Here is a 448,799-nt window from a genome sequence, read left to right as displayed (position 1 = left end):
TGCGCACGGCCGCGCAAAAGGCGCTGGCAGCCGAATTCGAGGCCCGTGCGGAGCGCTTCGGCGCCTGCGCCAATGGCGACCTCGCGCTCGGTTCGGACGGCACGCTGCGCTGGATCGGCGCGCCGATCGGCACGCTGGTTTCGGGCGAGGACGCGCTGAAGCCGCGCCTGGTGCTGCTGGCCGACGAACAGCTGACCGGCCCGGCCCGCGACAAGGTCGCCGCGCGCGCCGAGCGTTTTGTCAATTTCCAGATCGAATCCCTGCTGAAGCCGCTGGTCGACCTGAAAAACGCCGAGCAGATTTCCGGCATCGGCCGCGGCATCGCCTTCCAGCTGGTCGAGAATTTCGGCCTCATCAATCGCCGCGACATCGCCGAGGAGATGAAGTCGCTCGACCAGGAAGGTCGCGCGGCACTTCGCCGGCTCGGCGTGCGCTTCGGTGCCTACCACGTCTTCGTGCCGGCGCTGATCAAGCCGGCACCCGCCGGACTGGTGACCTTGCTGTGGGCGCTGAAGAACGACGGCAAGGACAAGCCGGGCTTCGGCGACGTCGTCCATGCGCTCGCATCGGGCCGCACCTCTGTCGTCATCGATCCGGCCTTCGACAAGGCGTTCTACAAGCTTGCCGGCTACCGCAATCTCGGCCGCCGCGCGGTGCGCATCGACATTCTCGAGCGGCTGGCCGACCTGATCCGCCCGGCGACCAACTGGAAGCCAGGACTCGGCCAGCGACCGGACGGCGCCTATGACGGCCAGTCCTTCATGGTGACGCCGCCGATGATGTCGATCCTCGGCGCCACCGCCGACGACATGGAAGAGATCCTCAAGGGTCTCGGTTATCGCGCCGAGCCGAAACCGGTGGCGGAAGTCAAGGCACGGCTGGAAGCGCAGGACACTGCCGCGCGGGAAGCCGCCGCTGCCAAGCAGGCAGCCGAAGAGGTAGCCCGCGCGGAACAGGCCAAGGCGGCGGAAGAGGCGGCAGTGGAAGCCGCAGTAACGGAAGCCGGCGCTGTAGATGCGGCCGCGGAGGCAACGGTCGAGGGTTCGGCAACGGCAGCCGCCGAGGCCGCCATCGAAGCCCCAGCCGAGGTCATCGCGGAAACGGCAGCAGAGCCTGTCGCACAAGAGCAGTCGGAAGCCACGACTGAGGTTGCGGATGAAGAGGCGCCTTTAGCCGAAGCCGCTGTTGAACCCGCCGAGCCGGCCCCGGTTGAACCGCAGGCCGAACCTGAAGCTGCCGAGGTCGACGCCACGCCCACGGAAGAGAACGCCGCAGCGGCGGAGCCGATCGTCGAAGCCTCCGCGCCGACGGATGCCGCCGAACCGGCTGCAGTGGCGGAAGCCACCAGCGAACCTGCGCCGGAAGCCGAAGCGCCAAAACCGATCCTGTTGTGGCGCCAAGGTCGCTTTGACCAGCGCCCGCGCCATCGCGATGGCCGCAACAACCGCCCGCAAGCCGGACAGGCGCGCGGCCGAAGCAACGCGCCTGCCGATGCCGGCGACGGACCGGCAACAGGCACGCCCGCGGACCGTCCCGCTCATGAAGGGCGCCGCGACGGCGCCGGCAAACCGCGCTTCGACCGCTCGAAGTTCAAGCCAAGGCCGCAAGGCGAAGGCGCCGAGCGCCGCGACGGCCGCCCGCAAGGCGATCGTCCCGACCGCCGCGAAGGTCGGCCTGACTGGAAGGGCGGCAGCCCGGAAGGCAAGGGTGCCGATCGTGGCAAGGGGGGCGGAAAGCCCGCCTTCCAGCCCAAGCCGCGCGAGGAGCGTCCGGTGCGCTTCGACCCGGATTCACCCTTCGCCAAGCTCGCCGCTTTGCGCGACCAATTAAAGAAGTAGGCTCGCGTCGATGGTTGCGGAAGGCCGCCAGCGCATCGACAGATGGCTGTTCTTCACGCGCGCGGTGAAATCGCGCTCACTGGCGGCCAAACTGGTAGTCGCCGGTCGCGTGCGCATCAATCGCGACAAAGCAGCGCAGGCTTCCGATCTGGTCAAGCCAGGCGACGTGCTGACCATCACGCTCGACCGGCGTATCTTCGTCTGGAAGGTGCTCGGCGCTGGTGTGCGGCGCGGCCCTGCCGAGGAAGCTCGCACTCTTTATGAAGACATGTCGCCGCCGCCCGCAGCCAAGGCCGACGCACTTCCCGATGCTATCCCGGCGCTGCGCGAGGCAGGCAGCGGCCGCCCGACCAAGAAAGAGCGCCGCCAGACCGACCGATTGCTCGACGAAGATTGAGCCTTGCCGACCAGACGCGGGGGTGTGTTTTCCCAGGGCAAACGACAAACAAAAAGCAGAACCGGGACCGGCAAACGGGACAGCCTGTGGGCATGTCGGGCCCTCGCGGCACCGCCCACCTGGAATTCCATTCCCAAACCCTGGCGCCACTGGGAATAGCCACCCTTGCAAGCGGCCGACAAAGGCGTTACCTCACAAAAAAGCCAACAAAAACGGGACATCCCGGAGCCGACCGATGACCTATGTCGTGACCGACAACTGCATCAAATGCAAATATATGGACTGCATCGAGGTCTGTCCGGTCGACTGTTTCTACGAAGGCGAGAACATGCTCGTCATCCATCCCGACGAGTGCATCGACTGCGGCGTCTGCGAGCCGGAATGCCCGGCCGACGCGATCAAGCCCGACACCGAGTCCGGCCTCGACAAATGGCTGCAGATCAACACCGAATATGCCGAGAAATGGCCCAACATCACCGCCAAGAAGGAGCCGCCGGCCGACGCCAAGACCTTCGACGGCGAGACCGGCAAGTTCGAGAAATACTTCTCCGCCGAGCCCGGCGAAGGCGATTGACAACACCGCTGTAAAGGCTTGTATGACGCAGCGTAACAGGCACGTCGGATTAACCGCCTTGACAGGCGGCGATCGGTTGTGGCCTTCGCTTACGCAGCAAAACCTTGATTCTTCCGACTTTTTGTGTTACATCAGCGAAACATGCCGGTGACACAACGTCGATTTATGGCGCAGACGCCCCAAATCACTGAAAGGTGAAAATCCCATTCCGGACCAGAGCGATCTGGGCCAGGCGGTCGCAGTTCGTGCGGTTTGCCGGTCCCGGCCTTTCCGGTGGGTTCATCTGTTGTGCGGCTAATGATCGGTGACACCGATCACGTGAGTTCAGCCGGCACCGCCGCCGGCACACAACAAGGAGTTCAGGGCGTAATGGCAACGATAACCCCGCAGAAGAAGTCCACAGCCGCGCGTCACGGTTTCAAGACCGGCGAGTACATCGTCTATCCGGCGCATGGCGTCGGCCAGATCGTCTCGATCGACGAGCAGGAAGTGGCCGGTCACAAGCTGGAACTGTTCGTCATCGACTTCCAGAAGGACAAGATGCGCCTGAAGGTGCCGGTCGCCAAGGCGACCTCGATCGGCATGCGCAAGCTGTCGGAGGAGGATTATGTCGAGCGTGCGCTGAAAGTCGTGCAGGGTCGCGCCCGCGTCAAGCGCACCATGTGGTCGCGTCGTGCCCAGGAATATGATGCCAAGATCAATTCGGGCGACCTGATCTCGATCTCGGAAGTCGTGCGCGACCTCTACCGCGCCGACAACCAGCCGGAGCAGTCCTATTCCGAACGCCAGCTCTACGAGGCGGCGCTCGACCGCATGGCTCGCGAGATCGCGGCCGTAAACCGCATGTCGGAAACCGAAGCCGTGCGCCTGATCGAGGTCAACCTCAACAAGGGTCCCAAGCGTGGCGCCAAGGCCGACAACGAGGAAGCCGAGCAGGAAGAAGCTGCCTGAGCTTTCCACCTTCGAGTTAACGAAAACCCGGCCTCGCGCCGGGTTTTTGTCTTTGGGGAGTGCTGCGGATACCGCGCTTATGCGCCACCGCCCTTCTCCGCCGCCTCCTGCTTCAGCGTGGCGATGAACCGCTTGGTCCGTTCGCGCTCCGGATTGCCGAACAGCGTGGCGGACGGTCCCTGCTCGACGACGACGCCGGCGTCGAGGAACACCGCTTCCTGGGCGATCTTGGAGGCGAGGCGCAAATCATGCGTCGCAATCACCATGGTCGTTCCCTCGCTGGCGAGTTGACCCAGCACATCGACCACCTCCTGTGCCAGTTCCGGGTCGAGCGCCGAAGTCGGCTCGTCGCACAGCAGCACCTTGGGCGACGGCGCCAGCGCCCGGGCGATCGCCACGCGCTGCTGCTGGCCACCCGACAGCGTCGCCGGCCAGGCATCCGCCTTGTGCGCCATGCCGACCTTCTCCAGCAGCGCAGCCGCCCGCTCATGTGCCTGCTGGGGCGACCATTTGAGCACCGTGACCAAGCCTTCCATGACATTCTCGATGGCGGTGCGATGCGGAAACAGCTGAAAATTCTGGAACACCATGCCGGTCTGCAGGCGCAGGCGCCTTATGTCCGCCGCCGGCACCTTGCCACCCGGGCGGAACTCGAGCGTCTCGTCGCCGATCCGCACCGTGCCCGAGGTCGGGATCTCCAGCAGGTTGATGCAGCGCAGCAGCGTGCTTTTTCCCCCGCCCGAAGGACCGACCAGCGCGGTGACGCTGCCCTCGGCGATGGCGACCGTCACCCCCTTCAGCACAAGATTGTCGCCAAAGCGTTTTTCGATGTTGGCGAGGCCGATCATGACCGTGCCTCCAGGAAGCCGCCATAGCGGTTGAGCCGCTCCTCCAGCCGCGTCTGCAAGGCCGACAGCACCGAACTCATCGCCAGATAGAGGATCGCCGCTTCGACATAGAGGATGAGCGGCTCATAGGTGGTGGCGACAATGCGCTGCGCCGCCTGGAACATCTCCGGCACGGTGATGGCGGCGGCCAGCGACGTGTCCTTGACCAGCGAGATGAAGGTGTTGGAGAGCGGCGGCACCGCCACCCGGCCGGCTTGCGGCAGGATGGTGCGCCGCATCGCCTGGCTCCAGGTCATGCCTATCGAATAGGCGGCCTCCCACTGGCCTTTCGGCACCGAGCCTATCGCGGCGCGGATGATTTCCGACGTGTAGGCCCCGATGTTGAGGGTGAAGCCGATCAGCGCCGCGGTGAAGGCGTCGAGCAGGATGCCGACCGACGGCAGGCCGTAGAAGATCAGGAACAGCTGTACCAGGAGCGGCGTGCCGCGGAAGATCCAGACATAGAAGCGCACGAGCGCCACCAGCGGCTTCGGGCCAAACAGCCGGCCGAGCGCCGCGCCCAACCCCACCGTCAGGCCGAGCACGAAGGACAACAGCGTCAGCGGCACTGTGAAGATCAACGCTGCCCACAGCAGCGAGGGCAGCGAATCCAGCATCAGTTGCAGCCAGTGCGGCACGAAATATCCTCCGGAATGGACGGGTGGCGTCATCGAAGCGCGAATGCGTCAGCCATATCACGACAAAAGCGGCGAGCCGTCAAAGACGGCTCGCCGCTGGATGGGCTGCAGGGCGGCTACCCGCCCCGCTTTATGATTACTTCGAGACGTCCTGGCCGAAATAGGTGTCGGCGATCTTCTGGTAGGTGCCGTCGGCCTTGATGTCGGCAAGGGCCTTGTTGATGGCCGCGACCAGCTCCGGATCGCCCTTGCGCACGATGACGCCGGAGTAATCGGCATTCTCTTCCTGGGCGGCGATCTTCACATTGGCGTCGGGCTTGTGCTTCTTGAAGTCGAGGAACGACAGGCTGTCATTGATGGTGGCGTCGGCGCGGCCGGTCAAAAGCAGCTGGATCGACTGGTCGAAGCCATCCGTGCCGACCAGTTCGGCGCCATTCGATTCGGCCAGCTTGCCGAAATTGGAGGTCAGCGACTGCGCCGCCTTCTTGCCCTTGAGATCTGCGAAGGTCTTGATGTCGGTGTTGTCGCCGCGCACGATCAGCACCGCCTTGGAGGCGATGTAGGGATCGGAGAAAGCGTACTTGGCCTTGCGGGCATCGGTGATGCCGACTTCGTTGATGACGGCATCATATCGCTTGACGTCGAGGCCGGCGATCAGGCCGTCCCACTTGCCCTCGAGGAACTCCGCCTTGACGCCGAGCTTTTCGGCGATCGCCTTGGCGATTTCGACGTCGAAGCCGACGAGCGCTCCGGATGCATCATGATAGGTGAAGGGAGCGTAAGTGCCTTCCGTGCCGACCTTGATGACGCCAGCCTGCTTAATCTGGTCGAGATTGGCGCCGGCATGGCCCGATGTGACCGCCAGGGCCTGCAGCGTTCCGGCGATAATGAGCGACTTGAGCCATTTCATTTTTCTGTGATCCCGTCCTTGGCCTGATGTCAGGCATGTTGTGAGGGCTGGAAAATGACAGATGCGGATCGAAAAAATAAGGAACGAAATTTCAAAAAGGCTCAGTTCTGAAAATCAAATACTCCAAAAGAAATTTCTTTGCAGCATCGGAAGTCCGGGCAGCCGTGCCGAAATTGCCCGGACGTCATCGCTCGCTTGCCTGCTCCAGCGGAACCTTTCCCGCGCATGGCAGTTTTGGCTGTTCTAGGGCACGACGCCGTCATTTCAAGCCGGTTCTTGCCAGTTTGTCATTCGCACGCCTGAGCCAAGGAGCGCCTTATGATGGAAGACACGGCAGGTCGGGTCATGGTCCGCGCGGCAATGAGGGCGCCTTACCTTGAGCGCGACGAGGAGCATCGGCTTGCACTGCTCTGGAAACAGGACAACGATCAGAATGCGTTGCACAGCATCACCGTTGCCCATATGCGGCTGGTCATTTCCATGGCCTCGAAATTCCGTCACTACGGCCTGCCTCTCGGCGACCTGATCCAGGAAGGCCATGTCGGTCTGCTCGAGGCCGCCGCTCGCTTCGAGCCCGAGCGCGAGGTGCGGTTTTCGACCTACGCGACGTGGTGGATTCGCGCTTCGATGCAGGACTACATCCTGCGCAACTGGTCGATCGTGCGCGGCGGCACCAGTTCGGCGCAAAAGGCCCTGTTTTTCAATCTGAGGCGGTTGCGCGCCCGTCTCGCGAACGGCGCCGAACCACTCTCCAACACAACCCTCTACCGCGAGGTGTCGGTTGCGCTCGGCGTTTCCGAAGCTGATGTGGCGTTGATGGATTCGCGCCTGTCGGCGCCCGATTCCTCGCTCAACGTGCCGCTTGCCGACGATGCGGGTGCGACCGAGCGGATGGACTTCCTGGTCTCGGACGATCCCTTGCCCGACGAGATTGTCGGCGACAAGATCGATATCGCGCGCCGCGCGCTCTGGCTGAAGGAGGCGCTTCAAGCGCTCAACGCCCGCGAACTCCGCATCATCGAGGAACGCCGGCTTACCGACGAGGGCGCCACGCTCGAGGCACTCGGCGAGACGCTCGGCATTTCCAAGGAACGCGTCCGCCAGATCGAAGCCCGCGCCCTGGAAAAGCTCAAGGTCGCGCTGGTGAAGCAGAACCCGGAATTCATGGCGACTGCCGCCTGATCTCGCGCAACGGCGCTTACTTGTCGGTGACGATCTTGACCTTGTCGCCGGCCGAAACCGCGGCCCCCGGCGACAGCGCGTTGAGCACGCGGAACAGGTCGAGCTTGCGGTCGACGCCCACCATCTGCGCGGCAAGCGAACCCATGGTCTGTCCTGGCTGCACCGTAAGCACACGGATATGCAGTGGCTTCAGGGCCGCTTTTTCGGCGGGGCTGAGGATGTGAAAAGAGCCACTGACCGAGCGCGCCACCGTTTCCAGCGACGCGCTGGCCGAGGGGGCCGCGGTCAGCAGTCGGTAGACCTGGCCGCCGGCACGGATCACCGCGATGTCGAACTGCCAGCCTTCGGCGCCGGCATGCGCGGTCGCGGCCTCATTGCCGTTGATGGTTTCCTGCTTGACGGTGCTGTCGTCGAGGCCGGCCACCCAGCCGCTTCTGATATAGTCGGTCAAGGCGCGGTTCTTGTCGATCGAAACGCCGTCGAAGCGGATCGCTATGTCGCCCGGACCCGTTGCCGTCACCGCTGCCGCCGAATTGTCGATGATGAAACCGTCCGGCACCGTGAACGACACGCCGAGACCCGGATGCAGGAAGGTTTCGCCGCGCACATAGCCCTCTTCCGGCGTGTCGCCATAAAGCAGGCCGTCTATGCCGGCGAGGAAGGAATCGCGATCGCGCGTGCCGAAACCGGGCGCGCCGAATTGGCGGGCGTGGCGCTGTGCCAGATCGATGCGTTGCGGCGTGCTGGGATGCGTGGCCAGGAAGTCGAGGCTGGCGTCCGTGGCACCGCTGATCGAACGGAAATCGGTGTAGGCCGACATCGACTGCAGGAAGCGGCCGGCGGCATAGGGATCGTAGCCGGCTTCGCCGATCGACTTGATGCCAATGGCGTCAGCCTCCAGTTCCTGGTTGCGCGAGAACTGCGCCAGCCTGAGCTTGCCGCGGATCAGTGCTGCCTTGGCGGTCGGGCTGTCGCCGAGCACATCGGAAACGACCTTGGTCGCAAGGCCTTCCTCGGCCTCCAGCTGCTGGCGTTGCAGGCCGTGATTGGCGGTGACGTGTCCCATTTCATGCGCGATGACGGCGGCGAGCTCGGACGAATCATTGGCCAGCGCCAACAGGCCGCGCGTGATGTAGAGATAGCCGCCCGGCAGCGCGAAAGCGTTGACGTTGGGCGAATTGAGGATGGTGATGCGATAGGTCTGGGTCGGGTTAGCCGACACCACGGTCAGATTGCCGACCACCTTGGCGACCATGCGCTCGAGCTTGGGATCGGAATACTCGCCACCATAGGTCGCCAGGATACGCGGATGCTGCGCCTTGGCGAGTTCGGCAAGCTTGTTGTTGGCGGCGACATTGTCCACCGTGATCGGCTTGTCGGATGGCTGGAAGCCGGATTCCTGGACTTCCGGAGGCGTAAACATCTGGCAGCTTGCCAGCGCCACGGCAAAGCCGGCGAGCGCGAGAAAGCGCGCCAGCGGATTCATTCGTAGCCTGTCAGCGCCGATCGCCAGAATGGCTTCCTTTCAGGTCCTTACGCATGGCCAACGGACCGTGTCATGCGCAAAACAAACTGCTACAGCGTCGGTCGCGCGCTCGGGGCGGGCAGCAGATGCTGTAGGCAAATCACGGCCTGTGCCGGACCGGTATCGAGCGGACCTAGCCACACTACTCCAGTCATGGCAAGCAAGCGCCACATCGCCTCGGGCCGGTTTGAGCGTAAATTATGTCCGCTTCCGGGCAATATCTCGTGATAAGGCATCCCCGGCAGCCGCACCGATGTAGCGCCTGAACGCCTCCGGACCAGCCCCTGCAAAGAAATCGTCGGAGGTGCCTGTGGCGGCGACGGCGCCATTGTCCAGAAACACCACCTTCTGGCCGATCCGGCGGGCATCCTGCGGCTGGTGCGTGACGAACAGCACCGTCATGCCACGCTCGGCATGGAGGCTGGCAACCAGGTCGAGCATGTCGTCGCGCAACGCGGGTCCGAGCGAGGCGAAGGGTTCGTCGAGCAGCAGCACCGGGCGGTCACGCACCAGCACGCGAGCCAGGGCGACGCGCTGGCGCTCACCGCCCGAAAGTTCACGCGGCAGCCGCTTCTCCTTGCCGGCAAGGCCGGTGCGCCCAAGCGCCTCCGCGATATCGGCGTGGTCGGCATCGGTCAGTCGCAACGATGGCGAACGGCCGAGCCCGACATTCTGCTCGACGGAAAGATGCGCGAAAAGATTGTTCTCCTGGAACACCATCGACACCGGCCGCACGGCCGGCGGCTCGCCGCCGACATCGGCCCCGCCGATCAGCAGGCGCCCGGATCTCGGCGTCTCGAACCCGGCCACCAGACTGAGCAGCGTCGACTTTCCCGAACCGCTCGGCCCCATGATGGCGGTGATTTGCGCAGCCGTGAACTCGACATCGAAGGCGAACAATGCCTCGCCATAACTGAACGAGACCTTGTCCAGCCGCACCGTAACCCCCTTGCCGTCAGCAGCCCTGTCAAACATCGCGGGCCATCCCCTTTCCCAGCCGGTCCGCTGCCAGCACCAGTGCCAGGCAGACAAGGCCGAGTAGCAGTGCCAGGCCGGCGGCGTCCTGCGTGCGGTAGCTGCCCATGCGAGCCAGGAGAAGGTAGGGCAAGGTCTGCACGGAATCACTGCCGAACAGGGCGATGACGCCGAGATCGCCAAGCGACAGCGCCATGGCGAACGCAAAGGCGGTGGCGAGCGGCCGCCGCAGCGACGGCCAGTCGACCAGCCGCAGTCTTGCCCAGCCGGAAATGCCGAGCTGCGCGCAGAGCCGTTCGTGACGCTCGCTTGCCGCGTCATAGGCGGGACGGATGGCGCGCAACGCGAAAGGCATCGCCATGACGGCGTTGACGGTGACGACCATGAGCGGGGCGATGGCAAAGACATCGCCGACATGGCGCAGCAACAGGAACCAGCCGGCGCCGATGACGATCGGCGGCACGACCAGCACAAAGCCGGCGCCGGTATCGGTGGCATGTTCGAGCAGTGTCCTTGGGCCGGAGCGGCGGTTCAGCGCCAGCGCCCGGCGCGCCATGGTCAGGGCCAGCGAAAGCATCACCGAAAGCAGCGCCGACAGGAAAGCGAGCACGGCACTGGTCAGTGTCGCCTGCCGGACAGTGGCCTCGCCGGCCAGCCGGCCGAGATCGGCGCCCAATCCGGCCGCCACGGTCGCCGCCATCGGCCCGGCAACGAAGAGCGAAGCCAACACGATGAGGATAGCGTTCAGCGAGGCCTCGGTCCTGTTGACCGAGAGATAGCGGCGCGGCGCGACCGGCAGGTTGGTGTCGCCGACGACATTGGCGCCGAGCCGGGTCAGCGCCAGCACCACGATGAAGGTCAAGCCGATCTGCAGCAATGTCAGCGCGACAGCCCGCGCGGGATCGAAATCGAAGCGCAATGCCTGATAGATGCCGACCTCCAGCGTCGTCGCGGCCGGCCCGCCGCCAAGCGTCAGCACGATGGTGAAGGATGTGATGCAGAGCATGAAGACAAGTCCGGCGACGCCGGGCAAGGCGGCGCGCAGCGTCGGCCATTCGATCAGCCGAAATGCCGGCCGCGCTCCCATCCCGAGCTGGCTCGCCAGCCGCCACTGGTCTGAGGGAATGGTCTGCAGCGCCTCGAGGAGCAGGCGGGTGGCCAGCGGCAGGTTGAAGAAGACATGGGCAACGAGAATGCCGGACAGGCCATAGATGCCCGGCCAGTCCCGGCCGCCAACCCAGTTGAACAGACCGGCGAAATAGCCGGCGCGGCCGTAGAGCGCCAGGATGCCGAGCGCCGCGACGACCGCCGGCAGAGCCAGCGGCACGGCGAAGAGCCGCAGGATGAAGGCGCGGCCGGGGAAACGTGGATGCCGCGACAGCGCCCGCGCCACGAACAGGGCGGGCCCGACCGAGAGCAGCGTCGACAGGGCCGCCTGCCAGAGCGTGAAGCGCACGACACGGAAGAGGTAAGGATCGAAGGCGGCCCAGGCGCCGGAAAAATCGTGGGCGCCTTCGATGATAAGGCCGGCAAAAGCGCCGCCGACCAGCAGTGTGGTTGCCGCGAGCGCGGTGATGCCGGCGGTGATGCGGGGATCAGATGCGCGTTGCACTGAGAACCAACGATCGACTTGGGAAACATTGTGTTCCTTGGCGCCCCCCTCGTGGGGGAGATGTCCGGCAGGACAGAGGGGGGCGCCGTAGAGCGGTCATCTCACGAGATTAGCCCACAAAACCTACTTGCTCATCACCGCCAGCCATTCGTCCACCCAGGCCTTGCGGTTGGCGGCGACCTCCTCGGGGCTGAACAGCAAGGTCTTGGTCGGCTTGACCAGTTTGTCGAAGGCGGGGTTGAGCGGCTTGTCGGTCTTGCCGGCCGGGAACATCCAATTGGTCTCCGGGATGGCGTCCTGGAATTTCGGCCCGGTCATGAAAGCCATGAACTTGGCCGCCAACGGGTTCTTGGCCCCCGTGGTGGTGATGCCGGCAACCTCGATCTGCAGGTACTCGCCCTCTTCGAAGGATGCCGCCTGGTAGCGCTCGGTGTTTTCGGCGACCATGTGGTAGGCCGGCGAGGTGGTGTAGGACAGCACCATCGGCGCCTCGCCCTTGGTAAACAGGCCGTAGGCCTCGCTCCAGCCCGGCGTCACGGTCAGCACCTTGGCCTTGAGCTTGGCCCAGGCTTCCGGTGCCTTGTCGCCATAGACCGACTTCACCCACAACAGCAGGCCGAGGCCCGGCGTCGAAGTGCGCGGGTCCTCGATGACGATCTTGTCATTGGCACTGCCCTCGACCAGGTCCTTCAGGCTTTTCGGCGGCGTCTTGAGCTTCTCGGTATCATAGACGACGGCGAAATAGCCGTAGTCGAAGGGGACGAAAGTATCGTCGCTCCAGCCGCCCGGCACATTGACATCGCTCACCGTGCCATGAGGCGCGAACAGGCCCGACGCCTTGGCATCGGCGGTGAGATTGGTGTCGAGGCCAAGCACGATGTCGGCCTTGGTCGCTGCGCCTTCGAGCTTGACACGGTTGAGCAGCGCCACGCCGTCGGCGACCGAGACGAATTCGACATCGCAGCCACATTCGGCCTCGAATTCCTTCTTTACCACCGGGCCTGGACCCCAGTCGGCGGTGAAGCTCTCATAGGTATAAACGGTAAGCTTGTCCTTGGCCAAAGCCGGCCCGGACAGGGTCACTACCACGGCTGCGACGAGAGAATTTAAAAGCGTGCGCATCGGCGCCTCCTTCGTTTGCGTTGAAAGGAATTGAGGCGTCGGATTGTCCGAAACGTCTAATCCCTCCGCCGGTACAAACCGGATCAGGTTCAGCGGGTTGGCGAGACTACCTCTCAGCCGGCCCGCGAAAGTCGCGTCCGGCACCCCGTTAGAGCGTTTCGACACATAGGCCCGGCCGATGGGACACGCAAGTGGGAGTTTGCCGCCTTCCGTTTCCCGTGCCGGGCTGGTAAGGGCGACAGGATATGAGCACATTCACCATCCTGCTTGGCGGCGATCTCATCCGCACGCCCCGGCTCGACCGCCAGGTCAAAGGCTCGCGCGTCATCGCCGCCGACGCCGGCATCGGCCATGCGCGGATGCTGGGCCTTGTCCCGGAACTGTGGGTCGGCGATTTCGATTCCGTGCCGGCCGATCTGCCGGAAGGTCTCGCCGCCGTGCCCCGGCAAACCTTCCCGGCGGAAAAGGACAAGACCGACGGCGAACTGGCGATCGCGGCAGCGCTCGAGCGCGGGGCGACTCGTCTTGTGCTGGCGGGCGCCTTCGGCGGCAAGCGCGCCGATCACGCCTTCCTGCATCTGGCGCTTGGCCTGCGGCTGGCCGAGGCCGGAACAGCTGTGCTTCTGACCAGCGGCGCCCAGGAAGCTGTCCCCTTGCTGCTCGGCAGGGCCGGCTTCGATTATGCCGACGGCACGCTGTTTTCGATACTCGGCTTTTCCGAACTCTCCGGCCTGACCGTAACCGGCGCCAAATGGCCGCTCGACAAGGTCGAGGTGGCTTTCGGTTCGTCGCTGACCATTTCCAACGAGGTCAAGGGCCGCCTCGACATCGCGCTCAGCCATGGCCGCGCACTGCTGCTCGCCCATCCCTATCCATTGCCCGAAAGCTGACATGGCCCCGCCTCTTCTCAATCTCGACGGGATAAGACTGACCTTCGGCGGCACGCCGCTGCTCGACGGCGCCGCCTTGACCGCTTCGGCCGGCGACAAGATCGCGCTGGTCGGCCGCAACGGGTCCGGCAAGTCGACGTTGCTCAAGATCGCCGCCGGCCTGATCGAACCGCAGGATGGCGAGGTGTTCCGCCAGCCTTCTGCGACAGTACGCTATCTGCCGCAAATGCCCGACATGGACGGCTTCGCCAATGTGCGCGCCTATGTCGAGGCCGGACTAGGGCCGGCCGACGATCCCTATCGCGCCAGCTATCTGATGGAGCATCTCGGCCTGTCGGGCGAGGAGCGGCCGGGCGACCTGTCCGGCGGCGAGGCCAGGCGCGCCGCGCTTGCTCGTGTCATGGCGCCCGAGCCCGACATTCTGCTTCTTGATGAACCGACCAACCATCTCGATTTGTCTGTCATCGAATGGCTGGAAGAAGAGCTCGTCCGGACTTCCTCGGCGCTCATCGTGATCTCGCACGACCGCCGCTTCCTCGAACGCGTGTCGCGCGCCACTGTCTGGCTCGACCGTGGCCAGACCCGCAGGCTGGACAAGGGCTTTGGCCATTTCGAGGAATGGCGCGACCTGGTTCTGGAAGAGGAAGAGCGCGAACAGCACAAGCTCGGCCGCCAGATCGTGCGCGAGGAGCATTGGTTGCGCTATGGCGTGACGGCGCGGCGCAAGCGGAACATGCGACGCCTCGGCGAGCTGCAGACCATGCGCCAGCGCTTTCGCGGCCATCGCGGTGCCGAGGGCTCCGCGACCTTGGTGGCAAGCGACGCCGCCGAATCCGGCAAGCTGGTGATCGAAGCCAAGAACATCGAGAAGGGCTTTGGCGACCTCACCGTCGTCAAGGGATTCTCGACCCGTATCCAGCGCGGCGACCGCGTCGGCCTTGTCGGGCCGAACGGCGCCGGCAAGACGACGCTTCTGAAGATGCTGACCGGCGAGTTGGCGCCTGATGCCGGATCGGTACGGCTCGGCACCAATCTGGAAATCGCCACGCTCGACCAGAAGCGCGAGGCAGTCGATCCGCAGGAGACATTGGCACAGTATCTGACTGACGGGCGCGGCGAAAACCTCGTCATCAATGGCGAGCAGCGCCATGTCGTCTCCTACATGAAGGATTTTCTGTTCAAGCCGGAACAGGCCCGCACGCCGGTGCGCGAATTGTCCGGCGGCGAGCGGGCGCGGCTGATCCTGGCGCGCGTGCTGGCGCGGCCGGCGAACCTTTTGGTGCTCGATGAGCCGACCAACGATCTCGATATGGAGACGCTGGAATTGCTGCAGGAACTGGTTGCCGGTTTTGCCGGCACCGTCATCCTGGTCAGCCACGACCGCGATTTCCTTGATCGTACGGTGACCAGCATCATTGCGCCGGATGGCGGCGGCCACTGGGTCGAATATGCCGGCGGCTATTCAGATATGCTGGCGCAGCGCGGCGGCACCAGGCTCGACGACCGCAAGGCGCGCGCCAAGGCAGAAGCCGGCGATGCGCCGGCACCAGGCAAGAGCGAGCCGGCAACGCCAAAAGGGCCGGCTAAGAAACTGTCGTTCAAGCAGAAGTTCGCGTTGGACTCTTTGCCCAAGAAGATCGAGGCGGTGATCGCGTCGATCTCGCGGCTGGAGAACAACATCGCCGATCCCGCCTATTACGAGCGCGATCCGGCATCGTTCCAGAAGACCATTGCCGCCCTCGACAAGGAGCGCGCGACGCTGGCGGCACTCGAGGAAGAATGGCTGGAGCTTGAGATGCTGCGGGAAGAGATGGAAGGGTAGGTCCGCCGCAGTCGAGGCAGCTTGATTTGATTGCCTCCATATCGGAATGCGCATATATTATGCGCATGTTGCGGAGGTCACCATGCGTAAGATTGCCTTGAATGCGGTCCGTCAGCCAGCAAATCTGTCGATCGACTCGAACCTCATGAGGGAAGCCAAGGGGCTTGATGTGAACGTCTCGCGCGCTGCGGAGGCCGGCATCGCGGAAGCGGTGGCGGCCGAGAAAACGAGGCTGTGGAAGCTTGAGAACCGCCCCACGATAGATGCGTGGAACGACTACATCGACAAAAACGGCATCCCGTTGGAAGAGTACCGGCAGTTCTGATGCCGCGCTATGATGTCTTCGCCGGTCGCGTCGAAGGCAACTATTTGCTCGACGTCCAATCCGACCTGCTCGACAATTTCAAGACGCGGGTAGTCATCCCGCTACTGCCGGTCGCAACGGTGCCGCCGCCGATGCGAAAGCTTCATCCGATCTTCGACATCAACGGCCGGAAGCTGGTTATGGCGACACACCTGATTGCTACCGTCCCGGCAAGCGAATTGGGTGAAAGTCGGCTGAACCTGACAAAGCATCACGACGATATCGTCGCCGCACTCGACATGCTTTTTCAGGGTTTCTGAACGAAGGCGACCGTTGCGCCGCCTTCTCAGCCCGCCGTCTTGGCCTGCCAGGCCTTGATCGCCTCGTCGAACACCTTCTCGCCGGGAAGGCCCTTTTCCATGGTCAGCAATGCCCGCCGTCCGGTCTTGTAGACCACCGGCACGTCGATCCAGTCCTGGCCGCGCAGCAGGGTCATGTTGGCGTCTTCGTCGGCCTTGGTGTCGTTGAGCGCGACGAGGAAGAAGCCGTCGGCGATCTTGGCCGGGATGCCGATGAGCGGGCTGCCGGCATCCTGTTCCGAGCTCTTCATGGCAACGCGCAATATGTTGTCGACGCCGCCGCCCTCGAAGCCGTCGGGCGTCAGGAAGATCATCTCGATGATGTGGCTGGCCGGCAGGGTCTTGTCGGTGTTGCGGCGGATGGTCATGCGCAACTGGATGTCCTTGCCGGGAATGGTCGCCTCGGCACGGATCGCCGGCTCTGGCGGCAGGTCGCCGCCGGGCGATTCCTGCACCAGCGACCAGACGATGCTGCCGGGCTCGGCCGAACCCTGGGCAGTGCTGGTGCGCTCCTCATAGAAGATCGCCTTCTGGCCGACCGGAACCGAGGTTTGCGCCGCGGCCGGTGCCGCCGGCGCGGCGCTTGCCGGTGCCGTCGCGGGCGGCGTTGCGCCTGCCGGCGCGGGCGGCGGTGTGGCGGCAGCCGCACTGGCCGGGGCCGGGGCCGCGGTCCCGTTGGCGGGTGGTGTCGCGGACGGTGTGCCCGCCGCGGGCGTGGTCGCGGCTGGCGCAGGCGTACCGGCAGCCGGCGTATTGGCAGCCGGAGCGGGAACCGCCGGCGCTGCCGTGGCCGGCGCATTCGTTGCCGTTGGCGGCGTCGTCAGCGCGGCGACGGACTCGCCCTCGCCTATGCCGCTCTGCCCGCCTGCCGGGCCGGGGTCGGTTTCGCCGCCTTCAGGCGTCAGCCGCTGCGTGAATTTCGGGCCTTCGGCGCCGGTCGCGGGCGCCGGTGGCGTGGCCGCGGCATCGGTCGCCGGCTTGGCCGGCGTCGTTTTCACCGGTTCGGTCTTGGCAACGACCTTGCTGCCGCCAAAGCCCAGCATCTTGCCGAAGGCATCCTTGTTCAGCCAGATGCCGTAACCGCCGCCGGCAACGACCAGCAATGCGACAACGGCGACGATCAACCCGCCATAGCTGCGCTTGCGTTCGGCCGGGCGCAAACGCTCGAAAGTGTCGGCGCCTGCCGGCGCTTCGTCATCGGCAAAGACATCGTCCCGATCCGCATCCATCCCCGGCAAGGTCTTTTCCGAAAACTCCGGAGCGGGCTGCACCGGCGTCGGCCTTTGCCACCCTGGCTCGGCCTTGGCGGTTGGAGCAGGCCGGTAGGGCTCGGGATTCGCCACGGGCTGCGCCGGTTTGTACGGCTCCGGGCTGGCTGCGGCAGGGGCGGGCCGATACGGAGAAGGAGCGGGAACCGATTCCGCCTTGGCCGGCTGCTTGACGTGGCTCGACTGGTTCTTGTTTCGGTCGATGGAGGAAAAGATGTGTTCCAGTTCCGCGAGCGGATCCGTTTCCGGCACACTCTTGGCATAGTCCCGCTCGACGCCGGCAATGGCGTCGTCCAGCGAGCGTTTCTGCTTGTCTATGGCCTCGGGAGCCAGCGGCGGCGAATAGTCCGCAAGCTTCTTCGCCAGCATGGCGCGAACGCTGTTATAGATGCGCGTACGCTTCTCGGGCGTCTCGTCGCCATGCTTCTCGAATGCGTTTTTCAGAACAGCAACGAAATCTGCCATGCTTCAGTCGACCTGTATTTTGCCTCCGCGCCGGCCCCCCGCAAATCAGCCGCGATGCCCGGAAAGGCTTCAGAAACTAGTCTTGAAACGGATCGGTCACAAGTATCGTGTCGTCCCGTTCCGGGCTGGTGGAGAGGAGTGCGACCGGCGCGCCGATCAGCTCCTCGATGTATCGGACATATTTGACGGCCTGGGCCGGGAGATCGTTCCAGCTGCGTGCGCCGGCGGTGGTGCCTTTCCAGCCATCCAGCGTCTCATAGATGGGTTCGACGCGGGCCTGCGCGCCCTGGCTTGCCGGCAAATAGTCGATCGTCTCGCCGTCGAGCCTGTAACCGGTACAGACCTTGATCTCGTCCAGCCCGTCGAGCACGTCGAGCTTGGTCAGCGCGATGCCCTTGATGCCGTTGACGGCGACCGCCTGGCGCACCAGCACCGCGTCGAACCAGCCGCAGCGGCGCTTGCGCCCGGTGACGACACCAAATTCATGGCCGCGTGTGCCGAGGAACTCGCCGATCTCGTTCTTCTGCTCGGTCGGGAACGGACCTTCGCCGACACGCGTGGTGTAGGCCTTTGTGATGCCGAGAACATAGCCGATGGCGCCCGGGCCAACGCCGGAGCCGGCCGCGGCCTGGCCGGCGACCGTGTTGGACGAGGTGACGAACGGATAGGTGCCGTGGTCGATGTCGAGTAGCGTGCCTTGCGCGCCCTCGAACAGGATGCGCTCGCCGGCACGGCGCTTGTCGTCGAGCACCTTCCAGACGCGGTCCATATAGGGCAGGATGTTGTTCGCGACCGAGGTCAATTCCTGCATGATCGCGTCATGCGTGACTTCGGCATGGCCGAGCCCGCGACGCAGCGCATTGTGGTGCGTCAGCAGCCTGTCGACCTTCAGGGGCAAAGTTTCCAAATCCGCCAGATCCATCACCCGAACGGCGCGCCGGCCCACCTTGTCCTCGTAGGCGGGGCCGATACCGCGTCGGGTCGTGCCAATCTTCGTTCCGGAATTCGAAGCGGCATCCTCGCGGAATCCGTCCAGCTCCCGGTGTACGGACAGGATAAGCGCCGTGTTTTCGGCTATTTTCAGGCGATCCGGCGTTACTTCCACGCCTTGGCCTTTCAGTTTCTCCACTTCGGCGACGAAAGCATGCGGATCGAAGACCACGCCATTGCCGATGATGGACAGCTTGCCTTCCCGCACGACACCCGAAGGCAACAGCGACAGCTTGTAGACCTTACCGTCGACGACCAGCGTGTGGCCGGCATTGTGGCCGCCCTGGAAACGCACCACCACATCGGCGCGCTCCGACAGCCAGTCGACGATCTTGCCCTTGCCTTCGTCGCCCCACTGCGAGCCGACGACCACCACATTGGCCATGTTTCTTTTCCCTTGAGACGCCGCCGCGCGGCTTGGATATGGTTCGAAACGACAGGCCTCTATAGCGTCAAGACCTCGCGAGTGCGACCTTTCTTTGCCGCCAAAAATGCCCTGAGGCACAACAATTTCCGGCTTTGACATCATTTACTTGGGCTGACGGGGGCAATAGGCCGGCAAACACCGCGGCCCATTCCCGCGGCCGGAAGCCCGCGATGCATCGAAGCGCCTACATATTCCTGCTGCTCACCACCTTGCTGTGGGGCGGCAATTCGGTGGCCGGCAAGCTGGCGGTCGACCACGTCTCGCCGATGACGCTGGTCTTCCTGCGCTGGATGCTGGCCGTGGCGATCCTGCTGCCGATCGGCTGGCGCACGATCCAGGAGGATTGGCCTGTCGTGCGCAGGCACTGGTTCGTGCTGGCGGCGCTGGGCGCCAGCGGCTTCACTCTGTTCAACACCATCTTCTACACCGCGCTCAACTACACCACGGCGATCAACGTCTCGATCGAACAGGCGGCGATGCCGATCCTGATCATGACAGCCAATTTCGTTTTCTTCCGCCTGCGCGTGAACTGGGCGCAGATCGCCGGCGTGGCGCTGACCATCTTCGGCGTCATCCTGACGGCCAGCCATGGCGATCCGCGCCGGCTGCTGACGCTGGAGCTCAATTTCGGCGACGCCATCATGCTGGTCGCGGTCGTTCTCTACAGCGGCTATTCGGTCGGGCTGCGGCTGAAGCCGGCGATACGCTGGCAGAGCCTGATGCTGGCCATGTCGTTCGCAGCACTTATCACCTCGCTGCCCTTCTTCCTGTGGGAGGCCGCCGCCGGCAAGGTGATCGTGCCCGATGCGCGCGGCTGGGCCGTCATCGTCTATACGGCGATCGGCGCTTCGGTCATCTCGCAGATAACCTATATCAGGGGCAACGAGCTGATCGGCGCCAACCGCGCCGGCCTGTTCATCAATCTGGTGCCGATCTTCGGTACGCTGCTTTCGGTGCTGATTGTCGGTGAGACGTTCCAGCTCTATCAGGCGCTGGCGCTGGTTCTCGTCCTGGGCGGCATCGGGCTCGCCGAACACAGCGGGCGCAAGATGGCTTCCGGCCAGAGCAATTCCAGGAAGCGCGCGTAGCGCTTTCCGGCAGTGGGTCAGTTTGAAATTGGCGATCAGGACGGGTGGCCGAAGACCGTCACAATGAGAAAGGCCGCGCCGAACGCGCAGAGATAGCAGATAACACCATACGCCATGACCCGGCGCGCCGTCCGGAAGCGGGGTGAGAAGAACTCAGCGTACAGTCTTGCATTACGCCGCCCGAGACGTTCGCTCCAAGGGAGGTTTTTCTCATCTATTGGGCCGAACAAATTGGTCCGCACAATTATGCTCAGAAGTGAGATAAACACGGCTGCGAAACTTGGCACCAGCACCACGAAACAGGCTGTAATTGGAAGAACCAAGTGGGGATTGTCAGCCCATTCGTATTTCAATTCTCTCTCCGTTTTTTTACGGACCGCGAACCAGAGGTTTCTCCGCCTCTTTAGCCTCAATCAGCGCGACAATATCGCTGATTTCCCAAAGCTTGTCTGCAACGCCAGCAGCCATAGCCGGCGTGACACGCAGCGTCTTCGGGCGGCTCCAGCGGTCATGGAAACGCCCCGCATGCATGCTGGCAAACGGGGCGTCGTGATGGCATTACTTGTCACCCGTGGAGGTGCGTGGACTAGATCCCGCCCACGTCGAACTGGAGGCGCTTTGCCGAGTCGATCGACTTGTGGCCCCGCACCTGCTCCAGCACCTTTTCCGGGAAGGGCGCATCGAGATAGAGCAGCGCGATGGCGTCGCCGCCCGGCCGGTTGCGGCCGAGCTGGAAGTTGGCGATGTTGACGCCGTTCTCGCCGCACACCGTGCCGAGCAGGCCGATGATGCCGGGCGCGTCCGCATTGGTGGTGTAGAGCATGTGCTGGCCGACCTCGGCGTCGAGGTTGATGCCCTTGATCTGGATGAAGCGGGGCTTGCCGTCGGAAAAGCAGGTGCCGGCGATCGAGCGCGTCCTGTGCTCGGTCTTGACGGTGAGCTTGATATAGCCGTCGAAGACGCCCGACTTGTCCCGCTTGACCTCGGCGACGATGATGCCGCGCTCCTTCACCATGATCGGTGCCGACACCATGTTGACGTCCGACACCTGTGGCCGGATCAGGCCGGCAAGGGCGGCGCTCACCAAGGCGCGCGTGTTCATCGTCGCGGTCGAGCCGTCGAACAGGATCTCGACCTCCTTGATCGGATCCTCGGTGACCTGGCCGACAAAGGCGCCGAGCACCTCGGCGAGCTTGACGAAGGGTTTTAGCCGCGGCGCCTCCTCGGCGGTGATCGAAGGCATGTTGATGGCGTTGGAGACCGCGCCCTTGATCAGATAGTCGCTCATCTGCTCGGCGACATGCAGCGCGACATTCTCCTGCGCCTCGGTGGTCGAGGCACCGAGATGCGGGGTGGCCACGACATTCTCCATGCCGAACAGCGGATTGTTCTCCGCCGGCTCGGCCTCAAACACATCAACTCCGGCGCCCGCCACCTTGCCGCTTTTCAGCGCCGCGACCAGGTCGGCCTCGACGACCAGCCCGCCGCGCGCACAATTGATGATGCGCACGCCGTCCTTCATCTTGGCGATCGCCGCCGCATCGATGATGTTGCGCGTCTTGTCGGTCAGCGGCGTATGCAACGTGATGAAGTCGGCACGGGCGAAGAGCTCGTCCAGCTCGACCTTCTGGACGCCGAGCTCCTCGGCGCGGCTGTCCGACAGGAACGGGTCGAAGGCAATCACATGCATCTTCAGCCCGACGCCGCGTGTGGCGACGATCGAACCGATGTTGCCGCAGCCGATGACGCCCAGCGTCTTGCTGGTGATCTCGACACCCATGAAGCGGTTCTTTTCCCACTTGCCGGCATGGGTCGAGGCATTGGCTTCCGGTATCTGTCGCGCCAGCGCGAAGATCATCGCCACCGCATGCTCGGCCGTGGTGATCGAATTGCCGAAGGGCGTGTTCATCACGATGATGCCCTTGCGGCTGGCGGCCGGGATATCGACATTGTCGACGCCGATGCCGGCGCGGCCGACGACCTTGAGATTGGTGGCGGCGTTGATCAGCTTCTCGGTGACCTTGGTCGCCGAGCGGATGGCGAGGCCGTCATACTGGCCGATCACTTCGAGCAGCTTTTCCTTGTCCTTGCCGAGGTCGGGCAGATAGTCGACCTCGACGCCGCGATCCTTGAAGATCTGCACGGCGGTGGGAGAGAGTTTGTCAGAGACGAGAACGCGGGGCGCCATGGCGGCCTCCTTGAAAATGGGATTGATCCGGGAAGGGGCGGCCCTCGGGCCGCCGCGGAATAGCTCAGGCAGCCGCTTTCAGCGACGCCTTCTGGCTGGCGAAGGCCCAGTCGAGCCAGGGCAGCAGCGCTTCGAGATCGGATGTTTCGACGGTTGCGCCGCACCAGATGCGTAATCCCGGCGGGGCATCGCGATAGGAACCGATGTCGTAGGCGACGCCTTCCTTGTCGAGCATCGAGACAAGCCCCTTGGCGAACGCAGCCTGCCCGTCGGCGTCGAGCGCCGCGATATCCGGGTCGCTGAAGGACAGGCAGACCGACGTGTTCGACCGTGTCGCCGGCGCAACGGCGAGATGGCCGAGCCAGGGGGATCTCTCCGCGAACCGGTCGAGCACGGCGGCATTGGCATCCGCCCTGGCAATCAGCGCATCGAGGCCGCCGATCGACTTCGCCCAGTTCAACGCGTCGAGATAGTCCTCGACGCAAAGCATCGACGGCGTGTTGATGGTTTCGCCCTTGAAGATGCCTTCGATCAGCTTGCCGCCCGAGGTCAGGCGGAAGATTTTCGGCAGCGGCCATGAAGGCTTGTAGCTCTCCAGCCGCGCGACGGCACGCGGCGACAGGATCAGCATGCCATGCGCGCCCTCGCCGCCCAGCACCTTCTGCCAGGAAAACGTCACGACATCGAGTTTCTCGAAATCGAGCCTTTGCGCGAAGGCCGCGGAAGTGGCGTCGCAGATGGTCAGGCCCTTGCGATCGGCCGGAATGAAGTCGCCGTTCGGCACCCGCACGCCCGAGGTCGTGCCGTTCCAGGTGAAGACCACATCGCGGTCGAAATCGATCCTGGCGAGGTCCGGCAGCGCGCCATAGCCGGCCTCGATCTTGCGCACATCGGGCAGCTTCAACTGCTTGACCACGTCGGTGACCCAACCGGAGCCGAAGCTTTCCCAGGCGACCATGTCGACGCCGCGCTCGCCGAGCAGCGACCACAGCGCCATCTCGACGGCACCCGTGTCGGAGGCCGGCACGATGCCGATGCGGTAGTCGGCCGGGACGTTGAGAATCTCGCGCGTCAACGCGATCGCCTGCTCGAGCTTGGTCTTGCCGATCTTGGCGCGGTGGGAACGGCCGAGCGCGGCGGATTTCAGCGCCTCGACCGACCAGCCGGGACGTTTTGCGCAGGGACCTGAGGAAAAATTGGGATTTGCCGGACGGAGTCCGGGCTTCGTATGCGTCGTCATCGTGGTCTATCCTTCCAGATAGTGGCCCCTCGTTGGGGAGGGGTGGCCCACGGACGGCGATATGCGTTCAGGCCCCGGGCGTCAAGAGAAAAGTTTTTGTCGCTGCCAGGACACAGGCGGTCCGCGATCAGGATCGCGTGAACTTCAAACGCAAACGGCGGACCACGAGGATCCGCCGTCAAAATCCTGAATTGTCCCAAGCCTACCAGAGGTCGTAGCGCAACCCGAGCTTGACCTGGTGATTGCTGATCCCCTTTTTGACCGGGAAGGAGGTCAGGCTTTCGGCCGTCACATATTCGGCGTCGGGTGCCGAGAAATACTGATAGCCCAGATCGACGGAAACGTTCTTCGACACCTGGTAAGCCAGACCGGCATTCAGTGTGTAAGCCAGGGAGTACTGGTTCTTGTTGTCCTGCTGGGTGAGATTGTTGGCCGAGTCATTGTAATCGATGTAGGTCGCCGAAAGTTTGCGCGTGCTGCGGACGACACCGATGCCGGCGCCGATGTAGGGCGTGATCCCGACATAGGTGCCAAGATCGACATAGCCGTTGAGCATACCCGAGAAGGCATAGTTCTTCAGCGATGCCGATCCCACGTGCGGCAATGTAGGCGACGTTACGACCGCTGAATCATCATAGCTGACGCTGGCGCTGTTGCCGGGCAGATAGCCGAAATTGAGATCGGCGCGGAGGTAATCGTTGAAATGATATCCGAAGCCGACGCTCGCAAAATATGCGTCTTCGCTCTCACCGAAGCTCTCGTTGTTGATCGTTGACGGGAAGGTAAAATCCCCGTTCTTGAAGCTCTTCTCCACCAGGTAGGAGACGTCGCCGCGCAGATACCATCCTGAGCCGACTTCGACCGGCACATAATCCGGCGCCTGGTCGACATAGACCGGCGGATCGTAGTCGGCGGCGAGTGCCGATGTCAGCGGCAGGAGGCCGAATCCGGCAAGCGCCAGCGCAGTACGCGATATGAGTGTCATGGTCCCCGACTCCCGATTTGGCGACACCTGCGATCACGGCGGCAGCCATCGTTTCAAGGAGCATTGTTAACCATAGTGGTTAAGTGCCGGTTAAGGCTAACAGAGCGTTAGCGAATTGATTTCGAAAGGACTCGCCCCGGATCATCTCAAACGAAAACCGCCCGGCTGATACCGGGCGGTCGACGAATTCTTGGAACTTCGCGGCGATTACTTGGTGTAGATCGGCTCGGGTTCCGGCTGGTAGGCCATCACCGGTGCGGCGCAACCGTTGTTGCCGCCGAACTGGTAACGCAGGCCACCCCGCACCTCATGTGTGTTGATGCCACGGTCGAAGCCTGGGCCGGCGCTGCTCGCATCCCATTCGAACATACGGCCGCCCTGGATATGGGAGAAGCGGTAGCCGGCATCGAGGATGATCTTGTCGGTCAGGCAGTAGGAAGCACCGGCCATCAGAGCGTAAGCGAAGCGCCAATTGGATGCTCCGGGGTTGGTCTCGGTGGTGTTCGGATCGTAGACAGTATCCCACTTGACGCGCGCACCGCCGATGCCGGCGCCGACATAGGGCGTGATGCCGTGCCAGGTGCCGATATCGACATAGGCATTGGCGAGCAGCAGCAAGGCGCTCATTTTCGACACTTCGACCGATGTCGTGGGATTGCCAAGCGAGTCCACGCCCGAGGTTCCGCCGTTGAAGTTCGACTTGAACCAGTAGTCGGCGGTCAGGTCGGTGCGGAAGTGGTCGTTGATCTTGTAGCCGACGCCGCCGCCGAGCGAGAAGCCGCCCTTGAGCTTGCCGTAATCGAAGCTTGTGCCGCCAACCAGGATGTTACCGCAGTTGCAGGGATCGAGGCTGTAGGTTGAATAGTCGATGCCGCGCACATCGGACTTGTGATAGTCGATGTCGCCGCGAATATACCAGCCGCCGACATCCACCGGCTGCTCGTAGACCGGCGGTGGCGCTTCTTCGACCTGCGGCTCCGGCAGGTCGGCCGCGAACACCGGCCAGGCCAGTCCCGCGAACAACAGCGCGAACAGGGCCTTTCTTGCTGTATTGAACATGCTTGTCACCCCTAGAAACCCTCGGAACGGCGATCGTGTCCGAATGAGATTGGCTTTCAGGCGTGGATAATGAATTGCAAAAGTTAAAAGGCGTTTAACCCTGTCAATTAACCACGAATCTCTAAAATTCCGCGGATTCGGCGAGGATTTCGACAGAAGGCGACCGGTTCTCCGGCCAGCAAAAAAGCCCGCCGGAGGGGCGGGCTTCGATGCAAACCAAGGCGGCGGCGCGACGCGTTCCGGCGGGCGGAGATCAGGCGGCGCTGCGGGTTTCCGAGATGACCCCGACGATGTCGTTGACGACGGCCTCGACCAGTTGCGGATCGTCGCCCTCGGCCATGACACGGATCAGCGGCTCGGTGCCGGATGGACGGATCACCAGCCGCCCGGCCTTGCCGAGACGGTGGCGGGCGTCTTCGATCGCGGCCTTGACCGGGGCTTCCTCCAGTGGCTTGCCGCCGGCGATGCGAACGTTCTTCAACAGTTGCGGCACCGGCTCGAACTTCTTCGACAGTTCGCTGACCGGGCGGCCCTGCCGCTTGATGCAGGCCAGCACCTGCAGCGCCGAGACCAGACCGTCGCCGGTGGTCGAAAAGTCGGACAGCACGATGTGGCCCGATTGCTCGCCGCCGACATTGAGCCCATGCGCGCGCATATGCTCCACGACATAGCGGTCGCCGACCTTGGTGCGGTGCAATTGCAGCTTCATGTCGCCGAGAAAGCGTTCGAGGCCGAGATTGGACATGACTGTCGAAACGACGCCGCCGCCGGCCAGCCGCCCGCTCTGGTGCCAGGACTCCGCAATCAGCGCCATGATCTGGTCGCCGTCGACGATGGCCCCGTTCTCGTCGACGATGACGACGCGGTCGGCATCGCCATCGAGCGCGATGCCGATGTCGGCGCGCACTTCGTGCACCTTCTTCTGCAGCCCGGCCGGATGGGTCGAACCGCATTCCTTGTTTATGTTGAAGCCGTTGGGTTCGACATTGATGGCCACGACTTCGGCGCCGAGTTCCCACAGCGCCTCGGGCGCCACCTTGTAGGCCGCGCCGTTGGCGCAGTCGACGACGATCCTGAGGCCCGAAAGCGACATCGAGCGCGGCAAGGTGCGCTTGGCGAATTCGATATAGCGGTCATGCACGCCGTCGACGCGCTTGGCGCGGCCAAGCCCGTCGGAATCGGCGAGCGCCAGTTCGATATCCTTGTCGAGCATGCTCTCGATGCGTTCTTCGATCTCGTCGGAGAGCTTGTAGCCGTCGGGGCCGAACAGCTTGATGCCGTTGTCGTAGTAGGGATTGTGCGAGGCCGAGATCATGACGCCGATGTCGGCGCGCAGCGAACGCACCAGCATGGCCACCGCCGGCGTCGGGATCGGGCCGAGCAGGAACACGTCCATGCCGGCGGCGCAAAGGCCGGCCACCATCGCATTCTCGATCATGTAGCCGGAAAGCCTGGTGTCCTTGCCGAGCACGACACGATGGCGGTGGCTGCCGCGCTGGAACGAAAGGCCGGCAGCCATGCCGACCCGCATGGCGATCTCCGCGGTCATCGGAAACTTGTTGGCGCGCCCGCGAATGCCGTCCGTGCCGAAGTAATTCCCTGCCATGCTAGCCAGTATCCCCGATTGTCCTTAGCCGGCACGTCATGCCACAACTGGCCGCCGTGCCATGATCACATTGTGTAATTATATGTTACCAATCCTTAGAAAATCATTGTTGTGCGTCGCACACAACATGGCCGCAGCCATGCATGGCGACACTGTTGCGCCACAATATACCAGTTTTGCGAGCCATTCGGCGCAGATGCACCCCGAGAATTCTTGCCTCGGCGGCCGTAAGGCCAAATGATTTCATCACCTTGTCGTCAGAACGCGATTTCCGACGATATATACGCCGCTTGGCATCTGGCGCAACCGACCGTTGAGCGTTATTGATTCGCTGGGACGTATAATGGGCTGCAGCCACGGAGAAACGCTATGCTCATCCACCGAATTGCTACTCTGACCGGCCTCGCGGTCGCAACGTTGTTCCTGGCCGCGCCAGCCAACGCGTTGACGATGGCCGAGTGCAGCACGAAGTATAACGCCGCCAAGGACGCGGGGACACTTGCCGGAGCGACCTGGAACCAGTTCCGCAAGGCGCAATGCGGTACCGACGCCGCGGCCACCACGGACACCAAGGCGGCCACGACCAAGGCCGCTGAAACCAAGCCGGCCGAAGCCAAGCCGGCCAAGACCACCAAGGCTGCCGCCGCCGCTGCCGACAGCACGGCCAAGGGCCTGACTGCCAAGGAATGCAGCACCAAGTACCAGGTGGCCAAGGCTGCCGGCACGCTGAACGGCATGAAGTGGAACGACTTCCGCAAAACCGAATGCGCCGCTGGCGCATCCGCCGCCACCGACACCACCAAGCCGGCCACCACCAAGGCTGCGACCACGACCGCCCCGGCCGCCGCTTCTGGCAAGGGCCTGAGCATGGCCGAATGCAGCACCAAGTACCAGGCTGCCAAGACGGCGAACACGCTGAAGGGCATGAAGTGGAACGACTTCCGCAAGGCTGAATGCGGCGCCAGCGCGTCCGACGACGACACCGTGCCCGCCCCGAGCGAGGCGAGCTACACCAAGGAGCCGGCAAAGCCGACGACGGTTGCGCCCAAGGGCGTCACCTTCCCGTCCGCGATCTCGGCGAAGTATGCCAGCGAAACTCCCGGAAAGGGCCGCATGCATACCTGCCTCGACCAGTACTATGTCCTCAAGGACGCCAACGCGCTCGGCGGCCTGAAGTGGATCCAGAAGGGCGGCGGCTTCTACAGCCTCTGCAATGCCAAGCTGAAGGGCTGAGCCACGCGTGGCATTCCCCCAGATCGATGGGGCATGAGCCGGTTGAGATCGAATTGAATTAGACGGAAATCTGGCAAGGACAGGCAAAGGCCCGCGATGCATCTGCTTCGCGGGCCTTTTGTTGCGCGCGACGACGCCCGCGGCCTTGCTCGCATCTGCATATCGCGGGAGCTGTCGGCATCATCAATTCGCCCACACTGCCCGCCGCCAGGCTTGTCGGAAGCTCCCAAAGATTCTGATTGAACATACAAGGAACAAACAGTATACAAAAAGGACACATAACTTGTTTATCAACCAGGAGGGATCTCATGCTCAGTTTGAAATCGGCGGTATTGGCTGTGGCGGCATTGGTTGCTTGGAGCGTCGCCCCTGCAAGCGCACTGACGATGAAGGAATGCGGCGAGAATTATCGGACAGCCAAGGAAGGCGGCACTCTGAACGGCATGGACTGGGGCGCTTTCCGCAAAGAGAAATGCGCGACGTCCACCGCGGAGAGTGTCAGCGCGGATACGGTCAAAACCGCGCTGCAGCCGAAAAAGGAAACCAGCGCGGCGGTCGCCCCCACTGTAGCGCCGGCGGGCGTGACATTCCCGACCACCCTCGCCGCCGAGTTCAAGACCGAAAAGCCCGCGAAGGCGCGGATGAAGACCTGCCTGCAGGGTTACCATGACAACAAGGAGGCGGGTACGTTGAACGGCCTTCGCTGGATCCAGAAGGGCGGCGGTTATTACAGCCTGTGCAATGCGCGGCTGAAAGCTGAATCATAAAAATCGAATGCGGCGGATAAAGCGGTTCACCGTTTTTCACGCAGACATTGAGCCGTGATCCTCGGGCTTGTCCCGAGGATCTGCTATCATACGTCCGGCGCCCCCCCGAGGCGATGTCCCCCAAAAGTGGTTCAGTTCTGGGGCAACGACAGGCATAAAACAAAGACTTGAAGCGCGTCGCCTGAATCGGGAATGGCGTTAAACAAAAGAATAGAGCGCTTCTGCGTTCCGTGAAACGGTGAACCGCTCTGGTCTAGCCTTGCGGCTGCGGCTCCATGCCGCCTTCGGGCTCGGGACCTTTCTTGCGGCGGCCACCGGACTTTGGCACGGCCGAGCCACGGCTCGGGGGAGTGTCGTCGCCAAGGTCGCGCGCAGGCTTCTCACCCGCGATCAGTTGCTTGATCTCGTCACCCGACAGCGTCTCGTATTCGAGCAGGCCTTGCGCAAGCGCGATCCATTCTTTCTTCTTCTTGGTCAGCACCGACTTCGCCGTCGAATAGGCCTCATCGATCAGGCGGCGCACTTCGCCGTCGATGATCTGCGCGGTCTCTTCCGAGATGTTCTGCGTGCGCGCCACCGAATGGCCGAGGAACACTTCCTCCTGGTTGTCGCCATAGGCGACATGGCCGAGCTTGTCGGAGAAGCCCCAGCGCGTGACCATGGCGCGCGCCAGCTTTGTCGCCTGCTCGATGTCGGAGGAAGCGCCCGACGTGATGTTCTCCTTGCCGAACTTGAACTCCTCGGCGACGCGGCCGCCCATCATGATGGCGAGGCGCGAGATCATGTATTTGTAGCTCATGGAGTAGCGGTCGCCTTCCGGCAACTGCATGACCATGCCGAGCGCGCGGCCGCGCGGGATGATGGTCGCCTTGTGCAGCGGATCCGCCGACGGCACGTTGAGCGCCAGGATGGCATGGCCGGCCTCATGGTAGGCGGTCAGCTCCTTCTCGGCCTGGGTCATGGCCGACGAACGGCGCTCGGCGCCCATCATGATCTTGTCCTTGGCGTCCTCGAACTCGGCCATGGTGACGAGGCGCTTGTTGCGCCGCGCCGCCATCAGCGCGGATTCGTTGACCAGGTTCATCAGGTCGGCGCCGGAGAAGCCGGGCGTACCACGAGCGACGACCTTGAGGTCGACATTGGGTGCCAGCGGCACGTTGCGCACATGCACCTTGAGGATCTTCTCGCGGCCGACGATGTCGGGGTTCGGCACCACCACCTGGCGGTCGAAACGGCCTGGACGCAGCAGCGCCGGATCGAGCACGTCGGGCCGGTTGGTGGCGGCGATCAGGATGATGCTTTCGTTTGACTCGAAGCCGTCCATCTCGACCAGCAGCTGGTTCAGCGTCTGCTCGCGCTCGTCATTGCCACCGCCGAGGCCCGCACCGCGGTGGCGGCCAACGGCGTCGATTTCGTCGATGAAGATGATACAGGGCGCATTCTTCTTGGCCTGGTCGAACATGTCGCGGACGCGGCTGGCGCCGACGCCGACGAACATCTCGACGAAATCCGAGCCCGAAATGGTGAAGAACGGCACGTTGGCTTCGCCGGCGACCGAGCGGGCAAGCAGCGTCTTACCGGTGCCGGGAGGGCCGACCAGCAGCACGCCGCGCGGAATCTTGCCGCCGAGGCGCTGGAACTTCTGCGGATCGCGCAGGAACTCGACGATCTCTTCGAGATCTTCCTTGGCCTCGTCGACGCCGGCGACGTCCTGGAAGGTGACGCGGCCATGCGCCTCCGTCAGGAGCTTGGCCTTCGACTTGCCGAAGCCCATCGCGCGCCCGGAGCCGGACTGCATCTGGCGCATGAAGAATATCCAGACACCGAGGATGAGGATCATCGGCAGCCACGAGATCAGGTAGCCGAACAGCGAATTGGAGCCGTCGGTCTCGGGCCGTGCATTGATGGTGACGTTCTTGTCCTCCAGACGCGAGACCAGCTGGGGATCGCCGGGTGAATAGGTCTGGAAGCCGCTGGAATTGTCGGTGTAGGTGCCGGTGATGCGGGCGCCCGCGATGGTCACCGTCTTGACCCGGCCGGCCGCGACATCCTGCAGGAACTGCGAATAAGGCACATCGCTCGAAGCCCCGCGCGTCTGCGGCGTCTGGAACAGATTGAATAGGGCGATGAGCAGGACCGCTATGATCGCCCAGAGCGCGAGGTTGCGATAGTTCGGATTCATCAATTGTCCCGTTGGCGTCCGCGAGCGGACGGCATCATGAGAGGAAACTTGGGCCTAACATAGGGAGAGCGTCACCCCTTGCCAAGCAGAACAGCATGTATGGGTTAAGCTTTCACGCAGCATCAACCGGCACTGTGGCCACGCAATGGCAAGGCGGGAAGTGGCGCCGCTCCGATCAACCCGGCGACGGCGCGCGCCGGGGCCAGATCGAAGGACGGCAGGAAACGGGCAAAGGGAGCAACGACCGGCGAGGCCGCGAACCCTTGCGATGCGGGCCGATCAGGCGCCGGACCAGCCTTCTCGACGGCTTGCAGCAGGGCTGGTTCAGCCGACAATGCCGCGCGCATCAGGCTTGGCGGCGTCTCGCCCCGGTCGACAGCCAGCCGCTTCGCCGCCACTGTTCCGAATGGGGCGATCAACAATGCGCCGTTGGCGTCGTTCAATGTGATTTGGCGGCGCCCGTCCCAGATGGCGGCGTCGACCACTGCCGCTGCCGCCGGCAAGCCCCGCATCTCCCGGCGCAGGAAGATGCCCGCGCGCCTGAAGTCGACCACCGTCCGCGACAATGTGGCGCAAAGAAATCCGGCCTTCAGCCGGGCGAACAGCGCCTCGCTGCGAGCCTGGTCCGGCAGGAAGGCAATCCCGCCCGACGTCGCGAGCAGAATGCGCAGCGCGTAGACGGCCGCCCGGTCGTCGCCGGCGCTGAGCAGGGCCGGGTCGAGCCTGATGAGGCCCGATGCCGGCTGGCTGGCAAAGCGCTCGATCAGACAGGCGGCTTCGGCGCCAAGCCGGGTGCGGGCGTCGGCCTCCTGCGCTGCCAAAGCCAGCGCGTCGGTCATGCGCTGTGCGCCGGCCTCCCCCGCAAGCGTTGCGCGTATGCGCGGCCGCTCGAAGGCTTCATCGGCATTGGTCGGGTCCTCGGCCCAGCCGACCTGTTGGCGCCGCAGGAAATCGCGGAGCGCAGAACGCCGGATGCCAAGAAGCGGTCGCACGATCCAGTCGCGCCACTCATGCAAGGTGGCGGGCGCCATGCCGGCAAGACCCCGTCCCGCGTCGCGGGCTGCATCACCGCGATCGCGCCGCATCAGCGCCGTCTCGGCCTGGTCGTCGGATGTATGTCCGGTCACGATCAGGCCGATGCCCTCCGCCCGGGCGGCGCTGGCCAGCAGCCGGTAGCGCGCCTCTCGCGCTGCCGCTGGCAGGCCCGTCGACGGTTTTTCTCCGGACCAGGCCAGGACGCGGTGGGCGATGCCGCGTTCCGCGCAAAGCTTCGCCACGGCCCGTGCCTCATCAGCCGAACCCTGCCGCAAGCCGTGGTCGACCGTCACGGCCAACAGTCTGGCGGACGGTGCGGTTTTATCGAGATGCTGTTTGAGAAGGAGAAGGAGCGCGGTCGAGTCGCTGCCGCCCGATACGGCCGCAACAGCGCCGTTGGAAAAATCGATATGCGAAAAAAGGCTCGTCGAAAAATCAGGCTCGGTGTCGAGCATCAATGCATGTCGCCAAAATGTGGTCCCGGGTTTGGGACCGCGACATCCGAAGGAAAAATCAGCACGCAGCCAAGGCCTTCTCCTGCTTGACCCGTTCCTTCAGTGTGTTGGAAATATCGGGATAGCGCTTGCCGACCTCGCTGAAGGTGGCGCAGGCGACATCATGCTGCTTGAGGCCGACCAGCGACACGCCGAGCTTCAACAGCATGTCGGGTGCCTTCTTGGCCTTGGGATAGTCCTTGCTGGCGGCGAGGAAGACTTCTGCCGCGTCGCGGTATTTTTGCTGGCCAAGCAGCGATTCCCCCAGCCAGTAATGCGCGTCCGCCGTCTTGGCGTCCTTGGGGAAGCGGGAGATATGGTCGCGGAAACCCTGTTCGGCGGTGCCATAGTCGCCCGACAGGATGAACTGGTAGGAGTTGCGATAGAGCTCTTCGGGATTGTTGGTGGCGGGCAGCGCCGCGACCACCGTGCCGCCGGACTTGCCGGCCTTGGCGGGTGCGTCGGTGGCTGGTGCCGTGTCCTGTGCCGGCGCGGTTGCCTGCGTGCTGCCGCCGGCATCGATCACATTGCCATTCTTGTCGACGGTGATGGAACCAAAGGTCTTTTCGGGCGCTCCCTTGCCGGGGATCACCTTGCCAGGGTCGCCATCGGGTGATTCGACGATGACGTCCTCGACCGTCTTGCCGCCCGTGGATTGATCGCTGCCGGGCGCGGCGCCGGCATCAACCGGCGCCTGGGTTGCCGGGGCCGAGGCCACGTTGGTGTTGGTTCCGGTGGTGGCATCTGATTTCTTCTGCGCCGGTTGTCCACCTTGCGGCCCGCCTTCCAGCTGCTGGAAGCGGAACTCGTTGTCTTCTTGCTGTTTGCGGATCTGCTCCTGCATCTGCAGGATCTGGAAATTGAGTTCCTCGACCTTGCCGGTCAGCTGCCGCAATTGGTCCTCGAGCCCGGTTACGCCGGCGCCGCTCGACTGCGCGAGCTGGACCTGATCCTGCTTTCTTTTCTCACCGAAAAGGCTGGGCAACTCAAGTGTCGGCAGATGGAAGGAAAAACCGCTCTCGGTTGATTGCCCGGAACCGCTCGCCAAAGCGGTTACGCCTGATAGGAGCAGCAGCGCAAGCGTGCCACTCAGAACCGATCTCAAATGCATGTGCCTCTCGCCGTCCAATCGTTAGCTTGTTCGCGCCTTCCCAATCGATGTGAGACCAGCCAAGCGCCCTCGGCTCATAGCAGGGCGCGAGACTTCGGCCAAATTTTGTTTCGAGCGTCAGGATGTGAAAAAGGCGGCCCGGAGGCCGCCTTTCGCAGAAGTGTGTTGTATTTTTGCCGATCAGGAACCAGCGCCGCTGAGCGTGGTGACGGCGCGGCGATTCTGCGACCAGCAGGAGATGTCATCGCATACGGCGACCGGACGTTCCTTGCCGTAGGAAATCGTCTTGAGGCGGCTGGCTGAAACGCCCTTGGAGACCAGGAAGTCGCGGGTGGCGGCCGCGCGGCGGGCACCGAGCGCCAGATTGTATTCGCGCGTGCCGCGCTCGTCGGCATGGCCTTCGATGACGATGGCATACTGCTTGTATTGGTTCAGCCACTGCGCCTGACGCGAAAGCGTCGTCTGCGCGTCGGCCCGGATCGAGGTCGAGTCCGTATCGAAGAAGATGCGGTCGCCGATGTTGACGGTGAAGTCCTGCGCCGAGCCGGGTGTCGCAGCACCGGCGCCGTTGAGACCCAGATCGGCCGCGTTGTTCGGCGTCTTCTTCGAGGCGCAACCGGCGACGGCGAGCATCGCCACCAGCGCGATCATGACCGGGTTTCTGGTAAGTGCTGCGATACGGCCCATGCCGCCTCTCCTTCGTATTCGAGTGATTTCGTTGATCACCCAGTAACCACGTTTGGGTTAACCGGCATTCAAGAAACATGGTTAAAATTTGGTTTAGGCCGCCCGTCCGCAGCCGTTTCGTCATAAGCCACAGTTGGCGCGGACCCTAGGCGGAAATACGGCCAAAACGCGACGAAGGCATGAAAAAGGGGCCGTTTCGGCCCCTTTCCAGCGTGTGTGGCAATTCAGCCGAACTTATTCCAGCAACGGCGACCAGGCCGGATCCGAAGCAAAATTCGCGGTCGGGATAGGCTGTTCGTTGCGGCCGGTGAGATCGACGGAAACCAGTTTCGGGCCGCCATTGGAGTCGCGGAAGAACATCAGCACGCGGCCGTTCGGCGCCCAGGTTGGGCCTTCCTGCTGGAAGCCGGAGGACAGGATGCGTTCGCCAGAGCCGTCGGTCTTCATGACGCCGATCTGGAATTCGCCGCCGGTCTGCTTGGTGAAGGCGATGAGGTCGCCGCGCGGCGACCACACCGGCGTCGAATAGACGCCGTCGCCGAAGGAAATACGGGTCTGGCCCGAGCCGTCGGCGCCCATGACGTAGATCTGCGCGCGGCCGCCACGGTCGGAGGTGAACACCACCTTGCTGCCGTCGGGCGAATAGGAGGGCGAGGTGTCGATGGCCGTCGAGTTGGTCAGCCGCGTCGTCGAACGGCTGCGCAGGTCCATGGCGAAGATGTTGGAATTGCCGTCGTCGCGCAGCAGACTCATGATCACCTTCTGGCCGTCTGGCGAGAAGCGCGGCGCAAAGGTCATGCCGGGAAAATTGCCGACCAGTTCGCGCTGCCCGGTCTCGATCTGCAGGAGATAGACCCGCGGCTGGCCGCTTTCATAGGACATGTAGGTGATTTCCTGCCGGTTCGGCGAGAAGCGCGGCGTCAGCACGATCGACCGCCCATCCGAGAGATAGCGGATGTTGGCGCCGTCCTGGTCCATGATGGCGAGGCGCTTCTTGCGCGCGTTCTTGGCGCCCGATTCGTCGATGAAGACGACGCGCGTGTCGAAATAGCCCTTCTCGCCGGTCAGCCGCTCATAGATGGCATCGGCGATGATGTGGGCGACGCGGCGCTGATTGGCGTCGTTGGCGAAGAACTGCTCGCCGGCCATCTGCTGGCCGGCAAAAGTGTCCCACAGCCGGTACTGGGCGCGGATGCGCCCATCTGCTTCCTTGCTGACGCTGCCGGTGACCAGCGCCTGCGCGTTGATCACCTTCCAGTCGTCGAAGCGGGGGGTTGCGTCCGGATTGGCGATCTTCTCGATGAAGGCGCTCTTGTCGATCGGCGCGAACAGGCCGGAGCGCTTGAGATCCGCGGTGACGATCTGGGAAATCTGCGCGCCTAGCGCATCGCCGCCCTGGAAATCCGTGATGGCAATCGGCAGCGGCTCGACATTGCCCTTGTTGACGTTGAGCTCGACGAGCGCCAGCGCCGGCAGCGTGCCGGCAGCGGTCATGCCCATCGCCATCGCGGCAATCATCAGGAGCGGCTTGAGGATTGATTTCATGTCTTCTCGCTTCTCATACTGATTTTCGGATGTCAGGGCCTACAGGCCGAGCATCTCCCTTGGATCGAATGTGACCCGGATGTCGTTCCAGATGTCCTGCTTGCCGGCGGGAACCTGCAAGCCGGCCATGTCGCATTTCTGAACCGCGCGCACCGCACTCTCATCGAACTGCCTGTTGCCGCTCGATGTTTCAACGGACGGACGGCCGTCGAGCTTGCCGGAGTTGTTCAGATTGAAACGAACGACGACGACGAAATTCTCCGAGCCTTCAAGCCCGGCCGGCAAGGTCCAGCAACCGCCGAGCTGGCTTTCCAAGGCGCCCTGCTCCGACTTCGACAGCTTCTGGCCCTGATCCTTGTCGCCGCCGAGCGACGCCTGCTGGGTCGAGCGCTTGGCGCCGCCGCCTGACGGCTTCTGCTTGTCGAGCAGGGCCGAAATTTCGTTGGCGTTGAATTGCTTGTCGTCGGACTTCGGCTTGGACGAGGCTTCCTTGACCGGCTTGTCGGCATTCTTGCGGTCAGGCGCCTTGGCGCTTTCGGCCTGTGCCTGTTGCGGCTTTGGCCGGGCTTCCGGGGCCGGCGCGGAACTCGGCAATTGGGTCTCTTCGGGCGGCGGTTCCTTGGCTATGGCCTCGGCGACGGCATCCGGCTTGACCTCGGGGGTCGGATCGATAGCGGCGGTCTTGTCCTGCGGCGGCGGGGTCGGCGCCGGCTTGGCCGGCGTCGGCTTGGGCTCCGTCTGCTTGACCGGCTCGGGCTTGACCTCTTGCTTGGGCGTCGGCGCTGGCGCCACTTCCGTCGCCGGGATGGGCTTGGGCTTTTCCTGCGGCTTCGGCACGTCCTCGGTCTTCGGGATTTCCTTCGGGGTCGGCGCTGGCGCCGGGGCCGAGGTCGTGTCAACGGGTTTCGGCTTGGCTTCCGGCGTTATCGGCTTGTCGGTGTCGACGCTGTTTTCGCCCACCTTCTGCGCATTTGGCACGATGTCGGGACGCTGCGTCGGCAACGGCGCCGGCTTTTCATGCATCACGGCCTTCTTGTCGCCCTGCAAGGTCTGCGCGATGGCCTCCATCGGCACGATGTCGACCGCGACCGACTCGACGTCCGCGGACGGCAGCGCGGCCGGCGCCGACAGCGTGAACAGGCCGAAGGCCAGCACCGCCGTATGCAAGATCACCGATGTGGTGAGGCCGGTCCTCATCGTGCGTCTATTGATCCTGTTCCTGCAGTGAAACCAGGCCGATGTTCTTGTAGCCGGCGGCCGAGATGCGAGCCATGACCTTCATGGCCGTGCCGTAGTCGGTCGACTTGTCGCCACGAATGAAGATGCGCTCTTCATAACCGGTCTTCGAGATCGCCTGCAGTTTGGCCACCAGTTCTTCGATCGGAATCTCGGTCTCCTGCAGGAAGATCTTGCCGGTCGCGTCGATCGAGACGGTGATCGGCTGGGTGTCGGCATTCATCGCCTTGGCCTGCGTGTCCGGCAGGTCGATCGGCACGCCGACCGTCAGCATCGGCGCCGCGACCATGAAGATGATCAAAAGCACGAGCATCACGTCGACCATCGGGGTGACGTTGATCTCCGACATCAACGCATGGTGACGGCCGCGCCGCCGGTGGCCACGCCCGCCGCGCCCTCCCATGCCTACGGACATACCCATCTCGTTACTCCTCAGGCCTTCGGCGCGACTTTTTCATCGATTTGGCGCGAGAGTATGGCGGAGAACTCGTCGGAGAACCCCTCCATGCGCACCGCGATCTTGCTCGCGTCCGATGACAGCTTGTTATAGGCGATGACCGCCGGAATGGCGGCAAGCAGGCCGATGGCCGTCGCCAGCAGCGCTTCGGCGATGCCGGGCGCGACCACCGCGAGGCTGGTGTTCTTGGAGCCGGCGATGGCCTGGAACGAGGTCATGATGCCGATGACGGTGCCGAACAGGCCGATGAACGGTGCCGCCGAACCGGTCGTGGCGAGAAAGCCGAGACGCCCCTCCAGCTTCTCCATCTCGCGGGTCAGCGCCAGGTCCATGGCCTTGTCGATACGGGTCTGCAGGCCGAGTGGCGACTTGGCGCCTTTCTCGAAACTCTTCTTCCATTCGCGCATGGCGGCGACGAAAATGGCGCCCATGCCTGTCGTCTTGCGGTCGGCGAGCGTGCGGTAGAGCTCCTCCAGCGACTGCCCGGACCAGAAAACCTGCTCGAAGCGGTTCAGAGCCAGCCGCATGCGGCCATAGGCGACCAGCTTGTCGACGATGATCGCCCAGGTCCACACCGAGGCGCAGAGCAGCCCGATCATGACCAGCTTGACCACCCAGCTGGCCTGCATGAACAGGGCCCAAATCGACAATTGCGCGCCCGGTTCGGCGAGTGCGATATTTTCCATCGTTACGTCCTTAAGATTTTCCGGGCGAAGCTGGCGGCTGGCCCATGGCATCCCTTGTGGTCGGTTCGCACGAAGCTACCGGACACCCCAAACCGTGCCGTTAGCGGCCTTTTCGGGGCAAATATTGGTGAAAGGAAGGCGCTGGATAACGCCAATCTTCACCAATCTCTTCATGAACCGTTATGGTTAAGGATGGGTTAGTCCATTAGGCGCGGCGCATTGCCGCGCCCGGGCATCGCAGGCCGGCATCACTTGAATCTCAACGTGCCCTAGGCATGAAGGCCGCGACCCATTCCCTGGGGAAGCGTCTCGGCCGGCCGTTCTCGCCGATGATCGCCGCCTCGACCCTGGCCTCGACCAGCACCTCGTCGCCGCGCTTGAGCTGCTGCGCCATGAAGATGCGCGCGCCTGAGATGGTCTCCGTGCGGGTGTCGACGGTCAGTATGTCGTCGATGCGGGCGGGAATGCGGAAGTCGATCTCCATGCGGCGCACCACCCATACGATCTTCTCGCCATGCTTGCCGTCGGCGAGCTCGGTGTGATGCACGCCGGTGAGCCTGAGATAGTCGGAGCGGCCGCGCTCCAGGAATTCGAGATAGCGCGCGTGATAGACGACGCCTGAGAAATCGGTATCGGCATAATAGACCCGCGCCATCAGCCGGTGGCCGAACTCGGTCAGCGCACCGGAAAGCCCGGCCAGCAATGCCGCCGATTCACCATGATCGCCCATTGCGCTTCCCTTTTGGATGCCGACGCGGCAGGTATTTTTTGGCGCATGAACCCGATGGCACTGTTGACGGCGATGATCAAGACCTTGATGGCACTCGTGCTGGCGCTGGCGGCTTCGACACTTTCGTGTGAGGCGGCGACCTTCTCGATGAAGCGCGGTCTCAATCTCGACCAGTGGGTCACCTGGCCCGGCGAGGATCAGTGGGGTGATGCCAATGCCATCCTGCCCTTCCCGGAATGGCGCAAGTTCCTCGAGGAGGCCGACCTCGAGGCGTTGAAGGATGCCGGCTTCGATTTCCTGCGCATGCCCGTCGATCCGTCGCCTTTTCTCTCGGACAAGACAACAGGCCTTCGTGACCAGCTCTATGCCAGCGTGCTGGACTCGGCGCGCATGATCAATCGCGCCGGGCTGAAGGTGATCGTCGACATGCACCTGATCCCGGCCGGCGGCAGCCGCACGATCGGCATGGGCGAGGTGATGGACGATCCCGCGACCTTCGGGCGCTATGTCGAGATGGTTCGCGGCATGGCCCGCACGCTGGCTGGCGAAGATCCCGAAAAGGTCGCTCTCGAACCGATGAACGAGCCGATCGTCGATTGCGACAGCGACGGCACCAACCTGTGGCCCGACCGCCAGCGCAAGCTGTTTGCGGCGGCGCGCGCCTCGGCGACGAAACTGACGCTGGTCCTGACCGGAGCCTGCTATTCCGCCGCCTCGTCTCTTGAGAAGATCGATCCGAGGGCGATCCCCGACGACAACGTCATCTGGACCTTCCACTCCTACGACCCGTTCCTGCTGACCCACCAGGGCGCGACCTGGGCCGGCGACTTTATCCCTTATGTGACCGGCCTGCCCTATCCGTTGACCGCGGTGCCGAATGCGCAGCTCGATGTGACGCTTGACACCATCCGCGCCCGTATAAAGGCAGAGGCGCCCTGGGCGCGGCAGAGCGGCCTGCTCGCCTATCTCGATGAGCAGGTCGCCAGCATGGACAGTGCCGACAAGCTGCTTGGCCTGATGGATGCGCCGTTCAAGGCCGTCGAAGCCTGGGCGAAGGTCAACGGCATCAAGCCGGAAGACATCACGCTGGGCGAGTTCGGCATGATCCGCCAAGAATATGGCAATGCCCATGTGATGCCGGCGCGGTACCGTGCCGCCTATGTCAGGGACATGATCGCGCGGGCCGAAGCGCACGGCTTCTCATGGTCGCTGTGGAGCTATGGCGGCGCTTTCGGCGTGGTCGATGCGTTCAATGGCGACAAGGCCGAGCCTGATGTGATGGACGCAATCCGACGTCTGCCCTGAAGTGCCGGTCAGCCGAGGTCGATCTGCAGGATCTCCGGACGCATGCCGAAACGGATGGGCAAATTGCTGAAGCCGAGCCCGCCCGAGACGATCAGGTTGCGATCGTCCTCGATGACATGGCCATAGGCGTAGCGATTGCCGAACTGCGACGGCACGATGGGCGAATAGCCGAACAGCCGCACCTGCCCGCCATGGGTGTGTCCCGATAGCGTCAGCGACACACGCCACGGCACATTTGGAAAAATATCCGGTTCGTGCGCCAGCAGGATGACTGGCGCCGCGTCGCTGATCTTGGCCAGCGTGCCGTCGAGATCGTCCAATCCCCTGGCGGGCTCGTGCTTCTTTTTCGGCAACAGCGCCAACTGGTCGGCGAGGCCGGCGATCCATACCCCATGTCCGTCCTTTTCCAGACGCACGGCGTCGTTCTCCAGAACCGGGATACCGACTTTCTCCAGAGCCTTGCGCGCGATCGTCGGGCCGACTTCGGCACGCTGCGCGAAGCCGTCGGCCCACCAGTCGTGATTGCCGAGGATCGACAGCACGCCGAGCGGTGCCTTGAGGCCCGACAGGGCGCCAGCCCATTCCGGCGGCGTCACCCTTTGCGACACCAGGCGCATGCCGGCTATGTAGTCGCCGAGCAGCACGATCAGGTCCGGCTGCAGTGCATTCGCCTCTTCGGCGAGCGAAGCGATCCGCTGCGGCGTCATCCACGGCCGGCAGGCGTGGATGTCGGCAAGGGCGACGACGCGAAGCTTCAGCCCGGCGGGCCAATGCGGTGGCGTGAGCGCATAGCGCTTCACATGCGTCAGCAGCATCGGCTCGATGCCGATGGCGTACGCACTGAACGAGGCGACCGACAGGAACGATCCGCCGATGAAGCGCAGGAACCCGCGTCTGGTTATCATCAAAGTGGCTCCGACACCTCATTTCGGCATGCGCTGATGCCTGTCGCCCAAAAACGATCTGGATTTGGGAGGACGACATTCATGAGGCAGCGAGCCGATACAATCCAGCAATACGCCGGCAAGCCGGCGAAGATGAGGAGAATTTGCGCAGGCCCGTTCACTGATGCTTGATCGGTGGCGTGAAAAGCCGCTTCGGCGGCTACTCTTCCTGGAACAGATTGATCTGCTGCTGCGCCAGATCCTTCGGCGCGTCGAGGCCGAGATGGCGCCAGGCGTTGGCGGTCAGCATGCGGCCGCGCGGCGTGCGCTGGATGAAGCCCTGCTGGATCAGATAGGGTTCGATAATGTCCTCGATGGCGTCGCGCGGCTCGGACAGGCCCGCCGCGATGGTCTCGATGCCGACCGGCCCGCCGCCGAAATTGCGCGCGATCATGCCGAGATAGCGGCGGTCGAGCGCGTCGAGCCCGAGTGCGTCGACTTCGAGCCGGGTCAAGGCCTCGTCGGCGATCAGGCGGTCGACATGGCCGTCACCGGCGACCGAGGCGAAATCGCGCACGCGCCGCAACAGCCGTCCGGCAATGCGCGGCGTGCCGCGCGCGCGCCGCGCGATCTCGAGCGCGCCGTCGTTGCCGAGCGGCATCTGCAGGATGCGCGCGCCGCGCCGCACGATCTGCTCCAACTCCTCGACCGTGTAGAAGTTGAGCCGCACTGGAATGCCGAAGCGGTCACGCAATGGATTGGTGAGCAGGCCGAGCCGCGTGGTGGCTGCCACCAGGGTGAACCGGGCAAGGTCGATCTTGACCGAGCGCGCCGCCGGTCCCTCGCCGATGATCAGGTCGAGCTGGAAATCCTCCATCGCCGGGTAGAGGATTTCCTCCACTGCCGGGTTGAGCCTGTGGATCTCGTCGATGAACAGCACATCGCCTTCTTCGAGATTGGTCAGCAGCGCCGCGAGATCGCCTGCCTTGGCGATGACCGGCCCGGAGGTGGAGCGGAAATTGACGCCGAGCTCACGCGCCATGATCTGCGCCAGCGTCGTCTTGCCCAGCCCCGGCGGCCCGACGAACAGCACATGGTCGAGCGCCTCCTTGCGGCCCTTGGCGGCCTCGATGAACACTTTGAGATTGGCCCGCACCGCCGCCTGGCCGACAAAATCGTCGAGCGTCTGCGGCCGCAAGGTCTGTTCGGCATCCTCGCCGCGCTTTTCCGGTGCAATGAGACGGGGGGAAAGGCTCATGCCAGCAATTCCATGCTTGCAATGGCCCTTGCAGCCCGCAGATCGAAAGTGACTGTGTGGGAACAGCCCGCATTTCGGTTGTGTTCGGCGATGAGCGCATCGGCAAAGTCAACCTGCGGCATGTTGGACCTTTCGAGCGCGATCACGATGGCATCGAAATCCTCGAAAACCAGCGTTCTGATTTTCAGCAGTCTTTGAATTGCCGCCAGGACTTGTTCCCTGGACATCCTGTAGCGAGAAATCAGCGACCAACTGAACTCGACCAGGACGATCAGGCTGACAAAGCCTGGGGTATCCTCACTAAGGCCTTTGCCGAAAGCCAAGGCTTTTGCCCTTTGCTCGGCATCATCGTTCAGCACCATTCGAAGCAGAACGTTCGTATCGATGCCTATCGACGTCACGCGTCGCCCTCATGCCCGCCCTTCGGCGCGTCCCCGACAACATGCCGTCCAACCGCGTCCCGAACCGCTGCATCGATTTCCTCGAGCGAAGCCGGGCCGCCGGGCGGATCTCCCAGGAATCCCGCTAGGTCGACAAAGTCGAGATTGCGTGGCGTCCCGATCAAGTAGCCATCCACTACCGTCCAGGCGATCATGTCACCCGCCTTCAGCGACAGCGCATCCCTGACGTCCTTCGGGATGGTAAGCTGGCCTTTCGATGTCAGGCTTGCGCAAGCACCCATTGTCTTACTTTCTGAGAAATTACTTACAAAGCATATTGTAGTTGGAATTTTGTTTTCAAGCAATCACCGTGCCAATTCCTTCAGTCCGAAGCGAATCAGTTTCGAGGCATCTGCGTCCTCACCCGCCGTCTTCAGCGCCGCCGATATCGCATTGGCGGCGGTGTCGCGCGAATAGCCGAGATTGACCAGGGCCGAGACAGCGTCGGTGATCGGCGCCGGCGCCACGCCTTCACCGAGTTCCTGCTTCAGGCCGATCGTGCCCGAAGCGGCACCGGCATAGGCCGGCGCCTTGTTCTTCAATTCGGTGACGATGCGTTCGGCCACCTTCTTGCCGACGCCAGGGGCGCGGGAAATCATGGCGATGTCGCGCAGTGCAATGGCATTGGCGAGGTCGGCCGGCGCCAGCGTCGACAGGATGGCCAGCGCCACCTTGGCGCCGACACCCGGCACGTTGTTCATCAGCAACCGAAACCATTCGCGCTCGAGCTGCGACTGGAAGCCGTAGAGCCGGATCATGTCCTCGCGCACATAGGTCTCGATGAACAGCACCACCGCCTCGCCGGGCGAAGGCAGCGCGGCGAGCGTGCGCACCGAGCAATAGGCGACGTAGCCTACGCCGTGCACGTCGACGAGGCAGAAATCCTCGTCGACCTCGTCGAGCGTACCCATGAGCTTGCCGATCATCCCCAACAGCCTCTCATGATGCCAATGCCGCCAGCCGATAGGCAGCACTCTGCCGGTGATGCGCGTGGCAGATCGCGATGGCCAGCGCGTCGGCGGCGTGTTCGGTGTCGAAGATCGCCTTCGGCAGCAGCACCTTCACCATCATGTGGATCTGCTTCTTGTCGCCGTGGCCGACGCCGATCACCGCCTTCTTCACCGCATTGGGCGCATATTCGGCGACGACGAGGCCCGCCCGCGCCGGGACCAGCATGGCGATGCCGCGTGCCTGGCCGAGCTTCAGCGTCGCAACGGCGTCCTTGTTGACGAAGGTCTGTTCGACGGCGGCCTCATGCGGCATGGCCTGATGCAGGACTTCGGCGAGCCCGTCATGCAGTTGGCAGAGCCGCGTCGCCAGCGCCGCCTTGTCCTCGGAGCGCACGGTACCCGAAGCGACAAAACGCAACGAATTGCCGAGGCTCTCGACGATGCCCCAGCCGGTGCGCCTGAGCCCCGGATCGATACCGATGATGCGAATCGCGTCCCCCATCCGGTGACTTTACCCCCGGCGGACAGCGATGCCAGCGAAATGTGAACAAACCGGAAACAACCCTTGCAATTTCAAGGGGAGCGATTGCGAAATCGCTTAATTGCGGGCGAACGCCGTGTTGAGCAGGCTGATCTGGTCCGAGACCGGATTGGGTCGGCGAGCGACGGGCTGCACGTCGACCACCGCGCCGGCGCCGTAGATCTCTTCATCCATGCGGCGCACCAATGCCTGCAGGCGCAGCGACCGGTTGACGAGGTCGAGGAAATCATTCGGCAGTTCGGCCCAGCCGGCCGCCTCGTCATGGGCGGAAGCGGTGTCGAGGCGCACCTTGGACTTTTCCGATGCGACCTGGTCGCGGGTCATCTCGCCGGAATTCGCCGCGCGCTGCAAAAGCAGCCACGAGGCGACCTGCATCAGCCTGGTGGTCAGCCGCATCGATTCGGCCGCGTAGAGCGTGGCCGCCAGCCGCGACAGTTTCTTGGCCTCGGCCCGGCCCTTGCCGTCGAGATACTCCGCCGCCTGTTCGACCAGTCCCATGCCTTCCTGGTAAAGCGGTTTGAAGGAGTGCGAAAAAACCCGGCGCTCCGCCAGCTTCACGGTTTTCGCAATGCCCTTCGAAGGCTCGTTCATTGATAACGCCCCTGCACTTGCAATCGGCCGATTCGGCTCTCTGCCGATACACCCGAGACCCTATAAGACTGAAGCTTGAAAATGCGCTTCGTCCGGGGTGAAGGCAAGCACATGTTTAACAGAAGGTTAACAGCGCTCGGCTGTGCGGGATACCGCCGGAATTCGGACAAAAAAAGAGCCGCGGATAAGGCGGCTCTCAGGAGTTTAACAGGGAGGCGTCAAACAAAGTGGCTCCAACCACTCGGTAAGAATCCAGATCACTGGATGGACATAGTAAACGCCTGTAAAGCTTAATGAACCCTTAACACCCCTGATATTTTTTGACCCAATGCCGTGTTTCTGTGCCGTAACAGCACAGCCGCACAGGCCAGGTTTCAGCCTTCACTCAGGCCTTTTTCCACACCACCGGCAAGGCAATGAAGGCGAACAGCAGCATGCCTGCGTAGAAGCCGATCGACGATATCCCGAGCAACGGCTCGATCCCCGGATTTCCGGCAAGCAGTATATAAAGGCCGATCATGAGCCCGATGCCGCTGATTGCCGTCAGCCAGAAATGGACGAGGGCCAGTGTCTTTTGCCCGGCTGCCGGAAACAGGTGGTAAAAGAACGCGAAGACCGCCGACATCAGCCAGCCAGCCACCATCGTGTGGGCGTGGGTCGGCATCTGGCCGTGGTCGTCGCTGATGGCCATGTGGATGCCGAGTGCCATGCCGCACAGCGCATAGATGATCGCCAGCGTGAAGAAATTCCGTGCTGTCCCTTGCATATTAGTCCCCCGAATTGCCTTTTCCCAAGCTGGGAATGAGTTGATCGTCAGGCCAGCGCCGTCGCCGCCGGACTTCCAGCGTCGGCACTAGCATCGGCATTGTTTCCGGACGATGTCGCGTCCCCCGACACTGCCGACATAGCAGAAAACCGGGCGGTGCGTTCATCATATTAGTTGCTCCTTTCGTTATCCGGCAGTCTGAAACACAGCCGGTTTTCCGCGACATCGTACCGAAACAGCCGCGGCGCTAAACGCTGCGACATCTGATCGGCGGGCGGGCAATGGCACGCGCCGCCAGGGGCATCGGGGAGAAAGCCATGGATTGGTATTCCATCGTCAAATTGCTGCACATCCTTTCGGCGACGCTTTGGGTCGGCGGCGGCTTCACGCTGATGGTGCTGGCGACGCTGGCGGATCGTGCCGGCAACATCCAGGGAACGCTGCAGGCGATGCGCGCCACCGGCGAGTTGGGCAACCGCTTCTTCGCGCCGATGTCGATGCTGACATTGGCCTTCGGATTGATCATGTGCTCGTTCTGGGTCGGCTTCTCCGATCTCTGGGTCCTGATCGGCCTTGCCGGCTACGCCACGACCTTCTGCATCGGCATGTTCGTTTTCAAGCCGACCGCCGACCGCATGGCCGCGATGATCGCCAGGGACGGCGTGACGCCCGCAGCCCTTGCCTGTGGCCACCGCATCCTGCGGGCGGCTCGCTTCGATTATGCGGTCATGCTTGTCATCATCACCGACATGGTTCTGAAGCCGACCCTGCACGACTTCGCTGTCCTGGCGGGCATGGTGCTGGTCCTTGCCGCCGGTGCCGCGATGGCGCTCGGCCGGCCAAGACGCATGGTGCCAAGCGCCGCCTGATGCGGGCTGGAATGCGCTACATGAGGCCGGCGATCCCGTCCCACAGGAGCTTCACGGCCACGACCGCCACGGTCGCATAGGTGAAGGGATAAAAGATCTCCGGCCGCATCCGCCGCACCAGCCATGCACCGGCAATGGTCGACAACGGCGCCAGCGGCATCAGCACCGCCGATGCCGTCAGATTGGCGGTGTCGAACTGGCCGAGCGCGAAATAGGGGATGAGCTTCAGCGCGTTGGTGGCGGCAAAGAAGATCGCTGCCGTGCCCGACAGCACCTTGGGGTCGAGCCGGATGGGCAAGGCATAGACCTGGAAGGGCGGGCCACCGACATGGGCGACGAAGCTGGTGAACCCGGCGACAGTGCCCCATAGGGCCGCGGCCACGCGATTGGGTTCGGCCGCATGGTCGGAACCATGACGAAATTGCAGGTAAAGCCAGCGCAGCACGAAGATGATGGCAACGGCGCCGACGATGAGCCGCACCGCTTCCTCGGTGACCAGTGCCGCCGTCAGCCAGCCAAGCCCGATGCCAACGACGGCGCCCGGCATCATGTCGACCAGCATCTTGCGGTCGTACACGCCCCACCACGTCCACACCGAGACGATGTCCATAAGGCACAGGATAGGCAGCAGGATGGCGGCCGCTTGGACCGGCGGCATGGTCAGCGCCATCAGCGGCACGCCGACGAAACCGACGGCGCCGCCGAAGCCGCCCTTGGACAGGCCGACCAGAATGACCGCCGGGACGGCGGCCGCGTAGAACCACGGATCGAGAAGCAGGTCTGACATGGGAGGGACTGGTCTGGAGGGAAGCGCGTCGACGCCTGAATAACCCAGAATCGTCTGCTCGGCGATCGCAAATATGGGCTGGCCGCGACCGGCCCGGCTAACGGGCTTCGAGCACCTATCGGCGCGCCGAAACCAGCAGGAACATCGGCCGCTCGAGCTCTTCCGCAAGGTCCGGCATGGCCGCGATCTGCGCGTCCGTTGGACGGAATTCCTCGACATGCTCGATTGTGAAACCCGTGCGGATCAGCGTGTTGAGCGTGGTGCCGATGGTGCGGTGATGTTTCACCACCCCCTTGGCCAGCCAGTCGGTCTTGCGTGGCCCTTCCACCAGATACCGGTCGACAGGCCAGGTCTTTTTCCCCTCCCCATCGATCGACCAGCCCGGATTGGTCGGCGTCATGTAGATCGGATGCTCCGTCGAGAAGACGAAATGGCCGCCGGGCGACAGGGCCTGGTGCACGGTCCTGAACAGGCGCGCAATATGCTCGACATAGTGCAAGGCGAGCGAGCTGTAAGCGAGATCGAAGCCGCTTTGCGGCAGGCTTAGCTGGTCGAGGTTGGCCCTCTCATAGGTGATGCCGGTGTCCGGGCCGGCGGCCCTCGCCCGGGCCAGCATCTTCTCCGACAGGTCCAGCCCAAGGACGTCGGCCGCGCCTTGATCGTGCGCCCAGCGGCAGAACCAGCCGAAGCCGCAGCCGAGGTCGACGATCCTCAGGCCTGCGACATCAGGCAGCATCGCGCGAAGCGCCGGCCACTCGGCGGCGCCTTCGAGGCCTTCGACCGAGCGGCCAAGCTGGCTGTAGCCCGCGAAGAAATCCGGTTGATCGTAAATGTTCTGCGCCATGTTTTTCTCGCTCTTCAGACAGGCACCTGGCGGAAGACTGACATTTGGTGGACTGGCCGCGCCTTTCCACCACGGCCACGCGGTGTCAAGCCCCTGAGCCCGACGGCAACCCCAGGGGCGGCGGTCGCCGCCGGATCGGCTGTGCCTTGATGATGGCGGTGCTGGTCTCGGCCTTGTCGGCGATACGGTCGAGAATGCCGTCGAGGTCGCCGATCGAGCGCACGTACAGCCGGGCGACGAAACAGTCATCTCCCGTCACCTTGTCGCATTCGCCGAACTCTTCAATCTCCTCGATCAGCTTCTGGACGATGTGCAGCTTGCCCGGCAAAGGTTTGATCCGCACGATCGCCTGAAGCGTATAGCCGAGCGCCAGCGGGTCGATCTCGACGGTGAACGCCCGGATGACGCCCCGTTCCTCGAGCCGCCGCAGACGCTCCGAAACGCTCGGCGACGACAGCCCGACCTGGGCCGCCAGATCCTTCAGTGAGGTTCGCGCATCCCTGACAAGGATTTCCAGCAGATTTCGGTCGAGATCGTCCAGCATTTATCTTTCTCATGGTTCTCGAGGAGTAGCCTAATATAATTAGGCAGCTGCCTCATATCGCCTTTTCCAAAAGATGGAAAGCTCTCACATCGCGTGAGATTATGCCGCATCAACGGGTTCAGAGGCTTATCATGAACGATACTGTACGCGGCACGGTCGAAATGTCGGCGGCAATGGCGATCCTGGGAACGATCGGATGGTTCGTCATCATGTCCGGTCAGCCGATCATGGATGTGGTGTTCTGGCGCTGCGCGTTCGGCGCGCTGACGCTGCTCATCATCTGCGCTTCGCTTGGATTGTTGCGCACCAGGCTGTCGTTGCGCGTCATCGGCCTCGCGGCACTGGGCGGCGCGGCGATCGTCATCAACTGGCTGCTCCTGTTCAGCGCGTTCTCGCGCGCCTCCATCTCGATCGCCACCGCGGTCTACAACACGCAGCCCTTCATGCTGGTCGGCTTCGGCGCGCTGTTGTTCGCCGAGCGGCTGACATTGACCAAGCTGACCTGGCTGGCAATCGCCTTCGCCGGCATGGTGCTGATCGTCGGGGCCGCCCCCGATGCCGGCGATGTCGGTACGAACTATTTCGCCGGCATTCTGATGGCCCTGGCCGCCGCCTTCTTCTGGGCTGTCGCCGCCATCGTCACCAAGAAGCTCAAGGGCACGCCGCCGCATCTGATCGCACTCATCCAGGTCTGCGTCGGCGTAGTCATGCTGGCGCCCTTCGCCAATCTCTCGCATCTTCCGGCCGATCCATGGAGCTGGGCCATGCTGGCGACGCTCGGCATCGTCCACACCGGCCTGATGTACATCCTGATGTACGGCGCCATCCAGAAGCTGCCGACGCATCTGCAGGGATCGCTGTCCTTCATCTATCCGGTCGTTGCCATCCTGGTCGATGTCACCGCTTTCGGCCATCGGCTGCATCTCAGCCAGGTCGTCGGCGCCGCCGCCATCCTGATCGCCGCCGCCGGCATGAATCTCGGCTGGACATTGTGGAAACCGAGACCGTCCGCCGCGAGCCCACAGCCGACCAAGTAAGGCGACACACTGGCTACCCAGGTCAAAGATCCCGATCCTGGCTGCCCGCCTGTTCAAAGCGGGCAGTTTGCTCTATGCCGCAATCCAACCATCTTCGCCCGGCATAGGCGAAACCCGGGATCGAAGAACCATGAATGACGCAACGCCCCCCAACCGCTGCCGCATCGTACTGATCGCGCCGCCCGGCGTGCCGGCCACCCGCATCGCTGCCGCGTTCGACGGCGGCGACGTCGCCTCGCTGATCCTGCCCGAGAACGGCATGGACGAGGCCTCCTTCCAAGCGTTCGCCGAACAGGTCGTGCCAGCCGCGCAGGCCGCGGGCGTGGCCGTCATCATCGCTGGCGACACCCGCATCGCGGGCCGGGTCCAGGCCGATGGCATCCATGTCGAGGTTTCCAAGGCCGAGCTTGCCGAGACGATCGAGCATTTCCAGGTGAAAATGATGGTCGGCGCCGGCGGCGCCAAGACCCGCGACGACGCGCTGGAGCTCGGCGAGGCCAGGCCCGATTACATTTTCTTCGGCCGCTTCGGCTACGACAACAAGCCCGAGCCGCATCCGCGCAATCTGTCATTGGGGCAATGGTGGGCGCAGATGATCCAGATCCCCTGCATCGTCGAGGCCGGTTCCGATCTTGCCTCCGTCGAAACGGTGGCAGCCACACGCGCCGAATTCGTCGCGCTGTCGAGCGCCGTGTTTGCCGATGGCGTCGATCCGAAGGCGGCAATCACCCGGGCCAATGCGCTGCTCGACGAAACAGCGCCGCGCTTCGAGGATTGACGTGTCCCTGGCAAGGCTTTCCCTTCAGGCCCTGCTTGCGGCGGTGATGATCCAGGCCGCCGCCGCCGAAACTATGCCCTTGCCGCAGCCCAAGCCTGACACCGGCGTGCACACCGACAAGCCGATCGAAAACCAGCTGCCGCAGCCCGCCACCACGGCGGAGCCCGCACCGCTGCCCTCGGCCGACAGCGTCAATCCCGATCGTTTCGGCGCCAAGCCGGCCGACGCCGCCTATGGCGCCTTCCAGCGCGGGCTCTACAAGACCGCCTACAATCTGGCGCTGGTCCGTGCGCAGAATGGCGACCCGGCGGCGCAGACGCTGGTGGCCGAGATCCTGTCGCGTGGCTTGGGTGTGCCGTTGAACTCGGCCGAGGCCGCGAAATGGTACGCGCTTGCCGCCGAGCAGGGCGTGCCCGAATCGCAGTTCCAATATGCGCTGATGCTGCTCGACGGCCGCTACGTCAAGAAGGACACGAAGGGGGCCTATGCCTTGATGCAGGCCGCCGCCGAAGCCGGCAACCAGCTGGCGCAATTCAATTTCGCGCAGATGCTGGTCCAGCAGGATCCCGGCGACGCCGGCCTGGCCAAGGCGGTTTCCTATTATGAGCGCGCAGCGGCGACCGGTCTCGCCGATGCGCAATACGCCATGTCGCAGATCTATGCCAACGGCGTCGGCGGCAAGCCGCGCGACGATGCGCAGGCACGGCGGCTGCTGGCGCAGGCCGCCCGTCAGAACTACGACACCGCGCAGATCGATCTCGCCGCCTGGATGATCGAGGGCCGCGGCGGCGCGCGCGACCTGAAATCGGCTTTCGGCTGGACGAAGCAGGCCGCCGAAGGCGGCAATGTCGCGGCCCAGAACCGCCTGGCAAAACTCTATATGCAAGGCATCGGCACCGATCCGGACCTCGTGCTCGCCGGTGCCTGGTACATCGTCGCCCGCCGCGCCGGCCTCATCGATCAGGAGATGGACGATTTCCTGCAAGGGCTGAGCGACGACCAGACCAAGCAGGCCCTGCAGAAGGCGAACCGGTTGCCCTGAGGGCAGCGCGCACGCTCATTGCATATGATGCAGGACGACTTTGCCAAAGGACGGGCCGTGTTCGAGCCTCGACGTGACAGCATTCCGCGCTTCGGCTGATACTTGGCCCGGCACGCTTGCTCAGCGTCAGCTTGCCTCTTCGGGTGTTTTGTGGTCTTGGGAGCCGAAATCGCTTTTTCCAGCGAAAGTCTCATTCCCGGATCCAATCATCATGGCCAAGATCAATGGCAACGAAATCCGTCCCGGCTATGTCATCGAACACGATGGCGGCCTCTGGGTGGCGGTCAGGACCAACACCGTCAAGCCCGGCAAGGGCGGCGCCTACAACCAGGTCGAACTGAAGAACCTCATCAACGGCACCAAGCTCAACGAGCGCTTCCGTTCGGCCGAGACGGTCGAGCAGATCCGGCTCGACCTGAAGGACTTTTCCTTCCTCTACGAGCAGGAAGACGCGCTGGTGTTCATGGACACGCAAAGCTACGAGCAGCTCGAATTGAACAAGGATTTCGTCGGCGACCGCGCCGCGTTCCTGCAGGACGGCATGATGGTGACGGTTCAGCTCTACGAGGAGCGGCCGATCGGCATTTCGCTGCCCGACTATGTGACGCTGACCATCACCGAGGCGGATCCGGTGGTGAAGGGCCAGACGGCGGCGTCCTCCTATAAGCCGGCGGTGCTGGAAAACGGCATTCGCGTGCTGGTGCCGCCCTTCATCGGCGCCGGCGAACGCATCATCGTCGACACCAACGAAATCACTTACGTGCGCCGCGCCGACTGATGCATGTCGCCCGGAAGTGACCCCGGTTGTGGGTCACCGACATGCATCGAGACAGAGTTTAAAGCGCCGCACCAGGAAGAAGCACTATGGCACGCTCCGCCCTCCTCAACGTCATGGTCCAGGCCGCAATGAAGGCCGGCCGCTCGCTGTCGCGCGACTTCGGCGAGGTCCAGAACCTGCAGGTCTCGATGAAGGGTCCCGGCGACTATGTCAGCCAGGCCGACCGCAAGGCCGAGGACATCGTTTTCGCCGAGCTGTCGAAGGCGCGCCCGGGCTACGGCTTCCTGATGGAAGAGCGCGGCGCCATCGCCGGTGATGACAGCCAGCACCGCTGGATCGTCGACCCGCTCGACGGCACCACCAATTTCCTGCACGGCATTCCGCTTTTCGCCGTCTCGATCGCGCTCGAGCGCCAGGGCCAGATCGTTGCCGGCGTCATCTACAATCCGGCCATGGATGAGCTCTATACGACCGAACGCGGCGGCGGCGCCTTCATGAATGATCGCCGCCTGCGCGTCGCCGGCCGCACCAAGCTTGTCGACACGGTGATCGGCTGCGGCGTGCCGCATCTCGGCCGCGGCCACCACGGCAATTTCCTTGTCGAACTGCGCAACGTCATGGCCGAGGTCTCCGGCATACGCCGCATGGGCTCCGCCTCGCTCGATCTTGCCTATGTCGCCGCCGGACGCATGGACGGGTTCTGGGAAGTCGGCCTGTCGGCCTGGGACATCGCCGCCGGCCTGCTCTTGATCCGCGAAGCGGGCGGCTTCGCCTCCGACATGGATGGCGGACAGGACATGCTCGACACCGGCACGGTCGTCGCCGGCAACGAGATCATCCAGCGCGCATTGCTGAAGACGGTGAAAAAGCCGCTCTCGCCGCGCTGAACCGCCGCAGTCGTAAAACCGCAAACAAAGCTTGAAATACTGTCCGTCGGTCGCCCAGATTAGGGTGATGCAGGACGATAGATGACCAACACCCCGCCACAGATCGACATCCCGTTCATCGGACGCTGGCACTATTCGCGCGCCGAGATGATCGCCGACGGGGTCGTCCATGCTGTCGGGATCGTGCTGGCGATCGCGGCCGGTTCGGCGCTGCTGGCGCTCGCCGCCTGCCGGGTCGGGCCCGGCGAATACATCGCAGCCGCCTTCTATGTCGTCTCGCTGCTTACGGTGCTCTCGGTATCGCTGACCTACAATCTGTGGCCGGTGACGTCGCCCGCGAAATGGATCCTGCGACGTTTCGATCATGCCGCGATCTATCTCTTGATCGCCGCCACCTACACACCCTTTCTCGCCCAGTTGGGAAACTCGCCGCTGGCGCGCTGGATGATCGTTCTGGTCTGGGCCGCGGCGGCAACGGGCATTGCCATCAAGGTGTTCTTCCCCGGCCGCTTCGACAGGCTGGCGATCGTCTTCTACCTTGCCATCGGCTGGAGCGGCATCGTCCTCGTCAAACCGCTCGTCGAGACGCTGCCGACCACGTCGATCGTGCTCATCGTCGCCGGTGGCGTCGTCTATTCCTGCGGCGTGATTTTCTTCGCCTGGAAGGCGCTGCGCTTCCACAACGCGCTCTGGCACGGCTTCGTCGTCACCGGCGCCAGCCTGCATCTGGCGGCCATGGTCGATTGCCTGGTCATCAATCGCCTTTGAAGCGTCGGCTCCAAGCCGCCTGTGGCAATATTGCCAAGCACCATTCAATTTGGTCACAATTCCGTTTAGAGTCGCCAGCAACGTGATCGGCGGCAGCGGCATCGGAAACGGGGCACGGATGGCTTTACTCAGATCCTTCGGCATGGGCAGGCGCTCCGACGTGCTCATCTACGATCCGCACAAATTGTCGAGCCCGCAGGTTTTTCTGCTGACCATGGTCATCTTCCTGGCCATCGTCGCCTTCATCGTCGCCATCCTGACCCGCCAGGTCACGACGGCATTCGTCACCAATCCCGGCCTCAACGGCCTGATCGTCGGCGTACTCGTGGTCGGTATCCTGCTGGCCTTCACGCAGGTCGGGCGGCTGTTTCGCGAGGTGCGCTGGGTCAACTCCTTCCGCGCCGGCTCGGAGACCACGGAACCGGTGCTGCTGGCGCCTATGAAGGCGATGATAGGACGCTCGTCGTCCATGGCCTTTTCGACCAGTTCGATGCGTACCATGCTCGATTCCATCGCCACGCGCCTCGACGAGAGCCGCGACACCTCGCGCTACCTGGTAGGCCTGCTGGTGTTCCTCGGCCTGCTTGGCACCTTCTGGGGCCTGTTGAACACGATCGGCTCGATCCGCGAGACCATCCAATCGCTCGATCCCGGCACGGGTGATGCCGCGGCGGTGCTCGATTCGCTGAAGCAGGGCCTGTCGGCGCCGCTGGCCGGCATGGGCACCGCCTTCTCGTCCTCGCTGTTCGGCCTGTCCGGCTCGCTCGTGCTCGGCTTCCTCGACCTGCAGGCCGGCCGCGCCCAGACGCGCTTCTACACCGAACTCGAAAACTGGCTGTCCTCGGTCACCGACCTGTCGTCCGACATCGTCGTTTCCGACCCGGCCAGGACCGAACCCTCCGACGAAATCCGGCTGCTGTCGGAACGGCTGCGCAGCATGCAGGAGAATGGCGGCGGCTCCAACCCGCGCGTCGCCACCGCCATGGCCAATCTCGCCGACGGCATTTCCGGCCTGGTCAAGAACATGCGTTCCGAGCAGCAGATCATGCGCGATTGGGTCGAAGCCCAGTCCGACGAGCAGAAGGCGATGCGCAACACGCTGGAAAAGATCGCCGACGCGCTGAAGAAGCCCGGGGTGCACTAGCATGGCGCTTGCCAGGGGCCGGCGTACCGATCGCCGCATCGACTATTGGCCGGGCTTCGTCGACGCGCTGTCGACGCTGTTGCTCGCCATCATGTTCCTGCTCACCGTTTTCGTGCTGGCGCAGTTCCTGCTCGGCCGCGAAATCTCCGGCAAGGACACGGCACTGTCGCGCCTCAACTCCCAGATCAACGAACTGACCCAGCTTCTGGCGCTGGAGCGCTCGACGACGCAGGACAAGCAGGATTCGCTCGCCAATCTGCAGGCATCGCTGTCGGCGGCGCAGGCGGAGAAGAGCCGGCTCGAACAGTTGCTGGCACAAGGTGCCGGCGCGGGCGACGCCGCCAACCAGCGTGCCGCGCAGTTGGGCGGTGAACTCGACAACCAACGCCAGATCAGCCAGCAGGCGCTGAGCCAGGTCGAGATCCTCAACCAGCAGATCGCGGCCTTGCGCAAGCAGATCGGCGCGCTCGAGGATGCCCTCAACGTCTCCGAAACGCGCGATCGCGATTCCAACACCAAGATCGCGGATCTCGGCCGTCGCCTGAACGTGGCGCTGGCGCAGCGCGTGCAGGAATTGAACCGCTACCGTTCCGATTTCTTCGGGCGCCTGCGCGAAATCCTCGCCGACCGCGAGAACATCCGCATCGTCGGCGACCGCTTCGTGTTCCAGTCGGAAGTGCTGTTCCCGACCGGCTCGGAAGTGATCAACGATGCCGGCAAGGTCGAAATGAAGAAGCTCGCCGACGCCATCATCGAATTGCAGAAAGAGATCCCGCCGGAGATCAACTGGGTGCTGCGCGTCGACGGTCACACCGACAACAAGCCGCTGTCCGGCAATGGCCGTTACCGCGACAATTGGGAACTGTCGACGGCGCGCTCGACCTCGGTGGTCAAGTTCCTGATCGAGAACGGCGTGCCGGCCAACCGGCTGGTCGCCGCCGGCTTCGGCGAGTTCCAGCCGCTCGATCCCGCCGACACCGACGAAGCGCGCAACAAGAACCGCCGCATTGAACTGAAGCTCACCGAACGGTGATCCATCATCACGCGCTCTCACGCGAAATTGTTCGCCGGCTCAACTCTAGGGCGCAGAAAGCGACCAGCAAGGCCTGAAAAGATTATCTTTTTTTAATTACACTTCGCCCGGAAGCGCTCCTAGCTTGTTGCTCAGGGCCGAGAACCGCCGGCGATGTCTCCCCATCGCGACGCGACGGAACCGGACGGCCCACGTCCGGAACACGGAGCGGCAAGGCCGCTTCCTTCCGATCAAAAGGAGGCGCCGTCATGCGCTCTTCAGCCTCTCTCAAGACTGCAACCCTTGCCGCAATTCTGATCGCCGCCCCGCTTGCCGGAGCCTATGCCGCGGGCCACCACAAGGGGGCACTCGATGCGACCGATCCGACTGCCATGACAGGCCCGCGCGTCGCGGCGCTCGTTGAGCAGGTTCAGGGTGTCCATCAGGGCATCGTCGACGCCAGGCGAGCCAACAACATCGTCCCGGCCGTCGCGGAGCGCCTGGAAATGCGAACGGCCCGTATCGGTCAGGCCGCCGAGAAGATAGCCGCGTCGGATCATGGCAGGATACCGGCCGCGCAATACCATGACCTGCTGCGCCGGCTCGACAATGTCGATCAGCGTCTGATGCTCGACACCGGCAGCGGTTTCCTGATTGGCGATGGCTCCGACGGCGGAAAATATCCGAACGGTTGAGGCCATCCTGCCTTGAAAGGTCCAAGAGGAAGGGACCAACTGGCGCCTTCGGGACCCCAATCCCGCGGGCGTCCTTTTTCCTCACCAGTCCACCTTGCCTACCAACCGAGCCAGATCGCGATCAGGGCGACCACCGCCGGCACGGTCTGGATGTAAAGGATCATGCGGCCGACCGTCGCCGCGCCATAGAGACCTGCAATGGCTACGCACGACAGAAAGAAGACCTTGACCTGGAAACCGGCGGCGCCGAGGGTGAGCCCCCAGATCAGACCGGCGGCGAGAAATCCGTTGTAGAGCCCCTGATTGGCGGCGAGCACTTTGGAGGCGCTGGCGAATTCCGGCGTCAGGCGGAATGTCTTGTGCCCGCGCGGCGTATCCCAAAGCACCATCTCGAGATAGACAATGTAGACATGGATCGAGGCCACCAGCCCGACCAGAATGTTGCCGATCATTCTGCTCCCCCTGCACGCGTCGCCGGCAGCATTTCATGCTCGACCTCGCCTGCGCAAGCTGCATCTACCGGATGGTATCGGAGGGTTGCCAACGCTTTTGCCTTGGTGTCTTTTCGCGCCGTCCTCAATCACGGAAGCCGCCATGTCCTTTCACAAACTCGACGACCTCGGTCACAAGCTGGAAGCGCTTGAACATGCGCTGGCCATCCTCGGCGCCGATGAAGCAACGCACATGGCGGTCGGCGGTGGCGAGAAGCGCGCCGAAGCGATGGCCGCCCTGGCCGGCATGTATCACACCAGGGCGACCGCGCCGGAAATATCGGACTGGATCGCGGCCGCCGAAGGCGAGGCACTGGACAATGAGCAACGAGCGGCTCTCGCCGAACTGCGGCGGCAATACACCAACCTGACCTGTCTGCCGGTCGAATTCGTCGAACGCCAGACGACGGCGCGCATGCGTTGCGAGCAGCTATGGCGCGACCTGCGCGCCAAGAACGACTGGGCTGGCTTCCAGCCGGCGCTCGAGGGCGTGGTGGCGCTGGTGCGCGAAGAGGCAGCCCTGCGCTCCGACGTGCTCGGCCTTGCCCCCTATGATGCGCTGATGGAACAATATGACCCCGGCAACCGCACGGAGGACATCACCCCCGTCTTCGCCGACCTGAAGGCCTTCCTTAGAGGCTTCGTGCCGGAGGCGCTGGCGATCCAGGACGCGCGGCTGCGCAAGCATCCGTTGAAGCCGCTTGCGGGCACCTATGCCATCGACCGCCAGCGCGAACTCGGCCTTGCCATGATGGCGGCGGTCGGTTTCGACCTGACGCATGGCTCGCTGTCGGTGTCGCACCATCCGTTCTGCGGCGGCGTGCCGAGCGACGTGCGCATCACCACCCGCTACAAGACATCGGATTTCCTGTCGGCGCTGATGGGCGTGCTGCATGAGACCGGCCATGCGCTCTATGAACAGAACCTGCCCAAGGCATGGTCGCACTGGCCGCTCGGCAAGGCCCGCGGCATGGCCGTGCATGAAAGCCAGAGCTTGTTCGTCGAAAAGCAGATCGGCCGCAATCCCGCCTTCTGGCACTGGGCGCTGCCGGTGGTGGAAAAGCATCTCGGCGAAGCCTGGTCGCTCGATGATCTTCTGCCGCATGTGCATCGCGTCGAGCGCGGCCTGATCCGCGTGGATGCCGACGAGGTGACCTATCCCCTGCATGTTATCCTGCGCTACGAACTGGAGCAGGAACTCGTCTCGGGCAGGCTGGAGGTGGCTGATCTGCCCGAAGCCTGGGATGCCAAGATGCGCGACTATCTCGGTCTCTCCACCATTGACAATCCGGCCGATGGGCCGATGCAGGACGTGCACTGGCCGGGTGCCGCCTTCGGCTATTTTCCCTCCTACACGCTGGGCGCGATGATGGCGGCGCAGCAATGGGCCGCGCTGGTGCGCGAACATCCTTCAGCCGACGACGACCTTGCGAAAGGGAATTTCGCGGCCATCAACGACTGGCGCCGCAAGAAGATATGGTCGCAGGGGTCGCGCTGGTCGACGCCTGACCTGCTCGAACGCGCCACCGGCGAAAGACTCAACGCCACGTATTTCACGGAGCATTTGCGCAAACGATATGGAACCGCGTGAGGCGACAGCTGTAGTCGCCGGCCGAAAAGCGCCCGCTATTCCGCCGCGCCCCTGAAGGCACTGGCGCCGGTCTCGAATTGCAGCTTGGCCAGCCGCGCGTAGATGCCGCCCTTGACGACAAGGCTCTGATGCGTGCCTTCCTCGACGATGCGGCCGCCATCCATGACCAGGATCCTGTCGGCCTTGAGCACCGTCGCCAGCCGGTGGGCGATGACGATGGTGGTGCGGCCCTGCATCAACCGCTCGAGCGCCGTCTGCACCAGCGTCTCGCTTGCGGCGTCAAGCGCCGAGGTCGCCTCGTCGAGCAGCAGGATCGGCGCGTCACGCAGGATGGCGCGGGCGATCGCCACCCGCTGGCGCTGGCCGCCCGACAGCGTCACGCCGCGCTCGCCGACCTGGCTGTCATAGCCTTTCTCGAGCTTGAGGATGAATTCGTCGGCCAGCGCATCCTTCGCCGCCGCCTCGATCTCGGCCTCGCTGGCACCTGGTCGGCCAAAGCCGATATTGTCGCGCGCGCTCGCCGCGAAGATGGTGACGTCCTGCGGCACGATGGCGATGCGCTGCCTGACCGAGACGGGATCGGCCTCGCGCACGTCGACGCCATCGATCAGGATCTGGCCGGTTTCGGGATCATAAAAGCGCAGAATCAGCGAAAAGACGGTGCTCTTGCCGGCACCGGAGGGACCGACGATGGCCACCGTCTCGCCGGGCTTGACCGAAAAACTCAAGCAGTGGACGGCGGCGCGGTCGGGCCTCGCCGGATAGGAGAAGGAGACGTCATCGAAGACGATCGCGCCCTGGTCGGCCGCCGGCATCGGCTTCGGATCGGCCGGAGCCTGGATTGCCGGCGTCTCGGCCAGTATCTCGGTCAGCCGTTCGGCGGCACCGGCTGCTTGCGCGAGTTCGCCCCAGACTTCCGACAGTGCGCCGAGCGCGCCAGCGGCAAACACCGAATAGAGCAGGAACTGGCCCAGTGTGCCGGGTGACAGATTGCCGTCGAGCACGTCGCGCGAGCCGAACCACAGCACCGCAACGACCGACGAGAAGATCGTGAAAATGGCAAAGAAAGTGAGGAAGGAGCGCGCGAAGATCGAGGCGCGTGCGGCTTCGAAGGCGGCTTCCACCGCGCCCGAAAAGCGTCCGGTGACCAGTTTCTCGTTGGTAAAGGCCTGCAGCGTGCGCACCGCGCCTATCTGCTCGCTGGCATAGGCTGTCGCCTCGGCGAGTGTGTCCTGCGCCTGCCTTGACTTGCGCCGCACGGAGCGGCCGAAGGCGACCAGCGGCAGCACGATGATCGGAATGGCCGCTATGACCAGGCCTGACAGTTTCGGGCTGGTGACAACCATCATCCCGAGAGCGCCGAGGCCGAGGATGACGTTGCGCAGAGCGACCGAGGCCGTGGCACCTACCGCCGACTTGACCTGCGTGGTGTCGGCGGCGAGCCGCGACACGATCTCGCCCGACTGGGCGGTGTCGAAGAAGGCCGGCGACAGCGTCGTCACATGAGCGAAAACGTCGCGCCTGATATCGGCGACGACGCGCTCTCCAAGCGTGATGACGAAATAGTAGCGGCCGGCCGAGGCGGCCGCCAGCACGGCGGCCATCGCCACCAGCGCTGCAAAGTATTCGGCGATGAAGGTCGTGTTGGACGACGAGAAGCCGTGATCGATCATGCGTCGTACGGCCAGCGGCAATGTCAATGTCGTTGCCGCCGCGATGACCAGCGAGATGATGGCGCCGACGACCAGCGTACGATAGTGCGCAATATAAGGGAACAGGCGCCTGAGCGGCTTGAGCGAGCGGCGGCGCTCGTCTGCGCTGCTGGATTGCTCCATCTCGGTGTTTCCTCTAGCCGCCTCAGCATATGCGCCTCAATATGCGCTAGCTGCGGCCTTGTGATTCAATTTCGGCTGATGTATAGCCACGCCGACCGTTTTAGAAGCCGTGGCTCCTCAATAGCTGCGGCTTCGAGTTTTAAAAAGGGGCGCATCGACGCAGGCTTATGCCAGTCAGCCGCGCCAGCAAGCCAGGAACCGAGCCATGAAGAGCGCTATTCATCCCGATTACCACACCATCAAGGTCGTCATGACCGACGGCACCGAATACACGACCCGTTCGACCTGGGGCAAGGAAGGCGATACGATGAACCTCGACATCGACCCGACCACCCACCCGGCCTGGACCGGCGGCCAGCAGACCCTGCTCGACCGCGGCGGCCGCCTGTCGAAGTTCAAGAAGCGCTTCGAAGGTTTCGGCCTCTAAGCCAGACTGCCTTCGCAGTTCAAAGACCCGCCCACGTGGCGGGTTTTTTGTTGACCTCAGTCCCCTGCCGTGGAACGCAATTGGTCACGGGAGGCGATATGTCCATTCTCGACGATCACCGATGGTCCAGTCTCAAGGGCGGATACAAGGTTACATATGATCCACGACCGGCCTTGCGAGCGCTGGCCGTCAGCTACGATGACGAGACAATCTGGAACGAACTCCTGAACGAATTGCACCATCAGGGAGACTTAGGAGACGCATCTTACGCCGCGATTCCCGAAATCGTTCGTATCTCCAGAGAACATGTTCCGGCGAATTGGCGAGTCTACGGTCTAGCCGCGATCATCGAAGAAGCGCGATTGCTCGACGACCGGAACCCGCCGATACCGGATTGGATCGAACCCCACTACAAAGCCGCCTGGCAGACGCTTTTCCATTTGGCGTTGAGGGATCTGGAAACCGAGGCATGTGAGACGGTCGTGACCTCCGCATTGGCGGTGGTCGCGCTCCATCGCGGTATGCTCAGTCTTGCCCGGACGATAATGTGTTCCGAGGATGAGCGAGCTGAAATGCTTCTGAATTATCTGGGTCGCTAGCCTTATGCCGCCAGCAGTTCCCTGAGCGCCATGCGCTTGTAGGCCGCGACCAGCCTGTCGCCCTCCTGCCGCTCGACCGAGATCGCCAGCCGCATAGCCGCCTCGCCCATCTGCCAGACGAGAAAGGCCGTCGTCTCCAGGGAGACGGGGTCGGCGCCGGGACGTAGCCGCTTCAGCACCGCACCGAGGAATTCGGCATTGGCCCGGCTGTCGGCAAGCTCGAGCTGGCGCAGCGCCTTGTCGGCCTGTGTGCCCGACCAGATGTCGCGCATCACCGGTTCGGCCAGGAACAGTCGGTAGTAGATATCGACCAGCTCCGAAAACGCTCGGCCCAGCCCCTCTGCATCCGTAACGTCCTTGAGCGCCGCCGAGATGCAGGCCTGACTTTCCACCGTATAGCGTTCGGCCAGCGCCCAGACGATCGCCCGCTTGTCCGGGAAGAACTGGTAGAGCGATCCTATCGACACCCCGGCCCGTTCAGCGACTTCCCCCATACGCATGGCATCGCTGCCTTGCTCGGCGATCAGCGCCGAGGCGGCGGCCAGCATGCGCTCGACCCGCTCGCGGCTGCGCTGCTGGCTTGGTGCCCGGCGCGGCGAAGCGATCTGCTCGTTGGCCGGTGTACCTTCCATGACTGTCTCCAACAAACGCGCTCGGCAAAATCGCCTCGAACGGCTTGACTCGCAAAATACGAGGGTTTATCACGTTTTGCAAATGTGAATATAACTCACATTTCCAAGCAGAGCAAACCGCCGCAACCGGCATCTGGAGCAACCGACATGATCGTCAAACTTCTTCCCACCCTCACCTTCATCGCGGCCCTGGGCGCAGGCGTGGTCGGCGGCGTGTTCTTCGCCTTCTCCAACTTCGTCATGCCGGCGTTCGCTCGCCTGCCGGCGGCGGGCGGCATCGCCGCCATGAATTCGATCAACGTCACCGTCATCACGCCGATGTTCATGACGGCGCTCTTCGGCACCGGGCTGGTCTGCATCGTGCTCATCGCCGGCGCCATCATCGGCTGGAGCCAGCCGGGTTCGTTCTGGCTTCTGGCCGGCGCGCTGATCTATCTCGCCGGCAACCCGATCGTCACCATGGTCTTCAACGTGCCGCTCAACGATGCGCTGGCCGCCGTCGATCCGGCCAGCAGCAATGGCGCCGCGGTATGGACCGACTATCTCAGGAACTGGGTGATGTGGAACCACGTTCGCACCGTCACCGCCATCTTGGCCATGGCATCCTTCTGGTTCGCCTCGCGTTGACATGTTTGCGGGCCGCCCATCCGGGCGTCGTGGCGGCCACATTTTCGGGAGAAGAGCCGTGAACGATCCTTATTCGACCATGGCCATCGGCATTGCAATCGGGGTCGGCCTCGGCGCTGCCCTTGGCGCGGCGATGGATGACCCCGCCGTCGGTGTCGGCATGGGCATGGCGATCGGCGCCGGGATCGGTGCCGTTTTCGGAAAGAAGCGCGGCAAATGATCGTCCTGCTTTCGCGGGAAGATCTCAGCTCTTCTTGCGGTCGGCGTGACCGAGATCACGATCCGGATCGATCACGTCACGGACCAACTGCTTGAGTTTCGCCGCGTCCGGAAAGCCGCCGTCGCGCTTGCGATCCCAGACCAGCACATCGTTGCACGAGATGGTGAAGATGCCGCCGGTGCCCGGCACCAGCGTCACTTCGCCGAGATCGGTGCCGAAGGTGGAGAGCAGCTCCTGCGCCATCCAACCGGCACGCAAGAGCCACTGGCATTGCGTGCAGTAGGTGACGGCGACGCAAGGCTTCCCCGACGCGTTCATTGGTCCGTCTCGAGAACGCGCACGGTCGTGCCGGCGGCCCGGTCATGTATTGGCTCGTTGCCGAATGCGATGGCCAGCGCGATCCAGCATGGCCAGAGAAAAGCTAGGGCAGACGCGGCGAAGGCGATTACGATTTCCAGTCGGGAATAGTTCAGCACGGGTGCCGGAACGGTTTTCCAGGTCTCGAAAGCAAAGAAAGCTCCGACCAGCGTGGCAGGCAGATAGCCCAAGAATTTTACCACCTGCCGACGAACGGCTTTTTGCAAAGCGAGGCCTTCCCTATGCCAATCCAATTCGTCATGGACGAAGAGTGCCAGGATCCCCTTGCCAAGCGAACGGCTGAAAGCCCCCTCCATAACAAGAAGATAGGTCGCCAAGACTAGCACTTGGAGGAAGCCTAGATCCAGTGCCGCAGGTCGAAATTTTCCGTTTGAATCAAGGTCTATCGAAAGCGTTGAGACTGCCTTCGATTGAGGGTCTGTGCTTGTGCCGGCTGCCCATCTGGCCACCGGAAAACCGAAGAAGGATGTTGCACAAACCTGCCAATCGTAGCGGGAAAGTAAAGGATCGACTGTTCCGTTCAGACTGGCGGACTGGCACGTTTTCCAGTTCAGCCAAAAGCTGCCTTTCACACCGCCGTCGGTCAACAGAAACAAGGCCGCAACCAGCGAATAAAGAGCGACGAAGATGACGAGATAGTCGATAAGCGAAGCGAACAGCCGTCGCCAAAAGCCACCGCGCCGAGGCCAAGCAATCGCATTGGCAAGTTGAATCCCTTCGTCAGTCATCTCCCCTCCCGCCGACAACTGACCCATCTATACTTTAGGCAAGGACTCCTTGGCTATATGTCCGCGTACACTTCCGCCCGCGCGGCGCTCTGCAACTCACGCCGCGCTGAGCTTGGCCAAGGTTTCGTCGTCGACTTCGAAGTTGGCGTAGACGCTTTGCACGTCGTCATCGTCCTCGAGCGTCGCAACCAGCTTCATCAGCGACTGCGCCCGCTCTTCGTCGACCGGGACATTGTTCTGCGGCTTCCAGATCGCCTTGACCGATTCGGCCTCGCCGAGCGAGGCTTCAAGTGCCTTGGACACCTCGCCGAGAGTCTCGAAGGCGCAATAGATCGTGTGGCCTTCCTCGTCCGATTCGACATCGTCGGCACCGGCATCGATGGCCGCGTCCATGATCTTGTCGGCACTGCCAGCCGAAGCCGGATAGTAGATTTCGCCGGCGCGGTCCCACATGAACGACACCGATCCGGTTTCGCCGAGCGCCCCGCCGGCCTTGGTGAAGGCGGCACGGACATTGGATGCCGACCTGTTGCGGTTGTCGGTCAGCGCCTCGACGATCACGGCGACGCCACCCGGCCCATAACCTTCGTAGCGCACGGCTTCGTAGTTTTCGGCATCGCCCATCGAGGCCTTGTTGATGGCGCGCTGGATGTTGTCCTTCGGCATCGACACCGCCTTGGCGTTCTGGATCGCCAGGCGCAACCGCGGGTTCATCGATGGATCGGGCGTCCCGCTCTTGGCGGCAACGGTGATTTCGCGCGCCAGCTTGGAAAACATTTTCGACCGCACCGCATCCTGACGGCCCTTGCGGTGCATGATGTTCTTGAACTGTGAATGGCCAGCCATGGCACCCCTGTCGTGTTCGGCTAGAGCGTCCTGCCGCGAGATGCGTCACCTCGCCTTTGCAAAAGGCTCGAATTCAATTTCAGAACGTCCTTGATGCGTCCAGGGGACGTACGGCGCTCTTTGTCGGAATGGCCGGCTTATAGATAAATCGGCTCAATTCGTCCAGCCGCGCCGTGCTGCGGCGATCCCGGCCGTGCCTATGCTTCCAGATCGGACTTCAGCCGGTCGATGATGCTGAGCGCATGGCCGGCATACTGGCTGATCCAGCGATCGTGGATCTGCTTGATCGGCAGCGCATTGAGATGGTTCCAGCGCTCGCGTCCGTCACGGCGCGCGACGATCAGATCTGCCTCCTCCAGCACCTTGAGATGCAGCATGACGGTGCAGCGGTCGATGTCGGGAAAGGCATCGCACAGCATGCCGGTGGTCTTGGGCTCGTCCTTCAACCGATCCAGCATTTCGCGCCGGCGCGGATGCGCCAGCGCCTTGAAAACATTGTCGTCCTGCGATTGGCTTGACATGTTATATTTCTATAACATATTATTGTCGCGATCAAGCAAGGAGCTGTGGATATGTCTCTTGGATTCAGTGTTTCAGGACGCATCGGCAAACCAGTCGCCGAAGTCTTCGACGCGGTCGTCAATCCGAAGAAGCTCAGCGGTTATTTCACCACCATCGGTGGCGCCAGCGCGCCATTGGTTGCCGGTTCGGGTGTCGTCTGGTGGGGCAAGGTGCCGGTCGAGGTCGACGAAGTGGTCAAGGATAGCCGCATCGTGCTGCGCTGGGATGCCACCGACGCCGACGGCAAGCCCGCCTACAAGACCCGCATCGAGATGAATTTCGAGCCGCTCGACGATGGCGGCACCTTCGTCACCATAGCCGAGAGCGGCTGGCAGGAAGGCGCGGTCGGCCTGAAGAAGTCCTATCTGAATTGCGAGGGCTGGTCACAGATGCTGGCCTGCATGAAGGCCTATGTCGAATACGGCATCAATCTGCGCGACGGTTACTATCGCAGCGAGATGAAGGGCGAACCCGCCAGCGAAAACAACATTTGAAAAAACGGAGCCCAGCATGACCGCGAAGATCGCCGGCGGCGTCAACATCGCCATGAAGGTGCCATCGCACCAGTACGAAGCGACGATCGCCTTCTACCGCGACGTCGTCGGCCTCAAGCCGTTCACCGCCAAGCCGCCGGCCATCGGCTTCGAACTTGGCCCTGTCAGGCTGTGGATCGACGAAGCGCCGATGATGAGCCAGGCCGAGATCTGGCTGGAGCTTTTCACGCAGGATTTTCCAGGCACCGCGGATCATCTGGCCAAGGCAGGCGTTGTGCGTTGCGACGCCATCGAGCCATTGGGCGAGGGTTTCCGTGGTGGCTGGATCACCAATCCGGCCAACATCATTCACATGGTGCGCGAACCCGACGCCTGGTGAGCGCGTATTCGAAAAGGAGGTCGCCATGGAAATCCGTGAAGCCCCTACAGCCGAAGCCGCCATGCTGATCCGGCGGCCGGTCGCTGATGTTTTCGAAGCCATCGTCGATCCGGCGATCACGACCAGATTCTGGTTCACCCATGGCAGCGGCCGGCTTGATGGCGGCAAGCCGGTTCAGTGGGAGTGGCGCATGTATGGCGTCTCGACGACCGTCGATGTCAGCGAGATCGTCCGGGACAAGAAGATCGTCATGACGTGGAGCGTTCCGCCGACCACGGTGGTCTGGACCTTCACCGAAATGCCTGGCGAGGCGACATTCCTCGAAGTCCGGAATTTCGGCTTTGCCGGCAATGGCGACGAGCAGGTGAAAGAAGCGGTCGGCTCGACCGGCGGCTTTGCGCTTGTGCTCGCCGGCGCCAAGGCCTGGCTCGAACAGGGCCTGGCGCTGGGCCTGATCGCCGACCGCCATCCGAAGGGCGTGCCCGGGCATTAAACCAATTCCGGCAAAAGTGCGAAGCGGTTCTTGGCTTGCCCCTGGCCGGTCGGTCTCAGTGTCCGTCGCCGGATTTCGCCTTCTTGCGCCGTCGCGCCAGCATGTTGAGCCCCTCGACCAGCGCCGAAAAACCCATCGCGGCGTAGATGTAGCCCTTGGGCACATGGTAGCCCATGCCGTCGGCGATCAGCGTCATGCCGATCATCAGCAGGAAGCCCAGCGCCAACATGACGATGCTTGGGTTCTTAGCGATGAAGTCCGCCAGCGGACCGGCTGCCAGCATCATCGCCGTGACGGCCACGATGACCGCGATGTACATGATGGCGATCTCGTCGGTCATGCCGACGGCGGTGATGATGGAATCGATCGAGAAGACGAGGTCGAGCAGCAGGATCTGGAAGATCGCGCCGGCAAGCGAGATCTTGAGCGTTTCGCCCAGCATCGTGTCCTGATGGTCGTCGGGGTCGACTGTGTGATGGATCTCCTTGGTCGCCTTCCAGACCAGGAACAGGCCGCCGGCGATCAGGATCAGGTCGCGCCAGGAGAAGCCGTGGCCAAACGCCGTGAAGACCGGCGTCGTCAGCTGGACGATGACGGAGATGGTGGCGAGCAGCACCAGGCGCATGATCAGCGCAGCCGAGATGCCGAGGCGGCGCGCACGAGCCCTCTGCTCCACGGGCAGCTTGTTGGTCAGGATGGAGATGAAGATCAGATTGTCGATGCCGAGCACGATCTCGAGCACCACCAGCGTCAGCAATGCGACCCATGCGGTCGGGTCGGAGACGAATTGAAAATGCGGCGCCAGGAATTCGATAAGCTGCATGAAGGTCGTCCCCTACGATCTAGAGCAGTGTCGCCGGCAATTAGGTACTGCGACCCCCCATATCAATGTCACGACCAGAAGGACGGCGCGGTTTCTTCCAGTCGTGGCCCGCGACGAAACGGCGCGATCTTCTCGGTCAGTCCTGTGCGGTCGGAAATGTTCACACCGACGCCGCACAATGTCGCCGGGCCGGTCGCTGCCTCGAAACGTCCTTTCGGCACCTTCGACAGGAACCGATTGAGCGGTTCTTCCTTGTCCATGCCGAGCGAGGAATCATAGTCGCCGCACATGCCGGCGTCGGAGAGATAGCCGGTGCCGCCATTGAGGATCTGGTGATCGGCCGTGGGCTGGTGCGTGTGGGTGCCGACGACGAGGCTGGCGCGGCCGTCGACGAAATGCGCGAAACACATTTTCTCCGAGGTCGCCTCGGCGTGGAAGTCGATCACTACGGCATCAGCCTGCTCACCGAGCGGACAGGCGGCGAGTTCACGTTCGCCGGCCTGGAACGGATCGTCGAGCTCGGGATGCATGAATACCCGGCCCATGATGTTGGCAACCAGCACGCGCGCGCCGTTTTTGGCGATGTAGACGCCGGAGCCGCGCCCGGGCGTGCCTTTGGGAAAATTGGAGGGCCGCAGGAAACGCTGCTCGCGCGGCGCGAAGGCCAGCGCGTCGCGTTGGTCCCAGACATGGTTGCCGGTGGTCACGACATCGCAGCCCGCCGCGATCGTCTCGCGAAAAATCTCTTCGGTGATGCCGAAACCGCCGGCGGCGTTCTCGCCGTTGACGATGACGAAATCGAGTTTGAAGTCGGAGATCAGGCCAGGCAATTGTTCCCACACCGCAGTGCGGCCCGTCTTGCCGACCATGTCCCCGAGGAAGAGAAGTCTCATCTACGCCTGATCCCGAAAAGTTGCATGACTTTTCGGCAAAGATCATGCGTTTCAAAGAACTATCTACAATTTTGGCGCAAAGCGGCGCAACCCGCTCTCGGTGAGTATTTCCGGGATGACCACGTCATGGGACTCGTCGGGAACTTGCGAGACTTCTTGGCAGTCGAAGGCGATGCCGACCAACCGGGGCGCATGCCCCTTGTCGACGAGCTTCGCGATCGCGCGATCGTAATAGCCGGCGCCATAACCGATGCGGTGGCCGCGCGCGTCGAAGGCGGCGAGCGGCACCAGCATGACCGAGGGGTCGAGAACTTCGGCCTCCGCGTGCGGCCCGACCGTGCCAAAGCCCATGTCGACCATCGGCGCGCCACGAACCAGCTCGCGAAAGACGATGGTGGTCTTGTCGAGAATGGCGGGCAGGCAGAGCCGTGCGCCCTGCTCACGCAAGGCGAACATCAGCGGCCTGACATCGACCTCCGAGCGCATCGGCCAGAAACCGGAGACGATCTGGCCAGGCCCGATCTCCAGGTGGTCGCGCGCCGTCTCCGCCATTTCGAGCGCGGCCTCGACCCGCCAGAATTCATCGAGCGCGTCGCGGCGGGCTAGTGCTTCGAGGCGCAGCTGTTTTTTCAGGTCTTTGGGAGAGGTCATGCTGCCAAGGTAGAAAAGGTCAGAGCTGTGTGAGGTCTCAAGAGCGACGTTTTCCAACGCATCATCCACGGAGAGGGATGGACGCCTTGCGACAAGTGACGATCCACACAACCGGTGGAGAGGTCGATCCCGGGTGCCTACAAAGTAGGTGGGCGCCGTGTGAGAAAACCCACGGGTCTTCCCAGGGACAGCTCCCTAAGGATCATTAAGGCCCCGGGGAAAAGTGTCTCCTGCCGGGAAGCGCAGACCGCCTCCGCCAATATAGGCCGATGGTGGCCCAAGCGCCAGAGAGACGGCGCTCTTTCCGAACCGGTTGGCCTGATCGCCGTTGCAGACCCGCCCTTGCGCGGACCAGAGGGCCTCCTTACGGTCCCCGGAATGAACCGAGGAGCAAAAATGCGTTTCGAAGGCACGGCGGCCTATGTCGCCGACAAGGATCTGATGGTGGCGGTCAACGCGGCGATTGCGCTGGAACGGCCGCTGCTGGTCAAGGGCGAGCCCGGCACCGGCAAGACGGAACTTGCCCGCCAGGTGGCGGCGGCACTCGGCCTCGAGCTCATCGAATGGCATGTCAAATCGACGACGCGGGCGCAGCAAGGTCTTTACGAGTACGACGCCGTATCGCGGCTGCGCGACAGCCAACTCGGCGATGTCAGGTTCAACGACATCAAGAACTACATCAAGCGCGGCAAGCTTTGGGAGGCATTCGCGGCCGGCAAAAAGGTCGTGCTCCTGATCGACGAGATCGACAAGGCCGACATCGAGTTCCCCAACGACCTGCTGCAGGAGCTCGACCGGATGGAGTTCTTCGTCTACGAGACCGGCGAGACCATCCGCGCCGCCGTCCGCCCCATCGTCATCATCACCTCCAACAACGAGAAGGAACTGCCGGACGCCTTCCTGCGCCGCTGCTTCTTCCACTACATCCGCTTTCCCGATGTCGATACGCTGCACAGGATCGTCGATGTCCACTATCCCGGCATCAAGCAGAACCTTGTGCGCGCCGCACTGACGCAATTCTACGAAATCCGCGACGTGCCGGGGCTGAAGAAAAAGCCGTCGACGTCGGAGGCGTTGGACTGGATCCGCCTGCTGGTAGCCGACGACATCGCGCCCGAGGATTTGCGCGTCGACGCCAAGGGCGCGCTGCCCAAGCTGCATGGCGCCCTGTTGAAGAACGAACAGGATGTGCATCTGTTCGAGCGGCTGGCCTTCATGGCGAGAAGACAGCAATAGCAAGGCAGCGTTAGCGCTTTCCCGGCTGTGGACCGTTGCCGCCGGCCGAAGACCACGTCAGCTTCGGCCAGAACCCTTCGGAGGAGATAAAATGTCTGAGATCGTTGTCCGCCCGCTCACGCAATCCGACCACGCCGACTGGCGCCGCCTGTGGACCGATTATCTGACCTTCTACGAAACCAAGCTGCCAGAAGAGGTCTACGCCGTCACCTGGAAGCGCCTGTTCACGACAGGCGAATTCGAGCCGAAGGGTTTTATCGCTACCCTCGACGGCAAGGCCGTCGGCCTCACCCACTATCTCTACCACCGCTCGGGCTGGTCGGAGAAAAACAATTGCTACCTGCAGGACCTGTTCGCCGACCCGGATGTGCGCGGCAAGGGCATCGGCGCGGCCCTCATCGAGGCGGTGAAGCAGGAGGCCGGCAAGATCGGGGTAAAAAACGTCTACTGGATGACGCACGAGACCAATGCCACCGCGCGCAAGCTCTATGACCACGTCGCGCGCAGGACAGGCTTTATCGAGTATGATTTGCTCTGACGCTAAGTAATTGAAATAGTCACCATCGCGAACAATCGCCTGGTGTCGCGCGGTCGATCGCCCGGCTCGCCGGATGGATCTGAGGACGGAACGCATGACGCACTATGTGGGGATTCTCGACGGCGCGGACGATGTTTGGGGTGTGCGGATCCCTGATCTTCCCGGTTGCCATGGTGGCGGCGCAAACCCCGAAGAGGCGATTGCCGATGCGACATCGGCTGTGCGCGAATGGGTCGAAGCACGATTGGCGAAGAGCGCTTCCTTACCCAAGGCACGCGCGCTGGCAGATCTGTTGAGAGCGGACGAGATCGATAGCTCTGCTGGCGAATCCGCCGTCATGATTCCGGTGCTGATCGATTCAGGGCGGCCCGTTCGAGCCAATCTGTCGCTCGACGCCGGCCTGCTGGCGGCCATAGATGCCGAGGCCAGCCGTCGCGGACTGACGCGCTCTGCCTTTATCGCAAGCGCCGCACGAGAAAAGATCGAGGGCCACAGGTAACGGCCGGCCATGTTCATCCCCTTCTTCCTCGAACTGAAGGCAGCGCGCGTTCCCGTCTCGCTCAGGGAATACCTTTCTCTGCTGGAAGGGCTGGAAGCCGGACTGGTCGACTATGACGTCGAAGGTTTTTACTATCTTGCCCGCGCCGCCCTGGTGAAGGACGAGCGCCATATCGACCGCTTCGACCAGGTGTTCGCGCATGTCTTCAAGGGCATCGAGGCGCTGGGTGGCCCGGATGCCGTCGATGTCGCCGACATTCCCGAGGAATGGCTGCGCCGGCTCGCCGAAAAGCACCTGACCGAGGAGGAGAAAAAACTGGTCGAGGCGCTTGGCGGCTTCGACAAACTGATGGAGACGCTGAAACAAAGGCTCGAGCAACAAAAGGGCCGCCACCAGGGCGGCTCGAAATGGATCGGCACCGGCGGCACCTCGCCCTTCGGCGCCTATGGCTACAATCCCGAAGGCGTGCGCATCGGCCAGCATGAAAGCCGCAACCGCCGCGCGGTGAAAGTCTGGGACAAGCGCGAGTTCAGGAATTTCGACGATGCCGTCGAACTCGGTACCCGCAACATCAAGATCGCGCTGAAGCGCCTGCGCCGTTGGGTGCGCGAAGGCGCCGAGGAAGAGTTCGACCTGCCCGGCACCATCCACGCCACCGCCGAGCACGGCTATCTCGACGTCAAGACACGGCCCGAGCGTCGCAATGCGGTGAAGCTCCTGATGTTCTTCGATGTCGGCGGCTCGATGGACGACCATATCAAAAGCGTCGAGGAGCTGTTTTCGGCCGCCCGCGCCGAATTCCGCCAGCTCGAATATTTCTATTTCCACAACTGCCTCTACGAAGGCGTGTGGAAGGACAATCGCCGCCGCCATGCCGAGGTGATTCCGACCTTCGACCTCATTCACAAATACGGTCCCGACTATAAGGTCATCGTCGTCGGCGATGCCTCGATGAGCCCTTACGAGATCGCCCATCCTGGCGGCTCGGTGGAACACTGGAACCCCGAGGCAGGAGCCGTCTGGCTCGGCCGGCTCCTGCAGCAATGGCCGAACGCGGTGTGGCTGAATCCCGAGAGCGAAAAGAACTGGGGCTTTACCCATTCGATCGCCATGATCCGTGACATCTTCGACGGCCGCATGTTTCCGCTGACGCTGGCCGGGCTCGAAGGTGCCACGAAGCAGCTTTCAAGAAAACACTGAAGGACCACCGGAGATCGGATGACCTGCTTCCTCTGCTTGCAGTGCGGTGTCCAGTTCGCGGCGACGGAGACGCCACCGCAACATTGCCCGATCTGCGAGGACGAGCGGCAGTATGTGCGCTGGGAAGGCCAGGCCTGGATCACGCCGCAACAACTCGCCGCCGAGGAAGGACGATGCCGGCGTGCTCGCCTTCGGCATCGAGCCGCGCTTCGCCATCGGCCAGCGGGCGCTGCTGGCGCATTCACCACACGGCAATGTGCTGTGGGACTGCGTCTCGATGGTGAGCGACGAGGCGGTGGCGGAGATCAACCATCGGGGCGGGCTGGCGGCTATCGCCATCTCGCACTGCCATTACTATTCGGTGATGGTCGAATGGAGCGAGGCGTTTGGCGGCATACCGATCTATCTCCATGCCGACGACCGGCAGTGGATCATGCGGCCGCATCGCTCGATTGTCAGCTGGCAAGGCGAGACGCTGGCCATCAACCCGTCGCTGACACTCATCCGCTGCGGCGGCCACTTTGCCGGCGGCCAGGTGCTGCACTGGAAACGCGACGGTGCCGATGCGCTGCTGACCGGCGACATCCTGCAGGTGACGTCGACACGCCGCCATGTCAGTTTCATGTACAGCTATCCGAACCAGATCCCGCTCAATGGCGCCGCCATACGCCGCATCGCGGCAGCCCTTGCACCGTTCGCCTTCGACGACATCTACCGCGCGTGGTGGAACCAGAACATCATCGGCGATGCGAAAGCGGCGCTGGCCGCCTCCGTCGCGCGCTATCTCGCGGCGATCGCCTGAGGAATTCCAGGTGGTCCGCTCGAAAATGCGGGCAAATCCCGTAACAAACGCCTATCTTGTTGCGAATATCGGGTTGCAACCAAGAACGAGCCGCCAAGGCTGAGGAGATCAAATGGACACCCACACTTACCCCGTCACCCGCACCGATGCCGAATGGCGCGCCCGGCTGACGCCGGAGCAATACGCGGTCATGCGAAACCATGGCACCGAGCGGCCGGGAAGCTGCGCCCTGCTCTATGAGAAGCGTGCCGGCACTTTTTCCTGCGTTGGCTGCGACCAGCCGCTCTTCCAGTCCACGCTGAAGTTCGAGAGCGGCACCGGCTGGCCGAGCTTCAACGATCCCGTTCCGGGCTCGGTCGAGAACACAGTCGACCGCAGCTACGGCATGGTCCGCACCGAATGCCACTGCTCTCGTTGCGGCAGCCATCTCGGCCATGTCTTCGAGGACGGCCCGCCGCCGACCGGCCTGCGCTACTGCATCAACGGCGTGGCGCTGAAATTCGAGCCGGCGGCCTGAGCAGGCGTTATCATTTCTTGCGAAGGGCGGCTCCGGCCGCCCTTTTTCGTATGGGCAGCCTCGTCAGACTACGATCGTGGCGATCAGCGCTGATCCCAGCATGAAGAGGGAAGCCCTGGCACCGCCGGCCTTCTCAGCCGTGCGCCAGACTGCCAAAGTCAGGAAGATGTTGTAGAGCACCGGTGCAAAATGCACCGCCAGGACAAGGCCGAGCGGCATCTTCAGTCCAAGCAGGATCAGCGCCGCAGCAGACGACGCCATATTGATCACGGTCCCGACAAGCATCATGTCGCGCCGGAACAGCCGGTCGAGCGACACCTGGCCAATCCAACGCGAGCGAAAGAAATCCGCGATCACTTACCGCTGCCCCAGAACCGCGACAACGGCGTGCTCGACACGCGAGCACTCCGTTACCAGCCAGTCGGTCATCGCCGGCCAGTTGTCCTCGGCAAAGCAATTGACCCGCCACATCGAATTGATGCCGAGGCCTTCGCAGCTTTGTTCCGGTCTGAGTTTCAGCCTGTCTTCGATCGCCGGCCGGAACGGCTCCAGCCGCGACCAGCTTTGCGTGGCGCCGAACTTCTCGTTGCGGCCGAAGAAAACGCCGACATGGTTCTGCGCCGGCGCGACATACATGGAAAGGACCAGTGCGAAGTCGGGCAGCCCGCGCTGCCAGAACCAGGGTCCGCGCCGCGCCAGCCGGGCTCTTTCTTCCGGATGCCGTTCGGCAAACAGCGACCAGAAGCCGCGATGGCGGAATTCCAAGGCACGGCGGCCGCCGAAGTCGAATTCGCTCATGGTTCGAACCGTTGAGGGCGCCGAACTGACGCCCTAGACTGTTTCCAGTCTTAGACCATGCCGAGCGCGGCCATGTACAGATCGAGGATGGCATCCTCCTCCTGGCGCTCGGCCTGGTCCTTCTTGCGCAACCGGATGATGGTGCGAATTGCCTTGGTGTCGAAGCCGGTGCCCTTGGCCTCGGCGAAAACTTCCTTGATGTCGTCGGAAATCGTCTTCTTTTCTTCCTCGAGCCGCTCGATGCGCTCGATCAAGGCACGCAGCTGGCCGGCGGCAACAGTCTGGCTGGTCTCGGTGATATCGTCGGCCATGTTTTTCTCCAAAGATCGGTTCCGCGCCGCGACTCGGGGAACGTGCCGCGGCGAATTTCAGCGGTTCGATGCCCGACCCGGGCCGGCGGGTCAAGCCGTTATCGAACAGCTCGCCAGCCCTGCCGCCAGAAGCCGACAGCCTGCCCGCTCCTTGCGAACTCTTAGCTGAACGCGATCAGGAGATCCTTCGCATCGATCTGGTCGCCGGCCTTGACCAGCACCTCGGCGACCATGCCATCACGCTCGGCATGCAGCGCCGTCTCCATCTTCATCGCTTCGATGGAAAGCAGCACGTCGCCTGCCTTGACCGCCTGGCCGGCGGCGACCGCAAGCGCCGAAACCACACCCGGCATCGGCGCCCCGACATGCGCCTCGTTGCCGGGCTCGGCCTTGCGGCGCGCCTTGGCGGCGGAAGCACCATGCGCGCGGTCGGGCACCTTCACACGCCGCGGCTGGCCGTTGAGTTCGAAGAACACGGTGACCATGCCCTTCTCGTCGACATCGCCGAACGCCTGGCAGCGCACGACCAAGGTCTTGCCCCTTTCGATATCGACGAAAATCTCGTCTTCCGATTTCATGCCGTAGAAATAGGTCGGCGTCGGCAGAACGCTGACCGGGCCGTAGGTTTCCTGGGCGACGACGAAGTCGGAAAACACCTTCGGATACATCAGCCACGAGGCGAATTCGTATTCCGTCAGCTTGCGCTCCAACTTGTCCTCGATCTCCTTGCGGCTCTTCTCGAGGTCGGCCGGCTTCAGCAACGAACCGGGCCGCGCCGTGATCGGCTTATCGCCCTTCAATGCCTTCTTCTGCAGCGTCCGCGGCCAGCCGCCCGGGGACTGCCCGAGGTCGCCGCGCAGCATCGAGACGACCGAGTCCGGGAAGGCGATATCCCGGGCCGGGTTTTCGACATCGGCAACGGTCAGGTCCTGGCTCACCATCATCAGCGCCATGTCGCCGACCACCTTGGACGACGGCGTCACCTTGACGATGTCGCCGAACATCAGGTTGACGTCATGATAGGTCTGCGCCACCTCGTGCCAGCGTGTCTCCAGCCCCAGCGAGCGAGCCTGTTCCTTCAAATTGGTGAACTGTCCGCCAGGCATTTCGTGCAGGTAGACTTCCGAAGCCGGCCCTTTCAGGTCGCTCTCGAAGGCGGCGTACTGGTTGCGAACGGCTTCCCAGTAGAACGAGATTTTGCGGATCCATTGCGGGTCGAGGCCGGGATCGCGCTCGGTGCCTCTCAACGCCTCGACGATCGAACCGAGACATGGCTGAGAGGTGTTGCCGGAGAAGGCGTCCATCGCCGCGTCGATGGCGTCGACGCCGCTTTCCACCGCCGCCAGCACGGTTGCCGCCGACAGGCCCGATGTGTCGTGGGTGTGGAAATGGATCGGCAGATCGGTCGCCTCGCGCAGCGCCTTGAACAGCACGCGGGCGGCACTCGGCTTCAACAGGCCGGCCATGTCCTTGACCGCGATGATATGGGCGCCGGCCGCCTGCAATTCCTCGGCCAGCCCGACATAGTATTTCAGGTCGTACTTGGCCCGCGCCGGATCGAGAATGTCGCCGGTATAGCACATCGCCGCTTCGATCAGCTTGCCCTCGGCCCCCACGGCGTCCATGGCGACGCGCATGTTCTCGACCCAGTTCAGGCAGTCGAAGACGCGGAACAAGTCGATGCCGCCGCTTGCCGCCTGCTTGACGAAATGCTGCACGACATTGTCGGGATAATTGGTATAGCCGACGCCGTTCGCGCCACGCAGCAGCATCTGCAGCAACAGGTTGGGGGCTGCTTCCCGCACCAGCGACAGCCGCTCCCACGGATCCTCGGTGAGGAAGCGCATGGCCACGTCGAAAGTGGCGCCGCCCCAGCATTCCAGCGACAGGAGTTGTGGCAAGGCGCGCGCGTAGGTGCCGGCGATGCCGGCAATGTCGTGCGTGCGCACGCGGGTGGCGAGCAGCGACTGGTGGCCGTCGCGCATCGTCGTATCGGTGACCAGCACTTCCTTCTGCTCGCGCATCCAGGCGGCGAACTTTTCCGGCCCGAGCACATCGAGCTTCTGCTTGCTGCCACCAGGCACATTGCCGTTGAGATAGGGCACGACGGGCGGCGCCGCGTCGGCCTTTGGCGTCGGCCGGCCGCGCGTCTCGGGATGGCCGTTGACGCTGACGTCGGCCAGATAGTTGAGCAGCTTGGTGGCGCGATCCTGGCGCTTGACCTGCTGGAACAGCTCCGGCGTCGTGTCGATGAACCTCGTCGTATAGGAATTGTCGGCGAAGCTCGGGTGATTGATGATCGCTTCGAGGAAGGTAAGGTTGGTGGCGACGCCGCGGATGCGGAACTCGCGCAAGGCTCGGTTCATGCGGGCGATCGTCTCGGCCGGCGTCGGCGCCCAGGCCGTGACCTTCTCCAGCAGCGGATCGTAGAAGCGGGTGATGACCGCGCCGGAATAGGCGGTGCCGCCGTCGAGGCGGATGCCGAAGCCGGTGGCGCCGCGATAGGCGGTGATGCGGCCGTAGTCCGGAATGAAATTGTGTTCCGGGTCTTCGGTGGTGATGCGGCATTGCAAGGCATGGCCGTTCAGCCGAATGTCCCTTTGCGCCGGCACGCCCGATTCCGGCGTACCGATGGCGAAGCCGTCGAGGATGTGGATCTGCGCCTTCACGATGTCGATGCCGGTCACCATCTCGGTGACTGTGTGCTCGACCTGGATGCGCGGATTGACCTCGATGAAGTAGAACTTGCCGGTGTCGGCGTCCTGCAGGAATTCGACGGTGCCGGCGCCGATATAGCTGGTCTCGCGCGCGATCTTCAGCGCGTAGCCGCATAGCTCTTGGCGCAGGTCCTCGCTGAGATATGGCGCCGGCGCGCGCTCGACGACCTTCTGGTTGCGGCGCTGGATCGAGCAGTCGCGCTCGAACAGGTGCACGGCATTGCCTTGGCGGTCGCCGAGCACCTGCACCTCGACATGGCGGGCGCGCTCGATTAGTTTTTCGAGATAGACCTCGTCCTTGCCGAAGGCGGCTTTCGCCTCGCGCTTGCCTTCCATGACCTCGCGGGCGAGATCGGCCTCGGAACGGATGGCGCGCATGCCACGGCCACCGCCACCCCACGAAGCCTTCAGCATGACGGGATAACCGACCGTCCTGGCGAGTTCCTTGACCGCCTCCAAATCGTCCGGCAACGGATCGGTGGCCGGCACCACGGGCACGCCGACCTCGATGGCGAGATTGCGCGCGGCGACCTTGTTGCCGAGCCTGCGCATCGTGTCTGGCTTCGGTCCGATGAAGGTGATGCCTGCTTGCGCGCAGGCTTCGGCGAATTCGGGGCTTTCCGACAGCAGCCCGTATCCGGGGTGGATGGCGTCTGCGCCTGAAAGCCTGGCGACCCGGATCACCTCCTCGATCGACAGATAGCTCTCGATCGGCCCCATGTCCTTGTTGAGATGCGGGCCACGCCCGACCTGGTAGCTCTCGTCGGCCTTGAAGCGGTGCAGGGAGTATTTGTCTTCCTCGGCCCAGATCGCCACGGTTTTGAGGCCCAGCTCGTTGGCCGCGCGAAAGACGCGGATGGCGATTTCTGACCGGTTGGCGACGAGGATCTTCGTGATGGCCAAGGACTGGGCTCCAGCAGCGGAAGGGACGGGAAATCGGGGCAATGATTAACGCGAAAATGCTGCAGTGCAAACAAAATCGACGCCGACTTAAACCGATTTAAACCGATTATTCAGTCAACACTCGCACGCATTCGTTCGAACGGACGGAACAACGGCGACAATTTCGATCCTGGATGCGATCTTTCGAGGCCAATGCATGTCGCCCGGAAGTGTCCTCGGTTCCGGGATAACGACATGCATAAGATCAGGGAAAGCTGGCAGGGATGTCACCGCTGCCAGCATGTCAAAGAAAATGCCCGGCGCAAGGCGCCGGGCATCGTTGGTTTCAGATCCGAATGAATTATGACTTCGGGAACCAGGAATACTTCCCGTCGTCCTTCTTCTTCCATTCGTACATGATGTAGCCCGGCAGCTTCGGATCGCCCTTGGCGTCATAGGCGAGATCGCCCAGAACGGTCGGGAACGGGCCGCTTTCATGCATCGCCTTGGCGACGGCCTGCGGATCGTTCGTCTTGGCGGCGGCGGCTGCCTCGGCGACCACCTGCACGGCGGCATAGGCGTAGAGCGTGTAGGCTTCCGGCTCGAAACCCTGCGCGCGGAACTTCTCGACGAGTTCCTTGTTGGCCGGGATCAGCCGCGGGTCGGGGCCGAACGTGTTGAGCGTGCCGGCGACGGCGTCGCCCGCGATGGCGGCGAGTTCGTCCGTCACGATGCCGTCACCCGACATCATCGGCGCCTTGAGGCCCTGGTCCGCGGACTGGCGGATGATCAGGCCGGCTTCGGTGTGCAGGCCACCCCAGTAGATCAGGGTGACGCCAGCTTCCTTCATCTTGGCGATCAGCGCCGAGAAGTCCTTGTCGCCGACATTGACGCCTTCATACATCACTTCCTTGACGCCCGCGGCGTTCATCGCCTTCTTGGTTTCGTCCGCGAGGCCCTGGCCGTAAGGGGTCTTGTCATGGATCACGGCAACCTTGGCATCCTTGAAGTTCGCGGCGATATAGGCGCCGGCGATGCTGCCCTGCTGGTCGTCGCGTCCGCAGGTACGGAACACATTCCACAGGCCACGCTCGGTGAACTTCGGGTTGGTTGCGGCCGGCGTGATTTCGACGATATTGTTTTCGGCGTAGACCTCGGAGGCCGGGATCGACACGCCCGAGTTGAAGTGGCCGATCACGAACTTGACGCCGTCGCCGACGAACTTGTTGGCGACCGAGATGCCCTGCTTCGGATCGGAGACGTCGTCGCCGACTTCGAGCTTGATCTGCTCGCCATTGATACCGCCCTTGGCATTGATATCGGCGACCGCCGCTTCGGCGCCCTTCTGCAGCTGTGCGCCGAAGGCCGCGTTCGGACCGGTGATCGGACCGGCGACGCCGAACATTACATCAGCCCACGCGTTGCCGCCGAACGCGACGAGCGCGGTCAGGGCTACGGCGGACAAAAGTGACTTTTTCATTTAAACGCTCCCATTAACGGAGTGGGCGTGGATGAAGCTTTCATGCGATGCCCACCCTTATCGCAGAAAGCATAGTTTGCCGATTTTCAGGCACTTGTCACGCCGATTCATCCCTGACGCGGCGTTAATGATGAACGTCAACCTTTCGGTTTCCAGCTCAAGATTGAAGCTCTTTCGTAGAGCCAATTATACTGTGTGACCATCTGGTTGGTTCGTGTGTATTGATAGCCGACGAAGCCCAGTATCATCAGCACGATTGTGTCGACGATATAGTAATGCAGCGAGAACATCGTACCGTCGAACAGCGCGTGATGGATGAACCGGATGCCGATGCCGAGGCCGAGCATATAGGCGAACAGCTGGATGAAGCTGCGCCATGTCTGGGCACTGGCCTTGCCGGTCATCCAGGCCGCCCAGCCGCCGAGCAGGCAGGTGACGAAGAAGAACTGCCAGATCGACTGTTCCTCGTAGAGAATGCCTTGCATGGGAAGTCTCCTGAACTCAGTGATGTCCGCCTTCGAGATAGGCGGCGCGCACTTCCGGATTGGCGAGCAGCTCCTTGCCGGTGCCGCTCATCGTCACATTGCCGTTGACCATGACATAACCGCGCGTGGCGAGCTTGAGCGCGCCGAACGCGTTCTGCTCGACCAGGAACACGGTCAGCCCTTGGGTGCGGTTCAATTCGCGGATGGCATCGAAGATCTGCTTGACGATCAGCGGCGCCAGACCCAGTGACGGTTCGTCGAGCAAAAGCAATTTCGGCCGCGCCATCAATGCGCGTCCGATCGACAGCATCTGCTGCTCGCCGCCCGACAACGTACCGCCCCGCTGGGCGATGCGCTCCTTCAGTCTGGGGAACAGCGTGAACACCTTCTCGACGTCCTCGCCATAGTGTTTGAGGTTGTCGAGGCTGGCGCCCATCTGCAGGTTTTCCATCACCGTCATGCGCGGGAAGATGCGCCGGCCCTCGGGTGACTGGGCAATCCGCATGCGTGCGATTTCGTGCGTCGGCAACTGGGTGATATCGGTCCCGGCGAAGGTGATGGTGCCCGTGCGGGCGCGTGGAGCCCCGAAGATGGTCATCATCAGCGTCGACTTGCCGGCGCCGTTGGCACCGATCAGCGCCACGATCTCACCTTGCTTGACGGTGACGTTGACGCCGTTCAGCGCACGGATGTTGCCGTAATAGGTCTCCACGCCCTTGATATCGAGCAGCGTTGTCGTGGCCATCACTTGCCCCCTCCACGCTTGCCCTGAGCGGGCTTGCCTGTGCTCGCGGCCTTGCCGGAAGCATGACTGGTCGCCACCTTGCCCGCATCGACACGGCGCGAGAATTCCGTATCCTTGCCCTGGCCGAGCAGCTTCGCCTGCTTGACCCATTCCTCGCGCGCGATGCGTCCGTCAAAGGCGAGATAAGCCTCGACTGCCTCGACATCGGCCTTCTTCCAGGCGCCGATCTGGTCGAAGTGGAAGATGCCGTGCTCGTTGAGCTTCTTCTCGTTGACCGCACCGATGCCCTTGATGCGGGTCAGATTGTCGGCCTTGCCGCCACGGGGGGCAGTGAGGCGGTTCGAAACGCCTTCGGCCTTCACGGCAGGGGCCTTGGCGGCCGTCTTCCTTGGTGCCGCTTTCTTCGCAGCGGGCTTGGCCGGCGCCGGTGCGACAGGCCTGCTTGCCACGGTCGCGGCGCGGGCATCGACCTGCGCTGCCTTCGAGGCGCCTTTCGACACTGTCACGCGTTCGCCTTCGCTATGGCCGACGGTGTCGCTCACCGGCCCGGCCAGATACGACGAAGATGTTCCCGGGCCATGCGCGGAGTCGGGACCGGTATCGAGCCGTTCGATGACGTCCTCGTCGCCGACTTCGGTCAGCACGGTCTCGACCTCCTCGTCGTCGACGCCGAGATAGGCGGCGATGACGCGCGGGTCGGTGCGCACCGATTGCGGATTGCCGTCGGAGATCTTGCGGCCATATTCCAGCACCACGACATGGTCGGAAATCTGCATGACCACCGACATGTCGTGCTCGATCAAGAGGATCGAGGTGCCTGAGGACTTCTTGATGTCCATCAGCAGCTCGTTGAGCGCCGCCGATTCCTTCGGGTTGAGGCCGGCCGCCGGCTCGTCGAGGCACAGCAGTTCAGGACCGGTGCACATGGCGCGCGCGATCTCGAGGCGCCGTTGCGCGCCATAGGGCAGGTCGCCGGCCGGATCGTCGGCGCGATCGACGAGATCGGCCTTTTCCAGCCAGTGCTTGGCAAGCTCCACCGATTCGGCTGAGGCCTTGCGGTAGCCGCTGAAGCCGAACAGGCCCAGGATCGTATAGCCCGAAGCCTTCATCAGCTTGTTGTGCTGGGCGACGAGCAGGTTCTCCAGCAGCGTCATGCCCGAGAATAGGCGGATGTTCTGGAAGGTGCGCGCCACCTTGGCGCGCGCCGGGATCTCGTGGTTGGGCAGCCGTTCCAGCAGGTAGCTGGAGCCATCGGCCCGGCTGAGCGTGATCATGCCTTCCGACGGCTTGTAGAAGCCGGTGATGCAGTTGAACACTGTGGTTTTGCCGGCGCCGTTGGGGCCGATCAGCGCGGTGATCTCGCCGCGCCTGGCGGTGAAGGACAGGTCGCCGATGGCGACCAGGCCGCCGAACTTCATCGACAGATGCTCGACCTGCAGGATGGCGTCGTTCATTTGCGTGGTCGCGTTCATCAGCCGTGGCCCTCCTTGGTGAAGGAGCCTGAGACAGCCCTTCGCTCCTTGAGGAAGGCGGTCGGTTCACGGCTGCCGACGAAGCCGCGCGGCTTCCACAGCATGACGATGACCATGGCCATGCCGAACAGAAGCATGCGGTAGAGTTCCGGTGTGAAATCGGGCCCGAAGACCTGCTTGAGGAAGTCGAGTTCGCGCAGCGCCTCGGTGCCGCCGATCATCACCATCGCGGCGACGGCGATGCCGACCAGCGACCCCATGCCGCCAAGAACGACGATGGCGAGGATAATGGCCGATTCCAGGAAGACAAAGGATTCGGGGCTGACGAAACCTTGCCGCGCGGCAAAGAACGAACCGGCGAAGCCGCCGAACATGGCGCCGGTGGCAAAGGCCGTCAGCTTGGTGGTGGTGGTGTTGATACCGAGCGAGCGGCAGGCGATCTCGTCCTCACGCAAGGCTTCCCAGGCGCGGCCGACCGGCAGGCGCCGCAGCCGGATGGTGACGAAGGCGGTTAGCAGGCAGAGCCCAAGGATCAGGTAGTAGAGGAAGATCTTGTAGTAGGCGCTGGACGTGGCGAGGTTCAGCACCTTGGCGATGTAATTCGGGTCCGACACGTTGAACGACATCAAGCCGAAGAAGCTGACCTTGGGAATGCCGGAGATGCCGGCCGACCCATTGGTGACTTCGCGCCAGTTGATCAGCACGAGGCGGATGATCTCGCCGAAGGCGAGCGTCACGATCGCCAGATAGTCGCCGCGCAGGCGCAGCACGGGAAAGCCGAGCAGCACCCCCCAGAGCGCGGCCATGGCGCCCGCGGCGGGCAACAATATCCAGAACGACAGGCCGAAATGGGTGGCGAGAAGCGCATAGGCATAGGCGCCAATCGCATAAAAAGCGACGTAGCCGAGATCGAGCAGACCGGCGAGGCCGACGACGATGTTCAGTCCCCAGGCCAGCATCACATAGATCAGGATCTGGATGCCGAAATTATCGACCCATTTCAACGAACCCTGCAACCCTCCGGTGATCGACCAGGCGTTGAGTGACAGCACCGCGACGACGAGGATCGGGTACAGCACCAACGCCGAGATGCCCAATTTGGTGAAGTTGGCATGGATGAAGGCGCGGAAGTAATAGATCACGCAGGCCAGCACATAGATGACCGCCAGGGCACGCAGGAATTGCAGATAGCCGGCCGGTTCTGCCCCAACCCATCCGGCGAGAGAGCTGTTGAACACGAACAGCAGCACCATGGCGACGACCGCTCCGATGAAGGTCGGCAGGGTGAAGGAGCGGGATGCCACACTTGCCGGCATGAGCCCGGTGGCGACATCGGCGATCTTCTGGTTGGCCATGAAGGGCTGGCCGTAGGCGACATAGAGGAAACGCCCGACTGCGGTGGCGATCACCACCGCGGCAAGCAGGCCCCAGCGCTGCACCACGACCAGTTCGTTGGACATGTTCTGGTCGGTCTTGAGGCCGATGAACAGTACGAACAGGCCAAGCGCGATGGCGCCGGCATAGAAGCCCTCGCGCAGCGCGCGCTGCATGGGCTTGGCGACGGTGTCGCTCGCACGAGATACGGTCACGGCCATGATCTCACACCTTTTCGACTTCTGGCCGGCCCAATATGCCGGAAGGCAGGAAGATCAGCACGATGGCCAGGATCGAGAACGCGGCGACGTCCTTGTAGTCGATCGAGAAATAGGCCGACCACATGCTCTCGATGAAGCCGATCAAGAGCCCGCCGAGCACGGCGCCCGGAAGCGAGCCGATGCCGCCAAGCACCGCGGCCGTGAACGCCTTCACGCCCGGCACGAAACCGTCCGAGAAGGCGATGACGCCGTAGTACATCAGGAACAGCGTGCCGGCGACGGCGGCAAGGGCTGCACCCATGATGAAGGTGATCGAGATGGTGCGATCGACGTCGATACCCAGCAATGCCGCCATCTTGCGGTCCTGCTCGCAGGCGCGTTGCGCCCGGCCAAGCGAGGTCTTGTTGACCAGGTACCAGAACACCGCCAGCAGCAAAGCGGTGACGATGACGATGATGATCTGCTTCAGCGACACGCTGACGCCGTTGATGTTGTAGACTTGGCTGACCATCGGCGGGATCGGCTTGTTGCGCGGCCCTTGTGTCACCTGGACGAAGTTCGACAGCGCGATCGACATGCCGATGGCGGTGATCAGCGGTGCCAGCCGGAACGAACCGCGCAGCGGCCGGTAGGCCACTTTCTCGATCGTCCAGTTGTAGAGGCTGGTAAGCAGCATCGCCACGATCATCATGACCAGCAGCGCGATGACCACGGGCACCGAATAAAACAGCGCGCCGAGGATGAGGAAGACGATCAGCGCCGTGAAGGCGCCCACCATGAAGATGTCGCCATGGGCGAAATTGATCATGCCGATGATGCCGTAGACCATCGTGTAGCCGATCGCGATCAGCCCATAGATCGATCCCAGCGTCAGCCCGTTGATAAGCTGCTGGACAAAGTACTGCATGTGTACATGGCTCCCCTGGAATGTCGCCCATGCAGACGCATTCCTTTTCGTATTTCCCCTAGTCGTAAAGTTTCGAGCCCGGATTGCAACGTGATTTTTTCGACCGCTCCGCGTGGTTCCAAGTCACGTCTTCCCGATCGCCCGCTTTTCGCGCCCAGCCCCTGGACTATCGCGGACCCTATCATTGGCACAACGCAATGTCTTTGACGATTGGGCTGCATCATGCGCTCCGTTTCGAAGAAATCGCCGTCAAAATTAGGTGATGAGAAGAATCGTTGCGTTCCTGACATGGTTCGTTTTTTCGTCACACTCCTTTCCGCAAGGTCAGGATTCTCCTACTTGACCACGAAACCATGCGCGAACGGATCGCGGTCGTCGATGAAGATGGTGTTCAGTCCGGTCATGCGTGCCCAGCCGCCGATCGACGGGATGATTGCCGGCTTGCCAGCCACGGTGACCTCCTTTTCGACCTTGCCCTTGAACAGCGAACCGATGATCGATTCATGGACGAAGGCGTCGCCTGCACTAAGCTTGCCCTTGGCGTGAAGCTGCGCCATGCGCGCCGATGTGCCAGTGCCGCAGGGCGAGCGGTCGATCGCCTTGTCGCCGTAGAAGACGGCATTACGGGCATCGGCTCCATCGACCGTCGGCCTGCCGGTCCACAGCATGTGCGACAACCCGGTGATGCCGGGATTCTCCGGATGCACGAAGGAATATTTCTCGTTGAGCCGCTGCCGCACCACCGGGCTCCAGGCGATGAGGTCGCCGGCGGAATAATCGGCCATGTCGCGATAGTTCGCCTGCGGTTCGACGATGGCGTAGAAATTACCGCCATAGGCCACATCGACGGTGATCTCGCCGAGCCCGGGACATTCGACCGTCAGGCCTGCGGCGTGGAGGAAGGACGGCACATTGGTGATGCGCACCTCCTCGACATACTCGCCGACCTGTTTGTATTCGGCGATGACCAGGCCGGCCGGCGTGTCGAGCCGCAGCACACCCGGCGTCTTCGGCTTGATCAGCCCGTGTTCGATGGCCATCGTCACCGTACCGATGGTGCCGTGGCCGCACATGGGCAGGCAACCGGACGTCTCGATGAACAGGATGGCGATGTCGCAATCCTCGCGTGTCGGCGGATAGAGGATCGAGCCGGACATCACGTCATGGCCGCGCGGCTCGAACATCAGGCCGGTGCGGATCCAGTCATATTCGGCGAGGAAATGCGCGCGCCGTTCCATCATCGTCGAGCCCTGCAACAGCGGACCGCCGCCGGCGACCAGCCGCACCGGGTTGCCGCAGGTGTGGCCGTCGATGCAGAAGAAGGATTTCTTGGCCATGTCGCTCCTCAAGATCAAAACCCGAAAAAATCAAAATCGTTGTGGGCCGAAGGGGGCCAGATCGACGGACGAAGTCTGCCCCAGAACGAATTCCCTGATCAACCGCCCGGTTGCAGCAGCCTGGGTCAGGCCGAGATGGCCGTGGCCGAAGGCGTAGATCACCGAGCGGCTTCGCGTCGCCTTGCCGATCACGGGCACCGAATCCGGCAGCGAGGGCCGGAACCCCATCCATTCGCGTCCGCCCGAGGGATCGAGTCCCGGCAGGAATTTCTGCGCCTTCTGCAAGAGCGCTTTCGACCTGTTGAAATTGGGTGGTCGCTCGATGCCGCCGAGTTCCACGGCACCGCCGACGCGCAGGCCCGTTTCGAGCCGAGTGATGACGAAGCCATGGCCCGAAAAGATCAGCTGCCGCCTGACGTCGAAGGCGCTCGTCGGCAGCGTCGTGTTGTAGCCGCGTTCAGTCTCCAGCGGAATGCGATCGCCAAGCTGCCGCGCCAGGAGGTGCGACCACGCGCCCGCCGCGACAACAAGGCGCCTGGCTTGCCTGCTCGTGCCATCGGCCAGCGTCAGCGTGACGCCGTCCTGATCCGCCGCGACGCGATCGACGCGGGCCATCTCGAAGCAGGCGCCCTTGGACTGCGCGTAAGCCCATACTGCCTTGCCGAGCAGTTTCGGATCGGCGACCGTCTTCCATCCCGGCACGAAGGTGCCCTTGACGAAGCGCGGTGACAACCCCGGCTGCAAGCCAGCCAGTTCTTCGCCTTCGACATGACGGAAGCCGATGCCGAAGCGCTCGCGTGCCGCCCAGCCCGACAGCGAGGTATGGAATTCCGCCTCGCTTTCGTAGAGCTCGAGCGAACCGTCCTCGCGAAGCATCAGCCGTGTGCCGGACCGATCGAGCAGATCCATCCATTCGGCTTCGGCAAGTTTCATCATGCCGGCCTGTGCCATCAGGCTCGCCTCGTATTTCGCCGGCGCGCCGGCGCGCCAGAACCGGATCAGCCAGGGCAGCAGTTTCGGCAGATAGGCCGGCGGGATGCTGAGCGGGCCGAGCGGATCGGCGAGCCATTTCGGCAGCTGCGGTATCATGCCCTTGTGCGCCAGCGGCAACACGTCGGAGAAGGCAAAGGCGGCGGCGTTGCCGGAGCTCGTCTCCTCGCAAATGCCCGTGCGGTCGAAAACCGTGACATCCAGCCCGGCCTCGGCAAGGAAGGCAGCCGCGCAGATGCCGATGATGCCGCCGCCGACGATGGCGATGTCTGTCCCTTCTCCCCGTTCACGGCGAGAAGGCGCCCGAAGGGCGGATGAGGAGCGGCGCCCCGCTTCTGTCGACTTGGAACTTCCTGTCACGTGGTCGCTGCCCTTCCCCTGCCGGCATCTTCTCCTTAGAACTGAGGCAGCGTCGGCCGTACCGCGAGCGCATCCTTGACGATCTTCTCGACGGTCTTGCGGCGTTCGCCCGACAGCGGCATGCGCGGCATGCGCACGCGGTCATTGGTGTTGATGGCGAACACTTCGGCAAGCTTGATGTTCTGCACCAGGTAGGTCGAGACATCGAGGTCGAGCAGCGGCCGGAACCAGCGGTAGATGGCGAGCGCCTCTTCGCGGCGGCCATGCTTCATCAGCTGGTAGATGGCGACGGTCTCGCGGGGGAAGGCGGTGACCAGGCCGGCCACCCAGCCGATGGCGCCGACCGACAGCGCCTCGAAGGCGAGATTGTCGACGCCGGTGAACAGGTCGTAGCGGCTGCCCAGGCGGTTGATGATCTCGGTCGAGCGGCGGATGTCGTCGGAGGATTCCTTGATGGCGACGAAGCGCTTGTCCGATGCCAGTTCCTCCATCTGGTCGACGGTGACGTCGACGCGGTAGGCGAGCCGGTTGGAATAGATCATGACCGGCAGGTCGCCGGCCTCGGCGACGGCGCGCAGGGCCGCCACCGTCTCTTCGGCGTTGGTGTGGTAAATCGGGCTCGGCACCACCATCAGGCCGTTGGCGCCTTCCTTGGCGGCGCGCCTGGCAATGCTGGCGGCCTCGCGGGTGCCGGCCTCGTTGACGGTCAGCAGCACCGGCTTCTTGCCTGCGACCTTCTGCGCGGTCTTCAGTACCTCGATCTTCTCGTCAGGCGACAGCATCGGCCCCTCGCCGAGCGAGCCGCAGACGATGATGCCGTCGCAGCCGGCCTCCATCTGCAAGCTGAAGCAACGCTCCATCTCCGCGTGGTCGAGCCGGTCGTCGGCGGTGAATTTGGTCGTGACGGCGGGGAAAACTCCGGTCCACATGGCTATCTCTCCATCTGATATATCAGCCGTATATCTGTTGGGAAAGCCGCTGTCAATGCGGAATCTGTTATGATATATTTTTGATATATCAGGAGACCGCCTTTGATATCCATGGAAGCAAGCACTGTGTCCGAGCCTGCGGCGATCAAGGCTTATCGCATCCTCGAACACATGATCGTCACGCTCGAACTGGCCCCGGCGAGTTTCATCACCGAGGGTTCCTTGATCGAGCGGCTGGCGCTCGGCCGCACGCCCGTGCGCGAGGCGATCCAGCGGCTGGCCTGGGAAGGACTGCTCGACGTCAGGCCCCGTGCCGGCATTGCGATAGCGCCTCTGCATCCCGGCGACTGGCTGCGCGTGCTCGACGCCCGGCGCGGCGTCGAGGTGGTGCTCGCACGATCAGCCGCCCGCTTCGTCACCCGCGAGGCCGCCGACCTGTTTCACGAGGCCGCGCTCGCCATGCAGAAAGCGGTCATTTCGGGCAATGTGCTTGCCTTCATCCAGGCCGACAAGGCACTCGACGAGGCGCTGGCGCTGGCCGCCGACAACCCGTTCGCCGCCCGGCTGGCCGCCCCCCTGCAGACCCACAGCCGCCGCTTCTGGTTCCGCTACAAGGCGGACACCGGACTGGCTGAATCCGCCGAGCACCATGTCGCATTGATCCGCTCGATCCTGGACGGCGACGAAGAAGGCGCCGCCAAGGACGCCAAGAAACTGATGGCGCTGCTGCGCGGCCATGCCGAGGTGGCCGCGACACGCTGAGTCAAGCGCCTGGCAAAGCCGCCTTGATCGTTGGGCTGTCCCAGCCCTCGCCGACCGACAGGATGCAACTCTGGCCCTTCGTGTCGGAAGCCAGAACCGTCCAACTGCCTTGTTCCGAAACGAACACCTCGAGGACCACATTGCGGTTGATTAGGCCGCGGCCGGCTTCGCTTTCGTGGAAGTTCTCACCGAGCGCTTTCACGATATCGGCGCGCGCCGCGCATTGCCCGGCCGCATTTGCCTGAGCAGCGCCCGAGCACATCGCCATCGCCGCAACGAACATTGTCGCCATAAGACGTCGTGTCATCTGACACCTCCTTGCGCCGGACGATGCAATGCCACCGGCCGCCGTGCGGCGCTCTGGTTGTCTGCCGCGCCTCCTCCACGGCAGGATTGCAGCCCTAAGTCCTGCGAGCCTCGCCGGTTCCATCACATTAGCGTTTGCAAAACAAAAGGCCCAAGTCCGGGGACTTAGGCCTCAGGTTCAATCGATCTTCTCATCCGCCCTGCGGCGAGTAAGACCGGACGAAGAAATCGTCCGGCTAGTTCATCGTCGGAATGACGAACTCGGCGCCGTCCTTGACGCCGGACGGCCAGCGCGAGGTCACCGTCTTGGTCTTGGTGTAGAAGCGGAACGCGTCCGGGCCGTGCTGGTTGAGGTCGCCGAAGGAAGATGCCTTCCAGCCGCCGAAGGTGTAGTAGGCGATCGGCACCGGGATCGGCACGTTGATGCCGACCATGCCGACCTGGACACGGCTGGCGAAGTCGCGCGCCGCGTCGCCGTCGCGGGTGAAGATGGCAACGCCATTGCCCATCTCATGGTCGTTGGCGAGCTTGAGGGCATTCTCATAGGTCGGCGCGCGTACCACGGACAGCACCGGCCCAAAGATCTCTTCCTTGTAGATGCGCATGTCGGGCGTGACGTTGTCGAACAGGCAACCGCCCATATAGTAGCCGTCCTCATAGCCCTGCATCCTGAAGCCGCGGCCGTCGACGACGAGCTTGGCGCCTTCCTTGACGCCGGTGTCGACGTAGCCCTTGACGCGCTCCAGCGCCTGGGCGGTGACCAGCGGGCCGAAATCGGCGGCCGAATCCGTCGACGGGCCGACCTTCAGGCTCTCGACGCGAGGGACGAGCTTCTCCATCAGCCGGTTGGCGGTGTCGTTGCCGACCGGCACGGCCACCGAGATCGCCATGCAGCGCTCGCCGGCCGAGCCGTAGCCGGCGCCGATCAGCGCGTCGACGGTCTGGTCCATGTCGGCGTCGGGCATGATGATCATGTGGTTCTTGGCGCCGCCGAAGCACTGCACGCGCTTGCCAGCCGCACAGCCGCGCGCATAGATGTACTGAGCGATCGGCGTCGAGCCGACAAAGCCGACGGCCTTGATGTCCGGATCGTCGAGGATAGCGTCGACCACCTCCTTGTCGCCGTTGACGACGTTGAGGATGCCGGCCGGCAGACCGGCCTCCAGGAACAGTTCGGCAATGCGCATCGGCACGCCCGGATCGCGCTCGGAAGGCTTCAGGATGAAGGCGTTGCCGCAGGCCAGCGCCGGGGCAATCTTCCACAGCGGGATCATCGCCGGGAAGTTGAACGGCGTGATGCCGGCGACGACGCCGAGCGGCTGGCGCATCGAATAGGCGTCGATGCCGGGGCCGGCGCCGTCGGTGAACTCACCCTTCATCATATGCGGCGCGCCGATGCAGACCTCGACCACTTCGAGGCCGCGCTGGATGTCGCCCTTGGCGTCGGCGATGGTCTTGCCATGTTCGCGCGCCAGGATCTCGGCCAGTTCGTCATAGTCGCGGGCAACCAGTTCGAGGAATTTCATCAGCACGCGCACGCGGCGCTGCGGATTGGTCGCGGCCCATTTGGGCTGCGCCGCCTTGGCGTTCTCGACCGCCGCGCGCAGTTCCGCCTGCGAGGCCAGCGCCACCGTGCCGCGCACGGTGCCGTCCATCGGCTGCATGACGTCCTGTTTGCGGCCGCTGGTGCCGGCGACACGCTTGCCGCCGATGAAATGACCGTAGTCGATCATGATTTCTCTCCCTTTGTTTGTGATGGCAGCATTGTCCGCCTTTGCGGCGGCGAAGGCAACGCGAGGGAGAACGCAACCGTTGTGCGTAAAATAGATAACAAGCAAGGCCTGTCCATCAATTGCCGCAAATGGTAGGGATTCTCATCATCGATGGAATGGTTATGTTGAGTTCCGTGGCGCCCCCCTCTGTCCTGCCGGATCATCCCCATGAATTGGGATGACGTCCGCATCTTCCTCGCCGTGGCGCGCGCCGGCCAGATCCTTGGCGCGGCGCGGCGGCTGGAGCTCAACCATGCCACCGTCTCGCGCCGCATCGCGGCCCTCGAGGAAGCCCTGAGGACGAAACTCTTCCGCCGGCTGACCACCGGCAGCGAGCTGACGCCGGCCGGCGAGCGCTTCCTCGACATCGCCGAGCGCATGGAAGGCGACATGATCGCCGCACGCTCGACCATATCAGGCGAAGGCGATGACGTGTCCGGAACCGTGCGCATCGGCGCACCCGACGGCTTCGGCGTTGCCTTCCTGGCCAAGCGGCTGGGCGAACTCACCGCCCTGCACCGCGAACTCACCATCCAGCTCGTGCCGGTGCCGCGCTCCTTCTCGCTGTCGCGGCGCGAGGCCGATATCGCGATTACCGTCGAGCGGCCGACCGAAGGCCGGCTGGTGGCGGGAAAGCTGGTCGACTATTCGCTCGGCCTGTTCGCCTCTCGCGCCTATGTCGACGCGCATGGCCTGCCCAAAACCGCCGCCGAACTCGGCCAGCACACCCTCATTGGCTATGTGCCGGACCTCATCGTCAGCCCTTCGCTCGATTATGCCGCGGAATTCAGCGCGGATTGGCGCACCAGCTTCGCCATCTCCTCGGCGCTCGGCCAGGCTGAAGCCGTGCGCTCCGGCGCCGGGATCGGCATCCTGCACACCTTCGTCGCCCGCTCAATGCCGGAACTGGTGGCCGTCGATGTGGTCGCGCCAATCCGCCGCGCTTACTGGCTGGTCTATCACGAATCGGTCAGGCCGCTGCGTCGCGTGCAGATCGTCGCCAGTTTCATCACCAAGGCGGTTGAACGCGAGCGGGGCCTCTTCCTATAGAAGCGCCGTCATTGGAAAAACACGGTCCAGATCCCCATAGGCCGCCTTTTCCTTGCCACAAAACCAGCCAGTGTGGCATCAGGCATGCGGCCTCGGCCATGAGAGGCGGGGCGCCGGGTGGGAAATCTTTCAGAAAGCTGGCGCGGATAGATATGCGAGCCGTTCTTGCCATCCTGCCGCTGCTGTTCGTCTCCGCATGCGCCAATCCATGGACAAAAATGCCGGAAGCCGAATTGCCCAAACCGATCCGCTACGTCATGGCGCGTCCCTCGCCTTTCGTCATCGGCAATTACTGCGGTCCCGGCACCCGCACCGGCGATCTGTCGGCCCGGCCGGTCGACCGCCTCGACGCCGTTTGTCGAATCCATGACGCCTGCTACATCGCCCGCCGCAACCATTGCGATTGCGATGGCGCCCTTGTCGCCTCGGCCAGGGCAATCCGCGATGACAGGACGGCGCCCCGCAAGATGCGCAGAGAGGCGGACCTACTGATCGCCACCTTCGCCATCCCTGTCTGCAAGGTCTTTCCGCACGGGTTCATGCCGCCGCGTGACCCGGCGCAGTTGAGCGCGATGAAGGCCGGAGCCGCCGGTTGAACCTCCGCACGGCCGTCATCCTCGCCCTGTTCGGGCTCATCGCCCTTGCCGGTTGTGCCGGTACGGGCCGCAATGCCTGCGACCTCCTGGCGGGACAAGAGGCTTGCGCACGGCCCTCGCTGTCGGCCGGCACGCCCGGGCCGCGGATCGCGGCGGCGCAGTTCTTTGGTAATGACGGCGGCAGCGACTATGAAAAACGGTTCCTGGCGCTGCTCGCCAATAACCAGCTCGGCGCCATGGACCGTGCCAACGGCACCGGCCCGTTCGGGCGCAACCGCCGCGATGTCCAGAACCGCGATTTCCAGGCGACATATTCGACGCTGCGGCAACTGGCCGGACCCGTCGCCAACGCACATCTACCGCCGGCCGGCACAGGCAGCGGCGACGGCCATTTCGACGGCCGCTGGCGGGCGTCGCGGCAGACGCTCTACATCGATGCGGCGGCGCGGCCCTCGGCCCCCAAGACTTTCGATTTCTCCGGCCTGCAGGCACGCAGCACCGAGATCGTCGTGCGCCAGGCGGGCGAGCAGCCTGCCGACATCGAAGGCACTTGCGACGGCGCATTGGCGATCCGCGCCGCCGGAGCCTCACGCACCATCTCCGCCGGCTCGGCATTTCGCTTTCGCCTGTCGGGCGGAGACGACACCGTCAGCCTGTTCCCGGGCGACAGCCTGAACCGCTGCACGGCAAGAATCCGCTCCAGCCTTGCCCCGGCCGGCGCGCCACTCATGATCCTGCGCGAAGAGACCGCGGATCCGGGGCTCTCCAGCTTCGACAGCCGCTACCAGCGCTGCCCGGTCCCCAATGGCGTCGGCCTCGACGCGCTTGAACGCGCCTTCTATGCCAGCCGCTGGCTGTCGCAGACCTGCGCCTTGCCGATCGGCGAGCCCAAGCTGCTGCGCAAGTCGAGAGACGGCTTCAACGCCAAGGTCGAGGCGCTGATGGGGGCGCCGCTGTCGGATGCGGCAATAGACAGAGGCGACCCCGAGCTGCCGCTCGATTTCTCCAGGGCGCCAAGGCTGAAGCTGATCTATCTGTCCTCGCTCGAATTCAAGGCCGACTTTTCCGGCTGCATCATGGAACGGCTGATCCGCCACCATGCAGCGCTTGGCACCAAGGTCCGCATCATGGTCACCGACGTGCTGGAGCGCGACAAGGACGACGCCATGCTGCACCGCCTGGCGGCCGAATTCCCCAATGTCGAGCTGCAGGAATATCGCTGGCAGGCAGACCATGGCGCGCCGATCGACGAACAGATTTCACAACTGCACAAAGTCCATCATATCAAGATGCTGGCGACGCTGGCGCGGGACCCCGCGCGTTCGCGCGTCATCATCGGCGGCCGCAACATCCATGACGGTTTCCTGTTCCATCAGCCGATCGACCTGTCGCGCTACCCGGACCTCGAGCAATACGGCAAGACCGACGGCTTTTCGCTGAACTACTATTCGAACTGGAGCGACTTCGACATCGAGTTCGCCGACAAGGCGACGGTCGAGACACTCGCCGCGCATCTGTCGACGATATGGCTGCGCGACGCCGACACCAACCTGGCGCGCCCCTTCTCCATCCCGGTCCACGCCGGCGGCCACCCCCGAGGCAATGCCCGGCATTTCATTTCGATGCCCTATGAGGACGACCATGCGCTGGAGGCCTATTTCGTCGAACTGGTCGACGCCGCCCAGCACCATATCCAGATCGTCAACCCTTACCTCAATCTGACGCCGAGCCTCGCCCGCGCCTTCGACAGGGCGCTCGCCCGTGGCGTCAAGATCGACATTGTCGGTCGCATCGACCTCAAGGGCGATATCGGCGGCAAGTTCCTCACCGCGCTCAACAAGCTGTTCGTCGAGAAATATGGCGACCGCATCGACATCCGCGAGTTCAAGGCACCCGACGTGGTGCTGCATTCCAAGATCATGATGATCGATGAAAGGCTGGTCGCCATCTCCTCGGTCAACCTCAACAACCGCAGCTTCTTCCACGATTCGGAGAACGGCATGATGGTGCTCGACCCCGCCTTCTACGCCAGGATGAAGCCGGTCTATGACGACTACCTCGCCCACTCGAACCCGGTTTCCACCAATGTGATGATCCCGTGGGCCTACCGGCTGCTGTTCGACGAGGCGTGGGTCAGGCAGGCGTTCTGATGCATGTCGCCCAAAGGTGGCCCGGTTTTGGGGCGACGACATGCGTCAAAGCAAAGAACAATGCGAGTCGGCCAGACGCGCGGGCGGCTATTTCAGATAGCGCTCCTGCGCCAGGGCGCGCACGTCGATGTCGGGCACCCGGTTCGAGATGATGTCGGCCAGCACCTTGGCCGAGCCGCAGGCCATGGTCCAGCCGAGCGTTCCATGGCCTGTGTTGAGAAAGAGGTTGGAAAGTTCGGTGCGGCCGATCAGCGGCGGTCCGTCCGGAGTCATCGGCCGCAGCCCGCACCAGAACGTCGCCTCGCGCATGGCGCCGGAGCCGGGAAAGAGATCGCCGACCGAGTGTTCGAGGGTGCGGCGCCGCGATTCGTGCAGCCTGAGATCGAAACCGGAAATCTCGGCCGTGCCGCCGACGCGGATGCGGTCGCCGAGCCGGGTGATCGCGACCTTGTAGGTTTCGTCCATCACCGTCGACACCGGGGCCAAGGCGGCGTCCTTGATCGGCACTGTTATCGAATAGCCCTTGACCGGATAGACCGGGATCGGCCGCTTCATCCGGCGCATGAAGCCCGCCGAATAGCTGCCCAACGCCATGACGTAGGCATCGGCCCCCTTCCAACCCTTGCTGGTGCTCAGGTTGGCGACCCGATTGCGACTGCGGATGACGCGCCAGATCGTCACGTCGTATTCGAACTTGACACCGCGCGCCACGCAGAGCTCGGTCAGCTTGTCGGTGAACATCTTGCAGTCGCCGGTCTCGTCATGCGGCAGCCTGAGACCGCCGACGAACTTCTCGCGCACCCCGGCCAGCGCCGGCTCGGCCGCGACACAGCCGTCCGGATCGAGGACTTCATAGGGCACGCCATATTTCTTCAGCACCTCGACATCGCCTGACGTGCCGTCGAGCTGCTTTTGCGTGCGAAACAGCTGCAGCGTGCCCTGGGTCCGCTCGTCATAAGCAATGCCCGTTGCTTCGCGCAGCGCCTTCAGCATGTCACGGCTGTATTCCGCCAGCGGCACCATGCGCGATTTGTTGATGGCGTAGCGCTCGGCGGTGCAGTTGCGCAGCATCTTGACCAGCCATGTCCACATAGGCGGGTCGAATGCCGGCCGCACCACCAGCGGGCCATGCTTCATCAAGAGCCACTTGATCGCCTTGAGCGGAATGCCGGGGCCGGCCCAAGGCGAGGCATAGCCGGGCGAAATCTCACCGGCATTGGCAAAGCTGGTCTCCAGCGCCGGGCCTTTCTGGCGGTCGATCACCGTCACCTCGTGGCCGGCCTCGGCGAGATAGTAGGCCGTGGTCACCCCGATGACGCCGCTGCCCAGCACCATGATCTTCATCATTCACTCCTTACGCCATGTCCTTCACGCCGATGGACACGGCAGCATCTGCGATTTGCGCACGATCACCGGCGAAAATCGATTCGTCTTCGCGACCATGCGCCGTGGCTTTTCACGCCGCCGACGGACCCGGATCGTCGTCTCTCCCTGTCTGCCGCATTCCTGCCGTCCCGCCAAGAGGCCGGATGGAGGTGTCGGCGCTGTAGACGAGGGTCAGGCCGTGCGGCCGCGGTCCGCCGGCGGCGGCTCTTTCCCGGGCTGCCCGCCGCGCGGCTTCCGGCTGATAGAGCACCGCCTTGATCCGGGTCGATTCGCGCCTGCCGTCGGGATGCTCGAGCGAGGCCGTCTGGCCTTGCGCCATGCCAAGCATGCACAGCCCGCGTCTGGTTGCCAGCGACAGGCTGGAGCCGACCGGTCCGCGCACTTCGTTCTGCACCAGGGTGCGCGTCTCGGTCGCACCGGCATCGACGCAAAACACCACCCGGCTGTTCAGCGTCACGATATCGGGTTCGACCGACTCGATGGGCACGACGCGGGCATTGGAAAGCTTCTCTTCGATCATCCGGACCATCGGATCCGCGAAGGCCCGTCGGCGCTCGAGCATCACCTCCAGGACGGCGAAATCCTTCGTGGTCAGCTGGCAGCTCCCGCTTTTCATCACCGCCTCCACGATCAGTGCTCGCCGCCGCCGGCGGGCGTATCGACGGCCTCCACGGTCACCGACAGTTTGTGGCCGCCACGACCGCTCCAGCACACCACTTGCCCGATGCTGGCGCCGACAAGCGCCGTTCCCATCGGCGTCAGCACCGAGATCCGGTTTTCGGCAATGTCTGCGTCGCCCGGATAGACCAGCGTGATGCGCTTGATGTCACCGACTTCACCGCGAACCGTGACTGTCGAGCCCATTCGCACCACGCCGGCCGGAATTGCCGCCGCTTCGGTGACCACCGCCCGATCCAGTTCCGCCAGCAGCTCTTCGGCCGTCTCGGGCGCGCGGTCGAGCACGGTCCTGGCCAGGCCGGTCAACCTTTCATGCTCGGTGTCGCTGATCAGAACCTGGGCGGATGGACGCAGTCCCGTTGCATGTTGCATGGCAAACCTCATGGATCGGCGCATCGGACGGATGCGCGCTTGCCGCGCTGATGGCGGCCTGATGAAAGCCGGCAGCCGCGGGGAGCGGTGCGGCTTGATGGCGATGGGTGGATGTATGGATGCCCCGGTACGGACGAACGCCGGAAGGCGGCCGCGCCGGGGCTACGATCCCGCGATCGGGCAGACCCTGAACAAGGTTCTGATATAAGCGAGGTTGCTCATGCGCCGAACCTTGCCGACAGACGTCCGCTTGTCAAGCGCGGCCAAACCGCTCAACCACCGACATAGCGCCGGTGGAACCGCCTGCCGAGACTGGCCAGGATTTCGTAACCGATGGTGCCGGCATGGCCGGCGGCTTCGTCGACGCTTTGCGAAGGGCCGAGCAGTTCGACGAGATCCCCTTCGCGAAGCTTGCCGGACGGCAAGGCGGAAATGTCGAGAATGATCGAATCCATCGACACGCGTCCGAGGAAAGGCAGGCGCGCCCCCTCGAACCAGGCGGCCGACGCGGACCGGCGCAGCCAGCCATCCGCATAGCCGAACGAGATCGTCGCCAGACTGAGCGGCCCTTCCGCATGATAGGTATGGCCATAGCCGATGCCTGTGCCTTTTGCGGCGTTGCGCGTCTGCGCCACCTTGGCCTGCAGCCGCACCACCGGCAGCATCGGGTTGGGTTCGGCAGGCGTCGGATTGATGCCGTAGAGCGCGGCGCCGGGGCGGACGAGACCATGATGATAGGACGGCCCGAGAAAGATGCCGGAGGAATTGGCGAGCGAGGCGGGCGCCCCTGGCAGCATGGCGCGCAACCGTTCGAAGGCCAGCCGCTGCTGTTCATTGGCGGGATGGCGCGGCTCGTCGGCGCAGGCCAGGTGGCTCATCACATATCTGACGCCGACGCCGTCGAACGCGCTGCCATCCCGGGCCAGCGCCTCGACTTCGGCTGGTGCCATGCCAAGCCGCGACATGCCGCTGTCGACCTGGATGGCGGCCGGAAGTTTTCGGCCAGCGCGATGTGCCGCCGCACGCCAGGCCTTCAACTGCGCGCTACTGTTGACGACCGCGCAGAGATCGGACGCGACCGCTTCCGGCTCGGAGCCCGGCGGCAGTCCGTTCAGCACGTAGATTTCAGGTCCGGCCCCGATCGCCTTGCGGAGCGCGATGCCTTCGGCCAGCAGCGCGACGAAGAAGGTGTCGCAGCCTTCTTCCGCCAGCGCCGATGCCACTTGGCTCGCGCCGAGACCGTAGCCGTCGGCCTTGACCACGCCGGCGCAGCGTGCACCGCCCAGCCTTGCCTTCAGCCGCCGATAGTTTTCGCGGATCGCACCGAGATCGATGGTGAGAATCGCCCCGGCCGCCGCCTCGCTTACGGCAGCGACATCATCGGGCAGCAATGTTGTGGGGGCGTCGTTCATGGCGACCCTCCTTGTAGCGGATTAGCATCAATAGAACCGACGCGCCGGCGCGGCAACCAAGGTCCTTCAAACCCAGTCGCAACTCGTCCAGCTATGGCACCAAGTGCCGGAACGCCGCCACCACGTCTTCATAGACGCTGCGCTTGAACGGCACGATAAGGTCGGGAAGATCCTGCATCGACCGCCACGACCATTTGTCGAATTCGGCGGTGTGGCCGCCCGGCGGCGGATTGATTTGGATCTCGCTGGTATCGCCATGGAAGCGGAACGCGAACCATTTCTGCGTCTGACCGCGATACCTGCCCTTGAACGCAATGCCGACGAGATGATCCGGTAGGTCATAGTTGATCCAGTCCGGCGCCTCGGCCAGCAGCGAGACGCTGCGCATGCCGGTCTCCTCATAGAGCTCCCGCTCTGCCGCCTGCAGCGGCTCCTCGCCCGTGTCGATGCCGCCTTGCGGCATCTGCCAGAGCTGCGTCGTGCCGGCGAACTCGCTGTCGGGTTCGGCGATGCGATGCCCGACCCAGACCAGCCCCTCGCCATTGAGAATCATCAACCCGACACAGGGGCGATAGGGCAGCGTTTCGCGGTCGACTTTTTTTGCCATAAGTAAAGTTCCAGCCGTTTTGAGAATTCGCTCTGGTGAGGCAGGTGGCGAGTGATTTCGAGAACCGGAGCGGAGCGTACTTAAAGTGCGCGAGGACCGGAAGCGCAGAAAGCGCCGCCAGATGCCCGCCGGAGTAGAATTATCAAGACGGCTGTCAGCCTTTTTGCGGATCGACAGCCACCGCTGAAATCGGCACGATCTCGATGCCTCGTTTCTTGGCCTCGACCACCCATGACGAGACCGTGTCGACCGTCAGGTCGAAAGCCGAGCCGATGCCGACGGCGGTACCCTTGGCACGCGCGGTCGCTTCGAGACTGTCGAGCTTCTTCAGGATGGCGCCGCGATCCTGCACCGCGTCGATCGCCATGTCGCCGGCGACGAAGGGCACGCCGTCCTTCAGCGCCATGTCTGGAGCCAGGCTGCGCGCCGACGAGCCGTCGTCGATATAGGCGAGGCCCCTTTTGCCGAGCTCGGCCATGAACGGCTGCATCGCCGCCGCGTCGGAGGAAAAACGCGCGCCCATATAGTTCATGACACCGGTATAGTTCGTCGTCCGCGACAGCGCCCAGTGCAGATTCCTGAGATTCTCGTCGGGGGTCGCCGCCACCGTCAGCGTGTTGCGGCCGGGGTTGACGTTGGGGTAGTCGAACGGTTCGAGCGGCACCTGCATGACGATCTCGTGGCCGCTCTGCCTCGCGGCCTGCATCCAGCGACCGATACTGTTGCCCTGCGGCGCGAAGGCCAGCGTCACTTCCGCCGGCAGCTTGGCAATCGCCGCCTGGGTACCGGTCTGTGAAACAGCGAGCCCGCCGATGACGATCGCCACACGTGCGCCACGCGCGCCGGACCATGGCCGCGCATAGACGTCGAACGGCCGCCGACCATCGGCGGAACGCATCGGCAAGGGCCCGGTTTCACTGGTTTCGATCAGCGCCCTATCGGGAATATGCGCGATCTTGAGGTTCTGGCCGACGGTCGACGGATCGCGAATGACGATTGCCGCCTTGGGCGGGCCATCGCCTTCTTCCGTCTGTACATGGATGATCTGCGGACCGCCCGTCTTCGCCGGCGTATCCACCTTTGGCGTCGCTGCCGGGGCCAACCCGGGAGGCGACGCGGCGGGCTCGGCAGCCGCTGTCACTTTCGGCATCGAAACGGCGACTTCCTGCGGTTTTCGAAACGGCTTTTCCCTGAGCGCGATCGCGGCCGAGACGCCGACCACGGCCAGCACCACCGCGCTTGCCGCGATCATGCCTACGCTGATCTTGCCGGCGGCACGCGGCGCCCGGACAGTCTGTCCAAGCGGGCGTTCGATGTCCTTGCCGATATCAGCCAAGCCCTGTCCCCGGTGCACGGTCCGAAGGCGACCTCCTTCGGCAACACATGCACGAATTCATCAATCCTGGCGCCCTTTGGCGCCGTATCTGGAGGTCCGGTCCTGCCCCCGAATCAAACTGCCGGAACCTTTCGGCCCCGGCAGCATCGCATTGCTTCGTTCAACCGGCCAGACCGGTTGCCGGCCTTACTGGTTGAGCACGGCCTTTTCCGGATTGGGCGGGAAGGCCGGATCGGTCTTCTGGCCGCGCAGCAGCTGCTCGGCGTAGATGAGCTGCAGGTCGTCCTTCGGATCCGGCGGCACATAGGCTGCAGAGCCGGAGCCGGTCTTGCTCTCGTCGGCGCCCTTGATATGGCCCTTGAGGTCGGACTCGCCGCGCGTCAAATCCCTGCCCTGCAGTTCCGGCGGCAACGGCTGGTCGACCTTGATGTCGGGCGTGATGCCCTTGCCCTGGATCGACTTGCCCGACGGCGTGTAGTAGAGCGCCGTCGTCAGCCTGAGCGCGCCATTCTCGCCGAGCGGAATGATGGTCTGCACCGAGCCCTTGCCGAAGGACTGCGTGCCGACCACCGTGACGCGGCGCAGATCCTGCAGCGCACCGGCGACGATTTCCGACGCACTGGCCGAGCCGCCATTGACAAGCACGATCATCGGCTTGCCGTTGATGTCGTCGGTCTGCTTGGGCTTGGCGTCGAAGCGGGTGACGTCCTTCGGATCGCGGCCGCGTGTCGAGACGATCTCGCCGCGCTTGAGGAAGGCGTCCGAGACGCTCACCGCCTGGTCGAGCAGGCCGCCCGGGTTGAGGCGCAGATCGAGCACATAGCCCTTGAGCTTGTCGTCCGGCACCTGCTTCTTGATGGTGTCGATGGCGTTCTCGAGGTCGTCATAGGTCTTTTCGGTGAAGGAGGTGATCTTCATGTAGCCGATGTCGTTCTCGACCCGGAACTTGACCGCCTTGACCTTGATGATGTCGCGCACGACGGTCAACTCGATCGGCTTGTCGGCGCCCTGGCGCAGGATGGTCAGCTTGATCGGCGTATTGACCAGGCCGCGCATCTTGTCGACCGCGTCGTTGAGCGTCAGGCCGCGAACCTCCTCGCCGTCGATCTTGGCGATATAGTCGCCGGCCAGCACGCCCGCCTTGGCGGCCGGCGTGTCGTCGATCGGCGTGATCACCTTGACCAGGTCGTTCTCCATGGTGACCTCGATACCGAGGCCGCCGAACTCGCCCTTGGTCTGCACGCGCATGTCCTGCGCCTGTTCGGCGTTCATGTACGAGGAATGCGGGTCGAGCGAGGAAAGCATGCCGTTGATGGCGTTCTCGACCAGCGACTTGTCGTCGGGCGGGGTCACATACTGTGCCCGCACCCGCTCGAAGATGTCACCGAAGATCGCCAGTTGCTTGTAGGTCTCCGACCCTGCAGCGTTCGCCGCCGAGCCGGGTGCGCCATAGACAAGGCTCATGGCGGACGCGCCCATCAGCGCACCGGCAAACAGAAGCGACAGTTTCCGCATCATTTCACGTCCTTCCAGAAAAACGGTCCGCCCACCATGGGGCCGGATCGACGGGTTTTCCATCCTTGCGGAACTCGACATAGAGTTCCGGCGTGGCATTTCCATTCTTCGAAACCGAGGTGCTTGCCACCCGGGCTTCTCCCATCGCGCCGACCGGCTCTCCTGCGAGCACTGACTGGCCAGTCGCGACGCTGATTCTGCTCATCCCAGCCAGGACGACATGATAACCGTCGCCGGCATTGAGGATCAAGAGTTGACCATACGAGCGAAACGGCCCCGCATAAAGCACATTCCCATCCGCCGGCGCGGTAACGATGGCTCCCGATTGTGTCGCAACCATGTCCCCAAGCATCAAGGCGCCGTTACCGTCGTCGGCGCCGAACCGGCGTTTGATGCGGCCGGTGACCGGCAAGGCGATCTGTCCCTGCAGTGCCGAGAAAGGCGCCGCCGCGGTCAACCTGTTGCCTTCGGGAACCGGCAGCGATGCCGTCTGGTCGCCACCGGGCTCGGTGCCGCCGGCCTGGCCCGCGGCGGCTGCCTTCGCGGCATCGGCGGCCTTGCGGTTCTTGTCCGCCTGCGCTTCGAGCGAGGCGATCAGATCCTTCAGGCTGCTGGCCCTGGCCGCCAACTGCTCGGAACGCTGCTGTTCGGCCGCCATCTGTGCCTTCGTGTCGGCCTCGAGCTTCTGCTTGGCCTCCAGCAGCATGCCGAGCCGCTTCTTCTCCGCCGCCTGGTCGCCGACCGCAGCCGTCAGCCGCGCCCGTTCGGCCTCGATCGAGGCCGTCACCCGGGTCTGCTCCTTGAGGTCGGCCAGCAGGCTGTCGGTCTGCTGACGCAGTTCCGGCACCACGGCGCCGAGCAGGATGGCGCTGCGCACCGACGAGAGCGCGTCCTCCGGCTTGACCAGGATCGCCGGCGGCGGATTGAGCCCCATGCGCTGCAGGGCGCCCAGCACTTCTGCCAACACGTCGCGCCGCGCCGCCAGTGAGGCGCGGATCTTCTGTTGCTGGCCCTTCAGCCCTTCCAGCTTGGCGCCGATGTCCTCGATGTCCTGGCCAAGCTTCTGTTCGGTCATCGCCGACTGGATGAGTGCCGCGGTGATCGAGGCGTGGTCCTTCTTGACCGCGGCGATATCGGCGGCGAGCTTTGCCAGCCGTTCCGACGACAGCGTTATTTCCTTGGAAACCTGCTCGTATTCGGCGCGGCTCTGGTCCGGATCGGGGGCCATGTCGAGATTGTTTTCGGCCCGCACCGCATGGAGCGACAGAAGCACCGCCGCCGCCGCGATACCGCAGCGTGCGCGCCAGGAGCCCCCGGTCGATGAGCCCGTCGTCGATTTCCAGCCTTCAGCCATTCGCGATCGATTCTATCCGCGGCTTCGTTAACGAATCATCAACCATGTTGGCGCCCGCCACCCCAAACGGTTCGCAATAACGCCCTGCGAACGAAAAGCAGCCTCCCACGGTGAATTTTACGCGGCATTGGGGCTAAATTCGGTGCGACCCAGCGGCTTTCAGGATCTGTGATAGGGATGGCCCGACAGGATCGTCGCCACCCTGTAGAGTTGTTCGCCCAGCATCACGCGCACCAGCTGATGCGGCCAGGTGAGCGCCCCGAACGACATCACCAGCTCGGCCTGGTCACGCAGTGGCGGATCGTGGCCGTCGGCGCCACCAATGGCCAGCACCAGCGCCTTGCGTCCGCCATCGCGCAACTGTCCGATTCGGTCGGCGAAATCCTGCGAGGACAGGCTCTTGCCTCTTTCATCGAGCAGGATCAATGCCGTGCCTGGCTGCAGCTGCGCCTGCAGGCGCGAACCTTCGTCGCGCTGGCGCTCGGCGGCGCTCTGTGCACGGCCCTCGGCGATCTCGATGATGCCGGCGAATTCGAGCCCCACGGCGGGTCCGCTCTTGGCGAAGCGCTCGAAATAGCGGTCGGCCAACTCCCGCTCGGGGCCGGCTTTCATTCGGCCCACGGCATGAACTGAAATCTTCATCCTCGCCTCTATGAGCCGCTAATGCATGTCACCCAAGGGGAAACCGATTTTGGGACAACGACATGCATCGAAACAAAATCGGCTCAGTGGAGGGTCTCTTCCTCGAGATCCGGCGCCTGCCACATCTTTTCGAGATTGTAGAATTCGCGGACTTCGGGGCGGAAGACATGGACGATGATATCGCCAGAATCGATCAGGACCCAGTCGGCGCCGGAGAGCCCCTCGACGCGCGCGGAGCCGAGGCCGGCATCCTTGAGCGCCTTGAGGAGATGATCGGCGACAGCCGCGACATGACGGTGCGATCGACCCGACGCGACGACCATGTAGTCGCCGAGGCTCGATTTCCCCTGAATGTCGATTGAGACAATATTTTCGGCCTTGGAGTCTTCCAGACTGGCAAGGACTGTCTTGATGGCACGGGACACGGCGTCGTCTACGCTGATCCTGGCCGGCGAAGGCATGATATCGGCCTTCTTCCGCAGTGCTGTTCTCAGTGTATTTCCTTTCGCAGCAAGAACAACCAAATCACCCCTGAAAGCAGGTGACACCCCTTAGATAGGCAGAGTTCCGTTGCAGTTTCAAGACGGAGCCCCAACTCATGCGAACTCGCCGACCGGCATATTGTTCCGCGCGAGACGCAAAACATCGGAACCCAGGCGTTCCGCAGCGGTTATCGGCTGACCGACCAACCGGAATCACGTCATGCCGATCGACCCGCAAAACACCCTTCTCACCGTCCAGGCCGGCCTTGCGCAGCTGAGTACGCTGATCGTCTCCTATTCCTTCTCCGCCATCGGCGCCGTCATCCTCCTGGTGGTCGGCTACATCGTTGCCAACCTTGCCGAGCGCTCGATCTCGGCTGGCCTCGGCCATATCCACGGATTCGATGCGACCCTGCGGCATTTCTTTTCCAAGATCGTCCGCTACGCCATCCTGATCCTCGTCGTCATCATGGTGCTCGGCCAGTTCGGCGTGCAGACCGCATCGATCATCGCCGCGATCGGCGCCATCGGCCTGGCCATCGGCCTCGCTTTGCAAGGCACGCTGCAGAACATCGCGGCCGGCATCATGCTGCTCGCGCTGCGGCCGTTCCGCATCGGCGAATCCGTCGAGGTCGGCGCCATTGCCGGTTCGGTCGAGGAAATCGGCCTCTTCGCCACCAAGCTCAGGACCGCCGACGGCGTCTACATACTGGCGCCCAATTCGACGCTGTGGAACCAGCCGGTACGCAATTTCACCCGCAACGGCGTGCGCCGCACCGACATCACGCTCGGCATCGGCTCCCGGAACGACATAGACGGCGCGCAGAAGACATTGCTTGCCATTGCCGGCGCCGAGAAGCGCATCCGCCGCGAACCGGGACCGATCGCCTTCGTGGCCGGGCTCGGCGATACGACCGTTTCGCTCACCTTGCGCTACTGGACCGCGGCTGCGGACTATTTCGCCACCCAGATCGACATGACGAAACGCGCCAAGCAGGCCTTCGACAGCGAGCGCATTTCCATCCCACTGCCACCTCCGGAAGCGCCCGAAGCCCGCAAGCAGTAATCAGTCGCCCCTGTGGCGGCCCTCTTCGTCCGGCGCGAAGGCGAGTTCCACCGGCAACGGCGCTTGCGCCGACATCGGCGCGAAACTGCCCGTTGCGGCCGCCGGAACAGGCCTCGCCGCGATCACTCGCCACAATACGAACAGGCAGAATGCCGAGGCGATGACGATGCCGACATAAATGAATGTTGCCGTGCCGAAGACCACGGAAAGCGCCGTGACGATGCCCGGCACGATGAAGCCGGCGAGCGACCAGGCAAACAGCATCGAGCTCGACAGGGCAAGCAGTTCATCCTTCCTGCCGCGATCGGCGGCATGCGCGCTGGAGAGCGCGTAGATCGATTCCGCCGCTCCGTCCCAGATCAGGTAGATCACCACCAGGACCATCAGCGCACCGCCGTCGAAGGCGATGGCGAGCACGCTGGCGACGACCGCGAGCGCCGCAGCGCCGGCAAGCACATAGCGCCGGTCCGTGCGGTCGGAAAGCCAGCCGAGCGGTATCTGCAGGATCAGGGTGCCGACCGGCATTGCCGACAGCAGCAGCGCGACATCGGCCTGGCTGTAGCCTTTGGCCGTGGCGTGGATGGGCGCGAAGCCGGACACGATCATCGACAGGCCGCCGACCGCCAGCATGCCGGCGACGCCGACCGGCGAAATCCGCCACGCCTGGCGCAACGCCACCGAAGCCGCCCGCGGCGCCGGCGGCTGGGCAAGGCGCGTCATGCCGACAGGCAGGATCGACAGAGCGGTAAAGGCAATGCCGATCAGCGACGCGGCGGCCGTGTGGATGTCGATGACGGCAAGCGTCGCATAGCCGACGCCAAGACCGGCGATGTAGGCGACGTAGAACACGGCCATTACCCGGCCGCGTATGGCGTTCGGCAGCGCGTCGTTGAGCCAGCTCTGCGCGACGATGAACAGGCCGCATATGGCAAAGCCGTAAAGCGCGCGTGCCACGATCCACAGCAGCGGATGCGGCGCGGCGCCGATGGCGGCATTGGACAGCGCGATCAGCGCCGACAGCACCATGAAGGCGCGAGCGTGGCCGACCCTGCGCACCAGCGGCCCGGTCAGTATGCAGCCGGCAAGGCCGCCGGCCGACAGCCCGGTGACGATCAGCCCGGCCCAGGTCGGATCGAAACCCTCAGCGCCGAGCCGCACCGGGATATAGGCGAACATCAGCCCGTTGCCGATCGCAATCAGCGCCATCGACACGATGACGCTGGCAATCGCGATCAGCGGCGTGGGTGCACTGCCTTGTTCCGGATCGACTGCGGATTGGGTCTTGGTTTGAATTGCCATGGCCGGCCAGCATCGCTGATTGGCTGAGAAACCACCGCTGTAAAAACGACATGTCGGGCGTCCGAAACGCTGGCTCTTCCTGCCGCCGAGGGGCCTTATCCCTTCGCCAGCTCGCGGATCGCGGTCGACGACAGCGAGGAGCGCGGACCGTGAATGAAAGTCCAGGCCGGCGCCTTCATCCGCGCAAGCCTTGGCGCATCCCCTTCGTCGATGCGGGCGTAATCGAAGGTCTTGGCGACAACCGACGACAGGAACGACAGCGTGGCGCCCGGACGGTCGATGACCGCGATCGGAAAGGTGAGCACAATCTCGCGCCAGCGCTGCCAGTGATGGAAGTCACGCAGGGAGTCGGCGCCCATGATCCAGACGAAGTCGACGCCGGGATTGCGCGCCTTGACCAGAGCCAGCGTGTCGGCGGTGTAGCGCACATTGTGCGCCGCCTCGAAGGCGGTGACCTTGATCTTCGGGTTCTTGGCGATCCGCTCCGACAGCTGCAGCCGTTCGACCAGCGGCGCCAATTCCCTGGCGCTCTTCAACGGGTTGCCTGGAGTCACCATCCACCACAGCTGGTCGAGCGCCAGGCGCCGCAAAGCGATTTCGGCAACCAATGCGTGGCCGGCATGCGGCGGGTTGAACGAACCCCCGAACAGGCCGACGGTGAGGCCCTTTTCGGCATGCGGCATCTTGAGGTAGCTGGCGGGGGCCGTGGGTGGGGAAGGAGACAGCATCGCGCTAGGCACCCCCCTCTGTCCTGCCGGACATCTCCCCCGCAAGGGGGGAGAACAGCAGTTTCGGCGAAGGCGTAAATCTGGCTGCGTCGAATACTGGCGAAGCCAGAGATATCAGCCAATCTCCCCCCTTGCGGGGGAGATGTCCGGCAGGACAGAGGGGGGTGCCTGGGCGCAAGCTTCAGGCCCTTTGGGCAAGCAACAGCATCAAGGCCTCACCTGCCCTGACCCGCGCACGCGGTATTTGAACGAGGTCAGCTGTTCGACGCCGACCGGCCCGCGCGCGTGCATCTTGCCGGTGGCGATGCCGATCTCGGCGCCCATGCCGAACTCGCCGCCATCGGCGAACTGCGTCGAGGCGTTGTGCAGCAGGATCGCCGAATCGATCTCGTTGAAGAACCGTTCGACGGCCTTCGCGTCCTCGGCGACGATCGCCTCGGTATGGTGCGAGGAAAAGGTCTCGATGTGGTCGATCGCGCCACTGATGCCATCGACCAGCTTCACCGCGATGATGGCGTCGAGATATTCCGTCACCCAGTCGGCCTCGGTCGCCGGCTTGGCGTCGAAGAAGACCTTCATCACCTCGGCATCGGCATGGATTTCACAACCGGCGACGCGCAGCGCTTCGAGGATCGGCACCAAGTGGGTGGTGGCGACGGCGCGGTCGACCAGCAGCGTTTCGGCGGCGCCGCAGACGCCGGTGCGCCGCATCTTGGCGTTGACCGCAATCCGCACCGCCATGTCGAGTTCGGCGGAGCCGTCGATATAGAGATGGCAGATGCCTTCGAGATGGGCGAAGACAGGCACTCGCGCCTCGCTCTGCACCCGCCCAACCAGGCTTTTGCCGCCGCGCGGAATGATGACGTCGAGATTGCCGCCAAGCCCCTTGAGCATTTCGCCGACCGCGGCGCGGTCGGTGGTCGGCACCAGCTGGATGGCATCCTCGGGCAGACGGGCCGCCTTCAGTCCCTCGACCAGGCAGGCGTGGATCGCCGAGGAGGAATTGAGCGAATCCGAGCCGCCGCGCAAGATCACCGGATTGCCGGCCTTGAGGCAGAGTGCGCCGGCATCCGCCGTCACGTTCGGCCGGCTTTCATAGATGACGCCGACGACACCGAGCGGCGTACGCACGCGCTCGATGTGCAGGCCGTTCGGCCGCTCCCATGTGGCGATGATATCACCAACCGGATCCTTGAGCCCGGCAATTTCACGGATGCCGTCCGCCATGGCGCGGATGCGCGCCGGATCGAGTTTCAGCCGGTCCATGAAAGAGCCGGAAAGCCCGGATTCGTGGCCATTCGAGACATCGATGGCATTGGCGTCGAGAATGTCCCGTTCCCGGGTGACGATTGCGTCCGCCATGGCGGCAAGCGCGGCGTTCTTGGCGGCGGTGGTGGCAATGGCCAGCGGTCGGGCGGCAGCGCGGGCGCGGCGGCCGATATCGGCCATCAGCGCCACGGTGTCGTCCCCGGATTTTTCATGCAGCTTCAGCATGGCTCATCCTCCGCTTATGTCGCCTTCGGCCCGTACTTCGTCACTGGCCCGTACTTCGTCGCTGGCCCGTACTTCGTCGCTGGCCCGTACTTGGTCACTAGCCCGTACTTGGTCACCAGAATGACTCACCACAAGATCGTCGCGGTGGATCATCGCCGAACGCGCCTCGTAACCGAGCACCGTCTCGATCTCGGCCGTCTTCAGGCCAGCGATCCTTACGGCATCGGCGGCATCGTAGGCAACCAGCCCGCGCGCGATCTCGCGGCCCTCGGGCGACAGGATCGCCACCGTGTCGCCGCGCGAGAAATTGCCGCTGACCAGTTTGACGCCGGCCGGCAGCAACGACTTTCCCGAAATGAGCGCGCCGATGGCGCCGGCATCGACGGTCAGGCGCCCGGCCGGTTCGAGCTGGCCGGCGATCCAGGTCTTGTAGCCTTTCACCGGATTGGCGCTGGGCTTGAAGAACGTCGCGCGCTCGCCGCGTTCGATCGCCATCAGCGGCGACAGCCGGGTGCCGGAGGTGATGATCATCGCGGTGCCCGCCGCATTGGCGATCTTGCCGGCATCGAGCTTGGTTCGCATGCCGCCGCGCGACAGTTCCGAGGCCGCCGCACCCGCCATCGCCTCGATGTCGGGCGTGATACGGTCGACCACCGGAATGAATTTGGCTTGCGGATCGCGCGCGGGCGGCGCGGTGTAGAGCCCGTCGATGTCGGACAGCAGCACCAGAAGGTCGGCGCCCATCATCGTCGCCACGCGCGCGGCCAGCCGGTCATTGTCGCCATAGCGGATTTCGGAGGTCGCCACCGTGTCGTTCTCGTTGATGACCGGCACTGCCTTCATCTTGAGCAGCGTCGAGATCGTCGCGCGTGCGTTGAGGTAGCGGCGGCGCTCCTCGGTGTCGCCGAGCGTCAAAAGGATCTGGCCCGATTTCAGGCTACCCTTGCCGAGCGCGTCCGACCAGGCGCCGGCGAGCGCGATCTGGCCGACGGCGGCCGCTGCCTGGCTTTCCTCGAGCTTCAAGGCTCTTTTGCCGAGGCCGAGAATGGTGCGGCCAAGCGCGATGGCGCCCGACGACACGACGAGGATCTCGGCACCGCCCTGAGCAAGCACGGCGATATCCTCGGCGAGCGAGGCCAGCCAATCGCGCTTCAGGCCGCTGGCGCGGTCGACGAGCAGCGCCGAGCCGATCTTGACGGTGATACGCCGGTATTTCCTGAGCGACTGCATGGCCCTACTTTTCCCAGCGCGTCTCGACCGGGGCGGCAATTTGCGATCGGGCTTCGGCGATCACCGCCATCAGCGCGCGCTGCACCGCCTCGACGCCCTCGCCGGTGACGGCGGACAGAAGCATCGGCGCACGTCCGGCGGCGCGCTTCAGTGAAGCGACCTTCTTCTTGCGCGCGTCGGCGTCGAGCGTGTCGACCTGGCTCAGCGCCAGGATCTCGACCTTGTCGGTCAGGCCGTGGCCATAGGCTTCGAGTTCGGCGCGCACGGTCTTGTAGGCCTTGCCCGGATTTTCCTCCTGCGCCGAGACCAGGTGCAGCAGCACACGCGTACGCTCGACATGGCCGAGGAAGCGGTCGCCGATGCCGACGCCTTCATGCGCGCCTTCGATCAGACCCGGGATATCGGCGATGACGAACTCGCGCGCATCGATGCGCGCGACGCCGAGGCCCGGATGCAGCGTCGTGAACGGATAGTCGGCGATCTTCGGCTTCGCCGCGGTGACGGCCGCCAGGAACGTCGATTTGCCGGCATTGGGCAGCCCGACCAGTCCGGCATCGGCGATCAGCTTCAGCCTGAGCCAGATGTTGAGCTCTTCACCCGGCAGGCCGGGATTGGCGCGCCGTGGCGCCTGGTTGGTCGAGGTCTTGAAATGCTGGTTGCCGAAGCCGCCATTGCCGCCCTTGGCAAGCAGGAAGCGCTGCCCGACGACGGTCATGTCGCAGATCATCGTTTCATTGTCTTCCTCGAAGACCTGCGTTCCGGCCGGCACTTTCAGCGTGACGTCGGCACCCTTGGCGCCGGTCATGTTGCGGCCCATGCCGTGGACGCCGGTCTTGGCCTTGAAATGCTGCTGGTAGCGATAGTCGATCAGCGTGTTCAGGCCGTTGACCGCTTCCAGCCAGACATCGCCGCCACGGCCGCCATCGCCGCCATCCGGCCCGCCGAACTCGATGAATTTTTCGCGCCGGAACGAGACCGAACCGGCGCCGCCGTCGCCGGAGCGGACATAGACCTTGGCTTGATCGAGAAATTTCATTGGATCGCAGTTTCTTTTATTGGCCTTGCGGCATTGCTCTAAACCTTGGGCCTTGCTCTAAACCAAGGCGCGGCGAAGGGCGAGGCCGTTTTATGACGATGGCCGCGTGGGGTTGGCCGGAGATTGCGGGATGAAGCTTGTAACCTACAACATCCAATACGGCATCGGTCTCGATGGACGCTACGATGTCGGGCGAATTGCTGATGCCGTGCGCGGCGCCGACGTGATCGCGCTGCAGGAGGTCACCCGTAACAACCCCAGGAACGGCAGCCGCGACATGGTCGCCGAGATCGGCGAGGCGCTGCCCGATTATTTCGCCGTCTACGGCAGCAATTTCGAGGCCAATATCGGATCGCGCATCGAGGATAGCCGCGCCATCACCACCACCTTCCAGCTCGGCAACATGGTCTTGTCGAAAACGCCAATTCATCTGTCGCGCAACCTGCTTTTGCCGCGCAGCCGCAGCTTCGAGATGATGAACTTCCAGCGCGGCGCGCTGGAGGCGCTGATCGAGACGCCGCTTGGTTTCATTCGTTTCTATTCCATCCATCTCGATCACCGCAGCCCGGTCGAGCGCGCCAGCCAGATACAGTTCCTGCGCCGGCGCCTGTTGAACTATGCGCTCGAAGGCGGCGCGCTATCTGGCGTCGCCGAGATCGGCCTGCCGGAATTGCCGCACCCGGAGGCCTTTGTCGGCATGGGCGATTTCAACATGCTGGCCGGTTCGCCCGAATATGTCGAACTCGCCGGCCGGCCGGATCATGAATTCGGCATGCCGCTGACCGCCGACTTCGCCGTCGATGCCGCCATGCGCCTCGATGTCGCCGGCGAGGATCTCGTCTCCTGGGTCGACCCGAAGGACCCCGCCAACGCCAGCCGCCACAAGCGCATCGACTACGTCTTCACCAGTGCGTCGCTTGCCCGCTCGCTGAAGCGCCTGTGGGTCGACCGGAAGGCGAGCGGTTCGGACCACCTGCCGGTCTGGGTAGAGCTGGGCTGAGCATAAGCCGCCAGTCCAATCGCGTATGAGAAAGCCCCCTCATCCGGCCGCTGCGCGGCCACCTTCTCCCCGAGGGGAGAAGAGACTGACGCCGGCACCAGCGACCTCCTCTCCCCTCGGGGAGAGGTCGGATTGCCCCGAATTGCCCTTCGCAATTCGGTTGGCAATCCGGGCGAGGGGGCTCTTGCTCGGCCGGCCTTCAGGGCAATCATCAAAAGTGGATCCAGTTCCGCAGGCTGGTCCACGTCTTCCTGTCCAGCCGGTAGCGCTCGACCGGCACCTGGCCGGCGACGATCGAGTTCAACATGCCCTGGCCGGCATACTGGAAGCCGCACTTGTGGATCACCCGGCGCGAGGCCGGGTTGATGACCCGGGTCGAGGCATGCAGCACCTGGATCGATGTCTTCTGGAAGGCGAGGTCGACCAGCGCGTGGGCAGCTTCGGTCGCATAGCCGCGCTTCCAGTGGGGCTCGCCGATCCAGTAGCCGAGTTCCAGCCCGCGATCGGTGGTGTTCAGCCCGGCGCAGCCGACGAAGGTATCGGTGCCGGCCAGCGTCAGCGCATAGGCAATGCCGGCGCGTCGCGCCTTGGTCATGGCGAGGAAAGCGCGAGCCTCTGCCTCGCCATAGGGGTGGGGCATGCGCGCCAGCATCTCGGCGACGTGACGATTGTCGGCAAGCTCGACCAGTTGCGCGATATCCCGCTCATCGGGAGCGCGCATCACCAGCCGCTCTGTGACCAGCACCGGGCAATCTATCGCGTAACTTTCGTCTTCTGAGTCTTCCGCTTCGGCAACCATTTCAACGTCCTCCAGGCAAAGAAAAAGGGGAGATGGAAACCCATCTCCCCTGATCCTTTTCCTGGCTTTGCCAGACACCGGTCCCGAGATGGGCGCCGGTGTTCTAGTGCGGAACCGGCTACTCCGCGGCTTTGGTAATCGGATTGACCGATACGTAGGTTCGGCCGTTGGCTTTTTTGTTGAACGTCACGGCGCCGGTTTCGAGCGCGAAAAGGGTATGGTCCGTGCCCATGCCGACATTGACGCCGGGATGCCAGGTCGTGCCGCGTTGACGAATGATGATGTTGCCCGGGATGACGGCTTCGCCGCCGAACTTCTTCACGCCCAGACGCTTGGAATGCGAGTCGCGACCGTTGCGCGACGAGCCGCCAGCTTTCTTGTGTGCCATCTAACTAACTCCGTTGCGCCGCAAGGCGCCTAAAAGGCCTTATGAACGCGTTCGCGTTCCGTTTCAAGTCCGATCCGGCCGATGTTTCGCCGGAAAAATTACTTCTTCGCCAGTTCCTTGGCCTGTTCGCGCCAGTCCTTGATCTGGTCGGCGCTGAACGGCATGTGCTCGTCGATCTTGGCGACATCCTTGTCGCTGAGCTTGGCGAGCTGCGCGAAGGTGATGATGCCCTGCTCGGCGAGGTCCTTGGCGGCGACCGGGCCGATGCCCTTGATCACTGTCAGGTCGTCCGGCTCGCCCTTCGGCGCCTTGAACAGCGGCGCGGCGACGGCCTCGGCCTTCGCTTCTTCCTTGGGGGCGTCCTTCTTTGCCTTGGCTTCCTTCGGCGCGGCCTCGGCAGCAGCCTCGGCCTTGGCTTCCGCCTTCACGGCGGCCTTCTTGGCCGGCTTGGCGCCACCCAGCAGGATCTCGGAGATCCGCACCGTGGTCAAAAGCTGGCGATGGCCGATCTTGCGGCGCGAATTCTGGCGGCGGCGCTTCTTGAAAGCGATGACCGTGCGGTTCTTGCCCTGCTCGACGACTTCGGCGGTAACCAAGGCGCCATCGACGAACGGCGCGCCGAACGTGACATTCTCGCCCTCGCCATGCGCGAGCACGTGGCCGATTTCGACGATATCGCCGACATTGGCTTCGACTTTTTCGATCTTCAGGAGATCGTTGGCGGCAACGCGATACTGCTTACCGCCCGTTTTAATGACTGCGAACATTTTTTGCCTTTCGCTGTTCGGTCGGCCTCGATGAACCGCCTCTGGCGGTTCGGCCGTCTTTTTGTCAGTCTGCGGGTTCAAAAAACAAGCGGCGCGGAAGAACCCTCCACGCCGATTGCACGCTGTCCCTAACCGAAGGTTGCGTGGGAGTCAAGGCAAACAGCCCGATTCCTTGCCTTGGCGGACCAGCCGACATTGCCTGCCGAGGACGGGCGGCATCGGTCCAGGCAAGGTCCGGGACGGCAAGCTGAATTTCCGGCGGATTTGGCCTTGTAACCTGCCCGATCAGCCGTTATCTAGTGCGCCGCGCCGGCAACGGCCGACCATGACCGCGGAGAGGTGGCAGAGTGGTCGAATGCACCGCACTCGAAATGCGGCATGGGTGCAAGCCCATCGGGGGTTCGAATCCCTCCCTCTCCGCCATCATTTTCAGCTATCCCGTTGGTTTCATTACATTGTTTTTTGACGACTTTTGTAAGCCTGCACCTTTGGCTGCATCTAACAAGGCGCTTGGGCTGTCAAGACTGGCCGACTAGCAAAAGCCTGCCGCAAGGCTAGAACCTTCCGAAAAGAGGGCTCTCTATGCTCCGCATCATCGCGTACCTAGCGTCTGGCTGCTGTCGACAGCCGTCGGTAGATCGGGTCCTTTGCAAGTTCAGGCGCTGCGTATCGGATTTGATCCAACGCCTCGGTAAGCCCGTGAGGAATACACGCTGGCATCGAGAACGCCGTAAACGTCGACTACAAGATCGCGGAAATCTGGCAACCCTACGGGCCTCGAAATGCCTGCACCGCAAATGAAGAGAACCTCACCACGCGCGTGGGCAAGCAGTAAGCGTTCGGGAATCGCCGCCAAACCGTCGCCCAATGAGATCACGCGATCTTGCGCCGAAGCTTCAGTCTTCAAAGCCGCTGCCTGCTGATTAGAATCGGAAGTTACTGACTGCATCAGAAAGCATGGAACCCGGCATCAAACAAACGCCGGCCGGCTGGTTTTTTTCGTCTGTGCTCAACCAATAACACCGAGCCTAGGAATTTTGCGCACTTGCAGGGTCGAGTAGGGGTAAAGTTAGTCCACTAGCACCCTGGTTTGGATGGTACTGCAGCGGAGAACATGGTGAAAAGCCGAACGTCCGCTGGGACCAGGGGCCCCACAAGCACCTCCTACCCCGCCCGCCGACAAATGCCGGCGTGCCGGGTGCCGGGGCTCTTCACAGTTCGTTCCTGGGATATAGCCGCGCGATCTCGGCCGGCGTGAGATCGTCGAGCGGAACGAGCGTCGGGCCGTCACCGCGAAACACCATCAACGACCGCCTGCCGTCGACTATCCCCTTGAAGTCCGCATGGGTGCGCAGACAGACCTCGTCGAGCGCCTCGGGCTTAGCAATCAGGTGCGGTTTATGGCCGGCGGCGCTCAGAGCCTCGAAGCTCGGCTCGTGCGCGGATGGGTATGCCAACCATATCGGCATCATCCTCTGGTGCCCGCGTCACCACCAGCCCGAGGATGTCGGCCGCGATTATCGCATCCTTGTTGAACGCCAGCAGATAATCGCCGCCGCGGCGGGTCACGCCAATGCAGCCTCTTTTTGATCGCTGATCTAAGCTCGTCACCGGCCCGCAGCACAGTTTCAGGACGTCTTTTGATGGAGAACGAGATGCTTCGAGGGCGGTGCCGCTGTGGAGCGGTGACGTATCAAATAGCGTTGGAGGATTTGCCGGCGAGTTACGCCTGCCACTGCGAAGATTGTCAGACGTGGAGTGGAAGTGCCTTCGCGCTGCACGCCATGCTACCTGAGTCACCTATCTGCTTCCAAGGCGCGGCCACGACCTTCGCTTTGAACGGCGCGGAACGGGCCGCCTCAGAGCATATCGGGTGTGAGGCTTGCATGACCCGCCTTGCCAATCGGAACTCGGCCGTTCCCGGAATGCTGATACTTCGTGCGGGGACGCTCGTCCGGAGTAGGAAGATCGAACCCTACGTGCATATCTGGACTTCTCGCAAACAGCCTTGGATCGCTTTGCCGGCTAGCGCTCAGGCGTTTCATCGCACTCCTACACCCGCAGAGTTTCAAGCGGCTGTAGCGACCGCCGCGGAAGGACGGCGGACCTGAGGTGGCAGACGACATCGCGAAGCGCTGCCCTCCCTCCCGAAAAGGATGGTGAAACGGGAAGGATTGTAGGTGCTCTGCGACCGCCCGAGCTTCGGGAGTAGAGATTTGATCTGATGTTTGCGACAAGCCGGCAAGCGCATGAATGTGGCTGACACTCAGCCAACAGTGGAGTTCAACTGCTTTTCCATAACAACAAGTTCCAGGTCGGGGCGCAGCGGATGACCGACCGAAGGGTCGTCGTAGGGGAATGCTAGAGTTTCGCCCGTCAGCTCGTATCCACGCCGGCGATGCCAAGCGATCAATGCCTCACGCTGCCGGATCACCTCCATTCGCATCCGTGGCGCCCCAGCCGCCGCGGCCTGTCGCTCGACCTCCTGCTTGATCAACTTTCCGATGCCCGCGGTCTGCTCGTCCGGAGCCACGGCGAGCATCGACGTATGCCACGCGCCATCGTCGTCTATCGCGATATTGATGCAGCCGGAGATCGCGCCATCCGTCAACCGGCGCAGCAGAAGAATGCGTCCCCGCGCGATGAGCGCACGAACGCCCTCCTCGCCGATGCGCGGTCCATCAAGCAACCCACGCTCGTTGGTCCATCCCTCAACTGCGCCATTGGCCCTGTATGCCCCGTTCACGACTGACACTATTGCAGCGGCATCGCCCGTCACGGCATCAATGAAACGCAATTTTTCTACTCCTATCGAAACGTTCGTCATTGCAGCTGCGATCACCGTTGGGGCGCCCCAGCATCCGGTTTTGGGGTCACGCCGTCTTCGCACCAGCAGGAGCCGGCGACGTGATCGACGCCTACCTCGCTTGTTCGCCCGTCGCAAAGCCTCGGTTACGATGAATTTGGTTCGGAGAGTCTCCACCTTCAGGAGCGCGCTCCCGACACCGTCGCGATAAAGGCGCGCAGGTCGGCCAGCATCAGTTCCGGCTCTTCCAGCGCGGCGAAATGGCCGCCCCGCGGCATGTCGGTCCAATGCACGATGTTGTAGGTCTTCTCCGCGAACGAGCGCGGCGGCGGCAAGAACACCGGATCGGGGAAGGCCGCAACGCCGGTCGGCACCTGGATGCGGGTGCCGGCCGGAAGCATTAGCGACTTCTCAAGCCGGCTGCCGTAGTAGATCCAGGTTGCAGTCACGAACGATGCCGGCGCGATGTAGAGCATGATGTTGGTGAGGAGTTCCTCCTCGGAAAACTTGCTCCAGATGTCGGGGGCGCCATTGGCGGTTGTCGGAAGATCGGCCCACTTGCCGAACTTTTCGAGTATCCAGCCCGCCGCTCCGACCGGGCTGTCGGCCATCGCGATGCCGAGCGTCTGCGGACGGGTTTCCTGCTCGTGAAAGTAGGCGCTCTCCTGATCGGCAATCGCGGCCCGCTTGGCGGCGAAGGACTTCTCCTCGCCGGTCGTCGGAGCGGCGTCCTCCGCACGCACGGTCATCATGTTAATATGGATGCCGAGCAGAGCGTCCGGGCGATCATGCGCTGCCCAGGCCGCGATGCCGTGGCCCCAATCGCCCCCTTGAATGAAATACCGCGCGTCGCCGAACAGTTGAATCATCAGCCCATGCACGAGCGCAGCAGCCCGCCGCGGGCCGATCGGGCGCGTGATCGGGTTGGAGAACGCGAAGCCAGGAAGCGAGGGGACGACAACATCGTGCCCGTCCGCTGCGAGCGGCTCCAACAGCCGCTCGAACTCGAGATACGAGCCCGGCCAGCCGTGGAGAAGCAGGACGGGCGGCTTGGAGCCGTCGCCTTTCACATGAACGAAGTGGAGGTGCTCGCCTTCCACGTCGGCCGTGAAGTTGGGCAGCGCGTTGAGGCGCCGTTCGACCGCACGCCAGTCATAGCTGTCCCGCCAATAAGCGGCGAGTCGCTTGAGGTCATCAACCCCGACCCCCGCCGACCAGCCTCCCGCATCCGGCAGCTGGCTCCAGTCATAAGCCTCGACCTTGGCTCTGATCGTGGCGAGCCGTTCGTCAGGGACGTTTATTGTGTAGGGTGAAATCATGATGTTCTCCGCTTAAGCTGGGATGCGGTTCCAGGAAGAGGGTGTCCACGAATCCGATATTGTCGATCGATGTTCTGAGAGCCGAAGACTACTCGGCATACTGCTCGGTACGTCGCCGAGGTTGAAGTCGAACCTTCTGATCTCCGTTTCCGAAGCGCGGTGCGTGGCGCTGGCGACGCATAGCCTTTGACCGCTGGTCGCCGGAAGCCAGTACGTGCCATTTCGCTATCACCGCAGCTCTCACCGCCGCCTTCCTGTTCTGGCCTACACGGTTGAGATACCAGTGCGAGGGCTTTCCCGATTGGGAAGGCCCAGCGGGACGATGATGCGTCCCGCCAGCATCGCGCCATAGCCGGACGCGAAGCCGCTCAAGAGATCGCCGAGCGCGAACAGCAGCATCAATCCAACCGCTAGCGGCCGGCGCGGCAGATGCCCGACTAACGCCGTGACCGTGGGGCACCGGCCGTCACGGCGAGGGCATAGCCGGAAACGAGCAGACCAGCCGCCCGCCGGGAGCGTTATCCCGAGATCGCGCGCGATCCCGGGAACCAGGCCGATGATCACGAACTCAGTCGTGCCAATGGCAAATGCTCCCACGGCCAGCGCGACCAGCGAAGGCTTCATGATCGTCGTGCCTCACGCGTCAACCGTCTCGACCACCCTTTCGACATGCGCGACGATGCCGGTCTGGCCCGGCGCGACGTCATCCGCCATGGTGTGGCGATCGGGGAAATCGCCTCCGTTCTGCGCACGGAACGGGATTGGCGCGTCCGTGAACAGCCCGGCGAGTCGCGCGCGCCAGCCCGCCTTGATCGCCTCGACCTCTTCGGCGGTGGAGACATGGCCGGCGCTGTAGACAGCGTGCGTGGGCAGCACATCCATGCCCGGATAGAAGAGCGCGCCGTGGGTCAGCGGAAAGAGCAGCTGCTCAATCGGCGCGTTGATCCCGCGCGGGCCATAGTCCACCACAGGTCCACCGGCCTGAACATTTACCAGCGCGCGCTTGCCCTTCAGGATGCCGTTCCCGAAGCGAAACTCGTTGGTGCCGTTCTGGTAGCCATAAGCGAAACCAAAGGCATAGACGCGTTCGATCCAGCCCTTCAGGATCGCGGGCACGCTGTACCACCACAGCGGGAACTGCAGGATGACCGCGTCCGCGGCAAGGAGTTTGGCCTGTTCGGCGACAACATCCGGCGTCTGGTTGCCGGTCGCATAGGCATGGCCGGATTCCATGATGAACGACAGCCGGTCGGGATTGGTGCGGACGGGAAAGTCGTCGGCGTCGAACACTGCTTTCCACTTCATGCCGTAAAGTTCGGATTGCACGATCTCGTGTCCGGCGGCGCCAAGCGTCTCGACAGTAACATCGACCAACTGCCGGGTGAGCGAGGTTGGTTCGGGGTGCGCAGATACAATCAGGATATTCTTCATCATCATGCTTCTCTGTCTCTATCGTGGAGTGGGGGGTGCGCTTCAGCGCTCGATGCTTGCAAGATGGAGGCTTTCCGGCCATATTTGAAATCGATTATATTTTGTTCGGGAATAAAGGTGGTAGATACCAGCCGCATCGATCTCAACCTTCTGGCAACGCTCGAAGTGCTGCTCGCCGAACGGAACGTCACCAAAGCGGCGGCGAAGCTGCATCTCAGCCAGCCGGCAGTCAGTGCGCAACTCGCGCGGCTGCGGGATTTGTTCGACGATCCCTTGCTTCTTCCCGCCCAGCGCGGAATGACCCCGACCGCCAAGGCAACAGAACTTGCCCCGCAATTGCGCGAGGCGTTGGATCGGGTGCGCTCGACACTGCAATCCCACAGGGACTTCGATCCCGAAACGGCGCAACTCGCTGTGTCGATCGCTTGCTCGGATTATGTCCAGGCAGCCGTTGTGATGCCGCTCGTCTTAGCGCTCCGGCGGATAGCACCAGGCGTGCGCGTGGCGGTTTGGCACCTGTCCCCCGCCCTCATGGAACAGCAGTTGGCGAACGGCGATATCGATTTGGTGATCGCCACACCCGATCCCGCGATGCCGCATCTACGTGCATGTCATCTTTACGAGGAAACATATGTCCTCATCGGCAGGCAAAGCCACCCGGATCTGAAGCCTGGTCTGACGATCGAGAACTATGTCAGGCTGGAACATATCATCGTCTCACGGCGAGGCGGCAATTTCGAGACACCAGTTGACGACGCCTTGGGGGTTCTCGGTTATCGGCGCAATGTCGTCATGTCAGCGGGCTCGTTCTTGTTCATTCCCGAAATTGTTTCCAGCAGCGATCTTGTCGCGCTCGTACCCAGGCGGCTGTTTCGTGCCCAATCGGAAAGGCTGACGATCATCGATCTGCCCTGGCTGAGCGAGCGGAGCGTTGTCACGGCCATGCCGGGCAGCGCTGGGTTCGCGAATTGATCGGAAAGCTGATGGTCGAGGGCGAAGACGACGCGCCGCGCGGCTAGGCGTATTCGACGGCGACGCCGACGCGCTGTTCGGCATCATTGCCGACCGCTCCGTCGACGAATTCATCCGCGACGGTGCATTTGGCGCGGTGACCTTTTTGACCTGGAAGGTCGCATCGAGCGCGACCGGACGCGGGATTTCGTGGAGCGGTTCTACAAGGAGAGGTTGGCCGACGACTGGGATTATGCATGGGTCGGCTGGCTGAAGGCGATCGCGATGCTAGCCTTGCGAGACCTCGTTCCGCTTGTCTACAGCGCCTGGGACGAGGGCCGTATACCGGAAGATGTGCTTGAACGCAGCGATTTCGAAAGCGACCTGCGGGAAGCCGAGCAACAACCCGGTGACATTGGCCGGTTCGACCGCGCCAGTCTGAGTTACATCGAGGATGTCCTTGTGGCGCTGGATTGGACCCGCGGCCTTGGCGGCGACGATGGCTTCGAGCTCGACGAGGACGATGACGGGCAGTCCGCATTGGCGGACTCGATATGGTCGAATGTAACGCCGGTCACGAACCCGTGGCGCGACGTTGGACGCAACGATCCGTGTCCTTGTGGCAGCGGCATGAAATTCAAGAAATGCTGCCTCACCAGCTGAGGCGCCGAATTTCAAAGACAGTTCCGATATTGCCGTGTCATTCGGTGGCGTGCGCCGCGATCGCACTGAGAAAGATCTCGCCAAACTCCTTGAGCTTCGCCCCGCCCACGCCGTTCACCTCGGCGAAGGCCTCGAGGTCGCGCGGGCGGCGGTCGGCCATGTCGATCAGCGTGCGGTCGGAAAACACCACATAGGCCGGCACCTGGCGCTCCTTGGCCAGCCGCAGCCGCAGCGCCTTGAGCGCCGCCAGCAGCGAGGCGTCCACGCCATCGGCGCCGGCGGCGGAGCCTTCCCCGGAACGCTTCCTGCCGCGCGCGAGAGGGTCCCGCGTCTCGACGCGATACTGGAATGCCACCTCGCCGCGGCCGAGCGCACGGCCGCTTTCGGAGATGGCGAGGCCGCCATGGCCCTCGGGATCCGGCATAAGGAACCCGCCGGCAACCAGTTGCCGGATCAGCGACAGCCACACCGGCTTCCTGTGCGCGGCGCCGGCGCCAAAACTGCTTAGCGTCTGATGGCCTCTGGCCAGCACCTTCTCGGTCTCGTGGCCAAGCAGGATGTCGATGACATGGGCCGCGCCGAAGCGCTCGCCGCTCTGCGCGACCGCCGCGAGGATGTTCCGCGCCTCGGCACCGCCATCGGCGCGCGGCGCCTGGTCGAGGCAGTTGTCACAATTGCCGCAGGCTTGAGCCTCTTCGCCGAAATAGCCGAGCAGCACCTGGCGCCGGCACTGCGCCGTCTCGCAATAGCCGATCAGCGTGTCGAGCCGGCGATGCGACCGTCTCTTGTGCTCTGGCGAGGCGTCCTCGTCGTCGATGAACAGCCGCCGCATGCGGATGTCGCCAAGACCGTAGAGCATATGCGCCTCGGCCTCGCGTCCGTCGCGGCCGGCACGACCGATCTCCTGATAATAGGCTTCCAGGCTGCCCGGCATATCGGTGTGGAAGACATAGGCGACGTCGGGTTTGTCGATGCCCATGCCGAAGGCGATGGTCGCCACCATGACGACGCCGGACAGTGTCATGAAGGCGTTTTGATTGGCCTCACGCACCTCCTTGCTCATGCCGGCGTGATAGGCAAGCGCTCTGACGCCGTTCTTCTCGAGGAACGCCGCCATCTCTTCGGTCTTCTTGCGCGACAGGCAATAGATGATGCCGCTCTTGCCCGCATGGCGCTCGATGAACCGCAGCAATTGCCGCTTGCTGTCCTGCTTGGGGGTGATCGCCAGCTTGATGTTGGGCCGGTCGAAACCCAGCACCAGCGTTTCGACGCGCTCGGCGAACAGCCGGGCGGCGATGTCGCCGCGCGTGCTCTCGTCGGCCGTCGCCGTCACCGCGATGATCGGCACATTGGCGAAGATGCCACGCAACCGCGACAGGTCCTCATATTCGGGCCGGAATGCCGGGCCCCATTGCGAGATGCAATGCGCCTCGTCGATGGCGATCAGGCTGACGTCGAGCCTGGAGAGCGCGTCGAGCATGCGCTCGGTCATCAGCCGCTCCGGAGCCAGATAGAGCAGCCGCGTCTGGCCCGATGCCACGCGGCGCCAGGCCGCTACATTGGCCTCGCGGTCGAGCGCGGAATTGATCGTATCGGCGGCGACGCCGGCAAGCCGCAGCGCCGCGACCTGATCCTGCATCAACGCCACCAGCGGCGAGACGACGAGGGTCAGCCCACCCAGAACCAGCGCCGGAACCTGATAGCAGAGCGATTTTCCGGCACCCGTCGGCATGACGGCCAGCACATGGCGCCCGTCGAGCAACGCGTCCATGACGTCGGCCTGGCCTGGCCGGAAATCGTCGAAGCCGAACACGTCCTTCAGGACGCGCCGCTTGCGATCCTCGGCCAGAATGCCGGTTGCCTGCGTCATTCAGCCAATTCCGTCGTCAATATGCCGGCCGAATTGTCATAGCCGAACTCCTGGCAGAAGCCGTCCACGCGCTCGAGAAACGACGGCGGCAGGCCGCGCAGATAGGTCCTGAACGCTTCATTGCGCTCCCATTTTCTCAGCGAGGTGGACCTGATGGGATTGTTTGCATCGCGGCTGAAGAGCGTAGCCGGCGCCAGGCCGAAGGATCGGGCAATCCTCGCCTGCGCGATGTCCGGTTCGGCGATCACGTCCTCATAGCGCAAATAGGAGATGACTCTCTCCGGCTGGGCCTGTCGCAGCCGTATCAAACCATCATACTCCGCCTCCCAACGCTCCATGGTCACGTGAAAAGGCCGCAGATCGACGGTCTCCGGATGAGAGCTGGTCAGCACGTCGAAAGGATGCCGTACGCAATAGATCAGGCCGACCGAGGCGGGCAAATCTTCAAGATCCCTGTAGCTCACGAAAGTGCGTTTTATGACCAGGTTGGCTTGGTAGCGATCCAGCTCGACCAGTGTCTGGTACGGCGCTTCGCTGATATGGACATAGATATCCTCAAAACAGCCCATCAGATTGAGGCTGAGCGTGGTGCCGCTGCGCGCGCAGCCGGCGATGAAAATTCTATTTCGGGGTCTCATTGCCGAAGGCAGCATTGGCGCCTTCTGTCGAAGGTGCCAGAAAAGCCGCCTTGCGCGGCGGCGTAACGCCGCGATCGGCTTCCGGGCCGCCGCAGCTTGCACCTCGGAAAAGCCAAGCTCGGCCAGGGCGATTCCGCTTTCTCCGGCGACCGCATAGAGCAGCCAGGTCTGATTATCCTGCTCAAAAATGGCCGGATCGCGTAGCGCGTTTTCGCTGTCCTGGGCTAGGCCGGTCCGACTGGGGCGGATCGGCAAGCCGGCCCCTTCGAACTCCGTCAGCGGCCGCAACACTTCGCTGTCGCCCCGCACGGTCCAGTCCCGCCAATCCTCGGCGAGATCGATTGTGCCGTAAAGGATCCGTTCCGGCGCGTCGCCCCGACGCGTGTAATAGACCCGCAGCCAGCGGCCGAATTTCTGCAGCGCGACATGCCGTGGGGCGAGGTCGTGCCGCATGGCAGGCAGCACGACCGGACCCCGTTGAAAATCCGAAATGCCGTTTCTCGATCGATAGACGGTGATCGCTCCCGTCCCAAGCAAACCGTACCACCAGCCATCGTGACGGAAGATGCGCGCGTAGGACGGCCCGAGCGGCTCGGAAAGCGGAGTGAAACGAAGCCCGTCGACGGATGTCGCGGCGAAGGTCATCTGGTCTTCACCGGATTTTGCCGGGCCGTGAAAATACATCACGAAATGGCGAAGCTTCTGGTCGATGTGAACATCGGGGGAGGCGATATGCCCGACGATGAATGGACATTGATCAAGAGACAGCACACCGCCTGGGTGGATGCGCCAAGGCCCATGCAGCGAATCGGAGTAGGCGAGGCGGATATAGGCCCCCGTGTGGTCCGCGAAGTAGAGATAGTAGGCACCAAGCCGGCCGAGCACCCATTCAGGCATGCTGATCAGCGACGGCCCGTTGATGTTGGCCCCGTCATTGCCGGGCAGCATGTCCGGCGTAATGATGGGTCCGTGTCGCATGGCGGTGACACGAATTTGCGGAATCATGCGCCACGCGCCCTTGTCGGAGATTTCAGCTTGCCGCATTCGATACAACGGCATGGATGCAAACGGAAGGTCAAACAGCCATGTGAGCCTCGCCTCTCCTTGCGGCATGTGCTCCTGGCTGGATTCAGGCTGGCCCTGATGTAAGCTGGGCAGGAGCAAGGAGAGGGCGCGATGCTGCAGGTGAGACAGGATGTCCTCGGCGAACGGTTCCGGCTGCAGCGCGCCGCCTTCGAAACGCAACCCTTTGCCGACCTCGGCCTGCGAAAGGACCGCCTCAGGCGCCTGCTGGCGTTGACCGAGCGGCACGAGACCGAAATCTGCGCCGCGATCGACGCCGACTTCGGCGGTCGCTCGTCGCACGAAACGCGGCTTGCGGAACTGTTCGTCGTGCGCGCCGGCATTCGCCACGCCCTTGCGCATGTCGGCGGCTGGATGCGGGAGCGTCGTGTCGCGACCACCTTGCCCTTCCTGCCGGGCAAAAACCGGCTTCTGCCGCAGCCGCTCGGCGTCGTCGGCATCGTATCGCCCTGGAACTATCCCTTTCAGCTTGCCGTCGCGCCGGTCACGGCTGCGCTCGCAGCCGGCAATCGCGTCCTGGCAAAGCCCTCCGAACTGACGCCTGCTTTCTCAGAGCTGCTGGCCAGACTGGCCGCCGAGCACTTCGCCCCCGATGAGCTCAGCGTCATCACCGGCGATGCCGAGATGGGCAGGGCCTTCGTCTCGATGCCGTTCGATCATCTGCTGTTCACCGGATCGACCGCGGTCGGCCGCCAGGTCGCGATCGCCGCAGCCGCCAACCTGACCCCGGTCACGCTCGAACTCGGCGGCAAGTCGCCGGCGATCCTCGACGCCTCCTGCGACCTCGACGCGGCAACGGCCAGCGTCGCCTATGGCAAGCTGTTGAATGCCGGGCAGACCTGCATCGCGCCGGACTACCTGCTGGTGCCCAAGGGACAGGCAGGCAACGTCGCCGCGAAGCTCGCAATCGCCGTGGCGCGGTTCTACCCCTCGCTGCGCGACAATCCCGACTATACCGCCATCATCAGCGACCGGCATTACCAGCGGCTGCGCGCCATGATCGCGGAAGCCCGCGAGGCCGGCGCCGATGTCACCGAGATCAACCCGGCCGACGAAGACCTCGGCACCGCGGGCCGGAAGCTTTTGCCGACCCTGATCAGCAACGCCGGCCCGGACCTGCGGCTGATGCGCGAGGAGATTTTCGGCCCGGTGCTGCCGATCGTCGAATATGCCACGGTCGACGACGCGATCGACTATGTGAACCGGGCCGACCGGCCGCTGGCGCTCTACTGGTTCGGCACAGACAGCGGCAACCGCCGGCGCATCCTGCGCGAGACCGTCGCCGGCGGCGTCACCATCAACGACTGCATGCTGCATCTGGTGCAGGAGAACCAGCCTTTCGGCGGCGTCGGCGCCAGCGGCATGGGCACCTATCATGGCGAATGGGGGTTCCGCACCTTCAGCAAGCAAAAGCCGGTCTTCCTGCAATCGCGCTTGAGCGCGGGAGCCCTTTTGCGCCCGCCCTATGGCAAGACGTTCGAACGGCTTTTCAGCCTGCTCAGACGCATCACCTGACGCGCATTAAGTCTATCTTCATCATGATCCGGCAGGTTTCCGATCCTGCGGTGATGTTTTGAGTACCGCGGCGTCATTGGCGCCCAGGCAACAAACCCGCGCTTCCCTGGAGGCGCGGGTTTTTCATTGGCCGAGAAATCGTCGGCGGCCCGGTCAGGCGAGAAAATCGGCGCGGTGCGGCGTAAAACTGTCGACCAGACGCCCGGCCTCCAGCGCCCTGACGCCGTGCACCAGGCCGGAGGGCACGATGAAGCTGCCGCCGGTCTCCAGGATTTCGGTCCGACCGTCGACGGTCACCTCGAAACGGCCTTCGGCGACATAGCTCGCCTGGACATGCGGATGCGAATGCAAGGCGCCGACGCCGCCCTTGTCGAAGCCGAATTCGACCATCATCAGCTCGTTGGTGGATAAGAGCACGCGCCGGCGATTGCCGTCCGGGGTCGGCGTCCAGGCGCCCTCGCCGGCTTGCGCGAAAATCTTAGGCTCGGTCATTGTCATCTCCTCACCGCGCCAGCCAGCCGCCGTCCACCGGCACCACCGCGCCATGCATGTAGTTCGAGGCCGGCGCCAGCAGGAAGACGGCGGCATCGCCAATGTCTCCCGGTTCGCCCCAGCGCCCGGCGGGAATACGCCCGAGGATGGCGGCACTGCGGTCGGGATCGGCGCGCAGCGCCTGCGTGTTGTTGGTCTCGATATAGCCCGGCGCTATACCGTTGACATTGATGCCTTTCGCCGCCCACTCGCAGGCGAGCAGCCGGGTGATGCCGAGCACGCCATGCTTGGATGCCGTGTAGGACGCAACGCGGATGCCGCCCTGGAAACTCAGCACCGAGGCGATGTTGACGATCTTGCCCTGGCGTCCCTCGGCAAGGATGCGCCGGGCAAAGGATTGGCACAGCAGGAATGCCGTCTTCAAATTGACGTCGATGACATCGTCCCAATCGGTCACCGTCAGGTCGACGGCATCGGCGCGGCGGATGATGCCGGCATTGTTGACCAACCCGTCGAGCGGCCCGCTTTCGTCCCAGACACGACCGAGCATCGGTCCGGCCGCGCCCGTGTCGGCAAGGTCGGCGGCAACCGCCTCGAATTGGCCGCCCAGAGCCGCGACCTTGCTCGCGGTCTCGGCCATCGACGAGCGGCCGACGCCGATCACCGCGCCCCCGGCGCGCGCGATCGAGACCGCGATGCCTTGGCCGATACCGGTGTTGGCGCCGGTCACCAGGATGCGCTTGCCGGCCAGGCTGAAGGCTGTGAGATCGCTCACCGCAGCGTGTCCATCGCTACCGGGTCGACATCGGTGTAGTCGACATTGTCGCCGGCCATCGCCCAGATGAAGGCGTAGTTGGACGTGCCGGCGCCCGAATGGATCGACCAGCCCGGCGACAGCACCGCCTCCTCGTTGCGCATGACGATGTGGCGTGTCTCGTCCGGCTCGCCCATGAAGTGGAAGACGCGCGCCGCCTCGGGCAGGTCGAAATAGAGATAGGCCTCCATGCGCCGGTCATGCACATGGCACGGCATGGTGTTCCAGATCGACCCCGGCGCCAGCTGCGTCATGCCGACGACGAGCTGGCAGGTTTTTGTTCCCCCGGCATGGATGAACTGGAAGATCGAGCGCTCGTTGCAGGCCTCCTTGCTGCCGAGGTCGAGGCGCTTGGCGTCATCGAGGCGGATCAGCCGGCTGGGATGAGTCTGGTGCGCCGGCGCACTGAGCAGGTAGAACTTGGCCGGCGCGGCCTTGTCGGCCGAAGCGAATGACACATCGCTGGAGCCCATGCCGAGATAGAGCATGTCGCGCGCCTGCAGGTCGAAGTACTGGCCGCTGGCTTCGATCATGCCGCCGCCGCCGATATTGACGGCGATCAATTCGCGCCGGTCGAGAAAACCCCTGGTGCCGGTCGGCTTGATCGCTTCCAACGGCAATGCCGTCGCCACCGGCATGGCACCGCCGACGATCATGCGATCGTAGTGGGTATAGGTCAGGCTGATGCGGCCGGGCTGGAAGAGGTCTTCGATGTGGAAATTATGGCGCAGTTCGTCCGTTCCCATGGCGGCGGCTGCGGCCGGGTCGATGGCAAAGCGCGATGTGTAGTCGGTGTGGTTCTGGCTCATCTCTGTCCTGACTTCTGGTGGATCATTCGCCGGCGGCCGCCTTGACCGAACTGGCGTAATAGGCCTGCCGCGCCTGCAGGCGCTCGCGGTAGCGCTGCTGGCTGGCACCGAGATGGGTGCGCATCGCCTCGCGCGCGGTTTCGGCATCGCCTGAAGTGATCGCGTTCAGGATCACCAGATGCTCGCGCTGCAGCCCGCGCTGGTAGCTGTCGGACTGAACCAGTTCGGTCGACCAGGGCGAAGTCACGTCGCACGGAATGGCGCGGCGGCCGAGCACGTCGAGCATCTCGACATAGAACGGATTGTTAGTGGCGCTGGCGATGGCGCGGTGGAAGGCAAGATCGGCGGGTCCGGTCGGCTGGCTGTCGAGCAGCATCCGCTCGAACTCGAAGAAGGCCTCCTGGATCGCCGCCTCCTGCGCTGCGTTGCGACGGACGGCGGCGAGCCCGGCCGATTCGATCTCGATCGCCAGCCGCACCTCGAGCACGTTGAGCGCGATGGAATCCTTGTTGCCCATGTCGGCTGCCAGCGCGCTGAACATGGTCGAGATGTGCTCGGTGACGAAGACCCCGGCGCCCTGCCGCGGCTCGACAAGGCCGTCGGCGGCAAGCTTGGCCAGCGCCTCGCGGATGACGGTGCGGCTGACGCCGAAGGTCTCGGTCAGTTGGCCCTCGGTCGGCAGCTTGTGGCCCGGCAGGATCTCGCCCGCCTGCAACTGCCTGCGGATCGCCGCCACGACGGTTTCCGACAGCTTGGGCTTTCTCTCGACCCTGAGGTCGTTTGCGGTCTCGGACACGTAGTGACCTCCTAGAGCAATTCCAGGAAAGGCGCGTAGCGGTTTTCCGTCCGGAATTGCGTAAAAACAAAGAGTTAGACCTGTTCAGCGATTCCACCGATCGCTGAACCGCTCTAATGGAACAGGCCCGGAAGCCACAATGAGATTTCCGGTATGTAGGTGACGAGCATCAGCACGGCGAAGGCGGCGCCATAGAATGGCCAGATCGAGCGCATCGCCGTCCAGATCGGAATACGGCCGATGGCGCAGCTGACGAACAGCACCGCGCCGACCGGCGGCGTGCAAAGGCCGATGCCGAGATTGAGGATGAGGATCACGCCGAAATGCACCGGATCGACGCCATAGGCCATGACCACCGGCAGGAAGATCGGCGTCGTGATGATGATCAGCGGCGACATGTCCATGAACGTGCCGAGGATGAGCAGGATGAGATTGAGCAGCAGTAGGATGACAAGCTTGTTGTCGGATACCGATTGCAGGAAGGCGACGAGCGAGGCCGGCACCCTGAGATAGGCGAGCAGCCAGCCGAAGGCGGCCGCGCAGCCGATGATCATCAGCACCATCGCCGTCGTGCGCACCGCTGCCGTCGTGGCGGCGACGAAGTCGCTCCAGCTCATCGAGCGGTAGATGATCAGCGTCACCAGGAAGGCATAGACGATGGCGATGCAAGAGCTCTCAGTCGCGGTGAAGATGCCGGACCTGACGCCGCCGAAAATGATGCCGATCAGGATGAGCCCGGGAATGGCGGCGACAAGCAGCTGCAAGGCCCGGCCGAAGCCGGCGAACGGCTCCGTCGGGTAGCCGCGGCGGCTGGCGACCCAATAGGCCGTTGTCATCAGCGACAACGCCAGCAGCAGACCCGGCAGCACGCCAGCCGTGAACAGGTCGGCGATCGAGATACGGCCGCCGGCCGAAATCGAATAGATGATCATGTTGTGGGACGGTGGAATGAGAAGGGCGATGATGGCGCCGACCGACGTGATGTTGACGGCATAGTCGACGCCGTAGCCGCGCGCCTTCATCTGCGGGATCATCAGTCCGCCGACTGCGGAGGCATCGGCCACCGCCGATCCCGAAATGCCGCCGAACAAGGTCGATGCCGCGATGTTGACCTGCCCCAGACCGCCGCGCAAATGGCCGACCAGGGAGCCCGCCAGAGCGACCAGCCGCGCGGCGATGCCGCCACGCACCATCAGGTCGCCGGCGAAGATGAAGAACGGTATGGCCATCAGCGAAAAGACGCTGACGCCGGAATTCAGCCGCTGGAATACCACGACCGGAGGTAGGCCGAGCGTGAGGATCGTCGCGAAGCTGGCGACGCCGAGGCAGAACGCGATCGGCGTGCCGATGATCAGCAGGAAGACGAAGGTGCCGAAGAGAACGGTGAGCGCCATGGTTCAAAGCTCCTCGCCGGTCGCATGGATGTCGGCGTCGACGGGCAGGCCGGCAAAGCGCCCGGCCAGTCGTTCCAGCGAAAAAAGGCATACCAGCGCGCCACCCAGGATCACTGGCAGGAAGCTGACGCCCCCCGGCAAAGTCAGCGAAGGCATGACCGTGTTCCAAGTCAGCCTGGCCAGTTGTACGCCGTAGACGATCATGCCGGCGCCGAAGGCCAGCACGACAAGATCGGAAATGCTGCGCAGCACCGCCTTGGCCGAGCCAGGCAGGACATAGAGCAGCACGTCGAAGCCGAGATGCGTGCGCTCGCGCACGCCGACGGCGGCACCGAGAAAAATGAACCAGCCCATCAGCAGCACCGAGAAGGATTCGGTCCAGCTCGGCGAACGGTTCAGCACATAGCGCGAGAACACCTGCCAGAAGATGATGATCGTCATCAGCGTCAGCCCGGCGCCGCTGACCCAAAGTGCCAACCGGGCAAGCCCGGAGAGCACCCGTTCCGCGCTCAGCCAGAAGCCTCGCATGGCCGACGCGCCCGAAGGCAGCGCGGGGACCTCCGCGCTGCTCGGTCCGTTGCCCGTGCCGTTCATTTCTCGGCCTGTATACGGGCGGCCAGGTCCTTCAGCTCGGGTGTCGACAGGTACTTGTCGTAGACCGGCTTCATCGCGTCGATCAGCGGCTGCTTGTCGATCTCGCTGACCTTGACGCCCGCGGCCTCGACGATGCCGCGCGACTTCTTCTCCTGCGCGTCCCAGAGTTCGCGCATCTTGACGACGCTGTCCTTGGCCGCCTGGCGCACGATCGCCTGGTCTTCCGGCGACAGCTTGTCCCAGCTTGCCTTCGACATGACCAGCACTTCCGGCACGATCTGGTGTTCGTCCATCGTGTAATGCTTGGCGACTTCGTAGTGCTTGGCGGATTCGAAGCTCGGCCAGTTGTTTTCGGCACCGTCGATGACGCCGGTCTGCAGCGCCGAATAGACTTCGCCATAGGCCATCGGTGTCGCATTGGCGCCAAGCGCGTTGACCATGTCGACGAACACGTCCGATTGGATGACGCGGAACTTCATGCCTTTCATGTCGGCCATCGAGGTGATGTCCTTCTTGGTGTTGTAGAACGACCGCGCGCCGGAATCGTAGAAGGCGAGACCGACGAGATCATGCGCCTCGAACGCCTTCAGGATCTGGTCGCCGATCGGCCCGTCCATGACGTGGCGCATGTGCTCGACGGAGCGGAACATGTAGGGCAGCGACGGCACGGCGGTCTCCGGTACGATGCCGTTGAACGGTCCCATCGAGACACGGTCGAGGTCGATGACGCCGGCCTGGGTCTGCTCGATCGTGTCCTTCTCCTCGCCGAGCTGCGCCGAGTGATAGACCTCGATCGAATAGCGGCCGGCGGTGCGCTGCTTGATCAGGTCGCCCATGTACTTGACCGCCTCGACGGTCGGGTACCCGTCCGGATGGGTATCCGAGGATCGCAGCACGGTTTCGGCATTGGCTATGCCGATCAGCAGCGAGCCGAAGGCAAACGTGGCCGCCGTCAATTTCGAGAAATGCAACATTACTGACTTCCTCCCTTTGAAAATCGAAACGTCCGGCTCAGAGCCGGTACGCATTCTTGGCAAGCGTGTAGGCAAGCTCCTTCGCGAGTTCATGCGCCTCGTCCTCACGCAGCCGGTGCTCGGCGACGAGACGCGCCAGGAACGCGCAATCGACGCGGCGCGCCACGTCGTGACGGGCGGGGATCGACGGAAAGGCGCGGGTGTCGTCGTTGAAGCCGACCGTGTTGTAGAAGCCGGCGGTCTCGGTCGTCATCTCGCGAAAACGGCGCATGCCTTCCGGACTGTCGTGGAACCACCAGGCCGGCCCGAGCCTCAGCGCCGGATAGACGCCGGCCAGCGGCGCCAGTTCGCGCGCATAGCTGGACTCATCCAGCGTGAACAGGATGACGGTGAGATCGCGCTCCAGCCCGACACAGTCGAGCAGCGGCTTCAGCGCCGTCACATAGTCGGTGCGCGTCGGGATATCGAAGCCCTTGTCCCTGCCAAATTTCTGGAAAACGCCAGGCGAATGGTTGCGCCAGGAGCCCGGATGGATCTGCAGCACCAGCCCGTCATCCCGGCTCATCTTGGCCATCTCGGTCAGCATCTGGGCGCGAAACAGCTTTCGTTCGCGCTCGTCCTGCGAGCCGGCGCGGACCCGGTTGAACAACTCCTGCGCAGCGGCATCGGACAGATTGGCGGTCTCGGCCGTCGGATGGCCGTGATCCGTCGAGGTCGCGCCGAAACTCTTGAAGAAGGCGCGCCGCTGGCGATGCGCGTCGAGATAGCCGGCCCAGGTCCCGGTGTCGCAGCCGGTGATCTCGCCGAGCCGGTCCAGATTGGCCGAAAAACCTTCGAAATCGGGATCGACGACGGCGTCCGGCCGATAGGCGGTGACGACGCGGCCCTCCCAGCCGCTGTCGCGGATCATCTGGTGCCATTTGAGATCGTCGAGCGCGCCTTCGGTCGTCGCGATGACCTCGATGTTGAAGCGTTCGAACAGCGCGCGAGGACGGTAATTCTCCCACTGCAACACCGTCGCGATCGTGTCGTAATGGCGATCGGCGGTTGCGGCGCTCAACGGCTCTTCGATAGCGAACAGATCCGCGAGCACATGGTCGAACCATAGCCGGGTCGGCGTGCCACGGAAGAGGTAGTAGTGCTCGGCGAACAGCCGCCAGATCGCCCTGCCGTCGGTTTCGACGGGCGCACCATCGAGGGTCGGTACGCCGAGAGCCTCCAGCCGCACGCCCTGGCTGAACAGCATGCGAAAAATATAGTGGTCCGGCACTATGAGCAGCTGCGCGGGATCGGGGAACGGCTCGTTCAGCGCATACCAGCGCGGGTCGGTGTGGCCGTGCGGGCTGACGATGGGCAGGTCCTTGATGCCGGCATAGAGATCGCGGGCGATCGAGAGCGGACGCGCCTCGGCTGGAAACAGCAAATCCGCATTGATCAGTGCCACGGCCATCCTCCCGGCCCTATCGGTAGGGTTGACCAGAAATAATGTCAACATACAAAAATTGGATTGTTGTATGATGACTTTTGAGCAAAGCTGAGCATTGTCGGCGAAGGCCGCCGGTGTTACGCCGCCAGTGTTCCGCGGCTTGCGATCCGCCTGCGGATCACCGCCGTTCCATGACCAGCCGTTTCACGAGATGAGTGCGCGAACCGATGACAGACCGCCGCCTTTCCAACCGCACGGCGCCCGCATTGCCGGCCAAGGTCGCCGCGCCTCGATACGATCGCGGTGCGGTTGCACCGGGCATCGTGCATCTGGGCGTCGGCGCCTTTCACCGCGCCCACCAGGCCGCCTATGTCGATGAATGCCTGGCGGCCGGCGAAATGGGCTGGGGCATAACAGGCGTGTCGCTGCGCAGCGCCGACACGCGCGACGCGCTGGCGCCGCAGGATGGGCTTTACACACTTGCGATCCGCGGCAGCGGCGGCGAGAAGCTGCATGTTATCGGCTCCATCGGCTCGATGCTGGTGGCGCCGGAAGACCCGACTGCGGTGCTCGCGGTGCTGACCGATCCGCGCACCCGCATCGTGACGCTGACCATCACCGAGAAAGCCTATCTGCGGGCTGCCGGTGGCGGATTGGACGCGGCGCATCCCGACATCGTCCACGACTTGTCCAATCCGCGAACGCCGAAGACGGCGCACGGTTTTGTGACCGAAGCGCTCGCCCGGAGGCTGGCTGCCGGCACCCCGCCCTTTACCGTGCTTTGTTGCGACAACCTGCCGGCCAACGGCGCCACCTTGCACAGGCTGCTGATCGAATTCGCTGAATTGCGCGATGCCGGTCCTGGTTCGGCGGGCGATGCTGGGATCGCCGGCCACATCGCCGGTCACGTCGCATTTCCCTCGAGCATGGTCGACCGCATCGTGCCGGCCACGACCGATGCCGACAGGGCGCGGATATCAGGCGAACTTGGTATCGAGGACGCCTGGCCCGTGATGACGGAACCCTTCAGCCAATGGGTGATCGAAGACAGTTTCCCCACGGGTCGTCCGGCCTGGGAAAAATTCGGCGTCACCATGGTCGGGGATGTCGCTCCCTTCGAGGATATGAAGTTGAGGCTCCTCAACGGCGCGCATTCGGGGATCGCCTATCTCGGCCTGCTCAGCGGCCACGCCACGGTCGATCGCGCCTTCGCCGATCCAGCGATAAGGCGGTTCGTCGATGCGCTGTGGGAGGAGGCCAAATCGACATTGCCGGACGATGCCGGCCTCGACACGTCAGCCTATACGGCCGAGCTTGCCGAGCGTTTTTCGAACACGGCACTTGCCCACCGCACGGCGCAGATCGCCAATGACGGCAGCCAGAAACTGCCCCAGCGCATCATCGCCTCGGCCATCGAGTGTCTCGAAGCCGGCACCGAACTGGTCCACCTTACGCTGGTCGTTGCTGCCTGGATCGCCGCTTGCGCGGCGCGCGGAAAAACCTTGCCGGAGGGCCATTTCACCGATCCGCTCGACGCGCCGCTGACGGCGCTTCTGGACCAGCAGCTGCCGGCCAACGAAACCGTGACGGCGGTGTTCGATCTGGCCGGCTTCGCCAGGGATCACGCCGAGCGCCAGACGCTGATCGAACTCGTCGCCGTCCATCTCGTCCACCTGCGGCGGGACGGCACGACCTTGGCTTTTGCTGCGCTCGGCATAGAGGCCAAAGGGCCGTAAGGCGGAACTGGCACGGATCAGCGGGCCATAGAGGACTTTGATGCCGGCGCCACAGCATCGCGCCATAGCTGAATTCTCGCCGCTCGAACGAAACAAAAAAGCGAGGCAAGTGCCCCGCTTTTCACTTCGCTTCTGAATTGAGGGTCAAGCCGGCAAAATGGCGCCTTCCAGCGTGGTGAGCTGGCCAAGGAATTGTTCCGCCTTGCTGCGCGCCTGGTCGTCCTTGGCGTCGGCGGCGTCTTCCCTGGCTTCCTGGATGCGGCGGGCGAGATCGGCGCGGTCGACATCCTTCACCGCGACCGCCGATTCCGCCAGCAGCGTGCAGCCGGCCGGGACGATGTCGGCGAAGCCGCCGAACACGACATAGCGTTCTTCGCTGCCCGAGGCGTTCTTCACCGTGACGACGCCCGGCTTGATCGTGGTCATGACCGGTGCGTGATGGGCCATGACGGTCATCTCGCCCTCGGCGCCCGGGATGACGACGGATTCGACCACGGCGGAAACCAGCAGGCGCTCCGGGGAAACCAGTTCGAACTTGAAAGCTTCAGCCATGATCAAATTAGCGAGTAGGGAATAGTGAGTAGGAAGTAGGGAGAGAGGACAACCGCCCGATCACCCAGCCGCTATTCACTACTGACTACTGACTACTCCCTATTCCCTTGATTAAGCCGCTTCAGCCGCGAGGCGCTGTGCCTTCTCGACCGCTTCGTCGATGCCGCCGACCATATAGAAGGCGGCTTCCGGCAGATGGTCGTAGTCGCCATTGCAGAGGCCCTTGAAGCCCTTGATGGTGTCGGCGAGGTCGACCAGCTTGCCCGGCGCGCCGGTGAACACTTCGGCGACGAAGAACGGCTGCGACAGGAAGCGCTCGATCTTGCGGGCGCGGGCCACCGTCTGCTTGTCCTCTTCCGAGAGCTCGTCCATGCCAAGGATGGCGATGATGTCCTGCAGCGACTTGTAGCGCTGGAGGATCGACTGCACCTGGCGGGCGACGGCATAGTGTTCATCGCCGACGACCAGCGGGTCGAGCATGCGCGAGGTCGAGTCCAGCGGATCGACGGCCGGATAGATGCCCTTTTCGGCGATCGAACGGTTCAGCGTCGTCGTCGCGTCGAGGTGGGCGAACGAGGTCGCCGGCGCCGGGTCGGTCAAGTCGTCGGCCGGCACGTAGATCGCCTGCACCGAGGTGATCGAGCCCTTGGTGGTGGTGGTGATGCGTTCCTGCAGCGCGCCCATGTCGGTGGCGAGCGTCGGCTGATAGCCCACCGCCGACGGGATACGGCCGAGCAGCGCCGACACTTCCGAGCCCGCCTGCGTGAAGCGGAAGATGTTGTCGACGAAGAACAGCACGTCCTGGCCCTGGTCGCGGAAATATTCGGCGACCGTCAGGCCGGTCAGGCCGACGCGGGCACGCGCGCCCGGCGGCTCGTTCATCTGGCCGTACACCAGCGCCGCCTTCGAGCCTTCGCCGCCGCCCTTCTTGTTGACGCCGGATTCGATGAATTCGTGATAGAGGTCGTTGCCTTCGCGGGTGCGCTCGCCGACGCCGGCGAACACCGAGTAACCACCATGCGCCTTGGCGATGTTGTTGATCAGTTCCTGGATCAGCACGGTCTTGCCGACGCCGGCGCCGCCGAACAGGCCGATCTTGCCGCCCTTGGCGTAGGGTGCGAGCAGGTCGAGCACCTTGATGCCGGTGATCAGGATCTGCGCTTCCGTCGATTGTTCGATGTAGGCCGGAGCCGGCTGGTGGATCGAGCGCAGTTCGACCGCGTCGACCGGGCCCGCTTCGTCGACCGGCTCGCCGATGACGTTGATGATGCGGCCGAGCATGCCCGGGCCGACCGGCACGGCGATCGGGCCGCCGGTGTCGCGTACTTCCTGGCCACGCACCAGACCTTCGGTGGAGTCCATGGCGATACAGCGCACGGTGTTTTCACCCAGATGCTGGGCAACTTCGAGCACCAGTCGGTTGCCGACATTGTTGGTCTCGAGCGCGTTCAGGATCGGCGGCAGATGCTCGCCGAACTGCACGTCGACGACAGCGCCGATGACCTGGCGGACCTTGCCGACAACGCCGGTGGCCTTGGTGGCCACGGCTTGCGTCTTGGCAGCGGCGGCCTTGGCCGGCGCTGCTGCTGGCTTGGCCGGAGCCGCCTTTGCTGCCGCTGCCGGAGCCTTGGCCGCCCTCGCGGGGGCTGCTGTCTTCGGGGTCGCTGCTTTCGCCATCGTCTTTACCCTTTTCGTCCTTTGTTTCTCACGCGGTCCGGTTCGCGGGCCAATGACCTGCGGACCGCGCCTAGAGCGCCTCGGCGCCCGAAATGATTTCGATCAGTTCCTTGGTGATCTGCGCCTGCCGCTGGCGGTTGTAGGTGATCGACAGCTTGTTGATCATCTCGCCGGCGTTGCGCGTCGCATTGTCCATGGCGCTCATCTTGGCGCCCATTTCGCCCGCCGCGTTTTCGAGCAGCGCGCGGAATACCTGCACCGCGATGTTGCGCGGGATGAGGTCGGACAGGATTTCGCCCGGCTCCGGCTCATACTCGTAGACGGCGCTGGCGCCATCCGCCGACTCGGGCTGAGCCGAAGAGGCGGATGCCGCCGGAATGATCTGCTGCGCGGTCGGAACCTGGCTGATCACCGACTTGAACTGCGAGTAGAACAGCGTGCAGACGTCGAAGGCGCCCTCGTTGAACAGGTGGATGACCTTGCGGGCGATCGCATCGGCATTGACGAAGCCGAGCGTCTTGACCTCGCGCAGATCGACGCGTTCGATGATCATCGCGGCATAGTCGCGGCGCAGGATGTCGAAACCTTTCTTGCCGACGCAGATGATCTTGACCTGCTTACCATCGGCCAGAAGCCGGCGGATATGGTCACGGGCATGACGGGCGATCTGCGAATTGAAGCCGCCGCACAGGCCGCGCTCGGCGGTGCAGACGACGAGCAGATGCACGTCGTCCTTGCCGGTTCCGGTCATCAGCGCCGGGGCATCGCCACCGCCACCGACAGCCTGGGTGATGTTGGCCAGGACGGAACCCATGCGCTCCGAATAGGGACGCGCCGCTTCCGCCGCCTCTTGCGCACGGCGCAGCTTCGCCGCGGCGACCATCTGCATCGCCTTGGTGATCTTCTGCGTCGCCTTGACCGAGGCGATACGGTTACGAAGGTCTTTTAATGAAGGCATGCTTCAAACCTGATCCCGTCTTGCACTTCGCTCAGGCGAAGGTCTTGGCGAAGGCGTCGATCTCGGCCTTCAGCTTGGCGCGCAGATCGTCCGAAAGCGCCTTTTCCTTGCGGATGGCGTCGAGGACGTCCTTGCCGGCCGAACGCATGTGGCTGAGCAGGCCGTGCTCGAACTTGCCGACCTGGTTGACCGGCAGCTTGTCGAGATAGCCGTTGACGCCGGCGAAGATCACCGCGACCTGCTCTTCGGTCTTCAGCGGCGAGAACTGCGGCTGCTTCAACAGCTCCGTCAGGCGCGAGCCGCGGTTGAGCAGGCGCTGCGTGGCGGCGTCGAGATCCGAGCCGAACTGCGCGAAAGCAGCCATTTCGCGGTACTGCGCGAGCTCGCCCTTGATCGAGCCCGCAACCTGCTTCATCGCCTTGATCTGCGCCGAGGAACCGACGCGCGACACCGACAGGCCGACGTTGACGGCCGGACGGATGCCCTGGAAGAACAGGTTGGTTTCGAGGAAGATCTGGCCGTCGGTGATCGAGATCACGTTGGTCGGGATGTAGGCCGACACGTCGTTGGCCTGCGTCTCGATGACCGGCAGCGCGGTCAGCGAGCCGCCACCCAGATCGTCGTTGAGCTTGGCGGCGCGCTCGAGCAGGCGCGAGTGCAGGTAGAAGACGTCGCCCGGATAGGCTTCGCGGCCCGGCGGACGGCGCAGCAACAGCGACATCTGGCGATAGGCCACCGCCTGCTTCGACAGATCGTCATAGCTGATCAGCGCATGCATGCCGTTGTCGCGGAAATATTCGCCCATGGTGCAGGCCGTGAACGGCGCCAGGAACTGCATCGGCGCCGGATCGGAAGCGGTGGCGGCGACGATGATCGAATATTCGAGCGCGCCGCGCTCTTCCAGCACCTTGACGAACTGCGCGACGGTCGAGCGCTTCTGGCCGACGGCGACGTAGACGCAGTAGAGCTTTTCCTTCTCGGGGCCGTTGTCGTGCACCGACTTCTGGTTGAGCATCGTATCGAGGATGATGGCGGTCTTGCCTGTCTGGCGATCGCCGATGACCAGCTCGCGCTGGCCGCGGCCGACCGGGATCAGCGCATCGATGGCCTTGAGGCCGGTCGACATCGGCTCATTCACCGACTTGCGTGGGATGATACCGGGCGCCTTGACGTCGACGCGCTTGCGCTCGACTGCCTTGATCGGACCCTTGCCGTCGATCGGATTGCCGAGCGCGTCGACGACGCGGCCGAGCAGGCCGGGACCGACAGGCGCATCGACGATGGCGCCGGTGCGCTTGACGGTGTCGCCTTCCTTGATGTCGCGGTCGGCGCCGAAGATGACGACGCCGACATTATCGGCTTCGAGATTGAGCGCCATGCCGCGGATGCCGCCGGGGAATTCGACCATTTCGCCGGCCTGGACATTGTCGAGGCCGTAGACGCGGGCGATGCCGTCACCGACGGACAGCACCTGTCCGACTTCGGAGACCTCGGCCTCCTTGCCGAAATTCTTGATCTGGTCTTTCAGAATTGCGGAAATTTCCGCGGCGCGGATGTCCATCAGCCGACCTCTTTCAGTGCAAGCTTGAGCGAATTGAGTTTGGTTTTGAGCGACGTATCGATCTGGCGCGAGCCCATCTTGACCACCAGCCCGCCGAGCAGCGACGGGTCGACGGTGACGGAAATGGCCACGTCCTTGCCGGCAACGCTCTTCAGCGCCGCCTTGAGTTCGGTCTGCTGCGCCGCCGTCAGCTCATGAGCCGAAGTGACTTCGGCGGCAGCCTCGCCACGGTGCTCGGCGGCGATCTGGCGGAACGCCTTGATCATGCCGGGCACCGCGAACAGTCGGCGGTTCTTGGCGACGACGCGCAGGAAATTGCCGGTCAGGCCGGTGATGCCGGCCTTGTCGGCGATCGCCGCGATGGCCTTGGCCTGGTCCTCGCTGGAAAACACCGGGCTGTTGATCAGCCGGGTGAGGTCCGCGCTGCCCGCCAGCATCGTCTCGAAACTGTTGAGGTCGGCCTCGACCTTGGCCACGGAATTTGCCTGCGATGCCAGTTCGAACAGCGAACCGGCATAGCGTTCTGCGACACCTGAGATTGGCGATGACGATTGAGCCACGGACCGTCTTTTCTCTTGTCTGACAGGCCGCAGATTGTTGGCGCGAGCAAAAACTCTGGCTAAATCTTTGACCTTACTGCATTTTTTCAAGCACGGAGGCGCGGCTTCCGCTATCCCCGGCCGAAAGTCGATTGCCGTCTAGCACAGGCATTTTAAGACCGCAATGCGTCGTTCCGCATGGTTTTCAGGCACTATTGTCGCATCCGGCGAAAGATCAGTGTCCTGCGCGCCGGAATACCCTTGGATTCAGGGCACAAAGCCGAAGGCAAAGGCGAGCGGCAAGGCCGCGAGCGCCAATTCCACCACGATCGAAACCCAATTGAAAGGTGTATTGGCGCCATCCGACATCATCGACAGCAACCGGCCGAAGGCGGTGAACAGCCAGGAGAAGCCGAGCGCCATGTAGACCAGCGGCTGCGCGAGCAGGATGCAGCACAGGCCGACCCCGAGATAGAAGCCCGACATGCGGCCTCGCCCTTCGGCGATCGCCGCCGCCTTCTCGGGTTTCGCCTGCAGGCGCAGGATGCGGAACGCCAGAGCCGGCGCCAGGAAGAACAGAAGGCCGAGCAGGACGGTGAAGACCGCGCTCGACCAGGCCAGCCATTCGCCCTGGCTCGTCGGCCATGGAAGCGCAAAATCCATCGTGTCCCCTCGAAATGCCTGCTTGAAATTGCGGAGCATTCTAGCGGAGGAAAAATGCCGCGCCAGATGGCTCCAGCCACTTTAGGAGACGCGCATCAACCGAGCGCGAATTCCACCGCCGCCTCGGCATGGATGCGCGTCGTGTCGAAAACCGGAATGTCGAAATCACCCTGGCCGATGAGCATGGTGATCTCGGTGCAGCCCATGATCAGGCTGTCGGCGGCCTCTTCGCCGCGGAGACGTTCGGCCTCGGCGATATAGGCCGCCCTCGAGACCTCGGAGACGATGCCCTGGCAGAGTTCTTCGTAGATGACGCGATGGACCATGTCGCGACCGGCCGCGTCGGGCACCACCGGTGAGAGCCCATATTTGTCGGTGAGCCGGCCCTTGTAGAAATCCTGCTCCATGGTGAAGCGTGTCGCCAGCAATGCCGGTCGCTGCAAGCCGGCTTTTCTTATCGCCATCGCGGTGGCGTCGGCGATGTGGATCAGCGGGATCGACACAGCCGCCTGCACCTGGTCGGCCAGTTTGTGCATGGTGTTGGTGCACAGGAGCAGCCCTTGCGCGCCGCCGGCCTCGAGCTTGCGCGCGGCCTCGGTCAGAAGCGCGCCGGCGCCGTCCCAATCGCCGTGATGCTGCCGCTCAGCGATCTCGGCGAAATCGAACGACCAGAGCAGCAGCTTCGCCGAATGCAGCCCACCCAGCCGCTCGCGCACGATCTCGTTGAGCAGGCGATAATAGATGGCAGTCGATTCCCAGCTCATGCCGCCGAGCAGGCCAAGGGTTTTCATTGATCTTTCCGTTTCTCTCGCCGAGACAACTGTAGCTGAAATTGAGTCCCTACAAAAAACTCTGCGGGTCGATGTCGACCTGCACCCGGATCGAGCCGCGCTGCTTCGGTCCGTTGGCGAGCATGGCCCGGATAAAACCTTGCATGTCGGCGCGCCGTTCGCCCTGGATCAGCAGGCGGAAGCGGTGGCGTCCGCCGAGCAGGGACAGCGGTGCTTCCGCCGGCCCGAGCACGAACAGGTCCGACGCTTCCGGTGCCGCGCGGCGCAGGCCGCGTGCATGGCCCTCCGCCTCCGCCCGCGTCACCGCGCTGACGATGACGCCTGCCAGTCGGCCGAAGGGCGGCAAGGCGGCGCGCTCGCGCTCCGAAATCTCACGCTGGTAGAAAGACTCGGCATCGCCTGAGACGATCGCCCGCATCACCGGATGGTCGGGCTGGAAGGTCTGCAGCAGGCCAAGGCTCTTCTTGCCGGTGCGGCCGGCACGGCCGGTCACCTGGCTGAGCAACTGGAAGGTACGCTCGGCGGCGCGCGGATCGCCATTGGCGAGGCCGAGGTCGGCGTCGACGACGCCGACCAGCGTCATGTTCGGGAAATTGTGACCCTTGGCGACCAGTTGCGTGCCGATGACGATATCGGCCTCGCCATTGGCGATTGCCTCCAGCTCCAGCCGCAACCGCCGTACGCCCCCCATGATGTCCGACGACAGCACGATGGTGCGCGCGTCCGGGAAATGCGTGACGACCTCCTCGGCAATGCGCTCGACCCCCGGCCCGCAAGCAACCAGATGATCGAGCGTGCCGCATTCCGGGCAGGCTTCGGGACGGCGCTCATTGTGACCGCAGTGATGACACACCAACTGGCCGCGAAAGCGGTGTTCGACCAGCCAGGCCGAGCACACCGGGCAGCCGAAACGGTGGCCGCAGACCCGGCACAGCGTCAGCGGCGCATAACCGCGCCGGTTGAGGAACAGCAGCGACTGCTCCTTCTTCTCCAGCGTCCGGCGCATATGGTCGATCAGCACCGGCGACAGGAAGCCGCCACGGGCGGGCGGCGCGCGGCGCATGTCGATCGACTTGAGATCGGGAAGTGCCGCCTCGGCGAAGCGTGCGGAAAGCACAGCCCTTGCATAGCGGCCCTGGCTGGCATTGACCCGGCTCTCGACCGACGGCGTCGCCGATGCCAGGACCACGGGGAAGCCGCCTATATGGCCGCGCACGACAGCCATGTCGCGCGCATTGTAGAAGACGCGGTCTTCCTGCTTGTAGGCGGGGTCGTGCTCCTCGTCGACGACGATCAGGCCAAGCTCCCGGAACGGCAGGAACAGCGCCGAGCGCGCGCCGGCAACGACACGCACGCCGCCCTCCGCCACTTGCCTCCAGACTTTTTCACGCATTCGCGGCGGCAGGTCCGAATGCCATTCGCCCGGCTTGGCGCCGAAACGTTGCTGGAAGCGTTCCAGAAAGGCATGCGTCAAGGCGATTTCCGGCAGCAGGATGAGCACCTGCTTGCCCTGCTCGAGCGCGGCCGCCACAGCCTCGAAATAGACCTCCGTCTTGCCCGAACCGGTGACGCCGTCGAGCAACGCGACGTTGAACTCGCCGGCCGCCACATTGGCGCGCAGCATCGACGCGGCCTCGTTCTGGTCCGGCATCAGTTCGGGAACGGCATAGCTTGGGTCAGGCGCGGCCACCACCGGGCGCGGCGGGATCATCACCGTCTCGAACACGCCTTGCGCCTTCAGCCCCTCGATCACAGTCGACGACACGCCCGCGGCATGGGCAAGCCCGGAGCGCGTCCAGGCAAGGCCGCCTTCGGCCGTTTCCAGAACGCGCGCCCTGGCATCGGTCATCCGGTCAGGTACAAGGAGGGTGCGCTGCAGCCCTTCGATCCAGGGTTCGGGATCAAAGGCCTCCGGCGCCCTGAGCAGCATGCGCGCCACCATGCCCGGCGCCGAGAGCGTGTACTGCGCCACCCAGTCGACGAAGCGGCGCATGGCGCGGTCGATCGGCGGACAGTCGAAAACCTGCTCGATCGGGCGTAATTTCCTGGCATCGACCTGCTCGACCGCGCCGTCCCAGACAATGCCGGCGACCTGGCGCGGCCCGAGCGGCACGCGCACGATCGAACCCGGCACCACGCGCATGCCGACCGGCACGGCATAGGTGTAGGGGCGTTCGGCCGGCATCGGCACCAGCACCGGCGCGGCCGCGACAAAGGGCGAATCTTCGATCATGAGGCGTGACCTTGCCCTGACTTTGGTCTAGATCAAAGAGCAACGCTGAACGTGCCTTCCCAAGCACGACGAAAATCGTCAGGAGACCCGCCATGAAATTTTTTGCCGACACCGCCGATATCAAAGAGATCAAGGAACTGAACGATCTGGGACTGCTCGATGGCGTCACCACCAATCCCTCGCTGATCCTGAAATCGGGCGGCAAGATCATCGAGGTCACCAAGCAGATCTGCGACATCGTCGAAGGCCCTGTCTCGGCCGAGGTCGTGGCGACCGAGTTCAAGGACATGATGGCCGAAGCCAAGGTGCTGGCCAAGATCGCGCCCAATATCGCCATCAAGGTGCCGCTGACGCTGGACGGCCTGAAGGCCTGCAAGACCATCCGCACCGAGATGAACCGCATGGTCAACGTCACGCTGTGCTTCTCGGCCAACCAGGCGCTGCTCGCGGCCAAGGCCGGCGCGTCCTTCATCTCGCCCTTCGTCGGCCGCATCGACGATACCGGCTCGGACGGCATGGAGGTGATCCAGGAGATCCGTCAGATCTACGACAATTACGACTTCCAGACCGAGATCCTGACCGCTTCCGTGCGCACGGTGAACCACGTCAAGCAGGCGGCTCTCATCGGCGCCGACGTCATCACCGCGCCGCCGGCGACGCTGAAGGCGCTGGTCAATCATCCGCTGACAGACAAGGGCCTTGCCGCTTTCCTCGCCGACTGGGCCAAGACCGGCCAGAAGATCAGCTGAGCGATCCGCTACCGGATATGAAAAAAGGCCGGGCAACCGGCCTTTTTTCATGCGCTGTGGATCAAGAGAGAAGCCTGCCCGTCAGTCCGTGCCATCGTCGGGGAGCGCGGTCGGCGACGGGCGCTTGCCCGCCATGATCTCGCGCTTGCCGACATGGTTGGGCGCGCCGACCAGGCCTTCCTTCTCCATGCGCTCGACCAGTGAAGCGGCGCGGTTGTAACCGATGCCGAGGCGGCGCTGGATATAGGACGTCGAACATTTCTTGTCGCGCAACACCACCTTGACCGCCTCGTCATAGCTGGAATCGCCATCCTCGGCGGCAACGGCTCCCTTGTCGAAGACCGCTCCCTGGTCGCCTTCCTCTTCCTCTTCATCCTCGTCGGCCGTCACGGTCTCCAGATATTCGGGGCGGCCCTGCGCCTTCAGATGCGCCACGACATGCTCGACCTCGGCGTCGGAAACAAAGGGGCCGTGCACGCGGGCGATGCGCCCGCCGCCCATCATGTGCAGCATGTCGCCCTGGCCGAGCAGCTGCTCGGCGCCCTGCTCGCCCAGGATGGTGCGGCTGTCGATCTTGGAGGTGACCTGGAAGGAGATGCGGGTCGGGAAATTGGCCTTGATCGTGCCGGTGATGACGTCGACCGAAGGCCGCTGCGTCGCCATGATCAGGTGAATGCCGGCGGCGCGCGCCATCTGCGCCAGGCGCTGGATGGCGCCTTCGATCTCCTTGCCGGCGACCATCATCAGGTCGGCCATCTCGTCGACGATGACGACGATGTAGGGCATCGGCGCCAAGTCGATCTCCTGCTGTTCGAACAGCGGCTCGCCGGTGCCCTTCTCGAAGCCGGCCTGCACGGTCATGACGACCGTCTCGCCCTTGTCCCGGGCTTGGGCGGCGCGCTCATTGTAGCCGTCGATGTTGCGCACGCCGAGCCGCGCCATCTTGCGATAGCGATCTTCCATCTCGCGCACCGCCCATTTGAGCGCGGTTACGGCCTTCTTGGGATCCGTGACGACGGGGGTGAGAAGGTGCGGGATGCCGTCATAGACGGACAGTTCGAGCATCTTCGGGTCGACCATGATCAGCCGGCATTCTTCGGGCTTCAGCCGGTAGAGCAACGACAGGATCATGGTGTTGATGGCGACCGACTTACCGGAGCCGGTGGTGCCGGCGACGAGCAGATGCGGCATTTTCGCCAGCTCGGCGATGACGGGTTCGCCGCCGATCGTCTTGCCAAGGCAAAGCGCCAGCTTGCAGCTGGTCTTGCGGAAGCCCTGCGATTCGATCAGTTCGCGGAAATAGACGGTTTCGCGGGTCTCGTTCGGCAGCTCGATACCGATGACGTTGCGGCCGGGCACCACGGCGACGCGCGCCGAGACCGCCGACATGGAGCGGGCGATGTCGTCGGCGAGACCAATGACGCGGGAGGATTTGACGCCCGGCGCCGGCTCGAATTCGTAGAGGGTGACGACCGGACCGGGGCGTACGTGGATGATCTCGCCGCGCACGCCGAAATCCTCCAGCACGCTTTCCAGGAGATCGGCATTCTGCTCGAGCCGCTCCTGCGACATGTAGAAGCCCTGCCCTTCCGGCGGCTGCTGCAGCAGTTCCTCCGAGGGAAGTTCGTAGCTTTCGCCCGTCACCGGCCGCGCAACCTTGCCAGCCATGGGCAGCGACGGCCCGCGCATGGCGGGACCGGTTTCCTCCACGCGTTGCACAAGCGGTGCCGGGAGGACGCTGCTTGCGGCAGGCGCCATCGCGGCCGTTGTCCGAGCCTGCCGGGCGGCCCTGCCCGCCGAAACGGATGGCTCGACCACGGCCTCGTTGGAGTTGGCCGGAAACACGTCCGGCGGGGCGGACGGGGCCTGGCCCGGAAGGCATTCGATGACACGGAACAAGGCGGTGACATCGGCCACGGCGGGCGCGGAGATATCGGCCCGCGCCGCGGCAACCGGCGGAGCCGGGACCGGTGCGCGCGAAACCGGGCTGACTTGGCGGCCCGGGAACGTGACGTCAACCAGAAGCGGCGCCAAGCCCTCGAAGAAGGCGTGATCCGAGAGATAGGGCCGCCGGGCTTTTTCAGTGGTGGCTGCTTTGAGCGGCGCGCCATTCCCGACGACGGACGCCGGGCGCGTGGCCGCTCGAGCGGGCACATTCGGAGCCGCGGGCGGAACACCTTGCGACGTCTCGCCGCCGCGTACTGGCTGAGCGGGCGCGGCCGGCGACGGTCCGCGATGCATGACGACGCCAGCCTGCTGCGTCGGGAGCGCCTGCGGGCCGCCCTGCCCGGCAACCTCGCCCTGCGGCGGGCGGTGCTTGGGCTCATAGTCCGGGGTGCGTGTAAAACGCACATTGGGCGCAAGGAAAAAATACTCTTGCCAGGCAGGGCTTTCAGTGTCGCCCTGCGGGAAACCATTGTCCGCCACAGGCTTCCCATTCGGCCCACCGGAGGGGCTCCTGTCGCCGCCGGGAACAGCAACCCGCCCGGAATGGCCCGAAGCACCGGACTGACGGACATCCACCTTGCCGCGCGGGCCGCCGGCGCGCTCCCCTTCGGGGTCATCGGGCGAAGCTGTGTGCAACGAATTGACCCGAGAAAAACGCCTGGCTTCCATGCTCAAGACTCACTGTGGAACGTCTGCTGAGCAATAGGGAGCGAGTGGTTAACAGTTGCTTCCGTAAGTGCCGTTGGAGCGACCGAAAAATATCTTTCGCGGCGATGCCGAAGGATACAGATTCGAGCGCTGGATCGTATTCGACGATCCAGCCACGCGTGCGACCGAGCATGAGCAAGTGCCGGCCTTGACTATCGGGAAACGGCCGGCACCAGGATCGAGAGGAGGACGTCTTTCGGAACGAAGAGTAGCGCTAGCTGGCCGTCTTGCCGTGCCGGGCCAGATCCTGGGCGATGGACAGTTGCAGGGCTTCGGCCAGTTCGCGCGCGGCACGGTTCTCGGCATCGATCTGCGCCCGGTAGGAAGCAAACTCTTGACGCGGCCTGTCGAAGGACGAGGTGATCGCCCGCTTGCCGACCGCGATCACCGCGCCGGTTTTCGCATCGGTCAGCGTGTAGCCGGAGGTCAGCGTCACCGAACCGGCGGTCGGCTCGTCTTGATCGGTTCCAACCTGGACCAGCGCCGAGGATTCAACGGCTTCGGTCACGCTGAGATCGAGCGAATAAAGCGGCGAAGCCGGTTCGCCGGCGCCGCGCCCGAACCCGAAGATCAGGTTGTTGCGCACCTGCTGGGCATAACGCGTCCGGACCGGCTTGACGGCGATCGACGCCAACTCGGCGTTCGCGGTGGAGCCGGTCGACAGCGGCGCGCTCGAATAGAGCGGCCGCACCTGGCAGGCCGAGACGAGCGCAAGCGAGCCGACAAGGCCGGCAAGCGCGATGCGGCGCAGCAAACGGCTCAACTCTGTCTTTTCCCGATCAGGCAACGACATTGACGATCCTCTGCGGCACGATGATCACCTTGCGCGGAGCCTTGCCTTCAAGTGCTTTCTGCACGAAGTCGAGAGCCAAGGCCGCTTTTTCGACCGCACCTTGGTCCGCGTCGCGGGCAATTGTCAAATCCCCCCGCTTCTTGCCGTTGACCTGCACCGGATAGGTGACTTCGTTGTCGACGACCAGCGCCGAATCGAAGACCGGCCACGGCCGTTCGGCGACCAGATCGATGCCGCCCAGCGTCTCCCAGCACTCTTCGGCAAGGTGCGGCATGACAGGCGCGATCAGGTGCACCATGATCTCGACGGCCTCCCGGCACGCGCTTTTCAGTACCGGATCGGCCTTGCCTTCCGCCACCTCGTTGAGCGGGGTGGTCAGCGCGTTGGCCAGTTCATAGATGCGGGCGATGGCACGGTTGAAGGCGAGCTTTTCGATGTCTTCGCCGACCGCCTTCAGGATTTTGTGCGCGGCCTTGGAAACGGCCCCGGCCTCGCCATCATTGGCCGCCTTGGGCGTGACCCCTGCCAGCGTCTCGGCCGCCGTCGACACCAGCCGCCAGATGCGCTGCATGAAGCGATGCGCGCCGGCGGCACCGTCGTCGGTCCACTCGACATCGCGTTCGGGCGGAGAATCCGACAGCATGAACCAGCGCGCCGTGTCGGCGCCGTAGCCGTCGGTGATGTCTTCCGGGCTCACCGTGTTCTTCTTCGACTTCGACATCTTCTCGAGCGGGCCGATGGTGACCGCCTCGCCGGTGGCGATGTCGATGGCGCGGCGCTTGCCGTCGACATCCTCCAGCCGCACTTCGGTCGGCGCCAGCCAGCGGCCATTCGATGCCGTGCCGACGCGGTAGGTTTCGTGCACCACCATGCCTTGCGTGAACAGGCCCTTGAACGGTTCGGCCAGGTCGACATGGCCGGTCTCGCGCATGGCGCGGGTGAAGAAACGCGAATAGAGCAGATGCAGGATCGCATGCTCGATGCCGCCAATATACTGGTCGACCGCCAGCCACTCGTTCGCCGCCTTGGGATCGGTCGGATCATGCGCCCAGGGTGCCGTAAAACGGGCGAAATACCAGGACGAGTCGACGAACGTGTCCATCGTGTCGGTTTCGCGCCGGGCGTCCTGGCCGCATTGCGGGCACTTTACATGCCGCCATGTCGGATGCCGGTCGAGCGGATTGCCCGGCCGGTCGAAATCGACATCGTCCGGCAGCTTGACCGGCAGGTCGGCCTTCGGCACCGGCACCACGCCGCAATCCTCGCAATGGATCATCGGGATCGGGCAGCCCCAGTAGCGCTGGCGCGAAATGCCCCAGTCGCGCAGGCGGAAATTCACCTTGCGCTCGGCCATCGGCCGGTTGCCGATCGTCTTCTGTTCCAGCAGATTCGCGACCTCGTCGAAAGCCCGGTCCGGCTTCATGCCGTCGAGGAAGCGCGAATTGATCATCGCACCATCGTCGACATAGGCCTCGTCGATGATCTGGAAAGCCGACGGGTTCTCGCCGTCCGGCATCACCACCGGCACCACCGGCAAGCCGTATTTGTTGGCGAAGTCGAGGTCGCGCTGGTCATGCGCCGGGCAGCCGAAGATGGCGCCGGTGCCGTATTCCATCAGCACGAAATTGGCGACATAGACCGGCAGCGTCCAGGTATCGTCGAAGGGATGGACGACGCGGATACCGGTGTCAAAACCCTTCTTCTCGGCCGTCTCCAGCGCCGCCACCGAAGTGCCCATATGGCGCACTTCGTCGATGAACTTCGCCAGCGCCGGATCGGTCTCCGCGGCCTTCTTGGCCAGCGGATGATCGGCGGCGATCGCCATGAAGGAAGCACCGAAAATGGTGTCGGGCCGCGTCGTATAGACTTCCAGCTCATGCTCGCCGGCAATTTCCGAGGCCAGCGGCCAGCGGATCAGCAAGCCTTCCGAACGGCCGATCCAGTTCTGCTGCATCAGCTTCACTTTTTCGGGCCATTCGTCGAGGCCGTCGAGCGAATCCAGCAGGTCCTGCGCGAAATCGGTGATCTTGAAGAACCACTGCGTCAGCTCGCGCTGTTCGACCAGCGCGCCGGAGCGCCAGCCGCGCCCGTCGATGACCTGCTCGTTGGCGAGCACTGTCATGTCCTCCGGGTCCCAGTTGACCTTGGAGGATTTGCGCGTCACCAGCCCCTTCGCGACGAAGTCGAGGAACAGCATCTGCTGGCGGTGGTAGTAATCGACGTCGCAGGTGGCGAATTCGCGCGCCCAGTCCAGCGACAGGCCCATCACCTTGAGCTGCTCGCGCATGGTGGCGATGTTCTGGTAGGTCCACTCCTTGGGATGGACCTTGTTCTGCATGGCCGCGTTCTCGGCCGGCATGCCGAAGGCGTCCCAGCCCATCGGATGCAGCACGTTGAAGCCCTTGGCCCGCTTGTAGCGCGCCACCACGTCGCCCATCGTATAATTGCGGGTATGGCCGATATGGATGCGCCCCGACGGGTAGGGAAACATCTCCAGCACGTAGTATTTCGGGCGCGGATCGTCATTGTGCGCTTCGAAAAGCTTCTTTTCGGCCCAGGCCTTCTGCCATTTGGGCTCTGACGCGCGCGGATTGTATCGTTCGGTTGCCATGGGACGTTTTTCACTTAAAAGCATGCGGACTGCGGGCAAGAGCCCGGCAGTTCACGAAATGTGGTCCGGGTGTTCACCATGCTTTGGCAAACCCGTCAACCATATGGGCATCGCGGCTGACAAAAACGCGGGCCAAAAACAGCGGGATTTGCATATGGGCGACACCGTTCAGCAGTTTTTCGCGGTCAGGGCGAAGATCGCCGCCGCCGAGCAGGAAGCCGGCCGTGAAGCCGGCGCGGTGACGCTGGTGGCGGTCTCCAAGACCTTCGACGCCGCCGATATCCAACCGGTGATCGAGGCCGGCCAGCGCGTCTTCGGCGAGAACCGCGTCCAGGAAGCACAGGGCAAATGGCCCGCCCTGAAGGAAGCTTCCCCCGATATCGAACTGCACCTGATCGGCCCGCTCCAGTCGAACAAGGCCAGGGAGGCGGTGGCGCTGTTCGACGTCATCGAGACCATCGACCGCGACAAGATCGCCGCCGAACTCGCCAAGGAAATCGCCAGGCAAGGCCGTGCGCCAAAGCTCTATGTCCAGGTGAACACCGGCTCCGAACCGCAGAAGGCCGGCATCGAACCGCGCGAGGCGGTCGCCTTCGTCAAGCGTTGCCGGGAAGTCCACGGCCTCGCCATCGAAGGCCTGATGTGTATTCCGCCGGCCGACGAAAACCCCGGCCCGCATTTCGCCTTGTTGGAGAAGCTCGGCAAGGAAGCGGGCATCGCCAAACTGTCGATGGGCATGTCCGGCGACTACGAGACCGCGATCGCCTTCGGCGCCACCAGCGTCAGGGTCGGTTCGGCGATTTTTGGAAGCAGGTAGTCCTGCCCGAACCTCCGGCTTGCTGCATTATGAGTCAGATCTATATCTAGCCAAGCTAGCTAGGAAGCATTCTATGAACTGGCACCTTCAAGACGCAAAAAACAATTTCTCCAAGCTGGTCCAACGCGCGCGCAGCGAGGGACCGCAGACGGTAACTCTGCGCGGCGAGCGTGCCGCAGTGGTACTCTCCGCCGAGGATTACGACCGTCTGGCTGGAAAAAAGAAGTCGTTGGCTGAGTATCTTTTGACTGGCCCGGTTTGGGACGACGATTTCGCCGAGGAGGTCAACCGTCGCCCGGAAACGATGATCCGGAACGTCGATCTCTGATGTATCTGCTCGATACGAACATCGTTTCCGATGTGCAGAGGCGGCTGCATAGGCCGACTGAATGGCTGGCTTCGGTGGATCCAACATCGGTCAACCTCAGCGTCATTACCCTTGGTGAAATCGAGCGTGGGATCGTCAAGCTGGGCAAGGTCGATTCCGAAAAGGCGACACGCCTCGATTTATGGCTACGGGAGCTTCGGCGTGACAACGCCGACCGTATCCTTGCTGTCACGGAAGACGTGGCATTGACTTGGGACCGCATCACCGCCGGTCGGACACGAGGCAGCGCTGACACGCTCATCGCGGCAACCGCACTTGTCCATGACCTCATTCTGGTAACTCGCAATGTCACAGACTTTGAAGATACTGGCGTGACGGTGCTCAATCCCTGGGACGTCTAAGCGTTCCTTTCCGCTCGGAATGCACCATATCGTTAGGCCTGATCCGCAGGGCCATTATGCCAGCACTGGAAACGAAACGTACCGTTCCTATTTGTCTCGGTGTCACCACATATTCTCCTGGAGCTTTCGCCATGCGTTACAATCAGCTTGGAAATACCGGGCTTTTCGTCTCCGAACTTTGCCTCGGCACCATGACCTTCGGCGCCGCCGGCCAGAATGCCCAATGGGGCCTGATCGCCAGCCTCGACCAGAAGGGCGTCAACGAGATCGTTGGCCGCTCGATCGCCGCCGGCGTCAACTTCTTCGACACGGCCGACGTCTATTCCGTTGGCGAGTCCGAACGCCTGCTCGGCCAGTCGCTTAGGGATCTCGGTGTTCTCAGGTCGAATGTGGTCATCGCCACCAAGGTTCATGGCGCCATGGGTGAAGGCCCGAACCAGCGCGGCTCCTCGCGCGGCCACATCATGGATTCGGTCGATGCCAGCCTCGAACGGCTGCAGCTCGACCATATCGATCTCTATCAGTTGCACGGCGCCGACGCGGTGACGCCGATCGACGAAACGCTGCGGGCACTCGATGATCTCGTCTCCAGCGGCAAGGTTCGCTATGTCGGTGTCTCCAACTGGCAGGCCTGGCGCATCGCCAAGGCGCTCGGCATCGCCGACAGCAAGGGCTTTGCCCGCTTCGAGACCATCCAGTCCTATTACTCGATCGCCGGCCGCGACCTCGAACGCGAGATCGTGCCGCTGATCAACGAGGAGAAGCTCGGCCTGATGGTGTGGTCGCCCATGGCCGGCGGGCTGCTGTCCGGCAAATACGGCCCCGGCGCGCCGGGCAATGGCGAGGGCCGCCGAGCGTCTTTCAACTTCCCTCCGGTCAACGAGGACCGCGCCTGGGCGTCGGTCGCCGTCATGCGCGAGATCGCCAAGAAGCATGATGTCGGCGTCGCCACCGTGGCGCTCGGCTATGTCCTGGCCAAGCCTTTCGTGATGAGCGTGATCATCGGCGCCAGCCGCATGGACCAACTCGAGCAGAACCTTGCCGCCACCAGCCTCGAGCTCGATGCCGACGACCTCGCCAGGCTGGACGAAGTGAGCGCCTTGCCGTCCGAATATCCCGGCTGGATGGTCGACCGCCAGAGCGCCGGCCGTCGTCCGCCGCCTTTCGTCCCGAAGGCATAGTTCGTACCGCGAGCAGGCCGGCCTTTTCGACGCCGCGTGTCCCCTGGACGCGCGGCTTCGGTTACAGCCGGACGGTCTCGGCAAGAAAGTCGAGAAAGGCCCGCACCCTTGCAGGCAGGTGTTTGCCCTGGCCGACATACACGGCATGGGTCGGCTCTTCGTCGCCGGGGTTGAAGTCTTCCAGCATCGGCACCAGCCGGCCGGCGGCAATGTCGGGCTCGACATGCCAGCGCGCCAGCCGCGCAATGCCCGCCCCTGACAGTGCGGATAGCCGCATCGCCTCGCCGTCGCTCACCGTGGCGGTGCCTGCGATCGGGATCATGACCGGTGCTCCGGCCGTGTCGATGAACGGCCAGCCGTCGATGTATCGGACGAAACCGAAGGCAAGCATGTTGTGACGACCGAGATCGCCGGGCGTCAGCGGCGTGCCGCGCGCTTGGAGATAGGCGGGCGCGGCAACCACCACCATCCGGCTCTGACCGAGCTTGCGGGCTACCAGTCGTGACTCGCGCAGCGGCCCGGCGCGTATGGCGATATCGGCGCGCTCTTCCAACAGGTCGATCACGCTGTCGGTCAGCACGGCCTCGACGGAAATTTCGGGATAGCGTTCCAGAAAGCGCGGTAGCAGCGCCATTAGCCGGTGTTGGCCGAACGGCACGTAGCTGTTGACCCTCAGCCTTCCACGCGGCGCGGCTCCTGCCGCGGCTTCACGCTCGGCCTTATCCATGTCGGCGAGCACGCGCACGCCGCTGTCGTAGAAGGCCGTTCCTTCCGGCGTGAGCTGGAGCTTGCGCGTCGAGCGGCTGACAAGCCGCGCGCCAAGCCGGGTTTCGAGCCGCGCGATCAGCTTGCTCACCGCCGACGGTGTCATGCGCAGCCGCCGCGCCGCGGCCGAGAAGCTCCCCGCCTCGACGACACGCACGAACACTTCGATCTCGCCGGAGCGGTTGATGTCGGGCCGAGCCATCTGTGAATCTATTTCACAGGAAGTATGCCTTGGGCAAGTCTGGTTCACAACATGGTGGACCACGATCTTCCGGGCCGGGGCGCACGCTGGGCGTCCTTTGCCGACAGATGGGACCAACCGCCATGCCTCTTGCTCTCTATGCCCTCGCTGCCGGTGCCTTTGGCATCGGTGTCACCGAATTCGTCATCATGGGCCTGCTCATCGATGTCAGCAAGGACCTCGGCGTCTCGATCTCCGCCGCCGGCCAGCTGATTTCCGGCTATGCACTGGGCGTCGTCATCGGTGCACCCTTGTTGACCATCGCCACCGGCAACTGGCCGCGCAAAACCGTACTGCTGGCGCTGATGGCGATCTTCACGATTGGCAACCTCGCCTGTGCGCTGGCGCCCGATTACTGGACGCTGATGGGTGCCCGCACCATCACCGCCTTTGCCCATGGCACTTTCTTCGGCGTTGGCTCGGTGGTCGCAACTGGTCTGGTCGCGCCCAACAGGAAGGCTTCGGCGATCGCGCTGATGTTCACCGGCCTGACCATCGCCAACATCCTCGGCGTGCCCTTCGGCACCTGGCTCGGCCAGGCCTTTGGCTGGCGCGCGGCCTTCTGGGCGGTGACCGCGGTCGGCCTCGCGGCCTTCGCCGTCATCCTGGCCCTGGTGCCGCGCGGCCAGGCCGCGCTCGAGAAGAGCGACTGGCGCGCCGATCTCGCCGTGCTGCGCCGCACACCCGTCCTGCTCGGCCTCGCCACCACGGTGCTCGGCTATGCCGGCGTCTTCGCCGTCTTCACCTATATCGCCCCGTTGCTCACCGAGATCAGCGGCTTCAGGGAAGCGGCCGTGTCGCCGATCCTGCTCGTCTTCGGCGGTGGCCTCGTCGCCGGCAATCTCGCCGGTGGCAAGGCCGCCGATCGCTGGCTGGTGCCGGCGGTGCTCGGCAGCCTCGTGGTGCTGGCGCTGGTGCTTGCCACGATGAGCTTCGCCATCCACAGCCAGGCCATGGCCGTGATCTATGTCGGCCTGCTCGGTGCCGCCGCCTTCGCCACCGTGGCGCCGCTGCAGATGTGGGTGCTGGAGAAAGCGCAAGGCGCCGGCCAGAGCCTGGCCTCATCGTTCAACATCGCCGCCTTCAATCTCGGCAATGCGGCCGGCGCCTGGCTTGGCGGCGCGGTCATCGCCCATGGCCTTGGGCTGGGTTCGCTCACCTGGGTCGCCGCCCTGCTGCCGCTCGCGGCACTCGCCGTGGCCGGCCTGGCGCTGCGCCTCGATCGCGGCGCCAGGCTCGGCGCGCCTGCCCCTGTCCGGTCGTGACATCGGCCGACACCCGAATCGCCTCACCCATCCACAAACCACCAGGAGCAAGAAAATGGACTATCGACATCTCGGCGCATCGGGCCTGAAAGTCCCGGCGCTCTCATTCGGCGCCGGAACCTTTGGCGGTTCCGGCCCGCTGTTCGGCGCCTGGGGAAACAGCGACGCGCAAGAAGCGCGGCGGCTTATCGACATCTGCCTCGAGGCCGGCGTCAACCTCTTCGACACCGCCGATGTCTATTCGAATGGCGCCTCGGAAGAAGTGCTCGGCGAGGCGATCAAGGGCCGCCGCGACGCGGTTCTGATCTCGACCAAGACCGCGCTGCCGATGGGCGACGGGCCGGCCGACTATGGCTCGTCGCGCTCACGGCTGATCAAGTCGGTGGACGCCGCGCTGAAGCGCCTCGGCACCGACTATGTCGACCTGCTGCAACTGCACGCCTTCGATGCCGGGACGCCGATCGAGGAAGTTCTGTCGGCGCTGGACGGGCTCGTGCGCGCCGGCAAGCTGCGCTATGTCGGCGTCTCCAACTTCTCCGGCTGGCAAGTGATGAAGTCGCTCGGCCTGGCGGAGAAGCACGGCTACCCACGCTATGTCGCGCATCAGGTCTACTATTCTCTGCTCGGCCGCGACTATGAATGGGAGTTGATGCCGCTCGGCCTCGACCAGGGCGTCGGCGCGCTGGTGTGGAGCCCGCTCGGCTGGGGCCGCCTGACCGGCAAGATCCGCCGTGGCCTGCCCTTGCCGGAAAAGAGCCGGCTGCACGAGACCGCGAGCTTCGGCCCGCCGGTCGAGGACGAGCATCTCTATCGGGTTGTGGATTCGCTCGATGCGGTGGCGCAGGAAACCGGCAAGACCGTGCCCCAAATCGCCATCAACTGGCTGCTGCAGCGCCCGACCGTCTCCTCCGTCATCATCGGCGCCCGCAATGAAGAACAGCTGCGCCAGAACCTCGGCGCCGTCGGTTGGGCACTGACGCCGGAGCAGGTGAAAAAGCTCGACGCGGCAAGCGAGGTCACCGCGCCCTACCCGTACTTTCCGTACCGGCGCCAGGAAGGCTTTGCCCAGCTCAACCCGCCGGCGGTGTGATTGCGAGGACTCTAGCAGGCAAGGTCGCGGGACAGCGCCCCCCTCTGGCCTGCCGGCCATCTCCCCCTCTTGGGGGGAGATCGGATGCCGCGATGGCTTTCGCCAATCTTCGAACGTTGACGGAGCAGCGGCATCACCGAACCAGCCAATCTCCCCACTTGAGGGGGAGACGTCCGGCAGGACAGAGGGGGGCGCCGTAGGGTGCCGACCTCAACAGCCATCATCGCGTTACCATCGTTCAATGCAGCACAAATTCCCCATCTACCTTGCGCCATTCATTCGGCGCGATCAGCTTCTGGTGCGTGTAGACCACCGAATGCAGCGGCCCGTCGAGCTTGGCCTTCCAGAATTCGATGAACCGGATCAGCACAGGAAACTTCGGAGCGATGTCGTAGTCCTGCCAGACGAAGCTCTGCAGGAGATGCGGGTGGTCGGGAAAATGATAAAGAATCTTGGCCGTGGTCAGGCCGTAGCCTTTGAGCATCAGGTCCATTTCAAGATGGTCGCGCATTGCGGTCCCCAAGGTTGATTCTCCTTTCCTCCCGAACACCAATTGTGCGCGCCGTTGCTTAACTGTCTATTGATTTTTCTTGATCACAAAACGAACTTTTCACGCAAAAACATGCAGTTAGCAGCGAACCGCGTCGAGTGCTGACAGTCTCGAAAAGCGCCCCTGCGGCATCCCGCCGCGCGAATCCAACGTCTAATGTTGCCGTCGCGGCGGAACTGGTAATAATGCCGCCGAATTCGCGGCTGCGTCGCCGCGATCCCGCGGGTGTTTCAAGCCGGCGGATTGGTTCGGGAGGAAAGCAAAGAAATGTCCGAGGCTCATGTCCATCGCGTCCAGCCGGCGTGGAAGAAGAACGCCCTGATCGACAATGACACCTATCTCAAATGGTATGCCGACAGCGTGAAGAACCCGGACAAATTCTGGGGCAAGCACGGCAAGCGCATCGACTGGTTCAAGCCCTTTTCCAAGGTCAAGAACACCTCCTTCGACGGCAAGGTCTCCATCAAGTGGTTCGAGGATGGCCAGACCAATGTCTCGTACAATTGCGTCGACCGCCACCTGAAGAAGCGCGGCGACCAGACCGCCATCATCTGGGAAGGCGACAATCCCTACGACGACAGGAAAATCACCTACAACGAGCTCTACGAGCATGTCTGCCGGTTGGCCAATGTGATGAAGAAGCACGGCGTCAAGAAAGGCGACCGCGTCACCATCTACATGCCGATGATCCCGGAGGCGGCTTACGCGATGCTGGCCTGCACGCGTATCGGCGCCATCCATTCGGTCGTCTTCGGCGGCTTTTCGCCGGATGCCTTGGCCGGCCGCATCGTCGACTGCGAATCGACCTTCGTCATCACATCGGATGAAGGCCTGCGCGGCGGCAAGCCCATTCCTCTCAAGGACAACACCGACAAGGCGATCGAGGTTGCCGCCAAGCACCATGTCAAGGTCAAGACAGTCGTGGTCGTGCGCCGCACGGGCGGCAAGATCGGCTGGGCGCCGGGGCGCGATGTCTGGTATCATGACGAAGTCGCGACGGTCAGGCCTGAGTGCAAGCCGGAGAAGATGAGGGCGGAGGATCCGCTGTTCATCCTCTACACGTCGGGCTCGACCGGCCAGCCGAAGGGCGTGCTGCACACCACCGCCGGCTATCTCGTCTATGCCTCGATGACGCACCAATATGTCTTCGACTACCATGACGGTGACATCTACTGGTGCACCGCCGATGTTGGCTGGGTCACCGGCCACAGCTACATCGTCTACGGACCGCTCGCCAACGGCGCCACCACGCTGATGTTCGAGGGCGTGCCGAACTACCCCTCGCAGTCGCGCTTCTGGGAAGTCATCGACAAGCACAAGGTCAACATCTTCTACACCGCCCCGACGGCGTTGCGCGCGCTGATGGGCGCCGGCGACGACCCGGTGAAGAAGACCTCGCGCAAGTCATTGCGCGTGCTGGGCTCGGTCGGCGAGCCGATCAATCCGGAAGCCTGGGAGTGGTATTTCAATGTCGTCGGCAACAGCAAGGTGCCGATCGTCGACACCTGGTGGCAGACCGAGACCGGCGGCATCCTGATCACGCCGCTGCCGGGCGCCACCGACCTCAAGCCAGGCTCGGCGACGCGGCCCTTCTTCGGCATCAAGCCGCAGCTGGTCGACGGCGAAGGTAAGGTGCTCGAAGGGGCCGCCGACGGCAATCTCTGCATCACCGATTCCTGGCCCGGCCAGATGCGCACCGTCTATGGCGATCACGACCGCTTCGTGCAGACCTATTTCTCGACCTACAAGGGCAAGTACTTCACCGGCGACGGCTGCCGCCGCGATTCGGACGGCTATTACTGGATCACCGGCCGTGTCGACGATGTCATCAACGTCTCCGGCCACCGCATGGGCACGGCCGAAGTCGAATCGGCGCTGGTCAGCCATGAGAAAGTCTCGGAAGCCGCCGTCGTCGGCTATCCCCATGACATCAAGGGCCAGGGCATCTACAGCTACGTGACCTTGATGAAGGGCATGGAGGCTACCGAAGAGCTGCGCAAGGAGCTCGTCGCCCACGTCCGCAAGGAGATCGGCGCCATCGCCACGCCCGACAAGATCCAGTTCGCGCCGGGCCTGCCCAAGACCCGCTCGGGCAAGATCATGCGCCGCATCCTGCGCAAGATAGCCGAGGACGATTTTTCCGCACTCGGCGACACCTCGACGCTCGCCGATCCGGCCGTGGTCGACGACCTCGTCGCCAACCGTCAGAACAAGAAGGGCTGATGCGGGAAGACGCGGCATTGGGCACCGTCACCCAGTTGTGGCGCTATCCGGCGAGTTCGCTCGCCGGCGAGCGCCAGGACGCCATCCTGGTCGGCACCGACAGCATCGAGGGCGACCGTATGTTCGGCCTCGTCGATATCTCGGACAATGAAATCGCCCGGCCCGACCGTGACGCCAAATGGCACAAGGTGCCGCGCATCCGGACCCGGTTGAGCCGTAGCGGCGAATTGGAAATCGCCATCCCCGATGGCGACTGGCTCGCCGCACCCGGCGCCGAATGCGACCGCGCCGTGTCGGCCTATCTCGGCTTCGGCGCCTCGATCCGGCCGTTCCGCAGGGAGAATGCGGCAGGCTATGCCGGTCCGCTGACCGCGGAACGCTACCGCAAGGCGCCGATCCATCTCCTGACCACGGCATCCCTGTCGCGGCTGGAGGCGCTGCATCCGCAAGGCGCCGCCGATCCCCGCCGCTTCCGCCCCAACATCGTCGTCGACATGGCTCCGGTCGACGGCTCGTTTCCCGAAACGGAATGGATCGGCCGCAAGCTCGCCATCGGCGACCTCGTCCTGACCATCTCCGAGCCGTGCCGCCGCTGCGGCTTCACCATCATTGCCCAGGACGGTTTCGACAATGATCCGGGGATCCTGCGCAACCTGGTTCGCCACAACGCCCACAATCTCGGCGTCTACTGCACCGTCGACCAGCCCGGCCGTGTCGAGATCGGCGCGCCGATGCGGTTCGTCTGACCCGATCCAAGCCTATCGATAAAGGTCCGCCCGTGTCGGTGGCAGGCCGCTCGGGCCTCGCGCGCGTTTGGTGGCGACGGTCTGGAATATCTGCGCCGAGGCGCGTTCGAAGGTGATGGAGCAGCCGCTCAGGTAAAGCAGCCACAGCCGCGCCTTGGCTTCGCCGACCTCGGCGATCGCCTCGCCGAACCGCGCCTGCAGACGCTCGGCCCAAAGCCTGCAGGTGCGGGCATAGTGCTCGCGCAAATTCTCGACATCGTAGACGAGGAAGCCGTGTGCTTCGAGATTGCCTAGCGTCATGCCGATCGTGTCGAGCTCGCCACCCGGGAAGATGTATTTGATCAGCGCCTTGTATTCCGGCCCCTTGCGCAGGGTCTTCTTGATGTCGCCTTTGCTGCGCCTCGTGATGGCGTGATGCAGATAGATGCCGCCCGGTTTCAGCAGCCGATGGACAGCGGAGAAGTAGGCGACATGGTTTGCCAGGCCCAGATGCTCGAACATACCGATGGACGATATCTTGTCGAAGGTGCCGGTGAGCTCTGCGTAGGACTTTATCTCGATGGTGATCCTGTCCTCCAGACCCTCGGCGCGAATGCGCTCGCGGGCTAGTGAGGTCTGGGCTTGCGACAGCGAGACGCCGTGTCCGACGACACCGTAATTTTTCGCGGCGTGGATCAGCATCGCGCCCCAGCCGCAGCCGATGTCGAGCAATCTTTCACCGGGTTTCAGCCGAAGCTTGCGGCAGATATGGTCGAGCTTGTCGACCTGCGCCTCGTCGATGCCGTTTGCGAAATCCTGGAAATACCCGCAGCTATAGACCATGCGCTCGTCGAGAAAGAGCCGGTAGAAGGCATTCGAGATATCATAGTGATGCTGGATCGCCTCCTTGCTGGAGCCGCTGACGAACGGGTTGCGACCAGCGAGATCGACCCGCGACGCCATCTGCTTTCTCGAAAACAGCACCGCCGGCAAGTCACGCAGAAGCGCCCATTTCGGCAATGCCTTCAGCTTCGAGCGCAGCTTGCCCGTTGAAGGCAGGGCGTAGAAATCGAACAGCGATCCATCCTCGATGTCGACTGCCTTGGAAATCCACATCTCGATGAGGGTCGACAGGGAGGGTCGGCGAACGATCTGCCAGACAATGTCGTGGTCGTTGATGACCAGCACGGGGCCGGTGGCGGGGCCGATCCGCTCGCCGGTCCACAGCCTGACCGCGAAGCCGGGCTTCACCGCCTCGACTACCGTTCGAACGATGCGCGCAGCTCTTTCGGTGGCGTCCATGCCCTTCCCCGCGGTCGATGGCTCGATCTTGTCCGTTTGAGACCTGGATCGCAAGCCAAAGCATGCGGCGCCATCTTCGGGCAAGGATGCCTTTTTCAGCATGGCACTTGTCATTTGCTGCAACGCACCCCATCATGAGGGTGTGTTCAACAAATCGAAAGGAGGTGATCCGATGTCGAGTGATTTCGTTTTCCAGAACGTGGCCTCAGCGGATTGCACTTTCGGGAAGCAGTCTTCCCGTTAAGGCGCGAGATGCGCGGCGGGTGACGTGAGCGTCACCGCCATTGAGCCGCGCCATGGACGGAAACACGGAAGGCCGCCGGCTTCGAAAGAAGCGGCGGCCTTTTCCGTTTCACGGGTTATTGGGTCAGTATGACCTTTTCGGTGTTGCGGATGATTTCCTGAAAGGCACCGTCCAATTCTGCTCCGGTGGACACCTCGAAATAATGTCTCTCTGTGGCGGAGGCGTCTTTCGACGAACAATCCTTTAGCACCGCCTTTGCCTGGTCCCGCTCGGTTGCCGACATGTCCTTATCGTTCAGGTCGAAGCCGATGGTGAAGATCTCGATGCCGTCATTTTTCATGTTGTCGCACAGCGTTTCAGCATTGCCGCGCGCAAGGTTACCCTGGCCGTTGTAGCTCCCGGCGGCACCCGCGAAGGCCGTATTGAACTGGCCATCGGTCATCAGGATTGCGACCTTGGCAATCTTCTTCGGATCGGCGTTCGAAGCGCCGTTGCCGAGGCCGGCATTCTTGATTGCGGCGCGCCATTGCGGCGACAGCATATAATAGGTCCACTGAATGGCGATCGCGCCGGCTGTAAAACCACCGGCCCGGAAGTCGTCGATCGAATCAAGCAATGCATCGGAATCCGCGGTCAGCGGAATCACTTGCGCGTCAGGACATCTGTTCATTCCCTCGCCGCTGAGATGATCATCCCGGTTGACCAGGGCATAATATTTCTTGCCGTTCCTGTCTGTGCGAACAGTGTCTGGGCCGTCGGCGCTCAAATCCGCATCGCCGTTTTTGTTCTTGCGCTCCGTAGCGCAATTATCCGGGCGCGGCATGGCCGCACCAACAATGGAGATGTAGTCGCTGAAGGACGGCAGCAGATTTTTGCCCGTCTTGGCAACGAGAAGCGAACTGCCGGCGACGGGTGGCAGCTCGGAACTCCCTTGCTTTTCGGCATAGACGTTTTCGGCCAGTTTGCCGGCGTTCACGCCAGATGCATAAGGCACAATCGCGACACGGACGCGGGGGTTCTTCGGGTCCTGGTTCTCGAGCATCGTCTGGACTGCATTTCGCGCGGCGGCTATCAGGTCGCCGATCTTGTTGACGTTGCCCCGCTTGGCCATCGATCCCGTTATGTCGAGCATCATGGCCACCTCTATCTGCTTGTCGGAATAGAGCGCTGTGGTGGAAGCACCGACGCGCTGCATGTCACCGGTGCTGAACAACGGGAAATAGAGGCCGACATCGACATGGGCATCCGCCTGGACCGTTTTGGCGGTCCTGTCGACGATCAGCTTGTCGAGCACGATCTGGCCGGCGTGCAGAATTCCGGCGGTAGCGTTGGCGTCGAGAAAGGCCTGCACGGATTTGTCGGCGTCGGCTTCCTTGGTGGCGCCGGTGGTCAGGTCACGCGCCGTCGATGTCACCGCCGCATCGACCACGCCCTGCAGGCTCGATCTGGCATTGTAGAGCTGCGCGACATTGACCGAAAAGCCCGCGACCAGCGCCAAGACCGAGGCAGCAAAGCCGAACAGGACCGCGAAATTTCCACCGCGATCTCTGGCGAACCCGCCGACCGCGTGAACAAGACCCCCGTAATTCCGCATCCAACAGCCTCCGCTTGCCTCGGCCTCGTCGCCGCGAACAGGGCAATGCAGGATTCCAGCCGGATGACATCGCCTCACGCCGGGACATTTTCGGCCAGACATCAAGCTGTTGTTTTTCCTTGCTTTCGTCCTTCGTGAAGGTGAACGGCTGGTAAACGAAAAAGCACGATCGCCGCCGCGTTTACCAGGCGCTTACCATGCTCGACACGAGGCAATTGCCGAAGCCTTGGCGACGTCCTGTTGCGGCACAGGCCTTCTGTGCCGAAGCGGGAGCAACTGTCCCAGGATTGCGAGGCATGCCGAGGCAGAAACCTGCCCAGGTGTGTTGATATTCAGGTCAGGCCGGCCTCACCTGAATATCAACATAGCTAGGCCAGCATCTGTGCGCTGACCGTCCTGTCGATGCCGCGGTGGGGTGGATTGAACAGCCTGCCTTGCTGTTCGTAGGTCCATACCTTGAACAGGGTGAGCCGGTGCGGGCCGAAACTGTGCAGCAAGGGAACGTCGATGGCGTCGCGCCCGCGCGCGATGACGACGCGGCCGATCCTGGGCCGGTTGTGGCGCGGATCGAACGTGTACCATTTGCCGTCGAGGAACGCCTCCATCCAGGCCGAGAAATCCATCGGCGCCGGATCGGCCGGCACACCGATGTCGCCGAGATAGCCGTTCACGTAGCGCGCCGGAATGTTCATGCAACGGCAAAGCGTGATCGCCAGATGGGCGAAGTCGCGGCACACCCCGACGCGTTCCTCGTGCGCCTGCGCGGCGGTGCGGGTCGAACGCGCATAGCCATAGCCGAAGGACAGGCGGTTGTGGACATAGCCGACGATTGCCTGCACCCGCGCCCATCCGGACGGAAGATGGCCGAAAAGCTGCCAGGCGAGATCGCTCAGATGATCTGTCTCGCAGTAGCGGCTGCCCAGGAGATAGAAGAGCACCTCGTCGGGCAATTCGGCGACCGGCATTTCCCGGGCCAGCGTGTTGACCTCGTCCGTCTCGCCACTGTCCTCGACGACCGCGTCGTAGAGGATGCGAAAGCCGCCGGCGGGCGCGGTAAAACGGCGACAGGCATTGCCATGCAGGTCGTGATAGAGCCTTGTCGGCACCGATGGCGAGATGAGCACACGTGTCTGCCGCTTGATGTCGCCCTGCCTGTCCTTGTGAATCTCGAGCAGCGAAATCACCGGAGTTGCCTCGGCGCATTCAATGGCGATCTCGTAGCCGAGGCGTATCAGCATGGGCGTCGTCCCCTGGTTCGCGTGATGGGAATTGTACGGTTTCAAACGTTGCAAGGTGACGGTGGTTCCCTGGATCAAATGCGCTCGCGCGCCTTTCCATGCCGGCGCCTTGGCGTTACGGTTGCGTCCTCCCTCGACACCCTCCCTCGGACTTCAAGGAAAATCATGTTTGCTGGCAGAAAATTCGCCGCCTTCCTCTTCGACATGGACGGCACGCTCATCAATTCCATCGCCTCGGCGGAGCGGGTCTGGGGCGATTGGGCGCGGCGCCACGGCCTCGACGTCGCGGCCTTCCTGCCGACGATCCACGGCGTTCGGGCGATCGAGACCATCACCGCCCTGGCGCTCCCGGGTGTCGACCCGAGACACGAAGCGGATTTGCTGCTGAAGGCCGAGGCCGACGATCTCGATGGCATCCTCCAGATCGCCGGCGCCGTGTCATTTCTCAACGCGCTGCCGCCGGAACGCTGGGCGATCGTAACCTCGGCGCCGCGCTCGTTGGCGCTTGCGCGCATGAAGGTCGCCGGCATTCCTGTCCCTGCCGTCCTCATCGCGGCGGAGGACGTTTCCCGCGGTAAGCCGGCGCCCGATTGCTTCCAGCTCGGCGCAAGACGGCTTGGCTTCGACGCACGCGATTGTCTGGTGTTCGAGGATGCCCCGGCCGGCATTGCGGCGGCGGAGGCGGCGGGCGCGTCGGTCATGGTGATCAACGCCACGCACCAGCATCCCCTGGCAACACAGCATGCCGCGATCGCCGGTTATGATGAGATCGACATCACCGTCGACGAACGCGGCTGGGTTGCGCTCGAGCCGCAGCGCGACGCTGCTTAAGATATAGCGTAAAGCCGTCCAAGGTGTGTTGAGATTCAGGTCAGGCCGGCCTCACCTGAATATCAACATACCTTAGAAGTCGCTGGTCAGGCCTTTTACCTCCCAGTCGCCATAGCGGCCGGGCTCCTTGCCCCCACGGCCGCCGATTTCCCGGGGCAGTGCTGCTTCCTTGCGGCGGTAGTCCTGCCGCCTTGCCTCGGCTTCCTGCAGCGCGCGGCGGGCGGCGGGCGTCAGTTCTTTTGGCGGCACGCCGTCATCGGGGCCGGCCGGCGTTTTACTGGTTTCGTCGTTCATGCGATATCTCGAGCGGATTGAAACAGGAACAGGTGTTTCCCATCATATAGCGATGACCTCAAAAGGATCGACCCTTTTTCACCGCCATCCGGACAGGAGCAGACGATGAACACCATTCGCACCGCCATGCTTCTCGCCACCATGACGGCGCTGTTCATGGGCGTCGGCTTTTTGATCGGCGGTTCGGGCGGCATGATGATCGCGTTGGTGATCGCCGCCGGCACCAATTTGTTCAGCTATTGGAACGCCGACAAGATGGTGCTGTCGATGAACCACGCCGTCGAGGTCGACGAGAAGAACGCGCCCGAATATTACGCCATCGTCCAGGCACTGGCCAAGCAGGCCGGCCTGCCGATGCCGAAAACCTATCTGATCGACAATCCGCAGCCGAATGCCTTCGCCACCGGCCGCAACCCGCAGAACGCGGCGGTCGCCGCCTCCACCGGCCTGCTGCAGCGGCTGACCCATGAAGAGGTCGCCGCCGTGATGGCGCATGAACTCGCCCACGTCCAGCACCGCGACACGCTGACCATGACCATCGTCGCCACCTTTGCCGGTGCCATCTCGATGCTCGGCAATTTCGCCTTTTTCCTCGGCGGCAACCGCGACAACAACCCGTTCGGCTTCGTCGGCGTGCTGGCGGCGATGATCGTGGCGCCCTTCGCGGCCATGATCGTGCAGATGGCGGTCAGCCGCACCCGCGAATATGAGGCCGACCGGCGTGGCGCCGAAATCTGTGGACACCCGCTGTGGCTGGCCTCCGCGCTTGACAAGATCGCCCGCGGGGCCGAACGGATCCCCAACCCCGATGCCGAGCGCAATCCCGCGATGGCGCATCTCTTCATCATCAACCCCCTGCATGGCGAGCGCATGGACAGTCTGTTCTCTACCCATCCGAGCACCGACAACCGCATCGCCGCCCTGCAGGCGATGGCGCGGCAAATGGGCGACGGTGCATCGCGGGCCACGCAGCGCCAGGCACCGACACCACCGCAGGCGGACGAGCCGCAATCGGCCGGACCGTGGGGCAAGCCGGCCGAACCGGAACAGACGGCCGAACCGGCCAGCCCGAAGCCCAATCCATGGGGTCGCAACCCGACCGGGCCCAAAGGCCGGTGGTCGTGAGCGTGGCGGGCAGGGCACCTCGACGCACGGTTTCAGGCGATCAGGACCACGATGCCGGCGGCGAGTTCGTTGCCGGCCTTGCCGCGCGCAAGGCGGCGGCGCGGCTGCTGGCAGCCGTCATCGATGCACGCACGCCGCTTGACGGCCTGACCGACCACGAGAACGGCCATCCGCAATACAGGGCGCTCGATTTGCGCGACCGCGGCCTGGTGCGCGCAATACTGGTCACCGCGCTGCGCTACCGCATGACCATAACGGGACTGCTGGCGCGGCGCCTGGAAAAGTCGCTGCCGCCCAACGCGACCGCCTTGTCGCACATATTGCATGTGGCGGCGGCGCAGATCCTGTTCCTCGACATCCCCGACAGCGCCGCGGTCGACCTCGCCGTGACCCACGCCAAGTCCGATCCCCGAACGCAGCGTTTTTCCGGCCTGGTCAACGGCGTGCTGCGCACGCTGGCGCGAGCCAAGGAAGCCGAGCTTCCGGCCGCGCTTGCCGCCACCGACGAAGCGCCAAAATGGTTTTCCGACCGGCTGAAGGCCGCCTATGGCACCGAGAAGGCCCGGCAGATCCTGGCCGCCCATCGCCACGAGGCGCCGGTCGATTTCTCGGTCAAGGCCGATGCCGACCTCTGGGCCGAAAAGCTCGGCGGCATCGTCCTGCCCACGGGAACGGTTCGGGTGGAGAAGCTTGCCGGCGCCGTCACCGAATTGCCTGGCTTCGCGGAGGGCGCATGGTGGGTCCAGGATGCCGCCGCCAGCCTTCCCGCCCGGCTGTTCGGCGATGTCGCCGGCCTGCGCGTCGCCGATCTTTGCGCAGCGCCCGGCGGCAAGACCGCACAGCTCATTCTCGCTGGCGCCAGGGTCACAGCGGTAGACACCTCGAAGAACCGCCTGGCGCGGCTGGCGCAGAATCTCGATCGCCTTGGCCTGTCGGCCGACATCGTCCAGGCCGACCTGCTCAAATTCGAGCCCAGCGAATTGTTCGACGCCGTGCTGCTCGACGCGCCATGTTCCTCGACCGGTACGGTGCGCCGGCATCCCGACGTGCCATGGACCAAGACGGCGGCGGACGTCGAAAAGCTCGCAGACCTGCAACGCAGGCTGCTCGCCCGCGCCGTTATGCTGGTCAGGCCCGGCGGCAGGATCGTCTTTTCCAATTGTTCGCTCGATCCGCTCGAGGGCGAAGAACTGCATCGTTCCTTTCTCGAGGACACGGCTGCGGTCATTGATGATCCGCTGCGGCAAGGCGAGATCGCCGGCATCGATTCGTTCCTGACGCCGCAAGGCACGCTGCGCACCACACCCGCCGATCTCGACCTCGGCGCCCCGGAGCGCTCCGGTCTGGACGGCTTCTTCGCCGCACGCATGCGTCGAACGCCGGCTTAACCACTGGGATTTGCAGATTTTTTTTTGGATGCACCCGGTCCAAGAGCAGGGGACCCGGCGCCGTCCTATGGAATTCGCCTTCGCATAAGTTCTTGAATCATATAAGCTTGTGCTTGGGTAAGGACGACCAGGAGGGGTTTTGGCACTGGCTGCCAGCAACACGACGCGTCTGTGGACGCTGGTCGCGAAGGAGTTCTGGCGCAAGACGCGCCGGCGCCTGCGTGCCGGCCCGATCTATCGTTGGCGCTATTCCGGACGCACACCCGAACGCGTCCTGATCGCGCCGCCGGACCTGCGCCTTGCCGATCCACAGATCGCGCTCGAGATCTATTACGGCCGTTATCCACTGTCTGGCCATCTGGTCGAGACTGGTGGCAAATCCCCTTTCCAGATCAATGTCCCCAATCATGGTTGGCAGAAGACGCTGCATGGCTTTCGCTGGCTGCGCCATATGCGTGCCGCCGGCACGGAGCTCGCCGCGGCAAATGCCCGCGCGCTCGTCTCCGACTGGATCGCCATGCGTGGCAACCATATTTCGGGCATTGCCTGGGAACCAGGCACGACGGCCAAACGCATCATCGCCTGGTTGCAGCATTCTTCCGTCGTGCTGCAGGGCGCCGAGTTCCCCTTCTACCGTGCTTTCCTGAAATCGCTGGCCATGCAGATCCGTTATCTCAGGTCGATGGCGCGCGAAATGCCCGACGGCAAGGACCGGCTGCGCGCCCGCATCGCGCTGGCCTTCGCGGCACTGTCCCTGCCGGCGCCGGCCTCGGCGTTGCGCCGCGCTACCCGCAACCTCGCAGAGGAACTCAATCGCCAGATCCTTGCCGACGGCGGCCATATCTCGCGCAATCCAATGGCGGTGCTGGAAATCCTCGCCGACCTCCTGCCGCTGCGCCAGACCTATGCCAACCAGGCCGAAGCGCCGCCGCAGGCGCTGATCGGCGCCATCGACCGCATGCTGCCGGCGCTGCGCTTCTTCCGCCATCAGGATGGCAGCCTCGCCCGTTTCAACGGCATGGGCGCCACAATCCATGACCGCATCGCCACCATCCTGCGCCATGACGACACCGCCGGCTCGCCGCTGCTGCATGCGCCGCATTCGGGCTATGAGCGGCTGGCGATCGGCGGCACCACCGTCATCGCCGATACCGGCCCGCCGCCGCCGGTCGACGTCTCCAATGCAGCGCATGCCGGCTGCCTCGCCTTCGAACTCTCTTCGGGACGCCAGCACTATATCGTCAATGCCGGCATCGACACCTACGGCGCCGCCGAGTTCCGGCCGCTGGCTCGCGCCACCGCCGCGCATTCGACAGCCACCATCAACGACACGTCTTCGGCGCGTTTCACCCACGCGCTGCGGGTCAACGACCAGTTGGGTTCACCGTTGATCGGCGGCCCGCAGCAAGTGCAGTGCAAGCGCATCGACCAGAAGGGCGTCCACGGCTTCATCGCCCGTCATGACGGCTATCTCCAGCGTTTCGGCTTCCTGCATGAGCGTGAGCTGAAACTCTCCGCGGACGGCAATGTGCTGGCGGGTCGGGACCGGTTCCAGCGGCCCGGCAACGCAGCGATCCGCAACAGCGGCCGCGATTTCATCACCGTGCGCTTTCACGTCCATCCTGACATCAATCTGCTGCAGGACGAACAGGAACGGCTGGTACTGACCGCCGATCAGGCCGATACCTGGGTGTTCACCTCGGGCGAAGTGACGCCCGAAGTTGAGGAATCGATCTATTTCGCCGGTCTGGGCGGTCCGCGCCGCAGCCGCCAGATCGTGCTCGCCTTCAAGGCGTCCGAAATTGCCGAAGTCCATTGGCAGCTGACGCGGACAAAGATCGTCGGTTATCCCGAAAACAACTGACCCTGGCTTCCAGCGCCGACCTTGCCGCTTGATTTCCTGATGCCATATGCTACGGCGCGGGCTTGCCCCTCCAGCCGTGAAAGGCCGCCAGCCCATGGCCGTTCCTGCCAAGAACATCCCCGCCCCCGACCTCGTTCCGGTTCGCCGTGCCTTGCTCTCCGTCTTCGACAAGACCGGGTTGATCGATTTCGCCAGGGCACTGGCCGCGGCCGGCGTCGAGCTCGTCTCCACCGGCGGCACGGCAAAAGCGATCGCCGAAGCCGGCATGGCGGTGCGCGACGTCTCCGAGCTCACCGGCTTTCCCGAGATCATGGACGGCCGCGTCAAGACGCTGCACCCATCCGTGCATGGCGCGCTGCTTGGCGTGCGCGACGATCCCGAGCATGCATTGGCGATGCGCAAATACGGCATCGAGCCGATCGACCTCGTCGTCTCCAATCTTTATCCGTTCGAGGAGGTCCGCCGCTCCGGCGCCGACTACGCGGCGATCGTCGAGAATATCGACATTGGCGGCCCGGCGATGATCCGCGCCTCGGCCAAGAACCATGCCTATGTCGCCATCGTCACCGATCCCGGCGACTACGCCGCGGTGTTGAACGCGCTGGAGATGAACATCGGCTCGCTGTCGCTGGATTTCCGCAAGAAGCTGGCGGCCAAGGCCTTCGCCCGCACCGCCACTTATGACGCGGCGATCTCGGGCTGGTTCGCCGAGGCGCTGGAGATCGAACATCCGACCTGGCGCGCCTTCGGCGGCAGGCTTGCCGAGGTCATGCGCTATGGCGAAAACCCGCATCAGGATGCCGGCTTCTACGTCAATGGCGACAAACGGCCGGGCGTCGCCACGGCGCGGCAGTTGCAGGGCAAGCAGCTATCCTACAACAACATCAACGATACAGACGCCGCCTTCGAACTGGCCGGCGAGTTCGATCCGAACCGCTCGGCCGCCGTCGCCATCATCAAGCACGCCAATCCATGTGGCGTCGCCGAAGGTACGTCGTTGAAAGCGGCCTACGCCAAAGCGCTCGCCTGCGACCCGGTCTCGGCCTTCGGCGGCATCGTCGCCTTGAACCGCACCCTTGACGCCGAGGCGGCCGAGGAGATCGTGAAGACCTTCACCGAGGTGATCATCGCGCCCGACGCCACCGACGAGGCCGCGGCAATCGTAGCTGCCAAGAAGAATTTGCGCCTGCTGGTCACCAGCGGCCTGCCCGACCCGCGCACGGCAGGCACGACGGTCAAGTCGGTTTCCGGCGGCTTGCTCGTCCAGGGCCGCGACAATGCCGTGGTCGACGACCTCGAGCTGAAGGTGGTGACGAAGCGCGCCCCGACGCCAGCCGAAATGGCCGACCTCAAATTCGCCTTCCGCGTCGCCAAGCACGTCAAGTCGAACGCCATCGTCTATGCCAAGGACGGCGCCACCGTCGGCATCGGCGCCGGCCAGATGAGCCGGGTCGATTCCTCACGCATCGCCGCGCGCAAGGCCGTCGACGCGGCGGAGACGGCAGGCATGGCGGAGCCGTTGACCAAGGGCTCCGTCGTCGCTTCGGACGCCTTCTTCCCCTTCGCCGACGGCCTGCTGTCGGCGATCGAGGCCGGTGCCACCGCCGTGATCCAGCCGGGCGGCTCGATGCGCGACGACGACGTCATCGCCGCCGCCGACGAACACGGCATCGCCATGGTGTTCACAGGCGTGCGGCATTTCCGGCATTGAGTGCTACTTCCCTTCTCCCCTTGTGGGAGAAGGTGGCCTCGCGAAGCGAGGTCGGATGAGGGGTGCTCCAGGGAACGCCAACGTTTCACTCCGTACGCACCCCTCAACCGTCTCGGCGCTGCGCGCCGATCCACCTTCTCCCACAAGGGGAGAAGGAAGAGGCGCTACTGCTCCACAGGCCGATCCGCCGGATATGGCGTCCTCACCAAAATCGCCATGCCGATCCCCAGGAACAAAATAATCGCCGCCATGCCGAGCCGGGCCGAGCCGCTGGTGGCGGTGATCGTCGCCACCATGAACGGCGCCAGGAAACTGGTTGCCCGCCCTGCCAGCGCATAGATGCCGAAATAGCGGCCGGATTCGGCGGCGGTCACGCTGCGCGCCATGTAGGAGCGTGACGAGGCCTGCACCGGCCCGAAAGCCAGGCCGATCAGCAGGCCATACATGATGTAGGCCTTCTCAGCTGCCGTGCCGAACAGGCCGCCGGAATCGGTGGTGGAAAGCTGGATCAGGCCGAGCAGCGTGAAGCCGGGCCCGGTCGAGATGACGCCGATGGTGGCGACGGACAGCATGACCAGCGAAATCATCACCACCGCCTTGGAGCCGAGCGCGGTGTCGAGCCGCGCCGCGATCCAGCAGCCGAAGATGGCGACGATGTTGAGGATGATGCCGAACATGCCAATCTCGGTGATCGACCATTGGAACATGCCCGCCGCGAACGTGCCGCCCAGCGCCAGCAGCGCATTGACGCCATCCTGGTAGATCATGCGGGCGACGAGGAAGCGGAAGATGCCGCCACGCTTGCGCACCTCGGCCAGCGTCGATTTCAGCTCCGACAGGCCTTCGCGCACCGCCGGCCCGATCGGGATGCCCTTGATGGCGTCGGGCGTGAAGAAGAACATCGGCAGGATGAACAGGAAATACCAGCCGGCCGACAGCGGCCCGGTGGCGCGGGCATCCTCGCCCAACTGCGGGTCAAGACCGAACAGCGGGGTGATGCCGATGATCGTCTTGCCGGTCTCCGGCGAGCCGGCGAGGCAAGTGACGACGAAGATCAGTGCGATCATGCCGCCGAGATAACCGAGGCCCCAGGCCATGTTGGAGATGCGGCCGATCTCGCTCTTCGGCACCAGGCGCGGCATCATGGAATCGTTGAAGACGGTGGAGAATTCCGCCGCCACCGACGCCAGCGAGAACAGCGCCACGATCAGGAACAGGTTGGAACCTGGCGCGGCGAACCAGAGCAAGGTAAGGCTGGTGACCTTGATCGCCGCGAAGAAGGCGATCCATGGCTTGCGCGGTCCGGTCTGGTCGGCGATCGAACCGAGGATCGGCGACAGCACGGCGATGACCAGCCCGGCGGCGGCGATGCCATAGCCCCAGACGGCCTGGCCGGTGGTTGGGTCGCCCGCCATGCGCGAAACGAAATAAGGGCCGAAAATGAAGGTGGTGACGACTGTGAAGAACGGCTGCGCCGCCCAGTCGAAGAACATCCACCCCCAGATGCCGCGCCCGGACGCCCGCTGCATTGTCTCTACCGCCATAATGACTCCCCCGGCACCCGCTCCGCCCGTGTCGGCGGCATGTCTGCACGTTTTCCGATACTCATGCAAATGACAAGCGTCGCGCCGCCCCTCATTGTCCTGCCGGACATTTCTCCCCGTACAGGACGGAGAGAAAGACGCTTTGGCGGGGGATTTCGCGAATTGTCGACGTTACAGAATTGGCGCCTGCCTTGCGGCCAGTTCCCTTCTCCGTCACTATACGGGGAGAAGGTGGCGGCAGCCGGTTGAGGGGCAGCGCCAATCTTTGAGATGACCCGCCTCACATCCCCGTCAGATCGCTCATCAGCCCCGACGCCACCGACAGCCGCGACACGGTGATGTCGCCGCCTTCGGTCAGCGCCTGCAGCCGATCGCGGATGCGCGCCACCCGCTCGCCGCCGGCTTCGAGCCAGGCCGCCACCGGATCGGCTGCCTTGGCATGGCTGGTGAGCGCGGCGACCGCGATGCCGCGTCGTGCGGCGCCGATCGTATCGGTGGCGCGGGACAAAGCGAGCTGGTCATAATAGTCCGAAGGCGTGATCGAGCGCGCCGCATCCTCGACGCGCGGGATGCGGAAGGCATCGCTGGCGGAGAAGAACGCCCTGGCGGCCGCCACGATGTCGGCACCGGCGGTGCGCGCCGTCAGCGCGATGTCGGGGATGAGCTCCGCCGCCTCGCTCATCGCCAGTTGCTCGGCCAGCGTCTCCGGGGCGCCCGCCTTGAACAGCCCGTGCCGCTTCTCCTCGATCCGCTCGCGCGAAAAGGCCGGCAGCAGCGACGCCAGCTTGGGCTCCAGCGCCTTGCGCGCATCCTGCAGTTCGGCGATGCGCTGGCCGAGCGGTGCCGTGCCGGCATCGTTCTTCAGATACCAGCCGCTGCTCATATAGATGAGCCGGCTCACCATCTGATAGAGATCGAGTTGCACCTGGCCGTCTATCTGGTTGTCGAGCGCGTCGATCTCGCGATAGAGCGCCGGCAGCGCAAAGCCGTCGCGCACCACGGCGAAGGTGCGCACCACATCGGCGGCGGTGCGCCCCGTTGCTTCCTGCAGCCGGTTGACGAAGGACGGCCCGCCGCGATTGACCAGATCGTTGGCGACGACACGGGCGATGATCTCGCGGCGCAGCCGGTGGCCGTGGATCTCGGAGGCGTATTTCTTCGCCATCCGGTCCGGGAAATAACCCATCAGGTCGCGGTCGAAATGCGCATCGTCCGGCACGTCGCTGGCAACGATGTCGGAAAACAGCACGATCTTGGCATAGGCGAGCAGCACGCCGAGCTCGGCCCGGGTCAGCGGCTCGCCGCGCGCCTCGCGTTCGGCAAGGGCTGCCGGCGACGGCAGCGTCTCCACGGCACGGTCGAGCAGACCACGTGCCTCCAGCGCCGTCATGAAGCGGCTTTGATGCGCGATGTCGGCGAGGCCGCGCTTGCGGGCGATCGAAAGCGCCAGCGTCTGCTGGTAGTTGTTGGACAGCACCAGGCCGCCAACCTCGTCGGTCATCTCGGCCAGCAGCTTGTTGCGCGCCGGACGCGTCAGCGATCCCTTGCGCATGGCGGACGCCAGCGCGATCTTGATGTTGACCTCGACGTCGGAGCAGTTGACGCCGCCCGAATTGTCGATGGCGTCGGAATTGCAGCGGCCGCCATTCATGCCAAACTCGATGCGCGCCCGCTGCGTCACACCGAGATTGGCGCCTTCGCCGATCACCTTGGCGCGCACGTCGAGCGCGGTGATGCGGACGGCATCGTTGGCGCGGTCGCCGACCTCGGCATTGGTTTCGGTCGACGCCCTGAGATACGTGCCGATGCCGCCGAACCAAAGCAAGTCGACCGGCGCCTTGAGGATGGCGGTCATGATCTCGACCGGCGTGGCGGTCGTCTTGGCGAGGCCGATCGCGGCCACCGCGGCCGCCGGCAAGGTGATCGACTTCTGGCTGCGCGAGACGATGACGCCGCCTTCCGACAGCTTGCTCTTGTCATAGTCCTGCCAGCTCGAACGCGGCAACGCGAACATGCGCTCGCGCTCGGCCATCGAGGCCGCCATGTCGGGATCGGGATCGATGAAGATGTCGCGATGGTCGAAAGCGGCGATCAGCCGGGTCTTCGGCGACAACAGCATGCCGTTGCCGAACACATCGCCCGACATGTCGCCGACACCGACCACGGAGAAGGGCGAGGTCTGGATGTCACGGTTCATCTCGCGGAAATGCCGCTTGACCGCTTCCCACGCGCCCTTGGCGGTGATGCCCATCTTCTTGTGGTCGTAGCCGGCCGAACCACCGCTGGCGAAGGCATCGTCGAGCCAGAAACCGTGCTTTTCCGAGATGGCGTTGGCGGTGTCGGAGAAGGTCGCCGTGCCCTTGTCGGCGGCGACCACGAAATAGGGATCGTCCTGGTCGCGGCGCACCACACCAGCCGGCGGGATGACACCGTCCAGTCCGATATTGTCGGTGATCGACAGCAGGCTGGAGACGAAGTTCTTGTAGGCAGAGGTGCCGGCCTCGAAAATGGCGTCGCGTCCGGCGCTCATCGGCAGCTTCTTGGGATAAAAGCCGCCCTTGGCGCCGACCGGCACGATGACGGCGTTCTTGACCTGCTGTGCCTTGACTAGGCCGAGCACCTCGGTGCGATAGTCCTGGGCGCGGTCCGACCAGCGCAGGCCGCCACGCGCCACCGGACCGAAGCGCAGATGCAGGCCTTCGACCTCGGAGCCGTAGACGAAGATTTCCCGCCATGGTCGCGGCGCCGGCAATCCCTCGACCGCCTGCGACTCGAGCTTGATCGCCAGCGATTGGCCTTTCTCTTTCGTATCGGCAACGAAATGATTGGTGCGCAGCGAGGCTTCGATCAGATTTAGATAACGGCGGATGATCGTGTCGTCGTCGATGTTGGGCACATCTTCCAGCGCATCCTTGATCTTGGCCTTGAGGTGCTTGGCCGCCACCATGCCTTCCGTTTCCGCCGTCGGGCCGAGTCGCGCTATGAACAGGTCATGCAGGCCGCGCGCGATCTCGGGATAACGGTTGAGCGCCGCGGCGATGAAATCCTGGCTTTGCGGAATGCCGACCTGCTGCAAATAGCGGCCATAGGCGCGCAGGATGGTGATCTCGCCCGACCACAGGCCGGCGGTCTGGGCGAGGCCGTTATAGCCGTCATTATCGACGTCGCCGCGCCACACCGACAGGAATGCGTCCTCGAACAGCGCCCCGCCATCGGCGAGGTCGATCGGCTTGCCGTAGCTATTCTCCAGTTCCATGTCGTGGATGAAGACCAGGCCCGACTGGTCGTCGCCGACCTCGAAGGTGCGCTCGCTGATGACACGGAAGCCGATGTTCTCCAGCACCGGAACGCGCCGCGACAATGCCACCGGGCTGCCATGGTGATAGATCTTCAGCGCCGCCTGCTGCGCCTTCTGCTCCGCATGGCGGTAATAGTCGATGGCGATCGGATTGCCGGCGCTGATCTTGGCAATGCGTCCGGCATCGGCCAACGCCACCGCCGCGCTGAACGTGTCCCGGTAGCTCTCCGGCAGCCGCGCGGCGATCGCTTTCAACGCCGGGTCGCTGCCGCTGGCTTCGGCCGCATCGGCGAGCGCATCTTCCCAGGTGCGCACGATGTCACGGATCGCCGCCTCGATCGTCGCCTGCTCGACCTTCGGCGTCTTGCCGCCGGAGCGGCCGATGATGAAGTGCACGCGCGCCAGCCCGCCTTCGGGAAAGGCCGGGTAGTAGGCCGACAGCCGGCCCTCGAACACGGTTTTCAGATAGGTGGCGATCTTCTCGCGCACGACGCTGTCGTAGCGATCGCGCGGGACGAAGACGAGGATCGAGACGAAACGGTCGAACTGGTCGGCGCGCACCAGCGCCCGCACGCGCGGCCGCTCGACCAGGCCGAGAATGGCAGCGGCATGCTTGCGCAGGATCGGCACCGGCACCTGGAACAGCTCGTCGCGCGGATAGCTTTCCAGCACGTTGATCAGCGCCTTGCCGGAGTGGTCGTGGCGGTCGAAGCCCGACTTGGCGATGATGGTTTCGGCTTTGGACCTGAGATACGGGATCTTCATCACCGAGCGCGTATAGGCGGTCGAGGTGAACAGGCCGACGATGCGCAGTTCGCCCGCCAACGCGCCCTTGGCGGTGTAGGTCTTGACGCCGATGTAGTCGAGATAGATGCGCCGGTGCACCAGCGACTTGGCATTGGCCTTGGTGACGATCAGCGGCTCCGGTCCGTGCAGGAAAGCACGGATTTCCGGCGTCGTCGTCACCGCCTCGGTACCGCGCCTCAGCACCAGCACGTCGGGGTCGGTCAGGATGCCGAGGCCGGGTTTTTCGGCGCGCTCCAGATTGCCGCTTTCCTCGCCGCCGGTGTACTTGAATTCACGCATGCCGAGGAAGGTGAAATTGTCGTCGCGCAGCCACTCCAGAAAGGCGATGGCCTCGGCGACGCTCTTCTTGTCGAGCGGCACCGCCGAATAGCGGAACTCGGAGATGGCCTGATCGAGCCGGGCCAGCATCGGCCGCCAGTCGTTGACCGCGGCGTGGACCTGGCCAAGCATCTTGCGCAGCCGCTCGGTCAGGGCGGTTGCCTGCTCCGGCGTCAGCCGGGGAATGTGGACATGGATCACGCTCAGCCGGTCGTGGCTGCCGTCATCCCTGGCGAAATTGCCGTCGCCGAGGATTTCGTCGACACCCGTCTTGCCATGGCGAACCGTGATCACCGGATGGGTGACCAGGGTCGGTTCACCTGCGGTCTCGGTGACCTCGCCGAGGATGGAATCGAACAGGAACGGCATGTTGTCGTTGACGACCGTGATGACGGTCACCGGGCGGCCTTCGCGAACGACGCCCGAATCGGCTTCGACGGCGACGACGCACTCACCCTTTTTGTGGCCGGCGACCGCCCGGCCGGCGAGATCGGCGGCGCGTTCGAGGTCGGCCACGTCATAGGCGGCGATATCCTCCGCCGGCGCGCGGGCGAGCAGGTAGTCGGCGAGCCTGGCCGGTCTGTCCTCCGTCTTCGCCGCAGGTGGCTTCTTCTTCGACTTAGCTGCGGACTTCACGCTGGCCATGACGCTTCTTCCCTCCCGTCGTATGCTTTTGCGACTATGGTAGCAGATGACCGCTGTTTGGCGACAAAGGTTTGACGGCTTGCCAAGAATTATCGGAATTCGGCGGCAAGGCATCCCCGACGAGGAGAAATGATCCATGACCGGCAAAATCACCGCGCTTGACCTGGCCTCGGGAGAGCTGAGCGAGCCGACAAAAGCCTATTTCGTCAAATGCGAGGAAAAGCTCGGCCTCGTGCCCAACGTGCTCAGGGCCTATGCCTTCGACGACAAGAAGCTGCGCGCCTTCACCGACATGTACAATGATTTGATGCTGGGCGAATCCGGCCTGTCGAAGCTGGAACGGGAGATGATCGCGGTCACCGTCTCCTCCATCAACCACTGCTATTATTGCCTGACCGCGCATGGCGCGGCGGTGCGCCAGCTCTCGGGCGATCCCTTGCTCGGCGAGATGATGGTGATGAATTTCCGCGCCGCCGATCTTTCGCCCAGGCAAACGGCGATGCTCGAATTCGCCGTCAAGCTGACCGAAGCGCCGGCCAGGATCGTCGAGGCCGATCGTGCGGCCCTGCGCCAGGCCGGATTCAGCGACCGCGACATCTGGGACATCGCCTCGACAGCGGCCTTCTTCAACATGTCGAACCGCGTCGCGGCCGCGATCGACATGCGGCCGAACGACGAATACCACGCCATGGCGCGATAGGGACACGCGCGTTCCGCCATCGGTCCTGGTTTTCATCAAACGTTGACAGGCGCATGCAGCCAGCTAGTTTTCCTTGAAACAAAATTCCGAGGGGTGAACTTGGTGCCCGAAGCCAGAAGCTTCGAGAATGGGAGCCCTTATGCTTGATCGAATCATCAGACCCAGGGTTTTTGTCTGCGCCCTGGTCATGACGCTGGCGCTCGCCGCTCCACCCGCCCATGCCTTCGAGGCGTCGACCGCCTACCAGCCCATTTTCGAAACTGCCGCCGGAAAGACTGTAACGCTGACCGGTCATGACCTGACCGTCGAACAGGTCATCGACATCGCCCGCAACGGCGCCAAGGTCGAGCTCAGCCCCGAGGCGCTGCAGCGTTCGGCCGATGCCTATGGCCTGCTGCTGGAAGGTGCTGCCGAAGGTGTCACGATCTACTGGTTCAACCGTGGCGCCGGCGACCAGCGCGAAACGGTGATCTTCTCCGGCGATCCGACCACCCCGGAAAACACCAAGCTGCTGAAGGAGCAGCAGCTCGCCCGCTTCGAGGGCGGCGTCAACAGAGGCTACGGGCCGGAGCTGCAGGAAGAGGCGCTGGTGCGCGCGATCATGGCGATCCGCGCCAATACCATGTCGTATGAAGCGGCCAGCCCGCAGCTGACGCATATGCTGATCGACATGCTGAACAAGCGGGTGACGCCGGTCGTGCAATCGCGCGGTACGCTCGGCGAAGGCGACCTCGCGACACTCGGCAATATCGGCGCGGCCATGGTCGGCGAAGGCGAGGCCTATCTCGACGGCGTTCGCATGCCGGCCACACAGGCCCTTTCGCAGGCCGGCCTGAAGCCGCTCGAGCCTTTTGCCGCCGACCAGGCCGCCCTGATCAGCACCAATGCCTATGCACAGGCACAGGCGGTGCTTTTGCTGGAGGACGCGCGAAAACTGCTGGAATGGACCGACCTCAGCTTCGCCATGGGACTGAACGGCATGAATTCCAGCGTCACGCCGATATCGGTGCCGGTGCAATCCATGCGGCCTTACCCGTGGCTGACATGGGATGCCGCGAGGATCATGGACATGATCAAGGGCAGCTATCTCTTCGATGAGGATCCGGCCCGCATCATCCAGGACCCGGAAAGCATGCGCGCCTCCAGCCAGCGCCAGGGCTCGGCCTGGCAGGCCTGGGCGGATCTGCGCCAATCCGTGCTGCTCTCCATCAATTCGTCGGATCACAATCCGGCCGTGCTGCCAGGCCTGACGCCGCAGAGCTCGCCGGAGCTGAGCACGCCGCAATTCATGAAATATTACATCAAGGGCGGGCCGCTGAGTAACGGCAAGTCCGGCTATATCTTCTCCAACGCCAATTGGGATCCTTATCCCATGGCCAATCAGGTCGAAGCTTTCACAATCTCTCTCACCAATCTCGGCGTCGCGGTAGCGCAGCGCATCGAGCGTTTCCGCAACCCCTTCTTCACCGTGGTCAAGCCGGCCGATGTACTGAAACCCGAAGAGCGCAAGGATATCCCGACCTTCGACGGCTATTTGCCGACCGATCTCTGGCAGGAACTGGCCGACCTCGGCACGCCGGTGACACCGAATGGCCAGGCCATCGTCGCCACCGTCGAGGATCTGGAAGCGCAGACCCGCATCAAGACGCAACGCGCCCGCGAGGCGGTCGACGTGTCGTTCCATCTGCTGGCGCAGGACCTGTTGACGGCAAGCTATTGGATGGAAATCCGCAAGGCGCAGAACCCGCAGCGGAAATTCGGCGAGGCGCCAACCGCGGCACTCGAGGCGCTGCGCCAGGTGATCCCCTGGCATCAGGCGGCATCGGAACGGCAAAAGCGGCCGCTCGGCATGGTCGCCTACGATTTCATGCAGGAGAACCCGGCCTCGAAATTCTATTCCGGCGGGCCGCAGGCGCCGAAGAGTGCGGCACTTCCGACGGCCGGCGTTCTGCCCAAGTGATGAAGCTTGCCGCAACGCAGGTATCCAGGAACCGTCGCGCCGCCCTTCAGGACGGCTGGGTGGGGTATGGCGATGCGCTCGCGGAAGCACGAACATTAGCGCTCGCGCATTTTAAATTGCCTGATGGGCATTTTGGTCCGATGATCGGCGGGCGGCATGACCGCATGTCGGTTCGATGCCGCTGATCAGGGAGGAGAGCATGACAAAGTTTCTCTACATCTATCATGGCTCGGGCAAGATGCCGGCGAACGAGGCGGACCGCAAGGCAATGACCGACGCCTGGACAGGCTGGTTCGGAAAGCTCGGCTCGGCCGTGGTCGAGCGCGGCAATCCTGTCGGCATGTCGAAGACGGTGCTACCGGGCGGCAAGGTCGAGAACAATGGCGGCAGCAACCCGACCGGGGGCTATTCGATCATCGAGGCGAAGGACATCGATGACGCGGCCAGCAAGGCCAGGGAGTGTCCGATCCTGATGGAGCCGAACTGCAACGTCGAGATCGCGCCGATCATCAACATGATGGGCTGACGCCTGCTTGGAGCAATTCCAGGAAAAGTGTGAAGTGGTTTTCCCGGGAAAAGCGCGTAGCGCTTTCCCCAGGGATTGCGTGAAAACAAAGAGCTGGAGCGGTTCGGCGATTCCGTCGTCGGTGAACTATCCGCAAGGCTTTGATCTGGTTTCCTAATCGGCGAGGAATGCGGGAATAGCGTTGCAACATTTGCGGTGTCTGGTTGCCGTTTTCTTGCAATTCGATTTGACGATTCCCTTGTGCGCCGATGCGTGATTCACTCGTTTTGGCGGGCGAATCGAGGGGACGGCGAATGTCCAGGCCACGCGAGAAGCGCGAGACGGGAGAGCAGGACCTGTTCCGCTCCAGGCTCGATCAGATCATCAACATGAAGCACGAGTTGGTGCGGCTGGCGCAGGCGATCGACTGGCCGGTGCTGGAGGAGCGTTTCGGCGCGGTCTATTCGGACGGTCCTGGCATGCCGCCCTTGCCGACGCGACTGATGGCGGGCCTTGCGATCCTGAAGCACACTTTCGACTTGTCGGACGAGGAGCTGTGCGCCCGCTGGGTGGAGAACCCCTACTTCCAGTATCTGTGCGGTGAAGAGTTCTTCCGCCACGAGCTCTCCTTCGAGCGCTCATCGATGACGCGCTGGCGCCAGCGCATGGGCGAGGAGCCGATCACGGCGCTCCTGCAAGAAAGCCTGGCGGTGGCGGTCAAGAGCGGAGCGATGAAGCCGGCCGATACGCGCCGGGTGATCGTCGACACGACCGTGCAGCCGAAGAACGTGATGTTCCCCACCGACGCCAAGCTCGTCAATCGGGCGCGCGAGCGGCTGGTGCGGCTGGCCAAGAAGGCGGGGCTCGATTTGCGCCAGACCTACGTGCGGGTCGGCAAGCTGGCGCTGATCAAGCACCAGCGCTACGCGCACGCCAAGCAGTTCAAGCGGGCCAACAAGGCGCTGCGCAAGCTCAAGACCTATCTCGGCCGCACCATTCGCGACATCTCCCGCCGGATCACCGGCCAAACGGACCTCGAGGCGAGCTTCAAGTGGCCGCTCTACCAGGCCTCGGCGGTTCTGGAGCAACGTCAGCGCCAGCGCGGCCGCAAAATCTACAGCCTGCACGCCCATGAGGTCGAGTGCATCGGCAAGGGCAAGGCGCATGCCCCTTACGAGTTCGGCGTCAAGGTCTCGATCGCCACGACGCTCGAACGCTCGAAGGGCGGCCAGTTCGCCCTGCACGCTAAGGCACTGCCCGGCAATCCCTATGACGGCCATACGCTCGCGACCGTTATCCCCGACATGGAAAAGACCATCGGCAACGAAATCGGCCGCATCCTCGCCGACGCCGGATATCGCGGCCACAACGCACCTGAAAGCCACAAGCTCAGGGTCTTCACCGCCGGCCAGAAGCGCCGCGCGTCACACCTGCCATCAAGCGTCAGATGCGCAGGCGATCGGCAGTCGAACCCGTCATCGGCCACATCAAGGCCGAGCACCGCATGGGCCGCAACTACCTCGCCGGCGAACAGGGCGACGCCATCAACGCCATCCTCGCCGCCGCCGGCTACAACTTCTCGCTCCTGATCAAATGGTTCAGGCTGCTTTTGTGGCTTCTCATCACAGCACTCCAAAGCCGCCCCAGATCCAGCGCAGCCTGACCCACTTCATTGTTCACGGACGACGATTCCATCAAACGCTGAACCGCTCTAGGACCGCGCCGCGATGGCCGCCGCCGCACCAGCCATCGTCGTGGCGCTGACGCGGTTGGCGATCTTCATGGCGCGCTTGCTCCTGAGCAGCTTGCGCGCCTGAGAGGCGGCGAGCACCCAGGTGAGATCGATGGCGATCAGCACCACCGCCATGGTCGCCGTCAGTTCGACCCAGCCGACGACGCTGACCGAAGCCAGGTCGATGATGGTCGGCAACAGCGCCAGGTAGAACATCATGATCTTGGGATTGCCGAGCGTGACAGCCATGCCGGCGAAAAACAGCTTGCCGGCCGAATCTTCCCGCGGCATCTCGCCCTCCTTGGCGTCGACGGGCGCCGTCCACATCTTCCAGGCAAGGTAGGCGAGATAGGCGACGCCAACCCATTTCACGATGACGAAAGCGAGATGGAAGGTCTGCGCCACCACGGCGAGCCCGAACACAGCCAGCGAAAGCCAGATGCCTTCGCCGATCCACATGGCAAGCAGGAACGGAAACACATCCCGAAACCCCTTCGAGATGACGCGCGCGACGAGCGCCGCGATCGATGGGCCGGGCGAACCGGCGGCCACGAACAAGGCGGCGGCGAAGATCAGCAGCGAGGTGAGGTGCATGGCGAGGGTCTCTATCTGACAACCTTTGAAGCCTGACACTAGTGCAAGCGGTCGAGCTTCGATAGCGCCGGCGAAAAGACGCTTGCCGGTCCAGCGCCGCGCCGCTAGAAGGGCCGCCGCGAAACAATTTCGAGCTTCACTTTGCCTCAGTAACCGCCGGTCTCGTCAACTCCCCCGACACACCTGCATGGCGCCGCATCAGCAGTGCCTGTTGCATTTTTCATGTGTTCCTCCGGGCGGCGGTTCGAGACCGGTTTGGCACTGCTGAACCGCTGTCGCGCGCTTTCTGCCAGCGACACCTGACTTCACAATCTCCGCAGCCACCCGCCACGCCGCGCCCGCATGGGCATCTCGACATCGCCGACCGGATGAACTTCCCAGCGGGAAGGACTTACTGGCATGTCTTCGGCCCTGCGCATCCACTGGACGATCGCGCCTGAAATCGCACCACGCCCCCTGATCAACTGCAATCGCTGCGGCTTCGTGAAGGCCTATCGTTGCAGCGGGAAGTTCCGCGTCAACGCCAACGGCAAGCGCATCGACGTGTGGCTGATCTATCGTTGCGTCGATTGCGACAATTCCTGGAATTTCGGCATTTTCGAGCGCTGCAACCGCCGCGATATCGAGCCGGCACTGCTCGCGGCGCTCGAAAGCAATGATCCGGCACTGGTCCGGAGCCATGCCTTCGACATCGTTGCCCTGCGCAACCAGGTGGGACGCGTCGAAGAGTTCCCTGACGCCGCCGTGCGCAAGCAGGTGATCGGCGAGATGAAGGAGGATGCGACGGCGCTGGAACTCCGGCTCGGTCTGGAAATACCGGTATCGCTGAGGCTCGACCGGCTGCTCGCCAACGAACTCGGCATCTCGCGATCGCGACTTCAGGCGCTTGAGGAGCGACAACTTCTGGTTATCCACCCGGATGGAGCAAAGGCCCTGCGCAAACCGGCTCGAGAGGGAGCGACAATCCGCATCGATCTCGCCGGCGAATCCGATCGACAGGCCATCATCTCGGCCGCCGGCGGATGAAACGACAGCGGCTAGGGGTCAGTCGCTCGCTTTTGGAACCGGGCTGATCAACCCCTTGGCCGCTTCGAGATCGCTATCGACGACCTGCACATGGACCAGGCCTTGCTTACTCGTGTCGAGAATGCGATTCGCGAGAGCATAGATCCCATACGCGCTGAGCATCGACACGCAAACTTCGGCCTCCGGTTGATTGTCGAATACGACAGCCGTGACGAGTTTGCCGCTCATTTGCACGGTAGGCCCCTACGCCGCGCCGACCGCCTTGGACGACTTCTCGAAACGCTTGCGTTCGTTCGGGTCGAGATAGAGCTTGCGCAGGCGAATGGTCTTCGGCGTCACCTCGACCAGCTCGTCGTCCTGGATCCAGGCCAGCGCCCGCTCCAGCGTCATGCGGATCGGCGGCGTCAGCTTGACCGCTTCATCCTTGCCGGCGGCGCGGATGTTGGTCAGCTTCTTGCCCTTCAGCACGTTCACTTCAAGGTCGTTGTCCCGACTGTGGATGCCGATGATCATGCCCTGATAGACCTTGACGCCCGGATCGATGACCATCGGGCCACGATCTTCAAGGTTCCACATGGCGTAGGCGACCGACTCGCCCTGCTCGTTGGAGATCAGCACGCCGTTGGTGCGGCCGGGCAATTCGCCCTTGTAGGGCTCGTAGGCATGGAACAACCGGTTCATCACGGCGGTGCCGCGCGTGTCGGTCAAAAGTTCCGACTGGTAGCCGATCAGGCCGCGCGTCGGCGCGTGGAAGACGATGCGCTGGCGGTTGCCGCCGGACGGGCGCAGCTCGACCATCTCGGCCTTGCGCTCCGACATCTTCTGCACGACGACGCCGGCATGCTCCTCGTCGACGTCGATGACGACTTCCTCGACCGGCTCCAGCAATTCGCCATTCTCGCCCTTCTGCATGACGACGCGCGGACGCGAGACGGCGATCTCGAAACCTTCGCGGCGCATGGTCTCGATCAGCACGGCGAGCTGCAACTCGCCACGTCCGGAGACGAAGAACGAATCCTTGTCGGGCGATTCCTCGATCTTCAGCGCGACATTGCCTTCGGCTTCCCGAAGCAACCGGTCGCGGATGACGCGGCTGGTCACCTTGTCGCCTTCGGTGCCGGCAAGCGGGCTGTCGTTGACGAGGAAGGACATGGTCACGGTCGGCGGGTCGATCGGCTGCGCATGCAGCGCCTCGGTCACCGCAAGGTCGCAGAACGTGTCGGCGACGGTGCCCTTGGACAGGCCGGCAATGGCAACGATGTCACCCGCCTGCGCCTCTTCGATCGGCTGGCGCTCGAGGCCACGGAAAGCGAGGATCTTGGAGATGCGCCCGGTTTCGATCTGGGTGCCGTCATTGTGCAACACCTTGACCGCCTGGTTGGACTTCAGCGTGCCGCTCTCGATCCGGCCGGTGATGATGCGGCCGAGGAACGGGTTGGCTTCCAGAATGGTGCCGATCATGCGGAACGGGCCGGGATGGACGGTCGGCGCAGGCACATGCTTGATGACGAGGTCGAACAGCGGCGCTAGCTGCTGGTCCTTGGGGCCTTCCGGGTTTTCCGACACCCAGCCATCGCGACCCGAACCATAGAGGATCGGGAAATCGAGCTGCTCGTCGGTGGCGTCGAGCGCGGCGAACAGGTCGAACACCTCGTTGACCACCTCGACATGGCGCGCGTCGGGACGGTCGATCTTGTTGATGACGACGATCGGCTTCAGGCCGACCTTGAGCGCCTTGCCGACGACGAACTTGGTCTGCGGCATCGGGCCTTCTGCGGCGTCGACCAGCACGATGGCCGAATCCACCATCGACAGGATGCGCTCGACCTCACCGCCGAAATCGGCGTGGCCGGGGGTGTCGACGATGTTGATGCGGGTGTCCTTCCAGTCGACCGAGGTCGCCTTGGCCAGGATAGTGATGCCGCGTTCCTTTTCGAGATCGTTGGAATCCATGGCGCGTTCGGCGACGCGCTGGTTGTCGCGGAAGGAGCCGGACTGTTTCAAAAGCTGGTCGACCAGGGTGGTCTTTCCATGGTCGACGTGCGCGATGATCGCGATATTACGGAGGTTCATGATTCTGGTCTCGGAAGCGTTGCAGGCAGCAGGCCAAAGGCGCTGCCTCTTTCGGTTGCGCGGCTCATACAGGGTTTTTCGCAGTTGCGAAAGGGGACGCGCGATACCAAATACTCATCAAATCTTAAGCATCTGCGTGTGAAATGATTTTGTTAACCAAGGCGGGAACCTTTTCAGGGCCCGGGCAGTTCGAACGTCATGACCGATAAACTCAACCGATTTTGGCCGCTGATCGCGTCCGCCGCCTTTGCCGTCCTGCTGGCGGCCAACGCCGCGCAGTCGGCCGCGACGCTGAAGGAAGCGCGGTCCGTCCTGCCGGCTGATGCGCCTTCCGCGCAGCAGGCCTTTGCCGACGCGCCCGACGGCGTCGACCCGATGGTGACCGGCCCGGTCAGCGCCGCCTTCAAGCAGAGACAGGCCAGCGCGAGCTGCGACACGGCGGTCTGGCCTCACATTCCAATGGTCTGCTATCCCGACTGAGACGCCTCGCGCTGCCCGCGCCGCCGCCAATCTCCCCCCTCGTGGGGGAGATGTCCGGCAGGACAGAGGGGGGCGCCGTAGAGCGCCACCCTTGAGTTAATTCTCGATCGTTAAGAACCTGGCGTCGGCATACTCTTGCAATTGGGTCAGAGGGGTCGGCGGGACAGCGCCCCCCTCTGCCCTGCCGGGCATCTCCCCCACAAGTGGGGAGATCGCCAAATTCGCCTGCCGCGCCTCAAGCCGCCTGCGGTCCCGGATCGAAGGCCGGTCGGCTGGTGTTGATCAGGAGCGAAATACAGGCGGCGGCGATCGCGGTCATGCCGGCAATCAGGAACGCCAGTTCGTAATTGCCCTGCAGTTCACGCATGGTGCCGCCGAAGGCCGCGGCGGTGGCGGCGCCCACCTGGTGGCCGGCGACGATCCAGCCGAACACGATCGGCCCGCTGCGGTCGCCGAAGGCTTCGTTGGCCAGCCGCAGCGTCGGCGGCACGGTGGCGATCCAGTCGAGTCCATAGAGCACCGCGAAGATGATCAGGCTGGTTGCCGAAAAGTCGGAATAGGGCAGGTAGATCAGCGACAGGCCACGGATGGCATAGTAGACGCCGAGCAGCTTGCGGGGGTCGTAGCGGTCGGTGAGCCAGCCCGACAGCGTGGTGCCGATCAGGTCGAAAATGCCCATCATCGACAACAGGCCGGCGGCCTGCACCTCGCCAATGCCCATGTCGCCGCAGAATGCGATAAGATGCGTGCCGACCAGCCCGTTGGTGGTGAAGCCGCAGACGAAGAAGGTGGCGAACAGGTACCAGAACACTCGCGTGCCGGCGGCGCGGCGCAACGTGTTGAGCGTATGCGCCAGGAAATTGCCTTGCGAGGCCGGCGAGACCGGCGGGACGTCATCCGCCTCGGCGCCATAGCGCACCATGCCGATCGAGGCCGGGCGCTCCGGCACCAGCAGCCAGACCAGAGGGATCAGCGCCGCTGTGGCGATCGCGACGGCGATGACGACAGGCTGCCAGCCGCCAGCCTGGGCAAGCGAAGCGATCAGCGGCAGGAAGACCAGCATGCCGGTGGCGCTGGAGGCCGACATCAGCCCCATGACAAGGCCGCGATTGGTCTTGAACCAGCGGTTGACGATCGTGGCGCCGAGCACACTGGCGACGGCGCCGGATCCGATGCCGGAAAAAACGCCCCAGGTGATGAACAGATGCCAGGGCTTGGTCATCAGCAGGCTGAGCGCGGTCGAGCCAGACATGATCACCAGCGATGCAAGCAGCGCGCGGCGTAGCCCGATGCGCTCCATCAGCGCTGCGGCGAACGGACCGGTCAGCCCATAGAGCAGGATGCCGACACCCGCGGCCAGCGAAATGATGTCACGCCGCCAGCCGAAACTGTTTTCCAGCGGCAGCATCATGACGGAGGGCGCGGAACGCAGGCCGGCCGCGATCAGCAGGCAGAGGAAGATGACGCCAACCACGACGAAAGCGTAGCGCTGGCCAAAGGGATGGGATTGAGCTATCATGTTACTGACCGGTACGTTGCAGGATGGGAATGTATACGTACCGATCGGTAACATTGTCAATCGAGTCCCATGATGCCAACCGACAAAAATATTGAACTGACCATCAGCGACGGTCATGCATCGACGCCCCCCAAGGCTGCCAAGAGAATTCTCGATGTTGCCTATGACCTCTTCTACCGGCGAGGTATCAGGGCGATCGGCGTCGACGAGATCGTCAAGCGCGCCGGCGTTACCAAGCCGAGCCTCTATCGCAGCTTTCCCTCCAAGGACGAACTGGCCGCCTCCTACCTCAGGCAATACGATCTTGAATACTGGGAGCGTTTCGATGAAGCCGTTGCCGCCAATCCCGGCGACCCGCGCGCGCAGATCAAGGCTTTCCTGACCCGCATCGGCAAGCGAACGCAAGTGGCGGACTATCGCGGCTGCGGCATGACCAATGCGGCGGTCGAATATCCAGACCACAGCCATCCGGCCCGCGTCGTCAGCGAGGCAAACAAGCAGGAATTGCGCCGCCGCCTGCGCGCCATGGCGGCTGCGATGGGCGCGCAGGACCCCGACACGCTGGGCGACGGGCTGCTGCTGCTCATCGAAGGCGCCTATATCAGCGGCCAGCTGTTCGGCCTCGGTGGACCGGCACAGTCGGTTGCCCGCAACGCCGACCTGCTGATCGAAGCGAGCTTGAAGAAATAGCCATTGGCGATACGCTGGGACGACCTCCAACGGAGAGCTCCGCGATGCGCAGCCTGTTGATCCCGCTCACCTTCGCCGGCCTTTGCCAGGCGGCACAAGCCGGCGAGATATCCAGCGCCTACACCGATCTCGTTGAAAGAAGGACTGCGTGACCTATGCGCAGGCCGAGCAGGGCGACGGCGACTGGGCCGACCTCGCCTGCTCCGGCTATCGCGGCTATTCCGTGCTGATCGGATATGACGACGCCCGCGAATCGCTGTTCTACGGTTTTCCGCCCGGCGGCGACATGACGTCCGCCTGGGAGAGTTTTTCGGCCTTCAATTCGTCCGCGGCCAAGGTCGAGTGGCGCATCGAAACCAATGGCGACAAGGCTGTGCCATTCGCGGTCATCCACCGCCGCTCGATCAGCGATCCCGAGGACGAGACCAAGAAGACCGAGGTGCTGCTCGTCGCCAAGGTCGCCCAGATGGACGTCCGTGACGGCTGCACCGTCGGCCTGGTGCTGGCCACCGGCAACCTCATTGCCAACGACCAGGAGCGCAAGATCGCCGACGAGATGGCGAAAGGCTTTGCCTGCGGCAAGGACAAGCGCGTGGTGGTCGGCAACGTGCCGGCTTTCGGCCGGGTCGACAACTGAGGACGTTGGACGTTCGCCGAAGCGTCAGTACTTCGTCATCCTGGGGCGAAGCAAGGAGCGCAGCGACGCGGCGCAGACCCCGGGATCCATGCCGCGACATCAACACCAACCGCAACGGTGCAGAATTTTGCCGCGTTGCGTCCCTTGCGCAAGGTCACGGCATGGATACCAGGGTCTGCGCGACGCCGCTTCGCGGCTGCTCCGCCCTGGTATGACAAAGTCGGATTACCTACTTGCTCGCCTTTGCCCGGTCGATCGCCTCCATGATCATCTTCTTGGCGTATTTGGAATCGTGCCAGCCCTCGATCTTGACCCATTTGCCGGGCTCGAGATCCTTGTAGTGCTCGAAGAAGTGCTGCACCTGCTGGCGCGTGATGTCGGGCAGCTGCGTGTATTCGGTGACGTTCTCGTAGCGCAGCGTCAATTTTGGCGACGGCACCGCGATGATCTTCTCGTCCTGGCCCGCATTGTCTTCCATGATCAGCACGCCGATCGGCCGCACGTTGATGACGCAGCCCGGCACCAAAGCGCGCGTGTTGCAGACCAGCACGTCGATCGGGTCGCCATCGCCCGACAGCGTGTGCGGCACGAAGCCGTAATTGCCTGGATAACGCATCGAGGTGTGCAGGAAGCGGTCGACGAACAGCGTGCCGGCCTCCTTGTCCATCTCGTACTTGATCGGCTCGCCGCCAATCGGCACCTCGATGATGACGTTGACGTCGTCAGGCGGATTCTTTCCAGTGGCTATGGCTTCGATGCGCATGGCTTTTGTCCCTCTCTCGATCGGCAGGAGATAGCGGGCGGCGCAAAATGGTGCAATGCGGCGAATGGTGCTTAAATGCATCCCGCGAGATGCGATGGCGTTCGACGCGTTCAATCATCGGCACAAGATGTTTCAGCGCCGTGATTTTGCGTGAGTCGGGGGCTTCGCCTTCCCCGATCATCCCCCGGCGGTCACTCCCAGACGAAAGCGACCTTCTTCAGCGCCTTCTGCTCGAAAATCTCGACGCCTTCGGCGATGTCGCGGCCGCCAGCCCCGGCATAGAAGGCCAGTGCGTTCTGGTTGTCTTCCAGCGCCCACACCACCATGCCTTTCAGCCCGTGGTCGGCGAGACGTGCCCTGGCTGCCGAAAACAGCCGTCTGCCGAGACCGATGCCCTGATATTCCGGGCGCAGGTACAATTCGTAGATTTCGCCCTGCTGCTTGAGTTCCTTGGCGCGGTTCTTGCCGATCGTCGCATAGCCGGCGATCGTGCCGCCGATCTCGACGACCAGCACGGTGGCGGCGCGGCGGATGGCATTCGCCCACCAATCGGCTCCCCGGCGGTTGATCATCGACGTCAGAGTACGGTGCGGAATGATACCGGAATAGGCGCCGCGCCAGGCTTCCAGGTGCACCTCGGCAATGGCGCCGGCATCGCGCGGGTCTGCCTTCCGAATGTCGATCGTCAGCGTATTCATGATTTGTTAACCATAAACCCGCGTCGCCCGATTGCAAGAGTCGGGGCGACCGATGGTCCGCTTTCGCACAGACGATCATGACGCTGGCGACATCCGGTAGAGCCTGTCAGGAATCCGGCTGAGGAGCGGTTGCAGGCGAGCTTTCAGATTTCGACCAGATGGTCGTCAAGCTCGTTGGTATCGCCCGGCGTGACCGGGAAGTGCTCGGCCAGCACCGCCCCGGCCTGCTCGATCGCCTTGACGAAACCGTCGGCAAGCCGGTCGTCGCCGGCATGCGCGGTCAGATCGCGCACCACGCCGTCCCAGACATGCTGGCCGACCTTGGCGTCGATGCCTGAATCGGCGACCACTTCGGCGTAGCGCTCGGCGATCGAGACGAAGATCAGCACGCCGGTGCGCGCCGTGGTGCGGTGGACGTTGCGGGCGAGGAACTGTTTGACCGCATTGGCGTGCGCGGCCTGATAGCGCAGCCGCCGCGGCACCATATGGATGCGCAGGCCGGGCAGCGTCCACAGCAGGGCAAGCACGCAGGCCAGCGCCAGCAACTCGGCGATGACGAAATGCGGCAGGCGGATGGTGAGCCACCAGGCCTCCAGCCCATAAGCGACCGCGAGGCTGACGACCAACATGCCAAGCGTCGCCATCAAAGCCGCAGGGGCGAAATAGCCATCGCTTGCATGCGCCACGACGCAATAGATCTCGCCGTCGGTCCTGGATTCCGCCGACCGGATCGCAGCGGCGATGCGTTCATGATCCTGCGGGCTGATCGGTCGTGTTGCCATGATCTTGTCTCACCAGCTTCCTGAAGAACCGCCACCGCCGGACGAGCCGCCGCCACCGGAGAAGCCTCCGCCACCTGAAAACCCACCCCCGCCGGACGACCAGCCACCACCACCCGACGACCATCCACCGGACGACCGCCGGTGCGGCTCGAAGGTCATGCCGAGCCAGCGATAACGTCCGGGGCCGAGCTTCTGGCCGAAGATCGGCGGCAGGACCGAGGCCGCGATGCTGCCGAAGAAAATGATCGCCCAGATGCTGACGAAGACGGCAAAGAACAGGTCGTCGGAATTGAACGGCGCCTGCTCGTTGCGCTTGCCGCGCGCCTCCAGCTCCTCCGGATTGCCCTCCAGCACCATGATCATGTCGTCGACGGCCTTCGAGATGCCGCCGGAGAAATCGCCGGCGCGGAAGGCCGGCACCATGTCATTCTCGATGATCAGCTTGGTGTGCAGGTCGGTCAGCGTGCCTTCCAGCCCATAGCCGACCTCGATGCGCATCTTGCGGTCGTTGGGCGCCACCAGCAGCAGGACGCCGTTGTTCTCCTTGGCCTGGCCGAGCTTCCAGAAGCGGAACAGCCGGTTGGCGTAGGGTTCGATCTCCTCGCCGCCGAGGCTGGGGATGGTGGCGACGACGATCTGGTCGGAGCCCTTGGTTTCGAAGTCCGCCAGCTGCTGCGTCAGCGCCGCCTTGGTCGCGGCATCGATGATGCCGGCATTGTCGACGACGCGGCCCGTGAGCGCCGGCAGATCGGCAGCGAAGGCGGCGAAGGGGAGGAAGAGTATGCTGGCAAGAAGGCCAACAAAGGAAAGGTAGGTGTTCCGTAGCGCCCCCCTCTGTCCTGCCGGACATCTCCCCCTCAAGGGGGGAGATTGGATGTCATCCAGGGTTTCGCCAATCGTCAAGGTTTGAGACTGGGAGCCGACCGCAAAGCTGCCAATCTCCCCCCTTGAGGGGGAGATGTCCGGCAGGACAGAGGGGGGTGTTTGCATGCCAGCGATCCGTCTTTTCGCGGAATTTATTCCGATGACTTTTCGCCGTTCACCCGCCCTGCTTCGTGCCGAAATCGACCTTCGGCACCTGCATCTTGTCTTCGTCGACGGTGAAGTTCGCGAAAGGTTGATTGCCGCGGAACCAGAGCGTCGCCCACAGCACCGAGGGGAACGTCCTCAGCGTCAGATTGTAGTCCCTGACGGCCTGGATATAGTCGCGCCGCGCCACCGCGATGCGGTTCTCCGTGCCTTCGAGCTGCGCCTGCAGCGCCAGGAAATTCTGGTTGGCCTTGAGGTCGGGATAGGCCTCCGACACCGCGATCAGCCGCGACAGCGCGCTGGTCAGCCCGGCCTGGGCATCCTGGAACTTCTTGAGGGCTTCCGGATCCTTCAGCGTTTCCGGCGTCACCGTGATCTGCGTCGCCTTGGCGCGCGCCTGGACAACGGCGTCGAGCGTGTCCTTTTCGTGCGAAGCATAGCCTTTGACCGTCTCGACCAGATTGGGGATGAGGTCGGCGCGGCGTTGATACTGGTTCAACACCTCGCTCCATGCCGCCCTGGCGTTTTCTTCCGCCGTCGGGATCGTGTTGTAGCCGCAGCCGGCAAGCAGCGGCAGCACGATTGCCATCATCAGGAAGGCGGGCAGCGTGCGGAATGGCGATGGTCGAGCAAGGCGCTGGGCAAGCATGATGGGGGTCCCTCGATAGAAGTTGCAGGCGAAGCATTATCACAATCGGCGCGCAAGAAAACGGCCCCGACCCCTGCAGCAGGCTCGGCGTATATCGTGCCGCGCAAGGCCCTGTGATTGGCCGCGCGAACGCGATAAGGTCCGATCAGAACGGGACATCATCATGGCGCGACGCCAGGACAGTGACAGCGAATCGCGCCGTATCCTCCAGCGCGTCGCGCAGGAGACCGATCCGGCCGGCAACTCTTTCGTGGCACGGACGACGAAAGGCATGCGCGACCATGTCTCGGCGGCCGATGCCGACCGCACGGACCCGATCGAAGTCTGGGGCACGCGCGTTGGCAGGATACTAGGCCTGCTTCTGGCGCTGGGCCTGATGGTCTGGCTCGTGCTTTTCCTCACCCGGGGCAGCTAGGAATCAAAAAACAATGAGCGCCGAAAAAACCGACGCGCCGCGCGCGGTCATCGTCATTTCCAGCCATGTCGCCCGTGGCTCCGTCGGCAACCGCGCCGCCGTCTTCGCGCTGGAGACGTTGGGCTTTCCGGTCTGGGCCGTGCCGACAATCATTCTGCCCTGGCATCCCGGCCATGGCCGGGCGACCCGCATCGTGCCGCCGCTCGACCAGTTCAAGGCGCTGATGGCCGATCTGGAGCGCGCGCCGTGGCTGGGTGAGGTCGGCGCCGTGTTGTCGGGCTATCTCGGCGAGCCCGGCCAGGCCGAGGCGGTCGCCTCGCTGGTCGCCGCGGTCAAGGCGAGGACGCCCGATGCCATCTATATCTGCGATCCGGTGATGGGCGATTCCGGCGGCCTTTATGTGCCCGAGCCCACCGCCGCCGCCATGCGCGACCGGCTGATGCCGATCGCCGACATCGCCACCCCCAACCGCTATGAGCTGGAATGGATGGCCGGCGCGCCGCTGCCTGACCTGAAATCGGTGATCTCGGCGGCACTCCATGCCGGACCGCCGACCATGCTGGTTACCTCGGCGCCATCCATGATTTCAGGCGGCACCGGCAATCTGCTGCTCGACGGCACCCAGGCGCTGCTGGCCGAGCACCGCCTGATCGACAAGCCACCAAACGGCCTGGGCGACCTGACCGCAGCGGTCTACCTGGCGCGCATCCTGTCCGGCCAGCCGGCGATCAAGGCGCTGCAGTCGACGACGGCGGCGGTCTACGAGATCCTGGCGCGCACGGCAAAACGCGGCGGCGACGAATTGCAGCTCGAAACCGATGCGCAGAGCCTGTCGCACCCGATGGCCATGGTCCAGCTGCGCCACCTCACGCATCCGGGGCGGGACCGCCGGGCGTGACCCCGGCCAAAGTCGTCGGCGTCGATGGCTGCAAGGCCGGCTGGATCGCCGTGCTGCGCGAACTCGGTTCGACACCTCGTAACCCCGACGCCGCGCCTTCGGTCGACGTCTTCCCCACCTTCGCTGCCCTGCTGGCGGCGGTCCCCGATGACGCGATCGTCGCCGTCGACATGCCGATCGGTTTACCGGAATTTTCGCAAAAGGGCGGACGCGGACCGGAGGCGCTGGTGCGGCCGCTGCTCGGCGCGCGCCAGTCCAGCGTCTTTTCGATCCCGTCCCGCGCCGCGCTCTATGCCGACACCAGCGGCTTCACCACGACCGAAGCCTGGTACGCGGCACATATCAGGGCAAGCGACGTGGCCAGGACCACATCCGATCCACCGCGCGGCGTTTCCATTCAGGCCTTCGGCATCTTCTCGAAAATCCGCGAGATCGACGCCTTGCTGATCGCGCGGCCCGAGCTGCGCGGTCGCGTCTTCGAATCGCATCCGGAAGTCGCCTTCTGCCGTCTGAACGGCGACCGGGCCATGCTGTTGCCGAAGAAGATCAAAGGAAAAGTCAATCCGGCGGGCATGGCTGAACGCAAAGCGCTGCTTTGCCGGCACGGCTATGACACGGACTTCCTCGACCAGCCCCCGCCACGTGGTGCGGCCGCCGACGATTTCCTCGACGCGGCGGCCATGATGTTGATCGCCGGCCGCATCGCCAGCGGCGAAGCAAAACCGTTTCCCAACCCGCCGCTCGCTGACGGTTTTGGCATACCGGTCGCCATCTGGGCGTGACAAAGTCGGCGGGCGTCCTGCTTTGGCGCATGGCATTTATGGCCAGCCCCCGCAATTCTGCATTGCTCGCAGCGGGCTTTTACCGTTAGAGCCATTCGTCGATCGCAACGAGCTGCCGCCTCCAACCGGAAAGGCCTTAGCCGCCCATGCCTCATCTTCCCGACCACCTCCTCGCCGGCTACCGCAATTTCATGAACGGCCGCTACCCCACCGAGAGCGGCCGTTATCGCGAGCTCGCCCGCGAAGGCCAGGCGCCCGAGACCATGATCGTCGCCTGTTGCGATTCGCGATCAGCGCCCGAGGCGATCTTCGACGCCGGCCCCGGCGAGCTCTTCGTGCTGCGCAATGTCGGCAATCTGGTGCCGCCTTACGAACCGGACGGCGAATTCCATTCGACCTCGGCCGCGCTCGAATTCGCGGTGCAGAGCCTCAAGGTCAAGAACATCGTCGTCATGGGCCACGGCCGCTGCGGCGGTATCCGCGCCGCGCTCGACACCAACGCCGCGCCGCTGTCGCCCGGCGACTTCATTGGCAAATGGATGAGCCTGATCGCGCCGGCCGCCGAGACGGTGTCGGCCAGCACCTTCATGACGGCGACGGAGCGCCAGACGGCCCTCGAGCGCATCTCGATCCGCTATTCCCTCGCCAATCTCAGGACCTTTCCCTGCGTCTCGATCCTCGAGACCAAGGGGCGGCTGTCGCTGCACGGCGCCTGGTTCGACATTTCGACCGGCGAGCTCTGGGTGATGAACAAGGAGACCGGCGATTTCGAGCGGCCGGTGCTGGAATGAAGGGGGCGGCGCGCCCGCTGATGGACGTCAGGCCGGTCGTTTTCACGGCAGCCTTATCGCTGTTGGCGATCATGGCCGCTCGCGCCGATGACCGCGCCATCATCAGCCGCTGGTATTCGGCTCTGCTGGTCGCCGATCGCACCGAGTTGGCGGACCTGCTCGCCGACGATGTCCGCATCAAGCTCGACGATCTCGGCGTCGTCCAGAGCAAGCAGGAATTCATCGCCTCGCTCGACGAATGGAAAGGCGCGGTTGCCGGGGCCGCTATCCGGCACCGCATCGAGAAGAGCGAAGGCGGGGTCACCACCGTGATCGCCTGCTACGATTTCCCCCACAATGACATGCTGATGCAGGAAACCTTCGCGGTGAGCGACGACCGCATCACCGCCAGCTCGCAGGCCGCGATCGCAGAAAACTGCGAGGGCTACTGAGCGGAGCGGCCAACTGGCATATTGCGGGCCCGCGGACCGCGTCCTACATCGGTGACACCCTCCTTCCTGATGCCAGCGAAAGACCCTCCATGCCCTCCACGAAAGTCGTCGATCTCGCCGCCCATCCATTGACCGCGTGGCGAGACCCGCTCGGCCTGCCCGATTTTGCCCATATTGGCGACGGTGACTTTTCCCCCGTCTTCGACGCCGCGCTGAAGGCGCATGAAGCCGAGATCGACGCGATATCAGGCAACAAGGATACGCCGACCATCGAGAACACGCTTGCAGCGCTGGAACTGGGCGGCGAGGCGCTCGATCATGTCTCGTCAATCTTCTGGTGCCGCGCCGGCGCCTACACCAACGAGACGATCCAGGCGCTGGAGCGCGATATCTCGCCGAAGATGTCCAGGCACTTCTCGGCGATCTCGATGAACGAAAAACTGTTTGCCCGCATCGACGATCTCTACCAGCGCCGCGAAGCCCTGAAACTCGATGCCGAGACGCTGCGCGTCCTTGAGAAGACCTGGAAAAGCTTCGTCCGCTCCGGCGCCAAGCTCGACGCCGACGGCAAGATGCGGCTGGCAAAGATCAACGAGGAGCTGTCGTCGCTTGGCACGACTTTCGGTCAGAACGTGCTGGCCGACGAGCGCGACTGGGCGCTGTTCCTCGACGAGGCCGACCTCGTCGGCCTGCCGGAGTTCGTGAAAAGCTCGATGGCCGAGGCCGCCGAGATGCGCGGCCAGAAGGGCCGCTACGCCGTCACCCTGTCGCGCTCGATCTATGAGCCGTTCACCACCTTCTCGGAACGCCGCGACCTGCGCGAGATCGCCTATCGCGCCTTCACCATGCGCGGCCAGAATGGCGGCGCGTCCGACAACACGACCGTGGTGCGCGACATGCTGAAGCTGCGCGCCGAGAAGGCGAAGCTGCTCGGCTACGCCTCCTTCGCCGCGCTCAAGCTCGACGATACCATGGCCAAGACGCCGAAGGCGGTGCATGCCCTGCTCGACCCGGTCTGGGAAAAGGCGTTGGAGAAGGCCGCCGCCGATCAGAAGGAGCTGGAGCGTCTGGCGACGGAAGCCGGCAGCAACGAAAAATTCGCCGCCTGGGACTGGCGCTTCTACCAGGAGAAGCTGCGCGCCGAGAAGTTCGCTTTCGACGAGGCGGAGCTGAAACCCTATCTGCAGCTCGACCGTGTCATCGATGCCTGCTTCGACGTGGCGACGCGGCTGTTCGGCATCACCTTCGAGGAGAAGAAGGGCATCGCCGCCTGGCATCCGGACGCGCGTGTGTTCGTGGTGAAAAACGCCGACGGCAGCGAGCGCGGCCTGTTCCTGGCCGACTATTTCGCGCGGCCCTCGAAGCGTTCCGGCGCATGGATGAGCGCGCTGAGGTCCGGTTATCGTCTAGGGCATGGCTCGAAGCCGGTGATCTACAACATCATGAACTTCGCCAAGCCGTCGGCGGGCGAACCGGCCCTGCTGTCGGTCGACGAGGCGAAGACCTTGTTTCACGAATTCGGCCATGCGCTGCATGGCATGTTGACCGACGTCACCTGGCCGTCGGTTTCCGGAACCTCGGTCAGCCGCGACTTCGTCGAATTGCCCTCGCAGCTCTACGAGCACTGGCTGACGGTGCCGGCGGTGCTGGAAAAGCACGCGCTGCATGTCAAGACCGGCAAGCCGATGCCGAAGGCGCTGCTCGACAAGATGCTGGCCACGCGCACTTTCGGCGCCGGCTTCGCCACCGTCGAATTCACCGCCTCTGCCTTGATCGACATGGCCTATCATGCGCGGCCCGATGCGCCGGATGCACCGCTTCGTTTCGAGGCCGAAACATTGGCAAAGCTCGAGATGCCCGACACGATCGCCATGCGTCACCGCACCCCGCATTTCGGCCATGTCTTCTCCGGCGACGGTTACTCGGCCGGCTATTATTCCTACATGTGGTCCGAGGTGCTCGACGCCGACGCCTTCGCTGCCTTCGAGGAGACGGGCGATCCCTTCAACCCCGCGCTGGCCGAGCGGCTGAGGAAGAACATCTACGCCGCCGGCGGCTCGAAGGACCCCGAAGAGCTTTACACCGCGTTTCGCGGCAAAATGCCTTCGCCGGAGGCGATGATGGTCAAGCGGGGATTGGTGTGATTAGCCAATCTCCCCCCTCGTGGGGGAGATTGGCAGGGTCGCCCGCGGCACCTGCCCAAGGATCAGCCACCCGTGGCCACACTGGCCGGGTCAGCTTGGTATAATTCGTCGCCGCCGGATTGCTGGGATACGAACTCGGCGCCGCGACATAGATGATCTCGGCGGCGATCGGCTCGAAGCCGGCGTAGAAATGGTTCGTCGACTTGATCAGCAAAATGTCTTTCGACAGCGGATCGACGCCGATGTTGGAAAAGACATCCGGCTCGAAGGTCTGCGTGCGGTTGGTGTTCAGGATCACATCGACCTCAGTGCCCTCGATGCGCACCACCGCTGACGGTCCCAATGTCACGCGGCTCGGTCCGAAACTCTGCCAGCCTTCGCTGACAGCCTTCAGCACCTTGACGCGCGCGTCGATCGGCTCGCCCGCCTGTGGCCCGGCCTTGCCGCCGAAACGCAGGTCGATGACCGCGCCCTCGCCGGCCGCCTGGCAGAAGGTCACCGCGATCGGATCCCAGATCGTCGCCACGCCGACGCTGGTGATGCCGCGCGCCAGGAGGTCGCGCAGCACGATGGTGCCGTCGCCCGGCACGCCGCCGCCGGGATTGTCCCAGATGTCGGCGATGACCACCGGCTTGCCCTTGCGCTGCGCGCGCACCGCGAGCGCGCGGTCGATGCCGTCGGCCGCACTCAGCATCGCCATCGCCGTCGTTTCGCGCATGGCATAGAGTTCGCGTCCCAGCCGCTTGGCCAGCGCATCGCCCTTGGCCTTGTCATCGTCGGTGACGACCAGGATGCGCGTGCCCATTTCCGGCACGTCGGCGGCCATGAAGCCGTGGATGACCGAGACCGACAGCACTCCGTCCTTGCCGTGCAGCGCCTTGATGCGGTCGACGAAGGAACGCATCGGCTCGCGGCTGGTCGGCAGCACCTGGATCATGCGGCAGTCGAAGGTCGAGATGACGGGCTTGATCTCGCCGCGCACCGCGGCAAGCCCAAGCTCGACGACGTGCTCGCCGCGCTCGTAGAAATCCGTGTGCGGGAATTCGAGGAAATAGGCCATGATGTCGGATGCCGCCACGCGCTTGGGCGTCAGATGGCTGTGCGGATCGAACTCGCAGGCGATCACCACCTCAGGCCCGACGATGCCGCGCACGCGCTCCAGCAGGTCGCCCTCGCAATCGTCATAACCCTGCGCCACCATGGCGCCATGCAGGCCCAAAATGACGGCATCGACCGGAAGTGCCGTCTTGAGCTGGCCGAGGATCTCGTCGCGCAGCGCTTCGTAGGTCTGCCGCTGCACCAGGCCGCCGGGCTCGGCCCAGGTCGCGGTGCCCTCGATCACGGTCAGGCCTTCGGCGACCGCGCGACGGCGCAACGCGACGATCGGCGAGGAACAAAGCGTCGGCGTCTCCGGATGCTTGCCCGGCCCGGCATAGAACGCCATCTCGAACGAGGCCCGGTCGGTCGGCACCGGCGAGAAGGTGTTGGTTTCGGTCGCCAGCGAGGCGGTGAAGATGCGCATGAAAGCTCCGTAGACTTCTTGTTTGGCGCAATTCCGGACGGAAAATCGCTGCGCACTTTTCCTGGAATTGCTGGGATCGCTACTTGACCGCCCCGAGCGCGAGGCCCCGGACGAGATAACGCTGCAACCATATGAACAGGATCGCCACCGGCAAGGTGGCCAGCAGCGTCGCCGCCATGACGTGATGCCATTCGATCGTGTAGCGGCCCGCGACCAGCGAGAAGACCTGGATCGGCAGCGTGTAGCTCTCCTGGCTGCGCAGCATGGTGAGCGCCACGACGAATTCGTTCCAGGCATTGATGAAGGTGAAGATCGCCGTCACCGCGATCGCCGGCAGGCAGAGCGGCAGGAACACTTTTCGCAAGGTCAGCCAGCGGCCGGCGCCTTCCATCCAGGCCGCTTCCTCGAGATCGCGCGGAATAGTGTCGAAATAGCTCTGCAGCATCCACACGGTGAAGGCGACATTGAAGGCCATGTAGATGAAGCCGAGCGCGGTGGTCGATTCGACCAGCCCCCAGGCGGCCATCAGTCGGAACAGCCCGAGCACCAGCACGATCGGCGAGATCATCTGCGAGATCAGCAGGAACTGGCGGAACGCGCCGTAGCCGGCGAAGCGGAAGCGCGACATCGCGTAAGCCGCCGGCACCGAGATCAAGATGGCGCCGACAGTGGCGATGACAGACACGTAGAGCGAATTGGCCAGCGCCTGGCCGAAGCCGGTCGCCACCCACATGTCGGAAAAATTCGACCAGCGGAACTCGCTCGGCCACCAGGTGGGTGTCAGCACCTCGGTCCGCGGCTTGACCGCTGTCAGGAACATCACAGCGAAGGGGAAGATCGTCACCACGATCAAAGGCGCCAGCAGCAGCCAGGCGAAGACGGTCCGCTTCAGCTTGCCGGTCATGCGCGCTGCTCCCGCATGGCGAGGCGCACATAGATCATGGTGAAGACCAGCAATATGGCGAACATCACCAATGACACCGCCGAGGCCTCGCCCAGTTTGCCGATGCGGAAGGCGAGCTTGTAGAGATGGGTGACCAGGATGTCGGTCGAATTGGCCGGCCCGCCCTGCGTCATCACCCAGATGATCGGGAACGAGTTGAAGACGTAGATGGTGTTGAGCACGATGGCGATGTTGATGAAGGGTTTCAGCAGCGGAAAAGTGATCTCGCGGAACTGCTGCAGCGGCGTTGCCCCTTCGAGTGCAGCCGCCTCGTAGAGATCGTCCGGGATCGACGACAGGCCGCCGAGGAAGATCGTCGTGGTGAACGGCACCGTCACCAATATGCCGATCAGCACCTGCATCGGAAAGGCGGTGCCGGCCTGTGCCAGCCACTGGATGTTGTGGTCGATCAAGCCAAGCCCGATCAGCGCCGAATTCAGCATGCCGCTTTCGCCGCTCAGCGCCCAGCGCCAGACCACCGCCGTCATGGTCAGCGAGACTGCCCAGGGCAGCATGATGATGACGCGGGCAAGGCCACGGCCATAGAAATCGATGTTGAGGATCATCGCCACCGGGATCGAGACCAGCAGCGCACCGCCGACCACCAGCACGGTCCAAAGCCCCGTGCGCCAGAGGGCCGCGATGAAATCAGGATCGGCGGTCAGCGCGGCGAAATTGGCAAGGCCGCTGAACTCATGCAACTGACCGAAGCGATTGACGTCGTGCGTCGCGATCTGGATCAGGTCCCAGACCGGCCAGAAGATGACCACCGCCGCCAGGAACAGGCTGGGCAAGGTCAGGAGATAGGGCAGGAAGCGATTTTGCATCGGCTAGGTGTACCGTAATTGCCGTGGGCTTGGTGGCCCTTCAATTCCTTACACGCGGTCTGCGCTGCCCCTCACCTGCCTGCCGGCATCCTCTCCCCGTATAGTGACGGGGAGAGGGGCGCTTTCGTCGCCGATTTCGCCAATCACCAGCGTCCAAGAAGGGCGCCGAGGTTGGGGCCAGCCTCTTTCTCCCCGTCGCTATACGGGGAGAAATGCCCGGCAGGGCAATGAGGGGCGGCGCGACATCGACGATCTTGTCCCGATTTGCCTTGTCGGTCTTCGCCATTTATCGCAGACACCGCTGCATACTTCTTCTAAAAGTGTGGCGCGCCCCGCCTGAGTCGGGGGCGCGCCACGGGCGCAGGGAGATACGCCCTATTTCTTCAGCACCGCCCCTATTTCTTCAGCACCGCATTGGCCTTCGCCGCGGCGTCCTTCAAGATTGTCTCGGGATCGCCGCCGAGATAGATCTTCTGCATGGTATCCGAGGTGATCTGGGCGACTTCTTCCCAGCCCGGGATGACGGGCGCGAAACGGGCATCCGGTAGCAGTGCGGTAAAGGCGGCCAGATCGGCGTTGTTGACGTAATAATCCATCTTGGCCTCTTCCTTGTTCACCGGCAGGAAGCCTTCACCTTGCGTGAACTTGGCGCGCTGCTCCGTGGTGAACAGGAAGTCCATCAGCTTCCAGGCCTCGTCCTTGTTCTTTGAGTTCTTGAACATGATCATGGAGTCGGTGACTCCATAGGTGCCGCGCGCGCCGGTCGGACCCGCCGGAATGGCGGCCACGCCGTATTTGAGGCTCGGCGCCTCCTCCTTGATCTGGTTGGACAGGAAGGGCGCCGTGATCATCATGCCGACCTTGCCCTGCTTGAATAGGTTCTGCACGTCCTCGCGGTTGTTGGAGGTGACGCCGGGCTCGGTCAGCCCCTCGTCGATCATCGACTTGTAGAGCTTGGCGGCTGCCAGCGCGCCCGGCGTGCTCAGGCCCGACGTGCCGTCCTTGTTGAGGATCTCGGTGCCCTGCGACCACATCGCGTAGTAGTAATAGACGTCGGTCTCGATCTCCTTGCCCTGCAGGCCGAAGCCGAAGGCGCCCTGCGCCTTGATCTTGCGCGCATCCTCCTGCAGTTCGGTCCAGGTTGCCGGCGGCTTGGCGATGCCGGCCTTTTCGAAGAGATCCTTGTTGTAATACATGGCGCGCGCCGAGGCGGCGATCGGCAGGCCGTAGGTCTTGCCGCCCATGATCGAAGGCGACAGGAAGGTGTCGATGAAGCGGCCCTTGAATTCGGGCGTGATGTAGCTGTCGAGTGGCTCGGCGACATCCTGCTGGACGAAGTCGATCAGCCAGCGCGTGCCGATGATGGAGAGATCCGCATTGGTGCCGGCGGTGATGTCGGTGGTCAGCTTCTGCAAGAGCACATCCCACGGCACCACCTCGAATTTGACCGTGATGCTAGGGTTCTTCGCCTCGAACTCCTTCTTCACCTGCTCGAAGTAGGGGCCGGTCTTGGCGCTGTATTCCGCGACGGTAACCCGCACTTCGCCGGCCTCTGCCTGCGCCGCGAAGGCCAGCATGCCCATTCCGGCCATCAGGCCGGCAGTCCATTTTGCAAGGTTCATCCGATCTCTCCCATTTGTTTCGCGCATTCGCGCTCCTTGTGCCGGTGCTGACACAAGATTTATGTGACTTTCCTACATTATCGATGAATTCGGCGCGCGCAAGCGGATTAATATGTTGCTTAATTACATCTCGTTCTTTAGGCTCCCGGCATCTGGCTGACCTGCGGGAGAAGCAAGCGCCGTGGTTTCGAGAGCCGAATTCGAAGGCAGGACCGTCGTGGTCACCGGCGCCGGTGGCGGCCTCGGCTCGGCGATCGTCGCACTGCTGGCCGGCAGGGGCGCGCGGGTGGTCGGCTGCGACCAGTCCGACGAGGCGCTGGCGAGCCCGCACCTTGCCTCGCGCCATGTCTTCGACCTTCTCGATCGCGCCTCGGTCGAAGCCGCGATCGCCGCGGTGCTCGAAAAGGACGGCGTCCCCGACATCCTGATCAACAATGCCGGCTGGACCCGCGCCGAGACGCTTGATGCGCTGACGGCGGACAGGATCGAGCATGAGCTCGACCTCAATTTGACCGGTGTGATGATTTTCGCCGACCCCATGGTCAAGGCGATGGCCGCGCGCGGTTCGGGCAGCGTCGTCTTCATTTCTTCCGTCAACGCCATCGCGCATTTCGGCAACCCCGCCTATGCCGCCGCCAAAGCCGGCATCAACGCCTATGCCAAATCGATCGCCGTCGAACTCGGCCGCAGCGGCGTGCGCGCCAATGTGGTCTGCCCCGGATCGATCCGCACCGCCGCCTGGGACCATCGCCTCGCCAAGAATCCTGACGTAATCGGCAAGCTGCAGCGACTCTATCCGCTCGGCCGCATCGTCAACGCCTCGGAAGTCGCCGAAGCGGTGGCTTTCCTTGCTTCCGACCGGGCCTCGGGCGTAACAGGCGTGGTGATGCCCGTGGATGCGGGATTGACGGCCGGCTGCCTGCCGTTCATCGACGACATATTGGGAGCGTAACCATGACCGACGTCGAGTTTCGCAACCTGTCGAAATCCTTTGGCCAGCACAAGATCCTCGAGGACATCAGCCTCGACATCGAGAGCGGCGAGTTCGTGGTGCTGGTCGGGCCGTCCGGCTGCGGCAAGTCGACCTTGCTGCGCATGCTGGCGGGATTGGAGACCATCAGTTCCGGCGATCTCCTGATCGGCGGCACGCGCGCCAACGACCTGCCGCCGCAACAGCGCAACATCGCCATGGTGTTCCAGTCCTATGCGCTGTTCCCGCACCTGAAGGCTTCCGACAATATCGGCTTCGGTCCGAAAATCCGTGGCGAGAACCGCACGGCCATCGACCAGAAGGTCAAGAAGGCGTCCGGCGTCCTCAACCTGTTCTCTTACCTCGACCGCTATCCCCGCCAGCTCTCGGGCGGCCAGCGCCAGCGCGTCGCCATGGGCCGCGCCATCGTGCGCGAACCCTCGGTGTTCCTGTTCGACGAGCCGCTCAGCAATCTCGACGCACAGCTGCGCGTGCAGATGCGCACCGAGATCAAGGCGCTGCACCAGCGGCTGAAATCGACCATCGTCTACGTCACCCACGACCAAATCGAGGCCATGACCATGGCCGACCGCATCGTCGTGATGGATCGCGGCAGGATCCAACAGGTCGGGGCGCCGCTGGAGCTCTACGACAGGCCGGCCAACAAGTTCGTCGCCGGCTTCCTCGGCTCGCCGTCGATGAGTTTTGTGTCCGGTGCCCTCAAGACGACGCCCGAGAAAACCTGGTTCGAGTCGGTCGGCGGCGGCCGGCTTGCGCTCGCTGGCAAGCCGGTGCCGGCAGGCAGTGCGGTGGAGGCGGGCATCCGGCCCGAGCATTTCATCGTCGGTGAAGCCACCGATGCCATGACGCTCAAGGTTGATGTCGTCGAGCCGACCGGTTCCGAAACCCATGTCTACGGCGCCATTGGCACTGATACGGTACGCGCCGTGTTCCGCGACCGGCTGCCGGTCCGGCCAGGCGACCTGCTGCCGGTCTCCGTCGATCCCGGCAACATCCATCTGTTCGACACGGCGACGGGCCTGCCGCTGAGATGACGACGGAAACGCTGATATGAAGACGCCTGCCGACATCATCACGCGGCTGCAGCTGATGTCGCAGGACGGCACCAAGTCGGATCGCCGGCTGGCGAGCCTCGTTCTGTCCGATCTCGACTTCGCCTCCAAGGCCGCGATCTCCGAGATCGCCGCGCGCGTCGGCGTCAGTGAGCCGACGGTCACCCGTTTTTGCCGCAATCTCGGCTGCGAGGGCCTGCGCGACTTCAAATTCTATCTGGCGCAGGCCATTGCCATCGGCGGCCAGTATCTGTCGCCGGAGCCGCTGAGCCGCGACGCCCGCGAGCAGCGCATTGCGTCGGCCATCACCGAAGCGGCTGTCACAGCCATCCAGCGCGCCAGCGAGAATCTCGACATGACGACGCTGGTCGACGTCGCCGCGCGCCTTGCGGCATCGGGCAATGTGCTGTGCATCGGTTCGGGTGGCATTTCCTCGATGATGGCGACCGAGATGCAGAACCGGCTGTTCAGGCTCGGCCTGCCGGTGCTGGCTCAGATCGACGGGCAACTGCAGCGCATGTATGCCGCCGTCGCCACGCCGGACACCACCGTGGTCGCCTTCTCGGTCTCCGGCTACGCGCGCTCGGTCATCGAGGCGGTGCAGGTCGCCCAGCAATATGGCGCCGCCACGGTTGCCGTCACCGCGCCCGACTCCGCATTGGCCGGGGCCGCCGACACGGTCATCCACCTGCAGCCGCTCGAGGACGGCAACATCTACAAGCCGACATCGTCGCGCTACGCGCTGCTGGCGATCGTCGACATGATCGTGACATCGGTCGCCGAGACGCGCGGCCCGAAGGTGCTGGAGAACCTGCGCCGCATCAAGCAGAGCGTGAACACGCTGAAGGTGGACGATCCGCGTTTGCCGCTGGGAGATTGAACTTCAGGCAGAGGATTGATCGCAGAGCGCTTCGACACTTCTTGCCAGCGCCTCCGGATCACCCACAATGCGCAGCGTCTTGAGCCGGGCCGTGCCGCCGGCAAAGACCGAAACGGCCGATACCGGCACGCCCAGCGCCTTGGCGACCAGCTTCTCCAGCGCTTGATTGGCGGCGCCGTTTTCCGGCACGGCGCGGACCCGCGCCTTCACGTGACGTCGTCCGTCCGCCGATGTTTCGACGCCTTCGAGCCGGTCCACGGAAGACTTCGGCGTTAGCCGCACGAACAGATCGACGCCGTTCTCGCGGATGCGGAACGGCGCGCTCATGCGATCGTCAGGCCAGCAGCAGCGGCGCCACCGTGGTGAGAATGAACTGCCTGAGGAAGAACAGGATCAGCAGCAGGATGATCGGCGAGATGTCGATGCCGCCAAGGTCGGGCATGAAGCGGCGGATCGGCCGCAGCGCCGGCTCGGTCAGCCGGTAGAGCATGTTGCCGATGCTGCCGACGAACTGGTTGCGCGAGTTGACGACGTTGAAGGCATAGAGCCAGGAAAAGATCGCCGAGGCGATGATGACCCACCAATAGAGGTCGAGCGCCATGACGATGGTTTGAATGAGGGCGAGCATGCCGGTCTCCAATTGTTGCCGACATGTAGCCATTACGCGCCAAACCGGCAAGGGCAGGTTCCACCCATGTGACCGGCTGTCGGGTTTTCGGTGAAGCGCCGCCTTGACAGGAAACCGCGTCGCCCGATAAATGCGCCATCCGCTGGACGGGGCTGTAGCTCAGCTGGGAGAGCGCGTCGTTCGCAATGACGAGGTCAGGAGTTCGATCCTCCTCAGCTCCACCAGCGGAATAATCGATTGTCCGCCTTTCCCGCGCGGCAACGCCCAAACGTCATCCGATACGTCGAGATGCGTCACACGGCGTCAATGCCCCCAAAAATGGCCAGATGCGATTTCGCGTTCCCAAGGCGAAATGGTTGTCAATTGGACTTATGGCGATGGGCCTCTGTACGGTCGACACTATTTTTTTTGGAAGCCGCCCCATTAGACTGGCGTTGTGTCGTGCTGTTCGAGGCTGGCCATATCGGCCAGAACATGATGCTCGCGGCAACCGGGCACGGCCTGTCGGCCTGTCCGACGGCGGCGCTGAGCCATTCGGCGATCAAGCGCCTTCTGGGCCTCGACCGTCTTACCGACGCGCCCATCTATGCATTGACCCTCTCAACCCCGGAACTTGATCCGCATTCGGCGGTTCGGTCGATCAATTAGCCGCCTCAACATGTCCAGTGCAGCCGGTACGCGTTCCCAGAGTTCCATCCGATGACAGGAGCAGCACGTGTCAAAGCAGTCCTTACGTCAGTCAGATCTCGATAGTCTCCAATATATCGCGACGATGACCAACGAGCTGGTGCAGATGGCCGAAGCAAGCCGTTTTCCCATGATCTCCTATCTGCTCGGCATGGCCTATGCCGAAGCCTTCGATGTCTTGCGCGGCGCACGCCCGGCCAGACAAGCGCAGCTTGGCGGCAACCCGATGCACCCCAAGGCACATGCGAAAGGCAACCACGCTCAGCCAAGGACAGCGTAGAGCGCACATGATGCAGACCATCGAGATCAATGGCGCCGGCGATCCTAGCCTTAGAATCCTGCGCACCAAATGCCGCTTCTACCTGGAACAGGTCGAGGCGCTCTGCCAGTCGCTGAGCCAGCGATAGACACCGTTCAATTCAACCTGAACACGAATGGCGCCGTACGGCTGACGCGCGAGCCGAGTTCCGGCGGCGGCGCCGGCACGGTGGCGCCCTGCAGCACCGCGAGCGCGGCACGGTCGAGTTCGGCATCGCCGGACGAACGGACGACCCGGGCCGACAGGATCCGGCCGGACGGGTCCATCGTGAAAGTCACGTTCACATTGCCCTGCGCGCGCCGGGATCTCGCGGCACGCGGTAGCGCTTGTGGCGGTTGATCCACGCCGTCAGCCGCGATTCCCATTTGGCCGGGCTGAGACCTGAAAACCCCGGCGCGGATCCCGGCGCCGCTGCCCTGGCGGGCCTGGCCTCGGCGCTCGCGGCACTTGCCGTCTTCGGCGGTGCCGCCTTTTCCTTCTTCGGCTTTGGCTTGGGCTTGTCGACAGGCTTTTTTGACCTTGGCTTCGGTCGGTTTCTTTTCCTTGCGCCGCTCCGTCGGCCTTGCCTGCGGCGGCGGAACGACAACCTCCGGTGCGACGTTCTCGACAGTATCGGGGACGACCTCCTCCAGCGGCGGCCGGTCGACCGGTTCGGCCTTCGCGATCTCCGTAGGCCCGTCCGGCGGCACCGTTTCCGGCTCGGCAACAGGCTCCGCTTGCTCGACCACCTTGTCGGGCCCGGTCTTCTCGGTCTCTTCGAACGGCTCGGTCTGGTCGGGAATGGCCCCGTCGAGCATCGCTGCCTGTTCGGGCACCGCCGGTGTCACCATCATCGGCACCATGTCGATCACCGGGGCCGGCGGTCCGCTATCCGACGGTTCGACTGGACCGAATTTCTGCACGACATAGGCGACCGCGACATGCGCGCCAAGCATCAGCAAGGCCGCACATGCCCACAGGCCAAGGTCGCGCCAGCCGAAGCGCGACAGCGCCACCGTTGGCGAGGCGGCCGATCGTGTCATGGGGCTGCTGCCGTTCCCCCTGGCACCGATGCGGCGGCATCACCGGCGGGCGCGGCCTCCAGGCCGACCAGGGCGACCTTCAGATAGCCGGCGCCGCGCAGCAGGTTCATCGCCTCCATCAGGTCGCCATAGGCGACCGCCTTGTCGGTGCGCAGGAAGATCCGCGTCTGCTTGTCCCCTTTGGTGCGGCTGTCGAGCGTGGCGGCAAAAGCCGGGCGCGGCACGGCGTCATTGCCGATCGGGAGCGTGAGATCATCCTTCAAGGTCAGGAAGAGCGGTGTCTCGGGGCGCGGCGCCGGCGTTGCCGTCGAGCCGGGCAGGTCGACATTGACATCCACCGTCGCCAGCGGCGCGGCGACCATGAAGATGATCAGCACCAGGATGACGTCGATGAAGGGCGTGACCTTGATCTCATGGTTCTCCTCGAGATCGTCATCCATGATCTGGCGGATCCGGCTGCCCATGGCGCCTCTCCCACTATTCGACCGCCAGCGCCGTCGCGGGTGCGACGGTGCGGAAATCGAGGTCGCGGCTGACCAGCCGTTCGACGCCCGCCGAGGCGCCGGCCAGGATCTGCCGGTAGCCGGCTATCGAGCGGGCAAAGACGTTGTAGATCACCACCGCCGGAATTGCCGCCACCAGGCCCATCGCGGTCGCCAGCAGCGCCTCGGCGATGCCCGGCGCGACCACGGCGAGATTGGCGGTCTGTGCCTGCGAAATGCCGATGAGGGCGTTCATGATGCCCCAGACGGTGCCGAACAGGCCGACGAAAGGCGCCGTGGAACCGATCGTCGCCAGCAGGCCGGTGCCGCGCGACATGCGCCGCGACGCCGCCGCCTCTATGCGCGACAGGCACGAGCTGACCCGTTCCTTCAACCTGTCTCCGCCGACATGGTCGAGCGCACCGGCCGAAAGCGCGGTCTCTTCTTCCGCTGCCCGCACCGGAGCGCGCCGGGGCCGCCGCTGCGGTCGAGCGCGCGGCTCGCCTGCTTCAACGTCGCGGCATCGCCGATCGCGCGGACGGCACGGCGGACGCGCAGCTTGCCGCCGAAAATCTCCAGCGATTTGGCCAGCCATATCGTCCAGGTGACGAGCGACGCGAAGGCCAGTCCGATCATCACCGCCTTGACGATGATGTCGGCGGCCATGAACATGCCCCATGGCGACAGGTCGCGCGGCAGGGTCAGCTCCATCGCCCCGGCAGGCGTTGCCCCCGCCGGCAACGCGAGCGCAGGCGTCGCCGGTGCGGCAGCCGCCGGGGTAGCGGGTGCCGGCGCAGGTGCCTCGACTGCTGGAACAGCACCAGCCGGTTGCTCCTGGGCCATCGCGCCGGTCGCCGCCAGGATCACCGATGCGACCAACGCCGCCAACAAACCATGTCTCGACACGAGCTTCTTCCTTTGTTCGCCTCTGGTCATGCATTTCTCCAGTGCGGCCGCCGCATTCCCGGCTATGGCAGGCAGATGCCCGGCTGACTATAAAACATGAACTTTGTAGTCAACATTGAAGATGACTGCAACACTCAACAATCTTGGGAATACGCCGTGAAACCCTGAACCGCTACGGCGCCAGTGGCCCGCCGATATCCCAGGCCGTACGATGCCGGGCATCCGGTATCGCCGCATCGATGCGAACTCGCTAGAGTGATCCGGCGGCAAGGAGTTCCGGATGATCAAGGCAATACCTTTCGACTACCCCTATGACGGCAGGCTGGTCGCCGAAAGCACCGCGTTGATCGTCATCGACCTGCAACAGGATTTCCTGTCGACATCGGGCTATTTCGCCAGGAAGGGGTATGACCCCTCGCCGCTGCGGGCGATCCTGCCCACGGTGAACCGCCTGATCGCGGCCGCGCGCAAAGCCGGCGTCACGGTCATCCACACGAGGCAGGGTTATCGTACCGACATGGCCGACATGACACCCTATGAGAAATGGCGCCGCAAGCGCGCCGGCCTCGACGGCACCGATGTCCTGCTGCGCTCGGGCGCAGGGTTCCAGATCGTTCCGGAGATCGATGTCGCGCCGCACGACATCATCGTCGACAAGACCTGCAACAGCGCTTTCACCTATACGGATTTCGAGCTTGTGCTGCGTGCGCGAGGCATCGCCCATCTGATGTTTTCAGGGTGCACGACGGATGTCTGCGTCCACACCACGCTGCGCGAGGCCTGTGACCGCAATTTCCAGTGCCTGACGATCTCGGACGCCTGCGCCAGCGGCGATCAAAGGGCGCATGAAGCGGCGTTGCACATGGTGACGGTCGAGGACGGCGTCTTCGGGGTGCTGGCCGATTCGGACGCCGTCATCGCTGGCTTGTCGCGTCTTGGCGACAGACCTGAAGCAACTGACGATTGATGGGTTTCAGCTCGCTGCCCGCGTCTCTAACCCTGGGCGAGGCGCGTAAGCTCCAGGCTGGAGTTCGCTGACTTCGCGGCGTACCAGCGAGTTGCGCAGCAGCGCTAGTGTTTCCCGGCCGGCCGTCGCGATCTCGCATGGCGTATCAACGCCGACGATCATGAATTCATCGATGCCGAGAGCCGCATAAGCAAGCAGCGACAGCGCGACCTGGGCCGGCGGCCCGGAGAGGTCGACCGCCTTGTGGCCGGCGGCGGAAACACCTTCGTGGATCCTGACCGGAAGCGCGAAGCGCAGTTTGCCGGCGCGGCCATGTTCGGCCGCGGCGCCACGCGCCTGCTCCATCAATTGCCTGATATCGTCGATCGACCCCGGCGCCAGTTCGAAGACATCGGCGTGCCGGCCGGCGACCTTCAGCGCCGTTCCGGTTTGCCCACCCATGCGGATCACGAGATCGGCGCCATGCGGACCCTTGCGCGGCACGTAACCGCCCCTGATGCTGTAGAACGCGCCTTCGTGATCGAAGGGCCGATCGTTCGACCACAGACGCTTCAACAGCACCAGATATTCATCGATGCGCTGCCAGACGACGCCATGTCCGACCGGCCGTGTGTCGGCGTCGTCATCGTTCAGCGGCTCGCTGATCATCCTGAGCGCCAGCCGTCCGCCGCCCGCCCTGTCGATGGACGCCAGCTGACGGGCCGCCACCGTCGGTTCGATCACGCCGGCCCAATGGGTGAGCACCACTTCCAACGAAGCGGTGCGGTTGAACACCTGGGACGCAAGATCCATGTTGGTCAGCAGCCCGGCCGAATCGTCGACGACGATCTTCTGGAATCCGCTATCCTCGATCAGCCCGAGCTTGGTCGCGGTCTCGGCGAAGTCATAGAAAAAGGGAATCACCGCGTCGGCGGTCTTGCCGGGAACATGTGTGAATTCGATCGGCATTGTCATCTCCTCCATTGCTGGAATCACTGACGCTGTGAAATGCGAATCCTCAGCCCGCGCGAAAGCGCTCCGGGATCCGGTTCATTCAACTCCGATTGCCTGAAAGCTGTGGGGCAACAGCCCCTGTCGATCCTTATGGAATAAGACCCAACACGACTGCCCCGGTGAACACGAACGCAAGGGCAAAGACGAGATAGGCGAAAGCGCCGGCATAGGCCGGGCGGAAGCCCTGGGCATTCGCCAGCCTCTGGCCATTGCTGTCGGTCTGGGCGTTCTGGATATAGGACATCGCGACCTCCGTCTCGCCGATTAATCTATAAAACTTGTAGACTTTGTCGATTGCTATTTTTGGGCCACTGGCAGAATTATTTTCTCATGAAACGCCAAAGATTGGTGTGAAGTTGCTGTGGGCGTGGGTTCGCGCCCTTACCGCTCCTCCCGTCGAAACGGCTTCAGCAGCGCCGACGGTGCCACCGCGTTGCGTGACATGACGGCCATGGCAACGATGGTGAAGATGAACGGCAGCATCAGGAATGCCTCGTAAGGGATATGCCCCAAACCGCTCGCCTGCATGCGCAGTTGCAGCGCATCGACGAAAGCGAACAGCAGCGCCGCACCCGCCGAGCGCCACGGATCCCAGCGGCCGAACACGACCAGCGCGATCGCCACCCAGCCGCGTCCGGACACCACGCCGAAGGTGAAGGCGTTGAATTGCGCCATCGACAGGAAGGCGCCTGCCAGACCCATCAAGGCACCGCCGAGAATGACAGCCTGGAAGCGCGTGGCGATGACGCTCACACCCGCCGAATCGGCGGCGCGCGGATTCTCGCCGACCATGCGCACCGACAGGCCCCAGGGCGTGCGGTAGAGCACGAAGGCCGCCAGCGGAATGGCCAGGATCGCCATGTAGACCAGCACGAATTGGTTGAACACCGCCGGGCCAAGCACGGGAATATCTGAGAGAATCGGGATCGGCAGTGTCTGAAAACCCTTGATGCTCGGCGGCACCGATTGCTGGCCGAAGATCAGCCGGTAGAGGAAATAGGCAAGCCCCGACGAGAACAGCGTGACGCCGATGCCGCAGACATGCTGGCTGAGGCCGAGCGCGACGGTGAACAGCGCATGCAGCGTGCCCATCAGCATGCCGGTCAACACCGCAACCAGCACGCCGAGCCACAGGCTGCCGCTGAGGCTGGTGGCGGTGAAGCCGGTCATCGCGCAGAGCAGCATGATGCCTTCGATGCCGAGATTGAGCACGCCGGCCCGTTCGGAGAACATTTCGCCAAGCGTGGCAAAGGCCAGCGGCGTGGCGATGCGGATGATGGCGGCGAGAAAGCCAACCTGAAAAATCTGTTCGAATACCGCGCTCATCCGATGGCTCCGACGCGGCGGATGCGATAGGCGGTGAACAGCAGCGCCACCAGCATGGCGAGCAGCGCCGTGCCCTGGATGACATCGCTGAGGAAGGCCGGCACACCGGTCGCGCGCGACATCGCCTCGGCCCCCGTCATCACGGCGGCAAGGAAGATCGCAGCCGGCACGACGCCGAGCGGGTTGAGCCGCGCCAGCATGGCGACGACGATACCGGAATAGCCGTAGCCCGGCGAGATATCGCTCATCACCTGGAAATGCACGCCGCCGACCTCGCCGACGCCGGCTAGCCCAGCCAGAGCGCCCGACAGCAGCGCCGTCGAGATCAGCACCCGCTCGACATGGATGCCGCCATATCTGGCCGCTTCCGGATTTTCGCCGGTGACCCTGATCCGGAAGCCGAGCGTCGTGCGCACGATCAGGAACCAGATCAGGGGTGCCGCGATCAGCGCCGCGACGACACCGAGATGCAGCCGCGTGCCTTCGATCAGCACCGGGAAGTTGGCCGAATCCTCGATCGGCGGCGAGATCGGATAGCCGCTGAAGCTGTCCTTCCACGGCCCCTCGATCAGCGCCATTAGCGCATAGTAGATAACCGAGTTGAGCAGCAAAGAACTCACCACATCATCGACCTTGAATTTTACACGCAGCGTCGCCGGCACCAGCGCGACCGCCGCACCCGCCGCCGCACCCGCCAGCGCCATCAGCAGCATGGCGAGCGGCCCCGGCATCGGGATCGCGCCGACGAAGCAGCTCGCCACCGCGCCGGCCAGCAACTGCCCCTCGGCGCCGATGTTCCAGAACTTGGCACGGAAGCCGACAGCCACCGCGAGCCCGGTGAAGATCATCGGTGCGGCCCGCACCAACGTTTCGGTGATGGCGTAGCTGTCACCGAGCGAGGCCGTGAACATCACGCCGTAGGACTCGAGCACACCGGCCCCGGCCAGAGCGATCAGGCCGCTGCACAGGACAAGCGTGGCGGCGATCGCCAGCAGCGGTAGCGCCAGATTGAACCAGGCGGGTGTGGAGGTACGAGCTTCCAGGCGAAACATCAGCCGTGGCCCTCTGCTCGTGAGATATCCACCGAGCGCTGGCGCCGCCCCTCATCCGCCTGCCGGCACCTTCTCCCCGTATAGTGACGGGGAGAAGGGGACTTGCCGCGTCGGTGGTGGCTGTTCTTGCGACGTCGGTGATTGGCGAAACGGTCGATGAGAGCGCCCCTCTCCCCGTCCCTATACGGGGAGAGGATGCCGGCAGGCAGGTGAGGGGCAGCGCCGGCCTCCAAAGCGAAACGTCGAGGCAAGCCCATGCTACGCCTTCCCCTCAGCGCCGGTCATCAGCAGGCCAAGCCGCGCGATTGTCGCATCGGCGCTGTCGAGTGTGCCGGCAATGCGGCCCTCATACATGACCGCGATGCGGTCGCAGAGCACGAGCAGCTCTTCCAGATCCTCGCCGATGACGACGATGCCGCAGCCCTTGGCGCGCATGTCGAGGAATTTTTCGTGGATGAAGCGGGCCGCACCAATGTCGAGGCCGCGCGTCGGCTGCGAGACGATCAGAACCTTCGGGTCGAAGGCAAGCTCGCGCGCCAGCAGCGCCTTCTGCAGATTGCCGCCGGACAGCGCGCCGGCGCGCGTCATCGGCCCGGGACATCTGATATCATAGGCCTTGATCTGTTCTTCGGCGAAAGCGCGGATCGCATCCGGCTTGAGCAGCCCCTTTGCGGAGAAGGCTGATGTGCCGATGCGCGGCAGCACCATGGAATCGGCGAGCGGCAAATTGGTGACCAGCCCCGTCGTCATGCGATCTTCCGGGATGCGGCCGAGGCCCAGCGCCTGCACCTCGCCCGGCGAGAATTGCACGACCTGTTTGCCGGCTATCGTCATTTGACCGCTGTCGGGCGCGCGCGTGCCCGAGATGACCTCCGCCAGTGCCCGCTGACCATTGCCGGAGACGCCGGCAATGCCGAGGATTTCGCCGGCACGAACCGCAAGCGACACATCGCGCAGCGCCGTGCCCGAATGCTTCGAGGTCGAAATGCCATCGAGGGTGAGTACTGCCTCGCCCGGTGTCGATGGCCCGCGCGCCGGTGGCACGATTTCATGGCCGCACATCAATTGCGCCATTGCGGCCGACGTCGTGTTGGCGGGATCGTCTACCCGCCCGGCGACGCGGCCATGTCGCAGCACCGTGCAGCGATGTGTCAGCACCCGCACCTCGTTGAGCTTGTGCGAGATGAAGATGATGCCCAGCCCTTGCGCCGCCATGGAGCGCAGCGCCGAGAACAGCCCGTCGACCTCGCTCGGCGCCAGCACCGCCGTTGGCTCGTCGAGGATCAAGAGCTTCGCGCCGCGAAACAGCGCCTTGACGATTTCCAGTCGCTGCTGCTCGCCGACTGACAGCGCCGAGACCGGCAGGTTCGGATCAAGCGTCAGCCCGTGCTGGCTGCTGATTTCAGCCAGCCGCGCCAGCCCGCCGGCGCGGTCGATCCGTCCCGACTTGCCCGGAATGCCGATGAGCAGATTTTCCAGCACGGTGAGCCGTGGTGCCAGATGAAAATGCTGATGCACCATGCCGATGCCGGCGGCCAGCGCGTCGGCCGAGCTGGTAATCCGCACCGGCCGGCCCTGGATCAGGATCTCGCCGGCATCCGGCGCGTAAGCGCCGAATAGCACGTTCATCAGAGTCGTCTTGCCGGCGCCGTTCTCGCCGAGCAGACCGAGGATTTCGCCTGGCGCCACGCTGAGATCCACGTCCTCGTTCGCCTTGATGGCGCCGAAGATCTTGGTGATGCCGCGCATTTCAATGAGGGGGGCGGACAAGGGCGAGGATGCTCCTGATGGATGGCGTTGACGCCGCTCTTCACCCTCCCCCTTGTGGGAAGGGCCGGCTTACAATCGCAGCGAAACGGAGATCGCAAGACAGGGTGGGGTGCGGCGCCGACCCCCACCCCGCTCCGCTTCGCGGATCGACCCTCCCCACAAGAGCGAGGGTAAAGAAACTCAATCCGAAACCGGCGTGTTCTCGTCCACATCCACCCGGAAATTGCCTTCCAGGATCTCGGCCTTCTTCTTCTCGACCAGATCCTTGACCTCGGCGGGCAAGGTCTTGTCGAACTTGTGGAAGGGCGCCAGATAGGAGCCACCCTTGGCCATGCGCGAGAAATCGCCGTAATCCTGCGCGGTATAGACGCCGGCCTTGACCAGCTTGATCGCCTGCTCGACCGTCGGGTACATGTCCCAGACCGGGCCGGTGATGACCGTGTCGGGGCCGAGGCTCGACTGGTCGGACATGTTGGAGATGGCAAAAATCTTCTTCTCCACCGCCGCCTCGATGACGCCGAAGCGCTCGGCGTAGATGACATCGACGCCGGCATCGATCTGCGCGACAGCGGCTTCCTTGGCTTTTGGCGGATCGAAGAAGGAGCCGATGAAGGCGACCTTCTTCTTGACGTTCGGATTGACCTCCTTGGCGCCGGCAAAGAAGGCGTTGACCAGCCGGTTCACTTCCGGAATGCCCATCGCCGCCACCGCGCCGACCGTGCCCGACTTCGACATCTTGCCGGCGATCATGCCGGAGAGATAAGCGGGCTCATGGATCCAGTTGTCGAAGACGCCGAAATTGGGTTCGGCCGGCCCGGCGCCCGACCCGAACAGCCAGGCTGTCTTGGGGAACTGCTTGGCGGTGCGGCGCGATTCGCGCTCGGCGGCGAAGGCGTCGCCCAGCACCAGTTGATAGCCGCCCTGCGCATATTCGCGCATGACGCGGCTGAAGTCGGCGGTCTGCACCTTCTCGGACCATTTGTATTCGATGCCCAGTTCCTTCTCGGCCTTCTGCAGCGCGACGTGGATCTGGTTGTCCCAGGGTTCCTCGATCGGCGTGGCGAAGATCGCCGCGACCTTCAGTTTTTTGCCGGCCGCGAAGGCCGCACCTGGCAGCATCGCTGCGGCCAGGCCAAGCCCGCCCAGCTCCAGCACATTGCGTCGCGACAGGCCCGCGCGCATCGAAGGAGATTTGTTGTTCCGGTTTTCCATTGAAGTGCCCCTCTGTTCGACGGCCGTGTCGAGCCGGCCGTTCCAAAAATCAGACGGGGAACTATGGAACGGGTCCGGACTTTTGTCCACATGGTCAAATTTGGCGAAGCGTGCCGCTGCCATTATTCAAGGAGGGGCAACCACAGGCCAATCGCTTCAGGTTCCGCTGCCCCTCACCTGCCTGCCAGCACCCTCTCCCCGTATAGTGACGGGGAGAGGGGTGCTGTCATGGATGGTTTCGCCAATTGTCGGCGTTGCAGGAAAAGCGCCAGCCTGCGGCCAGCCCCCTTCTCCCCGTCACTATACGGGGAGAAGTGCCCGGCAGGGCGATGAGGGGCGGCGCCGGCTTCGACAGGGTTACCTGAAGCGATTTGCTTAGGCCCGCTCCAGCGCCACGGCGATGCCCTGGCCAACGCCGATGCACATGGTGGCCAGCGCGTAGCGGCCGCCGAGCTCGCGCAACTCAAGTGCGGCCGTCCCCGAGATGCGGGCGCCCGACATGCCCAGGGGATGGCCGAGCGCGATGGCGCCGCCATTCGGATTGACGTGTTCGGCCTCCTCGGCAATCCCGAGCTGGCGCAGCACGGCGATGCCTTGCGAGGCAAAGGCTTCGTTGAGTTCGATGACATCGAATTGTTGCGGCGTCAGGCCAAGCCGCGCGCAAAGTTTCCGAGTCGCCGGCGCCGGGCCGATGCCCATGATGCGCGGCGCGACCCCCGCGGCCGCACCGCCAAGGATGCGGGCGATCGGCGCCAGGCCGTATTTCTTCACCGCCGCTTCGGAAGCGACAATGAGAGCCGCCGCGCCGTCATTGACACCGGAGGCATTGCCCGCCGTTACCGTGCCGCCTTGCCGGAACGGCGTCGGCAGCTTGGCCAATGCCTCGACGGTTGTGCCGGCGCGGGGATGTTCATCCTTCGACACGACAGTCGCATCGCCCTTGCGCTGCGGGATCGTCACCGCACTGATCTCCTTCGCCAGCCGGCCATTGGCTTGTGCCGCGACCGCCTTGTCCTGGCTGCGCACGGCAAAGGCATCCTGGTCCGCGCGCGACACGCCAAAGTCCTCGGCAACGTTCTCGCCTGTCTCCGGCATCGAATCGACGCCATACTGCTTCTTCATCAGCGGGTTGACGAAGCGCCAGCCGATGGTGGTGTCGTAAATCTCGGCATTGCGCGAAAACGCCGTATCGGCCTTGGGCATGACGAAGGGCGCACGGCTCATCGATTCGACACCGCCCGCGATCATCAGCTCCGCCTCGCCGGCCTTGATGGCGCGCGCGGCGATGGTCAGCGCGTCCATGCCTGACCCGCACAGGCGATTGACGGTCGAGCCGGGGACTTCCTTGGGCAGGCCGGCCAGCAACAGCGCCATGCGTGCCACGTTGCGGTTGTCCTCGCCGGCCTGGTTGGCGCAGCCATAGACGACATCGTCGATCGCCTGCCAATCGATGCCGGGATTGCGCTCAAGCAAAGCCTTTAGCGGGATGGCGCCAAGATCGTCGGTACGTACCGAAGACAGCGAACCGCCAAAGCGACCGATCGGCGTGCGGATGTAGTCGCAAATATAGGCCTCGGCCATGTCAGGCTGCTTTCCCTTTTCCGGTCCCCTCATGCGCCGCCTTGGTGCGGGCCTGCAGGTCGCGCAATGTCTTCAGTTCGAGTTCCGTCGGCGCCGGCGTCTCGTCAAGGGCCTCGGCGAATTTTACGACCCAGCCACAAGTGTCCTGCACCTGCTCACGCGTAACGCCGGGATGCAGCGACACCACGGTGAATTCCTTGGTCACCGGATCCGGCTTCCAGACGGCGAGATCGGTGATCAGCAATGTCGGGCCAGCGGTGTCGATGCCAAGCCGCTTGCGATGATCGCCGCCCTCGCCATGGCCGAAGGAGGTGAAGAAGTCGATCTTTTCGACCATGCCGCGCTTGGTCTGCGCCATGGTGATATAGACCTCCTTCGACGATGTCGCGATTTCGGGAGCGCCGCCACCGCCTGGCAACCTTGTCTTGGGATGGAAATAGTCGCCGATGACCGTGGTGTTGATGTTGCCGAACTTGTCGAGCTGTGCCGCGCCGAGGAAGCCGATCGAGATGCGGCCGCCTTGCAGCCAGTAGCGGAACATCTCCGGCACCGCGACAGTGGTGACCGCGGTCTCACACAATTCGCCGTCGCCGATCGACAGCGGCAGCACGTCGGGCGCGGTGCCGATCGTGCCGCTCTCGTAGATCAGCGTGATGTCGGGCGCATGCGTCAGCCGCGCGATGTTGCAGGCGGCCGATGGCGCGCCGATGCCGACGAAGCAGACATCGTCGTTCTTCAACGCACGGCTGGCCGCGATCGTCATCATCTCGGTGGGTGTAAAGGCGAGCTCGCTCATGCCGCTTTCCTCAGATGCTCGACGCGGGCCGCGAAATCGTCGGCGGTTCTTTCGATGACGTGCGCCTGCATCCACGCCTGGAATTTTTCCCGGTCGGCGGCGATCTCGTCCCATTCCAGATAAGCCGCATTGTCACGCGCATAGTAACCATGCGCGTAGGAGGGGTGCGAACCGCCCGGCACGACCGAAATCGCCGAAAGGGTCCAGCGCGGCAGCACTGTCAGGTTCGGGTGCAGGTCGTCGAAATTGTCGACCACTTCCTCCACCGTCACCACCGCGCGCCTGGCCGCCAGCACCGCTTCCTTCTGGATGCCGATGATGCCCTCGACCAGCACATTGCCTTTTCTGTCGGCCTTCTGCGCATGGATGAAGGTGACGTCGGGTCGGATCGAAGGGACAGCCGCCAGCACCTCGCCGGTAAACGGACAGGTGACCGACTTGATGTTTGGATTGACGTCAGCCAGCCCGGCGCCGCGATAGCCGCGGAAGACAGCGCAAGGCAGGCCCGCCGCGCCCGCCTCATAGGCATTGGCCATGCCGGCATGGCTATGCTCCTCGACCTCGATCGACCGGGGGAAGCCGTTCTCGATCGCATCGCGGGCGCGCCGCAGGAGGCCGACGCCGGGGTTGCCGACATAGGAAAAGACGATCTTCTTCGCCATGCCCATGCCGATCATCTGGTCATAGATCAGGTCGGGCGTCATGCGGATCAGGGTCAGGTCGCGAAACCCCTGGCGGATCGCCTCATGCGCGGCGGCTGTCGGGATCAGATGGGTGAAGCCTTCGAAGGCGACGGAGTCGCCATTGCCCAGATTCTCGGCCACGGCCTGTTTGAGCGGCAGGAACTTGACCATAGCGGCGGCCCCATGATTCAAAAAGTTCGTATTGCGAACATAAGTATTGCATGTGATACTTTCTGCACCTGCTTCCAGGCGGAGTCAATGCTGGCGAAATCGCTTTGTCAGAGGACGAGATGGACGAAGAGACCGTTTCCCATGATCACGTCGGTTCGCTCGAGCGCGGTCTTGCCGTGATGGAGATCCTGGCCCGGCACCCCTCGGGCATGACGCTGACGGAGATGGCCGAGGAAGCGGGTCTGACCCGCGCCGGTGCCCGGCGCTTCCTTCTCACTCTGGTTGCCACCGGCTATGCCACCCAGTCGGCCCGTGTGTTTTCACTCTCGCCGCGCCTGCTGAGCGTTGCCCGAATTTGGCTCGCCGGCACTTCCCTATGGACCTTCGCCGCGCCCATCATGCGCGCGGTGGCGGCGCAGTTGAACGAGGCCTGTTCGGCGGCGATCCTGTCGGGCGAGGATGTCGTCTATGTCGCTCGCATTCCCGGGCGGCGCATCTTGAGCGTGTCGCTCGACGTCGGCACCAGACTGCCCGCCTATTGCACCTCGATGGGGCGGATGCTGCTGGCTGGGCTGACACCAGCGGAATTGGACGCCTTTCTTAGCCGCGCAACCATCGAAAGCCGGACGCCGAAGACGATCACCGACAGGTCATTGCTCGCAGAGGCCATCGGCAAGGCTGGAACGGATGGCTTCGCCGTCGTCGACGAAGAACTGGAACTCGGCCTGCGCTCGATCGCCGTGCCGATCCGCGACAAGGCTGGACGCACGGTCGCGGCGATCAATGTCTCGACCCAGTCGGCACGGTTTTCCGTCGCGGAGATGGAGCGGGAGATTTTGCCTGCGCTGCTTGAGGCCAGGCAGCGTGTCGAGGATTTCTTTGTGGTTTAAGGGGCCTTGTTAGACTTCCCAAGTCGGCGGGACAGCGCCCCCCTCTGCCCTGCCGGGCATCTCCCCCTCAAGGGGGGAGATCGGATGTCGCGTCGGCTTTCGCCAAATTCCAACGTTGCAAGAAATGCGAGGCGCAAAAACTGCCAATCTCCCCCCTTGAGGGGGAGATGTCCGGCAGGACAGAGGGGGGCGCCGGCCCGCCAGCCTCTGATCATTAGCCTCCTCAATGCTTAATCCGGTCCCGCATCGCGTACCACAGCATCCCCAGCACATAGAGCGGCCCGCGCAAGGCCGTCCCACCCGGGAACGGCATCGGACTTAGTGTCGAGAACAAGTCGAGCCGCGAGGCATCGCCGGTGATCGCTTCGGCCAGCAGCTTGCCCGACAGCGTCGACAGGATGACGCCCTTGCCGGAATAGCCATGTGCGAAATAGACCTCACCATAGTGCCCGACATGCGGCAGCCGCGACGTCGTCACCGACACCAGTCCGCCCCAGGCATGGTCGATGCGGCATCCCTTGAGCTGCGGGAAGGTGCCTTCCATGTGCGGCCGCACGAAGCCAGCGATGTCGGCCGGCGGTGACGGCGTGTAGCGCTCGCCGCCGCCGAACAGCAGGCGTCCATCCGCCGACATCCTGTAATAATTGACGACGAAGCGTGTGTCGGACACCGCGACATTGGCCGGGATGACGTTGCGAGCGCCCTCCAGCGGCTCGGTGGCGACGATATAGTTGCCGACCGGCATGATGCGGCTGTTGACGCGCGGCTCCAGCCCGTTGAGCAGCGCATCGCCCGCCAGCACGACATGTCTGGCCCGTACCGATCCCTTTGCCGTCGAGATGCGGATCGAGGGCTCGCGCTCCAGCTTCACCGCCACTGAATTCTCGTGGATGGTGACGCCGGCAGCGACGGCCGCGCGGGCAAGCCCGAGCGTGTAGTTCAACGGATGCATGTGGCCGCCGAGCGGTTCATACATCGCGCCGTGATAGAGCGTGTCGACCTTGGCCCGAGCCTCTGCCGCCGAGAGAATCTCGACCTCGCGGAATTTCATCACGCTCTCGAGGCACTTGGCCTCCTCTTCCAGATCCCTGAGGTCGGAGCCATTGACCGCGCCGACCAGATGGCCGGTCAGCCTGAGATCGCAATCGATGGCGTTACGCTTGATGATGTCGAGCACCAGCCCGCGCGCCTCGAAGGCGAGGTCGAACAGCACCTTGGCCTGCTCGGGTCCGTAGAGCTTGACCAGACCCTTGGCGCCCTTGCGCAGGCCGGGGATCATCTGGCCGCCATTGCGGCCCGATGCACCCCAGCCGATCCTGCCGCCTTCGAGCAGCACCACCTTCAGCCCGCGCTCGGTGGCGTGAAGCGCGGCCGACAGGCCGGTGCAGCCGCCGCCGACGACGACCAGGTCGGCATCGACATCGCCGGCAAGCGCCGGATGGTCCGGCGCCGGATTGGCGGTGGCGACATAATAGGATTTGCCGATATCGAGACCGGAATTGAAACCCGTCGAAGATGCCATGATCACACCTTCAAGAGCAGATGGTCGCGTTCCCAGCTCGTCACCACGCTCTGGAACAGGTCGAGCTCGACGCTCTTGACGCGCAGATAGGTCTGGAAGAAATCCTCGCCCAGCAATTCCCGCACCGGGCCGCAGGCGGTGAAGCGGTCGAGCGCTTCCTCCATGGTCTTCGGCAGCGTGCTCTTGATCTTGTAGGCATTGCCCGACGCCTCGGCCGAGCGCGCCAGCTTCTGCTCGACGCCGAGATAGCCGGCAAGCAGCGAGCCGGCGATCGCCAGATAGGGATTGCAATCGGCGCCCGGCAACCGGTTCTCGACCCGCCTTGCCGCGCGTCCGCCGGCCGGTACGCGCAGGCCGCAGGAGCGGTTGTCATGCGACCACTCGATGTTGGCCGGCGCGCTGTGGTTGGGCCGGATGCGGCGGAACGAGTTCACGTTGGGCGCGAACAGCGGCATGATTTCGGGAATATACTTCTGCAGGCCGCCGATGAAATGGCCGAACATCCCGGTGTCGGCGTCGTCGCTGCTGGCGAAAAGCGCGTTGCCGGCTTCGTCGACGACGGACATGTGCAGATGCATCGAGCTGCCGGCCTGGGCCGCGATCGGTTTGGCCATGAAGGTCGCATGCATGCCGCATTGCTGCGCGGCCTGCCGCGTAAACCGCTTGAACAAAAGCACCTGGTCGGCCAGCGGCAGCGCGTCGCCATGCAGCAGGTTGATTTCCAGCTGCGCGGTGCCCGATTCATGGATCAGCGTGTCGAGTGGCAGGCCGGCGGCGGCGGCATGTTCGTAGACGCGGCGGATCACCGGCTCGAATTCTTCCAGCGCGGCCATGTCATAGGGATGCTGCACGGTTTCAGTGCGGCCATTGGCGCCGACCGGTGCGGTCAGCGGTCTGTCCGGATCCGGGTTGGGCGCGGTGAGATAGAATTCAAGCTCCGGCGCCACCACCGCGCGCCAGCCGCGCTGGCGATAGAGATCGAGCGCGGCGCGCAGCACATGGCGCGGCGAGGCCATCCATGGCCTGCCGTCCATGTGGAACGCGTCGGCAAAGACATAGGCCTTGCCTGCCCCCGCACCCCGCGCCAGGCACAGCGTCGAGACATCGGGCACCATGCGCATGTCGGGGTCCGAATAGGCAAAACCCTCGTCGATGGACCCGGAATAGCGGCCGTCGATGCTGACCAGGAAGGCGCTGCTCGGCAGATAGAGCGCACGGTCTTCCAGCGCCTTGAGGAACTTGGCGGTCGGCAGCGCCTTGCCGCGCAGCACGCCGTTCATGTCGGGCACCAGGCATTCGACTTCGCTGATGCCATGCTGCATGAGCCAGGCCTTGGGGTCGGCGATTGCGGTATTCGTGTTCTTGTCGAGCATTTCGTTCATGTCCGTATCAGGGAGAGAATGGCTTGCGCGGCCACGTCCGTTCCGGGTTTCAGCGCCATCTCGGCTGCATTGTCCCTGAGGCGGGCGCGCATGGCGTCATCGGCCAGCAGGCCGAGAATGGCTCTCTCCAATCCTCCTTCGGTCCAGCCGTCACGGCCCATATGGTCGCCTACGCCGGTCTCTCCGGCGCGTTGCGCATTGTCGTGTCCGTCCCAGCAATAGGGCATGATCAGCGACGGCACGCCGAAGCGCAGCGCCTCGCAAAAACTGTTGTTGCCGCCGTGGTGGATGAACAGGTCCGACTTCGCCACCACGGAGGGCTGCGGAAACCAGGCGTCGAGATAGACATTGTCGGGCACCGCGCGGTAGGCATCGCGCAGGCCACCGACATTGACGATGAAGCGGGCCGGCAGCCGGTCGAAGACGGCAAGCATGCGCTCGATCAGGCCGACATCCATGGCGCCGAGACTGCCGAAGCTGACATAGACCAGCGGCCCGCCATTGCGTGGAAAAACCGGCACCTCGAACGGCCCTTCCGAGCGCACGCAACCTTCGAGATAGACGAAGCGATCGGGGTCGAGCGGTTCGGCGCGCTCGCGGCGCACGATCGTCGGCGTCAAGAGCAGATTGAGGTCGGGCGAGGCTTCGAGGAACAGGCCTTTCGGCAATGGCGCCAGGCCGCAATCCGCACGAAAACGGTTGAAGCGGTCATGCGCCGGAGCCGAAGCCGCGAGATAGCGGGCTTCGAACGCCCCGCGTTGCGGATCATCGGCGGCAAGCCCGGACAGATAGGGCGGCACTTCGGCATCGGGCAGCTCCGTCTCGGCGCAGGAAACGACGCGCACCCACGGGCATCCGGCCGCTGCTATCGCCGGGAACATGATGACGTTGTCGAGCACCACCGCGTCGGGCTTCAGCCGCGCCAACAATTGGCGGAGCGCCGCCTCGGCATTGACCGCCGTGTCGACGATCGCCTGCCAGGTCGGCGCGACATAGGTTTCGAGCTGGTCGATCGGGCTCAGCCTGAAATGCGGCAGATGCCGGCGCACGAAGGCCTGCCAGTAGCTCTGGCGCTCGCTGTCGCTCAGCGGCTCCTCGGTCGGCAACTGATATTCCTGGAAACCGTAGTCGGCAAAGACACCGGAAAACCCGGCATGGCAGATGAAGACCGGCCGTGCGCCCTTCGCGCGCAGCGCCTGGGCAATGCCGACGCAATTCAACGCCGCCCCGAAACTGGCTTCGGGAAACAGCGCGATGGTCGGGCTCGCTTTACGCGTCAATTAATCCTCTTCATTCGGGCCGGCTGATCATGCCGAACAGCGCGGGGGCGCCGCGGCTGGCCGCCTGCGGTCGCTGGCTGCGGGAGAGCCGCAGGTGAATGCGAAGCAGATCGGCAGCAACCTCATACTGCCGGCTTTCGAGATGGTCGAGTATGTTCAGGTGCTCGCGCAGTGATTGCTTCAGCCGGAAGACGTTGACGCCGGCATAGATGCCGGGAAGCCGCCGCAGCCTGAGATGATCGGCCAGCGCGTCGGCGACGAAGCGGTTGGCGCAGCCCTCGGCGATCATGCCGTGGAAATCGATGTCGAGCCGCTGGAACTCGCGCGTATCGAACGCGGCGTCGGGCAGCGCCGACAGCGCCTCCATGCCCTGGCGCAACATCGCGGCGCGCGCCCCATCCAGCTGGAAGCCAGGTGTCAGGATGGCCGCCGGCTCCAGCAAAAGCCGGAACTCGTAGCTTTCGCCTTGCACCTCCGGATCGTCCGGTGCGCGGCGGAACAGCCAGGATTGACCCGGCGCCCGATCGAGAAGGTTTTCTTCCGTCAGTTTATTAAGCGATTTTAATACCGTCTTTCTCTCGGCACTGTACCGTCGCATCAACCCGGCGACGGTCACCGTCTGGTCCAGGCGCCGGGCCGACCGGTCGCGCAGGATGGCTTCGGCAAGCTCGTCTTCCTCGGCGGCGGGCAATTCGGCTGATATCGCCGGCTGTGCGGCGAGGTCGATCGCCATGACATAACCGGTGTCGGCCTCCCAGCGCACGACACCCTGTTCCGCGAGCAGGCTGAGCGCCGCCCGTACCGGAGTGCGTGAGACATTGCAGAGCGAGGCGATCTGCTGCTCGGGCAGGCGTGTGCCGGGCGCGAAGCCGCGCTGGCGCGCCACATCCAGGATGCGCTGGGCCAGATCGAGATGATTGGTGCGAGGTCGTCGGGCTGCGGTTTGCATGACTGTGCTCGTGAACGGACGTGACGGCACTGGTTTGACCGATCGGCCTTTCCAGCGCAATCGGCCAGATTCCTCGGCCGGTTGACAAATTATGGATTGACGTACTTTTTTCTGCAATAGTACTGTCGGCACAATCGGCGATAAAAAGACCGAGGGAACGGGATCGATGCGGCGGCGCATGTCGCGCGGGTCCAGAACGAATTCGACGAACCAACCGGAATGGGAGTCCGCCATGACTGCAACCAGCCTGCGGCGCCATGCGCTGAGAATGCCTTCGATCGCCCTGGGGTTTGTCGTGGCGCTGTCCGCGCCGGCGATAGCCGCCGGCCTCGTCATCTCCAATTGGGACGGCTACATGGCGCCCGATGCCATGGCCGCCTTCAAGACGGCGACGGGCGTCTCCGGCGAAGTCGTGGTGCACGCCACCAATGAAGAGATCATGGGCAAGCTGATTGCCGCCGGCGGCAAGGGCTATGACGTGGTCTTCGTCTCCTCGCCCTTCGCCGAGGTGCTGAACAAGCTCGGCCTGACCGAGCCGATGGACCATGCCAAGATCCCCAACCTCGCCAACCTCTACCCGGAAGCGACCAAGCTGCCGCATGATGTCGGCAACACTTTCTCCGTGCCTTATACCTGGGGCACGACCGGCCTCTGCTACCGCTCGGATCTGGTCAAGACCGCGCCGACAAGCTGGAGCGACCTGCTGGCGCCGTCGGACGAGCTGAAGGGCAAGACCACTATGCTGGCGACCGACCGCTGGCTGCTCGCCGCCGGCCAGCTCGACAAGGGGTTCTCCGTCAACGAGACCGACCCGGCCAAGATGGCTGAGGTCAAGGACCTCTTGATCTCGGCCAAGAAAACCCTGCTCGCCTATGACGACACCACCTTCTATTCGAAGCTGGTCTCGGGCGAAGCGCTGATGGTGCAGGCCTGGGACGGCTGGTGCAATTACGGCATCGCCGACAAGCCCGAGATCAAATACGTCATTCCCAAGGAAGGTTCGGATCTCTGGGTCGACACGATGGTGGTGATGAAGGCATCCGAGCATAAGGATGCAGCCTTCCAGTTCATCAACTTCATGCTCGACGCCAAGAACCACGCCTGGGCGGCCCAGAACATCGACTACAAGGTGCCGAACAAGCCGGCCATGGAAAGCCTGCCGACCGACTTCCTGGCGAAATTCCCCAACATGGCGATGCCGGTGGCCGACCTCGTCAAGTTCGAGCAGTTGCGTGACGTCGGCGAAGCCCAGCGCGACTATTCGAAGATCGTCAGCGAGATCAAGGCCGCGCAGTAGGCACTTCTGGAATTAGAGCTTGCGTTCCTTCACGCCCCCCTCTGGCCTGCCGTCTGTCTCCCCCTGTGATGAGGAGATCCACCGGCTTGCGGCCTTTCGCCAATCGCCAGCGCAGCGCCCGCTCATCCGGCCGCTGCGCGGCCACCTTCTCCCCGGCGGGGAGAAGAGGCTGGCGCCAGCGCTGGTGACCTCCTCTCCCCTCGGGGAGAGGTCGCATTGCCCCGAATTGCTCTTCGCAATTCGGTTGGCAATCCGGGTGAGGGGGTTCTTGCGGGCCAGCAACGGGATTGCGGCATGACGCGACCCTCCCGCTCCACCCTGCTGATGGCCCCGGCGCTGGTCTGGTTGACCGCGCTGATGGTGGTGCCGTGCGCGCTGGTGCTGGCGCTCGCTTTTTTCCGGCGCGGCATCTATGGCGGCATCGACTACACCTTCACGCTGGAGAATTTCGGGCTGGTCTTCGACCCGCTCTATGCCGGCATCTTCCTCAACTCGGCGCGCATTGCCGGCACCGCCACGCTGATCGCGGTGGTGATCGGCTATGCCGCCGCCTATGCGATCGCGGCCGCCCCGCGCCGCTGGCAGCCGGTGTTCCTGTTCTTCGCCGTGCTGCCGTTCTGGTCCAACTATCTGATCCGCACCTACGCCTGGATCGTGCTGCTCAACCGCGAAGGGCTTGTCACCCAGCTCCTGCGCTGGTTCGGCTATACCGGTGAGCCGCCCTCGATGCTCTACACCGAAGGCGCCGTCATCGCCGGCCTGGTCTACAACTATTTGCCCTTCGTCATCCTCGCCTGCTACGCACCTTTGTCGCGGCTCAATCCGGAACTCGCCGAAGCCTCGCGCGATCTTGGCGCGTCGGCCATGACGACGTTTCGTCGTGTCATTCTGCCGCTGACCGTGCCCGGCATCGCCGCCGGCGCCGTCTTCGTCTTCGTGCTGTCGATCGGCAATTTCGTCACCCCGGCGCTGCTCGGCGGCGGCCGTTTCCAGATGATCGGCAATCTCGTCTACGACCAGTTCCTGACCGCCAATGACTGGCCGTTCGGCGCGGCCCTGGCGATGGCGCTGATCGCCATCATGTTGTTGGTACTGATGGCGCAGGCGCTCGCCGCCAATCGCGCCTCTGGCCATGTGGAAGAAGCCGAGGGCAACGCGAATGGCTGAACGCTCGCCAGCCACGCGGCGCACGCTTTGGCTCGTGTTGAGCCTCGTCTTCGCCTTCCTCTACATCCCGATCGCGGTGCTTGTGGCGCTGTCCTTCAACGAAGGCGGATTGCCGACGGCATGGTCCGGCTTTTCCTTGAAATGGTACGTCTCGCTGGCCGGCAATTCCGCCATCCTCTCCGCCGCGCTCAACACGCTGATCGTGGCGCTGGTCTCGACTGCCATCGCGACCTTGCTCGGCACCTTGTTGGCGATCGGCATCGAGATGCGCCGGCAAGATGGCAAGGGACTCGAAGCGCTGATCTTCGCGCCGATGATCATTCCCGACATCGTGCTGGCGATCGCGCTCTTGTCGTTCTTTTCGATGCTCAACCTCACCATGGGCCTGCACACCATCATCCTCGCCCATGTCGTGTTCAACCTTGCCTTCGTCTGCTCGGTGGTGCGTGCGCGGCTGAAAAGCTTCGACTGGTCGATCGTCGAGGCCTCCACCGACCTCGGCGCCTCCCCGTTCACCACCTTCCGGCGGGTGACACTGCCGGTGATCCTGCCGGCTGTCATCGCCGGCGCGCTACTCGCCTTCACGCTTTCGGTCGACGAGTTCATCATCGCCTTCTTCACATCGGGCGCCGGCCGTGCCTCGACGACGCTGCCGATGCAGATCTACGCCATGATCCGCTTCGGCATCACGCCGGAGATCAATGCGCTGGCAACCATCGTCATGACGGTCTCGATCGCCGCTCTGACCCTGTCCCAGCGGCTCAACCGGGGAATGATCGGCCAATGAGCGAACCGCGCACGCTGCTGGCCATAGATCATGTGTCGAAGAATTTCGGCCGGGTCACCGCCGTCGACGGCATCTCGCTGGATATCCGCGAGAACGAGTTCTTCGCTTTGCTCGGCCCTTCGGGCTGCGGCAAGACCACGCTGCTGCGCATGCTGGCCGGCTTCGAGACGCCGAACGACGGGCGCATCCTGCTTGACGGCAAGGACATCGCCAGGACCCCGCCCAACAGGCGGCCGGTCAATTTGATGTTCCAGTCCTACGCGCTGTTCCCGCATATGAGCGTGCGGGCGAATGTCTCCTATGGGCTGGAGATGGAGCATTTGCCCGCTGCCGAAATCCGCTCGCGCGTCGATGCCATACTGGCGACAACTGAACTCGTCGCCTTCGCCGATCGCAAGCCGGAGCATTTGTCGGGCGGCCAGAAGCAGCGCGTGGCACTCGCCCGCGCGCTGGTCAAACGGCCCCGCCTGCTGCTGCTCGACGAGCCGCTCGGCGCGCTCGACAAGAAACTGCGCGGCGCCATGCAGCTGGAACTGAAACGCCTGCAGCACGAGGTCGGCATCACCTTCGTCATCGTCACCCATGACCAGGAGGAATCGCTTGTCATGGCCGACCGCATGGCGGTGCTCAGGGATGGCAAGCTGCTGCAATGCGACACGCCGCATGCGGTCTACGAACATCCGGCCGACCGTTTTGTCGCCGACTTCATCGGCGTGATGAATTTTGTCCCAGGCAAGGCGTCAGCCGATGGCGTCGTGGCGGTGAATGGCGCGCGCATTGCCGGCAAGGTTCCCACCGCGCTCACGCCGGGAGCATCGGCAGTGGCGTCGGTCAGGCCCGAACGCGTCCGGCTGTTCCCAGAGGTGTTCCCAGAGGCGCAAGCCGCCAACCGCACCACTGGCACGGTCGAGGCACTGGCCTATCAGGGGCTCGACCTGCAGCTGCATGTCCGAACGCCGCTGTCGCCAAAGCCGTTCCTAGTGCGTGTAACCGCCGACGCCGCAGACCGCCGGCCGGTCTCGTCGGGCGATGAGGTCGAACTCGGCTGGGACGCCGCCGATGTCAGAATTTTCGCAGAATGATTGGAGGAACAGCCTGATGGCGCAGAAGACGATCGCGTTTTTTCCCGAAGCCGCCTACGGCCCAGCGTTGAATTCCGTCGGCATCGCGCAAGCCGTCGAGGCGCGCGGGCACAAAGCGGTGTTCCTGTCCGACCCCGGTTTTATTGGCGTCTACAAGGGCTATGGCTTCGAGGCGCATCCGGTGAACCTCTCCGAACCGATGCCACCCGAGCAGATGGCCAAGTTCTGGGAGGATTTCATCAACGGCCACATCCCGAACTTCCGCAAATCGCCCTACGACCAGGTCGACAATTACGTCAAGGACTGCTGGACGGCGATCGTCGACAGCGCCAAATGGGCGCAGAAGGACCTGCCACGCGTGCTTTCCGCCACAAAGCCGGATGTGATCTGTGTCGACAACGTCATCCTGTTCCCGGCGATCAAGCAGTTCGGCAAGCCCTGGGTGCGCGTCATCTCCTGCTCGGAAAACGAGATCGAGGACGACGGCATCCCGCCGCATCTCTCCGGTTGCGGCGAAAACGACCACGCCGGACACCGGCGCTACCGCGACCATTTCAACGCGGTGATCAAGCCGATCCACGACGACTTCAATGCATTCCTCACCGCCAACGATGAGGCAGCCTATCCGATCGGCCTGTTCTTCGAGCCCTCGCCGTACTTGAATCTGCTGCTCTATCCCGAGGCGGCAAAGTTCAAGCGCACCCACCAGCTCGACCCGGCGAAATTCCAGTACCTCGAAGGCTGCGTGCGGCAGGAAAAACCCTACACGGTGCCGACTTTCCCCGAGAACAATGACGGTCCGCTGCTCTACGTCTCCTTCGGCAGCCTGGGAGCCGGCGACGTCGAGCTTTTGAAGCGGATCATCGCGACACTGGGCAAGACGCGCTATCGCGCGCTGGTCAATGTCGGCGGCTACAAGGACCAGTACACCGACGTGCCCGGCAACGTCATCGTCGACGGCTGGTTCCCGCAGCCTTCGGTGATCCCGCAGGTCGATGCGGTCATCCACCATGGCGGCAACAACTCGTTCACCGAGTGCCTCTATTTCGGCAAGCCGGCCATCATCATGCCCTATGTCTGGGACGGCCACGACAACGCCACCCGCGTCGAGGAAACCGGCCACGGCTTCGGCATGCCGCGCTATGATTGGACGGATGTCGAACTGGTCGCAAAGATCGAAGCCTGCCTGACCGATCCGAAGATGAAGGCGAGGCTAGCGAAGACGTCGGCACAGATGCAGGCGCAGAATGGGCCTGAGAAGGCGGCGGGTTTGTTGGAGGGGTTGCTGTGATTGGAATTGCAATGCCGAGCCCAGGCGCCCCCCTCTGTCCTGCCGGACATCTCCCCCTCAAGGGGGGAGATCGGATGTCGTCCCGGCTTTCGCCAATCACCAAGATCGCCAAGGGAGAACCGGCCGCGAAGCTGCCAATCTCCCCCCTTGAGGGGGAGATGTCCGGCAGGACAGAGGGGGGCCTCGTAGAACGGCGACGAATCCGGGGTGAGCACAACTATGGAGCCCGCTCCTGACCTCCTCCGCCCCGCACCTCCGCCAAGCCTCGACCCGCACCGATCTCGTCGACTGGGGCACTCAACCTGACGCCCTGTCCGGCACCTCCCACTCCACCGGCAAGCTCGTGCACAAAGGTCCCAACAATCAGCCGGAATCCGGCATATGGGTCTGCACGCCAGGCCGCTGGCGCCTCTCGATCCCGCGCGACGAACTGTGCCACTTCGTCGCCGGCCGTGCGACCTACCGGTCGGATGTCGGCGAGGTGATAGAAGTCTCCAGGGGAAGCGTGGTCATGTTTCACGCCGACTGGACGGGCGAATGCACCGTGCATGAGACCATGCGCAACGTCTACATGCTGGCCTGAGCAAGAATCAGCCGCATGGGAGCAAGATATGTCGACACCGCATTGGCCTGATGCCTCGACCGTGGAGCTGGAGGATTGGGGCGCGGGCGCCAACACGCTCGCCGGCGCGCCGCGGGCCTCAGGCAAGATCCTCTCGAAAAATCCTGACGGATCGAGCGAGTGCGGCCTGTGGTCGTGCCCGCCGGGCACCCGCAAGGTGACCTTTGCCGCCGACGAGTTCTGTCATTTCCTGTCGGGGCGCGGCAGTTATGTCAGGGACGATGGCGAAGACATCCCGGTTGGAGCCGGCACGCTCGTCTTCTTCCCCGCCGGCTGGACAGGCATCTCCATCATCACGCAAACGCTGACCAAGGCCTTCATGTGCCGGTGAGCACTTTACCAGGGAAATCCAAATGACCACGCCAATCATGCAATCGCCGCTTTCCGTCACGGACCTTGTAGACTGGGGCGTCATCCCGACGATGATCGAGGGGCAATCCCACACGTCGGGCAAGCTGCTCTACAAGGGGCCGGAAGGCCGTTCCGAATGCGGCCTCTGGGTCTGCACCCCGGGCAAGTGGCACTGCCACGTCACCCGCGACGAGTTCTGCCACTTCCTCGAAGGCCGCTGCACCTATGTGCATGAATCCGGTGAGGTCATCGAGATAGAGCCGGACACGGCGGCGTTCTTTCCGCAGGACTGGAAAGGCGTCTGCACGGTCCATGAGACCATCAAGAAGGTCTACATGATCCGCTGAGCGGATCTGAGAGGATGTCCATGCATTTCTCCGCTGACCGGCCGACGTTCTTCGTCAGCCCGGACTACCGCCCGATGACCGGTGCGAACAGGCCGGTCATCGATCCGGCGACGCTGGAAACCGTCGGCGCCATCGCTTCGGCCAGCGACGGCGAGATCGACGCCGTGCTCACCGCCGCGACCAAGGCGCAGCTTGCCTGGAAAAAGCTCGATGCCAAGAGCCGCGCAAAACATCTGCACGCTGTCGCTAATGCCATCGAGGCGGCGGACCTCACGCGCTGCGCCGAACTGATGGTGCGCGAGATGGGCAAGCCCTTTCCCGAAGCCATCGGCGAGATCGCCAATTGCGCGCCGATCTTCCGCTACTATGCCGAGATGGCGCGCGACGATGCCGGTAAGGTCGCCGGCACGACGCAGGCGGGTTCGTTCCAGTATGCGCGCTATGAGCCCTACGGCGTCTCCGTCCATATCATGCCCTACAATTTCCCGATCCTGCTGATGTGCTGGACCGTCGCCGCCTCGCTCGCCGCCGGCAATGCCTGCATCGTCAAGCCGGCCGAAGCGACGACGCTGTCGACGCTGGAGTACATGACCGTCTTCTGCGCGCTGCCGGAAGGACTGGTGTCCTGCCTGCCCGGCGGCGCGGCAACCGCGCAGGCGCTCATCGCCTCCGACCGCACGCATGCCGTTGCCTTCACCGGCTCGGTCTCCGCCGGCAAGGCGGTTGCGGTGGCCTGCGCCGAACGCATGAAGCCGTGCGTCATCGAGGCCGGCGGCAGCGATCCGCTGATCATCAGCGAGCACGCCCCGCTGGAGGTCGCGGCTGCCGGCAGCGTCACCGCCGCCTTCCACCTCACCGGCCAGGTCTGCACCTCGGCCGAGCGCTTCTTCGTCGTCGATGCCGTGCATGACCGCTTCGTCGAATTGTTTGCCGAAAGGACGCGCGCTCTGCGCATCGGCAACGGCATGCACAAGACCGAGATCGGCCCACTGGTCAGCGAGGCGGCTCGCGCCAAGGTCATGCGCCTTGTCGACGATGCCATTGCCAATGGTGCCAAGGCCGTCACCGGCGGCCGCATTCCACCGGCGCACGACACCGGATGGTTCTACGAACCGACCATCCTGACCGGCGTCACCCCACACATGACAATCGTGCGCGAAGAGTGTTTCGGGCCGGTCGCCGCGATCTGCCGGGTGAAGGATTTCGACGAGGCGATCCGACTAGCCAATGACAGCCCATTCGGGCTTGGCGCCTCGGTGTTCACGACGAATCTGGCCGAAGCGCACGAGGCAGCCGAACGGCTCGAGGCCGGCATGGTCTGGGTCAACAACCCGCTGATCGACAATGACGCCCTGCCCTTCGGCGGCTGGAAAGCATCGGGTCTCGGCCGCGAACTCGGGCGCCAGGGCCTCGACGCCTTCCGCCGATCCAAGATGGTCATCATCGACCACAGGCCGGCAATCCAGAACTGGTGGTATCCCTACCCCGACAGCTGGTTCCGCGAGACCGGCGGTCGCAAACACGTATGAAAAATGGCGCGCGGCAGCGCCGCGCGCCATATCCTTATGCCTCGATTTGCTTCGACCAGGACGCGCGAGAGCAGGAAAAACAATGCCGCCGGGTGAACCCCAGCGGCATCTTTTTTGATAGGCTACTGCCTTTTCAGCGACGAACCGCTACGGCGTCGTTCCCGCTTGAAGCTTCGCCGCCGTCTGGTCGATCTTGTCGGCAAGGACGCCTTGGGCCCAGGCCGTGACATCGGCGTCGACGGGCTTGTTGGCCATGTCCGTCAGCGCCGCGTCGAGCGACGCGTCATCGGTGCCGACCGCTGCCTCGGTTGCAGCGTCCGCCGCCTGCTTAGCCGCCGCATTGTCGGCGTCGACCACCGCCTGCTGGGCGGTGATGTCAGCCTGCAGCGCCGCCGGCTGCTGTTCGGGTGGCAGGGCGTCGATCTCGGCCTGCGACAGCGACGCCAGCGCGGCCAGCTGCGAATTCAGTGCATCCAGCTGGGCCTGGGCGGCGGCGGCAGTGGCGGCGGCCGCGGCAGCAGCTGCCTGCGCATTTTTGGCCGTCGCCGATTGCGTCACGAATGCCTGAATGGCGGCAAACTTCTTGCTCTTGGAGTTCATATAGGCGTTGATGTTGCGCTGCAGCGAGTTCAGCCGGCCGAGTTTGGCGTGGATGTTCTTCTCCTTCGATACGGACGAGACCGTTGTGGTCGTATCGACCGTGGTGTCGGTTGCCGTGTCCGTTTCCGTCTTGGCCGCATGTCCCGGCGCCGCCGACGACTTGCCGTGCGAAGCGCCGCTGTTGCCGCCACTATTCCCGTGAGTTCCGCTATTGCCGTTGCCCCCCCCATTGCCGTTGCCGCCGCCGTTGCCATTACCGCCGCCATTGCCGTGCCCATTGCCGGCGAGCGCCGGAGACGCCAGAAGCGCCAATGCGGCCAGCGCCGCGAACAGTGTTTTCCGGTTTGTCATGGTAATCTCCTCGGGAATCGCGTTCTCGCCCACCGCTGAACCATCTCGGTATGAGAAATCGCTAATTATACCCGGTAAACTTTAGACAAACTCGGTCGCAATGCGAGAGCGGGCGCCGCCTAAAACTCGTATCCACTTGAAAAGAAAGGGAAATCACCGCCTTGGCCCTGCCATGGCACTGAAGTCCCATGCCAACCAGACCATGGTCCTGTGCCGTCCGGCGCCACGCAAACCGCAGCAAAAAAAGGGGCTGAAATGGAAAGGTCGATAGATGAAAGCGGCGGTCTCAGCCGATACTTTCGCCGCCGTCGATCACCAACGCCTGGCCGGTCATGAAGGACGATCGGTCCGAGACCAGGAACAGGATCGCCTCGGCGATCTCTTCGGCCACGGCCCAGCGCCCCATCGGGATCTTGGTGCGGACATAGGTTTCGATCGCCTCGCGTCCGCCCATCTGGGCGATGAACGGCTCGTTGAACGGCGTGTCGACCCAGCCGGGGCAGAGTGCGTTGACGCGCACATTGTGCCGGGCATAGTCGAGCGACATCTGCCTGGTCATCGCCACCACGGCATGTTTGGACGTCGCATAGGCGATCATTTCGCGGTCATAGAACACACCCGAATTCGAAGCCGTGTTGAGGATGACGCCGCTGCCTTGCGCGATCATCGACGGCATGACGATCCTCGCCGCGAGGAACTGTGCCCGCACATTGACCCGCCAGGAGGCATCCATGCCGTCGGTTTCGACCTCGGTCAGCGTGCCGCCGACCTGGATGCCGGCATGATTGTGCAGGATGTCGATGCGCCCATGCTTTTCCAGCGTGCCGGTTATGAGTTGCTCGACAGCCGCGTCCTCTCCGACATCGGTGGCGATGGCCTCGGCCCGGCCGCCCAATGCCCGGATGTCTGAGGCAGTTGCCACGCCGGCGGCCGCATCCCTGTCGGCGATGACGACCATCGCGCCTTCCCGAGCCATGATCATGGCGCCGGCACGTCCGATGCCGGAGCCGGCGCCTGTCACCACGGCGATGCGGTCTTTGAGGATCATGGAGCGGCTTTCAGTTTGATGGCTTGCGCTGGCGCAGCTGCCATTGGGCAAGCACCACGAGCAAGACGGAAGCAACGAGCACGATCGTCGCGATGGCGTTGATCTCCGGTGTCACGCCGCGCCGGATCGAGGCAAAGACATAGATCGGCAAGGTCGTCTGCGCGCCGGCGACGAAGAAGGCGACGATGAAGTCGTCGAAGGAGAAGGTGAAGGCGAGCAAGAAGCCGGCGACCACCGCCGGCATGATCTGCGGCAGGACGATCGAACGAAAGGTCGTCAGCGGCGTGGCGTAGAGGTCGCTCGAAGCCTCGACAAGATTGCGGTCGAGGCTGCCCAGCCGCGTGCCGACGATCATCGTCACCAGCGCCATCGAGAACAGGCCATGCGCGGCGATGATCGAGCCGTAGCCGAGCGACAGGCGCGGCGGCTGGTCGCCGGGCCAGATCGAGGCAAGGAATGGATTGACGACGGCGAACAGCTGGACGAGCGCGACCAGCGTCGAGATGCCGATGACGACGCCGGGAACGACGATCGCCGCGCCAAGCAACCCGTCGAAGATGGCACGCGTTCTGATGCCGACACGCGCCAGGCCAAGGGCCGCCGCGGTGCCGAACACCGCCGCCAGCACGGCGCTGGTGCTGGCAATGAACAGGCTGTTCTTCAGCGCCTCGACCAGGAATGGGTTGGACAGCGCCTTGCCGTACCATTGCACCGAGAAGCCGGTGAACTCGCTGGCATGGTGGCCGGCATTGAAGGAGAATAGCACGACCAGCACGATCGGCAGATAGAGGAACGCGAAGACGGCGATGACGAAGGCGCGCATCAGATGAGGTCCACCCGGCGGGCGCCCGCGACCCGGTTCGAAATGCGGTTGGCGGCAATCAGGACCACCACCGAAACCAGCACCAGCGTGATCGCGATGGCCGAGCCGAACGGCCAGTTGCGCGACTGCAGGAACAGGTCCACCAGCGCATTGCCGATGAAGAATACCTTGCCGCCGCCAAGCAGCGTTGGGATCAAATATTCGCCAAGCAGCAGGATCATGACCAGCGAGAAGCCGGTCATCACGCCCGGCAGCGACAGTTTCAAGGTCACGCCCAGAAAGGTTGACAATGGCGTCGCACCGAGATCGGCGGAGGCTTCCAGCAGCCTTCGGTCGAGCCGCTCGAGGCTGACATAGATCGGCAGGATCATCAGCGGCAGATAGCCGTAGACGATGCCGAGCAGGACGGCGCCCGGCGTGTTGATCAGCCTGACATCCTCGATGCCGACAAAGGCGAGCAGCGCCGGTATGCCGCGTCCGCCCAGAATGTACATCCAGGCATAGGTGCGCATCAGAAGGCTGGTCCAGAACGGAATGACGACCAGCGCGAGCAGGATCAGCCGCCAGCGCTGCGGCGCCTGCAAGGCAAGGTAATAAGCGACCGGATAGGCGACGAGCAGGCAGGCGAGCGCTCCCACCGGCGCCAGCACCATCGTGTTCCAGAACGCGGTCGCCCGCGCCGGAAGATTGGCGTATTGCGCCAGTGTGAAGGCCGCCTGGTAGCCGCCCTCGGGCGCCCGCTCGCCGACGCTGAACACGGCAATGGCGATGAACGGCAGCACCAGGAACACCACCAGCCATACTGTCGCCGGAGCGAGCAGCAAGGCGGTCAGGAAATTACGCCGAAATCTGTTGCCGTGCATTGAAACCGTCCCGGTGCCGGCGGACATGGGCCCGCCGGTCGATTGTCTTAGTCCAGGCTAGTCTCAAGCCGATTTGAAGCGCGCCATCAGTTCGGCGCGACCGGGATCGGTCAGCGTCGCCGCCGCGCCGAATTCGAGCGGCGTCAACAGGTCCGCCGCCGGATAGAGGATCGGATTGTCGAGCACTTCCTTGGGCAGCAGCTTGTTGACGCGTGCATCGGTGGAAGGCGCGCCATTGGCCAGGTGCTCCTTCACCGCGACCTGCGGATTCATCAGATAGTTGAGCAAGGCATAGCCGGCGGGCTTGTTCGGCGCGTCCTTCGGGATGGCATAAAAATCGGTCCAGATCTCGCCGCCTTCCTTGCCCAGCACATAGGAGATCTCGGGGATGTCGCGATGCAGCTGCGCGCCGTCATTGGTCCAGCACATCGTCATCCAGGCGTCGCCCGCGCGCATGCCCGGCTGGTAGTCGGACGAGACGGCGAACAGATGCGGCTTGACCTTCAGCAGCAATTCCTCAGCCTTGGCGAGCTCATCCTGCTTCAGCGAATTGAACGAATAGCCATAATATTTCAGCGCGTTGCCGATCGTGGTCAGCTGGTAATCATGCACCATGGTGCGGCCATCGCCTTCGGCCATGGCGGTATCCCAGAACTCCTTCCAGCTCGTCATCGGCTTGCTGAGCTTCTTGGTGTTGACGGCAAAGCCTGTCGTGCCCCAGTTCTTCGGCACGGCGTAGATCACCTTGTCGATCGTGCCCTCCGAGGTGAAGCGCGGATCCTCCTGGGTGCCGTCGAAATTCGGCAGCTTCGCCATTTCCAGCGGCTCGATGATGCCGAGCTTCTTGTAGGTCGAGATCGTATAATTGGTCGGCACGAACAGGCTCCAGCCCGAGGCGCCGGCCTGCAGCTTGGCCAGCATCTCCTCATTGGAGCCGAACACGTTGACCTCGACGGCGACACCGGTGTCCTTCTTGAAGTTCTCGAAGGTCAGCGGGTCGTGATAATTCGGCCAGGTGGCGATCGACATGCGGTCGCCAAGGCTCTCGGCGGCAAAGGCCGGCGTCGGCATGATGCCGATCTCGCGCGCCATCACCGCCGTCGCGATGCCGAGGCCGGTGAGACCGAGGAAGTCGCGGCGGCCGATCGAGCCGCGCTTCAAGCGCATCAGCTGGTCGACGAAATTCTCGGGGGTTATCGGCAGTCCGTCACGATATGATTTCGACATGTTTGTTTACCCTCTGGTTGGTCCCGTTGTTCTTGGTTTCCGGAAACGCCAGCGGCGTTCCGGACGCATAGCCGATGGCGACGGGTTCACCCGGCTTGAAGAGATTGCCAAGGCCGATCAGATGGTCGGCCTTGGCAAGTAATGTTCCGATGCCCTGGACCTCGATCGCGTATTCCGCCGTCGATCCCAGGAAAATCCGATTGCGGACGACGCCCTTGAGCGGACCGCTCTCAGGAGCGCCAAGGCTGAGTGATTCAGGACGCAGGCTGACCGAGACGACCTCGCCTTGCTGCAGGGTGGTGCGTTTGCGGCCGCAATGACGGTGCCGTCCGCCAGCGCCACGTCCACCAGCTCGCCCGTATGCCCCGCGACCTTGCCGGCAAGCAGATTGGTCTTGCCGACGAAATCGGCCACGAACAGATCAGCCGGCTCGTCATAGATCTCGCTCGGCTGGCCGAGCTGGACGATGCGGCCGCCATTCATGACGCAGACGAAATCGCTCATCGACAGCGCTTCCTCCTGGTCGTGGGTGACCAGCACGAAGGTGATGCCGATCTCGCGCTGCAGGTTCTGCAGCTCGATCTGCATGTCGGTGCGCAGCTTCTTGTCGAGCGCCGCCAGCGGCTCGTCGAGCAACAGCACCGCCGGCTTGTTGACCAGCGCCCGCGCCAGCGCCACACGCTGCTGTTGGCCGCCGGACAGTTCGTGGATCTTGCGGTCGCCATAGCCGGCGAGCCGCACCATTTCGAGCGCTTCGCCGGCCCGCCGGCCTATCTCGCGCGACGACAGCCGTGGCCTCGCCTGGCGCAGCCCGTAGGAAACATTAGCTTCCACGTCGAGATGCGGAAACAGCGCGTATTGCTGGAACACCATGTTGACCGGCCGCCGGTAGGGCGGCGTGCCGGCCATGTCCTGGCCGCGGATGAACACCTGGCCTTCGCTCGGCTGCTCGAAACCGCCGATCATGCGCAGGCAGGTCGTCTTGCCGCAGCCGGACGGTCCGAGCAGCGCAACGAAGGCGGAAGGCGGTATGGCAAGATCTATGCCGCTGACGGCGGTCACCGCGCCATAGCGCTTGGTGACGCCGCGAAACTCGATGTCGGGCACTGCGGTCAAGGCTGCGGGCTCCAGGACGATGCGATTTCAAGACGCTAGCAGAGCCAATGGCAGCTAGTATATACCTCGCAGGTGGTATATCTGATCTATTTTCTCGTTTCAGGGGGTATGGGTTGAGCGCTTCCCGCAACGACGAATACAGCCGGCTCGCCACCCTTGTCGCGGCGACGCGGGAAGCGAGCGGCGACCTGTTCGGTCAAGCGATGGTCGATTGGCTGCGGCGGCATGTCGGCTTCGACCACTGCGTGATCTTCGGCTATCGCGGCGCCTCACGACCGCCACTGCTGTTCGAGACCTTCACACCGGCCGAAAGCCACGTCTTCGTCGCGCTCTACCAGGAAGGCCCTTATTTGCTCGACCCGTTCCATCACGCGGCGGTCGAGCGCAAGGAAGGCTTCTGGCGCATGCGGGAACTCGCGCCTGATCGTTTCTACGCCAGCGAATATTTTCGCTCCTACTACAGCCAGACCAAACTGGCCGAGGAGGTCGGCTTCTTCGTGCCGCTGCCTGGCAAGGACGCGCTGGTGCTGTCGCTGATGCGGCTCAGCGCTTCCGGCCCGTTCGGCACCGCCGATGCCAGGCTGCTGCGCGACATGGCGCCGGCGGTGATCAGCTTCATCCGATTGCGCTGGCCTGCCCTCCCCGCCGACGAACCAGCCGAGACGAAGCAGGACGCGGAAATAGCCGCGGTCAACGAATTCGACCGCGCCCATATCTGGAAAAGCCTGTCGCTGACGCCGCGCGAAAAGCACGTCGTCGACCTGGTGCTGCAGGGCCATTCGACGGAATCGATCGCCAGGGCGATGCGCATCGTGCCGGGAACCGTGAAGGTCCATCGCCGCAACATCTACCGCAAGCTCAAGATCAAGTCGCAGGCCGGCCTCTTCGCCCGCTTCGTCGAGATCATCGACGCGCGGATAAGGAATTGAAGGGTCGGATGCGTCCGTGCTGACGGACCGCATGCTTCGGCGATGGGCGGGAGACATCGATCGCTTCGGCCAATCCCGAATGGCTTTGCCATGCTGACCGAGGTCACGGTTTTGTGTCCGCCAAACATGGCTGCATCGGAAAGTGCCATTGATCGTCTCGGATTTCTACCGTAAACGTTATACTGTAACGGATATGCCACAACGTGACACGCATGGCGGTGTATTGAGTCCGCCCCCGACTTTCCAAAGGAGACCAAGGATGCGTTCCCTTCCCTTCCTGGCCGCGCTGCTGGTTGCGGCGCCGCTGCTGACCGGCACCATTGCCCGGGCAGAAGACAAGCTGAACATCGTTGCCGCCGAGAATTTCTATGGCGATCTTGCTCGTCAGATCGGCGGCAGCCATGTCGCCGTCACCAGCATCCTGTCCAATCCCGACGACGATCCGCATCTCTTCGAGACCAGCCCGTCGACGGCGCGCACCATCGCCGATGCCAAGGTCATCATCTATAACGGCGCCGACTACGACCCATGGATGGACAAGCTGCTCGCCGCATCGAGCAAGCCGGACCGCACGGCCATCGTCGCCGCCGACCTGATCGGCAAGAAGTCAGGCGACAACCCGCATCTCTGGTACAACCCGACGACGCTGCCGGCGGTCGCCAAGACGCTCGCCGCCGAGCTGTCGAAGCGCGATCCCGCCAACGCGGCGCATTACGAGGCCAATCTCAAGCAATTCCAGGCCTCGCTCGACGGCATCGACAAGGAAATCGCAGCCGTCAAGAAAGCCTATGCCGGCACCGAGGTGACCGCCACCGAACCTGTGTTCGGCTACATGGCCGAGGCGCTCGGCCTCAAGATGCTGAATTATGATTTCCAGGTCACGGTGATGAACGACGCCGAGCCAAGCGCGACACAGGTCGCGGCATTCGAAAACAGCCTGAAGGATGGTTCGGCCAAGATCCTGTTCTACAATTCGCAGGTGACCGATCCGGCGACGACCCGGCTTCTCGACCTCGCCAAGCAGAACAAGGTCACCGTTATCGGCGTCACCGAAACGGAGCCCGCCGGCAAGACGATCCAGAGCTGGTTCGGCGGCCAGATCGACGCGGTCCAGAAGGCGCTCGCAGCCCGCACACAATGAACGTGACCGAATGAATGCAATTGAGTTCGCCAAGGTCACGCTGACCTATGGGGGACGCCGGGTTTTGTCCGACGTCTCCTTTTCGATTCCGCAAGGCGCCTTTGTCGGCTTGCTCGGCGCCAATGGCGCCGGCAAGACGACGATGCTGCGCGCCATCCTCGGCCTCATCAAGCCGGCCGGCGGCGCCATTTCGGTGCTCGGCAAACCGCCGACGCGCGGCAACGCTGATATCGGCTACATGCCGCAGGCGCGGCGTGCCCTGACCCAGACGGGGATCAGCGGCCTGGATTTCGTCCTCATCGCGGCCGGCGGCCACCGCTGGGGTTGGCCGGTCGCTTCCGCCGCCGAGAAGGAAGCCGCCTGGAAAGCGCTCGAAGCCGTCGGAGCGAGCGACCTCGCCCGGCGTCCGCTTGCAGAGCTATCCGGCGGCGAGCGCCAGCGTATCCTGATCGCCCAGGCGCTGATCGGTGACCCCAAGCTCCTGTTGCTCGACGAGCCGCTGATCAGCCTCGACGCGGCGCACCAGCGGACGATCATCGACCTCGTGCACGAGATCGGCGAGCGGCTCGGCATCGCGGTGCTGTTCTGCTCGCACGAGATCAACCCGCTGCTGCGCGCCGTCGATCGTGTGCTCTACCTCGGCAACGGCAAGGCCGCGATCGGCAGTGTCGACGAGGTCATCAGCGGGCCGGTGCTGTCGGAACTCTACGGCACGTCGATCAATGTCGTTCGGGTCGCCGGGCGCATCTTCGTGATGGCCGACGATGTGGAACTGGAAAGCGAGGCGCATGTCCACGATCTTTGACTATGAATTCATGCGCAACGCCTTCTATGCCTGCACGGTGGTCGGCATCGTCGCCGGCGCGGTCGGCTATTTCCTGGTGCTCAGGGGCCAGACCTTCGCCGGCCATGCGCTCGCTCATGTCGGCTTCCCCGGCGCCACCGGCGCCGGCCTCATCGGGCTGTCGCCGTTCTTCGGCCTGACCGTGTTCACCGTCGTCGCCGGCATCGGTATCGGCCTGCTTGGCGAGCGCGCGCATCGCGACGTCGCCATCGGCATCGTGCTGACGCTGTCGCTCGGCCTCGGCCTTCTGTTCCTGCATTTCTATACCGCCTTCGCCTCGCAGGCGACCAACGTGCTGTTCGGCAATGTTCTGGGCATCAGCCTGCGCACCGTCATCGTGCTCGCGGCGCTGGCGGTAGCGATCCTGGTCGCTTTGGTGCTGATCGCCCGGCCACTGCTGTTCGCCAGCCTGCAACCGGAACTCGCCGAGGCAAGGGGCGTGCCCCTCAACCTCGTCTCGACCCTTTTCATGGTGCTCGTCGCCTTCGCCACTTCGGAAGCTGTACAAATCGTCGGCGTGCTGCTTGTCTTCGCGTTGATGGTGGCTCCCGCCGCGACCGCGCTTCGACTGACGCAAGGGGTACTCGCCGGCATAACGATCTCGATGGCATTGGCCGTCACCATCGCCTGGATCAGCCTGTCGCTTGCCTACCTGACCGACTGGCCGACGAGTTTCTGGATCACCGCGCTGGGTACATCAGCCTATCTGGTCAGCGGCATCGCGCAACGCTCGATGGCCCGACGCCCGGCCGCCGATGACAGATCCTGAACTCACCCGGAACCAGAAGCTGGTGCTGGCGGCCATTTCACGCGCCGGCAGGCCGGTCAGCGCCTACGACATTCTGAGCGATATCAGGCCGCATGGCATCAAATCACCGGTACAGGTCTACCGGGCGGTCAAGAAGCTCATCGAGAATGGCGCGGTTCACAAGGTCGAAAGCCTCAATGCTTTCGTGCCCTGCGCCGGTCGGCATTCCCATGGTCCGAGAACCACGATCCTGGCGGTCTGTGAACAATGCGGCCGGGTCACCGAATTCAGCGACGACATCACTGACCGCCGGCTCGCCGAATGGGCCGCGCGCGAACGCTTTGACATCGAGGCGACGAGCATAGAGGTCAACGGCCGCTGCGCCGACTGCATGCTCGAACGGGATCGGGGATAGCTCGGTCAGCCCGTCGCGTCGGTATCCCACGAGCCCGTCTCGGCCATGCGCCGAAGCAACGGGGCCGGCTTGAAGACATCCTTGCCGGTCTGACGATACCAATATTCGAGCCGCTCGACGATCCTGGCCGCGCCTTCGAGGCCGGCCCAGAACATCGGACCGCCCTTGCCGACGGGAAAACCGTAGCCATTGACCCAGACGACATCGATGTCAGAGGCACGGGCGGCTATCCCTTCCTCCAGAATCTTGGCGCCCTCGTTGACCAGGGGATAAAGCGTGCGTTCGATGATCTCGTCGGCGCCTATCGTGCGCGGCGCGATGCCCCTCTCGGCGGCCTTGTCGCGGATCAGCGCCTCGACCTCGGGATCGGGTACCGGCGTGCGCGAACCGTTCTCGTAGAGATAGAAGCCACGGCTGGTCTTCTGGCCGAAACGGCCCTGTTCGCACAGCGTGTCGGCGATGACGGCCGTCAAGCCGCGCGCCTTGCGGTTGCGCCAGCCGATGTCGAGGCCGGCCAGGTCGCCCATCTGGAACGGCCCCATCGGCCAGCCGAAATCGGTGAACGCCTTGTCGATCTGGCTGGGTGTCGCGCCTTCCAGCAGCAACGCTTCCGATTCAGAGCCGCGCGCCGCCAGCATGCGGTTGCCGACGAAGCCGTGGCAGACGCCGACGACGACGGCCACCTTGCCGATCCGCCGGGCGAGGTCGACCACGGTCGCCAGCGCATCGGGCGCCGTCTTCTCGGCGCGCACGATCTCCAGCAGCTTCATGACGTTGGCCGGCGAGAAGAAATGCAGGCCGAGCACATCTTGCGGCCGCGAGGTCGAGGCGGCGATCTCGTCGACGTCGAGATAGGATGTGTTGGTGGCAAGGATAGCGCCTGGTTTCGCCACTGCGTCGAGCTTGCCGAAGATTTCTTTCTTGACCGCCATGTCCTCGAACGCCGCCTCGACGATCAGGTCGCAATCGGCGAGGTCGGCATAGTCGATCGAGCCTTTGAATTGGCCGAGCCGCTGCCGCTTGGCATCCTCGCTCAGCGAGCCGCGTGTGACAGAGACGGTGTAATTCTTCTCGATCGTCGCCAGCCCCCGCTGCAACGCTTCCTGGCTGGTTTCCAGCAAGGTGACGGGAAAGCCGCCATTGGCGAAAGCCATGGCGATGCCGCCGCCCATCGTGCCGGCGCCGATGACGCCGACACGGGCGATCCTGCGCTTGACGACATCCTTGCCGGGAAGCTTGGCCGCCTCGCGTTCGGCGAAAAACAGATGCCGCTGCGCGCGCGACTGGTCGCTGGCGACGAGCTTCACGAACAGCGCCCGCTCCGCTGCCAGCGCCTCGTCGAAGGGCAGCGTGACGGCATTGCGGACCGCCTGTGCACAAGCGATCGGCGCGTCGAGGCCGCGCGCCTTCCTGGCCAAATCCGTCGCCTCGGCATCGAAGGCCGCCAGATCGGTTTCCCTAAGTCCCTCATCGCGATCACGCACCGGCGTGAAGGGACCACCCTTGCGGGCCATTTCGCGGGCAAAGTTCACGGCGTGGGTGATCAGATCGCCTTCGAAGACGGCATCCACCAGGCCGGCCCCATGCGCCTCATCCGCGCCGATCGGTGCGCCTGAAACGATCATCTTCAGCGCCTTGACGGCGCCCACCAGGCGCGGCAGCCGCACCGTTCCGCCGCCACCGGGCAGGATGCCGAGCTTCACCTCGGGCAGGCCGAGCTTCGCCCCTTGATCGGCAACGCGGAAATGGCAGCCAAGCGCCAGTTCCAGCCCGCCGCCGAACGCGGTGCCGTGGATGGCGGCGACCGTCGGCTTGGCGATGGCTTCCAGCACAGCCACGATGGCACGCAAATCGGGCTGTTGTACCGGTTTGCCGAATTCGGTGATGTCGGCGCCCGCGACAAAGGTCCGCCCGGCGCACGCAATGACGATTGCCGCGACCGATGCGTCGTCGCGCAGAGCGACCAGCGCCCGCATCAGCGGCTCGCGGACGTGAAAACCCAGCGCGTTGACCGGCGGATTGTCGATGGTGACGATGGCGACGCCATCCTCATTCGCGACGCTGACAGAATTGGACAAGCGGAGCCCTCCCGAGACCGACTGAGATCGCGGACCGGTTTACTAGGCCACGTTACAAATGGGAACCGGCTGGTCCAATTGTTGGCCCGACAGGCCGCGGTCGCGCCGTAGACGTTGCGGTCAGCGCACCGCCTTCTCACCACCGGCCGCCGTGATTACCCCTACGATGATCAGCCCGGTCAGCAAAAGCCGCACGCCGGCGCTGACGCCGAATGTGTTGAGCATGGTCAAAAGCAGCACCAGGAACAGCGCCGCACCCCAGACGCCGGGCACATTGGCCTTGCCGCCGGCCACCGATGTGCCGCCGATGACGACCACTGCGATCGAGGCGAGCAAATATTCATTGCCGATATCGACATTGGCGCCGCGGAAATAGCCGGCGAGCAGCGCGCCGTCGATGCCGCCGAGCGCCCCCGACAGCGTGTAGGTGAGGAAGCGGATGCGCCCGACCTTGACACCCGCCAGCCAGGCGGCGCGGATGTTCTGGCCGATCGCCAGCACTGAGCGGCCGTAGATCATGCGCTGCAGGGCGATGGCCGCGCCGATAGTGAACAGCACGGTCAGGATCGCCAGCACGGGAATGCCCAGCACCTGCCAGTTGGTGAAATCGGCGAAGCCCGGCGGCGGCTTGATCTGCAGCCCGCGCCCATAACTGATATCGACCGACTGGATGATGAAGCTCGCCGACAGCGTCGCGATGATCGGCGGAATGCGCAGCGCCCAGATCAGCAGATAGTTGATGGCGCCGATCGCGGCACCGCAGGCGAGCGCCGCCAGCAATCCGACCACGATCATGGCATCGCTGCCGCCCATCACCTTCATGGCAACCGCGCTTGCCAGGCCGATATTGGCTGGCAACGACAGGTCGACATTGCCGGGTCCGAGCGTGATGACGAACATCTGGCCGACGCCGACGATGACGGTGAACACGGCAAGCGACAATGCGGCCGTGACCATGCCGCCGCCGCCATAGCCGCCGGTGAAGGCGATCGTCGCCAGCCACACCAGCAGCGCGCCGACAAACGACCAGATCCAGGGTTTTGTGAGCAGCGTTTTCAGCGAAGCCATCGCTCACCTTTCCCTGCGGCTGATCAGCACCCGCGCCGCCAGCACGATGATCAGGATGGCGCCGTTGGCCGCCACCTGCCAGTCGGGCGGAATGTGCATGAAGGTGAGCAGCGGCGAGGCGGCCAGCGCCAGCGTCAGCGCGCCAATGACAGCGCCGATCGGCGAGACCCGGCCGCCGACGAACTCGCCGCCACCGAGGATGACGCCGGCGATGGCCAGCAGCGTGTAACCATTGCCGATATTGGCATCCGCGGAGGTGGTGATGCCGATCAGCGCCATGCCCGACAGCACGCCGAAGAGGCCGGCAAGCGCAAACAGCACGATCTTGGTCTTGAGCAGCGACCAGCCGGCCCGCCGCAGCGCCGCCGGATTGCCGCCGGAGCCGCGCAGGATCACGCCGTACGAGGTGCGCATCAGGCCGAAATGCACGACCGCCGCGATCAGCAGCGCGGCGATGATCGGAAACGGAATGAAAGGCGGCTTAAACGACATGATCGCCAGCAGCCAGTCCGGCGCCTTGCCGCCGGGCTTTGGCAGGACGAGGATGGCCAGCCCCTGCCAGACGAAACTCATGCCGAGCGTCACCACGATGGAAGGCAGGTTGCGCAGATGGATCAGCGCGCCGAGCAGCGCATAGATGCCGATCGACCCGAGCAGTATCGCGACGCCGATAAGCGGTGCGTCCTTCAGCCATGTCGCGGTGACGCAGCCGACAAAGCCGACAAAGGTGCCGATCGAGAGATCGAGCTCGTTGCCGGCGATGACGAACATCTGCGCGATTGTCGCCAGCGCGATCGGAATCGCCAGGTTCAGCATCAGGCTGAAGCCGAAGTAGCTGATGGCGCGCGGGTTGAGCCAGGCGATTGCCGCCAACACCAGCGCCAGCGAAAGCGCCGGCAGCAGGCCGCGCAACAGCCGCGCCCGCGCCGCCGCGTTGCGTGCCGCCGATCCCTTGAAGCCATTGTCGATCGGCGTCGCCGTCATTTCAGGCCGCATCGCCGAAGGAGGATTGGATGATCTTCTCTTCGGTCAGTTCGTCGCGCGTCAGATTGGCAACGATGCGGCCGTTCTTGAAGACATAGATGTGGTCGCAATTGTCGAGCTCTTCGGTTTCGGTCGTGTACCAGAGGAAAGTACGGCCGCGACCCGCCTCCTCGCGCACGAGGTCGTAGACCTCCAGCTTGGTGCCGATGTCGACGCCGCGCATCGGATCGTCCATCAGCACGATTTCGGCATCGGAGCCCAGCGCACGGGCAAACAGGGCCTTCTGCTGGTTGCCGCCCGATAGCGAGAAGATGTTGTTGTTCATGTCGGGCGTGCGGATGCCGATCTTCTTCTTCCAGGCATCGGCGAGCTCCGCCTCGCGGCGCGGCGAGATCAGCAACCCGTTACGCAGACGCGCCAGCGAACGGATGCCGATATTCTGTGCAATCGACCATTGCGGGAAAATACCGTCCGACTGGCGGTCCCCCGCCACCAGCGCCACCGGCGCCGTGACCTCGATGCCGGCCTTGGCGCGTGCGGCGGCGTCGAAGATCCGCAGCAGCAAGTCGGTCTGTCCGTGGCCGGCCAGCCCGGCAAGGCCGATGATCTCGCCCCCGCAGGCGACAAGGTCCTTGCCGTCGGTCTGCCCGGCGGGCCGCGCCCGGACGCGCAGCGGTCTGGCGCCTGCCTTGGCGGCAGCGGCCTGTGCGGCGGTCTTCTCGCGCGCCGCCGCCCCACCCATCACCGTCACCAGCCGGTCGCGATCGAAGGCACCAGCCGGGTCCGACGCCACCATCTTGCCGTCGCGCATCACCACGATCCGGTCAGCGTTCCGCAACACTTCACCCAGCACGTGTGAGATCAGGATGCAGCTTTTCCCGCCGGCGACGAAGCGGCGCACGAAGGCCAGCAGCTGGCCGGCCGTGTGCGCGTCGAGCGACGAGGTCGGCTCGTCGAGGATGACCAGGTCGAGCCGGTCCTGCGTCACGGTAAAGGCGCGCGCCACCTCGACCATCTGCCGCCGGCCGATCGACAGATCGCCGACAATGTCCCAGGCCGAGATGCCATGGTCCGGGAAGATCTCATCGAGCTTGGCGGCGATCAGCTCGGCGGCCTTGCGCCGCCAGCCGAAGCCGGAGAGCGACGCATGGTTGATGCGCGTGTTCTCGGCGACGCTGAGATTGGGACACAGCGACAGTTCCTGGAACACGCAGCGTATGCCGAGCTGCTGTGCCCGCGATACGGAATAATTGTCCTCGATGCCGCCATGCACGCCGATCGTCCCGCTGTCGGGCTTCGAGGTGCCGGCCACCATGTGCATCAGCGTCGACTTGCCGGCGCCGTTATGGCCAACGAGGCCGACGCATTCGCCGGGTCCGACATGGAAATCCACCCCGCCCAGCGCGCGGACGGCGCCGAAATGTTTTTCGGCACCGTTCAGTCTTACGATGTCAATATTGGCGGCGCCGAAATGTTTTTCGGCGCCGCCAAGTCTGATGTCCGTGTTGCCTGCGGCCATGCTCAACGATATCCGCTCAGTGATGCCCGGGCAACGCGTGTGCGACGTTCACTTGATGTTGGCTTTGATCGCCGCGATGGCATCTTCCTGCGTGTATTCGTGGGTGGCGACACCACCCTCCTTGATCTTCGGCAGGGCCGCCTCGAAATCGTCCTGGGTGAAGGCGAGATACGGCACCAGCAGGTCGTGCGGGATGTCCTTGCGGCCATCGAGCACCTGCTGCGCCACCCAGAAAGCGAGCGTCGACACGCCGGGCGCGATCGAGGCCGACCAGGTCTGGTAGCCGTCCTTCTCCTTCTGTTCCTTCCACCACTTCAATTCGTCCTGCCGGTTGCCCATGATGATGGTCGGCCGCGGCTTGTTGGCGGCGGCGAAGGCTTGCGCGGCGCCATAGCCGTCGCCGCCCTGGTCGACGACGCCGACGACGTCGGGCAGCGACGGCAGGATGGTCGCGACCGCTTTCTGCGCTGTGGTCTGGTCCCAGTCGCCGGTGACCGAGCCGACGATCTTGAACTCGGGATGCGCGGCCACACCCTCGAGGATGCCGGCATGGATGGCGTCGTCGATCGAGGTTCCGGCCAGGCCCCGGATTTCAAGCAGATTGCCGCCCTTGGGCTGGAACTTGGCCATATGCTCGACTTCCTGCTTGCCCATGTCCTTGAAGTCGACGACCACGCGGTAGGCGCAAGGCTCGGTCACCGTGCCGTCGAAGGAAACGACGGTGATGCCTGCGTCGCAGGCCTGCTTGATGGCGCCGTTGAGCGCATCCGGCGAGGCGGCGTTGATGACGATGGCGTCATAGCCCTGCAGGATTAGGTTTTGTACCTGCGCTGCCTGCGTCGGCACCTCCTTGTCGGCGGTGGTGAAGACATCGGCCGCGGCGACGATCTTGTCGTCGACCGCCTTCTTGGTGACGATGGCGTAGCTGTCGAGCATCGCCTGCCGCCACGAATTGCCGGCGTAATTGTTCGAGAATGCGATTTTCTTGCCGCTGGTGTCGGCGAGTGCCGTGCCGGCTGCGAGCACTGCTGCCAGGGTGCCCAGAACGAACAGTTTCTTCATGTCATACTCCTCCCGAGTGTTGCTGGTCTGCTACTGATGAGCGTCGCGATTGCGTACCTGTTTTTTATCTATTATCAGACAAAAGTGCAGCAGGGCCGGCGGGCTGTCAACTGCAATCCGCGAAAGGCCGGCGATCAACTTGCGGTGCAATGATTGAAAGCGCTTCGGTGAATGGGCTAGGCATGGCTCATGAGGCTGAAAAGCATGGCGGTGACGCCGATCGTTCCCCCTGGAGCCCCGGGAATTCCGGCGCGCTGGACGTCGAGCGCCAAAAGCGGCGTCGGAACTTCTCTCTCGTCGGCCGGCCCTGTCTGGTTCACGATCAGCCACGGCATCCTGAATGAGATCTATTATCCCGGCGTCGACAGCGCCTGCACGCGCGACCTCGGCCTGATCGTCACCGGCAAGGATGGATATTTCTCCGAGGAAAAACGCGATGCCACGCACGGCATCGAGCCGTTCGAGGACGGCGTGCCCGCCTACAGGCTGGCCAATACGGCTGATGACGGCGCCTACCGGATCGAGAAGAGCATTCTGGCCGATCCGGCTCGCCCGACCTTGCTGCAGGAGATCACCTTCACCCCGCTCGAGGGCGTTCCGGCCGATTACCGCGTCTACGCGCTTCTGGCGCCGCATCTGGTCAATGCCGGCATGGGCAACACCGCCTGGGTCGGCGAATACCAGGGAAAGCCCGTCCTTTTTGCCTCGGGGCGCGGCACCTGCCTGGCGCTGGCCTCGTCGCTGCCCTGGCGGGATTGTTCGGCCGGCTATGTCGGCGTCTCCGATGGTTGGCAGCAATTGAACCATGCCGGCAAGCTCGATCCAGCATGCTGTCGCGCCGAGGACGGCAATGTCGCGCTGACCGGCGAGATCGGCTTCACCGCCACCAACACAAAAGCCGTGCTGGCGCTGGGTTTTGGGACGACGCCGGACGAAGCAGCCGAAAACGCCTTCGCCAGCCTGAAGCGGGGATTTGAACCGGCGGCGAAATCCTATGTCGAAAAATGGCGCGAATGGCAGGCCGGGCTGCTGCCACTGGACCGCGACCGGACGCCCGGAGTGCCGGGAGTGAACGGCTACCGCGTCTCCACCGCGGTGCTGGCCACCCACCGGTCATCGGTCATGCCGGGCGCGGCGGTGGCCAGCCTGTCGATCCCGTGGGGGTTCGACAAGGGCGACGATGATCTCGGGGGCTATCACCTGGTCTGGCCACGCGACCTGGTCGAAACGGCGGGCGGCTTTCTCGCCGCCGGCGATGCCGCTTCGGCCCTTTGGATCCTGGAATACCTCCGCTCCATTCAGCAGCCGGACGGCCATTGGCCGCAGAACGCCTGGCTCGACGGCACGGCCTATTGGCCCGGCATCCAGATGGACGAATGCGCCTTCCCCCTGCTGCTGGCCGATGCCCTGCATCGCGCTGGCCACTTGCCGAGTGCCAGGCTCAAGACCTTCCTGCAGATGATCGAGAGTGCCGCTTCTTATGTCGTGCGCAATGGACCCGTCACCGGCGAGGACCGCTGGGAAGAAGACGCCGGTTACAGCCCGTTCACGCTGGCCGTCGAGATAGCCGCACTGCTGGCCGCGGCCGACCTGCTCGATGCCTGCGGCAAGCAGGCCGCGGCAAGCTATCTGCGCGAGACCGCCGACTGCTGGAACGACCAGGTCGAGCGCTGGACCTATGTCACCGGCACCGCCATCTGCAAGGCCGCCGGCGTCGCCGGCTACTACGTCCGCATCGCGCCGCCGGACAGCGCCGATGCCAGCTCGCCGAAAGACGGCTACGTGCCGATCAAGAATCGCCCACCCGGCGACACGGACCGACCGGCCGAGGAAATCGTCAGCCCCGACGCGCTGGCGCTGGTGCGCTTTGGCCTGAGGGCCGCCGACGATCCGCGCATCGTCGACACGATCAAGGTCATCGACGCGCATTTGCGCTGCGAGCTGCCGCAAGGGCCGCTCTGGTACCGCTATGACAGCGACGGCTATGGCGAGCATGAGGATGGCGCGCCTTTCGACGGCACCGGTCAGGGCCGGCCCTGGCCCCTGCTCGCCGGCGAACGCGCCCATTACGAGCTCGCGGCCGGGCGCAAGGACAAGGCGGCCAGCCTGCTCGACACGCTGGAACGCTCGGCCGGAACCGGCGGCCTGCTGCCGGAACAGGTCTGGGACGGCGCCGATATTCCGGGCCGCGAGCTGCTGCATGGCAAGCCGTCGGGCAGCGCCATGCCGCTGGTCTGGGCGCATTCCGAACATGTCAAGCTGCTGCGCTCCCTGCGCGACGGCGCCGTCTTCGACATGCCGCCGCAAGGCGTGAAGCGCTACATCGAGGACAAGACCGTGTCGCCCTTCAGGACATGGCGCTTCAACAACAAGATCCGCACGCTGCCCGAGGGCAAGACATTGCGCGTCGAGCTTCTGGCGGCAGCCACAGTCCACTGGAGCGCCGACAATTGGGCAACAGCCCACGACAGCCAGACGGCGGAAAACGCTTTCGGCATCCACCTTGTCGATCTGCCCACGGCCGGCCTCCCCAGCGGACGCACGCTGATCTTCACTTTTTTCTGGCCCGGAACCGGCGATTGGGAGAATGTCGACTTCTCCGTCATGTCAGGCGCTCAGGACAGTCAGTAGACCTTTCCTCGACAAACCCTGCAAATCTCTAGGAAACAGGACGAAACCATGCAGATCGGAATGATGGGACTGGGCCGGATGGGCGCCAACATGGTGCGGCGCCTGATGCGCGACGGCCACGAATGCGTCGTCTACGACATCAACCCGGCCAGCGTCGCCGCGCTGGTCAGCGACGGCGCGCTGGGGGCGGCTTCGATGGCGGAATTCGTCGGCAAGCTCGCCAAGCCGCGCTGCGTGTGGCTGATGCTGCCGGCGGCGATCACCGGCAAGATCATCGATCAGGTCGCGGCGCTGATGGAGCCTGGCGACATCGTCATCGACGGCGGCAATTCCTATTATCACGCCGCCGTCGACGAGGCAGCGAAACTGGCTGGCAAGGGTATCCATCTTGTCGATGTCGGCACCAGCGGCGGTGTCTGGGGGCTGGAACGCGGCTACTGCCTGATGATCGGCGGCCCCGACGTGGCGGTGCAACATCTCGATTCGGTCTTTGCCACGCTGGCGCCTGGTCTCGATACCGGCGCGCCTACCCCGGACAAGACCGCGGGCACGGCGCCCTATGGCTACCTGCATTGCGGACCGAGCGGCGCCGGCCACTTCGTCAAGATGGTGCACAACGGCATCGAATACGGCGTCATGGCCGCCTATGCCGAAGGCATGAACATCCTGAAGTCGGCCAATGCCGGCAAACGGCAACGGACGGCGGACGCCGAGACAAGCCCGCTTGAGAACCCGCAATACTACCAGTTCGATGTCGACCTTCCGCAGGTGGCCGAGGTGTGGCGGCATGGCAGCGTCATCGGCTCCTGGCTGCTCGATCTCACCGCCGGCGCGCTGAAGAGCGATCCGGGCCTGGCGCAATTCGGCGGCCGGGTCTCGGATTCCGGCGAGGGTCGCTGGACGCTCAAGGCGGCGATCGACACCGGCGTGCCGGCGCCGGTCCTGTCCTCGGCCCTGTTCGACCGCTTCTCCTCGCAAGGCGAATCCGAATTCTCCGACAAGCTGTTGTCCGCCATGCGCTATGCCTTCGGCGGCCACATCGAAAAACCGAAGGACGGCAAGTGACGGCGACAGGGGAGACGCACGCATGAGCCAGGAACGGTCCGACACGCTGGTGCTCTTCGGAGCGACCGGCGACCTCGCCCACAAGAAGATATTTCCAGCGCTTTACCAGATGGTCGCCAAGGGCACGCTCACCGAACCGGTGATCGGCGTCGCCTTCGACGCCTGGGATTTGAAGCAATTGCAGGACCGCGCCCGCGACGGCATCGTCGACGCGCTCGGCAAGATCGACGAGAAGGTGTTCGCCAAGCTGGCGTCGCTGCTGCGCTATGTCAGCGGCGACTACCGCGATCCGGCCACTTTCGAGAAGCTGAAGACGGCACTTGGCAGCGCCCAGCGGCCGCTGCACTACATGGCGGTGCCGCCGACCATGTTCGAGACTGTCGTGCAAGGGCTGGAGCAGTCGGGCACCGCGCATGGCGCGCGGCTGATGGTGGAAAAGCCATTCGGCCACGATCTGCAATCGGCGCGCTGGCTGAACCGGGTGCTGCACCTGGTGTTCGACGAACAGTCGATCTTCCGCATCGACCACTATCTCGGCAAGGAAGCGATCCAGAACCTGCTTTATTTCCGCTTCGCCAATTCCCTGCTCGAGCCGATCTGGAACCGCAATTACGTCGAGAGCGTCCAGATCACCATGGCCGAGGATTTCGGCATCGAAGGGCGTGGCCGCTTCTATGACGATGTCGGCTGCATCAGGGACGTCATCGAGAACCATCTGCTCAACATCCTGCTGCTCCTGGCCATGGAGCCGCCGGTCGGCCGCTCCGCCGACGATTTGATCGACGAGAAGGTGCAGGTGCTGCGCGCCATCCGGACATTGACAAAAAAGGATGTCGTGCGCGGCCAGTTTGCCGGCTATCTCGCCGAGCCCGGCGTGGCGCCGAACTCGCCGGTCGAAACCTTCGCGGCGGTGCGCTTCTTCGTCGACACCTGGCGCTGGCAGGACGTGCCGTTCTTCATCCGCGCCGGCAAGAACATGCCGGTGCATGTCACCGAGGTGGTGGTGCGGCTGAAGCGGCCGCCTCTCGACGTCTTCGATCCGATCAAGCCCGCCGACCAGAATTACGTCCGTTTCCGCATCGACCCTCAGGTGATGATCGCCATCGGCGCCCAGCGCAAGGCGCCCGGCGACGACATGATCGGCGAGCAGGTGGAACTCGCCGCCCTCGACGATTCGAAGGGCGACATGCCGCCCTATGAACGGCTGATCGGCGACGCCATGAACGGCAATGGCCAGCTCTTCACCCGCCAGGACGCGGCCGAACTGGCCTGGCGCATCGTCGGTCCGGTGCTCGGCGATACCACGCCGCCGCATCTTTACGAGCCGAAGACATGGGGGCCGATGGACGCCATGGCCGGCTTCGGACCGCCCAATGGCTGGATCGACCCGGTGGCATGAGACTTCCTGTGTCAACCTGTTGTGAGCAAGAAGCTAGCGGCGGGGTGTTTGTTGGGGTCGTAGGATGTGCCGTCCTGCCATGCGCGCCAGAGGATTCTGAGCCAGGCTCTGGCGAGGATGCGAACGGCATGAGGGTGTCTGCATCCTCGCTCTCTGGCGTCGTGATAGACCTTGGCAGCCCAGGGGCTGGCATGGCGGGAGTTGTCGGCGAAGCAGGTGAGCGCCGCGCGCAGTCGCTTGTTGCAGGCCCATCGCCATGTAACGGCGCGGGATTTACCGCTCTGGTAGGTGACTGGTGCGACGCCGGCCTCGGCGGCCAGGTGTTCCTGGCTCTGGAAGCGGTCCCGCACGTCGCCCAGCTCGGCGGTGATCTGTGCAGCGCAGATCTTTCCGGCGCGCGGAAAGGACATGACGATCTTTCCTTCGGGCAGTTCGGCAACGGCATGTTCGATGCGGCTGGAGAGCTTGCCGATCTGGGCGACGAGGCTTTCGAGAGTAACGGCGATGGCACGTACGAGTTCACCCTTGGCGTCGGCCTCAGCTTCAGCGGCCATTGTGGCGGGAGCCGCGCGCAGCCGGCCGAGCACATCGGCAACACTACGCCGGCCGCAATACTGGTTCTGGGCAAGGAAGGCAGCCATGCGCTTCTCACCCAAGCGGCTGGCGCTTTCGGGTGTGGGATAGCGCTGGAGGAAGGCCAGTGCGATCGGGCTTGCGATGTCGGCGAACAAACCGGCGGCGCCAGGCCAGAAGCTTTCGAGCAAGGCGCGCAGCTGGTTGGCGAGGACGAGTCTTGTGGCGACGAGATCGTCACGGCCACGCACCAGCGCGCGCAGTGCCTTGATGGCATCGGATTGCGGCTTGAGCGGGGTCAGCCGGTGCCCGTCGGTGCGCAGGATGTCGGCAAGGATGTAGGCGTCACCAGGATCGCTCTTGGCGGCGACGGCGCGATAGCGCGGCCGGCACGCCTTGACGACATTGGGATGGACCGGCGTGACGACGAAGCCGGCATCGACCAGCGCGTCGACGAGCAACCCGCTAGGCCGTTCGATGGCGATCGGCGTCTCGCCGGGTGGCCCATGCCGTCGCAAACGCGCGACGAGATCGGCAAGCCCATCGCGGTCATGGGCCACGACAAAATGGTCGAGGACCTTACCGGCGGCGTCGACGACACAGACGGCATGGCTCGAGCCGCCCCAGTCGAGTCCGACGAAAATGGTCATGGATGCACCTCACTGAACTGGAGTATGGTGCCCGGTGCCGGGAGCCCTCACGGGTTGCTCATCAATCGGCGCTCTGGACCCATCTTGGTCGAAGTGTCTGTGGCGCATCTTCCTGTAGCCCGTCTGTGGCTCTCGGCCACCGAAACGCTGCAAGTCTCATGCGGGCCCTCATCGGGCAAGCGACATAGGCAGTCGTCACGGTGGCGCGGGACCAACGCCCAATCAGCTCCTAAACTGATTCAACGCAATCGTGAGGTTGCCTGATGAGCGGAGGGGACCAGATGGCCAAGGTGATTAAGCAGGCTGCGTCGGATACCGGGCAGGTCGTCCTTTCGATCGACATTGGCGGGTCGCACGTTAAGATCCTGACCAGCGACGGTGGCACCGAGCGCCGGACGGATTCCGGGCCTGACCTGACGCCACGGCAGATGATCGACAAGGTGAAAAAGCTCGCCGAGGGACTGTCCTATGACGTCATCTCGATGGGTTATCCGGGCCCGGTGCGTCACAACAAGCCGGTGCTCGACCCGATGAATCTCGGCAAGGGCTGGGTCGGCTTCGATTTCACCGCTGAGTTCGGCAAGCCGGTCAAGGTGGTCAACGACGCGCTGATGCAGGCCCTCGGCAGCTATGAGGGCGGGCGCATGCTGTTCCTCGGCCTCGGAACCGGCCTCGGTGCGGCGATGATCCTCGATAATGTCGGCCAGCCGATGGAACTCGCCCATCTCCCCTATAGAAAAGGCCAGAGTTTCGAGGATTATGTCGGCGAACGCGGCCTGGAAAAGCGCGGCAAGAAGAAGTGGCGCGGTCATGTCTTCGACGTCGTCAACCGGCTGCGCGCCGCCCTGCAGCCAGACTATGTCGTCATCGGCGGCGGCAATGTCGACAAGCTCGACGAATTGCCCGCCAACTGCAGGCGCGGTGACAACACACGCGCTTTCGAAGGCGGATTTCGTCTGTGGCGCGACAAGGCCCTGATCGTCTGATATTATTACAGTTTAGTATAGTTGTTCAAAATGGCGTGTGATGTCGCGCCGATAGATTGCATTGTGCAGGTTTGCCGACTAGGAAGTCAGCCCCACTACATCGCGTCGCGCGCGACGCACAAAGACGACGCACTTTAATTTTGCGCATCATCCTTTTTGAAAACGGCCCCATTTTCGAGGTCATGCGCCATGGATGGAGGAAATAGATTGACCGACGAAAACAGCCACGCCAGCAAGGCCCTCGACCTTCTCGAACTGACCGCCCATATCGTATCGGCTTATGTCGAGAAGAATCGCCTGCCCGCGTCCGGCCTTCCCGAACTGATCGCCAGCGTCAGCGCCTCGATCAGTGGGCTCGGCCAGCCGGTCGCTCCGGTGGCGGCACCGCTGGTCCCGGCCGTCAACCCGAAGAAGTCGGTGACGCCGGATTTCATCATCTGCCTCGAGGACGGCAAGAAGTTCAAATCGCTGAAGCGTCACCTCGGCGTGCATTTCGGCCTGTCGCCGGATGCCTACCGCGCCAAATGGGGCCTGCCGTCGGACTATCCGATGGTTGCCCCCAACTACGCCGCTTCGCGCTCGGAACTGGCGAAGTCGATCGGGCTCGGCCGCAAGGCCGTCGCCCCCCCGCCTGCCAAGGGCAAAGGCCGAAAGGCCAAAGTCCCGGCCTGAGCAACTCAGTCCTGAGCCAATACTTAATGCATGTCGCCTGGAAGTGTCCTCGGTTCCGGGATAACGACATGCATAAAATCAGAAGCTTACAGCAGGTCGGGCGAATCCTATTCGCCCGACATGCTGTAGAACGACTGGAACAGAAGCCTGCCGGCGAAACCGCCTTGGCAGGCTTCATGTTTTTGTGGCTTGGATGAACCGGACAAGCTTTGAGCAATTCCAGGAAAAGTGTGAAACGGTTATCCGTCCGGAATTGCGTCTAGACAAAGGGAGTGGAGCTGTTTGCCGTTTCCGTGAAACGGTGAACCGCTCCGGGGGGGGGAAGCCATGAACTACACCAGGATGGTGATCGAGAAAGAGGCCCCGGAGGAATACGGCTACGACCGTATCCGCTACAATCTCTCCGAAAGCTCGATTGCCGACCAGAAGCTCTCCGACATCGGCCTCTCGCTGCCGGACCTGACGCTCTTTTACGGCGAACATCGCGGCGACAAGGCGCTGCGCGACCTGATCGCGGCACAGGATGCCGGCATCTCGCCCGACGATGTGCTGGTCACCGCCGGTGCGGCCGGTGCGCTGTTCATCATCTCGACCTCGCTGCTGTCGGCCAGCGATCACCTCGTCGTCATCAGGCCCAACTACGCCACCAACATCGAAACGCCGCGGGCGATCGGCTGCGCCATCAGCTTCGTCGACCTCGCCTTCGAGGAAGGCTTTGCCGTCGATATTGAGCGCGTCAAGGCAGCGATGCGGCCGAATACGAAGTTGATCAGCGTCACTTGCCCGCACAATCCAACCGGCACCATGATGAGCCGTGCCGAACTCGACGCGCTGGTGGCGCTCGCCGAGGCCAGCGGCTGCCATCTGCTGGTCGACGAAACCTATCGCGACCTCTCCTATGGCAGGCGCCTGCCTTCGGCGGCCTCGCTGAGCAAAAAGGCCATCAGCGTCTCGTCGCTGTCCAAGGCCTTCGGCATTCCCGGCATCCGCATCGGCTGGCTGACTGCAAGGGATGCCGCCCTCCAGGAAAAATTCCTCGCCGCCAAGGAGCAGATCGGCATCTGCGGCAGCGTCATCGACGAAGGCATTGCGCGCGGCGTGCTGGAGCGCCGGGACGTGTTTCTGGCAAAGCTGCTGCCCGAGATGGCCAAGCGCCGTGATATCGTCCAGGCTTGGATCGACCGCGAGCCGCTGGTCGACTGGGTGCGGCCTGAGGGCGGTGTCGTCGGTTTCCCGCGCCTCGGTGTCGAGCCCGGCTTCGACCTCGACCGGTTCTATGTCAGGCTGCTGGAGGACCACGGCACCTATGTCGGGCCCGGCCACTGGTTCGAGATGGAAAAGCGCTTCTTCCGTATCGGCTTCGGCTGGCCGACGGAGGCCGAGTTGAAAGGCGGATTGGACGCGATTTCGGCCGCGCTGCGGCAGTAACTTCCGCGTGCTACCGAGAGCGCGGCTCGAAAGTCCCTTGATCCAGACCTGATTTTGAAGCATATGCGCGCCGAACTTTACCAAGTTCCATTGGTCGGACCAGCGCCCATTCGGGAAGTGCCCCGCCGGCATAGCAACGGGGCCTCACTCCATGATACCTGAGCAAAATTTACCGGAGCAGCGCTATGCGGCTTTCCGGCACAAAGCCTTCCTCAGCTACTGGACGGCGCGCTTTCTCACCACCTTCGCGACCATGATCGTTTCCGTCGCCGTCGGCTGGCAGATCTATGACCTGACGCGCGATCCGTTCGACCTCGGCATTGTCGGCATCGTCCAGTTCCTGCCATCGCTGCTTCTGGTGCTGGTGACAGGTGTGGTCGCCGACCGCTTCGGCCGCCGCCTGATCATGGCGCTGGCAACGGTGGTCGAGGCAGGCTGTGCGCTCGTTCTCCTGTACTTCACGCTGCGCGGCCTCGTCAGTCCGCTGCCGATCTTCGTCGTTCTGGCGCTGTTCGGCATGGCGCGCGCCTTTTACGGACCGGCCTCGTCGTCGCTGTTCGCCAATCTGGTGCCGCCGGAAGATTTCGGCAACGCGATTGCGTGGAACTCGTCCGCCTGGCAGACGGCGACGATCATCGGTCCGGTCGCGGGCGGCCTGCTCTATGGCGTCTCGGCCGAAGCCGCATACGCTGTCGCCTCTGTGCTGATGCTGGTGGCCGGTCTGCTGATCTTCACCATTCCCAAACCCGCCCAGCAAAGCGCCACCGACAAGCCGACGATGGAAACACTGTTTGCCGGCTTCCGTTACATCTGGAGCGAGAAGATCGTGCTCGGCGCCATCTCGCTCGATCTCTTCGCCGTGCTCCTGTCCGGCGCCTCGGCGCTGCTGCCGGTCTATGCGCGCGACATCCTGCAACTCGGTCCATGGGGCCTCGGCCTGCTGCGCTCGGCACCGGGCATCGGCGCCGTCTGCGTCGCGGTCTGGCTCGCCGGGCACCCGATCCGCGACCATGCCGGCAAGATCATGCTGAGCTTCGTCGCGGCGTTCGGCGCCTTCACCGTGCTGTTCGGTCTGTCGACCCTCACCTGGCTGTCGATCGTTGCTCTGGTCTTCCTCGGCGCCACCGACATGTTCAGCGTCTATATCAGGGAAACGCTGATCCAGCTGTGGACGCCCGACGAGGTGCGCGGCCGCGTCAACGCCGTCAACCAGGTCTTCGTCGGCGCCTCCAACGAGTTGGGTGAATTCCGTGCCGGAAGCATGGCGGCGCTGATCGGCACGGTTCCGGCGGTGGTCATCGGCGGCGTCGGCGCCGTCGCGGTTGCCGGCCTGTGGGCCTATCTGTTCCCGCAACTGCGCAGGGTTCGCCACCTCAACGGGCGAAACTGACGGTCTCATCGGTATCGGCGGAGCCGCGAATCTGTGCTAAGCCGCCCGCCCAACCAACCAAAGGACAACACCTGTGAGCGAACCGACTGTGGCCGAGGCGACCGAAAATATCTATGCGTCGCTCCGGTCGGACAATGCCGATATCGACGCACATATCGCGGCGCTCAAGGCAGCGCTGGCGCGGGAGGGGATAAAACAGGCGGTGTTCGATCCTGCCAAATTGGCACAGAACAACCGCTCGGGCCGCAAGTTGATGCAGGCCTACTTTCGGCAGCGCGGCGTGAGCGTGAGCTTTTCGGAGTAGAGCAATTCCAGGAAAAGTGCGTAGCGGCTTTCCCGGGAAAAGCGCGTAGCGCTTTCCCTAGGGAATTGCGTGAAAACAAAGAGTTAGAGCGGGTCGGCGATTCTATCAAACGCTGAACCGCTCTAGTTTCCACGCTCCGAAAGCCGACAGTCGGAAAGCGGCAGATCGGTCATAGCACCGGCTCTGACCTACCGCGCCACCGGCCCGCCAAAAATCATCCGCAAGAACTCGTCGAGCCAGCGCTTCAGATGCATGTCCCAGATCAGCCGGCCGCCGAGATGGTCGCGGCCGGGCTGGGCGCCGGGCAGTTCGAAGCGATGGGCGCCGCGCACCACCCAGCGTTGCATCATCACCCGGGTGAGTTCGCCATGGAACTGGATGCCCCAGGCATTGTCGCCATAGCGGAAGGCCTGGTTGGGATAGGTCTCGTTCGTGGCCAGCAGCATCGCGTCGCCCGGCAGCGAAAAGCCCTCGCGATGGAACTGGTAGACCATTTCGGGCCAGTGCATCAGTTTCTTGCCGGCCTCGGTCGCCTTCAGCGGATACCACCCGATCTCGACCAGTCCTTCACCATGGCCCTCGACCTTGCCGCCGAGATGGTTGGCCAGCATCTGCGCGCCCAGGCAGATGCCGAGCAGCGGCCGGTTTTCCCTGAGCGGAATTTCCAGCCATTTGGTCTCGCGGCGGACGAACTCGTCCTCGTCATTGGCGCTCATCGGCCCGCCGAACACCACCGCGCCGGCATGACCATCCAGCGTTTCCGGCAAGGCGTCGCCGAGCGGCGGGCGGCGGATGTCGAGATCGAAGCCTTCTTCCAGCAGCATGTGGCCGACGCGTCCGGGGCTCGAATTCTCCTGATGCAGAATGATCAGGATCTTTGGCTTCGGGCTCGTTCTGGGCGGCATGGAAAGGCGAAAATCCTACTCGTCGCTCGATGTTCCGGTGGCGCCGGGTACCTCGGCCGCGGCCTTGCGGCGCGCCTCGACCCGGTCGCGGCGCTCGACGCCGATCAGTTCGGCGACCCGCCACACCGTGTTGTCCTCGAGCTCATGCAACTCGCCATCGGCATAGACGATCTCCCACATCAGGCCGATGAAGGCCTTGCGCCCCTCCGCGTCGAGATGGCGCTTGAGCACGCTGGTGAAGGCGTAGAGGTCGATCGCCTCGTTGTCGGCGCGCTCGCCGGCGGCGGCCAGCGCTTCGAGTTCGGCACCGTTGATCGAATAGCTCTGCGCCAGCACCGCCTTGAACCGCTCCCATTCGACATCCTGGCGCACGCCGTCGGCATTCATCGCATGGTAGAGCAGCGCCGAAGCCGCGACGCGCGGATCGTCCGTGCTGGTGTGGCTGCCGGAGCCGGCCGGCAAATCCCTAAGAAACGACAGAACGCGCTCGAACATCAATTCATTCCCAATCGGCTCGATGGCCGGCCCATATCAAAACAGCCGGAACCGGCGTGTCGACTTTTCCGCCTCGTCGTCCGGATCGACGCCTGGATCGTCCGGCAGGCGCGCCAGTTCTTCCGCCGGCTCGACGGCCTCGGCATCGGCCGGCACTGCGGCAAAAGCGGCTGCCGTGACCGGCGTCACATCATCCTCGCGGCTTTCGGCGCCCTTGCCCGTCGCCTCGTTGCCCGGGACGGCATGATCGATCACGTCAACCGGCTTTTCCGGCCTGCCCGGCGCCTCGATGGCCACTACCGGGGCATCCGGCTCGTCGCGGCTGTCGATCAGCTGGCCAAGCCGCTCCATCGGCGCGCGCCATTCGAAGGCGTCGAGACGGCCGGTGACCGGCGAGACCGGCGCCCAGCGCTCGGAGACGACCCCGTCGGCGACCCAGGCCGGATCGCGCGGCGCCCGAACCGCCTTGGAGAGGAGCTGCCGCACCTTGCCCTGGTCGCCGGTCTCCGCCTCCTCGATGTCGGCCAGGAGCAGATAGGCGCCCTCGCGGCGGTCAATGCGGATCGCGGCTTCGGCCTCGCGGCGAGCGGTCGACAAATCCTGTGCGTCGAGCGCGGCACGCGCCACCGTCATCGACGATTCGGCGTGGTTCTTCTTCATCTCCTGCAGCTTCTTTGCCCGGTTGAGCCGATCAAGCACGGCGTCACCCGGCCTTGCATGGGTGTAGAGCTCGGCAATTTCGGGATGCGGCTCGGCCTTCCATGCTGCTTCGAGGATCTTCGAGCCCTTGCGCACGTCGTTCTGCTTGAACAGCGCCGCCGCGGCGGCAATTGCGGCGGGGGCGAAGTCCGGCTTCAGCCTGTTGGCCTCGACCGCCGCTGTCCTGGCGGCCGCGGGATCGCTGTCGGCGAGCGACTGCGCCTTGGCGGTCAACAGCACCGCGCGGCGGCGGTTGGCGGCGTCGCGCTCGATCTGCCGCGTCGACTTCTGCGCGTCTACCAGCTTCAGCGCGCCGTCCCAGTCGCCGCGCGCGGTCAGCTCCTCCAGCGTCGATTCGGCCGCCCAGGCCAGTTGCGGCGCCACTGCGGCGGCGCGGCCGGCATAGTGCCGGGCGGCATTGCGGTCGCCCAGCCGCTCGGCTTCCAGATAAAGCCCGCGCAGGCCAAGCAGCCGCATTTCGGGGTCGTCGAGCATGCTCTCGAACTTTTGGCGCGCGCCGTCATGATCGCCTTCTAGCAGCGATGCCTGCGCTTCGAGCAGATGGATCAGCGGCTCCTGGTCGGAACGGATCAGCTTGGCCGCTTCCTTGGTTTTCTTGCGGGCGAGCGCCCCGTCGCCGGCGCCGGCGGCGATCATGCCGGTCGACAGTGCCTGATAGCCACGGTCGCGGCGCCGCACGCGGAAATAGCGCGAGATGGTGTAGGGGCTGTTCCACAGCGACTTGATGAGCCACCAGACGATCATCACCGCCGCGACTACGGCGACGACAGCCACCGCCGCCACCATCAGGCTGACCTGGTACTGGTAGCCATTGAAGGTGACGACCATGTCGCCGGGCCGGTCGGCCAGCCAGGCAAAGCCCAGCCCGAGCGCGAAGACGACGATGAGGAAGGCGAGCAGGCGGATCATCGTGTTGTCCTCATGCCTTCATCGCGCCGGAGATCAACGCGTCGACCTGGGTTTCGACCTCGATGCGCGCCTTCAGTTTGCCGGCAAAGTCGGCGCCCGCGGCCTTCACGGCTTGCGGCAGCTTGTCATATTCGCTGAGCGCCTTGGCATAGTCGCCCTGGGTGACCGCAACCTCCATGCGCGCCACGGTTTCTGGTGCCCCAGCGCCTTCGACGGCGCCGATCGGCCGGACCTTGACCAGCGATTCGGCGCTCGACATCAGGTTCTGCAGGAAGCCGGCATTCTGGTCGCCTGGCGTGGCCGCTGCCACCATGGCGTTCGCGGCGGCATCCATCTGCGAGGCAATCTCGGTGCGGGTCGGCACGCCCTTTTCGGCATAGGGCCGCAATGTCGCGAGCTGTGGCGCATCAGGCGAAATCGCCGCCAGCGTATCGAGTTCGGCCGAAAACGGCGCGCCACGGTCGAGCGCGGACTTCAGCGCCGAAGCCGCGATGGCGAGCGCGATCTTCGGCTGCGACGCCTGCGCATCGACCTTGCCGGAAAGCTGCGACACCGACTGCTCCAGCGCGGAGAGACGGCCCTCCTGCGCCTTCGCTGCCTCGCCTGTCGACTTCACCAGCGCATCGAGAGCCGCCATTTTTTCGTTGAGCGGGCCGAGATCGACGGGCGCCGCGCTGCCGGCCTTGCCGAGGGTCGCCACCGTGGTTTCGATCTGCTTGACCTTGTCTCCCAGTGCGGCAAGCCCGGCATTGTCGCCGGCGCCGCCCTGTTCGACCGCCGATTTCAGCGCCGCGACATCGCTCTTGACCTGGTCCAGCGCCGACGACAGGCCATCGACCTTGGCCGATGCACCATTGTTGTTGCCGGCTTCCCTCATGTCCGCGATTTCGCTCTTCAGCGAGGCGATCTCGCCATTGACGCCATCGAGCGAGGCGCCGGCAGCGGAGCCCGGCTCGCCGAGCAGGCCGGCAAATTGCAGGCCACCGGCGCCGACCAGCGCGATGACGCCGCCGATGATGCCGGCGGCGATGCCGTTGAGGCCGCCCCGCTTCGGCTGTGCTGTCATCGGTTCGCTCCTCGCGTCGGTTTTTCCGGCAGCCGCCTTGGTCTCGGCGGTTTTGGCGGTTGCATCCTCAAAATTGTAGTCGGAAGCCGTGGCGCGGTTGGGGGGTGTATCCGAACCGGGATAAGGCATTTCCGGCTCAGTGGATTTGGCCTCGGGCGCATCTGTCCCGGCCTGCCCCGCGGCGGCATCGTCATGCTCCCAGGGTTCTAGGTCGGTCTGATCGGCATGCACCGGCTCTTCCGGAGCCTCCGGCTGCGAGGCGTTCGCTGCTTCCTCGGCCTTCGCCTCGTCGGTCTGGGCGGCATCCTTGGCGGCATCCTCGTCGACGACGCGTGAGACGGCGCCCGGATCGAGATCGATGGTCACCGGCTCGCGGCGGCTCTTCGAGTGTCGCATCTTCGGCGTCTTGACCATGCATGGGCTCCGCAAAATTCGCTTCGTCTCAACGCCCGGCGGCGCGTGATGGTTCAGAAGGGTCTAGCACATCACCAAGCGGTGAAAAGGGGCGGTGTGATGACGCGGGTCAGGGCCGTTCCCGCAAAAGTGCCAGCAGCGCCTCCTCGTCGGGTCGTACGGCGACGCGGATTGCCTTGCCGGCGTTGTCGCCGAAGGCGGCGGCGATGCGCGCGGAAAGGACAAAAACCCGTGTCTTTTCAAAGGCCTTTTGCAGGGCAGGCCGGCTGGTCAGGAGCCGCATCGCGGCAGCCGCTTTGGCCGAATAGAGCAGCACCACGTCGACGGCTTGGCCTGATATCAGCGAAAGGATCGCTTCGTCCGAATGGCTTACCGCAAGCGTGTCGTAAGTCTCGACGGCATGGACCCCGACATGAGCTGCTTCCAGCTTCTGTTCGAAGGCGGGAAACCGCACGCGCCCACAGAGGTAAACGATCGTTTTACCGGAAAACGCGATCGCCATGCGGTCGGCCAGCGCCTCGGCATCGCCGGGCCCCTCGACGACCGAGAGAAAGCCGGCTTTACGCGCGGCCGCGGCGGTCCTGTTGCCGACAGCATGGCAAGGCAGGTTGGAAAGCGCCGCTATCAGATCTCTCGGGGCATGGCGCACGGCATTGGCGCTGGTGATGGCGACGGCCGCCACGTCGTCCGGAACCGCCTTGGCATCGACCGGCAGTACCATCGTCTCCGTCAATGGCAGGAGAAGAGGCTCGAAACCCATCTCTTCCAGCTTTCGCGCCGTGCGCGACGCACCGGGCTCCGGTCTGGTGACCAGGACGCGGAGCATTTTCAGAGCCAGCCGTCGAAGAACTTTTCGCCGGCCCTGGCGCGAACTGTCCGCGCGGCGTTCGCGCCTATTTCCGCCGCGTCCGCGGCCTCGCCTTCCAGCCGGACGTCATGCCATTCCGTGCCGTCGGGCGAGATGATCAGTCCGGCAAAGGACAGTTTGCCGCCCGATACGGTCGCATGGCCGGCGATCGGTGTGCGGCACGAACCGTCGAGCGCGGCGAGAAACGCGCGCTCGCAGGCCAAGGCCTGGCCCGTCGGCACATGATGGATCGCCGCAAGCATGTTCTCGATTTCACGGTCGCCGACCCGCGTCTCGATGCCGATCGCGCCTTGTCCCGGCGCCGGTGGAAAATCCTCCAGCGGCATCAGGTCGGTGATCACGCCTTCGAGCCCGAGCCGCTTCAGCCCGGCATAGGCGAGGATGGTGCCCTCGGCGATGCCTTCATCCAGCTTGCGCAGCCTCGTCTGCACATTGCCGCGGAACATCACCACCTCGAAATCCGGCCGCATCCGGCGGATCAGCGCCTGGCGACGGAGCGATGACGATCCTACCTTGGCGCCAGGCGGCAGATCGGCGATCCGCTTGACCGCCTTGCCTATGAAAGCGTCGCGCGCGTCCTCGCGCGGCAGGAAAGTGGAGAGCTCCAAGCCGTCGGGAAGTACCGTCGGCATGTCCTTCGACGAATGCACGGCAAGGTCGATACGCCCGTCGAGCAGCGCTTCCTCGATTTCCTTGGTGAACAGGCCCTTGCCGCCGGCCTCCGACAGTGGCCGGTCCTGGATACGGTCGCCGCTGGTCGAGATGGGCACCACTTCGAACGCCTGCTCGGGAAGGCCATGCGCCTTCATCAGCCGCACACGCGTCTCATGCGCCTGGGCGAGCGCCAGCGGACTGCCGCGCGTTCCGATTTTCCGTGTTTCGATTTTCAAAGTTTGCATGGCGCGCGGTCCGTGATAACCCCCGAGCGAAATCGAGGTCTTGCCGGCCTTTTCCTAATGGGGAATAGCCCCATAGACAATCTCTTGGGATAGCGACGAATTGATCCGCGTTCTGGGCATCGAGACGAGTTGCGACGAGACTGCCGCCAGCGTCGTGGCGCTGGAGGGCGACGCCGCGCCGAAAATCCTGTCCAATATCGTGCTCTCCCAGATCGAGGAGCATGCCGCCTTCGGCGGCGTCGTGCCCGAGATCGCCGCGCGCGCCCATGTCGAGGCGCTGGACGGCATCGTCGAGGCGGCGCTCGCCGATTCTGGCGTGGCTCTTGCCGATATCGACGCGATCGCCGCCACTGCCGGGCCAGGCCTCGTTGGCGGCCTGATCGTCGGCCTGATGACGGCCAAGGCGATCGCGGCCGCGGCCGGCAAGCCGCTGATCGCCGTCAATCACCTCGAAGGCCACGCCTTGACCGCGCGGCTGACCGACGGCCTGGAATTCCCCTATCTCTTGCTGCTGGTTTCCGGCGGCCACACGCAGATTCTCGCCGTGCGCGGCGTCGGCGACTACCAGCGCTGGGCCACAACCATCGACGACGCGCTCGGCGAAGCCTTCGACAAGACGGCCAAGATGCTCGGCCTGCCCTATCCTGGCGGTCCCAACGTCGAGAAGGCGGCGCTGTCGGGCAATGCCTCGCGCTTTGCCTTCCCACGGCCGATGAAAGGCTCGGCGCAGCCCGATTTCTCCTTCTCCGGCCTGAAGACCGCCGTGCGCCAGGCGGCGACCGCGATCGAGCCCTTGAGCGACCAGGATGTCGCCGACATCTGCGCCTCGTTCCAGGCGGCCGTCGCCGATGCGCTGGCCGACCGCGTTTCCCGCGCGCTGGCACGATTCAGCCAAACATTCCCTGGCACGAAGAACCCGGCGCTGGTCGTCGCCGGCGGCGTCGCCGCCAACCGCGCCATCAAGGCGACGCTCGAGCGACTCTGTACTGAGGCCGGTTTCACCTTCGTCGCGCCGCCGCTGAAATTGTGCACCGACAATGCCGCGATGATTGCCTGGGCCGGCATCGAGCGGCTGCGCGAAGGCATGGCGCAGGAGAACGGCTTCGATTTCGTGCCGCGCTCGCGCTGGCCGCTGGACAGCGTCTCGACGCCAATGGTCGGCTCGGGCCGGCGCGGAGCCAAGGCATGACCGGTCGAGCCACGAAGAGCGAGGGCCTGGGCAAAAGCGGTTGGCATGTCACCGTGCTCGGCGGTGGCGCCTGGGGCACGGCCCTGGCGCTGGCCATGCTGCGCGCAGGCCACTCGGTACGGCTGTTCGCGCGCGACTCTGAAACCGTGGCCTCGATCGGTCGTGGCGAGAACCCGCGCTATCTCCCGGGCATCGCAATCGAGCCCGGCATCGAGGCGACGAGCGACATCGAGGCAGCGCTCACTGGGGCCGATTGCGTGCTGGCGGTGACGCCGGCGCAGGCGTTGCGAGCGACACTGGCGGCCGCGAAAGATTATATGCCGGCCGGCATTCCGCTCGTGCTCTGCGCCAAGGGCATCGAGCGCGACACCGGCGCCTTGCTGTCGGCAATCGCTACGGAAATCCTGCCGCAAAACCCGGTCGCCGCCCTGTCCGGGCCGAGCTTCGCCAGCGATGTCGCCCGCGGCCTGCCGACGGCGGTGGTGGTGGCCGCCGGCGACGAGGCGCTTGCGGCCAACCTTGCCGCCCGTTTTTCGGCTGAAAATCTGCGTTGCTATTCGAGCGACGACCTGATCGGCGTCGAAATCGGCGGCGCCTTGAAGAACGTCTTCGCCATCGCCGCCGGTGCCGTCACCGGGGCCGGGCTCGGCGCCAGCGCCCAGGCCGCCATGGTCACGCGCGGCTTCGTCGAGTTGCGCCGCATCGGTGCCGCCTTCGGCGCCAGGCCCGAGACCCTCATGGGGCTTTCCGGCCTCGGCGACCTGCTGCTCACCTGCTCGTCGACGCAATCGCGCAATTTCGCCTATGGGCTGGCGCTCGGGCAAGGCAAGGCGCTTTCCGGGCTACCGCTGGCCGAGGGCGTGCCGACGGCGGCGATCGCCGCCCGTATCGCCGCCGAGCGCAACATCGATGCGCCGATCATCGCCGCCGTGGCCGCAATACTGGACGGCACCATCACCATCGGCCAGGCCGTGACGGCCCTGATGACGCGGCCGCTGAAGACCGAAACCAACGATTGACGACCATCAGGAGAAAGCCACAATGCTGTTCGCGTTGATTTGCAAGGACAAGCCTGGAAGCCTGCAGGTGCGCGTCGATACGCGGCCCGCGCATGTCGCCTTTCTCGAGGCGCTGAATGGCGAGAAGAAGCTGGCCTTCGCCGGCCCGTTCCTCGATGCCGACGGCAAGCCGAACGGCACGCTCGCCGTGATCGAGGCGCCCGATATGGCCGGAGCACAGGCGCTGTCTGCCGCCGACCCCTACGCCAAGGCTGGGCTGTTCGAGAGCGTCGAAATCCGGCAGTGGAACTGGGTCTTCAACAAGCCGGCGGCCGGCTAATCGGCAGGAGAGAGAAAATGAACTACTGGCTGTTCAAATCCGAACCCTCGGTCTTCTCCTTCGAGGCGTTGAAGGCCAAGGGCAAGGCAGGCACGCAATGGGACGGCGTGCGCAACTACGCCGCCCGCAACAACATGAAGGCAATGCAGATCGGCGATCTCGGCTTCTTCTACCATTCCAACGAGGGGCTGAACGTGGTCGGCATCGCCGAGGTCTGCGCGCTCGCCCATCCCGACACCACGTCGGATGATCCGCGCTGGGAGTGCGTCGATATCCGCGCCGTCAGGGACGTGCCGAACCCGCCGACGCTGGAAGAAGTCAAGGCCAACCCGAAATTGGCCGAGATGGCGCTGGTTCGGCTCGGGCGGCTTTCCGTGCAGCCGGTGACCCCGGCCGAATGGAAGGAGGTCTGCCGTATGGGCGGCCTGACGCCTGCTCCGTGACGGCGCTCACCCCCGACAGCGCCAGGCAGTTCATCCTCGACAATACGGCGCTGATGGCGCCGCCGCATGTACCTGAGATTCTTCTCCACCTCGCCGACGAAGCGCATGATCTTTGGCAGCGGACCGAGGACGAACTGGTCGAGATCGGCCTGCCGCCACCCTTCTGGGCTTTCGCCTGGGCCGGCGGCCAGGGCCTCGCCCGTCATGTCATCGACAATCCCGAAACGGTGCGGGGCAAGCGCGTGCTCGACTTCGCCTCGGGCTCCGGCCTCGTCGCCATCGCCGCCGCCAAGGCCGGTGCCGCGGACGTGACGGCGGCCGACATCGACCCGTTCTGCGCCACCGCGATCCGGCTCAACAGCGAGGCCAATGGCGTCGGGATCGAATTCCTCAGCGCGGACTGTATCGGCACCGATGCGGGTTGGGACGTGGTCCTGGCTGGCGACGTCTTTTACGACAAACCCTTCGCCGACCGGCTTATGCCATGGTTTTCGGCGCTCAAACGGAGTGGCGCCGACATCCTGATCGGCGATCCCGGCCGGTCCTATCTGCCGCGATCCGGGCTGGAGCCGCTTGGCATCTACCAGGTGCCGGTGACGAGGGCGCTCGAGGATGCCGAAGTCAAGCGTACGACCGTATGGCGGCTGCTTGACGCCATCGCCGAACAGGCGTTTCCATAAACCGCATCTGGAGGGGGAAGCTCATGGATTTTTCGGCAGTGAACTGGATCGCGGTGGTTGCCGCCGCCGTCGTCGCATGGCTGTTCGGTGCCGTCTGGTACATGGCGTTTAGCAAGCCCTGGCTGAAGGCCGTCAAGCTCGATCCGGCGACGATGAAGAAATCGCCGCTGCCCTTCGTCATCTCCTGCATCGCCGAGCTGCTGATGGCCACCATCATGGCCCTGGTCGTCGGCGCGATGACCGGAGGCGAGCCAACCTGGCTGGCCGGGCTGATCTTCGGTTTCGTGCTCTGGCTGGGTTTCGTCGCCACGACCCTGTCGGTCAACCATCGCTACGAGAATTTCGGCTGGGACCTGACCCTCATCGACGGCGGCCATTGGCTGGGCGTGCTGCTGATCATCGGCGCGGTGATCGGCTGGTTCGGCGCCGCGGCGAGCTGAGATAGCGATTTGACGATGACGGATGAATCCGGCTTTCCGCGCGACCTGGTGTTCAGCCGGGTCTGTCATGTCAAAAAAGGCTATGACGACCGGCGCCGGCATATCGTGCGCGAGTTCGAGCGGCGCGGCGTGCCGGTCACCTTCTACACCGATTGGGACCAGCCGGATATCACCCCGGAGATTCGTGCTGAACTGGTCGCTCCCGATTTTGTCCACCCGGCGCAGGTCTCGCTGGCGCTGAAGCATGTCGGGATCTGGCGCGATTTCCTCGAAACCGACCTGCCCTATTGCCTGGTGTTCGAGGATGACGTGTTCCTCGCGCGCGACTTCGTCGCCAAATTTCGGCAAGGGCTGGCCGAACTCGGCAGCCCGATGCGCAAGGCCGTCATCTATCTCGGCAATGGCAGCAACTACTACACGCCGAGCTGGAAATTGCGCAGGGGTCAGAGGCTCTACCCGGCACTCCATGCCAGGTGCGCGGATTCCTACCTCATCACCCGTCCGGTCGCCGAAGCCCGTTGTGCCTGGATCGATCAGCACAAGATATACAGCGTGATCGATCACCAGATCGAGCAAATGGACGAAAAACTGGGCATTGAGATGCTGTGGTTCGAGCGACCAATTGTCGAGCAAGGCAGCGAAAACGGCGCTTTCCAGACTTCCGTCGCCGGCAAAAAGCAGCCGCTTCTGTACAAGAAGCTGAAATGGAACGTGAAGAAATACCGACGCATGATCTTCGGCCACAACGCCCGGTCCTGAGTGCAGAGCAATTCCAGGAAAAGTGCGTCGCGGTTTTCCCGGGAAAAGCGCGTAGCGCTTTCCCTAGGGAATTGCATGAAACAAGAGATCAGACCTTGTCCGTCGTCCGCGTCCTGGCAACTTCCTCCAGGATCCATTCGCGGAAGGCGACGATACGGGGATCGTCGCCCGTGGCCTGGGGATAGACCAGGAAATAGGCGAATTCCGGCGCAACCCTGATGCTGAACTCGAAGGGCCGCACCAGCCGGCCCTCGGACAGGTCGTTTGCCACCATGGCGAGATCGGCGAGCGCGACGGCATTGCCGTCCAGCGCTGCCTGGACAGCATCCGTGGACGTGCCGAAGACGACGGTGCGGCTGTCGTCGAAATCGTTGATGCCGGCCGCCGCCATCCACATGCGCCAGTTTGGCCATGTCACGCCCTGGCGGGCCCATTCGATATGGGCAAGCGTGTGGTTGAACAGGTCGCGCGGCTCGCGCAGGGGCGGCCCCGATGCCAGGAGGCCCGGGCTGCACACCGGAATGATGATGTTGTCGAACAGGCGATGCGCGCAGAGTCCTGGATATTTGCCGGCGCCGAACCGGATGCCGACATCGACGTCGTCGAGATCGAAATCGCGCAAGCCGTAGGCGATGTCGAACCTGAGTTCGATGCCCGGCCGCTGTTGGCGGAAATTCTCGACGCGCCGCATCAGCCATTTCGCCGCGAACTGCGCGTCCAGCGTCACCTTCAAGAATTCCGTCCCGCGCGCCATCTTGCGCGCCCGCATCACGGCCCGGCCAAGCAGATCGAGCGTGTCGGTCGCCGCCTCGTACAGCACCGTGCCCGCCTCCGTCAGCCGGATGGTGCGGCTGGTGCGGGTGAAAAGCACGATGCCGAGCTGATCCTCGATTTCCTTGATCTGGTGGCTGACGGCGGCAGGTGTCAGGCCCAGCTCGTCGGCGGCTCGGGTGAAATTGAGGTGCCGGGCCGCCGCCTCCAGCGTCCTGAGCGCCCGCGTTCCCGGCAAGAGCGCTGCCATCAGCGCACGGCCCGATCGAAGTGATCCATGGAGCCCTCAATCCTCAAATAAAACTTGATGATGAGAAAAAAACTACTCGTTTCCCATTTGTTTTTCAATCCGGCATGATTTGCAGCATCAAAACACCATCAAACCGGATTTGATGTCCGGAGAATACGGATCACATCATGTCTCACATCGTTCTCCACCCTGCATATATCGCCCGGCCGAGCTGGCTGTCGGCTGTTCGTGACTGGCTGCGGCAGGCCAGGGTCGCGGTCAATCTTGGCCACCAGAACGTCGAGGACCTGTCCGATCGCCAGTTGCGCGACATCGGCGCCCGCCGCAAGGACATCGCCCGCGCCATGGACCGCGAGACCGGCCGGCTGGGCCTTCTCGACATCGGCTGGCAGCGGAACAGGAAGGCATAGGGGAGTAGGGGAGTAGGGGAGTAGGATTGGTGATGCAGCCTGAACGTGTCTGCTACTGAAGCCTTCCCCTATTCCCCTATTCCCCTATTCCCCTATTCCCCTATTCCCCTATCTCACCACCCTCACCACCGTCCGGTCCGACAGCAGCGGCAAGAGCCGCGCCATCGTGCGCGCGGTGACCGCCACGCAGCCTTCCGTCGGCGTGAAGCCGGGACGCGCCAGGTGGAAGAAGATGGCGCTGCCACGCCCGCGGCGGCGCGGCGCGATATTCCAGTCGAGTACCAGGCAGGCGTCATAGAGCCTGTCGTCGCGCCGCATGCGTTCATGGCTGGCGCCATAGGGTATCTTGACCGGCCTGTTGTAGTTGCGGTCGTCAGATACCTCGCACCAGCCGAGATCCGGCCCGATCGGCGCCATCGCCAGCCGCGTCCTGCGGCCTTCGGCAAACTGATCCCCGCGAAAGTACCCCGCCAGGATGCGCATCGAAGCGAGCGGCGTGGCGCCGTCGCCTTCGCGCTTGCCGGACGAGATGCCGCCGCGTCCCAGCGCGCATGCAAACACCGTTTTGCCGGCCTGCAATAAGCCCTGGCTTGGGTGGCCGGGTCTCGTCCGCACGATCAGCACGCGCAGCTGTTTTGCCAAAATTGCGCCGGCTGCATTGCGATCGCGTTTTTTCTTGTATGATCGTGCCACGGAACAAATCACTGTGATCGGCTATTGTGCCGGCAAGCTTCCGCATAAATACGCAGCGGTCAACTGAATTCACTTTTCAAAACAACGGATTGATCCATGACTTCACGCACCATCCTGATCGTCGACGACGATGACGACCTGCGCGGCACACTGGTCGAGCAACTGTCCCTCTACGAGGAATTCGACGTGCTGCAGGAATCCACTGCGGCAAAAGGCGTCACGGCGGCGCGCGGCGGGCTCATCGACCTGCTCATCATGGATGTCGGCTTGCCCGACATGGACGGCCGGGAAGCGGTGAAGATCCTGCGCAAGGGCGGCTACAAGGCGCCCATCATCATGCTGACCGGCCACGACACCGATTCGGACACGATTCTGGGTCTCGAGGCCGGCGCCAACGATTATGTGACCAAGCCGTTCCGCTTCGCGGTGCTGCTTGCCCGCATCCGGGCGCAACTGCGCCAGCATGAGCAGAGCGAGGACGCGACCTTCTCGGTTGGCCCCTACACCTTCAAGCCCAGCCAGAAACTGCTCATCGACCCGCGCGGCGGCAAGGTGCGGCTGACGGAAAAGGAGGCCTCGATCATCAAATATCTCTATCGCGCCGACCAGAAGGTGGTGACGCGTGACGTGCTGCTGGAGGAAGTGTGGGGATACAATTCCGGCGTCACCACGCACACACTGGAAACCCATGTCTACCGTCTACGCCAGAAGATCGAGCGCGATCCTTCCAATGCTGAAATTCTTGTGACAGAAAGCGGCGGCTACAAGCTGGTTCCTTAAACATTTCACTATCCAATGAGCGGTCTGGACGGGGCCGCTTTCGGGTACGATCCTGTTGGAGGGGGATTCAGGGCCGTACCGCAGAGGAGGGATTGGACTGACCGTTCGGGGACACAGCTAGATGGCGCTGGATGACGACATCCGCATCCTGTCCGCCGTGAGGCTTTTCGAGGGCTTCACGCAGGAACAGTTGCGCCTGCTCGCCTTCGGCGCCGAGACCACTCTCGTGCAGGCGGACCACAAGCTTTATCGCGAGGACGACGTGGCCGACTCGGCCTATGTCGTGGTCAGCGGGCGTATCGTGCTCTATCGCGAGCAGAATGGCGAGCGCGTCCCGATCGGCAAAGTCGGCCCCGGCACGATGCTCAGCGAACTGGCGCTGATCGCCGACACCAACCGGCTGACCAGCGCCTCGGCCGAAATCGACTCGGAAGTGATAAGGCTGAGCCGCAAGATGTTCCGGCGCATCCTGGAGGAGTATCCGGAACTGGCGGTGAAACTGCACCAGCGCATCTCCGAGGAATTCCACGAAATGATCCGCCGCATCGAGGAACTGGCCCCGCGGTTTTCGGGGTGAAGCCTTTGCCGCGATAGAACTCGAAGCTTGGCGGGACAGCGCCCCCTCTGTCCTGCCGGACATCTCCCCCACAAGGGGGGAGATCAGCGGCCTTGGCGCTCCGCTCGATCTTGCAACATCAGCGATTGGCGAAAGCTTCGAAACATCCAATCTCCCCCCTTGTGGGGGAGATGTCCGGCAGGACAGAGGGGGGCGCGAAGGATCGCGACAGAACGCCTTTCTATCGACGAATCTGTTAATCCAGATCGAACCTGGCGATCACCGGCACATGGTCCGACGGCCGGTCCCACCCGCGCGCCGCCCTCAGGATTTCGTAGCCGGCAAAATCAGGCACCAGGTTTGGCGACGACCAGACATGGTCGAGCCGCCGGCCACGATTGGACGCCTCCCAATCCTGCGCCCGATAGCTCCACCAGGTGTAGAGCTTCTGTTCCGATGGCACGTTGAGCCGCATCAGGTCGACCCAGCCGCCGGCCAGCCGCATCGCCTCGAAGTTCTCGGTCTCGACCGGCGTGTGGCTGACCACGTTGAGCAATTGCTTGTGCGACCAGACGTCATGCTCCAGCGGCGCGATGTTGAGGTCTCCGACCAGCACCGAGGCCGACACCTCGCCATGCTCGGCCCGGATGGCGTTCATCTCGGCGACGAAATCGAGCTTGTGTCTGAACTTCCTGTTGATGTCGGGATCCGGCTCGTCGCCGCCCGCCGGAACGTAGAAATTGTGCAGCAGGATCGCCTTGCCGCCGGCCCGCACCGTCACCGACAGATGCCGGCTGTCCTCGATATCGCAGAAGCGGCGCTTCTCGACCACCTCGATCGGCCGCCGCGCCACCGTCGCCACGCCGTGATAGCCCTTCTGGCCATGGAAGGCGATGTATTGATAGCCGGCCTTGCGAAAGGCTTTTTCGGGGAAGAGCTCGTCCGGGACCTTGGTTTCCTGCAGGCAGAGCACATCGGGCGCGTACTCATCGAGCAGGCGTTCGATGATCGGCATGCGCAAACGCACGGAGTTGATGTTCCAGGTGGCGATGGAAAAGGGCATGCGGCAAGGTCCGGCGACAGATCGCCGAACTACTGCCAGCCACACGCCGGAAAAACAAGCGAGGCGACGAAGACTACCGTGTCTTGGTGTTCAGTTCGCGGTTGGCCGTATAGTCGATCGCGAAGGTGTCGGGCGCGAAACTGACCCCTTCCTTGGTGTTGAAGATCATCACCGTCGTGTCCTTGCCCTGCGCGTCGGTAATCGTCCACTGCCGCAGATCATAGGTTTTCGGGTCGAACATCATGGTGATTCGCGCATTGCCGAAAACCGACTTGTCGGAGAGCTGGATGGTGGTGAGGTCGTCTTCTTCCTTGACACTCTTGACGCGGTCGCCGGAGAGGTCGATCCGGTCGTCGAGCAGCAGCTTCAGCGGCGTCTTCGACAGCGGATAGAGGTCCGACGTGTTCAGCTTCTTGTTGAGGATGACAACCGACCTGCCGTCGGAAATCACCCGGAAATCCGAAGCCCCGTCGTAGTTGAAGCGGATCTTGCCTGGCCGTTCCAGGAAGAATTTGCCGCCGGTCTGCTCGCCCTTGGGGCCGAACTGGACGAATTCGCCGCTCATCGATTTGACCGCTGAGAAATGGTCGGCGATCTTTTGCGCCGCCGCAGGCACGGCCGCCTGCGCCGAGGCCAGCAGCTCGAATCCGGGCACCACGTTGAGCGCGGCGGCACCCGCGAACACCAGGCCGAGGCCAAGCAACTGGCGGCGGGTCGGGGCAAGATCGCTGAGTGCTGAAAGATCGTTTTTCATATCGGTGACTCTCGTCTGATTCCTGATTTGGTCGCTGTCGTGAACCCCCAGTTGGGCTGAAGTTTGGCGAGGCGATGGCTGCTCAGCCGGTTGAACGCGCCAGAAGGTTCAAAGTTGCCGCAACTCCCCATCCGTCAGAATTTGTCGTCTTCGGTCGGTACCAGGATTTCGCGTTTTCCGGCATGGTTGGCCGGGCCGACAATGCCTTCCTTTTCCATCTTCTCGATGATCGAGGCGGCCCTGTTATAGCCGATGCCCAGACGCCGCTGGATGTAGCTGGTCGAGGCCTTGCCATCGCGCAGCACCACTGAGACCGCCTGGTCGTAGGGATCGTCGGAATCCTCGAAATTGCCACCGCCTCCGCCACCGGAACCGCCCTTGCCGGACGGCTCGTCGTCGTCCTCGCCGTCATCCTCGGTAATGGCGTCGAGATATTCCGGCACGCCCTGCAGCTTCAGGTGCCCGACGATCTTCTCGACCTCGTCGTCGGAGACGAACGGCCCGTGCACGCGCTGGATGCGGCCGCCGCCGGCCATGTAGAGCATGTCGCCCATGCCGAGCAGCTGCTCGGCGCCCTGCTCGCCCAAAATGGTGCGGCTGTCGATCTTGGACGTCACCTGGAAGGAGATGCGGGTCGGGAAATTGGCCTTGATGGTGCCGGTGATGACGTCGACCGAAGGACGTTGCGTCGCCATGATGACATGGATGCCGGCGGCACGCGCCATCTGCGCCAGGCGCTGGACGGCGCCTTCGATGTCCTTGCCGGCGACCATCATCAGGTCGGCCATTTCGTCGATGATGACGACGATATAGGGCATCGGCTCGAGATCGAGATTCTCGGTCTCGTAGATCGCCTCGCCGGTCTGGCGGTCGAAGCCGGTCTGCACGGTGCGCGAGATCTTTTCGCCCTTCTTCTCGGCCTGTTGCACGCGCGCGTTGAAACCGTCGATGTTGCGCACGCCGACCTTGGACATCTTGCGGTAGCGGTCCTCCATCTCGCGCACGGTCCATTTCAGCGCCACCACCGCCTTCTTCGGGTCGGTCACGACCGGCGTCAAGAGATGCGGAATGCCGTCATAGACGGAAAGTTCGAGCATTTTCGGGTCGATCATGATCAGCCGGCATTCCTGCGGCGTCAGCCGGTAGAGCAGCGACAGGATCATGGTGTTGATGGCGACCGACTTGCCCGAACCGGTGGTGCCGGCGACCAGCACGTGCGGCATCTTGGCGATGTCGACGATGACGGCCTCGCCATTGATGGTCTTGCCCAGCGCCAGCGCCAGCTTGGCCTTGGTCGTCTCGAAATCGCGGCTGGCCATGATCTCTCTGAGATAAACCGTCTCGCGCTTGGCATTGGGCAGTTCGATGCCGATGGCGTTGCGGCCGGGTACGACGGCGACGCGGCAGGCAATCGCGCTCATCGAGCGCGCGATGTCGTCGGACAGGCCGATGACGCGCGACGACTTGATGCCCGGCGCGGGTTCGAGCTCGTAAAGGGTGACGACCGGACCCGGGCGAACAGCAATGATCTCGCCCTTGACCCCGAAATCCTCCAGCACGCCTTCGAGCAGGCGCGCGTTCTGTTCCAGCGCGTCCTTCGAGAGACTTGGGTCGCGCGCCACGTTCTTCGGTTCGGATAGGAAATGCAGCGACGGCATTTCGAACGTGTCCGAGCCGATCAGCGAGGTCTGCGCCTCGCGCTGGACGCGGGCGCCCGGCACGGGTCGCGCCGCCGGCGCCTCGACCCGGGTGGCGGCATCGGAGCGGAACTGCTGGACCTTGGCCCCGGGGGCACGCCGCTGCGCGACCGGCTCGTCGTCGAAATCCATGTCATCGTCGTCACGGCCGAAGACATCGTCGTCGGCCGGATCGACGGAAACACCGCGGTCGTTGACCATGGCGGCGAAGAATTCCGGTTCGACACGGGCGCGGCCGTCCTGGCTCATGCGGGATTCGGCGAACTCGGCCGACTCGACCCGTTCGGCGGCACGGCGCCAGGCGCTGGCGCGCGGCTCCATCTCCGGTTCGAACTCGTCGCGCTCCTGCCTGCGGCGCACCGCGCGGCGATGCATCCAGGCGCGGAACGAAAGCCACCAATGTGTAATTGCGCCGAGCGCCAGCATGCCCTCGTCGCCCTCGTCCTCGTCATTGTCGAACAGGAGCTCGTCCTCGCGCGGGTCCGCGGCGGCCGGTTCTTCCATCACGGCGAAGCCGTTCTTGCGTCCGATCAGAGCCGCGCCATAGGCGAACAGCCAGAGCGCGGGTGCCGCCAGCAATATGGCGAGCACGCTGGCAATCAGCCCGGTCGGATAGCCGCCGATGAGGACGCCGGGAATCTTGAGCACCATGTCGCCGAAGACGCCGCCGAGGCCGGTGGGCAGCGGCCAGGTCTTGGGCGGAACGATGCAGCCCGCGATCGCGGCTGCGAGCAGCGCGAAACCGAACCAGAACAGCCCGCGCTTGGGCAGCCTGTCGACGCCCCGCGCCGAAAACAGGAGATAGCCCCAGATGACGGCCGGAACCAGCGCGGCGACCGCGGCAAGGCCGAAGAACTGCATGGCGAGGTCGGAGAAGACCGCGCCGGCATAACCCATGGCGTTGGTGACGATGTTGGCGGTTGCGTGCGAGAAGCTCGGGTCGGCGACGTTCCAGGTCGCGAGGCTTGCGACGGCGAAGGCGGTGAACGCTAACAGGCCGGCGCCGACCAGACGGCCGACCTGGCGCCGCGCGAATGCCTGGATGCCGTGCCCCGTATCGGTCAGCGCGAGCGGTGCTGAAGCCCCTGAACGCATGCTCTTCCCCGTAAGTGATTGCCTGGCCCGAGCGCATGACGCACTCCGGCAGATTCGGATGCCAGACTAGGCGTGGGAAGGTTAAGGGCGCATTAACTATAAGGCTGCCGGCGACCGTCCTTTTGACGTCGAGACCTGCCAGTGCTTGCACCACATGAAAATGGCGGGCGCCCTGGCCCGCCATCCATTCGTTGGGTCGGGCAGCGTGTTACTTGCTGCCGCCGAGCATCTTCACATTGGCGCAGAACTCGGCGTGCGGCTTGCTCATCGCCGCGTCCTGGCATTCCTTCATCATGGCGTCCTGCTTCTCCTTCGGCATGGCCATGAAGGCAGCCTTGAATTCCGCCATCGGCTTCATGGTTTTCATGCTGGAATCGGTGAAGAACGGCGCCATGTTGTCCGGCTCGTCCAATGCGCCGGCAAATGCAAAGCCGCTGACCATGGAAAGCGCGAGTGCCCCGAGGCAGATATTCTTGAGGTTCATGTGAAAATTCCTTCCCTGTGTTCAAAAACGCGAGCGTCAGACCGACGGTCGCCTCCACAGTTCGGAGACAGGGCGGTCGATGTTTCCTCGAGAATTTTTTTCACGCGAACGTGATTGCGCGAAGTTGATCTTCACCAGAACGAATTTCCAAAAAAAGAGGCCCGGAGCGATCCGGGCCTCAAGGCGTGAGGCCCTTTGGAGGACGTCACGACGGGATGCTTTTCAAAGCAATTCCAGGAAAAGTGCTTTTGGCGGTTTTTCGTCCGGAATTGCGCAAGAACAAAGAAATCAAGCAATTCCAGGAAAAGCGCTTTGGCGGTTTTCCGTCCGGAATTGCGTGGGAGATATGGGGCTGGCGGGAGGAGGGTTCCGCCGGCCCCATTGGCAAGGATGCCTTACGGCACCACTTCGCCATGCTGGGAGATGTCGAGGCCTTCGACCTCTTCCTGGGTCGACGGACGCAGGCCGACCAGCGCCTTGACGACATAGAGGATGACGAAGGTGGCAACCGCCGTCCAAACAATGGTGACGGCGACACCGTAGATCTGCTTGCCGAGCGAAGCGCCCGACGAGAGGCTATTGATCGCCGGGTCGGCAAGCACGCCGGTCAGCAGGGCGCCGACCACGCCGCCGACGCCATGCACGCCGAAGGCATCGAGCGAGTCGTCATAGCCGAACATGTGCTTGACCTTGACCGCCGAGAGGTAGCAGACGACGCCGGCGACGATGCCGACGATGAAGGCTCCGGTCGGGTTGACGAAACCGGAAGCCGGTGTCACCGCGACGAGGCCGGCGACGGCGCCCGAGATGATGCCGAGCACGGAAGGCTTCTTGGCGATGATCCATTCGGCGAACATCCAGGCCAGTGCCGCGGCGGCTGTGGCAACCTGGGTGTTGAGCATGGCGGCACCGGCAAGGCCGTCGGCCGCCAGTTCCGAACCGGCGTTGAAGCCGAACCAGCCGACCCACAGCAGCGATGCGCCGATGACCGAATAGACAAGGTTGTGTGGCGCCATGTTGGTGGTGCCGTAGCCTTCGCGCTTGCCAAGCACCAGCGCGCAGACGAGGCCCGCGACACCGGCATTGATGTGGACGACCGTGCCGCCGGCGAAGTCGAGAACGCCGGCCGTACCGAGGAAGCCGCCACCCCAGACCCAATGCGCGATCGGCACGTAGACGATCAGCAGCCACAGCGCCATGAAGATCAGCAGTGCCGAGAACTTGAAGCGTTCGGCGAAGGCGCCGGCAATCAGCGCCGGCGTGATGATGGCGAAGGTCATCTGGAACATAGAGAAGACGAATTCAGGGATGTTGGCCACACCCGGCAACCACAGGCTGGCAGTGGTGATGCCGTGGTGGAAGAATTTCGAGGCGCCGCCGAGATAGGCATTCATGCCACCGCCGTCGGAGAAGGCCAGCGAATAGCCGAACATGAACCACAGCACCGTCACCAGGCAGGTGATGGCGAAGCTCTGCATGATGGTGGCGAGCACGTTCTTCTTGCGCACCATGCCGCCGTAGAACAGCGCCAGGCCCGGGATGGTCATCATCAGCACCAGCGCCGTCGAGGTCAGCATCCAGGCGGTGTTGCCGGTGTCGAGCACCGGGGCCGGAGTGGCAGCCGGCGCGGCAGCCGCGGCAGCGGGTGCGGCTTCCTGCGCGAAGGCGGCGACGCTGCCCAATGCTGCGAGAGCGAGCGAGCCCAGAAGGGCCGCCCTTCCCGTCGTCTTCAAGGTGGAAGGAATATTCATTGAACTCTCCATTGGAATACGTGTTCGCCGCTCAGAGCGCGTCGGTGTCTGTTTCGCCGGTACGGATGCGCACCGCCTGGTCGATGCCGAAGACGAAGATCTTGCCGTCGCCGATCTGGCCGGTCTTGGCCGCGGCGGTGATGGCTTCGACGGCCTTGTCGACCATGTCCGCCGCGACCGCGACTTCGATCTTGATCTTCGGCAGGAAGGAGACCGCGTATTCCGCCCCGCGATAGATTTCCGTATGTCCCTTCTGACGCCCGTAGCCTTTGACTTCGGTGACGGTCAGGCCCTGGATGCCGACGGCGGTGAGCGCCTCGCGCACCTCGTCCAGCTTGAACGGCTTGATGATTGCCATCACGATTTTCATAAGGTTTCACCCTTTGCTGTTGCGGTCCCCCGCGTTTGCACACCTTCACCGATCCCAAAGAGCCCGGAGAGTGCCCCCAATGATTCAAGCTCCGTGCCAAGTGCCGAAGCAGGGTGTTAACCTATTGTAAACAAAGGGAATGAAGCGACCAGCGCCGACAGGTGCCTGCGTCTGCGCCGCACCATGTGCTCAAAAAATAGGCATTTTTACGAAATTGCCTACTTTGCCGGCTTTGAGCATGACCACAAAATATGGAACCGGCTTTCGGAAAGAATCTTGCTCAAACAAGACTCGCGATGCTCAACGCTTGAGCCGGATGAGGCCTTCCTGTGCCATCGAGGCGATCAACGTGCCGTCACGGGCATAGAGCGTGCCGCGGCTGAAGCCGCGCGATCCCGAAGTCGAGGGACTGTCCTGCGCATAGAGCAGCCAGCCGTCGAGCGGATGCGGCCGGTGGAACCACATCGAATGGTCGAGGCTGGCGGCCTGGATGTCTGGATCGAACAGGCCGCGCCCATGCGCGAAGGTCGAGGTGTCGAGCAGCGTCATGTCGGAGAGATAGGCGAGCAGCACCGACTGCAGCGCGCGATCGTCGGGAACGGGGCCGGCAAGGCGGATCCAGACATTCTGCCGGGGCGGCAGCTTGTCGCGGCTCTCATAGTGCTGGAGATTGACGGGCCGCAGTTCCAGCGGCCGTTCGCGGGCCCAGAAGCGGCGCACCGCCTCCGGCACCCGGTCGGCCGTTTCGAGCAGCTCGCGCTGCGTCTTCAGCCCTTCCGGCGGCGGCACGTCGTCGGGGAGCGCGAACTGGTGCTCGAGCCCCTTCTCGTCGACCTGGAACGAAGCCTCCAGCGAAAAGATCGCCTGTCCGTGCTGGATCGCCAGCACGCGCCGCGTGGTGAAGGAGCCGCCGTCTCGGATGCGGTCGACCTCGTAGATGATCGGCACCTTGATGTCGCCCGGGCGCATGAAATAGCCGTGCAGCGAATGCACGAAACGGTCCGGCTCCACCGTTCGCTGCGCAGCCACCAGCGCCTGGGCGATGGTCTGGCCGCCGAACACGCGCTGCCACTCCACCTGGGGGCTGCGACCACGATACAGATTGTGTTCCAGCCTCTCGAGGTCGAGAATGCGCAGAAGCTCGTCGATCGCCGCCGTCATGTTTTGTGACCCCGCCGCAAAATTGCTATGGCGGTTTCCGACAGGAAGAACGAGCCGTCAAGGGCGCAGGCCCCGGTGGGCGCGCAAGGAGCCAGGACAATGGAACGCAAGGCGGACGCCAAGACCAGAGCCGGGCTCGATGTCCTCGTCGCCGGCGCCGGCTATGTCGGGCTGGCCGCCGCGGTCTCGCTGAAGCAGGCCCGCCCGGGCCTCACCGTGGCGCTGGTCGACGCGGCGCCCGCCGGTTCCTGGCAAAGGGATGGCCGCGCCTCGGCCATCGCCGCGGCCGCCTGCCGCATGCTCGACCAGCTCGGCGTCTGGGCCGAGATCGCGCCGCGGGCGCAGGCGATCACCGAGATGATCATCACCGATTCACGCAGCGCCGATCCGGTGCGCCCGGTCTTCCTGACCTTCGGCGGCGAAGTGGCGCCGGGCGAACCCTTCGCGCATATGGTCGCCAACAGGGCGTTGAACGGCGCCCTGCGGGCCAAGGCCGAAAAGCTCGGCATCGACATCATCGAAGGGGTGGCGGTGCAAGGTTTTGAGACCAATGGCGCCGGCATCACGGTGCATCTTGCCGACGGCGCCACGTTGACAGCGCGGCTGCTGGTTGCCGCCGACGGTGTCAATTCGAAACTGCGCGACATGGCCGGCATCAAGACGGTCAAATGGGAATACGGCCAGTCCGGCATCGTCTGCACCGTGGCGCATGAACGTCCGCACAATGGCCGCGCCGAAGAACATTTCCTTCCCGCCGGCCCCTTCGCCACGCTGCCGCTGAAACCCGACGAGGACGGTACCAACCGCTCGTCGATCGTCTGGGTCGAACGGGCGGAAGATGCGAAAACGCTCGTGGAAGGCGACGATCTCGTCTTCGAACATGAACTCGAACAGCGTTTTGGCCTGAAGCTCGGCGAGATTCGCGTTGCCGACAAGCCGCGCGCCTGGCCGCTCGGCCTGACCATCGCGCGCGCCTTCGTCGCACCGCGCATCGCGCTTGCCGGCGATGCCGCCCATGGCATCCATCCGATCGCCGGCCAAGGCCTCAATCTCGGCTTCAAGGATGTGGCCGCACTTGCCGAGGTGATCGTCGAGGCCGACCGGCTCGGCCAGGACATCGGCGCGCTCGACGTGCTGGAGCGCTACCAGCAATGGCGCCGTTTCGACACGGTGCAGATGGGCATCACGACCGATGTGCTGAACCGGCTGTTTTCCAACGACATCACCCCGCTGCGCACCGTCCGCGACATCGGCCTCGGCCTCGTCGAACGCATGCCACGGCTGAAGGAGTTCTTCATCCGCCAGGCGTCGGGGCTTTCGGCCGGCACGCCGCGACTGCTGAAGGGCGAGGCGATCTGATCGCCCGTCGCGGATTAGTTGACCTCGAAGCCGAGCTTCTGGCGCAGTCGTAGCATGCGCTGATCCGCAATCTTCAGGCGCTGCTCTCCGCTCTGGGCCACCCGGTTCAGCATCTGCAGCAGATCGTCCCGTTCGTTCGGGTCGAGACGTTCGCGCAAGAAGGGCGCCAACTTGTCGATGACGATGGTGGTGTCATCTATCTGCGAGGCAGCCCACTTGGCATAGACAACCGCCTCGTCGGTCTTCTTCTGGCCGTCCGCGATCTGCGAAATCACCTCCCGAATGACGGCCTCACGCCGCGGCAGAACCGGGCCACCTTCCGAAACCATCGCGGTGATCAGCGTCGCGGCGGCCACCACCGGATCGTCGATCGCGGTCAGCGGCGACTGTGCGGCCTGCTTGCGCAGCTTCTTTCGCCTGATGTTGCCTTGCACGCGCCCGACGACGTCGGCGACCTCGCGCGCGGCGTCGTTCATGGCCTTCATCCGATACCACCACAACGCCGCCGCTCCGAGCACGCCAAGGACAGCAATCAGGAAAGGCATGTCCAGATCCCCCAAAGTCCTGGGCGACGATAGGAGAACTCGTGGCTCGCTTCAACACGCAAGAATTGAGCCCGGCAAACGGGGACGCTCGCTCGACCGCCCTCGGTTTCCAAGGGACCGCAACGTATGACAGGGAATTATGACCCCGGCACTTTGTAGATCGCGCGCACCTCAATGGCGCCGATTTCGGCCAGCGGAATCTCGCCGGCGATGTCCAGCGCCTCGTCGAGATCCTTCGCTTCGATCATGACGAAACCGAGCAACTGCTCCTTGGTTTCGGCGAACGGGCCGTCGGTGACAAGTCTCTTGCCCTTGCGTCTGCGGACGGTTTTCGAGGTTTTCACCGATTCCAGCGCCTGCGCGATGATCAGCTTGCCTTGCTGATCCAATGACCTGTCATAGGCCAGCGAATCCGCGTCGAGCTTGGCGGCACCCTCGGAGGTCAGCGCGTAAAGATCTTTTTCCTCACCATAGACCAGGCAGACGTATTTCATTTCAAGCTCCCTTCCTGTGACAAACCATAGGATGCGGCGACAACCGTGTCAGCCTTGCCCGCGACCGCCGCCGCATGGTCGAGAAGGCATGCCGCGACCGCGATGATGGCAACCGCCGCCAGCAACCTGCCGAAGCCGGACGCCGGCGGGTCCAGCCAGAAGTCTTCCTGTCGCTCCAGCCTACGGCCCGGCCTCTTCCACAGCACGAAAAACAGATTGTCCATGTGAACCTCCATCCGACCACAAAACCCGTGGCCGCCCGCAGGACGGCCGGACCGGATGGAAGCCGACATTTTTGCAGGCTTATTTTTTCCCGGAAGAGAAAGAGGCCGTCATCGTGCGGTGGTCCAAACAGCGCGGTGGTCTTCGCGCCCACTCGCGCTATAGTTGGCCTGACGCTGGCTCACCCAGGACAAGTTCACGACAACCCAGGAGGACTCCATGGACCGCACCGCAAACGCCGTCTGGAAAGGCAATCTGAAAGAGGGCAAGGGCACGCTCGACACGCAGAGCGGAACCCTGAACGGTACGCCCTATTCGTTCAAGGCGCGCTTCGAGGACGAAAGCGGCAAATCCGGAACCAATCCGGAAGAACTGATCGCTGCTGCCCATGCCGGCTGCTACGCCATGCAGCTCTCGCATTTCCTGGCCGAGAACGGCACCCCCGCAGCCGAGCTCGACGCCAAGGCCGTTGTGACGCTGGTTCCCGGCACCGGCATCACCGGCAGCGCGATCACGCTGGTCGGCAAGGTGCCCGGCATCGATGCCGCGAAATTCAAGGAATTGGCCGAAAAGGCCAAGGCCGAATGCCCGGTCTCCCAGGCGCTCGGCGCGATCAAGGTTTCGCTCGACGCCAGGCTGGGCTGATGAGCGTGGCCTGAAATGCCAAACGCCGGCCCCAGGTCCGGCGTTTGGCATTGGCGAAAGCGGTCGTGGCATCCAATCTCCCCCCTCGTGGGGGAGATGTCCGGCAGGACAGAGAGAGGCGCTGGCCCGCCGACGTCCCGGATTGCCGGCCTCAACCGCCCAGCGTATCAAGCCGGGCGCGCAGAGCCGCGACTTCCTGTTCCAGCGCGTCCAACCGCGCTTCCAGGTCGGAGGCAGGCGTAGCCGGCGCACTCCGTTGCGCCGATAGAGCTGCAACGTCCACAGGTCCAGAAAGCAGATGCACATAGCGGTCCTCGCGCTGGCCTGGCCCGCGCGGGATTTCCTGGACCAGCGGCGGCCGGCGGCCGATCAGCATGTCGAGTTCTGCGCGCAGGTCTTCGATCGACGCAAACCGCGCCAAGCGCTCGGCGCGCGCCAGCAGTTCATGCGCCGTCTGCGGTCCGCGCAGCAGGAGCAGGCCGAGCAACGCGGTCTGCGGCGTGGTCAGCGAGAAGCGCTGCGCCATCTGATGCTCATAGCGCTCCACGCGCGAGCCGAACATCTGCCGCACGAGTCCCTTCTGCTCGAGCAGCTTCAGGGCCCGGTGCACCTCCGTCTGCTCCAGCGCCATGACAGGCTCGCGCGCCGTCTTCTGGTTGGCCGCGGCAAGTGCCGCGTTGAGCGTCAGCGGATAGACGTCCGGCGTCAGCTCCTTCTTCTCGATCAGGCAACCGAGCACCCGCGCTTCGACGGGAGAGAGGATGGGAAGGTCATCGCTCATTGAAGTTCAGCCTCCCGGCGGTAAAAATCGATTGCAAGTGCCTGTGTGCGCGCCTGGCGGGCTTCGTCCCTGACCATGGCGGCAAGGTTCATGTGATGGTGACCATAGCGCGCTTCGAGATAGCGTGCGATTGCGATTGGGATGGGACCGGACCCCATCTCCCGCGTCTGGCTTTTCCGCTCGATCAGGCGACGGATTTCCTCGCTCGCAGGAGCCGGCACGTCCGTCTCGTCAAGGCATTCGCCAAGGTTCATCGGCGGCAGGCTGGCGAAGCGGCGCTGTTCCATCCAGTCGAGAGCCACCAGCGGGCGGATCAGGTAGAACAGCTTCTTCAGCTTCACTTCGCCGGAAAAACTGCCGATCTTGGCGACGTGCGAGCGCGCCAGGCCGAGATAGTGGTGCGATACCTTTCCCGGATCGACGATCTCGGCCAGCAGGTCGAGAAGGCGCGCGCGAAATCCCGCGACTTCTTCATAGACGATAGCCGACTTCGTCCATTCGACGATGACCGCATTGCCGCCGAGCGCCAGAAGCAAGGCCTTGCGCAGATCCCAGCCACCGGCATCGATCTCGCCTTCAATCGGGAATTCGATCACGTCGCGCGGCTGCTGCAGGACCAGATGATCCGAGATCGGCCTGATATAGACAAAACGGCAATCATAGTCGCTGTCGGGCGACGGAAACCCCCAGGCGCGACTGCCACTTTCGATGGCGAACAGGATTCTTACACCTTGCGCTCGCACCAGATCGAGTCGTGCCCGAATTGCTGCGACGGCGTCCAGGGAGAAATCAGCGGGTAACGTCGGCTTCAGACCGTTCTCCACCATCATCTTCTTGATCTCGGCAGCCGTGTCGCCGAAGGCGCACAGAAGAGAAAAACGATCGCCGTCAGACGCGCCGCTCCACCATCATTTTCTTGATCTCGGCGATCGCCTTCGCGGGGTTCAGCCCCTTGGGACAGGTCTGCGCGCAGTTCATGATGGTGTGGCAGCGATAGAGCCGGAACGGGTCTTCCAGATTGTCGAGGCGTTCTCCCTTGGCCTCGTCGCGGCTGTCGATCAGCCAGCGATAGGCCTGCAGCAGCGTCGCCGGGCCGAGATAGCGGTCGCCGTTCCACCAGTAGCTCGGGCACGAGGTCGAGCAGCAGGCGCACAGGATGCATTCGTAGAGCCCGTCGAGCTTCTCGCGGTCCTCGTGGCTCTGCAGCCATTCCTTGGCCGGCGTTGGCGACACCGTCTTCAGCCATGGCTCGATCGAGGCATGCTGGGCGTAGAAATTGGTGAGGTCGGGCACCAGGTCCTTGATCACGGGCATATGCGGCAACGGATAGACCTTGATCGCGCCTGAAACGTCGTCGCAGCCCTTGGTGCAGGCGAGCGTGTTCGAACCGTCGATGTTCATGGCGCAGGAGCCGCAAATGCCTTCGCGGCAGGAGCGGCGCAAGGTCAGCGTCGGGTCGATCTTGTTCTTGATCCAGAGCAGCGCGTCTAGCACCATCGGCCCACAATCGTCCATGTCGACGAAATAGGTGTCCATGCGCGGATTCTCGTCATCGTCCGGCGACCAGCGATAGATGCGGTATTCCCTGAGACGGGTGGCACCCTCCGGCTTCGGCCAGGTCTTGCCCTGCTGGATCTTCGAGTTCTTGGGGAGGGTGAGTTCGACCATTACCTCAGGTCCTTTCGGATGACGAGCTTCAGCCCGGACCAGATTTCATTCACGGCGGCGACCTTGACGTCGACAAGGTCGAGCTTGAGCGCTTCAGCGCGGACAATGCCCTCGGTGACGTCGGTGGGCACTTTCGACGCCTTCTTCGGCCAGGAGACCCAGACCATGCCGTCGCGCTTGATCGCCGTCTCGAGTGCGCCGAGGCGATCCTCGATCTCGGCGCGCTGCCGGGTGAAGGCGTGAACGGCGTCGTATTTCAGGGTTGCGCCCGAAATGCCGGACCATTCGGCCAACCGGTCGACCTCGGCAAAATCAACGGCTTCGGTGAGGCTCTCGAGTTCCCTTGGCAGCGCGGTGAAGGCGGCGATCATACCGTCCTTCAGGCCGAGCTTGGCCGGGAGGGGCGTATCGGAATATCCCGCCGCCGTCGCCATCGTCAGTACACCCTGGCCTTCGGCGCGATCTTTGCGAGACTGATGCCGCCGTCCTTTTCGGGCACCAGTGGCTCGGTGTGCACCGGCCGGTAGGTCAGCGTCACCGCGCCGTCCTCGCCGAGATGGGCGAGCGTGTGCTTGCGCCAGTTGGCGTCGTCGCGGGCGGAAAAATCTTCCCGCGCATGCGCGCCACGGCTCTCCTTGCGCGCCTCGGCGCCATGGACGGTGGTGATGGCGTTGGCCATCAGGTTTTCCAGCTCAAGCGTCTCGACCAGGTCCGAATTCCAGATCATCGAGCGGTCGAAGACTTTGACGTCCTTGAGCTCGGTCCAGATTTCAGAAATGCGCTTGCACCCGTTTTCGAGCGATTCCTGCGTACGGAACACCGCCGCGTCCTGCTGCATCGCCTTCTGCATCTTTTCGCGCAGAACCGCCGTCGGCGTCGAGCCGTTGGCGTGGCGCAGCCGGTCGAAGCGATCCATGATCTTGTCGACCGAAGCCTGGTTGGGCGACGGGATCGCCGCCTTGCGGTCGATGACCTGGCCGGCGCGGATCGCAGCGGCGCGGCCGAACACCACCAGATCGATCAGCGAGTTCGAACCCAGCCGATTGGCGCCGTGCACGGAAGCGCAGCCCGCCTCGCCGACCGCCATCAGGCCGGGCGAGACCCGGTCCGGATTTTCGGCTGTCGGGTTGAGCACCTCGCCCCAGTAATTGGTCGGCACGCCGCCCATATTGTAGTGCACCGTCGGCAGCACCGGAATCGGCTCCTTGGTCAGATCGACGCCGGCGAAGATTTTTGCCGACTCCGAAATGCCCGGAAGCCTTTCGTGCAAGACCGCCGGATCGAGATGATCGAGGTGCAGGAAGATGTGGTCCTTGTTCTTGCCGACGCCGCGGCCCTCGCGGATTTCCAGCGTCATGCAGCGCGAGACCACGTCACGCGAGGCGAGGTCCTTGGCCGACGGTGCGTAGCGCTCCATGAAGCGTTCGCCCTCGGAGTTGACGAGATAGCCACCCTCGCCGCGCGCGCCCTCGGTGATCAGGCAGCCGGCACCGTAAATGCCGGTCGGATGGAACTGCACGAACTCCATGTCCTGGAGCGGAAGCCCGGCCCGTGCGGCCATGCCGCCGCCGTCGCCGGTGCAGGTGTGCGCCGAGGTGGCGGAGAAATAGGCGCGACCATAACCGCCGGTCGCCAGCACCACCATCTTGGCCGAGAAGCGGTGTATGGTGCCGTCATCGAGATTCCACGCCACGACGCCGGTACAGGTGCCGTCCGGCTCCATGATCAGGTCGAGCGCGAAATACTCGATGAAGAACTGCGCATTGTTCTTCAGCGACTGGCCGTAGAGCGTGTGCAGAATGGCGTGGCCGGTGCGGTCAGCCGCGGCGCAGGTGCGCTGCACGGGCGGGCCATCGCCATAGTTCATCATGTGGCCGCCGAACGGCCGCTGGTAGATCTTGCCCTCTTCGGTGCGCGAGAACGGCACGCCGTAATGTTCGAGTTCGTAAACCGCCGCCGGCGCCTCGCGCACCATGTATTCCATGGCATCGACATCGCCCAGCCAGTCCGATCCCTTGACGGTGTCGTACATGTGCCACTGCCAGGAATCCGGACCCATATTGGAGAGCGAGGCGGCGATGCCGCCTTGCGCGGCGACCGTATGCGAGCGCGTCGGGAACACTTTGGTGATGCAGGCGGTGCGCAGCCCCTGTTCGGCCATGCCGAGAGTGGCGCGCAGGCCAGCGCCCCCGGCACCGACGATGACCACGTCGAATTTGTGGTCGACAAAGGTGTAGCCTGCCGCATTGGCTGATTTCGTGTCCTGGGCCAAGACTTCAGCCTCCGAATGCCAGTTTCAGCAGGGCGAAGAGCGAAGCGACGCCGACCGCTATGGTGAAGAATGTGTTTAGGGCGATCAGCGCAAGCTTCATGCCTTCGCCATGCACATAGTCCTCGATGATCACCTGCATGCCGATCCGCATATGATAGAGCGGCGAGATGAGCACCAGGGCCATGACCAGCGCCACGAACGGGTTGGCGAGCGCCGCCCGCACCTGCGCATAGCCGGCGCCGTTGAGCGCGATCAGGAAGCCGGTGAAAAACAGGATCAGCGGGATGTTGGCGATCGCCGTCAACCGCTGGAGCCAGAAATGCCCGGTGCCTTCGCGGGCTGAGCCCAGGCCGCGCACCTTGGCCAGCGGGGTACGCATGTCGGTGTTTTTCGCACTCATCACAAAGCTCCCCGCGCCATGTAGCCGGCAATCCAGATCAAGAGCGTGAGCAGGACCGAGCCGGCAAGCGTCGCCCAGGCGATCCTCGAGGCCGTGTGTTTTTCAAGGCCGGCGCCGGTATCCCAGATCAGATGGCGGACACCACCCAGCATGTGATGCATGAGCGCCCAGGTGTAGCCGAACAGGATGAGTCGGCCGAGCCACGTGCCGAAAGCCCAGTTCACCCAGTCGAAAGCCGGCTGCGAGGATGCCGCCGCCATCAGCCAGGCGACGACCAACAGCGTGCCGAAATAGAGCGCGCCCCCGGTGATGCGATGGATGATCGACATCGTCATGGTGATCGGCGGCCGGTAGACCGTCAGGTGCGGCGAAAGCGGCCGTTCGCGTTTGGCATGGGTGGCTGGTGATTTGCTCATGGCTGCCCCAGTTCGGCGTCTCCCGCCTCAGGTGGAAATGCGGCATTGCCGCTTCCGGTTGCGACTTCGGACAGCCGGTTTCTAATGCTCTTTTTGCACCGCGTCAAAGCCAGAAAACCGTTTCGAAAACGTAATTTAGTCTGACTAAAGCGCCGGATGCGGCTTCAATCGATTAGGGGCTGAACACCCGAAGCCGGCTCGATATCGCTGCGGTGCAGCATGTCTGGCCCAGGGTTCGGCCGAGTCGATATTTGCGTCACCGCGTGCAGGTCTGCGGCGTCGACCCCCTCTTCATCACCAGCGCTTCGCGTCCGTCGATCACGATTGCGTCATGCGTGACCGCCTGGTAGCGGCTGCTCTGGTTGGCCGGCGACGCCGCGAACTCCTCGGTGGCGCCTTCCTGCCCGACCACCCGCAGCGACGCGCCGAGATTTTGGATGGTGATCATGCCGCCATTGCCACATCTATAGGTGGCCATGCCCGTGGTGAGGCGTGGCGCGGTGAGATCCGTGGTGATCTTGGTCGCCGGTGGCGCGGGCTGTTGCTGGGCGGGAGCGGCAGGCGCCACCACGGGTGTAACCGTGCTCGCGGCCTTGGGAGCGCCGTCTTCCGGTACACAGGCACCGGCCGCGAGAAGCAGCGAAATAACGAACGACACCCGAACCGTTCGGCCAAACATCATGTGCTGCGCCCCCATGCCGCAGGCACGCTAGCCACGCGGCACGCCAAGATCAAGTTCACCCCGACCGGCCATGTCGACCGGTTGGGGACATCGGCGGCGAACCACAAAATTAACCATGTTCATTAAGAAACGGCCATCGAGCCGCCCCTCCCCTTAACAAAGGTTAAGAAAGGGTTAATTTCCGATTCGGATCGGATCGGGCGCGATCTCTCTCGCGCCGACGAAGGGAGAGCGACATGCGTTCTAAATCAGTACGGGCCAAATTAGTGCTGGCAAGCGTCGCGGTCACGCTGACAGCACTTGCCGTTGCGGTGGCCGCGCCGGCCGAGGCCGGCTTGCGCCATCACGACCGCGTTTACGCCGATTCGTTCGGCAATCTCGTCATCGACAGCGCCGCCGGCTACAAACGCATCATCGTCGGCGAAGGCAAGCTGGCCAGGCAACTGTCCGACTACACCAGCGCCGGCCAGCCCAAGGTGATCTACCAGAACGAATCCGACGACATATCGGGCGACGGGGGTTGCTATCGCCCGCCTGTGTTCGTCAAGGGCCGCTCCTATATGTACGGCCTTTCCGACGGCGAGATGCCGGAGCTCAGCCCCTGCCGCTGATACGGGGCTGGCCGATTTTTACCAGGGCCAGCCCATCGGCTGGCCCGGTGGAGACACGAACGCAGTCGCGCCCGGCATTCTTTGCCAGGTAGAGCGCTTCATCCGCACGCCGCATCAGGTCGGGGAAACCCTCGCCCATGTGAAGCTCGGCAATGCCGAAGCTCGACGTGCAGCGGCTGTCGGCCGGCAACCCGTTGATGGGCAACGCGCCGAATGCGTGGCGGGTGCCTTCAGCCGGGCGGCCGCAAGATTGACTCCTGTCAGCCAGCCTTGAGCGGCTCCGGCACGAACACCGTCTCCGGCCGCTCGTAGGAGAGGCGCACGCTGTCGCGGCCATTTTTCTTGGCCTTGTAAAGCGCCTCGTCGGCCCGGCGCATCAAGGGTTCCAGCGTCTCGTCACCACTGCGGGCCGCCACGCCGAAACTGGCGGTGACTTTCGTGCCGGCGGGAAGCCCGTCGACGCCGCCGGCCGAATAGAGTGTGCGCACCGCTTCGGCGAACAGCCTGGCGGCGGCGAGATCGGTCAGCGGCAGGAGCACGGCAAACTCCTCGCCGCCGATGCGGCCCGCGGCACCCCGTGCTCCGGCGGCAGAGCGCAGCTTGGCGGCGAAGTCCGCGATCACCCGGTCGCCGGCCGCGTGCCCGTGCGCGTCGTTGAGGGCCTTGAAATGGTCGAGGTCGGCCAGCACCAGCGCCACCGGGAATCTGGCCATGGCGCAATGCTGCAGCAGCATGGCGGCGCGTTCCTCGAATCCTCGGCGGTTGAGCAGCCCCGAAAGCGGATCGGTATAGGTCTCCGTCTTCAGCGCCTTCATCACGTCGAGCGCGGCGGCGGTGAAGAGGCAAAGCGCGATCAGCAGCGACAGCAGCGCGTGCGACAACAGCGCGGTCGTCCAGTAGGACGAGTCGTAGAAGCCGTCATAGCTGGCGAAGGGTCCGTGCGCGATGACCACCACCAGGGTGCGCACGAAGAAATTGACGCTGGACAGCAGCGACAGCAGGAACAGGATCTTTTCTGTCGGGCCATTGTTGCGCACCGGCCGCAGTTCGGCGGCGACGAGCAGGCTGACGCCACCGAAGCCGAAATTCATCGCCAGGATGCGCCAGGTGAGATCCGGCGTGACGAACAGGAACCACGCGAATGCCGCAAGGCCGCCGCCCGCCAGAACGGCGATCCCTACTCCGGGCACCTTCCTGCCGTAGCGGGCGATGATGGCACCGGACAGGCAGCAGCCGGCGATGGTGAAGCAGATGTTCGACACCAGCTTGGTCAGCGCCAGGCCGATGGGCAAGGTGAAATACTGGAACAGGAACCCGGGCGCCGAAAGGCAATAGCTGAGCGCCAGCACCGCCAGATAGGGACGATGGCGTTGATGGAACCACAGCACGAGGAACGCCGCGCCGAGCGCCAGCGCGATCGTCGGATTGAGCAACGCTATCAACAGGCCAGTGTCCAAAGGACCGTGACTTCCCCTCGTTTGACGTCGGGGAAGACCATAGAGGGCAAGCCCAAACAAGCGGTTAAGCGAAGGCGCATATGCGGCGCCGTGAATGAAGAAAGGCCCGGACAGCGATGCTGTCCGGGGCCCCGGATGCGCTCGGGATCGAGGCGGCCTACTTCCAGTCGCGGATGTCGACGAAGTGGCCGGCGATCGCCGCCGCCGCCGCCATTGCCGGCGACACCAGATGGGTGCGGCCCTTGAAGCCCTGCCGGCCCTCGAAATTGCGGTTCGAGGTCGAGGCGCAGCGTTCATGCGGCTTCAGCCGGTCGTCGTTCATGGCCAGGCACATCGAGCAGCCCGGCTCGCGCCAGTCGAAACCGGCGGCAAGGAAGATCTTGTCCAGCCCCTCGGCTTCCGCCTGCTCCTTGACCAGGCCGGAGCCCGGTACGATCATGGCATCGACATGCGGGCTGACCGTCTTGCCTTCGACCACCTTGGCGACGGCGCGCAGATCCTCGATGCGGCCATTGGTGCAGGAGCCGATGAAGACGCGGTCGAGGGTGATGTCGGTGATCTTCGTCCCCGGCGTCAGGCCCATATAGTCGAGCGCGCGTAGCTTGGAGCTGCGCTTGTTCTCGTCGGTGATGTCTTCCGGGTTCGGCACGATGCCTTGCACGGAGACGACGTCCTCGGGCGAGGAGCCCCAGGAGACGATCGGCGGCAGCTTGGCCGCGTCGAGCACGATCACCTTGTCGAAATGCGCGCCTTCGTCGGTCCGCAGCGTCTTCCAGTATTCGAGCGCCGCGTCCCAGGCAGCGCCCTTGGGCGCGCGCGGCTTGTCCTTGACATAGGCGAAAGTGGTCTCGTCCGCCGCGATCAGGCCGGCGCGCGCACCGCCCTCGATCGACATGTTGCAGATCGTCATGCGGCCTTCCATCGACAGCGCACGGATCGCCTCGCCGGCATATTCGATGACATAGCCGGTGCCGCCGGCGGTGCCGATCTCGCCGATGATGGCGAGGATGATATCCTTGGCGGTGACGCCTTCGGGCAACACGCCATCGACGCGCACCAGCATGTTCTTGGCCTTGCGCTGGATCAGCGTTTGCGTCGCCAGCACATGCTCGACCTCGGACGTGCCGATGCCGTGCGCCAGCGCGCCGAAAGCGCCATGGGTGGACGTGTGGCTGTCACCGCAGACGATGGTCATGCCCGGCAGCGTAAAGCCCTGCTCGGGGCCGATGATGTGGACAATGCCCTGGCGGATATCGTTCTCGGAATAATACTCGACGCCGAAATCCCTGGCGTTCTTGGCCAGCGCCTCGACCTGGATGCGGCTTTCCTCGTTCTTGATGCCGAACTTGCGCTCGGGCGAGGTCGAGACATTGTGATCGACCACGGCCAGCGTCTTTTCCGGGTGACGGACTTTCCGGCCGCTCATGCGCAGGCCTTCGAAGGCCTGCGGGCTGGTCACCTCATGGACGAGGTGGCGGTCGATATAGAGCAGGCAGGTGCCATCGTCCTGGCGGTCGACGACATGGTCGTCGAAAATCTTGTCATAGAGGGTGCGCGGTGCGCTCATGTGCGTAAATCCGTCGATATGAGAATGGGAAAGAGCTGATGCCGCAAGCCCGCGGCCGGCCGGCAGGGATCAGCGAAGTCGGCTGGTCAGGGCGCCGGACACACGCGCGGAGAAGCGCGACGGCAGGCGTTTTCTGTCCTGCAGCACGAATCCCTTGTAAGCCGGATCGCCAAAAAGCTCTTCCATGGCCGGGTAGATAGCAATGTTTTGGCTTTTCGGCAATTGCGGCGTGACGGCTCAAAGTCGAGGCGTTGGCGCTGCCCCTCACCTGCCTGCCGGCATCCTCTCCCCGTATAGTGACGGGGAGAGGGGACGCAGTCATCGATGGTTTCGCCAATCATCAATGTTGCAGGAATAGAGCCGGCGTTGCGGCCAGCCTCCTTCTCCCCGTCACTATACGGGGAGAAGTGCCCGGCAGGGCGATGAGGGGCGGCGCGAACGCCGGGCAATTGCCTCAGATCACCTCGAACACAAAAGTCCTCACCAGCGCTTCCGGCTCGGCGATCGCATAGCAGCGAAACCACGGGCTTGCCTCCACCGCCCGCCACTTTCCTGCCTGCTCCAATTCATCGAACACCGCCTGAAACCCACCACTCTCAAACACCTGGTCGCGCACGGTGAAGATGGCGTGGCCGCCCTTTTTCGTGATGCGCACCAGTTCGTGCAGGCTAGACGCCGGCGCGTGGCTGATGGTGAATACACCGGTGGAGAAGAAGGCGCGGAAATGGCCGTCCGGCCATGGCAGCGGCCCGCCCAACATCGCCTGCTTCAGCTCGCTGTAGGCATTGCGGCTGCCGGCGATCTCGAGCATGTCGTCCGACAGGTCCAGTCCGGCAATATCGGCGTAGCCCAGCGCCTTCAGCGAAGGTCCGGACAGGCCGGTGCCGCAGCCGGCGTCGAGCAGCGGCCCTTCGCCTACAGGCACGTGGCGCGTCACCCAGGCGGTGATCAGGAACGGCAGCAAATAGCCGAGCGAGGCGGTCTCGCTGTCATAGGTCGCGGCCCATGCGGCATAGGCCTGTGCCAGCGTTTCGGGCGTATCGGCCGTGTAGACCGAATCCAGCGCCGCATTGGCGTTGTCGATGTTCATGGGCATGCTCCTCCTCCGGGACGCCGCCCGAGCCTAACGCTGTCCTGGCTGAAAAACTATTCCTCGTGCTGGCGGCGCAAACGCCGCTCCAGCGCCCTGAGCGACAGCGACAGGCCGACGGTGAGGATGAGATAGATGTAGGCCGTTATCGAATAGGTCTCGAAGAAGCGGAATGAGCCGGCCGCATACACCTTGCCCATCTGCGTGATGTCGGCGACGCCGAGCACCGACACCAGCGAGGAATCCTTGACCAGGGCGACGAAATCATTGCCGAGCGGCGGCAGGATGGTGCGGATCGCCTGCGGAAACACGACCAGCCGGAAGCGCTGCGCGCGGCTCAGCCCCAAAGCCTTCGCCGCCTCGATCTGGCCTTTCTCGACCGACTGGATGCCGGCCCGGAAAACCTCCGAGATGAAGGCCGAATAGCCGATGGTCAGCGCCATAATGGCGCGCCACAGCAACGACATGTCGCGCACCAGCAGCTCGCCGAGAATGCCGGCGCTTTGCAGCGGTGCGGTCAGCGCGTTCCAGGCCGCGACGAAGGCCGGCGCGCCGGCAAAAGCTATCCAGAACAGCAGCACCAGGATCGGCACGCCGCGGATGATCTCGACATAGAAGCGCGCGATCTGCCGCAGCCAGGTCGAGCCCGACAGGCCCATCAGCGCAATGCCGAGGCCGATGATCGACGCCAGGACGAAAGCGACCACGGTGACGAAGACGGTGATGCCGATGCCCTTGGCGACAGTGGCGAAGACCTGGGCGTAGAGGTCGCTGGTGGCGATGAAGAGGGCGGCCGCCAGCGCAAGGACGCCGGCAACGGCGAGCCACCAGGGGAATTCGGGTTTGGAGATGGAGGGCGGCGCCATCAGGCAGCGTAAAGAGTGTCGAAGGATGGCACCCAGGCGCCCCCCTCTGTCCTGCCGGACATCTCCCCCTCTAGGGGGGAGATCGGCAGCTTCAAGCTCTCCGCCAGTTCTGCAATGTTGGAGACTGGCGAAAGCGGAGACGACATCCAATCTCCCCCCTTGAGGGGGGTGAGAAGTGGTCCGCGCAGCGGACGGGAAGCCAATTGCTTGGCTTTCCGAACGACGAACGCCCGAAGCGACAGCGAAGGGCCGGGCCCGACAGAACAGAGGGGGGCGCCTGGGCGCCGAGTTAGCGTGAATAAAGGTGCACGATCTTTATGCGATGCGCGTAGCAACGAAATTACTGCCCCATCTTGTAATCAAGAAACCATTTCTTGTTCAGCGCATCCAGCGTCCCATCCGCCTTGAGCGCGGCGATCGCGGCATTGACCGGTTTCACCAGATCGGACCCCTTGGGGAAGATGAAGCCGAAATCCTCGGTGCCGAGCGGGCCGCCGATCAGCTTCAGCTTGCCCTCCGAAGCGTCGACATAGCCCTTGCCCGCGGTGCCGTCGGTCAGCACGACATCGACGTCGCCGGATTTCAGCGCCTGAACCGTGGCGCCGAACGTCTCGAACAGTTTGATCCGCGGGTTCTGTTCATTGCCGTCGAGCACGCTGTAGACGGCGGTGTAGAACGGCGTGGTGCCGGCCTGTGCGCCGATCAGTCCGTCCTTGAAGGCGCCGAAGGTCTTGGCGTCGGTGAAGCGGCTTTCGTCGCCGCGCACCAGCATGAACTGTTCCGAGCGCATGTAGGGGTCGGAGAAGTCGACCTTCTCCTTGCGGTCGTCCTTGATGGTGATGCCGGTCATGCCGATGTTGTACTGGTTGTCGGAAACCGCCTGGATCATCGCATCCCAGGAGGTGTTCTGGTACTCGACCTTGAAATTCAGCCGCTTGGCGATCTCGTTCATCGCGTCATATTCCCAGCCGATCTGTTTGCCGGTCTTGGCATCGATGAACTGCAGCGGCGGGTAGGCGTTTTCGGTCACCACCACGACCTTCTTGCCGCCGAGATCGGGCAGCGCCTGCGCGAAGGCGGCAACGGGCGCCAGGACCAGAGCCAACAGGCCGGCCAGCAGCAATTTCGATTTGGTCATGACACACTCCCCGGAAATTGAAAGCGCCCGGATATCGACCGGGCTTACAGGAAAATCCGGCGCCGACTTTAGCTTTCCGCAAGCGCCATGCAAGACGGTCCGCTGCGTCGGGACAGCCGAAAACGGATTTGCATGCCTTCAATCGGAAGATTCCGCAACGATGCGTGCTACGACTGCGTTGACTGCCAGGATTTTCCCGTGTCCGGGACCGACGCTTCCGTATCCGTCGACCGGTCATCGGCCACAGCGCTGCGCAGGCCCGCGACAAGATGGGTGAGCGTGCCGTGCAAGGACTTCGCTTCGCCTGGTCCGAGCGGCACGCTGCAGGCAAGCGCGGCGGCCACATCCTTCATGCGGGCGCGCAGCGCCTGGCCCTTGGCCGTCGGCTCGACCAGCACCCGGCGCTCGTCGGCGGCATCGCGCCGGCGGGTGACGAGGCCGCCCGCCTCCATCCGCTTGAGCAGCGGCGTCAGCGTCGCCGAATCCAGGCCGAGCGCTTCGCCAAGGTCGCCCACCGTGCTCGGCGCGCGTTCCCACAGCGCCAGCATCGCCAGATATTGCGGATAGGTCAGGCCGAGCGGATCGAGCAACGGCCGGTAGAGCTTGGTCATCAGACCGCTCGCCGAATAGAGCGCGAAGCAGAGCTGCTGATCGAGCCGTGGCACCGGGATCGCCCCGGCGGCCCCCGCCGGGACGTCTGTGGCTTTCGTTTCGACCTTTGTCGTCATGCCGCCTTTACCGAAAGCGCCACCTCGACATTGCCCCTGATGGCGTTCGAATAGGGACAAACCTGGTGCGCCGCCGATACAAGCGCTTCCGCCGCCGCCTGATCAAGGCCTTTCGTGTCCACTGCCAACGCGACGCCGAGCCTGAAGCCCTCGCCGTCGGGGAGCAGGCTGACCGTCGAACTTATCGCGGCATCCTCGAGCGGCAGTTTCTGCTTACGCGCGACGAAGCGGACGGCGCTTTCGAAGCAGGCGGCATAGCCGATGGCGAAGAGCTGCTCGGGATTGGTGGCGCCGCCCGGTCCGCCGAGCTCCTTGGGCATCGCCAAATCGAGCTTGAGCAGGCTGTCGCTGGTCTCGCCATGGCCGGCGCGACCGCCGGTTACGTGGGCCTGTGTGGTGTAGAGTGCCATATCGTAGTCTCCAATCATATTGTGAACGATTATTTAGTACACGATATAATTGGGCGTCAACCAGCATTCCGGAGCTGAAAGCGTTCACAGTCTGGTGAATCGAAAAAAGGCGGCCGAAGCCGCCTTTTCAAAAAAGCCTTCGTCGAAATCTTATTCGGCGGGAGTCGCTTCGGCGGCCTTGGCTGCCTCGGCCTCGGCGGCCGCCTTCTTCTCGGCGGCTTCCTTGGCTGCCGTCTCGGCGGCCAGCGCCTGGGCGGCGGCGACCTTCTCGGCCTCGATGCGGGCCTTCTCGGCGTTCAGCGCGTCGCGCTCCTCATCGTTGAGCTTGCGGGCGCGCACGCCGGTGTTTTCCGAAATACGGGCCGACTTGCCGCGACGATCGCGCAGGTAATAGAGCTTGGCGCGACGCACCTTGCCGCGGCGCACGATCTCGACGCCTTCGACCATCGGCGAAAAAACCGGGAACACGCGCTCGACGCCTTCGCCGTAGGAGATCTTGCGGACGGTGAAATTTTCCTGGAAGCCGGAGCCGGAACGGGCGATGACGACGCCTTCATAAGCCTGGACGCGGGTGCGGGTGCCTTCGGTCACGCGGACCTGGACGCGCACGGTGTCGCCGGGCTGGAATTCGGGAAGCTTGCGCTTGGCTTCGATCTTGGCGGCCTGTTCGGCCTCGAGCTGACGGATGAGATCCATCTAAAAATCCACTTCTTGTTCTTCCGACAGTCAGAGCGCCCTACGCTTACCTTGCAGTTCCATTGACCGCTCGGCTATGTCCTTTGTCTCCAAGACATTTGTCTCCTAGACATCGGGCAGGGGCGACTACACCGTCATTGTTGACGGGTCCGGAAGATTGTTCTTGCCGGTACGGGCGGGCACATACAGCTATTTCGGCGCTTTGTCACGCCTTGCCCATGCATTTTTTGCCGGCACGGCTCCCGGCATGGCACCATCATAATCCTGCCGTGCCGGGTTGCGCCGGTCCGGCAAGCTTCCTTATAGCACACTTCTTCACGGCGGCCTTCCATGTCTGTTCTCGATGCTGTCCTGCTGCTCCTGGCGGGCTTTCTGTCAGGCGCCGCCAACGCGGTCGCCGGTGGCGGCACCTTCATCACCTTCGGCGCCATGACATTGGTCGGTGTGCCGCCGATCGTGGCCAACGCCACCTCCTCGGTGACGCAATTTCCCGGTTACATCACCTCGACGCTCGCCTACTGGGCAGACATCAGGCATTTCTGGCGCGGCGCGCTGCTGCTGTGCCTGATCTCGGCGATTGGTGCGCTGGCCGGCGCGCTGATCTTGCTGGCGCTCGACAATCCGTCCTTTCGCGCCCTGGTGCCATGGCTGCTTTTGGGCGCGACGGCGCTGTTCGCCGCCGGGCCCTGGCTGAAGCCGGCACCCAAACCCGGACATGAAGCGGCCGTGGGATCGCTCGCCGGTTCACTCGCGCAATTCATCACCGCCATCTATGGCGGCTTCTTCGGCGCCGGCATGGGCGTGATGATGCTGGCGACGCTCGGCCTGACCCAGGCCGGCGACTACCACCGGCTAAACGCGCTCAAGAACATGCTGGCCGTGGTCATCGCCGCAATCGCCATCGTCGTCTTCGTCTCGGGAGGCGTCGTCGCCTGGCCGCAGGCGATCATCATGATCCCGGGAGGCGCGCTGGGCGGCTATGCCGGCGTCTGGATCGCCAAGCGCGTGCCGCAGAACGTGGTGCGCGGCTTCGTCATCGCCGTCGGCCTGTTTCTGGCTTTTTATTACTTCAGCAAAGGCTGAGCACCCAGAAGATCGGGTCGCCGCTCTTGCGTCAGTCTTTCCGACTGCTCACGCCGCCAGGCGGCGATCTTCTTGTGGTTGCCGGAGATCAGAACTTCGGGAATCTCCCGGCCTTCGAATTCCTGCGGCCGTGTGTAGTGCGGATGTTCGAGCAGGCCGTTCTCGAAACTCTCTTCCTCGCCCGACACGGCATTGCCCATCACGCCGGGTAGCAGCCGCACCACCGCGTCGAGCAGCACAAGTGCCGCGGGCTCGCCGCCGGACAGAATGAAATCGCCGATCGAGACTTCCTCCAATCCCCGCGCGTCGATCACCCGCTGGTCGACGCCTTCGAAGCGGCCACACAGGATAACGGCGCCTGGCCCGGCGGCCAGTTCGCGCACGCGGGCCTGCGTCAGTGGTTTGCCGCGCGGGCTCATCAGCAGGCGTGGGCGCACATCGCCCGCTGGCGAGGCATGGTCGATCGCCCTGGCCAGCACATCGGCGCGCATCACCATGCCGGCGCCGCCGCCGGCCGGCGTGTCGTCGACGGTGCGATGCTTGTCGGCGGCGAAGTCGCGGATCTGGATCGCATCCAGCGACCATGTGCCGGCCTCCAGCGCCCGCCCGGCCAACGATAGGCCGAGCGCCCCCGGAAACATCTCGGGATAGAGCGTCAGCACCGACGCGGCAAAACTCACCGGTTGCCCCCGGCGTCACGCGGTCCGCGCGGCCTGCCCTTCGGGTCGAAATCATCCTCGCGCGACGCTTCGCCATCCTCCTCGACCAGCCCGGCCGCGACCGGGTCGACGCGGACGAAACCCTCGGCGATCGACACCTGCGGCACGGCGGCCTGCGTGAATGGGATCAGCACACCCTTGCGCCCCTCGAGCGTCACATCGAGAATGTCGCCGCCACCGAAATTGTGCACCGCGACGACCTTGCCGATGACAGCACCGGTGTCATCCCGGATTTCCAACCCGATCAGGTCGGCATGGTAGAATTCGTCTTCCTCGCCGTCGTCCGGCAGCATCGAGCGGTCGACGAACAGTTCCGTACCGGCGAGCGCCTCGGCCGCGTTGCGGTCGCTGACGCCCTTGAACCGCACCACGACGACGGTGTTGGCCGGCCTTATGTCCGTTATCTGGAAAGCCCGGCCGTCCCTGGCGTAGAGCGGGCCGTAGTCGGCCAGCGCCATTGGATCGCCGGTGAAGGTTTTCACCCTGAGCTCGCCCTTGATGCCGTGCGCTGCACCGATCACGGCCATCTGGACGGGGTTTTGCAGCTTGCTCATGGCGAAAAATCCTTTGCCCCTGCTCTAGCGCCGCCTCGCCGTCATTTCAATGACGGGCTCTTCACCGGTTCCTAACCCGGCTGCCGGAAAATGACGGCGAACCGGAAAAGACCCCCATGCAGGAATTCCTCATCCCGGCAAAGCCCGATCTCCAGTCGGCGCGTGAAAACTGGCTGAAGATGCTGGCGCGCGAACGCCGGCTGTCACCGGAGACCGTCGAGGCGTATGAGCGGGACACGCGTCAGTTCCTGCACTTCCTCACCGGCCATATCGGCGGACCGCCCGGCATTTCAGATATCGCCGACCTGCGCCCGGCCGACCTGCGCGGCTTCCTCGCCGCCCGCCGCAATGCCGGTGCCGGCGCACGCACGCTTGGCCGCGGATTGGCCGGCATCCGTTCACTGCTGCGCTTCCTCGAACGGCGAGGCCTGGCCAATGCGGCAGGTGCGGCTGCCTTGCGCGCGCCACGCCAGCCCAAATCGCTGCCCAAGCCGCTGACGGCGAGCGATGCCAGGCACGTGGTCTCCGTCGAGGGTCAGCTGGCGGAAGAACCCTGGATCGCCGCCCGCAACGCCGCCGTGCTGACGCTGCTCTATGGTTCGGGCCTGCGCATTTCGGAAGCGCTTGGCCTCGGCGCCGCCGATCTGGCATCGGAAGCCGACACCGTGTTGCGCGTCACCGGCAAAGGCGGCAAGACGCGGCTGGTGCCGGTGCTGCCGGTGGCGCTCCGGGCGATCGCCGAATACCGCCGGCTGTGCCCCTACCATCTCGATCCGAAGGGGCTGCTGTTTCGCGGCGCGCGCGGCGGCCCGCTCAACCCGGCCATCATCCAGCGCGCCATGGCCAAACTGCGCTCGGCGCTCAACCTGCCCGACACCGCGACGCCGCATGCCTTGCGCCATTCCTTCGCCACCCATCTGCTCGGCCGAGGCGGCGATTTGCGCACCATCCAGGAATTGCTCGGCCACGCCAGCCTGTCGACAACGCAGATCTACACCGGCGTCGACACCGCAAGACTGCTGGAAATCTACGAATCCGCTCATCCGAGGGCATGAACCCTTCAATTTTGCGGTCCCGATTAACGGTTTTGCCGCTTTTCGGTCCTAGTAATGGGATCATGAAACGCGTCATCGCCATCGCCGACCGTGCAGCTTCCGTCTCGCTGAAACTGCTTGTCGCGCTCAACGTGCTGTTTTTCCTGTCCTTCCTTGCTGTCCTGCTGTTCGCCGCCGGCAGGGCGCACGCGGAAATCCCGGCCTGCACCGGCGCCGACATGCTGTCGGCCTTGCAGAAGGGCAGCCCTGCCACTTACGACAAGATCGAGGCGGAGGCGGCCGCCACGCTCAACGGCAAGGGCCTGCTATGGAAGCTGGAAAAATCAGGCGAACAGCCATCCTACCTGTTCGGCACCATGCACATGACCGATCCGCGCGTCACCACGCTGCCGGCATATGCACAGAAGGCCTTTGACGCCGCCGGCACCCTCATCATCGAAACCACCGACGTGCTCGACAAGCAGAAGATGATGACGGCGATGCTGAAGGAGCCGGACCTGATGATGTTCACCGACTCCACGACGCTGTCGTCATTGCTGTCGCCGGACGACGCGGCGGCGATGAACGCAGCGCTTGACGCGCGCGGCATCCCGCCGGCAACGGTCGCCAAGATGAAGCCGTGGATGCTGTCAGCCATGATGGCGCTTCCGGCTTGCGAACTCGCCCGCCAGTCCAGCGGCGCGCCGGTGCTCGACGTCAAGCTGGCCGAGAGCGCCAAGGCGGCCGGCAAGCCGGTGGAAGGATTGGAAACGGCCGAGAGCCAGCTGCGCGCCATGGCCTCGCTGCCACTCGCCTTTCACATGAAGGGTCTGGTCGACACGCTGAAGCTGGGCGACAAGGTGAACGACATCAACGAAACCATGATCGTGCTCTACCAGCGTGGCGACACCGGCATGTTCTGGCCGCTGTTCCGCGCCGCCATGCCCGACGAGCAGAACGACCCCGCGGGCTATGCCGCCTTCGAGGAGACCATGATCACCAGCCGCAACAAGGTGATGGTCGATCATGCCGGGCCGATCCTGGCCAAGGGCAACGCCTTCATGGCGGTCGGCGCGCTGCATCTTCCCGGTCCAGAGGGACTGGTCGAGGATTTTCGTAAAGCCGGCTATACTGTCACGGCGGTGGGGCTTTAAGCCCTATTTGATCAAGACCTGAGCCAGCATCGCCGGAACGATGATGCGGTGAAACGGCATGATGATGGCGAGATAGGTCCGCCCAAGCAGATTGTGCGTCTTCACGATCGTCGACGCAGCCACCTCCTGCCGGCCCGCGCCGAGATCGTTCACCTCCACCAGGATGCGGAAATCGAGATGCCGGTCGTCCAGTCCAAGGACGACCCTGCCATGTGCCTGGCTGATGAGCGGAAATATGCCGATCCTGCTTTCCGGCGGTGCGTCGGGTTCCGCCCCCGTTTTCAGCCCAAATGGCCTGACCGCAAGGTTGCGCAGTTGCGTCAGCCGGCCGACCCATCCCGGTGTCCGCCCCAGCACGCGTTCGGCCGCGCCAATGGCGGTCAGGGCAAGGCCATCGGTTATCAGCACATATCGGTCGGCGAACTGAGCGCCGGCAAGAGCACCTTTGGGATCAGGAAAAGTCTGTGCAGTTGGCGTCATACCGGCAAATCCCTCGTAACCAACGATAGCATCGGCTGGTGTGGCTCGCTGCGTGGCGAAACGCCGCCTGGCCGACGTATTCATCGCGGTTGGCGCACTGCATCTTCCCGGTCCAGAGGGACTGGTCGAGGATTTCCGCAAAGCCGGCTATACTGTCACCGCTGTCAATTGAGTCGGATGGCAGCTGGCGGATCTGACCGTCGTATTTTCGGCGTGTCCCTCCGCTAGCGTGAAACCTGTTCAACGATGGCGCGTTGATGTCTGTTGATTGATAATTTTCATCCACGGAGGACACTTTCATGGCGAACACACCAAACGACTCTCCCAGGCCAAGCGGCGGCGGCGGCGGCAGCCCTTGGCTGATTGCGCTGGTCGTCGTTATTCTGGCGATTGTCGCGTATTACGTTTTCGGAAGAAGGGGTGAGCATCCGGCACCCGCCGAGCCGCCAGCAGCCAGCACACCGGCCCCGGCGCCGGCACCGGCTGAACCGATGAAGCCCGCCGAACCCGCGCCGGCTCCCGCGCCCGCCCCGGCGCCAGCGCCCGCTCCGGCACCAGCGCCGGCTCCCGCGCCTGCACCGGCTCCCGCGCCTGCACCAGCGCCTGCGCCGGCCCAGTAAGCGGCTCGATATCAAAGACGAACGGCCCGCTGAAAGGCGGGCCGCTTTGTTTTGGGCGACGCCATCGTCATCCTCGGGCTTGACCCGAGGATCCATGCCGCGACACCAACAGGGGAGCGCGGCGGCTGCTCCGCCCTGGATGACGAAGCGTTGGACGCCCCTTAAATGTGGATCGGCTTGAAGAAGGTGGCCAGTGCCGCTTCCTTCACCGCTTCCGACATCGTCGGATGCGCGTGGCAGGTGCGGGCGAGGTCTTCCGACGAGCCGCCGAACTCCATCAGCACTGCTGCCTCGTGGATCATCTCGCCGGCGCCGAAGCCGACGATATGGACACCGAGCACGCGGTCGCTCTGCTTGTCGGCCAGGATCTTCACGAACCCGTCGGTGTGCAGCATGGCGCGTGCGCGGCCGTTGGCGGTGAAGGGAAATTTGCCGACCTTGAAGTCGATGCCGGCCTTCTTCAGCTCTTCCTCGGTCTTGCCGACCGAGGCGATCTCCGGACTGGTGTAGACGACGCTCGGAATGACGTCATAGTTCACATGCCCGGCCTGGCCGGCGATGGTCTCGGCCACCGCCACGCCCTCGTCCTCGGCCTTGTGCGCCAGCATCGGCCCGGCGATCACATCGCCGATGGCGTAGATGCCGGGAACATTGGTCCTGAGATGCCCGTCGGTCTTGACCCGGCCGCGCTCGTCGACCTCGACCCCGGCTTCCTTGAGGCCGAGGCTGTCCGAAAGGGCACGGCGCCCGGTCGAGATCAACACCACGTCGGCATCGATGGTTTCGGAGGCGCCGCCCTTGACCGGCTCGAAGGTAACGGTCGCGCCCTTCTTGGCCTTGGCGACGCCGGTGACCTTGGCGCCGAGCTTGAACTCGAATCCCTGCTTCGACAAAAGACGCTGGAACTGTTTCGACACCTCGCCGTCCATGCCGCCCAAAATGGTGTCGAGGAACTCGACCACGGTGACCTTGGCGCCGAGCCGGGCCCAGACCGAGCCGAGTTCGAGCCCGATGACACCGCCGCCGACCACCACCAGACGGCTGGGCACCTTCTCCAGCGACAGCGCACCGGTCGACGACACGATGATTTTCTCGTCGAAGTCGACCTTGACGCCGGGAATGCCGGCGACGTCGGAACCGGTGGCGATGACGACGTTCTTGGTCTCGATCTCCTCGACCTTGCCGTCCTCGCCGGTCACCGACACCTTGCCGGCGGCGATCACCTTGCCGATGCCGCGAAAACTGTCGATCTTGTTCTTCTTGAACAGGAAGGCGACGCCGTTGACGTTGGACGACACCGTCGCGTCCTTGTGGGCCATCATTTTCTTCAAATTCAGCTTGGGTGCCGGGATTTCGACACCGAGCGTGTCGAAGGAATGGCCGGCCTCGGCGAACATTTCGGAGGCATGAAGCAGCGCCTTGGACGGGATGCAGCCGATGTTGAGGCAGGTGCCGCCGAAGGTCGCGTTCTTCTCGATCACCGCGACCTTCAGCCCGAGCTGTGCCGCCTTGATGGCGCAGACATAGCCGCCCGGTCCCGAGCCGATGATAACCACGTCATAAGCCATGTTTGTTTCCCTTTTGCTTGGGGCTCAGCGGCCGCCGCTGACATTCAGGATCGCGCCCGTCGTATAGGACGCGGCGTCGGATAAAAGATAGAGGACCGCGCCGGCGACTTCATCCGCCGTTCCCGTTCTCTTCATCGGCAGCAGGTCGCGGACCCGTTCTATCCGGTCCGGTTGGCCGCCCGAGGCATGGATGTCGGTGTCGATGATGCCCGGGCGCACCGCATTGACGCGGATGCCTTCCAGCGCCACCTCGCGGGCAAGGCCGATGGTGAAGGTGTCGATGGCGCCCTTGGAGGCGGCATAATCGACATATTCGCCCGGCGAGCCCAGCGTCGCCGCCGCCGATGAGATGTTGACGATCGCACCGCCCGACCCGCCATGCCGCGTCGACATGCGCTTGACCGCCTCGCGGGCGCATAGGAACGAGCCCACGACATTGATGCGCATCATGCGTTCCAGCCGCGACATATCCATCTCATCGACGCGCGCCTTGACGTCGACGATGCCGGCATTGTTGACGAAGGCGTCGAGCCGGCCAAAGGCGTGGTCGACGGCGCCGAACATGGCCACGATATCGGTTTCCTTGCCGACATCGCCCCTGACGGCAACGGCCTCGCCGCCGCCGCCCTTGATTTCGACGACCAGCGCATCGGCGGCAGCCTTGTTCGAGGCATAGTTGACCGCGACGCGGTAGCCGGCCTTGGCTCCGAGCCGGCAGATGGCGGCGCCGATGCCGCGGCTGCCGCCGCTGACCAGCAGCACTTTTTGCGTCGCGCTCATTCCTGGCATCCCTTCATCGCGAACACATCCGACGGCACTTTCGAAAAACCGCTGCCGCCATAGGCCTGGGACTGCCGAAGCACCGGCCCGAGATCGGGCAGGATCAGCGTTTTCGGCGCCTCGACGCCCTCGGCCGGCAGCAGCCCGACAGTGCCCTTGTCGTCGGACATGTAGATGACGCCGTTCCACAGCGTGCAGGCGGCAAGCTCCTCGCCGGTGACGTCACCTTCCGGGCATTTGTACATCAGCGCGCCGTTTGGCCGCGCCACGTCCATCGTCCACATGACGATACCGTTCAGCACCACATTGTTGTCGAGGATCAGCCTGAACGTGTTGGTGACGGTGGCGGACGTGCCCGTCGGGGTAAAGTCGATCTCGGTGCCGCTCTGGCTGTCGCCATAGACGGCAAGCTCGATCGGACAGGCGCCGAACGCCGCTGCTGGAAGGGCCGCCGCAGCGACTGCTATCGACGCGGTCGACAAGTTTTCGGACAGGAAGGAACAGACCCTCACTGTTATCTACCCGCCTTGAACATCGTGATCGAGGATGAAAATCGCAGACAAGAAATAATCGATCTCGAAGACAACGTTTTTATCGCCGTCGACCGGAATGGTGTTCACCTCGTATTTGATGGTCAAGATGCGAGAACCCTCCGCGATCTCGATATTAATATCGCGCTCACCACCGCTGCCGATTGCCCACTTGAATTCGCGTTCGTTCAGGAACTGCAGTGCCTTGGGCAAAGTATGTACGGCTATCGGCCTTGTGCCTGCAAAAATTGCTGGATGCCGCCCCACATCAACATCGAGATGACCGTGCCAGGTCGGCATCGTCCCACCCGATTGCACCCTTCCGAAGACAGGTTCGACGCTGATCGACCGCAAGCGAAAATCGGGACTGAAGAAGAACTCGCAATTCGTGCCATAGATGCACCACGCCGACTCGGTGTCTCCATGGCGAAAATGATTGTCGGCGCGCAGATCCTCCGGATCTATCAAGTCTCGAACCGTTTCGCGGCTGCTTTTGCCGAGTTCGATCGGCCCCGCCCGGCCTGTCGTTACAAGCTCGAACAGGTCGATGGGCTCGACGGACACAGCCACCGAACCACCCCTAAAGATCGAGCACCAGCCGCTCGGGATCCTCCAGGCTTTCCTTGACCCGCACGAGGAAGGTCACGGCTTCCTTGCCGTCGACGATGCGGTGATCGTAGCTGAGCGCCAGGTACATCATCGGCCGGATGACGATCTGGCCGCCGACCACGACCGGCCGGTCCTGGATCTTGTGCATGCCGAGAATACCCGACTGCGGCGCGTTGAGGATCGGCGTCGACATCAGCGACCCGTAGACGCCGCCATTGGAGATGGTGAACGTGCCGCCCTGCATGTCGGCGACCGACAGCTTGCCATCACGCGCGGCGATGCCCAGCCGGCCGATATCCTTCTCGATCTCGGCGATCGACATCTGGTCGGCATCGCGCACGACCGGAACCACGAGACCCTTCTCGGTGCCGACGGCGACGCCGATATGGGCATAGTTCTTGAAGATGATGTCAGTGCCGTCGATCTCGGCATTGACCGAGGGGATTTCCTTCAGCGCGTGCGTGACGGCCTTGGTGAAGAAGCCCATGAAGCCGAGCTTCACGCCATGCTTCTTCTCGAACACGTCCTTGTATTTGGTCCTCAGCGCCATCACAGCCGACATGTCGACCTCGTTGAAGGTGGTCAGCATGGCGGCGGTCGACTGCGCTTCCTTGAGGCGGCGCGCGATGGTCTGGCGCAGCTTGGTCATGCGCACGCGCTCCTCGCGCGATGCATCATCGCCCGACGACGGCGCGCGCGCGGCAACCGGTGCCGGCGCCGCCTTTGGCGTTTCGGCCGGCTGCGACGGCGCACCCTTGGCGATGGCGTCGAGCACGTCACCCTTCAGCACCTGGCCGCGCTTGCCCGAGCCGGAAAGCTGGTCGACCGAAAGATTGTGCTCGGCGATCAGTTTGGCCGCCGCCGGCGCCGGCGGCATGGTGCGCGGTTCGACCGGGCTGGCGTCGCCGGCAACCTTGGCGGTCTCGGCTGCGGCCTGCTTGGTGGTGGATGCCGCATCGGGGCTCGAAGCCTGCGCCACCGCTTGCGGCTTGGTCGCGGGAGCAGCAGCACCACCTACCGAAATCGACCCGAGCAGGGCGCCGACGCCGACAGTCTCGCCCTCCTTGACCGTGATTTCGCCGAGCGTGCCGGCGGCGGCGGCGGGCACCTCCACCGTCACCTTGTCGGTCTCGAGCTCGAGCAGCGGCTCGTCGGCGGCAATGGCGTCGCCGACCTTCTTGAACCATTTGCCGACGGTCGCTTCGGTGACGGATTCGCCAAGGGTGGGGACGCGGATTTCGGTAGCCATTGTGCCTGTCCGTTCTTTCTTCAGTTCTATTCTGCTTTATTCGCCGAGCGCGTCTTCGAGCAACGCGGCGAGCTGGGCAAGGTGCTTCGACATCAGTCCGGTCGCCGGCGACGCGGCCGCCGGCCGGCCGGTGTAGCGCACCCGCTGATGCTTGGCGTCGATATGCGCCAGCACCCATTCCAGATACGGATCGATGAACGACCAGGCGCCCATGTTCTTGGGCTCCTCCTGGCACCACACCATCTCCGCGTTGCGGAAGCGTGACAGCTCGGTGATCAGCGCCTTGGCCGGGAACGGATAGAGCTGTTCGACGCGCAGCAGATAGATGTCGTTGATGCCGCGCTTCTCGCGCTCTTCATAGAGGTCGTAATAGACCTTGCCCGAGCACAGCACGACGCGGCGGATCTTGGAATCCTTGGTCAGCTTGATCGCCTGGTTCGGCAACAGCTGGGCGTCGTCCCACAGCAGCCGGTGGAACGAGCTTTCGCCCGAGATTTCCGGCAGCGTCGACACCGCCCGCTTGTGGCGCAGCAGCGATTTCGGCGTCATCAGGATCAGCGGCTTGCGGAAGTCGCGCTTCAGCTGCCGGCGCAAGATGTGGAAGTAGTTGGCCGGCGTCGTGCAGTTCGCCACCTGCATATTGTCTTCGGCGCAAAGCTGCAGGAAGCGCTCCAGCCGGGCGGAAGAATGTTCCGGGCCCTGGCCTTCATAGCCATGCGGCAGCAGGCAGACGAGGCCCGACATTCTGAGCCATTTGCGCTCGCCCGACGAGATGAACTGGTCGAACACCACCTGGGCGCCGTTGGCGAAGTCGCCGAACTGCGCTTCCCACAGGGTCAGCGCCTTCGGCTCGGCCAGGCTGTAGCCATATTCGAAGCCGAGCACCGCTTCTTCCGACAGCATCGAGTTGATGACTTCGTAGCCGGCCTGCGCCGCCGACAGATTGTTGAGCGGGATGTAGCGGGTCTCGTCGCGCTGGTCGTAAAGCACGGAGTGACGCTGCGAGAAGGTGCCGCGCTCGGAATCCTGGCCCGAAAGCCGGATCGGATTGCCGTCGAGCAGGATCGCGCCGAAGGCCAGCGCCTCCGCCGTCGACCAGTCGATGCCTTCGCCGGACTCGATCGCCTGGCGCCGGTTCTCGAGGAAGCGGATAATCGTCTTGTGCGCTTCGAAACCCTTCGGCACCTCGGTCAGCTTCTTGCCGATTTCCTTCAGCGTCTTGACCGGCACGGCGGTCTTGCCGCGCCTTGTCTCGTCCTGGTTGTCGGCCGTGCGCAGGCCCGACCAGGCGCCGTCCAGCCAGTCGGCCTTGTTGGGCTTGTAGGCCTGGCCGACTTCCCATTCGGCTTCCAGATGCGCACGCCAGTCGGCCTTGAGCTGGTCGAGCTCGGCCTGGGTGATGTGGCCTTCGGCGATCAGCCGGTCGCCATAGATCTGCACCGTCGTCTTGTGGGTGCGGATGTTGCGGTACATGAGCGGCTGCGTGAAGGCCGGTTCGTCGCCCTCATTGTGACCGAAGCGACGGTAGCAGAACATGTCCACGACCACCGGCTTGTGGAACTTCATGCGGAACTCGATCGCCACCTTGGTGGCGTGCACCACGGCTTCCGGGTCGTCGCCATTGACGTGGAAGATCGGCGCCTCGATCATCTTGGCGACGTCGGACGGATAGGGCGACGAGCGCGAGAAGCGCGGATTGGTGGTGAAGCCGATCTGGTTGTTGATGATGAAATGCAGCGTGCCGGCGACGCGATGGCCACGCAGGCCCGACAGGCCGAGGATTTCGGCGATCACGCCCTGGCCGGCGAAGGCGGCGTCGCCGTGCAGCAAGAGCGGCAGCACCTTGGCCCGCTCTTCCAGCGGCACGATCTCCTCGCGGCCGCGGCCGAACAGGGAATCCTGCTTGGCGCGCGCCTTGCCCATCACGACGGGATCGACGATCTCCAGATGCGAGGGGTTGGCGGTCAGCGACAAATGCACCTTGTTGCCGTCGAACTCGCGGTCCGACGAGGCGCCGAGATGGTACTTCACGTCGCCCGAGCCCTCGACCTCGTCGGGGGCGGCCGAGCCGCCCTTGAACTCGTGGAAGATGGCGCGGTGCGGCTTGGCCATCACCTGCGACAGCACGTTCAGCCGGCCGCGATGCGCCATGCCGAGCACGATCTCCTTCATTCCGAGCTGGCCGCCGCGCTTGACGATCTGCTCCAGCGCCGGGATCAGTGATTCGCCGCCATCGAGGCCGAAGCGCTTGGTGCCCTTGTACTTGACGTCGATGAACTGCTCGAAGCCTTCCGCCTCGACCAGCTTCTGCAGGATGGCCTTCTTGCCGGTGGCGGTGAAGGAAATCTCCTTGTCGGCACCCTCGATACGCGCCTGGATCCAGGCCTTCTCCTCGGGATCGGAAATATGCATGAACTCGACGCCGAGCGTCGAGCAATAGGTGCGGGCCAGGATCTCCAGCATCTGCCGGATACTGCCGAATTCGAGCCCGAGCACATTGTCGAGGAAGATCGGCCGGTCGTAGTCGGCTTCGGTGAAGCCGTAATTCTCCGGCGACAGCTCGTTATAGTCTTCGAGCTTGGCGATGCCGAGCGGGTCGAGATTGGCGTGCAGATGGCCGCGCATGCGGAAGGCGCGGATCATCATGATGGCGCGCACCGAATCGCGTGTCGCCTGATGCACATCGGCGTCGGACAGCACGACACCGTTGGTGACGGCCTTGTCCTTGACCTTCTTTTCCAGGTGCTTTTCGACGATGCCCCAATTGCCGTCGAGCGCCGACACCAGTTCGCCATTGGCCTGCAGCGGCCAGGAGGGTTTGGCCCATGAGGCGCCCTTGGCGTTCCTGCGCACATCGCCGGCATCGTCCTTCAGCCCGGCGAAGAACTCCTGCCATTCGGGATTGACCGAGGCGGGATCGTCCTCATAGGCGGCGTAGAGCGCGTCGATGTAATCGGCATTGCCGCCATAAAGGAACGAGGTGAGCGAAAACTGGTCGTTGGCCTGATCTTGTCGTGCCATTTTTGTCCGCGGAGCCTGGCTCCGTCTCCTTTCGAGGGAATAGTGAGTAGTCAGTAGTGAGTAGAAAGATGGAAATCCCACTCAGCTGCTACTCGCTCATTCTTCCCTTTTTCACTACTGACTACTGCCTACTCACTATTCACTACTGCCTTAGCCCTTGATCGCCTCAACCAGGGTCGTGCCCAGCCGCGCCGGTGAGGGCGAAACCTTGATGCCGGCCGATTCCATCGCCGCGATCTTGTCTTCGGCGCCGCCCTTGCCGCCGGAGATGACCGCGCCCGCATGGCCCATGGTGCGGCCGGCCGGCGCGGTGCGCCCAGCGATGAAGCCCGCCATCGGTTTCCTGCGGCCGCGCTTGGCCTCGTCCTTGAGGAACTGCGCGGCGTCTTCCTCGGCCGAACCGCCGATCTCGCCGATCATGATGATCGACTTGGTCTCGTCGTCGGCGAGGAACATCTCGAGCATGTCGATGAACTCGGTGCCCTTGACGGGGTCGCCGCCGATGCCGACGGCGGTGGTCTGGCCGAGACCGACATTGGTGGTCTGGAACACAGCCTCATAGGTAAGTGTTCCCGAGCGCGAAACAACGCCGACCGAGCCCTTGCGGAAGATGTTTCCGGGCATGATGCCGATCTTGCATTCGTCGGGGGTGAGCACGCCCGGGCAGTTCGGTCCGATCAGCCGCGAGGCCGAGCGGTCGAGCCGTGCCTTGACCCTGACCATGTCCATCACCGGAATGCCTTCGGTGATGCAGACGATCAGCGGGATCTCCGCCTCGATCGCCTCGATGATGGCTTCGCCCGCGCCCGCCGGCGGCACGTAGATGACGGAAGCGTTGGCGCCCGTCCTTTCCTTGCCTTCCGCGACCGTGGCGAAGATCGGCAGGCTCTCGCCCTTCGCGCCAGTCCAGGTCTCGCCGCCCTTCTTCGGGTGGATGCCGCCGACCATTTTTGTCCCGTGATAGGCCAGCGCCTGTTCGGTATGGAACGTACCGGTCTTGCCGGTCAGGCCCTGCACCAGCACCTTGGTGTTCTTGTCGACGAGAATGGACATCGGAGCCCTTTTCTAAAAACCGTTGATCGAGGAAGGCGAGACGCGCCGGTAGACGCCGCTCACCATGTCTTGCCAGCCATCGCTGCCAGCGGGTTTGAAATGCAATCGCATGCGGTAGGTGTCGGTATCGTCGAAAGCATACGTCACACGCGCAAAGCCGCGCGGCGACGACCGCTCAAGAGTGAGTTCACTGCCGTTCCACATGCCGGTGGCAGGCGACACCGGCACGAAGCCCATCGAATCGAACTGGTGCATGGTCACGACGCCGTTCTGATGGTCGACGCCGAACACGTTATGCGAACCGAACGAAATCGTGCCGTCGCGGCGCTGACGATAACGCTGCACCACGAACTGGCCGCCGAACTCCGCTTCCGCCAGCACTTCGCTGGTCGCCGCGCCGCCATCGGCCCATTGCGTGTCCGCCACCTCTTCCTCGCCGCGCCACGCGCCGACCAGCGCCTGCAGGCGCTGATGGTCGGCCGAGAGCGAAGAGAAGGACGCCGCGTTCATGGGTCAGAGCCGCTTCAGATCGGTGACGGTGAGATCGCTCTTGGCGTTGCCGGTGTTGAGCGTCGTCGCCGGCTCGAACATCAACACCACCGGCTCTTGGGTGAGCGAGCGTGGTCGGTGCTCGGTGCCCCTCGGTACGACGATGAAGTCGCCCTCGCCGAGTTCGACCGGACCGTCGCGGAAATCGATGGCGATCCTGCCGCGCAGCACGAGGAAGGCTTCGTCCTCATTGTCATGCGCATGCCAATCGAAGGCCTCGCCGAACTTGGCGACCTTGGCCTGGCTGTCATTGACGTCGCCGGCAATGTGCGGATCGAACACCTCGGTGATCGTCCGATCCGCCGCCTCGACCAGATTTATCTTGCGTGGAGGCACCGGCTCAGCCCTGCACCGCCGCCACGATCTTCTTGGCCGCGTCGTCGAGATCGTCGGCCGAGACGACGTTCAGGCCGCTGTCGTTGATGATCTTCTTGCCGAGCTCGGCATTGGTGCCTTCCAGGCGCACGACCAGCGGCACCTTCAGGCCGACTTCCTTGACCGCGGCGATCACGCCCTCAGCGATGATGTCGCACTTCATGATGCCGCCGAAGATGTTGATCAGGATGCCTTTGACCGCCGGGTCCCTGGTGATGATCTTGAACGCCGCCGTCACTTTTTCCTTCGACGCACCACCGCCGACATCAAGGAAGTTGGCGGGTTCCGCGCCATAGAGCTTGATGATGTCCATCGTCGCCATGGCAAGGCCGGCGCCGTTGACCATGCAGCCGATATTGCCGTCGAGCGCGACATAGGCGAGGTCGTATTTCGACGCCTCGATCTCCTTCTCGTCCTCTTCGGTGGTGTCGCGCAGTTCCATCAGATCAGGGTGGCGGAACAGCGCGTTGTTGTCGAACGACACTTTCGCGTCGAGCACGCGCAGCCGGCCGTTCTTCATCACGATCAGCGGGTTGACCTCGAGCAGGCTCATGTCCTTCTCGACGAAGGCCTTGTAGAGGATCGGGAACAGCGTGCCGCCGTCCTTGGCCGCGTCGCCGTCGAGCTTCAGCGCGCCATTGAGCGCCTTGACGTCGTCGGCCGTGACACCCTTTTCCGGGTCGATGGCGACGGTGATGATCTTTTCCGGCGTGTCGTGTGCGACCGCCTCGATGTCCATGCCGCCCTCGGTCGAGACGACGAAGGCGATGCGGCCGACCGAGCGGTCGACCAGGATGGAGAGATAGAGCTCTCGCTCGATGTCGGCGCCGTCCTCGATATAGAGGCGGTTGACCTGCTTGCCGGCCGGGCCGGTCTGCTTGGTGACCAGCGTGTGGCCGAGCATCTCGTTGGCGTTGGCCACCACCTCGGCGACCGACTTCGCCAGCCGCACACCGCCCTTGGCGTCGGGGCCGAGCTCCTTGAATTTGCCCTTGCCGCGCCCGCCGGCATGGATCTGGCTCTTCACCACATAGAGCGGGCCGGGCAGCGCTTGTGCCGCGGCTTCCGCCTCGCTTGCCTTGAACACCGGCACGCCTTCGGCCACCGGCGCGCCAAAGCTCTTCAGCAGCGCCTTGCCTTGATATTCATGGATGTTCATCGGGAACTATCTCCAGGTCGATTGCCGGGGGGTGACGTTTGGACGGGGTTACTTCGAGGCGAGCTGCGGCGCGATCTTGACGCAGGCCTCAGTCAGGCCCTGCACAGTCGCCACTGAAGTCTCGAACATCTTCTGCTCGGCCTTGTTGAGGTCGATCTCGATGACGCGCTCGACACCGCCGGCACCGATCACCACGGGCACGCCGACATAGGTGCCCTTGACGCCATACTGGCCGGAGAGATGCGCCGCGCAAGGCAGCACGCGCTTCTTGTCCTTGAGGTAGGATTCGGCCATCTGGATCGCCGAAGCCGCCGGCGCATAATAGGCAGAGCCGGTCTTCAGGAGGCCGACGATCTCGGCGCCGCCGTCGCGGGTGCGCTGCACGATCTGGTCGAGCTTCTCCTTCGAGGTCCAGCCCATCTTGATCAGGTCGGGAAGCGGAATGCCCGACACCGTCGAATAGCGGATCATCGGCACCATGGAATCGCCGTGGCCGCCGAGCACGAAGGCGGTGACGTCCTCGACCGAGACCTTGAATTCCTCGGCCAGGAAGTAGCGGAAACGCGCGCTGTCGAGCACCCCGGCCATGCCGACGACATGGGTCTTGGGCAGGCCCGAAAACTTCTGCAGCGCCCACACCATGGCATCGAGCGGATTGGTGATGCAGATGACGAAGGCCTTCGGCGCATATTTCTTTAGCCCGGCGCCGACCTGCTCCATGACCTTCAAATTGATGCCCAGCAGGTCGTCGCGGCTCATGCCCGGCTTGCGCGGCACGCCGGCGGTGACAATGCAGACATCGGCGCCCTCGATGCCGGCGTAGTCGTTGACGCCGGTCAGCCGGGAGTCGAAACCATCCACCGGTGACGACTGCGCAATATCGAGCCCCTTGCCTTGCGGGATACCCTCGGCGATATCGAACAGGACCACGTCGCCGAGATCCTTGAGGCCGATCATGTGGGCGAGCGTGCCGCCGATCATGCCAGAGCCGATAAGCGCTATCTTGTTGCGTGCCATGTGAGGATGATTTCCCTTTGTCTGTGACGCGCCAACACGGCGTCGAGGAAGAGGCCGGAATGCTGCGGGGAACCGCGGATTTCGCCGCACCCAATAGCTCCGGTGCGGAATAAATTCAAACGATTATTTCGACCCCTGCATTTTCAATCGGTTAGAGTGTTTGGGATTTACGTAAACGTCAAAATTTGTAAGCCGACTTGGGGGAATTTACACGATGACGATCGAGATCAGAAGGCTCAATCCCTGATATGACGCCCTTGTGATGCGGGTTGCCGACGATGCGTTCGACGAGCCGGTGCGGCCCGATCGCCTTGCCAGCTATCTCGCTTAATCGGGCCATTTCATGATCGTGGCAATCGCCGATCGCAGGGTCGGAACGCGGCTTCCGGCTATTTCAGGCCTGTACCTGCTGCTGCACTTCCGCCTTCGCCTTCCGCCGCTCCGCCCAATCCTCCAGCCAGTCGCGGCTCTGCATCTCGATCAGTCGGGAGGCCGTGCGCTCGAATTCGAACACCTCGACGCCGCGCTTGGCCACATAAAGCTCGTGCGGCGGCGCCTCGGCGCTCATCACCAGGCGCATGTGATGGTCGTAGAGTGTGTCGATCAACAGGATGAAGCGCTTGGCCTCGTTGCGCTTGCCTTCGCCCAACACCGGCACATGGTCGATGAAGACGGTCGAAAACCGGCCGGCGATCGCCAGGTAATCGCGCGCGCCGAGCGGCTTTTCGCAGAGGTCGGCGAAGGAGAAACGCGCGGCATCGCCTGCGGCGGCAGGCACGGCTACCTTGCGGCCCTTCAGTGTCAGCGACGTCTCGGCCGTCGGCGCCCCGCGCGTCATCGCCTGCCAGGCCTCGTCGAGCGTCTGGTCAGCCGCCGCACCCACCGGCGTGACATAGACCGGCGTGCGGGCGAGCTTTTCCAGCCGGTAGTCCTTGACGCTGTCCAGCGACAGCACCTGCGTGTGGCGCTCCAATATGGCGATGAACGGCAGGAAAAGCTGGCGGTTCAACCCGTCACGGTAAAGGTTTTGCGGCGCCACGTTCGAAGTGGCGACCAGCACGACCCCATTGGCGAACAGCGCCGAGAACAGCCTGGACAGGATCATGGCGTCGGCGATGTCGGTGACCGAGAACTCGTCGAAGCACAGCACCCAGGCCTGCTCGGCGAGCGCCTTGGCCACCGGCGGGATCGGATCGTCTTCCCTGACCGCGCCTTCCTTGCGCGCCTGCCGGTGCTTCTGGATGCGGTCCTGCACGTCGGCCATGAAGTCGTTGAAATGGACGCGGCGCTTGCGCCTGACCGGCAAGAGCTCGAAGAACATGTCCATCAGCATGGTCTTGCCGCGCCCGACGCTGCCATGGATGTAGAGGCCCTTGACCGCCTCATGCGTCTCGCGCTTGCGGGCAAACAGCCAGCCCAGCGCACTGGACTTCTGCGCCAGCCGCTTGGCTGAAATCTCGTCGATCAGCCGGTCGAGCGCGGCGGCGATCTCTTCCTGCGCGGCATCGCGTCCGATCGCGCCGGTTTCCACCAGATGATCGTAGCGCTGCCTGACGGTCACATGGGTCTGGAGGCCGTCACGCAGATGCATCGGTCACGTCGTTGTTCAGAGCAGGATGCCCAAGAGAGAGGGTGTGTCGAGATTCAGGTCAGGCCGCCGGCATCACCTGAATGTCAGCACATCTAGGCTTACCTCGTAAGCGAAATTGGCTGTCCGTTGGAAGTCTGGCCGTCGAATTTCGAGCCTCCCGACGAATAGAGCCGCGCCAGCGAGCCGCCATTCTCGTCATAGAGCGTCAGCTGCTTGCCGGCGACGTTCCAGGACTTGATGCCGTCGATCGGCGGCGGGCAATGCAGCGGGCCGGCGCGGAAGCCGGCGCCGAACTTGGTCTGCGGCGTCGCCACCTTGCAGCTCTGGCCGGAGACGCTGACGTTCCAGACACCGGCGACGCTTCCCGCGTTGAGATCCGCGGCGCCTGCCGGCGCCGCGCCGTCCGGCGGCAGGGAAGCAACCTGCGTGTTTGCCGGCGCGGTCGGGAATTGCGACGGGTCGGTGGTGCCGGGGGAGGCCGGCGGCGGCAGCTGGTTGGAGCTCACCTGGCCGGCAGGCGCCGCCTGCAGCGGCGCCGGTTGCTGGTCGTCCATCGACGAGAACCGTGAGGTTGAGCAGCCGCTCGCAACGAGTGCCGCCAGGGATACGGCCACCAGGCCGCCTTTCGAAAAATTCATTACAACCTCCGTCGGATTCGGCTGGGGGACGCCGTCCGCGCAATCTCACTTCCACCAAGATGGAGAAGGTGGCGAAATTTCAACCCGATATGGTTAAAATAGAGTTTGCGGCAAGATTGTTGCAAATTTATCGCACTCATCCGGCGAGCGGCGCGCTCGGCACGAACACATATCCATCCGGTCCAACGATATAGCACTCGCGCAGACCATGCGGTTTGTCGATCGCGCCGGCCAGCACGATGTGGCCATGGTCCAGCGCCGCCGCCTCGACCGCGTCGGGATCGGCACCATAGAGGCGCAGCTCGATGCCGGCGCCGCGCGTCTCCGCGCCCGCGATGGAGCCCGTCATCGGATTGTCGAGATAGGAATGGTCGGCATGCAGCATGAACACCGATCCCAGAAGCTCGATCGCCGCGAAATCCTCGTCGGCACAGATCACTTGGGCACCAAGCACGTCGCGGCAGAAGGCCTCCATCGCCACAATGTCCGATACCAGCAGGTTGACGCCGATGCCGGGCGGCAGCGAGCGGCCGAAATCCTCGGCCTTCATCCAGGGGGTCTTGGTCCGCTTCATCGCCATGGCATCGTCCTCTCGACCCCGCGATCCTAGCCGAGGCCGTTTCTCCGCCCTTGGCCTTCGGCCGGCAAACGCTTGCGCCAGCCGCGGCAGGGCTTATGTCTAGGACGTCTCCAGGAAAAGTGCGCAGCGGTTTTCCCGGGCAAAACGGGCAGCGCTTTCCCTAGGGAAATGCGCGAAAACACAAAGAGTTGACCGAAACCCGCCGGAGCGCAGACCTTGGCCGCAAGGAAGAAAGCCGTCAACCGCTACTACAGCGGCCCGCCCAGCGATCATTTCGACGGCACCCTGTTCTTCAATCCCGGCGGCCGGATGCCCGGCTCCTTTACGGACCTGCTGAAATGGCGGTTCAGCGGCCAACGCTCGAAATGGCCGCCTGCCAGCCGAAGCCCCTTCGCGCCGGCAAAGCCGGCCGCGACGGTCGAAGGCGCCGATCTGACCGTGACCATGGTCGGCCATTCCACCTTGCTGATCCAGACCGTCGGGCTGAACATCCTCACCGATCCGGTCTGGTCGCAACGCACCTCGCCGTTCTCCTTTGCCGGACCCAGCCGCGTCAATCCACCAGGTATCGCCTTTGGCGATCTGCCGGCGATCGACCTCGTGCTGGTCAGCCACAACCATTATGACCATCTCGACCTTGCCACGCTGAGGTGGCTGAAGGAGAAGCACGATCCGCTGGTGGTGACGCCGCTCGGCAACGATGCCATCATCGCCGCCGCCGTGCCTGGCATGCGGCTTTCCGCGCATGACTGGAGCGACAGGTTCGATGTCTCGGGCGGCACCGCCATCCACGTCGAGCCCGCGCATCATTGGTCGGCGCGCGGGGCGCGCGACCGGCGCATGGCACTGTGGGCCGGCTTCGTCATCGAGACGCCGGGCGGAAATATCTATTTTGCCGGCGATACCGGGTTCCACGATGGCATCAACTACCGGCTGATGGCGGAAAAACATGGCGGCTTCCGCTTCGCCATCCTGCCGATCGGCGCCTACGAGCCACGCTGGTTCATGGCGCCGCAGCACCAGAACCCCGAGGAAGCGGTCCAGGGCATGTTGTTGTGCAACGCCGCCTTCGCCGCCGGCTGCCATTGGGGCACCTTCCAGCTCACCGACGAGCCGTTCGACGAGCCGGTGCGGAAGCTGGTCGAAGCGCTGGACGCCGAAGGCGTGCCGCGAGAGCATTTCCGTGCCTTGCGGCCCGGCGAGGTCTGGGACGTGCCCCGGATTTGATGGCCTCGGGAACCCAAGCCCGACAGCCGCGTTTTTCAACCGGTTTCAATGTGTTCGGCTTGCGAGGCGTTCCCATGCTTAGATGGATCATCATTCTCCTGATCATCGCCGCCGCGGCGAGCCTGCTCGGCATGCCGGCGCTGGCCGGCGCCGCCGCCACCGGCGCGCGTATTCTCATCGGCATCGTCCTCATCATCTTCCTGTTGATCTTGTTCGGGGTCTTCGCGGTCACGTAACTCCGGCGCTTGAAAGCGGCTGCGCACTGGTAATTCCTGCCCGTTTCCGCCATATAGCGCCGAACGGACATGGAATTTTCGGAGCAATGGCAGGCACGGCCCCTTTCGCCAAGATGAACGGCATCGGCAACGAGATCATCGTTGCCGACATGCGTGGCCGCGCGGATCGGGTGACGGCCGCCGCCGCCATCGCGCTCAACGCCGACGCGGCGACGCGGTTCGACCAGATCATGGCGATCCACGACGCCAGGACGCCGGGCACTGCCTATTTCGTCGACATCCTGAATTCCGACGGGTCAGGCGCGCAGGCTTGCGGCAACGGCATGCGCTGCGTCGTCCAGGCATTGGCCGCCGAAACCGGCGAAAAGACCTTCACCTTCGAGACCGTGGCCGGCATCCTCAATGCCCGCGAACACGCCGACGGCTCGATCTCGGTCGACATGGGCACGCCGCGCTTCGGCTGGCGCGACATTCCGCTGGCCGAGGAGTTCCGCGACACCCGCATGATCGAATTGCAGGTCGGCCCGATCGACGCGCCGGTGCTGCATTCGCCCTCCGCCGTCTCGATGGGCAACCCGCACGCCATCTTCTGGGTCGATGACGACGTCTGGACTTATGAACTCGACCGTTTCGGTCCGCTGCTCGAAAACCATCCGATCTTTCCCGAGCGCGCCAACATAACCATCGCGCAGGTCACCTCGCCCGACAGCATGATCATCCGCACCTGGGAGCGCGGCGCCGGCCTGACCAAGGCCTGCGGCACCGCCTCCTGCGCGGCTGTCGTTGCCGCGGCGCGCACCAGGCGCACGAGCCGCAGCGTCAACCTTTTGACTCCCGGCGGCGGCACGCTGCACGTCGAGTGGCGCGATGACGACCACGTCATCCTGACCGGCGCGGCCGAATGGGAATTTTCCGGCAGCTTCGATCCGTCCACCGGGAAATGGACCCGCGACACCGAAAGCGCGGCCTGATGTCCGCTCTTGCCAAAGGCGTCGACGTGGCGAAGCAGCCCGGCCGCATCGACGTGGTGACCTTCGGCTGCCGCCTCAACACCTATGAGTCCGAAGTGATGCGGCGCGAGGCCGAAAGTGCGGGCCTCGCCGCGCTGGCAGGTGGCGCCGTGATCGTCAACACCTGTGCCGTCACCGGCGAAGCGGTGCGCCAGGCCAGGCAGGCGATCCGCAAGGCGCGCCGCGACAACCCGGCCGCGCGCATCATCGTCACCGGCTGCGCCGCGCAGACCGAGCCCGAAAAATTCGCCGCCATGGACGAGGTCGATCTGGTCCTTGGCAATGAGGAGAAGCTCAAGGCCAATTCCTATCGCGCGCTGCCTGATTTCGGTGTCAACGACACCGAGAAGGCGCGCGTCAACGACATCTTCTCGGTGCGCGAGACCGCCGGCCACATGGTCGACGCCATCGAGGGCCGGGCACGCGCCTTCGTGCAGGTGCAGAACGGCTGCGACCATCGCTGCACCTTCTGCATAATCCCCTATGGCCGCGGCAATTCGCGCTCGGTGCCGATGGGCGCCGTGGTCGAGCAGGTCAAGCGGCTGGCGGGCAACGGCTATGCCGAGATCGTGCTGACCGGCGTCGACATGACGTCTTTCGGCGCCGACCTGCCGGGTGCGCCGAAGCTCGGCAAGCTGGTGAAGACCATTCTGAAACAGGTGCCCGACGTGAAGCGCCTGCGGCTGTCTTCCATCGATTCCATCGAGGCCGACGAGGACTTGCTCGACGCCATCGCCACCGAGCCGCGGCTGATGCCGCATCTGCATCTGTCGCTGCAGTCGGGCGACGACATGATCCTCAAGCGCATGAAGCGCCGGCATCTGCGCGACCAGTCGATCCGCTTTTGCGAGGATGTGCGCAAGCTGCGTCCCGGCATTGTTTTCGGCGCCGACATCATCGCCGGCTTCCCGACCGAGACCGACGCCATGTTCGAGAATTCGCTGGAAATCGTCGAGGAATGCGGCCTGACCCATCTCCACGTCTTCCCGTTTTCACCGCGCGAAGGCACGCCCGCCGCGCGCATGCCGCAGGTTCGCCGCGAGCTGGTCAAGCAGCGCGCCGCCCGGCTGCGCGCCGCCGGCGAAGCAGCCTATGTCAGGCATCTCTCTTCGCTCGCCGGCAGCCGCCAGTCGATCCTGATCGAGCGCGATGGCCTCGGCCGCACCGAAGGGTTCACGCTTGCCGCACTCGGCACCGGAGCGCCGGGAGAGATCGTCGAAGCTGATATAACCGGCCACGATGGCATCAGGCTGATAGCCGCCCCCCTTGCCGCCCACGCCGCCTGAGAACGCAAGAGCATGGCTGGTTTTTTCAAGAAGATATTTTCGTTCGGCAAGAAGGAGGTCGTCGAGGAGCGCGTCGACGAAACCGCCCCGCTGCCGCCGATCAAATGGGACCAGCTCGACGCGCTGAAGCCGGCGGCCGAGCTGGCGGTGCCGGAGTTTTTGAAGCGCGAGGAGCCGACGGCGGAAGAACCCATTCCGGTCCAGGCCGCGCCTGGACCGGAGCGCGAGGAGCCCAAGCCCGAACCTGTCCCCACCATTCCGCCAGCGCCGGAGCCGATCGTTCCGTCAGAACCGGAGCCGCAGCCGGAGCCTGCGCCCGATGAGAAACCGGCACCCCCGCCCGAGACGCCTGAACCGCCCGCGCCCGAAGAGGTCCCGACGACGCCGATCGTGCCGGAGCCCACGCCCGAGCCACAGCCGCAAGAAGTGCCACCACCCGCGCCGTCCGAGCCGGAGATCGTCCCGTCGCGCCCGGAAAGGCAACCGGAACCCGCGCCCGTCGAAGTGCCGACGCCGCCGGTCGAAGTGCCCGCCGAGGTGCCTGCACCGGTCGAAGTGCCTACGCCATCGCCGGTTGAAGTGCCTCCATCGGCTGCCTCCGAGCAGCCGACTTCCAAGGCCGACGCTGCCCCTCATCCGCCTGCCGGCACCTTCTCCCCGTATAGGGACGGGGAGAAGGAAGCTGATCGCGATGCCAGCCCCCGCGTCAAAGAAAAAAGCTCGACGCTGACGCCCCCCTCTCCCCGTCCTTCACGGGGAGAGGGTGAGGGGCAGCGCCAGCCTGTGGAAATTATCCCATCTCCGATCGAAACCGCTCCACCGGCGGAAATCGCCCCTCCCATTCGCCAGCCTGCACCGGTCGAAACACAACCGGTCATTGCCGAGGTTGCGCCCGAGCCTCAATCGGTCCCGCAACCCGAACCAAAACCCGCGCCCGGCAAGGTGACGGTCGCCAAGAAGGTCGAGCAGAAGGCCGAGCCGGTAAAGGCGGCCGAGCCGGCGCAGAGGCGATCCTGGTTCCAGCGCATGCGGGACGGGCTTGCCCGGTCCTCGCGCGAACTGACCGGCAACATTGCCGGCGTCTTCACCAAGCGCAAGCTGGACGAGGAGACGCTGCAGGACCTGGAGGACGTGCTGATCCGCGCCGATCTCGGCGTGGAAACGGCGTTGCGCGTCACTGATTCACTGGCCTCGAGCCGCTACGGCAAGGACGTCTCCGACACGGAGGTGCGCGCCGTCATGGCGGCCGAGGTGGAGAAGGTGCTCGCCCCGGTCGCAAAATCGCTCGAGCTCGACCTTTCGCACAAACCGCATGTCATCCTGGTGGTTGGCGTCAACGGCACCGGCAAGACCACGACGATCGGCAAGCTCGCCGCCAAGCTGACCGATGGCGGCCTGTCGGTGATGCTGGCCGCCGGCGACACCTTTCGCGCCGCCGCGATCGAACAGCTGAAGATCTGGGGCGAGCGCACGAAATCACCGGTCATTGCCTCGAAGCTCGGCGCCGATGCCGCCGGTCTCGCCTACGACGCCTTCGAACGGGCAAAAGAAGCGGGCTCCGACGTGCTGATCATCGACACCGCCGGCCGGCTGCAGAACAAGACCGAACTGATGGCGGAGCTGGAAAAGATCGTCCGCGTGCTGGGCAAGCTCGATCCCGAAGCGCCGCACACGGTGCTGCAGACGGTCGACGCCACCACCGGACAGAACGCGCTCAACCAAGTCGAGATCTTCCGCAATGTCGCCGGCGTCAATGGCCTGGTGATGACCAAGCTGGACGGCACGGCGCGCGGCGGTATTCTGGTGGCGATCGCGGCAAAGCACAGATTGCCGGTCTATTTCATCGGCGTCGGCGAACAGGTCGACGACCTCGAACCTTTCTCGGCAAGCGAATTCGCCAGGGCGATCGCTGGCGTGGCTTGAACAAGCACGATGCCGGAAGTGCTTCCGGATTGGATCGTGCGTAAGAAGGAAACCATGAACCCACCCATTCTCGAACGCGATCCGTCCGACCCGCAGAAAGAGAAGAAGGAAGGCGTCAATCCCGTGCTCAAGCTGGCGCTGGAGCTTGGACCGTTGATGGTCTTCTTCTTCGCCAATGCGCGCGGCGAGTGGCTGACGCAGAAATTACCCGTGCTGGCCGAGTTTGGCGGCCCTATCTTCGTCGCCACCGGCCTGTTCATGGCCGCGACCGCGATCGCGTTGATCGCCTCGTGGCTGCTCACCCGGACCTTGCCGATCATGCCGATGGTGTCGGGCGTCGTCGTCTTCATCTTCGGCGCGTTGACGCTCTATCTGCAGGACGACATCTTCATCAAGATGAAGCCGACCATCGTCAACACCCTGTTCGGCGGCGTGCTGCTCGGCGGCCTCTTCTTCGGTCGCTCGCTGCTCGGCTATGTCTTCGAGTCCGCCTTCAAGCTCGATGCCGAAGGCTGGCGCAAGCTCACCTTCCGCTGGGGCCTGTTCTTCCTGTTCCTGGCCGTCGTCAACGAAGTTGTCTGGCGCAATTTTTCCACCGACACCTGGGTTACCTTCAAGGTCTGGGGCATCATGCCGATCACGCTTCTGTTCACCTTCAGCCAGATGCCGCTGATCCTGCGCCATTCGCTCGACGACAAGGCCGGCGGGGAAGAGAACGCCGGCAAATAGAGCAATTCCAGGAAAAGTGTGTAGCGGTTTTCCGTCCGGAATTGCGTCGAGACAAACAAAGGGGAGAGCCATGGAATTCGTCACCACCCAGGAAGAGCTGCGGACGATCTACAAGACCCCACGTTCGACCGATGGCTCGATCCGCAAGGAACTGAAGGCGCTCGACGGCCATTGCCGCTCCTTCATCGGCAAGAGCCCGTTCGTGCTGATCGGCTCGTCCGATGGCGAAGGCAATGCCGACGTCACCCCGAAAGGCGACAAGCCCGGTTTCACCGCCATTCTCGACGAGAAGACGATCGCCATCCCCGACCGGCCCGGCAACAACCGGCTGGATACGCTGGAGAACATCCTGCGCAATCCCTCGGTCGGGCTGCTCTTTCTCATCCCGGGCATGAACGAGACTCTGCGCGTCAACGGCGAAGCCCGCATCACCGTGGATGCCACTTTGCGCGAGCGCCTCGCCGTCGACGGCAAGGCGCCGCAAAGCGTCATCGTGGTCGCAGTCAAGGCCGCCTACATGCATTGCGCCAAGGCATTCATGCGCTCCGATCTGTGGAAGCCGGAGAGCTGGTTCGACCGCGCGACGCTGCCGACGCTCGGCCAGATCCTGCGCGACCAGCTGGCATTGGCCGATTCGGCCGAGGCGACCGACCGCTGGCTGGACGACGAGTACAAGCAAACGATGTGGTAGGGTTTCGGCCCACGAATCGCCCGGACTTGCCTGTCTTGCTCAATCTTCTTGCCATCTCGGGCAGCCTGCGGGCCGCCTCCACCAATTCGGCCCTGGTCGCGGCATTGGCGCTGAACGCGCCCGAGGGCTGCCTCGTCACCGTCTATGACGGACTTGGCCGACTACCGATCTTCAACCCCGACGACGAGGGCGAGCGGACGCCGCGTGAAGCCTCCGACCTGATCGACGCCGTCACCGGCGCCGACGGTGTCATCGTCTCCTGCCCCGAATATGCCCATGGCGTGCCGGGCGGGCTGAAGAACGCGCTCGACTGGCTGGTCTCGCGCGACGCCGCCGTGGCCAAATCGGCCATGCTGGCGCACGCCTCGGCACGCTCGCTCCATGCCCGCGCGGCTCTGGCGGAGATCATGCGGACGATGTCGTTCGCGCTTTATGATGGCGGATTGGAAATTGCCCTGCTCGGCAAGAAGCCGCCGGAGGTAGAGAGCATTCTGGCCGACCCGGTGAACGTGCTTGCGATGCGCGACGCGCTGGCTGCCTTCGCGGATTTCATCCGCACGCGATGAGCGGCGGCCTCTCTTCCTTCTCCCCTTCTTGTGGGAGAAGGTGGATCGGCGCGCAGCGCCGAGACGGTTGAGGGGTGTTCCAGCGGAATGAGGCGTTGGTGTTCCCTGGAATACCCCTCATCCGACCTCGCTTCGCGAGGCCACCTTCTCCCACAACGGGAGAAGGAAGAGGCACCTTACTTCTTCCCCCGCAATGTCTCGACATCGGTCTTGCCGACATACCAGTCGCGGGCGTTGACCTCCTCGAAGATCACCCAGACATCGTCATTGCCAAGCCCGGTGGCGTCCATGATGGCCGCCGTGACTTTCCTGGCGATGTCAGCCTTCTTGCCGGCCGGATCGGCGGCGATCACTTCCTTGACGATGCGGATATTGACGAATGGCATGGCGTCCTCCCGTTCATTCCTGATCAGTACGTCTTGGCCCCGTTCACCATCAGCCGCACCGCATAAAGCGAGGTGGTGCCGGCGATGTAGAGGCAGTTCAGCTTGGCGCCGCCGAACACGCAATTGGCGGTCACCTCCAGCACCTTGACCTTGCCGATCAGCGTGCCGTCCGGATCGTAGCAATGGATGCCGTCGGCCGCGCTGGTCCAGATACGCCCGTCGGCATCGAGCCGGAAGCCGTCGAACAGGCCTGATGTGCAGTCCGCGAACACCTTACCGCCCGAAACCTTCTTGCCGTGCTTGCCGACATTGAACACCCGCATATGCGCCGGATTCTGCGCGCCATGCGTGCGGCCGGTGTCGACGACGTAGAGCAGGCTTTCGTCGAGCGAGAAGGCGAGCCCGTTCGGCCTGACCATATCGGTGATCACCGCTTCGACCTCACCGCTGTCGGGGTCGACCCGGTAGACATGGCAGGCGCCGATCTCGCTCTCGGCCTTGTCGCCTTCATAGTCGGTGTCGATGCCATAGGTCGGGTCGGTGAACCAGATCGAGCCGTCGGACTTCACCACCACGTCGTTGGGCGAGTTCAGCGGCTTGCCCTTCCATTTGGCGGCGATGGTGGTGACCGAGCCGTCATGCTCGGTGCGGCTGACGCGGCGGCCCGAATGCTCGCAGGTGACCAGCCGGCCCTGCCGGTCGACGGTGTTGCCGTTGGAATTCCCCGACGGCTGCCGGAACACGCTGACGCTGCCGTCGGTTTCGTCAAAGCGCAGCATGCGGTTGTTCGGAATGTCCGACCAAACGACATAGCGGCCGGCGGCGAACCAGGCCGGCCCTTCAGCCCAGCGGCAACCCGTGAACAGTTTCTCCACTTGCGCGTTGCCGTTGAACAGGCGCGCGAAACGCGGATCGAGAATTTCGTAATAATCTGCGGCCGCCATGCATTTCCTCCCGGCATCACGTGACGCCGGATCAAGCCAGCCCGCGACCGATCTGGCAAGACGGGGTATGCGCAATTTGTAAGACAAAACGGACAGGACGTGCCTTAGGACGCCATTAACCGGCTATGCGCTGCGTGCAATGGTGCATTGCAACATCTTCTTTTTGCAATGCACCATTACTATGTCATGTTCCGTATCGATCAAGGGAGGAAGAACCAGCCGCGAGAATGCGGCACAGAAGGAACCTTGCTATGATCTTCAACGATCTCATGACCCGCGCTCGCAGCAGCATCGCCAAGCGCAAGCACTACAACCGCCTCGTCGCCGAAATCGACAGCTTCTCCAGCCGCGATCTGGCCGACATGCGCGCCGACCGCTCGGAAATGCTCTACCAGATCCACAAGCAGATCTACGGCTGATTTCTTCAGTCGAGTGTCTCGGCGCCGCCCAGGCGCTTTGAGATTCAGGTCAGGCCGAGCCGAAAATGGTGGTTTCCGAGAACCGGAGCGGAGCGTACTTAAGCACGTGAGCGCCGGAAGCGCGGGACGCCTCCATTTGCAGGCCGGCATCACCTGAATATCAATACGCCGCGAGCGCCTTGTCGATCTGCGGCAGCAGAAGCTCCGTGGCGGACTCGGCCGTCAGCGGGCCGACATGCTTGTAGGCTATCTTGCCATCCTTGCCGATGACGAAGGTTTCCGGCACGCCATAGACACCCCAGTCGATCGCCGTGCGGCCGGCTTCGTCGACGCCGATCGCCTGGAACGGGTTGCCGAGGTCGCCGAGGAAGCGGCGGGCGTTTTCCGGCCGGTCCTTGTAATTCAGCGCCGCCATCGCGAATCGCTTGTCCTGCGCCAGCGCCAGAAGCACCGGGTGTTCTTCCCTGCATGGCGCGCACCACGACGCAAAGACGTTGACCAGCGTGACCTTGCCGGCGAAGGCTTTCGAATCGAGCCCGGGCAGATTGCTGCCCTCCAGGGGCGGCAGGTTGGTTTGCGGTGCCGGCAGACCGATCAAGGCCGACGGCACTTCCGAGACATCGCGCCCCGACAACAGCTGCGACAGGAACAGTCCGGCCAGGCCGAGGAAGACCAGCAGCGGCAAAAACACGAACAGGCGGCGACGGACTGGCGGCGGCGTTTCGGTTTCGCTGCTCACGGCTTTCCCGCCCCGGTCTTGTCGGAGCGCCGCCGCACCCCGGCCGCCTCGAGTTCGGCGAGTTCGCGCTTGCGTGCCCGCTGGTCGAGCAGGATCCAGCCGATCAGTCCGGCCAGCACGATCGCCGTGATGGCGTAGGCGGCGGTGACGTAAAGGGCGTGCGGGCTCATCTCTCGATCCAAGGCTTGCCAGTTCATAACTGGGGCGGCCGTCCGCCGCAATGAATGGCGTCTGCGGCAGATTTGCGGTTATGGCGCCTTCGACAGCAAAAAACCCCAAATACTGGAAATACGCATAGCTTGGCATGTCAGCGAAAGCCGTACGGTGCCTTCACAGGTGAGCAGAATTTTGCCTGCGTCATCCCACATCCTAATGGCGCTCAAGCCGTTGCTCTGGAATTTGCGCAGGCTGATCGTCTCGATCCCGATGAATTCGAGCCCGAAAGACACTGCGTTGAACTCACCCCATTTGGCCGGCGGACGATAGGGAAGCACTGTCGACATAAACGAGAGGTGCATGCTGGGGCCGTCGCGGTTCATCGCTGCTGATGTGATCTCGACGGACGACAGATCGGGATAGTTGCCGTAGATGTTCTGCAGGAAGATCGGGTTTTCAATGCGTAGCGGCCACATCAATCCGTACCATGGCGTAGCGCCAGCGCCGCGGCCACGGGGCCCAGCACCGCAAGGAACAAGGTCAGCGCGGCAAGAATGAGGAAAGGCTGCAGGAACGGATCGGGATTGGCCGTCGCGCCATAGCTTGCCGAAACGCCGAAGATCAGCACCGGGATGGTCAGCGGCAGCACCAGCACCGAGATCAAGAGCCCGCCACGCGGCAGCGCCACCGCCACCGCGGCGCCCACGGCGCCGATGAAGGTGATGGCCGGCGTGCCGACCAGAAGCGTCAGCGCCGTGGCGCCGATCGCCAACGGCTCCATGTTCATGAACAGGCCGAGCAGCGGCGCGGCGACCACCAGCGGCAAGACGCTGCCCGCCCAATGCGCCACGCATTTCACCAGCACCGTCAGCGCCAGCATGTGCCGGTCGTTGCCGAGCACCAGCAGATCGAGTGAGCCGTCCTCGCGGTCGGCCTGGAACAGCCGGTCGAGCCCGAGCAGGCAGGCAAGCAGCGCCCCGATCCACAGGATCGCCGGGCCGATGCGGGCCAAGAGCTTGAGGTCCGGCCCGACGCCGAACGGGATGGTGGCGATGACGGCGAGGAAGAAGATGACGCCGGTCAACGCGCCGCCGCCGGCGCGGATCGAAAGGCGGATGTCGCGGAGGAGGAGGGACCACATTACGATGTGGTCCCCTGTTGAAGCTGGCGTCCTGTCGCGCCCCCCTCTGTCCTGCCGGACATCTCCCCCACGAGGGGGGAGATCGGCAGCTTCGACCATCGCGCCTCTTTTGAGACGTTGGAGATTGGCGAAAGCCGAGACAACATCCAATCTCCCCCCTCGTGGGGGAGATGCCCGGCAGGGCAGAGGGGGGCGCCGTAAAGCGCAATCATGGAAAGCTCTGCCCCATTGCCAGCGCCTTCGCCCCCTCCAATCCCAGCGGCAGATGCGTCGCCGCCACGATCATCCCGCCATCCGCGCAATGCCCGCGCATCAGTCCCGCGAACCGCGCCTCCGAGGCCTTGTCCAGCCCCGCCGTCGGCTCATCCAGCAGCCACAACGGCCGGTGGCTGACCAGAAGTTTCGCGATCGCCGCGCGGCGTCGCTGTCCGGTCGAGAGATAGCCGAACGGCAAATGGCCGATGCCGCCCAGCCCGACTGTTTCCAGCGCCTCCTCGACATCGAGCCGGCCTTCGCCATGGAACTCCCGCCAGAAGCGCAAATTCTCGGTCACGCTCAGCGCCGTCTTCATCGCGTTCTGGTGGCCGAGATAGTGGCAGGCCGAGGCGATCGAGGGGAATTCGTCGCCGCCGCCTTCGAGCAGCAGGCGGCCTTCGGCTTTCGGCAGCAGTCCGGCGACCACCCTGAGCAAGGTCGATTTGCCCGAACCGTTCGGCCCGGTGACGATCAGCGCCTGTCCGGCCTCCAGCACAAACCCGATGCCGGAGAACACCGTCGCGCCGCCGCGCTCGCCGCCCAGATTTTCGGCGATCAGCCGCATCCCATGCCTGTCCCTGGAACGATGCGGCACCGTCGCTGCCGCATCGCACAAATTTGCTTTGCAACTGTCTAGAACTATTCCAGAAAATTCTCTATATCCGGGTCATCCGTGCCAGCGGTCGGCTCGGGAACAGAATTAGCGCCGGACCAGCGCACGCGCCGCCTTGAACGGCTCGGGTTGCTTGGGAGCGGACAGCGGAAATGGCCGTACCCGCACCTTTGCGCGTGATTGCATGCCATCGGCGTCCGTTCCCTTTCAGGCTGAACAGACAAGGATCGCACGTGTCAAAATCCCTCGACAGTTTCAATTGCCGCCGCACACTGAAAGCGGGCGACGCCGAGTATGTCTATTTCGACCTCGTCGAGGCCGAGAAGAACGGCCTCACCGGCATTGCCCAGCTGCCCTATTCGATGAAGGTGCTGCTGGAAAACCTCCTGCGCAACGAGGACGGCCGCTCCGTCACCAAGGACTCGATCCAGGCGGTGGCCGGCTGGCTGACCGACAAGGGCACCGCCGGCGTCGAGATCGCCTATCGCCCGGCCCGCGTGCTGATGCAGGATTTCACCGGCGTTCCCGCCGTGGTCGATCTCGCCGCCATGCGCGATGCCATGGCTTCGCTCGGCGGTGATCCGCAGAAGATCAACCCGCTGGTGCCGGTCGACCTCGTCATCGACCATTCCGTGATCGTCGACGAGTTCGGCACGCCGATGGCCTTCGCCCGCAATGTCGAGCTCGAATATGAGCGCAACGAGGAGCGCTACAAGTTCCTGAAATGGGGCCAGCAGGCGTTCCGCAACTTCCGCGTCGTGCCGCCCGGCACCGGCATCTGCCACCAGGTCAACCTCGAATATCTCGGCCAGGTCGTCTGGACCAACACCGAGGACGGCGAAACCACCGCCTATCCCGACACCTGCGTCGGCACCGATTCGCACACCACCATGATCAACGGCCTTGGCGTGCTCGGCTGGGGCGTCGGCGGCATCGAGGCAGAGGCGGCCATGCTCGGCCAGCCGGTTTCCATGCTGCTGCCCGAGGTGATCGGCTTCCGCCTCACCGGCAAGCTCAAGGAGGGCGTCACCGCCACCGACCTCGTGCTCACCGTCACCCAGATGCTGCGCAAGAAGGGCGTCGTCGGCAAGTTCGTCGAGTTCTTCGGCCCTGGCCTCTCCAACATGACGCTGGCAGACCGCGCCACCATCGGCAACATGGCGCCCGAATATGGCGCCACCTGCGGTTTCTTCCCGGTCGATTCGGAAACCATCCGCTACCTCACGATGTCCGGCCGCAGCGAGGACCGCATCGCCCTGGTCGAGGCCTATTCCAAGGCGCAAGGCATGTGGCGCGAGGCCGGCTCCGCCGACCCGGTCTTCACCGACTTGCTCGAACTGGAGCTGGACAGCGTCGTACCGTCCATGGCCGGTCCCAAGCGTCCGGAAGGCCGTGTCGCGCTCGAAGGCATTCCGGCCGGCTTCGCCAAGGCGATGGAGACCGAATACAAGAAATCCGCCGAAATCTCCAAGCGCTACGCCGTCGAAGGCACCGATCATGACCTTGGCCATGGCGACGTCGTCATCGCCGCCATCACCTCGTGCACCAACACCTCGAACCCATCAGTGCTGATTGCCGCCGGCTTGCTTGCCCGCAACGCCAACCGCCTCGGCCTCAAGCAGAAGCCGTGGGTGAAGACTTCGCTGGCCCCCGGCAGCCAGGTGGTGGCGGAATATCTGGAGAAGTCGGGCCTGCAGAAGGAGCTCGACCAGATCGGCTTCAACCTGGTCGGCTTCGGCTGCACCACCTGCATCGGCAATTCCGGCCCGCTGCCGGCACCGATCTCGAAAACCATCAACGACAAGGGCCTGATCGCTGCCGCGGTGCTCTCCGGCAACCGCAACTTCGAAGGCCGCGTCTCGCCCGACGTGCAGGCGAATTACCTGGCCTCGCCGCCGCTGGTGGTAGCGCACGCGCTCGCCGGCACCGTCAGCAAGGACCTGACCACCGAGCCGCTCGGCGAGGACAAGAACGGCAATCCGGTCTATCTCAAGGACATCTGGCCGAGCTCGGCCGAAATCCAGGAGTTCATCGAGAAGAACGTCACGCGCGAGCTGTTCGCCCGCAAATATGCCGACGTCTTCAAGGGCGACGAGTACTGGCAGAACGTCAAGGCGCCGGAAGGCCAGACCTATGCCTGGGACAACAATTCGACCTATGTGCAGAACCCGCCCTACTTCGCGGGCATGACATCAGGTTTCGGCAAGATCGGCGACATCAAGGGCGCGCGCGTGCTCGGCCTGTTCGGCGACAAGATCACCACCGACCACATCTCGCCGGCGGGTTCGATCAAGGCGGCCTCGCCGGCCGGCAAATACCTCACCGACCATGGCGTCGGCGTCGCCGACTTCAACCAGTACGGCACGCGGCGCGGCAACCATGAGGTGATGATGCGCGGCACCTTCGCCAATATCCGCATCCGCAACCACATGCTGGGCGAGAACGGCCGCGAGGGCGGCTACACCATCCACTATCCCACAAAGGAAGAAGAATCGATCTACGACGCGGCGATGGAATACAAGAAGGAAGGCGTGCCGCTGGTCATCTTTGCCGGCGTCGAATACGGCAACGGTTCGTCGCGCGATTGGGCTGCCAAGGGCACGAACCTGCTTGGTGTCCGCGCCGTCATCGCCCAGTCCTTCGAGCGCATCCATCGTTCGAACCTGGTCGGCATGGGCGTCATCCCCTTCGTGTTCGAGGACGGCACCTCATGGGCTTCCCTCAACCTCAAGGGCGACGAGCTGGTCGAGATCGACGGATTGAGCGCCATCAAGCCGCGCAAGACGATGACCGCCAAGATCACCTATGGCGACGGCACGGTGAAGAACGTGCCGATCATCTGCCGCATCGATACACTGGATGAGCTCGACTACTTCAAGAACGGCGGCATCCTGCAATACGTGCTGCGCGACCTGGCGGCTTAGCAACAAGGGAATAGGGGAGTAAGGAGTAGGAAAAAGGAAACTAGGCCGGGAACGGGTAACCTACTCCCCTACTCCCCTACTCCCCTACTCCCCTACCACAGTTCCGCTGCGATGAAGGCAAGGTTTGTCGAAGCATTGACCGGTTCGGACCAAAGTCCAGGCCGATTCGCTCGCAATAGAGATCGACAGGGGTCAGGAGAACCTGCCTCATGGGGATGATGCCGCCGCCGAATCGAACCACGCCTTGAAATGCAGTGGCTTCTCCTATTGCGGCCTTACCTCACGATTGCCGCGGTAAAATTTCACCGCAACGTGACTTCCCGTTGACTTCCCGTTCTGCCACATATTTGGGCAAAGCAGAACAAAGCCGGCACCACCGGCGGGAATTGGAATGGTCATGGCCTCGCGACGATCATTGTGGCTGGCAGCCTTCACGCTGGCCTTCTCGGCTTTTCCCGGTGCTGGCCATGCCAGCGAGCCCGAAAGGGCCCAGGCCGAAAAGCCCGACCGGCCGCTCGGCGTGGTCGAACTGTTCACCAGCCAAGGCTGCAGTTCCTGCCCGCCGGCGGACGCGTTCTTCGCCGAACTCGCCACCAGGCAAGACCTTGTCGCGCTCGCCTATCACGTCGATTACTGGGACTATCTCGGCTGGAAGGACACGCTGAGCCGCAAGGAAAACACCGAGCGGCAATATGACTATATGCGCTATTTCAGCAGCCGTTCCGTCTATACGCCGCAAGCCGTCCTGAACGGCCGGATGCATGTCAACGGCGCCAATCGCGGCGAGGTCGACGGCGCGCTTGCCCGCATGGCCCGTGCCGGCGAAGGCATGCGTGTGCCCATCAAGATCAGCCGCACCGGCGACCGCGTGATCATCGACACCGGCGATGCCGGCACCGGCCCGAACGACGCCCATGTCGTCATCGTCTATTTCGACGCGCCGCAGACGGTCAAGATCGGCCAGGGCGAGAATTCCGGCCGCAAGATGACCTATTGGAACGCGGTCACCGGGATCCAGACCGCCGGCATGTGGCACGGCAAGGCGCAGCGCTACGAATTGCCGCTGAGCGAGATCACCAAGAAGGCCGGCTGCGCCGTGCTTTTGCAGTCGGTCGGCAAGGATGGCCTCCCGGGCCCGATCCTGGGCGCGGCTTTCATCCACAGGCCCGGATCCGAGACCTCCCTGGAGCGCCAGCTGTAACGTCACGCGGTTCGGCGCGATCCAGACGGAAACCGTTACACATCTCCCTCGAATGCTTTCAGTGTCCGGTCAGGCGATCGGCAAAGGCGGCAAGACGTGAGGTCCGGCCCAAGCCGTTTGCTTCACGCCGGTCGGCGATGCGATAGAGCTGGTACATGGTGTGGACGCCGAGCCAACGCAGCGGTTCAGGCTCCCATTTCTTGACCGTGCGGTTGACCCAGGGCAGCCGGGTCAGTTCGGTATCGTGGCCGAGCACGAGGTCGCGCAAGGTGCGGCCCGACAGGTTGGAGCTCGAAACGCCCAGCCCGACATAGCCGCCAGCCCAGCCGATGCCACTCTCACGGTCGAAACCTGATGTTGTGCACCAGTCGCGCGGCACACCGAGCGTGCCGCACCAGGCATGGTCGAGGCGCACGCCTTTGGTCTGCGGCAACAGCCTGGTCAGCACCTCGTGCAACTGATCGATGGTCGCCTGCTGGGTCTGGCCGCGCACATCGGTGCGCGAGCCGAAGCGGTAGGGCACGCCGCGCCCGCCCATGGCGATGCGGCCTTCGCGCGTGCGCTGTGCATAGCAATAGGTGTGGGCGGCATCGCCCAGCACCTCGTAACCGTTCCAGCCGATCGCGTCCCAGAGCTTTTGCGGCAGCTTCTCGGTCACCACGATGGCGCTGTTCAGCGGCAGCCAGAGACGCTCGTAGCCGGGAATGCCCGCCGTGAACCCTTCGGTGGCGCGGACGATCTTTTGCGCCCGCACGATACCTCTGGTGGTGGTGACCTTGCCCTTCTCGATCGCCAGCACCTGCGTCTGCTCGTAGATCGGCACGCCGAGCCGCGCGACCGCGGCCGCCAGGCCCTGGACCAGCTTGGCCGGCTGTACACGCGCGACGTTGCGCACGACAAAGGCGCCCAGCACCTTGTCGATGGCGATGCGCTGGCGCGCCTCCCGCGCGTCGAGGAAGGCCAGCCGCTCCGGCGGCATCTCCCAGCCCAGCAGCTCCTCGTATTCGGCCCTGGCGCGCTGCAACTGCGCGGCATTGGTGGCGACGGTGATGTTGTCGACGCGGCGGATATCGGCATCGATGCCCTCGGCCTCCGTCACCGCGATCACCTCGTCGACCGTACCGAACATGGCGCGCTGCATGTCGATCACGGCGCCGCGCGACGAGGTTTTTGCGTATTTCTCGCGCGACCAGCTGAAACCGCCCGACAGCCAGCCGCCATTGCGGCCGGAGGCGCCGAAGCCGGCGAACTCCTTCTCGACGATGACGATGCGCAGCGCAGGCTGCGCCTTCTTCAAATAATAGGCGGTCCACAGGCCGGTGTAGCCGGCGCCGACGATGCAGACATCGGCCTCGATGTCGCCGAGCAAGGGCGGCCGATAAGCGGGGGTGCCGCCGATATCGGCATACCAGAACGACACGTCGCCATTGTGCTTGGCTTGCATTGCGGACTGCTTTCGAAAGGCAATTCCGGGAAAGGCGGTTTTCCGTCCGGAGTTGCGTTAAAACAAAGGGTTTCAGGTAAGCGTCAGATCGGCCTTGTCGTCGTCGGCGAGCAGCTTGACGTCGGCGCCGGCGAACAGCACCTCGACCTCGTCTCCGATGGCAAAATTGTCTGCTTCCAGCGTCGAGCGCACGATGGCTTTCGAGCCGTCGGCCAGATCGACCTCGTATTTGGAGCCGGAGCCGAGGTAAATGGCTTCGCCGATACGCCCGGTGAGCCGGTTGCGGCCATCGCCGTCGGCACCACGGCGGGCGAGTACCAGCTTTTCGGGCCGCAGCAGCATGACCGGCCTGCCGCCATTGGCGAGACGCTTGGCTGTCGCTACCTTCTGGCCCGCTATGTCGATCGCCGTCTCTCCGCCGGAGGTGGCGGCGGCCCCGCGCAGCACGGTGGAATCGCCGATGAACTTGCCGACGAACAGCGTCGCCGGCTCGTCATACAGCTCGCGCCCGGTGCCGATCTGTTCGATGCGGCCCCGGTTGAACACGGCGATGCGGTCCGACAGCACCAGCGCCTCTTCCTGGTCGTGCGTCACATAGACGAAGGTGGTGCCGAGTTCGCGGTGGATGCGCTTGATTTCGAGCTGCAGCCATTCGCGCAGCTTCTTGTCGAGCGCGCCGAGCGGCTCGTCCATCAACAGCAGAGGCGGATCGAAGACGATGGCGCGCGCCAGCGCCACGCGCTGCTGCTGGCCGCCCGAAAGCTCGCTGGGAAAGCGGTGGCCGAAATCCGCCATCTTGACCATGTCGAGCGCCTGGCGGACGCGGCGTTCGCGCTCGGTGCCGGCCACACCGCGCAGGGCGAGCGGATAGGCGACGTTGCGGCTCACCGTCATGTGCGGAAACAGCGCGTAATGCTGGAACACCACGCCGATGTTGCGCTTGTGCGCCGGCACGCCGACGACGCTCTTGCCGCCCACTTCCAGCGCGCCCGAACTGGCCTCGGTGAAGCCGGCGACGACGTTGAGCGTCGTCGTCTTGCCGGAGCCGCTCGGCCCGAGCAGCGTCATGAACTCGCCGGCCTTGATGTGCAGCGACACGCCGTCCAGCGCCTTGAAGTTGCCATAGGCCTTGCTGATCGAGTCGAGGTCGATCGCCGCGCCCCTGCTCTCTTGTCCCCGATTCATTGGCGTCCTTTCCGCTCGCGGCCAAGAAGAAGCATGCCGCCGCCAATCAGCATCGTGGTGGTAAGCAACAGGATCGTACCGACGGCCGCTACCGTCGGGTCGGCGTCGCGCGTGATGGAAGCATAGATCTGCACCGGCAATGTCTTGAGGTAGGGATTGGTGATGAACAGCGACACGACAATCTCGTCGAAGGAGGTGGCGAAGGCGAACAACAGGCCCGACAGCACGCCGGGCGCTATCAGCGGCAGCGTCACCGTACGGAACGTGGTGAGCGCGCTCGCGCCCAGGCTCGCCGCGGCTGTCTCGAGGCGCCTGTCGAACACTTCGAGATTGGCCGAGACGGCAATCAGCACGAAGGGCAGCGCAAGGATCGTGTGGGCGAGCACGAAGCCGAGCAGCGTGCCGACAAGCCGCGTATCGAGATAGACCGCGTAGATGCCGATCGCCAGCACCACGCCCGGCACCACCATCGGCGTCAGCATCAGCATGCGCAGCAGGTTTGCCGGCCGCGCTTTCATGCGGTCGAGGCCGAAGGCGGCGAGCGTGCCGAGCACCGTCGCCAGCACCGCGACGATCGAGGCGACCTTCAGCGAATTGAGGAAGCTGTTCGACCAATCCGGGTTGGTGACGAAATTCTGGTACCACTGCCAGGAGAAGCCCTGCGGCGGAAACGCCAGCGACTTGTTCTCGTTGAACGACATCGGCACCACGACCAGCGTCGGCGCCACCAGCCATATGGCCACCAGCAGGCAGACCAGGCCCAGGATGACGCGGGTGAGAGGCTTCATCTCCATCACTGCCGCCCCGCGTCCCGGTACCTGGATCGCATCACCGGCGCGGCGAGCGCCAAGAGCACGAAGGTCGTGACCAGCAGCACCACACCCATCGCGCCGCCCCTGCCCCATTGCAGCAGGCTGAGCACCTGTGTCTGCACCAGGGTGGACAGCATGGTCGAGCGCGGTCCGCCGAGCAAAGCCGGTGTGATGTAGAAGCCGAGCGCCAGGATGAAGACGATGATCGCCCCGGCATAGACGCCCGGCAGCGACAGCGGCAGGTAGATGGTGAAGAAGGCGCGGGATGGTCGCGCGCCAAGACTTTGCGCCGCACGCATCAGTCTGAGATCGATGCCTTTCATGACCGAATAGAGCGGCAGGATCATGAAGGGCAAAAGAACCTGCGCCATGCCGATGACCACGCCCGTCTGGGTACGGATCAGCCTGACGCCACCGAGCCCGAGCGATCGCAGGATCGAGTTGATGACCCCTGAATCCTGCAGCAGGATCACCCAGGACAAGGTGCGCACCACGCCGCTCACCCAAAACGGGATCAGCACACATAGCATCAGCACCAGCCGCACACGCGGCCCGACCGCGGTCATCAGATAGGCGTAAGGGTAGGCTGAGATCACGCACACCAGCGTGACCCACGCCGAGATGACGTAGGTCCGCTGGAGCACGGTGAGGTTGATGGGCGCGCTGAAGAACCAGATATAGTTCTGCAGGCCCCAGTCCGGCTCCGACAGGCTGCGCAGGACGATGGTGAGCAGCGGATAGCCGATCACCGCCAGGAGCAGGAGCAGCGCCGGCAGCGCGAGCGCGTACGGCCGCCATGCCCAGCGCCTTTCGACAGCGGGAATGGTTGGATCGGACGCGCTCACGGTCTGTGTCCCGTCAGCCAGTCAGTTGCCGGCCATCAGCGCCGACCACTTCTCCTGCGCCACCGCGAAGTTCGGGACCCAGAACTTGAAGTTTTGTTTGTAGCCCTGCTTCTGGCGTTCGGGCGTATTGGTCAGGTAGGCGGCGACGGAAGCGTCGACCTTGGGCTGCGCGTCGTTGTTGATCGGCGTGTAGGAGGTCTTCTCCGCCAATATCTCCTGGGCATGCTTGCCGAGATAGGCATTGAGCAGCGCGTAGGATGCATCCGTATCCTTGACGCCGACGGGAATCGTCATCTGGTCCATCACCACCAGCCAGTCCTGCCAGGCGGGCGCGTATTTGGCGCCGTTCTTGACCGCCGTCATCGCGCGGCCCGTCCACATCATCAGCATGTCGGCCTCGCCGGATTCGGCGAGTTGCTGCGATTCGGCGCCGGTCTTCCAGAAGATCGTGTCGGGGCCGAGCTTGCGGACCACATCGATGGCCTTGTCGATATCGGCCACCGTCATCGTCTTCGGGTCGCCGCCGGCAACCTTGAAAGCCTGTTCCAGCAGGCCGCCGGTCGGGCTGCCGGAGCCGTCGATCCCGCGCACGCCTGGGAATTTTTGGGTATCGAAGAAGTCGGCCCAGCTCTTTGGCGGATTATCCCCGTACTTCTCCTTGTTGTACATCAGCACGACACCGTAGTTCATCGCCGGCACCGAGCATTCGCCGACTTGACCTTCCGGGATTTTCGAGACGTCGAGCTTGGTCAGATCGAGCTTCTGGAACAGCTTGCCGCAATAGACATAGGGCGGCAGATCGTCGGTATCGACGACGTCCCAGGTGACATTGCCGGACTCGACCTGCGCCTGCAGTTTGGCGATCTCCGTCGGGCCGTCATTGAGCAGCTTGACGCCGGATTTGTCGACGAACTCCTTGAGCGCGGCCGCCTGGCCGTCCTGGTAGATTCCGCCATAGGACACGAAGGTCAGCGTCTTGCCCTTCAGCGAGCCTTCAGCCACCTCTCCCGCCACCGGCTTGGATTGCGCGAGCGCGGCGGTGGCCGCCAGAAGCACGGCGACGCACGCCGCATGTCCAAATCTCAGTCTCATGATCAACTCTCCCATTGCAGCACTCGCATTTGTTTTCATGCACCCGGATGCGAGCGGTTTCCGGGCCTGTATTGATCGAGTTCGAACGCGCCGGCGGTTGGCGGGGCGATGATCCACAGCACCTCCGCCGGCGTGTCGCCGACATTGACCGTGCGGTGCGGCACCGAGGTCGCGTATTCGACGCTGTCGCCTTCGCGCATTACATGGCGCTCGTCGGCGAGTGTCAGTTCGACGGTGCCCTTGAGCACCATGAACATTTCATGCTCGCCGCTGTGGACGTAGGCCTCGTCGCCGGTCGAGCCGCCCACTTCGAAATGACCGGCATAGACCTCGAACTGGTGGATCGGCCGCCGCGACAGGAGCATCTTGCGGCCTTGCACGCCGACCGGCAGGACCGGCCGTTCCTCGCGCCTCAGCACCTTGTGCAGGGGGCGGGCATTGTCCTCGAACAGATCGTTGATGCCGAGGTCGAGAGCGGCGGCGATCTTGAGCAGCGTGCCTGTGTTGGCGCCGCACAGATTGCGCTCGAGCTGGCTGATGAAGCTCGCCGTCGTACCGGTCATGTCCGCGAGCTGGCGCAGCGAGACGCGCCGCGCCGTCCGCAACGCCTTGATGCGAGGGCCGACGCCGACGCCATCTGGCGCGGCCGCCCCACCAGTCAATTCTTTTGCCGTGGAGTCCGATGCGCGTGGCATTGCCGTCTCCGTTTCACTTAACACCCTATTAAGTGAAACGGCAAATGGCAAGCACGGTCGACGGAATTGAATAGCGGATGTCGGGGCTGGCGGCTTCGGGCTCTACGCCGAGTTCCAGTGGTCGCCTTGATGCATGCCGCCCTGAAGTATCCTCGGTTCCGGGACACGACATGCATAAAATTGGAAGCTTACTGCAGGTCGGGCGAATCCCGTTCGCCGGGACATGCTGTAATCGGGGCAAAAGGGTCCAAAAACGAAAAAACCGACGTCAGCTTGCTTCTGACGTCGGTCATTTAGGTTTTGGGATCGTCGCACACCTGGCTTTTCCGAGGAAAAGGCCGAGGTTGGTTCGATCCGACGCAGACCCGTGGGCGGGGGGCTTGGGGTTTACGAGCCGGTGCCGGACCGAACCGTCTCAGGCAACGCCGGTAAATTCGTCGGACATTGGGGCAGGAGCGCGGATAAAAAAAGGCAGAAATGTGGCGAAGCATCACCAATTCCAACAAGCGTTTCACAAACGTGACCGGACGCGGCGGAAACGGCCCGCCGCCGGCTTCGCTTCGCCGGCTCTTGCAATTGCGGTGCGAAGAGGCCAATTTTGGTTGGCAAAGATTCATTTTGAAGGATCGAGGCATGACTGATGACGGCGGCGGGATGGGGGATGGTGACGCATCCGCAATATTGATCCCGCTACACGAGGCGCGACGCCTCGACCAGCCGGTCCGCTTCGACCGGCGTGAACTGGACCAGATCCTGAGGCTCTACGGACGCATGGTCGCCGCCAACGAATGGCGCGACTACGCCATCGATCATCTCACCGACCGCGCTGTCTTTTCCGTCTTTCGCCGCGCCAGCGAAGTGCCGCTGTTCCAGATCGTCAAGGATCCGAAACTGGCGCGCAAACAGGGCGCCTTCGCCGTCATCGCCGCGGGCGGGCGCATCCTCAAACGCGGCCAGGAGCTTGGCCGCGTGCTTGGCGTCTTCGACAGCAAGCTGATGCTGGTTCAGGTTTGAGCCGGGATTGGGGAATTGAGGAATTGAGGAAAAAGACACTCGGCGCCTGACGTAAGCACCCTTTTCTTTCGTTCTTCAGTTCCTCAATTCTTCAATTCCTCTTCACTTCTTCAATTCCCCCTTCCGGAATTTCCGCTCGGGCAACGAGTCCGGATCGGGTAGGACCGATGCCCCGCCGTTCAGCGATAGCTGCATGAACACCGTGTCCAGCCAGCGGCCGTGCTTGTAGCCGGAGCCTTCGAGGCGGCCGGAATGGCGGAAGCCGAGCTTCTCATGCAGCCTGACCGAGGCGCTGTCGGCGTGGCCGTCGCCGATCACCGCGACGATCTGGCGAAAGCCCGCCACCTCGACCGCCGCGACCAGGCTCCGCATCAGCTTGAGGCCGACGCCCTGGCCCTTGGCATCGGGCGCGACATAGACCGAATCCTCGACGATGAAGCGATAGGCCGGGCGCGGCCGGAAGGGGCCGGCATAGGCATAGCCGAGCACGGCGCCGTCCTTCTCGGCCACCAGATAGGGAAAGCCGGCGGCCGCGAGCGTGGCGAATCGCGTACCCATCTCGGTGCGGCTGGGCGGCTCCAGCTCATAGCTCGCCGTGCCGTTGGTGACCGCGTCGGCGTAGATTTCCGTGATGATGTCGAGGTCGGCCGGGGTTGCCGACCTGATCACGATATTGCTCATTCTCTATGCAAACCTCTTATGTGCCCTCAACAACAGCAGAGGCCCGCGCAAAAGAAAAGGGCGGCCATTGGGCCGCCCTTCCGAGAGTTGATGGTCCAATACCGCTTAGCGGCGGTCGCCCATGAACTGCAGCAGGAACATGAACAGGTTGATGAAGTCGAGATAGAGCCTCAGCGCCCCCATGATCGCCTTGCGGCCGGCGACGTCCGAGGCGTCGCCATCGAAATACATCTCCTTGATCTTCTGCGTGTCGTAGGCGGTGAGGCCGGCGAAGACCAGCACGCCGATCGCCGAGATGGCGAAGGAGAGCGCCGACGAATGCAGGAAGATGTTGATCACCATGGCGATGATGATGCCGAACACGCCCATGATCAGGAACGAGCCCATCGCCGTCAGGTCGCGCTTGGTCGTATAGCCGAACAGCGACAACGCGCCGAAGGCGGCGGCGGTGGCGAAGAAGGTCTGCGAGACGCTGGCGGTGGTGTAGACCAGGAAGATCGACGACAGCGACAGGCCGACAAGACCGGCATAGACCCAGAAGGTCGTCTGCGCGGCGGCAACGCTCATCGACTGGATCCTGAACGACAAGAAGAACACTGCGGCCAGCGGCGCCAGTATGACAACCCAGCGCAGCGGCGAACCGAAGATCGCGTAACCGAACGAGGTCAGCATCTCGCCGCTCGGCAGCGTCGCGACGGCCGAGGCCGGGTCGGTGGTGGTGGCCAGCATGATCGTGCCGACCGCGGCAAGGCCGGTAATGAGCAGGCCAAGCCCCATCAGATTGTAGACCTTGATCATGTACGCGCGCAGGCCCTGGTCGATGTCGGCGCGGACGCCGGGCACCGCCGACGTCTGGTAATTGCGAATGGGATCAGCCATTGGAAATCCTCTGTTGCTTCTGCCCCGTCCGGTGTCGGGCCTCTTGCGGACCCAGGCGCCGCTGGCGGGACTCCAGCATGCCTGTGCTGAAATATGATGGTTATTCGCGTCGAGAACAAGACCGTAACCGGGTGTAACGGTTCGTGACAGGCCAAAATGCCGCTTCGCCGGCTGTTTTGGATGGCATTCTTACCAAGATTTAACCTGGAGCAGGCGGCGCCGGCCGGCGAATCAGAGGTTTCGCAGCACGGGTGCCGCCTTGTGGCCGAGCACCCGCCAGGTGCCGGCAAGGCCGATGCCGACCGTGATCACCAGCGAAAAGGCAATCGTGGCGACCGCCACCTCCGGCATGAAATGCGACGGCAAGGCCATGATGCGCGCGACGACGAACCAGGCGGCGGCGCTGCCGGCGGCGAGCGCGAAGATCGCGGTGGCGAGCCCGATCAGCATGTATTCCAGCGAGAAGGCCGATATCAGCGTCGTGCGCGTCGCGCCCAGCGTCTTCAGCACCACCGCGTCATGGATGCGCGCCCGGTTGCCGGCGGCAAGCGCGCCGGCAAGCACCAGAACCGAGGCGATCAGCGCCACGCCGGCCGCTGCCCGGATCGCCGTGCCGAGCTGACCGACCAGCCGGTTGACAATGTCGAGCGCGTCCTTGACCCGCACCGTCGTGACGGCCGGGAAAGCGCGGGTGACGGCATTGAGGACGCGCGCATCGTCGGCCGTCGAGGCGTTCTTTTCGGTCAGCGTCGCTATCCAGCCATGCGGGGCGCCCGCGAATGTGTTGGGCGAGAACACCATGACGAAATTGATGCCCATCGTCTCCCATTCGACCTGGCGGAAATTGGCGATCCGGGCCGTGACATTGCGGCCGAGCACGTTGACGGTGATGGTGTCGCCGAGCTTCAGCCCGATTTCCTTGCCTTCCTTGTCGGAAAACGAAACCAGCGGCTCGCCGCCATAATTGTCCGGCCACCAGTTGCCCTCGGTCAGCGTCGCGTTCTCCGGCTGCCTGGCGTCATAGGTCAGGCCGCGATCTCCCTTCAGCACCCAGGCGCCCTCGGCCGGCACCTTGAGCTTGTCGACATCGACGCCGTTGAGCGCCATCACCCGGCCCCGCAGCATCGGCACCTTGGCCAACGTTCCCCGCGGCGCCTCCTTTGCGATCAGCGAGGAGAAGGCATCGACTTCGCTGCCCTGGATGTCGACGAAGAAGAAGTTCGGCGCCCGCTCCGGCAGGTTGCCGGAGATCTGGCGCCTGAGATTCCCGTCGATCAGCGCCAGTGTCACCAGGAGAGTCAGTCCAAGCCCCAGCGACAGCACCACCGACGGCGTCAGCGCGCCGGGCCGGTGGATGTTGCCGATGGCGAGTCTCAGCGCGACAAAGCGCACGCGCGGGCTTCTCCTGGCTGCCCATTGCACCAGTCCTCCGACCAGCCTCAGCACCAGGAAAGCAAAAATCGTGGCGCCGACGAAGATCGAGGCGATGCGCTGGTCGCCCGAAAACAAGATCGCCAGCGCCGCCAGGAAAAGCGCGATGCCGAGCGCGCAAACGACATAGACGGGGCGCGGCAGGCCGCGGCCTTCCAGCCCCATCTCGCGGAACAGCGCGGTTGCCGGCACGTCGCGGGCGCGGCCGAGCGGCAGCAGCGCGAAGGCGAGCGTCACCAGCAGGCCGAACAGTGCCGCCATGGCCAGCGCGCCGGGATAGAAGCCGCCTTGCGCCGGCACCGGAATGACGGATTGCAGGGCGGCACTTGCGACAAAGGGCATCAGCGTACCCAGCACAAGGCCGGCGCCGATACCGAGCAAGGCGATGATCAGGATCTGCACGAGGTAGACGGCAAAGACGAAGCCGCCGGACGCACCCAGGCTCTTGAAGGTGGCGATGACGCCGCGCTTGCCGTCGAGATAGGCACGCACCGCATTGGCGACGCCGACGCCGCCGACCACCAGCGCGGTGAGCCCGACCAGCGTCAGGAACTGCGAGAAGCGTTCGATGTTGGAAGACAGTGCCGGTGCGGCATTGCTGCGCGTGCGGATCGACCAGCCGGCCTCCGGAAAATCCTTGGCCGCTTGGTCCTGGATGGCCTTGAGCCGCGCCTCGTCGGCACCGGCGGGCAGCCGGACCTTGTAGGCGTTCTCGACCAGGCTACCCGGCTGGACCAGCCCGGTGGCGGCCAGGGCCTCGGTCGAGATCATCAGCCTTGGCGCGAAGCCGAACCCGTCGGAGACCGCGTCGGGCTCGGTCACCAGCCTGGCGCGCAGTTCGAAGATGGCGGTGCCGAGCTTCAGCCGGTCGCCGATCTTGAGATGCAGCCGCTCGAACAAAAGGTCGGGTGCCGCGGCGCCGAAAACGCCGAACTGCCTGCCGAACAGTTCCTGCTTCGACAGCGCCGGTTCGGTTTCCAGCGCGCCATAGAGCGGATAGGCATCGTCGACCGCCTTGGCCTCGACCAGCGCCTGGTCGGATCCGTCGGCCAGGCGCGCCATCGAGCGCATGCCGGCGGTATGCGAAACGATGCCCAGCCCGTCGAGAAAGCCACGTTCGGCCTGGCTGGCGGCGCGCTGGTTGATCTGGAAGCGAAGATCGCCGCCGAGCAGCGTCTGGCCCTGATCGGCGACACCGGCGGTGATGGAGCGGGCCACCGAATTGACGCCGCCGATGGCCGCGACGCCGAGCGCGATGCAGGCGAGGAAGATGAGGAAGCCGGACAGGCCGCCACGCATCTCGCGCAGCGAGAAGCGGATGGCAAGCTTCAAGGTCCGCGCCAGCGGCATCAGGCGGTGACCTTGACCGGTGCCGGCGCTTCGATCCGGCCGGAGCGCATCGACACCTGGCGCGAACAGCGCGCCGCGAGCGCCGGATCATGGGTGACCAGCACCAGCGTCATGCCGCGCTCGGCGGCCTTGGCGAACAGAAGGTCGGCGACCTGCCGCCCCGTCGCCTGGTCGAGATTGCCGGTCGGCTCGTCGGCGATAAGGATGCGCGGCGACGGTGCCAGCGCACGGGCGATCGCCACGCGCTGCTGCTCGCCACCCGAGAGTTCCCCGGGATAATGGGTGACGCGGTCGCTGAGGCCCACGGCCGCCAGTTCCCGCTCCGCCACCGAAAACGGATCGGCGTTGCCGGCCAGTTCCAGCGGCACCGCGACGTTCTCGAGCGCTGTCATGTTGGGGATGAGGTGGAAGGACTGGAACACGATGCCAATGTTTCGGCCACGAAACGAAGCAATCTGATCCTCGCTTTTGTCGTTGAGCAGCTCGCCAGCGATTCGTACCGTGCCCGAATCGACTCTTTCCAGCCCTGCCAGCACCATCAGCAATGTCGACTTGCCGGACCCGGACGGACCGACGATGCCCGTCGCCTCGCCACGCGCGACTTCGAGGCTGACGCCCTTCAGCACATGGACCGACGAAGCCCCTTCGCCGAGCGTCAGGGATACGTCTTTCAGCGCAATGACGGCTTCTGTCAAAATGAAAGCGTCCTATATGGAAAGGGAGGCTCTGCCTGTCGGAAGCCACCGCCGGAAGAATTCTCTGTCATATGGGGCCTGCCGCATGTCTTTCAAACGCCTGATAGCCGCAGGCCTGATCGTTTTCCTCGCCATTTGCGGCGCCATTTCGTCGGCGCGCGCCGAGCCATTCAAGATCGTCGGCTTCGGTGACAGCCTGATGGCGGGGTTCGGCCTTGGCCCGGGCGAGGGCTTTACCGACAAATTGCAGGCCGCCCTTCGCGCCAGGGGCCATGACGTCACCGTCGCCAATGCCGGCGTCTCCGGCGACACCTCCAGCGGCGGCCTGGCGCGGCTCGACTGGTCGGTGCCGGACGGCACGCGGCTTGTGATCCTCGAACTCGGCGCCAACGACATGCTGCGTGGCGTCTCGCCCGACATCACCCGGAAGAACCTTGACGCCATGCTGGGCAAGCTCGAGGAGCGCAAGATCGCCGTGCTCCTGGCCGGCATGCGCGCCGCGCCCAACCTCGGCGCCGACTACCAGAACGCCTTCGACGCCGTCTTTCCGGAACTCGCCGCGAAATACGGCGTTACGTTTTACCCGTTCTTTCTCGACGGCGTCGCCGGCCAGCCCAGTTTGCAGCTCGAGGACGGCTTGCATCCGAACGCCAAAGGGGTCGATCAGATGGTCGAGCGCATCCTGCCGACGGTCGAAAAGGCCATCGCCGCGGTGCCGGGAGGTTCGTGAGATCCGATAAAGCCGCTTTCCCTTGGGGAAACGTTTAGCAAAGCCTTTGACCAACAAACCACTTGCTCCATTTGATCATCGATGATTCGCTAGGGATGACAGTTCGATTCGAGGAAGGGAGGCTCTTCATGCCGCGTCTTTTCATCGCCCTCGAAATTCCGCGTGATGCCGCCCTTTCGCTGTCCCTGCTCCGCGGCGGCCTGCCCGGGGCCCGCTGGATCGACGTCGAAAACTACCATCTGACGCTGCGCTTCATCGGTGATGTCGAAGGCCATGTCGCCGACGAGATCGCCAACGCGCTCGACCGGGTGCACCGTCCTTCCTTCTCGCTGGCGCTGTCGGGTGTCGGCGCTTTCGGCCAGAAGAAGCCGCATGCGGTGTGGGCGGGCGCCTCTCCCTCGCCCGATCTGGCCGCCCTTCAGGCCGAGATCGAGCGCATTTGCCAACGGCTCGGCATCCCCGCCGATCCGCGCAAGTTCATGCCGCATGTGACGCTGGCGCGCCTGCGCAATTCGAGCCCGCTCGACGTCGCCCAATATCTGTCGGCGCGCGGCAATTTCTCGACGCTGCCATTCCGCGTCAGCCGCTTCGTCTTGATGTCGTCGCGCGATTCGGTCGGCGGCGGCCCCTATGTCGTCGAGGAAGCCTGGCCGCTGTCCGGCGTCGATACGCGCGCCGCCAGCCGTGTCGCCAGCGCCTCCGATGCCTCGCGGATCATGCGGTAGACCGAAGCGAACGCTTCCTGGTCCTCGTAATAGGGATCCGGCACATCGAGCGGCTTTCCCTCGGCGAATTCCAGGAACAGGTGGATGCGATCGCGCACTGCCGCCGGCGCCAGCGCCTTCAGGTCGGCGACGTTGGATCGGTCCATGCCGAGGATCAGGTCGAAGCGGTGAAAATCCTCCGGCATGATCTTGCGCGCCCGCTGCCGCGAGATGTCGATGCCGTGGCGCGACGCGATGGCAATCGAGCGCGGATCGGGAGCGGAGCCGACCTCCCAGCCGCTGGTTGCGGCCGAATCGAGCACGACATCGCCACCGCATCCGCGCTCCGAAAGCACGGCGCGAAGCACGCCTTCCGCCAGCGGCGACCGGCAGATGTTGCCGAGGCAGACGAAAAGAATGGAATTTATAGGCTTCGCGATCATGGATCCGGCGCTATGTTGATTTCAGCGCAATAGCACGGGAGGCGGACATGACGAGAGAGAAACTGGGCAGGGAAGCCGCCGAAGCAGCGCTGACGGCGCTTGACGGCTGGGCGCTGGCAAAGGACGGCGCCTCGATCGGCCGCATCTTCACCTTCAACAACTTCTCCGAAGCCTTCGCCTTCATGACCCGAGTCGCGCTGGCCGCCGAGAAGATGGACCATCATCCCGACTGGTCGAATGTCTACAAGACGGTCGACGTGACTTTGAACACGCATGACGCCGGCGGCGTCACGGCGCTCGATATCGAACTGGCCAAGAAGATGAACCGCTATTTCGGCGGCTGAACACAGGCCAGGCCATGCTCGCGGCGGGCGCCGACCCGCCAAATCGGCGCCCGCATCTTGCAGCCGGGTTCGGCTTTCACCACATTTTGATCGGCGGGAATGCGCCAGCATGCGCATGGGACCCTCAAGGAGAGATTGATGGCGCAGGAATCCGGTTTTGACTTCTTTGGCTTTGGCGACAGGCTGGGCGGCGAGGGCGAAGTGCGCGAAAAGTTCTGGCGCACGGCCAAGAAGGCAGCACGGCAGATTCCGTTCATGGAAGACGTCGTCGCCGCCTATTACTGCGCCATGGACAAGAACACGCCGCTGCGCGCCAAGGGCATATTGGTGGCCGCGCTCGGCTATTTCGTCCTGCCGGTCGACCTGATCCCCGACTTCATCTTCGGGTTGGGCTTCACGGATGACATCGCCGTGCTGACCGCCGCGATCACCGCCGTCAGCGCCCATATCACGCCGGCGCACCGGCAGGCCGCCAAGGACGCCATCGCGGACAAGGGCTGAATCCCGCCGCGTCGGCCGGCGCTCAGCGACGGTCAACAGTCAAATTCTTGCCTTTTTCGTGGCCTCCAAGTCCCCAGAGGGACGCCGTGCCAGCCGCTGATAAGCGGCGGTGCGGAGATGGCGGCGGTTTCCTGGGGTGAAGGTCCTTTTCTCTTGGGGAATTCACCTTTTGGTAACCCAGATTAAATCAAAATGAAGCGACGGCAGGACGCCACGCGGCCCGCCTCCGCACCATTTGGAATACGGGAAAAACGATGCGCGGATTGATAGCACTAGTTTCGAGCCTGGTCCTGGCGGCCTCGGCAGCGCCGGCGCTGGCGCAGCAGGCGACCAAGATCGGCCAGCACAATGCCTGGGGCACCTACAGTTACCAGGCGTCGGGCGGCAAGGTCTGCTACGTGCTGACCGTGCCGACCGACAAGCAGCCGCCGACGCTCGACCACGGCGACATGTTCTTCTTCGTCAGCCAGCGGCCCGGCCAGCAGGTATCCTATGAGCCGCAGTTCATCGCCGGCTACAATTTCCAGGAAGGCTCCAAGGCCACCGTCACCATCGACAAGAAGACCTTCTCGATGTTCACGCGTGGAAAATCGGCCTGGGTCGAGAACGCCGCCGAGGAACCGGTGCTGATCGCGGCGATGAAGACCGGCTCCGACATGAAGGTTTCGGCGAAGTCGGGCCGCGGCAATCCCACGAGCTATGTCTTCTCGCTGAAGGGCATTTCGGCGGCGCTGTCCTCGATCGCCAAGTGCAAATAGGCTATCTTCGGTTTTGAACCAAAGGCCGGGCCGCGACGCCCGGCCTTTGCTTTTCAGCCCTGGCCCGAGTCCGGTGCGGCCTCCGCCCGCCGCCGTCGGATCGCCTCGGCGATGAAGATCCGCGACAGGGCGTGGTAGAGCGGCTCATGCGAGATCAGGCGCGCCGTTCCGTAGCCCAGCATCGAGGCCAGCATCAGGCCGATGACATTGTCGTGATTGCCGGTCATTTCGAGGATGATGACGAAGGCGGTCATCGGCGCCTGCACCACGCCGGCGAAATAGCCGGCCATGCCGAGCAGCGCCGCGACGCCGGCGCTGCTGCCGAACACCAGGCCGAGCGAACTGCCGATGCCGGCGCCGACCGCCAGCGAGGGCGCGAAGATGCCGCCGGGTATTCCTGAAATCATCGACAGCAGCCCGGCCGCGAATTTCTCGGCGAAGAAGAACCAGGGCAGCGGCATGCCTTCGACCGCGCTGCGCGCCTGGGCGTAGCCGGTGCCGAAGGTCAGCCCGCCCGAGACGATGCCGATCACCGCCACCGCCAGTCCGCAGACCGCCGCCACCAGCAGGGCGCGCCACAGCGGCTGCAGCGCGTGCCAGCGCCGAATCCTGCGTGTCGCCTTGAGCGCCAGCAACGAGAACAAGGCGCCAAAGCCGCCGCCGATGACGCCGCAGGCAATCACCAGCGGCCAGTCGACGGCAAACGACGAGATCGTGTCCTTGGACACGCCGAAATAGGTGTAGTTGCCGAGCACGCCGAGCGAGGCCAGGCCGGCCAGGATGACCGCCGTCAGCACCAGCCCGTTGGTGCGTGACTCATAGGTACGGCCCATCTCCTCGATGGCGAAGACGATGCCGGCGAGCGGCGTGTTGAAGGCGGCGGCTATGCCGGCGGCCGATCCCGCCAGGATCAGGCCGCGCGCCTGCGCCATGCCGCCCCAGCGCGCCGCCTGCAGCATCAGCGACGCGCCAACCTGCACGGTCGGCCCCTCGCGGCCGATGGAAGCGCCGCAGAACAGCCCGACGATGGTGAGCACGATCTTGCCCGCCACCAGCTTGAGCGACAGGATATGGCTGCGGTCGTCGTCGTCGCGCAGGTGCCGGGCGGCGATCGCCTGCGGAATGCCGCTGCCTTGCGATCCCGGAAAGAAGGCGTGCGCCAGCCACGCGCACAAGACGAAGCCGAGCGGTGTGATCGCCAGCGGCAGATAGAAGCGCCAGCCGCCATCATCACCGATCAACACATGGAACAGCGCCTGTGCCTTGTCGGCCAACACGGCAAACAACACGCTGATCAGGCCGATCGAGATCGCACCGGCCCAGAACACCAGACGCGGCTGCCAGACACGGCGCGTGGCCCACATCGCCTGCGAACGCCGCAGCATGGGATGTCTTCGCGATTGGCCGGCCATGTGTGTCCTCGTGGGGAAAACCCAGCCCTAACACAGGCATGATGCCGATCAAGTAAGAGTCTGACGATCGGAGGGACAAAAGGGCCGCCGCGTTGGGGCGGCCGCTCGCGAACATGCTCCAAAAAGGGCATAAGTCGCCTTCAGTCGAATGAAAGCTGCCCGTCCCGCCGGCCTCCGAGCCGGCGGGCAAGCGCTGGCGAGATCGTCACATGGCCATTTTTTCACATTCGGCCTGGGCCTTCTTGGTCGACGTGTCGACCATATAGGCTTTGCCCTTGGCGTCGGTCATTATCATCATGCAATGCTTGATCGGCTTGGCCATCTTCATCATGTCGGCGCCCATCTTCGCGTCCGGCATCATGGTGCCCATGTGCCCGTCCGGCATGATCGCCGTCACTTGTCCACCTTTCATCATGGTCATGGTGCCCATCGTGTCCTCGGCGAATGCCTGCGAGGCGCAAAGAGCGGCGAGGCCGGCGATGACGGCGAGCTTGATCGATTTCATTCCGCATACTCCCATTGTGCAGGGGCACAGTCGCCCCATTCAGGGTTCGCGGACGGCGCGCCGGCCGTTACGCGCCGACACGAATATGTGATCGATCGCGCGCCGGGGAACGGCACAAGGCAGTCGCAGCTTGTCCCCCGCGGCCCGGCGGCGGGACAAGCTGCCCGATAGCTGCGGCATGACTCCGCCGCCAAGCTGTGCTATGCGCCGCGCTTGACATCGGGCCGATGGATGAAATCGGCCGCAAACCGTTTATATCAGTAGAGCCATGACCCTTTCCCTCGACCTTACCGCAGAAGGCGCCCGCGACGCGTTGCGCGGCCGTGCCGTGACGGCCGAAAAACCGTCGCTGATCGGCCTGACGCGGGCCGAACTCGGCGAGGCCCTCGTCGCTTCAGGCATCGTGCCGGAGCGTCAGGCGAAAATGCGCGCCCAGCAGCTCTGGCACTGGATGTATGTGCGCGGCGTTTCCGACTTCGCCGGCATGTTCAACATCTCCAAGGATCTGCGCGCCGAACTCGACAAGCATTTCACCGTCGCCCGACCAGAAATCGTCGAGGAGCAGATTTCCGCCGACGGCACGCGAAAGTGGCTGTTCCGCTTTCCGCCGCGCGGCGCCGGCCGGCCGGTCGAAATCGAAACCGTCTATATCCCCGAGGAAGGCCGCGGCACGCTCTGCATTTCCTCGCAGGTCGGCTGCACTCTGACCTGCTCGTTCTGCCATACCGGCACGCAGAAGCTGGTGCGCAATTTGACGGCCGAGGAAATCCTCGCCCAGCTGCTCACCGCGCGCGACCGGCTCGGCGACTTCCCCGACCGCGACACGCCCGACGGCGCCATCGTGCCGGCCGAGGGCAGAAAAGTCTCCAACATCGTCATGATGGGCATGGGCGAGCCGCTCTACAATTTCGAGGCGGTCAAGAAGGCGCTGTTGATCGCCTCCGACGGCGACGGCCTTTCCCTGTCGAAGCGCCGCATCACGCTGTCGACCTCCGGCGTCGTGCCCGAGATTTTCCGCACCGGCGAGGAGATCGGCGTCATGCTGGCGATCTCGCTGCATGCCACCAATGACGATCTGCGCGACCTTTTGGTGCCGATCAACAAGAAGTATCCGCTGAAGGAGCTGATCGCCGCCTGCCGGGCCTATCCCGGCCTCTCCAACGCCAGGCGCATCACCTTCGAATATGTGATGCTGAAGGACGTCAACGATTCCATCGAGGACGCCAAGGGCCTGATCAAGCTGCTCAAGGGCATTCCGGCCAAGATCAATTTGATCCCGTTCAACCCGTGGCCCGGCACCAATTACCAGTGCTCGGATTGGGAGACGATCGAGAAATTCGCCGATTATATCAACAATGCCGGCTATGCCTCGCCGATCCGCACGCCGCGCGGCCGCGACATCCTGGCCGCCTGCGGCCAGCTGAAGTCGGAATCGGAACGCATGCGCAAGGTCGACCGGCTGGCGCTGGAAGCCATGATGATCGCGGGGCACGGCGAGGTGTGAGCCGCTCGCTTGCCTGGATGAAGCGCCTCGCCATGATAGCAATCGGCTATATCGCCGCCGTGCTGACCTCGATCCTGGTGCCGGTGCTGCTGATCGTTCTTCTGGCGGGGATCGAGGATGGCAACTGGTCGATCATTTTCACATTTGACTGGCTGGCCTCGTTCCCACTCGCCGTGTTGACCGTGGCGATCTGCGCGCTGCTGATCGTCGGCCCGGCGATCGTCCTCGCCGAGCGGCTGGCGCTGCGAGGATGGTTCTACTTCGCCGTCACGGGTGCGATCACGTCGATCGCCTTCGGTGTCTTTGTCCCAGGCTCGGCTGGCGGCTTCGTTTTCAATCCGGGCTTCCTCGGTTTTCTGGCCGCGGCCGGCGTTGCCGCCGGCTGGGTCTACTGGCGTCTGGCCGGACACAAGTCCGGTCATCCCGCGGGCGGTGGTCCCCGATGAACCGTCTCGTCGCCTATATCGTGCGCTTCGCCATCATCCTGTTCGGCTACGCCGTCGCCTCGCTGGCGGCGAGCGCCTTCCTCAACATCCTGTTCCTGGCCTCGCTCGGCTACGCGCCGGCGCAAGCCCATCTGGCGGCGACGGCATCGCTCTATTTTTCAATTCCTTTCGTCGCCCTGTTCGTCGCCTATTTCGGCTTCGCGCCGGCCGCGCTCGTCATCCTGATTGCCGAAATCCTCGGCCGGCGCGACTGGCTGTTCTACGCACTGGCGGGCGCGCTGGTAGCGGGGGTTTTCCTCGGCCTGGTCGACAATATCCGCGATTCCACGTTCGCGGTCACCGAGACCAGCGCCATCATGGCCGTCATTGGCGGCGGCATGGTCGGCGGCATCTTCTACTGGCTCAGCGCCGGGCGCTGGGCCGGAAGCTGGTGGAAGGACGAGAAAGCGCCTACTTCGCCTGGGCCGTCAGGATCTTGAGCGCGAAGGCCGAGAACACGCCGGCAAAGAGATAGTCGACCACCCGCGTCACGCGCGGGCTGGCCTTCATCGCCGCCGAGAATTTTTCCGCCGCCAGCACCATCGGTACCGTTACCGGGATCGACAGCACGATGAACATGGAGCCGAGGAAGAACAGCTTCCCGGGCGCGTTCGGATCGTGCGCGGAGACGAATTGCGGCAGGAAGGTCATGAAGAACAGGATGATCTTCGGATTGAGCAGGTTGACACCGAGCCCCGCCGCCCAGCTGCGCAGCAGCGAAATCTGCGGACCCGTCTTCTTTTCCGGCGAAAAGGCCGAGCCCTTGGCGATCGCCTGCCAGGCCAGGAAGACGAGATAACCGGCGCCAAAGATCTTCAGCACGAAGAAAGCCATCGGCGAGGCGACGATCAGCGCCGAGATGCCGACCACCACCAGCGTGGTGTGGATCAGCGTGCCGCACAGCGCGCCGGCCATCGAGGCAAAGCCGGTGGCCCGGCCCTGGCTCAGCGTGCGCGAGACGAACAGCGTCATGTCAGGGCCTGGCGTGATCGCCAGGATCACGGTGGCGATGGCGAACTGGATCAGCGTGGTGATGTCGGGAATGAAGGACATGGCAGGCCCTTTGGCTTGGGGACATCAGGCTATAGAGGATGCCGCCCCTTCTTGCCAGCGGCCGAACGGCAAGAGTGCTGATCCAGCTCTGCTCGATCGTGGTGTCATCCACCTGTCTCGTGTTCATCTCTTGCGCAGCCTGGAAGCGGCGTGATACCTCGCGCGCCGAGAACTCCTGTCGCGGAACTGCCAAATGTCCAAGATCAAAGACGTCAAGAAGGTCGTGCTAGCCTATTCCGGCGGCCTCGACACATCCATCATCCTGAAATGGCTGCAGACCGAACTCGGCGCCGAAGTCGTCACCTTCACCGCCGATCTCGGCCAGGGCGGCGAGTTGGAGCCGGCGCGCCGCAAGGCCGAGATGATGGGCATCAAAGATATCCGCGTCGTCGACGTGCGCGAGGAATTCGTATCCGACTTCGTCTTCCCGATGTTCCGCGCCAACACCGTCTATGAAGGCACCTATCTGCTGGGCACGTCGATCGCGCGGCCGCTGATCTCCAAGCACCTGGTCGAGATCGCCCGCGAAACCGGTGCCGACGCCATCGCGCATGGCGCCACCGGCAAGGGCAACGACCAGGTGCGTTTCGAGCTTTCGGCTTACGCGCTCAACCCCGACATCAAGGTCATCGCGCCGTGGCGCGACTGGTCGTTCAAGTCGCGCACCGACCTAATGAACTTCGCCGAACAGCACCAGATCCCGGTGCCGAAGGACAAGAAGGGCGACGCACCGTTCTCGGTCGACGCCAACCTCCTGCACTCCTCTTCCGAGGGCAAGGTGCTGGAAGACCCGTGGAGCGAGCCGCCGGAATTCGTCCATCAGCGCACCGTGTCGCCGATAGATGCGCCGGATGCCGTCACCGAGATCGAGATCGAGTTCCTGAAGGGCGATCCGGTCGCGCTCAATGGCAAGAAACTGTCGCCGGCCACCATGCTGGCCGCCCTCAACGATCTCGGCCGCGACAATGGCATCGGCCGGCTCGACCTGGTCGAGAACCGTTTCGTCGGCATGAAATCGCGGGGCGTGTATGAAACGCCCGGCGGCGCCATCCTGATCGTCGCTCATCGCGCCATCGAATCGATCACGCTCGACCGCGGTGCCGCGCACCTCAAGGACGAGTTCATGCCGCGCTATGCCGAGCTCATCTACAACGGCTTCTGGTTCTCGCCCGAGCGCCTGATGCTGCAGGCGATGATCGACAAGAGCCAGGAAGACGTCGAAGGCACGGTGCGGCTGAAGCTCTACAAGGGCAATGTCATGGTCACCGGCCGCAAGTCTGGGAAGACGCTCTATTCCGACGCGCTGGTCACCTTCGAGGACGACCGTGGCGCCTACGACCAGAAGGATGCCGCCGGCTTCATCCGCCTCAATGCGCTGAGGCTGCGCACGCTCGCCGCGCGCAACCGCAAGGGCTGATGTCCAGACAGCGACCTGAACCTTTGTCAGTCAACATTCAAGAAACCCGGCGGAGACGCCGGGTTTCTATTTGCAACCGCTAATATAGACAAAATGAAGCTGCCTGTAGTCGGTTCCTGTTTGACCTTTTGGCGGCTTCATTTAAGTTCATTTGCGGGTTTTGGGGTTTTGACAGTGAAAAATAGCATTTCTCTTCTGCTTGGCGCGGTCGTCGTCTTGTCGGTGTGCCAGGCCTCACACGCAGGCGCCAAGCGTGACCCGAAGGTGGATATGAACGAATGTATTGCCTCAGCCCGCACATCGGACCTTACGTTCAAGCATGACATGGCTTTGTTCATGGGCGTCTCGCAGGAGCGCATGCCCGCTTTGTTCTGCCAGCGCATTGCCGATGGGATACGCAGCGGCCGCATCAGCTATTCCGACATAAACAGGCTGCAGCTCGACCAGCCGACCGAGATCTGGATGGTCCTCAAGGGCAAGGCGAAGGCAACTGCGCCCACGCAATCCCAGGCGCCGCGGTCGCCCAACTTCCGTAACTGCAGCGGCATTGACGGCACTTTTCAGGTTCCCGCTTCCCAGAAATGCCCGGCGAGCGGCTACGCGCATTATTGAGAGTGATGTGCCCAGGCGCTCGGCCATTCCTGGAATCGCTTTCCTGCCCGCATTGGCTGTCCTGGCAAGCTTGGCTGTTGCCAAAGCCAACGACCATGACCCCGCCTCGCTCGACCTGGCCGCACTCATCGAGTGCCGGGCCGACGTGCCCAGCTACAACGGCCTTGCCTTCTGGCTAGCCGGCGAACCCGGCGCCGCGAAGGCGCTGAGCTGGAAAGAGGTTCCGTCAGTCAATCCGTTCCTGCGCCAATATGACTTGCCCGCCCCGGTCCATGTCTTCGGGCGCGAGACCGGAACGATCGTCTTTACCGCGACAGGGCCGATGGCGGTGCTTGATGGCATCGCCGCGCCGGACCTCGCCCGCCAGATCGACGTCCCGGCGATGGTCTCGACACCGGATAAATTCCTTGGCGAGAAGGTCGTGACCGAAAGCACCGAGGACGCCGGCGGCGTGAGTCTTGCCACGCGCATCACGCTCAATGTCTCGACGGTCGAGTCCCATCCCGGCAAGACGCTGGCCGGCTGCTCCTATGCGCTCGACGTGAAATGAAAACCCGGCGCGGAGGCCGGGTTCTTCGTTCAATGCCGTACGGTTCGATCAGTCGGCATCGATCGCGGTGGCGATGCGGGCGATGGCCTGCTGATAGACGCTTGCGGAATTCCAGCCGGCGATCGCGCCCATATTCGACTGCGCGCTGGCGCCAGCCCGCCAGCCGTGACCCTTGAGGAAGTTGGCGGTGGAGGCCAACGCGGTCGCCTTGTCGCGCAGGTTTCCGCTGCCGACCGCATACTTCAAGACATTTCCGGGCAGGAACTGCGTGTGGCCGATCTCGCCATGCATGGCACCGACCGACGAGGAGGTCAACGCTCCGCGGTCAACCAGCTTCAGGGCCGCGATGGCGTGCGGGTGGAAATAGTCGGGGCGGCGGCAATCATAGGCGAGCGTCAAAATGGCGGAGACCGTGTTCTGGTTGCCCATCGAGGCACCGAAGCCGGTTTCCATCCCCCAGATGGCGAGCAGCACGCCCGGCGACACGCCGTAGTTGGCTTCGATCTGGCTGAACAGCGCCGCGTTCGACTTCTTAAGCGAACGGCCCCTGGAAATGATCGCCGACCCGCCACGGCGTTTCATGAAATCATCCACCGAGCCGCTGAAAGCCTTGTGGATGGCGCGGTCGGCGGAGATCGTCCTCGTTGCGTAGGTCGCGCCGGCCAGAGCGGCCAGGCCCCTGGACCCGACACCGTCGGATTTGGCCTCAGCGGCGAAGTCCTGCTTCCAGGCGTCGAAGCCGGCGCCGGTCTTGCCGCAACTGGCCGCCGCTTGCGCGCCCGTTGCCAGCCCCAGCACCGCCACCACCGCGGCTGCTAAAATCCTACCCTTGGCAAGAAATGCCATGTTGTTCTCCTGGTTTGCCTGATTCACGTCCCGATTGCGAATTTGCCAGCGAAACGCGCATTTGTCACCGTCTGTGGCGTGATGCTGGCGGATGCCGGGGAATTTGCCTACGATCAAGGGATTATTGTGGCGAGGCCCTGGCATGAAAGAGGTTGATGTCGGCCATGGACCGCATCGGCGCCTGGGCCAGCGAAGCGAAATAGTCTCGACGGACCGCGGAACACCGGGCGGTGGCTCGCGTTTGGCCACGGGCCGCCTGCATCTTGTGCCCCCTGATGAATTGAGACCGAGATGAAACTTTTCGACTGCCCGCATTGCGGCCACCGTCTCTATTTCGAGAACGCCCAGTGCCTGAACTGCAGCAGTCTGGTCCTCTACGATCCCGAGGGCGGGCGCTTCGTCTTGTCCGGCGTCGACGGCGCCATCCAGTGCACCAATGCCGACGAATGCGCCTGCAACTGGATGGCCGAGCCGGGGCAGGTCTTCTGCCGCGCCTGCGTGCTGAACCAGCTGATCCCCGACCTCTCGGTCGACGGCAACCGCCGCCGCTGGATCCGCGTCGAGGCGGCGAAGAAGCGCGCCATCTATTCGCTGCTCGCCTTCGACCTGCCGGTGGCGCCCAAGCAGAGCCCGAGGGACGAGATCGGGCTGGCCTTCGACTTCCTCGCCGATCCGATCGGTGGCGGCCCGGGCGGCGAACGGATTCTCACCGGTCACGACAACGGCCGGATTACGCTGAACGTCGCGGAGGCCGATTCAGCCGAGCGCGAAAAACGTCGCATCGAGATGGGCGAGAATTACCGCACGCTGCTCGGCCATTTCCGCCACGAACTCGGCCATTACTACTGGGACCGCCTGATCCGCGACGATCCGCAAGGGCTGGAAGCGTTCCGCGCTTTGTTCGGCGACGAACGCGCCGATTACGAACAGGCGCTGAAGGCTTACTACGCCAACGGCGCCGCGCCCGACTGGCAGCAGCACCACATCTCGGCCTACGCCACCTCGCACCCGTGGGAGGACTGGGCCGAGACCTGGGCCCATCACCTGCACATCACCGACACGCTGGAGATGGTCCATGCCCTGAACTTCCCGCTCGGCCGGCTGGAGACGGTGGAGGCGAACGAACTGCCGCGGGGCGATACCGGCGGCCGGCTGCAGGCAGCGCCTTCGGAGCCTGCAAACACGCCCGAGCCCTTCGACAAGATCCTTGCGCGCTGGCTGGTGCTGTCGGAAGCCTCCAATTCGATCAACCGCTGCATGGGCCTGCCCGACCTCTACCCCTTCGTCATTTCGGACGTGACGGCGCAAAAATTGGCCTTTGTTCACGATCTTGTGACCGGTCTGCCGAAAGAAGCGGGAACAAATCGTGAGTTGGCGCAAGCGTTTTAGCCGGAACGCATGCGCCGCTACCCCGTTTTCACCGCCGAGGGATCACGAAAAAACGGAGAGAAACCATGAAATCCGTATTGTTTCCCGCAATCGCCGGAGTGTTCACCGTGATGTCGGGTGCCGCGTTGGCCGATACCGCGGTCTCGGCAGTCACCGACCTCAACGTGCGCGCCGGCCCGGGTCCGCAATACCCGGTGATAGGCGTGCTCGCCGCGGGCCAGTCGGCGACGCTCAACGGCTGCATCGAAAACAGCAAATGGTGCACCATCGCCGAAGCCGGTGGCCAGGGCTGGGTCTATTCCGATTACGTCACCGCCGATTTCGGCGGCAGCCGCGTGGTGCTGACGCAGCGCCGCTCCGCCGTCGCCGTCGTCTCGCCGCCCGATGACATCGGCAACTACCCCACCGAGTACACCGGAGCGATCGTCGCCGGCGAGCCGATCGACACTGTCGTCCGGCCTCCGGCCGAGGTCAGGACCTATGTCGACACCCATCGCCTCGACCCCGTCTATCTCGAAGGCGAGGTGGTGACCGGCGCAACCCTGCCCGACACCGTCGAGCTGCGCGAAATTCCGGACTACCAATATCGCTATGTCTATGTGAACGGTCAGCCGACGCTGGTCGATCCGCAGACGCGGCGCATCATGTACGTGGTGCGTTGACAGAGGCCGGCGGTCGCCGAAGCGGCCGCTTGCGGGACTGGGAAGACCGTGCGGCGCCCGGACGGCGGGTGTGCCGCACGATCCGTTTGCGCGTCCAGATGATATCGATTCCGATTCCCGGGGCCATCGGCTAGATCAAGGACAGCTCGATCAAGCAGCGATGGATTCGGATCGACGTGACAATCGACGACACTGCCTTCGAGCGCTATCGCAACACGCCGAACGCCAGGACGACCTTGCCGCGCCTGTTGCTGGGGACGCTGATCGTCGTCCTGTTCTGGGGCGCCACCACCGCGGCGGTGCTGTTCGGCGGCACCTATGTCTACTTCGCCTGGCAGACGGCGACTTCGCCATACGGCATGGAGGGTTTCCTTGCCTCGCCCATCGGCATCCTCAGCGCTCTCACCTCTTTCGCCGGCATCTGGATCGGCCTGTGGCTCGCCATGCGCTGGATGCATGGCGAGCCGCTGTCGGCCCTCCTCGGCGCCGGCCGTCGCGTATCGCGACCGGACTTCCTCAAGGGGCTGATCGCGGTGCTGATCACCTCGGCTCTGTCCGAGATCCTGCTCTATTTGCTGGCGCCGGGGATCGGGCGCGGCACGATCAGCCTGTCGTCCTGGCTGCTGTTCGCGATCCCGATCGTCGCGCTCACCTTGCTGCAGACCTCGTCGGAGGAGGTGCTGTTTCGCGGCTACCTGCTGCGCGGCCTCGCCAGCCGGTTCCGCAGCCCTTTCATCTGGGCGCTCCTGCCCGGCCTGCTGTTCACCTCGCTGCACTGGAGCGGCGGTTCCTCGGCCGCCATCAACGCCTGCGTGCTGGTCTCGATCGCCGCTTTCGCGCTGCTTCTGACGCTCGTGGTCTATGCGACCGGCAATCTCGGCGCGGCACTTGGCGCTCATTTCGGCAACAACCTGACCGGCTTCCTGCTGATTTCGCATCAGGAGAGCTACAATTCCTTCGCCTTGTTCACTGCCAGGCCGCTCGAAGGGCCGGGGTGGACGACGTCGGATGCAGCGCTGATCGCCCTGATTGGCATCGGCTGCAGCCTGCTGACCATAGCGCTGCTTCTGCACCCGCGCTCGCCGCTGAAGGTCACGGCGGATCTTGCGGAGGCTAGCGGCGCGAGTTGAAAGCGCCGCTGAGCCGATGCCGGAAAAATGTGGGTGCACAAAAGGGAGACTACTTGGATTGGTTGATCCTCAACCCGTTACCAACGATACGATCCTGAGGATTCTGCACCTTGTTCTTATCGAAATTCGCGCGACGGATAAGCTGGACAAGGCTCGCAGGCATTTCATAATGCGCCAGGCATGATTGCGTCCGGCTGCGACCCGCAGGATACCTGGGCAAGCGTCTTGTCCGCTGCACGTAGGGTGGAGATAGAGTCATTTATCATCTCATTGTTGCACCACGTTCAATCGCGTCGGATTTCGAACTGAGATGCTACGAACGCGGCCCTTGCCTTGACTCTCGCGCCGATTTCCTGTCTACACGCCCCGAATTCCGCGACGAGTATCCCTCCGAGCAAGCCGACCAGGACGCCGAAGCCTCTTTGAGGCCAAGTGCTGTAAACAGATCCTGGAGGCCAACACCCGGCAGCGCTGTGCGCCCCCGGGTGCTTTTTGGTTTTGGGCTTTTGCTTGGACTGGCTTTTGCTTGGACACTGGGCGCGAACGCATTACCTCTCGGTTCGAATGAATCGGGATCGAAGGAAGCAAGATGTTTGAATCGCTGCAGCAGCGCACAAGAGGCGTGGAGGGCCATCGGCCCGACAGGGATCACTATGAATCCAAGGCGCTCTCGCGCGGTGGGTTGATCAATGTTTGAGTCCCTACAAGAGCGCCTTGGCTCCATCCTGAACGGCCTGACCGGCCGCGGCGCGCTGTCGGAGGCGGATGTCTCGGCGGCGTTGCGCGAGGTGCGCCGTGCGCTGCTCGAGGCCGACGTGGCGCTGGAAGTGGTGCGTTCCTTCACCGACAAGGTGCGCGAGAAGGCCGTTGGCGCCGCCGTGCTGAAGTCGATCAAGCCCGGACAGATGGTCGTCAAGATCGTCCATGACGAGCTGGTCGACATGCTTGGCGCCGAGGGCGTGGCAATCGACCTCAACGCGCCTGCCCCGGTCGTCGTCATGATGGTCGGCCTGCAGGGCTCCGGCAAGACCACGACTTCGGCCAAGATCGCCAAGCGCCTGACCGAGCGGCAGAACAAGAAGGTCCTGATGGCCTCGCTCGACACGCGGCGTCCCGCCGCGCAGGAGCAGTTGCGCCAGCTCGGCGAGCAGGTCAAGGTCGCGACGCTGCCTGTGATAGCAGGCCAGAACCCGGTGGATATCGCCAGGCGCGCCGTGCAGGCGGCCAAGCTCGGCGGCCATGACGTCGTCATCCTCGACACCGCCGGCCGCACCCATATCGACGAGCCGCTGATGGTCGAGATGGCCGACATCAAGAAGGTGTCGAGCCCACACGAGATCCTGCTGGTCGCCGACTCCCTGACCGGCCAGGACGCCGTCAACCTGGCGAAAAGCTTCGACGAGCGCGTCGGCATCACCGGCCTTGTGCTGACCCGCATGGACGGCGACGGCCGTGGCGGTGCCGCGCTTTCGATGCGCGCCGTCACCGGCAAGCCGATCAAGCTGATCGGCACCGGCGAAAAGATGGACGGGCTGGAGGAATTCCACCCCAAGCGCATCGCCGACCGCATCCTGGGCATGGGCGACATCGTCTCGCTCGTCGAGAAGGCGGCGGAAAACATCGACGCCGAGCAGGCGGCGGCGATGGCCAAGAAGATGCAGTCGGGCAAGTTCGACCTGAACGACCTTGCCCAGCAGCTTCAGCAGATGTCGAAAATGGGCGGCATGGGCGGCATCATGGGCATGATGCCGGGCATGGGCAAGATGAAGGACCAGATGGCCGCCGCCGGTCTCGACGACAAGATGTTCGGCCGCCAGCTCGCCATCATCTCCTCGATGACCAAGGCCGAGCGCGCCAATCCCGATATGCTGAAACACTCGCGCAAGAAGCGCATCGCCGCCGGCTCCGGCACCGATGCGGCCGAGATCAACAAGCTGCTCAAAATGCATCGCGGCATGGCCGACATGATGAAGGCGATGGGCGGCAAGGGCAAAGGCGGCGGCCTCATGCGCGGCATGATGGGCGGTCTTGCCTCCAAGATGGGCCTCGGCGGCATGATGCCCGGTGGTGGCATGGGCGGCATGATGGGCGGCGGCATGCCCGATCTGTCGAAGATGGATCCCAAGCAGCTCGAAGCCTTGCAGAAGCAGGCGCAGGCCGCCGGCCTGGGCGGCATGAAGGGCTTGCCCGCCCCAGGCGGCGGCTTGCCCGGCCTGCCCGGCGGCATGAAGCTTCCCGGCCTTGGCGGTGGTGGCGGCCTGCCCGGTCTCGGCAAGAAAAAGTGAGGACGCTATGAACGAAGAAAAGGACATGGCCGACGCCCGCACCATCCTGGCCGGCTACCGCGCCTCGATCGACAACATCGACGCAGCCCTCATCCACATGCTGGCCGAGCGCTTCCGCTGCACCAAGGCGGTTGGCGTGCTCAAGGCCGAGCATGGCCTGCCGCCGGCCGACCCGGCGCGCGAGCAGCAGCAGATCGCCCGTCTTCGCCAACTGGCCAAGGATGCGCATCTCGATCCGGATTTCGCGGAAAAATTCCTCAACTTCGTCGTCCGCGAAGTGATCCGGCACCACGAACAGATCGCCGCTGCCAACGGCGTGACGAAAACGGGTTGAAGAAACCCTGACTTATCAAACGAAATCAGAGCTTTTAGGAGAAAAGAAATGGCACTGAAGATCAGACTGGCCCGTGCGGGCTCGAAGAAGCGTCCTTACTACCACGTCGTCGTCGCCGACGCCCGTTCGCCCCGCGACGGCCGGTTCATCGAGTCGCTCGGCTCGTGGAACCCGCTGCTGCCGAAGGACGGCGAGCGCATCAAGGTTGACGCCGACCGCGTCAAGCATTGGCTGTCGCACGGCGCCCAGCCGACCGACCGCGTCCTGCGCTTCCTCGACGAGGCCGGCCTTGCCAAGCGCGAAGCCCGCTCCAACCCGAAGAAGGCCGAGCCCGGCAAGAAGGCGCAGGAACGCGCCGCCCTGCTGAAGAAGGCCCAGGAAGACGCCGCTGCAGCCGTCGCCGCGGCCGCTGCCGCGCCGGCCGAGGCGGAAGCCGCCACCGCCGAGTAATCGCTTCCCATTCCTTGCGGAAACAAAACGGCGGGCCTGTGCCCGCCGTTTTGCTGTGTTCAGTCCTGGTGTTCGATCAATAACCGCTTGGGCAGCGATCGACATAGGTATGGCCATAGCGGTCGCGATAGCGGCAACGGCCCGGTTCGCTGGCCCGGCCGATGAGCGCGCCGGCCACGGCGCCGACCGCACCGCCGACAACCGCGCCTTGCACCGGATTGTTGGCGACCGCCGCGCCAACCGCAGCACCGCCGAGGCCACCGACGGCAGCACCCTTTTCCGTTTGCGAACAGGCGCCGAGCGCCGTCGTCAGCACCAGAATGGTCAGGATTCTCTTCATTTGTCGTTCCTCTCACATGCGGATCGCCGTCTCGCCGCCAAGTCCTAAACTCTCGGACGGCTAATTTGATCCCGAGGAGAATGAAGATCGCGACGACATCCGGCAGCGGTTGGCGCGGAACGGCTATCGGCTGAACGGGATCAGAGCACGCACTTTGGGGTCGCGCAGATAGAGGCCGCCCCACAGGATGATGCCGAGATAGACGCCGAACAGCGTGTGCGAAAACAGCGGATTGCCGATCCGCGCATTGGTGGCGATGGCGCCGCCCATATAGGCGGTGAGCAGGATGGCGCCGAGCACGGAAGTGCGCGGCAGTACGTAGAGCGCGGTCGAGATCAGGCCGATGACGCCGAGCAAGCGCGCGACATTGGCGTCGGCCGGCCAGCCGAGCGGCACCATCGTCTGGGTGACCACGTCGAGCGGCGGCAGCTTGATGGCGCCGTCGAAGATCATGAACAGGACGATGAGGCCGCTGAGCACGCGACCGGTCCACAAGGCGCCGGACGAGACGGGCGCGGTTTGAGAAATGCTCATGGGTGGTCTCTCCTGATGGTTCGAGCCGTGTGATTGGCTTCGTACCAAGGACGGGCCATGCAGCGGCAATCCTACACCGGAGGAATTGTTTTGATGCCGATTGCCTCGATGGCGCGCTGGCCCTGTTGCCACCTATCGGCATCCGCCCAGGGCGGCTATTGAGGAGCGGATGGCCCATTGCATCAGGCGAGACGAAAAAATGTCCGGCGAGACCGATCTGAGGACCCTGTTGGCGTCGATGACGCCGGAATTGCTTGATGGCACCTACGTCTTCGCCACGATGGCGCCAGGGGTTTCCCAGCCGGAAGGCCTCGACCCGGTGATGGTGTTCCATGAGCGCGAGGGCACGACGTTGATCGTGACCGAAGACGCGGCAAGGGAAGCTGGACTGGCCGCCTCGTTCCGTTGCCGGATGATCACGCTGAACATACACTCGTCGCTGGCGGCCGTCGGCTTCCTCGCCGCCATCACCGCGCGCCTCGCCGCCGCCGGCATGGGCGTCAATCCGGTCTCGGGTTTTTACCACGACCATCTGTTTGTGCCGGCTGGGCGGGCGGAGGAGGCGATGGCGGTGCTGCGCGAACTGGCCAAGGACAGCGCGGGCTGAAATCGGCGCAGAGCGACTTTGACGGCTAATCTCACGACTCGGCAGCGCCAAATCGGCATAGCCGGCGCTGCCCCTCATCCGCCCTTCGGGCACCTTCTCCCCGTAAACGGGGAGAAGGAAAGCTAACGGCCGAAGGCCGAGCCCGCGACGGCGGGCCGCCGGTCGTCCGGCGCCCTGGCGGAGGGCCAGCCGCGGCAGCGGCGGTACGGCCCGTGAGCGAAAACTGACGGCCGTCAGGCCGCCTTCTTCTTCGGCTGGATCAGGCCACGTTCGACCAGCAGCTCGGCGATCTGCACCGCGTTCAACGCCGCGCCCTTGCGCAGATTGTCGGAGACGATCCACATCGACAGGCCGTTGTCGACGGTCGAATCCTCACGGATGCGCGAGATGAAGGTGGCGTCCTCGCCGGCCGATTCCAGCGGCGTGATGTAGCCGCCATCCTCGCGCTTGTCCAAGACCTGGCATCCCGGCGCCTCGCGCAGGATGTCGCGCGCCTCGTCGGCGGTGATCGGCTTCTCGAACTCGATGTTGACCGCTTCCGAATGGCCGATGAACACCGGCACGCGCACGCAGGTCGCCGTCAGCTTGATCTTGGGGTCGAGCATCTTCTTGGTCTCGGCGACCATCTTCCACTCTTCCTTGGTGAAGCCGTCGTCGAGGAAGACATCGATATGCGGGATGACGTTGAAGGCGATGCGCTTGGTGAACTTCTTGACGTCGACCTGGTCGGCGACGAACACCGCCCGGGTCTGCGTGAACAGCTCGTCCATGCCTTCCTTGCCGGCGCCCGACACCGACTGGTAGGTGGCGACGACGACGCGCTTGATGGTGGCGGCGTCATGCAGCGGCTTCAGCGCCACGACGAGCTGCGCCGTCGAGCAATTCGGGTTGGCGATGATGTTCTTGCGCGTGAACAGCGAGATCGCGTCCGGGTTCACCTCCGGCACGATCAGCGGCACATCCTGGTCGTAGCGGAAGGCCGACGAATTATCGATGACGACGCAGCCCTGCTTGCCGATCTTCGGCGACCATTCCTTGGAGACGTTGCCGCCGGCCGACATGATGCAAATGTCGGTGTCGGAAAAATCATACTGGTCGAGCGGCCTGACCTTCAGCGTGCGGTCGCCGAACGACACTTCCGTGCCCATGCTGCGCCGCGAGGCGAGCGCCACGACTTCGCTGACCGGAAAGCCGCGCTCTTCCAGAATGTTGAGCATTTCCCGGCCCACATTGCCCGTGGCGCCGACGACTGCAACCTTGAAACTCATAGAAATCTCCTGTCCCTCTCCGCTTGGTTCTTGGAGAAAACCCGCCGGCCCAGTGCGGGTTCCGTCCCCCGGGCCGGACCCGGGAGAGGGTGGTTAGGCCAAGGGAATCACACCGTTTTGGTGGTGGTTTTGGCCATGGTTTTGGTCGAACGGTAGGATGCGCCAACGCGCCCGGCCTCACTGATGTGGCCGGAGAAGTCGATTGCAAGAAGAGCCGTCAAAAGGCCGCGCATCGAGATTGATCCCGTTCGATGCCGGCTTTTACGCGGTTTGCCGCAGGAGTCAATTGCTGGGCGCAACGCGTTTTTCCCTTCTCCCCTTGTGGGGCCCGAAGGGCGGGCGATGCCCGTGACTCGCCCAGGGCGGTGGATCGGCGCGCAGCGCCGAGACGGTTGAGGGGTGGGTGACGGATCGGCGTCCTTGCCAAGCTGGAACACCCCTCATCCGACCTCGCTTCGCGAGGCCACCTTCTGCCACAAGGGGAGAAGGAAGAAGCGCGGCCGGCTGCACTGTACAATGGCCACCGCAAGAAGTACGAACACGCAAAGATTGTCTGACCGGCACGCGTGCCGGTCCCGGATGTGCTTCGTATGAGCAATCCCCTGAATTCCGAAAGAACGAGATGTCCAACTTCGATGGTATTGTTCCCGCGCTGGCACAAGCGCTGGAAAAACGCGGTTATTCCGACCTGACACCGGTGCAGAAGGCGGTGCTGGAGCTCGGCCAGGCCGACGCTCTGGTGTCGGCGCAGACCGGCTCGGGCAAGACCGTTGCCTTCGGCCTTGCCATGGCGCCGACGCTGCTCGACGGCGCGGAACGTTTCGGCCAGGCGGCGGCCCCGCTGGCGTTGGCGGTGGCGCCGACGCGCGAACTGGCGCTGCAGGTGACGCGCGAGCTCGAATGGCTGTATGAGCCGACCGGCGCCACGGTGGCCTCCTGCGTCGGCGGCATGGACATGCGCACCGAACGGCGCGCGCTGGAGCGCGGCGCCCACATCGTCGTCGGCACGCCCGGCCGGCTGCGCGACCACATCACCCGTAATTCGCTCGACATGTCGACGCTGAAGGCCGTGGTTCTCGACGAGGCCGACGAGATGCTCGATCTCGGCTTTCGCGAAGACCTCGAATTCATCCTCGATGCCGCACCGGCCGACCGCCGCACGCTGATGTTCTCGGCCACCGTGCCGCGCTCCATCGCCACGCTCGCCCAGGGCTATCAGCGCGATGCCGTGCGCATCTCGGCCGCCGGCGAGGAAAAGCAGCATCTCGACATCGAATACCGGGCGCTGAACGTCGCCCAGGCCGACCGCGAGAACGCCATCATCAACGTGCTGCGTTTCTATGAAGCCAAGAACGCGCTGGTGTTCTGCAACACGCGTGCCGCCGTCAATCATCTCACGGCGCGCTTCAACAACCGCAATTTTTCGGTCGTGGCGCTGTCGGGCGAGCTCAGCCAGAACGAGCGCAGCCATGCGCTGCAGGCGATGCGCGACGGCCGCGCCAAGGTCTGCATCGCCACCGACGTGGCGGCGCGCGGCATCGACCTGCCCAACCTCGAACTGGTGATCCATGCCGACCTGCCGACCAATCCTGAAACGCTGCTGCATCGCAGCGGCCGCACGGGACGCGCCGGGCGCAAGGGCGTCAGCGCGCTGATCGTGCCCAACAGCGCCCGCAGGCGCACCGAGCGGCTGTTGCAAAGCGCCAAGCTGACGGCGACATGGGCGAGCCCGCCCTCGGCCGACGACGTGATGCGGCGCGACGACGAGCGCATCCTTGCCGACCCGGCCTTCGACGAACCGGTGAAGGATGACGAGCGTGCGTTCATAGACGCGCTTCTCGCCAGGCACGGCGCCGAACTGGTGGCCGCCGCCTTCGTGCGTCAATGCCGCTCCAGCCGCTCCGCGCCCGAAGACCTCATGGACGTCGCGCCTTTCACGCCTTCCCGCGAAAGATTGGCGGGCGAGAAGTTTGCGCACCGCGACGAGGCGCCCAGCCGCCGCGATGATTTCGGCGCCAGTGTCTGGTTCTCGCTGTCGGTCGGGCGCCGGCAGAATGCCGAGCCGCGCTGGCTGATCCCGATGCTGTGCCGCGCCGGCAGCATCAGCAAGCGCGAGATCGGCGCTATCAAGATGCAGCCGGAAGAGACGTTCGTGCAGATCGCCGCCGACTGGGCGGAGCGTTTTCTCGCCGCGATCGGTCCCGACCGCAAATTGCAGGGCAGCATCGTGGTCAAGCGACTGGAGGGCACGCCTGACTTGTCGCGGGCGGGCTATCAGCCGCCGAGCCCGGACAAGAAACCGCATCGCGGCAAGGCGCCGTCCGACCCGAACGCACCGAAGCGCAAATTCGAGAAGCGTGCGCCGGCATCGACCGACCAGCGCCCGGCAGCCGCGCATGAGGCAAAACCGTGGGCGAAGAAGCCGGGCAAGCCGAAATTCGAAAATGCCGGCGCGCCGAAGCACAAGAAGGCCAAGAAGCGTCCGTCGTAAGACCGGCGCGAATGCGGGACCGCTGATTTTGCGCGTCAGGGTGCGCTCGTCTCGGAATGCTGGCGGGATGCGCTTTCGCCGAGGCCGGCCTTGATCGCGGCCCAGCTTGCCGAGGCCGGCGTCGGCCGGTGGTTTTGGGCGATGCGCTCCGCCAGCGAGGAGCGCCAGGCGTGGTCTTCCGCCATCCTGCGGATCGCGGCGTACCAGCCGGCCTGGTCGTTGGGGTCGATCGCCGGCATCAAGCCGCCGCTTGCCTCGATCAGCGACGGCGCGGTCGAGACGATGACCGGAACGCCGAAGTCGAGACACTCCGAGGCGCCGTAGCCCCAGCCCTCTATATGCGAGGGAAAGACGCCGAAGGAGGCGCTGCGATAATACTGGATGAGCTCCTCGTCGCTGACCAGCCCGGTGAACGTGACCGACTGGAGCAGCTTCGGATGCGCCGCGAGATAGGCGCGCAGCGGCTCGATCATCCAGCCCCAGCGCCCGGCGCAGACAAGCCTCGGCAGCTTGACGCCTTCTTCCAATGCCTGCTGCCAGATGCGCGCCAGGAGGATGTGGTTCTTCCGCACTTCGATGGTCGAGCAATAGATCACGAACGGGTCGCCCGTCTCGATGCGCGAGGTCGCGCCCATGTGCGAAGCGGTTTCGTGCAGGATGGAAGGCATCGGGAACCGATACACCACAGGCGCGGCGATGCCGGCCTTGCGCATGTGATCGGTCAGCGTCGCGCCGACCTCGTCGGAGGCGCAGAACGCCGGTGCGCCGGCGCGCACCAGCTGTTCGAGACAAGAGCCGAACCGGGCCTCGGCGATGCTCGAACCGATCAGGTCCGGGCGCAGTGTCGGGATGAGATCATGGCAAAGGAAGGCAAGTTTGCCGACGGCGCTCGAGACCGCGGATCGGTGCTGCTGGATCAGGAAGTGATGGCTGATGAGCACGAGGCCCGGCTCCACCTCGATGCTCTGGCCCGGCGCATCGGGCTCCGCGCCCAATCGGATCCGTGCCCGCTGGCACAGGCGATAGGCGCGGATCAGCAGCCGCGTCGCCTGGTAGGCGACCCCTTTGCGGCCGTTGGTCACCGTCTTGGCAAGATGACGGTCCGTCTCGCGCTTGTCCCATGGCTGTTGCCTCACCGCCGCGAAAGCCTGCGACAGGGCCGCGCGTCTTCCCGGCCACCATTTGACACGGTGCGGTGAAATCCGGCCCGCCGCGACATGCTCCAGTTCATAAGGGGCGAGCGGCCGAAACTTGCCCTCGTTCGGCCTGTATGCCACCACCTCCACGCAAGGATCCGGATCCGCCAGCGCAGCGTTGACGAGAAAGCTCTCCACGCGCGGAATGCCAGCCAGGCCCTTGCCGGGCGGCCAGAACATCAGCCCGGTGGCGTCGATAGCCAGAGAGACCCGTCCCGGTGTCATCGTCGCCTCGCCATCCGGGGTCACCGCGCCGGCATGGGAACGTTCGACTGTCATTGCCTGCCTTGGCCAAAACGGTTGCATTCGATGTCTTATGCTTCATTTGCCGCGAAGGCGGTAGCTATGGGCGGCTTGCCCATCGGCTCGGCCCCGTGCCACATCTTGGCAGGGATGTGGCGACAAGGGGGTGGGCGATGCGCGGCGAAGTGCTCCACTATGACGAAGACCAGGGCTTCGGCTTCATCACCGGAGCCGACGGCAACCGCTACACCTTCACCCGCGAGAGCCTGCGCCGGCAAACCGCCATGCCCAGCGGGACGGTGGTCGAGTTCCAGGCGGGCGGCGGCCAGGCGCGCGACGTCTTTTCGATCGCCCAGACCACAGGCCCGGTCGCCGACGCCGGGATCAGCGCCGCGCCGGCTCAGTCCGGTCCCGCGCCCATGGCCGGCGCGTCGCAGCCGCAGCATTTCGGCCGATCGTCCGGGCCGGCCGAGCCCACCGATCTCTGGGGCTATTTCTGGCGTGGCTTGACCCGGAACTATTTCAATTTTCGCGACCGCGCCCGCCGCAAGGAATATTGGGGCTATTGCCTGTTCTGGACGATTGCTCTGTTGGTGGTCATCGGCACCGGCGTTTTCGCCGATTTCGAGATCGGCAATTTCGACAACGCCGAGGTGCCGGCGATGACAGTCGGGCTTTTCGGTCTTTTCCTGCTGGCCACCTTCCTGCCCGGTCTCGGCATGATCGTGCGTCGCCTGCACGACCTTGGCCTGACCGGTTGGCTCTGCCTGCTGATCCTCATCCCGACTTTCGGCAGCCTGATCATCCTGGTCTTCGCGCTGATCCCGACCCAGGCGCGGGAAAACCAGTGGGGACCGGTCCCGGCAGGAGTCAGCACATAATCTAGCGTGCATATTGCAATTGTTGACAACCCTGGATAGCATTTGTTCATCGCATCGCAAGGGGGGAAGGCTATGCGCGGCACAGTTTATCACTACGACCAGGATCAGGATTTCGGTTATATCAACGGGGTCGACGGCACCCGCTATTTATTTGCGCCTAAGGATCTGAACGAGGGGGTGGCCCTCGTCAGAGGCGCTGTCGTCGAGTTCCAGCCAGACGACGGCGCGGCGCATGATATAGTCGCCGTGCCCTCGCCGTCTTCAGGCGCGGGTCAGCCACCGCGGCGAGGCCAGCCTGCCGAAAAGCGGTCTGCCGGTTCCACGGGACTCTGGGCCTATTTCGGGCGCACGGTGAGCGTGAATTATTTCAATTTCAACGGACGCGCCCGCCGCAAGGAATTCTGGGCTTTTTGGCTATGTTTTCTTCTTGTGCAGGTAGCGCTTGTTGGCTTCGGGATCCTTGTCAATCTCGCCGTCAACGGCTTCGGCGCCAATGCGGGCAGGAGTTCGATAGGCTTCTTACCCGCCATTATCTACACGCTGGCGTTCGGCTTCTCATGGATTGCGTTAGTCGTACGACGCCTGCACGACGTCGGCCTGAGCGGCTGGCTTGTCTTGGTCTGCTTCATCCCGGTCATCGGCGAAGCTGCCTTGCTGGTCCTCGGACTTATGCCGTCCCAGGGAGGCAAAAACCCCTGGGGATCGGTACCGGCAGGGGTCAGGGTTTAGCGACCAGTTCCCGAGAGAAAGTCACTCCCAAAGAACGACCGTTCCGACCTTCGTCATGGATGAAGATTCCGCTTGCAATTTAATCCGTGCACAGATAGTCTTCGCACGGATCGAATATCGATCGGGCAAGATGGATGGAGCAGACAATGTGGACCAATGAATACACCGCGACTTCTCCGCTTCCGGCGCAAGCCATCTGGAACGCGCTCAAGGCCTTGCATGAAGGCCGCCTGACCTATGAAGGCTCCGACACCTTCGTGCTGCACGGGCCCTTCGCCAAGGGCAGCCGCGTGTCGGTGACACCGGTCGGACAGGACACGTTCGAATCGACCATCGTCGATCTCGTCGACAATGTGACCTATGCCGACGAGACCTCGTTCGGTGACACCAAGCTGCTGTTCCGGCACACGCTGGTGTCCGTTGAAGGCGGCACCCAGGTGACACACCGGCTCGATATCTCCGGCCCTTCGGCCGCCGAGGTCGGTCCGGAACTCGGGCCGCGGATCAGCGGGGATTTCGACGTCTCGATGACCAGGCTGTTCGAACAGGCGGAGGCGTTGGCGAACCGTGGCTGAACTCGACACGCGCTTCAAGGGCGGGCCATCGGAGAGCCCGGGATTGCTGCTCTGGCGAACCACCATGCGCTGGCAGCGCGTCATGACGGCGGCGCTGGCGCCGCTCGACCTGACGCATGTCCAGTTCGTGCTGCTCGCCTCGGCGATGTGGCTTGGCCGCAATGGCGAACCGCCCAACCAGGTGCAGCTCGCCGCCCAGGCCGGCACGGAGGTGAAGATGACATCGGATGTCGTCGCCCGGCTGGAGGCGAAAGGATTGATCGCACGCGAGCCTGATCCCCGGGATTCCCGAGCCAAGGTGATCCGCGTCACATCAGCCGGGGCAGCGGCCGCACAGCAAGCGATCGTCGCCGTCGAGACCGCCGACGCGGCCTTTTTCGAGCCTGTGGACGAGGCGCGGCTCGTCGGCCTGCTGCAGCAGCTGGCCGGCGAGATCCGCTGAGGCCGAGTTGCCCTGCGGCTTAGGCCAGGAACCTGCCGATGATCGCGTCGCCCATCTCGACGGTACCAACCTCGGTCATGCCGGGGGAGAAAATGTCCTTGGTGCGCAGGCCCTGGTCGAGCACAGCGGCGATTGAAGCTTCGAGCTTGTCGGCCTCATCGACCATGCCGAAGGAATAGCGCAGGCACATGGCGAAGGAGGCGATCATGGCGATCGGGTTGGCGATGCCCTTGCCGGCAATGTCGGGGGCAGAGCCGTGTACCGGCTCGTAGAGCGCCTTGCGCTTCTTGGTCTTCACGTCGGGCGCGCCGAGCGAGGCCGACGGCAGCATGCCGATCGAGCCGGTCAGCATGGCGGCGATGTCGGACAGCATGTCGCCGAACAGATTGTCGGTGACGATGACGTCGAACTGCTTTGGCCAGCGCACCAGCTGCATGCCGCCGGCGTCAGCCAGCATGTGGTCGAGCTTGACGTCGGAATAGCGCGCCTTGTGGGTCTGGGTGACGACCTCGTTCCACAACACGCCCGACTTCATGACGTTGCGCTTTTCCATCGAGGTGACGTGGTTCTTGCGGGTCCGCGCCAATTCGAAGGCGACGCCCGAAATGCGCTCGATCTCGAACGTGTCGTAGACCTGCGTGTCGATGCCGCGCTTCTGGCCGTTGCCGAGATCGATGATCTGCTTGGGCTCACCGAAATAGACGCCGCCGGTCAGCTCGCGCACGATGAGGATGTCGAGGCCTTCGACAACTTCCTGCTTGAGCGAAGACGATGCGGCCAGCGCCGGATAGCAGATTGCCGGGCGCAGGTTGGCGAACAGCTCCATGTCCTTGCGCAGGCGCAGGAGGCCTGCCTCGGGGCGCACCTCGTAAGGCACGGCATCCCATTTCGGCCCGCCGACGGCGCCGAACAGCACCGCATCCGCGGCCATCGCCTTTTCCATGTCGGCATCGGAAATCGCCGCGCCATGCGCATCGTAGGCGCAGCCGCCGACCAGGCCCTCGTCGGTGACGAAGCCGCTGCCGAGCTTTGCGTTCATGGCCGCGATCAGCTTCTTGACCTCGGCCATGGCCTCGGGGCCGATGCCGTCACCGGGGAGCAGGAAAAGATGCTTCGTTGCCATGGAGAAAACCGTCCCAGAAAGATTTGAACCGCGGCCTTGCTAAACGCCAAGCGGTTGCAGCGCAAGCCGTAACGGGGAGGGAGAACGCCGCGATCCGAACAAGGCACCGTCGGCGACCCTTCGCGCCCCCCTCTGTCCTGCCGGACATCTCCCCAACGAGGAGGGAGATCGCCTATAATATCGGTCTTCGCAAATGTCAGGCGTTTAAAGAATAGCGCGGTTAGCAAAGCTGCCGATCTCCCCCCTCGTGGGGGAGATGTCCGGCAGGCCAGAGGGGGCGCTGTCCCGCCGGCATATCCAAGTTACTGCCCCACGGAACACGCCATCACCGATGCGAGAGAATATTAACCAGCCTGCCGCAGGGATCGCGCACATAGAAGCGCCGCACGCCCCAGGGTTCATCGGCCGGCCCGTATTCGACGGCGAAACCGGCCGCCTTCATGGCCTCGAGTGCCGCATCGACATCGTCGACCTCGATCGACAGGTCCGGCGGCGTGCCACACCCGCCTTGCGCCATGAAGCTGACCTGCACCTGCATCATCTCCCCAGAGCCGTACGTCACGATCCAACCCTGGTTCATCAGGATGTCGAGGCCGAGCACGTCATGGTAGAAACGTCTCGCTGCCGCCGCATCCTGTGTCTCGACATTGGCCACGATGCGCCGGACCTTCATCGTCTTGGTCCTCTCAGGCTGTCCGCCGCAGCGCCGTCACCTCGATCTCGATCTTCATTTCCGGCTTGTTGAGCCGGCACACGATCATCGTCGCCGCCGGCCTGATGTCGCCGAATGTCTCGCCGAGGATCGGGAAGACCACGTCCACGAAGGCCTGGTCGGTGATGTAGTAATGCGCTCGCACCACATCTGACATCTCGAAGCCGCCGTCCTGCAACGCCTTGCCGATCGTCGCCAGGCAGTTGCGCGTCTGCGCCTCGACCGTCTCCGGCATCGTCATGGTGGCATAGTCGTAGCCGGTCGTCCCGGACACGAAACACCAGTCGCCCTGCACCACGGCGCGCGAATAGCCGGCGGTTTTCTCGAAAGGCGAACCGGTCGAGATGAGCTTGCGCATGAGGGACCTCGCATTGTTGCAGCTACTCTGTGGCGAAAACGCCGATCCTGCCATGGGCCAATGCGAATGGATCGGCGGTGCAGGACCGGGCCAGCCCCTTTCCCGCCATGCTCTTCCAGGACTCCATAGCAAGGATGTCGGCGGTGGCGGCATTGCAATTTCTGCTTGCATTTGGGAACAAAAACAGAACTGTATAGTAACCGCAAGGGCCGTCGCAGCAACTCCGGGGGGAGCATTAGACCATGTCACGCCGAACGAGCGCGCTGGCGCGCGCTGCTATTTCAATTCTTTTGCTCTGGACGTCCTCTGCGCTGACCGCGATTGCAGTGCTCGGCGTGGCGACCACGACGACGCTCGCCGACAACGCGGCGAACGGACAGAGCGCCGCTGCGGCCGCCCAGGCCGAGACCCGGCCCGCGGCCAAGCTGAGCGCGAGCGAACATATTCCGCCTGTCGATTCGAAGTTGGCGAAGCAGATCGACGATGCGGATCCCCGCGTCCTGGTCGCGGTATCCAAAGGCGATAGCCTCGCGCACGAGGGTAAGTACGACGAAGCGATCAAGGCCTACGAAGAGGCCATCGCGATCGCTCCTGAGAGCCCGCTTCCCTATCTCGGTCGCGGCAGGGCCTTTGACGGCAAGAACGACTATACCCGCGCCATCGCCGACTACGACAAGGCCATCGCTATGGTTCCGGATATGGCCGCGCCGCTCATGCGCCGTGGCATGGCCAAGGCCGCCGCGGGCGACGCGGTCGGCGCGCTTGCCGATTGCATCGGGGCCGCCAGGCTCGATCCAAAAGCGAGCGGCGCCTACTTCTGTTCCGGAGCGGCCTGGTACGCCACGGGCGACCTCAAGCGAGCGATCGAGGCTTTTTCAGTGGCGATCGAGATCGATCCGAAAGACGCCGCCAGCCATTACGGACGCGGCATGGTGCAAGCCGACGGCCAGAACTATGCCGAGGCCGTTGCCGACTTCGACCAGGCGGCAAAACTCGACTCGCACAATCCAAACTACGCGGCCGCCCGCAACGCGGCGCTGGCGGTCCAGGCCAAAGGCGGCGCCGGCGCGAATGCGATTGTACCACCCTCGAAGAAGCTCAGGGCTTTCGTCGATCGCGGCTATGCCTTCTACCACAAGGGCAAATATGATCGTGCGATCGCCGAATACAACAAGGCGATCGCGCTCGATCCGAAAGATGTCTCGGCCTATGTCGGGCGAGGCATCGCGCTGGTCGACAAGGGAAAGTATGACGCGGCGATCGAGGATTATAACAGGGTAGTCGAACTTAATCCCGATTATTCAGACGTTTACATCGGCCGTGCCGTCGCGTGGACCAAAAAGAATGAGCCGGATCGCGCCATAGCCGACTTGAGCCGCGCCATCGAGCTCGATGCCAATTACGCGCCGGCCTATTTCGGACGTGGCAGCGCCTTCATCGACAAAGCTGACTACGACCGGGCAATTGCCGATTTCGATCAGGCGCTGAAACTCGACCCCGGGATGGCGCTTGCCCGCAAGGGCCGAATGATGGCCGTGGCGGCGAAAGACAAAGCCGCGGCAACCAAGCCTGCCGGTCAGGCTCGAAACAAAATCGTCGAGGACGCTATCGAGCAGGGCACGATCTGGCGCTCCCAAAATCAATTCGACCGCGCGATCGAGCAGTACGACATGGCGGTCGCCGCCGACCCATCCAATGCCGGCGCCCATACCTTGCGCGGTTTCACCTTTGCGTTGAAGGGCGACCTCGACCGGGCGCTGTCCGACTACAACAACGCGATTAAGCTCGATCCAAAGTCAACCGACGCCTATTTCTACCGTTCCGCCATCTGGCGGCAGAAGGGCAAGATCGACCGCGCCATTGCGGATCTGAGCACCATCATTTCGTTGCAACCGGCCAATGCCGACGCTTATGTGCTACGCAGCCGGGCCCGCGCTGTAAAACACGATTGCGATGGCATCATCGCCGATTCGACAAAGGTGATCGGGCTGCGGCCAACGGATGCGGAAGCATGGTTCAATCGCGGATTCTGCTGGAACAGGAAGAAACAATACGACCGCGCCATCGCCGATCTCGACGAGACTCTACGCCTCGATCCAAACTACACCAATGCCCGCAAGGAGCGCGATGATGCGACTGCTGCGAGAGCGGCAGACAAGCAGACGCCAACGACCGGAGCCGCAGCAACGGCGCACAACGCCAAAAAGAGTGGCATGGCCCTGTACAACAAGGGTCAATACGACCTTGCGATCGCCAAATTCGATCAGACGTTGGCGCTCGAACCCGACGATGCGGAGGCTTTCGGATATCGCGGTCTCGCGTGGGGGCAGAAGGGCAATTACGATCGCGCCATAATGGACTACGGCAGCGCGATCGCGATCGAGCCAAAAAACAGCAGCTATTATTCCGCACGTGGCTTTGCCTGGACGGCCAAGAACGACCACAAACGTGCCATCGACGACTTCGGCAAGGCAATCGAGTTCGATCCCACCTACCCCCTCCATTTCCACGCTCGAGCGATCAGCCGGATGACCATCGGCGATTACGACGGCGCCATAGCAGACTATGACAAGGCTATCAGCCTTAGTCCGGGCGTTGCCAAAATGCGTGTCGAACGCGGTATCGTCTGGATGGCCAAAGGCGATCCGAAGCGCGCTCTGGCGGATTTCGACATGGCGATCCAGATCGATCGGAACGGTCCGGGCGGCTACTTCGGCAGAGGTCTCGTGCAGGCACGCGCGGGCGATCACGACGGCGCAATCGCCAACTTCAATCACGCGATCAAGCTTTACCCCAACTATGCCGATGCCTACACTTTCCGAGGCCGCTCCTGGGAGGCAAAAGGCAATCACAAGCGTGCCGAGGCCGACCGCAAGAAGGCGTTGAGCCTCGGCGCAAACTAAGGCTTGTTTGACGTTGAAGATCTCGCGCGCCGGCTACCGTGAGGTGCTCTCCTTGCGGCTCCGGCACCGGCTCGGGGGTCTGCATTGCCCGCCATGCGTCAGCCGGGTTGGCCATTGGCCGTTTCCGCCGTTTCTCCGGTGAAGACGACCTTCGTGCCTTTCTGCACCTCGAGGGCGAGGTCTTCTGCATCCCAATTGGTCAGTCTTATGCAACCATGCGAAAAGGTCTTCCCGATCTTGCCTGGTTCGGGCGTGCCGTGAATCCCGTAACTTTCAATGGACAGGTCGATCCAGACCGATCCGACAGGATTGTTAGGCCCTGCGGCGATGGTGAAGGGCCTTTTGGTTCTTACCCCCTTGAAGGCGAAGTGGGGATCATAGTGATAGGTGGGATTGTGGACCACGCGTACGACTTGTGCCTCGCCGCTCGGCGCCGGCTTCTCTTCGCTTCCGATCGAGGCAGGGTAGACCGCAACCACTTTGCCGGAATTGTCGAGAACGCGAACTTGGCGCGCGGCCTTGTCGACTTCGACGTTGGCAACGGCCGAGGGCGGATCGCCTCGGTCGATAGCCGGCACCAGCACCTTTGCGCCCGCCTTCCTGAAGCTGACGCCCGAGTTGAGCTTTCGCAGCAATTGTTCGCTGATGTGGAAGTGCTCTGCGATCCGTTCCAGCGAACTGCGATAGCCGAGCCTGCGCAGGCGAGCCATTCTTTCCATACTGGCCGGAATGCGCTTGGTAAACGGTCCACGCACGTCCTTGCGCGTCAGCTCGTAGTTCACGAGAACCGCGCCTGGTGAGGTTGCGACGAGCTTGTCCCAGGTCTCCCGGTTGAGCTTGCCATCGGTGGGCAGCGTGTTGGCCGCCTGAAAGGCCCGGACCGCCTTGGTGAAGTTCTCCGCCTGGCGGCCGTCAATGAGGCCAGGCGAGAACCGCGCGCGATCCAAAAGGATTTGTGCCTTCAGCGTGGTCGCATCGGCGCCCTTCGGTGCGTCATCGCTGAATTGAGCATCGTTGACGGCGGCTGCGTCCAGCTTTGCCGCCTCCGTGGCGCCAGATGCGAAGGCGAACAAAACAAGCGCCAGAAGAACGAGCCTGACCATCAATGTTACTCCAGGCACTGCCGCGCGAAGCTGCTTCTATGACGCGGCGCGGCCGATCTGGTTCCATTTGTCCCAGCGAATATCGCCGTCGACGCGGATTGGGCGAAGACCGTCCTCGATCTCCGCGCCGGCGACCGGCGCTCAAAGGAAGAAAAACCGCAGTCCCGCGCGCGTCCGCAACAGTGGACGGTTGTCGCGCGTAGGCCGGAAGAAATTCGCCCCCGACCCTGTTTTCGCCGGAAATGCTCTAGCTAATTCGCCGACCCCAGCGCCTTGTCGAGCGCTTCCTTCACGTCGGCCGGCCATGTCGTCACCGCGGGCCATGCGCTCGGCTGCCCATTGTCGCCGCGGCGGGCGAAGTAGAGCTGGTGCTTGGCCGGGTCGATCGCCATGAAGCCGTCATTGCCGCCGCAATCATGCGGCACGCAACCGCTGGCGTAGAAAGCGCCGGACGCGGTCTTTTCCGTGCCGCCGCCGACCAGCAGGCTGGTCGCCATGTCAGGCATGTCCTTGCCGAGCAGCTTTTCGGCTTCCTTGTAGACGGCCTCGTTGTGGAAGGCGTCGATGATGTTGTCGTATTTCGACGGGTCGATATCCTTCCAGTCGGTTCCGGGCTCCGGCATGTAGGTCAGATTGCCTGAAATGGTCAGCCCTGTGGTCGGCGACCATTGCAAGGCCGGCTTCTCGTCACCCGGCAGCAAATAAGGCACGAAATAAATGGCGTTGTCGGACACCGCCAAGGGCGGCGCACCGCACTCGTCCTGCTCCACGGTGGTGCTCTGGATCTCGCCGCCTTGCGGCTTCCAGACGATCACCTTGGCCGGACCGCACTGGTTGCCGCCATCGCCGACATCGATCAGCGCGACGTTGACGTCGCCGATCTTGACGATCTTGTCGAAGAAGACGTCATAGTTGCTGGCCAGCTGTTTGCCGTCATAAAAAAGCACCTTCTCGCCGTCCTGCTCCGGCTGCGTGATGGTCAGCTGGCCGCCTTCGAACGGGATCGGCGCCTGCTTGTCGTCATCGGCAGCGTTTGCGGTACCCGTGTCAGCAGGCGGCTTCTCCGCCGAAGGGGGCGTCTGGGTCTGCGTTTGCGCAAACGCGGCGGGCGCCACCAACAAGGCCAGCCAGCAAACGCCGGCAAGAAGGTGATGTCTCATGACTGTCCCTCTATTCAGCCGCCACGAACCCGGCCGCTCGCGGCCGGGTGCATCTGTTCAGAGCTTCAGGCCCAGGGGCGCAGTTCGGCGTTCTTCTTCTCGAACGAGGCGATGGCGCCAGCCTTTTCCATGGTCAGGCCGATATCGTCGAGCCCGTTGAGCAGGCAGTGCCGCTTGAAGTCGTCGAGATCGAATTTGACCACGCCGCCGTCCGGACCGCGGATTTCCTTGGCTTCGAGGTCGATCGACAGAGTGGCGTTGGAGCCGCGCGAAGCGTCATCCATCAGCTTCTCCAGATCCTCGGGGCTGACGGTGATCGGCAGTACGCCGTTCTTGAAGCAGTTGTTGTAGAAGATGTCGGCGAACGAGGTCGAGATGACGCAGCGTATGCCGAAATCGAGCAGCGCCCACGGCGCGTGCTCCCGGCTCGAGCCGCAGCCGAAATTGTCGCCGGCGACAAGAATCTGCGCCTTGCGGTAGGCCGGCTTGTTGAGCACGAAATCCGGATTTTCCGAACCGTCGTCATTGTAGCGCATCTCGGCGAACAGGCCCGTGCCAAGCCCGGTGCGCTTGATCGTCTTGAGATAATCCTTCGGGATGATCATGTCGGTGTCGACATTGACGATCGGCATGGGAGCGGCGACGCCGGTGAGCTTGGTGAATTTTTCCATGGCTTTGGCCCGTGTTTTTCGTTGCGGGGGATTTTCTGAGGCCCGGTTTACACAAAGCCGCGGGCAAATAAAAGGCAACTGTTTGCGCGCGCCGGCACGAAGGTGCCGCACAAAACAGCTTCGAATTCACCGCCCGATGGTGCAGTCTGGCTGTGATGGCAGAAAACTCCCACGTCCTCTACGCGCGCGAACCGACGCTCGGCATTCCCGAATTCCGCCGCGTGCTGGTGGAATCCGGTCTCGGCGAAGTCAGGCCCGTCGAAGACGAGGCCAGGCTGAGGGCGATGCTGGAAGGCGCCAACCTGATCGTGACTGCCCGTCTCGACATGGCCAGTGTTGACATGGAAGGCATGCCGCTGATCGGCGTTGCCCGCTGCCTGACCGACTTTTCCTGGGTCTGCTACATCTCCGATCTCGCCGTCTCGGCCAAGGCGCAGGGCCTGGGTGTCGGCAAGGGGCTGATGGACGAGGTGGCCCGGCAGCTCGGACCGTCGGTCGCCATCAGCCTGATTTCGGTGCCCGACGCTGTCGGCTTCTACGAACGCATCGGCATGCAGCGCATGCCCGACGCCTTCTGGATCTCCCGCAAGCGCTGATTTCTTCTCCTGTGACCGCGGCCAGCAACGGCGCGCGATCTTATCGCTTGACATGCAACCAAATGGTTGCATATTAGAGGCATGAGCATGGATGCAGTCTTTCGCGCGCTGGCGGACCCGACACGCCGGCAATTGCTGGACAACCTCCATGCCAGGAATGGACAGACGCTGAATGCGCTGTGCGCTGAGATGGCCATGACCCGCCAGGCGGTGACCAAGCACCTGGCGATCCTGGAGGAAGCAAACCTCGTCACCACAATCCGTCGGGGCCGAGAGAAGGAGCACTATCTCAACCCGGTCCCGATCAACGAGATCGCCGAACGCTGGATCGGCAAGTTCGAGCGGGGGCGGCTGACCGCCCTCAGCGACCTGAAGAGACGCCTCGAAAGGGAAGACTGATGAGCAACAGCTTCGTTTACGTGACCTATATTCGCACCACGGCCGAAAAGCTCTGGGAGGCGCTGACCGACCCGGAGTTCAACCGGCAGTTCTTCCTCTGCTCCTATCAGGAAAGCGAGTGGAAAGTGGGCTCCAGCTGGAAGCTGATCTTCCCTGACGGGCGTGTCGCCGACAGCGGCGAGATCCTCGAAATCGACCCGCCGCGGCGCCTGGTCATAAAATGGCGCAATGAATGGATGCCCGAGGTCAGGGAAGACGGCTACACACGCTGCACCTTCACCATCGAGCCGGACGGCGAACTGATGAAGCTCGCCGTCACCCATGAAGCGGACGGGCCGCACAGGCTGATCGGCAATGTAGCCAAGGGCTGGCCGCTGGTGCTGGCCAGCCTGAAGAGCCTGCTCGAGACCGGCCAGGGGTTCGAACGTCCGCCGTCAAAAAACTGAAGGCTCGTTTCGACTGCGAAACGAATTTGATGTGGAGATATCCATGATGCACGCTCTCAGGGTGCGGAGCATGACCAACGGCGACACCGTCATGGCGTCCGCCGAAATGGAAGCACCGCCGGAACGCATCTTCGAGGGCTGGTCGGCAAGGAAGTCGAGCAATGGTGGTGGTCAGCCGACACCTACCGGATGGTCGACTGGTCGGCCGACCTGCGCGTCGGCGGCCGTTGGAACGTTATTTTCCGCACGGCCGACGGCACGGACCTGCCGGCGAGCGGCGAATTCGTCGAGATCGAAGCACCGCGCCGGATCGTACAGACACGGGCCTATGCATGGGACCATCCCACGCTTGGCCGACGGCAAACCACAGTAGCCTGGTTGCTGGAACCGATTGCCAGGGGCACGCGCCTCACCATCTGCCATGGCCGCTTTGCCGGGCTGCATGAGGCGGCGGCCGAACATGCAGAGGGGTGGGCGCGGGTGCTGGCCTGGCTTCAAGCGCATGTCGAGGCCGGAAGACTGGCGGCGTGAGCAGCAGGTCGTTGCTTTGCGCAGCCTCTGTCCTTGACCCACACCTCATTCGGCCCACATCCCACGCATGGGAAAACAGGCATGTTTCATAGGCACGGCCGGCTGGGGCATTCCGACACGATGCAAGAATGATTTTCCGCAACCCGGGTCGCATCTAGAACGCTACGCCCGGCACTTTCCGGTCGTCGAGATCGACACGTCCTTCTACAAGCCGCACCGCCGCGAGACCTATGAGCGCTGGGCACGCGCCGTGCCGGAGCACTTCCGCTTCGCCGTCAAGGTGCCGAAGGCCATCACCCATGAGCGCCGTCTCGTCGACTGCGGTGACGACCTTTTGGAAAGCTTTCTCCGGCAGGTCGAAGGTCTCGGTGCAAAGCTGAGCGTGCTTCTGGTGCAGCTCCCGCCGAGCTTGCCCTTCGAGCCGGATGTCGCGAGCGGTTTCTTCGACATGCTGAGCACGCGAACGCAAACCAGGCTGGTCTGTGAGCCGCGCCATCCCAACTGGTTCGAACCGGACGCCGAAGCGCTTCTGGCCAATCGCCGGATCGCGCGTGTCGCCGCCGACCCGACTCCGGTGCCTGCGGCCGCAGCGCCGGGCGGCTGGCCGGCCTTGCCTATTTCCGCTGGCATGGCGCGCCGCGCGTCTATTACTCGGACTACGACGACGAAAGCCTCGATCGATTTAGCCGGCAAATGGAGGAGGAGGCGGCTTCCGGTGCCGAGGTCTGGGGCATCTTCGACAACACGGCCGCCGGCCATGCGCTCGGCAACGCACTTAAGGTTGACGCGATGATGGCGCAGACGCTGGAGGGGCAGCGCCCCCCTCTGCCCTGCCGGGCATCTCCCCCTCAAAAAGGGGGGAGATTGGCAGCTTTGATGCCGGCGCGTTCTCTTCGACGTTGAAGATTCGCGAAACCGTCGCCACATCCGATCTCCCCACTTGAGGGGGAGATGTCCGGCAGGACAGAGGGGGGCGCTGTCCCGCCGGCATCAATCGTTCTTGCTCCCTCAAATCACATTCAACTCCCGAAACGCCCGCCCTTCAGCGACGCGTCCATACCCAAACGCCGAGCAGTCGATCGTGCGATACCCGCCATGCACCAAAAACTCGGCCAGCGCCTTGCCGACCGCCGGCGCCTGCTGCAGGCCATGGCCGGAGAATCCGTTGGCGAAGAGGAAATTCGTCACCTCGGGGTGCGGGCCGATCACCGCGTTCTGGTCGAGCGTGTTGTAGTCGTAGTGCCCGGCCCAGGCGCGGGTCGGTTTGATGGCCTCGAAGGCCGGGATGCGGGTCGCCAGCACCGGCCAGATCACCTCTTCGAAGAGCGGCCAGTCGACGTCGAAATCGCCGGGATCGGCCGGGCCGTCGCCCTCTTCCGGCTCGGCGCCGCCGGTGAGGTAGACCGAGCCTTCCGGCCTGACATAGATGCCGGAGGGATCGACCAGCAGCGGCATGTCGGCATATTTCTCGCGCGCCTCGAAGACGAAGACGTTGCGCTTGCGCGGCTCGACCGGCAGCATCAGTCCGGCAAGGGCGGCGACCTTGCCGGCATTCGGTCCGGCGGCGTTGATGACGGTGCCGGCCTCGATCCGATCGCCATTGTCGAGGCTGACGCTGGTAACGCGGTCGCCTTGCCGCTCGATGCCGGTGACCGAAGCGCTGATGAAGTCGATCCTCTTCTGCCGCAGCGCCTTGCGGAACAGCATCAGCATGGCATGGGCGTCGAACCAGCCTTCGCCTGTCCGGCCATAGGCGCCGGCGGTGATGCCTTCGGCCGACAGCCAGGGGAAGCGGCGCGTCAGCTGGTCGGCGTCCTCGAGCAGGATGTCGGCGCCCTCGGCGACCTGCGCCGCGTGATTGGCCCTCAGGATCGGCAGCCCGGCCTCGCCGGCAAGGATGAGATAGCCGCCTTCGCGAAAACCGATATCGGCGTCCGCGCCGAATTCTTCCTTCAGCCGCCGGAACAGTTTCAGCGTGAATTGCGACAGGCGGATGTTTTCCGGAATCGAGAATTGCTGGCGGATCGAGGCCATGGACAGCGTCGTCGCCGCATGGGCGAATTGCGGGTCGCGCTCGATCAGCGCGATCGAGCCGGAAAAACCCTCCTCGCGCAGATAGTAGGCGACCGAGGAGCCGACGATGGCTCCGCCGATGATGACGATGTCGTAGCGCACTTTTTTCTCCGATCCGCCGTCCGCAATCTACGCGACCGGCAAAGTGATCTCGAAGCGCGTGCCGCGCTCGGAGTCAACCAGCCGGATCGTACCATCATGCGCTTTCAGGAGGGCCAGCACGATGCCGAGGCCCATGCCGGTGCCGCCGGTAGAGCGGCGCGTGGTGAAGAATGGCTCGAAGATGCGCGCCCGATTGCTTGGCGAAATGCCGGCGCCATCGTCGCTGACCAGAACCGTCGCCTTGCCGCCGGCGCTTGCGGCAATAATCGAAACTTGCGTCGCGCCATGCCTGGCCGAGTTGTCGATGAGATTGCCAAGCACGATTGCTCCGTTCTCGGCCGAGATGCGCAAAGCCAGATCGCCGCCGGCCTCGATGCGAATCGCCAGCCTGTTGTCGACGGGAAGCAGCGCCAGCGCCGCACCGACCGAGGTGCTTTCGCCGCTGGGTGCGAGGTTTTCGGCCCGCGCCAGGTCGAGCAGGCGGCGGACCAGCAGGTTAAGCCGCCCGGCATCGGTGACGATATTGTCGGAGAAGCGCCGCCGCTCGCCATCGTCCATCGCGCTGCCTGAATCGCGCAGCAGTTCGGCCGCGCCCTGGATCGCCGTCAGCGGCGATTTGAGTTCATGCGAGACATGGGTGGCGAAGGTCTGGATCGAGTCCGAGCGCGCCTGCAGTTTTTCGGCCATGTCGAGGAAAGCGGCGGAAAGCTCCGCCATTTCGCGCGTGCCATGATGGTCGAGCGGCCGGATCGCGTCGCGCTCGCCGGCGGCAATGCGCTGGGTGCGGTCGATCAGCGCATAGATTGGTCGGCTGACGGTGCGCAGGAAGACGAGGCCGATGAGCAGCGTGCCGCCGAGTATGGCGATCGCCGCCGCTGTCACCTTGCCGCGTTCGCCATAGAGATGTTTTATGATGTTGTTGGGCGTCCGCGAGACATAGACCACGCCGGCGACCTTGCCGTCGACGGCCACCGGCAGGGCGACGAAGACGCGCACCCTGGTTCCGCGGCTGACCGAATAGAGCGGCGGCGCCGGCTGGTTGGGGATGCGCAGCCTGAGCGCGCTGGCATAGCGCCCGGCGAGCGCCTCACGCACCTCCTCGACCCCGGCAAGCGACTGCCCGACCTCGTCGCGCCCGGCAATGACGACGCCTGTGGGATCGAGCAGCCGGAAGCCGGCCAGCGTGGTTTTCTGCGTCGCATCGAGAATACCCGACAGGCGCGCCCCGATCGCTGCAAAAGCGGGATCGGCCATGGCCGGCATCCCCGCCGGCCGGGTCGCAAGCACGTAATCCGAGGCGAGATCGAGCTGCGGCTCGATCGGCCGATAAGGCGAATCGGGATTGGCGCCTCGGCTCGCGCTGCCGTTGGCCGGCGGGATTGGCGCGCCGAGCTTTTCCGGCGAAATGCCGCCGTCGTGCACCTCCTGCGCATAGATGGCGGCGATGGCCGCCCCTTGCGCGATCAGCTCCGCCTCGGTCTGGCGGATCAGCTGGTTCTCATAGAGGCGAAAGAAGAACAGGCCGACCAGCGGTAGGGCCATCACCAGGATCAGGATGGCGACGACGACCGTGGCGAGGCGCGGCCGCCATTTGCGGCCGATCCACTTGCTGCCCATCCATTTTCTGGAAGTGGTCAGCCGCATCGGCCGAGCCGGAAACCGACGCCATGCACGGTCTCGATGGCATCCAGGCACCCGACCGCCGCCAGCTTGGCGCGGATGTTGCGGATATGGCTGTCGACGGTGCGGTCGGCGACATGGATCTTGCCGGCATAGGCATTGGCCATCACCGCGTCGCGATCGAGCACATGGGTGGGCCGCGCCAGAAACCCTTTCAGGATCGAGAATTCTATTCCGGTCAGGGCAAGCGGCTTGCCGTCGAAGCCGGCGCCATGGCTGGCCGGCATCAGCGTGAGCTTGCCGTGGATAAATTGCCGGTCGTCGGCCGGTTCGGGTGCCGCCGGGCGGGCGCGCCGCAGGATGACGTTGACCCGGGCGACCAGTTCGCGCGGGCTGAACGGTTTGGTGACATAGTCGTCGCCGCCCATTTCGAGCCCGAGGATGCGGTCGATCTCCTCGTCGCGCGCGGACAGGAACAGCACCGGCACGTCTGATCGCTGCCGCAGCCGCCGGCAGACCTCCAGCCCGTCCATCTCCGGCATGCCGATGTCGAGCACGACAAGGTCGGGCGTGCGCCGTTCGATCGCCTGCAGGGCGGCGGCGCCATCGGACACGGCAGCCGTCTTCATGCCGGCCTTTTCCAGCGCGAAGCAGATCACTTCGCGGATATGCGGGTCGTCGTCGGCGACGAGGATGTGATGCGGCATCGGTCAGCGGCCCGGCACAGGTTCTGCGATGCCAGGAGTAACGATCGGCCGCCTGCTGTCGAGATAGCGAAGCAGGCGCCAGTCGCGAAAACTCCAGCTCCGCCAGTTTTCCAGCCCGGGAAACGCGCCCGGACCGAGCGAGCGCGGATACCAGGCGTCGAGGGGAATGCCCTGGCCGGTCATTTCGAGGGGAGTGCTCGACATTGTAATTGGCGATCAGCGTTGCGAAATCGATGAAACAGCAGGCATCAAGCGCTAGGGATAACGTCGGAAGATTGGCGGACAGCAGCCATTCTGGATTTTCCAGCACGATACGGGCGCAAAAAGGGGATGACAATTGCGGCGGGCTTCGCGCGTGGCGGATCGACCAGCCACCAGCCTTCGCTGCGCAGCCGATGGGGCAGACGGGGTTTTGCTCGCTTGTGCATGCGACCTGTCTCGCAGGCTGGCAGGGAGGCCGCAGGGCGGATTCGAGGAGGTTTTCGGCAGGCTTGTGCAGTTTTCGTGCAGGGCTGGTGTCCTGCCCGCCATCCTTTCCGGACGCTGGCGCTGCCCCAGCCAGGCTCCTTTCCTCTCCCTCCGGAGGGGGGAGAGGTGGCTCGGCGAAGCCGAGACGGAGTGGGGGAACCACCTGGCAACCGCCGCAAGCGCACATGGGAGGCACTGGGCGCAAGCATCGCCTCGCCTTGCGCCCAAGGGTCGACCCCCACTCCGTCGAGCTGCGCTTGTCCAGCGGATAGATGGGTAACAGAATGAACCGGATACATAGGTAACAGTTTTCTCCCCCTAAGATGCGGTTGCCGCAGCGCCAAGCGGTCCGGTTGGCGCGGCGCTGCGGCGAACCAGTTTCATGTGCTTGTCGTCGATGAAGCCGAGCGGATGGGCGTAGAAACGCATGGCCCACTTGCCGTTCTCGGTCTCCTCAATGGCGATCGGTTCGCCGGCCAACGTGGCCGAGACATAGATCTCTGTGCCTCGCCATTTGACGGCGCCATTCTGGCGCACGCCGCGCACCGCTGCCTCGGCCGGATAGTCGGGTTCAGGAGCTGTCTTCGGCATCGGCCGGGTCGAGGGACGGTAGTGCTGCGCCGGGGTGTCCATGCTAAGCGCCTCGTGCGGACGCTCCTCATTGTAGCTGCGCCGAAAGTCCTCGAAAGCCTGGCTCTGGGCCGCCCTGTCGGCCGCCGGTTCCTTGGCCATCGGCAGCATGGTCAGGTGGAAACGCTCATGACGTCCGTTCTGCTGCGGCTTGCCTGGCTGGATGCGCTCCAGAGCGATGCCGAGCTTGATGAAGCGCACCGCAAGCGGCGTCAACCCTGTGACGCCGGCCGACGCAAATGGCGGGCCGTTGTCGCTTCGGATGCGATCCGGCAGACCGTTCTCCTCAAACAGCCGCTCAAACACCGGCCACGCCTCCTCGTCGGCCGTCGAGCCCGTCGCCTCGAGCCCCAGCAGATAGCGGCTCAATGCATCCATCACCGTCAACGGCTCGCAGCGCCATCCGTCACGGGTCCGGAACCACCCCTTGTGGTCTGCCGTCCACACCGCATTCGGCTCCGCAGGCTCCGGCCATGGCCCGTTGCCCTCAGCCCGCCAGCGCCTGCGCCGGCGTCCCACAAGACCGTGCCGCTTCAGGATCTCGCCTGCCGTCGAGACCGCCGGCCAGTCGCAGCAGGGCTCGCTGCGTCTCAGGCGCGCAATGATCTTCTTTGGACCCCACAGCGGATGCGCTTGCTTCTCCGCCAAAATCCGATCCACCAGCTCCGCTGCCGTTGCTCGGCCGTGCTCGAGCGGCGCCCGCGGCAGATCATGCAAACCTTCCGGGCCAAACTCCCGATAGCGACCAAGCCATTTGTAGCCGCTCTTGCGCGATATGCCGTAGGCCCCACAAAGCGCGCTCATCGTCTCCTCGCCGGCCAGGCAATCCACTACAAACCGAAGCCGCTCGTCCATGATGCCAGTCTCTCGCCAAACCATCGCCGGTCCTCCCGGCGGACAAGAAAACTGTCACCCATGCTATCGGTCCATTCTGTTACCTATCTATCCGGTTCGAACACGCTCGACACCTCTCCCCCGATCGACGGGGGAGAGGAAGGGTCCCCTTCCGCAACTGCTGCAGAGGACGGACAGGCAAGGGGCAGCGCAAGCTTTCGCGGTTGGCTCGTATCAGGTACCGGACGCTTGCCTCGACCAACCACACGCGGCATAGATCGGACATGGAAACCTACCGCCCGCGCCGCTCCGTGCTCTATGTCCCGGCCTCCAGCGACAAGGCGCTGGCCAAGATCGCGCGGCTTGCCTGCGACGCCGTCATCATCGACCTCGAGGACGCCGTCGCTCCCGCCGACAAGATCGCCGCGCGCGAAAAACTGGCCGGCATTTTCGCCAACCGTCCTGACGCCGGCCACAATGGCCGGCGCTGCGAGATGGTGGTGCGCGTCAATGCGCTGTCCAGCGAATGGGGCACCGAGGATCTTGCGGCCGTGGCCAAGGCGGAGCCGGACGGCATCCTGCTGCCCAAGGTCGACACGCCGCGCGACGTGCTTGAGGTCGGCGACGTGCTGGACGACAATCTTGCTCCCGATAGTGTGAAACTATGGGCGATGATCGAGACCCCCAAGGCCATGCTCAACATCGGCGCCATCGCCGAACTCGGCCGCGACCCCGCCTCGCGGCTTGATTGTTTCATTGCCGGAACGAATGACCTGATCAAGGATACAGGCGTGCTGGCGACGCCGGACCGCGCCTATCTCCTGCCATGGCTGATGCAGATGCTGCTGGCGGCGCGCGCCGGCGGCATCGACATGCTCGACGGGGTGTTCAACGATTTTCGCGACCCGGACGCGTTTGCGCGCGAGTGCACGCAGGCCGCCGCCATGGGCTTTGATGGCAAGACGCTGATCCATCCATCGCAGATCGAGGCCGCCAACCATGCCTTCGCCCCGTCGGCGCAGGCGCTGGCCGAGGCGCGCGCGGTGAAGGATGCCTTCGCGCTGGCGCAAAACAGCGGCAAGGGCGTCATCGCGCTGAATGGCAGGATGGTCGAGCGGCTGCACCTGGCTCAGGCCGAAAAACTGCTGGCGAAGGCTGCCGCCATCGGCGCATGATATTCGTCGACTTGGGATACACGACAGGAAATTTGGACGATGAAACTCTACCGCTTTCTCACCGCTCCGGACGACGCCAGTTTCTGTCACAAGGTGACGGCGGCGCTGAACAAGGGCTGGCACCTGTTCGGCTCGCCGACCTACGCCTATGACAAGAAAACCAAGACCATGCGTTGCGGCCAGGCCGTGGTGAAGGATGTCGACGGCCAGGAATACGGGCCGGATACCAAGCTCAGCGACTGGTAGGGGGAGGCCCCTCCCTCCCTTCAGCCTACTCAGCCGCCTCTTCGATTCGCTCCATGTCATCGTCCGACAGGCCGAAATGGTGGCCGATCTCGTGGATCAGCACGTGGGTGACGATGTCGCCCAACGATTCCTCGTTTTCGGCCCAGTAGTCGAGCATGGCGCGGCGATAGAGGGTGATGCGGTTCGGGCCTTCGCCGGTCTGCGGGTTCCAGCGTTCGGCGATGCCGCGCCCCTCGAACAGGCCGAGCAGGCCGAACGGCGTCTCCAGCGACAAATCGTCCATGATCTCGTCGGTCGGGAATAGGGGCCGGACACCCATCTCAGCGATTGGGAGCCGCTACAGTTTCCCAGGCCGCTGTAATGCTGTTAAGTTTTGCGTCTGCGAAACCGTCAGCGTCATCGCAGCCGAAGTAAAGGATCGATAGCGCCGCATGAAGGCCTGGATAGGCGGAGACGGTATCCATCTTGGCGAGGACTTCTGGAACCGGCAGTGTCTTGCGCCTGATCTTGCATAAAGCGCAGTCCGCGATCATCGGTGCCAGCGGATGGTCGAATTTGGCCAGCAAAAAATCAACCAACGCCGTGAGGGTGGCGGGCTCGACGACAGCACTTGCGGGCGGACGGCAAAGCTCATCGAGTGCAAGGAATGCGGCATTCGGTGAAATCCCGATGGCCGTTTCAATCAGGTCGCGACTCAGCAAAATGTCGCGATAGGGCCAATTGCAGTCGATCCGATCGGCAAACTCTGCTTCCGTCATTTGAGTGCTACTCAGCCGCCTCTTCGATCTTCTCCATGTCATCGTCCGACAGGCCGAAATGGTGGCCGATCTCGTGGATCAGCACGTGGGTGACGATGTCGCCCAGCGATTCCTCGTTCTCGGCCCAGTAGTCGAGCATGGCGCGGCGATAGAGCGTGATGCGGTTCGGGCCTTCGCCGGTTTGCGGGTTCCAGCGTTCGGCGATGCCGCGCCCCTCGAACAGGCCGAGCAGGTCGAACGGCGTCTCCAGCGACAAATCGTCCATGATCTCGTCGGTCGGGAATTCGGCGATCTGGATGACGATCTCGCCGGTCAACTTGCGAAAATCCTCCGGCAGATGGGCGTAGGCCTCCAGCGCCAGGAACTCCAATTCCTCCATCGAGGGCGCAAGTTCGCCATGCCAGCTGCGGGTCTTGTAGATGCGGGCCATGCTTTGTCCTTTGATCCCGGCATATAGGCTTTCGCGCTGGCCCAGGCAAATGGCGTGGCAATTTCTGGTCCAGTGCCTTTGCCAATGCCGGGGAATCGCGTAGGGGTCGGTTCCGGCCATGTCTCAAGGAGCTTTCATGCCGGACCTTTCCACACTTGGACTTTTCGCGATTGCCTGTCTCGCGCTGACCGCGACGCCGGGGCCGGACATGCTGTTGATCGCTTCCCGTAGTGCCAGCCAGGGGCGCTCCTCGGGCCTGGCGACCTATGCCGGCATCGCCTCTGGCACCTATTGTCATGCATTGGCCGCCGCCTTCGGCCTGTCGCAACTCTTCCTGGTCGCGCCCATCGCCTACGACATCGTGCGCTTTGCCGGCGCGGCCTACCTCGCCTATCTCGCCTTCAAGGCCTTCCGCGCCGAGGGAACGGCATTTGCACCGGTTTCCGGCCTGCCGCGCTATTCGCGGGCACGCATCTTCCGACAGGGATTGCTGACCAACCTGCTCAACCCGAAAATGGCACTGTTCGTGCTCGCGCTCTTCCCGCAGTTCGTACGTCCCGAGGCTGGGTCGGTCGCGGCGCAGATCCTGGTGCTGGCGACCGTGCTCAATTTGATCGGACTGATGATCAATGGCCTAGTCATCCTGACCGCGAGCCGGATCGGCGCTGCCTTGTCGAAACGGACGCGGTTCCAACGGGCGCCGCAAATTCTGCTGGGAACCGTATTCACGGGGCTTGCCGCACGGCTGGCCTTTGGCGGCCAGCGTTGATCCTCGGAAGTGTGACGCCGTCTGATTGACGAATACGTTGGCGATTGGCAAGGAAACGCCCATCACTTCGTCATTCTGGGGCGGAGCAAGGAGCGCAGCGACGCGGCGCAGACCCCGGAATCCATGCCGGGACTCCGGTGCGCTGCCACGGGTGCAGAATTTTGCTCGGCTGCACTTCACGGCTAAGGTCGCGGCATGGATCCCAGGGTCTCCGCGACGCCGCTGCGCGGCTGCTTCGTCCATACATGACGACCTCATGGTGACGTGCGGACATGTCGGACTCGTGTGTCGATACGCGCAGGAATAAATTCCTTATGACTCCGCTTGACTCTTCCGGACCGCTCTGGAATCTTAGGGAACATAACAGGAACAATTGTGAGTGGAAGCTGACCGTCATGGCGATGACCGCCGTGGCGCGGGAGACTGTTTTTGCCCTGCGCCGCCAGATCGCGAAAATCGAGGGAACGCTGCCCGAGCGCCTGCAGGCGCCGGCGGCGGCGGCCCTTGATGGCGGCAGCGATCTGACGATCGTCCGGCGCGGGCTTGCCGCCGCCTTGCCGGATACTTTCCTGCCCATCGGCGTCGAGCGGCTCGATGCCGCGCTCAGCGGCGGCCTGCCGAAAGCCGCCTTGACCGAAATCCATGGCCTGGAAACCCGCGACGCGGGAGCCGTGGCCGGCTTCGCTCTGTCGCTCGTCAGCCTGATCCTCAACCAGGCGCAGGGGCTGCCCATCCTGTGGATCGGGACATCGGAAATTTTCCACGAGGCCGGCTTTCCCTACGCCAGGGGGCTGCATGCCGGCTTCGGCATCGAGCCCGGGCAATTGCTGTTTTCCGAGGCGCCCAGGCTTGTCGATGCGCTGTGGGTCGCCGAGGAGGCCGCCCGGATGACCGCGCTTGCCGCCGTCATCCTGGAAATCCGCGGCAATCCGCAGCGGCTGGACCTGACCGCGACACGCCGGCTGCACGCAAGGGCGCAAGCTGCCGGCCGGCCGGTGTTCCTGCTGCGGCAGGCGGCCGAGCCCGAACCGACGGCGGCGCCTGTCCGTCTGATCGCCGTGTCGGCGCCGGCCGTGCCGCGCGCCACGGTCGCCGGGCCGCTCGCCAGTTCGATCGGCCACCCCGCCTTCACCATCAGCATCGGCAAGAGCCGCACGGCCCTGCCTGGACAATTCACACTGGAGTGGAACCCCGATGAACGCAGATTCGACGAAAGAAGGGGCGACGAAAGACGCGGTGAAGGCAGCGAATGGGCAGAGAATCCTGTCCCTGTGGTTTCCCTATCTGGCGACCGAAAGGATCCTGCGGCAGCGGCTGGGGAAATCCTGGCGTTCCCGGCCGTCGGATCATCCGTCGCCATCTCACCCACCACTCGTGATCAGCCACCGCCAGGGCAACGCGCAGCGCATCTCGGCCCTCGACGAGCGGGCTGAGGCACTGCACCTGAAGCGCGACATGGGGATTGCCGATGCGCGCGCCATGCATCCGTCGATCGACATCGTCGAAGCCGATCCGGAGGCCGACCGGCGCCTGCTCGAGGGCCTTGCCGACTGGTGCGACCGTTACACGCCGCTGGTGGCGCTGGACAGCATCGACGGCCTGTTCCTCGACGTCACCGGCTGCACCCATCTGTTCGGCGGCGAACGCGCCATGCTGGACGAAATCCTGTCGCGCTTCCTCCACCAGGGTTTCGACGTCCGCGCCGGGCTTGCCGGCACGCCCGGGGCGGCCTGGGCGGCGGCACGCTTCTGCGGCGACCGCATCGTTCTATCGGGCGAGGAGGAAGCCTTGCTTGCCCCCTTGCCGCTGGCCGCCCTTCGCATGGCGCCGGAAACCCGGACCAGCCTGGAAAGTGTCGGGCTGCGCACGGCGGGCGCCGTCATGGCCGCGCCGCGCGCGCCGCTCGCCCGCCGCTTCGGCGCTTTGCTGCTCCAGCGCCTCGACCAGGCGCTTGGCCGTCTCGACGAAGCGATCTCGCCGCGCCTTCCCGTCGCACCGCTTTCGGTCGAACGCCATCTCGCCGAGCCCGTCACGCTGACGGAAGAGATAGAGCGGCTGGTGGGCATGCTGGCGACGACCTTGAAGGCCGACCTCGAACGCCGCGGCGAAGGCGCCCGGACGCTGGCGCTGCTGCTCTTTCGCGTCGACGGCGCCGTCAGCCGCATCGCGCTCGGCACCTCGCGGCCGATGCGCGAACCCTTGCTGATCCGGAAATTGTTCCATGAGCGGCTGGCAGCACTCGAGCAGCATATCGACGCCGGCTATGGCTTCGACCTGGTGCGCCTCTCGGTGCTGGCCGTCGCCGCTTTCGACACGCAGCAGACCGATCTGACCGGTGAAGCGGCCGATGACGGCGCCGACATCGCCCTGTTCGCCGACCGTATCCGCGCCCGCCTCGGCGAGGGCGCGGTTCTGCAGCCGGTTCCCGTGGAAAGCCATCTGCCCGAGCGCGCCGTCGCCATCGTCCCGTTCAGCGAGGCGCCGCGCCGGACCACGCCGCCGAGGAAGCCGGACAGGATGCAGGCGCCGATGACCATTTTCCCGCCGGAACGGCCGATCCGGCTGTTCCGCGCACCCGAGCCCATCGATGTGCCGGCCACCGAAATGCCGGAGGGACCGCCGCTGCATTTCCGTTGGCGCCGCGCGCTTTATCGCGTTACCCGTGCCGAGGGTCCGGAGCGCATCGCCGCCGAATGGTGGCGCGAGGCGCCAGGCGATCCGGCGGCATCGACACGCGACTATTTCCGCATCGAGGATGCCGATGGCCGCCGCTACTGGCTCTACCGGCAAGGCCTTTACGGCGGCGTCTCGCAGATCCCGCCGCGCTGGTTCATGCACGGGGTCTTCGCATGAACGCGCTGACCGTCATCCCCTATGCCGAATTCGGCATCCAGTCGAACTTCTCCTTCCTGCGCGGTGCCTCCAAGCCGGAGGAGCTGGTGGTCGCGGCCAAGCTCATGGGCTTCTCCGCGATCGGGCTCGCCGACCGCAACAGCGTGGCCGGAGTGGTGCGCGCCTGGCAGCAGGCCAAGGTCGAAAAGCTTGCCTATCATCCCGGCTGCCGGCTGGTTTTTGGCGACGGCACGCCTGACATTCTCGCCTATCCCAGGGACCGCAAGGGCTGGGGGCATCTGTGCCGCATGCTCACCCAGGCCAATCTGCGTGACGAGACCGAAAAGGGCGCCACCCTGCTCCGGCGCGGCGACCTGCTCGAATGGGGGGACCGGATGTCGCTGGCGGTCCTGCCCGATCTGGCACAGGGCGCGCAGGACAGCCTGGCTTTGCTCCGCCAACTCCAGGACCGCTTCGGCAGGGCGCTGCGGCTCGGTGTGTCGCCTTGTTATGCCGGCCATGATCGCTTCCGGATCGAGCAGGCGGCGGCGTTTGCAGAGAGTGCCGGCATCCCGCTGATGGCGACCAACGATGTGCTCTATCACACGGCCGAACGCCGCCCGCTGCAGGATGTGCTGACCGCGATCCGCCTCAATGTTCCGGTCGCCGAGGTGGGGCTGGAACTGACCGCCAATGCCGAACGCCATTTGAAGCCGCCGCTGGAGATGGCGCGCCTGTTCCGCAGGCATCCGCAGGCGCTGGCGGAGACGCTGCGTTTTGCGGAAGAACTGACCTTCTCGCTCGGCGACCTCCAGTACAATTATCCGGACGAGCCGACGGAATCGGGACTCGGGCCGCAGGCGGAGTTGGAGCGGCTGGCCCGGGAGGGAGCAGCCCGGCGCTTCCCGGGCGGCGTCCCCCCCAGCGTCATAAAGCGCATTCAGGAAGAACTCGTCCTGATCGAGCGGCTGAATTACGCCCGCTATTTCCTGACCGTCTACGACATCGTCAAGTTCGCGCGCAGCAAGGATATTCTCTGCCAGGGGCGTGGGTCAGCCGCCAACTCGGTCGTCTGTTTCTGCATCGGCATCACCGAAGTGGGGCCGGAAAAAATCGATTCGCTTTTCGAGCGCTTCATTTCCGAGGAAAGGAACGAACCGCCTGACATCGACGTCGATTTCGAGCACGAAAAGCGCGAAACCGTCATCCAGTACATCTACGAGAAATACAGCTCCAAGCGCACCGCCCTTGCCGCCGCCGTCATCAGCTATCGCGGCCGTTCGGCGCTGCGCGAAGTGTCGAAGGCGATGGGCCTGTCGGAGGATGTCCGGGCATCGCTTTCCGGCTCGATCTGGGGCTGGTCGACCTCGGAGCTTGGCGAGAAGGAGGCGAGGGCCGGCGGCCTCGACCGCAGCGATCCCATATCGCGGCATGTGATGGAACGCGCCAACGAGATCATGGGCTTCCCCCGTCATCTCTCCCAGCATGTCGGCGGCTTCGTCATCACCAGGGACCGGCTCGACGAGATCGTCCCCATCGTCAAGACGGCGATGGACGAGCGCAAGATGGTCGAATGGGACAAGGACGATCTGGATTCGGTGAAGATCCTGAAGGTGGATGTGCTGGCGCTCGGTATGCTGACCTGCCTGCAACGCGCATTCACCCTGCTCGAAACCCAATACGGCGTGAGGGACGACTATGGCAGGCCATTGACCCTGGATACGATCGCCAAGGAGGACCCTCGTGTCTACGACATGATCTGCCGTGCCGATACGCTCGGCGTCTTCCAGATCGAATCGCGCGCGCAGATGTCGATGCTGCCGCGCCTTGAGCCACGCGAATTCTACGACCTCGTCATCGAGGTGGCGATCGTACGCCCCGGCCCGATCCAGGGCGACATGGTGCATCCCTATCTGCGCCGCCGGCAAGGCAAGGAAAAAGCCGAATATCCCAAGCCGGAGCTGGAAGAAATACTCGGCAAGACACTGGGCGTGCCGCTGTTCCAGGAGCAGGCGATGAAGATCGCCATCGTCGCCGGCGGCTTCAGGCCGGGCGAGGCCGACGAATTGCGCCGCGCCATGGCCACCTTCAAGCGCACCGGCACCATCGGCAATTACCGCCAGCGCATGATCGACGGCATGGTCGGCAAGGGCTACACGAAGGACTTCGCCGAGCGCTGTTTCAAGCAGATCGAGGGTTTTGGCGAATACGGCTTTCCCGAAAGCCACGCCGCCTCCTTCGCGCTGCTCGTCTACGCCTCCTGCTGGTTCAAGACCTTCTATCCCGACGTGTTCTGCGCCGCGATCCTGAACTCGCAGCCGATGGGGTTTTACCAGCCGGCGCAGCTGGTGCGCGACGCCCGCGACCATGGCGTCGACATCCGCGAGGTCGACGTCAATTTCTCCGTCTGGGACTGCACCCTGGAAAAGGCGCCTTTCGACCCGGCCCGCATCCTGCCGCGCCATGCCGAAATGCGCGGTGTCATCGAGACGAGCCATGCGCTACGGCTCGGCTTCAGGCAGATCAAGGGACTTTCCAAGGAACGCACGGAGGCTTTCGTCGAGCGGCGCGGCGCCGGCTACTCGACCGTCCGGGATGTCTGGCTGCGTTCCGGCCTCAATGTCGACGAGATCGAGAAGCTGGCGCAGGCCGACGCCTTTCGGTCCATAGGTCTCGATCGCCGCGCGGCACTTTGGCAGGTCCGCGCGCTGGACGGCAAGAGTGCCGCCGAGAAGCTGCCGCTGTTCGACCAGCCGGCGCTCGGCCTGCGCGAGCTGGAGCCGCAGACGAAGCTGCCGAAAATGCCGCTCGGCGAGCATGTCATCCACGATTACCGTTCGCTCGGCCTGTCGCTGAAGGCGCATCCGGTCGCCTTCCTGCGCGAGCGGCTCGACCGCGCCGGCGTTACCCCCAATGCCAGCCTGCCATCCGTGCGCGATGGCAGGCGGGTTTCCGTTGCCGGGCTGGTGCTGGTGCGCCAGCGCCCCGGCAAGGGCAATGCGATCTTTCTCACGCTGGAAGACGACAAGGCCGTCGCCAATGTCATCTTCTGGGAAAGAACTTTTACCCGCTTCCGGCCCATCGTCATGGGCGCGCGCTTCGTCAAGGTCAGCGGGAAACTGCAGTCGGAATCAGGTGTCGTCCATATCGTCGCCGAGAAGATCGAGGACCTGACGCCCTGGCTGACCGTGCTCCTGGAAAAGGTCAGTGCAGCCGCACTGCCGGCCGCCGATCCTTCGGACCGCTCCGCCAACGCCAACGACCCGGATCGCTCCAGCCAACCCGCAACACCGAAAGTCGGACAGGACCTCGCAATGCTGTCGGAAGAGGCGGAAAGGGTCATGCCCAAAGGGCGCAATTTCCAGTAGGCCTGCCCTTCGTCATCAAGCGCTGGCGGGACAGCGCCCCCCTCTGCCCTGCCGGGCATCTCCCCCTCGAGGGGAGAGATCGGCTGTTGTTTCGGCTTTCGCCAATTTTCACGCTGGCAGAGAAGCGCCGTCAATGAAGCTGCCAATCTCCCCCCTGGTGGGGGTGAGGAGTGGTCCGCGAAGCGGACGGAAAGCCAATTGCTTGGCTTTCCGAATAACGAACGCCCGGAGCGACAGCGAAGGGCCGGGTCCGGCAGGACAGAGGGGGGCGCCGTAGAGCGTCATCTTAACGTCCGATCACACTCGGTAAATGACTGTCTATGACGCTGAACTGCTCGGCCCGCCCAGCTTTGGCGGCGACAGCACATCCTCGGCCGAGATGGTCCGCGCTTCCGAAGGAAGCATGATCGGGATGCCGTCGCGCACGGGGTAAGCGAGCTTGGCGATCCGCGAGACCAGCTCGCCACGTTCGGGGTCCCAGGCCAGCGGTCCCTTGGTCAGCGGGCAGGCCAAGAGTTCCAGCAGCTTCGGGTCGACGCTGGTTTTCTTTCCGTCACGCCCATCCGCCATTGCGTCCCCTTTCCAGCTTCGGGCCTGCGCTCACCTCACTGCAGGCTCGAGCCAAAATCCTCATTCTCGCGCGCCAGCGTCATCTCGGTGATGGCAATCAGCGTCTCGGCCCTGGTTTTCAGGTCCGCGGCTTCCAGCAATGCCTGCTTCTCGGCTGGTCCGTAGGGCGCCATCATCGACAGCGCGTTGACCAGCATGGCGTTTTCGGCGCGGCTGACGCTTTCCCAGTCGGCTTCCAGATCATTGGCCTGCAGATAGGCGCGAAACGCCCGCAGCAGCGCCGGCCGGTCGATCTCATCAGCCGCCTGCTCCTCGTCGAGATCGGCGAGGAAGGGCGCCGGCTTGCATTGGCGGAACGGCGTCTTGACCGTCAGCTCGTGCGCGATGCGGAACCGGCACACGCCCTGCAACGAGATCAGGTAGCGGCCGTCGCCGGTCTCTGAAAAGGCGATGATGCGGCCGATGCAGCCGACACTGCAAAGCTCCGGCTCGCCATCCTCGCGCAATGCGCCATTGAGGCCGGGCTGGATGATGCCGATGACGCGCGAGCCGGCGACCGCCTCGTCCACCATCTGCAGGTAGCGCGGCTCGAAGATGTTGAGCGGCATGCGGCCGCCCGGCAGCAGGAGCGCACCCTCGAGCGGAAAGATCGGGATCGTCGACGGCAAATCCTTGGCGAGCCGGTAATGCGCGTTTCCCGCTTGCACCTCGTTCCTCCGATCGCTTCATTGCGAAGCGTCAATCCTGCCCTGTCTATCTGGCGCTCAGGCCCGACGCCACAAGCCCGTGCGACAAAACAACCGACAACCGGCTCAGGAAAACAGCAATGCCGACAATTTGCGGCGCGCCGCAAGCGTCGCCTCGTCGGTCATGCCCCAGGCCTCGAACAGCTGCAGCAGCTGCGTCCTGGCGCCATCCTCGTTCCAACTCCGGTCGGCCTTGATGATGGCCAGAAGGTTGTCGGCGGCTGCCGTGCGCTCGCCCTTGGCGTTCTGGATCATGGCCAGATCGAAACGCGCCTGATGATCCCTAGGGTTTTCGGCCAAGCGCCGTTCGAGCTCGGCCGGATTGCCCAACGCCGCCGCCTGCGCGGCCACCGCGATCTTGGCGCGCAGGGCAGCCAGCGGCGGTGCATCCTTCTTGGCCTCCGGCGCTGTTGCCAGGAGCGCCTCGGCACCCTCGGTGTCGCCGGCCTCGAACAACAGGTCGCCCAGCCCGCCAATTGCCTCGACCGTCTCCGGCGCCTGCGCCAGGATGGCGTCATAGATGTCGGCGGCGGCCTGCATGTCGCCGGCATCGCGGGCTTCGGCTGCCGCGGCTAGGGCCTCGGCCACCGGCGGCGCGCCATTGCCCTTGCCGCCGACCTTGGTGATGAATTCGTTGATCTGGCTCTCGGGGACGGCGCCCATGAAGCCGTCGACCGGCTGGCCGTCCTTGAAGGCGATGACCGCCGGGATCGACTGGATGCCGAGCTGGCCGGCGATCGAGGGGTGGTCGTCGATGTTCATCTTGACCAGCTTGACCCTGCCGCCGGCGGCCTTGACCGCCTTTTCCAGCTGCGGGGTGAGCTGCTTGCAAGGTCCGCACCACGGCGCCCAGAAATCAACCAGCACCGGCTGACGGCGCGATTCCTGGATGACGTCGGCGGCGAAGGCGGCGGTCGTCGTGTCCTTGATGACATCGCCGGCGGCAGGGCCTGCTGGCGGATCGCCAAGCGCGGCCTTCGCCGGCGCCGACCCGCCATACTGCACCGTCGTGGCATACTGGCCGCCATTGTTTCCGAATGATCCGCCAAACGGATTGTTGTCGCTCATCTCGTCACCCTTTTCGGTCGCGCCGCCAGCCCGGCTCGGCGCCATGTCTCAATTGGAAATCGGCTTCGCCATCCATGTGGCGATCATGCCGAGACTTTCAAGATAGCAGCATCGTGCCCGGTTGCCTCGACGAATCTGATGAGGTCGGCCGCCGCGATCGAGGTCGTCGCCTCGTTGGTCAGCGGATGCGCGTTAATGATGGCATGGTCCATCAAATCCTTGTCGAGCACCAGCTTGACCCTGTTTTCCCTATCGTTGATGACGCCGAAGACGGTGACCGCGCCCGGCGTGACGCCCAAAAGCTCCATCAGCATCTCCGGCTTGCCGAAGGAAACCCGGCTGGCGGCGCCGATCAGTTGGTGGATCTGCTTGAGATCGACGACCGCTTCCTCGCCGACGGTGACCAGGAAGAAATTGTCCTTCTTGTCCTTCAGGAACAGGTTCTTGGTGTGCCCGCCGGCGATTTCGCCGCGCAGCGCCTGCGAATCGGCCACCGTGTAGAGCGGCGGATGGCGTATCGTCGAAACGGTGATGCCCAGTTCGGCAAGAAAGGCCATCAGTTCGGCTTCGGTCTTCGGCATCGATCTTCTTCTCGTCCGTTTCTCGGGCCCTGCCGTTTACGGCCAATGAGGCAGCCGACACAAGACCGTCGCGCAACGGGCGATGAAATCGGCCCATCGCAAGCGGTTTGCCGGCATCGTTCGAGAGTTGCAAAAAGCCTGTTATTCCCTGTTGCAATCGCCGCGCTCTTCAGCCATATAGGCCCGGCTTGCGGCCAAGACGCCGTGTGAGCGGGTGTAGCTCAGGGGTAGAGCACAACCTTGCCAAGGTTGGGGTCGAGCGTTCGAATCGCTTCACCCGCTCCAGTTTCCTCCCAGGGAATCAAGCATCGAAATGCCGCGGTCCGCCGCGGCTTTTTCGTTTTCTGGAGGCAGCGGCATTGTCAGTGTTTGGCACCCGCCGTGTCGCCGGCGGCATCCGCGCCAGCCTGCTTTCGTCCGGCGGTCAGTTTGCCGGACTCGAACTCTTCGACCGCCTTGTCCCAGCAGGCCTTCTCACGGTCGGGCATCAGGCCTTCCCGTTCCCAGAGTTCGTGGGCCCGTTTCCGGATATGCGCGACACGTTCTTCCTGGCTGATCACCATGGCCGTGTTCCCTTGGACTTCCTCAGGAAGCAACCGGACAGCGCCTGAAATGTTCCATCCGGATGTCGTCAAACTCGGCAGGTCGAACACTTCATCCCAGGATCGCGGTTCGATGCGCTTTGCCTTCAGGCGCTCTTGGCCTGTCCAACGTTCGTCATCCCGGGGCGGAGCAGCCGCGAAGCGGCGTCGCGAAGACCCTGGGATCCATTCCGTGACCTCGGCCGGGGAATGCAGCGGAGCAGAATTCTGGACCGCTGCGGCGCGCAGAGGTCGCGGCATGGATCCTCGGGTCTGCGCTGCGTCGCTACGCCCCAGGATGGCGAACCGATGGACGTCTCCGCCAGTCTTCCAGGCATGTGGGGGATATCACCAAGCAACCGGCTTGATTGTCCGCACCCGCAATGCTCCGTTGCCGGTTCGCGCATACGGAGAAATTCATGACGGGTTTTGTCAACCGCCAGCGCGCCACGGATTTGATGCAACGCGCCGGCATGGAGCGCTGGTGCTCTGCGCGCCCGAGGCCTTCCATTATGCGACCGGCGCGTCGATCGGCCCGGCCGGCCTGTTCCGTCGCGCCGGCGCCGGCTTCGTCGTCATCCCCGCCAGACAGGACCTGCCGATTGGCGTCGTGGTCGCGGACTTCAACGCGGCGCAGCTGCGGGCCGCGGCGCCCGAAATGCTTGTGCGGTCGCACCCGATCTGGATCGAATCCGCGCCGGTCGAGGCGGAATCTCCCGAGCTTGCCCTGGCGGAGCGCATCGAGGCCGGCCTGGCTTCGCTCGGCCGCGCGCCGGATTTCTCGCGTCCCGCTACTTTCGACCTGGCCGGCTCGGTCCATCAGTTGCAGGCGATGCTCATCGATTTCGGGCTGGAGCGCGCCACGCTCGGCGTCGACCTCGACTTTATTCCCGCCGCCGATTTTGCCGCCATCCAGGCGCTGCTGCCGAACAGCCCCGTCGTCGACGGTTCGCCCGTGCTGGACCGGCTGCGCGCGGTCAAGTTGGAGCGCGAGGTCGACCTCCTGCGGCAAGGCATCCTCCTGTCGGAAGCCGGCCTGGAGCGGCTGCAGGTCGATGCGATGGCCGGCATGCGCCAGGCCGATCTCGTCGCGCTTTACCGGCAAGGCGTCGCCGCGGCGGCGGCGGGCTTGTCTCACCCGGTCATCACGGCCGAATATGTGACGCTGGGCGCCCGGGCCAAGGGGGCCGACGCCAGGGCCGTGGCCGGCGATCCGCTGAAATGCGACATGGTCTGCACCGTCGGCTTCTACGCCTCCGACATGTCGCGCAACTTCACCTTCGGCCCGCCTTCCGCCGATCAGGCCGAACTGCATGCCATCGCCGAGCGCGCCTTCGAGGATGGGCTGGCCGAGCTTGTCCCTGGAAACACGCTTGCCCATGTGCATCGCGTCGCCACCGACAGCCTGGCGCGGCAAGGCCTGCGCTCCTACCGTCGCGGCCATTTCGGCCACGGCGTCGGCCAGTCGGTCTTTTCCGAACAATGGCCGTTCATCGCCGCCGGCAGTAATGTCGTGATCGAGCCAGGCATGGTGCTGGCCTTCGAGATCCCGCTCTACATCGACGGCCTCGCCAGCTTCAATCTCGAGGATCAGTTCCTGATCGCGGCGGATGGGCCGGTCGCCATGAACCGGCTGCCGAGGCGGCTGGAGGTGATTGGGTAGGCAGGGTGGCGCACTTGCGCGCCCATTGCGCGGCAGCGCTCTACGGCGCCCCCCTCTGCCCTGCCGGGCATCTCCCCCTCAAGTGGGGAGATTGCCTGTCGCGACCGCTTTCGCCAATTTTCAACGTTGCGAGAAGAAGAGCCGGCGCCAAAACCGCCAATCTCCCCCCTCGTGGGGGAGATGTCCGGCAGGACAGAGGGGGGCGCCACGGAACTCGGCGGTAGTTGCCGTGGCACGTGAGAAACTAAGCACTCACCGGCGGCCGCCCTTGCGGCACGAGTCGCTTGCGACAGTGGGGGGCGCATGGAACGACAGCGTGCAACCATGATAAGAGGTCGGGTCGAAAACGAGCCAGGGAAGATCGACTTCATGACCGGAGCTGCCAGCCATCCGATCGCGGACGAAGAGGGAGCCAGGGGCGAGCCCGTCCGGCGCATTCCCGACATCATCTCGCTCGTCAAGGATTCCTATGCGGAATTGCGCCCGGCCGAACGCCGCGTCGCCGATGTCGTGCTCGAAAATGTCAAATACGCCGTCGACGCCTCCAATGCGGCGCTGGCCCAGCGCGCCGGCGTCAGCGAGCCGACGGTGACCCGCTTCTGCCGCGCCATCGGCTGCGAGGGCGTGCGCGACTTCAAGCTGAAGCTGGCGCAGAGCCTCGTCGTCGGCGCGCTCTATCTGGACACCTCGCAGGCCAGGGAGGGCGACACCGGCCTGCCGTTCTGGAACGCCGTGTTCGGCGAAGCGCGCCGTGCACTGCGGGAAGCCGAGCGGCAGCTCGATCCGGGTGAGCTGGAAAAGGCGGCCGAGCTGATCGCCCGGGCCCGCCAGGTCACCGTGTTCGGACTCGGCGGCAGCTCTTCGGCGCTGGCGCAGGAAACCCAGTACCGGCTGTTTCGCTACGGCATCTCGATCAGCGCCCAATGCGACCCCTATCTGATGCGCATGACCGCCTCGACACTGAAACCCGGCGACCTGGTGATCGCCATCTCGGCGACCGGTCGCACGCGCGAGGTGATAGAGGCCGTCGAACTCGCCAAGCACTACCGCGCCAACGCTGTTTGCGTGACGGCGCCCGATACCGATCTCGCCCGCGCCTGCGACGTCAGGCTGACGGTTGCCGTGCCCGAGTATCCCGACACGCTGAAGCCGACCGCCTCGCGCTATGCCTTCCTGGCAATGATCGACCTTTTGGCGGTCGCCGCCGCCTACAAGCTCGACGGCCCGGCTCGAGAGACCGTGCGCCGCATCAAATACAACGCCCAGATCCACCGCACGGGGAAGGAAATGGAGCCGCTGGGAGACTAGTCCCTTCTCCCCGTCACTATACGGGGAGAAGGTGCCGGCAGGCGGATGAGGGGCAGCGCCGAGTTCGACGGTTACCGTCCCAATATACAAATTGGACGCATGAAAGAGGCAAGAAATGCTTGAAATGTCACCATCCAAACAGGCGGCCGCTTGGCTTGGTTCCTTTTCGCGGGCGCTTGAATCCGGCGACGTGTCAGCCGCGGCGAACCTGTTCGTCGACGATTGCTACTGGCGCGACCTGCTGACCTTCACCTGGAACGTCACCACCATGGAAGGCCGCGAGGCCATTGCCGACATGTTGAAGTCGACGCTGGCAACGACCAGGCCTGCGGCGTGGCAGCTCACCGGCGAGGCAACCTCCGATGAAGGCACCATCGAGGCCTGGTTCACCTTCGAAACGGCGGTGGCCACGGGACAGGGCATAATGCGCCTGCGCGACGGCCGCTGCCGCACCCTGTTCACGGCGATGACCGAGCTGAAAGGGTTTGAGGAGCGCAAGGGCGCGGCGCGGCCGCTCGGCGTGCGCCACAAGGCCGACCCCGAGCGCGAGACCTGGTCGGAAGCGCGGGCGCGCGAGACGCGCGAGCTTGGCGTCTCGGAGCAGCCCTATTGCCTGGTCATCGGCGGCGGCCAGGGCGGCATCATGCTCGGCGCGCGGCTGCGTCAGCTCGGCGTGCCGACCATCGTCATCGAGAAGAACGCGCGGCCCGGCGATTCCTGGCGCAACCGCTACCGCACGCTCGTGCTGCACGATCCGGTCTGGTACGACCATCTGCCCTACATCCCGTTCCCCGACAATTGGCCCGTCTTCACGCCCAAGGACAAGATGGGCGACTGGTTGGAAATGTACACACGCGTCATGGAGCTGAATTACTGGGTCGCCACCAGGTGCCTCAGCGCCAGTTATGACGAGGCGGAGAAGGTCTGGACCGTGGTGGTCGATCGTGTCGGCCGCCGGATCACGCTGAAGCCGAAGCACATTGTCTTCGCCACCGGCGCCTATGGTCCGCCGCGCAAGATCGAGCTGCCCGGCGCGGATCAGTTCAAGGGCGAGCTGCTGCATTCCAGCCAGTATGCCAGCGGCGATAAATTCCGCGGCAAGAAGGTCGCCGTCATCGGCGCGGCCAGTTCCGGGCACGACGTCTGCGTCGATCTCTGGGAGAGCGGCGCCGACGTCACCATGATCCAGCGCTCGCCGACCACCGTGGTCAAGTCGGACACGCTGATGCAGGTCGGCTTCGAGATCTTCTCCGAGAATGCGCTGTCGCGCGGCATCACCACGGAAAAGGCCGACATGATCGTCGCCTCGACGCCGTTCGCGCTGGTGTCCAAGGGCCAGCGCGCGCTTTACGACGTCATCCGCGCGCGCGACGCGGCTTTCTACGAGCGTCTCGCCGCGTCCGGCTTCGCGCTGGATTTCGGCGACGACGAGACCGGCCTTTTGATGAAGGCCTACCGCACCGGCTCGGGCTATTACATCGACGTCGGCGCGTCCGACCTGATCATCGACGGCAAGATCGGCATCCGCGGCGGCGTCGCGATAAAATCGCTGACAGCGAAAGGCATACTGTTCGAGGACGGCAGCGAACTCAAGGCCGACGCCATCATCGCCTGCACCGGCTACCAGTCGATGAACGAGAACGTGGCCGCTCTCGTCTCGCGCGAGGTCGCCGACAAGGTCGGCCCGTGCTGGGGGCTCGGCTCCGGTGTCAAGGGCGACCCCGGCCCCTGGCAAGGCGAATTGCGCAACATGTGGAAACCGACGGCGCAGGAAGCGCTGTGGTTCCACGGCGGCAACCTGGCGCTGTCGCGCTTCTATTCGAAATATGTCGCGTTGCAGATCAAGGCGCGGATGGAGAGGATTGATACTCCGGTCTACGGGGCGGTCAGCAACGCGCCACGGTGACGCTGCCGATCTCCCCCCTCGTGGGGGAGATGGCCGACAGGCCAGAGGGAGGCGCTTTCCCGCCAGCCTTTCATTTCGATCTTCTTTTGCAGTCGTCGGGTTCTTTGTCGGTCGCAATGTGGGCGAGGTTTGCATTCCGTCGCGCCCCCTCTGCCCTGCCGGGCATCTCCCCCACGAGGGGGGAGATCGGCTAATTATGCCGGTTTCCAAAATGCCGGGCGGCAACCTCGACATGCGTGTGGTTTGCATGCGCTTCGAAACGCTCGGTCTCGCTGACATCGTTCGCCGCTTCGTTCGGCCACCAAGTGCCGCCGATGACGATGCCTTCCGAGACCAGCCGCTGGTCGGCGACCAACGTGGCGCCGACCGCGTCGACGAAGGTGAAGCTGCCCGGACGCTGCCGCAGCACGGCGACATCACCCACCGTGCCGACGGCCAGCGTGCCGAGATCGGGCCGCGCGATCGCCTGCGCCGGCGCTTGCGTCGCCGCGCGCAGAACCTCGACCAGCGGCATGCCGAGCGCCATCAGCTTGGACATGCAGACCAAAATGTCGAAGGCCGGCCCGTCGACGCAGTAGAGATGCACGTCGCTCGAGATGACGTCGGGCGCCAGCCCTTCTGCCAGCATGGCGCGGGCGACGTCGAAATCGAACGAACCCATGCCGTGGCCGAGATCGAAGATGACGCCGCGCTCGCGCGCCAGCCGCATGTCGGGCCGCACCATGCCGGAGGCGAAGACCGGCGCGTTGGGGAACGGCCGGAAGCAATGGGTGAGGATGTCGCCCCGGCGCAGGCGCGGCAGCACTTCGGAGCGGCCGGGCGGCGGCTCGTCTATGTGCGCCATCAGCGGCAGGCCGGCCTTGTCGGCGGCCTCCAGCGCCAGATCCACCGGCGCGATGCCGCTGGTGCCGCCGGCATGCTTGCCGGAGCGGACCTTGACGCCGACGACCACGTCGGCGTGCTCGCGCACCGCCGCCACCACCTCGCGCGGTTCGCAAAGCCGGAGATCGCCGCACTCGCCGACCGACACCGTCTGCGAGAAGCCGAAAATGCCGGCAAAGGAAATGTTGACATAGGCCAGGATACGCACCTTGGAGCGCTCCATGACATGGCGGCGGAAGCCTAGGAAATTGCCCGCTCCCGCGCTGCCGGCGTCGATGAAGGTGGTGGTGCCGCTCTTGGCGGCGAGCCGGTCGGCATCGACGCCGAGCGAAGTGCCGCCCCAATAGACGTGGCTGTGCAGGTCGACGAGGCCGGGCGCGACGATGCAGCCTGTCGCGTCGACGACCTGCGCGGCGCTGGTCGCGGGGATGTCGGCGTCGACAGCGGCGACGCGGCCATTGGCGATGGCGACGTCGCGCGGCGCGTCGATGCCTGACGCCGGATCGATCAGCCGTCCACCTTTCAGCAGGAGGTCGAATTGCATGGAGGTGCCTCCGCCTTGTTACGTCGTCTTCAGGCCGGCCTGTGCGCGACGGCCTCGACTTCGATCTTGATGTCGATCATCAGCCGCGATTCGACCGTGGTGCGCGCCGGCGGATTTTTCGGGAAGTGCCTGGCGTAGACCGCGTTGAAGCCGCCGAAGTCGCGCGCGTCCTCCAGCCAGACGGTGGTCTTGACCACGTCGTCCATCGTGCAGCCGGCGAGCGCCAGTGCGGCCTTCACATTGGCGAGCACCTGCTCGGTCTGTTCCGTGATGCCGCCCTTGACCACGATCCCGTCGCCGCCGACCGGAACCTGGCCCGAGACAAAGACGAAATCGCCGGCCCGCACGGCGGGCGACAGCGGCACATGGGATGTTCCAAAAGTCTGCTTGGGCAAGGGACGGCCTCCTCCGATGACACGGCAGGGCACCGAGGCGCCCGCTTTGGGAGGAGATTTACCGCGATCGGGGCGATCCCGATAGAGGCCTAGTTGGAAAGCAACAGTCTTCGAAATCCATGTTGCTTTATTACAGAAGCGCTTGCATCGTGCGCGCTTGCCGGACGGGCTCGACGCCACGACGGACAGACCCCTTGCGTGACCGGAGACGCCGACGATGACCTTCGACAAGAACCCGTTCCCTTCCGGCGACGCCGACCGCCACGCGCTGTGGGAGATGCTGGTGCGGCGCGACATCGACGCCTTCATCGGCCAGGACTGGTCCATGGTCGAGAACGACTTCGTCGTCGAAAGCTTCTTCGGCATGCACGCGCATTTCCTGGCCAACGCCGACGCCTGGCGGCTGCAGTTCCCGAGACTGGAAATCTATCGCGACGAGTGGTTGCGCCAGGCCAAGGAGACGGCGGCGACCAAATTCGCCGAGCCGCTGCGCCACGCGCTGTTTCGCGTCACCAATCTGCGTGACATCGATGTCGACGGCGACCGCGCCGTGCTGCACAAGAAGTTCGACGGCTCCGTCGCCAAGGCGGATGGCAGCGTCGACCGGCTGAAATGGCAGACGCTGTATTTCTGCAGGAAGGTTGGGGCGAGCTGGAAGATAGCCGGCTTCATCGGCTACATGCCCTATCCGCTAGGCGCCTGACATAGCGCCTTCGTCATCCGCGCAATTCGCCGTGCCGGCCGCTCAGTAGAGCGTGAAGAACGTCGGTAGCAGGCCGCTTTCCCGGAAATACTCGACGAGTTCGATGATCGGGAAGATGGCGAGGAAATAGAGCCCGTCATAGAAGGTGCGCTTCAACGCGCGCGTCGAGAACTGCAGCTCGTCATTGTCGCGGTAGAGCAGTGGGTTCGGCCAGAACCGGGGCGTCGCCTTGATATAGGCTGAATAGGCCGGGCCGAACTTGCCAAGGAGATATTCGGCTTCCTTGCGCGCCGTGACCCGGAAGATGAGGAAGCTGGCAACGCCGAGCGCGGCGGCGGCCACCAGCGAGCCATAGAGCAGGCCAATACCGACCGCGCCGACCGTCGAGAAGAAGTAGAGCGGGTTCTGGCTCATCGAAAACGGTCCCGCCGAAACCAGTTCCTCATTCTTCTTGCCGCCGACATAGAGGATGCTCCACAGCCGGCCCGCGACGCAGGCGAGCACCAGGCAGAAGCCGAGGAATTCGAGCGTCTCATGGCCATTCGAGCCTTCGCTGAGCGCTGGTTTGGTCAGGAACAGCAGCAGCACCGCCAGCGCCGCCGCGACGCGGATGAAAATCAGCCGCTTGCGCTGGACGAAAGCCTTCGAAACCGGCTTGAGGGAGGCGTAGCTCATTGGTGTTTTCCTGGGGCGCTCTGTGCGAGCCCGGCCACTGGGGCGCGCCATTGATGGCGGATACAAGGCGCTCACCCTCTATCAGCGCACCGCGAGGCTTTCGTAAAGGCTTTTTGCGCCGAGCAAAGCCATCCTTACGAATTTGTATGCCACCGGACAGGCTGAAGTGAAGTAGCCTGCCTATTGTCCGGATCGCCGCCACAACAATCGACATCGGGACATCAGCCATGCTCGCGCCCACCACGCTCCCCGCCGCACCAAGCCAAAACCGGGTTCCCGAAGTCACTCTCGATTTCTGGGTGATCAAGCTGATGGCGGTGACCATGGGCGAAACGGCGGCCGACTATCTCGCCGTCAACCTCGGTCTCGGGCTAACCGTCACCTCGCTGATCATGACCGGCGTCCTGATCGTCGCCCTCGTCCTCCAGTTCGCGCAGAAGCGCTACGTGCCGTGGGCCTACTGGCTGGCGGTGGTGCTGATCAGCGTCGTCGGCACCCTGGTCACCGACAACCTCGTCGACACGTTCGGCGTGCGCCTGCAGACCACCACGATTGCCTTCTCGGTGGTGCTCGCGGCGACATTCGCGGTCTGGTACGCCACCGAGCGGACGCTGTCGATCCACACCATCTTCACCACCAGGCGCGAAATCTTCTACTGGCTGGCGATCCTGTTCACCTTCTCGCTCGGCACCGCCGCCGGCGACCTCGTCGCCGAGAGTTTCGACATGGGCTATCTGACCACCGGATTGCTGTTCGGCGGCGTGATCGCGCTCATCGCGCTCGCCTATTATCTCATCAACCTGGACGCCATCCTGGCCTTCTGGCTCGCCTATATCCTGACGCGCCCGCTTGGCGCCTCCTTCGGCGATTGGCTGTCGCAGCCGGCCGAATATGGCGGACTCGGTTTCGGCACCACCTTCACCAGCCTGATCTTCCTCGGCTGCATCATCGCCCTGGTTCTCTACATGACGCTCAGGAAGAAGGCCGATGAGCTCGACGACATGCTGCTGGAGTCGGATTGAGCCGGCACCGAAGTTTCGGCGGTCGCTTGCGTTGAGGCGGCCGATTGGCTGAAACATCCGTCGCTTCGTCATCCACGGGCGGAGCAAGGAGCGTAGTGACGCAGCGCGGACCCGAGGATGACGAAGATGGGAGGCGCTCCGAATTTCCCGCGGCCTGATGCCATCCTAGGAACCAACCCGCGCCGGTGATAGCCTGTCCCGGATATCGAAACTCAACCGGAACAGCGATGCGCCTACTTCTCGTCGAGGACGACCACAGGACGGCGGACTATATCATGCGAGGCCTGACCGAGGCCGGCCATGTCTGCGACCTCCTGCGCAACGGCCATGACGGGCTTTTCGCGGCGACCAGCGGCGGCTACGACGTGATCGTTGCCGACCGGATGATCCCCGGTCTCGACGGCCTGTCCATGGTCAAGGCTGTCCGCGCCGCGGGCGTGCGCACACCAGCGATCTTCCTCACCTCCGTCGGCGGCATCGACGATCGCGTCGAGGGGCTCGAGGCCGGCGGTGACGACTATCTGGTCAAGCCCTTCGCCTTTTCCGAACTGCTTGCCCGCATCAACGCGCTTGGCCGGCGGCCGGCCGCGCAGGAGCAAAGGACGGTCCTGCGGGTTGCGGACCTCGAGATGGACCTGATCATGCGGCGGGTGGTCAGGCGGGGCCAGCCGATCGACTTGCAGCCGAGGGAGTTCAGCCTGCTCGAGGTGCTGATGCGCGGCGAGGGCCGCGTCATCACCCGCACCATGCTTCTGGAACGCGTCTGGGATTTTCATTTCGATCCCAAGACCAGCGTCGTCGAGACCCATATCAGCCGGCTGCGGGCCAAGGTCGACAAGCCGTTCGACACCCAGCTCATCCACACCATCCGCAACACTGGCTACAGCCTGCACGCACCGCTCGCACCATGACAGGAACGTGGGCCCGCCTGCCGCGCAGCACGCCGTTCCGGCTTGCCCTGACGTTCGCCTTCCTGTTCATGCTGGCCTTCATCCTGGCGGGCGCCATCGTCTACCAGATGATGAGCGCCGATCTTGCCGAGCAGCTCGACGACACCGTCAAGGAAACCTACGCCGTCATCGCCTCAACCTATACCGACACCGATCCCAAGGAGCTGGTGGAGACCATTGAGAGCCACTCCTTGCGGAGCCCGAAGAAGGAGCAGCTGTTTTCGCTGACCGACCCAGCCGGCAACCGCCTGGCCGGCAACTTCACCGCCGCGGGACTTCCCGAAGGCTTTTCGATGTTCGGCGCCGAAATGCCCGGCCTGCCCGCGGGGACCGAATACCGCGCCTATTCCGGTTCGCTCGGCGCCAACACACTGACCATCGCCTTCAGCCTCTCCGAGACGAAGGAGCTGGAGGCGATCATGCTGATGAGCTTCGGCTGGGCGACCCTGATCATCACCGGCCTGGCCGTCACCGGTGGCGCCCTGCTCGCCTCGCGCGTCCAGCGCCGTCTCGACGGCATCGCCGCCACGATGGTAGACGTTTCGCACGGCAGGCTGGATACCCGCATCCCGCTGACCGGCAAGGGCGACGACATCGACATCGTCTCCAGCCAGGTCAACGCCGCGCTCGACCGCCTGTCGGCGCTGGTCGAAGGCATGAAGCAGGTCAGCGCCGACATAGCGCACGATTTGAAGACGCCGCTCAACCGCCTGCAGATGATCCTGGAGGGCGCCGCCGACAAAGCCGCGCGGCACCAGGACGTCTCCGACGATCTGGCCGACGCGCGCATGGAGGGCCACCAGATCAACGAGACCTTCGATGCGCTGCTGCGGATCGCGCAGATCGAGGCCGGCGCGCGCAAGGCGCGCTTCACCGATGTCGATCTCGGCGAGATCCTGCGGACCATCGCCGAAATCTACACCGACGTGGCCGAGGACGATGGCAAGTCGCTGTCACCGCCGCGGCTGGAGGAGACGACCGGCCGGATCCATGGTGACCGCGAACTGTTGACGCAGATGGTCGCCAATCTGGTGGAGAACACGCTGCGCCATTGCCCGCCCGGCACCTCGATCAAACTGTCGGTGACGCGTCAGGGCGACCGCGTCCTTGCCTGCGTCGCCGACAACGGACCCGGCATTCCCGCCGGCGAGCGCGAAAAAGTGTTTCAGCGGCTCTACCGGCTGGACCACAGCCGATCGACGCCAGGCAGCGGTCTCGGCCTCAGCCTCGTCCGGGCCATCGCAGACCTGCACGGCGCGACCATCACACTCGAGGATTGTAAGCCTGGGCTGGCCGTGGCGGTGAGTTTTCCGCTGGCAATGGATTGACTTCAGAAACTGGCGAGAGCCGGCATAACGGCCAATCTCCCCCCTTGCGGGGGAGATCGCTGTTACGTCACCGCTCGATCCGCGTCGACAGGATGATCGATGACGCGGTTCGTTCGACCCCGTCCATGGCGCCGATCCGGTCGAGCAGCGTGTCGAGGTCGCGGATGGACGGCGCGTCGACGATGACGATCATGTCGAAATTGCCGCTGACGGAGTGCAGCGTCCGCACGGGCGGCAGCGCCTGCAGCGCGCGCACCACTTTGTCGGCGAGCTTGGGCGTGACGGTGAGCAGCACATGCGCCCTGACCAGCCCCTGCTCGTAGTCCGGCGCCAGTCTGACGCCATAACCCGTGATGATGCCGCGCTGCTCCAGCCGCTCGATCCGGCTTTGCACCGTCGTGCGCGACACGCCGAGCTGCCTCGCCAGTTCGGCCGTCGAGGCGCGTGCGTTGGCGCGCAGCAGCGAAAGCAGGGCCTGTTCGGCGTCACTGAGCATTTCGACGAATCCATTCGGCAAATCGACAAAAGATAGGGTTCACTTTGCAGAATTCCACGCTTCCTTTCGCCAGGCAAGCTGCGATGATTCCGGCAAACGCAGATGGCAGGAGTATTTGACCATGAATAACATCGTTATCGTCGGGGCCGGCAAGATCGGCTCGACCATCGCCGAAATGCTCGCTGAAACGGGCGACTACCACGTCACCCTCGTCGACCGCTCGGCCGCGCAGCTCACTGCCGCCGAGGTGCCTGACGGCGTCGAGACGCTCGAACTCGACATCGCGGCGGTTGGCGCGCTTGAAGCCGCGCTCGCCGGCAAGTTCGCCGTGCTGAGCGCCGCCCCCTTCCACCTCACCACGCGCATCGCCGAGGCGGCCGCCAGCGCCGGCGTGCATTATCTCGATCTCACCGAGGATGTCGTCTCGACTAGGCGCGTCAAGGAGCTGGCACGCTCCGCCAAGAGCGCCTTCATCCCGCAATGCGGGCTGGCGCCGGGCTTCATCTCGATCGTCGCCAACGACCTCGCCAGCCGCTTCGACACGCTGGAAAGCGTGCGCATGCGCGTCGGCGCGCTGCCGCAATACCCGTCCAACGCGCTGAACTACAATTTGACCTGGAGCACCGACGGCGTCATCAACGAGTATTGCGAGCCTTGCGAGGCGATCGTCGAGGGCGAACTGGTCGAAGTGCCGCCTCTGGAGGAGCGCGAGGAATTCTCGCTCGACGGCGTCACCTACGAAGCCTTCAACACCTCGGGTGGGCTGGGCACCTTGGCCGAGACGCTGAAAGGCAAGGTGCGCACGCTGAACTACCGCACCATCCGCTATCCCGGCCATGCCGCGATCATGAAGGCGCTGCTCAACGACCTTGGGCTGCGCCATCGCCGCGACGTGCTGAAGGACATTTTCGAAAGCGCCCTGCCGGCAACGCTGCAGGACGTGGTCATCGTCTTCGTCACCGTCTCCGGCCGCAAGAACGGGCGTCTGCTGCAGGAGACCTACGCCAACAAGATCTATTCCCGGCGCGTCGGCCAGACGGTGCGCAGCGCCATCCAGATCACCACGGCTTCCGGAATCTGCGCCGTGCTCGACATGCTGGCCGATGGCTCGCTGCCGGCGACCGGCTTCGTCAAGCAGGAGGATATCGCGCTCGAAGCCTTCCTGGCCAACCGCTTCGGCCGCGCCTATGCCCAACACGAGATGGTTAGCCGGCTGGCGGGCTAAAGAACACCGCGCTCAAATATGCAACGCGTGCCCCAGCGCTTTCAGCGCCGCTTCCTGGAACCCTTCGCCTTGCGTCGGATGCGCATGGATGGTGCCGGCGATGTCCTCCAGCCGCGCGCCCATCTCCAGCGCCAGCCCAAAAGCCGTCGACAGCTCCGACACGCCCTGACCGGCCGCCTGAATGCCGAGCACCAGATGATTGTCCGCACGCGCCACGACGCGGACGAACCCGTCCTCGCCGAGCTTCGTCATGGCGCGGCCATTGGCGGCGAAGGGGAACAGGCCGATCTTGATCTCGCCCCGGGCCTTGGCTTCCTCGGGCGACAGCCCCGCCGTCACCAGCTCGGGATCGGTGAAACAGACGGCGGGGATCGAGCGCTTGTCCCAGCTGCGCTTGTGGCCGGCGACGATCTCGGCGACCATCTCGCCTTGTGCCATCGCCCGGTGCGCCAGCATCGGCTCGCCGGTGACGTCGCCGATGGCGAAGACGCCGCGCATCGAGGTCCGGCATTGGTCGTCGATCCTGATGAACTTTCCCGCCCTGTCGAGATCGATCTGCTCGAGACCCCAGCCCTCGGTCACCGGCTTGCGGCCGACCGTCACCAGGATCTTGTCCACGGCGACCTTGCCGCTCTTGCCGTCCGACGTCTCGACCAGCAGCGCATCGCCTTTTGTCGACAGTCCCTTGGCCTTGGCGCCTGTCATCACCTCGACGCCGAGCGCTGCGAGCCGCTTGACCACCGGCCGGGTCAACTCCGCGTCATACTGCGCCAGCACGCGCGGCAAGGCTTCGACGACGGTAACCTTGGCGCCCATCTTGGCGAAGGCCATGCCGAGTTCGAGGCCGATATAGCCGCCACCGACGACAGCAAGCCTCTTCGGCACTTCGCCCAGCGCCAGAGCCTCGGTGGACGAAATCACCGGGCCACCGAACGGCAGGAACGGCAGTTCGACCGGCGCCGAGCCGGTGGCGATCACGATCGTCTCGGCCCGGATCACCTGGCTGCCGGTCTCGGTCTCGACCTCGACGGTCTTGCCGTCGCGAAAGGTCGCCCAGCCATGCACCGTCTTCACCCCGGCCTTCTTCAGCAGGCCGGCGACGCCGCTGTTGAGCCGGCTGACGATCCCGTCCTTCCAGGCGACGGTCCTGGCCAGATCGAGCGCCGGCGCCGTCACCGAAATACCGAGCGGGCTCTTGCCGCCGGCCATATCAGACACTTTCTCGAACTCTTCCGCGGCATGGATCAGCGCTTTTGAGGGGATGCAGCCGACATTGAGGCAGGTGCCGCCTGGCTTGCCCGCCTCGACGATGACCGTATCGACGCCGAGCTGCCCGGCACGAATGGCGCAGACATACCCGCCCGGACCGGCGCCGATGACGAGCAGCTTGCAGGAGATTTCTTTCATGATGGCACGCTCTTTTTGATGGAGGCCCCCTCATCCGGCCGCTTCGCGGCCACCTTCTCCCCGCTGGGGAGAAGAGACTGGCACAGGCGTCGATAACCTCCTCTCCCCTCGGGGAGAGGTCGGATTGCCCCGAATTGCCTTTGCAATTCGGCTGGCAATCCGGGTGAGGGGGACTTTGCGACCGTTCTCATACCCTCTAATCCACGAAGATCAGCGCCGGCGTTTCCAGCAGCGCCTTGATCCGCTGGATGAACACCGCCGCGTCCCAGCCGTCGATGACCCGGTGGTCGAAGCTCGACGACAGGTTCATCATCTTGCGTGGGACGAACTGCGTGCCGTCCCACAGCGGCCGCACCATCATCTTGTTGACGCCGATGATCGCCACTTCCGGATGATTGATGACCGGAGTGGTCGCGACACCGCCCATGGCGCCGAGCGAGGTGATGGTGATGGTCGAGCCGGACAGCTCGTCACGGGTCGCCGTGCCCGACTTGGCCGCCTCGGCCAGCCTGACGACCTCGGCGCCGCAGTCCCAGATGTCGCGCGCCTCGGCATGCCTCACGACAGGCACCACCAGCCCCGACGGCGTCTGCGCGGCGATGCCGATATGGACGCCGCCATGCTGGTGGATGATGCCGGCCTCGTCGTCGAACAGCGAATTGAGCTGGGGCTGGTCCGCGATCGCCTTGACCATTGCCCGCATCAGGAACGGCAGCAAGGTCAGCTTCGGCCTCTCCGTACTGCCCTTGGCGGCGCGCTTTTCCTTGTTGAGCGCGGCGCGCAATTCCTCGAGCGCCGTGATGTCGATCTCCTCGACATAGGTGATGTGCGGGATGCGCGATTTGGACAGCATCATCTTCTCGGCGATCTTGCGCCGCAAGCCGACCAGTTTGATGTCCTCGATCGCATCGTTGCGGGCGAGACCCGATGCCTTTGCCACTTGCGGCCCGCGCGCCAGGAACGCCTCGATGTCTTCGTGGCCGATGCGGCCGGCCGGGCCGCTGCCTGCGACTTGCCTGAGATCGATGCCGGCCTCTTTCGCGCGCAAGCGTACGGCCGGCGAAGCCAGCGGCTTTTCGCCTTCCGGGCGCGGTGCGCCGGAGGCCGAGGACCGTGCGATGGTCTTGGCGGCAGCCAGCGATGCAGCGGGTTTCACCGGTGCCTCGATGGGTTTTGCTGCCTTGGGCGGCGGTGCGGTTTCGGGCTTCGGGCTCGCCGGCTTGGCGGGCGCTTCAGCCTCGGCGGTTGGTTCCGCTTCTTTGCCGGCAGCCTTCACATTGCCCGCGCCCGCCACCTTCAGCCGTACGATCGGCGAACCGATCGCCACCGTGTCGCCGATCTCGGCGCCCAGCCACAGGATCTCGCCATCGACGGGCGACGGGATTTCGACCGTCGCCTTGTCGGTCATGACAGCGGCCAGCACGGTGTCCTCGCGCACGATGTCGCCGATCTTCACATGCCATTCGACGAGTTCGGCTTCGGCGACGCCTTCGCCGACATCGGGCAGCTTGATGATGTGTTCGCCCATCTCCGGCCTCTCTAAGCTTCCAATGTTTCTATGAGCGCACGGCCGACGCGCGCGGGCCCCGGAAAATAGTCCCACTCCTGCGCATGCGGATAGGGCGTGTCCCAGCCGGCGACGCGGACCACCGGCGCCTCCAGATGGTAGAAGCAGTTTTCCTGCACCAGCGCCGACAGCTCGGCGCCGAACCCGGAGGTCAGCGTCGCCTCGTGCACGACGACGCAGCGCCCGGTCTTCTTGACCGAGGCCACGATCGTGTCGAGGTCGAGCGGCAGCAACGTCCTGAGGTCGATGATCTCGGCATCGATGCTGGTCTCCTCGGCCGCGGCCTGCGCGACATAGACCATGGTGCCGTAGGCGAGCACAGTGACGGCGGAACCTGCCCTGCGGATCGCCGCCTTGCCGAGCGGCACGGTATAGTGGCCGTCGGCGACCTCGCCGAGTTCGTGCTTCGACCATGGCGTTACCGGCCGGTCGTGATGGCCGTCGAACGGGCCGTTATAGAGCCGCTTCGGCTCAAGGAAGATCACCGGGTCTGGATCCTCGATCGCCGCGATCAAAAGCCCCTTGGCGTCATGCGGGTTGGATGGCACCACCGTCTTCAGGCCAGACACATGGGTGAACAGCGCTTCCGGGCTCTGGCTGTGCGTCTGGCCGCCGAAGATGCCGCCGCCGGTCGGCATGCGCACCACGATCGGGCAGGTGAAATCGCCGTTCGACCGGTAGCGCAGCCTTGCGGCTTCCTGCGTCAGCTGGTCGTAGGCCGGATACATGTAGTCGGCAAACTGAATCTCCACGCACGGCTTCAACCCATAGGCGGCCATGCCGATGGCCGAGCCGACAATGCCGGATTCGTTGATCGGCGCGTCGAAGCAGCGGCTCTTGCCGTACTTGGCCTGCAGGCCGTGAGTGACGCGGAACACGCCGCCGAAGAAGCCGACATCCTCGCCGAACACGACGACTTTGCCGTCGCGCTCCATCGACACGTCCATGGCATCGCGGATAGCCTCGATCATGGTCCGCCTTGGCATGGCTCAGACTCCCGCCTGCTGGCGCTGGCGCCTGAGATGCGGCGGCATCTCGGCATAGAGGCCCTCGAACATGTCGCGCGTCGACGGCTTGCCGCCGGCATGCAGCGTGCCGTGGCTTTCCGCCTCCTTCTGCGCCGCGATGACCGTATCGAGGATTTCCGCCTCGGCCTGCGCGTGCCGCTCGTCCGACCAGACGCCGAGCTTGATGAGATGGTTCTTCAGCCGCACGACCGGATCGCCGAGCGGCCAGGCGTCGGACTCCGTCTTTGGCCGGTAGGCGGAGGGATCGTCCGAACTCGAATGGGCGCCGGCGCGGTAGGTGACATATTCGACCAGCGTCGGCCCGAGATTGTCGCGCGCCCTGGTCGCCGCCCATTTGGCCACGGCGTGCACGGCGAGATAGTCGTTGCCGTCGACGCGCAGCGACGGGATGCCGAAGCCGAGACCCCGCGCCGCGAAGGTGCCCGAGCCACCGCGCGCAATGCCCTGGAAAGTCGAGATCGCCCATTGGTTGTTGACGACATTGAGCACGACCGGCGCCTTGTAGGTGGAGGCGAACACCAGAGCCGAATGGAAGTCGGACTCCGCCGTCGAGCCGTCGCCGATCCAGGCTGCGGCGATGCGCGAATCGTTCGAGATCGCCGAGGCCATCGCCCAGCCGACCGCCTGGATATACTGCGTCGCCAGATTGCCCGATATCGAGAAGAAGCCGTGCTCTTTCGACGAATACATGATCGGCAGCTGCCGGCCCTTCAGCGGATCGGCCTCGTTGGAGTAGATCTGGTTCATCATCGTGACCATCGGATAGCCGTCGGCGATCAGCAGCCCGGCCTGGCGATAGGTCGGGAAGTTCATGTCGCCCGGGGCAAGCGCCTTGCGGAAGGCGCAGCTCACCGCTTCTTCGCCCAGATGCTGCATGTAGAAAGAGGTCTTGCCTTGCCGCTGCGCCATCTGCATGCGCGCGTCGAAGGTGCGCAGCGTCATCATGTTGCGCAGGCCTTCCAGCAGCTCCTCGCTGGAAAGCAGCCCGGCCCACGGCCCGACGGCTTCGCCGTTGCGGTTCAGCACGCGGATGATCGAAAACGCCATGTCGCGGATGGTGCGCGGATCGACATCGATGTCGGGGCGCGGCACCGAGCCGGCCTGGGCGATGGTCACGTTGGAGAAATCAGGCGTGCCGCCCGGCCGCACTTCCGGCTCCGGAACGTGAAACCGCAACATCCCAGCATCGGCCATGACCTCAACTCCTCCAATGTTGCCTGATGCGGATATTTGCACATCCGCGCGTCCAGGGCGAATTCGTCGGGCGGGCCTCTTGCGCTTCGGTTCCGGCCGCGCCGGCCGATCCCAGCCTCCCGCGCTCAGGATGAAGATATGTCCGCGAAATTTCTTGTCGATGTTGAGCGGCGGCACGCAATTTGGCGCAAGGTTCTGGGCAGGTTGCCGCAAGACGAGGTATTTCTGGGTGTCGGGCGCAATGCGAGGGTCGCAGACGCAGAATAACGTTCGGTCGAGTTCCCTGCGCCCCCCTCTGTCCTGCCGGACATCTCCCCCTCAAGGGGGGAGATTGGCAGCTTCATTGATGGCGCTTCCGTGTCAGCGTCGAAAATTGGCGAAAGCCGAAATAACAGCCGATCTCCCCCCTTGAGGGGGAGATGTCCGGCAGGACAGAGGGGGGCACTGTCCCGCCGGCGTCTCTGAAAAACAGGCCCGCCATCGTTCACTCCATCCCCGCAGCATGCTAACCACCCTGCATGGCACAGAAGAAAGCATTCGAGGTCGATTCCTGGCTCGCGCGGCCTGATCCACGCATCTCGATCGTCCTGCTTTATGGCCCCGATCGCGGCCTCGTCTCGGAGCGGGCGAAGGCCTTTGCCGGAAAGACCGGCCTGCCGCTCGACGATCCGTTCTCGGTGGTCAGGCTCGAGGGTTCCGAGGTCGATCGCGACGAGGGCCGGCTGCTCGACGAAGCCCGCACCGTGCCGATGTTTTCCGATCGCCGGCTGCTCTGGGTGCGCAACGCCAGCGGCCAGAAGGCGCTGGCCGACGATGTCAAGGCGCTGACGGCGGAGCCGGCGCGCGATGCCATCATCCTGATCGAGGCCGGCGATTTGAAGAAAGGCGTCGGGCTGCGCGCGATAGTCGAGGGCGCGGACAATGCAATCGCACTGCCCTGCTATGCCGATGAAGCCCGCGACATCGACACGGTCATCGACGACGAGTTGCGCAAGGCCGGCATGTCGATGACGCTGGAGGCGAGACAAGCCTTGCGCCGCAATCTCGGCGGCGACCGGCTGGCCTCGCGCGGCGAGATCGAAAAGCTCGTCCTCTACGCCCATGGCCAGAAGGAAATCGGGTTGGAGGAAGTGAGGGCCATGTCGGGTGACGTGTCCGGCGCCTCCTTCGACGACGCCGTCGACGCGCTGCTCGAAGGCAAGGTCGGCGACTTCGACACCGCCTTCACGCGCCACTGCCAGGGCGGCGGCCAGCCCTTCCTGGTGCTGTCCTCGGCGATGCGGCAGATACAGCAGATCCAGGTCATGCGCGGCCAGATGGACTCAGGCGGCCGCAACGCCGCTTCCGTCGTTGCCGCCGCGCGTCCGCCGGTCTTTTTCGCGCGCCGCAAGCTGGTGGAGAAGACGCTGGAGCGCTGGAACAGCGAAGCGCTCGGCCGCGCGCTGACCCGCCTGCAGTCGGCCGTGCTGCAGACGCGGCGCCGGCCGGACCTGTCGGTGGCGCTGGCCAGGCAGGCGCTGCTGGGGATCGCGGTGGAAAGCGCGCGGCTGGCGCAGAGGTAGGCGCCCTCTTCCTTCTCCCCTTGTGGGAGAAGGTGGCTTCGCGAAGCGAGGTCGGATGAGGGGTGCTCCAGCTTGGCGCGTCTTGATGCCAATCGGTTGCATCAAAACCATCGTCTCACTCCGCTGGAACACCCCTCATCCGTCTCGGCGCTGCGCGCCGATCCACCTTCTCCCACAAGGGGAGAAGGGAAGAACGCCCGAAACATTCGCCGGCTAAATACCAAAGAAATCCCAGGAAGAGTGTGTCGCGATCTTCCATTCGAACTGCGTAAAAACAAGAGTTGAGAGGTCCGCGATTCTATGAACCACCGAGCCGCCTCTAATCCTGCTTCAACCGCCGGCACAGCTCGTCCAGCTGTTCCAGGCTCCGATAGGCAACCCGCAGCACACCACCCTTGCCCTTGTGATCGACCGTGACGATCATGCCGGTCGTATCGGTGAGCAGCTTTTCCAGCGCCAGCGTGTCGGCGTCCTTTTCGACGGCTGGCGCGGCAGGTTTGCTGCCATTGGAGCTGGTGCCGGCCGGCATCTGCGCCAGCGCCTCGGCCTGGCGCACGGAAAGGCCCTCCTCGACGATGCGCTTGGCGAGACCGGCCGGATCCTCCGCCGTGACCAGCGTGCGGGCATGCCCGGCCGACAGCGCACCGTCGACCAGCATGTCGCGGATCACGTCCGGCAGCTTCAACAATCTCAATGTGTTGGCGACATGGCTGCGGCTCTTGCCGATGACCTGGCCGAGATCGGCCTGGGTGTAGCCATGGTCGTCGATGAGCTGCTGGTAACCCTGTGCTTCTTCGACCGGATTGAGGTCGGCGCGCTGCACGTTCTCGATGATCGCCAGCTCCAGCGCCGTGCGGTCGTTGACTTCGCGGATGATGACCGGGATCTCGGTCAGCCCGGCACGCTGCGCCGCGCGCCAGCGCCGCTCGCCGGCGATGAGCTCGTAGCGGCCGGCCTGCGTCGGCGAGGGACGCGCCACCACCGGCTGCACTACGCCATGCTCGCGGATCGACTGGGCGAGGTCCGTCAGTTCGGCATCGCCAAAATGCCGGCGCGGATTTCTCGGGTTTGGGCTGAGAAACTCGATCGGCACCTTGCCGTCGGCGCTCATGCCGGGCTTTTCCGGTGCGGCCGGGCGATCGATCTCGCCGATCAGTGCCGCCAGTCCGCGTCCCAGTCTTTTCCTCGACAGATCTTCGCTCATCTTTATTCCACGTCTATTCAGATCGTTTCGGTGTCGAATCGGCTGTTAATTTTGCGGCCGATCTAATCAAGCGGCACGCAATTTGCGTTCGCGGCGGATCACTTCGGAGGCCAGTTGCAGATAGGCCTGGCTGCCGGAGCATTTCAGATCGTAGAGAATGGCCGGCTTGCCATAGGATGGCGCCTCCGACACCCGCACATTGCGCGGAATGATGGTCTCGTAGACCTTGTCGCCCATATGCTCGCGCACGTCCTGCACCACCTGGTTGGCGAGGTTGTTGCGGCCGTCATACATGGTCAGCACGATACCCTGGATGGTGAGATCCGGATTGATCGAGCGACGCACCTGCTCGACCGTTTCGAGCAGCTGGCTGAGGCCTTCCAGCGCGAAGAACTCGCATTGCAGCGGGACGAGAACGGAATCGGCTGCCGCCATTGAATTCAAAGTCAAAAGATTGAGCGAGGGCGGGCAATCGATCAGCACATAACCGAAGCTGGCCGAACGGTCGGCCGCGGCGCGCAAGGCGTTGCGCAGCCGCAACACCCGGTCCGGCGCGGAGGCGATCTCCATTTCGATGCCGAGCAGGTCGAGCGTCGAGGGCACGATCGACAGGCCGGGCACCGCGGTCGGAATGGCGGCGGCTTCCAGATCCAGTTCGCCCGTCAGCACATCATAGGACGAGACCGTCCGGTCCTTGCGGTCGATGCCCAGGCCGGTGCTTGCATTGCCTTGCGGGTCGAGGTCGACGATCAGCACTTTTTCGCCGATTGCCGCCAGCGCGGTGGCCAGGTTGATGGCGGTGGTGGTCTTGCCGACACCGCCCTTCTGGTTGGCTACGGTGATGATTCGAGGGCCATTCTTCATCATGGGTTTATGCCAGAAATTCATCTTTGGGTCGCCGAATAATCAGACCTTGTCTCGGTTCAGACAGGTCGCACATTGGACAATTCGAGGATGACGCCGCTGGCGTCGGTCACGCTTGGATGTTCTACCAGATCGAAGGTCCACCGGTTAACGCTTTCTTGCACTTCGGCCCGGTAATCCCGGCCTTTGTGGAACAGCGCCCGCGCGCCAGAGGCCAGCCAGGGCGCCGACAGGTCGAGCAGGACCGAAAGCGGGGCCAGCGCCCGCGCCGTGACGATTTGCGGCTTCGAAACAAGCACATGGCTGTCCTCGATGCGGCGCGCCACGACCCGCGCGGGCAAGCCGAACTGACCGATGACGGTCTGCAGGAACGAGGCCTTCTTGCGGTTGCTCTCGACCAGGTCGATGCTGGCTCCCGGGCGCTCGGCGAGCAGAAACGCCATGACAAGCCCGGGAAATCCGCCGCCCGATCCGATGTCGACCCAATGCGTGGCTTCGGGCTCTATCCGCGCAAGCTGCGCGCTGTCCAGGATGTGGCGTTGCCAGACATCACCGGAAGTCGATTGCGCCACGAGATTGATGCTGCGGTTCCATTTCTGGAACATCTCTTCGAACGCTACCAGGCGATCGAATGTTTCACGTGAAACCGGACCGGCGGCGTCCTGCAGGCTCTCGCGGGAGAAAGACTTCACGCAACGTCCCTCTGCTCGGCCCTTTCAGCGGTTTCCCAATGACGGACATGCGCGACAATGATCGCCAGCGCCGCCGGCGTCATGCCTTCCATGCGCTGCGCATCGGCGATGGAGCGCGGCCTTCGCGCCTGCATCTTCTGCTTCAGCTCATTGGACAGGCCGGGCACGCCGGCGAAGTCGATGGCCTCCGGGATCAGCCGGCTCTCCTCGTGCCGGATCTGCGCGACATCCGTGCTCTGGCGGTCGAGATAAACAGAATATTTCGCTTCCGTTTCGAGGCGCTCCGCGGTCTTGGCGTCGATGTCTGCAAATCTCGGTTCGACCCGGCTTAGCCAGGCAATGTCGACACCGGGATAAGCGAGCAGCTCAAAGCCCGACCGGCGCACGCCGTCGCGATTGATCTCCAGACCGTGCCGTGCCGCCTCGTTCGGCGTCATGGTCAGCGAAAACGCCAGCTGGCGCGCTTCGTCGAGCCGCCGCGTGACATCGCCAAAACGTTGCATCCGCCGCGCCGAGGCGATCCCCAGCGTCTGCGCCAGCGGGGTCAGCCGTTCATCGGCATTGTCGGCGCGCAGCGACAGCCGGAATTCGGCCCGCGAGGTGAACATGCGGTACGGCTCGCTGATGCCGCGGCTGGTGAGATCGTCGACCATCACGCCGATATAGGCCTGGGTGCGGCTGAGCACGACCTGCTCGCCGCCAGCGGCGCGCCGCGCTGCGTTGAGGCCGGCGAGCAGGCCCTGCCCGGCGGCCTCTTCATAGCCGGTCGTGCCGTTGATCTGCCCGGCGAGAAAAAGCCCGGCGACACGCTTCGTCTCCAGCGTCTGATGCAGTTCGCGGGGATCGACATGATCATATTCGATGGCATAGCCCGGCTGCAGCATGACGGCGCGCTCCAGTCCCGGAATGGTCTTCAGGATATCGAGCTGGACGTCTTCCGGCAGCGAGGTCGAAATGCCGTTGGGATAGACGGTGTGGTCGTCGAGCCCTTCCGGTTCGAGAAAGATCTGGTGCCCGTCGCGGTCGCCGAACTTGACGATCTTGTCCTCGATCGATGGGCAGTAACGCGGCCCAACCCCCTCGATCGAGCCGGAATACATGGCCGAGCGGCCAAGATTGGCGCGGATCAGTTCATGCGTGGCCGTGGTCGTGCGCGTGATGCCGCAATCGATCTGCGGCGTCACGATGCGGTCGGTCAAGAGCGAGAACGGTACCGGATTTTCGTCCGCCGCCTGGCTTTCCAGCGAAGCCCAGTCGATGGTTCGCCCGTCCAGTCGCGGCGGCGTGCCTGTCTTGAGCCGCCCGAGCCTGAAGCCGGCGCGGTCCATTGTCGCCGACAGTCCCATGCTGGCCTTCTCGTTCATGCGGCCGGCGACAATCTTCTTTTCGCCGATGTGAATGAGCCCGCGCAAGAACGTCCCTGTGGTCAGCACCACGGCGCCGCAGGCAAGCCGGCGGCCATCCGCAAGGAGGACCGCTGCTATTTTCCCATCGGATATCTCGAAGTCGAGGACTTCGCCCTCGACAACCTCAAGATCGTTCTGCTGCCGAATCGCTTCCTGCATGGCAAGGCGATAGAGTTTCCTGTCGGCCTGCGTGCGAGGTCCGCGCACCGCCGGCCCCTTGCGGCGGTTGAGCAGACGGAACTGGATGCCGGCGGCATCCGCCACGCGGCCCATCAGCCCATCCATGGCGTCGATCTCGCGCACGAGATGCCCTTTGCCGAGCCCGCCGATCGCTGGGTTGCACGACATCACGCCGATCGTGTCGAAACGCAGCGTCACCAGCGCGGTCCTGGCGCCGGCGCGCGCCGCGGCACTGGCCGCCTCACAGCCGGCATGGCCGCCGCCCACCACAACCACATCATAGTGATCGGTCATCTTACATAAGTCCCGGACTCAAAGAGATCAGCGACACATGTGCCCGCGAGACGGGACTGTCAAGAAAACTTCCGCGCGACGTTTCACGTGAAACAGCCAAACCCTGCTTCTGGCCGCGTTTCACGTGAATCACGGCCCAAGATGTTTCACGTGAGTCAGCCTGGGCCTCTGCTATCGACCGTACGTGTTTCACGTGAGTCATTTCCCGATGCAGAACTGGGAAAAGATCACGTCGAGCAAGTCTTCCACGTCCACCGCACCAACGATCCGCCCTAGGCAATCCGCGGCCAGACGCAGCTCTTCGGCGCGCAATTCCTGGGGCATACGTTCATCGGCGGCCCCATGCAGATGCCGGTTCGCCGCCCTGAGCAATGCGACATGGCGCAGCCGCGACGGCAGCACATCGCCGGCATCGCCGGCTGCCTCGGTAGCGCGGCGACCGATCTCCGCCAGCAATCCATCCATGCCCGTCCCGTCGACCACCGATATGCCGAACTCGTAGCGCCCAGCCGCGTCGCGGGCTGCTTCTCTGTCGAGCAGGTCGAGCTTAGTACCGACGCGCAATGCTTGCGCCGTCATAGGCGGCGGACCGGCGTTCGTGGGGTCCGCGGCGTCCTCGAGCAGCAGCAACAGATCGGCGAGATCCGCCTTGGCTTTCGCCTTCTCGATGCCGATCGCCTCGACCTTCCCAGGCGCTTCCCGCAACCCGGCTGTATCGGTCAGCCTGACACGCAAGCCCTCGAGATCCAGCACAACCTCCAGCAGGTCGCGGGTGGTGCCGGGTTCATCCGTTACAATAGCCGCATCGCGCCGCGCCAAGACGTTGAACAGACTCGACTTGCCGGCGTTTGGCGCGCCGAGAATGACGACCTCGAAGCCGTCGCGAATGATTTCGGCGGCGCGGAATCCGGCTATATGGCGGTCGATCTCCGACATCATCGACCGCGCATCGGACCAAACCGTATCCGAAACGGAACCCGGCACATCATCCTCGTCGGCAAAGTCGATCTCGGCCTCGATCATGGCCCGCGCATGAATCAGGCGCCGGCGCCAGCCGAGGTAAAGCTCACTCTGCGCGCCCTCGGCATTCTGGACGGCGAAGCGCCGCTGCGCTTCGGTTTCGGCGTTGACGAGATCCGCCAGCGCCTCCGTCTCGACGAGGTCGACCTTGCCGTTGAGAAAGGCGCGGCGTGTGAATTCTCCCGGTTCCGCATGCCTGACGCCGTCGAATCCGGCGATCGTCTCCAACATCCTGGCCACCACGGCGCGCCCGCCATGAACATGGAACTCGGCGACATCCTCACCGGTGAAGCTGCCCGGCCCGGGGAAGAACACGACCAGCCCGGTGTCGAGCACCGTTCCATCTGGTGCCCTGAACTTGCGCAGAACCGCCGCGCGCTCCTTAACCACGCCACCGGCAATCGTTTCGAGAACGAATCGAGTCCTAGCGCCGGATATCCGTAGCACCGCAACGCCAGCCGGAAGCCGGCCGCTCGACAGCGCCACGATTGAATCGCTTGAAATCATTTGCCCGCTCTACCGAACCGCCCTAGCTTTCGTCGATCACCCACCCCGAGTGCCTCGAAGTTGGCCATTGTGACATTGCCCGCGCAAAACCTGCTTGCCGAAGAGGCCAGCCCCTATCTGCAGCAGCACAGCGGCAATCCCGTCCATTGGCGGGGATGGTCGCCGGCGTCGCTCGATGAAGCAAAGGCGCTGGACAGGCCCATCCTGCTCTCCATCGGCTACGCCGCCTGCCACTGGTGCCACGTCATGGCCCATGAAAGCTTCGAGAACGACGACGTCGCCGCCGTCATGAACCGTCTGTTCGTCAATATCAAGGTCGACCGCGAGGAGCGCCCCGACATCGACCAGATCTACATGGCGGCACTATCCTCGATGGGCGAGCAAGGCGGCTGGCCGCTGACCATGTTCCTGACGCCCGATGGCAAGCCCTTCTGGGGCGGCACCTATTTCCCGCGCGAGCCGCGCTATGGCCGTCCAGGCTTCATCCAGGTGATGGAAGCGGTCGACAAGGCCTGGCGCGAAAAGCGCGCGAGCCTGCACCAGAGCGCCGACGGCCTGACCTCGCATGTCGAGGCGCGGCTCTCGGCCACCCATTCCAAGGCGCTTCTCGATCGCGATACGCTGTCCGATCTCGCCGGCCGTGTCAGCGGCATGATCGACCGCGATCGCGGTGGCCTCGCCGGCGCGCCGAAATTCCCGAACGCGCCGTTCATGCAGACGCTGTGGCTGTCCTGGCTGCGCGACGGCAATGCCACGCATCGCGACGACGTTCTCATCAGCCTCGAACATATGCTGAGCGGCGGTATCTACGATCACATCGGCGGCGGCCTCAGCCGCTACTCGACGGACGCCGAATGGCTGGTGCCGCATTTCGAGAAGATGCTCTACGACAATGCGCAGCTGATCCGCTTCTGCAATTGGGCTCTTGCTGCGACCGGCAATGATTTGTTCCGGGTACGAATCGAAGACACGGTGAACTGGCTGCTGCGCGAAATGCGCGTCGATGGCGGCGCCTTTGCCGCCAGCCTCGACGCCGACAGCGACGGCGAGGAGGGCTTGTTCTACACCTGGAGCAGGGACGAGACCGAATCTGTCCTTGGCGACGATTCAGCCTTGTTTTTCAAATACTTCACGCTTTCCTGCCCACCCGGTTGGGAAGGCAAGCCGGTGGTCCATCAGACCCTCTCCCAGCAAGCCCTTGGCGTGGCCGACCGGGAACGGCTGGTGCCGCTCGAGGCAAGGCTTCTCGCCGTGCGGGAGGAACGGGTCAGGCCTGGCCTGGACGCAAAGACCCTTACCGATTGGAATGGCTTGATGATCGCAGCACTCGCCGAGGCCGGCCGCTCCCTGGCACGGCCGGATTGGATCGAGGCCGCGGCAAAGGCCTTTGCCCATATAAGCGCCGCCAGCCGCGACGATCGCTTGCCGCATTCCATGCTCGGCACCAGGAAATTGTTTCCCGCCCTGTCGAGCGACTATGCCGCCATGACCAACGCGGCGATCTCGCTGTTCGAAGCCACGGGCGACTGGACCTATGTCGACCAGGCCAGCCGGTTCCTCGAACGGCTCGACCATTGGCACGCCGACGCGCAAGGCGCCGGCTATTTTCTCACCGCCTCGGACAGCACCGATGTGCCGATCCGCATCCGAGGCGATGTTGACGAGGCCATTCCGTCAGCCACCAGCCAGATCATCGAGGCGCAGATCCGGCTCGCCTCGGTCACCGGCAATCTCGATTTGCAGGAGAGGGCGTCGAAAACCGCGGTGCACGCCGCCGGCCGAGCCGCGCACCAGGCCTATGGCCAGGCGGGCATCGTCAATGCCTGCGCGCTTGCCATCGAACCGGTGAAACTGGTCATCGTCGACGACCCGGAAGATCAAAAGCTCGTTCCGGTCGTGAATCGAAACCCTGATCCGCGCCGTGTCGATATCGTCGTGCCGATCGGTACGGAGGCGAATCGACCCTTGCTACCCGGCGGAACCCTGCCGCCGACCAACCAGCCCGGCGCCTGGCTGTGCACCGGCCAGGTCTGCCTGCCGGTGGTCACGGATCCCGATGAGCTGGAAGGGCTGTTGCGGCGAAATTGATCAGCACGTAACCGCATTCGGTACCTTGAGTGCACCACTTCAAACGCTGGCGCCGCCCCTCATCTGGCTACCGCCATCTTCTCCCCGTAGAACGGGGAGAAGGACGATGTCATCGCCGATTTCGCCAGTCGTCGTCGTTACAGAAGGAGCGAGGGTTGCAGCTGCCGCTTTCTCCCCGTTCACGGGGAGAAATGCCCGGCAGGGCAATGAGGGGCAGCGCCGACTTCTGCCATCAATCCCAACGAGGCATCGCCTTCAGAAGTCCGCCCCTCGGCCAATCAAGTGTTCATCGAATCGAAGAAGTCGCCGTTGGTCTTGGTCTGCTTCAGCTTGTCGATCAGGAACTCGATCGCGTCGGTGGTTCCCATCGGCGCCAGGATGCGGCGCAGGACGAAGATTTTCTGCAGGTCCTGACGCGACACCAGCAGGTCTTCCTTGCGGGTGCCGGACTTGAGGATGTCGATGGCCGGATAGATGCGCTTGTCGGCCACCTTGCGGTCGAGCTGGATTTCGCAGTTGCCGGTGCCCTTGAACTCTTCGAAGATGACTTCGTCCATGCGGCTGCCGGTGTCGATGAGCGCGGTGGCGATGATGGTGAGCGAGCCGCCTTCCTCGATGTTGCGGGCGGCGCCGAAGAAGCGCTTCGGGCGCTGCAGCGCGTTGGCGTCGACACCGCCGGTCAGCACCTTGCCGGATGACGGCACGACGGTGTTGTAGGCGCGGCCGAGGCGCGTGATCGAATCCAGGAGGATCACCACGTCACGGCCGTGCTCGACAAGGCGCTTGGCCTTCTCGATGACCATTTCGGCGACCTGGACGTGGCGCACCGCCGGCTCGTCGAAGGTCGAGGAGATGACTTCGCCTTTGACCGAACGCTGCATGTCGGTCACTTCCTCAGGACGCTCGTCGATCAGAAGCACGATCAGATAGCATTCCGGATGATTGGCGGTGATCGAGTGCGCGATGTTCTGCAACAGCACCGTCTTGCCGGTGCGCGGCTGGGCGTTGATCAGGGCGCGCTGGCCCTTGCCGATCGGCGCCACCAGGTCGATCACGCGAGGCGATATGTCCTTGCTGGGCGGATTGTCGACCTCCATCTTCAGGCGCGACGTCGGATAGAGCGGCGTCAGATTGTCGAAGTGGATCTTGTGGCGGATCTTTTCGGGATCGTCGAAATTGATCGTGTTGACCTTGAGCAGCGCGAAATAGCGCTCGCCCTCCTTCGGGCTGCGGATCGGCCCTTCGACCGTATCGCCGGTCTTCAGGGAAAAGCGCCGGATCTGAGACGGCGAGATGTAGATGTCGTCGGGACCTGGCAGGTAGTTGGCATTGGCGGAGCGCAGGAAGCCAAAACCGTCCTGCAGCACCTCGACCACACCGTCACCGATGATTTCGATGTCCTGGGCGGCGAGCTTCTTCAGGATCGCGAACATCAGTTCCTGCTTGCGCATGACGCTGGCGTTCTCGACCTCGAGCGATTCGGCATAAGCGATCAGCTCTGGCGGCTTCTTGTTCTTGAACTCGGTGAGTTTCATTTCTTGCATTAGACGGACTCTGGGTAGGCTTTGGGGAAAAGATCGGCGGGATGCGACAAATGCCGGGCGCGGCCGAAAGCAATGACGGGCGGCGCATGACGGGAAGGAAGACCCGTCTTGTATCGTCGGTCGGCTGAAAGAGCAAGCCGCCTTTTGAGCGGGTCCGATGAAGCCTCAGAACGGCTTCACGACGACCAGGATCACGATTGCGATCATCAGCAATGTGGGGATCTCGTTGACGATCCGCCAGTGCCTTGCCGGTTTTTCGTTGCGGTCCTCGGCGAATTTGCGCACAGCGGCGGCCAGATAGCCGTGAACGCCAGACAAAATCAGCACCAGGCCGATCTTGGCATGCAGCCAGCCGCCCTGGAACGCAAAGACCTTCCAGGCCAGCCACAGCCCGAACACCCAGGTGAGGATCATCGCCGGATTGATGATGCCGCGCAGCAGACGCCGCTCCATCACCTTGAACGTCTCGGATTGAACGGAACCCTTCTCCGCGTCGGCGTGATAGACAAGCAGCCGCGGCAGATAAAGCATGCCGGCCATCCAGGAGATGACGGCGAGGATATGGATCGCCTTTGCCCAGGGATAGAAGCTTTCCGGTGCGAAGAAGAACAAAAGCGCGGTGAGAACGATCAGGACAGCGATGCCGACGACCATCCGCTTCATCGCCTGCCCGGTGCTGTTGCCTGTGTCAATCATCAGCGTGCCGCGCTCCGAACCTGTTTCACCATCGCCTCTACATGCGCCACCGGCGTGTCGGGCGTGATGCCATGGCCTAGATTGAAGATCAGCGGCCCGTCCCCCAACGCCCCAAGGATCGCCCCGACGCCGTCGGCCAACGCCTGACCGCCGGCGACCAGCCGCAACGGATCGAGATTGCCCTGGACGGCACCTTGCCTCTGCAAGGCCTTCGCTGTCTCGAGCGGCACCGTCCAGTCGATGCCGAGCCCCGTCACGCCGGTCTTCTCGCGATAGCTCTGGTAGCGGGCTCCGGCGCCCTTGGGAAAACCGATGATCGGCACGTCGGGATGGACGGCCCGAACTTGTCTCACGATCTCGGCCACCGGCTCGACGCAGAACTGTTCGAACGAGGCATCGTCGAGCACGCCCGACCAGGAATCGAAAATCTGCACGACATCCGCGCCGGCCTCTATCTGGCGGATCAGGTAGGAAGCCGAATGATCGGCGAGCACTTTCAGCAACCGTCGAAACGCCGCCGGCTCGCGGTACGCGAACAGCCGCGCCGGCGCCTGGTCCGGCGTACCGTGGCCGGCGATCATATAGGTCGCCACCGTCCATGGCGCGCCGCAGAAGCCGATCAGCGTCGTCTCGTCGGGCAGTTTCGCCCGCAGCCGGCGAAGCGTCTCGTAGACCGGTTCGAGATTCACGTGAAACATCTCGCTTCCCAGCGCCGCGATTTCCGCCGTCGAAATCGGCGTCAGCAGCGGCCCGCGCCCTTCCTCGAAGCGAACGTCGCGGCCAAGCGCATGAGGAACGACAAGGATGTCCGAGAACACGATCGAAGCGTCGAAGCCGAAGCGCTCGATCGGCTGCAGCGTCACTTCGACGGCAAGGTCGGGGTCGTAGCAGAGATCGAGGAACGAACCGGCGCGTCTTCGCGTCTCACGATATTCCGGCAGATAGCGCCCGGCCTGGCGCATCATCCAGAGCGGAGGAGGAAACACCGTCTTGCCCTTCAGGACATCCAGCATGATCCGTCTTGCAGGCATCGAGCGCTCGCCTCTCCCGGCTTCCTCTTAATCAAATATCTTATTTTAAAAGAGTCTTCTGATTCTAAGAGTCTGTTGGTTGTGGTGGTTGTCACCTGTCCCGCTTTGGCCGCCAAAACGCCAGCAAGCATATTGTCGCGCACTCCCGATCGCGGTTTGCAGGGTTGTGGGGACAATCAGGAATCTGTCACTGGAGTCAATGCGCTAGATCAATCGCCTTCGAGCTCTGCCCTGTGGACGAGCGAAAGGCAAAGCGCTTCGTCCACGGACTTGTCCCCAGCCGTCCGGCCAAGCTGACAGCACATCGAATTGTGGACAAACCGGCATCTGATACAGTCGCCTTCGGCCGGCACGACCGCCTGTCCGACCTTATCCACATCCGCCCACAGCCCCAGGTGACCCCTGTGAACAAACCCCAGAGCTTCTTCCACCTGCACCTGATTTCCGACGCCACGGGGGAAACGCTCCTCGCCGCCGGCCGCGCCGCCTCGGCGCAATACAAGGATGCGCGCGCCATCGAGCACATCTACCCGCTCATCCGGACCGAAAAACAGATAGCCAAGGTGTTCGAGGACATTGAGGAGGAGCCGGGCATCATCCTCTACACAGTGGTCGACCAGAAGCTGGCGCGCGGCATCGACGAACGCTGCGCGGCCATGGGCCTGCCCTGCGTGTCCGTGCTGGAGCCCGTGCTGACCGTCTTCCAGTCCTATCTCGGGACGCCGGCCGGCCGCCGCGTCGGCGCCCAGCATGTTCTCGACGCCGAATATTTCCGGCGCATCGATGCGCTCAATTTCACCATGGACCATGACGACGGCCAGCTGCCGGCCAACATGGATGACGCCGATGTCGTGCTGATCGGCATTTCACGCACCTCGAAGACGCCGACCAGCATCTATCTCGCCAACCGCGGCATCAAGACCGCCAACATCCCGATCGTGCTCGGCGTGCCGGTGCCCGAAAGCCTGCTCAGCGCCAGGACGCCGCTTATCGTCGGATTGATCGCCACCGCCGAGCGCATCTCGCATGTCCGCCAGAACCGCATCCTCGGCAATTCGAGCACCTACGTGCCGACCGAGTATGTCGACCGCGCCGCCATCAACGAGGAACTCGCCTACGCCCGCCAGATCTGCACCCGCCATGGCTGGCCGATGATCGACGTCAGCCGCCGCTCCATCGAGGAGACGGCCGCGGCCATCGTTGCCCTCAGGGGGAAGACGAGATAAATGGCGAAAAGTGAGTTTCTGAGTCTTCCTATGGGAAAGTCGGTGCCGCCCCTCACCTGCCTGCCGGCATCCTCTCCCCGTATAGTGACGGGGAGAGGGGCGCTGTCATCGATGGTTTCGCCAGTCACCAGCGCGGCCGGAAAGAGCGCCCGCGCTGAAGCTGCCATTTCTCCCCGTCACTATACGGGGAGAAATGTCCGGCAGGACAATGAGGGGCAGCGCCAACGTTGCAGATAAAACTCATACGCCAACGGCCCTGTATTTGCGCCCGGGAGCAAAAATGACAGAAAAAATCATCCTCGCTTCAGGCAGCCCGTTCCGCAAGGCGATGCTGGTCGACGCCGGCGTCGACATCGAGGCCGTTCCCGCGACGCTAGACGAGCGCGCGCTTGAAGCGCCGTTGCAGGACAGCGGCGCCTCGCCCGAGGACGTCGCCTTGGTGCTCGCCGAAGCCAAGGCCACCGAAGTCAGCGAGCGCCGGCCCGGCGCGCTGGTGCTCGGCTGCGACCAGACGCTGTCGCTCGGCGACGAAGTGTTCCACAAGCCGGCCGACATGGAAGGCGCGCGTCGCCATCTCCTGGCCCTGTCGGGCAAGACCCATCAGCTCAACAGCGCCGCCGTGCTGGTGCGCGACGGCAATGTATTGTGGCGCCATGTCGGCATCGCCTCGATGACCATGCGCAAGCTCGACCCTGCCTTCATCGGCCGGCATCTCGCCCGTGTCGGCGCCAGGGCGCTGGCCAGCGTCGGCGCCTATCAGGTCGAGGGCGAAGGCATTCAGCTGTTCGAGAAAATCGAAGGCGACCATTTCACCATTGTCGGCCTGCCGCTGCTGCCATTGCTGGCGGAACTCCGTACCCTGGGAGCCATCGATGGCTGAGACGATGAAGAAGGCCTTCGTCACCGGCCATCCCATAAAACATTCGCGCTCGCCGATGATCCACGGCCACTGGCTGGCCAAGCACGGCATCGACGGCAGCTACGAGGCGATCGACGTGGCGCCGCGGGACTTCGCCGATTTCCTGGCGAGCATGCATGCCAATGGCTATCGCGGCGGCAACGTCACCATCCCGCACAAGGAGGCAGCCTTTGCCGGGGTCGCGCGCCGCGATCATGCGGCGGACGAAATCGGCGCCGTCAACACGCTGTGGCTCGACGACGGCACTTTGTGGGGCGGCAACACCGACGGCCATGGCTTTGCCGCCAATCTCGACGATTACGCCGCGGGCTGGGCGGCCAATGGCCCGGCAGTGGTGCTGGGTGCCGGCGGCGCCTCCCGCGCCGTCATCCACGCGCTGAAGGAGCGCGGCCTCGGCGACATCCGCATCGTCAACCGCACGCTCGCCCGGGCGATGGAATTGCGCGACCGCTTTGGCGCCGGCGTTTCGGCGCACGAAATGGCCGCGACCGCCGAATTGCTGGGCGACGCCGGCCTGCTGGTCAACACCACCGCACTGGGCATGCAGGGCAATGCGGGCCTGCCCGCCGACCCCGCGCTGCTGCCCGACAACGCCATCGTCAACGACATCGTCTATGTGCCGCTCGAAACCCCCTTGCTCGCCGCCGCGCGGGCACGGGGGCTGAAGACGGTCGACGGGCTCGGCATGCTGCTCAACCAGGCGGTGCCCGGCTTCGAGCGCTGGTTCGGCGTCAGGCCGAAGGTTACGGCTGAGCTCCGCGCGCTCATCGTTGCCGATCTGGTGCCCAAATCATGATCGTGCTCGGCCTGACCGGCTCGATCGGCATGGGCAAGTCGACGACGGCCGAGATGTTCGCCGAGGCCGGCGTGCCGGTGCATGATTCAGACGAGGCGGTGCACCGCCTCTATGCCGGCAAGGCGGCCCCCCTGGTCGAGGCCGCCTTTCCCGGCACCACCGCTGGTGGAAGCGTCGACCGCGCAAAACTCGGCGCCCGTGTCCTCGGCGATACGGCAGCCCTGAAAAAGCTCGAGGCCATCATCCATCCGCTGGTCCGCGCCGATGCCGACGCCTTCCTGGCCAGGCATCGTAACGCCGGCGAATCGATCGCGGTCCTCGACATCCCGCTGCTGTTCGAAACCGGCGGCCGTGGGCGGGTCGACAAGGTCGTCGTCGTCACCGCGCCGGCCGAAGTCCAGCGCCAGCGCGTGCTGGCGCGACCCGGCATGAGCGAGGAAAAACTGGCGTCGATCC

General features: G+C 64.0%; 443 protein-coding genes, 3 tRNA genes, 1 other RNA gene, 11 pseudogenes and 1 riboswitch (2 of these 459 only partly in view). Of the genes and pseudogenes, 187 read left to right on the top strand and 271 right to left on the bottom strand.

Going from position 1 to position 448,799, the window contains the following annotated elements; translation table 11 throughout:
• The 4 genes from FJ970_RS06630 to FJ970_RS06615 form a co-directional block, all read left to right on the top strand.
• On the top strand, positions 1-1,838 hold the 3' portion of the coding sequence (locus tag FJ970_RS06630; protein ID WP_140754690.1) for a helicase-related protein. It extends 1,600 nt beyond the left edge of the window; only the last 1,838 of its 3,438 coding nucleotides appear in the window; its start codon lies off the left edge, out of view; it ends in the stop codon at positions 1,836-1,838.
• 10 nt (positions 1,839-1,848) lie between these two features.
• On the top strand, positions 1,849-2,235 hold the full coding sequence (locus FJ970_RS06625) for an RNA-binding S4 domain-containing protein (RefSeq protein WP_140754693.1): 387 nt from the start codon (positions 1,849-1,851) through the stop codon (positions 2,233-2,235).
• Positions 2,236-2,470: 235 nt separating this feature from the next.
• The gene (gene fdxA / locus FJ970_RS06620) at positions 2,471-2,809 is read left to right on the top strand and encodes a ferredoxin FdxA (protein WP_140735514.1); all 339 of its coding nucleotides are present in this window, start codon (positions 2,471-2,473) and stop codon (positions 2,807-2,809) included.
• A gap of 369 nt (positions 2,810-3,178) precedes the next feature.
• On the top strand, positions 3,179-3,760 hold the full coding sequence (locus tag FJ970_RS06615; protein ID WP_006327799.1) for a CarD family transcriptional regulator: 582 nt from the start codon (positions 3,179-3,181) through the stop codon (positions 3,758-3,760).
• Between the two features lie 77 nt (positions 3,761-3,837).
• Here the strand turns inward: FJ970_RS06615 and FJ970_RS06610 are convergent, their stop codons facing one another.
• From FJ970_RS06610 to FJ970_RS06600, 3 genes are all read right to left on the bottom strand, one after another.
• Positions 3,838-4,608, bottom strand: coding sequence for an amino acid ABC transporter ATP-binding protein (locus tag FJ970_RS06610; protein WP_140754695.1), 771 nt, complete (start codon positions 4,606-4,608; stop codon positions 3,838-3,840).
• Positions 4,605-5,285 (bottom strand): amino acid ABC transporter permease, encoded by a 681-nt coding sequence (locus FJ970_RS06605; RefSeq protein ID WP_027141826.1) that lies wholly within the window; start codon positions 5,283-5,285, stop codon positions 4,605-4,607. Before FJ970_RS06605 ends, FJ970_RS06610 begins: the two co-directional genes overlap by 4 nt.
• Before the next feature lie 136 nt (positions 5,286-5,421).
• Positions 5,422-6,195, bottom strand: a complete 774-nt coding sequence (locus FJ970_RS06600; RefSeq protein WP_140754697.1) for an amino acid ABC transporter substrate-binding protein — start codon at positions 6,193-6,195, stop codon at positions 5,422-5,424.
• A 318-nt stretch (positions 6,196-6,513) separates the two neighbouring features.
• Here FJ970_RS06600 and FJ970_RS06595 point away from each other — a divergent pair, with 318 nt between their 5' ends.
• Entirely contained in the window at positions 6,514-7,377 is an 864-nt protein-coding gene (locus FJ970_RS06595) for an RNA polymerase factor sigma-32 (RefSeq protein WP_140754699.1), read from the top strand.
• Between the two features lie 16 nt (positions 7,378-7,393).
• Here FJ970_RS06595 and FJ970_RS06590 read toward each other — a convergent pair whose 3' ends face one another.
• The 4 genes from FJ970_RS06590 to thiB all read right to left on the bottom strand — a co-directional run bounded on the left by FJ970_RS06590 (position 7,394) and on the right by thiB (position 12,611).
• Complete coding sequence (locus FJ970_RS06590; protein WP_140754701.1) at positions 7,394-8,863, bottom strand: M48 family metalloprotease; 1,470 nt, start codon at positions 8,861-8,863, stop codon at positions 7,394-7,396.
• A gap of 237 nt (positions 8,864-9,100) precedes the next feature.
• Positions 9,101-9,877: a thiamine ABC transporter ATP-binding protein gene (thiQ, locus tag FJ970_RS06585; protein ID WP_140754703.1), complete on the bottom strand. Its 777-nt coding sequence runs from the start codon at positions 9,875-9,877 to the stop codon at positions 9,101-9,103.
• A complete protein-coding gene (thiP, locus tag FJ970_RS06580; RefSeq protein WP_140754705.1) occupies positions 9,870-11,489 on the bottom strand; it encodes a thiamine/thiamine pyrophosphate ABC transporter permease in 1,620 nt (539 codons plus the stop codon). Before thiP ends, thiQ begins: the two co-directional genes overlap by 8 nt.
• A 123-nt stretch (positions 11,490-11,612) precedes the next feature.
• Positions 11,613-12,611 (bottom strand): thiamine ABC transporter substrate binding subunit, encoded by a 999-nt coding sequence (gene thiB, locus FJ970_RS06575; protein WP_140754707.1) that lies wholly within the window; start codon positions 12,609-12,611, stop codon positions 11,613-11,615.
• Positions 12,612-12,654: 43 nt separating this feature from the next.
• Positions 12,655-12,769, bottom strand: a riboswitch (TPP riboswitch).
• 87 nt (positions 12,770-12,856) lie between these two features.
• Here thiB and FJ970_RS06570 point away from each other — a divergent pair.
• The 4 genes from FJ970_RS06570 (at position 12,857) to FJ970_RS06555 (ending at position 15,947) form a co-directional block, all read left to right on the top strand.
• Positions 12,857-13,501, top strand: coding sequence for a thiamine diphosphokinase (locus tag FJ970_RS06570; protein ID WP_140754709.1), 645 nt, complete (start codon positions 12,857-12,859; stop codon positions 13,499-13,501).
• Position 13,502: 1 nt separating this feature from the next.
• Complete coding sequence (locus FJ970_RS06565) at positions 13,503-15,323, top strand: ABC-F family ATP-binding cassette domain-containing protein (RefSeq protein WP_140754711.1); 1,821 nt, start codon at positions 13,503-13,505, stop codon at positions 15,321-15,323.
• Positions 15,324-15,405: 82 nt separating this feature from the next.
• Positions 15,406-15,648, top strand: a complete 243-nt coding sequence (locus FJ970_RS06560) for a type II toxin-antitoxin system CcdA family antitoxin (RefSeq protein ID WP_140754713.1) — start codon at positions 15,406-15,408, stop codon at positions 15,646-15,648.
• Complete coding sequence (locus FJ970_RS06555; RefSeq protein WP_140754715.1) at positions 15,648-15,947, top strand: CcdB family protein; 300 nt, start codon at positions 15,648-15,650, stop codon at positions 15,945-15,947. The genes FJ970_RS06560 and FJ970_RS06555 overlap by 1 nt, the downstream gene beginning before the upstream one ends.
• A 26-nt stretch (positions 15,948-15,973) precedes the next feature.
• On the opposite strand, the gene FJ970_RS06550 is transcribed toward FJ970_RS06555, so the two are convergent.
• On the bottom strand, positions 15,974-17,719 hold the full coding sequence (locus FJ970_RS06550) for a hypothetical protein (RefSeq protein ID WP_140754717.1): 1,746 nt from the start codon (positions 17,717-17,719) through the stop codon (positions 15,974-15,976).
• Between the two features lie 76 nt (positions 17,720-17,795).
• A complete protein-coding gene (locus tag FJ970_RS06545; RefSeq protein ID WP_140754719.1) occupies positions 17,796-19,094 on the bottom strand; it encodes an adenylosuccinate synthase in 1,299 nt (432 codons plus the stop codon).
• 212 nt (positions 19,095-19,306) lie between these two features.
• On the opposite strand from FJ970_RS06545, the gene FJ970_RS06540 reads away from it, so the two are divergent.
• Entirely contained in the window at positions 19,307-20,224 is a 918-nt protein-coding gene (locus FJ970_RS06540; RefSeq protein WP_140754721.1) for a DMT family transporter, read from the top strand.
• Between the two features lie 35 nt (positions 20,225-20,259).
• Here the strand turns inward: FJ970_RS06540 and FJ970_RS06535 are convergent, their stop codons facing one another.
• The 7 genes and pseudogenes from FJ970_RS06535 to glmM form a co-directional block, all read right to left on the bottom strand.
• Positions 20,260-20,577, bottom strand: coding sequence for a hypothetical protein (locus FJ970_RS06535; RefSeq protein WP_140754723.1), 318 nt, complete (start codon positions 20,575-20,577; stop codon positions 20,260-20,262).
• A 46-nt stretch (positions 20,578-20,623) separates the two neighbouring features.
• Positions 20,624-20,716, bottom strand: a pseudogene (locus FJ970_RS33870) (IS1 family transposase); the annotation flags it as partial.
• A 94-nt stretch (positions 20,717-20,810) separates the two neighbouring features.
• The gene (gene serA / locus FJ970_RS06530; protein WP_140754725.1) at positions 20,811-22,412 is read right to left on the bottom strand and encodes a phosphoglycerate dehydrogenase; all 1,602 of its coding nucleotides are present in this window, start codon (positions 22,410-22,412) and stop codon (positions 20,811-20,813) included.
• A gap of 64 nt (positions 22,413-22,476) precedes the next feature.
• The gene (locus FJ970_RS06525) at positions 22,477-23,652 is read right to left on the bottom strand and encodes a phosphoserine transaminase (protein ID WP_140754727.1); all 1,176 of its coding nucleotides are present in this window, start codon (positions 23,650-23,652) and stop codon (positions 22,477-22,479) included.
• 202 nt (positions 23,653-23,854) lie between these two features.
• A complete protein-coding gene (locus tag FJ970_RS06520) occupies positions 23,855-24,637 on the bottom strand; it encodes an outer membrane protein (RefSeq protein ID WP_140754729.1) in 783 nt (260 codons plus the stop codon).
• A gap of 207 nt (positions 24,638-24,844) precedes the next feature.
• A complete protein-coding gene (locus FJ970_RS06515) occupies positions 24,845-25,696 on the bottom strand; it encodes an outer membrane protein (RefSeq protein WP_140754731.1) in 852 nt (283 codons plus the stop codon).
• Between the two features lie 253 nt (positions 25,697-25,949).
• Positions 25,950-27,302, bottom strand: coding sequence for a phosphoglucosamine mutase (gene glmM, locus FJ970_RS06510; protein WP_140754733.1), 1,353 nt, complete (start codon positions 27,300-27,302; stop codon positions 25,950-25,952).
• A gap of 369 nt (positions 27,303-27,671) precedes the next feature.
• Between glmM and FJ970_RS06505 the strand changes: the two genes are divergently transcribed.
• The gene (locus tag FJ970_RS06505; protein WP_140754735.1) at positions 27,672-28,535 is read left to right on the top strand and encodes a hypothetical protein; all 864 of its coding nucleotides are present in this window, start codon (positions 27,672-27,674) and stop codon (positions 28,533-28,535) included.
• A gap of 308 nt (positions 28,536-28,843) precedes the next feature.
• Complete coding sequence (locus FJ970_RS06500; RefSeq protein ID WP_140754737.1) at positions 28,844-29,302, top strand: hypothetical protein; 459 nt, start codon at positions 28,844-28,846, stop codon at positions 29,300-29,302.
• Positions 29,303-29,555: 253 nt separating this feature from the next.
• Here the strand turns inward: FJ970_RS06500 and ftsH are convergent, their stop codons facing one another.
• From ftsH to ybgC, 9 genes are all read right to left on the bottom strand, one after another.
• Positions 29,556-31,484, bottom strand: coding sequence for an ATP-dependent zinc metalloprotease FtsH (ftsH, locus tag FJ970_RS06495; protein ID WP_140754739.1), 1,929 nt, complete (start codon positions 31,482-31,484; stop codon positions 29,556-29,558).
• Between the two features lie 122 nt (positions 31,485-31,606).
• Complete coding sequence (gene tilS, locus FJ970_RS06490; RefSeq protein ID WP_140755015.1) at positions 31,607-32,974, bottom strand: tRNA lysidine(34) synthetase TilS; 1,368 nt, start codon at positions 32,972-32,974, stop codon at positions 31,607-31,609.
• 58 nt (positions 32,975-33,032) lie between these two features.
• Positions 33,033-34,124, bottom strand: coding sequence for a tol-pal system protein YbgF (gene ybgF, locus FJ970_RS06485; protein WP_140754741.1), 1,092 nt, complete (start codon positions 34,122-34,124; stop codon positions 33,033-33,035).
• A gap of 180 nt (positions 34,125-34,304) precedes the next feature.
• The gene (pal, locus tag FJ970_RS06480; protein ID WP_140754743.1) at positions 34,305-34,811 is read right to left on the bottom strand and encodes a peptidoglycan-associated lipoprotein Pal; all 507 of its coding nucleotides are present in this window, start codon (positions 34,809-34,811) and stop codon (positions 34,305-34,307) included.
• 234 nt (positions 34,812-35,045) lie between these two features.
• Positions 35,046-36,356, bottom strand: coding sequence for a Tol-Pal system beta propeller repeat protein TolB (tolB, locus tag FJ970_RS06475; protein WP_140754746.1), 1,311 nt, complete (start codon positions 36,354-36,356; stop codon positions 35,046-35,048).
• A gap of 39 nt (positions 36,357-36,395) precedes the next feature.
• Complete coding sequence (locus FJ970_RS06470; protein ID WP_140754748.1) at positions 36,396-37,553, bottom strand: energy transducer TonB; 1,158 nt, start codon at positions 37,551-37,553, stop codon at positions 36,396-36,398.
• A gap of 7 nt (positions 37,554-37,560) precedes the next feature.
• Positions 37,561-38,013, bottom strand: a complete 453-nt coding sequence (gene tolR / locus FJ970_RS06465; RefSeq protein ID WP_027141797.1) for a protein TolR — start codon at positions 38,011-38,013, stop codon at positions 37,561-37,563.
• 11 nt (positions 38,014-38,024) lie between these two features.
• Complete coding sequence (tolQ, locus tag FJ970_RS06460; protein WP_015315267.1) at positions 38,025-38,735, bottom strand: protein TolQ; 711 nt, start codon at positions 38,733-38,735, stop codon at positions 38,025-38,027.
• 259 nt (positions 38,736-38,994) lie between these two features.
• A complete protein-coding gene (gene ybgC, locus FJ970_RS06455; protein ID WP_140754750.1) occupies positions 38,995-39,465 on the bottom strand; it encodes a tol-pal system-associated acyl-CoA thioesterase in 471 nt (156 codons plus the stop codon).
• A gap of 54 nt (positions 39,466-39,519) precedes the next feature.
• On the opposite strand from ybgC, the gene FJ970_RS06450 reads away from it, so the two are divergent.
• On the top strand, positions 39,520-40,770 hold the full coding sequence (locus FJ970_RS06450; protein ID WP_140754752.1) for a glycoside hydrolase family 5 protein: 1,251 nt from the start codon (positions 39,520-39,522) through the stop codon (positions 40,768-40,770).
• Between the two features lie 8 nt (positions 40,771-40,778).
• Here FJ970_RS06450 and FJ970_RS06445 read toward each other — a convergent pair whose 3' ends face one another.
• The 8 genes from FJ970_RS06445 to FJ970_RS06410 form a co-directional block, all read right to left on the bottom strand.
• Positions 40,779-41,675, bottom strand: a complete 897-nt coding sequence (locus FJ970_RS06445) for a metallophosphoesterase (RefSeq protein WP_140754754.1) — start codon at positions 41,673-41,675, stop codon at positions 40,779-40,781.
• A 199-nt stretch (positions 41,676-41,874) separates the two neighbouring features.
• Positions 41,875-42,912 carry a Holliday junction branch migration DNA helicase RuvB gene (gene ruvB / locus FJ970_RS06440; protein WP_140754756.1) on the bottom strand — a complete coding sequence of 346 codons (1,038 nt, stop codon included), beginning with the start codon at positions 42,910-42,912 and terminating at the stop codon, positions 41,875-41,877.
• On the bottom strand, positions 42,909-43,313 hold the full coding sequence (locus FJ970_RS06435) for a PIN domain-containing protein (protein WP_210243022.1): 405 nt from the start codon (positions 43,311-43,313) through the stop codon (positions 42,909-42,911). The genes ruvB and FJ970_RS06435 overlap by 4 nt, the downstream gene beginning before the upstream one ends.
• Positions 43,310-43,594 carry an AbrB/MazE/SpoVT family DNA-binding domain-containing protein gene (locus FJ970_RS06430; protein WP_140754758.1) on the bottom strand — a complete coding sequence of 95 codons (285 nt, stop codon included), beginning with the start codon at positions 43,592-43,594 and terminating at the stop codon, positions 43,310-43,312. The genes FJ970_RS06435 and FJ970_RS06430 overlap by 4 nt, the downstream gene beginning before the upstream one ends.
• Before the next feature lie 63 nt (positions 43,595-43,657).
• A complete protein-coding gene (ruvA, locus tag FJ970_RS06425) occupies positions 43,658-44,278 on the bottom strand; it encodes a Holliday junction branch migration protein RuvA (protein WP_140754760.1) in 621 nt (206 codons plus the stop codon).
• A gap of 13 nt (positions 44,279-44,291) precedes the next feature.
• Positions 44,292-44,804 carry a crossover junction endodeoxyribonuclease RuvC gene (gene ruvC / locus FJ970_RS06420; protein ID WP_140754762.1) on the bottom strand — a complete coding sequence of 171 codons (513 nt, stop codon included), beginning with the start codon at positions 44,802-44,804 and terminating at the stop codon, positions 44,292-44,294.
• Between the two features lie 96 nt (positions 44,805-44,900).
• On the bottom strand, positions 44,901-45,434 hold the full coding sequence (locus tag FJ970_RS06415) for a DUF1465 family protein (protein ID WP_140754764.1): 534 nt from the start codon (positions 45,432-45,434) through the stop codon (positions 44,901-44,903).
• A 385-nt stretch (positions 45,435-45,819) separates the two neighbouring features.
• Entirely contained in the window at positions 45,820-46,200 is a 381-nt protein-coding gene (locus FJ970_RS06410) for a hypothetical protein (protein WP_140754766.1), read from the bottom strand.
• Positions 46,201-46,517: 317 nt separating this feature from the next.
• Between FJ970_RS06410 and FJ970_RS06405 the strand changes: the two genes are divergently transcribed.
• Positions 46,518-47,069, top strand: a complete 552-nt coding sequence (locus FJ970_RS06405; protein ID WP_140754768.1) for a DUF2269 family protein — start codon at positions 46,518-46,520, stop codon at positions 47,067-47,069.
• 16 nt (positions 47,070-47,085) lie between these two features.
• Here the strand turns inward: FJ970_RS06405 and FJ970_RS06400 are convergent, their stop codons facing one another.
• The 3 genes from FJ970_RS06400 to FJ970_RS06390 form a co-directional block, all read right to left on the bottom strand.
• Complete coding sequence (locus FJ970_RS06400; RefSeq protein ID WP_140754770.1) at positions 47,086-47,856, bottom strand: sulfite exporter TauE/SafE family protein; 771 nt, start codon at positions 47,854-47,856, stop codon at positions 47,086-47,088.
• Between the two features lie 115 nt (positions 47,857-47,971).
• Positions 47,972-48,700: a class I SAM-dependent methyltransferase gene (locus FJ970_RS06395; protein ID WP_140754772.1), complete on the bottom strand. Its 729-nt coding sequence runs from the start codon at positions 48,698-48,700 to the stop codon at positions 47,972-47,974.
• An 85-nt stretch (positions 48,701-48,785) separates the two neighbouring features.
• Positions 48,786-49,244, bottom strand: a complete 459-nt coding sequence (locus tag FJ970_RS06390; RefSeq protein ID WP_140754774.1) for an Lrp/AsnC family transcriptional regulator — start codon at positions 49,242-49,244, stop codon at positions 48,786-48,788.
• Positions 49,245-49,375: 131 nt separating this feature from the next.
• Between FJ970_RS06390 and FJ970_RS06385 the strand changes: the two genes are divergently transcribed.
• The 9 genes from FJ970_RS06385 to FJ970_RS06345 all read left to right on the top strand — a co-directional run bounded on the left by FJ970_RS06385 (position 49,376) and on the right by FJ970_RS06345 (position 57,385).
• Entirely contained in the window at positions 49,376-50,281 is a 906-nt protein-coding gene (locus tag FJ970_RS06385) for a DMT family transporter (protein ID WP_140754776.1), read from the top strand.
• 130 nt (positions 50,282-50,411) lie between these two features.
• On the top strand, positions 50,412-51,059 hold the full coding sequence (locus FJ970_RS06380; RefSeq protein WP_140754778.1) for a thiamine phosphate synthase: 648 nt from the start codon (positions 50,412-50,414) through the stop codon (positions 51,057-51,059).
• 46 nt (positions 51,060-51,105) lie between these two features.
• Entirely contained in the window at positions 51,106-52,101 is a 996-nt protein-coding gene (locus FJ970_RS06375) for a tetratricopeptide repeat protein (protein ID WP_415752039.1), read from the top strand.
• Positions 52,102-52,312: 211 nt separating this feature from the next.
• Positions 52,313-52,879: an elongation factor P gene (efp, locus tag FJ970_RS06370; protein WP_027141779.1), complete on the top strand. Its 567-nt coding sequence runs from the start codon at positions 52,313-52,315 to the stop codon at positions 52,877-52,879.
• A gap of 86 nt (positions 52,880-52,965) precedes the next feature.
• Positions 52,966-53,766 carry an inositol monophosphatase family protein gene (locus FJ970_RS06365; RefSeq protein ID WP_140754782.1) on the top strand — a complete coding sequence of 267 codons (801 nt, stop codon included), beginning with the start codon at positions 52,966-52,968 and terminating at the stop codon, positions 53,764-53,766.
• A gap of 81 nt (positions 53,767-53,847) precedes the next feature.
• Positions 53,848-54,534, top strand: coding sequence for a PAQR family membrane homeostasis protein TrhA (trhA, locus tag FJ970_RS06360; protein ID WP_140754784.1), 687 nt, complete (start codon positions 53,848-53,850; stop codon positions 54,532-54,534).
• Positions 54,535-54,652: 118 nt separating this feature from the next.
• Positions 54,653-55,678 carry a MotA/TolQ/ExbB proton channel family protein gene (locus tag FJ970_RS06355; RefSeq protein ID WP_140754786.1) on the top strand — a complete coding sequence of 342 codons (1,026 nt, stop codon included), beginning with the start codon at positions 54,653-54,655 and terminating at the stop codon, positions 55,676-55,678.
• 1 nt (position 55,679) lies between these two features.
• Positions 55,680-56,711: a peptidoglycan -binding protein gene (locus tag FJ970_RS06350; protein WP_140754788.1), complete on the top strand. Its 1,032-nt coding sequence runs from the start codon at positions 55,680-55,682 to the stop codon at positions 56,709-56,711.
• Between the two features lie 248 nt (positions 56,712-56,959).
• Positions 56,960-57,385, top strand: a complete 426-nt coding sequence (locus FJ970_RS06345; protein ID WP_140754790.1) for a hypothetical protein — start codon at positions 56,960-56,962, stop codon at positions 57,383-57,385.
• 98 nt (positions 57,386-57,483) lie between these two features.
• Here FJ970_RS06345 and FJ970_RS06340 read toward each other — a convergent pair whose 3' ends face one another.
• Positions 57,484-57,837, bottom strand: coding sequence for a DUF1304 domain-containing protein (locus tag FJ970_RS06340; RefSeq protein ID WP_140754792.1), 354 nt, complete (start codon positions 57,835-57,837; stop codon positions 57,484-57,486).
• A gap of 142 nt (positions 57,838-57,979) precedes the next feature.
• On the opposite strand from FJ970_RS06340, the gene FJ970_RS06335 reads away from it, so the two are divergent.
• Positions 57,980-59,467 carry a carboxypeptidase M32 gene (locus tag FJ970_RS06335; RefSeq protein ID WP_140754794.1) on the top strand — a complete coding sequence of 496 codons (1,488 nt, stop codon included), beginning with the start codon at positions 57,980-57,982 and terminating at the stop codon, positions 59,465-59,467.
• 35 nt (positions 59,468-59,502) lie between these two features.
• On the opposite strand, the gene FJ970_RS06330 is transcribed toward FJ970_RS06335, so the two are convergent.
• Positions 59,503-61,302: an ABC transporter transmembrane domain-containing protein gene (locus FJ970_RS06330; protein ID WP_140754796.1), complete on the bottom strand. Its 1,800-nt coding sequence runs from the start codon at positions 61,300-61,302 to the stop codon at positions 59,503-59,505.
• A gap of 205 nt (positions 61,303-61,507) precedes the next feature.
• Between FJ970_RS06330 and rpmE the strand changes: the two genes are divergently transcribed.
• Complete coding sequence (gene rpmE / locus FJ970_RS06325) at positions 61,508-61,729, top strand: 50S ribosomal protein L31 (protein ID WP_010912060.1); 222 nt, start codon at positions 61,508-61,510, stop codon at positions 61,727-61,729.
• Positions 61,730-61,827: 98 nt separating this feature from the next.
• Complete coding sequence (locus FJ970_RS06320) at positions 61,828-62,328, top strand: hypothetical protein (protein ID WP_140754798.1); 501 nt, start codon at positions 61,828-61,830, stop codon at positions 62,326-62,328.
• 2 nt (positions 62,329-62,330) lie between these two features.
• Here the strand turns inward: FJ970_RS06320 and FJ970_RS06315 are convergent, their stop codons facing one another.
• Positions 62,331-62,960, bottom strand: coding sequence for a TetR/AcrR family transcriptional regulator (locus FJ970_RS06315; RefSeq protein ID WP_140754800.1), 630 nt, complete (start codon positions 62,958-62,960; stop codon positions 62,331-62,333).
• Positions 62,961-63,107: 147 nt separating this feature from the next.
• Between FJ970_RS06315 and FJ970_RS06310 the strand changes: the two genes are divergently transcribed.
• Complete coding sequence (locus FJ970_RS06310; protein ID WP_140754802.1) at positions 63,108-63,587, top strand: DUF1772 domain-containing protein; 480 nt, start codon at positions 63,108-63,110, stop codon at positions 63,585-63,587.
• 58 nt (positions 63,588-63,645) lie between these two features.
• Positions 63,646-63,807: a hypothetical protein gene (locus FJ970_RS06305; protein WP_181178241.1), complete on the top strand. Its 162-nt coding sequence runs from the start codon at positions 63,646-63,648 to the stop codon at positions 63,805-63,807.
• Positions 63,808-63,831: 24 nt separating this feature from the next.
• Here FJ970_RS06305 and FJ970_RS06300 read toward each other — a convergent pair whose 3' ends face one another.
• The 4 genes from FJ970_RS06300 to FJ970_RS06285 form a co-directional block, all read right to left on the bottom strand.
• A complete protein-coding gene (locus tag FJ970_RS06300; protein ID WP_140754803.1) occupies positions 63,832-64,125 on the bottom strand; it encodes a SelT/SelW/SelH family protein in 294 nt (97 codons plus the stop codon).
• Entirely contained in the window at positions 64,122-64,913 is a 792-nt protein-coding gene (locus FJ970_RS06295) for an RDD family protein (RefSeq protein WP_181178219.1), read from the bottom strand. Before FJ970_RS06295 ends, FJ970_RS06300 begins: the two co-directional genes overlap by 4 nt.
• A 96-nt stretch (positions 64,914-65,009) precedes the next feature.
• Positions 65,010-65,759, bottom strand: coding sequence for a YebC/PmpR family DNA-binding transcriptional regulator (locus FJ970_RS06290; RefSeq protein WP_140754807.1), 750 nt, complete (start codon positions 65,757-65,759; stop codon positions 65,010-65,012).
• Positions 65,760-65,956: 197 nt separating this feature from the next.
• The gene (locus tag FJ970_RS06285) at positions 65,957-66,280 is read right to left on the bottom strand and encodes an ArsR/SmtB family transcription factor (protein ID WP_140754809.1); all 324 of its coding nucleotides are present in this window, start codon (positions 66,278-66,280) and stop codon (positions 65,957-65,959) included.
• A gap of 51 nt (positions 66,281-66,331) precedes the next feature.
• Between FJ970_RS06285 and FJ970_RS06280 the strand changes: the two genes are divergently transcribed.
• From FJ970_RS06280 to FJ970_RS06270, 3 genes are read left to right on the top strand one after another with little or no spacing between them, the layout of a single operon-like run.
• Positions 66,332-66,814, top strand: coding sequence for an SRPBCC domain-containing protein (locus FJ970_RS06280; RefSeq protein WP_140616620.1), 483 nt, complete (start codon positions 66,332-66,334; stop codon positions 66,812-66,814).
• 16 nt (positions 66,815-66,830) lie between these two features.
• Positions 66,831-67,193 carry a hypothetical protein gene (locus FJ970_RS06275; RefSeq protein WP_140754811.1) on the top strand — a complete coding sequence of 121 codons (363 nt, stop codon included), beginning with the start codon at positions 66,831-66,833 and terminating at the stop codon, positions 67,191-67,193.
• 25 nt (positions 67,194-67,218) lie between these two features.
• Entirely contained in the window at positions 67,219-67,686 is a 468-nt protein-coding gene (locus FJ970_RS06270) for an SRPBCC family protein (protein WP_140754813.1), read from the top strand.
• Between the two features lie 55 nt (positions 67,687-67,741).
• Here FJ970_RS06270 and FJ970_RS06265 read toward each other — a convergent pair whose 3' ends face one another.
• From FJ970_RS06265 to ssrS, 4 genes are all read right to left on the bottom strand, one after another.
• Positions 67,742-68,509, bottom strand: a complete 768-nt coding sequence (locus FJ970_RS06265) for a TerC family protein (RefSeq protein WP_140754815.1) — start codon at positions 68,507-68,509, stop codon at positions 67,742-67,744.
• Positions 68,510-68,577: 68 nt separating this feature from the next.
• On the bottom strand, positions 68,578-69,402 hold the full coding sequence (locus tag FJ970_RS06260; RefSeq protein ID WP_140754817.1) for a YmdB family metallophosphoesterase: 825 nt from the start codon (positions 69,400-69,402) through the stop codon (positions 68,578-68,580).
• Between the two features lie 63 nt (positions 69,403-69,465).
• Positions 69,466-70,053: a 5-formyltetrahydrofolate cyclo-ligase gene (locus FJ970_RS06255; protein ID WP_140754819.1), complete on the bottom strand. Its 588-nt coding sequence runs from the start codon at positions 70,051-70,053 to the stop codon at positions 69,466-69,468.
• Positions 70,054-70,149: 96 nt separating this feature from the next.
• Positions 70,150-70,305: non-coding RNA, 6S RNA (gene ssrS, locus FJ970_RS06250), on the bottom strand.
• A 144-nt stretch (positions 70,306-70,449) separates the two neighbouring features.
• On the opposite strand from ssrS, the gene FJ970_RS06245 reads away from it, so the two are divergent.
• From FJ970_RS06245 to msrB, 6 genes and pseudogenes are all read left to right on the top strand, one after another.
• Positions 70,450-71,289 (top strand): AAA family ATPase, encoded by an 840-nt coding sequence (locus FJ970_RS06245; RefSeq protein WP_140754821.1) that lies wholly within the window; start codon positions 70,450-70,452, stop codon positions 71,287-71,289.
• 91 nt (positions 71,290-71,380) lie between these two features.
• Positions 71,381-71,827, top strand: coding sequence for a GNAT family N-acetyltransferase (locus tag FJ970_RS06240; RefSeq protein WP_140754823.1), 447 nt, complete (start codon positions 71,381-71,383; stop codon positions 71,825-71,827).
• A gap of 94 nt (positions 71,828-71,921) precedes the next feature.
• Positions 71,922-72,326, top strand: coding sequence for a type II toxin-antitoxin system HicB family antitoxin (locus FJ970_RS06235; protein ID WP_140754825.1), 405 nt, complete (start codon positions 71,922-71,924; stop codon positions 72,324-72,326).
• 9 nt (positions 72,327-72,335) lie between these two features.
• Positions 72,336-73,526: a vWA domain-containing protein gene (locus FJ970_RS06230; RefSeq protein WP_140754827.1), complete on the top strand. Its 1,191-nt coding sequence runs from the start codon at positions 72,336-72,338 to the stop codon at positions 73,524-73,526.
• Positions 73,527-73,544: 18 nt separating this feature from the next.
• Positions 73,545-74,328, top strand: a pseudogene (locus tag FJ970_RS06225) (MBL fold metallo-hydrolase).
• 112 nt (positions 74,329-74,440) lie between these two features.
• Entirely contained in the window at positions 74,441-74,845 is a 405-nt protein-coding gene (gene msrB / locus FJ970_RS06220) for a peptide-methionine (R)-S-oxide reductase MsrB (protein ID WP_027141754.1), read from the top strand.
• A gap of 63 nt (positions 74,846-74,908) precedes the next feature.
• Here msrB and FJ970_RS06215 read toward each other — a convergent pair whose 3' ends face one another.
• The 13 genes and pseudogenes from FJ970_RS06215 to FJ970_RS06155 all read right to left on the bottom strand — a co-directional run bounded on the left by FJ970_RS06215 (position 74,909) and on the right by FJ970_RS06155 (position 89,853).
• Positions 74,909-75,202 (bottom strand): hypothetical protein, encoded by a 294-nt coding sequence (locus FJ970_RS06215; protein WP_140754829.1) that lies wholly within the window; start codon positions 75,200-75,202, stop codon positions 74,909-74,911.
• Complete coding sequence (locus tag FJ970_RS06210; protein ID WP_140754830.1) at positions 75,203-75,643, bottom strand: hypothetical protein; 441 nt, start codon at positions 75,641-75,643, stop codon at positions 75,203-75,205. It lies immediately after the preceding gene.
• 50 nt (positions 75,644-75,693) lie between these two features.
• Positions 75,694-75,954 carry a DUF2312 domain-containing protein gene (locus FJ970_RS06205; RefSeq protein WP_015315223.1) on the bottom strand — a complete coding sequence of 87 codons (261 nt, stop codon included), beginning with the start codon at positions 75,952-75,954 and terminating at the stop codon, positions 75,694-75,696.
• Between the two features lie 161 nt (positions 75,955-76,115).
• Entirely contained in the window at positions 76,116-79,574 is a 3,459-nt protein-coding gene (gene pyc, locus FJ970_RS06200; protein WP_140754832.1) for a pyruvate carboxylase, read from the bottom strand.
• A 340-nt stretch (positions 79,575-79,914) separates the two neighbouring features.
• Positions 79,915-81,033: a branched-chain amino acid ABC transporter substrate-binding protein gene (locus FJ970_RS06195; protein ID WP_023771718.1), complete on the bottom strand. Its 1,119-nt coding sequence runs from the start codon at positions 81,031-81,033 to the stop codon at positions 79,915-79,917.
• A gap of 137 nt (positions 81,034-81,170) precedes the next feature.
• Complete coding sequence (locus FJ970_RS06190) at positions 81,171-81,518, bottom strand: DUF6867 family protein (RefSeq protein ID WP_140754834.1); 348 nt, start codon at positions 81,516-81,518, stop codon at positions 81,171-81,173.
• A 16-nt stretch (positions 81,519-81,534) separates the two neighbouring features.
• Positions 81,535-82,263 (bottom strand): ABC transporter ATP-binding protein, encoded by a 729-nt coding sequence (locus FJ970_RS06185; protein ID WP_140754836.1) that lies wholly within the window; start codon positions 82,261-82,263, stop codon positions 81,535-81,537.
• Positions 82,263-83,735 (bottom strand): ATP-binding cassette domain-containing protein, encoded by a 1,473-nt coding sequence (locus FJ970_RS06180; protein ID WP_140754838.1) that lies wholly within the window; start codon positions 83,733-83,735, stop codon positions 82,263-82,265. The genes FJ970_RS06185 and FJ970_RS06180 overlap by 1 nt, the downstream gene beginning before the upstream one ends.
• Positions 83,735-85,228, bottom strand: a pseudogene (livM, locus tag FJ970_RS06175) (high-affinity branched-chain amino acid ABC transporter permease LivM); the annotation flags it as partial. The gene FJ970_RS06180 and the pseudogene livM, both read right to left, overlap by 1 nt.
• Before the next feature lie 106 nt (positions 85,229-85,334).
• Positions 85,335-86,237, bottom strand: coding sequence for a branched-chain amino acid ABC transporter permease (locus FJ970_RS06170; protein ID WP_127276526.1), 903 nt, complete (start codon positions 86,235-86,237; stop codon positions 85,335-85,337).
• Positions 86,238-86,572: 335 nt separating this feature from the next.
• The gene (locus FJ970_RS06165) at positions 86,573-87,574 is read right to left on the bottom strand and encodes a 4-hydroxyproline epimerase (RefSeq protein WP_140754842.1); all 1,002 of its coding nucleotides are present in this window, start codon (positions 87,572-87,574) and stop codon (positions 86,573-86,575) included.
• Between the two features lie 30 nt (positions 87,575-87,604).
• Positions 87,605-88,924, bottom strand: coding sequence for an NAD(P)/FAD-dependent oxidoreductase (locus FJ970_RS06160; RefSeq protein WP_181178221.1), 1,320 nt, complete (start codon positions 88,922-88,924; stop codon positions 87,605-87,607).
• 35 nt (positions 88,925-88,959) lie between these two features.
• Positions 88,960-89,853, bottom strand: a complete 894-nt coding sequence (locus FJ970_RS06155; RefSeq protein ID WP_140754844.1) for a dihydrodipicolinate synthase family protein — start codon at positions 89,851-89,853, stop codon at positions 88,960-88,962.
• A 111-nt stretch (positions 89,854-89,964) separates the two neighbouring features.
• Here FJ970_RS06155 and FJ970_RS06150 point away from each other — a divergent pair, with 111 nt between their 5' ends.
• On the top strand, positions 89,965-90,615 hold the full coding sequence (locus tag FJ970_RS06150) for a GntR family transcriptional regulator (protein WP_181178239.1): 651 nt from the start codon (positions 89,965-89,967) through the stop codon (positions 90,613-90,615).
• A gap of 1 nt (position 90,616) precedes the next feature.
• Here the strand turns inward: FJ970_RS06150 and FJ970_RS06145 are convergent, their stop codons facing one another.
• Positions 90,617-90,922 (bottom strand): hypothetical protein, encoded by a 306-nt coding sequence (locus FJ970_RS06145; RefSeq protein ID WP_140754848.1) that lies wholly within the window; start codon positions 90,920-90,922, stop codon positions 90,617-90,619.
• A gap of 235 nt (positions 90,923-91,157) precedes the next feature.
• The gene (locus tag FJ970_RS06140; RefSeq protein WP_140754850.1) at positions 91,158-92,654 is read right to left on the bottom strand and encodes a CoA-acylating methylmalonate-semialdehyde dehydrogenase; all 1,497 of its coding nucleotides are present in this window, start codon (positions 92,652-92,654) and stop codon (positions 91,158-91,160) included.
• Between the two features lie 207 nt (positions 92,655-92,861).
• On the opposite strand from FJ970_RS06140, the gene FJ970_RS06135 reads away from it, so the two are divergent.
• The 3 genes from FJ970_RS06135 to FJ970_RS06125 all read left to right on the top strand — a co-directional run bounded on the left by FJ970_RS06135 (position 92,862) and on the right by FJ970_RS06125 (position 96,489).
• A complete protein-coding gene (locus FJ970_RS06135) occupies positions 92,862-93,743 on the top strand; it encodes a LysR family transcriptional regulator (protein WP_140754852.1) in 882 nt (293 codons plus the stop codon).
• A gap of 152 nt (positions 93,744-93,895) precedes the next feature.
• Positions 93,896-94,339, top strand: a complete 444-nt coding sequence (locus FJ970_RS06130) for a hypothetical protein (RefSeq protein ID WP_140754854.1) — start codon at positions 93,896-93,898, stop codon at positions 94,337-94,339.
• The gene (locus FJ970_RS06125) at positions 94,336-96,489 is read left to right on the top strand and encodes a phospholipase D-like domain-containing protein (protein ID WP_140754856.1); all 2,154 of its coding nucleotides are present in this window, start codon (positions 94,336-94,338) and stop codon (positions 96,487-96,489) included. Before FJ970_RS06130 ends, FJ970_RS06125 begins: the two co-directional genes overlap by 4 nt.
• 87 nt (positions 96,490-96,576) lie before the next feature.
• On the opposite strand, the gene FJ970_RS06120 is transcribed toward FJ970_RS06125, so the two are convergent.
• The 10 genes from FJ970_RS06120 to rsfS all read right to left on the bottom strand — a co-directional run bounded on the left by FJ970_RS06120 (position 96,577) and on the right by rsfS (position 106,252).
• Entirely contained in the window at positions 96,577-97,833 is a 1,257-nt protein-coding gene (locus tag FJ970_RS06120; RefSeq protein ID WP_140755021.1) for a D-amino acid dehydrogenase, read from the bottom strand.
• A 112-nt stretch (positions 97,834-97,945) separates the two neighbouring features.
• Positions 97,946-98,491: a nucleoside-diphosphate kinase gene (locus FJ970_RS06115; protein ID WP_140754858.1), complete on the bottom strand. Its 546-nt coding sequence runs from the start codon at positions 98,489-98,491 to the stop codon at positions 97,946-97,948.
• Positions 98,492-98,505: 14 nt separating this feature from the next.
• Positions 98,506-98,925, bottom strand: coding sequence for a nucleoside diphosphate kinase regulator (rnk, locus tag FJ970_RS06110; RefSeq protein ID WP_140754860.1), 420 nt, complete (start codon positions 98,923-98,925; stop codon positions 98,506-98,508).
• Positions 98,926-99,197: 272 nt separating this feature from the next.
• The gene (alr, locus tag FJ970_RS06105) at positions 99,198-100,337 is read right to left on the bottom strand and encodes an alanine racemase (RefSeq protein WP_140754862.1); all 1,140 of its coding nucleotides are present in this window, start codon (positions 100,335-100,337) and stop codon (positions 99,198-99,200) included.
• 91 nt (positions 100,338-100,428) lie between these two features.
• On the bottom strand, positions 100,429-100,944 hold the full coding sequence (locus FJ970_RS06100) for an RNA pyrophosphohydrolase (RefSeq protein WP_140754864.1): 516 nt from the start codon (positions 100,942-100,944) through the stop codon (positions 100,429-100,431).
• Positions 100,945-101,098: 154 nt separating this feature from the next.
• Entirely contained in the window at positions 101,099-102,280 is a 1,182-nt protein-coding gene (locus FJ970_RS06095; protein WP_140754866.1) for a divergent polysaccharide deacetylase family protein, read from the bottom strand.
• 186 nt (positions 102,281-102,466) lie between these two features.
• The gene (locus FJ970_RS06090) at positions 102,467-103,798 is read right to left on the bottom strand and encodes a S41 family peptidase (RefSeq protein ID WP_167531416.1); all 1,332 of its coding nucleotides are present in this window, start codon (positions 103,796-103,798) and stop codon (positions 102,467-102,469) included.
• A 1-nt stretch (position 103,799) separates the two neighbouring features.
• A complete protein-coding gene (locus FJ970_RS06085) occupies positions 103,800-105,149 on the bottom strand; it encodes a murein hydrolase activator EnvC family protein (RefSeq protein WP_140754868.1) in 1,350 nt (449 codons plus the stop codon).
• A gap of 159 nt (positions 105,150-105,308) precedes the next feature.
• Positions 105,309-105,791 (bottom strand): 23S rRNA (pseudouridine(1915)-N(3))-methyltransferase RlmH, encoded by a 483-nt coding sequence (gene rlmH / locus FJ970_RS06080; protein WP_140754870.1) that lies wholly within the window; start codon positions 105,789-105,791, stop codon positions 105,309-105,311.
• A gap of 83 nt (positions 105,792-105,874) precedes the next feature.
• Positions 105,875-106,252 (bottom strand): ribosome silencing factor, encoded by a 378-nt coding sequence (rsfS, locus tag FJ970_RS06075; RefSeq protein ID WP_140754872.1) that lies wholly within the window; start codon positions 106,250-106,252, stop codon positions 105,875-105,877.
• A gap of 241 nt (positions 106,253-106,493) precedes the next feature.
• Between rsfS and FJ970_RS06070 the strand changes: the two genes are divergently transcribed.
• Positions 106,494-107,339, top strand: coding sequence for a mechanosensitive ion channel family protein (locus tag FJ970_RS06070; protein ID WP_140754874.1), 846 nt, complete (start codon positions 106,494-106,496; stop codon positions 107,337-107,339).
• Here the strand turns inward: FJ970_RS06070 and FJ970_RS06065 are convergent, their stop codons facing one another.
• The 5 genes from FJ970_RS06065 to obgE all read right to left on the bottom strand — a co-directional run bounded on the left by FJ970_RS06065 (position 107,340) and on the right by obgE (position 113,126).
• On the bottom strand, positions 107,340-108,638 hold the full coding sequence (locus tag FJ970_RS06065; protein WP_140754876.1) for an MFS transporter: 1,299 nt from the start codon (positions 108,636-108,638) through the stop codon (positions 107,340-107,342).
• 95 nt (positions 108,639-108,733) lie between these two features.
• Positions 108,734-109,366: a nicotinate-nucleotide adenylyltransferase gene (locus FJ970_RS06060; RefSeq protein ID WP_181178223.1), complete on the bottom strand. Its 633-nt coding sequence runs from the start codon at positions 109,364-109,366 to the stop codon at positions 108,734-108,736.
• A 207-nt stretch (positions 109,367-109,573) separates the two neighbouring features.
• Positions 109,574-110,860 (bottom strand): glutamate-5-semialdehyde dehydrogenase, encoded by a 1,287-nt coding sequence (locus FJ970_RS06055; RefSeq protein WP_140754878.1) that lies wholly within the window; start codon positions 110,858-110,860, stop codon positions 109,574-109,576.
• A gap of 3 nt (positions 110,861-110,863) precedes the next feature.
• Entirely contained in the window at positions 110,864-112,090 is a 1,227-nt protein-coding gene (proB, locus tag FJ970_RS06050) for a glutamate 5-kinase (protein WP_227792044.1), read from the bottom strand.
• A 4-nt stretch (positions 112,091-112,094) separates the two neighbouring features.
• On the bottom strand, positions 112,095-113,126 hold the full coding sequence (gene obgE / locus FJ970_RS06045; RefSeq protein WP_140754880.1) for a GTPase ObgE: 1,032 nt from the start codon (positions 113,124-113,126) through the stop codon (positions 112,095-112,097).
• 130 nt (positions 113,127-113,256) lie between these two features.
• On the opposite strand from obgE, the gene FJ970_RS06040 reads away from it, so the two are divergent.
• A complete protein-coding gene (locus tag FJ970_RS06040; protein WP_140754882.1) occupies positions 113,257-114,126 on the top strand; it encodes an endonuclease/exonuclease/phosphatase family protein in 870 nt (289 codons plus the stop codon).
• Positions 114,127-114,337: 211 nt separating this feature from the next.
• Here the strand turns inward: FJ970_RS06040 and FJ970_RS06035 are convergent, their stop codons facing one another.
• From FJ970_RS06035 to FJ970_RS06025, 3 genes are all read right to left on the bottom strand, one after another.
• A complete protein-coding gene (locus FJ970_RS06035; RefSeq protein ID WP_140754884.1) occupies positions 114,338-114,925 on the bottom strand; it encodes a GNAT family N-acetyltransferase in 588 nt (195 codons plus the stop codon).
• Between the two features lie 118 nt (positions 114,926-115,043).
• Positions 115,044-115,313 (bottom strand): 50S ribosomal protein L27, encoded by a 270-nt coding sequence (gene rpmA, locus FJ970_RS06030; protein ID WP_015315190.1) that lies wholly within the window; start codon positions 115,311-115,313, stop codon positions 115,044-115,046.
• Positions 115,314-115,411: 98 nt separating this feature from the next.
• Positions 115,412-116,080 carry a 50S ribosomal protein L21 gene (locus FJ970_RS06025; protein ID WP_140754886.1) on the bottom strand — a complete coding sequence of 223 codons (669 nt, stop codon included), beginning with the start codon at positions 116,078-116,080 and terminating at the stop codon, positions 115,412-115,414.
• Positions 116,081-116,413: 333 nt separating this feature from the next.
• Between FJ970_RS06025 and FJ970_RS06020 the strand changes: the two genes are divergently transcribed.
• Positions 116,414-116,503, top strand: a tRNA-Ser gene (locus FJ970_RS06020).
• A gap of 788 nt (positions 116,504-117,291) precedes the next feature.
• On the opposite strand, the gene FJ970_RS06015 is transcribed toward FJ970_RS06020, so the two are convergent.
• On the bottom strand, positions 117,292-117,537 hold the full coding sequence (locus FJ970_RS06015) for a hypothetical protein (RefSeq protein WP_140754888.1): 246 nt from the start codon (positions 117,535-117,537) through the stop codon (positions 117,292-117,294).
• Positions 117,538-117,723: 186 nt separating this feature from the next.
• On the opposite strand from FJ970_RS06015, the gene FJ970_RS33865 reads away from it, so the two are divergent.
• Positions 117,724-118,191: a GFA family protein gene (locus FJ970_RS33865; protein ID WP_210243023.1), complete on the top strand. Its 468-nt coding sequence runs from the start codon at positions 117,724-117,726 to the stop codon at positions 118,189-118,191.
• A gap of 155 nt (positions 118,192-118,346) precedes the next feature.
• On the opposite strand, the gene FJ970_RS06005 is transcribed toward FJ970_RS33865, so the two are convergent.
• The 4 genes from FJ970_RS06005 to FJ970_RS05990 all read right to left on the bottom strand — a co-directional run bounded on the left by FJ970_RS06005 (position 118,347) and on the right by FJ970_RS05990 (position 121,639).
• Positions 118,347-118,877 (bottom strand): GNAT family N-acetyltransferase, encoded by a 531-nt coding sequence (locus FJ970_RS06005; protein ID WP_181178225.1) that lies wholly within the window; start codon positions 118,875-118,877, stop codon positions 118,347-118,349.
• 188 nt (positions 118,878-119,065) lie between these two features.
• The gene (locus FJ970_RS06000) at positions 119,066-120,205 is read right to left on the bottom strand and encodes an epoxide hydrolase family protein (RefSeq protein ID WP_140754892.1); all 1,140 of its coding nucleotides are present in this window, start codon (positions 120,203-120,205) and stop codon (positions 119,066-119,068) included.
• Between the two features lie 264 nt (positions 120,206-120,469).
• On the bottom strand, positions 120,470-120,829 hold the full coding sequence (locus FJ970_RS05995; protein WP_140754894.1) for an MFS transporter: 360 nt from the start codon (positions 120,827-120,829) through the stop codon (positions 120,470-120,472).
• Between the two features lie 12 nt (positions 120,830-120,841).
• Entirely contained in the window at positions 120,842-121,639 is a 798-nt protein-coding gene (locus FJ970_RS05990) for an NAD(P)H-dependent oxidoreductase (protein ID WP_126083859.1), read from the bottom strand.
• A gap of 114 nt (positions 121,640-121,753) precedes the next feature.
• Here FJ970_RS05990 and FJ970_RS05985 point away from each other — a divergent pair, with 114 nt between their 5' ends.
• A complete protein-coding gene (locus tag FJ970_RS05985; protein WP_227792043.1) occupies positions 121,754-122,608 on the top strand; it encodes a LysR family transcriptional regulator in 855 nt (284 codons plus the stop codon).
• A gap of 189 nt (positions 122,609-122,797) precedes the next feature.
• Positions 122,798-123,250 (top strand): YecA family protein, encoded by a 453-nt coding sequence (locus tag FJ970_RS05980; protein WP_227792042.1) that lies wholly within the window; start codon positions 122,798-122,800, stop codon positions 123,248-123,250.
• Positions 123,251-123,287: 37 nt separating this feature from the next.
• Here FJ970_RS05980 and recQ read toward each other — a convergent pair whose 3' ends face one another.
• Both recQ and FJ970_RS05970 read right to left on the bottom strand, forming a co-directional pair.
• Entirely contained in the window at positions 123,288-125,120 is a 1,833-nt protein-coding gene (gene recQ / locus FJ970_RS05975) for a DNA helicase RecQ (protein WP_140754898.1), read from the bottom strand.
• Positions 125,117-127,003, bottom strand: coding sequence for a hypothetical protein (locus FJ970_RS05970; RefSeq protein ID WP_140754900.1), 1,887 nt, complete (start codon positions 127,001-127,003; stop codon positions 125,117-125,119). Before FJ970_RS05970 ends, recQ begins: the two co-directional genes overlap by 4 nt.
• Between FJ970_RS05970 and FJ970_RS05965 the strand changes: the two genes are divergently transcribed.
• The gene (locus tag FJ970_RS05965; RefSeq protein ID WP_140754902.1) at positions 126,935-128,356 is read left to right on the top strand and encodes a coniferyl aldehyde dehydrogenase; all 1,422 of its coding nucleotides are present in this window, start codon (positions 126,935-126,937) and stop codon (positions 128,354-128,356) included. The genes FJ970_RS05970 and FJ970_RS05965 overlap by 69 nt on opposite strands.
• A gap of 153 nt (positions 128,357-128,509) precedes the next feature.
• Here FJ970_RS05965 and FJ970_RS05960 read toward each other — a convergent pair whose 3' ends face one another.
• The 8 genes from FJ970_RS05960 to uxaC form a co-directional block, all read right to left on the bottom strand.
• Positions 128,510-128,848 (bottom strand): cupin domain-containing protein, encoded by a 339-nt coding sequence (locus FJ970_RS05960; protein WP_140754904.1) that lies wholly within the window; start codon positions 128,846-128,848, stop codon positions 128,510-128,512.
• Positions 128,849-128,858: 10 nt separating this feature from the next.
• Positions 128,859-129,623: a 2-dehydro-3-deoxy-D-gluconate 5-dehydrogenase KduD gene (kduD, locus tag FJ970_RS05955; RefSeq protein ID WP_140754906.1), complete on the bottom strand. Its 765-nt coding sequence runs from the start codon at positions 129,621-129,623 to the stop codon at positions 128,859-128,861.
• On the bottom strand, positions 129,620-130,471 hold the full coding sequence (gene kduI, locus FJ970_RS05950; RefSeq protein ID WP_140754908.1) for a 5-dehydro-4-deoxy-D-glucuronate isomerase: 852 nt from the start codon (positions 130,469-130,471) through the stop codon (positions 129,620-129,622). The genes kduD and kduI overlap by 4 nt, the downstream gene beginning before the upstream one ends.
• Positions 130,472-130,493: 22 nt before the next feature.
• A complete protein-coding gene (locus FJ970_RS05945) occupies positions 130,494-131,267 on the bottom strand; it encodes a FadR/GntR family transcriptional regulator (RefSeq protein ID WP_140754910.1) in 774 nt (257 codons plus the stop codon).
• Between the two features lie 113 nt (positions 131,268-131,380).
• Positions 131,381-132,661, bottom strand: coding sequence for a TRAP transporter large permease (locus tag FJ970_RS05940; RefSeq protein ID WP_140754912.1), 1,281 nt, complete (start codon positions 132,659-132,661; stop codon positions 131,381-131,383).
• 3 nt (positions 132,662-132,664) lie between these two features.
• Positions 132,665-133,189: a TRAP transporter small permease gene (locus tag FJ970_RS05935; protein WP_140755027.1), complete on the bottom strand. Its 525-nt coding sequence runs from the start codon at positions 133,187-133,189 to the stop codon at positions 132,665-132,667.
• Between the two features lie 62 nt (positions 133,190-133,251).
• Complete coding sequence (locus tag FJ970_RS05930) at positions 133,252-134,229, bottom strand: TRAP transporter substrate-binding protein (RefSeq protein ID WP_140754914.1); 978 nt, start codon at positions 134,227-134,229, stop codon at positions 133,252-133,254.
• A gap of 37 nt (positions 134,230-134,266) precedes the next feature.
• A complete protein-coding gene (gene uxaC, locus FJ970_RS05925) occupies positions 134,267-135,679 on the bottom strand; it encodes a glucuronate isomerase (RefSeq protein WP_140754916.1) in 1,413 nt (470 codons plus the stop codon).
• Positions 135,680-135,882: 203 nt separating this feature from the next.
• Here uxaC and FJ970_RS05920 point away from each other — a divergent pair, with 203 nt between their 5' ends.
• Positions 135,883-137,391: a mannitol dehydrogenase family protein gene (locus FJ970_RS05920; RefSeq protein ID WP_140754918.1), complete on the top strand. Its 1,509-nt coding sequence runs from the start codon at positions 135,883-135,885 to the stop codon at positions 137,389-137,391.
• Positions 137,392-137,535: 144 nt separating this feature from the next.
• Here the strand turns inward: FJ970_RS05920 and FJ970_RS05915 are convergent, their stop codons facing one another.
• From FJ970_RS05915 to FJ970_RS05880, 8 genes are all read right to left on the bottom strand, one after another.
• A complete protein-coding gene (locus tag FJ970_RS05915; RefSeq protein WP_140754920.1) occupies positions 137,536-137,943 on the bottom strand; it encodes a F0F1 ATP synthase subunit epsilon in 408 nt (135 codons plus the stop codon).
• A 111-nt stretch (positions 137,944-138,054) separates the two neighbouring features.
• Positions 138,055-139,620: a F0F1 ATP synthase subunit beta gene (gene atpD, locus FJ970_RS05910; RefSeq protein WP_181178227.1), complete on the bottom strand. Its 1,566-nt coding sequence runs from the start codon at positions 139,618-139,620 to the stop codon at positions 138,055-138,057.
• Positions 139,621-139,690: 70 nt separating this feature from the next.
• Positions 139,691-140,578 (bottom strand): F0F1 ATP synthase subunit gamma, encoded by an 888-nt coding sequence (locus FJ970_RS05905; protein ID WP_140754922.1) that lies wholly within the window; start codon positions 140,576-140,578, stop codon positions 139,691-139,693.
• Positions 140,579-140,609: 31 nt separating this feature from the next.
• Entirely contained in the window at positions 140,610-142,139 is a 1,530-nt protein-coding gene (atpA, locus tag FJ970_RS05900; RefSeq protein WP_127275643.1) for a F0F1 ATP synthase subunit alpha, read from the bottom strand.
• The gene (locus tag FJ970_RS05895) at positions 142,139-142,699 is read right to left on the bottom strand and encodes a F0F1 ATP synthase subunit delta (RefSeq protein WP_140754924.1); all 561 of its coding nucleotides are present in this window, start codon (positions 142,697-142,699) and stop codon (positions 142,139-142,141) included. Before FJ970_RS05895 ends, atpA begins: the two co-directional genes overlap by 1 nt.
• Positions 142,700-142,945: 246 nt before the next feature.
• Positions 142,946-143,341: a DUF4345 family protein gene (locus FJ970_RS05890; RefSeq protein ID WP_137933072.1), complete on the bottom strand. Its 396-nt coding sequence runs from the start codon at positions 143,339-143,341 to the stop codon at positions 142,946-142,948.
• Positions 143,342-143,436: 95 nt separating this feature from the next.
• Positions 143,437-144,132: an aspartate/glutamate racemase family protein gene (locus tag FJ970_RS05885; protein ID WP_140754926.1), complete on the bottom strand. Its 696-nt coding sequence runs from the start codon at positions 144,130-144,132 to the stop codon at positions 143,437-143,439.
• A gap of 49 nt (positions 144,133-144,181) precedes the next feature.
• Positions 144,182-146,365, bottom strand: a complete 2,184-nt coding sequence (locus FJ970_RS05880) for a primosomal protein N' (RefSeq protein WP_140754928.1) — start codon at positions 146,363-146,365, stop codon at positions 144,182-144,184.
• A 92-nt stretch (positions 146,366-146,457) separates the two neighbouring features.
• Between FJ970_RS05880 and fsa the strand changes: the two genes are divergently transcribed.
• Positions 146,458-147,114: a fructose-6-phosphate aldolase gene (fsa, locus tag FJ970_RS05875; protein WP_140754930.1), complete on the top strand. Its 657-nt coding sequence runs from the start codon at positions 146,458-146,460 to the stop codon at positions 147,112-147,114.
• An 81-nt stretch (positions 147,115-147,195) separates the two neighbouring features.
• Here fsa and FJ970_RS05870 read toward each other — a convergent pair whose 3' ends face one another.
• From FJ970_RS05870 to leuS, 3 genes are all read right to left on the bottom strand, one after another.
• Positions 147,196-149,730 carry a DNA translocase FtsK gene (locus tag FJ970_RS05870; RefSeq protein WP_140754932.1) on the bottom strand — a complete coding sequence of 845 codons (2,535 nt, stop codon included), beginning with the start codon at positions 149,728-149,730 and terminating at the stop codon, positions 147,196-147,198.
• 253 nt (positions 149,731-149,983) lie between these two features.
• Positions 149,984-150,562, bottom strand: a complete 579-nt coding sequence (locus tag FJ970_RS05865; protein WP_140754934.1) for an LPS assembly lipoprotein LptE — start codon at positions 150,560-150,562, stop codon at positions 149,984-149,986.
• Positions 150,549-153,173, bottom strand: coding sequence for a leucine--tRNA ligase (gene leuS / locus FJ970_RS05860; protein WP_140754936.1), 2,625 nt, complete (start codon positions 153,171-153,173; stop codon positions 150,549-150,551). The genes FJ970_RS05865 and leuS overlap by 14 nt, the downstream gene beginning before the upstream one ends.
• 154 nt (positions 153,174-153,327) lie before the next feature.
• Between leuS and FJ970_RS05855 the strand changes: the two genes are divergently transcribed.
• The 4 genes from FJ970_RS05855 (at position 153,328) to FJ970_RS05840 (ending at position 155,900) form a co-directional block, all read left to right on the top strand.
• The gene (locus FJ970_RS05855; protein WP_140754938.1) at positions 153,328-153,990 is read left to right on the top strand and encodes a YggS family pyridoxal phosphate-dependent enzyme; all 663 of its coding nucleotides are present in this window, start codon (positions 153,328-153,330) and stop codon (positions 153,988-153,990) included.
• Positions 153,991-154,063: 73 nt separating this feature from the next.
• Positions 154,064-154,318 carry a type II toxin-antitoxin system Phd/YefM family antitoxin gene (locus FJ970_RS05850; protein ID WP_023771771.1) on the top strand — a complete coding sequence of 85 codons (255 nt, stop codon included), beginning with the start codon at positions 154,064-154,066 and terminating at the stop codon, positions 154,316-154,318.
• A complete protein-coding gene (locus FJ970_RS05845; RefSeq protein ID WP_140754940.1) occupies positions 154,318-154,719 on the top strand; it encodes a type II toxin-antitoxin system VapC family toxin in 402 nt (133 codons plus the stop codon). The genes FJ970_RS05850 and FJ970_RS05845 overlap by 1 nt, the downstream gene beginning before the upstream one ends.
• A gap of 131 nt (positions 154,720-154,850) precedes the next feature.
• Positions 154,851-155,900 carry an aldo/keto reductase gene (locus tag FJ970_RS05840; RefSeq protein WP_140754942.1) on the top strand — a complete coding sequence of 350 codons (1,050 nt, stop codon included), beginning with the start codon at positions 154,851-154,853 and terminating at the stop codon, positions 155,898-155,900.
• A gap of 61 nt (positions 155,901-155,961) precedes the next feature.
• On the opposite strand, the gene FJ970_RS05835 is transcribed toward FJ970_RS05840, so the two are convergent.
• Entirely contained in the window at positions 155,962-156,867 is a 906-nt protein-coding gene (locus tag FJ970_RS05835; RefSeq protein ID WP_140754944.1) for a LysR family transcriptional regulator, read from the bottom strand.
• A 122-nt stretch (positions 156,868-156,989) separates the two neighbouring features.
• Here FJ970_RS05835 and FJ970_RS05830 point away from each other — a divergent pair, with 122 nt between their 5' ends.
• Both FJ970_RS05830 and FJ970_RS05825 read left to right on the top strand, forming a co-directional pair.
• Positions 156,990-158,171 (top strand): MFS transporter, encoded by a 1,182-nt coding sequence (locus FJ970_RS05830; RefSeq protein ID WP_140754946.1) that lies wholly within the window; start codon positions 156,990-156,992, stop codon positions 158,169-158,171.
• A gap of 55 nt (positions 158,172-158,226) precedes the next feature.
• A complete protein-coding gene (locus FJ970_RS05825) occupies positions 158,227-159,261 on the top strand; it encodes an aldo/keto reductase (protein ID WP_140754948.1) in 1,035 nt (344 codons plus the stop codon).
• Positions 159,262-159,499: 238 nt separating this feature from the next.
• Here the strand turns inward: FJ970_RS05825 and FJ970_RS05820 are convergent, their stop codons facing one another.
• The gene (locus tag FJ970_RS05820; protein ID WP_023784217.1) at positions 159,500-159,772 is read right to left on the bottom strand and encodes an usg protein; all 273 of its coding nucleotides are present in this window, start codon (positions 159,770-159,772) and stop codon (positions 159,500-159,502) included.
• A gap of 306 nt (positions 159,773-160,078) precedes the next feature.
• Between FJ970_RS05820 and acs the strand changes: the two genes are divergently transcribed.
• Together acs and FJ970_RS05810 are read left to right on the top strand one after the other, a co-directional pair.
• On the top strand, positions 160,079-162,034 hold the full coding sequence (acs, locus tag FJ970_RS05815; protein WP_140754950.1) for an acetate--CoA ligase: 1,956 nt from the start codon (positions 160,079-160,081) through the stop codon (positions 162,032-162,034).
• Positions 162,034-162,780, top strand: coding sequence for an MOSC domain-containing protein (locus FJ970_RS05810; protein ID WP_140754952.1), 747 nt, complete (start codon positions 162,034-162,036; stop codon positions 162,778-162,780). Before acs ends, FJ970_RS05810 begins: the two co-directional genes overlap by 1 nt.
• A gap of 12 nt (positions 162,781-162,792) precedes the next feature.
• Here FJ970_RS05810 and FJ970_RS05805 read toward each other — a convergent pair whose 3' ends face one another.
• From FJ970_RS05805 to FJ970_RS05795, 3 genes are all read right to left on the bottom strand, one after another.
• Complete coding sequence (locus FJ970_RS05805) at positions 162,793-164,061, bottom strand: SAM-dependent methyltransferase (RefSeq protein WP_140754954.1); 1,269 nt, start codon at positions 164,059-164,061, stop codon at positions 162,793-162,795.
• Positions 164,062-164,420: 359 nt separating this feature from the next.
• Positions 164,421-165,899, bottom strand: a complete 1,479-nt coding sequence (locus FJ970_RS05800; protein WP_140754956.1) for a TadE/TadG family type IV pilus assembly protein — start codon at positions 165,897-165,899, stop codon at positions 164,421-164,423.
• Between the two features lie 368 nt (positions 165,900-166,267).
• Positions 166,268-167,137, bottom strand: coding sequence for a transglutaminase-like domain-containing protein (locus tag FJ970_RS05795; RefSeq protein WP_140754958.1), 870 nt, complete (start codon positions 167,135-167,137; stop codon positions 166,268-166,270).
• A 165-nt stretch (positions 167,138-167,302) separates the two neighbouring features.
• On the opposite strand from FJ970_RS05795, the gene FJ970_RS05790 reads away from it, so the two are divergent.
• Positions 167,303-167,968: an HAD-IA family hydrolase gene (locus tag FJ970_RS05790; RefSeq protein WP_140754960.1), complete on the top strand. Its 666-nt coding sequence runs from the start codon at positions 167,303-167,305 to the stop codon at positions 167,966-167,968.
• Positions 167,969-168,040: 72 nt separating this feature from the next.
• On the opposite strand, the gene FJ970_RS05785 is transcribed toward FJ970_RS05790, so the two are convergent.
• The gene (locus FJ970_RS05785; RefSeq protein ID WP_140754962.1) at positions 168,041-168,262 is read right to left on the bottom strand and encodes a DUF1674 domain-containing protein; all 222 of its coding nucleotides are present in this window, start codon (positions 168,260-168,262) and stop codon (positions 168,041-168,043) included.
• 105 nt (positions 168,263-168,367) lie between these two features.
• On the opposite strand from FJ970_RS05785, the gene htpX reads away from it, so the two are divergent.
• The 4 genes from htpX to purH all read left to right on the top strand — a co-directional run bounded on the left by htpX (position 168,368) and on the right by purH (position 174,350).
• Positions 168,368-169,387, top strand: a complete 1,020-nt coding sequence (htpX, locus tag FJ970_RS05780) for a zinc metalloprotease HtpX (RefSeq protein ID WP_140754964.1) — start codon at positions 168,368-168,370, stop codon at positions 169,385-169,387.
• Positions 169,345-170,775: an RsmB/NOP family class I SAM-dependent RNA methyltransferase gene (locus FJ970_RS05775; RefSeq protein ID WP_140754966.1), complete on the top strand. Its 1,431-nt coding sequence runs from the start codon at positions 169,345-169,347 to the stop codon at positions 170,773-170,775. The genes htpX and FJ970_RS05775 overlap by 43 nt, the downstream gene beginning before the upstream one ends.
• 139 nt (positions 170,776-170,914) lie before the next feature.
• Positions 170,915-172,639 carry a heparinase II/III domain-containing protein gene (locus FJ970_RS05770; RefSeq protein ID WP_140754968.1) on the top strand — a complete coding sequence of 575 codons (1,725 nt, stop codon included), beginning with the start codon at positions 170,915-170,917 and terminating at the stop codon, positions 172,637-172,639.
• A gap of 94 nt (positions 172,640-172,733) precedes the next feature.
• Positions 172,734-174,350 carry a bifunctional phosphoribosylaminoimidazolecarboxamide formyltransferase/IMP cyclohydrolase gene (purH, locus tag FJ970_RS05765; protein ID WP_140754970.1) on the top strand — a complete coding sequence of 539 codons (1,617 nt, stop codon included), beginning with the start codon at positions 172,734-172,736 and terminating at the stop codon, positions 174,348-174,350.
• 164 nt (positions 174,351-174,514) lie between these two features.
• Here the strand turns inward: purH and FJ970_RS05760 are convergent, their stop codons facing one another.
• Both FJ970_RS05760 and FJ970_RS05755 read right to left on the bottom strand, forming a co-directional pair.
• Positions 174,515-175,894, bottom strand: coding sequence for an MFS transporter (locus FJ970_RS05760; protein ID WP_140754974.1), 1,380 nt, complete (start codon positions 175,892-175,894; stop codon positions 174,515-174,517).
• Positions 175,895-176,174: 280 nt separating this feature from the next.
• Positions 176,175-180,962 (bottom strand): NAD-glutamate dehydrogenase, encoded by a 4,788-nt coding sequence (locus FJ970_RS05755; protein ID WP_140754976.1) that lies wholly within the window; start codon positions 180,960-180,962, stop codon positions 176,175-176,177.
• Between the two features lie 136 nt (positions 180,963-181,098).
• On the opposite strand from FJ970_RS05755, the gene FJ970_RS05750 reads away from it, so the two are divergent.
• The 4 genes and pseudogenes from FJ970_RS05750 to FJ970_RS05735 all read left to right on the top strand — a co-directional run bounded on the left by FJ970_RS05750 (position 181,099) and on the right by FJ970_RS05735 (position 185,790).
• Positions 181,099-181,662, top strand: a complete 564-nt coding sequence (locus tag FJ970_RS05750) for a peroxidase-related enzyme (protein WP_140754978.1) — start codon at positions 181,099-181,101, stop codon at positions 181,660-181,662.
• A 139-nt stretch (positions 181,663-181,801) separates the two neighbouring features.
• On the top strand, positions 181,802-183,622 hold the full coding sequence (locus FJ970_RS05745) for an aromatic amino acid ammonia-lyase (protein WP_140754980.1): 1,821 nt from the start codon (positions 181,802-181,804) through the stop codon (positions 183,620-183,622).
• Positions 183,623-183,821: 199 nt separating this feature from the next.
• Positions 183,822-184,148: a hypothetical protein gene (locus FJ970_RS05740; protein ID WP_140754982.1), complete on the top strand. Its 327-nt coding sequence runs from the start codon at positions 183,822-183,824 to the stop codon at positions 184,146-184,148.
• A gap of 293 nt (positions 184,149-184,441) precedes the next feature.
• Positions 184,442-185,790 (top strand): annotated as a pseudogene (locus tag FJ970_RS05735) (IS5 family transposase).
• Positions 185,791-185,838: 48 nt separating this feature from the next.
• Here FJ970_RS05735 and FJ970_RS05730 read toward each other — a convergent pair.
• Positions 185,839-186,453 (bottom strand): LysE family translocator, encoded by a 615-nt coding sequence (locus FJ970_RS05730; RefSeq protein WP_140761672.1) that lies wholly within the window; start codon positions 186,451-186,453, stop codon positions 185,839-185,841.
• A gap of 399 nt (positions 186,454-186,852) precedes the next feature.
• Here FJ970_RS05730 and FJ970_RS05725 point away from each other — a divergent pair, with 399 nt between their 5' ends.
• Positions 186,853-187,479, top strand: coding sequence for a DUF1062 domain-containing protein (locus FJ970_RS05725; RefSeq protein ID WP_140761669.1), 627 nt, complete (start codon positions 186,853-186,855; stop codon positions 187,477-187,479).
• Positions 187,480-187,497: 18 nt separating this feature from the next.
• Here FJ970_RS05725 and FJ970_RS05720 read toward each other — a convergent pair whose 3' ends face one another.
• Both FJ970_RS05720 and typA read right to left on the bottom strand, forming a co-directional pair.
• Positions 187,498-187,707, bottom strand: a complete 210-nt coding sequence (locus tag FJ970_RS05720; RefSeq protein WP_140761666.1) for a hypothetical protein — start codon at positions 187,705-187,707, stop codon at positions 187,498-187,500.
• Positions 187,708-187,722: 15 nt separating this feature from the next.
• Positions 187,723-189,552, bottom strand: coding sequence for a translational GTPase TypA (gene typA, locus FJ970_RS05715; RefSeq protein ID WP_027145159.1), 1,830 nt, complete (start codon positions 189,550-189,552; stop codon positions 187,723-187,725).
• Between the two features lie 198 nt (positions 189,553-189,750).
• Here typA and FJ970_RS05710 point away from each other — a divergent pair, with 198 nt between their 5' ends.
• Complete coding sequence (locus FJ970_RS05710) at positions 189,751-190,032, top strand: hypothetical protein (RefSeq protein WP_140761663.1); 282 nt, start codon at positions 189,751-189,753, stop codon at positions 190,030-190,032.
• Between the two features lie 235 nt (positions 190,033-190,267).
• Here FJ970_RS05710 and FJ970_RS05705 read toward each other — a convergent pair whose 3' ends face one another.
• Positions 190,268-191,551: an MFS transporter gene (locus FJ970_RS05705; protein WP_140761660.1), complete on the bottom strand. Its 1,284-nt coding sequence runs from the start codon at positions 191,549-191,551 to the stop codon at positions 190,268-190,270.
• A 72-nt stretch (positions 191,552-191,623) separates the two neighbouring features.
• On the opposite strand from FJ970_RS05705, the gene FJ970_RS05700 reads away from it, so the two are divergent.
• The gene (locus tag FJ970_RS05700) at positions 191,624-192,241 is read left to right on the top strand and encodes a TetR/AcrR family transcriptional regulator (RefSeq protein WP_140761657.1); all 618 of its coding nucleotides are present in this window, start codon (positions 191,624-191,626) and stop codon (positions 192,239-192,241) included.
• Between the two features lie 44 nt (positions 192,242-192,285).
• Positions 192,286-192,878: pseudogene (locus tag FJ970_RS05695) on the top strand (hypothetical protein).
• Between the two features lie 229 nt (positions 192,879-193,107).
• Here FJ970_RS05695 and ppa read toward each other — a convergent pair.
• The 5 genes from ppa to FJ970_RS05670 form a co-directional block, all read right to left on the bottom strand.
• On the bottom strand, positions 193,108-193,641 hold the full coding sequence (gene ppa / locus FJ970_RS05690) for an inorganic diphosphatase (protein WP_140761654.1): 534 nt from the start codon (positions 193,639-193,641) through the stop codon (positions 193,108-193,110).
• A gap of 191 nt (positions 193,642-193,832) precedes the next feature.
• The gene (locus tag FJ970_RS05685; protein WP_140761651.1) at positions 193,833-194,339 is read right to left on the bottom strand and encodes a GNAT family N-acetyltransferase; all 507 of its coding nucleotides are present in this window, start codon (positions 194,337-194,339) and stop codon (positions 193,833-193,835) included.
• 143 nt (positions 194,340-194,482) lie between these two features.
• Positions 194,483-195,121 carry a TPM domain-containing protein gene (locus tag FJ970_RS05680; RefSeq protein WP_140761648.1) on the bottom strand — a complete coding sequence of 213 codons (639 nt, stop codon included), beginning with the start codon at positions 195,119-195,121 and terminating at the stop codon, positions 194,483-194,485.
• Positions 195,122-195,130: 9 nt separating this feature from the next.
• The gene (locus tag FJ970_RS05675; protein ID WP_140761645.1) at positions 195,131-195,982 is read right to left on the bottom strand and encodes a TPM domain-containing protein; all 852 of its coding nucleotides are present in this window, start codon (positions 195,980-195,982) and stop codon (positions 195,131-195,133) included.
• 178 nt (positions 195,983-196,160) lie between these two features.
• Entirely contained in the window at positions 196,161-196,799 is a 639-nt protein-coding gene (locus FJ970_RS05670) for a LemA family protein (RefSeq protein ID WP_140761642.1), read from the bottom strand.
• Positions 196,800-196,962: 163 nt separating this feature from the next.
• On the opposite strand from FJ970_RS05670, the gene FJ970_RS05665 reads away from it, so the two are divergent.
• The 6 genes from FJ970_RS05665 to FJ970_RS05640 all read left to right on the top strand — a co-directional run bounded on the left by FJ970_RS05665 (position 196,963) and on the right by FJ970_RS05640 (position 202,260).
• Positions 196,963-197,214, top strand: a complete 252-nt coding sequence (locus tag FJ970_RS05665; RefSeq protein WP_140761639.1) for a hypothetical protein — start codon at positions 196,963-196,965, stop codon at positions 197,212-197,214.
• Between the two features lie 13 nt (positions 197,215-197,227).
• On the top strand, positions 197,228-198,112 hold the full coding sequence (gene pdxY / locus FJ970_RS05660) for a pyridoxal kinase PdxY (RefSeq protein WP_140761637.1): 885 nt from the start codon (positions 197,228-197,230) through the stop codon (positions 198,110-198,112).
• Positions 198,109-198,894, top strand: a complete 786-nt coding sequence (locus tag FJ970_RS05655) for a DUF429 domain-containing protein (protein WP_140761634.1) — start codon at positions 198,109-198,111, stop codon at positions 198,892-198,894. Before pdxY ends, FJ970_RS05655 begins: the two co-directional genes overlap by 4 nt.
• Positions 198,895-199,040: 146 nt before the next feature.
• Complete coding sequence (locus FJ970_RS05650; RefSeq protein ID WP_140761632.1) at positions 199,041-199,685, top strand: carbonic anhydrase; 645 nt, start codon at positions 199,041-199,043, stop codon at positions 199,683-199,685.
• Positions 199,682-200,116 carry a nuclear transport factor 2 family protein gene (locus tag FJ970_RS05645; RefSeq protein ID WP_140761629.1) on the top strand — a complete coding sequence of 145 codons (435 nt, stop codon included), beginning with the start codon at positions 199,682-199,684 and terminating at the stop codon, positions 200,114-200,116. The genes FJ970_RS05650 and FJ970_RS05645 overlap by 4 nt, the downstream gene beginning before the upstream one ends.
• A gap of 89 nt (positions 200,117-200,205) precedes the next feature.
• A complete protein-coding gene (locus FJ970_RS05640) occupies positions 200,206-202,260 on the top strand; it encodes a M3 family metallopeptidase (protein WP_140761626.1) in 2,055 nt (684 codons plus the stop codon).
• Here the strand turns inward: FJ970_RS05640 and FJ970_RS05635 are convergent.
• The 4 genes from FJ970_RS05635 to FJ970_RS05620 form a co-directional block, all read right to left on the bottom strand.
• The gene (locus FJ970_RS05635) at positions 202,241-203,782 is read right to left on the bottom strand and encodes a M81 family metallopeptidase (protein ID WP_227792041.1); all 1,542 of its coding nucleotides are present in this window, start codon (positions 203,780-203,782) and stop codon (positions 202,241-202,243) included. The genes FJ970_RS05640 and FJ970_RS05635 overlap by 20 nt on opposite strands.
• A gap of 79 nt (positions 203,783-203,861) precedes the next feature.
• On the bottom strand, positions 203,862-204,686 hold the full coding sequence (locus FJ970_RS05630; RefSeq protein ID WP_140761623.1) for a carbohydrate ABC transporter permease: 825 nt from the start codon (positions 204,684-204,686) through the stop codon (positions 203,862-203,864).
• Positions 204,683-205,552 (bottom strand): carbohydrate ABC transporter permease, encoded by an 870-nt coding sequence (locus tag FJ970_RS05625; protein WP_140761619.1) that lies wholly within the window; start codon positions 205,550-205,552, stop codon positions 204,683-204,685. Before FJ970_RS05625 ends, FJ970_RS05630 begins: the two co-directional genes overlap by 4 nt.
• Before the next feature lie 395 nt (positions 205,553-205,947).
• Positions 205,948-207,174: an ABC transporter substrate-binding protein gene (locus FJ970_RS05620; RefSeq protein ID WP_140761615.1), complete on the bottom strand. Its 1,227-nt coding sequence runs from the start codon at positions 207,172-207,174 to the stop codon at positions 205,948-205,950.
• A 181-nt stretch (positions 207,175-207,355) separates the two neighbouring features.
• On the opposite strand from FJ970_RS05620, the gene FJ970_RS05615 reads away from it, so the two are divergent.
• Genes FJ970_RS05615 through FJ970_RS05605 form a run of 3 tightly spaced genes read left to right on the top strand, consistent with a single transcriptional unit; the run spans position 207,356 to position 210,097 of the window.
• On the top strand, positions 207,356-208,126 hold the full coding sequence (locus tag FJ970_RS05615) for an SDR family NAD(P)-dependent oxidoreductase (RefSeq protein WP_140761613.1): 771 nt from the start codon (positions 207,356-207,358) through the stop codon (positions 208,124-208,126).
• Positions 208,127-208,128: 2 nt separating this feature from the next.
• Positions 208,129-209,199: an ABC transporter ATP-binding protein gene (locus FJ970_RS05610; protein ID WP_140761610.1), complete on the top strand. Its 1,071-nt coding sequence runs from the start codon at positions 208,129-208,131 to the stop codon at positions 209,197-209,199.
• Between the two features lie 16 nt (positions 209,200-209,215).
• On the top strand, positions 209,216-210,097 hold the full coding sequence (locus FJ970_RS05605; RefSeq protein ID WP_140761608.1) for a MurR/RpiR family transcriptional regulator: 882 nt from the start codon (positions 209,216-209,218) through the stop codon (positions 210,095-210,097).
• 3 nt (positions 210,098-210,100) lie between these two features.
• Here the strand turns inward: FJ970_RS05605 and FJ970_RS05600 are convergent, their stop codons facing one another.
• Together FJ970_RS05600 and FJ970_RS05595 are read right to left on the bottom strand one after the other, a co-directional pair.
• Positions 210,101-210,424 carry a DUF167 domain-containing protein gene (locus FJ970_RS05600; protein ID WP_140761606.1) on the bottom strand — a complete coding sequence of 108 codons (324 nt, stop codon included), beginning with the start codon at positions 210,422-210,424 and terminating at the stop codon, positions 210,101-210,103.
• Positions 210,425-210,431: 7 nt separating this feature from the next.
• Positions 210,432-210,725 (bottom strand): YggT family protein, encoded by a 294-nt coding sequence (locus FJ970_RS05595; RefSeq protein ID WP_015315112.1) that lies wholly within the window; start codon positions 210,723-210,725, stop codon positions 210,432-210,434.
• 148 nt (positions 210,726-210,873) lie between these two features.
• Between FJ970_RS05595 and FJ970_RS05590 the strand changes: the two genes are divergently transcribed.
• The 3 genes from FJ970_RS05590 to FJ970_RS05580 all read left to right on the top strand — a co-directional run bounded on the left by FJ970_RS05590 (position 210,874) and on the right by FJ970_RS05580 (position 211,692).
• Positions 210,874-210,949, top strand: a tRNA-Ala gene (locus FJ970_RS05590).
• Positions 210,950-211,166: 217 nt separating this feature from the next.
• Entirely contained in the window at positions 211,167-211,373 is a 207-nt protein-coding gene (locus FJ970_RS33575; protein ID WP_265336217.1) for a nitroreductase family protein, read from the top strand.
• A gap of 67 nt (positions 211,374-211,440) precedes the next feature.
• Entirely contained in the window at positions 211,441-211,692 is a 252-nt protein-coding gene (locus tag FJ970_RS05580; RefSeq protein WP_140761603.1) for a hypothetical protein, read from the top strand.
• A gap of 134 nt (positions 211,693-211,826) precedes the next feature.
• Here the strand turns inward: FJ970_RS05580 and FJ970_RS05575 are convergent, their stop codons facing one another.
• The 3 genes and pseudogenes from FJ970_RS05575 to exbB all read right to left on the bottom strand — a co-directional run bounded on the left by FJ970_RS05575 (position 211,827) and on the right by exbB (position 214,078).
• Positions 211,827-212,753 carry an energy transducer TonB gene (locus tag FJ970_RS05575; protein WP_321575734.1) on the bottom strand — a complete coding sequence of 309 codons (927 nt, stop codon included), beginning with the start codon at positions 212,751-212,753 and terminating at the stop codon, positions 211,827-211,829.
• A complete protein-coding gene (gene exbD, locus FJ970_RS05570; RefSeq protein ID WP_140761601.1) occupies positions 212,750-213,217 on the bottom strand; it encodes a TonB system transport protein ExbD in 468 nt (155 codons plus the stop codon). Before exbD ends, FJ970_RS05575 begins: the two co-directional genes overlap by 4 nt.
• Positions 213,218-213,230: 13 nt before the next feature.
• Positions 213,231-214,078, bottom strand: a pseudogene (gene exbB / locus FJ970_RS33780) (tonB-system energizer ExbB).
• A gap of 343 nt (positions 214,079-214,421) precedes the next feature.
• On the opposite strand from exbB, the gene FJ970_RS05555 reads away from it, so the two are divergent.
• Positions 214,422-215,108 carry a cysteine hydrolase family protein gene (locus tag FJ970_RS05555; protein ID WP_140761598.1) on the top strand — a complete coding sequence of 229 codons (687 nt, stop codon included), beginning with the start codon at positions 214,422-214,424 and terminating at the stop codon, positions 215,106-215,108.
• Positions 215,109-215,114: 6 nt separating this feature from the next.
• Here the strand turns inward: FJ970_RS05555 and FJ970_RS05550 are convergent, their stop codons facing one another.
• The 9 genes and pseudogenes from FJ970_RS05550 to FJ970_RS05505 form a co-directional block, all read right to left on the bottom strand.
• Positions 215,115-216,056, bottom strand: coding sequence for an LLM class flavin-dependent oxidoreductase (locus FJ970_RS05550; RefSeq protein ID WP_140761596.1), 942 nt, complete (start codon positions 216,054-216,056; stop codon positions 215,115-215,117).
• Between the two features lie 133 nt (positions 216,057-216,189).
• Positions 216,190-216,345 (bottom strand): hypothetical protein, encoded by a 156-nt coding sequence (locus tag FJ970_RS05545; protein WP_140751827.1) that lies wholly within the window; start codon positions 216,343-216,345, stop codon positions 216,190-216,192.
• A 137-nt stretch (positions 216,346-216,482) separates the two neighbouring features.
• Positions 216,483-217,427 (bottom strand): ABC transporter permease, encoded by a 945-nt coding sequence (locus FJ970_RS05540; protein ID WP_140761593.1) that lies wholly within the window; start codon positions 217,425-217,427, stop codon positions 216,483-216,485.
• A complete protein-coding gene (locus tag FJ970_RS05535) occupies positions 217,424-218,479 on the bottom strand; it encodes an ABC transporter permease (RefSeq protein ID WP_140761590.1) in 1,056 nt (351 codons plus the stop codon). Before FJ970_RS05535 ends, FJ970_RS05540 begins: the two co-directional genes overlap by 4 nt.
• A 546-nt stretch (positions 218,480-219,025) precedes the next feature.
• Positions 219,026-220,228: pseudogene (locus tag FJ970_RS05525) on the bottom strand (ABC transporter ATP-binding protein); the annotation flags it as partial.
• A 201-nt stretch (positions 220,229-220,429) separates the two neighbouring features.
• The gene (locus FJ970_RS05520; protein ID WP_140761585.1) at positions 220,430-221,461 is read right to left on the bottom strand and encodes a BMP family protein; all 1,032 of its coding nucleotides are present in this window, start codon (positions 221,459-221,461) and stop codon (positions 220,430-220,432) included.
• Between the two features lie 375 nt (positions 221,462-221,836).
• Positions 221,837-223,042, bottom strand: a complete 1,206-nt coding sequence (gene pcaF / locus FJ970_RS05515) for a 3-oxoadipyl-CoA thiolase (RefSeq protein ID WP_140761582.1) — start codon at positions 223,040-223,042, stop codon at positions 221,837-221,839.
• 1 nt (position 223,043) lies between these two features.
• Complete coding sequence (locus FJ970_RS05510) at positions 223,044-223,838, bottom strand: CoA-transferase subunit beta (RefSeq protein ID WP_140761580.1); 795 nt, start codon at positions 223,836-223,838, stop codon at positions 223,044-223,046.
• Positions 223,835-224,692 carry a CoA transferase subunit A gene (locus tag FJ970_RS05505; RefSeq protein WP_140761578.1) on the bottom strand — a complete coding sequence of 286 codons (858 nt, stop codon included), beginning with the start codon at positions 224,690-224,692 and terminating at the stop codon, positions 223,835-223,837. The genes FJ970_RS05510 and FJ970_RS05505 overlap by 4 nt, the downstream gene beginning before the upstream one ends.
• 119 nt (positions 224,693-224,811) lie before the next feature.
• On the opposite strand from FJ970_RS05505, the gene FJ970_RS05500 reads away from it, so the two are divergent.
• Positions 224,812-225,582: an IclR family transcriptional regulator domain-containing protein gene (locus FJ970_RS05500; protein ID WP_140761576.1), complete on the top strand. Its 771-nt coding sequence runs from the start codon at positions 224,812-224,814 to the stop codon at positions 225,580-225,582.
• 223 nt (positions 225,583-225,805) lie between these two features.
• Here FJ970_RS05500 and FJ970_RS05495 read toward each other — a convergent pair whose 3' ends face one another.
• From FJ970_RS05495 to FJ970_RS05480, 4 genes are read right to left on the bottom strand one after another with little or no spacing between them, the layout of a single operon-like run.
• On the bottom strand, positions 225,806-227,104 hold the full coding sequence (locus FJ970_RS05495) for an NAD(P)/FAD-dependent oxidoreductase (RefSeq protein ID WP_181178717.1): 1,299 nt from the start codon (positions 227,102-227,104) through the stop codon (positions 225,806-225,808).
• Positions 227,105-227,106: 2 nt separating this feature from the next.
• On the bottom strand, positions 227,107-228,477 hold the full coding sequence (locus FJ970_RS05490; protein ID WP_140761692.1) for a glutamine synthetase family protein: 1,371 nt from the start codon (positions 228,475-228,477) through the stop codon (positions 227,107-227,109).
• A gap of 5 nt (positions 228,478-228,482) precedes the next feature.
• A complete protein-coding gene (locus tag FJ970_RS05485) occupies positions 228,483-229,766 on the bottom strand; it encodes a nucleotide disphospho-sugar-binding domain-containing protein (protein ID WP_140761574.1) in 1,284 nt (427 codons plus the stop codon).
• A 10-nt stretch (positions 229,767-229,776) separates the two neighbouring features.
• On the bottom strand, positions 229,777-230,895 hold the full coding sequence (locus tag FJ970_RS05480; protein WP_227792036.1) for a GntR family transcriptional regulator: 1,119 nt from the start codon (positions 230,893-230,895) through the stop codon (positions 229,777-229,779).
• A gap of 52 nt (positions 230,896-230,947) precedes the next feature.
• Here FJ970_RS05480 and FJ970_RS05475 point away from each other — a divergent pair, with 52 nt between their 5' ends.
• The 9 genes from FJ970_RS05475 (at position 230,948) to FJ970_RS05435 (ending at position 239,188) form a co-directional block, all read left to right on the top strand.
• Entirely contained in the window at positions 230,948-232,012 is a 1,065-nt protein-coding gene (locus tag FJ970_RS05475; RefSeq protein WP_140761572.1) for a spermidine/putrescine ABC transporter substrate-binding protein, read from the top strand.
• A gap of 324 nt (positions 232,013-232,336) precedes the next feature.
• Positions 232,337-233,179 carry an ABC transporter permease gene (locus tag FJ970_RS05470; protein ID WP_140761686.1) on the top strand — a complete coding sequence of 281 codons (843 nt, stop codon included), beginning with the start codon at positions 232,337-232,339 and terminating at the stop codon, positions 233,177-233,179.
• A complete protein-coding gene (locus tag FJ970_RS05465; protein WP_140761569.1) occupies positions 233,172-233,966 on the top strand; it encodes an ABC transporter permease in 795 nt (264 codons plus the stop codon). The genes FJ970_RS05470 and FJ970_RS05465 overlap by 8 nt, the downstream gene beginning before the upstream one ends.
• A complete protein-coding gene (locus FJ970_RS05460; protein ID WP_140761567.1) occupies positions 233,963-235,048 on the top strand; it encodes an ABC transporter ATP-binding protein in 1,086 nt (361 codons plus the stop codon). The genes FJ970_RS05465 and FJ970_RS05460 overlap by 4 nt, the downstream gene beginning before the upstream one ends.
• A gap of 16 nt (positions 235,049-235,064) precedes the next feature.
• Positions 235,065-236,339, top strand: coding sequence for a glycosyltransferase (locus FJ970_RS05455; RefSeq protein ID WP_140761565.1), 1,275 nt, complete (start codon positions 235,065-235,067; stop codon positions 236,337-236,339).
• Positions 236,340-236,682: 343 nt separating this feature from the next.
• Positions 236,683-236,922, top strand: coding sequence for a cupin domain-containing protein (locus FJ970_RS05450; RefSeq protein WP_227792034.1), 240 nt, complete (start codon positions 236,683-236,685; stop codon positions 236,920-236,922).
• A 28-nt stretch (positions 236,923-236,950) separates the two neighbouring features.
• Positions 236,951-237,292: a cupin domain-containing protein gene (locus FJ970_RS05445; protein ID WP_140761561.1), complete on the top strand. Its 342-nt coding sequence runs from the start codon at positions 236,951-236,953 to the stop codon at positions 237,290-237,292.
• 22 nt (positions 237,293-237,314) lie between these two features.
• Positions 237,315-237,659, top strand: coding sequence for a cupin domain-containing protein (locus FJ970_RS05440; RefSeq protein ID WP_140761558.1), 345 nt, complete (start codon positions 237,315-237,317; stop codon positions 237,657-237,659).
• A 20-nt stretch (positions 237,660-237,679) separates the two neighbouring features.
• Positions 237,680-239,188, top strand: a complete 1,509-nt coding sequence (locus FJ970_RS05435) for an aldehyde dehydrogenase family protein (protein WP_140761556.1) — start codon at positions 237,680-237,682, stop codon at positions 239,186-239,188.
• A 147-nt stretch (positions 239,189-239,335) separates the two neighbouring features.
• On the opposite strand, the gene FJ970_RS05430 is transcribed toward FJ970_RS05435, so the two are convergent.
• The 6 genes and pseudogenes from FJ970_RS05430 to FJ970_RS05405 all read right to left on the bottom strand — a co-directional run bounded on the left by FJ970_RS05430 (position 239,336) and on the right by FJ970_RS05405 (position 245,216).
• Complete coding sequence (locus FJ970_RS05430; protein WP_140761683.1) at positions 239,336-240,139, bottom strand: hypothetical protein; 804 nt, start codon at positions 240,137-240,139, stop codon at positions 239,336-239,338.
• Positions 240,140-240,425: 286 nt separating this feature from the next.
• Positions 240,426-241,187, bottom strand: a complete 762-nt coding sequence (locus FJ970_RS05425; RefSeq protein WP_140761554.1) for an SDR family NAD(P)-dependent oxidoreductase — start codon at positions 241,185-241,187, stop codon at positions 240,426-240,428.
• Positions 241,188-241,197: 10 nt separating this feature from the next.
• Positions 241,198-242,010 (bottom strand): ABC transporter permease, encoded by an 813-nt coding sequence (locus FJ970_RS05420; protein ID WP_140761552.1) that lies wholly within the window; start codon positions 242,008-242,010, stop codon positions 241,198-241,200.
• Positions 242,010-242,873, bottom strand: coding sequence for an ABC transporter permease (locus tag FJ970_RS05415; RefSeq protein WP_140761549.1), 864 nt, complete (start codon positions 242,871-242,873; stop codon positions 242,010-242,012). The genes FJ970_RS05420 and FJ970_RS05415 overlap by 1 nt, the downstream gene beginning before the upstream one ends.
• Before the next feature lie 63 nt (positions 242,874-242,936).
• Positions 242,937-244,100, bottom strand: a complete 1,164-nt coding sequence (locus FJ970_RS05410; protein WP_140761547.1) for an ABC transporter substrate-binding protein — start codon at positions 244,098-244,100, stop codon at positions 242,937-242,939.
• Positions 244,081-245,216: pseudogene (locus FJ970_RS05405) on the bottom strand (ABC transporter ATP-binding protein). The gene FJ970_RS05410 and the pseudogene FJ970_RS05405 overlap by 20 nt, the downstream one beginning before the upstream one ends.
• Before the next feature lie 113 nt (positions 245,217-245,329).
• Between FJ970_RS05405 and FJ970_RS05400 the strand changes: the two are divergent.
• The 5 genes from FJ970_RS05400 to FJ970_RS05380 all read left to right on the top strand — a co-directional run bounded on the left by FJ970_RS05400 (position 245,330) and on the right by FJ970_RS05380 (position 249,293).
• Positions 245,330-246,145: a response regulator transcription factor gene (locus FJ970_RS05400; protein ID WP_140761545.1), complete on the top strand. Its 816-nt coding sequence runs from the start codon at positions 245,330-245,332 to the stop codon at positions 246,143-246,145.
• Between the two features lie 259 nt (positions 246,146-246,404).
• Entirely contained in the window at positions 246,405-247,286 is an 882-nt protein-coding gene (locus FJ970_RS05395; protein WP_140761542.1) for a metal ABC transporter solute-binding protein, Zn/Mn family, read from the top strand.
• Between the two features lie 10 nt (positions 247,287-247,296).
• Complete coding sequence (locus FJ970_RS05390; RefSeq protein ID WP_140761540.1) at positions 247,297-248,091, top strand: metal ABC transporter ATP-binding protein; 795 nt, start codon at positions 247,297-247,299, stop codon at positions 248,089-248,091.
• Entirely contained in the window at positions 248,075-248,899 is an 825-nt protein-coding gene (locus FJ970_RS05385; RefSeq protein ID WP_210243058.1) for a metal ABC transporter permease, read from the top strand. Before FJ970_RS05390 ends, FJ970_RS05385 begins: the two co-directional genes overlap by 17 nt.
• Complete coding sequence (locus tag FJ970_RS05380) at positions 248,886-249,293, top strand: Fur family transcriptional regulator (RefSeq protein ID WP_140761537.1); 408 nt, start codon at positions 248,886-248,888, stop codon at positions 249,291-249,293. The genes FJ970_RS05385 and FJ970_RS05380 overlap by 14 nt, the downstream gene beginning before the upstream one ends.
• Before the next feature lie 5 nt (positions 249,294-249,298).
• On the opposite strand, the gene FJ970_RS05375 is transcribed toward FJ970_RS05380, so the two are convergent.
• The 5 genes from FJ970_RS05375 to FJ970_RS05355 form a co-directional block, all read right to left on the bottom strand.
• Positions 249,299-251,371: a 3-hydroxyacyl-CoA dehydrogenase NAD-binding domain-containing protein gene (locus tag FJ970_RS05375; protein ID WP_140761534.1), complete on the bottom strand. Its 2,073-nt coding sequence runs from the start codon at positions 251,369-251,371 to the stop codon at positions 249,299-249,301.
• Positions 251,372-251,491: 120 nt separating this feature from the next.
• Entirely contained in the window at positions 251,492-252,439 is a 948-nt protein-coding gene (locus FJ970_RS05370) for an ABC transporter permease (RefSeq protein ID WP_140761531.1), read from the bottom strand.
• A 3-nt stretch (positions 252,440-252,442) separates the two neighbouring features.
• Positions 252,443-253,423 (bottom strand): ABC transporter permease, encoded by a 981-nt coding sequence (locus FJ970_RS05365; protein ID WP_181178714.1) that lies wholly within the window; start codon positions 253,421-253,423, stop codon positions 252,443-252,445.
• Position 253,424: 1 nt separating this feature from the next.
• Positions 253,425-254,942 (bottom strand): sugar ABC transporter ATP-binding protein, encoded by a 1,518-nt coding sequence (locus tag FJ970_RS05360; RefSeq protein ID WP_224614308.1) that lies wholly within the window; start codon positions 254,940-254,942, stop codon positions 253,425-253,427.
• 48 nt (positions 254,943-254,990) lie between these two features.
• A complete protein-coding gene (locus FJ970_RS05355) occupies positions 254,991-256,004 on the bottom strand; it encodes an ABC transporter substrate-binding protein (RefSeq protein ID WP_140761526.1) in 1,014 nt (337 codons plus the stop codon).
• Between the two features lie 204 nt (positions 256,005-256,208).
• Here FJ970_RS05355 and FJ970_RS05350 point away from each other — a divergent pair, with 204 nt between their 5' ends.
• From FJ970_RS05350 to zwf, 3 genes are read left to right on the top strand one after another with little or no spacing between them, the layout of a single operon-like run.
• Complete coding sequence (locus FJ970_RS05350) at positions 256,209-258,635, top strand: glucan 1,4-alpha-glucosidase (RefSeq protein WP_140761675.1); 2,427 nt, start codon at positions 256,209-256,211, stop codon at positions 258,633-258,635.
• 48 nt (positions 258,636-258,683) lie between these two features.
• Entirely contained in the window at positions 258,684-259,700 is a 1,017-nt protein-coding gene (gene gnd, locus FJ970_RS05345) for a phosphogluconate dehydrogenase (NAD(+)-dependent, decarboxylating) (protein ID WP_140761524.1), read from the top strand.
• Positions 259,701-259,722: 22 nt separating this feature from the next.
• Complete coding sequence (gene zwf, locus FJ970_RS05340; RefSeq protein WP_140761522.1) at positions 259,723-261,099, top strand: glucose-6-phosphate dehydrogenase; 1,377 nt, start codon at positions 259,723-259,725, stop codon at positions 261,097-261,099.
• A gap of 11 nt (positions 261,100-261,110) precedes the next feature.
• Here zwf and FJ970_RS05335 read toward each other — a convergent pair whose 3' ends face one another.
• Entirely contained in the window at positions 261,111-262,322 is a 1,212-nt protein-coding gene (locus FJ970_RS05335) for an IS110 family transposase (protein ID WP_140765949.1), read from the bottom strand.
• 281 nt (positions 262,323-262,603) lie between these two features.
• Between FJ970_RS05335 and FJ970_RS05330 the strand changes: the two genes are divergently transcribed.
• The 5 genes from FJ970_RS05330 (at position 262,604) to FJ970_RS05310 (ending at position 267,102) form a co-directional block, all read left to right on the top strand.
• A complete protein-coding gene (locus FJ970_RS05330) occupies positions 262,604-263,308 on the top strand; it encodes an ROK family protein (protein ID WP_140763365.1) in 705 nt (234 codons plus the stop codon).
• A gap of 189 nt (positions 263,309-263,497) precedes the next feature.
• Positions 263,498-263,980 carry a MucR family transcriptional regulator gene (locus tag FJ970_RS05325; RefSeq protein ID WP_210243071.1) on the top strand — a complete coding sequence of 161 codons (483 nt, stop codon included), beginning with the start codon at positions 263,498-263,500 and terminating at the stop codon, positions 263,978-263,980.
• 327 nt (positions 263,981-264,307) lie between these two features.
• On the top strand, positions 264,308-265,408 hold the full coding sequence (locus tag FJ970_RS05320) for an aminotransferase class I/II-fold pyridoxal phosphate-dependent enzyme (protein WP_140763361.1): 1,101 nt from the start codon (positions 264,308-264,310) through the stop codon (positions 265,406-265,408).
• A gap of 151 nt (positions 265,409-265,559) precedes the next feature.
• Positions 265,560-266,798, top strand: a complete 1,239-nt coding sequence (locus tag FJ970_RS05315) for an MFS transporter (RefSeq protein ID WP_140763358.1) — start codon at positions 265,560-265,562, stop codon at positions 266,796-266,798.
• Between the two features lie 73 nt (positions 266,799-266,871).
• A complete protein-coding gene (locus tag FJ970_RS05310) occupies positions 266,872-267,102 on the top strand; it encodes a hypothetical protein (protein ID WP_140763355.1) in 231 nt (76 codons plus the stop codon).
• Positions 267,103-267,290: 188 nt separating this feature from the next.
• Here FJ970_RS05310 and FJ970_RS05305 read toward each other — a convergent pair whose 3' ends face one another.
• The 6 genes from FJ970_RS05305 to hemC form a co-directional block, all read right to left on the bottom strand.
• Positions 267,291-268,007: a glutamine amidotransferase gene (locus FJ970_RS05305; RefSeq protein ID WP_140763352.1), complete on the bottom strand. Its 717-nt coding sequence runs from the start codon at positions 268,005-268,007 to the stop codon at positions 267,291-267,293.
• 15 nt (positions 268,008-268,022) lie between these two features.
• A complete protein-coding gene (locus FJ970_RS05300) occupies positions 268,023-268,502 on the bottom strand; it encodes a TerB family tellurite resistance protein (protein WP_140763349.1) in 480 nt (159 codons plus the stop codon).
• 36 nt (positions 268,503-268,538) lie between these two features.
• Positions 268,539-270,131 (bottom strand): heme biosynthesis protein HemY, encoded by a 1,593-nt coding sequence (locus FJ970_RS05295; RefSeq protein WP_140763345.1) that lies wholly within the window; start codon positions 270,129-270,131, stop codon positions 268,539-268,541.
• A gap of 10 nt (positions 270,132-270,141) precedes the next feature.
• Entirely contained in the window at positions 270,142-271,611 is a 1,470-nt protein-coding gene (locus tag FJ970_RS05290) for a COG4223 family protein (RefSeq protein WP_140763342.1), read from the bottom strand.
• Between the two features lie 109 nt (positions 271,612-271,720).
• On the bottom strand, positions 271,721-272,437 hold the full coding sequence (locus tag FJ970_RS05285) for a uroporphyrinogen-III synthase (RefSeq protein WP_140763339.1): 717 nt from the start codon (positions 272,435-272,437) through the stop codon (positions 271,721-271,723).
• A 2-nt stretch (positions 272,438-272,439) separates the two neighbouring features.
• On the bottom strand, positions 272,440-273,378 hold the full coding sequence (hemC, locus tag FJ970_RS05280; protein WP_140763336.1) for a hydroxymethylbilane synthase: 939 nt from the start codon (positions 273,376-273,378) through the stop codon (positions 272,440-272,442).
• A gap of 103 nt (positions 273,379-273,481) precedes the next feature.
• Between hemC and tsaD the strand changes: the two genes are divergently transcribed.
• From tsaD to FJ970_RS05245, 7 genes are read left to right on the top strand one after another with little or no spacing between them, the layout of a single operon-like run.
• Entirely contained in the window at positions 273,482-274,567 is a 1,086-nt protein-coding gene (tsaD, locus tag FJ970_RS05275; protein WP_181178766.1) for a tRNA (adenosine(37)-N6)-threonylcarbamoyltransferase complex transferase subunit TsaD, read from the top strand.
• Positions 274,564-275,586: an NAD(P)H-dependent glycerol-3-phosphate dehydrogenase gene (locus FJ970_RS05270; protein WP_140763330.1), complete on the top strand. Its 1,023-nt coding sequence runs from the start codon at positions 274,564-274,566 to the stop codon at positions 275,584-275,586. The genes tsaD and FJ970_RS05270 overlap by 4 nt, the downstream gene beginning before the upstream one ends.
• A gap of 22 nt (positions 275,587-275,608) precedes the next feature.
• On the top strand, positions 275,609-275,905 hold the full coding sequence (locus tag FJ970_RS05265) for a YciI-like protein (RefSeq protein ID WP_140763327.1): 297 nt from the start codon (positions 275,609-275,611) through the stop codon (positions 275,903-275,905).
• A 17-nt stretch (positions 275,906-275,922) separates the two neighbouring features.
• On the top strand, positions 275,923-276,348 hold the full coding sequence (locus FJ970_RS05260; protein ID WP_140763324.1) for an EVE domain-containing protein: 426 nt from the start codon (positions 275,923-275,925) through the stop codon (positions 276,346-276,348).
• A complete protein-coding gene (locus tag FJ970_RS05255) occupies positions 276,345-277,028 on the top strand; it encodes a class I SAM-dependent methyltransferase (RefSeq protein ID WP_140763322.1) in 684 nt (227 codons plus the stop codon). The genes FJ970_RS05260 and FJ970_RS05255 overlap by 4 nt, the downstream gene beginning before the upstream one ends.
• Before the next feature lie 23 nt (positions 277,029-277,051).
• The gene (locus FJ970_RS05250; protein ID WP_140763319.1) at positions 277,052-277,468 is read left to right on the top strand and encodes a DUF1761 domain-containing protein; all 417 of its coding nucleotides are present in this window, start codon (positions 277,052-277,054) and stop codon (positions 277,466-277,468) included.
• A 15-nt stretch (positions 277,469-277,483) separates the two neighbouring features.
• Entirely contained in the window at positions 277,484-278,227 is a 744-nt protein-coding gene (locus tag FJ970_RS05245; protein WP_140763316.1) for a glycosyltransferase family 25 protein, read from the top strand.
• Between the two features lie 88 nt (positions 278,228-278,315).
• Here the strand turns inward: FJ970_RS05245 and gcvA are convergent, their stop codons facing one another.
• Positions 278,316-279,248, bottom strand: coding sequence for a transcriptional regulator GcvA (gene gcvA, locus FJ970_RS05240; protein WP_140763313.1), 933 nt, complete (start codon positions 279,246-279,248; stop codon positions 278,316-278,318).
• 167 nt (positions 279,249-279,415) lie between these two features.
• Between gcvA and FJ970_RS05235 the strand changes: the two genes are divergently transcribed.
• Positions 279,416-279,658, top strand: coding sequence for a hypothetical protein (locus tag FJ970_RS05235; RefSeq protein WP_140763311.1), 243 nt, complete (start codon positions 279,416-279,418; stop codon positions 279,656-279,658).
• Positions 279,659-279,766: 108 nt separating this feature from the next.
• Here FJ970_RS05235 and FJ970_RS05230 read toward each other — a convergent pair whose 3' ends face one another.
• Positions 279,767-280,303 (bottom strand): L,D-transpeptidase family protein, encoded by a 537-nt coding sequence (locus tag FJ970_RS05230; protein ID WP_181178765.1) that lies wholly within the window; start codon positions 280,301-280,303, stop codon positions 279,767-279,769.
• A gap of 144 nt (positions 280,304-280,447) precedes the next feature.
• On the opposite strand from FJ970_RS05230, the gene FJ970_RS05225 reads away from it, so the two are divergent.
• Positions 280,448-281,131, top strand: a complete 684-nt coding sequence (locus tag FJ970_RS05225) for a response regulator transcription factor (RefSeq protein WP_027145512.1) — start codon at positions 280,448-280,450, stop codon at positions 281,129-281,131.
• Positions 281,132-281,252: 121 nt separating this feature from the next.
• Complete coding sequence (locus FJ970_RS05220) at positions 281,253-281,708, top strand: Crp/Fnr family transcriptional regulator (RefSeq protein WP_140763306.1); 456 nt, start codon at positions 281,253-281,255, stop codon at positions 281,706-281,708.
• 235 nt (positions 281,709-281,943) lie between these two features.
• On the opposite strand, the gene FJ970_RS05215 is transcribed toward FJ970_RS05220, so the two are convergent.
• The 7 genes from FJ970_RS05215 to tesB form a co-directional block, all read right to left on the bottom strand.
• Positions 281,944-282,750, bottom strand: a complete 807-nt coding sequence (locus FJ970_RS05215; RefSeq protein ID WP_140763303.1) for an exodeoxyribonuclease III — start codon at positions 282,748-282,750, stop codon at positions 281,944-281,946.
• A gap of 73 nt (positions 282,751-282,823) precedes the next feature.
• Complete coding sequence (locus FJ970_RS05210; protein ID WP_140763300.1) at positions 282,824-283,504, bottom strand: outer membrane lipoprotein carrier protein LolA; 681 nt, start codon at positions 283,502-283,504, stop codon at positions 282,824-282,826.
• 134 nt (positions 283,505-283,638) lie between these two features.
• Positions 283,639-286,296, bottom strand: coding sequence for a DNA translocase FtsK (locus tag FJ970_RS05205; RefSeq protein ID WP_140763297.1), 2,658 nt, complete (start codon positions 286,294-286,296; stop codon positions 283,639-283,641).
• 208 nt (positions 286,297-286,504) lie between these two features.
• Entirely contained in the window at positions 286,505-286,780 is a 276-nt protein-coding gene (locus FJ970_RS05200; RefSeq protein WP_140763295.1) for a hypothetical protein, read from the bottom strand.
• Positions 286,781-287,175: 395 nt separating this feature from the next.
• A complete protein-coding gene (locus FJ970_RS05195) occupies positions 287,176-288,531 on the bottom strand; it encodes an ammonium transporter (protein WP_140763292.1) in 1,356 nt (451 codons plus the stop codon).
• A 31-nt stretch (positions 288,532-288,562) separates the two neighbouring features.
• The gene (locus FJ970_RS05190) at positions 288,563-288,901 is read right to left on the bottom strand and encodes a P-II family nitrogen regulator (RefSeq protein WP_127280023.1); all 339 of its coding nucleotides are present in this window, start codon (positions 288,899-288,901) and stop codon (positions 288,563-288,565) included.
• 300 nt (positions 288,902-289,201) lie between these two features.
• Complete coding sequence (gene tesB, locus FJ970_RS05185; protein ID WP_140763289.1) at positions 289,202-290,062, bottom strand: acyl-CoA thioesterase II; 861 nt, start codon at positions 290,060-290,062, stop codon at positions 289,202-289,204.
• Between the two features lie 99 nt (positions 290,063-290,161).
• On the opposite strand from tesB, the gene FJ970_RS05180 reads away from it, so the two are divergent.
• Positions 290,162-291,421: a ubiquinone biosynthesis hydroxylase gene (locus FJ970_RS05180; RefSeq protein WP_140763286.1), complete on the top strand. Its 1,260-nt coding sequence runs from the start codon at positions 290,162-290,164 to the stop codon at positions 291,419-291,421.
• A 14-nt stretch (positions 291,422-291,435) separates the two neighbouring features.
• Here the strand turns inward: FJ970_RS05180 and FJ970_RS05175 are convergent, their stop codons facing one another.
• The 3 genes from FJ970_RS05175 to FJ970_RS05165 all read right to left on the bottom strand — a co-directional run bounded on the left by FJ970_RS05175 (position 291,436) and on the right by FJ970_RS05165 (position 292,684).
• Entirely contained in the window at positions 291,436-291,966 is a 531-nt protein-coding gene (locus FJ970_RS05175; protein WP_140763283.1) for a hypothetical protein, read from the bottom strand.
• Positions 291,967-292,103: 137 nt separating this feature from the next.
• Positions 292,104-292,460, bottom strand: coding sequence for a YciI family protein (locus tag FJ970_RS05170; protein WP_140763280.1), 357 nt, complete (start codon positions 292,458-292,460; stop codon positions 292,104-292,106).
• Positions 292,457-292,684, bottom strand: a complete 228-nt coding sequence (locus FJ970_RS05165; protein ID WP_140763277.1) for a hypothetical protein — start codon at positions 292,682-292,684, stop codon at positions 292,457-292,459. The genes FJ970_RS05170 and FJ970_RS05165 overlap by 4 nt, the downstream gene beginning before the upstream one ends.
• Positions 292,685-292,901: 217 nt before the next feature.
• Between FJ970_RS05165 and FJ970_RS05160 the strand changes: the two genes are divergently transcribed.
• Entirely contained in the window at positions 292,902-293,327 is a 426-nt protein-coding gene (locus tag FJ970_RS05160; protein ID WP_140763274.1) for an OsmC family protein, read from the top strand.
• A gap of 151 nt (positions 293,328-293,478) precedes the next feature.
• On the opposite strand, the gene FJ970_RS05155 is transcribed toward FJ970_RS05160, so the two are convergent.
• The 8 genes from FJ970_RS05155 to FJ970_RS05120 form a co-directional block, all read right to left on the bottom strand.
• The gene (locus FJ970_RS05155) at positions 293,479-294,108 is read right to left on the bottom strand and encodes a YceH family protein (RefSeq protein WP_140763268.1); all 630 of its coding nucleotides are present in this window, start codon (positions 294,106-294,108) and stop codon (positions 293,479-293,481) included.
• Positions 294,105-294,938 (bottom strand): DNA polymerase beta superfamily protein, encoded by an 834-nt coding sequence (locus FJ970_RS05150; protein WP_227792032.1) that lies wholly within the window; start codon positions 294,936-294,938, stop codon positions 294,105-294,107. Before FJ970_RS05150 ends, FJ970_RS05155 begins: the two co-directional genes overlap by 4 nt.
• Before the next feature lie 58 nt (positions 294,939-294,996).
• On the bottom strand, positions 294,997-295,776 hold the full coding sequence (locus FJ970_RS05145) for a succinate dehydrogenase iron-sulfur subunit (protein WP_140763265.1): 780 nt from the start codon (positions 295,774-295,776) through the stop codon (positions 294,997-294,999).
• Entirely contained in the window at positions 295,776-296,210 is a 435-nt protein-coding gene (locus FJ970_RS05140; protein WP_140763262.1) for a DUF3052 domain-containing protein, read from the bottom strand. The genes FJ970_RS05145 and FJ970_RS05140 overlap by 1 nt, the downstream gene beginning before the upstream one ends.
• A gap of 2 nt (positions 296,211-296,212) precedes the next feature.
• Positions 296,213-298,048: a succinate dehydrogenase flavoprotein subunit gene (sdhA, locus tag FJ970_RS05135; RefSeq protein WP_140763259.1), complete on the bottom strand. Its 1,836-nt coding sequence runs from the start codon at positions 298,046-298,048 to the stop codon at positions 296,213-296,215.
• 4 nt (positions 298,049-298,052) lie between these two features.
• Entirely contained in the window at positions 298,053-298,448 is a 396-nt protein-coding gene (sdhD, locus tag FJ970_RS05130) for a succinate dehydrogenase, hydrophobic membrane anchor protein (protein ID WP_140763256.1), read from the bottom strand.
• Complete coding sequence (gene sdhC, locus FJ970_RS05125; protein ID WP_140763253.1) at positions 298,448-298,864, bottom strand: succinate dehydrogenase, cytochrome b556 subunit; 417 nt, start codon at positions 298,862-298,864, stop codon at positions 298,448-298,450. Before sdhC ends, sdhD begins: the two co-directional genes overlap by 1 nt.
• Positions 298,865-299,120: 256 nt before the next feature.
• A complete protein-coding gene (locus FJ970_RS05120; RefSeq protein ID WP_181178764.1) occupies positions 299,121-299,546 on the bottom strand; it encodes a hypothetical protein in 426 nt (141 codons plus the stop codon).
• A 236-nt stretch (positions 299,547-299,782) separates the two neighbouring features.
• Between FJ970_RS05120 and FJ970_RS05115 the strand changes: the two genes are divergently transcribed.
• Positions 299,783-300,157: a hypothetical protein gene (locus tag FJ970_RS05115; protein WP_140763250.1), complete on the top strand. Its 375-nt coding sequence runs from the start codon at positions 299,783-299,785 to the stop codon at positions 300,155-300,157.
• On the opposite strand, the gene FJ970_RS05110 is transcribed toward FJ970_RS05115, so the two are convergent.
• The 9 genes from FJ970_RS05110 to rplS form a co-directional block, all read right to left on the bottom strand.
• Positions 300,141-300,362: a hypothetical protein gene (locus FJ970_RS05110; protein WP_415752027.1), complete on the bottom strand. Its 222-nt coding sequence runs from the start codon at positions 300,360-300,362 to the stop codon at positions 300,141-300,143. The genes FJ970_RS05115 and FJ970_RS05110 overlap by 17 nt on opposite strands.
• A 55-nt stretch (positions 300,363-300,417) precedes the next feature.
• Positions 300,418-301,614, bottom strand: a complete 1,197-nt coding sequence (locus FJ970_RS05105) for a sensor domain-containing diguanylate cyclase (RefSeq protein ID WP_140763247.1) — start codon at positions 301,612-301,614, stop codon at positions 300,418-300,420.
• A 157-nt stretch (positions 301,615-301,771) separates the two neighbouring features.
• Positions 301,772-303,181, bottom strand: a complete 1,410-nt coding sequence (gene leuC / locus FJ970_RS05100; RefSeq protein WP_140763244.1) for a 3-isopropylmalate dehydratase large subunit — start codon at positions 303,179-303,181, stop codon at positions 301,772-301,774.
• Between the two features lie 454 nt (positions 303,182-303,635).
• Positions 303,636-304,271, bottom strand: coding sequence for a class I SAM-dependent DNA methyltransferase (locus tag FJ970_RS05095; RefSeq protein WP_140763241.1), 636 nt, complete (start codon positions 304,269-304,271; stop codon positions 303,636-303,638).
• Between the two features lie 56 nt (positions 304,272-304,327).
• Entirely contained in the window at positions 304,328-305,137 is an 810-nt protein-coding gene (locus FJ970_RS05090; protein ID WP_140763238.1) for an amino acid ABC transporter permease, read from the bottom strand.
• Positions 305,138-305,477: 340 nt separating this feature from the next.
• Positions 305,478-306,275, bottom strand: a complete 798-nt coding sequence (locus FJ970_RS05085) for a transporter substrate-binding domain-containing protein (RefSeq protein ID WP_140763232.1) — start codon at positions 306,273-306,275, stop codon at positions 305,478-305,480.
• Between the two features lie 167 nt (positions 306,276-306,442).
• On the bottom strand, positions 306,443-307,003 hold the full coding sequence (locus FJ970_RS05080) for a MarR family winged helix-turn-helix transcriptional regulator (protein ID WP_140763229.1): 561 nt from the start codon (positions 307,001-307,003) through the stop codon (positions 306,443-306,445).
• Positions 307,000-307,413: an organic hydroperoxide resistance protein gene (locus FJ970_RS05075; protein ID WP_140763227.1), complete on the bottom strand. Its 414-nt coding sequence runs from the start codon at positions 307,411-307,413 to the stop codon at positions 307,000-307,002. The genes FJ970_RS05080 and FJ970_RS05075 overlap by 4 nt, the downstream gene beginning before the upstream one ends.
• A 150-nt stretch (positions 307,414-307,563) precedes the next feature.
• On the bottom strand, positions 307,564-308,109 hold the full coding sequence (gene rplS / locus FJ970_RS05070; RefSeq protein ID WP_140763225.1) for a 50S ribosomal protein L19: 546 nt from the start codon (positions 308,107-308,109) through the stop codon (positions 307,564-307,566).
• A gap of 330 nt (positions 308,110-308,439) precedes the next feature.
• Between rplS and FJ970_RS05065 the strand changes: the two genes are divergently transcribed.
• A complete protein-coding gene (locus FJ970_RS05065; RefSeq protein WP_140763224.1) occupies positions 308,440-309,192 on the top strand; it encodes a sulfite exporter TauE/SafE family protein in 753 nt (250 codons plus the stop codon).
• On the opposite strand, the gene trmD is transcribed toward FJ970_RS05065, so the two are convergent.
• Positions 309,174-309,872, bottom strand: a complete 699-nt coding sequence (gene trmD, locus FJ970_RS05060; RefSeq protein ID WP_140763221.1) for a tRNA (guanosine(37)-N1)-methyltransferase TrmD — start codon at positions 309,870-309,872, stop codon at positions 309,174-309,176. The two genes, FJ970_RS05065 and trmD, sit on opposite strands and share 19 nt — an antisense overlap.
• The gene (rimM, locus tag FJ970_RS05055) at positions 309,869-310,465 is read right to left on the bottom strand and encodes a ribosome maturation factor RimM (protein WP_140763219.1); all 597 of its coding nucleotides are present in this window, start codon (positions 310,463-310,465) and stop codon (positions 309,869-309,871) included. The genes trmD and rimM overlap by 4 nt, the downstream gene beginning before the upstream one ends.
• A 116-nt stretch (positions 310,466-310,581) precedes the next feature.
• Between rimM and FJ970_RS05050 the strand changes: the two genes are divergently transcribed.
• Positions 310,582-311,520, top strand: coding sequence for a tyrosine recombinase XerC (locus FJ970_RS05050; RefSeq protein WP_140763217.1), 939 nt, complete (start codon positions 310,582-310,584; stop codon positions 311,518-311,520).
• Positions 311,521-311,582: 62 nt separating this feature from the next.
• A complete protein-coding gene (locus FJ970_RS05045; protein WP_140763215.1) occupies positions 311,583-312,653 on the top strand; it encodes a TraB/GumN family protein in 1,071 nt (356 codons plus the stop codon).
• 3 nt (positions 312,654-312,656) lie between these two features.
• On the opposite strand, the gene FJ970_RS05040 is transcribed toward FJ970_RS05045, so the two are convergent.
• The gene (locus FJ970_RS05040; protein ID WP_140763213.1) at positions 312,657-313,133 is read right to left on the bottom strand and encodes a DUF2867 domain-containing protein; all 477 of its coding nucleotides are present in this window, start codon (positions 313,131-313,133) and stop codon (positions 312,657-312,659) included.
• Between the two features lie 73 nt (positions 313,134-313,206).
• Here FJ970_RS05040 and FJ970_RS05035 point away from each other — a divergent pair.
• Positions 313,207-313,305 (top strand): annotated as a pseudogene (locus FJ970_RS05035) (TraB/GumN family protein); the annotation flags it as partial.
• 609 nt (positions 313,306-313,914) lie between these two features.
• On the opposite strand, the gene lpdA (FJ970_RS05030) reads toward FJ970_RS05035, so the two are convergent.
• The 14 genes from lpdA (FJ970_RS05030) to FJ970_RS04965 all read right to left on the bottom strand — a co-directional run bounded on the left by lpdA (FJ970_RS05030) (position 313,915) and on the right by FJ970_RS04965 (position 328,472).
• Positions 313,915-315,321 carry a dihydrolipoyl dehydrogenase gene (lpdA, locus tag FJ970_RS05030; RefSeq protein ID WP_227792027.1) on the bottom strand — a complete coding sequence of 469 codons (1,407 nt, stop codon included), beginning with the start codon at positions 315,319-315,321 and terminating at the stop codon, positions 313,915-313,917.
• 24 nt (positions 315,322-315,345) lie between these two features.
• On the bottom strand, positions 315,346-316,101 hold the full coding sequence (locus tag FJ970_RS05025; RefSeq protein WP_140764073.1) for an SDR family oxidoreductase: 756 nt from the start codon (positions 316,099-316,101) through the stop codon (positions 315,346-315,348).
• On the bottom strand, positions 316,098-316,595 hold the full coding sequence (locus FJ970_RS05020) for a hypothetical protein (protein WP_415752038.1): 498 nt from the start codon (positions 316,593-316,595) through the stop codon (positions 316,098-316,100). The genes FJ970_RS05025 and FJ970_RS05020 overlap by 4 nt, the downstream gene beginning before the upstream one ends.
• A gap of 24 nt (positions 316,596-316,619) precedes the next feature.
• Complete coding sequence (locus FJ970_RS05015) at positions 316,620-317,201, bottom strand: hypothetical protein (protein ID WP_140764067.1); 582 nt, start codon at positions 317,199-317,201, stop codon at positions 316,620-316,622.
• A 10-nt stretch (positions 317,202-317,211) separates the two neighbouring features.
• Positions 317,212-318,489, bottom strand: a complete 1,278-nt coding sequence (gene odhB, locus FJ970_RS05010) for a 2-oxoglutarate dehydrogenase complex dihydrolipoyllysine-residue succinyltransferase (protein ID WP_140764064.1) — start codon at positions 318,487-318,489, stop codon at positions 317,212-317,214.
• A 36-nt stretch (positions 318,490-318,525) separates the two neighbouring features.
• Positions 318,526-321,510, bottom strand: a complete 2,985-nt coding sequence (locus tag FJ970_RS05005; protein WP_140764061.1) for a 2-oxoglutarate dehydrogenase E1 component — start codon at positions 321,508-321,510, stop codon at positions 318,526-318,528.
• Positions 321,511-321,660: 150 nt separating this feature from the next.
• On the bottom strand, positions 321,661-322,563 hold the full coding sequence (gene sucD / locus FJ970_RS05000) for a succinate--CoA ligase subunit alpha (RefSeq protein ID WP_140764058.1): 903 nt from the start codon (positions 322,561-322,563) through the stop codon (positions 321,661-321,663).
• A gap of 12 nt (positions 322,564-322,575) precedes the next feature.
• On the bottom strand, positions 322,576-323,073 hold the full coding sequence (locus tag FJ970_RS04995; RefSeq protein WP_140764055.1) for a DUF1579 family protein: 498 nt from the start codon (positions 323,071-323,073) through the stop codon (positions 322,576-322,578).
• Positions 323,074-323,076: 3 nt separating this feature from the next.
• Positions 323,077-323,448: a cupin domain-containing protein gene (locus FJ970_RS04990; protein ID WP_140764053.1), complete on the bottom strand. Its 372-nt coding sequence runs from the start codon at positions 323,446-323,448 to the stop codon at positions 323,077-323,079.
• A 4-nt stretch (positions 323,449-323,452) separates the two neighbouring features.
• The gene (gene sucC, locus FJ970_RS04985; RefSeq protein WP_140764050.1) at positions 323,453-324,646 is read right to left on the bottom strand and encodes an ADP-forming succinate--CoA ligase subunit beta; all 1,194 of its coding nucleotides are present in this window, start codon (positions 324,644-324,646) and stop codon (positions 323,453-323,455) included.
• A 48-nt stretch (positions 324,647-324,694) separates the two neighbouring features.
• Positions 324,695-325,663 (bottom strand): malate dehydrogenase, encoded by a 969-nt coding sequence (gene mdh, locus FJ970_RS04980; protein WP_140764047.1) that lies wholly within the window; start codon positions 325,661-325,663, stop codon positions 324,695-324,697.
• A 394-nt stretch (positions 325,664-326,057) separates the two neighbouring features.
• On the bottom strand, positions 326,058-327,254 hold the full coding sequence (gene zapE, locus FJ970_RS04975) for a cell division protein ZapE (RefSeq protein ID WP_140764044.1): 1,197 nt from the start codon (positions 327,252-327,254) through the stop codon (positions 326,058-326,060).
• Positions 327,255-327,352: 98 nt separating this feature from the next.
• Entirely contained in the window at positions 327,353-327,892 is a 540-nt protein-coding gene (locus FJ970_RS04970; RefSeq protein ID WP_140764041.1) for a protease inhibitor Inh/omp19 family protein, read from the bottom strand.
• 136 nt (positions 327,893-328,028) lie between these two features.
• Positions 328,029-328,472 carry a hypothetical protein gene (locus FJ970_RS04965; RefSeq protein WP_140764038.1) on the bottom strand — a complete coding sequence of 148 codons (444 nt, stop codon included), beginning with the start codon at positions 328,470-328,472 and terminating at the stop codon, positions 328,029-328,031.
• Positions 328,473-328,688: 216 nt separating this feature from the next.
• Between FJ970_RS04965 and FJ970_RS04960 the strand changes: the two genes are divergently transcribed.
• From FJ970_RS04960 to FJ970_RS04925, 8 genes are all read left to right on the top strand, one after another.
• Positions 328,689-329,699, top strand: coding sequence for an MBL fold metallo-hydrolase (locus tag FJ970_RS04960; protein WP_140764035.1), 1,011 nt, complete (start codon positions 328,689-328,691; stop codon positions 329,697-329,699).
• 74 nt (positions 329,700-329,773) lie between these two features.
• Positions 329,774-329,935: a DUF1328 family protein gene (locus tag FJ970_RS04955; RefSeq protein ID WP_013892243.1), complete on the top strand. Its 162-nt coding sequence runs from the start codon at positions 329,774-329,776 to the stop codon at positions 329,933-329,935.
• An 86-nt stretch (positions 329,936-330,021) separates the two neighbouring features.
• A complete protein-coding gene (gene dapF / locus FJ970_RS04950) occupies positions 330,022-330,906 on the top strand; it encodes a diaminopimelate epimerase (RefSeq protein WP_140764031.1) in 885 nt (294 codons plus the stop codon).
• On the top strand, positions 330,906-332,231 hold the full coding sequence (mtaB, locus tag FJ970_RS04945) for a tRNA (N(6)-L-threonylcarbamoyladenosine(37)-C(2))-methylthiotransferase MtaB (protein ID WP_140764028.1): 1,326 nt from the start codon (positions 330,906-330,908) through the stop codon (positions 332,229-332,231). The genes dapF and mtaB overlap by 1 nt, the downstream gene beginning before the upstream one ends.
• Positions 332,232-332,618: 387 nt before the next feature.
• On the top strand, positions 332,619-334,154 hold the full coding sequence (ftsY, locus tag FJ970_RS04940) for a signal recognition particle-docking protein FtsY (protein ID WP_415752037.1): 1,536 nt from the start codon (positions 332,619-332,621) through the stop codon (positions 334,152-334,154).
• A 54-nt stretch (positions 334,155-334,208) separates the two neighbouring features.
• The gene (locus tag FJ970_RS04935; protein WP_140764022.1) at positions 334,209-334,883 is read left to right on the top strand and encodes a septation protein A; all 675 of its coding nucleotides are present in this window, start codon (positions 334,209-334,211) and stop codon (positions 334,881-334,883) included.
• Positions 334,884-334,953: 70 nt separating this feature from the next.
• Positions 334,954-335,574, top strand: a complete 621-nt coding sequence (locus FJ970_RS04930; RefSeq protein WP_140764019.1) for a pyridoxamine 5'-phosphate oxidase family protein — start codon at positions 334,954-334,956, stop codon at positions 335,572-335,574.
• A 35-nt stretch (positions 335,575-335,609) separates the two neighbouring features.
• The gene (locus FJ970_RS04925; RefSeq protein ID WP_140764016.1) at positions 335,610-336,140 is read left to right on the top strand and encodes an NADPH-dependent FMN reductase; all 531 of its coding nucleotides are present in this window, start codon (positions 335,610-335,612) and stop codon (positions 336,138-336,140) included.
• Positions 336,141-336,316: 176 nt separating this feature from the next.
• On the opposite strand, the gene FJ970_RS04920 is transcribed toward FJ970_RS04925, so the two are convergent.
• Positions 336,317-336,526, bottom strand: a complete 210-nt coding sequence (locus FJ970_RS04920) for a tautomerase family protein (RefSeq protein WP_140764013.1) — start codon at positions 336,524-336,526, stop codon at positions 336,317-336,319.
• A 23-nt stretch (positions 336,527-336,549) separates the two neighbouring features.
• Positions 336,550-337,470 (bottom strand): SMP-30/gluconolactonase/LRE family protein, encoded by a 921-nt coding sequence (locus FJ970_RS04915; RefSeq protein WP_140764010.1) that lies wholly within the window; start codon positions 337,468-337,470, stop codon positions 336,550-336,552.
• A gap of 251 nt (positions 337,471-337,721) precedes the next feature.
• On the opposite strand from FJ970_RS04915, the gene FJ970_RS04910 reads away from it, so the two are divergent.
• Positions 337,722-337,889: a hypothetical protein gene (locus FJ970_RS04910; RefSeq protein WP_023774506.1), complete on the top strand. Its 168-nt coding sequence runs from the start codon at positions 337,722-337,724 to the stop codon at positions 337,887-337,889.
• 160 nt (positions 337,890-338,049) lie between these two features.
• Here the strand turns inward: FJ970_RS04910 and FJ970_RS04905 are convergent, their stop codons facing one another.
• From FJ970_RS04905 to ccmA, 5 genes are all read right to left on the bottom strand, one after another.
• Complete coding sequence (locus FJ970_RS04905) at positions 338,050-338,628, bottom strand: DsbE family thiol:disulfide interchange protein (protein WP_140764007.1); 579 nt, start codon at positions 338,626-338,628, stop codon at positions 338,050-338,052.
• Positions 338,625-338,798, bottom strand: coding sequence for a heme exporter protein CcmD (gene ccmD, locus FJ970_RS04900; RefSeq protein ID WP_127280270.1), 174 nt, complete (start codon positions 338,796-338,798; stop codon positions 338,625-338,627). Before ccmD ends, FJ970_RS04905 begins: the two co-directional genes overlap by 4 nt.
• Before the next feature lie 78 nt (positions 338,799-338,876).
• Positions 338,877-339,260, bottom strand: a complete 384-nt coding sequence (locus FJ970_RS04895; protein ID WP_140764004.1) for an Imm50 family immunity protein — start codon at positions 339,258-339,260, stop codon at positions 338,877-338,879.
• Positions 339,260-339,925, bottom strand: a complete 666-nt coding sequence (ccmB, locus tag FJ970_RS04890) for a heme exporter protein CcmB (RefSeq protein ID WP_140764002.1) — start codon at positions 339,923-339,925, stop codon at positions 339,260-339,262. Before ccmB ends, FJ970_RS04895 begins: the two co-directional genes overlap by 1 nt.
• Positions 339,926-340,133: 208 nt before the next feature.
• Positions 340,134-340,745: a heme ABC exporter ATP-binding protein CcmA gene (gene ccmA, locus FJ970_RS04885; protein WP_140763999.1), complete on the bottom strand. Its 612-nt coding sequence runs from the start codon at positions 340,743-340,745 to the stop codon at positions 340,134-340,136.
• A gap of 281 nt (positions 340,746-341,026) precedes the next feature.
• Between ccmA and acnA the strand changes: the two genes are divergently transcribed.
• Both acnA and FJ970_RS04875 read left to right on the top strand, forming a co-directional pair.
• Positions 341,027-343,717, top strand: a complete 2,691-nt coding sequence (gene acnA, locus FJ970_RS04880) for an aconitate hydratase AcnA (RefSeq protein ID WP_140763996.1) — start codon at positions 341,027-341,029, stop codon at positions 343,715-343,717.
• A 391-nt stretch (positions 343,718-344,108) separates the two neighbouring features.
• Positions 344,109-344,918, top strand: a complete 810-nt coding sequence (locus FJ970_RS04875; protein ID WP_140763993.1) for a DUF1223 domain-containing protein — start codon at positions 344,109-344,111, stop codon at positions 344,916-344,918.
• A 58-nt stretch (positions 344,919-344,976) separates the two neighbouring features.
• On the opposite strand, the gene FJ970_RS04870 is transcribed toward FJ970_RS04875, so the two are convergent.
• The 6 genes from FJ970_RS04870 to FJ970_RS04845 all read right to left on the bottom strand — a co-directional run bounded on the left by FJ970_RS04870 (position 344,977) and on the right by FJ970_RS04845 (position 350,991).
• Positions 344,977-346,362, bottom strand: coding sequence for an NAD(P)/FAD-dependent oxidoreductase (locus tag FJ970_RS04870; RefSeq protein WP_140763990.1), 1,386 nt, complete (start codon positions 346,360-346,362; stop codon positions 344,977-344,979).
• Positions 346,363-346,434: 72 nt separating this feature from the next.
• On the bottom strand, positions 346,435-347,547 hold the full coding sequence (locus FJ970_RS04865; RefSeq protein WP_140763987.1) for an ABC transporter ATP-binding protein: 1,113 nt from the start codon (positions 347,545-347,547) through the stop codon (positions 346,435-346,437).
• A complete protein-coding gene (locus FJ970_RS04860) occupies positions 347,544-348,341 on the bottom strand; it encodes an ABC transporter permease (protein ID WP_140763984.1) in 798 nt (265 codons plus the stop codon). The genes FJ970_RS04865 and FJ970_RS04860 overlap by 4 nt, the downstream gene beginning before the upstream one ends.
• Entirely contained in the window at positions 348,341-349,204 is an 864-nt protein-coding gene (locus FJ970_RS04855) for an ABC transporter permease (RefSeq protein WP_140763981.1), read from the bottom strand. Before FJ970_RS04855 ends, FJ970_RS04860 begins: the two co-directional genes overlap by 1 nt.
• A 21-nt stretch (positions 349,205-349,225) precedes the next feature.
• Positions 349,226-350,296, bottom strand: coding sequence for an extracellular solute-binding protein (locus FJ970_RS04850; protein ID WP_181178783.1), 1,071 nt, complete (start codon positions 350,294-350,296; stop codon positions 349,226-349,228).
• A gap of 35 nt (positions 350,297-350,331) precedes the next feature.
• Positions 350,332-350,991: a helix-turn-helix domain-containing protein gene (locus tag FJ970_RS04845; protein ID WP_140763975.1), complete on the bottom strand. Its 660-nt coding sequence runs from the start codon at positions 350,989-350,991 to the stop codon at positions 350,332-350,334.
• 633 nt (positions 350,992-351,624) lie between these two features.
• Here FJ970_RS04845 and FJ970_RS04840 point away from each other — a divergent pair.
• Positions 351,625-352,005, top strand: coding sequence for a DUF2794 domain-containing protein (locus tag FJ970_RS04840; protein ID WP_140763972.1), 381 nt, complete (start codon positions 351,625-351,627; stop codon positions 352,003-352,005).
• 102 nt (positions 352,006-352,107) lie between these two features.
• On the opposite strand, the gene FJ970_RS04835 is transcribed toward FJ970_RS04840, so the two are convergent.
• The 4 genes from FJ970_RS04835 to FJ970_RS04820 form a co-directional block, all read right to left on the bottom strand.
• Entirely contained in the window at positions 352,108-352,686 is a 579-nt protein-coding gene (locus FJ970_RS04835) for a GNAT family N-acetyltransferase (RefSeq protein ID WP_140763969.1), read from the bottom strand.
• A gap of 105 nt (positions 352,687-352,791) precedes the next feature.
• Positions 352,792-353,565 carry a Bax inhibitor-1/YccA family protein gene (locus FJ970_RS04830; protein ID WP_140763966.1) on the bottom strand — a complete coding sequence of 258 codons (774 nt, stop codon included), beginning with the start codon at positions 353,563-353,565 and terminating at the stop codon, positions 352,792-352,794.
• Between the two features lie 231 nt (positions 353,566-353,796).
• Positions 353,797-356,346, bottom strand: coding sequence for an ABC transporter permease (locus tag FJ970_RS04825; RefSeq protein ID WP_140763963.1), 2,550 nt, complete (start codon positions 356,344-356,346; stop codon positions 353,797-353,799).
• The gene (locus FJ970_RS04820; RefSeq protein ID WP_140763960.1) at positions 356,346-357,041 is read right to left on the bottom strand and encodes an ABC transporter ATP-binding protein; all 696 of its coding nucleotides are present in this window, start codon (positions 357,039-357,041) and stop codon (positions 356,346-356,348) included. Before FJ970_RS04820 ends, FJ970_RS04825 begins: the two co-directional genes overlap by 1 nt.
• Positions 357,042-357,126: 85 nt before the next feature.
• Here FJ970_RS04820 and FJ970_RS04815 point away from each other — a divergent pair, with 85 nt between their 5' ends.
• Positions 357,127-357,771 (top strand): arylesterase, encoded by a 645-nt coding sequence (locus FJ970_RS04815; protein WP_140763957.1) that lies wholly within the window; start codon positions 357,127-357,129, stop codon positions 357,769-357,771.
• A gap of 128 nt (positions 357,772-357,899) precedes the next feature.
• Positions 357,900-358,496, top strand: coding sequence for an RNA 2',3'-cyclic phosphodiesterase (thpR, locus tag FJ970_RS04810; RefSeq protein ID WP_140763954.1), 597 nt, complete (start codon positions 357,900-357,902; stop codon positions 358,494-358,496).
• Here thpR and FJ970_RS04805 read toward each other — a convergent pair.
• Positions 358,400-358,918 carry a low molecular weight protein-tyrosine-phosphatase gene (locus FJ970_RS04805; RefSeq protein ID WP_140763951.1) on the bottom strand — a complete coding sequence of 173 codons (519 nt, stop codon included), beginning with the start codon at positions 358,916-358,918 and terminating at the stop codon, positions 358,400-358,402. The two genes, thpR and FJ970_RS04805, sit on opposite strands and share 97 nt — an antisense overlap.
• Positions 358,919-358,965: 47 nt before the next feature.
• On the opposite strand from FJ970_RS04805, the gene FJ970_RS04800 reads away from it, so the two are divergent.
• The 3 genes from FJ970_RS04800 to FJ970_RS04790 all read left to right on the top strand — a co-directional run bounded on the left by FJ970_RS04800 (position 358,966) and on the right by FJ970_RS04790 (position 360,521).
• Positions 358,966-359,262, top strand: a complete 297-nt coding sequence (locus tag FJ970_RS04800; RefSeq protein WP_140763948.1) for a 4a-hydroxytetrahydrobiopterin dehydratase — start codon at positions 358,966-358,968, stop codon at positions 359,260-359,262.
• A gap of 138 nt (positions 359,263-359,400) precedes the next feature.
• Positions 359,401-359,763: a YkvA family protein gene (locus FJ970_RS04795; RefSeq protein ID WP_140763945.1), complete on the top strand. Its 363-nt coding sequence runs from the start codon at positions 359,401-359,403 to the stop codon at positions 359,761-359,763.
• A 254-nt stretch (positions 359,764-360,017) separates the two neighbouring features.
• Positions 360,018-360,521, top strand: a complete 504-nt coding sequence (locus FJ970_RS04790) for an invasion associated locus B family protein (protein WP_140763942.1) — start codon at positions 360,018-360,020, stop codon at positions 360,519-360,521.
• 53 nt (positions 360,522-360,574) lie between these two features.
• Here the strand turns inward: FJ970_RS04790 and FJ970_RS04785 are convergent, their stop codons facing one another.
• Both FJ970_RS04785 and FJ970_RS04780 read right to left on the bottom strand, forming a co-directional pair.
• Positions 360,575-361,933: a chloride channel protein gene (locus FJ970_RS04785; protein ID WP_227792025.1), complete on the bottom strand. Its 1,359-nt coding sequence runs from the start codon at positions 361,931-361,933 to the stop codon at positions 360,575-360,577.
• Positions 361,934-362,138: 205 nt separating this feature from the next.
• The gene (locus tag FJ970_RS04780; RefSeq protein ID WP_140764780.1) at positions 362,139-362,438 is read right to left on the bottom strand and encodes a hypothetical protein; all 300 of its coding nucleotides are present in this window, start codon (positions 362,436-362,438) and stop codon (positions 362,139-362,141) included.
• 268 nt (positions 362,439-362,706) lie between these two features.
• Here FJ970_RS04780 and rlmN point away from each other — a divergent pair, with 268 nt between their 5' ends.
• Genes rlmN through FJ970_RS04765 form a run of 3 tightly spaced genes read left to right on the top strand, consistent with a single transcriptional unit; the run spans position 362,707 to position 364,867 of the window.
• Positions 362,707-363,942, top strand: a complete 1,236-nt coding sequence (rlmN, locus tag FJ970_RS04775; RefSeq protein WP_140764783.1) for a 23S rRNA (adenine(2503)-C(2))-methyltransferase RlmN — start codon at positions 362,707-362,709, stop codon at positions 363,940-363,942.
• Positions 363,939-364,388 (top strand): hypothetical protein, encoded by a 450-nt coding sequence (locus FJ970_RS04770; protein WP_140764786.1) that lies wholly within the window; start codon positions 363,939-363,941, stop codon positions 364,386-364,388. The genes rlmN and FJ970_RS04770 overlap by 4 nt, the downstream gene beginning before the upstream one ends.
• Entirely contained in the window at positions 364,385-364,867 is a 483-nt protein-coding gene (locus tag FJ970_RS04765) for a hypothetical protein (RefSeq protein WP_140764788.1), read from the top strand. The genes FJ970_RS04770 and FJ970_RS04765 overlap by 4 nt, the downstream gene beginning before the upstream one ends.
• Here the strand turns inward: FJ970_RS04765 and FJ970_RS04760 are convergent.
• Positions 364,839-365,480, bottom strand: a complete 642-nt coding sequence (locus FJ970_RS04760) for a LysE family translocator (protein WP_140764791.1) — start codon at positions 365,478-365,480, stop codon at positions 364,839-364,841. The two genes, FJ970_RS04765 and FJ970_RS04760, sit on opposite strands and share 29 nt — an antisense overlap.
• Positions 365,481-365,673: 193 nt before the next feature.
• On the opposite strand from FJ970_RS04760, the gene FJ970_RS04755 reads away from it, so the two are divergent.
• From FJ970_RS04755 to FJ970_RS04745, 3 genes are all read left to right on the top strand, one after another.
• Complete coding sequence (locus FJ970_RS04755) at positions 365,674-366,897, top strand: argininosuccinate synthase (protein WP_140764794.1); 1,224 nt, start codon at positions 365,674-365,676, stop codon at positions 366,895-366,897.
• 93 nt (positions 366,898-366,990) lie between these two features.
• The gene (locus tag FJ970_RS04750; protein WP_224616094.1) at positions 366,991-367,509 is read left to right on the top strand and encodes a hypothetical protein; all 519 of its coding nucleotides are present in this window, start codon (positions 366,991-366,993) and stop codon (positions 367,507-367,509) included.
• Between the two features lie 61 nt (positions 367,510-367,570).
• A complete protein-coding gene (locus FJ970_RS04745) occupies positions 367,571-368,059 on the top strand; it encodes a hypothetical protein (protein ID WP_224594872.1) in 489 nt (162 codons plus the stop codon).
• A gap of 48 nt (positions 368,060-368,107) precedes the next feature.
• On the opposite strand, the gene FJ970_RS04740 is transcribed toward FJ970_RS04745, so the two are convergent.
• Positions 368,108-368,905, bottom strand: coding sequence for a lytic transglycosylase domain-containing protein (locus tag FJ970_RS04740; RefSeq protein ID WP_140764800.1), 798 nt, complete (start codon positions 368,903-368,905; stop codon positions 368,108-368,110).
• A gap of 291 nt (positions 368,906-369,196) precedes the next feature.
• On the opposite strand from FJ970_RS04740, the gene FJ970_RS04735 reads away from it, so the two are divergent.
• From FJ970_RS04735 to rpsP, 6 genes are all read left to right on the top strand, one after another.
• Positions 369,197-370,294, top strand: a complete 1,098-nt coding sequence (locus FJ970_RS04735) for a putative zinc-binding metallopeptidase (RefSeq protein WP_140764803.1) — start codon at positions 369,197-369,199, stop codon at positions 370,292-370,294.
• 65 nt (positions 370,295-370,359) lie between these two features.
• Positions 370,360-370,956: a DUF1236 domain-containing protein gene (locus tag FJ970_RS04730; RefSeq protein WP_140764806.1), complete on the top strand. Its 597-nt coding sequence runs from the start codon at positions 370,360-370,362 to the stop codon at positions 370,954-370,956.
• A gap of 176 nt (positions 370,957-371,132) precedes the next feature.
• Positions 371,133-372,086 carry a CPBP family intramembrane glutamic endopeptidase gene (locus tag FJ970_RS04725; RefSeq protein ID WP_140764809.1) on the top strand — a complete coding sequence of 318 codons (954 nt, stop codon included), beginning with the start codon at positions 371,133-371,135 and terminating at the stop codon, positions 372,084-372,086.
• 689 nt (positions 372,087-372,775) lie between these two features.
• Complete coding sequence (gene ffh, locus FJ970_RS04720) at positions 372,776-374,371, top strand: signal recognition particle protein (protein WP_140764815.1); 1,596 nt, start codon at positions 372,776-372,778, stop codon at positions 374,369-374,371.
• A gap of 7 nt (positions 374,372-374,378) precedes the next feature.
• Entirely contained in the window at positions 374,379-374,705 is a 327-nt protein-coding gene (locus FJ970_RS04715; RefSeq protein ID WP_019862096.1) for a chorismate mutase, read from the top strand.
• 48 nt (positions 374,706-374,753) lie between these two features.
• Positions 374,754-375,155: a 30S ribosomal protein S16 gene (gene rpsP, locus FJ970_RS04710; RefSeq protein ID WP_140764818.1), complete on the top strand. Its 402-nt coding sequence runs from the start codon at positions 374,754-374,756 to the stop codon at positions 375,153-375,155.
• A 76-nt stretch (positions 375,156-375,231) separates the two neighbouring features.
• Here the strand turns inward: rpsP and FJ970_RS04705 are convergent, their stop codons facing one another.
• Both FJ970_RS04705 and FJ970_RS04700 read right to left on the bottom strand, forming a co-directional pair.
• Positions 375,232-375,495, bottom strand: a complete 264-nt coding sequence (locus tag FJ970_RS04705; protein WP_140764821.1) for a glycine zipper domain-containing protein — start codon at positions 375,493-375,495, stop codon at positions 375,232-375,234.
• A 123-nt stretch (positions 375,496-375,618) separates the two neighbouring features.
• A complete protein-coding gene (locus FJ970_RS04700) occupies positions 375,619-376,029 on the bottom strand; it encodes a DoxX family protein (protein ID WP_140764824.1) in 411 nt (136 codons plus the stop codon).
• 199 nt (positions 376,030-376,228) lie between these two features.
• On the opposite strand from FJ970_RS04700, the gene FJ970_RS04695 reads away from it, so the two are divergent.
• Positions 376,229-376,636, top strand: a complete 408-nt coding sequence (locus FJ970_RS04695; protein WP_140764827.1) for an ACT domain-containing protein — start codon at positions 376,229-376,231, stop codon at positions 376,634-376,636.
• Between the two features lie 233 nt (positions 376,637-376,869).
• Here FJ970_RS04695 and FJ970_RS04690 read toward each other — a convergent pair whose 3' ends face one another.
• Both FJ970_RS04690 and FJ970_RS33570 read right to left on the bottom strand, forming a co-directional pair.
• On the bottom strand, positions 376,870-377,904 hold the full coding sequence (locus FJ970_RS04690; protein WP_140510518.1) for an aspartate-semialdehyde dehydrogenase: 1,035 nt from the start codon (positions 377,902-377,904) through the stop codon (positions 376,870-376,872).
• Positions 377,905-378,011: 107 nt separating this feature from the next.
• Complete coding sequence (locus FJ970_RS33570; protein ID WP_265336216.1) at positions 378,012-378,137, bottom strand: hypothetical protein; 126 nt, start codon at positions 378,135-378,137, stop codon at positions 378,012-378,014.
• A 389-nt stretch (positions 378,138-378,526) separates the two neighbouring features.
• Between FJ970_RS33570 and FJ970_RS04685 the strand changes: the two genes are divergently transcribed.
• Positions 378,527-380,395 (top strand): DEAD/DEAH box helicase, encoded by a 1,869-nt coding sequence (locus FJ970_RS04685; protein WP_140764830.1) that lies wholly within the window; start codon positions 378,527-378,529, stop codon positions 380,393-380,395.
• Positions 380,396-380,430: 35 nt separating this feature from the next.
• On the opposite strand, the gene FJ970_RS04680 is transcribed toward FJ970_RS04685, so the two are convergent.
• Positions 380,431-381,870: a glycosyltransferase gene (locus FJ970_RS04680; RefSeq protein WP_140764833.1), complete on the bottom strand. Its 1,440-nt coding sequence runs from the start codon at positions 381,868-381,870 to the stop codon at positions 380,431-380,433.
• 137 nt (positions 381,871-382,007) lie between these two features.
• Between FJ970_RS04680 and FJ970_RS04675 the strand changes: the two genes are divergently transcribed.
• From FJ970_RS04675 to FJ970_RS04660, 4 genes are all read left to right on the top strand, one after another.
• Positions 382,008-382,715 (top strand): DUF805 domain-containing protein, encoded by a 708-nt coding sequence (locus tag FJ970_RS04675; protein ID WP_140764836.1) that lies wholly within the window; start codon positions 382,008-382,010, stop codon positions 382,713-382,715.
• Between the two features lie 72 nt (positions 382,716-382,787).
• A complete protein-coding gene (locus tag FJ970_RS04670; RefSeq protein WP_140764839.1) occupies positions 382,788-383,444 on the top strand; it encodes a DUF805 domain-containing protein in 657 nt (218 codons plus the stop codon).
• A 146-nt stretch (positions 383,445-383,590) separates the two neighbouring features.
• Positions 383,591-384,019, top strand: coding sequence for a polyketide cyclase (locus FJ970_RS04665; RefSeq protein WP_140764842.1), 429 nt, complete (start codon positions 383,591-383,593; stop codon positions 384,017-384,019).
• Positions 384,012-384,461: a MarR family winged helix-turn-helix transcriptional regulator gene (locus tag FJ970_RS04660; protein WP_140764845.1), complete on the top strand. Its 450-nt coding sequence runs from the start codon at positions 384,012-384,014 to the stop codon at positions 384,459-384,461. Before FJ970_RS04665 ends, FJ970_RS04660 begins: the two co-directional genes overlap by 8 nt.
• A 19-nt stretch (positions 384,462-384,480) precedes the next feature.
• Here FJ970_RS04660 and leuB read toward each other — a convergent pair whose 3' ends face one another.
• From leuB to FJ970_RS04645, 3 genes are all read right to left on the bottom strand, one after another.
• Positions 384,481-385,584 (bottom strand): 3-isopropylmalate dehydrogenase, encoded by a 1,104-nt coding sequence (gene leuB / locus FJ970_RS04655; protein WP_140764848.1) that lies wholly within the window; start codon positions 385,582-385,584, stop codon positions 384,481-384,483.
• A gap of 325 nt (positions 385,585-385,909) precedes the next feature.
• On the bottom strand, positions 385,910-386,257 hold the full coding sequence (locus tag FJ970_RS04650) for a VOC family protein (RefSeq protein ID WP_140764851.1): 348 nt from the start codon (positions 386,255-386,257) through the stop codon (positions 385,910-385,912).
• A gap of 13 nt (positions 386,258-386,270) precedes the next feature.
• The gene (locus FJ970_RS04645; RefSeq protein ID WP_140764854.1) at positions 386,271-386,654 is read right to left on the bottom strand and encodes a RidA family protein; all 384 of its coding nucleotides are present in this window, start codon (positions 386,652-386,654) and stop codon (positions 386,271-386,273) included.
• Between the two features lie 242 nt (positions 386,655-386,896).
• Between FJ970_RS04645 and FJ970_RS04640 the strand changes: the two genes are divergently transcribed.
• Positions 386,897-389,557 (top strand): tetratricopeptide repeat protein, encoded by a 2,661-nt coding sequence (locus FJ970_RS04640; RefSeq protein WP_140764857.1) that lies wholly within the window; start codon positions 386,897-386,899, stop codon positions 389,555-389,557.
• A gap of 98 nt (positions 389,558-389,655) precedes the next feature.
• Here the strand turns inward: FJ970_RS04640 and FJ970_RS04635 are convergent, their stop codons facing one another.
• The 3 genes from FJ970_RS04635 to leuD form a co-directional block, all read right to left on the bottom strand.
• Positions 389,656-390,660: a L,D-transpeptidase family protein gene (locus FJ970_RS04635; protein WP_140764860.1), complete on the bottom strand. Its 1,005-nt coding sequence runs from the start codon at positions 390,658-390,660 to the stop codon at positions 389,656-389,658.
• Between the two features lie 251 nt (positions 390,661-390,911).
• Entirely contained in the window at positions 390,912-391,820 is a 909-nt protein-coding gene (locus tag FJ970_RS04630) for a hypothetical protein (RefSeq protein WP_140764863.1), read from the bottom strand.
• 65 nt (positions 391,821-391,885) lie between these two features.
• Positions 391,886-392,491, bottom strand: coding sequence for a 3-isopropylmalate dehydratase small subunit (leuD, locus tag FJ970_RS04625; RefSeq protein WP_140764866.1), 606 nt, complete (start codon positions 392,489-392,491; stop codon positions 391,886-391,888).
• Positions 392,492-392,646: 155 nt separating this feature from the next.
• Here leuD and FJ970_RS04620 point away from each other — a divergent pair, with 155 nt between their 5' ends.
• From FJ970_RS04620 to FJ970_RS33855, 6 genes and pseudogenes are all read left to right on the top strand, one after another.
• Positions 392,647-393,087: a GNAT family N-acetyltransferase gene (locus tag FJ970_RS04620; RefSeq protein ID WP_140764869.1), complete on the top strand. Its 441-nt coding sequence runs from the start codon at positions 392,647-392,649 to the stop codon at positions 393,085-393,087.
• 81 nt (positions 393,088-393,168) lie between these two features.
• A complete protein-coding gene (locus FJ970_RS04615) occupies positions 393,169-393,486 on the top strand; it encodes an ArsR/SmtB family transcription factor (protein WP_181178811.1) in 318 nt (105 codons plus the stop codon).
• Positions 393,486-393,932, top strand: coding sequence for an SRPBCC family protein (locus FJ970_RS04610; RefSeq protein WP_140764872.1), 447 nt, complete (start codon positions 393,486-393,488; stop codon positions 393,930-393,932). The genes FJ970_RS04615 and FJ970_RS04610 overlap by 1 nt, the downstream gene beginning before the upstream one ends.
• 189 nt (positions 393,933-394,121) lie before the next feature.
• A complete protein-coding gene (locus tag FJ970_RS04605; RefSeq protein ID WP_265336215.1) occupies positions 394,122-394,463 on the top strand; it encodes an SRPBCC family protein in 342 nt (113 codons plus the stop codon).
• Between the two features lie 67 nt (positions 394,464-394,530).
• Positions 394,531-394,995 (top strand): annotated as a pseudogene (locus FJ970_RS33860) (DUF72 domain-containing protein); the annotation flags it as partial.
• A complete protein-coding gene (locus tag FJ970_RS33855; RefSeq protein ID WP_415752036.1) occupies positions 394,965-395,366 on the top strand; it encodes a DUF72 domain-containing protein in 402 nt (133 codons plus the stop codon). The pseudogene FJ970_RS33860 and the gene FJ970_RS33855, both read left to right, overlap by 31 nt.
• A 105-nt stretch (positions 395,367-395,471) precedes the next feature.
• On the opposite strand, the gene FJ970_RS04595 is transcribed toward FJ970_RS33855, so the two are convergent.
• The 5 genes from FJ970_RS04595 to FJ970_RS04575 form a co-directional block, all read right to left on the bottom strand.
• Positions 395,472-396,638, bottom strand: coding sequence for an NAD(P)/FAD-dependent oxidoreductase (locus tag FJ970_RS04595; RefSeq protein ID WP_140764875.1), 1,167 nt, complete (start codon positions 396,636-396,638; stop codon positions 395,472-395,474).
• Between the two features lie 27 nt (positions 396,639-396,665).
• Positions 396,666-398,282 carry an ATP-binding protein gene (locus FJ970_RS04590; RefSeq protein WP_140764878.1) on the bottom strand — a complete coding sequence of 539 codons (1,617 nt, stop codon included), beginning with the start codon at positions 398,280-398,282 and terminating at the stop codon, positions 396,666-396,668.
• Positions 398,273-398,965 carry a response regulator transcription factor gene (locus FJ970_RS04585; RefSeq protein WP_140764880.1) on the bottom strand — a complete coding sequence of 231 codons (693 nt, stop codon included), beginning with the start codon at positions 398,963-398,965 and terminating at the stop codon, positions 398,273-398,275. The genes FJ970_RS04590 and FJ970_RS04585 overlap by 10 nt, the downstream gene beginning before the upstream one ends.
• A gap of 3 nt (positions 398,966-398,968) precedes the next feature.
• The gene (locus tag FJ970_RS33775; RefSeq protein ID WP_318013010.1) at positions 398,969-399,169 is read right to left on the bottom strand and encodes a hypothetical protein; all 201 of its coding nucleotides are present in this window, start codon (positions 399,167-399,169) and stop codon (positions 398,969-398,971) included.
• A gap of 582 nt (positions 399,170-399,751) precedes the next feature.
• The gene (locus FJ970_RS04575) at positions 399,752-400,942 is read right to left on the bottom strand and encodes an integrase core domain-containing protein (RefSeq protein WP_227792024.1); all 1,191 of its coding nucleotides are present in this window, start codon (positions 400,940-400,942) and stop codon (positions 399,752-399,754) included.
• Positions 400,943-401,181: 239 nt separating this feature from the next.
• Here FJ970_RS04575 and FJ970_RS04570 point away from each other — a divergent pair, with 239 nt between their 5' ends.
• Both FJ970_RS04570 and FJ970_RS04565 read left to right on the top strand, forming a co-directional pair.
• Entirely contained in the window at positions 401,182-402,072 is an 891-nt protein-coding gene (locus FJ970_RS04570) for an HpcH/HpaI aldolase/citrate lyase family protein (protein WP_140762404.1), read from the top strand.
• A gap of 39 nt (positions 402,073-402,111) precedes the next feature.
• Entirely contained in the window at positions 402,112-402,318 is a 207-nt protein-coding gene (locus FJ970_RS04565; RefSeq protein WP_015314987.1) for a DUF1737 domain-containing protein, read from the top strand.
• Positions 402,319-402,343: 25 nt separating this feature from the next.
• Here FJ970_RS04565 and FJ970_RS04560 read toward each other — a convergent pair.
• The 3 genes and pseudogenes from FJ970_RS04560 to FJ970_RS04550 form a co-directional block, all read right to left on the bottom strand.
• Positions 402,344-402,619 (bottom strand): annotated as a pseudogene (locus FJ970_RS04560) (metallopeptidase family protein); the annotation flags it as partial.
• 19 nt (positions 402,620-402,638) lie between these two features.
• Positions 402,639-403,076 (bottom strand): hypothetical protein, encoded by a 438-nt coding sequence (locus tag FJ970_RS04555; RefSeq protein WP_140762401.1) that lies wholly within the window; start codon positions 403,074-403,076, stop codon positions 402,639-402,641.
• Between the two features lie 7 nt (positions 403,077-403,083).
• Positions 403,084-403,506: a metallopeptidase family protein gene (locus FJ970_RS04550; protein ID WP_140762398.1), complete on the bottom strand. Its 423-nt coding sequence runs from the start codon at positions 403,504-403,506 to the stop codon at positions 403,084-403,086.
• 136 nt (positions 403,507-403,642) lie between these two features.
• On the opposite strand from FJ970_RS04550, the gene FJ970_RS04545 reads away from it, so the two are divergent.
• The 4 genes from FJ970_RS04545 to FJ970_RS04530 all read left to right on the top strand — a co-directional run bounded on the left by FJ970_RS04545 (position 403,643) and on the right by FJ970_RS04530 (position 410,475).
• Positions 403,643-404,275: a LysE family translocator gene (locus tag FJ970_RS04545; RefSeq protein WP_140762395.1), complete on the top strand. Its 633-nt coding sequence runs from the start codon at positions 403,643-403,645 to the stop codon at positions 404,273-404,275.
• Between the two features lie 395 nt (positions 404,276-404,670).
• Entirely contained in the window at positions 404,671-405,708 is a 1,038-nt protein-coding gene (locus FJ970_RS04540) for an ImuA family protein (protein WP_140762392.1), read from the top strand.
• The gene (locus FJ970_RS04535) at positions 405,650-407,128 is read left to right on the top strand and encodes a DUF6504 family protein (RefSeq protein ID WP_140762389.1); all 1,479 of its coding nucleotides are present in this window, start codon (positions 405,650-405,652) and stop codon (positions 407,126-407,128) included. Before FJ970_RS04540 ends, FJ970_RS04535 begins: the two co-directional genes overlap by 59 nt.
• Positions 407,125-410,475, top strand: a complete 3,351-nt coding sequence (locus FJ970_RS04530; RefSeq protein WP_140762386.1) for an error-prone DNA polymerase — start codon at positions 407,125-407,127, stop codon at positions 410,473-410,475. Before FJ970_RS04535 ends, FJ970_RS04530 begins: the two co-directional genes overlap by 4 nt.
• Positions 410,476-410,793: 318 nt before the next feature.
• Here the strand turns inward: FJ970_RS04530 and FJ970_RS04525 are convergent, their stop codons facing one another.
• From FJ970_RS04525 to FJ970_RS04510, 4 genes are all read right to left on the bottom strand, one after another.
• A complete protein-coding gene (locus FJ970_RS04525; protein WP_140762383.1) occupies positions 410,794-411,045 on the bottom strand; it encodes a Trm112 family protein in 252 nt (83 codons plus the stop codon).
• A gap of 35 nt (positions 411,046-411,080) precedes the next feature.
• Positions 411,081-411,752, bottom strand: a complete 672-nt coding sequence (locus FJ970_RS04520) for an LON peptidase substrate-binding domain-containing protein (RefSeq protein WP_140762380.1) — start codon at positions 411,750-411,752, stop codon at positions 411,081-411,083.
• Positions 411,753-411,857: 105 nt separating this feature from the next.
• Positions 411,858-412,859, bottom strand: a complete 1,002-nt coding sequence (trxA, locus tag FJ970_RS04515) for a thioredoxin (RefSeq protein WP_140762377.1) — start codon at positions 412,857-412,859, stop codon at positions 411,858-411,860.
• An 83-nt stretch (positions 412,860-412,942) separates the two neighbouring features.
• Positions 412,943-413,440, bottom strand: a complete 498-nt coding sequence (locus FJ970_RS04510) for a prolyl-tRNA synthetase associated domain-containing protein (RefSeq protein ID WP_140762374.1) — start codon at positions 413,438-413,440, stop codon at positions 412,943-412,945.
• A 210-nt stretch (positions 413,441-413,650) separates the two neighbouring features.
• Here FJ970_RS04510 and FJ970_RS04505 point away from each other — a divergent pair.
• Positions 413,651-413,725, top strand: a tRNA-Gly gene (locus tag FJ970_RS04505).
• A gap of 77 nt (positions 413,726-413,802) precedes the next feature.
• Here the strand turns inward: FJ970_RS04505 and FJ970_RS04500 are convergent.
• Positions 413,803-414,003: a DUF2934 domain-containing protein gene (locus FJ970_RS04500; protein WP_140762371.1), complete on the bottom strand. Its 201-nt coding sequence runs from the start codon at positions 414,001-414,003 to the stop codon at positions 413,803-413,805.
• Positions 414,004-414,505: 502 nt separating this feature from the next.
• On the opposite strand from FJ970_RS04500, the gene FJ970_RS04495 reads away from it, so the two are divergent.
• From FJ970_RS04495 to FJ970_RS04480, 3 genes are all read left to right on the top strand, one after another.
• Positions 414,506-415,684: a M24 family metallopeptidase gene (locus FJ970_RS04495; RefSeq protein ID WP_265336214.1), complete on the top strand. Its 1,179-nt coding sequence runs from the start codon at positions 414,506-414,508 to the stop codon at positions 415,682-415,684.
• 369 nt (positions 415,685-416,053) lie between these two features.
• Entirely contained in the window at positions 416,054-416,992 is a 939-nt protein-coding gene (locus FJ970_RS04485; protein ID WP_140762368.1) for a MurR/RpiR family transcriptional regulator, read from the top strand.
• A gap of 115 nt (positions 416,993-417,107) precedes the next feature.
• Positions 417,108-418,898, top strand: coding sequence for an NAD(P)/FAD-dependent oxidoreductase (locus FJ970_RS04480; protein ID WP_140762365.1), 1,791 nt, complete (start codon positions 417,108-417,110; stop codon positions 418,896-418,898).
• A 190-nt stretch (positions 418,899-419,088) separates the two neighbouring features.
• On the opposite strand, the gene FJ970_RS04475 is transcribed toward FJ970_RS04480, so the two are convergent.
• Both FJ970_RS04475 and FJ970_RS04470 read right to left on the bottom strand, forming a co-directional pair.
• Positions 419,089-420,324, bottom strand: a complete 1,236-nt coding sequence (locus FJ970_RS04475) for an amidohydrolase/deacetylase family metallohydrolase (protein ID WP_140762362.1) — start codon at positions 420,322-420,324, stop codon at positions 419,089-419,091.
• A 29-nt stretch (positions 420,325-420,353) separates the two neighbouring features.
• Complete coding sequence (locus FJ970_RS04470; protein ID WP_140762359.1) at positions 420,354-420,719, bottom strand: RidA family protein; 366 nt, start codon at positions 420,717-420,719, stop codon at positions 420,354-420,356.
• Between the two features lie 217 nt (positions 420,720-420,936).
• On the opposite strand from FJ970_RS04470, the gene FJ970_RS04465 reads away from it, so the two are divergent.
• Positions 420,937-421,422 carry a hypothetical protein gene (locus tag FJ970_RS04465; RefSeq protein ID WP_140762356.1) on the top strand — a complete coding sequence of 162 codons (486 nt, stop codon included), beginning with the start codon at positions 420,937-420,939 and terminating at the stop codon, positions 421,420-421,422.
• 42 nt (positions 421,423-421,464) lie between these two features.
• Here the strand turns inward: FJ970_RS04465 and FJ970_RS04460 are convergent, their stop codons facing one another.
• The gene (locus tag FJ970_RS04460; protein WP_140762353.1) at positions 421,465-422,097 is read right to left on the bottom strand and encodes a methyltransferase family protein; all 633 of its coding nucleotides are present in this window, start codon (positions 422,095-422,097) and stop codon (positions 421,465-421,467) included.
• A gap of 227 nt (positions 422,098-422,324) precedes the next feature.
• Here FJ970_RS04460 and FJ970_RS04455 point away from each other — a divergent pair, with 227 nt between their 5' ends.
• The 3 genes from FJ970_RS04455 (at position 422,325) to FJ970_RS04445 (ending at position 425,397) form a co-directional block, all read left to right on the top strand.
• Complete coding sequence (locus tag FJ970_RS04455; RefSeq protein ID WP_140762350.1) at positions 422,325-423,119, top strand: hypothetical protein; 795 nt, start codon at positions 422,325-422,327, stop codon at positions 423,117-423,119.
• A gap of 227 nt (positions 423,120-423,346) precedes the next feature.
• Positions 423,347-424,030, top strand: a complete 684-nt coding sequence (locus tag FJ970_RS04450; protein ID WP_140762347.1) for a winged helix-turn-helix domain-containing protein — start codon at positions 423,347-423,349, stop codon at positions 424,028-424,030.
• Positions 424,027-425,397, top strand: a complete 1,371-nt coding sequence (locus FJ970_RS04445) for a sensor histidine kinase (protein WP_140762344.1) — start codon at positions 424,027-424,029, stop codon at positions 425,395-425,397. The genes FJ970_RS04450 and FJ970_RS04445 overlap by 4 nt, the downstream gene beginning before the upstream one ends.
• 67 nt (positions 425,398-425,464) lie before the next feature.
• Here FJ970_RS04445 and FJ970_RS04440 read toward each other — a convergent pair whose 3' ends face one another.
• Entirely contained in the window at positions 425,465-425,893 is a 429-nt protein-coding gene (locus FJ970_RS04440) for an Lrp/AsnC family transcriptional regulator (RefSeq protein WP_140762341.1), read from the bottom strand.
• Positions 425,894-426,014: 121 nt separating this feature from the next.
• Here FJ970_RS04440 and FJ970_RS04435 point away from each other — a divergent pair, with 121 nt between their 5' ends.
• The gene (locus FJ970_RS04435; protein WP_140762338.1) at positions 426,015-427,118 is read left to right on the top strand and encodes a saccharopine dehydrogenase family protein; all 1,104 of its coding nucleotides are present in this window, start codon (positions 426,015-426,017) and stop codon (positions 427,116-427,118) included.
• Positions 427,119-427,130: 12 nt separating this feature from the next.
• Here FJ970_RS04435 and lpdA (FJ970_RS04430) read toward each other — a convergent pair whose 3' ends face one another.
• The 4 genes from lpdA (FJ970_RS04430) to FJ970_RS04415 form a co-directional block, all read right to left on the bottom strand.
• Positions 427,131-428,525: a dihydrolipoyl dehydrogenase gene (lpdA, locus tag FJ970_RS04430; RefSeq protein ID WP_140762336.1), complete on the bottom strand. Its 1,395-nt coding sequence runs from the start codon at positions 428,523-428,525 to the stop codon at positions 427,131-427,133.
• A gap of 196 nt (positions 428,526-428,721) precedes the next feature.
• Positions 428,722-430,053 (bottom strand): dihydrolipoamide acetyltransferase family protein, encoded by a 1,332-nt coding sequence (locus FJ970_RS04425; RefSeq protein WP_140762333.1) that lies wholly within the window; start codon positions 430,051-430,053, stop codon positions 428,722-428,724.
• An 11-nt stretch (positions 430,054-430,064) separates the two neighbouring features.
• Positions 430,065-431,078 carry an alpha-ketoacid dehydrogenase subunit beta gene (locus FJ970_RS04420; RefSeq protein ID WP_140762330.1) on the bottom strand — a complete coding sequence of 338 codons (1,014 nt, stop codon included), beginning with the start codon at positions 431,076-431,078 and terminating at the stop codon, positions 430,065-430,067.
• A 3-nt stretch (positions 431,079-431,081) separates the two neighbouring features.
• The gene (locus FJ970_RS04415; protein ID WP_140762328.1) at positions 431,082-432,314 is read right to left on the bottom strand and encodes a 3-methyl-2-oxobutanoate dehydrogenase (2-methylpropanoyl-transferring) subunit alpha; all 1,233 of its coding nucleotides are present in this window, start codon (positions 432,312-432,314) and stop codon (positions 431,082-431,084) included.
• A gap of 518 nt (positions 432,315-432,832) precedes the next feature.
• Here FJ970_RS04415 and holA point away from each other — a divergent pair.
• Positions 432,833-433,876, top strand: a complete 1,044-nt coding sequence (gene holA / locus FJ970_RS04410) for a DNA polymerase III subunit delta (RefSeq protein ID WP_140762325.1) — start codon at positions 432,833-432,835, stop codon at positions 433,874-433,876.
• A 319-nt stretch (positions 433,877-434,195) separates the two neighbouring features.
• On the opposite strand, the gene FJ970_RS04405 is transcribed toward holA, so the two are convergent.
• The 5 genes from FJ970_RS04405 to mnmE all read right to left on the bottom strand — a co-directional run bounded on the left by FJ970_RS04405 (position 434,196) and on the right by mnmE (position 440,043).
• The gene (locus FJ970_RS04405) at positions 434,196-435,080 is read right to left on the bottom strand and encodes a ParB/RepB/Spo0J family partition protein (RefSeq protein WP_140762322.1); all 885 of its coding nucleotides are present in this window, start codon (positions 435,078-435,080) and stop codon (positions 434,196-434,198) included.
• Positions 435,081-435,146: 66 nt separating this feature from the next.
• Positions 435,147-435,947: a ParA family protein gene (locus FJ970_RS04400; protein ID WP_140762319.1), complete on the bottom strand. Its 801-nt coding sequence runs from the start codon at positions 435,945-435,947 to the stop codon at positions 435,147-435,149.
• A gap of 56 nt (positions 435,948-436,003) precedes the next feature.
• A complete protein-coding gene (gene rsmG, locus FJ970_RS04395) occupies positions 436,004-436,636 on the bottom strand; it encodes a 16S rRNA (guanine(527)-N(7))-methyltransferase RsmG (RefSeq protein ID WP_140762316.1) in 633 nt (210 codons plus the stop codon).
• Positions 436,633-438,516, bottom strand: coding sequence for a tRNA uridine-5-carboxymethylaminomethyl(34) synthesis enzyme MnmG (gene mnmG / locus FJ970_RS04390; RefSeq protein WP_140762313.1), 1,884 nt, complete (start codon positions 438,514-438,516; stop codon positions 436,633-436,635). The genes rsmG and mnmG overlap by 4 nt, the downstream gene beginning before the upstream one ends.
• A gap of 198 nt (positions 438,517-438,714) precedes the next feature.
• A complete protein-coding gene (gene mnmE, locus FJ970_RS04385) occupies positions 438,715-440,043 on the bottom strand; it encodes a tRNA uridine-5-carboxymethylaminomethyl(34) synthesis GTPase MnmE (protein ID WP_140762310.1) in 1,329 nt (442 codons plus the stop codon).
• A 69-nt stretch (positions 440,044-440,112) separates the two neighbouring features.
• Here mnmE and FJ970_RS04380 point away from each other — a divergent pair, with 69 nt between their 5' ends.
• Positions 440,113-442,131 carry a thioredoxin domain-containing protein gene (locus tag FJ970_RS04380; RefSeq protein WP_140762413.1) on the top strand — a complete coding sequence of 673 codons (2,019 nt, stop codon included), beginning with the start codon at positions 440,113-440,115 and terminating at the stop codon, positions 442,129-442,131.
• Positions 442,132-442,409: 278 nt separating this feature from the next.
• On the opposite strand, the gene rho is transcribed toward FJ970_RS04380, so the two are convergent.
• The 3 genes from rho to hemE form a co-directional block, all read right to left on the bottom strand.
• A complete protein-coding gene (gene rho / locus FJ970_RS04375; protein ID WP_027145740.1) occupies positions 442,410-443,675 on the bottom strand; it encodes a transcription termination factor Rho in 1,266 nt (421 codons plus the stop codon).
• A gap of 165 nt (positions 443,676-443,840) precedes the next feature.
• Entirely contained in the window at positions 443,841-444,371 is a 531-nt protein-coding gene (gene hemJ / locus FJ970_RS04370) for a protoporphyrinogen oxidase HemJ (protein WP_140762307.1), read from the bottom strand.
• Entirely contained in the window at positions 444,371-445,402 is a 1,032-nt protein-coding gene (hemE, locus tag FJ970_RS04365) for a uroporphyrinogen decarboxylase (RefSeq protein WP_140762304.1), read from the bottom strand. The genes hemJ and hemE overlap by 1 nt, the downstream gene beginning before the upstream one ends.
• Before the next feature lie 293 nt (positions 445,403-445,695).
• On the opposite strand from hemE, the gene FJ970_RS04360 reads away from it, so the two are divergent.
• The 4 genes from FJ970_RS04360 to coaE all read left to right on the top strand — a co-directional run.
• Complete coding sequence (locus tag FJ970_RS04360; RefSeq protein ID WP_415752035.1) at positions 445,696-446,628, top strand: pyruvate, water dikinase regulatory protein; 933 nt, start codon at positions 445,696-445,698, stop codon at positions 446,626-446,628.
• Positions 446,629-446,908: 280 nt separating this feature from the next.
• Positions 446,909-447,508 (top strand): Maf-like protein, encoded by a 600-nt coding sequence (locus FJ970_RS04355; RefSeq protein ID WP_140762298.1) that lies wholly within the window; start codon positions 446,909-446,911, stop codon positions 447,506-447,508.
• On the top strand, positions 447,501-448,343 hold the full coding sequence (locus tag FJ970_RS04350; protein ID WP_140762296.1) for a shikimate dehydrogenase: 843 nt from the start codon (positions 447,501-447,503) through the stop codon (positions 448,341-448,343). Before FJ970_RS04355 ends, FJ970_RS04350 begins: the two co-directional genes overlap by 8 nt.
• Positions 448,340-448,799, top strand: partial view of a dephospho-CoA kinase gene (gene coaE / locus FJ970_RS04345; RefSeq protein WP_140762293.1) — the 5' portion only. 140 nt of this gene lie beyond the right edge of the window; 460 of the gene's 600 nt are visible here — the first part of the coding sequence; the start codon lies at positions 448,340-448,342; the stop codon falls past the right edge of the window. Before FJ970_RS04350 ends, coaE begins: the two co-directional genes overlap by 4 nt.

The organism is Mesorhizobium sp. B2-1-8 (genome assembly GCF_006442545.2).
Classification (GTDB): domain Bacteria; phylum Pseudomonadota; class Alphaproteobacteria; order Rhizobiales; family Rhizobiaceae; genus Mesorhizobium.
The sequence above is the reverse complement of the archived record's forward strand: the minus strand, read 5'-3'. Positions and strand labels throughout refer to the sequence as shown.

What these genes read in the sequence shown, in the direction of transcription:
- FJ970_RS06380 (WP_140754778.1), top strand. Translation starts at nt 50,412, where the DNA reads ATGAATGACGCAACGCCCCCCAACCGCTGCCGCATCGTACTGATCGCG.
- glmM (WP_140754733.1), bottom strand. Translation starts at nt 27,302, where the DNA reads ATGGCAGGGAATTACTTCGGCACGGACGGCATTCGCGGGCGCGCCAAC.
- rimM (WP_140763219.1), bottom strand. Translation starts at nt 310,465, where the DNA reads ATGAGCAAGCTGCAAAACCCCGTCCAGATGGCCGTGATCGGTGCAGCG.
- FJ970_RS05045 (WP_140763215.1), top strand. Translation starts at nt 311,583, where the DNA reads ATGAAACGCGTCATCGCCATCGCCGACCGTGCAGCTTCCGTCTCGCTG.
- FJ970_RS06065 (WP_140754876.1), bottom strand. Translation starts at nt 108,638, where the DNA reads ATGGCAATTCAAACCAAGACCCAATCCGCAGTCGATCCGGAACAAGGC.
- FJ970_RS05210 (WP_140763300.1), bottom strand. Translation starts at nt 283,504, where the DNA reads ATGAAAAACGATCTTTCAGCACTCAGCGATCTTGCCCCGACCCGCCGC.
- FJ970_RS05855 (WP_140754938.1), top strand. Translation starts at nt 153,328, where the DNA reads ATGGGCGACACCGTTCAGCAGTTTTTCGCGGTCAGGGCGAAGATCGCC.
- FJ970_RS04785 (WP_227792025.1), bottom strand. Translation starts at nt 361,933, where the DNA reads ATGGCCGGCCAATCGCGAAGACATCCCATGCTGCGGCGTTCGCAGGCG.
- proB (WP_227792044.1), bottom strand. Translation starts at nt 112,090, where the DNA reads ATGCAGTCGCTCAGGAAATACCGGCGTATCACCGTCAAGATCGGCTCG.
- FJ970_RS04955 (WP_013892243.1), top strand. Translation starts at nt 329,774, where the DNA reads ATGCTTAGATGGATCATCATTCTCCTGATCATCGCCGCCGCGGCGAGC.
- rpsP (WP_140764818.1), top strand. Translation starts at nt 374,754, where the DNA reads ATGGCACTGAAGATCAGACTGGCCCGTGCGGGCTCGAAGAAGCGTCCT.
- FJ970_RS06275 (WP_140754811.1), top strand. Translation starts at nt 66,831, where the DNA reads ATGACCGCGAAGATCGCCGGCGGCGTCAACATCGCCATGAAGGTGCCA.
- FJ970_RS06560 (WP_140754713.1), top strand. Translation starts at nt 15,406, where the DNA reads ATGCGTAAGATTGCCTTGAATGCGGTCCGTCAGCCAGCAAATCTGTCG.
- FJ970_RS04615 (WP_181178811.1), top strand. Translation starts at nt 393,169, where the DNA reads ATGAGCATGGATGCAGTCTTTCGCGCGCTGGCGGACCCGACACGCCGG.
- FJ970_RS06505 (WP_140754735.1), top strand. Translation starts at nt 27,672, where the DNA reads ATGCTCATCCACCGAATTGCTACTCTGACCGGCCTCGCGGTCGCAACG.
- FJ970_RS04475 (WP_140762362.1), bottom strand. Translation starts at nt 420,324, where the DNA reads ATGCAATTCGACCTCCTGCTGAAAGGTGGACGGCTGATCGATCCGGCG.
- typA (WP_027145159.1), bottom strand. Translation starts at nt 189,552, where the DNA reads ATGAACCTCCGTAATATCGCGATCATCGCGCACGTCGACCATGGAAAG.
- FJ970_RS05395 (WP_140761542.1), top strand. Translation starts at nt 246,405, where the DNA reads ATGCGTTCCCTTCCCTTCCTGGCCGCGCTGCTGGTTGCGGCGCCGCTG.
- FJ970_RS06115 (WP_140754858.1), bottom strand. Translation starts at nt 98,491, where the DNA reads ATGAAAAGCGGGAGCTGCCAGCTGACCACGAAGGATTTCGCCGTCCTG.
- FJ970_RS05325 (WP_210243071.1), top strand. Translation starts at nt 263,498, where the DNA reads ATGGATGGAGGAAATAGATTGACCGACGAAAACAGCCACGCCAGCAAG.
- FJ970_RS06525 (WP_140754727.1), bottom strand. Translation starts at nt 23,652, where the DNA reads ATGACGACGCATACGAAGCCCGGACTCCGTCCGGCAAATCCCAATTTT.
- ruvB (WP_140754756.1), bottom strand. Translation starts at nt 42,912, where the DNA reads ATGAGCCTTTCCCCCCGTCTCATTGCACCGGAAAAGCGCGGCGAGGAT.
- FJ970_RS05145 (WP_140763265.1), bottom strand. Translation starts at nt 295,776, where the DNA reads ATGGTCGAACTCACCCTCCCCAAGAACTCGAAGATCCAGCAGGGCAAG.
- FJ970_RS06145 (WP_140754848.1), bottom strand. Translation starts at nt 90,922, where the DNA reads ATGACACGACGTCTTATGGCGACAATGTTCGTTGCGGCGATGGCGATG.
- FJ970_RS06285 (WP_140754809.1), bottom strand. Translation starts at nt 66,280, where the DNA reads ATGTCAAGCCAATCGCAGGACGACAATGTTTTCAAGGCGCTGGCGCAT.
- FJ970_RS05415 (WP_140761549.1), bottom strand. Translation starts at nt 242,873, where the DNA reads ATGCACGGCAACAGATTTCGGCGTAATTTCCTGACCGCCTTGCTGCTC.
- FJ970_RS04465 (WP_140762356.1), top strand. Translation starts at nt 420,937, where the DNA reads ATGACCTTCGACAAGAACCCGTTCCCTTCCGGCGACGCCGACCGCCAC.
- FJ970_RS05495 (WP_181178717.1), bottom strand. Translation starts at nt 227,104, where the DNA reads ATGGCATCTTCGACGGGTTTCAATTCCGGTCTCGATATCGGCAAATCC.
- FJ970_RS04965 (WP_140764038.1), bottom strand. Translation starts at nt 328,472, where the DNA reads ATGGCGATGAAGCGGACCAAGACCCCCTGGATGAAGGCCGAGGATTTC.
- FJ970_RS05120 (WP_181178764.1), bottom strand. Translation starts at nt 299,546, where the DNA reads ATGATGTTTGGCCGAACGGTTCGGGTGTCGTTCGTTATTTCGCTGCTT.
- rlmN (WP_140764783.1), top strand. Translation starts at nt 362,707, where the DNA reads ATGACCCTTTCCCTCGACCTTACCGCAGAAGGCGCCCGCGACGCGTTG.
- FJ970_RS06290 (WP_140754807.1), bottom strand. Translation starts at nt 65,759, where the DNA reads ATGGCTGGCCATTCACAGTTCAAGAACATCATGCACCGCAAGGGCCGT.
- FJ970_RS04485 (WP_140762368.1), top strand. Translation starts at nt 416,054, where the DNA reads ATGACCGGAGCTGCCAGCCATCCGATCGCGGACGAAGAGGGAGCCAGG.
- FJ970_RS06320 (WP_140754798.1), top strand. Translation starts at nt 61,828, where the DNA reads ATGTCCATTCTCGACGATCACCGATGGTCCAGTCTCAAGGGCGGATAC.
- msrB (WP_027141754.1), top strand. Translation starts at nt 74,441, where the DNA reads ATGGACACCCACACTTACCCCGTCACCCGCACCGATGCCGAATGGCGC.
- FJ970_RS04795 (WP_140763945.1), top strand. Translation starts at nt 359,401, where the DNA reads ATGGCGCAGGAATCCGGTTTTGACTTCTTTGGCTTTGGCGACAGGCTG.
- FJ970_RS06230 (WP_140754827.1), top strand. Translation starts at nt 72,336, where the DNA reads ATGTTCATCCCCTTCTTCCTCGAACTGAAGGCAGCGCGCGTTCCCGTC.
- FJ970_RS05090 (WP_140763238.1), bottom strand. Translation starts at nt 305,137, where the DNA reads ATGGCGCCGCCCTCCATCTCCAAACCCGAATTCCCCTGGTGGCTCGCC.
- FJ970_RS04915 (WP_140764010.1), bottom strand. Translation starts at nt 337,470, where the DNA reads ATGGCGGCCGCAGATTATTACGAAATTCTCGATCCGCGTTTCGCGCGC.
- FJ970_RS05175 (WP_140763283.1), bottom strand. Translation starts at nt 291,966, where the DNA reads ATGCCTTTCCTGATTGCTGTCCTTGGCGTGCTCGGAGCGGCGGCGTTG.
- FJ970_RS05935 (WP_140755027.1), bottom strand. Translation starts at nt 133,189, where the DNA reads ATGCGAGGCTTCTGGCTGAGCGCGGAACGGGTGCTCTCCGGGCTTGCC.
- FJ970_RS05235 (WP_140763311.1), top strand. Translation starts at nt 279,416, where the DNA reads ATGTCTCACATCGTTCTCCACCCTGCATATATCGCCCGGCCGAGCTGG.
- FJ970_RS06130 (WP_140754854.1), top strand. Translation starts at nt 93,896, where the DNA reads ATGCGAGCCGTTCTTGCCATCCTGCCGCTGCTGTTCGTCTCCGCATGC.
- rnk (WP_140754860.1), bottom strand. Translation starts at nt 98,925, where the DNA reads ATGCAACATGCAACGGGACTGCGTCCATCCGCCCAGGTTCTGATCAGC.
- rlmH (WP_140754870.1), bottom strand. Translation starts at nt 105,791, where the DNA reads ATGAAGATTTCAGTTCATGCCGTGGGCCGAATGAAAGCCGGCCCCGAG.
- FJ970_RS04565 (WP_015314987.1), top strand. Translation starts at nt 402,112, where the DNA reads ATGAAACTCTACCGCTTTCTCACCGCTCCGGACGACGCCAGTTTCTGT.
- FJ970_RS06610 (WP_140754695.1), bottom strand. Translation starts at nt 4,608, where the DNA reads ATGATCGGCCTCGCCAACATCGAAAAACGCTTTGGCGACAATCTTGTG.
- FJ970_RS06355 (WP_140754786.1), top strand. Translation starts at nt 54,653, where the DNA reads ATGGCTTTACTCAGATCCTTCGGCATGGGCAGGCGCTCCGACGTGCTC.
- FJ970_RS04645 (WP_140764854.1), bottom strand. Translation starts at nt 386,654, where the DNA reads ATGCGCAAGCTCATCTCGACCGGTTCGCCTTTCGAGAAAACCGCCGGC.
- FJ970_RS05500 (WP_140761576.1), top strand. Translation starts at nt 224,812, where the DNA reads ATGGACGAAGAGACCGTTTCCCATGATCACGTCGGTTCGCTCGAGCGC.
- FJ970_RS05790 (WP_140754960.1), top strand. Translation starts at nt 167,303, where the DNA reads ATGTTTGCTGGCAGAAAATTCGCCGCCTTCCTCTTCGACATGGACGGC.
- FJ970_RS05620 (WP_140761615.1), bottom strand. Translation starts at nt 207,174, where the DNA reads ATGAACCTTGCAAAATGGACTGCCGGCCTGATGGCCGGAATGGGCATG.
- FJ970_RS04845 (WP_140763975.1), bottom strand. Translation starts at nt 350,991, where the DNA reads ATGCCACGCGCATCGGACTCCACGGCAAAAGAATTGACTGGTGGGGCG.
- FJ970_RS04605 (WP_265336215.1), top strand. Translation starts at nt 394,122, where the DNA reads ATGGTCGACTGGTCGGCCGACCTGCGCGTCGGCGGCCGTTGGAACGTT.
- FJ970_RS06085 (WP_140754868.1), bottom strand. Translation starts at nt 105,149, where the DNA reads ATGGCTGAAGGCTGGAAATCGACGACGGGCTCATCGACCGGGGGCTCC.
- FJ970_RS05795 (WP_140754958.1), bottom strand. Translation starts at nt 167,137, where the DNA reads ATGCTGATACGCCTCGGCTACGAGATCGCCATTGAATGCGCCGAGGCA.
- FJ970_RS05685 (WP_140761651.1), bottom strand. Translation starts at nt 194,339, where the DNA reads ATGAATACGCTGACGATCGACATTCGGAAGGCAGACCCGCGCGATGCC.
- FJ970_RS06375 (WP_415752039.1), top strand. Translation starts at nt 51,106, where the DNA reads ATGATCCAGGCCGCCGCCGCCGAAACTATGCCCTTGCCGCAGCCCAAG.
- FJ970_RS06090 (WP_167531416.1), bottom strand. Translation starts at nt 103,798, where the DNA reads ATGATGCGGAAACTGTCGCTTCTGTTTGCCGGTGCGCTGATGGGCGCG.
- FJ970_RS05200 (WP_140763295.1), bottom strand. Translation starts at nt 286,780, where the DNA reads ATGAACCTCAAGAATATCTGCCTCGGGGCACTCGCGCTTTCCATGGTC.
- FJ970_RS05840 (WP_140754942.1), top strand. Translation starts at nt 154,851, where the DNA reads ATGCGTTACAATCAGCTTGGAAATACCGGGCTTTTCGTCTCCGAACTT.
- ybgC (WP_140754750.1), bottom strand. Translation starts at nt 39,465, where the DNA reads ATGGGCGATCATGGTGAATCGGCGGCATTGCTGGCCGGGCTTTCCGGT.
- FJ970_RS04765 (WP_140764788.1), top strand. Translation starts at nt 364,385, where the DNA reads ATGAACCGTCTCGTCGCCTATATCGTGCGCTTCGCCATCATCCTGTTC.
- FJ970_RS05665 (WP_140761639.1), top strand. Translation starts at nt 196,963, where the DNA reads ATGGCGCGACGCCAGGACAGTGACAGCGAATCGCGCCGTATCCTCCAG.
- FJ970_RS05965 (WP_140754902.1), top strand. Translation starts at nt 126,935, where the DNA reads ATGCTGCAGGTGAGACAGGATGTCCTCGGCGAACGGTTCCGGCTGCAG.
- FJ970_RS04540 (WP_140762392.1), top strand. Translation starts at nt 404,671, where the DNA reads ATGGCGATGACCGCCGTGGCGCGGGAGACTGTTTTTGCCCTGCGCCGC.
- FJ970_RS04995 (WP_140764055.1), bottom strand. Translation starts at nt 323,073, where the DNA reads ATGAACGCGGCGTCCTTCTCTTCGCTCTCGGCCGACCATCAGCGCCTG.
- pal (WP_140754743.1), bottom strand. Translation starts at nt 34,811, where the DNA reads ATGGGCCGTATCGCAGCACTTACCAGAAACCCGGTCATGATCGCGCTG.
- FJ970_RS06055 (WP_140754878.1), bottom strand. Translation starts at nt 110,860, where the DNA reads ATGCTGAAGCTGCATGAAAAATCCGGGGACGACACCGTGGCGCTGATG.
- FJ970_RS05455 (WP_140761565.1), top strand. Translation starts at nt 235,065, where the DNA reads ATGGCGCAGAAGACGATCGCGTTTTTTCCCGAAGCCGCCTACGGCCCA.
- thiB (WP_140754707.1), bottom strand. Translation starts at nt 12,611, where the DNA reads ATGCGCACGCTTTTAAATTCTCTCGTCGCAGCCGTGGTAGTGACCCTG.
- FJ970_RS05960 (WP_140754904.1), bottom strand. Translation starts at nt 128,848, where the DNA reads ATGACCGAGCCTAAGATTTTCGCGCAAGCCGGCGAGGGCGCCTGGACG.
- FJ970_RS05595 (WP_015315112.1), bottom strand. Translation starts at nt 210,725, where the DNA reads ATGCTCGCCCTCATTCAAACCATCGTCATGGCGCTCGACCTCTATTGG.
- recQ (WP_140754898.1), bottom strand. Translation starts at nt 125,120, where the DNA reads ATGACGCAGGCAACCGGCATTCTGGCCGAGGATCGCAAGCGGCGCGTC.
- FJ970_RS05460 (WP_140761567.1), top strand. Translation starts at nt 233,963, where the DNA reads ATGAGCGAACCGCGCACGCTGCTGGCCATAGATCATGTGTCGAAGAAT.
- FJ970_RS06060 (WP_181178223.1), bottom strand. Translation starts at nt 109,366, where the DNA reads ATGCTGTCTCCTTCCCCACCCACGGCCCCCGCCAGCTACCTCAAGATG.
- lpdA (WP_227792027.1), bottom strand. Translation starts at nt 315,321, where the DNA reads ATGGCTTATGACGTGGTTATCATCGGCTCGGGACCGGGCGGCTATGTC.
- FJ970_RS04545 (WP_140762395.1), top strand. Translation starts at nt 403,643, where the DNA reads ATGCCGGACCTTTCCACACTTGGACTTTTCGCGATTGCCTGTCTCGCG.
- tilS (WP_140755015.1), bottom strand. Translation starts at nt 32,974, where the DNA reads ATGCTCGACACCGAGCCTGATTTTTCGACGAGCCTTTTTTCGCATATC.
- FJ970_RS05140 (WP_140763262.1), bottom strand. Translation starts at nt 296,210, where the DNA reads ATGGCGACGGCGGCGGGATATTCCGATACGCCCCTCCCGGCCAAGCTC.
- FJ970_RS06565 (WP_140754711.1), top strand. Translation starts at nt 13,503, where the DNA reads ATGGCCCCGCCTCTTCTCAATCTCGACGGGATAAGACTGACCTTCGGC.
- rpmE (WP_010912060.1), top strand. Translation starts at nt 61,508, where the DNA reads ATGAAGAGCGCTATTCATCCCGATTACCACACCATCAAGGTCGTCATG.
- FJ970_RS05635 (WP_227792041.1), bottom strand. Translation starts at nt 203,782, where the DNA reads ATGCGCATCTTCACCGCCTCGCTGGCGACCGAAACCAACACCTTCTCG.
- FJ970_RS06240 (WP_140754823.1), top strand. Translation starts at nt 71,381, where the DNA reads ATGTCTGAGATCGTTGTCCGCCCGCTCACGCAATCCGACCACGCCGAC.
- FJ970_RS04815 (WP_140763957.1), top strand. Translation starts at nt 357,127, where the DNA reads ATGTCTTTCAAACGCCTGATAGCCGCAGGCCTGATCGTTTTCCTCGCC.
- FJ970_RS06550 (WP_140754717.1), bottom strand. Translation starts at nt 17,719, where the DNA reads ATGGCAGATTTCGTTGCTGTTCTGAAAAACGCATTCGAGAAGCATGGC.
- FJ970_RS05630 (WP_140761623.1), bottom strand. Translation starts at nt 204,686, where the DNA reads ATGACCGGCAAGCTGAAGCGGACCGTCTTCGCCTGGCTGCTGCTGGCG.
- FJ970_RS04780 (WP_140764780.1), bottom strand. Translation starts at nt 362,438, where the DNA reads ATGAAATCGATCAAGCTCGCCGTCATCGCCGGCCTCGCCGCTCTTTGC.
- sdhD (WP_140763256.1), bottom strand. Translation starts at nt 298,448, where the DNA reads ATGAGTGCGAAAAACACCGACATGCGTACCCCGCTGGCCAAGGTGCGC.
- FJ970_RS04415 (WP_140762328.1), bottom strand. Translation starts at nt 432,314, where the DNA reads ATGGCCGATGCTGGGATGTTGCGGTTTCACGTTCCGGAGCCGGAAGTG.
- tesB (WP_140763289.1), bottom strand. Translation starts at nt 290,062, where the DNA reads ATGACGGCGGCGATCGACGAGCTTCTGCGCATTCTCGACCTCGAGAGG.
- FJ970_RS06150 (WP_181178239.1), top strand. Translation starts at nt 89,965, where the DNA reads ATGGAAGCAAGCACTGTGTCCGAGCCTGCGGCGATCAAGGCTTATCGC.
- FJ970_RS05575 (WP_321575734.1), bottom strand. Translation starts at nt 212,753, where the DNA reads ATGACACGATCGGCCGCCTCGCCAACGGTGGCGCTGTCGCGCTTCGGC.
- holA (WP_140762325.1), top strand. Translation starts at nt 432,833, where the DNA reads ATGGCACAGAAGAAAGCATTCGAGGTCGATTCCTGGCTCGCGCGGCCT.
- FJ970_RS05610 (WP_140761610.1), top strand. Translation starts at nt 208,129, where the DNA reads ATGACCGACGTCGAGTTTCGCAACCTGTCGAAATCCTTTGGCCAGCAC.
- FJ970_RS04700 (WP_140764824.1), bottom strand. Translation starts at nt 376,029, where the DNA reads ATGAGCATTTCTCAAACCGCGCCCGTCTCGTCCGGCGCCTTGTGGACC.
- trxA (WP_140762377.1), bottom strand. Translation starts at nt 412,859, where the DNA reads ATGAGCGACAACAATCCGTTTGGCGGATCATTCGGAAACAATGGCGGC.
- FJ970_RS04895 (WP_140764004.1), bottom strand. Translation starts at nt 339,260, where the DNA reads ATGTGGCCGCTACGCATTGAAAACCCGATCTTCCTGCAGAACATCTAC.
- FJ970_RS05645 (WP_140761629.1), top strand. Translation starts at nt 199,682, where the DNA reads ATGAAGGGGGCGGCGCGCCCGCTGATGGACGTCAGGCCGGTCGTTTTC.
- FJ970_RS04840 (WP_140763972.1), top strand. Translation starts at nt 351,625, where the DNA reads ATGACTGATGACGGCGGCGGGATGGGGGATGGTGACGCATCCGCAATA.
- ruvC (WP_140754762.1), bottom strand. Translation starts at nt 44,804, where the DNA reads ATGGGGGACGCGATTCGCATCATCGGTATCGATCCGGGGCTCAGGCGC.
- FJ970_RS05785 (WP_140754962.1), bottom strand. Translation starts at nt 168,262, where the DNA reads ATGAACGACGAAACCAGTAAAACGCCGGCCGGCCCCGATGACGGCGTG.
- FJ970_RS05005 (WP_140764061.1), bottom strand. Translation starts at nt 321,510, where the DNA reads ATGGCACGACAAGATCAGGCCAACGACCAGTTTTCGCTCACCTCGTTC.
- FJ970_RS06040 (WP_140754882.1), top strand. Translation starts at nt 113,257, where the DNA reads ATGAAGCTTGTAACCTACAACATCCAATACGGCATCGGTCTCGATGGA.
- atpD (WP_181178227.1), bottom strand. Translation starts at nt 139,620, where the DNA reads ATGGCGAAAGCAGCGACCCCGAAGACAGCAGCCCCCGCGAGGGCGGCC.
- FJ970_RS04805 (WP_140763951.1), bottom strand. Translation starts at nt 358,918, where the DNA reads ATGATCGCGAAGCCTATAAATTCCATTCTTTTCGTCTGCCTCGGCAAC.
- mtaB (WP_140764028.1), top strand. Translation starts at nt 330,906, where the DNA reads ATGTCCGCTCTTGCCAAAGGCGTCGACGTGGCGAAGCAGCCCGGCCGC.
- FJ970_RS05625 (WP_140761619.1), bottom strand. Translation starts at nt 205,552, where the DNA reads ATGCAAAATCGCTTCCTGCCCTATCTCCTGACCTTGCCCAGCCTGTTC.
- obgE (WP_140754880.1), bottom strand. Translation starts at nt 113,126, where the DNA reads ATGAAATTTCTCGATCAAGCCAAGGTCTATGTCCGCTCCGGCGACGGC.
- FJ970_RS05085 (WP_140763232.1), bottom strand. Translation starts at nt 306,275, where the DNA reads ATGACCAAATCGAAATTGCTGCTGGCCGGCCTGTTGGCTCTGGTCCTG.
- FJ970_RS05720 (WP_140761666.1), bottom strand. Translation starts at nt 187,707, where the DNA reads ATGAGCGGCAAACTCGTCACGGCTGTCGTATTCGACAATCAACCGGAG.
- FJ970_RS04460 (WP_140762353.1), bottom strand. Translation starts at nt 422,097, where the DNA reads ATGAGCTACGCCTCCCTCAAGCCGGTTTCGAAGGCTTTCGTCCAGCGC.
- FJ970_RS04835 (WP_140763969.1), bottom strand. Translation starts at nt 352,686, where the DNA reads ATGAGCAATATCGTGATCAGGTCGGCAACCCCGGCCGACCTCGACATC.
- FJ970_RS06410 (WP_140754766.1), bottom strand. Translation starts at nt 46,200, where the DNA reads ATGCAAGGGACAGCACGGAATTTCTTCACGCTGGCGATCATCTATGCG.
- FJ970_RS05885 (WP_140754926.1), bottom strand. Translation starts at nt 144,132, where the DNA reads ATGAAAACCCTTGGCCTGCTCGGCGGCATGAGCTGGGAATCGACTGCC.
- FJ970_RS06390 (WP_140754774.1), bottom strand. Translation starts at nt 49,244, where the DNA reads ATGCTGGACGATCTCGACCGAAATCTGCTGGAAATCCTTGTCAGGGAT.
- pdxY (WP_140761637.1), top strand. Translation starts at nt 197,228, where the DNA reads ATGAGCGCCGAAAAAACCGACGCGCCGCGCGCGGTCATCGTCATTTCC.
- kduI (WP_140754908.1), bottom strand. Translation starts at nt 130,471, where the DNA reads ATGAGCCAGAACCACACCGACTACACATCGCGCTTTGCCATCGACCCG.
- FJ970_RS04690 (WP_140510518.1), bottom strand. Translation starts at nt 377,904, where the DNA reads ATGAGTTTCAAGGTTGCAGTCGTCGGCGCCACGGGCAATGTGGGCCGG.
- mnmG (WP_140762313.1), bottom strand. Translation starts at nt 438,516, where the DNA reads ATGACCGATCACTATGATGTGGTTGTGGTGGGCGGCGGCCATGCCGGC.
- FJ970_RS05800 (WP_140754956.1), bottom strand. Translation starts at nt 165,899, where the DNA reads ATGCGGAATTACGGGGGTCTTGTTCACGCGGTCGGCGGGTTCGCCAGA.
- FJ970_RS06260 (WP_140754817.1), bottom strand. Translation starts at nt 69,402, where the DNA reads ATGAGACTTCTCTTCCTCGGGGACATGGTCGGCAAGACGGGCCGCACT.
- FJ970_RS05465 (WP_140761569.1), top strand. Translation starts at nt 233,172, where the DNA reads ATGGCTGAACGCTCGCCAGCCACGCGGCGCACGCTTTGGCTCGTGTTG.
- FJ970_RS05545 (WP_140751827.1), bottom strand. Translation starts at nt 216,345, where the DNA reads ATGTCCTATATCCAGAACGCCCAGACCGACAGCAATGGCCAGAGGCTG.
- FJ970_RS04420 (WP_140762330.1), bottom strand. Translation starts at nt 431,078, where the DNA reads ATGCCAAGGCGGACCATGATCGAGGCTATCCGCGATGCCATGGACGTG.
- FJ970_RS06070 (WP_140754874.1), top strand. Translation starts at nt 106,494, where the DNA reads ATGCCGATCGACCCGCAAAACACCCTTCTCACCGTCCAGGCCGGCCTT.
- FJ970_RS04630 (WP_140764863.1), bottom strand. Translation starts at nt 391,820, where the DNA reads ATGAGACATCACCTTCTTGCCGGCGTTTGCTGGCTGGCCTTGTTGGTG.
- FJ970_RS05740 (WP_140754982.1), top strand. Translation starts at nt 183,822, where the DNA reads ATGACAAAGTTTCTCTACATCTATCATGGCTCGGGCAAGATGCCGGCG.
- FJ970_RS06165 (WP_140754842.1), bottom strand. Translation starts at nt 87,574, where the DNA reads ATGGCCAAGAAATCCTTCTTCTGCATCGACGGCCACACCTGCGGCAAC.
- FJ970_RS06205 (WP_015315223.1), bottom strand. Translation starts at nt 75,954, where the DNA reads ATGGCCGACGATATCACCGAGACCAGCCAGACTGTTGCCGCCGGCCAG.
- FJ970_RS05095 (WP_140763241.1), bottom strand. Translation starts at nt 304,271, where the DNA reads ATGAACATCGACAACGCCAATGCGGCGCTGGATTCGGTCTACACGGCC.
- FJ970_RS04665 (WP_140764842.1), top strand. Translation starts at nt 383,591, where the DNA reads ATGTGGACCAATGAATACACCGCGACTTCTCCGCTTCCGGCGCAAGCC.
- FJ970_RS04825 (WP_140763963.1), bottom strand. Translation starts at nt 356,346, where the DNA reads ATGCCGCTGGCGCGGACCTTGAAGCTTGCCATCCGCTTCTCGCTGCGC.
- FJ970_RS06000 (WP_140754892.1), bottom strand. Translation starts at nt 120,205, where the DNA reads ATGATTTCACCCTACACAATAAACGTCCCTGACGAACGGCTCGCCACG.
- FJ970_RS05845 (WP_140754940.1), top strand. Translation starts at nt 154,318, where the DNA reads ATGTATCTGCTCGATACGAACATCGTTTCCGATGTGCAGAGGCGGCTG.
- FJ970_RS04695 (WP_140764827.1), top strand. Translation starts at nt 376,229, where the DNA reads ATGTCCGGCGAGACCGATCTGAGGACCCTGTTGGCGTCGATGACGCCG.
- FJ970_RS05410 (WP_140761547.1), bottom strand. Translation starts at nt 244,100, where the DNA reads ATGTCGAAATCATATCGTGACGGACTGCCGATAACCCCCGAGAATTTC.
- mnmE (WP_140762310.1), bottom strand. Translation starts at nt 440,043, where the DNA reads ATGATTTCAAGCGATTCAATCGTGGCGCTGTCGAGCGGCCGGCTTCCG.
- FJ970_RS04670 (WP_140764839.1), top strand. Translation starts at nt 382,788, where the DNA reads ATGCGCGGCACAGTTTATCACTACGACCAGGATCAGGATTTCGGTTAT.
- FJ970_RS05170 (WP_140763280.1), bottom strand. Translation starts at nt 292,460, where the DNA reads ATGAAATACGTCTGCCTGGTCTATGGTGAGGAAAAAGATCTTTACGCG.
- FJ970_RS05480 (WP_227792036.1), bottom strand. Translation starts at nt 230,895, where the DNA reads ATGCGCCGCCGCATCGATCCCGTTCCCTCGGTCTTTTTATCGCCGATT.
- FJ970_RS06330 (WP_140754796.1), bottom strand. Translation starts at nt 61,302, where the DNA reads ATGGAGCAATCCAGCAGCGCAGACGAGCGCCGCCGCTCGCTCAAGCCG.
- FJ970_RS05335 (WP_140765949.1), bottom strand. Translation starts at nt 262,322, where the DNA reads ATGACCATTTTCGTCGGACTCGACTGGGGCGGCTCGAGCCATGCCGTC.
- lpdA (WP_140762336.1), bottom strand. Translation starts at nt 428,525, where the DNA reads ATGAAAGAAATCTCCTGCAAGCTGCTCGTCATCGGCGCCGGTCCGGGC.
- FJ970_RS33570 (WP_265336216.1), bottom strand. Translation starts at nt 378,137, where the DNA reads ATGCGCGGCCTTTTGACGGCTCTTCTTGCAATCGACTTCTCCGGCCAC.
- FJ970_RS06300 (WP_140754803.1), bottom strand. Translation starts at nt 64,125, where the DNA reads ATGAACGCGTCGGGGAAGCCTTGCGTCGCCGTCACCTACTGCACGCAA.
- FJ970_RS05065 (WP_140763224.1), top strand. Translation starts at nt 308,440, where the DNA reads ATGTCTGTTCTCGATGCTGTCCTGCTGCTCCTGGCGGGCTTTCTGTCA.
- FJ970_RS06335 (WP_140754794.1), top strand. Translation starts at nt 57,980, where the DNA reads ATGTCCTTTCACAAACTCGACGACCTCGGTCACAAGCTGGAAGCGCTT.
- hemJ (WP_140762307.1), bottom strand. Translation starts at nt 444,371, where the DNA reads ATGATTGACACAGGCAACAGCACCGGGCAGGCGATGAAGCGGATGGTC.
- FJ970_RS05540 (WP_140761593.1), bottom strand. Translation starts at nt 217,427, where the DNA reads ATGAGCGCGGTATTCGAACAGATTTTTCAGGTTGGCTTTCTCGCCGCC.
- FJ970_RS05755 (WP_140754976.1), bottom strand. Translation starts at nt 180,962, where the DNA reads ATGGCCAGCGTGAAGTCCGCAGCTAAGTCGAAGAAGAAGCCACCTGCG.
- FJ970_RS06195 (WP_023771718.1), bottom strand. Translation starts at nt 81,033, where the DNA reads ATGAAAAAGTCACTTTTGTCCGCCGTAGCCCTGACCGCGCTCGTCGCG.
- FJ970_RS05870 (WP_140754932.1), bottom strand. Translation starts at nt 149,730, where the DNA reads ATGGAAGCCAGGCGTTTTTCTCGGGTCAATTCGTTGCACACAGCTTCG.
- FJ970_RS05680 (WP_140761648.1), bottom strand. Translation starts at nt 195,121, where the DNA reads ATGGCAACACGACCGATCAGCCCGCAGGATCATGAACGCATCGCCGCT.
- FJ970_RS05385 (WP_210243058.1), top strand. Translation starts at nt 248,075, where the DNA reads ATGTCCACGATCTTTGACTATGAATTCATGCGCAACGCCTTCTATGCC.
- FJ970_RS05505 (WP_140761578.1), bottom strand. Translation starts at nt 224,692, where the DNA reads ATGGTCAAGTTCCTGCCGCTCAAACAGGCCGTGGCCGAGAATCTGGGC.
- FJ970_RS04935 (WP_140764022.1), top strand. Translation starts at nt 334,209, where the DNA reads ATGAACCCACCCATTCTCGAACGCGATCCGTCCGACCCGCAGAAAGAG.
- hemE (WP_140762304.1), bottom strand. Translation starts at nt 445,402, where the DNA reads ATGCCTGCAAGACGGATCATGCTGGATGTCCTGAAGGGCAAGACGGTG.
- FJ970_RS06190 (WP_140754834.1), bottom strand. Translation starts at nt 81,518, where the DNA reads ATGCAAGGCATTCTCTACGAGGAACAGTCGATCTGGCAGTTCTTCTTC.
- acs (WP_140754950.1), top strand. Translation starts at nt 160,079, where the DNA reads ATGTCCGAGGCTCATGTCCATCGCGTCCAGCCGGCGTGGAAGAAGAAC.
- FJ970_RS06235 (WP_140754825.1), top strand. Translation starts at nt 71,922, where the DNA reads ATGACGCACTATGTGGGGATTCTCGACGGCGCGGACGATGTTTGGGGT.
- ppa (WP_140761654.1), bottom strand. Translation starts at nt 193,641, where the DNA reads ATGCGCATCGAAGCCATAGCCACTGGAAAGAATCCGCCTGACGACGTC.
- dapF (WP_140764031.1), top strand. Translation starts at nt 330,022, where the DNA reads ATGGCAGGCACGGCCCCTTTCGCCAAGATGAACGGCATCGGCAACGAG.
- FJ970_RS05940 (WP_140754912.1), bottom strand. Translation starts at nt 132,661, where the DNA reads ATGGCGCTCACCGTTCTCTTCGGCACCTTCGTCTTCCTGCTGATCATC.
- FJ970_RS06185 (WP_140754836.1), bottom strand. Translation starts at nt 82,263, where the DNA reads ATGGCCACGACAACGCTGCTCGATATCAAGGGCGTGGAGACCTATTAC.
- uxaC (WP_140754916.1), bottom strand. Translation starts at nt 135,679, where the DNA reads ATGGCCGTGGCACTGATCAATGCGGATTTGCTGTTTCCAGCCGAGGCG.
- FJ970_RS06180 (WP_140754838.1), bottom strand. Translation starts at nt 83,735, where the DNA reads ATGAACGCGACCACGCAAATGAACGACGCCATCCTGCAGGTCGAGCAT.
- FJ970_RS06450 (WP_140754752.1), top strand. Translation starts at nt 39,520, where the DNA reads ATGGCACTGTTGACGGCGATGATCAAGACCTTGATGGCACTCGTGCTG.
- FJ970_RS05915 (WP_140754920.1), bottom strand. Translation starts at nt 137,943, where the DNA reads ATGGCTGAAGCTTTCAAGTTCGAACTGGTTTCCCCGGAGCGCCTGCTG.
- FJ970_RS06430 (WP_140754758.1), bottom strand. Translation starts at nt 43,594, where the DNA reads ATGGGTGCTTGCGCAAGCCTGACATCGAAAGGCCAGCTTACCATCCCG.
- thiQ (WP_140754703.1), bottom strand. Translation starts at nt 9,877, where the DNA reads ATGTTTGACAGGGCTGCTGACGGCAAGGGGGTTACGGTGCGGCTGGAC.
- FJ970_RS05550 (WP_140761596.1), bottom strand. Translation starts at nt 216,056, where the DNA reads ATGCCGATCGAATTCACACATGTTCCCGGCAAGACCGCCGACGCGGTG.
- FJ970_RS05350 (WP_140761675.1), top strand. Translation starts at nt 256,209, where the DNA reads ATGGCGGTGACGCCGATCGTTCCCCCTGGAGCCCCGGGAATTCCGGCG.
- FJ970_RS05750 (WP_140754978.1), top strand. Translation starts at nt 181,099, where the DNA reads ATGACCGGCAAAATCACCGCGCTTGACCTGGCCTCGGGAGAGCTGAGC.
- exbD (WP_140761601.1), bottom strand. Translation starts at nt 213,217, where the DNA reads ATGGGCAGCCGGATCCGCCAGATCATGGATGACGATCTCGAGGAGAAC.
- FJ970_RS04875 (WP_140763993.1), top strand. Translation starts at nt 344,109, where the DNA reads ATGGTCATGGCCTCGCGACGATCATTGTGGCTGGCAGCCTTCACGCTG.
- FJ970_RS05440 (WP_140761558.1), top strand. Translation starts at nt 237,315, where the DNA reads ATGACCACGCCAATCATGCAATCGCCGCTTTCCGTCACGGACCTTGTA.
- FJ970_RS04640 (WP_140764857.1), top strand. Translation starts at nt 386,897, where the DNA reads ATGTCACGCCGAACGAGCGCGCTGGCGCGCGCTGCTATTTCAATTCTT.
- FJ970_RS06350 (WP_140754788.1), top strand. Translation starts at nt 55,680, where the DNA reads ATGGCGCTTGCCAGGGGCCGGCGTACCGATCGCCGCATCGACTATTGG.
- FJ970_RS04910 (WP_023774506.1), top strand. Translation starts at nt 337,722, where the DNA reads ATGATCTTCAACGATCTCATGACCCGCGCTCGCAGCAGCATCGCCAAG.
- rplS (WP_140763225.1), bottom strand. Translation starts at nt 308,109, where the DNA reads ATGGATCTCATCCGTCAGCTCGAGGCCGAACAGGCCGCCAAGATCGAA.
- FJ970_RS05250 (WP_140763319.1), top strand. Translation starts at nt 277,052, where the DNA reads ATGGATTTTTCGGCAGTGAACTGGATCGCGGTGGTTGCCGCCGCCGTC.
- FJ970_RS05760 (WP_140754974.1), bottom strand. Translation starts at nt 175,894, where the DNA reads ATGGCGGTAGAGACAATGCAGCGGGCGTCCGGGCGCGGCATCTGGGGG.
- alr (WP_140754862.1), bottom strand. Translation starts at nt 100,337, where the DNA reads ATGAACGACGCCCCCACAACATTGCTGCCCGATGATGTCGCTGCCGTA.
- FJ970_RS05745 (WP_140754980.1), top strand. Translation starts at nt 181,802, where the DNA reads ATGCTTGATCGAATCATCAGACCCAGGGTTTTTGTCTGCGCCCTGGTC.
- FJ970_RS05535 (WP_140761590.1), bottom strand. Translation starts at nt 218,479, where the DNA reads ATGTTTCGCCTGGAAGCTCGTACCTCCACACCCGCCTGGTTCAATCTG.
- FJ970_RS06315 (WP_140754800.1), bottom strand. Translation starts at nt 62,960, where the DNA reads ATGGAAGGTACACCGGCCAACGAGCAGATCGCTTCGCCGCGCCGGGCA.
- FJ970_RS05195 (WP_140763292.1), bottom strand. Translation starts at nt 288,531, where the DNA reads ATGAATATTCCTTCCACCTTGAAGACGACGGGAAGGGCGGCCCTTCTG.
- FJ970_RS05930 (WP_140754914.1), bottom strand. Translation starts at nt 134,229, where the DNA reads ATGTTGCATTTCTCGAAATTGACGGCGGCCACGTTTGCCTTCGGCTCG.
- FJ970_RS04455 (WP_140762350.1), top strand. Translation starts at nt 422,325, where the DNA reads ATGCTCGCGCCCACCACGCTCCCCGCCGCACCAAGCCAAAACCGGGTT.
- htpX (WP_140754964.1), top strand. Translation starts at nt 168,368, where the DNA reads ATGAACACCATTCGCACCGCCATGCTTCTCGCCACCATGACGGCGCTG.
- FJ970_RS04860 (WP_140763984.1), bottom strand. Translation starts at nt 348,341, where the DNA reads ATGGAGATGAAGCCTCTCACCCGCGTCATCCTGGGCCTGGTCTGCCTG.
- FJ970_RS05025 (WP_140764073.1), bottom strand. Translation starts at nt 316,101, where the DNA reads ATGAGCGCGACGCAAAAAGTGCTGCTGGTCAGCGGCGGCAGCCGCGGC.
- zapE (WP_140764044.1), bottom strand. Translation starts at nt 327,254, where the DNA reads ATGCATCTGCGTGACGGCCTCCAGACCCATGTGACCGTCAGGCAGCGC.
- FJ970_RS05425 (WP_140761554.1), bottom strand. Translation starts at nt 241,187, where the DNA reads ATGATCCTCAAAGACCGCATCGCCGTGGTGACAGGCGCCGGCTCCGGC.
- FJ970_RS04685 (WP_140764830.1), top strand. Translation starts at nt 378,527, where the DNA reads ATGTCCAACTTCGATGGTATTGTTCCCGCGCTGGCACAAGCGCTGGAA.
- FJ970_RS06545 (WP_140754719.1), bottom strand. Translation starts at nt 19,094, where the DNA reads ATGGCCAATGTGGTGGTCGTCGGCTCGCAGTGGGGCGACGAAGGCAAG.
- FJ970_RS04525 (WP_140762383.1), bottom strand. Translation starts at nt 411,045, where the DNA reads ATGGCGGATGGGCGTGACGGAAAGAAAACCAGCGTCGACCCGAAGCTG.
- rpmA (WP_015315190.1), bottom strand. Translation starts at nt 115,313, where the DNA reads ATGGCACACAAGAAAGCTGGCGGCTCGTCGCGCAACGGTCGCGACTCG.
- FJ970_RS05155 (WP_140763268.1), bottom strand. Translation starts at nt 294,108, where the DNA reads ATGAGCGATGACCTTCCCATCCTCTCTCCCGTCGAAGCGCGGGTGCTC.
- FJ970_RS05320 (WP_140763361.1), top strand. Translation starts at nt 264,308, where the DNA reads ATGAACTACACCAGGATGGTGATCGAGAAAGAGGCCCCGGAGGAATAC.
- ftsH (WP_140754739.1), bottom strand. Translation starts at nt 31,484, where the DNA reads ATGAATCCGAACTATCGCAACCTCGCGCTCTGGGCGATCATAGCGGTC.
- FJ970_RS05330 (WP_140763365.1), top strand. Translation starts at nt 262,604, where the DNA reads ATGGCCAAGGTGATTAAGCAGGCTGCGTCGGATACCGGGCAGGTCGTC.
- FJ970_RS05990 (WP_126083859.1), bottom strand. Translation starts at nt 121,639, where the DNA reads ATGATGAAGAATATCCTGATTGTATCTGCGCACCCCGAACCAACCTCG.
- FJ970_RS06340 (WP_140754792.1), bottom strand. Translation starts at nt 57,837, where the DNA reads ATGATCGGCAACATTCTGGTCGGGCTGGTGGCCTCGATCCATGTCTAC.
- FJ970_RS04675 (WP_140764836.1), top strand. Translation starts at nt 382,008, where the DNA reads ATGCGCGGCGAAGTGCTCCACTATGACGAAGACCAGGGCTTCGGCTTC.
- FJ970_RS06280 (WP_140616620.1), top strand. Translation starts at nt 66,332, where the DNA reads ATGTCTCTTGGATTCAGTGTTTCAGGACGCATCGGCAAACCAGTCGCC.
- FJ970_RS06270 (WP_140754813.1), top strand. Translation starts at nt 67,219, where the DNA reads ATGGAAATCCGTGAAGCCCCTACAGCCGAAGCCGCCATGCTGATCCGG.
- FJ970_RS05820 (WP_023784217.1), bottom strand. Translation starts at nt 159,772, where the DNA reads ATGCGCGACCATCTTGAAATGGACCTGATGCTCAAAGGCTACGGCCTG.
- FJ970_RS04930 (WP_140764019.1), top strand. Translation starts at nt 334,954, where the DNA reads ATGGAATTCGTCACCACCCAGGAAGAGCTGCGGACGATCTACAAGACC.
- FJ970_RS06100 (WP_140754864.1), bottom strand. Translation starts at nt 100,944, where the DNA reads ATGGCAAAAAAAGTCGACCGCGAAACGCTGCCCTATCGCCCCTGTGTC.
- FJ970_RS06595 (WP_140754699.1), top strand. Translation starts at nt 6,514, where the DNA reads ATGATGGAAGACACGGCAGGTCGGGTCATGGTCCGCGCGGCAATGAGG.
- ybgF (WP_140754741.1), bottom strand. Translation starts at nt 34,124, where the DNA reads ATGCATTTGAGATCGGTTCTGAGTGGCACGCTTGCGCTGCTGCTCCTA.
- FJ970_RS04530 (WP_140762386.1), top strand. Translation starts at nt 407,125, where the DNA reads ATGAACGCGCTGACCGTCATCCCCTATGCCGAATTCGGCATCCAGTCG.
- FJ970_RS06625 (WP_140754693.1), top strand. Translation starts at nt 1,849, where the DNA reads ATGGTTGCGGAAGGCCGCCAGCGCATCGACAGATGGCTGTTCTTCACG.
- FJ970_RS06405 (WP_140754768.1), top strand. Translation starts at nt 46,518, where the DNA reads ATGGATTGGTATTCCATCGTCAAATTGCTGCACATCCTTTCGGCGACG.
- FJ970_RS05165 (WP_140763277.1), bottom strand. Translation starts at nt 292,684, where the DNA reads ATGGACAATCTGTTTTTCGTGCTGTGGAAGAGGCCGGGCCGTAGGCTG.
- fdxA (WP_140735514.1), top strand. Translation starts at nt 2,471, where the DNA reads ATGACCTATGTCGTGACCGACAACTGCATCAAATGCAAATATATGGAC.
- efp (WP_027141779.1), top strand. Translation starts at nt 52,313, where the DNA reads ATGGCCAAGATCAATGGCAACGAAATCCGTCCCGGCTATGTCATCGAA.
- FJ970_RS05265 (WP_140763327.1), top strand. Translation starts at nt 275,609, where the DNA reads ATGCTGTTCGCGTTGATTTGCAAGGACAAGCCTGGAAGCCTGCAGGTG.
- FJ970_RS04620 (WP_140764869.1), top strand. Translation starts at nt 392,647, where the DNA reads ATGGCAGAAAACTCCCACGTCCTCTACGCGCGCGAACCGACGCTCGGC.
- FJ970_RS06265 (WP_140754815.1), bottom strand. Translation starts at nt 68,509, where the DNA reads ATGCAGCTTATCGAATTCCTGGCGCCGCATTTTCAATTCGTCTCCGAC.
- ruvA (WP_140754760.1), bottom strand. Translation starts at nt 44,278, where the DNA reads ATGATCGGCAAGCTCATGGGTACGCTCGACGAGGTCGACGAGGATTTC.
- atpA (WP_127275643.1), bottom strand. Translation starts at nt 142,139, where the DNA reads ATGGACATCCGCGCCGCGGAAATTTCCGCAATTCTGAAAGACCAGATC.
- FJ970_RS04755 (WP_140764794.1), top strand. Translation starts at nt 365,674, where the DNA reads ATGTCCAAGATCAAAGACGTCAAGAAGGTCGTGCTAGCCTATTCCGGC.
- mdh (WP_140764047.1), bottom strand. Translation starts at nt 325,663, where the DNA reads ATGGCACGCAACAAGATAGCGCTTATCGGCTCTGGCATGATCGGCGGC.
- FJ970_RS04585 (WP_140764880.1), bottom strand. Translation starts at nt 398,965, where the DNA reads ATGCCGCATCACATCCTCGTCGCCGACGACGACCCGCATATCCGCGAA.
- gnd (WP_140761524.1), top strand. Translation starts at nt 258,684, where the DNA reads ATGCAGATCGGAATGATGGGACTGGGCCGGATGGGCGCCAACATGGTG.
- FJ970_RS05225 (WP_027145512.1), top strand. Translation starts at nt 280,448, where the DNA reads ATGACTTCACGCACCATCCTGATCGTCGACGACGATGACGACCTGCGC.
- FJ970_RS04590 (WP_140764878.1), bottom strand. Translation starts at nt 398,282, where the DNA reads ATGCGGCTGACCACTTCCAGAAAATGGATGGGCAGCAAGTGGATCGGC.
- FJ970_RS06445 (WP_140754754.1), bottom strand. Translation starts at nt 41,675, where the DNA reads ATGATAACCAGACGCGGGTTCCTGCGCTTCATCGGCGGATCGTTCCTG.
- FJ970_RS33775 (WP_318013010.1), bottom strand. Translation starts at nt 399,169, where the DNA reads ATGTCGAGCACTCCCCTCGAAATGACCGGCCAGGGCATTCCCCTCGAC.
- FJ970_RS06540 (WP_140754721.1), top strand. Translation starts at nt 19,307, where the DNA reads ATGCATCGAAGCGCCTACATATTCCTGCTGCTCACCACCTTGCTGTGG.
- FJ970_RS04575 (WP_227792024.1), bottom strand. Translation starts at nt 400,942, where the DNA reads ATGGTTTGGCGAGAGACTGGCATCATGGACGAGCGGCTTCGGTTTGTA.
- FJ970_RS04760 (WP_140764791.1), bottom strand. Translation starts at nt 365,480, where the DNA reads ATGTCCTTCATTCCCGACATCACCACGCTGATCCAGTTCGCCATCGCC.
- FJ970_RS05880 (WP_140754928.1), bottom strand. Translation starts at nt 146,365, where the DNA reads ATGATCGAAGATTCGCCCTTTGTCGCGGCCGCGCCGGTGCTGGTGCCG.
- FJ970_RS04650 (WP_140764851.1), bottom strand. Translation starts at nt 386,257, where the DNA reads ATGAAGGTCCGGCGCATCGTGGCCAATGTCGAGACACAGGATGCGGCG.
- FJ970_RS05710 (WP_140761663.1), top strand. Translation starts at nt 189,751, where the DNA reads ATGACCGATAAACTCAACCGATTTTGGCCGCTGATCGCGTCCGCCGCC.
- sucC (WP_140764050.1), bottom strand. Translation starts at nt 324,646, where the DNA reads ATGAACATCCATGAATATCAAGGCAAGGCGCTGCTGAAGAGCTTTGGC.
- FJ970_RS05205 (WP_140763297.1), bottom strand. Translation starts at nt 286,296, where the DNA reads ATGCGTTCAGGGGCTTCAGCACCGCTCGCGCTGACCGATACGGGGCAC.
- FJ970_RS05705 (WP_140761660.1), bottom strand. Translation starts at nt 191,551, where the DNA reads ATGATAGCTCAATCCCATCCCTTTGGCCAGCGCTACGCTTTCGTCGTG.
- FJ970_RS04350 (WP_140762296.1), top strand. Translation starts at nt 447,501, where the DNA reads ATGGCTGAGACGATGAAGAAGGCCTTCGTCACCGGCCATCCCATAAAA.
- FJ970_RS05730 (WP_140761672.1), bottom strand. Translation starts at nt 186,453, where the DNA reads ATGCACCTCACCTCGCTGCTGATCTTCGCCGCCGCCTTGTTCGTGGCC.
- FJ970_RS05430 (WP_140761683.1), bottom strand. Translation starts at nt 240,139, where the DNA reads ATGACAAACCGGAAAACACTGTTCGCGGCGCTGGCCGCATTGGCGCTT.
- FJ970_RS05380 (WP_140761537.1), top strand. Translation starts at nt 248,886, where the DNA reads ATGACAGATCCTGAACTCACCCGGAACCAGAAGCTGGTGCTGGCGGCC.
- purH (WP_140754970.1), top strand. Translation starts at nt 172,734, where the DNA reads ATGGCCGTTCCTGCCAAGAACATCCCCGCCCCCGACCTCGTTCCGGTT.
- FJ970_RS05050 (WP_140763217.1), top strand. Translation starts at nt 310,582, where the DNA reads ATGCAGGAATTCCTCATCCCGGCAAAGCCCGATCTCCAGTCGGCGCGT.
- FJ970_RS04500 (WP_140762371.1), bottom strand. Translation starts at nt 414,003, where the DNA reads ATGGTGATCAGCCAGGAAGAACGTGTCGCGCATATCCGGAAACGGGCC.
- FJ970_RS04800 (WP_140763948.1), top strand. Translation starts at nt 358,966, where the DNA reads ATGACGAGAGAGAAACTGGGCAGGGAAGCCGCCGAAGCAGCGCTGACG.
- FJ970_RS04445 (WP_140762344.1), top strand. Translation starts at nt 424,027, where the DNA reads ATGACAGGAACGTGGGCCCGCCTGCCGCGCAGCACGCCGTTCCGGCTT.
- ffh (WP_140764815.1), top strand. Translation starts at nt 372,776, where the DNA reads ATGTTTGAGTCCCTACAAGAGCGCCTTGGCTCCATCCTGAACGGCCTG.
- sucD (WP_140764058.1), bottom strand. Translation starts at nt 322,563, where the DNA reads ATGTCCATTCTCGTCGACAAGAACACCAAGGTGCTGGTGCAGGGCCTG.
- FJ970_RS06520 (WP_140754729.1), bottom strand. Translation starts at nt 24,637, where the DNA reads ATGACACTCATATCGCGTACTGCGCTGGCGCTTGCCGGATTCGGCCTC.
- FJ970_RS05445 (WP_140761561.1), top strand. Translation starts at nt 236,951, where the DNA reads ATGTCGACACCGCATTGGCCTGATGCCTCGACCGTGGAGCTGGAGGAT.
- FJ970_RS04405 (WP_140762322.1), bottom strand. Translation starts at nt 435,080, where the DNA reads ATGAGCGAAGATCTGTCGAGGAAAAGACTGGGACGCGGACTGGCGGCA.
- FJ970_RS05605 (WP_140761608.1), top strand. Translation starts at nt 209,216, where the DNA reads ATGAAGACGCCTGCCGACATCATCACGCGGCTGCAGCTGATGTCGCAG.
- FJ970_RS05305 (WP_140763352.1), bottom strand. Translation starts at nt 268,007, where the DNA reads ATGCCGCCCAGAACGAGCCCGAAGCCAAAGATCCTGATCATTCTGCAT.
- FJ970_RS05890 (WP_137933072.1), bottom strand. Translation starts at nt 143,341, where the DNA reads ATGGATTTTGCGCTTCCATGGCCGACGAGCCAGGGCGAATGGCTGGCC.
- FJ970_RS05365 (WP_181178714.1), bottom strand. Translation starts at nt 253,423, where the DNA reads ATGACGGCGACGCCGATCGACAATGGCTTCAAGGGATCGGCGGCACGC.
- leuC (WP_140763244.1), bottom strand. Translation starts at nt 303,181, where the DNA reads ATGAGCGCACCGCGCACCCTCTATGACAAGATTTTCGACGACCATGTC.
- FJ970_RS06345 (WP_140754790.1), top strand. Translation starts at nt 56,960, where the DNA reads ATGCGCTCTTCAGCCTCTCTCAAGACTGCAACCCTTGCCGCAATTCTG.
- FJ970_RS05435 (WP_140761556.1), top strand. Translation starts at nt 237,680, where the DNA reads ATGCATTTCTCCGCTGACCGGCCGACGTTCTTCGTCAGCCCGGACTAC.
- FJ970_RS04735 (WP_140764803.1), top strand. Translation starts at nt 369,197, where the DNA reads ATGAAACTTTTCGACTGCCCGCATTGCGGCCACCGTCTCTATTTCGAG.
- FJ970_RS04870 (WP_140763990.1), bottom strand. Translation starts at nt 346,362, where the DNA reads ATGCAAGCCAAGCACAATGGCGACGTGTCGTTCTGGTATGCCGATATC.
- FJ970_RS05080 (WP_140763229.1), bottom strand. Translation starts at nt 307,003, where the DNA reads ATGACGACAAAGGTCGAAACGAAAGCCACAGACGTCCCGGCGGGGGCC.
- FJ970_RS05180 (WP_140763286.1), top strand. Translation starts at nt 290,162, where the DNA reads ATGGAACGCAAGGCGGACGCCAAGACCAGAGCCGGGCTCGATGTCCTC.
- FJ970_RS06255 (WP_140754819.1), bottom strand. Translation starts at nt 70,053, where the DNA reads ATGACCTCTCCCAAAGACCTGAAAAAACAGCTGCGCCTCGAAGCACTA.
- FJ970_RS04920 (WP_140764013.1), bottom strand. Translation starts at nt 336,526, where the DNA reads ATGCCATTCGTCAATATCCGCATCGTCAAGGAAGTGATCGCCGCCGAT.
- FJ970_RS04830 (WP_140763966.1), bottom strand. Translation starts at nt 353,565, where the DNA reads ATGGCTGATCCCATTCGCAATTACCAGACGTCGGCGGTGCCCGGCGTC.
- ccmA (WP_140763999.1), bottom strand. Translation starts at nt 340,745, where the DNA reads ATGCGGCTGATCGCCGAAAATCTGGGCGGCGAGCGCGGCGGCGCGACG.
- FJ970_RS04570 (WP_140762404.1), top strand. Translation starts at nt 401,182, where the DNA reads ATGGAAACCTACCGCCCGCGCCGCTCCGTGCTCTATGTCCCGGCCTCC.
- rho (WP_027145740.1), bottom strand. Translation starts at nt 443,675, where the DNA reads ATGCAAGAAATGAAACTCACCGAGTTCAAGAACAAGAAGCCGCCAGAG.
- FJ970_RS04450 (WP_140762347.1), top strand. Translation starts at nt 423,347, where the DNA reads ATGCGCCTACTTCTCGTCGAGGACGACCACAGGACGGCGGACTATATC.
- leuB (WP_140764848.1), bottom strand. Translation starts at nt 385,584, where the DNA reads ATGGCAACGAAGCATCTTTTCCTGCTCCCCGGTGACGGCATCGGCCCC.
- FJ970_RS04510 (WP_140762374.1), bottom strand. Translation starts at nt 413,440, where the DNA reads ATGCCGAAGACCGAAGCCGAACTGATGGCCTTTCTTGCCGAACTGGGC.
- FJ970_RS06415 (WP_140754764.1), bottom strand. Translation starts at nt 45,434, where the DNA reads ATGAACGAGCCTTCGAAGGGCATTGCGAAAACCGTGAAGCTGGCGGAG.
- FJ970_RS05245 (WP_140763316.1), top strand. Translation starts at nt 277,484, where the DNA reads ATGACGGATGAATCCGGCTTTCCGCGCGACCTGGTGTTCAGCCGGGTC.
- FJ970_RS06135 (WP_140754852.1), top strand. Translation starts at nt 92,862, where the DNA reads ATGAATTGGGATGACGTCCGCATCTTCCTCGCCGTGGCGCGCGCCGGC.
- FJ970_RS04740 (WP_140764800.1), bottom strand. Translation starts at nt 368,905, where the DNA reads ATGGCATTTCTTGCCAAGGGTAGGATTTTAGCAGCCGCGGTGGTGGCG.
- FJ970_RS33865 (WP_210243023.1), top strand. Translation starts at nt 117,724, where the DNA reads ATGGAGAACGAGATGCTTCGAGGGCGGTGCCGCTGTGGAGCGGTGACG.
- FJ970_RS04715 (WP_019862096.1), top strand. Translation starts at nt 374,379, where the DNA reads ATGAACGAAGAAAAGGACATGGCCGACGCCCGCACCATCCTGGCCGGC.
- FJ970_RS06615 (WP_006327799.1), top strand. Translation starts at nt 3,179, where the DNA reads ATGGCAACGATAACCCCGCAGAAGAAGTCCACAGCCGCGCGTCACGGT.
- FJ970_RS05290 (WP_140763342.1), bottom strand. Translation starts at nt 271,611, where the DNA reads ATGGTCAAGACGCCGAAGATGCGACACTCGAAGAGCCGCCGCGAGCCG.
- FJ970_RS04355 (WP_140762298.1), top strand. Translation starts at nt 446,909, where the DNA reads ATGACAGAAAAAATCATCCTCGCTTCAGGCAGCCCGTTCCGCAAGGCG.
- FJ970_RS05115 (WP_140763250.1), top strand. Translation starts at nt 299,783, where the DNA reads ATGCGTTCTAAATCAGTACGGGCCAAATTAGTGCTGGCAAGCGTCGCG.
- FJ970_RS05355 (WP_140761526.1), bottom strand. Translation starts at nt 256,004, where the DNA reads ATGAAGAAACTGTTCGTTCTGGGCACCCTGGCAGCAGTGCTCGCAGCC.
- FJ970_RS04480 (WP_140762365.1), top strand. Translation starts at nt 417,108, where the DNA reads ATGCTTGAAATGTCACCATCCAAACAGGCGGCCGCTTGGCTTGGTTCC.
- FJ970_RS06170 (WP_127276526.1), bottom strand. Translation starts at nt 86,237, where the DNA reads ATGCAGTACTTTGTCCAGCAGCTTATCAACGGGCTGACGCTGGGATCG.
- FJ970_RS04440 (WP_140762341.1), bottom strand. Translation starts at nt 425,893, where the DNA reads ATGCTCAGTGACGCCGAACAGGCCCTGCTTTCGCTGCTGCGCGCCAAC.
- FJ970_RS06245 (WP_140754821.1), top strand. Translation starts at nt 70,450, where the DNA reads ATGCGTTTCGAAGGCACGGCGGCCTATGTCGCCGACAAGGATCTGATG.
- FJ970_RS06500 (WP_140754737.1), top strand. Translation starts at nt 28,844, where the DNA reads ATGCTCAGTTTGAAATCGGCGGTATTGGCTGTGGCGGCATTGGTTGCT.
- FJ970_RS05295 (WP_140763345.1), bottom strand. Translation starts at nt 270,131, where the DNA reads ATGATCCGCCTGCTCGCCTTCCTCATCGTCGTCTTCGCGCTCGGGCTG.
- FJ970_RS05825 (WP_140754948.1), top strand. Translation starts at nt 158,227, where the DNA reads ATGGACTATCGACATCTCGGCGCATCGGGCCTGAAAGTCCCGGCGCTC.
- serA (WP_140754725.1), bottom strand. Translation starts at nt 22,412, where the DNA reads ATGGCGCCCCGCGTTCTCGTCTCTGACAAACTCTCTCCCACCGCCGTG.
- FJ970_RS06120 (WP_140755021.1), bottom strand. Translation starts at nt 97,833, where the DNA reads ATGAAGATCATGGTGCTGGGCAGCGGCGTCATCGGGGTGACCACGGCC.
- hemC (WP_140763336.1), bottom strand. Translation starts at nt 273,378, where the DNA reads ATGCAAACTTTGAAAATCGAAACACGGAAAATCGGAACGCGCGGCAGT.
- FJ970_RS05040 (WP_140763213.1), bottom strand. Translation starts at nt 313,133, where the DNA reads ATGACGCCAACTGCACAGACTTTTCCTGATCCCAAAGGTGCTCTTGCC.
- FJ970_RS06570 (WP_140754709.1), top strand. Translation starts at nt 12,857, where the DNA reads ATGAGCACATTCACCATCCTGCTTGGCGGCGATCTCATCCGCACGCCC.
- FJ970_RS06210 (WP_140754830.1), bottom strand. Translation starts at nt 75,643, where the DNA reads ATGAGCGAATTCGACTTCGGCGGCCGCCGTGCCTTGGAATTCCGCCAT.
- FJ970_RS05830 (WP_140754946.1), top strand. Translation starts at nt 156,990, where the DNA reads ATGCCTCTTGCTCTCTATGCCCTCGCTGCCGGTGCCTTTGGCATCGGT.
- pcaF (WP_140761582.1), bottom strand. Translation starts at nt 223,042, where the DNA reads ATGGCCGAGGCCTATATTTGCGACTACATCCGCACGCCGATCGGTCGC.
- FJ970_RS05520 (WP_140761585.1), bottom strand. Translation starts at nt 221,461, where the DNA reads ATGGAAAACCGGAACAACAAATCTCCTTCGATGCGCGCGGGCCTGTCG.
- FJ970_RS06395 (WP_140754772.1), bottom strand. Translation starts at nt 48,700, where the DNA reads ATGGCGCAGAACATTTACGATCAACCGGATTTCTTCGCGGGCTACAGC.
- FJ970_RS04550 (WP_140762398.1), bottom strand. Translation starts at nt 403,506, where the DNA reads ATGGCCCGCATCTACAAGACCCGCAGCTGGCATGGCGAACTTGCGCCC.
- FJ970_RS05810 (WP_140754952.1), top strand. Translation starts at nt 162,034, where the DNA reads ATGCGGGAAGACGCGGCATTGGGCACCGTCACCCAGTTGTGGCGCTAT.
- FJ970_RS05420 (WP_140761552.1), bottom strand. Translation starts at nt 242,010, where the DNA reads ATGCGCGCCTTCGTCATCGCCGTCTTCGCGTTCCTCTATCTGCCGATC.
- FJ970_RS04635 (WP_140764860.1), bottom strand. Translation starts at nt 390,660, where the DNA reads ATGGTCAGGCTCGTTCTTCTGGCGCTTGTTTTGTTCGCCTTCGCATCT.
- FJ970_RS05360 (WP_224614308.1), bottom strand. Translation starts at nt 254,942, where the DNA reads ATGGCCGCAGGCAACACGGACATCAGACTTGGCGGCGCCGAAAAACAT.
- FJ970_RS05510 (WP_140761580.1), bottom strand. Translation starts at nt 223,838, where the DNA reads ATGAGCGAGCTCGCCTTTACACCCACCGAGATGATGACGATCGCGGCC.
- FJ970_RS06470 (WP_140754748.1), bottom strand. Translation starts at nt 37,553, where the DNA reads ATGAGGACCGGCCTCACCACATCGGTGATCTTGCATACGGCGGTGCTG.
- FJ970_RS05260 (WP_140763324.1), top strand. Translation starts at nt 275,923, where the DNA reads ATGAACTACTGGCTGTTCAAATCCGAACCCTCGGTCTTCTCCTTCGAG.
- tolR (WP_027141797.1), bottom strand. Translation starts at nt 38,013, where the DNA reads ATGGGTATGTCCGTAGGCATGGGAGGGCGCGGCGGGCGTGGCCACCGG.
- FJ970_RS04970 (WP_140764041.1), bottom strand. Translation starts at nt 327,892, where the DNA reads ATGAATTTTTCGAAAGGCGGCCTGGTGGCCGTATCCCTGGCGGCACTC.
- FJ970_RS05220 (WP_140763306.1), top strand. Translation starts at nt 281,253, where the DNA reads ATGGCGCTGGATGACGACATCCGCATCCTGTCCGCCGTGAGGCTTTTC.
- odhB (WP_140764064.1), bottom strand. Translation starts at nt 318,489, where the DNA reads ATGGCTACCGAAATCCGCGTCCCCACCCTTGGCGAATCCGTCACCGAA.
- thpR (WP_140763954.1), top strand. Translation starts at nt 357,900, where the DNA reads ATGCCGCGTCTTTTCATCGCCCTCGAAATTCCGCGTGATGCCGCCCTT.
- FJ970_RS06400 (WP_140754770.1), bottom strand. Translation starts at nt 47,856, where the DNA reads ATGTCAGACCTGCTTCTCGATCCGTGGTTCTACGCGGCCGCCGTCCCG.
- FJ970_RS05215 (WP_140763303.1), bottom strand. Translation starts at nt 282,750, where the DNA reads ATGCCCTTTTCCATCGCCACCTGGAACATCAACTCCGTGCGTTTGCGC.
- FJ970_RS05190 (WP_127280023.1), bottom strand. Translation starts at nt 288,901, where the DNA reads ATGAAAATCGTGATGGCAATCATCAAGCCGTTCAAGCTGGACGAGGTG.
- FJ970_RS06295 (WP_181178219.1), bottom strand. Translation starts at nt 64,913, where the DNA reads ATGACTGACGAAGGGATTCAACTTGCCAATGCGATTGCTTGGCCTCGG.
- FJ970_RS06385 (WP_140754776.1), top strand. Translation starts at nt 49,376, where the DNA reads ATGAACGATACTGTACGCGGCACGGTCGAAATGTCGGCGGCAATGGCG.
- FJ970_RS05650 (WP_140761632.1), top strand. Translation starts at nt 199,041, where the DNA reads ATGCCTCATCTTCCCGACCACCTCCTCGCCGGCTACCGCAATTTCATG.
- FJ970_RS05390 (WP_140761540.1), top strand. Translation starts at nt 247,297, where the DNA reads ATGAATGCAATTGAGTTCGCCAAGGTCACGCTGACCTATGGGGGACGC.
- FJ970_RS05300 (WP_140763349.1), bottom strand. Translation starts at nt 268,502, where the DNA reads ATGTTCGAGCGCGTTCTGTCGTTTCTTAGGGATTTGCCGGCCGGCTCC.
- FJ970_RS04435 (WP_140762338.1), top strand. Translation starts at nt 426,015, where the DNA reads ATGAATAACATCGTTATCGTCGGGGCCGGCAAGATCGGCTCGACCATC.
- leuS (WP_140754936.1), bottom strand. Translation starts at nt 153,173, where the DNA reads ATGGCAACCGAACGATACAATCCGCGCGCGTCAGAGCCCAAATGGCAG.
- gcvA (WP_140763313.1), bottom strand. Translation starts at nt 279,248, where the DNA reads ATGGCAGCGCTCTTGCCGGGAACGCGGGCGCTCAGGACGCTGGAGGCG.
- FJ970_RS05725 (WP_140761669.1), top strand. Translation starts at nt 186,853, where the DNA reads ATGTCTTCGGCCCTGCGCATCCACTGGACGATCGCGCCTGAAATCGCA.
- FJ970_RS05475 (WP_140761572.1), top strand. Translation starts at nt 230,948, where the DNA reads ATGACTGCAACCAGCCTGCGGCGCCATGCGCTGAGAATGCCTTCGATC.
- FJ970_RS04790 (WP_140763942.1), top strand. Translation starts at nt 360,018, where the DNA reads ATGCGCGGATTGATAGCACTAGTTTCGAGCCTGGTCCTGGCGGCCTCG.
- FJ970_RS06140 (WP_140754850.1), bottom strand. Translation starts at nt 92,654, where the DNA reads ATGATCGACTACGGTCATTTCATCGGCGGCAAGCGTGTCGCCGGCACC.
- FJ970_RS05700 (WP_140761657.1), top strand. Translation starts at nt 191,624, where the DNA reads ATGCCAACCGACAAAAATATTGAACTGACCATCAGCGACGGTCATGCA.
- FJ970_RS05470 (WP_140761686.1), top strand. Translation starts at nt 232,337, where the DNA reads ATGGCCCCGGCGCTGGTCTGGTTGACCGCGCTGATGGTGGTGCCGTGC.
- FJ970_RS05995 (WP_140754894.1), bottom strand. Translation starts at nt 120,829, where the DNA reads ATGAAGCCTTCGCTGGTCGCGCTGGCCGTGGGAGCATTTGCCATTGGC.
- FJ970_RS05865 (WP_140754934.1), bottom strand. Translation starts at nt 150,562, where the DNA reads ATGTCGTTGCCTGATCGGGAAAAGACAGAGTTGAGCCGTTTGCTGCGC.
- leuD (WP_140764866.1), bottom strand. Translation starts at nt 392,491, where the DNA reads ATGGAAAAATTCACCAAGCTCACCGGCGTCGCCGCTCCCATGCCGATC.
- tolB (WP_140754746.1), bottom strand. Translation starts at nt 36,356, where the DNA reads ATGAAATCAATCCTCAAGCCGCTCCTGATGATTGCCGCGATGGCGATG.
- FJ970_RS05370 (WP_140761531.1), bottom strand. Translation starts at nt 252,439, where the DNA reads ATGGCTTCGCTGAAAACGCTGCTCACAAAACCCTGGATCTGGTCGTTT.
- FJ970_RS04680 (WP_140764833.1), bottom strand. Translation starts at nt 381,870, where the DNA reads ATGACAGTCGAACGTTCCCATGCCGGCGCGGTGACCCCGGATGGCGAG.
- FJ970_RS05285 (WP_140763339.1), bottom strand. Translation starts at nt 272,437, where the DNA reads ATGCTCCGCGTCCTGGTCACCAGACCGGAGCCCGGTGCGTCGCGCACG.
- FJ970_RS06155 (WP_140754844.1), bottom strand. Translation starts at nt 89,853, where the DNA reads ATGTGGACCGGAGTTTTCCCCGCCGTCACGACCAAATTCACCGCCGAC.
- FJ970_RS06035 (WP_140754884.1), bottom strand. Translation starts at nt 114,925, where the DNA reads ATGGTTGCCGAAGCGGAAGACTCAGAAGACGAAAGTTACGCGATAGAT.
- FJ970_RS04850 (WP_181178783.1), bottom strand. Translation starts at nt 350,296, where the DNA reads ATGAGACTGAGATTTGGACATGCGGCGTGCGTCGCCGTGCTTCTGGCG.
- FJ970_RS06025 (WP_140754886.1), bottom strand. Translation starts at nt 116,080, where the DNA reads ATGTTCGCAGTCATTAAAACGGGCGGTAAGCAGTATCGCGTTGCCGCC.
- FJ970_RS05075 (WP_140763227.1), bottom strand. Translation starts at nt 307,413, where the DNA reads ATGGCACTCTACACCACACAGGCCCACGTAACCGGCGGTCGCGCCGGC.
- zwf (WP_140761522.1), top strand. Translation starts at nt 259,723, where the DNA reads ATGAGCCAGGAACGGTCCGACACGCTGGTGCTCTTCGGAGCGACCGGC.
- FJ970_RS06365 (WP_140754782.1), top strand. Translation starts at nt 52,966, where the DNA reads ATGGCACGCTCCGCCCTCCTCAACGTCATGGTCCAGGCCGCAATGAAG.
- FJ970_RS05850 (WP_023771771.1), top strand. Translation starts at nt 154,064, where the DNA reads ATGAACTGGCACCTTCAAGACGCAAAAAACAATTTCTCCAAGCTGGTC.
- FJ970_RS05600 (WP_140761606.1), bottom strand. Translation starts at nt 210,424, where the DNA reads ATGAGCGCGCCGTTCCGCATCCGCGAGAACGGCGTCGATCTGTTCGTG.
- FJ970_RS05270 (WP_140763330.1), top strand. Translation starts at nt 274,564, where the DNA reads ATGACCGGTCGAGCCACGAAGAGCGAGGGCCTGGGCAAAAGCGGTTGG.
- FJ970_RS04555 (WP_140762401.1), bottom strand. Translation starts at nt 403,076, where the DNA reads ATGACGGAAGCAGAGTTTGCCGATCGGATCGACTGCAATTGGCCCTAT.
- fsa (WP_140754930.1), top strand. Translation starts at nt 146,458, where the DNA reads ATGAAATTTTTTGCCGACACCGCCGATATCAAAGAGATCAAGGAACTG.
- FJ970_RS06600 (WP_140754697.1), bottom strand. Translation starts at nt 6,195, where the DNA reads ATGAAATGGCTCAAGTCGCTCATTATCGCCGGAACGCTGCAGGCCCTG.
- FJ970_RS05160 (WP_140763274.1), top strand. Translation starts at nt 292,902, where the DNA reads ATGGACCGCACCGCAAACGCCGTCTGGAAAGGCAATCTGAAAGAGGGC.
- FJ970_RS05920 (WP_140754918.1), top strand. Translation starts at nt 135,883, where the DNA reads ATGACAGACCGCCGCCTTTCCAACCGCACGGCGCCCGCATTGCCGGCC.
- FJ970_RS05835 (WP_140754944.1), bottom strand. Translation starts at nt 156,867, where the DNA reads ATGGCTCGGCCCGACATCAACCGCTCCGGCGAGATCGAAGTGTTCGTG.
- FJ970_RS04730 (WP_140764806.1), top strand. Translation starts at nt 370,360, where the DNA reads ATGAAATCCGTATTGTTTCCCGCAATCGCCGGAGTGTTCACCGTGATG.
- FJ970_RS04610 (WP_140764872.1), top strand. Translation starts at nt 393,486, where the DNA reads ATGAGCAACAGCTTCGTTTACGTGACCTATATTCGCACCACGGCCGAA.
- FJ970_RS05775 (WP_140754966.1), top strand. Translation starts at nt 169,345, where the DNA reads ATGGGGTCGCAACCCGACCGGGCCCAAAGGCCGGTGGTCGTGAGCGTG.
- sdhC (WP_140763253.1), bottom strand. Translation starts at nt 298,864, where the DNA reads ATGAGCAAATCACCAGCCACCCATGCCAAACGCGAACGGCCGCTTTCG.
- FJ970_RS05490 (WP_140761692.1), bottom strand. Translation starts at nt 228,477, where the DNA reads ATGCTCGACAAGAACACGAATACCGCAATCGCCGACCCCAAGGCCTGG.
- FJ970_RS04425 (WP_140762333.1), bottom strand. Translation starts at nt 430,053, where the DNA reads ATGGGCGAACACATCATCAAGCTGCCCGATGTCGGCGAAGGCGTCGCC.
- tolQ (WP_015315267.1), bottom strand. Translation starts at nt 38,735, where the DNA reads ATGGAAAATATCGCACTCGCCGAACCGGGCGCGCAATTGTCGATTTGG.
- ccmD (WP_127280270.1), bottom strand. Translation starts at nt 338,798, where the DNA reads ATGAGCCCGCACGCCCTTTACGTCACCGCCGCCTACGCCATCACGGCG.
- FJ970_RS04865 (WP_140763987.1), bottom strand. Translation starts at nt 347,547, where the DNA reads ATGAATCGGGGACAAGAGAGCAGGGGCGCGGCGATCGACCTCGACTCG.
- FJ970_RS05555 (WP_140761598.1), top strand. Translation starts at nt 214,422, where the DNA reads ATGATCAAGGCAATACCTTTCGACTACCCCTATGACGGCAGGCTGGTC.
- FJ970_RS06555 (WP_140754715.1), top strand. Translation starts at nt 15,648, where the DNA reads ATGCCGCGCTATGATGTCTTCGCCGGTCGCGTCGAAGGCAACTATTTG.
- ccmB (WP_140764002.1), bottom strand. Translation starts at nt 339,925, where the DNA reads ATGTGGTCCCTCCTCCTCCGCGACATCCGCCTTTCGATCCGCGCCGGC.
- FJ970_RS04705 (WP_140764821.1), bottom strand. Translation starts at nt 375,495, where the DNA reads ATGAAGAGAATCCTGACCATTCTGGTGCTGACGACGGCGCTCGGCGCC.
- rsfS (WP_140754872.1), bottom strand. Translation starts at nt 106,252, where the DNA reads ATGCCTTCGCCGGCCAGGATCAGCGTAGACGACGCCGTGTCCCGTGCC.
- trhA (WP_140754784.1), top strand. Translation starts at nt 53,848, where the DNA reads ATGACCAACACCCCGCCACAGATCGACATCCCGTTCATCGGACGCTGG.
- FJ970_RS05670 (WP_140761642.1), bottom strand. Translation starts at nt 196,799, where the DNA reads ATGCTTGCCCAGCGCCTTGCTCGACCATCGCCATTCCGCACGCTGCCC.
- FJ970_RS04400 (WP_140762319.1), bottom strand. Translation starts at nt 435,947, where the DNA reads ATGATGAAGAATGGCCCTCGAATCATCACCGTAGCCAACCAGAAGGGC.
- FJ970_RS04750 (WP_224616094.1), top strand. Translation starts at nt 366,991, where the DNA reads ATGAAGCTGCCTGTAGTCGGTTCCTGTTTGACCTTTTGGCGGCTTCAT.
- FJ970_RS06590 (WP_140754701.1), bottom strand. Translation starts at nt 8,863, where the DNA reads ATGAATCCGCTGGCGCGCTTTCTCGCGCTCGCCGGCTTTGCCGTGGCG.
- FJ970_RS05905 (WP_140754922.1), bottom strand. Translation starts at nt 140,578, where the DNA reads ATGCCTTCATTAAAAGACCTTCGTAACCGTATCGCCTCGGTCAAGGCG.
- FJ970_RS06310 (WP_140754802.1), top strand. Translation starts at nt 63,108, where the DNA reads ATGATCGTCAAACTTCTTCCCACCCTCACCTTCATCGCGGCCCTGGGC.
- FJ970_RS05315 (WP_140763358.1), top strand. Translation starts at nt 265,560, where the DNA reads ATGATACCTGAGCAAAATTTACCGGAGCAGCGCTATGCGGCTTTCCGG.
- FJ970_RS05640 (WP_140761626.1), top strand. Translation starts at nt 200,206, where the DNA reads ATGCCCTCCACGAAAGTCGTCGATCTCGCCGCCCATCCATTGACCGCG.
- FJ970_RS05805 (WP_140754954.1), bottom strand. Translation starts at nt 164,061, where the DNA reads ATGGACGCCACCGAAAGAGCTGCGCGCATCGTTCGAACGGTAGTCGAG.
- FJ970_RS06515 (WP_140754731.1), bottom strand. Translation starts at nt 25,696, where the DNA reads ATGTTCAATACAGCAAGAAAGGCCCTGTTCGCGCTGTTGTTCGCGGGA.
- FJ970_RS05150 (WP_227792032.1), bottom strand. Translation starts at nt 294,938, where the DNA reads ATGATGGTGGAGAACGGTCTGAAGCCGACGTTACCCGCTGATTTCTCC.